The sequence below is a fragment of the Variovorax sp. Soil_C_12 genome, from assembly GCF_057657375.1.
In genome coordinates, this window is the sequence record NZ_JBDGIO010000001.1 from 1 (window position 1) to 443,460 (window position 443,460).

Here is a 443,460-nt window from a genome sequence, read left to right on the forward strand (position 1 = left end):
GGACCGGGGCCCCGGTATTCAGATCAACCCCACCGTCTCCTCCGCGGAAGGTGGTCTGCGGGCCGGGCGATTTCTGGGGCGGTGAGGAGCGCAGTCTGGGGGCGGGCGCGCCTGCCGAAGGACAGGCGCGCTTCGTTGTCTAGCTCGCCGCGGCTGTTTGAGCAGAGTGAACGCAGTGAACGTCGCGAGTTCCGCGGCGCCGCCCCCAGGCGAGCACCGCAACGGAGTCGGCGCGTAGCGACGACCGCCCCAGTATGAGCCCGGACCGCAGACCGCCTTCCGCGGCGCGCACAGCCTCTACCGCTTCGCGCCCAAACGCAGCCTCACAAAAAAAAACTGACAACGAAATCAAGGCAGCAATTCGAACTTGAGCTCCGACAACGGCGTCACCTTCTCGTCGCGCGTCATCTTGTACTCGGTGTTCGGCCCCAGCCACTTGGCCCAGATGCGGTCGATCTCGCCGGACTTGTCCAACGCCACCAGCGCCGCATTGACCTTGCCCAGCAACACCGGCTCGTCCTTCTTCATGCCGACGCCGATGGGCTGCAGCACCATCGGCTCCTTGATCATCTTGAGCTCGACACCGCCGGTCTTCGACTGGTTGACCAGCTTGGTGATGGTCATCGTGTTCGCCACCATCCCTACCGACTTGTTCTGCTGCACGGCCATGAAGGCCGAGCCCGTGTCCTGGAAGGTCACCGGCTCGGAGCCGTTCATCTTGATCGACAGCTCCGAGGTCGAGCCCTTGGTGGAGCTCAGGCGCTTGCCCTTGAAATCGGCCTTGGTGGTGCCCGGGTCGGAGGCCTTCACCGCCAGCATTTCCTTGGCCACGTAGTACGGGTCGCTGAACTGGATCTGCTCGCCGCGGCTCTTGGTGTAGGCCAGGTTGGCCACCGTCACGTCGACACGGCCGAGCTTGACCTCGGGCACGCGGGCCTCGACCGACAGCGGCGTGACCTTGGCCGCGACGCCCAGCTGCTTGGCGAGCGCGTTGCACAGGTCGATGTCGAAGCCCACCATCTCGCGCGTCTTGGGATCGGGCGCCGCGAACGGCGGCACGTCGGCGAAGGTGCCGCACTTGAGCTCCTTGCGCTGCTGGATTTCATCCCATTGGTCCGCATGGGCCAGCAGGGACAGGGTGGCAATGCAACCACCGATGGCGGCGAGACGGAACACGGTCTTCTTCGACATGATGAACTCCTGGTGAGGTGCTGTTGGAAAGGGGGTGCCCGGCTTCAATGCGCGCGCAGGTCGGACAGGAAGCGCTGCGCGCGCGGATGCTGCGGGCTGCTGAAGAAGGCCGCGGGCTCGGCCTTCTCGAGGATGCGACCGGCGTCCATGAACCACACGCGGTCGGCGACCTCGCGGGCGAAGTTCATCTCGTGCGTGACGCACATCATGGTCATGCCGTCGTTGGCCAGGCCCCGCATCACCTGCAGCACCTCGCCCACCATCTCGGGGTCGAGCGCGCTGGTCGGCTCGTCGAACAACATGGCCGGCGGCTCCATGGCAAGGGCGCGCGCAATCGCCACCCGCTGCTGCTGCCCGCCCGAAAGTTGCGCCGGATAGGCGCCGGCCTTGTTGGCCAGGCCCACGCGCTCCAGCAACTGCATCGCCTTCGTTTTCGCGTCGGCGCGCTTGACGCCCAGCACCCGCATCGGCGAGAGCATGATGTTCTCCAGCACCGACAGGTGCGGGAAGAGGTTGAAGCTCTGGAACACGAAGCCGATGCGGCTGCGCAGCTTGTTGAGCGCCATGCTGCTCATCGGCGCGTGGATGTCGTGGCCGTCGAACAGCAGCTGGCCCGACTTGACTTCCTCGAGGCGGTTGACGGTGCGGATCAGCGTCGACTTGCCCGAGCCCGAAGGGCCGCAGACCACGACCACCTCGCCCTTGCGCACCTCGGCGTTGACGTCGGTGAGCGCCTGGTAGTCGCCGTACCACTTGTTGATGTTGGAGAACAGGATCATGGGAACGTCCTCGGCGTTCGTCGTCGGGGTGGGCATGGTTCTGTCTCCTTTGTGTGGTCGCCGGCCGTCGGGTGCTGCCGTGTCAGGGATTGGCCGCCACCGGCGGCGGCAGCGATCCGCCGCCTTCGGTGGCCGCAGCCGGCGCGACGCCGAGCCGCTTGTAGGCAATGCGCCGCTCCAGCCACTGCGCCAGCTGCGTGAGGCTGAAGCACACCACGTAGTAGGTCATCGCCAGGATGAAGAACACCTGGAAGGGCTTGGTCAGCAGCTGGTTGTTGATCTGGTTGGCCGCAAAGGTGAGCTCGTTGACGTTGATCACGTAGCCCAGCGTCGTTTCCTTGATGGTCGAGATGAACTGGCTCAGCATGCTCGGCAGCATGTTGTAGAGCGCCTGCGGCAGGATCACGTACCACATGGTCCCGAGGTGGCTGTGGCCGAGCGCACGCGCCGCCTCGGTCTGCCCTTTGGGCAAGGCCAGGATGCCGGCGCGCACCACCTCCGAGAGGTAGGCGCCCTCGTAGATCACCAGCGTGCACAGCATGGTCGTGAAGCCGGAGATCTCGCGGCCGATCAGGAGCGGCACCAGGAAGTAGACCCACAAGATCACCATCAGCAGCGGCACGCCGCGCACGACGTAGACCAGCACCGTCGCCGGCCAGCGCAGCACCTTCCAGGGCGACAGCCGGGCCAGTGCCATCAGCACCGAGAGCGGGAAGGCCAGCACGATGCCCAGCACCGACAGGATCAGCGTGGCGACGATGCCGCCCATGGGCCCGTTGGGGTACTGGCCGATGAGCAGCAGCAACCAGTTGTCGCGAAGGATCTCGAAGACGCTGAACATCTTTCACCTCGCCCCGGCAATGCGGTAGTGCCGCGCCACCCAGCCGCCCGCGGCCATGATGAGCAACGAGAAACCCAGGTAGAGCACCGTCGCGACGCTGTAGGCCTCGAAGGCGCGGAAGCTCTGGCTCTCCACCTCCTTGACGGCGTGCGTCAGCTCGGCCACGCCGATCGCCATGGCCAGGCTGCTGTTCTTGAACAGCGACACGCTGTGGTTGACCAGCGCGGGGATGGCGTTGCGGATCGCCTGCGGCAGCATGACGTGGCGCATCGAGCCGATGAAGCTGTGGCCGAGGGCACGTGCGGCCTCGGCCTGCCCGCTTGGAATGGAACGCAGGCCCGATCGCATGTCTTCGCTGAAGTAAGCCGCCTGGCACAGCCCGAGCGCGACGATCGAGAGAATGGCCTCCGCGTTGTGCTCGGACAGCCAGCCCTGCAGGAACTGGGGCAGCAGGCTGAAGATGCCGAAGTACCAGAGCATCAGCTGCACCAGCGTCGGCACGTTGCGGTGGTAGGAGACGTAGGCCGCGACCACGCGCTCGGCGATGCGGCTCGGCGTGAGGCGCACGGTCAGCAGCACGAGGGCCAGGCTCATCGCGAGCAGCCAGGAGCCGGCCGCGATCTTCAGCGTCATCTCCACGCCGTGCAGCAGCATGGCGCCGAACTCCGGCTTCAGCAGGACGGCCAGCAGGTCGAAGTCCTTCATGCCAGTTCCTTTGCGCGTCGCGTGGTGGAGGCCGCTCAGCCGCGGGGCGTTTCCGGGCGGGTGGTGGAGAGGCCGCCGGGCACTTGCAGCGTCGGCGTGATCTCCATGTGGCCCACGTTCACCGCGACCGGCGCGGCGATGGCGAAGGCGATGGCGTCGGCGATGTCCTCGGCCCGGGGCAGCTCGAAGCCCTCGATGAAGCGCTTGTGCATTTCCTCCGCGTTGCCGTGCACGTGCGCGAAGATGTCGGTGGCCACCCGCCCCGGGCAGATTTCGGTGACCCGCACGCGCTTGCCGAAGACATCGATGCGCAGTTGGCGCGACAGCATGCTCACCGCCGCCTTGGTCGCGTGGTAGGTGCTGTTGCCGCCGAAGTTGTAGGCGCCGGCGATCGAGCTGATGTTGATCACGTGGCCGCGGTCGCGCTCGGCCATGCCCGGCACGACCAGGCGGCACAGGTGCAGCACGGCGCGCAGGTTCACGTCGACCAGCAGGTCGATGCCCTCGGCGTCGGCCTTCAGGATCGAGCCCGGCCGGTCGACGCCGGCGTTGTTGACCAAGACGTCGAAGGGGATCTCCTGCGCGAGGCGGGTGACGCCTTCGAGATCGCTCACGTCGATGGCGTGCGGGATGCAGCCCGTGCGGACGGCCAACTCGGCCAGCTTGTCGGCACTGCGTGCGAGCGCGTGGACCTGCAGGCCCTCCTTGCAGAGGCGCTCGACGACCGCGGCGCCGATGCCCGAGGAGGCTCCCGTCACCAGCGCGGTCTTGTAGTCGGAGAAAGGCATCTTTGGCTTCTTTCGTTGGGACGAATTCACTGTATAGAGCGGGGCCGCGCGGCGCCAAGACGGAATGGCTGTGTAGAGATAAGCCGTCCTTATGTCGCCCGGCCGCCCGGCTTCAGGGCGCCAGCTGCCGCGAGATCGGCAGCACGCGCCCTGCGGCCTCGACCACGCCGCGCACGGCCCGCGCCAGCTCCACCGCCCCCGGCGTATCGCCGTGCACGAGGACGGAGCGGACGTTCATGGGGATCTTGCGCCCGCCGTGGCTGGTGACCGTGCCCTCCTCCAGCAGCTGGCGCACGCGCGCCAGCACGGCCTCGGGCTCGTGGATGACGGCGCCGGGCAGCTTGCGCGGCACCAGCAGGCCCTCGTCGTCGCAGGCGCGGTCGGCCAGGAAGGTGCGCGCGACGCGCAGCCCGCAGCGTTCGGCTGCGTCCTCGATGGCGCGGCTGGCCGAGGAGCTGATGATCAGGCCGGGGTCGAAATCCGCCACCGCGCGCACCAGCGGGGCTGCCAGCGCCGCATCGGCGGCCGCCATGTTGCCCAGGGCGCCATGGAAGCTCATGTGCGTCATGCGGTGGCCGGCAGCGCGCGCCATGCCCGCCAGTGCGCCCAGCTGGTAGGTCACGTAGGTGGCGAGCTCGGCGACATCGATCTGCATCGGGCGGCGCCCGAAGCCCAGCAGGTCGGGAAAACCCACATGCGCCCCCACGTCCACGCCCCGCTCGCGAGCCATGCGCACCGTGCGGTCCATGATGACCGGGTCGCCGGCATGGAAGCCGCAGGCCACGTTGGCGGAGGAGACGATCTCCAGCAGCGCCTCGTCCTCCCCCATGCGCCAGGGGCCGAAGCCCTCGCCCAGGTCGGCGTTCAGGTCGATGTCCATCGCGATGTACTCCTCATTCGTCGGCTTGCAGTTCGGCCAGCGGCGTGCCCCAGCCGACGGCTTGGCGGTCGGGCACCAGAAAGCCGATCAGCACGCCGGACTGCGGTGCATGCGCCGGCAGCAGCAGCGGGCCGACCTGCATCAGACCGACGGGCTGCCCCGCGAACACGCGCTCGCCCGGGCGCGCCAGCGGCGCGGCATGCAGCGGATGGGCGTGCAGGAAGACGCCGACGCTGGGCGCAACGGCGACGAGGGCCACGGGTGCCTGCGGTGCCCCCTCGTCCTGCGCATCGAGCGTCTCGATCTCGCCTGCGGGCCCGCGCCCCAGGCGCAGCACCCCTTCGGGCGTGCGCAGCTCCAGCAGGCCAATGTCGGTGGCAGCCAACCATGCGGCGAGCTCCTGGACTTGTGCAGGGCTTTTCATCTCAGTTCATCCGCGGCGCGCTGCGGTGGAGGTCCACCATGCGCCGCACCCTGTCGAGCCAGGCTTCGATCTCGTCCTGGGCGGCCACGGCGTCGTCCCAGCTGCATTCGATGAAGCGGATGCGGCTGCCGATCGGCGCCTGGCCCAGGCGCCAGAGGTCGGCCTCGATCACGGTGCCGAACTTGGGGTAGCCACCCGAGGGCTGGGCATCGCGCATCTGGATGATGGGCTGTCCGCTGTGCGGCACCTGGATCACGCCGGGCACGATGCCGTGCGAGCGCATCTCCATCGGCGCGATCGGGCGCAGCGCCTCGCCTTCCAGGCGAAAGCCGTAGCGGTCGCTCTGCGCCGTGATCTTCCATTCGCCGGCCCAGAAGGCGGCGCGCGAGGCTTCCTCGAAGCCCAGGTACTCGGCGGCGGGCAGCACCCGCACCGCGGGCAGGCCGTCCACCTGCAGCGGCAGGCTCAAGGCCGGGGGCACCAGGCCGAAGCCGGTCCGGCAGGACTGCCCCTCGCCCACCGCGCGCAGCGCATCGCCGCGCCGCAGCGCGCGGCCTTCGTGGCCGCCGAAGGCGCCGCGCAGCTGGGTGCTGCGCGAACCCAGCACCTCGGGCACGTCCACGCCGCCGGCCAGGCACAGCATGGCGCGGCTGCCGCGATGCAGGCCGCCCCGCGGCAGGCCCAGCGTGAGCGTCTGCCCGGCGCGCGCCTGGTGCACCCACCAGGGCAAAAGCGGCGCGTCGTCCAGCCGCGCCGCACAGTCGGCACCGGTCAGCGCGAAGGCGCAGTCCTGGTCGAAGCGCAGCTTGAAGGGAAACACCGGGACCTCGACGGCCGCCGCATTGGCGTCGTTGCCCAGCAGCAGGTTGCCGGCCGCCAGCGCCAGGTTGTCCATGGCACCGGCCGTGCCCACGCCCCAGCGCAGGCTGCCGGTGCGCCCCATGTCCTGCACGGTGGCCAGCGCGGCGGAAGAGAGCACTTCGATCATCGGATCACCCCCTGGACCCGGAAGCGGATCATGTCGCCCGGCTGCAGCCTGGCCGGCGGGTCCTGCGCCGGATCGAAGAAGGACATGGAGGTACTGCCGATCGTGTTCCAGCCGCTCGGGCCGGCCGAGGCCGACACGCCGGTCTGCGCGCCGCCGATCGACACCGCGCCGCCCGGAATGCTCAGCACCGGCACCTTGCGCCGCGGCGTGGCGATGCGCGGATCCATGCCGCCCAGGTAGCAGTAGCCCGGATGGCTGCCGAGCGCATACACCGGATAGACCGGCGTGCTGTGCAGCTCGACGATCTCCTCCACGCTGAGCCCGGTGTGCGCCACCACGTCGGCCATGTGCGGGCCGCCCTCGCCGCCGTAGACCACCGGGAGCTCGACCACGCGGCCTTCCAGCGGCAGCGGCGCCGCAGCATCCCAGGCCGCCTGGAGACGGGCCTCCAGCGCGTCGAGCGCCGCGGCGCTGCGCGGCAGCCGCTCGAAGGTGAGCATGAGGTTGTTCATGCCCGGCACCGCCTCGCGCACCTCCGGCCAGGCCTGCGCCTCGCGCGCGAGGGCCCAGATGCGCTGCTGCGAGGGCAGCGCGAGCTCGCCGGGCGCCTCGAAGAGCAGCGCGGTGGTGCCCAGCAGGCTGACGGACGCGGTCGAGGCCATCATGCGGCGCTCCTTTGCTGCAGCCAGCGCTCGAGGTGGTGGATGTCCACGCCGCCGGCCGCGAAGCCCGCATCGCGCAGGATCTCGCGGTGCAGCGGCACGTTGGTCGAGATGCCCTCGACGCGCATCTCGGCGAGCGCCAGGCGCATGCGGTCCAGCGCATCCTCGCGCGTGCGGCCCTGCACGATCAGCTTGGCGATCATCGAGTCGTAGTACGGCGGCACGCGGTAGCCGGCGCTCGCGTGGGAGTCCACGCGCACGCCGAAGCCGCCCGGCAATTGCCAGCCGCTGATGCGCCCCGGCGAGGGCGCGAAAGTGTCGGGGTTCTCGGCATTGATGCGGCACTCGATGGCATGCCCTTCGCAGCGCACGTCGGCCTGCGTCAGGCCCAGCCGCTCGCCGCGCGCCACGCGCAGCTGCTGCTGCACGATGTCGATGCCGGTGGTCATCTCGGTCACGGGGTGCTCCACCTGCAGGCGGGTGTTCATCTCGATGAAGTAGAAGGCGCCCTGCTCGTACAGGAACTCGAAGGTGCCGACGCCGCAGTAGCCGATCTGCCGGCAGGCCGCGGCGCAACGCTCGCCGACCTCGGCCAGCAGTGCCTCGTCGATGCCGATGGCCGGCGCCTCCTCGATCACCTTCTGGTGGCGGCGCTGCAGCGAGCAGTCGCGGCTGCCGAGCCAGATCGCGTGGCCATGGCTGTCGGCCAGCACCTGGATCTCGACATGGCGCGGATGCAGCAGGAACTTCTCGATGTAGACCTCGGGGTTGCCGAAGGCGCGGCGCGCCTCCTCGCGGGTGAGAGACATGGCCTCCGGCAGCGCGGCTTCGTCGTGTACCACGCGCATGCCGCGGCCGCCGCCGCCGCCCGCGGCCTTCACGATCACCGGAAAGCCGATCTCGCGCGCCAGGACGAGGATCTCGGCCGGGTCTTCCGGCAGGCTGCCGTCGGGGCCGGGCACGCAGGGCACGCCGGCGCGCCGCATCGCGCGCTTGGCCGCCACCTTGTCGCCCATGGTGCGGATGCAGGCGGCGCTCGGCCCGATGAAGACCAAGCCGGCCTGCTCGACGCGCTCGGCGAAGCCCGCGTTCTCCGACAGGAAGCCGTAGCCCGGATGAATGGCCTGCGCGCCGCTGACTTCGGCGGCGAACAGGATCGCGGACTGGTTCAGGTAGCTGTGCCCCGGCGCGGCCGGGCCGATGCACAGGGCCTGGTCGGCCTGCGCGACGTAGCTCGCCTCGCGGTCGGCCTCGGAGTACACCACCACGGTCCTGAGCCCGAGTCCGCGGCAGGCGCGCTGGATGCGCAGCGCGATCTCTCCCCGGTTGGCGATGAGTACGGTGTCGAACATGTCGCGCTCCTATTGGGCATCGAAGCGGAACAGGGGCTGGCCGGCTTCGACCTCCTGCCCCGAGCGCACCAGCACCGCCTGCACCGTGGCGTCGCCTTCGGCGCGCACCTCGTTGAAGACCTTCATGGCCTCGATCACGCACAGGATCTGGCCGGCCCGGATCGCTTGTCCGGCCTGCACGAAGGGCGGCTCGTCGGGCGTCGGCTGCAGATGCACCAAGCCGTACAGCGGCGCCAGGCATTCGGTGGAGACAGGCGCCTGCGCCTGCGCCTGTTGCGGCGCGACCCGCTCCGCCGCCGGCACGCGCGCCTGCCGCTGCCCCGCAACGCCGGCGCGCCGCGGCGCCCCCGCCGCCAGCGCCGCCTGCTTCACCAGCCGCAGCGTGGAGCCGTTCTCGCTGAACTCCAGTTCGGCGAGCTCCGATGCAGCCAGTGCGTCGATGAGCGTCTTGATCTGTTCCTGATTCATGCTGGCATGAACAGTAGCGGCGCACGGCCGCAAAGCCCAAGACGGATTGGCTGTGCCGCAATAAGGGCGGCTTATGACAAGGCGCTGAGCTCGGGTTCGGGCGTGGCGGCGACGTGGGCGGCGAGGTCGGTCACCAGCTCGAGCAGGATGTCCTTCACCGCCTGCGCGGGCTCGGACAGCGGCAGGTGGTCCGACTGGCACAGCGCCAGCGGCGCTTCGATCACCGGATCGACGATCTGGAATTGCCAGGCGCCGCAGGAGGCCACCACCTCGCGCGCCATCGAGGCCGGCAGGATGGTGGCGCCCAGCCCGTCGGCGACGGCAGCCGTCAGCGTGAAGGCCGATTCGATCTCGGCCGCCACGCGCGGCACCATGCCGGCACGCTGAAAGGCGGCATCGACCAGCTTGCGCACCACGTTGTAGGGCCGCGGAAGAAAGAGCTCGATCTCGCGCAGGTCGGCGAGCTTCAACGGCTGGGCGGGCGCGGGCATCGAGGCCGGCCCCACCAGGAACAGGGGCTCCTTGAGCAGGGGCAGGAACGTGAGGCCATGGATGGCCTTGTCGCCGTACAGCACGGCCAGGTCCATGCGGCCGTTCATGATCAGCTCGCTCAGCGTGGTGCCGTAGTTCTCGTTCAGGTAGAGCAGGATGCCCGGGTGGCGGGCGCGCACGGTGCGCAAGAGCGGCAGCGACAGCGCCGAGGCGGCGGTGCCGGGCGCCAGGCCCACCGACACCTGGCCCGAGAGGCCGGCACCGGCCGCTTCCATGTCGACGCGGGCCTGCTCGCACTGGCGCAGGATGATCTGCGCGTGGCGGTAGAGCACCTTGCCGGCCTCGGTGGGCGTCACGCCGCGCTTGGTGCGCACCAGCAGCTGCTGGCGCACCTCGCCCTCGAGGGTGGCGAGCTGCTGGCTCAATGCGGGCTGGGCAATGAAGAGCACCTCGGCCGCCTGGGTCAGGCTGCCGATGTCCACGATCTTCACGAAGTATTTGAGGCGCCTGAGGTTCACGCCTTGTCTCCTAGCAAAAGCCGAGCCTAGCACCGCGCTTCGCGGGGGCGTACCCGGGCTCACCATAAGCTGCGCCTATAGAACCAGAGCGATCTCGTCTTGGCCTCGGACAAGCGATGTGCGTACCGTAGCGTCCATCCATCCTCGCCATCCAAGGAAGAGACTCGTGACCCCCTCCCGCATCGCCGCCCGCGTCCGGCGCATCAAGCCTTCGCCCAGCACTTCTGCCGCAGACCGCGCCAACGAACTGCGCCGCCAGGGCAAGTCGATCGTCAACCTGGTGGTGGGCGAGCCCGACTTCGACACCCCCGCGCACATCCGCCGCGCCGCCGCCGAGGCCATGGACAAGGGCGCGACGCGCTACACGCTGATGGCCGGCACGGTGGAGCTGCGCCAGGCCATCGTCGCCAAGCTGGAGCGCGAGAACGGCCTGCGCTATGCAATGAACGAGATCATCGTCACCAACGGCGCCAAGAGCGCGATCTACAACGCCCTGGCCATCACGCTGGAGCCGGGCGACGAAGTCATCATCCCCGCCCCCTACTGGGTCTCCTATCCCGACATGGTGCTGGCCTGCGAAGGCACGCCGGTCACCGTCGCCTGCCCCGAGGCCAACGGCTTCAAGCTCACGCCGGCTCAACTGGAAGCGGCCATCACGCCGCGCACGCGCTGGCTGCTGATCAACTCGCCGAGCAATCCCACGGGCGCGAGCTACACCGGCGACGAGTACCGCGCGCTGGCCGAGGTGCTCGCGCGGCATCCGCACGTGATGGTGATGACCGACGACATCTACGAGCACATCCGCTTCGACGGCCAGCCCACGCCGCATCTGCTGGCCGTGGCGCCGGCACTGCGCGAACGCACCCTGGCGATCAACGGCGTCTCCAAGACCTATGCAATGACCGGCTGGCGCATCGGCTGGGCCGCGGGGCCGGCCGACCTGGTCGCGGCCATGGACACGCTGCTGTCGCAGTCCGCGGGCAATTGCTGCTCGATCAGCCAGGCCGGCGCGGCCGCCGCACTCAATGGCGACCAGGGCTTCGTGGCCGAGAGCGTGGCCGTCTACAAGAAGCGGCGCGACCGCACGCTGGCGCTCGTCAATGCGATCCCCGGCCTGAGCTGCGCCACGCCGCCCGGCGCCTTCTACCTCTACATCCGTTGCGCCGGCCTGATCGGCAAGACCACCCCCGGGGGCAAGACCTTGAACGAGGACGGCGACGTGGTGATGTACCTGCTGGAAAGCGCCGGCGTCGCGACGGTGGCCGGCACGGCCTACGGGCTGTCGCCGTACTTTCGCCTGTCCATCGCCACCGCCATCGAGACGCTGGAAGAAGGCTGCGCGCGCATCGCCCGCGCCGTGGCCGAGCTGCGCTGAGCACCGCGATTCATCGCCCCCACCCAAGGACACGCACGACATGCCCTACAAAGCCCTCCGCAAGAACCCCTCGGCTGCCCAAGTCGACGCCAAGATCCTCGCCGCGCTGCGCGAGATCCCGGTCGCCGCGCTGAGCGACAACATGCACCGCAACATCGGCACGACGGGCCTGCAGCCCTACCACCGCCCCGTCGCCGGGACCATGGCGGGCACGGCCGTCACGGCACGCTCGCGCGGCGGCGACAACCTCACCTATCTGCGCGCCCTCGAGTTCTGCCGCCCCGGCGACGTGCTGGTGGTCGATGCCGGCGGCGACCTCGCCAACGCGGTGGTCGGCGGCATCCTGTCCTTCTATGCGGCGCACATCGGCGTCGTGGGCGTGGTGATCGACGGCGCGATCCGCGACGTGGCCGAGATCCGGGCGCGCGAGTTCCCGGTGTATGCACGCGGCGTGACCCATCGCGGTCCCTACAAGGACGGCCCGGGCGAGATCAACGTGCCGATCTCGGTCGGCGGCATGGTCGTGAACCCCGGCGACATCGTGGTCGGCGACCAGGACGGCCTGATGGCCTTCGCGCGCGATGAGGCCGAGCTGCTGATCGAGAAGGCGCGCGCCCACCTGGCGACGGAGGCGGAGACGATTCGGGCGATGAAGGAAGGCCGCTGGGACCGCGCTTTCATCGATGCGCTGGAGGCGCGCTGCGCCAACTGAGCCGTTCAGCTCGCGGCGCGCAGCAAGGCGGTGATACGCTGACGCCGCCTGACCTCACTCATCCCAGGAGACCCCGTTGCAATCCGTCCTCAAGAACTTCGACCTCAGCGGGCGCACCGCGCTCATCACCGGCTCCAGCGCCGGCATCGGCTTTGCGCTGGCGCGCGGACTCGCCGGCGCCGGCGCGCGTGTCGTCCTCAACGCACGCAGCACCGACAAGCTCGAGCTGGCCGCCGCGCGGCTGCGCGAGGAAGGCGCCACCGTCTTCACCGCTGCCTTCGACGTGACCTCGGGCGAGGCCGTGAACCCGGCCATCGAGCGCATCGAGGCGGAGATCGGCCCCATCGACATCCTGGTCAACAACGCGGGCATGCAGCGCCGTGCGCCGCTCGACCAGTTCGAGGAAGCGCAGTGGCACGAGCTGATGAAGACCAACCTCGACAGCGTTTTTCTGGTCGGCAAGGCGGTGGCAAAGCACATGATCCCGCGCGGGCGCGGCAAGATCGTCAACATCTGCTCGGTGCAGAGCGAGCTGGGGCGCCCCGGCATCGCGCCCTACACCGCCAGCAAGGGCGCGGTGAAGATGCTGACCAAGGGCATGGCGATCGACTGGGGCCAGCACGGCATCCAGGTCAACGGCCTGGGCCCGGGCTACTTCAAGACCGAACTGACCGATGCACTCGTGAAGAACCCCGAGTTCACCGCCTGGCTGGTCGGGCGCACGCCCTCGCGGCGCTGGGGCGATGTGGAGGACCTGGTGGGCGCGGCGGTGTTCCTCGCGAGCGAGGCCTCCAACTTCGTCAACGGCCACATCCTCTACGTCGACGGCGGCGTGACAGCGACGCTCTGAACCTCGATCGAAGGAACAACTCATGGAAGCCCTCGTCATCCACGCCCCCGGCGACCTGCGTGTCGAAGAAGTCCCCACACCCGAGCTCGGGCCCGGCCAGCTGCGCGTGCGCGTGCGCTGCGGCGGCATCTGCGGCTCGGACCTGCATTACTACCAGCACGGCGGCTTCGGCACCGTGCGCATCAAGGAACCGATGGTGCTGGGCCACGAGGTGGCCGGCATGATCGAGGCCGTGGGTGCCGGCGCGGGCAGCTTCGCGGCCGGCGATCGCGTCGCCATCAGCCCGAGCCGCCCCTGCGGCCTGTGCCGCTACTGCCAGCAGGGCCTGCAGAACCACTGCCTGGACATGCGCTACTACGGCAGCGCGATGCGCACGCCGCACGTGCAAGGCGCCTTTCGCCAGGAGATCGTGGTGGAGCACTGGCAGGCGCATCGCCTGGCCGACAGCGTGAGCGACGGCGAAGGCTCGATGGCCGAGCCGCTGTCGGTGGCGCTGCACGCGGTGCGCCGCGCGGGGCCGCTCCTGGGCAAGCGCGTGCTGGTGACGGGCTGCGGGCCGATCGGCGCGCTGGCCATCATCGCGGCGCGGCGCGCGGGGGCCACGCACATCGTGGCCACCGACGTCGGAGCACACACGCTGGGCAAGGCGCTGAAGGTCGGCGCCGACGAGGTCGTGAACGTGGCGGAAGAGCCCGAGGGACTTGCGCGCTTCACGGCCGACAAGGGCAGCTTCGACGTGCTGTTCGAAGCCAGCGGCAACCAGCGCGCGCTGGTCGGCGCCTTCGATGCGCTGCGGCCGCGCGGGGTCCTCGTGCAGCTGGGGCTGGGCGGCGAGATGACGCTGCCCATCAACACCATCGTGGCCAAGGAGTTCGACCTGCGCGGCGCCTTCCGCTTCCACGAGGAGTTCGCGGTGGCGGTGGAGCTGCTCAACAAGGGGCTGGTGGACGTGAAGCCGTTGATCTCGGCCACGCTGTCCTACCGCGATTCGGCGCGCGCCTTCGCGCTGGCGGCGGATCGCTCGCAGGCGATGAAGGTCATACTGAACTTCGATTGAGCGCGAGCGCAAAGGCTCGGTGCCCTCACCCCAGCCCTCTCCCAGAGGGAGAGGGCGTCATACCGCCTGCGCGTCGAACGTGCCCAGTCAGCCCTTCTTGTAGTTCGCGATGCCGTCCACGATTTCCTTCTTGGCGGCATCGATGCCTTCCCAGCCCAGCACCTTGACCCACTTGCCCTGCTCCAGGTCCTTGTAGTGCTCGAAGAAGTGCGTGATGGCCTTCAGGCGCATCGGGTTCACGTCCTCGACCTTCTTCCAGTGGCTGTAGATGGGCAGCACCTTGTCGGTGGGCACGGCCAGCACCTTGCCGTCGACGCCGGCCTCGTCTTCCATCATCAGGATGCCGATCGGCCGGCAGGGCACGACCACGCCGGGCACCAGCGCCCAGGGGGTGATGACCAGCACGTCGACCGGATCGCCGTCGCCCGAGAGCGTCTGCGGCACATAGCCGTAGTTGGTCGGGTAGTGCATCGCTGTCGTCATGAAGCGGTCGACGAAGATCGCGCCGGACTCCTTGTCGACCTCGTACTTGATCGGGTCGGCATTCATCGGGATCTCGATGATGACGTTGAAGGCTTCGGGGGCGTCTTTGCCGGGGGAAACTTTGCCGAGGGACATAGGGCGGTCTGTAGTGGATAAGTGCTAGAGGGATTCGGACAAACCCGAAGTTTACTTTCCGTGTCACGGGCCGGTCGCACCAAACGAGACTTTTGCCTGTAAATTGGCTCCGTTGGCCAATCGGCTCCGCCTTTCCAGGGAACGGGGCTTCGAGGAAGCAACGCGGCGGAAGCACTGACCCGTACGCGTTGCGCGCAGGGCCAAGTGCTTTCGTCTCCACAAGTCACAACGTACGAATGGAGAAGCAAGGCATGATCGGCAACACCCCACTCGTCCTCGCCATCGTCTGCGGCCTCGTGGCCGTGGGTTATGGCTTCTGGGCACGCAGTTGGATTCTTTCGAAAGACCCGGGCAACGCCCGAATGCAGGAGATCGCGGCCGCGATCCAGACCGGCGCGGCGGCCTACCTGGCCAAGCAGTACCGCACCATCGCGATCGTGGGCCTCGTGCTGGCGATCCTGATCGGCGTCTTCCTCGACGTCACCACCGCGGTCGGCTTCGTGATCGGCGCTGTGCTCTCGGGCGCCTGCGGCTTCATCGGCATGAACGTCTCGGTGCGCGCCAATGTGCGCACCGCGCAGGCCGCGACCCAAGGCATCGGCCCGGCACTCGACGTCGCCTTCCGCGGCGGCGCCATCACCGGCATGCTGGTGGTGGGGCTGGGGCTGCTGGGCGTCACTGTCTTCTTCTGGTTCCTGGCAGGCAATGGGCAGCTGACGCCCAACACCAAGCTGGCCACCCTGCTCAATCCGCTGATCGGCTTCGCTTTCGGCTCCTCGCTGATCTCGATCTTCGCGCGGCTGGGTGGCGGCATCTTCACCAAGGGCGCCGACGTCGGCGCCGACCTGGTGGGCAAGGTCGAGGCCGGCATCCCCGAGGACGATCCGCGCAACCCGGCCGTGATCGCCGACAACGTGGGCGACAACGTGGGCGACTGCGCCGGCATGGCGGCCGACCTGTTCGAGACCTATGCGGTGACGCTGATCGCGACCATGGTGCTGGGCGCGCTGATGGTGACGGCGGCGCCGGTCAACGCGGTGCTGTATCCGCTGGCGCTGGGGGCCGTGTCGATCATCGCCTCGATCATCGGCTGCTTCTTCGTGCGCGCCTCGCCGGGCATGGTCAACGTGATGCCGGCGCTCTACAAGGGGCTGGCGGTGGCGGGCATCCTGTCGCTGATCGCCTTCTGGTTCGTCACGCAGTGGCTCATTCCAGACAACGCGATCGCGGCCTCGGGCAGCCAGCTCAAGCTCTTCGGCGCCTGCTTCGTCGGCTTGGCGCTGACGGCGGCGCTGGTGTGGATCACCGAGTTCTACACCGGAACGCAGTATTCGCCGGTGCGCCACATCGCACAGGCCTCGACCACCGGCCACGGCACCAACATCATCGCGGGCCTGGGCGTGTCGATGCGCTCCACCGCCTGGCCGGTGATCTGCGTCTGCATCGCGATCCTGGCTTCCTACTGGCTCGGTGGCCTCTACGGCATCGCGGTGGCGGCCACGGCCATGCTGAGCATGGCGGGCATCGTGGTGGCGCTCGACGCCTACGGCCCGATCACCGACAACGCCGGCGGCATCGCCGAGATGTCGGAGCTGCCGGCCAGCGTGCGCGACATCACCGATCCGCTGGACGCGGTGGGCAACACCACCAAGGCCGTGACCAAGGGCTATGCCATCGGCTCGGCCGGCCTGGCCTCGCTGGTGCTGTTCGCCGACTACACGCACAAGCTCGAGAGCTACGGCCAGGCCATCAGCTTCAACCTGAGCGAGCCGATGGTGATCGTCGGCCTCTTCATCGGCGGCCTGATCCCCTACCTCTTCGGCGCCATGGCGATGGAGGCCGTGGGCCGCGCGGCCGGCTCGGTGGTGGAGGAAGTGCGCCGCCAGTTCCGCGAGATCCCCGGCATCATGGAAGGCACCGGCAAGCCCGAGTACGGCCGCGCGGTGAGCATGCTGACCGGCGCCGCGATCAAGGAAATGATGATCCCCAGCCTGTTGCCGGTGGTGGTGCCGATCCTGGTCGGCCTGCTGCTGGGACCGAAGGCGCTGGGCGGGCTGCTGATGGGCACCATCGTCACCGGCCTGTTCGTCGCGATCTCGATGTGTACCGGCGGCGGCGCCTGGGACAACGCCAAGAAGTACATCGAAGACGGCCACCACGGCGGCAAGGGCTCCGAGGCCCACAAGGCCGCCGTCACGGGCGACACCGTGGGCGACCCGTACAAGGACACGGCCGGCCCGGCGGTGAACCCGCTGATCAAGATCATCAACATCGTGGCGCTGCTCATCGTGCCGCTGGTGGTCAAGTTCCATGCCGGCGATGCCGCCGCGATGACGGCGCCCGCGGCCTCGCCTGCCCCAGCGGTCGCTCCGGCTCCCGCGCCGGCACCGGCCGCTGCGCCGGCGGCCGCCGGCGACACGGGCGCCTCGATCAAGACCGATGGCGGCGTGGTGAAGTTCTACTTCGCCAGCGCCAGCGCCGAGGTGCCGGCCGGCTCCAGCGCCGCGCTGGCCGACATCGTGAAGTCCGTGCAGAGCGGCGGGCGCGTGCTGGTGAGCGGCTACCACGATGCCACGGGCGACGCCGAGAAGAACGCCGAGCTCGCCAAGCAGCGCGCCATGGCGGTGGGCGCCGCCCTCCGGATGGCGGGCGTGCCAGACGACAAGGTGGAGCTCGCCAAGCCGGCACAGGCGCAGGCCGACGGGCCGCCGGCCGAGGCGCGGCGCGTCGAGGTCAAGCTTCAGTAAGTGCGCAGGTGCGGCGGCGGATGGCCGCCGCCGGACTCAGTTCAGGCTGGCGCCGTGGGTCGGCAGCGCGCCCTGCTCGGTGCGCAGCGGTACGCCCTGCAGCGTGTCGAAGTCGGACGGGGACTCCGGGGGGCGCGTCTCTTCCATCTCGTGCAGCGAGGCGACCCAGCGGCCAGCCGCGGAGTTGGCAGGCTCGTCGTTGGTGAAGACGCCGTCGCGGATGTAGAAGGTCTCGCCGGCGGGCCGCTCCGTGTGCAACTCGATGAGGCGCGCGATCGGGAAGGTGTAGGTGACCAGCTTCTCCTTGGTCTTGCGGTCCTTGCCCCCGCAATTGAAGAAGCCCTCGGCAGCAATGACGATGCAGGAGCCGTCGACCTGCGCAGCCTCTTCGCCGCCGAGGCGCCACACGGCGGTGGGCAGCCGCACGCGCACCTTGTCGATCACGAGATCGCGCTGCTTGTTGAGGGCAGTGAGCGGCGGCACCAGCGAGCGCAATTGGCGCAGGCGCTCAGCGAAGTTGTCGTCCATGGTGAACTCCACGTGGTGCGTGGCACCACCCGAGCGCTTGACGACCTGCATGACGACATGACGGGGAGGCCGGCTCATTGCAAACCGCCCTTCCCGATATCGTGGACGCGCCGCAACCAATAGCAGTGAATGGTTTTAAGCGGATACATTTATTCGACCGTGAATTAGAACTTTTGTATTGAAGCAAATATTTGCATCAATTGTTTCCAACTGTAGATCGAATTCGACGCTTTTGGTAGTCGATTTACAGAGCCAAATCGACGTGCAAGGTCTTGAAAATGTCACGAAACGGCCGCGCGCCTGCGCGCGCGGGCCGGGCGCACGGAAGAAGATTTACTCCGAAGCCGCTTCGGCTGCCTCTGCTTCTTCCAGCGCCTTGCAGGAGGGTGCGCAGACCGTCTGCGACTTGCCCAGGAACTGGCGCGTGCGCATCTGGGAGCGGACGCGATGCTTGCCGCACAGGAAGCAGGACATGGTCGCGCCGCTGAAGGAGGCCGAGGCGCGGAAGGGGGAGCCCGAGGCCTTGGCCTTGTAGCGCAGGCCATCCGCGACGATGGCGGTCTTGATTTCAGCTTTGGCCATGGGCGGCATCCGGCTCGGCAGGGCGCGTGGCGCGCCCGATCTTGGGCGCCGGAGATGGGGTAGCGTTCATGAGGGGCATATAGGGCGGTGGCGCGGGATTACAAGTGACCGCCGGCAGCGCCAGCCTCCCGGGCAGCACGGAACTTTACCAGCAGGCTGTGCAGCATCTCGGTGGAAAGCCCATGAATCACCAGCCGGTGCCCGGCCCGCAGGGTCGACAGCGGCACCAGCGGATGCTTGTTGTTCACCAGGATCAGGTGCTCGGGCGCGTCCAGCAGCGTGGCGGCGTAGATGCCGATGGTCTCGTCCAGCTGCAGCGAATTGGCAGCGCGCCAGAAGTCGTTGTCGGTGAGCATCAGCTGGTAGAGGGGCGTGAACAGTTCGATCGCGCTTTGCAGGTCCAGGAAGTTGAGCCGCCCCTTCGGCATGTCCTGCAGCCGCACGCCGGGCTCGCGGATCATCGAGAAATCGACGGTCTCGGCCTTCTTCAGTTCGAGCCCCTTGGCACGCAGGGCCTGGTTGAGGCGGATGACGAAGTTGAAAAGGTTCAGGTCGTGCTTCAGGAACATGTCGTCCTTCAGCGCGTCGAGATCCTCGGGCTCCAGGGGCGAAGTCTCCACCGGCACCGGCGAGTTGGTGGCGATGAAAGCCAGCACCTGCGAGCCCAGGTGGAAATGGCGCAGGATCAGCCAGTTGGCCTCGGGCGAGACGAAGCGCTTCAAGCCCCAGGCCAGCAGGCGATGCAGAAGCCGCGAGTGCGACCAGTTGCGCGGCACGAAGACCTTGCACACCTGGAACAGCACGATCGCCATGCGCGCCAGCGGCCGCAGGAAAGGCAGCAGGTACTGCCGCGAGCCCGAGCTCGAGTCGGCCAGCCAGGCCGCCTTCACCGGGTCGGGCAGCGGCGTGCTCTGGTCGAGGTAGAGCGCGAGCCAGGGGCTGGGGTCGCGCGGGTCGTGCGCCTGCGCGAGGAAATCGGGCATCGGCTTCATGCGCGCTTTTGCTGTTGCTGCGTGACGTGCTCGAACTGCATCAGGTAGAGCGCGGCGGCGTGTCGCGCGGTGTCGACGATGCGGCGTGCCGCCCCGCCCTCCTCGTCCAGCGCCATCGCCATCTCGACGGCGGCCAGCCAGCGGTTCAGGTGGTTCTCGTCGTTGTGGCCGTGGTACTCCAGGAAGCGCAAGGCCTCGGGCGGCAGCTTCACATCCGCCTTGATCAGCGGCAGCAGCGCCGGCACGATGCGCTGGCCCGTGCCCTCGATGATGTAGATCGCGCCCAGCAGGCCGATCGGGTTCGGGGTCGCGGCCAGGCCATGCAGGTAGGCGTTAAGCGCCTCGCCGCCGGGGTTGCGACGCAGCGCGTCGATGTCGGCCACGCTGCCGCCGGCCTGGCGGTAGTCCTTGAACAGGATCATGAAGTCGTCCTGCTCCTCCCGGGCATGCACGCCGATCAGGGAGGCCAGGGCCTCGTAGGGCTGGCCCAGCGAGGCGGCGCCTTCGCGCATCCACTTGCTGCCTTCGCGCACCTGGGGAATCCAGTTTTCCATCCAGTTCAGGTAGTCCGGCAGCGCGAAGCGGCGCTCGCGGATCTGCCGCACCAGCGGCGTGCGCCAGACGCGCGAGCGGTAGTCGTGCCAGATCGAGGCCAGCTCGGTGAGCAGCCCGCCCAGGGCCCCGGGCGCGCCGGCCGGGTCGTGCGGCGGGGCAATGGCATCCGCGTCGGCATCGACCGGCGCTGCCGCTGCTGCGCGCACCGGTGCGGACGCAACGGCGGCATCCACCGCTTCGACCTCGAACAGCATGTACGCCGCCATGAAGCGCCCCGACTCCGGCACGTAGCAGAAGATCTGCTCGCCGGGCTCGAGGCGGCGGGTCTGCAGGAATTCGGCCAGCATGATCATGATCGAGGCCGCGCCGGTGTTGCCGCGCCAGGCCAGGTTGCTGTACCAGCGCTCGCGCGGGATCGCGAGGCCGGCCTTTTGCATCAGGCCGTCGACCACGGGGATGAACTTCTCCGACGAGTAGTGGCACAGGAAATGGTCGACCCGCGCCGGGTCGAGCCAGCCCTCGCGCACCAGCCCCGCGTACTCGTGGATGCCGATGTCGAACAGGTGCGGCAGCAGCCGGATGTCCTGCCGCAGCGACAGCGCGCCCGCGGCCTCGGCCTCGGCCCAGGAAGCGAAGTCCAGGTGCCCACGCGCGCGATCCTCGGTCAGGCCCAGCTGCATGCACACCGGGTAGTCGCCCGAGAAGGCGCGCTGGTGGATCCACTTCAGGCGCAACCGCACACCGGAAGCCCCGGCCAGCGCGGGCGCACAGTCCGACAGCAGCAAGGCCCCGGCGCCATCGGACAGCATCCAGCGCAGGAAGTGCGAGTCGAAATCGCAGTCGTAGCCCCGGGCCGCGAAGCGCGAGCGCTTGAAGAGGCGCGAGGGCATTTCGCTCGCCACCGCCAGCGCCGAGCGGTGCGCCCCCATCTCGACGCCCTGGGCCGCCGCCTGGATCGCCGACACGCCGGCCGCGCAGATGCCGTGTACCGACAACGTCTCCATGGGCGGCGCCGCGAGCTCGCCCTGGATCATGTTGGCGAAGCCCGGCATCAGCGTATCGCCGCCCGAGGAGCCGCTGGCCAGCAGCGAGACGCGCGAGAGCTCGGCCGTACCCTGCTCGAGGCAGTGGCGGACGGCGCCGGCCGCCAGCTGGGCATTGCTGTGCACGGTGCGGCCTTCGGCGTCGATCGCGTAGTAGCGCTCGCGGATGCCGTTCTCGGCCAGGATGCGCCGCTTGATGCGCTCCGACATCCGGTTGAGCGGCGCGATGTAGGCATCCATGCCTTCGTTGGACACCGGTTCGCCGGGCATGAAGTAGCCGGCGCTTTCGAGGTAGACGCGTTGGAATGGGACGGGCATGGATCAGTGCGGTGGATGAGAACTGGCAGGCATCAGCGATCGGCTGCGAAAGCGCGGCACCAGCGCCCCCAGCAGAAACACGCGCGCCATGTAGGGCAGGAGGCCTCGCTCGTTGAGCGCCGGGTGGACGCGGTCTCGGTAGCGCTCGCGGTGCAGCCACGCGAGCTCCGACCAGTGGGCATGCGAATGCTCGTGGTGCGCCGTGTGCAGGCCGATGTTGAAGAGCAGCGGATTGACCAGCCCCTCGAAATTGCGGGCGTAGTCGAGGGACCGGCCCTTCGTTCCCGATCGGCCATCCGCATGCGCGTGCTGCAGGTAGTTGGTGGCCAGCAGCCAATGCAGGCCGTGCAGCTGCGGCAGGATCACGAACACCAGCGCACGGCGCCAGTCGAGCGCCAGCAGCATCGCCCAGCTGCCCAGCCACAGCACGTACTGCGCCATGCAGTAGCGCCATGCGCCGGGCCAGTGGCGGCGCAGGGTCGCCAGCCAGGCGATGAACATCGGGTAGAGCACGGTCGCCGCCTGCAGGGGATGCACCAGGTAGCCCCAGAGGTGATTGGTGTCCCCGCCGAAGCGATAGGTGCGCGCGGCGTCCCGCGGTCCGTGCCGGAAGCGGTGGTGATTGGCCACATGCGCCGGCCAGAACACGAAGGTCGGGTGGCCCTGCAGCAGGGTCAGCCAGAAATCGGTGAAGCGGTTCGCCCGGCGGCCGCGCCACAGGCGCAGGTGCGCATGGTTGTGATGGATCACGCTGACGCCGAGCGTGAGAAAGAGCATCAGGCCGTAGAGCAGCCAGTGGAAGCCGTGTACCCATTGCCACGCTGCAAGCGCCGGCAGCGCCGCCAGATAGGCGAGGCTTTGCCAGTCGCGCCAGTGGCGCAGCCGCGGCCGGCGAAGCCGGCGCGCGGGCGGAGATCGGAAGGTGCCTGCCACGCGCGGCTACAACAGCATTTCCGGCACGATCGGCGCGATCAGCCTGTTGTAGAAGCGCTGGAAGAAGGTCGCCTCCGGCTCGGATGTGAGGACCATCTCCTTCTCGCCGTCGGTGGTCAGCCATTCGAGCCGGCCGGTGTCCTTGGCCAGCCGCAGGCGGTAGGAGTTCTGGACCCGGCTCACGCTGATCACCCGCAGCATCTCGCGCGCCAGCTGCGGGCTGTCGATCAGCATGCCCATCTCGGTGTTCTGGGTGGCCGAGCGCGGATCGAGGTTGGCCGAGCCGATCATGATGCGCGAGCGGTCGATGGCCGCAGTCTTCGCGTGCAGCCGCCCCAGCGAGCTGCCGAAGGAGCCGAAGCGCTTGCTCGCCGTGGTGCGCTCGGGGCTCAGCTCGTAGAGGTCGGCGCCGGATTTCAGCAGGCGCTCGCGATAGCGCATGTAGCCCGTGTGGACCAGCGGCTCGTCGTTGGCCGCCAGCGAGTTGGTCAGCAGCACGAGCTTGACCTTGCGCTTGCCCAGCGACTCGAAGGCGGCCATGCCCTTCTCGCCCGGCACCAGGTAGGGCGAGGTCATCTGCACCTCCTGCTTGGCGTCGAGCAGGTTGCTCCAGATCCGCATGGTGACGCTGGTGGCCAGCGCCTCCTCGGCGGTCATGGTCGTGGGCTTGGTGGGCGGGTCCGCCACGGCATGGGCCACGCCCCACAGCAGGCCCATGCGCCCCTCGTCGAGCTCCTCGGAGATCGGCCCGTAGCCGAGGATGTCGTTGGGCGGCAGCACGATCTTGGGCGCCGGCGCGGCCATGTCCACCCAGGAATCGAACTCGGCGGTGCCGGGCGTCGTCCCGCCCTGGCCGCGCACGATGTCGGCGATGGGCCAGACCTGCTCGCTGTTCCAGTAGGTGTCGAAGATGGCTTCGAGCTGCGGCAGCACCTTGCCCACCACCACCGCGTCCATGTCGATGAAGTTCTGCGCCTCGCTCAGCACGAAATACTCGTCGGCGATGTTGCGCCCGCCGACCACCGCCATCACGCCGTCGGCGATGAACAGCTTGTTGTGCATGCGGTGGTTGAGCCGATAGATCTCGCCCGGCGAGGCCACGAAGCGCGACAGGAAGCCGTCGCGCCCGCAGCAGAAGGGGTTGAAGAGCCGCACCTCGACATTGGGCGTCTGCGAGAGCGCCAGCAGCAGGTACTGGCTCTTTTCGGTGTAGAGATCGTCCACCAGGATGCGCACCTTGACGCCGCGGGCCGCAGCCTCGCGCAGCGTGCGCATCAGCAGCCGGCCGACGCCGTCGTTCTCGAGCTGGTAGTACTGCACCACCAGCGAGTGCTCGGCCCGCCTGGCGAGCTGGATGCGGGCGTCCAGCGAATACACGCCCAGCGGCATCAGGCGGAAGCCGGAATGCTCGCCGGGCGGCGTGGACGCGGCCACGACCTTGGCCAGCGTGGTCGACGGATCGGGCGGCGCCGCAAACGCCATGGGCCGCTCTTTGGCCGGCGGCAGCGAGCCACAGGCCGCGAGCCCGGCGGCGAGGACGCACAGCAACGCGACGCGCAGCAGATGGACCCATGCGTTCATGATCTTTCCTCTCTCTCTGATCGTTTTACGGATACGGCGCCGGTCGCCTGCCGGTTTCACCCCTGCCGCACAATCCACTCGGGTTCTAGAATTTCGCGATGCCTCTTCCCGGAGTTACACCATGACACGACGGATTCTCGCGCGTATCGCCGCCTCTGCAGTCGCAGGCATCGCTCTTTCCCCGGCCTTCGCGGCCCTGGACATCGGCGATCCGGTGCCCAAGTTCACGGCCACCGCCGCGCTGGGCGGCAAGACCTTCAACTATTCGCTGGCCGACGCGCTGGCCAAGGGCCCGGTGGTGGTGTATTTCTTCCCGGCTGCCGGCACCACCGACTGCAACATCGAGGCGCATGCCTTCGCCGAGGCCATGGGCCAGTTCGAGGCGGCGGGCGCGTCGGTGATCGGCGTCTCGGCCGACGATATCGAAACGCTGAAGGATTTTTCGGTCAAGCAGTGCCAGAGCAAGTTCCCGGTGGCGGCCGACCGCTCGAAGGTCGTGATCGAGGGCTTCGACGCGGTGATGCAGACGCGCCCCGATTTCGCCAACCGGCTGTCCTACGTGGTCGCGCCCAACGGCACGGTCGCGTACTACTACCAGAACCTCAACCCGGACAAGCATGTGGAGCGCATGCTCAATGCGCTGAAGGCGCTGCCGAAGCCGACGGCATCGAAGTGACGCAGCGGGCACGTCCCGCGTTCAGCGAACGCTGACGCCCTCGGTCCAGCCCTTCTCCAGCGGATTCAGCAGCAGCTGGACCAACTTGCGCCGGTCGGTCTGGATATCGGCCTGCAGGCTCATCCCGGACTGCAATGCCTGTGGGCGGCCCTTCACGAGGATGCTCGCATCGCCCGAGGCCAGGGCGATCTGGGCCCGGTAGGTCAGGCCGCCGGCCCGCTGGTCCGGAATGTCGTTGCCCAAGGGCTGGCTCGCCGGGCCCGGTCGCCCCGGCCCGCTCTGCCGATCGAGCGCCTGCGGGTTCTGGAATTCCGCATCGGCGCTGATCCACTTGACCGTGCCCGCCACCGCGCCGTACTGGGTGAACGGAAAGCTGTCCATCTTGAGCTCGACGGGCTGGCCGACCCTGACATAGCCGATGTCGTTGTTGCTCAGGAAGACCTCGGCGATCAACGGCGTGTTCTCGGGGACGATGGTCAGCAGGGGCTGGTTGGCTGCGACCGCGCTGCCCAGCGTGGTGATGCCGATGCTCTGGACCACCCCGGACACGGGGGCGCGCAGGGTCTTCAGCGCATTCACCTGCTGCGCCTTGGCGAACTCGGCCTGGAGCGCCATGCCCTCCTTGCTGGCCTGCTCGACCTCGGCCAGGATCTGCACCTTGCGCTCCTGCTCCACCACCGCCTGGCGATGGCGCGCCTCCTGCAGGCCGGCGCGCAGCTGCGCGAGCGTCTGGGTCTGCGCGGCCAGGTCATGCTCCAGGCTGACCACCTCCTGCTGCTGCTTCAACCGCTCGGCTTCGCTGAAGAAGCCTTCCTTGACCAGGGCGAGGCTCTGCTGGTAGCGCTTGCTGGCCAGCTCGAAGTTGATCCGCAGCTTGGTGTGCGTCGCCTCCGCCGAGGTGATGGCCTTCGTCTTCTCTTCGACTGCGGCCCTCGCCTCGGCCAGCTTGGCCTCGTAGGCGGCCTCGCGTGCCTGGATGGTGGCGAGCTGGCCGGGCGTCAGCGTCGCGGGCAGGGCCTTGGCCTGCGCTTCCCCGCCAAGGCCCTGGGGCAGGTGCTGGCCCTTCAGCTCCATGCTCAGCCGGGCCATCTGCTGCTGGTTCTGCTGCAGGCGCTGCTGGCTGCTGGAGAGATCGGCCTGCGACAGGGTGGGGTCGAGCTCGATCAGCAGATCGCCCTCCTTCACCCTCTGCCCTTCCCGCACGTGGACGGCGCGCACGAGCGCCGGCTCGATGGTCTGCAGCACCTTCACGCGGCCGTCGGGGATCAGGCGGCCCGGCGCCGTGGCCACGATCTCGATCTCGCCGATGCAGGCCCAGGCGATCGCGCCCAAGAGCAGCGCCGCCAGGGCCCACAGCAGGCCGGAGGCCATCGGCGCCGCCGGGGTCTCGACGATCGCCAGCGCCGGGGAATGAAAGGTCCGCTCCTTCGCGGAGAGCAGCATCGTCATGCCGCGGCCTCCTGCTGCGGCATGGCGCGCGCCGGCAGCGGGCGCAGGTGGGGCGGCCGGTGCGCCACGTCCTGCTGCTGCATCGTCCACATCCTGGCGAAGGGCCCGTCCTGCTCCAGCAGATCGTGCATGGCGCCCTGCTCCACGATGCAGCCGCCGTCGAGCACCACGATGCGATGGCAGTCGCGCAAGGTCGACAGGCGGTGCGCGATCATGATCACGGTGCGCCCGCGGCAGATCTGCGCCATGTTGGCGTGGATGGCCATCTCGCTCTCCACGTCCAGCGCGCTGGTCGCCTCGTCGAGCAGCAGGATGCGCGGATCGCCCATCAGGGCGCGCGCAATGGCGATGCGCTGCCGCTGGCCGCCGGACAGCAACGCCCCGCGCTCGCCCACCGGCGTGTCGTAGCCCTGCGGCAGGCCGGCGATGAAGTCATGGGCACCGGCCTGTCGGGCGGCATTGACGATGCGCTCCAGCGGCATGCCCGGCTGCGCGATCGCGATGTTCTCCGCCACCGTGCCGCCGAAGAGAAAGCTGTCCTGCAGCACCACGCCGATCTGGCGGCGCAGGCTTTGCGCGTCGCCGTGGGCGATGTCTTGTCCGTCGATCAGCACGCGGCCGGACTCCACGCCGTACAGCCGCTGGATCAGGCGCGTGAGCGTGGACTTGCCGCAACCCGAGCGCCCTACGATGCCCACCACCTCGCCCGGCTCGATGACGAGGCTCAGGTCGCGCAGGACCAGGGCCGCCTCCGGCTGATACCGGAAATGCAGCGACTGCAGCTCGATGCGCCCGCGCAGCATCGGCATGGCCTGGGTCTCGATGCCCACGGACTCGGGCCGCGCATTCATCAGGTCGCCCAGCCGGTCGACCGAGAGCTTGACCTGCTGGAAGTTCTGCCACAGGCCGACCAGCCGGGCGACCGGCTGCAGCACCTGGCCGGAGAGCATCTGGAACGCGATCAGGCCGCCGACCGACAGCTCGTTCTCCATCACCAGGGTCGTTCCGACCCAGAGGACGGCCAGCGTCATGGCGCGCTGCACGGCCTGCGAAACGCTCTGGGCCGCGTTGCCGAACTTCTGCACATCGAAGCCGGCCGTGACCTGCCGGGCCGCCAGCAGGTCCCACTTACGCTGCCAGATGGCGCCGAGCGCGAGGCTCTTGACGGTGTGTACACCCTGGATGCTCTCGACCAGGAAGTTGCCCGCCTCGGCGCTTCGGTCGAACCGGGCTTTCAGGGCGCGCTCGAAGAGAGGCTGCGCGACCAGGCTGATCATGGCGAGCAGCGGCAGGCCGATCAGCGCGACCAGGGTCAGCTTGATGCTGTAGAGCAGCATCACCGCGATGAAGATGCCGATGAACAGGCCGTCCAGCAAGGTCGTGAGGGCGCTCCCGGTGAAGAAGCCCCGGATGTTCTCGAGCTCGCGGGTGCGTGCCAACGTGTCGCCCGCCTGGCGCTGCTCGAAGTAGCGCAGGGGCAGGCTCAAAAGATGCCTGAACAGATCGCTGGACAGCCCGGCATCCAGCCGCGCCGAGGTGTGCGCCAGCATGTAGCCGCGCAGCACGTTGGTCACCGCCTCGAACACGATGAGCCCGGCCATGCCGATGCCGAGCACGTGCAGCGTCGAGAGGCTCTTGTGCATCAGCACCTTGTCGATGATGACCTGGCTGAACAGAGGCGTCGTCAACGCGACGAGTTGAAGCAGGAAGGCGCCGAGCAGCACCTGGCCGAGCGGCTTGCGGTAGCGCCACAGCAGCGGGACGAACCAGGCGAGGCCGAAGCGCGGCGGCGCCCCGCCCGGCTGGGTCGCCAGGCGCAGCGGCTGGTGGAACACGAGCGCCGTGAGCGCGCCTTGCTGGCCGTACTCGCCGGTGAGCGCCTCCAATCCGACCCAGCGGAATCGCGCGTTGCCCGGCTCCCACAGCAGGAACTCTTCGGCGGCCCCGGGCGACGGCTGCGACTGCGCATCGGCAGGACCGGTTCCGTCGCCGGCCGGCGGATGGGGAGCGGGGTTCGAGCGCCGGGCAACGAGGGTGGCGATCTTCTCGTCGGGCCCGAGCAGCAGGCTGGGAACGGGAACGGTGGCGGGTCCGCCCGCCTGCTTGCGCCCGAACCGGCGGCCGGCGGCGCGGCGCCGGACATCGACCGGCCTGGCCCTGAGGCCGAGCGCCTGGGCGGCCCACCGGATGTCCTGCAGCGTGACCATCGTCGCCGGCTGCCAGCCCAGGGACTGGCCGATGGCGCGCGGCGTCAGCCCCAGCGAAAAATGCGCCGCGATGGGTTCCAGCGCGGACAGGGCCAGGCGCGCTGGGGCGGAGGCGGCGGAATCGTTCACTCTGGAATCAGCGTGCTTCGAGGCGTGGCAGGCGAGAGGAAGGCCGCGTGCGCAGCGGCCCCCTGCATGCCGATTGCCGGGTGCGCTACGCCGTTGCGGTCAGGTAGATGTTGGACTGCGCGACCTGCGCCAGCGTCATGTTGTGGAAGGTGATGCTCTGCCCCGCATCGGAGAACACGACGTTCTGTCCGTTCTGGCTCATGTGCGACAGCACGTCCGACGCGCTGTTGTAGCCGTAGCCGTGGAACCAGAGGCGGTCGATGTTCTCCAGGCCGTAGACATCGTTGCTGCCGCCGCCGTCCGACAGGCGGAACGAGAAGTCGTCCGCACCGCGGCCGCCGATCAGCACGTCGTTGCCGGCACCGCCCTCGATCCAGTCGGCCCAGCTGCCGAAGCCGTTGGACATGTAGCTCTTGAACCAGTAGGAACTCGTCGAGCGCAACTCGGCGGAGTCCGAGAAGCCGACCACGACATCGGCCCGGCTCATGCCGTTGTTCAGCGCGTTCACCCAATTCGACAGGCCGCCAGCGTCGGGCGCACGCCCCAGCACGTTCTTGTAGAGCAGCGTGACGAACTGCGTGTTGTTCAGTGATCCATATTTCTGCTGGAATTCCGTCGAGCCCACGAAGCCTGCGACCACCGTCTTCAACGACTGGCTGCCGGTGTCCAGCGCGTTCATCCAGTTCAGGAAGCCGCCGGCATCGGGCTCGCGACCCAGCGTGGCGAGGTAGAGCCGGTAGATCTGGCCCTGGTGCTCGCTGCTCACCTTCGAGGTCGCGAAGGCGTCCACTTCCAGCGCGGTGTTGTTCTTGAATTCGGTCGAATCGGAAAATCCCGCAACCACGCTCGCCCGCGAAGCGCCGGCGTTGAGCGAGCCGACCCAGCCCGCCAAACCGCCGGCATCGGGCGCGCGCCCCAGGACGTTCTTATAGAGAAGAGTGACGAACTGCGTGTTGTCGAGCGCGCCGTAGACCGCCTGGAACTCGGGCGAGGTCAGGAACTGCGAGGCCGCGGTCTCCACGGACATGCCGTGGTTGAGCGCATAGGCCCAGTCCTCGAAGCCCTTCACGTCGGGCTCCCGGCCGAGCGTCGCGCGGTAGAGCCGATAGGCCGAGCCCACCGCGCCTTCGCGCAGACCCGAAGCGCCGTCGCCGCCATCGATCGTGTCGTTGCCTTCGGAGCCGAAGAGCACGTCGCCAGCCCATCCCCCGGTGATCTTGTCGTCGCCGGCGCCGCCGATGAAGCCGATCATCGAGGTCGTGCCCTTGGCGTCGAGCGTGTCGTTGTAGCTGGACCCGGCGACCGAATAGATCTGCGACAGCGTGTCGATCCCACCCCATCCGTCGGCCACCGTGCCCATCTGCATGTTCACGTTGATGGGGCCCGGATCGAAGTCATAGCGCGCCCAAACGTTCCAGGTCCCGTTCCCGACGATGAAATCGGAACCGGCGCCGCCCCAGATCATGTCCTGGCCGGCATCGCTGAAGATGGTGTCGCTGCCGCCATCGCCGAACAGATAGTCGTCGCCGGCGCCGCCGCGGATGGTGTCGTTGCCCTCGAAGCCCGAGATCGTGTCGTTGCCTCCCTGGCCATCGATGCTGTCAATGCTTGCAGTTCCGCTCAGCAAGTCGTTGCCTGCGGTGCCGTTAACAATCGCCATCCGTCCGTTCCTCAAGAGTAAGTTGTTGATTCTTTTTGCGCCCGAGCGGTGGGCTGGGGACCGCGCGGGGCCCTTTCAGGGCCCGGGCAGTGTAACGTTTTGTATGTCTTCAATGACACGATGCGGTAGTTTTACGTAGTAATTTTTCTCACATTTCCGAGCAAGACTGCGCGGCGCTTCCCCCCGCGCCACAATTCACGCCATGCAGCTCCACTACATCGCCAACGAAAGCGTCCCTTCCTCCTCCGGCCGAACCCTCCCCGTTCTGGACCCGTCGGACGGCCAGCCCTTCGACGAACTGCAGCGCGGCAATGCCGCCGACATCGACGCGGCCGTGCGCGCCGCGCGCGACTGCTTCGAGGGCAGCTGGCAGAAGCAGAGCGCGGCCGAGCGCGGGCGGCTGCTCTACAAGCTGTCGCAGAAGATCGCCGAGCACACGGACGAGCTCGCGCTGCTGGAGCAGCGCGACTGCGGCAAGCCCGTCAAGCAGGCGCGCGCCGATGCGCTGGCGCTGGTGCGCTACTTCGAGTTCTATGCCGGCGCCTGCGACAAGCTGCACGGCGAGACCCTCCCCTACCAGGACGGCTACAGCGTCTTCACCTGGCGCGAGCCGCACGGCGTCACCGGCCACGTCATTCCGTGGAACTACCCGATGCAGATCTTCGGCCGCAGCGTCGGCGGGGCGCTGGCCGCGGGCAATGTCTGCGTGGTCAAGCCTTCGGAAGACGCCTGCCTGTCGCTGATCCGCGTCGCGCAGCTGGCGGCGGAGGTGGGGTTCCCGCCGGGCGCGATCAACATCGTGACCGGCTACGGCCACGAGGTGGGCGATGCGCTGGCGCGGCACCCGGGCATCGACCACATCAGCTTCACCGGCAGCCCCAAGGTGGGCACGCTGATCCAGCAGGTGGCGGCGGAGCGCCACTGCCCGGTCACGCTGGAGCTCGGCGGCAAGAGTCCGCAGATCATCTTTGCCGACGCCGACCTGGGCGCCGCCATCCCGGTGCTGATCAACGCCATCGTGCAGAACGCCGGCCAGACCTGCTCGGCCGGCTCCCGGGTGCTGGTCGAGCGCGAGATCTACGAGCTGCTGCTGGAACGCCTGGGCCAGGCCTTCGAGGCGCTGCGGGTGGGGCCTGCGGCCATGGACCTGGACGTCGGCCCGCTGATCCGCCAGACCCAGCAGCAGCGCGTCTGGGACTTCCTGTCCGACGCCCAGCATGCCGGCATCCCGATGGTGGCCCAGGGCGTGGTGGTCGACGAAGCGCCGCAGACCGGCTTCTACCAGGCCCCCACCCTGCTGCGCGACGTGCCGGTGACGCACCGGCTGGCGCAGGAGGAAGTCTTCGGCCCGGTGCTCGCCGCCATGTCCTTCCGCGACGAAGACGAGGCGGTGGCGCAGGCCAACGCCACCCAGTTCGGCCTGGTCGCCGGCATCTGGACGAAGGACGGTGCGCGCCAGTTCCGCATGGCCAAGCGGGTGAGGAGCGGCCAGGTCTTCGTCAACAACTACGGGGCCGGCGGCGGCGTCGAGCTGCCCTTCGGCGGCGTCAAGTCCTCGGGCTATGGGCGGGAGAAGGGCTTCGAGGCGCTCTACGGCTTCACCACGCTCAAGACCGTGGCGGTGCGCCACGGCTGAGCATCAACCGAGGGCCGTATCCAACAGCATCATCAGCACGAACCCCACCATCAGCCCGCCCGTCGCAAAGGCCTCGTGGCCCTTGCGGTGGGACTCGGGGATGATCTCGTGGCTGATCACGAAGAGCATGGCGCCGGCCGCAAAGCCCAGGCCCCAGGGCAGCAGCAGCGCCGAGTGGCTGACGATCGCGGCGCCGAACACCGCCCCCAGCGGCTCGACCAGGCCGGAGGCCATGCCGATCGCCACCGCAAAGGGCCGGCGGTAGCCGGCGGCCAGCAGCGACGCGGCGACAACCAAGCCTTCGGGCACGTCCTGGATCGCGATGCCGGTGGCCAGCGCGCTGCCGCGCAGCGCATCCCCGCCGGCAAAACCGACCCCGATCGCCAGGCCTTCGGGCAGGTTGTGCAGCGCGATCGCGAACACGAAGAGCCAGGTGCGCCGCAGCGCGCGCGTGTCCCGCCCTTCCACGCCCTTGATGAAATGCTCGTGCGGCAGCACCCGGTCCAGCACCAGCAGCGCCAGGCCGCCCAGCAGGATCGCGCTGCCGACGATGCCGCCGGCGCCCCAGGCATCCGCGCCCGCGGCGCGCGCCGCGGCAATGCCCGGAATGATCAGCGAGAAGGCGCTGGCGGCGAGCATCACGCCGGCGCCGAAGCCGAACAAGGTGTCCTGCGTGCGGTCCGACAGCCGCTGCGAGAACACGATGGGCAAGGTGCCCAGCGCGGTCGCGAGCGCCGCGATCGAGCCGCCGGTCAGCGCTTGCAGCACCACCGGCCGGCTGGCCGCGTACTGCCAGAACTGCGCGCCCAGCACCAGCACGCCGGCCAGCACGATGGCGATCCCGAGGGCCTGCCGCAAGGGCCAGGAGGGGCGCCCGGCGGCGCTGGCGAGGGAGGAGCTTGGGTTCATGAGTCAGATGATAGTAATTCTCATCTGGATCGTGGTTCGGGAATTTCAATGCTCCCGATAGAGGCAGCCCGGGGCGGCGACGAGGTGCCTACACTTGCCCGTTTCTTCCCTCATCCCTGGAGACTCAAGCATGCGCGTCAAGGACAAATCCATCATCGTGACCGGCGCCGGCGGCGGCATCGGCGAAGGCATTGCCAAGCGGCTGGCGGCCGAGGGCGCGCAGGTCATCGTGAACGACATCAACACCGCGCTCGGCGAACAGGTGGTCGAGGCCATCCTGCGCGCCGGCGGCAGGGCCTCCTTCTTCGCGGCCGATGTCACCAAGTCGGCCGAGGTGCAGGCCCTGGTCGCCGCCGCGGTGCAGCGCCACGGCAAGCTCGACGTGATGGTCAACAACGCCGGCTGGACCCACCGCAACCGCCCCGCCCTCGAAGTGAGCGAGGACGAGTTCGACCGCTGCTTTGCGGTCAACATGAAGAGCATCTACCTCTCCACGATCCATGCGGTGCCGGCCTTGCGCGCCAACGGCGGCGGTGCGTTCATCAACATCGCCTCCACCGCCGGCGTGCGTCCGCGCCCCGGCCTGACCTGGTACAACGGCTCGAAGGGCGCGGTGATCACCACCAGCAAGTCGCTGGCCGCCGAGTTCGGCCCGGACAACATCCGCGTCAACTGCATCAACCCCGTGTTCAACCCCGACACCGGCCTGGCAGCCGAGTTCGCCGGCGGTCCGATCACCGAGGAACGCAAGGCCAAGTTCCTCGCCACCATCCCGCTCGGCCGCTTCTCCACCGCGCTCGACGTGGCCAACGCGGCGCTCTACCTGGCCAGCGACGAGGCCGCCTTCATCAGCGGCGTCTGCATCGAGGTCGACGGCGCGCGCTGCGTCTAGTGGACCGTCACGGTCCACTGGTGCGGCAGCGCAACATGATCTACGCCGCCGTGGTCAAGTAGTCACCAGGGGGCGCCAGGCCCGGCAATGGGTTAAATTGGCCTTTCCCCATGAGCAGCAAGCACATCGTCCCCGTCTCCCAGATCGGCCGCGCCCGCCGCGCCGCGCCGCTGCCGGCGCACGCAATGCCGGCCACCGGAGTGCTGCTCGACCGGCTCGCGCGCCCGCTCACCGACCTGCGCATCAGCGTCACCGACCGCTGCAACTTCCGGTGCAGCTACTGCATGCCCAAGGAAGTCTTCGACAAGGACTACCAGTACCTGCCGCACAGCGCACTGCTGAGCTTCGAGGAGATCACCCGGCTCGCGCGCATCTTCGCCGCGCATGGCGTGCACAAGATCCGGCTCACCGGCGGCGAGCCGCTGCTGCGCAAGAACCTCGAACTCCTCGTCGAACAGCTGGCGGCGATCCGCACGCCCGAAGGCAAGCCGCTGGACCTCACGCTGACCACCAACGGGTCGCTGCTCGCGCGCAAGGCTGCCGCGCTCAAGGCCGCGGGCCTGCAGCGCGTCACCGTCAGCCTCGACGGCCTGGACGATGCCGTGTTCCGACGCATGAACGACGTCGACTTCCCGGTGGCCGAGGTGCTCACCGGCATCGATGCGGCACACGCCGCCGGGCTCGGCCCGATCAAGGTCAACATGGTGGTCAAGCGCGGCACCAACGAGCAGGAGATCCTGCCGATGGCGCGGCGCTTCCGCGGCACCGGCGTGGTGCTGCGCTTCATCGAGTACATGGACGTCGGCGCCACCAACGGCTGGCGCATGGACGAGGTGATGCCCTCCGCCGAGGTGCTGCAACGCATCGCCGAGGCGTTCCCGCTCGAGCCGCTCGACGCCACCGCCCCCGGCGAGACCGCGCAGCGCTGGGCCTACCGCGACGGCGGCGGCGAGATCGGCGTGATCAGCAGCGTGACCCAGGCCTTCTGCCACGACTGCACCCGCGCGCGCCTGTCGACCGAGGGCAAGCTCTACCTCTGCCTCTTCGCGACCAGCGGCCACGACCTGCGGCCGTTGCTGCGCGGCGATGCCGACGATGCGCAGATCGCCTCCGCGATCGGCCACATCTGGCAGGGCCGCGCCGACCGCTACTCCGAGCTGCGCGCGCTGCGCGGCCCCGACGCGGAGGCGGCCAGCGGGGCGCGCCGTGTCGAGATGAGCTACATCGGCGGATGAGTTCTTCCAATGCCATCGCTGCCGGCGAGATCACCGGCCTGGTCCTCGCCGGCGGGCGCGGCTCGCGCATGGGCGGCGTCGACAAGGGCCTGCAGAACTTCAACGGCACGCCGCTCGCGCTGCACGCACTGATGCGGCTTTCGCCGCAGGTCGGCGAGCTGATGATCAATGCCAACCGCAACCTCGCGGCCTACGAATCCTTCGGCGTGCCGGTCTGGCCGGACGGCCTCGCCGACTATGCCGGGCCGCTGGCCGGCTTCCTGACCGGGCTGGAGCGCTGCGAGACGCCCTACCTGCTCACCGTCCCTTGCGACACGCCGCTGTTCCCCCTCGACTTGGCGCAGCGCCTCGGCGAGGCGCTGCTGGCGCAGGACGCCGAGATCGCCATGGTCAACGCCCCCGAGGCCGCGGCCGAAGCGGATGGCGCGTCGGCCCTGCGCCCCCAGCCCGTGTTCTGCCTGCTGCGCGCCACCCTGCTCGAAAGCCTGGTGCGCTTCACCCAGGAGGGCGGCCGCAAGATCGACCGCTGGACCGCCCAGCACCGCACGGCGCTGGCGCCCTTCGACCGCCCGGGCGATGCGCCCGACGCCTTCTTCAACGCCAACACGCTGGCCGAGCTGCACGCGCTCGAAGCCCAGCGACGCTGACCCTCTGCTTCCATCATGAGCCGCCGGGCCGCTCCCAAGGCGAATAGCACCGTAGCCGAAGGCGAAGGTACTCCAGTGAGCCGCATTGCCGAGATCGCCGCCGAACTGGCCGGCTACGACCCCAAGGCCCTCGGCGTCGAGGCGGTGCAGGACTTCCTGACGCGCCTCGCGCAATCCGCCGTCGTCACGCAGACCGAACGCATCGCGCTGCGCGACGCGTTGGGCCGCGTGCTGGCCGAGGACATCGTCTCGCCCGTGAGCGTGCCGCCGCACGACAACTCGGCCATGGACGGCTTCGCCTTCGACGGCGCCCTGCTGCCCGCCGACGCCGCCAGCGACGCGTCGGTGAGCCTGCGCGTGGCCGGCACCGCGCTCGCCGGCGCGCCCTGGCGCGGCACGCTGGCGCCGGGCGACGCGGTCAAGATCATGACCGGCGCCGTGATGCCGGCCGGCCTCGACACCGTGGTCCCGCAGGAGTTCTGCTTCGTCGAGGGCGAGCAGGTGCGCTTTCCCGCCAAGGCGCTGCGGCGCGGCGACAACCGCCGCCTGGCCGGCGAGGACCTGCAGCAGGGCCAGCCCGCCCTGCTGCGCGGCGAGCGCCTGTCGCCCGCCGCGCTGGGCATGGTGGCCAGCCTCGGATTGCCGATGGTGCCGGTGCTGCGCCGCCTGCGCGTGGCCTACTTCTCCACCGGCGACGAGATCCTGAGCCTGGGCGAGATGCCGCGCGAAGGCGCGGTCTACGACAGCAACCGCTATACCGTGCTGGGCCTGCTCACCCGCCTCGGCTGCGAGGTGATCGACCTGGGCCTGGTGCGCGACGACACCGCCACGCTGGCCGACACGCTGCGCCGCGCCGCGACCGAGGCCGACGCCATCATCACCAGCGGCGGCGTGAGCGTGGGCGAAGCCGACCACACCCGCGCCGTGATGCAACAGCAGGGCGACATGGCCTTCTGGCGAGTGGCGATGCGCCCCGGCCGGCCGATGGCGGTGGGCCTGATTCCCAAGTCGCGCGAGGCCGGCGGCACGGCCGCGCTCTTCGGCCTGCCCGGCAACCCGGTGGCAGTGATGGTCACCTTCCTCGCCTTCGTGCGGCCGGCCCTGCTGCGCATGATGGGCTGCCACGAACAGGGCTGCGCCCCGCCGCCCCTGCTGCGCGCCAGGAGCGTCGATGCGATCCGCAAGAAGCCGGGCCGCACCGAATACCAGCGCGGCCGCGTCGAGCCGGTGCCGGGCTCGCTGCCCGAGGTGCGCATCGCCGGCAACCAGGGCTCCGGCGTGCTCAGCTCGATGGTCGAGGCCAATGGCCTGGTCGTGCTGCACCATGCGCAGGGCAGCGTGGCGGCAGGTGACCTGGTCGACGTGATGATGTTCGAAGGCGTGATCTAGGATCGCGACCTCAGCCCGCGCAGGAGGCGCGCATGCTCGCAGCCAGAATCGAGTTGATGCAGCAGATGCCGATCTTCGGCGCCATCGACGCCGCGACCATCGAGTTCCTGCTCGAGCCTGCGCCGGTGATCGAGGTCGCCGCGGGCGACTACTTCTGCCGCGAAGGCGACATGGCCGACGGCATGTACGTGCTCGAACGCGGCTGCGTGACCGTGTCGAAGAGCTGGCAAGACCAGCGCCTGCTGCTGCGCCGGCTCGGGCCGGGCGACTGCTTCGGCGAGATGGCGCTCCTGGACCTGTTCCCGCGCAGCGCCTCGATCCGCGCGGACGAGGACTGCCGCGCCATCCGGATCACGCCCGACAACCTGCTGCGCCTGTTCGAGCACGATGCCGTGCAGTTCGCGCTGATCCAGATGAACATCGGCCGCGAGATCAGCCGCCGCCTGCGCCACACCGACGAGCTGCTGTTCCGCGCCCGCATGGGCGAGGCGCTGGAAGCGCCGGAGCGCCTCGTCACGCGGCCGGCCGAACTCTAGAGCCTAGAGCCGCCCCAGCGCCCGCTCCACGCCCTTGTTCGCCAGCATGTCGGCGCGCTCGTTGCCCACGTCGCCCGAGTGGCCCTTGACCCAGCGCCATTCGATCTGGTGGCCGCCTTCGGACACCAGCTTGTCCAGTTGCTTCCACAGCTCCACGTTCTTCACCGGCTGCTTGGTCGAGGTCAACCAGCCCTTGGCCTTCCAGCCGCGGATCCATTCGGTGATGCCCATGCGCACGTACTGGCTGTCCAGGTAGAGGACCACCTTGCAGGGCCGCTTGAGCGCCCCCAGGCCCTCGATCACCGCCTGGAGCTCCATGCGGTTGTTGGTGGTGTTGAGCTCGCCGCCGAAAAGCTCCTTCTCGGTCGCGCCCGACTTGAGCCAGGCACCCCAGCCGCCGGGGCCGGGGTTGCCCTTGCAGGCGCCGTCGGTGTAGATCTGTACTTCGTTCAAGAACCGTTTCCTTGTCGTTGTCGTGTCCGGTGATGGTGATGGCCGCGGTGTACCTTGCCGGCGATCGGCACCGGCGCGCTCGCGCGCTGCGCCGCCCGGCGCCAGTCGGCCGACAGCAGCCGCATGCCGCGCACGCGCTTCACCGCGACCAGGAAGTACACCGCGCCGAAGATCGGCCACCAGCGCTCGCCCAGGGTGTCGAACCAGCGGCAGCGTTCGAGCCAGGCCTCGCTGCGCACCGCCGGCCGGTAAATGCCGAAGTCGCCCGACTCGACCTCGAAGCTCAAGAGTCGCAGCCAATCGCGCATGCGCCGGTAGCCGATGAAGTCGCCCGAGTCGGGCAGGAAGAGCTCGCCGAAGCCCAGCCGCCGATACAGGTGCGCACGCCACTGCCGCATGCCCCACAGGCTGGTCGGGTTGAGCCCGCAGATGACCACGCGGCCCTCCGGCACCAGCACGCGCTCGACCTCGCGCAGGGTGCCGTGCGGGTCGTGGCTGAGTTCCAGCGCATGGGGCAGCACCACCAGGTCGAGGCTGTTGGCCGAAAAAGGCAGCGCGGTGAAGTCGGTGACCAGCGCGCTCCTGGCCGCCACCGCCGGATCGTTCACCGCCAGCCAGCGGTGCGGCATGCGGTTGGCGCGCAGGCCCTCGACCTCGGCCAGGCCGAGTTGCAGCGCGTGGTAACCAAAGACGTCGGCCACCGCCTGGTCGAAGCGTGACTGCTCCCAGGCCAGCAGGTAGCGGCCGGGAGGGGTCTGGAACCACTCGTGCAAACCTATAATTTGACCGCTCATGAAGCTCGTCCCCCTGCCCGCCTTCGCCGACAACTACATCTGGATGCTGCAGGATGGACGCAACGCGATCGTGGTCGACCCGGGAGATGCCGCGCCGGTCTTCGATGCACCCGCTCGCGGCAATCTGCAGTTGGCCGCGATTCTAGGGTCTGTCCCTCCGCACCATGATGTCGATCACGGCGCCACACCGCGCCAATGGAAAAACGACTTCCGATGAAATTCATCCTTGCTGCCTGCCTTGCCGGCTCGCTGCTGCTCGCGGGCTGCGCGAGCACCACCGGCACGGGCTCCTCCTCCTCCTCGACCACCCCCGACACCGCTTCCACCACATCGAGCACCGCCGCGGCACCGGTCTATCCCGGCGGGGCGCTGACCCCCATCACCTCCGGCACCACCCGCTCGCGCTCCGTCGTCACGCTCGCGCCGCCGGTCGACATGTGGGACCGCATCCGCCGCGGCTTCAAGATGCCCGACCTCGACAACGAGCTCGTGCGCGACCGCGAGCAGTGGTATGCGAGCCGGCCCGACTACATGCAGCGCATGACCGAGCGCTCGAGCCGCTACATCTTCCACATCGTCGAGGAGCTCGAGCGCCGCGACATGCCCACCGAGTTGGCGCTGCTGCCCTACATCGAAAGCGCCTTCAACCCGCAGGCCGTCTCCAGCGCCAAGGCCGCCGGCATGTGGCAGTTCATGCCCGCCACCGGCACCGACTTCGACCTCAAGCAGAACATCTTCCGCGATGACCGTCGCGACGTCGTCGCGTCCACCCGCGCCGCGCTCGACTACCTGCAGAAGCTCTACGGCATGTTCGGCGACTGGCACCTCGCGCTGGCCGCCTACAACTGGGGCGAAGGCAGCGTGAGCCGCGCCATCGCCAGGAACCAGCGCGCCGGCCTGCCCACCGGTTACACCGACCTCAACATGCCGGCCGAGACCCGGTACTACGTGCCCAAGCTGCAGGCGGTGAAGAACATCGTCGCCAACCCGGAACGCTTCAACGCCGACCTGCCGGTCATCGCCAACCACCCCTACTTCCAGACCGTCACGCTCAAGCGCGATCTCGACGTCGCCCTGGCTGCCAAGCTGGCGGACGTGAAGATCGAAGACTTCCGCGCCCTCAACCCCTCGGCCCACAAGCCGGTGCTGCTGGCCGCGGGCACGCCCGAGATCCTGCTGCCCTGGGACAACGCCGCCGTGTTCCAGCGCAACTTCGAGGCCTACACCCAGGGCCAGTACGCGAGCTGGACCGCCTGGACCGTGCCCAACACCATGACCGTGGCCGACGCCGCCCAGCGCTCGGGCATGAGCGAGTCCGACCTTCGCGCCATCAACAGCGTGCCCCCGCGCATGATGATCAAGGCCGGCTCGACGCTGATCGTGCCGCGAGGCGCGCGCGTGCAGGAGGACGTGCAGGCCACCGTCGCCGACACCGGCCACCTGAGCTTCCAGCCCGAGATCGTCACCCGCCGGACCGTGGTCAAGGCCGGTCGCAACGACAACGTGGCGAGCATCGCGCGCCGCTACAAGCTCAGCCCCGCCAGCGTCGCCGAATGGAACGACGTGAAGACCGGCCATGTGTTCCAGCGCGGCGGGCAGGTGGTGGTCTACCTGCCGGTGCGGGCCGCAGGCGCCGAGCGCGTCGGCCGCGGCTTGCGCGGCCGTCATGACAGCACGGTGGTCGTGACCAGCAAGCGCGGCGGCGGCGTCGTCAAGACCAGCACCGCCAAGACCGCGCCGGTGGCGAGGTCCGCCTCTTCGAGCAAGATCGTGCGCGAAAAGCGCGGCGGCACGCCGTCCAAGAAGAAGCGCTAGTACCCCGAAGCAGCTCGCTTGTGGAACATCCGCTAATGGGGAGGGGTTAGCCACCCGCCCCGCTTGCAGCTGCCCTTTTCCAGCTCAAACTGAGCTTTCTGTGCGACGCCGCGCAGTCGCGCAGGTAGAGATTGATGAGGCTCTGGTAGGGGATGCCTACCTCCTCGGATATGCCCTTGAAGTACGCGATAGCGTCTTCGTCCAGCCGAATGGTGATTTGCTTCTTCAGCTGGGAAGCGTACGGATTCTTTCGGGACTTGGAGAAGTCGTATTCCTTGCGCATGCTGCACCTATTACGGGTAAGACTCCAACTCGAACCGAAGTGCGCTCCGGTTAGTTGTAGTTGCGCCGCACCGAGCGCGGAGATGTCACACGGCCGTCATGGCGGCGAAGGGCACGAACCGCTCAGAGCTTCTCCGTCTCGCCGCTCTTCGGCTGCCACTTCATGAGCCGCCGCTCGATCAGACCCACCAGGCCGTCGAGCACCAGCGCGAAGGCGGTGAGCACCGCGATCCCGGCGAACACGGTGTTGACGTCGAAGGTGCCTTCGGCCTGCAGGATCAGGTAGCCCACGCCGCGCGCCGAGCCCAGGTACTCGCCCACCACGGCGCCGACGAAGGCCAGCCCCACCGAGGTGTGCAGGCTGGAGAACACCCAGCTGGTCGCGCTCGGCAAATAGACCGTGCGCAGCAGCTGCCGCCGGCTGGCGCCGAGCATGCGCGCATTGGCCAGCACCACCGGGCTCACTTCGCGCACGCCCTGGTAGACGTTGAAGAACACGATGAAGAACACCAGCGTGACCGCCAGCGCCACCTTGCTCCAGATGCCCAGGCCGAACCACAGCGCGAAGATGGGCGCCAGGATCACGCGCGGCATCGAGTTCGCGGCCTTGATGTAGGGGTCGAGGATCAGGCTGGCGGTCGGTGCCAGCGCCAGCCAGAGCCCGCAGGCCAGGCCCAGCAGGGTGCCGATGCCGAAGGCCAGCACGGTCTCGAGCAAGGTAACGCCGAGGTGCAGGTAGATGTCGGCGCGGCCCGCCAGGCCGTCGGGAAAGAGCGCGTTCGGCGCGATGGCGATGGGCAGGAACCAGCTCCAGATCCGGCCCGCCACCTTGATCGGCTCGCCGAGGAAGAAGGCGACCTGCGTGTCGCGCGACACCAGATGCCACAGCACCAGCAGCACGACCAGCAGCGCGAGCTGCCAGCCGCGCGCATTGCCCTCGTTCGGCCGCAGCGTCATCAGGCGGCCTTCTTCAGCTGCTGCGCATAGCCCTTCAGCACCTCGTCGCGCAGCACGTTCCAGATCTGCGAGTGAAGCTCGACGAAGCGCGGATGCGTGCGCACCTCGGCCACGTCGCGCGGGCGCGAGAGGTCGATGGCGAACTCGCCGATCGGATGCGTGGCCGGGCCGGCCGAGAGCACCACCACGCGGTCGCTCATCGCGATGGCCTCGTCGAGGTCATGGGTGATGAACAGCACCGCCTTTCGTCCTTGTTGGCCCCCGGGCGCTTCGCGCCCACCCCCCGAGGGGGTGAGCACCGGCCTTGGGGCGGCCCGGCGCCCGGAGCTCTGGGCGGCCCAGAGCTCCAGCACCTCGTTCTCCATCAGCTGCCGCGTCTGCACGTCGAGCGCACTGAAGGGCTCGTCCATGAGGATGATGTCCGGGTCCAGCGCCAGCACCTGCGCCAGCGCGGTGCGCTTGCGCATGCCGCCCGAGAGCTCGTGCGGATAGCGGTCGCCGAAGCCCGTCAGCCCCACGCGCGCCAGCCATTGTTCGGCCAGCGCCCTCGCCTCCTCGTCCGGCATCCCGCGGTACTGCAGCCCCAGCATCACGTTGGCGAGCGCGCTGCGCCATGGCATCAGTGCCTCGGTCTGGAACATGTAGCCCGCGCGCGTGTTGATGCCCGAAAGCGGCTGGCCGAAGACTTTCACCGTGCCCGAGGACGGCTCGAGCAGGCCGGCGCCGACGTTGAGCAGCGTCGACTTGCCGCAGCCCGTGGGGCCGACCACCGAGACGAACTCGCCCGCGCGCACCCGCAGCGAGGTGCCGGCCACCGCGGTGTAGCGCTGGCTGCGCTCGTCCTTCGAACGGAAGGTGCAGCTGATGTCGAGCAGTTCGAGCGCGTGGTCGGAGTCGGTGGACATGAACGGAAGAAAAAAAACCCGGCCGGAGCCGGGTCGCGAAAACTGGCAACTCAGGCTTTGAAGCGCTCCTTCGCGCGGCGCGCGAAGTCGTTCGTAAAGGTCTTGGCCAGGTCGATCTTGTCTGCCTTCACCGTCGGGTCGAAGCTCGCAATCGCGGCAAGCGCGGTCTTCGGTCCCTCAGCCGGCAGGATGCCGTCGGTCGCGATCGCCTCACGCACCTTGTCGAAGGAGGCCAGGTACAGCGCGCGGTCGCCGAGCAGGTAAGTCTCGGGCACGGTCTTGATGATGTCGCCCGGGCCCGCGGTCTGCAGCCACTTGAGGCCGTGCACGATCGCGTTGGCCAGCGCCTGGCAGGTGTTGGGATGCTTGTGGACGAATTCCGCCGGCGCATAGAGGCAGGCCGCCGGCATCGGGCCGCCGAACACCTCCTGCGTGCCTTTCAGCGTGCGCGTGTCGCTGATGATCTTCACGTCGCCCTTCTGCTCGAGCATGGTCATCACCGGGTCGGTGTTGCTGATGGCGTCGATCTGGCCCGAGCGCAGCGCCGTCAGCGCGCCCGCCGCCACGCCCACGCCGATGAAGCTCACGTCGCTGGCCTTGAGGCCGCCGCGCGAGAGCACCAGGTTGGCCACCATGTTGGTGGACGATCCCGGCGCCGACACGCCGATCTTCTTGCCCTTGAGATCGGCGATGCCCGCGTAGCCCGCCATGTTCTTAGTCGACACCCCGATCGCGATCTGCGGCGCGCGGCCCTGCAGCACGAAGGCCTGGAAGACCTGGTTCTTGGACTGCAGGTTGATGGTGTGCTCGTAGGCGCCCGAGCACACGTCGGCCGAGCCGCCCACCACGGCCTGCAGCGCGCGCGCACCGCCGGCAAAGTCGGAGATCTCGACCTCCAGGCCCTCGGCCTTGAAGTAGCCCAGCTGCTCGGAGATGGTGAGCGGCAGGTAGTAGAAGGCCGCCTTGCCGCCGACGGCGATGGAGATCTTCGGCTTCTCGAGCTTGGCCTGCGCGCGCACCCACAGCGGCGCCGCGATGGATGCGGCTGCACCGAGGGTCGCGGCGACGGTGAAGCTACGGCGGTGGAGCATGCGTTGTGGCCCTGGGGCTCTCTGGGATCGTTGTTCGAATCGAGCTTAGGGGCGCGCGCCATCTGCCTGCATCGGGAACATCCCGTGCGGGTTTCCACGTAAACATGAAGGCCTCTAGCGGCCGGCGAAAAGAATCGCGATGTTGACTGCGAACGCGAGCGCCCAGACCGTGCTGCGCGCGGTGCCGAAGCCGCGGATGTAGAGCGCGATGTAGACGATGCGCAGGAGCACGTAAACCGCGGCCAGCATGTCGAGCCGCGCCTGCGCCGCGCCGAGCTGGTGCGCGATGACCACCGCGCCGATGAAGAAGGGAAGGCCCTCGAAGCTGTTGTTCTGCGCGGCGAGCGCTCGCGCGCGCCAGCCGGCCTGGCGCCCCATCCAGTCGCGTGGCGCCAGGTTGTCGCGCAGCCTGAAGCTGCCGGCCTTCGCGATGTAGGCCGCGAGGTAAGGCAGGAGCGCCGCGACCAGCACGCACCAGTAGGCCAGCGTCAACGCGGGCAGGCGCATGCTCAGCGTCGATCGACCAGCGCGTGCGCGATGGTGCCGAGGTCCACGTACTCGAGCTCGCTGCCGGCCGGCACGCCGCGCGCGAGCCGCGTCACGGTGAGCCCGCGCTGCCGCAGCGCCTCGCCGATGACGTGCGCGGTGGCCTCGCCCTCGGCGGTGAAGTTGGTGGCGAGAATCACCTCGCTCACCGTGCCGTCGAGCGCGCGATCGAACAGCTTCGAGAGGCCGATGTCCTTGGGGCCGATGCCGTCGAGCGGGCTCAGCTTGCCCATCAGCACGAAGTAGTAGCCGCGGAAGGCGCCGGTGCGCTCCAGGGCTGCCTGGTCGGCCGGGGTCTCGACCACGCACAGCTTGGTGGCGTCGCGGCGCGCATCGAGGCACACGCTGCACACCGGCGCCTCGGTGAAGGTGTTGCAGCGCTCGCAATGCCGCACCTGCGCCGCGGCCTCCTGCAAGGAGCGCGCCATCCGCTGCATGGCCTCGCGGTCGTGCTGCAGCAGGTGGAAGGCCATGCGCGAGGCCGACTTGACGCCGACGCCGGGCAGGCGGCGCAAGGCCTCGATCAAGCCATCGAGCGCGCTGGAATCCGCCATGCGGACGCTTAGAAGGGCAACTTCATGCCGGGCGGCAGGCCGGGCATGCCGGCGGTCAGCTTGCCCATCTTCTGCTCGCTGGTTTCCTCGGCCTTGCGCACCGCGGCGTTGAAGGCGGCGGCCACCAGGTCTTCCAGCATGTCCTTGTCGTCGGCCAGGAGGCTGGGGTCGATGGTGATGCGCTTGACGTCGTGCTTGCAGGTCATCACGACCTTCACCAGGCCGGCGCCCGACTCGCCTTCGACCTCGATGGTGGCCAGCTCTTCCTGCGCCTTCTTGAGGTTGTCCTGCATTGCCTGCGCCTGCTTCATGAGGCCGGCCAGTTGTCCTTTGTTGAACATCGTTGGTCCTGTGGTCGTTGAATGGATGGAAGAAGGATAAGTCCGATCAGGCCGGCCGCAGCGTGCCCGGCACGATCCGGGCGTCCCAGTCGCGCATCATGGACTGCACTTCGGGGTCGTTGCGGATCGCTTCCTCGGCCTCGCGCTGCCGCGCATCGGCCGCCTGCTTGTTGCGGCGTGCCGGGCTGTCGGCCACGGAGCCGATCTCGATGGCGAGCTTCACGCCATGGCCCAGCGTCGCCAAGGCGCCCTGCAGCTTGTCGCGGCTGCCCGCCTGGTTGAGCGACTCGCGCTCGACGCGCAGCAGCCACTGGTCGACGTCGCGCGCGACCAGCTGCGATTGGAGCGCCAGCTCGCGCGCCAGCGCGGTGATCGCCTCGGCCGCCACCAGCTGCGTGACGGTGGCGTACCAGAAGTCGCCCTCCTCGCTGGGCTCGATGGGCGCCGGGGCGCTTTCGCGCGCGAGGTCGCGAGCGCCGGGCGGAGGCTGCACGCGCACCTGCATGGCCAGCACCTGGGCGGCCGCCGGGGCGGCTTCGGGCGCGGGCGGCGCAGCGGCGAAGCGGCCCTCCTCGCGCACCGGCAGGCGGTGGCCGGGGGGCGCGGCGCCCGTCGCGCCAGGGGGCACGGCGATGGGCGTTGTCTCCGCAACCGCGGCGGGTGCAGAGGCGGCAACCGGGGTCCGGGGCGCCTGCGGGCGCTCGGGCGCGCCCGCGGGGGCTTCATTCAGAGTTTTTTTTTCCGCGCCGGCCGCAGCCGCAGGCTTGAAAGCCAGCAGGCGCAACAACACCATGGTGAGCGCGGCGTACTCGTCGGGCGCCAGGCCCAGCTCGCCGCGGCCGTGCAGGCACAGGCTGTAGAGCAGCTGCGTCTCGTCGGCCGGCATCGCGGCGGCGAGGCGCGCGGTCTCGGCCGCATCGGGGTCGCCCGCATCGGCGGCCTCGGCGCGCGAAGGCACGGCCTGCAGCACGGCCATGGCTTGCAGGACGGCCGTCATTTCCTCGAGCGTGGAGGCGGCCGACAGGCCGTCGCGGCGCAGGCCCTCGGCGGTCTCGACCACCGTCCGGCCGTCGCCCTGCGCCAGCGCCTCGATCAGGCGGAACACATGGCCGCGGTCGACGCTGCCCAGCATCTGGCGCACGCCGCCCTCGGTCAGCTCGCCGTTGCCGAAGGCGATGGCCTGGTCGGTCAGCGACAGCGCGTCGCGCATCGAGCCGCGGGCCGCGCGCGCGATCAGGCGCAGCGCATGCGGCTCGGCCGGCACGGTTTCGGTCTGCAGCACGCGCGTGAGGTGCTCCAGCACCGTCTCGGGCGCCATCGGCCGCAGGTTGAACTGCAGGCAGCGCGACAGCACCGTGACGGGCACCTTCTGCGGATCGGTGGTGGCCAGCACGAACTTGAGGTATTCCGGCGGCTCCTCCAGTGTCTTCAGCATCGCGTTGAAGGCATGCCCGGTGAGCATGTGCACTTCGTCGATCATGAAGACCTTGAAGCGGCCCTGCACCGGCTTGTAGACCGCCTGCTCCAGCAGGGCCTGCACCTCGTCGACGCCGCGGTTCGAGGCCGCGTCCAGTTCGGTGTAGTCGACGAAGCGGCCCGAGTCGATGTCCTTGCAGGCCTGGCACACGCCGCAAGGCGCCGCGGTGATGCCGCCCTGTCCGTCGGGCCCCTGGCAGTTGAGCGACTTGGCCAGGATGCGCGAGACCGTGGTCTTGCCGACTCCGCGAGTGCCGGTGAAGAGGTAGGCATGGTGCAGCCGCTGGGAGGTCAGCGCGTTCTCGAGCGCCTGGACGACATGTTCCTGGCCCACCATCTCGCTGAAGGTCCTGGGGCGGTGTTTGCGAGCGAGAACGAGATAGGCCATCGGCGCATTTTAGGTGGTCCCCCCGGGAGGCCTTTCCGGGTGGGCATAGGCCTTTTTACTTATGGATTTTCACTGTTTCGCCCCTAGCATGGCTTGGTCTTCCAAGGAGACAGACATGCCCACTGCGCATCCCAGGGCGGCGGCGCGAGCGCCCGCGGCCAAGGCCAAGTCCCAGCAGCCGACCGGCGCGCGCCGCTATTGCATGCAGCCCGTGCAGGCGCCGCGCCAGTTCGACAACAGCGTCTCGGCCGGCCGCGCCTCTGCCATCCTGGCCGCGAGCAAGAAATGGGTGAACGGCACGCAGCTCAGCTACTACTGCTATAAGCGCGGCGACGCGGTGCCGGCCGCCTGGCAGGGCAACAACGCCGACACGGGGGTGGTGGACGAGGCTTTCGAGGCCTGGGCCAAGCTGGGCATCGGCATCAGCTTCCGCCGCGTCGAGGCGCCCGAGGATGCGATGGTGCGCATCGGCTTCGATCCGCAGGACGGATCCTGGTCCTACGTGGGCCGCGACGTTCTGAGCGTGCGCGACCCGCTGCAGCGGACGATGAACTTCGGCTGGCCGCTCAACACCGACTACGGCAACGACACCGCGCTGCACGAGATCGGCCACACGCTGGGCCTGGAGCATGAGCACCAGAATCCGCACGCCGGCATCACCTGGAACCGGCAGGCGGTGCTCGACTACTTCTCGGGCCCGCCCAACCACTGGCAGGAGCCGCAGATCGAGTGGAACATCCTGCGCAAGATCCCGGCCTCGGAGGTCAAGGGCACGACCTGGGACCCGGACTCGGTGATGGAGTACCACTTCGAGCCCGGCCTCATCGACGCGCCCGCGCAGTACCGCGAAGGGTTGGTGCCCAAGGGCGGGCTTTCCTACGCCGACAAGGCCTGGGTGGTGGAGTCCTACCCCGGCGTGCGTGCGCCGGCGGTCGGCACGCTCAAGGTCGGCCTGTCGCAGCTGCTCAAGCTCAAGGCCGGCGAGACCCGCAACTTCGAGTTCGTGCCGCCGCGCACGCGCACCTACCAGCTGGGCACCTTCGGCACCTCGGACACGGTGCTGGTGCTGTTCGAGGTCACGCCTGCCGGCAACGTGCAGATCGCGGGCAACGACGACAGCGGCACCGACCTCAACGCCCGCGTGAGCATGCGCCTGCAGAAGGGCCGGCACTACCTGGTGGGCGTGCGCCTCTACTACGCCGATGCGGCGCTCGAGACCTCGCTGATGGCCTGGTGAGGCGGGGGGCATCGGGGCGTCGCCTACAATCGCGGCTGACGGGCCTCCCCGCATGGTGAAGTGGCCAACCGGGTCAGGTGGGGAACCAAGCAGCCCTAACTGCGTAGCCAGTGCCGGGGGTAAGGCTCGTCAACCTCACATCAGTAAAAAAGCCGCGTGGACCCACGCGGCTTTTTTATCGGTCTGCAAGACCTGCCTCAGGTCGCGGCCTCGAAGCGCTCCAGCTTGGCCAGCAGCGTGTGCGCCAGCGCCACCGTCTTGTGCTCCATGCTCGCCACGCGATAGCAGCCCAGCGCCCGCCCCTCGTAGCTGATCGCCGCCACCGGGAAATGGTGGCCGAGCGCCGTGGCCGCATCGTGCAGGCATTCCGCGATCGACCGCAGGCCCTGGCGTACGTAGCGATCGTCGGCAGTACCGATGCTGACGCTGTAGTTGAAGTACCTCTCCCGGATCTTCTTGATGTCGACGTTCGGATGCATGGATGGTGGGGGCCTCAGGGCAACCCGCGATTCTCTGCCGGCTTGCAAACAAATGCACTTCAGCCGGAAGTATGCAATTTCATGATTCGGGAAGGCTTCGGCCCAGGTGCCGCAGGACCCCTCGCGCTGCGACCACGCCGCTCGCCATCGAGGCGGTCAGCAGGTAGCCGCCGGTGGGCGCCTCCCAGTCGAGCATCTCGCCGGCGCAGAACAGGCCGGGCAGCGCCGTGCTCATCAAGTGCGCATCGAGCGCCTCGAAGCGCACGCCGCCGGCACTGCTGATCGCCTCGTCGATGGGCCGCGGCGCGACCAGCCGCAGCGGCAGCGCCTTGATCGTCTCGGCCAGCTTCTCGGGCACATGCATCTCGTCGCGCGTGAGCACCTCGTGCAGCACCGCGGTCTTGATGCCCTCGAGGCCGAGCCGGCTCTTCAGGTGGCTGGCCACGGAGCGCGCCCCGCGCGGATGCAGCACGGCCGCACGCACCTGCTCGGGTGTGCGGTCGGGCAGCAGGTCGAGCCACAGGGTGGCGCTTCGCTGCGAGGCGATCTCGTCGCGCAGCAAGCCCGACGCCGCGTAGACCAGGCTGCCTTCGATGCCGGTCGCGGTCGCGACGAACTCGCCCTTGCGCGCGAAACGACGGCCCTGCGCATCGCCGCAGAAGACCGCCACCGACTTGAAGGGCTTGCCGGCGAAGCGCTCGGCGAAGTACGGCGTCCAGCCGATGTCGAAGCCGCAGTTGGCCGGCGCCAGCGGCGCAACCTCCACGCCGCGTGCGACCAGCCAGGGCACCCAGGCGCCGTCGGAACCCAGCCGCGACCAGCTGGCGCCGCCCAGGGCCAGCACGGTGGCCTCGGGGGTCACTTCGAACTCACCAGCCGGCGTGGCGAAACGCAGCGCGCTCGGCGCCGCGCCCGCCTCGGGCCAGCCCAACCAGCGATGGCGCATGTGGAAGTGCACGCCGGCCTCGCGCAGCCGATGCAGCCAGGCGCGCAGCAGCGGCGCGGCCTTCATGTCGGCGGGAAACACGCGGCCCGAGCTGCCGACGAAGGTCTGGATGCCAAGCCCATGCACCCACTCGCGCAGCGCCTCGGGCCCGAAGGCGCGCAGCAGCGGCTCGACCTGCGCGCGGCGCTCGCCGAAGCGGCTGGCGAAGTGCTCGAAGGGCTCGGAATGCGTGAGGTTCAGGCCGCCGCGGCCCGCCAGCAGGAACTTGCGGCCGACCGAGGGCATGGCGTCGTAGAGATGCACGGCCAGGCCCTGCGCGCTCAGCACCTCGGCCGCCATCAGGCCGGCCGGGCCGCCGCCGATGACGGCGATCGTCTTGATGTTTTCGTTGCTCACTGGAGTACCTTCGCCTTCGGCTGCGGTGCTATTCGCCTTGGGAGCGGCCCGGCGGCTCATTCGACGCCCACCAGTTCGCCCTGCCCCGTCAGGAAGGCCGCCCGCACCGTCTGGCCGGGGCAGGCCTCCTGCACGGCTTCGCGATAGCGCCTCATCTGCGCGATCAGCGCCTCGTCGCGCTCGGGACGTGCCGCCGACTTGTAATCGAGCACCCACCAGACGCCGCTCGCGCGATGCCGCACCAGGCGATCGATGCGCAGCACTTCGCCGCCGTGGACCAGCGTGACCTCGTTGCCCTGCCACGCCAGCGCGCCCGCATCCCAGGCCCAGGCGCCCGCACCCGCACGGATGCGCTGGGCCATTGCGGCAGCGACTCGGGCGGTGTCGGTGTCCAGCCCGAACTCGCGGCCCGCGGCCCGGACATGGGCCGGTGCCGGCGGCACGCCGGGCTGCGCCCACTCGAGCAGGCGGTGCATGGCCTGGCCCAGGGCCGAGGCGCGCGAATCGACGCTCCTTGCCGCGACGCGCGCAGCCGTGCGCGCCAGGCCGGCCGGCACCGGCAGCTGGAGCATGCCGAAGCTGTCGAGCGCCCGAGACATGCCGCCCGCGGAGGCGCCAGCGGCCGACGCCGCGTCGATGGGCTCGCAGAGCGCTTCCAGGCGCACCCACCAGCTGCGGCCGTCGGGCCGCGCGGCCGGCACCGCCGACAGCACCAGCTCGCCCCGCGCCCGCGTGGTCGCCACGTAGAGCCCGTTGATCTCTTCGCGGTGCCGCGCGGCCTGCTCCTCGGCCATGTCGTCGGTGGTGCAGGCCGGCGGGCTCTTCTCGCTCGCGACGAACACGAAGCGCTCGGGCGCCGCCGCCTGGCCCGGCCACTTGACGAGCACGCCCATGGTCTGCGCGCGCTGCGCCGAGGCGTCGGTGTCCAGCATCAGCACCAGGTCGGCCTCCAGGCCCTTGGCGCCATGCACGGTGAGCAGTTGCACCGCATCGGCCGCCGCGACCGTGGGCGCGCGGGCGCCGCCGCGGCGCAGCGCGCGCACGAAGGCGTAGGGCGTGGCGAAACGCGCACCGTTGAGCTCGAGCGACGCGGCCATCAGCCCGCGCAAGTTGCCGAGCACGCTGGCACGCAGCGCCGCAGGCGCGGCGGCGGCGAAGCGGCCGAGCACATCGGCGTCGTGATAGATCGCGCTGAGCGCATCGTGCGGCGGCCAGTCGGCCAGCCAGCGCTGCCATTGGCGCAGGCGCTGCCCGATGCCCGCGAGCGGCGGCGCCAGGTCCGGCGCCTGCAGCAGCTCGAACCAGCTCGCGCCGTGCTCGCGCCGGCGTAGTGCCAGGCGGACCAGCGCATCGTCGTCGAGGCCGAAGAGCGGCGAGCGCAGGGCGCGCGCCAGCGAGAGGTCGTGGTCCGGCGAGACCAGCGCATCGATCAGCGCCACCATGTCCTGCACCTCGGGCGCGTCGTGCAGCTCGTTCTTCTCGGGCTGCTGGACCGCGATGTGCAGCTTGCGCAGCTCGTCCTGCAGCGCCGCGAGCCTGCTTCGGCGGCGCGCCAGCACCATGATGCGGCTGGGCGCGAGGCCCTGCGCGATGCGCCCGGCGATCCAGTGCGCAGCCTGCTCGCATTCTTTCTGCAGCAGCTTTTCCTCCGGCAGCACGCGCGGCGTGACCAGGCTGTCGCGCCAGAGCAGCATGCCCTCCTCGTTGGTCGCGCCGCCCTGCTCCTTCGGCGCGATCGCATCGCGCGGGATCGGCGGCAGCTTGCGCACCCGGCCCGCTGCGCGCGATTCGGTGGTGTGGTTGCGGAATCCGCTGAACTCGCCGGCGCGCTGCGCATCGCCCATGGCCGCATTGACCAGGTCCACAACGGCCTGCGCATTGCGGTGGGTGTGGTCGCAGTTGAGCAGGTCTCCGTCGAGGCCTTCCTTGACGAAGTGCTTGGCCGCGATGAACACCTGCGGCTCGGCGCGCCGGAAGCGGTAGATGCTCTGCTTCGGATCGCCCACGATGAACACGCCAGGCCGCCGCCCGCCCGCGCCCGCATAGCTGCCCAGCCAACCGTGCAGCGCCTGCCATTGCAGCGGGTTGGTGTCCTGGAACTCGTCGATGAGCAGGTGCCGCACGCGCGCATCGAGCCGCTCCTGCACCCAGCCCCACAACTCGGCGTTGCCCAACAGCAGGTGCGCGGCCTGCTCGACGTCGTTCATGTCAACCCAGCCGTGCGCCGCCTTGACCTCGGCGAAGCAGCGGATCAGCAGGCGTGTCAGCCGTGCCATGCGCTGCTGGTAGAGCCAGGCGGCATGCTGGGCCTGGGCCTCGCAGTACTGCTGCACGTACTGCTGCGCGGCGCGCACGTCCTCGATGCCGGCGAGCTTGTCGCTGAACTTGCGCGGCTCGCCCTTTAGGGTGAGCAGCGCATCGAGCACCCCGGCGATGCGGCCCTTGGCCACGGCGTGCTCCAGCTTCACGCCCTTCTGCGAGAAGGTCGGCGCGCTGGCACGGCCCAGCACGCGCGCCGCGGCGAGCAGTGCGGCGCGCGGGGCCGGGTCGTCCAGCAGCCTGTCCTCGGGCGTCTCGGCGCCCGCGAAGGCGGGATAGAACTCGCCCATGGGCACCACGGCATCGTCGACCGCGCCGTGGGCATCGGCCAGCACGAACTCGACACGCCGCGTCAGCGCCTCGTCCAGCGCCTTGGCGGTCTGCGAGCGGCCGTAGTGCGCGACCAGCGCGTGGTAGTCGGCCGCGGCCTCGGGGTCGTCCGCCACGGTCGCGAAGAAGGGGCGCCAGACATGCGCGCGCGCCTCGGCGTCGTCCTCGAGCAGCTGGTAGTTGGCCGGCAGCCGCAGGCGCTCGAGCACCGCGACCGGCGCGCTGCGCAGGAGACCGGCGAACCAGGCGTGGAAGGTGCGGAACTGGACCGCCCGGCCGCCCGCGAGCAGCTCGCGGTAGAGGCCCTGCAGCCGCGGCGCACGAGCCTCGGCGGATGCTCGGTCCATGCCGCGCATCACGAGCTCGGGCACCAATGCTTCCACGGGCTGCGCCGCGAAGGTCTCCAGCCACTGGTCGAGCCGCTCGCGCATCTCGCCGGCGGCCTTCTTGGTGAAGGTGATGGCGAGGATCTCGTGCGGCGCGCAGGCACTCTCGCCTTCCTCCAGCAGGGCGCGCAGGATGCGTGAGACCAGCATCCAGGTCTTGCCCGCGCCCGCGCAGGCCTCCACCGCCACCGAGCGGCGCGGGTCACAGGCGATGGCGTAGAAGCGTTCGCGCGAGACGCCGGCGCCGTTGTGCTCGTAGGCCGCGGCCTTCGGCGGCGCTGCCGGCATGGGCGATGCCGGCGCTTCGACGGGCGGCGCCGTGGGCGCAGCAGCCGCAGCAGGCGCAGCAGGCGCAGCAGGCTGCGAGGGCTCGTCGCCCCAGAAGTCCTTGCGGCACAGGCCGCGCGCCGAGCAGTATTCGCACACCGCGCCTTCACCCAGCGCGGGCAGCGCCGCGCCGCGCCCGATGCGGGCGAGATCGTCCATCACGCCGGCCACCAGGGCATCGCGCGCGGCGATCACATCGGTCTGCTCGACGGTGCGCGTGCCGGACGCCTTCTCCCCGACGTTGACGTAGGCCGCGCGCAGGCCATCGTCGGGGAACAGCGCGGCGTAGAAAGCGAGTTGGGTGTCCTCGGTCGGATCCTTGACGCGATCACGGGTCTTGTCGACCGACTCGGTCTTGTAGTCGATCACGAAGGCGCGCCCGTCGGCCGTGGCATCGACGCGGTCCAGCCGGCCGACCAGCTTCACGCTGCCCAGTGCCAGCTCCTTCCAGGGCTCGGATTCGACGAACACGGCGTGCTCGTCCTGCTCGTGGGTGGCGAGCCAGGCGAGGTAGCCATCGCGCACCGCGGGCCAGGCCGCGGCGAAGGGGAGGAACTCGGCTTGCGACAGGCCGAACTCGCGCGTCGCCTCTTGCTCGGCCGTGGCCATCAAGGCGAGCCGCGCATCGAGGTCCGCGCTGGGCTGCTGCTTCAGTGCCTCGTGGAAATGCCCGAGCACCGCATGCAGCCAGTTGCCGAAATCGCGCTTGTCGACCTCCGCGTCGAGCTCGTCGCTGCTGCGCAGGCCGAGCTGGCGCATCGCGAAGAAGCGGTAGGGGCAGCGGCGCAGGTCTTCGTAGGCAGTGGAGGACAGCGTCGTGGGCAGCAGCGCATCGCCATGCGGCTGCGGCCGTGGCGTCGGCCGCGCGGCCACCTGCACCGGGATGCGCGGGTCCGCGGCCTCGGCCGTGGCGTGATCCAGCTGCAGCATCTGCAGCAAGGCGCTGGGACGCACGGGCTCGCCGCTGGCGTCGAAGCGGCGCCACAGCAGGTCGCAGTGCGGTGCGCGCAAGGCCATGGCCCAGGCCGCGCGCTGGGCCTGCTCCAGCGCCTCGCGCGCAGGCAGCGCGAGCGCGAGGCGCTGCGCCGGCGTCCAGTCGCCGGGCGGCTCGGGCGAAGCGGGCAGGCGCTGGTCGTCGCAGCCCGGCAGCACGACGGCGCCGAAGGCCCGGCCCAGCAGCTGGTGCAGCGGCAGCACCACCACCCGCGGCAGTTCCTCGTCGGAGGGCAGGCGCACGCTCGCGGCCTCGAGCACGTCGCGGACCCAGGCCGTGAACTCCGCGAGGGTGCAGCGCGTGCCGCGGACCTCGCTCTCCCCGGCGTCCAGGTAGAGCGCGCCGATCACCTCGGCACCCACAACGTCCTGGTGAAGCGAAGGCCACTGGCCGCCGGTCTCGAGCAGCGCACGCGTCGCGTCGAGCCACTCGGCCACCGGCCTGGCGCGGGCCAGCGTCGCGCGCAGCGTCTCGATGTCGTTGGTGAAGGCCAGCAGGTCCTGGTCGCGCGGGTGTTCGCTGGCCGCGGCGAAGAGGCACCAGCTGCGCCAGTCGCGCATGCCACGCTCGCGCAGGCGCGCCTCCAGCACGCGGATCGCACGGCCGTCGAGGGCGGCGGCGCTCTTGAGCCAGTCCAGCACCTCGTCGCTGGAAGCATCGTGAGCGCAGGCGCGCAAGGCGCTCATCAGCGTGGCAGCCGCGCGCGTGGTCGAGAGCTTCCAGCCGGTCTCGTCCTGCGGCTGCACCCCGTGGGCGATCAGCTGGGCGCTGATGCGGCGCGTCAGCGCGCGGTCGGTGGCCACGAGGGCCACCGGCGCGCGGCCCTCGGCCAGGTGGCGCAGCACGCAGGCGGCGGCGCGCTGGGCTTCGTCCTCCGGGTCGTCGCAGGGGTGCAGATCCGCGATGCAGGCAGGGGCAGCCTGCGCTGCCAGCGGCAGGCACAGCGCACGCTCGCCGAACAGGGCAGCGAGCTTGTTGGCCAGCGGATCGCTTTGCAGGCCTTCGAGCACGATCAATTGATCGACCCGGTCGAGCGCCGCGCCGGCAAGCAGCACGTCGGTCGCATAGCCGGAGCTGGCGGCCCAGGCCAGTGCGATGCCGTTGAGCGCGCTCTCGGTGTCGAACCATTCCGAACCGCGGCCCGCCACCAGGGCTTCGCGCACCCGGTGGGCCCAGGGGGCGCGCTCGTCAGGATGCTCGGCCGCGGCCAGTGGCGCGAGCTGCAAGGCGATCTCGACCACCCGGCCCGCCAGCGCATTGCGGGCCGCGGCGAAGCCGGCGCGGGCCAGCAGCGACTGCGCGGTGAGCAGGTCGCGCGCCATGTCGAAGGCGATGTCGTCCGCGCCGGGCACAAAGCCGCCCACGCTGCGCGCCCAGTTGCGCGTGGTCTCGAAGCGCGGCGCGAAGCCCGGCGCGCCGCACCCGGCCCACATGGCGCGCGCCGTCTGCATCAGCTGCGCGTAGGGCACCAGCACCACGGTGCGCGCGGGGTGCAGTTCGCGCTCGGCCAGCAGGCGCGAAATGCGGGCGACCAGGCCCTCGGCCCGGTCGCACCAAAGGGCATGCGCGGGGTGGCGCTCGGAAGAGTTCATCAGGGGTTCTTGTAGGGCTTTGGCTATCGGGGCCATAGCGTGGGCGCCGACCACGCCATCACTTGGTTTCTGTCACAATGGCCCGCACTTTAGCTGCACCATCATCCAGCGCAGAAGGACCCATCCCATGGCCAGCGAACTCATCAAACACATCTCCGATTCTTCTTTCGAAGCCGACGTGCTCAAGTCCGGCAAACCCGTGCTCGTGGACTACTGGGCCGAGTGGTGCGGGCCCTGCAAGATGATCGCCCCCATCCTGGACGAAGTCTCCAGCACCTACGAAGGCAAGCTGCAGGTCGCCAAGATGAATGTCGACGAGAACCGCGACATCCCCGCCAAGTTCGGCATCCGCGGCATCCCCACGCTGATGCTGTTCAAGGACGGCCAGCTGGCGGCGACCAAGGTCGGCGCGATGAGCAAGGCCCAGCTGACGGCCTTCATCGACCAGCAACTCGCCTGAGTCTTCGTCTCCCGGGGCTGCCGGCGTGCAACGCGCTGGCAGCCCTTGTCGTTTTTCCTGTCATAATCTTCGCAGTTCACCGGCTCTTTCTTTCTGGCAGCCGGTTCGAGTTCCCCGGTTTGTGAGGCCTCCTCGCCTCTCCTCAAACCTCCCCCCTGGTTCTTTCCGACAATTTCCCCGCACGGGGTTGTTCCATGCACTTAAACGAACTCAAGGCACTCCACGTGTCTGAAGTCTTCAAGCAGGCTGAAGCACTGGAGATCGAAAACACCGGCCGCATGCGCAAGCAGGAGCTGATGTTCGCGATCATCAAGAAGCGTGCAAAGGCCGGAGAGCAGGTCTTCGCCGACGGCGTACTCGAGATCCTGCCGGACGGCTTCGGCTTCCTGCGCAGCCCGGACACCAGCTTCACCGCCAGCACCGACGACATCTACATCAGTCCCAGCCAGGTGCGGCGCTTCAACCTGCACACCGGCGACCTGATCGAGGGCGAGGTGCGCATCCCCAAGGACGGCGAGCGCTACTTCGCGCTGACCAAGCTGGACAAGGTCAACGGCGGCGCACCCGAGGCGAACAAGCACAAGGTGATGTTCGAGAATCTCACGCCGCTGTTTCCCAAGGAGCTGATGCGCCTGGAGCGCGACAACTTCAAGGGCGAAGAGAACATCACCGGCCGCATCATCGACATCATCGCCCCCATCGGCAAAGGCCAGCGCGCCCTGCTGGTGGCACCGCCCAAGAGCGGCAAGACGGTGATGATGCAGCACATGGCGCACGCGATCAGCGCCAATTACCCCGAGGTCCACATGATGGTGCTGCTCGTCGACGAGCGGCCCGAGGAAGTGACCGAGATGCAGCGCACGGTGAAGGGCGAGGTCATCGCCTCGACCTTCGACGAGCCCGCGGCGCGCCACGTGCACGTGGCCGAGATGGTGATCGAGCGTGCCAAGCGCCTGGTCGAGCTCAAGAAGGACGTGGTGATCCTGCTGGACTCCATCACCCGCCTGGCCCGCGCCTACAACAACGTCGTGCCCTCTTCCGGCAAGGTGCTGACCGGCGGCGTGGACTCCAACGCGCTGCAGCGCCCCAAGCGCTTCCTGGGCGCCGCGCGCAACGTCGAGGAAGGCGGTTCGCTGACCATCATCGGCACCGCGCTGATCGACACCGGCAGCCGCATGGACGAAGTCATCTTCGAGGAGTTCAAGGGCACCGGCAACTCCGAAATCCACCTGGACCGCCGCCTCTACGAGAAGCGCGTGTTCCCCTCGATCCAGCTCAACCGCAGCGGCACCCGCCGCGAAGAATTGCTGCTGCCGCCCGAGATCCTCCAGAAGACCCGCATCCTGCGCCAGCTCATGTACAACATGGACGAAATCGAGGCGATGGAGCTCATGCTGAAGAACATGAGGGCGACCAAGACCAACGTCGAGTTCTTCGACATGATGCGCCGCGGGGGGGGTTAAGCTCTCTCCCAGGCTCCACCAACCGGCAATGCGCGGCCCTCGGACGCGCTTTGGCGGCCGAGGTCCAGGAGCTCCATGAGTTCGACCGCCTGTTCGGGCGGAACAGGGTTCTCGCCCTTGCCGAGGATCGCGTCGCGCACCGCGGCGTAGTAGGCCATGTAGTTGCCGGCCAAGGTCGGCACATTCCTCCGCTGGGATTGGCCGTCGTCGAACGGCAGGGTCAGCTCGCCGTCCAGGTCGTCGGCGCCCCACCCCTCGCCACCCGGCTTTCCGCCGGCGCGCAAGGCATCTTCCTGCGGATCGACACCGCGCTTGACGTAGCTGCCACTCGTGCCGTGCACGATGTAGCGCGGCGCGGCATGGGCGGCCAGCGTGGTGGCGTGCAGCACCACGCGCAGCGGCGCATGCGTGCCGCTCTCGTAGCGCAGCACGGCGTGGAAGTAGTCCTCGACCAGCGCGCCGTCACGCAGGGCGGCAGTGTCGAGCTGCAGCGTGTCGGGCCGCCCGAAGAGTTGCACGGTCTGGTCGAGCAGGTGCGAGCCCAGGTCCACCCAAAGACCCGCCCCCGGCACCGGCTGCTCGCGCCAGCGCTCGCGCACCTGGGGCCGGAAGCGGTCGAAGTGCGACTCGAAGTAGACCGGCCGGCCCAGTTCGCCCCCGGCGAGCAGCTCCTTCAGCGTCAGGAAATCCGAATCGAAGCGGCGGTTCTGGTAGACCGACAGCAGCCGGCCCTGCCGCTGCGCCAGCGCCGCAAGCTCGCGGGCCTGGGCCGCGTCGAGCGTGAAAGGCTTGTCGACCACCACATGCTTGCCCGCGGCCAGCGCGGCCTTGGCGACCGGATGGTGCTGGGCATTGGGCGTGGCGACCACGACCAAGTCGATGTCGGCCCTGCCCAGCAGCGCGTCCACGTCGGGCACCACGTCGACGCCCGGCCATTCCGCGTGGACCTTGCGGGGCTGGGAGCTGGCGACTGCCCCCAGCTGCAGGCCCGGGACGGCCGAGAGCACGGGCGCATGGAAGGTCTGGCCGGCGAAGCCGAAGCCGACCAGCCCGGCGCGCAAAAGGCTTGAATTCATGGCTGAATGGCGCTGGCGCCCAAAACGCTCAGTATGCGATAATTGAGGGCTTCGCGAAAAGTGCAGCCCGGCGCCGTGCCGGATGAGCGGGGGATGCCTCAATAGGCAGGACATCACCCCGTTCAAGCTTGTGGCTCTCGCATCGACCAAGGAAATACCATGAAAGAAGGCATTCACCCGAACTACCGCGAGGTCCTGTTCGTCGACCTGTCGAACGGCTTCAAGTTCGTCACCCGTTCCTGCGTGAACACCAAGGAAATGGGCAAGACCGACGACGGCCGCGACCTGCCCCTTTTCAAGCTCGACACCTCGAGCGAATCGCACCCCTTCTACACCGGCACGCAGAAGTCGGTGGACAACATGGGCGGTCGCGTCGAGAAGTTCCGCAACCGTTTCGGCAAGACCGGCGGTGCCGCCTCCAAGTAAGGCAGGCGCTTCCGAGTCGAGGGCAGCCCGGTTTACCGCGCTGCCCTTTTTCTTTTAGTCCTCCTCCACCCAGCCCCTCTTCCCGTTGAACCAGCCGACGCCAGCGATCGTTGCCCAGAGTGCCGTGCGGCGCCTGCCGCGCATCGCCCTCATCCTGCTCTGCGCGGCGTACCTGATGCCCGGCTTGCTGGGGCGCGGCCCCTGGAAGAGCGCGGACATCGTCTCCTTCGGCTACATGGCCGAACTCGCGCGCAGCACCGAGGGCCTGGCGCGCTGGCTCGATCCGATGCTGCTGGGCCTGCGGCCCGAGACGCCGGCCCTGATCCCCTACTGGATCGGCGCCTGGGCGATCAAGATCGCGCCCGCCTGGGTACACCCGGACCTCGCGGTCCGCATCGCCTTCGCGCTGCTGCTGTGGGGCACCTTCGCAGCCACCTGGTACGCGGCGTACTACCTCGCGCGCACCACCCAGGCACAACCCGTGGCCTTTGCGTTCGGCGGCGAGGCGCGCCCCACCGACTACGCCCGCGCCATCGCCGACGGTGCGCTGCTGGCGCTGATCGCCTCCCTGGGCCTGGCCCAGCTGGGGCACGAGACCACGCCGGCGCTGGCCCAGCTCTTCTTCACCTCGCAGTTGTTCTACGGCGTCGTGGCCCTGCCCTACCACCGCGTCGGCCCGATCATCGCCCTGGTGGTCGGCGCGGCCGGCATGACGCTCAGCGGCGGTCCCACCGTCGGCCTGGCGCTGGGCATCGGGTGCGTGATCTTCCTGGCCATGGAGCGCCGTCGCCGCGCCAGGGAGGAGACGTCCGACGAAGAACCCGACTACTCCGCAGCGGCGATCGGGACGATCTTCGGCGCCACGCTGCTGGCCGGGCTGCTGGCCGCCTGGCTCGGCCTGCTGCAATGGAAGATCGAGCTGCCGGGCAGCCAGCCCGGCACCCGCGTCTGGAGCGAACTGCGCAGCCAGGCCAGGCTTATGCTCTGGTTCACCTGGCCGGCCTGGCCGCTCGCGCTGTGGACCCTCTGGCGCTGGCGCCGGCAGCTGACGGCGCGCCACGTCGCGCTGCCCCTGTGGTTTGCGCTAGTGCCGCTGGCCGCCACCTGGACCACGAGTTTTTCCGAGCGCTCGCTGCTGCTCGCCCTGCCGGCCTTCGCGACGCTGGCGGCCTTCGCCCTGCCGACCTTCAGGCGCAGCGTCGCCGCGCTGATCGACTGGTTCACTCTGCTCTTCTTCAGCGTCTGGGCCATCGTCTTCTGGGTGATCTGGGTCGCGATGCAGACCGGCTTTCCGGCGAAGACGGCCGCCAACGTGGCGAAGCTGGCCCCCGGCTTCGTCCCCCACTTCTCGGCCACGGCGCTGGTCTTCGCCATCGCCGCCACGCTGGCCTGGGCCTGGCTGGTGCGCTGGCGCACCGGCCGGCACCGCGCCGCCCTGTGGAAAACCCTGGTGCTGCCGGCTGGTGGCGCGGCCCTGTGCTGGATGCTGGTGATGACGCTGTGGCTGCCGCTGCTGGACTACGCACGCAGCTACGCGCCGCAGGTGCGCGCCATCACCGAACGGGTCGGCCAGCCGAGCTGCATGTCCGAGCTGGCGCTCGGCCGGCCCCATATCGCGGCCCTGCGCCACCATGGCCAGATCAACCTGCAGCCGCTGATGGGCGGCCCGAGCTGTCCCTGGCTGGTGGTGAGCCCGGAGGCCATCGAGCGCCTGCACACGCTGGTCAACCTCGAGGGCTGGCGTCTCATCGGCACGCTGCGCCGCCCCACCAGTCCGAGCGACGACCTGCTGCTCTACCAAAGAACCGCGCCTTGAGCAGCGAACGGCGGGTCATTGCGCGCCATGCGGCGACGGTGCTCGCCGGCCAGTTGGCCGTGATGGCCTTCGGCGTGACCGACACCATCGTGGCCGGCCGCTACGCCGAGGGTGCGCTGGCGGCGCTGTCGGTGGGCTCGGCCATCTTCGTCAGCGTCTACGTCTCGCTGCTGGGGGTGTTGCAGGCGCTGTTGCCCATCTGGGCCGAGCTGCACGGCGCGCAGCGCACGGACGAGGTCGGCCGCTCCGTGCGCCAGGCGCTCTACCTGTGCGGCTTCGCGATCTCGCTCGGCATGGCGATCCTCCTCTTCCCGGCGCCGCTGCTGCGGTGGGCCGAGGTGCCGGAGGCGATGCGCGCCGACGTCGAAGCCTATCTGCAGGTGCTGGCCTTCGCGCTGCCGCCAGCGCTGCTGTTCCGCCTGTTCAGCACGCTCAACCAGAGCCTGGGCAAGCCGCAGTTGGTGACCTGGCTGCAAGTGGCGTCGCTCGCGCCGAAGCTGGTGCTGTCGATCTGGTTCACCTTCGGCGGCGCCGGCTTGCCCGCGCTGGGCCTGGTGGGCTGCGGCTGGGCCACGCTGGCGGTGAACTGGGCGATGCTCGCCTGCGCGGCCTGGCTGCTGCGCAGCCAGCCCTTCTACCGCGACTACCGAATCTGGCGCCGCATCGAGGCGCCTGACTGGCATCAGCTCGGCCAGTTCGCCCGGCTCGGGGTTCCCGCGGGGCTCGCGGTGCTGGTGGAAGTCACGTCCTTTACGCTGATGGCGCTGTTCATCGCGCGCCTGGGCACCGCCGCCACTGCGGCCCACCAGATCGCATCGAACCTCACGGCCGTCGCCTACATGGTGCCGCTGTCGCTTTCGATCGCCACCAGCGCCCGCGTGAGCTTCTGGCTCGGGGCCGGCGACGCCACGCTGGCCCGGCGCGCCTGTGCCCGCGGCTTCGAGCTGGCCGTGCTCGGCGCCTTGCTGTTTGCCGCCGCCATGGCGCTGCTGCGCTGGCGCCTCGCGGCCATCTATTCCGCCAATCCCGCCGTGGTGGCGCTCGGCGCCACGCTGCTGCTGGCAACCGCCGCCTACCACCTGGCCGACGCCGTGCAGACGCTGTGCGTCTTCGTGCTGCGCTGCTACCGCGTCACGGTGATGCCGCTCGTCCTGTACTGCACGCTGCTCTGGGGCGTGGGACTGGGCGGCAGCTACATGCTGGCCTACCGCGGCATCGGGCCCTGGCCGGCGATGCAGTCGCCACTGGCCTTCTGGCTGATGAGCGCGATGGCCCTCGCGTTGGCGGCCGCGCTGCTGCTGGCGGTGCTGTGGTCGACGCTCAGAAGGCGTGAATGAATCCGGCGTGCCCGAGCAGCCTGTCCAGGCGTGCCCAATCAAGGCGCAAAGCGCAGCCGTAGCTTCCGCGACGGCGAGCATTTGCAACGCAGAGTGGGTGCGCCTGGGCAGGATGAGCGGGCATGGCGGGTTCGTTCACGCCTTCTCATGCGACGGCGCTGAGCACGGCAGCTTGCCGCAGCCGCGTGACCGGGAAGATCAATGCGAAGCGCGAACCCTTGCCGACCGTGCTCTCGATGCGTAGCTCGGCCCCGTGGCGCTGCGCCACGTGCTTCACGATCGCCAGCCCAAGGCCGGTGCCGCCCGTCTCGCGCGACCGGCTGCGATCGATGCGGTAGAAGCGCTCGGTGAGACGCGGGATGTGCTCGGCCGCGATGCCCGGCCCGCTGTCGCGCACCGCGTACTCACCGCGCCCGTCGGGCAGGAGGCGCCAGCTCACCGCCACCTCGCCGCCGCCGGGCGTGTAGCGGATGGCATTGCTCAGCAGGTTGGACATCGCGCTTTGCAGCTCGGTGGCCGCGCCGGCGATCTCGGAATCGGCATCCATCTCGAAGCTCAGCCTGTGCCCCTGCGAGGTCAGACGGTTCGACAGCCCGCGGCCTTCGTCTTCGCACTGCGCCATCAGCGCCCGCATCCGGGTCCAGCGGTTGGCAGGCGGTGCAGCGCTGCCCTCCAGGCGCGACAGGGTGAGCAAATCGTTGACCAGCGTCTCCATGCGGTGCGACTGCTGCCCCATCAGCGCCAGATAGCGGGACCGCTCCTCGGCATCGAGCGGCAGGTTCTGCAGCGTCTCGACGAAGCCGGCGAGCACCGTGAGCGGGGTGCGGATCTCGTGCGAGACATTGGCGACGAAGTCGCGCCGCATCGCCTCGGCCTGCTCGAGGGCGGTGATGTCGCGCGTCAGCAGCATGCGGCGGTTGCCGGCGTACGGATGCACCTGCACCGACAGGCGCACCGGATGGCCGCGATGGGCCTGGATCTGCGAGGGCGCATCGATCACCACGTCGCGGCTGTAGTTCCAGGAGGCCAGGTAGGCCACGAAGGCGGGGTCGCGCACCAGGTTCGAGAGATGCTGCAGCAGGTCGCGCTCGGTATCGATGCCGAATTGCCCGGCCGCGGTCTGGTTGCACCACTCGATGCGGCCCTGCTCGTCGAGCAGCACCACGCCGTTGGGCGAGGCCTGGATGGCGGCCAGGAACTCCTGGAGCCGGTCTTCGGCCTGCCGGGCCTGCTGCTCGCGCGTGCGCAACAGTTTGCGGATGCGCTCGGCCAGCTCGCCCCAGACGCCGGAACCGCGCGACGGCAGCCCGTTGCCATCGTTGCGCAGCACGTGCAGCAGCCGCTGGGCGCGCCAGGCATCGAGCCCGAGCCACAGCGCCGCCCCCAGCCAGGCGCCCAGCCACAGGTAATGGAGTCCGGCCACTGCCGCGACCGCGGCGCCCCCAAGAAACGAGGCCGTCAGGAAAGTTGCTATACGAAACGGCATGCCCGCCCATTGTGCCGCGGGGTCCCCGCCGGCGAGCCCTTCACACCGTGACCTGGGACGTCAGCCTGTAGCCCGCGCCGCGCACAGTCTCGACCATCGGCGCCGCGGGGCCGAGCGATTCGCGCAGGCGCTTGACGTGCACGTCGACCGTGCGCTCCTCGATGTAGACGTGATCGCCCCACACCTTGTCCAGCAACTGCGCGCGGCTGTGCACGCGCTCGGCGTGCTGCATCAGGTAGCCCAGCAGCTTGAACTCGGTCGGCCCCACCTTCAACGGCGTGCCTTGCCAGGTCACGCGGTGCGTCGCGGTGTCGAGGGCCAGCTCGCCGATCTCGACGCGCTCGGTCACCACTTCCGGCGCGCGGCGCCGCAGCACGGCGCGGATGCGGGCCAGCATCTCCTGGGTGGAGAAGGGCTTGGTGATGTAGTCGTCCGCTCCGGCGTCCAGTCCGGCGACCTTGTCGGGCTCGTCGCCGCGCGCCGTCAGCATGAGGATCGGCATGCTCTTGGTGCGCGGGTCCTTGCGCCACTGGCGTGCCAACTGCAGGCCGCTCTGGCCCGGCAGCATCCAGTCGAGCAGCACGAGGTCGGGCAGATAGGCATCGATCTCGCGCTGCGCCGCCGCGCCGTCCTCGGCCCAGATCGGCTCGAAGCCGTTGTGACGCAGGTTGACGGCAATCAGCTCGGCAATCGAGGACTCGTCTTCGACGATCAGGACGCGGGGTTTCTTCATTGATCGGAATGAATGCCTATTGAAGGGCCGACTCGATTTCCTGCATCGACGTGTGCCGCACGTCGGCACCCTTGACGATGTAGATGATGAACTCGGCGATGTTCTTCGCATGGTCGCCGATGCGCTCGATGGCCTTGGCCAGGAACAGCAGGTCGAGGCTGGCCGAAATGGTGCGCGGGTCTTCCATCATGTAGGTGACCAGCTTGCGCACGAAGCCGTCGAACTCCTTGTCGATCAGGTCGTCGTCCTTGAGGATCGACAGCGCTGCCGCAGTGTCCAGCCGCGCGAAGGCGTCGAGCGCCTTGCGCAGCAGGCCGGAGGCCAGGTCGGCCGCTATACGCAGCTCGGTGGAAGGCAACGCACGCGCCGAGCCGCTCTCGATGATCGACTTGACCATGCGCGCGATCTTGTTCGCCTCGTCGCCCACGCGCTCGAGGTTGGCGGTGGTCTTGGAGATCGCGATCAGCAGGCGCAGGTCGCGCGCCGTCGGCTGGCGCCGCGCGATGATCGAGGACAGCTCGCGGTCGATCTCGATCTCCATCGCATTGACGCGGACCTCGGTCTCGATCACCCGGTCGGCCGACTCCGTGTCGAACTGCGCCAGCGCATACACGGCCTGGCTGATCTGGGACTCGACCATGCCGCCGAGCTCCATCACCCGCGAGGAGACCGCGTTCAGTTCGCTGTCGAACTGGCTGGAAAGATGTTTTTCGGTCATGACGCCCCTTTCAGCCGAAACGGCCGGTGATGTAGTCCTCGGTTTCCTTGCGCTTCGGCTTGAAGAACAGCTCTTCGGTAGCGCCGAACTCGATCAGGTCGCCCAGGTACATGTAGGCGGTGTAGTCGCTGCAACGCGCCGCCTGCTGCATGTTATGCGTCACGATGACCACTGTGTATTCGTTCTTCAGTTCGGCAATCAGTTCCTCGATCTTGGCCGTGGAGATCGGGTCCAGCGCCGAGCAGGGCTCGTCGAGGAGCAGAACCTCGGGCTTGATCGCGATGCCGCGGGCGATGCACAGCCGCTGCTGCTGGCCGCCCGAGAGGCCCGAGCCGCTCTGCTGCAGCTTGTCGCGCACCTCGGTCCAGAGCGCGGCCTTCTTGAGCGCCCACTCGACGCGGTCGTCCATCTCGGATGCACTCAGGTTCTCGAACAGCTTCACGCCGAAGGCGATGTTGTCGTAGATCGACATCGGGAACGGCGTCGGCTTCTGGAACACCATGCCGACCTTGGCGCGGATCAGCGCCACGTCCTGCTTGGAGGTCAGCAGGTTCTCGCCGTCCAGCGAGATCACGCCCTCGGCGCGCTGCTCGGGGTAGAGCTCGAACATGCGGTTGAAGGTGCGCAGCAGGGTCGACTTGCCGCAACCCGAAGGGCCGATAAAGGCCGTGACCTTGTTCTCGGGGATCTCGAGGTTGATGCCCTTGAGCGCGTGGAACTTGCCGTAGTAGAAGTTCAGGTCCTTGACCGAGATCTTCGCGCGGGACGGCTGTGCAGCGATGGTGGAAGGCATGATGTTCAGAGTTTGTTGCGCGTCAGGACGCGAGCGAGGATGTTGAGTGCCAGCACCGCGACGGTGATCAGGAACACGCCGGCCCAGGCCAGCTGCTGCCAGTTCTCGTACGGGCTCATCGCGAACTTGAAGATGGTCACCGGCAGGCTGGCCATCGGCTGCGTCATGTCGGCGGTCCAGAACTGGTTGTTGAGCGCCGTGAAGAGCAGCGGCGCGGTTTCGCCCGCGATGCGCGCCACTGCCAGCAGGATGCCGGTGACCACGCCGGCGCGCGCCGCGCGCAGCGTGATGCTCATGATCACCTTCCACTTCGGCGTGCCGAGCGCGTAGGCGGCCTCGCGCAGGCCGGGCGGCACCAGCTGCAGCATGTTCTCGGTGGTGCGGATCACGACCGGGATCACGATCAGTGCGAGCGCCATCGCGCCAGCCAGGCCCGAGAAGGACTTGAAGTAGGCCACCACGATCGCGTAGACGAACAGGCCGATCACGATCGAAGGCGCCGACAGCAGGATGTCGTTGACGAAGCGCGTGACGCTCGCGAGCCAGCCCTTGGGGTTGTACTCCGCCAGGTAGATGCCGGCCATGATGCCGATCGGCGTGCCGACGAAGGTCGCCATCGCCACCATCGCCAGCGAGCCGAAGATCGCGTTGGCGATGCCGCCGGCCTCGTTGGGCGGCGGCGTCATCTCGGTAAAGGTGGCGATCGCCAGGCCGCCGACGCCGAGGCGCAGCGTTTCCCAGAGGATCCAGATCAGCCAGAACACGCCGAAGGCCATCGCGGCGAGCGACAGCGACAGCGCGATGACATTGACCCGCTTGCGACTGGCGAACCTGGCCGCGCGCGTCTCGTTGAGCGCCTGGGCGCTGAGGAGCTTCTCCGCGGTGCTCATAGAAAAACCTCCGCGCTGCGCGCTGCGGTATTCGCCTTGGGAACGGCCCGGCAGCTCATGATTTCTTGCCCTCGCTCTTCTGCATCTGCTGCAGCAGCAGCTTGGACAGCGACAGCACCACGAAGGTGATGAAGAACAGCACCAGGCCCAGGTACATCAGCGAGGCCTGGTGCAGGCCGGCGCCGGCTTCGGCGAACTCGTTGGCCAGCACCGAGGTGATGCTGTTGGCCGCCTCGAACACCGAGAGCGAGTTCAGCTGGTTGGTGTTGCCGATCACGAAGGTAACCGCCATGGTTTCGCCCAGGGCCCGGCCGAGGCCGAGCATGATGCCGCCGATGACGCCGGCCTTGGTGTAGGGCAGCACCACCTTGGACACCACTTCCCAGGTGGTGGAGCCGAGGCCGTAAGCCGACTCCTTGAGCAGCGGCGGCGTGACCTCGAACACGTCGCGCATCACCGAAGCGATGAACGGGATGATCATGATCGCCAGGATGATGCCGGCCGACAAAATGCCGATGCCCACCGGCGGGCCGGACACCAGCGCGCCCAGGTAAGGCACTCCGTCGAACAGCCTCTGCAGCGGCTGCTGCACATAGGTCGAGAGGATCGGGCCGAACACCAGCAAGCCCCACATGCCGTAGACGATCGAGGGCACGGCAGCCAGCAGCTCGATCGCGGTGCCGAGCGGCCGCTTGAGCCAGGCCGGCGACATCTCGGTCAGGAACAGCGCAATGCCGAAGCTCACCGGCACCGCGATGATCAGCGCGATCAGCGAGGTGGCGAGCGTGCCGTAGATCATCACCAGGCCGCCGTACTCGTTCTGGACCGGATCCCACACGCTGCTGGTGAGGAAGCCGATGCCGAACTTGGCGATCGCGGGCCAGGCACCTGCCAGGAGCGACAGCAGGATGCCGATGAGCATCGCCAGGGTCAGCAGCGCGGCGCCCTTGGCCGCGATGCCGAACAGGCGGTCGGCGATGGCGCCGGTGCGCGGCTTCCTGACAGGGGGCGGGTTGGTGGATGTGCGCGCACCCTCGGCCGGGAGGTCGAGGGGGTTGGCGGCAGCGGGGAAAGTGGATGACACAGGTCGCTCCGAATTCGGCGCGTGCTCGAGCGGGGTGCTGCTCATGACGCGCCGGCTCGCTTTACTTGGCGACGACGGGCTTGCCCGACGCGTCCTTGATCTCGCCCCAGGCGATCGCGATGGCACCCTTCACCTTCTCGGGCATCGGCACGTAGTCCAGGTCGCCGGCGGTCTTGTCGCCGTTCTTGTAGGCCCACTCGAAGAACTTGAGCGTGGTGGTCGCCTGTGCCGGCTTGTCCTGCGTCTTGTGCATCAGGATGAAGGTGGCGCCGGTGATCGGCCACGACTGGTCGCCGGCCTGGTTGGTCAGCACCTGGTAGAAGGTCTTGGACCAGTCGGCGCCCGCGGCGGCCGCCTTGAAGGCGTCGTCGTCCGGGGAGACGAACTTGCCGGCAGCGTTCTGCATCTGCGCATAGGTCATCTTGTTCTGCTTGACGTAGGCGTACTCGACATAGCCGATCGAGTTGGGCAGCTTGCTGACGAACTGGGCCACGCCTTCGTTGCCCTTGCCGCCCGCGCCGGTGGGCCAGTTGACGGCGGTGCCGTCGCCGACCTTGGCCTTCCAGTCGGGGTTGGCCTTGCTCAGGTAGTTGGTGAAAAGGAAGGTGGTGCCGGAACCGTCGGCGCGGCGCACCGGGGCGATGGCGGCGTCGGGCAGCGCGAGCGAGCCGTTCAGCGCCTTGATCGCCGGGTCGCTCCACTTGGTGATCTTGCCCAGGTAGATGTCGCCGAGCACCTGGCCGCTGAGCTTCAGCTCGCCGGCCTTGATGCCCTGGATGTTGACCACAGGGACCACGCCGCCGATGACGGTCGGGAACTGCACCAGGCCCTTGGCCTTGAGGTCTTCGTCGGTCAGCGGCATGTCGGAAGCGCCGAAATCGACCGTCTTGGCGTCGATCTGCTTGATGCCCGCGCCGGAACCGACCGACTGGTAGTTGATCTTGGCGCCGGTGGCCTTGTTGAAATCGGAAGCCCACTTGGAATACAGCGGGGCCGGGAAGCTTGCGCCTGCGCCCGTAGCTTCCTGGGCAAAGGCGGGGACATGGGCCAGGGCCGCGGCGATGAGGCCGGCGGCTGCAAACTTGAACGTCGTTTTCATGAAGCTTCCTTCTGGATGTGCAAAGAACCCCCTTGCCGGGGACTTGGCAGCGACTCTAGGAAGCTTGTGTGACATCAATGTGACACCCTCTCCAGAGGGAAAACGGCCCTGCTGGGCCGCGGATTCTATGACGATGTCACACAACCGTCATGATCCGCACCTAGCCTCGGCAGCGTGCCGCGGCGCCTGCCTACGCGGCGCCGGCCGGCCGCGACGTTACGATCAGGCCCCGGCCTCTCCCATCTCGACATGCAAAACGGAACCCGCCTCGCCGCGGTCGATCTCGGTTCGAACAGCTTCAGGCTCGAAATCGGCCGGGTCGACCATGGCCAGATCCACCGCGCCGAATACCTGAAGGAAACCGTCCGCCAGGGCAACGGCCTGGACGCGGCCCGCAATCTGACGCCCGAGGCCATGCAGCGCGGCTGGGACGCCCTGGCACGCTTCGGCGAACGGCTGGCGGGCTTCAAGCGCTCGCAGGTCCGCGTGGTGGCCACTCAGACCCTGCGCGAAGCCCGCAACCGCGACGAGTTCCTGCTGCGCGCGCGCACCATCCTGGGCTTCGGCATCGATGTCATCACCGGCCGCGAAGAGGCCCGCCTTATCTATCAGGGCGTGGCGCACCTGCTGCCCCACACCGATGCCTCGAGCCGCGAACGTCGGCTGGTGGTGGACATTGGCGGCCGCTCGACCGAGATGATCATCGGCCAGGGCCTGGAGGCCGAGGTGATGGAGTCGTACCGGGTCGGCAGCGTTGCCTGGTCGATGAAGCATTTTCCCGAGGGCCAGTTCACCACCGCCGCCTTCCGGGCCGCCCAGATCGCGGCCAAGGCGGTGCTCGACGACGCGCTCGGCACCTACGTGCCCGACCGGTGGGACGTGGCCTACGGCGCCTCGGGCACCATCGGTGCGGTCGGCGACGTGCTGGCGGCCGCCGGCGGCGAGCCGGGCCTGATCACGCGCGAAGGGCTGGACTGGCTGGTCGACCGCCTGCTCAAGGCCGGCAGCGCCGATCGCCTGCGCATCGAGGGCATGCGGGAAGACCGCAAGGCGGTGATCGGCGGCGGCGTGAGCGTGCTGCGGGCCGTTTTCGACTTGCTGGAGATCGAGGAGATGCGGGTGGCGCAGGGCGCCCTGCGTCACGGCGTGCTGTACGAGCTGCTCGAGCGCGACGAGAGCGTCGCCGACCTGCGCGCCAGCACGGTGGCGCGCCTGGCCAGCCGCTTCGCCGTCGATGCCGCCCAGGTGCGGCGGGTCGGCGAGACGGCCGCGGCCCTGTTCCTGCAGCTGGAGCCGGCCTCGCGCGGCGCCAGCACCACCAGCCGCGCGGGCCGGGCGCTGCGCAAGATCGGCTGGGCCGCGCAGTTGCACGAGATCGGCACCCACATCTCCCACAGCGAATACCACAAGCACGGCGCCTACATCCTGGACAACTGCGACGCGCCAGGCTTCGCGGTCAACGAGATGCACTGGCTCAGCCAGCTGGTGCTGGGCCACCGGGGCAAGCTGCGCAAGCTCGAAGGATCGCTGGACGACGAGACCTTCGTGCCCCAGCTGTTGGCACTGCGGCTGGCGGTGATCCTGTGCCATGCGCGGCGCGACCCCGACCTGGACGGTCTGCGTCTCGTGCGGGCGGACAGCCGCTTCTTCGTGCTCGGCTGCCGCAGCGGCTGGGCCGAGAGCTATCCACAATCGGCGCACCTGCTGCGCGAGGAAGTGCTGGCCTGGCAGAAGACCCCCTGGCGGGTCCAGCTGGAAGGCTGCTGAGCGCCCGCCAGAGCGATTGGCGCCGCCCGCCCGCCTAGAGCAGCTCGGGCGACTGAACCGTCACCACCACGGTCTGGACGTCTCCGTCGCGCTCGCGCGTGCGAATCCACCAGACGGCGCCCTTGCGCACCGGGCAGCTGTCCTGCTTCAGCCCGAGCAGCAGCGAGATCGCCTCGCCGAGCGAGGGCTGGTGCCCGACCAGCAGCACCACCGACTTGCCGTTGGGCCAGCCGGCCGCGCCCAGCAGCGCATCGGGCGTGGTGTCGGGCGCGAGTTCGCTGCGCAGCTTGTACTTGCGACCCAGCGCCAGCACGGTCTGCTCGCAGCGCCGGGCCGGACTGCAGACGACGCGCGTGCCCTCGGGCAGTTGCCGGTCCAGCCAGGCCGCCATGCGCTTGGCCTGCTTCTCGCCGCGCTGGGTCAGCGAACGCTGCATGTCGTCGCAGCCTTCGGTCCAATCCTCGGCCTCGGCATGGCGCCAGAAGATCAGGTCCATGCGCGCCTCATCCTCGCGTGGCGGCGCGGCTGCGGCCACGCGACGAGTAGCGGACCATGAGCGCGGTCTGCGCACCATGCGCCTGGACGGCGCGCGGCGCGCCCTCCTCGCCCTGGTGCGTGTCGTGGTGCACGCGGCGGTAGGCGCCATCGGCGCCGAGGTCCCAGGCATCGCGCCCGTCGTGCAGATAGGCCACCAGGCATTCGTCGATCAGGCGCTGGCGCAGCACGGGGTCGGTCACCGGCCAGGCCAGCTCGATGCGCCGCATCATGTTGCGGTTCATCCAGTCGGCGCTCGACAGGTAGAGCGCCTCGTCCTCGCCTTCCCGGAAATAGAAGACCCGCGAATGCTCGAGGAAACGGCCGATCACCGAGCGCACGCGGATGTTGTCGGTCAGGCCCGGCACCAGGGCCGGCAGCGTGCAGGCGCCGCGCACGATCAGGTCGATCTTCACGCCCTTGCGGCCCGCGGCGACCAGGGAGGCGATCAGAGCCTCGTCGGTCAGCGCATTCATCTTGGCGACGATGCGCGTGGGCACGCCGCGCGCGGCCGCCGCGCCCAGCGCTTCGATGCGCGCGGCCAGGTTGCGGTGCAGATCGAAGGGCGCCACCCACATGCGGTTGAGCTTCGGCAGCCGGCTCTGGCTGGCCATGTGCACGAACACGGCCTCCATGTCGGCCGTCAGCGCCGGATCGGCCGTCAGGTGGCTGATGTCGGTGTAGAGCCTCGCGGTGCGCGGGTTGTAGTTGCCGGTAGAGAGGTGGCCGTAGCGCCGCATCTGCTTGCCTTCGCGCCGCGTCACTAGCAGCATCTTGGCGTGGGTCTTGAGGCCGACCACGCCATACACCACCTGGGCGCCGATCGACTCGAGCATCTCGGCCCAGTTGATGTTGGCTTCTTCGTCGAAGCGCGCCTTGAGCTCCACGATCACCGTGACTTCCTTGCCGCGGCGCACCGCCTCGCGCAGCAGCTCCATGAGCTCGGAATCGGCGCCGGTGCGGTAGATGGTCTGCTTGATCGCGAGCACCTGCGGATCCTGCACCGCCTCGCGCAGGAAGGCGAGCACGCCCTCGAAGCTCTCGAAGGGCTGGTGGATCATTGCATCGCCGGCCTGCAGCCGCTCGAAGAAGGACTGCCCCGGCGACAGCGAAATGGGGTAGGAGGCCTGGTAAGGGGCGAAGCGAAGCTGCGGCTCCTCCAGCAGGTCGATCAGCTGCGTGAGCCGCGCCAGGTTGACCGGCCCATGCACCCGGTAGAGCGCCTCCGGCGGCAGATCGAACTGCGCGAGCAGGAAGCTCGCCAGCGACTCGGCACAGCTGGCCGAGACTTCCAGCCGCACCGCCTGCCCGAAGTGCCGGTGCTGCAGCCCCTGGCGCAGCGCGGTGCGCAGGTTCTTGACGTCTTCCTCGTCGACCGCCAGGTCGGAATGGCGCGTGACGCGGAACTGGGAGAAGTCGCCCACCTCGCGCCCCGGGAACATGCTCTGCAGATGCGCCCGCACGATGCTCGACAGCGCGACGAAAAGCCTCTTGCCGCCGGACACGCGGCCCGGCATCGCGATCATGCGCGGCAGCACCCGCGGCACCTTGACGATGGCGATCGGGTTCTCGCGGCCGAAGGCGTCCTTTCCGCCCAGGCGCACGATGAAGTTGAGCGACTTGTTGGCGACCTGCGGGAAGGGATGGGCCGGGTCCAGCCCGACGGGGATCAGCAGCGGCCGGACCTCCCGCTCGTAATAGTCGCTCACCCACTTGCGCTGCGCCGCATTGCGCTCGCCGTGCGAGATGACGTGGACGCCTTCCTTCGCAAAGGTCGGCATCAGCTCGTCGTTGTAGAGCGCGTACTGGCGGCCCACCAGGGTATGCGCCGCCTCGGCCAGGCGAGCGAAGGAGTCGACCGTGTAGTTGCCCTTGCGGTCGCCGGCGGTATTGGCGGCCAGGTGAGGCGCCATCCGCACCTCGAAGAACTCATCGAGGTTGGACGAAACGATGCACAGGTAGCGCAGCCGCTCGATCAGCGGGACCTCGGGTCTATAGGCCCAGTCGAGCACGCGCTCGTTGAAGGCCAGGATGCTGTGGTCGCGATCGAGCAGCGTCAGCGAGGGTTCCGCGACGGCAGGCGGGCTGTCGGCGAGGACGGGGGGAGAAGCGAAATTGTCTGGAACAACGGGCACAGGAATGGTCGCATGCGAGAACATGACAGTGTCGAACGACTTCGTGACACTTCCATGACAACTGTGTGACGCTCTTTCCCGGCTGTCAATTGCCCAGGAAATGCTTGCGGTAGCGCGCCGGCAGGTCGTCGATGCGCATCAGCATGGGCAGGTCGGCGGTGTTGAAGTCCGGATCCCAGGCCGGCGGGCCCAGCACCTTGGCACCCAGCCGCAGGTAGCCCTTGATCAGGGCCGGCGGCTCGATGTCCAGATCGCCGTTGAGCCGATGCACCGGCAGCGGCAGCCGCGGCTGGACCTGGAACTGGATGGGCGCCATGTGCGTGGCCGAGAGCTGGCGCCAGATGCTGGCGGCGGCATCGCCGCTGGTCACGCCGTTGTGCCACATCGGGATGCTGGCACAGCCGATCATGGTGTCGAGCTTGTTGCGGTTCATGAAGGCCGCGAGCGCGCCCCACAGCGCAAGGATCACGCCGCCCTGCCGGTGGTCGGCATGCACGCAGCTGCGGCCCAGCTCCACCATGCGCTCGCGCAGGTCGCGCAGGCGCGTCAGGTCGAACTCGGTGTCGCTGTAGGTGCTGCCCACGCGCCGGGCCTGGGCCGGCGTCAGCACGCGGTAGGTGCCGATGACCTGGCGCGTGGCCTCGTCGCGCACCAGCAGGTGCTCGCAGAAATCATCGAACAGGTCGACGTCGTGGCCTTCGAGCGTGGTGTTCAGGCGCGCGCCCATCTCGCCGGCGAACACTTCATAACGCAGGCGCTGCGCGGCACGCACGTCGTCCTGGTGGCGCGCCCAGCTCACGCTGATGCCGCCGCGGCCGGGCTCGATCGCCTCGGGCAGCGTGACGGGTGCGGCAGGCACGGGAACGGTCGCCGGCGTGCGAACCGGGGCGGGCCACAGGGCGGCGCGCAATCCCAGTTGCGAGAACGGAAACGTCGGCGTGGGCAGTTCTTTCATGCGGGGACCCTTTCTGCCGACGAAGTCTGTGAGCACGCAATGAAATACGCGTGTCACTCCGATGGCAGTTGCATGACGTGTCGCTAAAGGGCCAAACTTTGGGCGTCTAATGCCGAACGGCTGAACCTTGCAAGCGATGGAGTTCCACCCATGTCCGTTGAAATGACTGCCGACGCCCCCGTCGGCATCGCCGAGACCCGGCGCGACCAGATGTTCCCCACGCTGACCGCTTGCGACATCGCACGCGCCCGGCGCTTCGGCAGCGTGCAGCACTACGCGCGCGGCGACTGCCTGTTCTCTGCCGGCGAGCCGGGCGCCGGCATGTTCGTGGTGCTCGAGGGCATCGTGGCCATCACGCAACGCGACGGGCTGGGACGCGTGGTGCCGATCCGGCACCAGGGCCACGGCCAGTTCCTCGCCGAAATCGCGCAACTCTCCGGCCGCCCTTCCCTGGTCGACGGCCACGCAGAAGAGGAGGTCACGACCCTGCTGGTGCCGCCCGAGCAGTTGCGGGCCCTGATCATCGCCGAAGCCGACCTCGGCGAGCGGCTGGTGCGCGCGATGATCCTGCGCCGCGTGGCGCTGATCGAATCGGGCAGCAGCGGGCCGGTGCTGATCGGCCGGCCGCAATCCGCCGCGCTGCTGAGCCTGCAGAACTTCCTGACGCGCAACGGCCATCCCTACCAGGTCGTCGATGCCACACAAGACAGCGATGCCCGCGCCCTGCTGGAACAGTATCCCGACGCGGAATTGCTGGTCACCTGCCCCAACGGCTCGGTGCTGACCGATCCCAGCGAGAGCGCCCTGGCGCGCTGCCTCGGCATGATCGATTCCGTCGAGCACGACGAGCTGTTCGACGTGCTGGTGGTGGGCGCCGGCCCGGCCGGCCTCGCGACCGCCGTCTATGCAGCCTCCGAGGGCCTGCGCGTGATCGTCCTCGACTGCCGCTCCTTCGGCGGCCAGGCCGGCGCCAGTGCGCGCATCGAGAACTACCTGGGCTTTCCGACCGGCATCTCCGGCGGGGCGCTGGCGGGGCGCGCCTTCGTGCAGGCCCAGAAGTTCGGCGTCGAGATGATGATCCCGGCCCAGGCCGCGTCCATGGATTGCAGCCAGGCCGACAGCAAGGGCGAGCTGATCGTCCGCCTCTCGGACGGGCGGCGTCTGCGCGCGCGAACGGTGGTGATCGCCAGCGGCGCCCGCTACCGCCGGCCCGAGGTGCCGCGCCTGAGCGAATTCGAAGGCCGCGGCATCTGGTACTGGGCCTCGGCGCTGGAGGCCAAGCTGTGCGCCCAGCAGGAGATTGCCCTGGTCGGCGGCGGCAACTCGGCCGGCCAGGCGGCGGTCTTTCTCTCGCAGCACGTGGACAAGCTCAACCTGCTGGTGCGCGGCCCGTCTCTCGCGGCCACCATGTCGCGCTACCTGATCGACCGCATCGAAGCCACGCCGAACATCGAGCTGCATCCCCACACCGAGCTCATCAGCCTGCATGGCGAGCCTGATTCGGGGCTCAACGGCGCGAGCTGGCGCTGCAGAACCAGCGGCGAAGAGTTCAGCTGCCCGGCCCGCAACATCTTCCTGTTCATCGGGGCGGTGCCGGAAACCGACTGGCTGGAAGGCTGCGGCGTCTCCGTCGACAAGCACGGCTTCGTGCTCACGGGCGAGGCCGCGAGCCGCGGCTTTCCGGCCCGCCCTGCAACCGCGCTGGAAACCAGCGTGCCGGGCGTGTACGCGGTGGGCGACGTGCGCTCGGGCTCGGTCAAGCGCGTGGGCGGTGCGATCGGCGAAGGCGCGCAGGTGGTCGCGCTGATCCACAAGCACCTGGCCCCCAGCGCCGTGGCCGCCTGAAAGCCGGCACGTCGGCTGCCGGCATCCGGGGGGCGCCCTGCACGAAGGACCACCGGCGGCTATGCTGGCCGGCCGTCTTTCATCCGTGGAACCCTACGCATGTCCCAAGCGCCCATCGACGTCTATTCCTGGCCCACCCCCAACGGCCACAAGATCCACATCATGCTGGAGGAGTGCGGCCTGCCCTACCGCGCGCACCCGGTCAATATCGGCAAGGGCGACCAGTTCGAGCCCGCCTTCCTGAAGATCAGCCCCAACAACAAGATTCCGGCCATCACCGACCCCGAGGGGCCGGACGGCAAGCCGATCTCGCTCTTCGAGTCCGGCGCCATCCTGGTCTACCTGGCCGGCAAGACCGGCCGCTTCATGCCCGAGAGCGACCGCGGGCGCTACGAGGTGCTGCAGTGGCTGATGTTCCAGATGGGCGGCGTCGGCCCGATGCTCGGCCAGACCCATCACTTCCGGCTCTACGCGCCGGAGAAGATCGCCTACGCGATCGACCGCTACAGCAACGAGGCGCGCCGCCTCTACGGCGTGATCGACAAGCAGCTCGCCAACCACGCCTTCATCGCCGGCGACAGCTACTCCATCGCCGACATCGCCATCTTCCCCTGGCTGCGCAACTGGGAGGGCCAGGGCATCGTGCTGACGGACTTCCCGCACCTGAAGAAGTGGTTCGAGGGCATTGCCGCGCGACCGGCCGTGCAGCGCGGCGTCAAGGTGCTGGCGGATCTGCGCCAACCGATTACGGGCGACAAGGAGCGCGAGGTGCTGTTCGGCAAGACGCAATACGAGCGACGCTGAGGGCCCGCCCCCGCCGCGCAGGCTAGAATCACAGGCTCGTCGGGGTGTAGCGCAGCCTGGTAGCGCATCTGCTTTGGGAGCAGAGGGTCGAAGGTTCGAATCCTTTCGCCCCGACCAACAACCAAGTGAACGCCGGCATGGACGCAAGTCTGTGCCGGCGTTTTGCTTTGCAGGGAACTTCCCTGCGCTCTCAAGCCGTCCTTGCGCGCTCGAGCACTCGCGCGGCGCGAGGCGCGCGCCGCGCCGGCTTCCTGGGCCCGAAGAGGCGGGCTGCAGCGGGCGCCGGTGCCGCCTGGAGCACCCGGTCCATCCCGCGGGAGAAATCTTGGCAAGCCAGGTTGAACTCGGCAACCGCCTGAAGGTACTCGCGACGCGCAGCCTTGGTGCTCATGGGCGGAAGGTACTCCAAATGCCGAGCCGCCACCACAGCCACTCAACTGACGGGCAACTGCTCCGGCATCGGCTCCGGCGGCGGCGATGACGGCTCCTTCTCGGCCGGCTCGCGCCCACCCAGCTCCTCGATCATCTTCTCGCCGACAGGATCCGGGCCATCCAGGGGGATCGATTCCTCGAAGCCGATCTCCGGCTCCTCGCTGGGGGTTCGGGTGGTGTTGGTGCTCATGGGATGAAACTCCATCTGAAACCGCCACCTTGGCGCCCGTAAATGCGCGGATGTCTCGGGCAAACTCCCCACCCGATGTCGGCCGCCGCCGACGCCGCGCGGCCACACCGTAAAATCGCGCACCTTCCTCACTGCCCGTAGCTCAGTTGGATAGAGCATCGGCCTTCTAAGCCGAATGTCGGGGGTTCGATCCCCTCCGGGCAGGCCAGTCGCTCCTCTTCAGACATGCCGAAACTCGATCTGAAGCGAGATCCGCGGCACCTCGCAGTCCGTGGGGGCGTAGCAACTGCACACGACGGCTCTCTCGACCTGCAATGACCCTTCGTCGAGTCTTGCGGCCCAGCGGTCCTTGTGGCTGGCCTTGACGTAACCGATCCTTCTCCAGCGGGGCAACAGCCCGAACAGCGATGGGCACCGCAGCCACGCTGCGATGGCCTCCCCATCGTGTGGGTGATCCCGTTCCCTTCGAAGGGCGACCGTCGAGCCGACTCGGCAGTGCCGCTGGATCAGTTGCGAACGGTCCTCGTAGCCGGTTGCTGCCAGCAAGACCCAAACGGTGTAAGGCGTGCCGGTCGAAACGGGCACTGCTGAAGCCCACGAAGACGCCGCTCCCGATGGCGCCCGGAAGGCTTCTGCTTTGCGTTTCAACTCGCCTCCTCCGCGATGTTGCACTGCGGCAGATTTTAGGTGCAAAGTACTATCTAAAAGCTTGATCGTCGTGTCGCGAAAACAGACGCTGCTCCGTGTCCTGGCCACCCGCGGCTACCATGCGGCAACGCAGAAGGAGTGCCGGAATGAGCGCGCAGATCCAGACGATGGTGAACACCGATGCCGCCGACCGCCTCGGCCATGGCGTGACGGAGAAGATGCCGTGACCGCCGAAGCCCATGTGAACTGGCACCCCGCCGGCTGGCGCGACCGCCCCGCTCTCCAGATGCCGGCCTACGGCGACTCTCGCGCACTGGCGCAGGTCGAGCAACGCCTGGCGTCGCTGCCGGCCCTCATCTTCCCGGGCGAGATCTCGCAGCTGCGCGAGCGCCTCGCGGCAGTGGCGCGCGGAGAAGCCTTCCTGCTGCAGGGCGGCGACTGCGCCGAAAGCTTCGAGGAGTTCGGGCACGAGCCGGTGGAGTCCACCTTCCGCGTGATCCTGCAGATGGCCGTCGTGCTGACTTATGCCGCCGCATGCCCGGTCGTGAAAGTGGGGCGCATCGCGGGGCAGTTCGCGAAGCCGCGTTCGTCCGACGTCGAGACCCTCGACGGCGTGACCCTGCCCTCCTACCGCGGGGACATCATCAACGCCAGCGAGTTCGCCCCGGCAGCCCGGCATCCCGATCCCGCCCGGCTGCTCACCGCGTATTCGCATTCCGCGGCCACGCTCAACCTCCTGCGTGCGCTGGCCCAGGGCGGCTTCGCCGATCTTCACGAGGTGCACCGCTGGACGGCGGACTTCGTGCGCTCCAGCCCCCAGGGCGAGCGCTTCGAGGAACTCGCCGAGCGGATCACGCAGTGCCTCGCCTTCATGGAAGCCTGCGGATTCGACGCCACGCGGGCGCCGCAGCTGCACGCGGTCGAGTTCTACACATCGCACGAGGCGCTGCACCTCCACTACGAAGAAGCCCTGACCCGCCTCGACGCGCGCCAGCAGCGCTGGTATGGCGGCTCGGCCCACATGCTGTGGCTCGGGGAACGCACGCGCAAGCTCTCGGGCGCCCACGTGGAATACCTGCGCGGCGTGCAGAACCCCATCGGCGTCAAGCTGGGTCCCTCCGCCACGTGCGATGACGTGCTGCGCCTGCTCGACGTGCTGGACCCGGACCAGGAACCCGGCCGCGTGGTGCTCATCACGCGCATGGGCAGTGACAAGGTGGCCGAACGACTCCCTCCCCTGCTGCAGGCGGTCAGCCGCGCCGGGCGCACGCCCGTCTGGTGCTGCGACCCGATGCACGGCAACACCGTCAGCTCCTCCACCGGCTACAAGACGCGCGACTTCGACCGCATCCTCGGCGAGGTGCGCGGCTTCTTCGCCGCGCACGCGCAGCAGGGCACCCATCCGGGCGGGCTCCATTTCGAGATGACCGGGCAGGACGTGACGGAGTGCCGCGGCGGCGCGCAGGCGCTCACCGACGAAGGCCTGTCCAGCCGCTATCGCACCGCGTGCGATCCACGCCTGAACGGATCGCAAAGCCTGGAGCTGGCCTTCCTCATCGCCGACGTCCTCAAGCGCTCGCGCGGCTAGCGCGAAGGCTGCCGGGCGGCGATTGGTGCTCGCCATGAAACACCGTGCGCCCCCCTGCGACCCTACCGGCGGCGCACGCCCGACCCTACGATCCATTCCGGCGCCCACTCCCGACTCAATGCCCCTCGAGGCGCCTGAAGGACCCACATGAAGATCGTCGCCATCGGAGGCTCCGGCCTCATCGGCAGCAAGCTCGTCAACCGGCCCAAGGCACCGCGCTGAAATGACCACGACGCCGCTGGAACCGCCGCCGGTCGATCTGCTGGACAAGTTCCACGGGCCGGACTTCCTCCCGCTCTACACCACCACGGTGAGCGTCAGCGGTGGAGAGGCAAGGCATGGGCGTGCTTCCGGCGAGGTCCGATCCGATGACGGCAGCCTCGCGCTGTCGCTCCGGCTCCCGCCCGAACTGGGCGGCCCCGGCGGCGGCACCAACCCAGAGCAGCTCTTCGCAGCGGGCTATGCGGCCTGCTTCCATGGGGCGCTCAGCCTGCTGGCCGAACGCTTGCAGATCCCCATTCAAGACTTCGTGGTTCGCGTCAACGTCGCCTTCGGGCGCGACCCGGTCGACGGCATGTTCATGGTGACGGCCGATATCCGGGTTCACTTGCCGGGGCTCGAGAAGCGTGTGGCCGAGGAACTCGTGCGCAGCGTCGAACGCATCTGCCCGTACACCAAGCTGGCGCGCCAGGGAATCCAGAGCACGGTGGCGCTCGCACCATGAACCGCGCATGGCCGCCGCGGCGGCATCGGGCTTGCCAGCATCGGGCCGGATACGGGATCATCGGACATGCTGCGCCTCTACGACAGCCTCTACTCCGGCAACTGCTGGAAAGTCCGCATCCTCTTGAACCAGCTCGAGCTTCCGTTCGAGCGCGTGACGCTCGATCTCGCCAAGGGTGAAGCCGCCGAGCCGGCCTTCCGCCGGAAGAGCCGCTTCGCACGCGTGCCGGCGCTGGAACTCGAGGACGGCCGCACCCTGGTCGAATCCGGGGCCATCCTGCTCTACCTGGCCGAGGGCACCCGCTTCATCCCCGAAGACCCGTTCCTGCGCGCGGAAATGCTGGGCTGGATGTTCTTCGAGCAGGCGGATATTCAGAAGCCCATCGCGGTACCGCGCGTGTACCACCTGCGCGGAATGGCTGCCGCCATGACGGACGACATCGCTCGATGCCACAAGGAGGGCAACGCCGTTCTCGAAAAGCTCGAGCAGTGGATCGCCCCGCGCACCTGGCTGGTCGGCGAGGCCTACACGCTCGCCGACCTCGCCGCTTCATGCTATGTGTCGCTCGCCCCCCAGGGCGGCTACGACATGGCGCGCTATCCGGCCATCCGCGCCTGGCTGGGGCGCGTCGCCGCGCAGCCCGGCTGGGTGCCGCTGCTGCCCGGCGAGTAGCCCGCGCGGCTCAGGCGGCGGCGTCGCCTGACGAGCTCGCGGGTTCGAAGATCGCGCTCATACCGCGATCGCCTCCAGGCGGCCCAGCAGTTCCTCCTTGCGATCCCGCAGCCACGGGGGCAACTGGAACTCCTCGCCGAAGTGACCGGGCTCCTCGTCGATGGCGAAGCCGATGTCGGTGGTCGCGGCTTCGAAGATCACGCCGCCCGGCATCTTGAAATACATCGAGCGGAAGTAGTTGCGGTTGACCGACTCGGAGGCATCGATGTAGCCCATGCTCATCAACTTGTCCTTGATCTGCATCTGCTGCTCCTGGCTGTCGACCGCGAATGCGACGTGGTGGATGGTCCCTTCGCCGTAGATGGACGATCCCTGCAGGCGATCCGGCTCATGGAGGAACTCGACGATGGTCCCGGGTGCCCCGTCGCTGGTCTCGAAGCGGTGGTACGGGCCCGATTCGCCCGCGTAGCGGAAGTCGATCGCTTCCTGCATGAAGGTGATCGACTCGGCCACCTCCCGCAGCGACAGCGTGATGCTGTGCACGCCACGGATGGCGAAGGCCTCGGGAATGTCGTCGGCCAGGCACGGCACGCGCGGGTCGCGGTCCGAGGCGACCAGGTCGAACTCGATCCCGCAGGGGTGATGGAAGCGCTGGCGCTCTTCGCCGAAGCGCTCCACCACCTCCTTGTCGAAGGCAATGCCGTGCGCCGCGAAGCGCGCGCGCCAGAAGTCCAGCGAGCCCTTCGGCACGGAATAGTTGATGACCCGGATCTGACCCGAGCCGCGCCGCCCCTGCACGCCCTTCTGCTTGAAGGGAAAGGAGGTGACGAGCGTGCCGGCGTCGCCCTGCGGGTTGCCGTAGTAGAGGTGATAGATCGGGTCCTCGCCGTCCAGCAGCACGGTCTTCTTGACCAGGCTCTGGCCGAGCAGCTTGACGTAGAAGTCCACGTCCTCCTGCGCACCGCTGACGCAGGCGGTCAGGTGATGAAAACCTTTGATGATCGACATTCGGGTTCCTTGTGGGTTGGGGGTCTTGATGGGCGGCATGCCCGTTCAGGCTTCGACGAAGGTGGTGAACTCCTCCACCTCGAGCTTGTGCAGCGCCATGCGGTTCTCCGGCATGCTGTTGTCCGCATAGCCGAGCGACATGCCGGCGATCACCATCTCGCCCTCGGGAATCTGAAGCTCGGCGCGAAGCACGGGGTGCTGCAGCGACCAGATCTGCTGCGGGCAGGTGTCGAGGTCGCGCCCCTTGGCAGCCAACATGATGTTCTGCAGGAAGCAGCCATAGCAGATGAAGCTGGCCCATTCCAGGCGGCGGTCCATCGTGAAGATGATCCCGACCGGCGCATCGAAGAAGAGAAACTGCCGCTCCACGTCGCGCATGCGGCCCGCCTTGTCGCTTCGATGCACGCCCTGCGCATCGCCGAGCTGGCCGCGGAAGGTGTTGAAGCGCGACGAGTACGGGTCGTGCAGCGGCTGGGGGAAGAAGGGGTACTCGGGCGCGAGCTTCTCGGGCCCGGCGCGGAAGGCCTCGACGGCCGCCGTGGTCACGCGCTCGCGCGCCTCGCCCGTGACCACGTAGCAGCGCCAGGGCTGCGTGTTGCTCGAGCTGGGGGCGTACTTCGCGACCGAGAGGATGTCCCTCACGGTCTCGAGCGGTACGGGGCGGTCGAGGAAGCCGCGCTTCGTGCGGCGCTCGCAGATCAGTTCGTCGATGAGCGAATGCATTGCAGTGTCTCCATCCGTGGTGGTGGGGGGGGTGGCGGTCGTTGGCGGGGTGCGTCGACCTGGCCAGGGAATCGTAGGAATGGCCACTGCGCTTGAGAAGCCGGCGCGCCTTGCACGCAAGGTTGCGGATTCCTGGACGATGGGCGAGAGGGGCACGCCACGGCGTATGCTCGGCACGATCCCCCTGACACGCACCGATGCTCGACCTCAAGGACGTCTACTACTTCGTACAGGTCGTCGACCGCGGCGGCTTCACCTCGGCCGGCCAGGCCTTGCGGCTGCCCAAGTCCACGCTGAGCCACCGCGTGCAGGAACTCGAGGCGTCCCTGGGCGTGCGGCTGCTCAACCGCACCTCGCGCCAGTTCGGCATGACCGACATCGGCAAGGAGTTCTACCAGTACGCCATCGCGATGCTGCGCAGCAGCGACATTGCCGAGGAGGCGATCCGTCAGCGCCTCGCCGAACCGAGCGGCGTCATCCGCATCACGACGGCCATCGAGATCGCGCAGTTCGCGCTGCGCGACCTGCTGCCGGTCTTCCTCAACCGATACCCCAAGGTCCAGATCGTCGAGATCGCGACCGACAGGCTCGTGGACATCGTCGGCGAAGGCTTCGACCTGGCCATTCGCGGGCATACGACGCCGCTGCAGAACTCGACGCTGGTCCAGCGTGCCATCGCGGGCGTGCCATGGTTCCTGTTCGCCAGCCCGGCCTACCTGGCGAAGATGAAGGAGCCCCAGCATCCGGAAGACCTCCTGCACCACGCGAGCATCTCGATCCTGCGAAACGGTCCGGTGCAGTGGCAGCTCAAGGGCCCCGGCGGCAAGGAGTTCGTCGTGCCGATGGCGCCGCGCTTCCAGAGCAACAACCTGGTGTCCCTCAAGGAAGCCGCCTGCGCCGGCCTCGGCATCGCGGCGCTGCCGGGCTACATCTGCCGCAGCGAGCTTGCGGCGAGCTCGTTGCGGCAGATCCTGCCGGGATGGATCGCGGCCGATGCCCGCCTGTCGGCGCTCATTCCCTATCGCACCGGACTGCTGCCCGCGGTGAGGTCGCTGGTGGACTTCCTGGCTGTCGAGATCCCGAAGGTCACGGACTTCGGCGGGCACTGAAGACATCGTCCAATACGCTGGACGCAGAGTCCCTGCCAGGGCATCCCCAGCCAGGCCGGATCGGCCTTATCGTCGCGCTCCTCCGACTCCACCGGATTCAGGACCGCTCACATGAACCATCTGAACTGCCTGCCGCAAGACGCGGTGTTCTGGGGCGAGAACACCCTCGCCGCTGCCCTGCCCCGCCTCGAAAGCTACGGCATCGAGCGGCCGATCGTCTTCACCGCCCCGCCCCTCGAAGCGCTGGCTCGCACCCATCTCGAACCGCACCTGAAGGACGCGGCCGGCTACTTCACCGGCCTGCCCGCGCATGTGCCCGATGTCGCGGTGCATGCGGCGCTCGAGGCCTGCCTGCGCTCGGATGCGCGTGCCATCGTGGGACTCGGCGGCGGCTCGGTGCTCGACGCGGCCAAGGCGGTCTCTCATCTTCATCACGGCCGCACCGGCAGGCATCTGCCGATCGTCGCTCTGCCCACGACACTCTCGGGCTCGGAGTTCTCGCACTACTTCGGCATCACCGAGACCGACGGACCGCAGAAATTCAAGCGCAGCTACGCCGTGCGCGAGACCACGCCGAAGCTCGTGCTCATCGACCCGCTGCTGGTGCGCGACACGCCGCGGGCGCTGCTGCTGTCCTCCGCCATCAAGGGCATCGACCATGCGGTCGAGGGCATGCGCAAGGTGGGGGCCAGCCATCCCCACGCGATCATGGCGGCGAGCGGCGTGGATCGCTTCCTCCGGGTGCTCGAGAAATGGCCCGCGAAGCTCGAGACGCGCCCGGCCCTCGAGGCGGGACTCGTCAGCGACGACGACCTGCTGGAGCTGCAGCTCGGCGCCTGGCAGTGCTACTTCTCGCCGGCCTCCGTCGTCTACGGGTTGAGCCACCGCATCGGCCACATCCTGGGCGGCAGCTTCGGCCTGCCGCACAGCGCGACCTCGTGCATCACGCTCGCGCCGGTCATCCAGGCATGTGCCGCCTTCTACGGCGACAAGCTCGAAGCCCTGTCGCCCGGCGGACCCGGAGCCGCGGCGCGGCTGGCCGAGCGCATCGCCGCCGTGGTCGCGAAGCTCGGCTTGCCGAGCCGCATCGGCGCCTTCGACCTCGACCGGGCGAAGCTGCCCGAGGTCGCCGCGCTGCTCAAGGCCAACTACCCCGAGGAAGTCGCGGACCTCGGCGGCGACGCACCCGCGCGCCTGGATGCGCTGCTGGAGCGCCTGTGGTAGCCCTCGCGCCACCGCGCGCCGCGTCGCTGCGGCAGTCGCTGGCCGATCTTGCCGGCGGCCGCATCCGCGCGAGCGAGCTCGTGCAGCACACGCTCGACAAGGCCGACGATACGCAGCGCCGGCTCAACGCCTTTGCCACCATCGCGCGCGAGCAGGCCATGGCGGCTGCGGCGGCGAGCGATCGCCGCTATGCCGAAGGCACGCAACGTCCGCTCGAAGGCCTGCCCATCGGCGTCAAGGACCTCATCGACACCCGGCGCATCGAGACGCGCTACGGATCGCCCGCCTTCATCGGCCACATCCCTTCCGCCGATGCCTGCGTCGTGCGCACGCTCGTGGAACAGGGCGCGATCGTGGTCGGCAAGACGACCACGCACGAGTTCGCCTGGGGCGTCACCACGGCGAGTGCCGCCTTCGGCGACACCCTCCACCCGCAGGACCCGCAGCGCATCCCCGGCGGCTCGAGCGGCGGCGCGGCCGTGGCGATCGCCGACGGCGTTGTGGCCGCCGGGCTCGGCACGGACACCGGCGGATCGGTGCGCATTCCCGCCGCGCTCTGCGGCGTTGCCGGCTTCAAACCGAGCTTCGGTACGCTGCCGACGCAGGGCGTCTTTCCGCTGGCTGCCAGCCTCGACCATCCGGGTTTGCTGGGCGCCGGCGTCGACGACATTCGCGTGCTGGCGGATGCGCTGGGCCTCGGTGCCGGGCCCGGCGCGACGGAGGAACTCGGTGACGCGCGCGTGGGCGTCATCTGCGCGATCGGCCCGGTGCCCGCTGCGTGTGAAATCGCCAGCGCCTTTGCGGTGGCTGCGGATTCGCTCGCATCGGCCTTCCATCTCGAAGCGCTGGACACGGCGGACCTCTTCAGCGACAGCTTCGACGCCTTCGCGCGCATCGTGCTGGCCGAAGGCGCGTTCGTCCATTTCGCGCGGAACGACCCGGACTGGATTGCGGAGCACTACGGCGCCGAAACCGTCGAGCGCCTCGCGCGCGCCAAGTCGATGCGGATGGAGGACTACGCACTGGCGCAACAGGCCCGGCGAAAGTTCGCCGCGGGCCTGGCCCGCCTCATGGCCAAGAACCGCTTCATCGTGCTGCCCACCACGCCATGCACCGCCCCGCCCATCGGCGAGGCGGAGCTGACGATCGGCGCCTGGACAGGCAGCGTGCGGCAAGCCCTGATGGCCTACACGGCGCCCTTCAATCTTGCAGGCTGCCCGGCGATCTCGATCCCGCTGCCGCGCAGCGCCGGTGCGCTTCCGGTCGGCCTCCAGATCGTTGCCCGCCCCGGCGACGATGCCGCGCTGCTGCGGATGGCCAGCCGGATGGAGCAACGGCTGCACCCCCGCACCGGGCGAATGCATTGACGCGAAATCCCGTCGCCTCCGCGACTCGATGACCTGAGCCGGCAGCCTCAGCGCCGGAGGCCCGCGCCGCTCGATTGGTGATCGAACGGCAACGCCGTGATCCCTTCCACAGGCCTACTGCATCGGGCGATGCAAACCTAGGATCTGGTCGTGCGCAATCAATGAGTGGCGCACAAATCCCCAGAGATCTCGAAAACGAGAGAGGCAAAGCCATGAGAAGTATTGCAAGACACATCGTCGCGGCACTGTTGATCGCCCCGCTCGGCGCAACCGCGCAACACGCGAGCGGGCAACATGCGGGCACGCCGAACGCGGCACAAGACATCGTCGTCAAGCAGTTGATGACCAAGGTGCTGCCGGACATTCCCGGCAAGGAAGTCCTGGCGATCACCGTGGACTACGCGCCGGGCGCCGGCGACCCCGTCCATCGCCACGATGCGCATGCCTTCGTCTACGTGCTCGAGGGCTCGATCGTCATGGGCGTCAAGGGCGGCAAGGAAGTGACCCTGAAGCCCGGCGAGACCTTCTACGAAGGCCCCGAAGACGTTCACACGGTCGGCCGCAATGCCAGCAAGACCCAGCCCGCGAAGTTCCTCGTCGTGATGGTGAAGAACAAGGGCGTCGATTTCTTCATGCCCGTGAAGTGACCGTTCCGTCCCCATGACTGCCATCGACGAAACCGCGGCCATCCTCCGCGCCACGGGCGTCTGCCAGCGCGCCGTGCGCGAGGGCGACATGGCCCCCGATGCCACTTTGCTCGACGCCTCCGGCGCGCCGGTGAAACTGTCCGGCCTGTGGCGCCGCGGGCCGCTCGTCGTGATCTTCTATCGCGGTGGTTGGTGCAGCTATTGCAATCTTCAACTGCACGAATGGCAACAGCATGCGGGCGAGTTGAAGCGACTCGGTGTCGATCTGGTCGCGATCTCCCCGCAGACGCCGGACCATTCGATCGACACGGCCGAGCGCAACGCGCTCGCCCATACGGTGCTCAGCGACTCGAGCCTGGATGCCGCCAATGGCTTCGGCATCGCCTTCACGCTGCCGCCCGAGCTGATCGACCTGTACGCATCCTCGGGCACCGACATCCCCGTCCTCAACGGCAACGGGCAGTGGGTGCTGCCGATCCCTGCGACCTACGTGGTCGACCGGGCGGGACGGATCCGCTTCGCCCATGTCGAGATGGACTATCGCGAGCGCATCGACCCCCAAAGCGTCATCGCCGTCCTCGAGCAGGCCCGCATCGGCGAGCACGGCACAACAGCGTGATTCCCGAACCCCATCTCCCTGTCGCACCATGCCGAACCTACTGCTGCAAACCACGATCGAGGGCGATCACGACGACTGGCACATCGAGCGCTTCAGTCTCTTGAAGGCCCATCTTCTGAGCCTGCGAGACGAGGATGGCCGCTTCGCTTTCCAGGTGACCGCTCGCAACCGCACGAAGCGCGGCGAGCCCGATCCCGTGCTGTCGAAGCTGCATGAAACGGAGTTCGATCAACTCTGGCTCTTCGCGGTCGACGTCGGCGATGGCCTGACGCCCCAGGATTGCGAGGGCATCGGCCGCTTCCGGCGTCGAGGCGGCTCGCTCATGGTCACGCGCGACCACATGGACCTCGGCAGCTCAATCTGCAACCTGGGCGGGGTCGGGGCTGCACACCACTTTCACAGCCTCAACTGCGAGCCGGACGAGGAGCGTCATTGCGTCGACAACCCGTTCGCCGCGAACATCTCCTGGCCCAACTACCACTCGGGCGCGAACGGCGACTACCAGCGCGTCCGAGCCGTGGGAAGCGTCCATCCGGTGATGCAGGACCAGGAGGCGGCGACCGGCGTCATCCAGTACCTGCCCTCGCATCCGCACGAAGGCGCCGTCAGCGCGCCGCTCGACGATCCGAGCGCGCGGGCCGTGATGGCGGGGCAGAGCTCGGTGTCCGGCCGGCGCTTCAACCTGGCGGTCGCCTTCGAGCGCTCCGCGCAGGGCGGACGGGCGATCGCGCAATCGACCTTTCATCACTTCGCCGACTACAACTGGGACCCTTCTGCGGGCGCTCCCTCCTTCGTGTCGGAACCCGCCGGCGACGGCATCGCCCGGTTCCCCGAGGCGCTTCGCTCGACGAAGCAGTATGTCCGCAACCTGGCCTTCTGGCTGGGCGCCTGATCCCGCACTTGCCCACCCCGCCTCGGCGTCGATGACGCCGAGGCTTTTTCGCGTGCGGCCCGCACACCTCGTTGCGGCAGCGATCGTTCGGATTTTCCGGACCGTGCGTACAAGCATTGGCGTCTTCTCAAAGCACCGGCAAGGTTTCACGATCGGGCTGCGTTCAACCCGTTCGAACGCCAACCGTTCACTGATCGATGTGGACCTGCCCGGCAGGTCGAGAAGAGGAATCCGATGACGAATCATGCCCCCCTGATGAAGATGGCCGCCGCCGCCCGCGCTGCCATCCTGGACCCGAGCCGCATCACCCTCGTGGGTGAGCAGGCGAATCCCCGCTTCGAGCTGTTCCACGCAGCGAGCTCGCTGTGCTCGCAGAAGGTGCGCACGGTGCTGTTCGAAAAGAGGCTGTCCTACCGCTCCAACGACATGCTCATCCTGGGTTCGATGGGGCGCGACGGCGTGATCCCGGCCGAACACTACAGTCCCGCCTACATCCGTCTGCGGCTGATCGCGGCGCGCGAGTCGGGCCGGCCATACGTCAACGGCTACAGCGGACGGACATCGGTCGAGACCGAAGGCTTCGATCCCTGCGTGGTGCCCTTGCTGGTCGACCACGAGACGGGCCGGGTGGTCGCTGATTCGCGGCAGATCTGCGGCTACCTCGACGCCGTGTCGCGCCAGCCGATCCAGCTGGTCCCGGACGATCCGGACACGCGCAGCGAGGTGATGCGCCAGGTCGGCATCGTCGACCGCGTACCGAACGGCGCGTTGCTGTACGGCTTTCATCCCGATGCCGACCTGCGGCCCGGTCCTCTCAAGTTGTCGATGGAGACGGTCTATGACATCAAGATCATGGCCCTGGAGCAGCTGATCGCCGCCAACGCCGGCGAGCCCGAGCTGGTGGCTGCCTATCGCGCGAAGATCGTGAAGGAAAGCGCCGGCAGGAAGCTGCGCCATGACCCGGCGTTCCAGCGTGCCGCCCGCGATCGACTGGGCGAGCTCTTGCAAGATCTCGAGCGCGATCTGGCTTCGAAGTCCTTCTCCTGCCTGGACGGAAACTCCTTCTCGCTCGCCGATGCGTTCTGGGGCGTCAACCTCGTTCGCCTGAACTATCTCGGCCTGTCCTCGATGTGGAGCGCGCTTGCGCATGTGCGGCGCTACTTCGAGGCGCTCGCCAGGCGGCCCTCCCTGTGCAAGGAAGTGATCCAGGCATCGGTGAACTCGATGCCGCCCTCGACCTACATGAATGCCATCTCCGAATGCCCCGCCGGGGTTGCCGCGTGATGAACGTCCACACAACCAGGAGACACGACATGAGCGAAACCCTTCAGAACAACGAGAGCACGGCAGCAGCCGGGCAGACCCCCTACAGCGCGTGGATCCAGACAGACGTGCTGCACTCGCTGCAACGCACGGTCAGCGATCATCCCGGCGAGCATGCCTGGATCGTTCACGTGCAGGTGTCGGAGCTCTACTGGATGCTCATCATCAAGGAGATCCAGACGGCGCAGCGCTGCCTTCGCGCCAACGACCTGGCCCAGGCCTTGCGCACTTTGCTGCGCATCGTTGCCCATCAAGCGCCGCTCGACGCGATCTGGCGCTCGATCGCATGGATGACCCCCAACGACCTGCTGGCCATTCTTTCGCGTGCGGCTGCCACGCACGGCAAGGACACGGCCCTGCAGGGATGGACCTACAGGCACATGGCCTACCTGCTGGGGATCAAGCAGGCGGAGCATCTGCAGCATTTCGTCCCGCAGCCCCAGCGCTGGGCGCAGCTGCGCAAGGCGCTGGCCGAGCCGAGCCTCTATGACGACGTCCTCGCCTATCTCGGCCGCATCGGCATGGCCGTTCCGAGCGCGATGCTCGAGCGCGACCTCGCTGCGCCCTACAGCCCCAGCAAGGAGATCGAGCAGGTCTGGCGCGACATCTACGCGGACCCGGACGCCAACATCGAGCTCCAGCAGCTCGGCGAGACGCTGGCCGACATCGCGGAAGGATTCGCTCACTGGAAGTACCGCCACCTGATGGCCACGCGCCGGACCTTCGGCGCCAGGCCGGCGTACTTCGGCACCGAAGGCGTCGCGTGGCTGCTGCCCACGATGGACGAGATTCCGTTTCCCGAACTCTGGTCGGCCCGCACCTTCATCGGCAATCCGGCGTCAGCTTCGCAGACGGCGGTTTGTCCGCACATGCACAAGCGCTGACGCATCGAATGGTGCGCGACGCGCAACACGGCGACGCCTTCCACAGGGCTACCGCCGCGGAGGGCCGAAACCTACGATGGATCCGCTATCGCGATCTTCGCCAGCGAGTCCCTCGGCCGCTCTGAGGCCGGTCACCGGAAGCATTCAGGAGTCATCACCATGAAGCCACGTCTCAACTACATGCAGCAGTCGCCCGAGCTCTTCAAGAGGTTCGTCGGGTTCAGCCAGGCCGTGCACGACGGCGCCATCGAGCCCTCGATCCAGGAGCTCATCGCGCTGCGCGCATCGCAGCTCAACGGCTGCGCCTTCTGCGTCGACATGCACGTCAAGCAGGCCAGGATCAACGGCGAGCGCGAACTGCGCCTGCACCACGTCGCCTCCTGGCGCGAGTCGACCCTGTTCAACCCGCGCGAGCGCGCCGCGCTGGCATGGACCGAGATCCTCACCAAGCTGCCCGAGCAAGGCGTGCCCGACGACATCTACGACCGCGTGCGCACGCAGCTGTCCGAGAAGGAGCTGACGGACCTGACGTTCGTCGTGATGAGCATCAATGCATGGAATCGCGTGAACATCGCCTTCCAGATGGTGCCCGGATCGTCGGACAAGGCCTTCGGCCTCGACAAGGCGCAGCTCGCCTGAGCGCTTCGAGAAGCCAAGCGCCGCGTGGCTTCAGCCGCGGGGCGCTTTTGCGTTGAAGTCCGTCAGGCACTGAAGGTCGGACGCCCGGATCTTCGTCGTCATGAAGTCGATGAAGACGCGCATGCGCGAAGGCAGGTGCTGCCGGCTCAGGTAGCAGATGTAGTGGCCGCAGTCCTCGGGGGCATGCTGCGCCAGGCAGGAAACGATCGCGCCGGAGCGCAGCGAATCGCAGGCCAGGTAGCCGGCCACCTGGGCCACGCCGTGGCCGTCGAGCACGGCCTGCAGCACCAGGTCGGGGTCGTTGTAGCTGACCTTGGCTTGCGGCAGAAATCTGCGCAGCTGCCCGTCCACCTTGAACTCCCACTCGAAGATCCGGCCCGACGAAGAGCGGTAGTTGATGCATTGATGATGGAGCAGCTCTTCCACCGTCTGGGGCAGTCCATGGGCTTCCTGGTATTGGCGGGAGGCGCAGACCAGCATCTGCATGGGGATGATCTGCTTCGCGATGATCTGGGCGTCTTCCATGCGTCCGTTGCGAAATGCGATGTCCACGCCGTCCGAGATGAAGTCGATCGGCTTGTCGTCGAGCAGCAGGTCGATCGACACCTCCGGGTATTCGGCCCGGAACTCGCCGAGCAGCGGCGCCACCACCCTCCGGCCGAAGCCGACCCCTGCACTGATGCGCAGATGCCCGCGGGGCGGCCCCTGCCGGAGGTCCCGGATTTCTTCGAGGGCCCGAACGATCCGGTCCACCCCCGTGTGGCAGTTGGCATAGAAGAGGTCGCCTTCGCGGGTCAGGGTGGTGCTGCGGGTGGTCCGAAGGAAGAGCCGGACGTTCAACTGGTCCTCGAGCTTCTGGACGCTGCGGCTCACCGCGGAGCGGCCGACACCCAGGCGTTCGGCGGCCCGGGCGAAGCTGCCTTCCGTGACCACGGCAATGAAGGCGACGACCCCCGCATAGCTCGTGGCAAAGCTGGAGGCCAGGCCATCCGCGCGCAGCGTGAGGGGAGCGGAACCAGAGCAGCCGACGGTAGAGGATGTCATGGGAGCAGATCCTTGATGGGAAGAGGTGTCCCGCCCGGCACGTGGCGGTGCGACGCAGCACCACGCCGGGCGATCGTGGCATGCGTGCTGCGGATCACGCGATGAGCTCGACGCGCGGAAACGCGTACTCGCGCCCCATCAGCGCACGGGCGAAGAAGTAGTTGTTGCGCGCCCGTTCGCTGAGGCGGTCGAGATCGACCTCGCCTTGCGCATTGCAAGGGAAAGCCCATCCGCGGCCCTGCCTGTGCAGAGACTGGAAGCGCAACTCGTAGTGCACGCCCCGGATACTCATGATGGCTTCCATGTTCTGCTCCTGCAGCTCGATGAGACTTCAGTGTCTGCCCCGGATGTAGCCAGACGATGTCGGGATGGCGACCGCGCTTGTCAGGTGTCATGACTGCATGGCGCGCGCCCCCCGGGGCAGCGGCCGGCCGCCCTGCCGTGGTGCGCGCATTCGTGTCCGTTGACACACAACGTGGCGCCACTGACACATTGCCGTGCGCCGCCCGGGATGCAATGGTCTCGGGCTCAATTGACGAAAGCGCGGCGGCCGGCCTTCCAGCCATGACCACGGAAAGCACTCCGAGCAGCAGGCTGCTCTTGATCATCGAAACGGACGACCTCATCCGCGAGTTGCTCGTGCGCTGGCTGACCGAGGCGGGCTACTCGGTCGCGGCGAATGATTCGCAGACGAACGGCATCGCGCTGGTGATCGCGGATGTCCCGAACCCGGCGCAGGCCGGTGCTGCGTTGCGGGCGCTCCATGCCCGCCACGGCGCCCCCATCCTCGCCACGTCGGGGCGCTTCAGGCGGGCCCCCGCGGCCTCGGAGGACGCGGCGCGGCGGCTCGGCGTCGCCAAGGTGCTGCCGAAGCCCTTTACCTGCGCGGAACTTCTCGCGGCGGTCGACCAGTGCCTGGACGGCCGCTGAGCGGGTCGCCCTAGCGCAGGATCTCGACCTTCGGAAGGAAGGTGTAGCCGGCGCCGCGTTCGGTGCGGATCATGGGAGGCTGGCCCTGCGGCTCCAGCTTGCGGCGCAGCCGGCCGACCTGCACGTCGATGGAACGGTCATAGACCTCGTCGTCGTGAAGGCGCGAGAGCTCGAGCAGCTGGGCGCGCGTCAGCACGCGCTGCGGCGCACCCAGGAAGGCCGCGAGCAGGTTGTACTCGCCGTTGGACAAGCTCACCACGTCCCCTTGCGGCGAGGACAGCCTGCGCAAGCCCACGTTGAGCTCCCACCCGGCGAAGCGGTAGGCGCGGGCACCGGCCTCGCGCCTGGCCCCGTCCGCATGCATCTTCGTGCGGCGCAGCAAGGCACGAACCCGGGCCAGCAGCTCGCGCGGCGAGAAGGGCTTGGTCAGGTAGTCGTCGGCGCCCAGCTCGAGCGCCATCACGCGGTCGGCCTCGTGGCTCCTTCCGGTGATCACGATGATGGCCAGGTCGGATTGCTCGCGCAGCCGCCGCGCGATCTGGATGCCGTCCTCGTCCGGCAGGCGGACGTCGAGGACCAGCAGGTCGATCGCGGCGCGGGTCAGGACTTCCGCCATTTCCGCGCCGGTGGCGACCGCGCTGACCTTGTAGTCGTAGTCGCCGAGAAAGTCGACCAGCATCTGGCGTATCGACGGATCGTCATCGACCACGAGCACATGCGGTGCCGCTCCGGGCGTGGGCAGTTCCATACGCTTTCCTTCGTCGTCAGGCGCTGGCCCAGAGGCCGGACCGGCAGTTTAATTGCCGGCATCGGGCCTGTCACGATACCGCCGGTCAGCCCCCTTGCGCCACGGAGACGCTTGCCGCAGCCTGGGGCCGCTCAACGCTCGCTTCGGCGGGATGCGCCGACGCCGAGCGGTCATGGTTGACGAACAGCACCGCGATCATGCCGATGACGGCGGGAATCGCAATGGCCATGAAGTTCTGCTGCAGCGGCAGGTTCATGCCCACCAGCGTGCCGATCAGGATCGGCGCCAGGATCGCGCCGCTGCGGCCGACGCCCAAGGCCCACCCGAGACCGGTGGAGCGCACCGCCATCGGATAGAACTGGCCGGTGTAGGCGTTGGCCACGATCTGCGTGCCGATCGTCGATGCGCCGGCCAGGCCCACGAGGACGAACAGCACCGGCGTCGGCATCTTGTAGCCGAGCAGCGTCAGGGAGACGGCGGCCAAGGCATACATCCCAGCCAGCACGTACTTGATGTGGAACCTGTCGGCGAGCCAGCCGCCGAGGATCGCGCCGGCCATGGCGCCCACGTTCAGCACCAGCACGAAGGTCAGCGCCGAACCCAGGCTGTAGCCGGCGCTGGCCATCAGCTTCGTCAGCCAGGAACTCAGCGCGAACACCATGAACAGGCACATGAAGAACGCGATCCAGAACATCACCGTGCTGAACGCGCGGCCTTCGGCGAAGAGGTGCTTGATGGGCGCGCTGTCGGCCTTGTCTTCGGCCGGCACGGCGAAGCGGTCGCTGGCCAGCGGCTTGTAGCTCGGGTCGAGCTTCGAGGCGATCGTCTTCAGCGCTTCGGTTCGGCCCTTGGCCAGCAGGAAGGGCATCGATTCCGGAAGCGACTTCAGGATGACCGGAATCAGGAGCACCGGCAGGCCCGCCGCGAAGAACACCGATTGCCAACCGTAGGCCTCGATGAAGCTCTTGCCCAGGATCGCCGCGATGATCCCCCCGACGGCATAGCCGCTGAACATCAGCGTCACCAGCGTGGCGCGGATCTTCTTGGGCGAGTATTCGGTCATGTGCGCCACCACGTTCGGCATCACGCCGCCGATGCCGAGCCCGGCGAGGAAGCGCATCGCGCCGAAGGTGATGGGGTCCTTGGCCAGGCCGGCGGCGGCCGTGAAGATGCTGAACAGCGCCACGCAGATGACGATGGCCCAGCGGCGGCCGATCCTGTCGGCAATGGTGCCCAGGAAGATGGCGCCGAACATCATGCCGAACAACGCCGAGCTCACCATGAAGCCCGCATGCGTCGCATCGACGCCCATGTTCTTCATGATCGACGGCAGCGCGATGCCCACCACCGACAGGTCATAGCCGTCGAACACGATGATCAGTGCGCACCAGAAGAGCACGAGCCCGTGGAAGCGGTTGAAGCGGGCATCGTCGGCCAGCTTGTGAAGGTCGATTTGGCGCATGACTCTCTTGTCTCCGGTCGAAGGGGGGAAGAACGCCTTCGATGATGCGAAGCTTGGCCTGCCGGGTCCAACGCATTTTTCGGATAGGGCCTATGAGGCCTGTGAATGTTGGGGAGGGTCTTCCACCACGCCGGCCGTGACGGCCCGCTCCTCCATGCGCTTTTCGAATGCGCGCTATCACCGATCTTCGTTGGACCGTGCCTCCAGGCCCTCGTAGATTCACCGACGAGGCAAGCGCCGGTGTGGCACTGCCATGAAGACAAAGGAAACGGACATGCAAGGAAAGATCGGCCTCGAGGAGCACTTCGCGATTCCCGAGACGTTGCAGGATTCGGCGGGCTTCGTGCCCGGCGACTACTGGAGGGAGCTGAGCAGCCGCCTCCTCGATATCCACGAAGGCCGGCTGCGCCAGATGGACGCGCACGGCATGGAGATGATGATCCTCTCGCTGAACGCGCCTGCCGTCCAGGCGGTGCCCGATCCAAAGAAAGCCTGCGAGCTCGCCGTCCGCGCCAACGACTTCCTGGCCGAGCAGGTGGCGAGGCGGCCCGATCGCTTCCAGGCCTTCGCCGCCTTGCCCATGCAGGACCCTGACCAGGCGACCCGGGAACTCGAACGCTGCATGACCGAGCTCGGCTTCCGCGGTGCGCTGGTCAACGGGTTCTCGCAGGTCGGCACGCCCGACAACGCCGTCTACTACGACGCACCGCAGTACGCCTCCTTCTGGGCTGCGGTGGAGCGGCTCGACGCGCCCTTCTACCTGCATCCGCGCAATCCCCTGGCGAGCTGGGCGCAGATCTACGAAGGCCACCCGTGGCTGCTCGGGCCCACGTGGGCCTTTGCACAGGAGACCGCCGTCCACGCCCTGCGCCTCATGGCGAGCGGCCTCTTCGATCGCCATCCGGGTCTCAAGATCATCCTGGGCCACCTGGGCGAAGGCCTGCCCTACAACATGTGGCGCGTCGATCACCGCAATGCCTGGGTCCAGGCGCCCAAGGGCTATCCGGCCAAGCGCAAGCTCTGCGACTACTTCCACGAGAACTTCTACCTCACCACCTCCGGCAACTTCCGCACCCAGACGCTGATCGACGCGATGCTCGAGGTGGGATCGGACCGGATTCTGTTCTCGACCGACTGGCCCTTCGAGAACGTCGACCATGCATCGGACTGGTTCAACGACGCGAGCATCAGCGAGGCCGACCGGCGCAAGATCGGCCGGACGAACGCGCTGTCGCTGTTCAAGCTGGATCGGTCCTGAGAGGTTCCTGGCGTGCGCCTTCTGCGCCCTGCGCCTCGGGCGTGCGGCGCGATCGTTCGTGGAACAGACCGAAGATCAGCTCCCGCAGCCAGCGAGTGCCGCTGTCCTGATGGAATCGCTCGTGCCACTGCTGGCGAATCTCGAAGGGCGCGACCTCGAAGGGCGCCTCGACGGCGTGCAAGTCCACGCGGGAGGCCACCATCGCCTTGGCGAGCCGCGCCGGCACGGTCAGCAGCAAGCCCGACGCGGCGACGATCGCCGACAGGCCCAGCGAGTGGGCGGCCGTCAGGACCACCCGGCGCTGATCGAGCGCCCCCGCGCGATTCAAGGTCTGCTGAAGCTGCGTATCGGTCGTTCCGTGAGGCCGGTACGCGATGTGTTCCGCCGCGAGGTAGTCGCCCAGCTCGATGCGCTCGCGCGAACCCAGGCGGGACGCCTTGGACATCAGCACGACGAAGGTCTCGTCGAACAGCCGCTGCTGGTAGAACGCGGGGCCCATCGGTTCCCAGCTGCCCAGCGCGATGTCGATCTGTCCGTGAAGCATGCGCTGCCGGGCATCGGCCACGGAGACATCCACCGTTTCGAAGCGAACGCCGGGCGCGATGCCGCGTGCGACCGAGAGCAGCTCCGGCATCATGACCAGTTGCCCGATGTCGTTGACGGCAATGCGGAAGATGCGGTTGGTCGTCTCCGGCTCGAAGGTCCGGCCCTGGTCGACGGCCTGCATCAGGCAGGCGATGCCTTCCTCGATGGGCGCGACCAGGCGCTCGGCCACGGGCGTGGGGACCATCCCGTCGGCCGAGCGCACGAACAGCGCATCGTTGAAGCGTTCGCGCATGCGCTTGAGGGCGTTGCTCACCGCGGACTGCGTCATGCCGAGGCGGTCGCCGGCGAGCGTGACGCTGCGCGTGGCGTAGATCGCCTGGAACACCAGGAATAGATTGAGGTCGATGGAGTTGATGTTCACCGCGCCGTCTCCGTTCTTCTCTTTCGCCGACCCGATGCGGATCGGCAGTGCGCGAGCTCACTCGCGGTCCAGCACCGCCAGGTTGTCGTAGACCATCCGGAGCATGTCGCGCAGGGACTCGGCTTGCGCAGGGCTCAGGCCGGACAGCGATACGCGCTCGTACAACTGCGCCAGGGGAATGATGCGCAGCGTCAGATCGCGCCCCGCCTCGGTCAGGCTCAGGGCAAGCGCGCGGGCATCCGCGTCCGATCGGTCGCGCACCAGCACGCCGCGCTGCAGAAGACCGTCGACCACGCGGGACAGCGTGGAAGCCTCGGTCGATGTGTGCAGCGCGAGTTCGGAGAGCCGCTGATGCGCCTGGTGGTGCAGCGCGACGCAGACCCGCCACTCGGTGAGCGAGAGGCTGAACTGCTTGAGCTCCCTGCTGAAGGACTGCCCCATCCGCGTGCCTGCACGTGCAAGCAAGTACGGGATGGCCCGCTCGAGGTCGTGATTTGCAATTTTGTCTGCAACTGCAGTCGATTCAGGGGACTCCTCGGCGCGTGCCCTGCGTTGCTCCAGGGACACCACCGCGGATGTTTTTCGCTTGGCCATGACGGATCTTACAAGCGAATCATGTCACCGATATGGCGTAAACCCTAGGCATTTATTAATTGCATTTGCAAATGTATTGCGCTTCAATCTGGGCTCCAGACCCAGACCACCCTTGGAGACCCCATGACCGATGCCGCGAACCTGTTTGCCCGCCTCCATCACGTCGATCTGCCCGCCGCAGGCCGGAAGTCGCCGGTGAAGGACGCCCCTTCGATCGAAAAAATAGTTGCATGCGCAACTGAATTGGTGCCGATGCTTCGCGCCCGGGCGCAACGCACCGAGCAGGAACGCCGCGTCCCCGAAGAGACGACGCGCGCCTTCCATGACGCGGGCTTCTTCAAGCTGATGCAGCCGGCGCGCTACGGCGGCTACGAGTACGGATTCACCGCCTTCATCGACGTCGTGAGCGAGCTCGCGCGCGGCTGCACGTCTTCGTCCTGGGGCTGCTCGCTGGGCGCCATCCACCAGTGGCTTGTCGGGACCTTCCCCGAGGAGGCGCAGGACGACGTGTGGCGCAAGGACCCCGCCGCGATCGTCTGCGGCTCCTATGCGCCGGCCACGATGGCCGAGAAGGTCGACGGCGGCTACCTTGTGCAGGGCAAGTGGCTCTTTGCCTCCAACGTGGACAACTCGCAGTGGGCCTTGCTGGGCGTTCAATTCCCCGCGGAGGAAAAGGGCGCGCCACCCAGCGCGGGCTTTCTGCTCGCCCCGCGCTCGGACTGGGCGATCGAGGACAACTGGCATGTGGCCGGCCAGGCGGGGACGGGGTCCAAGGCCGTCGTCATCGACAAGCCGACCTTCATTCCGCAGCACCGCAAGCTGAGCTTCGCGGAGGCCTCCTCGAACAGCCCACCCGGCAGCCGGGTCAACACGAATCCGATCTACCGCATCCCTTTCCTGTCCGCGGTCCCCGTGTGCCTGGTGTCGCCCATCCTCGGAACGGCACAGGGCGCGGTCGACGAGCTGATCGAACTGGCGGGCACGCGGGTCACCCGCGGCGCCGTTGCCGGCGGGGGCAACCGGCTGAGCGAGTTCTTCCCGGTGCAGTCCCGCCTGGCCGAAGCATCGGCAAGCGTCGATGCGGCGCGCCTGCTCCTCTACCGAGACACGGCGCAGGTGGAGCAGATGGCGGCCGACGGCCGGATCATCAGCGTCGAGCAGCGCATCCGCAATCGCCGCGACCATGCCTTCGCCGCACGCCTGTCGCGCGATGCGGTCGAGGCGGTGTTCGCCAGCGTGGGCGGCGCGGGCCTGGCGCTCGACCAGCCGATCCAGCGCATGTGGCGCGACGCGAACGCCATCTCGCGCCACATCAGCCTCAACTGGGATGCGGTCTCTTCGATGGTCGGGCAGTACCTGCTCGGCCTCGAGCCGAAGGGCCAGTACTGATCGAGGGATCGGCGATGTACTCCTGGGCTCTGATCACGGGCGATGCCGCCGACACGGTGGATGCGCGCCAGCTGCGGCAGGCGCTCGGCGCTTTCCCGACGGGGGTGTGCCTCGTCACCACCGCAACGCCCGATGGCAAGCGCGAGGGCATGACGATCAACTCCTTCGCTTCGGTGTCGCTGGATCCGCCGTTGATCCTCTGGAGCATCCGCGACGACACCCGCAGCGCCGAGGCTTTCCTGGCGTCGCGCTCGTTCAATCTCAGCGTGCTGAACGCCGGGCAGCGCGAGCTGGCCTGGCATTTCGCGAAGCCCGCCGCGGACAAGTTCGAGCGCTACGCCGAAGCCTTCGAGGCCGGCTCCAACGAATGTCCCCGGCTCGTCGACAGCGTGGCGACCTTCGAATGCTCGACCTACTCGCGCCACCAGGAGGGCGACCACACGATCATCCTCGGGCGCGTCGACCGCTTCTCGAGGACCGAGACGCCGCCCTTGCTCTTTCATTCGGGGCAGATGGGTTCGCTGTGGGAGCTCGCGGCGACCCTGGCGCAGCCCCGATGAGCGGAGGGTAGGCGCCGCGCCTGCGCGCCAACGAGCCGGCCTCCGACCGACAAAGCCGGCGCGCTGCGCATGATCGGCCCATGGCCGATCTCGTCGCCCTCTTCTCCCTCGACTACCCGCCCTGGCAGATGGTGCTGAGGGGCACCGTGATCTACTGGTTCCTGCTCGTCATCTTCCGCTTCCTGCTGCGGCGGGACGTCGGAACGATGGGCGTGGCCGACCTGCTCTTCGTGGTGCTGGTGGCCGACGCGGCCAGCAATGCGATGCAGGGCGAGTACAAGACCATCGGCGACGGCCTGGTGCTGCTGGCGACCCTCATCGGCTGGAACTTTCTTCTCGACTGGCTGAGCTATCGCTTCGAACTCGTCTCGCGTCTGCTGGAGCCGCCGGCCGAAGTCGTGATCCGGCATGGCAAGCCGGTGCATCGGGTGCTGCGGCGCGAGATGATCACGCTCGACGAGCTGGCCGGCAAGCTGCGCGAACAGGGCGTGGAGCGGATCGCCGACGTTCGCCTGGCGCGGCTCGAAAGCGATGGTCAGCTCAGCGTGTTCCGGTATGCGCGGCGTGACGACGATGCGACCCGGTCGCCGCCACACAGGAGTTCCCGGCCCGGCGACACGCGCTGAATGCTGCTCGGCGCGGCTCACAGCCTGGCCGAAGAGGCCATCAGGTCTCTCGGAAATCGCTTCATCATGCTGCGCCCCAGCGAGGTGATGGCGATGACGGTGGCCGGCGGCTGGCCATAGCCGTCGATGGTCCGCACAGGTTTGGGGATCGTCGCCCGCACGTGGCCGGCGAGGCTCAGCACGCGCAAGGCGTCGACGTCTGCGCCGTCGTTGACGGCGATGGGCAGATCATGCTCTGCCAGGCGGTGAAGCAGTGAGATGGGCACCCCGCGAGTATGCCGGGTCCGGTTTGGACGACTGCCCAGCCCGATCCCGGAATCGACTAGGGCTGGGGCTCGAAGTGCGGCGCGCGCCGCTCGATGTTGGCGCGCACGGCCTCGGTCTGGTTGGCGCTGCCGATCAGCGCCTTCTGCTCCACCGACTCGGCCAGCAGCAGATCGGCCGCGCTATGCGCCATCGCTGCGTTCAGAAGCCGCTTGCCGGCGCGGATGGCGTCGGGGCTCTTCCGCGCGATCTCGTGTGCCATTTGCAGGGCATCGGCCAGGGGGTCGGCCGACACGCGCGTCGCGAAGCCCAGCGCCACCGCCTCCTCGCCCGAGAAGATGCGGCCGGTGAAGGTCAGCTCGCGCACCACGTCGGTCCGCGCCAGCTCGCGCATCAGCACCAGGCCGCCCATGTCGGGCACCAGACCCCACTTGATCTCCATCACCGAGAGCCTGGTGTCGGGTGCGACCAGGCGGATGTCGGCGCCCAGCGCCACCTGCAGGCCGCCGCCGAAGGCGACGCCGTGCACCGCGGCGATCACCGGCACCGGCACCTCGCGCCAGACCATGGCCACCTGCTGCGCCGCGTTGGCAATGCCGTGGGTGCGCACGAGCAGGTCGGTTGCCGCGTGACGGCCGATGACCCCGCTGCCGGCACCCTGCTCCATGCGCTGGAAGGACTGCATGTCCAGCCCCGCGCAGAAGGCCTTGCCGCGGCCCGCGAGCACCACCGCGCGCACGCGAGCGTCGTCGCGAAGCTGCTCGCCGGCATCGATCAGCGCGTCGAACATCGCCGGGTCGAGCGCGTTCATCTTGTCGGCGCGCGCCAGGTGCAGTTCGACCACGCCGTCGGCGTGGCGGATCGATTCGATGCGATCGTTCATGGCATGTCTTTCGGTTCCTTCGATGCGAGCGAGTATCGAGCTTCGGCGATGATCGCGCCTGTCGCCCAGCCAACAGGTCGTCGACAGTACATTCCGTCCACGAGGAGACATCCATGGCCATTCGCATCGTCCGTCTCGGCACCGAGCGCGCCCCTGGCGAAGGCTTGCGCATCGGCACCGTGCGCCGTCCGCCGCGCGGCGTGCCCAAGAGCGAATTCGCGTCGCAGAACTGGTACGACGTCTGGTATCCCAACCTCGCGCCCTCGGTCGAGACCATGAAGACCGCCCAGGCGGCCGAGACGCCGGCGCAATGGGCGGCCTTCGGGCGCAAGTTCAAGGCCGAGATGGCCGAGTCCGACGCCAGCCGCAGCCTGGACCTGCTGGCGGCGCTGTCGCACCAGAGCGCCTTCTCGATCGGCTGCTACTGCGAGGACGAGTCGCATTGCCACCGGTCCTTCCTGCGCGAGCTGCTGAAGGCGCGGGGGGCGGAGATCGTGGCCTGAGGGCCTGTCAACGCCATGCCCGTTAGAGCCGCACGTCGATGCGCAAGACCGTTTCGGGCGGCCCGCGATCGGCGAAGGCAAGAACGCGCGAGCCCACACGTCGAAAACCGAGATCGAGACGACCCTGGGGCAGCGCAATCCCACAGATCTGAAGGGAAGCGATGCCCGTCGGCAGCAGGGGGCGGTCAATCGAAACGCATGGCGTCATCGCGTCGATCTGCACGCCCAGGCCCACCTGCAGCAACATGAAGACCGCACCTGCGGCCCACGCCTGCGGCAGACACGCCACGGGATAAGCGACCGGGGCTTCGCCCAACGCGCGTTCGAAACCGCAGAACAGCTCCGGTAACCTCATGCCGAAGAACGTCGCGGCCTCGAACAACTGATCGAGCAGCTTCAGCGCGCCTTCGCGTTCGCCGTAGCGTGCGACGCCCGCAGCACAGAGCGCGACATCGTGAGGCCAGACCGAGCCATTGTGATAAGACATGGGATTGAAACGCGATGTCCCGGTCGGCAGAGTCCGGATTCCCCAACCAGAGGCGAATGCGGCCGACAACAGCTGCCTGGCTACGGCACGCCCGCGCTGCGGCCGCGGCAGGCCCGTATAGAGCAGATGGCCTGCGTTGGAAGAACGCACCCGACAAGCGCGACCGTCTCCGTCGAGCGCCAGCGCATAGAACTGCAGCTCTTCCATCCAGAATTCGTCTTCGACTTTCCTGGCGATGCGTCGAGCCGCGCCGTCCCAGTGCGCGGCCGCCTCCGTGTCACCGCGTCTGCGTGCCAACAAGGCCATGCCGTGCAGCGCTGCATATGCATAGCCTTGCACCTCGATCAGCGCGATCGGCCCGCGAGGCGAACTGCCGTCGGCATGGAACACAGAATCATGGCTGTCTTTCCAACCCTGGTTGGCCAGCCCCGTGGCTTCCCCGCGCGCATAGCTGAGCAGGCCGCCATGCCGCGCGACGTTGTCCTCGATCCAGGCGATGGACGCTACCAGCTCCTTCCATATGCTGTCGATAAAGGCGAGGTCCCCGGTGCGCCGGGCGTACGCGGCCGCAAGCATGACGAACAGCGGCGTGGTATCCACGCCGCCGTAGTACTTGCCGAACGGCAGCTCATTGACTGCAGCCATCTCCCCCTTTCGGGTCTCGTGCATGATCTTTCCGGGTTCGGCATCACGGAAGGTGGAAATTTCGCTCGCCTGGTGCGCTGCCAGAAAGGCCAATACGCCGCGTGCAAGCGCGGGGTCGATCCAAAGCGTTTGCAACGACGTGATCAGGGCGTCGCGCCCGAAAGGGGTGGAGAACCATGGAATTCCGGCGTAAGGATAGGGACCGGTCGGCAGTTCCGTGGTCAGCAACGCAAGGTCGGCTTCCGACTTGTCGATCCACGCTTGCAGCAAGCGCCCTGACGCTCGCACCCGGGCGCCACGCCGCCTGTGAGCCCGCAGGGACCAGCGCGTGCGGGCCGCTGCGCCCCGCCAGCGCTCGCGAGATGGTTGTGTTGAAGCATCGCCGACCTCGACATAGAGCGTCCAGCTTTCGCGCCCCGGGAGGACCACTTCGAACTCGGCGTGCTGCGCCGTCAGCCGCTGCGGCTGCTCGGAGAACGAGAGTGCCACCTCGCGCAGAACCTGGTCGAGCCCGTGATAGCGCAGTGCGACGCAGTCCGTCCCGCATTGGCTCGCCTGCATCTCGCCACGCCGGCTACGACTCTGCCCGCGGACCTCGAACATGTCGCGGAAATCGGCACCGAAAAGCAGCTGCACGGGCAGCCGTGTGTGGATGTCGCTGTAGTTGGTCAATCGCACCCGTTCGTGCAGCCGCCCACTCCACAGGAAGCGCCGACGCTCGACGTGGATCACTCCTTCCGGCATCGAGCTCTCGCCCAGCGGCGGCAACGGCCGATTGGTCAGGTTCGCGGTGAAGAACGCGTTGTCCTGACTCACCGCGCTCGACAGCAGCGCTGGATGTTGTCCATTGAGCAACAGCCGAAAAGTGGAGAGCAGCCGGGTGTCGTTGTGAAACAGACCATCGCCCTCGCCGGTAACGTCGCCGGAGGCGTCGGCCACGACAAACGTATCGCCCTCCTTGAGTACATACAGGCGCTGGCCCGCGCGCGCTGGCGGGGCTGGCCAAGCATCCTGTGGCGACGGGTCCGCGCCTGTATGACCTGGCGTGCCAGGTCGTGACGCGTTCATGCGGCTTCGCCTTCCAGATGCGCGCTGCGACTGGCTCGCGCGAGCTGCCAATACAGCTGCGAGTAACGCGTTGCCATGGCGTGCGCCGTGAACCGCTGTTCGAACGCAGCGCGAATGCGCGAGCGTGACAAGTGGCGCACCGCATCGACCGCCGCAACCGCCTGTCGGATATCGTCGACGATCCAGCCGGTGACGCCATGCTCCACGATTTCGGGCACCGAGCCGCAGCGCCACGCGATGACAGGGGTGCCGCAGGCCATGGCCTCGATCATCACCAGCCCGAATGGCTCCGGCCAGTCGATCGGGAACAGCAGCGCGCGGGCCTGGCCGAGAAAGTCACTCTTGAGCTCATCCCCGATCTCCCCGATGTAAGTCACCAGGGGATGGTCCAGCATCGGCCGAATGCGCTGCTCGAAATAGGCTCGGTCGACTTCGTCCACCTTGGCGGCGATTCGAATCGGCACACCGGCAGCCTTGGCAATTTCGATCGCGCGGTCGGGCCGCTTTTCTGGCGAGATGCGCCCCAGGAACGCAAGATACCCGCCCGAGCCTTGCGCGCTGTATTTGTAGCCTCGGGGGTTCATGCCGTGGTAGACGGTTGCATGCCAGTTCGCGTCTGGCAAATGGGTGCGCTGATGGTCGGAAATGGACACGAGGCGGTAGGCGGGCCAGCGCTCGTACACCTGCTGCAGGTCCGCAATGTCGAGTCGACCGTGCAGCGTCGTCAGCGTGCGCTCGGGGATATGCTCGAACAGCGCAAAGTGCAGCAAGTCGATATGGAAATGCAGCACATCAAACTCGTCGGCCCGTCGGCGCACCTCGTGCAACAGCGTCAGGTGGCTCGCCAGGTCGGACTTGAGCGACGCCGGATCGAGCCGCAGCGGCAGAGCCCGCGTGGCGACCAGATTGGCCGAGGTCACCGTATCGCCTGATGCAAAGAGTGTGACCTCGTGCCCCTGCTCCACCAAGGCCTCGGTGAGATGGGCCACGACCCGCTCCGTACCACCGTACAGGCGTGGTGGTACCGATTCGCAAAGGGGTGCGATTTGCGCGATCTTCATGTTCCATCCGTCCTGCAGGGGCTGAGCGTCTTTTTGCCGATCGTGGCACCCGCTTCCTCGCCGTGAACAAGCCCCCGGAACCGAACAGTGCCCGACGTCTCATGGAGCCTCATAGAAGACGGGGCTCGTCATTGCTTGTCTTGGCAGAAGTCCCGCGTTGATCGGTCGAGCGCGTCGCCTTCACCTCGATGGCGCGGATGGCGTCCCATCCGTGATAAGGAAGACGAACGAAATCGGGGTCATGGTCCATGTAGTGCTCTCGCGCGGAGGTTCAAAGATCACTTATAGAACGCGCTGCACCTGCCGTCCGTGCGTTGGCGCACAGACCGTCCGCACGGCTGCGCCGCCGCATCGCGGTCGGTGCGCTAGAGGACAGAAGGCGTCGCGATGCCTATACTGAAGCCTCCCCATGGCCGCGTCGCTCGACCCCCTTGACAACCGCCTTCTGGCTACCTTGCCCCAGGCGGAACGGCAGCGTTGGTGGCCGGCACTCGAACCGGTCGAAATGCCCTTGGGTCAGGTGCTCTACGAATCGGGCCGCACCCTGAGCCATGTCTATTTCCCGACCAACGCCATCGTCTCGTTGTTGTACGTGATGGAGAACGGCGCCTCGGCCGAGATTGCCGTGGTCGGCAACGAGGGCATCGTCGGCATCTCGCTCTTCATGGGCGGCGAATCGACGCCCAGTCGCGCCGTGGTGCAAAGCGCCGGACAAGGTTTCCGCCTGGAAGCGCAACTCATGAAAGACGAGTTCAACCGCGCGGGCCCGGTGCTGCATCTGCTGTTGCGCTATACGCAGGCATTGATCACGCAGATGGCGCAGACCGCCGTGTGCAACCGGCACCACTCGCTCGATCAGCAGTTGTGCCGCTGGCTCCTGCTGAGCCTGGATCGGCTCCAGGGGAGCGAACTCGTGATGACGCAGGAGTTGATCGCCAACATGCTCGGCGTTCGTCGCGAAGGCGTGACGGAGGGCGCGCTCAAGTTGCAGCAAGCCGGGCTGATCCGCTATGCCCGTGGCCGCATTTCGGTGCTCGATCGCAGCGGGCTCGAAAAGCGCACCTGCGAGTGTTACGCCGTGGTCAAGGCCGAATACGACCGCCTGCTCCCGACGACGACCGCGACCTGAATTCCTGCAAGTCGCGCCGGATCGAGCGTCTGCGTGCTGTCCGCCCCGTGTCGATGGGCCCTACCTCTGCGCCTTGTCCTTCTGGTTCTGCGCCTCGATGCGCTCGCGTGCTTCCTGCCACTGCGCGTCGCTCCACTCGCGCAGCTCGTAGAAGTTGCCGCCGGTGGCCAGGGCGTGGCCGCCGTCCATCATGATGCTCTGGCCGGTGAGCCAGTCGCACTGGCCGGGCGCCATCAGGAAGGCAGCGAGGTTCTGCAGCTCGCTCATCTGGCCGGTGCGCGCCATCGGGTTGCGCAGCTTGCTGCGGGCGCCGGGCTCCTCGCCGGGGTTGAGGCGTTTGCTCATACCCTCGGTCGGGATCTCGCCCGGCCCGACCGCGTTGAGCCGGATGCCGTAGCGCGCCCATTCGGTGGCCAGTGACTTGGTCATCACCTCCACGCCGGCCTTGCTCATCGCGGAGGGCACCACGTAAGGCCCGCCGTTGTCGACCCAGGTCACGATGATGCTCATCACGCTGCGGTACGGGTCGCCCGCCTTCCACTGCCCGGCCCTCGCCTCCGCGACCCAGCGCTTGCCCACCGCCTGGGTCACGTAGAAGCTTCCGTGGAAGACGATGTTGGCGACGGCGTCGAAGGCGCGCGAGGACAGGCTCTCGGTCGGCGCGACGAAGTTGCCGGCGGCGTTGTTGACCAGGCCGGTCAGCCCGCCGCTCTGCCAGAGCGCCTCCACCATCTCCTCCACGCTCTGCGCGTTGCGGATGTCGACCCCGAAGGCATCGACCTTGCGGCCGGGGAACTGCGTGCGCCATTGCGCCGCCGTCTCCTCGACCACCGACTGGCGCCGGCCGCAGATCGCGACGTCCGCGCCCAGGCCGAGGAAGCGCTCGGCCATCGCCTTGCCGAGGCCGGTGCCGCCGCCGGTGACGAGGATGCGCCGGCCGGCCATGAGATCGCTCTGGTACATGTGGGTCTCCTTGGTTCTGGTGGATGAGCTTGCGCAGCCACATCGTAGAGCGATGCGGCCGAGCCGGTAAGCTCCAAAGGTGACAGCAGCGCCCAAGGATTCCCCCATGCCAGCCTCTCCCACTCCCGCCTTCGCACCCCTTGCCGGCGTGCGCGTGCTGAGCCTCGCGCTCAACCTGCCTGGCCCCGCGGCGCTGATGCGCTGCCGTGCCATGGGCGCCACCTGCCTGAAGTTCGAGCCCCCGAGCGGCGACCCGATGGCCCACTACAACCGGGCCGCCTACGCGGCGCTGCACGAAGGCGTGCGCGTAGCGACGGCAGACCTGAAGACCGAGGCCGGCCTGGCCCAGCTCCACCAGGCCCTGGACCAGACCGAGGTGCTGCTGACTTCCTTCCGTCCTTCCGCGCTGGCCAAGCTGGGCCTGGGCTGGGAGGCACTGCAGGCGCGCCACCCCGCGCTCTCGCAGGTGGCAATCGTCGGGGCCCCCGGCGAGCGGGCCGAGGAGCCGGGCCACGACCTCACCTACCTGGCCGAGAGCGGCCTGGTGACCGGCACCGAGCTGCCGCCCACGCTCTATGCCGACATGGGCGGCGCGCTGCTCGCGAGCGAGGCGGTGCTCCAGGCCGTGCTCCACGCGCGCACCAAGCCAGGAAGCGGCATCTACCTCGAGGTCGCGCTCAATGGCGCGGCCGACTGGCTGGCGCTGCCGCGCAGCTGGGGCCTGACCCGGCCCACGGGGGCGGTGGGCGGCGCCCATGCGGGCTACCGCGTCTACGCCTGCGCCGACGGGCGCGTGGCCATCGCCGCGCTGGAGCCGCACTTCGCGGCGCGCCTGTGCGAGGCGGCGGGCCTCGGCGCCCAGGACATGATGGCGCCGGCCACGCGAGAAGCGCTGGCCGCCTGGCTGCAAACCCGCACGCGCGCCGAGCTCGAAACCGTTGCGCGCGAGCGCGACGTACCGCTGCTCACGCTGGGCTGATCAGGCTCAGAGCTTGATGCCTGCGCCCTTCACCGTGGGCCCGAGCACGCCGACCTGGTCCTTCACGAAGCTCTCGAAGCGCGCCGTGCTCTCGGGCTTGCCGACGATGCCCAGTTCGAGGATCTTCTTCTGCACCTCGGGCATCACCATCACCTCGTTGCACGCGCTGTTGAGCCGGGTGACGATCGCTGCCGGCAGCTTTGCCGGCCCGCTCAGGCCGAAGAAGTTCTCCAGCACCAGCTTGGGCTGGCCGATCTCCACCACCGTCGGCACCTCCGGCGTGAGCGGCGAGCGCGCCTGGCTCGTCACCGCGATCGGCACGAGCTGGCCGCTCTTGAAGAAGGGCACGAAGGCCGTGAGCACGTCGATGCCGACCGGGATCACGTTGGCAATCAGGTCGGTGGTCATCGGCGCGCCGCCGCGGTAGGGCACGTGCACCATGTTGGCGCCGGTGATCTTCCGGATCAGCTCGCCGTGGATGTGGCCCACCGAGCCCGGCCCGCCGGAGCCGAAGTCCAACCGGCCCTCCTTGCGCGCGCGGGCTTCGAGATCGGCAAAGGTCTTGATGCCCGACTCCTTGCTGGCCATCAGCACCAGCGGCGCCGAGCCCAGGTAGGCGATGTGCGTGAAGGCCGCGACCGGATCGTAGGGCTGCTTCTCGAGCGCGAAGGGGCCGAGCGCGATCGGCGTCGTGTTCGAGAGCATGAGCGTGTAGCCATCGGGCGCCGCGGCGGCGACCTGCGCGCCTCCGATGGTGCCGCCCGCGCCGGGCTTGTTGTCCACCACCACCGGCTGGCCCAGCTTCTTGCCGAGCTGCTCGGCCATCACGCGGGCCAGGATGTCGCTGGCGCCGCCGGCCGGAAAGGTGACGACGATCTTGATCGGCTTGTCGGGCCACTGGGCGAGGGCCGGCAGCGCGAGCGATGCGGCGCCGGCGGCAAGCAGCTGAAGCGCGCCGCGGCGCGTGGGTCGGGTGAAGGTCATGGCGTCTCCAATGCAAGAGCGATGCCCGTGTGCCCGCATCATGCGAGCGGCCGCCTCGATCCACAAGCCCCGCGCGCGCGGCTCACTGGAGTACCTTCGCCTTGGGAGCGGCCCTGCGGCTGACTGGAGTACCTTCGCCTTCGGCTGCGGTGCTATCGCCTTGGGAGCGGCCCTGCGGCTCATGCGCCGACGCGACGCTCCAGGCGCATGCGCGTGATGAAGCCGATCTGCCGCAGCGCCTCGGCCAGCTCATGGCCCGGCTCGCGCGCGGTGCGCGAGGCCAACTCGGCGAAGATACCGGCCCGGGTGTAGTGCCGCACGCAGGCGATGAAGGGGAAGCCGTGCCGCTGGGCGTAGGCCTTGTTCCTGCGCGCCAGCAAGGCTTCCTCGCTGGCGGACAGGGCGCCCAGGCCGGCGCTCTTCTGCTCGTCCATCGAATCGGCCGTCAGCCCGCCGGCGCGCACCGCGCTGGCCGAGAGCTCGGGATGGCCGCGCAGGAACTCGATCTGGCGGCCGCGCCCGCAGGCGTACACCGCCGCCATCATCGCGTCGTGCAGCGCCTGCACCGTGGCGAAGGGGCGCTGCGCCCAGGCCGCCTCGGCGACCCAGGGCGAGTGCTCGAAGGTGTCGCCCAGAGCGGCGGTGAAGGCGGCGCGGTCCATCGCATTGAGGGCGCGCAGATCGTGGGTGGCGGCGTGTTCTGAGGACATGGCCGGCAGTGTAGGAAGCCGGTGCCGCGGCTTGAAGCAGCGCGCTGTTATACGGCGCATAGGAGGCCGCGCGCCACGTTCATTGGGCGTCCGGATCGGTCAGCACCTGCGAGGCCGCCGTGAGCAGTCCGCGCAGCCAGACGTGCGGCGCCGCCCGGTGCTGCGAAGCGTGCCAGAGCTGGTAGAAGCGCATGCGCGCGAACTCGATCGGCGACGGCCGGATCGCCAGCGGAAGGCGCCGGGCGTAGTAGTGCGCGAAATGCCGGCTGGTCGTCATGATCAGATCGGTGCCCGGCAGCAGGTTGGGCGCGAGGCCGAAGTACGGGCACTGCACCCGGCGGTCGCGGCTCACGCGCAGGGTGGCGAGGCTCGACTCCACCACGCCGCGCTGGGCGATCGAATAGGGCATCGGCACCACGTGCGCGGCCCGCAGGTAGCGCTCTGCGCTGAGCTCGCCCTCGGCGGCCCACGGATGGTCCTCGGCCATGAGGCAGACGATGTCGTCCTCCAGCAGCGTGGAGCTGTGCAGGTGCTCGGGCGGCTCGGGCCAGTTGCCGATCACGATGTCGATCGCGCCGTCCTGCAGGGCCAGCTCGTAGTCGTACTGCGGCCCGAGCGGCTGAGCGACCAGGCGCGCATTCGGCGCCTGAGCGCGGAAGCTGCGCACCACCTGCGCGAGGAAGGGCGGCGCCAGGTAGTCGGGCATGGCGATGGTGAAGCTGCGCTCCGTCGTCGACGCATCGAAGCCCTCGCCGGAATTCAAAAGGCCGTCGAGCAGGCCCAGCGCGGACTGCGCCTGCGCGGCCGCGGCGAGCGCGCGCGCCGTCGGCACCATGGTGTTCTTGTCGCGCACCAGCAGCGGGTCGTTGAAGATTTCGCGCAGCCGCTTGAGCGCCGCGCTGATGGCGGGCTGCGACTGGTTCATCCGGATCGCGGTGCGCGAAACGCTCTGCTCGGCGATCAGCGCGCACAGCACGCGCAGCAGGTAGGTCTCGAAGGGATCGTCGGCGCGGGACACGTGCGTGAGGACTCCGGATATCGACTTTGCTATGCGCCCTATTGCGCCTGCCCAGTTTCGCACAGGGCCCCGACTCGCGACCATTGGCGCCACCCCCGTTCCACGGGTCCGAGAAGCACACACGAGAGACAAAGGAACCGAACATGAGCACACCTTCCGCGGCGCTGCCCGGCGCCATCGCCCAGCCCGACCGGGTCGACGCCACCTACAGCAAGATCTCCTGGCGCTTGCTGCCCTTCCTCGGCGCGCTCTGGGTGCTGGCGTGGCTGGACCGCGTCAACATCGGCTTCGCCAAGCTGCAGATGCTGGACGATCTGCGCTTCAGCGAGGCGGTCTACGGCCTGGGCGCCGGCATCTTCTTCCTGGGCTACTTCTTCTTCGAGGTGCCCTCGAACATGCTGCTGCAGAAGATCGGCGCGAAGAAGACGGTGATGCGCATCACCATCGGCTGGGGCCTGATCTGCATGCTGCAGGCCTGGGTCACGACGCCGACGCAGTTCTACATCCTGCGCTTCCTGCTCGGCGCCTTCGAGGCCGGCTTCTATCCCGGCGTGATCCTCTACCTGACCTACTGGTATCCGTCGCAGCGGCGGGCCAAGGCCTTCGGCACCTTCATGTCGGCCTCGGCCATCGCGGGCGTGCTGGGCGGGCCGCTGGCGGGCTGGATCATGAGCTCGATGGGCGGCGTGCAGGGCTGGGCCGGATGGCAGTGGCTGTTCGTGCTGGAGGGCATCCCGTCGGTGATCGCGGGCGTCGTCGCCCTCTTCTACATGACCGACCGGCCCGAGCAGGCGCACTGGCTCAGCACCGATGAGAAGCGCATCGTGCGCGACGAGCTCGAGCGCGACCACCGCGCCCAAGGCGAGCGCGGCAGCGACTGGCGCACGCTCTTCACCAACCCCAAGGTGTGGCTGCTGATCGGCATCTTCTTCTGCCTGCTGTGTGCGAACTCGACGCTCACCTTCTGGATCCCGACCGTGATCAAGGAGACCGGCTTCACCACGCCGATGGCGGTGGGCTGGATCGCCGGCGCGGTCTACATCTTCGGTGCGGCGGGGATGATCCTCAACGGCCGCCACTCCGACCGCCACGGCGAGGTGCGCTGGCACTTCAGCGGCGCGGCACTCTGCGGCGCGACCGGCATGGCCCTGCTGGCCATCACGCTGGCAATGCCCGGCCTGCCGCCCGTGGTGCCGCTGCTCGCGATGGGACTGGCCCTGGTGGGCACCATGAGCGCAATCCCGGTGTTCTGGCAGCTGCCGAACATGTACCTGGCCGGCGGCGCGGCGGCGGTGGGCGTGGCGCTGATCAACTCGATCTCCAACCTCGCAGGCTTCGGCGCGCCCTACCTGATGGGCCTGATCAAGAACGCGACCGGCAAGGTGGGCCCGGGCCTGTACCTGGTCGCAGCGATCGAGTTGCTCGCCGCGGTCCTCGTCATCGCGTTCATCGCTCGCAAATCTCAACGCAAGGAGATCTGAATGAAAGCCATCCAGCAACCCGCGCGCCGGCGCTTCGCGCTCTCCGGCCTGGCCCTCGGCGCCACGGTGCTCGCCGCACGCGGCGCGCAGGCCGCCGATGGGCCCGCCGCACCGGCCCGCGCCAGCGGTCCCATCGTGCTGCACGGCGTGAGCCCGCGCCTCACGGTCCATGCCCTGGACACCTTCCACGGCACGGCGGCCGCCGGCCTGCGCATCGACTTCTCGGCCTTCGACGGCGAAGACTACGCGCTGCTGCGCTCCGTCACCCTCAACGCCAACGGGCGTTCGGACGAGCCGCTGCTGATCGGCGACAGCTACCGCCCCGGCCGCTACCAGTTGCTGCTGCACGTGGGCGACTACTTCGCGGCGCGCAAGGCCGCGCTGCCCTCGCCCGCCTTCCTCACCAAGCTGCCGGTGCGCTTCCAGGTCGCGAATGCCGGCGAGCGCATCCACCTGCCGATCCAGTTCGGGCCCTGGGCCTACACCTATTCCCGCGGCAGCTGAACCGCACGCAAATCCACGACAAGGAGCCCCTCTCATGGCAGGCATCACCACCCATGTACTCGACGTCCGCACGGGCCGCCCGATCGGCGGCATGCAGGTCGATCTCTTCGATCTCGCGACCACGCCGCCGACGCGCCTGCACGCGACGCGCACCAATCCCGACGGCCGCACCGACGTGCCGATGCTGTCCGCACAGGCCGCCCGCACGGGCCGTTTCGAGCTGCGCTTCTACGTCAACGCGCACTTCAAGGCACCGGACGCGCTGGCCGAAGAGGTGCCGGTGCAGTTCAGCGTGTTCGACGCGGCCCAGCACTACCACATCCCCCTGCTCTGCTCGCCGTGGTTCTTCTCCACGTACCGCGGCAGCTGAACACCCTGACCCTCACGAAGAACCCAGCGAATGACCCAAGACCAAGACACCGAGAAGTACCTGCTCGAATCGATCCGCCTGGCCATGGACAACGTGCGCGAGCGCAAGACCTGGCCCTTCGGCGCGGTGCTGGTGCGCAACGGCCAGGTGCTGGCACGCGCCGTCAACGAGGTCGAGGCGCTGTGCGACCCCTCGGCCCATGCCGAGATGCAGGCGGTGCGCGCCGCCAGCCGCGCGCAGAACAGCACCGATTTGAGCGGCAGCACCGTCTACGCCAGCGGCTACCCCTGCCCCATGTGCCTCACCGCCATGTACCTCGCGGGGGTGAAGTCGGTCTACTACGCCTACTCGAACGAGGACGGCGCGCCCTACGACCTGTCCGCCGAGCGCGGCTACGTGGAGATCGCCCGGCCTGTCGAACAGCGCGAGATGAAGCTCGCCGGCCTGCGGGTGCGGCCCGAGGGCCAGGACCTGTACGAAGCCTGGCGCGAGGTGCAAGGCTAGGGCGCGTCGCCTAGAACCGCGCTATGCGCCTTGTTCCGCCTGCGGCACAGCGCTAATCTGGGACCGGGGACGGGCGTTCCCGTCCCGGGAGAGCGCCATGTATGAACGCATACTCGTCGCCACCGATGGTTCCGAGCTCTCGGAACTGGCCGTGACCGCTTCGATCGACCTGGCTCTGCTGATGAACGCGGAGCTGGTCGCCGTCAAGGTGGTCCACCACTACCCCACCGGCTACTTCGAAGGCTCCCTGCTCCTGAGCCAGATGGAAGTCCAGCGCATGCAGGAGCAGGCCGACGCCGAAGCGCAGCGCGTGGTCGACGCCGTGAAGGCCAAGGCCGATGGCCGGGGCGTCAAGAGCACGCGCGCCGTGGTCATGAAGTCGGAGCTGGTCTCCGAGGCCATCATCGAAGCCGCCCGCGTCCACAAGAGCGACCTCATCGTGATGGCCTCGCACGGCCGCCGCGGCATCTCGCGTCTGTTGATGGGCAGCGAGACGCTGCATGTGCTGACGCACTCGCACACGCCGGTGCTGGTGCTGCGCTGACGGTCCGGTGGGCTACGGCTTCACGGCGTCCCGCCGCCGGTCGCTGCGCTTGTGCTCGAGGTAGGTCGCTAGATCGATCTCGTGCAATTGCGCCGGGTATCGCTCGGCCTCCTGGAACCAGCGATGCATGCGCTTCTCGGCGCGCTCCGTCGGCGGGATGTCGAGCCCGGCCAGGTAAGCATCGAGGGTGAGGAAGTAGCGCATGGCGTTGCGCTCCATCAGGCCGCGCAGGCCGCGGATGTAGTCGGGCTCGCCGTTCGGCGTCTTGCCGATGACGGTGAACCCCACCTTGTGGCTGCCGAAGGTCGCGAGGTACGCCATGGTGGCCAGCCGCGCGATCATGTTGTGGTCGTAGGCGTAGCCGAAATGCACGAAGGTCTGGCGCTCGCCCAGCGGCACGGCCTCGAGCGTCACGCGGTAGTTGCTGGTGCCCATCGGCCCGCTCTCGGCCGACAGCTTGACCGCCAGGTAGTCCTTGCCGTCGCTCGCGGTCCGGTGGACAAAGGGGAGCTCGAAGGCCTGGTCCACCGGCTTGTCGTAGCGCTGCACCACGCTGAGCGTGAGGGTCTCGCCCCCGGGCTGCCGGCTCACGCGGCAACGGCGGTTGTTGATGTGCAGCAGCAGCATCTCGCACCACTGCGTGCCGTCGGCGAGCGCGGCGCGCACCTGCTCCAGCGGATGGTCGACCACCGCATAGACGTCGCCCTGGAGGCCGCCGTCCGTCTCGGCAGACTCCAGGTGGATCGGCCGACGCAGCGGACTGCGGGCGAGCTGGCCGGCCAGCTTCTGGTGCTGCTCGCGCAGAGCCGGGGCCGAGCCGGCATCGGGCGGGGCCGCCTCGCCGACGAGTGCGCAGGTGGCGAGGAGCAGCCCCAGACCCGTGCGGGACGCGAGTTGCAGGAAAGAGGCTGGGTGCCGGTTCATCCACAACACCATACAACCACCGGGCCAACGGCGCCTGAACGAGCCTGTCGCGCCAGCAGCGCCATCGCCGGGCCGAGCAGCGCGGCGTCGGCCGGTGGTGCGCTGCCTAGCGGCTTGGCGACCCGCCCGGCGCGCCGGCGTGCTCAGCGACCCTTGCGCGCCGGCTTGGCACGGCCGGTCCCGGTCTCGCGCGGCGGCAGCCCGGTGTGCTGCGTGAGGATGCGGCCCTGGACCGGCTGCACCGGCTTCAAGACCACGGGCGTCGAGTTCTTGCGCCGCGCGCTCTGGTAGCTGCCGTCGGTCAGCGGCTGGTAGGTCGGGATGAGGTGGTGCTTGCCGTTGCCGATCAGGTCGGCGCGGCCCATCTTCTTCAGGGCCTCGCGCAGGAGCGGCCAGTTGTTGGCGTCGTGGTAGCGCAGGAAGGCCTTGTGCAGGCGGCGGCGCTTGTCGCCGCGCACGATGTCCACCGTCTCGCTCTCGCGTGTGATCTTGCGAAGCGGGTTCTTGTTGGTGTGGTACATCGCCGTGGCCGTGGCCATGGGCGAGGGATAGAAGGTCTGCACCTGGTCCGCGCGGAAGCCGTTGCGCTTGAGCCAGAGCGCGAGATTCATCATGTCCTCGTCGCTGGTGCCCGGATGGGCGGCGATGAAATACGGGATGAGGTACTGCTTCTTGCCCGCTTCGGCGCTGAACTTCTCGAACATCTGCTTGAAGCGGTCGTAGCTGCCGATGCCGGGCTTCATCATCTTCGTGAGCGGACCCTGCTCGGTGTGCTCCGGCGCGATCTTCAGGTAGCCGCCCACGTGGTGCTGCACCAGTTCCTTCACGTACTCGGGCGACTGCACCGCCAGGTCGTAACGCAGGCCGGAGCCGATCAGGATCTTCTTGATGCCCTTGAGCGCACGCGCACGCCGGTAGATCTTGATCAGCGGATCGTGGCTGGTGTTGAGGTTCGGGCAGATGCCCGGGTACACGCAGCTGGGCTTGCGGCAGGCGGCCTCGATCTCGGGCGACTTGCAGCCGATGCGGTACATGTTGGCGGTGGGTCCGCCGAGGTCGGAGATGGTGCCGGTGAAGCCCTTGACGCTGTCGCGGATGGCCTCGACCTCCTTGATGATCGAGTCCTCCGAGCGGCTCTGGATGATGCGCCCTTCGTGCTCGGTGATGGAGCAGAAGGTGCAGCCACCGAAGCAGCCGCGCATGATGTTCACGCTGAAGCGGATCATCTCCCAGGCGGGGATCTTGGTGGCGCCGTCGTGGCTGCCGTGCTCGTCCGCGTAGCGCGGATGCGGGCTGCGCGCGTAGGGCAGGTCGAACACGTGGTCCATCTCGGCCGTGGTCAGCGGGATGGGCGGCGGGTTGATCCAGACGTCCCGCGCGGTCGCTCCCTCGCCGTGGGCCTGCACCAGGGCGCGGGCGTTGCCGGGGTTGGTCTCGAGATGCAGCACGCGGTTGGCGTGGGCGTAAAGCACCGGGTCGGCGCGCACCTGCTCGTAGGAAGGCAGGCGGATCACCGAGCGATCGCGCGGCGGTGGTCGGACCCTGCCTTCCGGATTTACCCCCTCTCCCGCTTGCAGGAGAGGGTTGGGGTGAGGGTTCCCCGCTTTCCTGAGGCTCGGGTTGGGGATGAAGTGGAGCGGCTTCGCCGCGCCCTCACCCCGGCCCTCTCCCGCAAGCGGGAGAGGGAGCGAAGACCGGGCCTCGGCGGCGGCAGCCACGGCCTGCGCCTCCTCTTCCTTCGCGCAGGTCGCCCCATTCGCCTTCGCCTGCTCCGACACCATCAGGTACGGATTCACATGCGCCTCGACCCGCCCCGGCAGGTCCACGCTGGTGGAGTCGATCTCGAACCAGCCCTGCGGCGTCTCGCGCCGCACGAAGGCCGTGCCGCGCACGTCGGTGATCTGGTGTACCGGCTCGCGGGCGGCCAGGCGGTGCGCGATCTCGACGATGGCGCGCTCGGCATTGCCGTAGAGCAGCAGGTCGCACTTGGCGTCCACCACGATCGAGCGGCGCACCTTGTCCTGCCAGTAGTCGTAGTGCGCGATGCGGCGCAGCGACCCCTCGATACCGCCGAGCACGATCGGCACGTCGTTCCAGGCTTCCTTGCAGCGCTGCGAATACACGATGGCCGCGCGGTCGGGCCGCCGGCCGCCGACATCGCCAGGCGTGTAGGCGTCGTCGCTGCGGATCTTCCGGTCCGCCGTGTAGCGGTTGATCATCGAATCCATGTTGCCGGCGGTCACGCCGAAGAACAGGTTCGGCTTGCCCAGCGCCTTGAAGGGATCGGCGCTGTGCCAGTCCGGCTGCGCGATGATGCCCACCCGGAAGCCCTGCGCCTCCAGCATGCGGCCGATGACCGCCATGCCGAAGCTCGGGTGGTCGACGTAGGCGTCGCCGGTGACGATCACGATGTCGCAGCTGTCCCAGCCCAGGGCCTCCATCTCCGCGCGCGAGGTGGGCAGGAACCGGGCCGTGCCGAAGCGGGCCGCCCAGTACTTGCGGTAGCTGGTCAGCGGCTTGGCGGCGCGCGCGAAAAAGGAGACGTCGACGGGGGCGTTCATGTGGGAGGTGGCGGCAGGCAGGCCGCGGTGGCCCGGTTTCGGGCAACCCGCGATTTTACGGGTTTAGACACCCGGCCGTCGCCTCCAAAGGCCATGCCGCCCGAGCGGTGAGACTTTCAATTGATTGCCTCAGTCAACCAATCAATTGACAATGGCAAGCATGTCCGCCGAATCCATCACCGTGTCCGACGTCGCCGCAGTCAAGGCCGTGCGCCAGTTCAACCGCTTCTACACCCGCCGCATCGGGGCCCTCGACCCGTACCTGGGCAGCGACATGTCCCTGACCGACGTGCGGGTGCTTTACGAGCTGGCGCACCGCGAGCAGGCGGTGGCCAGCGAGATCGCGAAGGACCTGGGCCTGGACGGCGGGTACCTCAGCCGCATCCTGCGCCGCTTCGAGGGCGCGGGCTGGCTCGTGCGCGAGACGCACCCACGCGATGCGCGACAGAGCCTGCTGCGCCTGACCGAGGCGGGACATGCCGCCTTCGCGCCGCTGCAGCAGAAGTCGCGCGACGAGGCGAGCGCCCTGCTCGCCCCGCTCTCGGCGTCGCAACAGCGCCGGCTGATCGATGCGATGCACACGGTGCAGGCGCTGATCGAGCCCGAGGCCTACGCGCCGGCCAGGCCGGGCACCGCGGTCCTGCGCGACCCGCAGCCGGGCGACATCGGCTGGGTGGTGCAGCAGCACGGCGAGATCTACGCCCGCGAGTACGGCTGGAACAGCGAGTTCGAGGCCCTGGTGGCCGAGATTGCCGGCGAGTTCCTGCGCAAATTCCAGCCCGAGTGGGAGCACTGCTGGATGGCCGAGCTCAACGGCGAGCGCGTGGGGGCCGTGTTCCTGGTGCGTAAGTCGCCCACGGTGGCGCAGCTGCGCCTCTTGATCCTGGCGCCGCAAGCGCGGGGCCTGGGGCTGGGCGCGCGGCTCACGGACGAATGCATCGCCTTCGCCCGCCGCAAGGGCTACAAGAAGATGATGCTGTGGACCAACAGCTGCCTGCTGGCCGCGCGCGGCATCTATGCGGCGCGCGGCTTCGAGCTGGTGAAGTCCGAGCCCTACGAAGGTTTCGGCCAGCAGCTGGTGGGCGAGACTTGGGAGCTCAAGCTCTGAGACCTATTGCATGAACCAGCCATGGCTCACCACCAGCGACTGCCCGGTGAGCGCATTGGTCGGGAAGGCCGCGAACAGCAGCGCCACGCGCGCCACGTCGTCGGTGGTGGTGAACTCGCCGTCCACCGTCTCCTTGAGCATCACGTTCTTGATCACCTGCTCCTCGGAGATGCCCAGGGTCTTGGCCTGCTCCGGGATCTGCTTCTCGACCAGCGGCGTGCGCACGAAGCCCGGGCAGATGACGTTGGCGCGCACGCCGTGCTTCGCGCCCTCCTTCGCCACCGTCTTGGCCAGCCCGATCAGGCCATGCTTGGCCGTGACGTAGGGCGCTTTCAGCAGCGAGGCTTCCTTGGAGTGCACCGAGCCCATGTAGATCACGCTGCCGCCGCGGCCCTGCGCGTACATGTGCTTGAGGCAGGCCTTGGTGGTGAGGAAGGCGCCGTCGAGGTGGATGGCCAGCATCTTCTTCCAGTCGGCGAAGCTGAACTCCTCGACCGGGTACACGATCTGGATGCCGGCATTGCTGATGAGGATGTCGATGCCGCCGAAGGCGCGGGCGGCCTCCTCGACGGCCGCGTCGACCTGCTCTTCGCTGGTGACGTCGACGCCGACGCCGATGGCCTGCGCACCACCTTCCTTCAGCTCGGCGGCGGTGGCGTCAGCCGCCTGCTTGTTGAGGTCGGCGATGACGATCTTGGCGCCTTCCTGTGCGAACAGGAGGGCGATTTCCTTGCCGATGCCGCTGGCCGAACCGGTGATGAAGGCGACCTTGTCCTTGAGTTGCATGGGATGTCCTTTGGATGAGGGGTGGGAGGATGATGGCGCGTGCAAGCTGCGTGCCGGTGACGGAGCGTGGCTCGGGAATCTTGGGCCAGGCTGACCACCGTCGGCCTCAGAGGCCTCTCATTGCGGCGCCGACTGGACGGCCGGCACCCGCATCGGGTGTCGAACGCGCGGCTTGTGGGCCTCGGTGAGATCGAAGGTGGTGACACCGTTGACCTGCGCGGCGGCGCGCAGCAGCTCCGGATGCTCCAGCGTGTTGCGGATGTCGCGCAGCCCCGCGTCCCAATGCTCGTCGACCGAGGTGCGCGAGAACTCGTAGTCCTTGGAGTCGAGCTCGTAGGGCTTGTCGCGGTAGATCAGGTGCACGATCTCGACCGGCTGGTGCGTGAGCTGCGCACACACCGCGGCCACGCTGGCATCGTTGCGCAGCGAGGCCGGCAGCTTGGCGATCAGGTCGGCCACCGCCTGCTGCAGGTTCATGTTGGAGGCCAGCGCGTCGGTGTTCATGCGGGTGCGGCTGGAGTAGGTGATGTCCTTCTGCCGCTCCAGGGTCTCGGCCAGCGTGCGCGGCATGCTGCCGCGGGCGCTGAACAGGTCCACCTGCAGCACCAGCAGCGACTCGGTGCGCGGATGGGTGTCGAGCACGTACTGCAGGGGCGTGTTGGAGACGATGCCGCCGTCCCAGTAGTCCTCGCCGTCGATGTGCACCGGCGCGAAGCCGGGCGGCAGCGCGCCGCTGGCCATGATGTGCTCGGGACCGATGCGCTGCTTCGTGTTGTCGAAGTAGACCGAGTTGCCGCTGCGCACGTTGACCGCGCCCACGCTGAAGCGGATGTCGCAGTGGTTGATGCGGTCGAAGTCCACCAGACGCTCGAGCGTGGACTTCAGCGGCGCGGTGTCGTAGTAGCTCAGCACCGGCGCCGCGCCGCCGAGCAGCAGCGCGGGGTTGCGCCGCGGCGTGAAGAAGCCCGGCACGCCGAACAGCGCGGCCGTGTTCGCACTCCATTGGTTGAACAGTGTGCGGTCGCCCCAGCCGGGCGGCAGCCGCTGCGCGGGGCCCGAGGACACGAGGTCCCAGAACTCGCGCAGGCGCGCCACGCGCATGTCGGGCGGGTTGCCGGCGATCAGGGCGGCGTTGATCGCGCCGATCGACACGCCGGCCACCCAGTCGAGCGCCTTGTGCTTCTCGTACACGCCGGCATAAACGCCCGCCTGGTAGGCGCCCAGGGCGCCGCCGCCTTGCAGCACCAGGGCCTTCCTGGCGGCCGTGATGTCGACGCGCGGGGTGGAGGGGCGAGAGGTGGAACCGTTGAGCTTTTTTCTTGGAGAGGTGGTGCGCATGGATCGATTGGACACCATGCACCCACCCCGAAGTTCCAGGCCGAAGCCTTACATCTTGGGCAGCAACTGTCCCCGGATCTCGCCATTCGGATTGGCCGCGGTGTGGATGTTGGCGTACCAGCGCCCGGCCATCAGGTCGGCCGCCTGTGTGGTGGTCAGCGTGGCCTGGCCCTCGATCGGGCTCGCGGGGTTGGCGAAGGGAAGCACCACGCCCGCGTTGGCGCCGGCGGCCGCGGGGCCGTGGAAGTGGGCCGCCGTGGCCGGGCCGCTCAGGCCGGTGTAGACGATCTTGTACTTGAGGACATTGGTGTCCTTGTTGAGCCAGGCCTCGGCCAGGCCGCTGCCGCGCGTCATGTTGGGCGGCACCTGGCTGGCTGCGTTCATGCTGCCGCTGAAACTTGCCGTGTTGGACCTCGACATCATGCCGCAGCCCGCGAGGGCGGCGGTCGCCACGCCGGTCACGAGGGCGGCGCGCAAGAGGGTGGCAGTTCGGTTCATGAGCGGATCTCCATAGTTGCAAGAGCGAACAGCATAGACAGCACGGGACGCCCCGCGTGTCGGCCACGAGCCCGTTTTTCGGGGGGCGTTGCGATGGCATCATCCGGCGCATGACGACTGCTCCCCTGCCCTCCCCCCACGAGGTCGCCGCCTTCTGGCGCGACGCCGGTCCCGCCCGCTGGTTCGCCAAGGACGAGGCCTTCGATGCCGAGTTCAAGTCGCGCTTCGAGGCTGCGCATCACGCTGCCGCGAGCGGCATGCTCGATGCCTGGGCCAACGAGGCCGACGGCGCATTGGCGCTGCTGGTGCTGCTGGACCAGTTCCCGCGCAATGCCTGGCGCGGCAGCGCCCACATGTTCGCCACCGACGGCAAGGCGCGCGCCATCGCGCGCGCTGCCGTCGCGGCCGGCCTCGACCAGCAGGTGGAGGGCACGCTGCGCCCCTTCTTCTACCTGCCCTTCATGCACTCGGAGTCGCTGGCCGACCAGGAGCGCTCGGTCGAGCTCAATGCCGCGCTCGATGCCAACACGCAGCGTTTTGCGGTCCTGCATCGCGACATCGTCGCGCGCTTCGGGCGCTTCCCGCATCGCAACCCGATGCTCGGGCGTGAGACCACGCCGGAGGAACAGGCCTTCCTGGACCAGGGCGGCTTCGCGGGGTAGCGCCGGTTCACACAGCCGCCTTGCGCTCAGGCTCAAAGAGTGATGACGCAGGGGCGCGGAGGCGTGCGGTATGCCCTGGGACCGGCCGTTGAGGCACCGCCGAGCAGCGCAGGCGGCAGGCGGATCAGGGCTCGCGACTGTTTGAGCCGAAGGCGAGTTTGAGCGAGACCCCGCCTGACGCGAGCAGCGCAGGAAAGCTCCGAAGGGGCCGCCGCAGCGGGGTCGACCGGCCCGCACCGCATGCCGGGCGTGCATCCAACGACCGGCCTCTCGCTCTTCCGCTGTAGTGTGAACAGGCCTTGGCTAACGCGTCGGCGAAGTCGGTGCCCCCGGCCGCTCGACATGCCGCAGCGACCCATACTTGTGCGCATACACCCACGTGAACTCCGCCCCCAGCAGGAAGATCTGCGCCGAGTAGTAGACCCACACCAGCACCACCACCAGCGAGCCCGCGGCGCCGTAGCCCGAGGCCACGCTGCTCTTGCCGATGTAGAGGCCGATCAGGTGCTTGCCGACGGCGAACAGCAGCGCCGTGACCGCCGCGCCCACCCACACATCGCGCCACTGCACGCGCACCCGCGGCATGATCTTGTAGATCATCGCGAAGCCCACGGTGACCATGACGAAGCTGAAGAGGAAGTTGACGCCCTGCGCCAGCGCGGCCCAGCCGCCGAAGACCGGCGCCCACCACTTGCTCAGCGCCGCCAGCGCGGCACTCGCCACCAGCGACACCATCAGCAGGAAGCCGAGGCCCATGATCATGCTGAAGGACAGCAGCCGCACGCGCAGCAGCTTCAGCCAGCTCTTGCCTTCGTCGCGCGCCGGCGCGCGCCAGATGCGGTCCAGCGCGTCCTGCAGCTCGCCGAACACGGTGGTCGCGCCGACCACCAGCAGCGCGATGCCGATCACGGTCGCGACAATGCCCTCCTTCGGCTTGTTGACGGCCTCCAGCATGCCCTGCACCGCGCGCGCGCCCTGCTCGCCCATCAGCCCCGAGAGCTGGATCATGATCTCGCCGCGCGCGGCCTCCTGGCCGAAGACCAGGCCCGCGACGGAGATCACGATCAACAGCAGGGGCGCCACCGAGAACACGGTGTAGTAGGCCAGTGCGGCGCCCATGCTCGGGGCGTAGTCGGCCTTCCAGGACAGGACGGCCTGCTTGCAGAGATCGAAGAGTGCGCGCGGCTGCATGCCCGCGAGTGTCGCAGCATGGGCGCGGCCGCGCGTCGGCGCCAGCCCCGAGCAGCGGCCGGACCGCGCTGCGAACATAATCGCGGGCGATGCATCCGGCCTCTCCCCTCGCGGCGCCCTCCGAGCGCCCGCAACCCCGCTCCGTCCGCGACCTGTTCTTTTCCTTCACCTGGCTGGCGCTGCAGGGTTTCGGCGGCGTGCTCGCCATCGTGCAGCGCGAGATGGTCGAGAAAAAGCGCTGGCTGACGGCCGACGAGTTCCTCGAGGACTGGGCCGTGGCCCAGGTGCTGCCGGGGCCGAACGTGATCAACCTCGCCCTGATGATCGGCGACCGCCACTTCGGCCTGCGCGGCGCGATCGCCGCCGTGGCCGGCATGCTGACCGTGCCGTTGGGCGTGATCCTGGTGCTGGCGCTGCTCTACGCGCACTTCGCCGGCAACCCGCAGGTCGCCGGCGCGCTGCGCGGCATGGGCGCGGTGGCCGGCGGGCTGATCGCGGCGACCGGCATCAAGCTGGTCCCGGCGCTGCGCCGGCATCCACTGGGCTTCGGCGTCTGCCTGGGTATCGTGGCGCTCGTCTTCAGCGCCATCGCCTTCGCGCGCATTCCGCTGGGCTGGGTGCTGCTGGTCGTCGGCGGCGTTGCCTGCGTGTGGACCTGGAAGAGGCTGCAAGCATGAGCATCGCCGGGCCGCCCCAAGATGCGAAAGCCCCCTCGGGGGGCAGCGAGGACACGCCAGTGCCGAGCGTGGGGGCCTTATGACCATCGCGATGCACTGGCACGACTGGCTGGCGCTCTTCGCCCAGTACCTGATGCTCTCGATGCTGTCGATCAGCGGCGCCATCACCACGGTGCCCGACATGCACCGCTACCTGGTCGACCAGAACGGCTGGCTGACCGACGCACAATTCAGCTCCTCGGTCGCGATCGCCCAGGCCGCGCCGGGCCCCAACGTGCTCTTCGTCGCGCTGATGGGATGGAACGTCGGCATCAACGCGGGCGGCGGCATCGGCGCCGGGCCGCAGGCCTGGGCGCTGGGCCTGTTCGGGCTGACCGTCACCATGGTCGGCATCATGCTGCCGAGCACCACCCTGACCTATTTCGCGACACGCTGGGGCCACCGCAACCGCGAGCGGCGCGAGGTGCGCGCCTTCAAGCAGGGCATGGCGCCGGTGGTCGTGGGCCTGCTGATCGCCACCGGCTGGGTGCTGGCCGCCGGTAACCATGCCGGCAACGCGCCTGCCTGGCACCTGTGGCTGCTGACCGGCGTGGCGGCGCTTATCGTCTGGCGCACCCGCCTTCACCTGCTGTGGCTGCTGGGTGCCGGCGCCCTGCTGGGCGCCTTCGGCTTCGTCTGAAATTTCCCGGGAAGACATTCATGCAACTCCGCCCCCTCGGCCGTTCCGGCCTTCAAGTGTCGCCGCTGGCCTTCGGCGGCAACGTCTTCGGCTGGACCGTCGACGAGAAGCTCTCGTTCCGTCTGCTCGACGCCTGGCTCGACGCCGGCTTCAACTTCGTCGACACCGCCGACGTCTACTCCAGCTGGGTGCCGGGTCACAGCGGGGGTGAATCGGAAACCATCATCGGCAAGTGGCTGCGGCAGGGCGGCAAACGCAACCGCGTGGTGCTCGCGACCAAGGTCGGCAAGCCGATGGGCAACAACAAGAAGGGCCTGTCGCCGGCCTACATCCGCCAGGCCGTGGACGCCTCGCTCAAGCGCCTGCAGACCGACCACATCGACCTGTACCAGTCGCACGACGACGACGCCGACACGCCGCTGGCCGATACGCTGGGCGCCTTCGCCGAGCTGATCCAGGCCGGCAAGGTGCGCGCCATCGGTGCCTCGAACTACAGCGCGCCGCGGCTGGCCGAGGCGCTGGACGTGGCCGAGCGCCAGGGCCTGCCGCGCTACGAGAGCCTGCAGCCGCTCTACAACCTCTACGACCGCGCTGTGTTCGAGGAGGCGCTGGAGCCGCTGTGCCTCGAGCGCGGCGTGGGCGTGATCAACTTCTACGCGCTGGCCGCCGGCTTCCTGACCGGCAAGTACCGCAGCGAGGCCGACGCCGCCAAGAGCGCGCGCGGCGCCAGCACGACGAAGAAGTACCTCAACCCGCGCGGCCTGCGCATCCTGGCCGCGCTCGACGAGGTCGCGAAGACACGGGGTGCGACGCCGGGCCAGGTGGCCCTCGCCTGGCAGATCGCCCGCCCCGCCATCACCGCGCCGATCGCCAGCGCCACCTCGGCCGGGCAGCTCGACGAGCTGGTGGCCGCGACCCGGCTCCCGCTCGATGCAGAGGCCATCGCCCAGCTCGACGAGGCGAGCGCCGAGGGCGCACAGCAACGGTAGGTGCCGGCCGACACGCCTTGGCGGCCGCCGCCCCATGGAACGCGCGGCATGGCATGAAGAGACTGGTTCGATCCTCACGTCGGAGAGAAAACCATGTCTTTCGCGCTCTACATGATCGGCTTCCTCCTCTTCCTCGCCGGCCTGGCCTGGGGGGCCTCGGTCATCGGCATTCCGACGCTCTACATCGGCATCGGCGCCCTGATCCTGCTGGGCATCGGCATCTTCAGCGCCGTCGGGCGCACGCGCAGCAAGGATCCTTCATAGCGCGCAGCCGCTGCGCTTCAGGCATCCCAGGGATGCACGTGCCCTCTTGAAATTTTCGATACCCGGTCCTAATTCCTCCCACGGAAGCGCCGGAGGCGTCTCCGACGCTCCGTCTGGTCCAACCGTATGGAGGTTTTCGCCATGTATCGATCCTTGTTCCCGCGCGATCTGTTCGCCGAGATGGATCGCCTGCAACGCGAAATGCAGCAGGCCTTCGATCTGTCTCCAAGCATCCGGGGTCTCGGCCGCGGCGGTTTTCCCGCCCTGAACGTCGGGGGCACGCCGCAGACGGTCGAGGTCTACGCCTTCGCCCCTGGCCTCGATCCAGCCACGATCGACGTCCAGCTCGACCGCGGCCTGCTGACCGTGGCCGGCGAGCGCGCCTCGAAGCTGCCGTCACAGGAGGACTCGAAGTCCGCCGTCCACATCAACGAGCGCTTCGCAGGCAGCTTTCGCCGCATGCTGACGCTGCCCGACGACGCCGACCCGGATGCGATCGCGGCCGACTACCGCGACGGCATCCTGCACATCACGGTCCAGCGGCGCGCGTCGGCCCAGCCCCGCCGCATCACGATCCAATGAAAGGAGCAGCGACATGAACGACGTTGACACGGTCCGCTCGACTTCTCCCTCCACCGTTGCCCGCAAGGACAGGGCGGGCTACGGCGAGGCGGCGCTGACGCCGCCCGTCGACGTGGTGGAGGATGGCACCGGCATCACGCTGTATGCCGACCTTCCCGGCGTTTCGAAGGACCAGCTTCACCTCCAGGTGGAGTCCGACACGCTCACCATCGATGCCGACTCGAACCTGCAGGTGCCCGAGGGGCTGCAGTCGAGTCACACGGAGGTCGGCCTCGCGCACTTCCATCGCGTCTTCACCTTGAGCAAGGAGCTCGACACCGAGAAGGTCTCGGCCGAGCTGGCACAGGGCGTGCTGACATTGCGCATCCCGAAGGTGGCGCAGGCACAGCCGCGGCGCATCAACGTCGAGGTGGGCTGAAGCCAGCTTGACCCTCCGGCCGGCGCGGTCGGCCCGGAGGGTGTCTCCACGCGAAAGCGTACGCTTTCGCGTGGGTTCGATGCAGCCTCTGAAGACCTGAACCGAGGAAGAAGCGATGAACGATGACGGCGAAGTCAGGCGCTTCGTCTACGAGGCGTGGGAGATCCGTGTGTGCCTCGATGGGGCGGCCATCGAAGGGCAGGCCTCGGGCCACGCGGACCTGTGGCGCGATGGCGAGCACAAGTGCCGAGTCGCCCTGACCGGGCGATTCCAGGATTCCGAGAGCGCTTGCGATGCGCTGGAGCGCAAGGCAAAGGCCTGGGTCGACGACTGGGAGGCGCGCGATCACTCGGGCGAGACCGGCTTCGCCAAGTTGACTTAGGCCGCGCTGCGCTGCCGCATCGCCTCGTAAAGGCACACCCCGCTTGCGACCGAAACATTGAGGCTCTCGACCGCACCCGCCATCGGAATGCGCACCAATTCGTCGCAGGTCTTGCGCGTCAATTGGCGCATGCCCTCGCCCTCGGCCCCCAGCACCAGCGCGAGAGGCCGCCGCAGGTCGCTCTGGTAGAGCGTGCCGGGTGCATCGTCGCTGGTGCCCACGCACCAGATGTTGCGCTCCTTCAGCTCGTTGAGCGTGCGCGCAAGGTTGGTCACCATGAAGTAGGGCACCGTCTCGGCGGCCCCACTCGCGACCTTGGCGACAGTCGCATTGATGCCCGCGGCATGGTCCTTGGGCGCGACCACCGCGTGCGCGCCGGCGCCATCGGCCACGCGCAGGCAGGCACCGAGGTTGTGCGGGTCGGTGACGCCGTCGAGCACCAGCAGCAGCGGCACCGTGCCGGCGGCCTCGAGGCCTTCGAGCAGTTCGTCGAGCGAGTGGGTCTGCGCGATCGGCTGCACCCGCGCGGCCACGCCCTGGTGGCCGTGGCTGCCGGCGAGCTTGGAAAGGCGCAGGCCGTCGGCCTCGATCAGGCGCACGCCGGCCTCCTGCGCGCGGGTGACGAACTGGCGCATGCGGGCATCGCGCCGGCTGGCGTCGAAGAGCACCTCGATCACCGATTGGGGCGCGGTCTTGATGCGCACGCCCACGGCATGGAAGCCGAAGATCACTTTGGGGGAAGACATGGCGGGATTATCGAGCCCGCTTCGCAGGTCCCCAGGTCAGACGCCTTGGTCGTCGAAGCCCACGCGCCCGGCCTCGATGGTGATGCGGCGCTCGCACTGCGCGGCGATGCCGCGGTCGTGCGTCACCAGCACGAGGGTGGTGCCGAGCTCTCGGTTGAGGTCGAACATCAGTCGCATCACCTGCTCGCCGGTGGCGAAGTCCAGGCTGCCCGTGGGCTCGTCGGCCAGCAGCAGCGCGGGCTGGACCACGAAGGCGCGGGCCAGCGCCACCCGCTGCTGCTCGCCGCCGGACAGCACCTTGGGATAGTGGTTCAGGCGCTGGCCGAGGCCGACGCGGCCCAGCATCTCGGTCGCGGCCTTGCGCGCGTCGCGGCGGTCGGCCAGCTCGAGCGGGAGCATCACGTTCTCGAGCGCGCTCAGGTTGCCCAGCAACTGGAAGCTCTGGAACACGAAGCCGACCTTGCGCGCCCTGAGCGCGGCGCGCTCGTCCTCGTCGATGGCGAAGAGGTCCTCGCCAGCCAGCTTGACGGTGCCGCGGGTGGGTGTGTCCAGCCCGGCGACGATCGACAGCAGCGTGCTCTTGCCCGAGCCGGAGGCCCCGACGATGGCGGCGGTCTCGCGCTCGCCCAGCGTGAAGTCGATGTCCTGCAGAATGTCCAGCGTGCCGGCGGAGTCGGTGACCGACTTGAAGACATGTTCGACGGCGACAATGGCGGCGGGTGGGATCGAGGACATTGAAAAGGGTTTTGCGCGTGGTGAATCGACGTCACTTTATCTTGGCCGGCGCACTGGCCGGTTCCTCCGGGTATTGGACCGCGGCCCAGGCCGCCGCCGGCAAGCCGGTGATCCTGGTCGTCGGCGACTCGCTGTCCGCCGAGTACGGCCTCAAGCGCGGCGAGGGCTGGGTGCCGCTGCTGGAGAAGCGCCTGGCCGAGCAGAAGATCGCAGCCACGGTGATCAATGCCAGCATCAGCGGCGACACGACGGCGGGCGGCCGCGCGCGACTGGCGGGCCTGCTGTCGCAGCACAAGCCGACGCACGTGGTGCTCGAACTGGGCGGCAACGACGCCCTGCGCGGGCTCTCGCTCGCGGGCACCGAGGACAACCTCATGCAGATGACCAAGGCCGCCCAGGCGGCCGGCGCGCAGGTGCTGATCGTCGGCATCCAGGTGCCGCCCAACTACGGCAGCGACTACACGCGGCGCTTCGAGGCCTTGTTCGGCAAGGTGGCCGGCGCCACCAAGGCGGCGCTGGTGCCCTTCCTGCTCAAGGGCGTGGCGGACAGTCCCGAGGCAGCGGCGCTGTTCCAGGCCGACCGCATCCACCCGACCGCCGCCGCCCAGGCGCGCATGCTGGACAACGTGTGGCCGGCGCTGCGGAAGCTGCTTCCGGCCAAATGAGCGGCTGAGCGAAAGGCGCAAAAAAAGCCGCTGCAGGCCTCGCCCGCGGCGGCTTTCTTCTTGCACTGATCGGTGTAGCGAGCCGATTGGCAGCGGCTCAGCCGTCCTTGGTTGGCAGCTCCGGCACGGTGGGCGGATCGCGTTCCAGCGAGGCGACATCGGTTTCAGGGTCGCCTGGCGCGAGGCCTTCGCTGCTGGGGCTCAGCTTGCGAGCGGCTTTTTCTCGTGCCTTCTCTTCCTTTTTCTTCTTCTTGGCCAACTCCTTCTGACGTTTCTCGTAGCCGTAGTTCGGTGTTGCCACGTTCACTCCTTCCTGAAAGGCAGTCCCGGTGACTGCGCGTGCCTCACTGTACGCGATAACCGGGCCGGTTCAGAGCGCGGCGAGGGCTTGTTCGAGGTCGGCGCGCAGGTCCTCCGCGTCCTCCAGGCCGATCGAGAAACGCACCAGCGTGCCCTTGTGCGGCCAGTGCGAGACGCCTGGGTCGCGCATCAGGCCGATGTCGTAGGGCACGACCAGGCTGATCGGCCCGCCCCAGGAATAGCCGAGCCGGAACAGCTTCAGGCTGTCGCAGAAGCGGTCGACCTGCGCCGCGCTGTAGCGGGCGTCGAACACCACGGAGAAGAGGCCGGCCGCCAGGTCGGTGGCGCCGCACAGCCGCAGCCAGTTCGCGTGGCCCGGCGAGCCTTCCAGCGCCGGATGCAGCACCTGCGCGATCTCGGCCCGATCGGCCAGCCAGAGGGCCAGCTCCCGGGCGCTGCGGTCGTGCGCCTCGTAGCGCAGCGCAATGCTGGGCAGCGAGCGCAGCAGCGCTTCCACGTCGCCGACCCCGCTGCCGAAGCCGATGCGCATGTGGCTGAGCTTGAGGGCGCGGTGCAGCCGCTCGTCGCGCGTGATGACGCTGCCCATCAGCACGTCGCCGCCGCCGCTCGGATACTTGGTGAGCGCCTGGACCGAGATGTCGACGCCCTGCCCGCTGCCGTTGAAATCGAAGGGGGCGAAGGCGAGGCCGGCGCCCCAGGTGTTGTCCAGCGCCGTGAGCACGCCGCGCGCGCGGCAGGCCGCCACCAGCGCGGGCAGGTCCGGGAACTCCATCGTGACCGAGCCGGCCGCTTCCAGCCACACCAGCTTCGTGCGCTCCGAGAGCTTGGCCGCAAGATCGGCCGGGTTCATGGGGTCGTAGAGCCGGTGCGTGATGCCGAAGTTGGCCAGCTCGCCGTTGCACAGCGCCTTGTTGGGGCCATAGGCGTTGTCGGGGAGCAGCACCTCGTCGCCGGTCTTGAGGAAAGCGAAGGCCACCAGCGCGATCGCCGCCAGGCCGCTGGGCGCCAGCAGGCATTCGGTGCCGCCTTCCAGCGTCGCCAGGCGCTCCTCGAGGGTGAAGGTGGTGGGCGTGCCGTGCAGGCCGTAGGTGTAGCCGGCCTTGGTCTTCCAGTCGCGCGCGCGCATGGCGGCGACGTCGGCGAAGAACACGGTGGAGGCCTTGTAGACGCCCGGCTGGGGTGCGGCGAAGTTGGCGGGGGGCTTGTACGGGTGGTGGATCAGGTCGGTGATGGGCTTGGGCATGCCGCCATGCTAGTCGACGTGCCGGAGCGTGCGCCCGACAATGGTTGCATGCTGCTGACGCGTTCACCCGGTCCCCGGCTGCGGCCCTACGTCCGCTCCCTGTGGGTGTCGGCGCCTGGCCGCAGCGCCGGCAGCCTCGCCACGCCGCCGCGCGAGCATGTGCTGCCGACCGGCGACATGCATCTGGTGCTGCGCCTCTGCGGCCCGCCACTGCGGCTGTTCGCCGGGGCGGCGGATACGGCGGGCTACACCGTGGGTTGGGCGATCGTCGGCGGCGCTCGCTCGGCCTTCTATGCGCGCGACGTCTCGGTCGCGACCGGCTCGGTGGGCGCGCAACTGCGGCCCGGCGCAGCACGGGCGCTTTTCGGCCTGCCGGCCGGCGAGCTGGCCGAAAGCCACACGCCGCTGGAAGCGCTTTGGGGCCACCGCGCCGCGCAGGAGGCGCTCGAGCGGGTGGACGCGGCCGGCGGCCCGGAGGCCCGGCTCGCCGTCTTCGAGACCCTGCTGGCCGAGCGCCTCGCGCCGCAGCCCCAGGCCATGCATCCGGCGGTGGCCCGGGCCCTGGCCGGGCTGGGCGGCGGCCTGCCGATCCGCGTGCTGGTGCAGGCCAGCGGCTACAGCCACCGGCGCTTCATCACGCTGTTCCGCGACGCGGCGGGCCTCGCGCCCAAGCAGCTGCAGCGGGTGCAACGGCTGCAGCGCGTGATGACGGCCGAACCCGCCGCGCGCGCCCTGCCCTGGGTGGAACTCGCGCTGGAGGCCGGCTACAGCGACCAGCCGCATTTCAACCGCGATTTCATGGAGATCGCGGGCATGACGCCGCAGGCCTACCGCCGCGCTGCGCCGGCCTCGCCGAACCATGTGCCGGCCGGGTTCAATTTCGTCCAAGACGGTGGGGCCGGGCCTTCGCAGAATCGCGGCCAGACCCATGCTTCCAAAGGAGTCCTCGATGGCAATCCATGATTTGTTTGCCTACCTTTGCGTCAACGACACTGCCAAGGCGATCGCCTGGTACGGCGAGGTGTTCGGCGCAACCGAGAAATTCAGGCTGACCGAGCCCAGCGGGCGCATCGGCCACGCGGAGCTCGACTTCGGCAGCACCACGCTGATGCTGTGCGACGAGTTTCCCGAGTACGGCATTCGCGGCCCCCTCAGCACCGGAGCGACCTCGGTCACGATCCACCTGCACGTGGACGATGCCGATGCGATCGTCGAGCGCGCGGTGACGGCCGGCGCCACGCTCGAGATCGCGGTGCAGGACCAGTTCTACGGCGAGCGCTCGGGGTCTTTTCGCGATCCCTTCGGTCACCGCTGGAACATCGGCCACAGCATCGAGCAGCTGTCGACCGAGGAGATGCAGCGGCGCTACACCGAGATGATGAATCCGAAGTGAGGCTCCGGCCGCCTCAGCTTTTCAGACCGACCACTTCTCGATCAGCTTGTCGGCGCCCATCGAGTCGTAGCCCTCGAAGGGCTGGTGGATCCAGGGGTTGGTGGCCAGGTACTCGACCGAGTAGTCAGGCGTGAAGGTCGAGATCGCCTTGGTCCAGATCACGGCGCTGCGCAGCTCGGTGATCGGCTGGTAGTTGCTCTTGAGCATCTCCACCACCGCGTGCAGCGTGTGGCCGGAGTCGGCCAGGTCGTCGACCAGCAGCACCCGGCCCGCGATCTCGCCCTTGGGCGTGGTGATGTAGCGGGCGATGTCCAGGTGCCCCTGGATCGTGCCGGCATCGGCGCGGTAGGAGCTGGTGGACATGATGGCCAGCGGCTTGTCGAAGATGCGCGACAGCACATCGCCCGGCCGCATGCCGCCGCGGGCGAGGCACAGGATGGTGTCGAACTGCCAGCCCGACTGATGCACCTTGATCGCGAGCTTTTCGATCAGGTTGTGGTACTCGTCATAGCTCACGTACAGGTGTTTGCCGTCTTCGGTCAGCATGGGAAGCCTTCTCCTCGGGGGTGGTCGTTCATCAGTCAATCGGCCAGGTAGGGGTGCCGCATCATGATCGTGTGATCGCGGTCCGGGCTGGTCGACACCATGTGGATCGGCACGCCCGTGACCTGCTCGATGCGCTGCAGGTAGAGCCGAGCGTTGACTGGCAGCTTGTCGTACTGGGTGATGCCGACGGTGCTCTCGCTCCAGCCCTCCAGGGTCTCGTAGACCGGCTTGCAGCGGGCGATCTCGTCGGCGCCCAGCGGCAGGATGTCGGTGTACTCGCCGTCGAGCTCGTAGCCGGTGCACAGCAGCAGCTCCTTCAGGCCATCGAGCACGTCGAGCTTGGTGATGCACAGGCCGGAGAGGCCGTTGACCTGCGCCGAGCGCTTGAGGAGCGCGGCGTCGAACCAGCCGCAGCGGCGGCTGCGGCCGGTGGTCACGCCCTTCTCGGCGCCCACCGTGCTCAGGTGCCAGCCGACGGTGCCGGGCTTGTCCCATTCGAGCTCGGTCGGGAAGGGCCCGCCGCCGACGCGCGTGCAATAGGCCTTGGTGATGCCCAGGATGTAGTGAAGCATGCCCGGCCCCACGCCCGCGCCGGCCGCGGCGTTGCCGGCCACGCAGTTGCTGGAAGTCACGTAGGGATAGGTGCCGTGGTCGACGTCCAGCAGCGTGCCTTGCGCGCCCTCGAACAACAGGTTGGCGCCTGCACGATGAGCATCGTTCAGCTCGCGCGAGACGTCGGCCATCATGGGCTTGAGCAGTTCCGCGTGGCGCATCGCCTCGTCGTAGACCGCATCGAACTCGATCGCCGGCGCGCTCAGCACCTGGGTGAGCACATGGTTGTGCAGCTCGAGCAGCACGCGCAGCTTGGCGGCGAAGCGTTCCGGGTGCTTGAGATCCTGCACGCGCAGCGCGCGACGCGCGATCTTGTCCTCGTAGGCCGGGCCGATGCCGCGGCCGGTGGTGCCGATCTTCTCGATGCCGCCCTTCTCGCGGTAGGTCTCGCGCGCGATGTCCAGCGCGGCGTGGAAAGGCAGGATCAGCGGGCAGGCCTCGCTGATGCGCAGGCGCGAACGGACCTCGACGCCGGCCTTCTCCAGCCCCTCGATCTCCTCGAAGAGCTTGGCCGCCGACAGCACCACGCCGTTGCCGATGTAGCACTTGACGCCGGGCCGCATGATGCCGCTGGGGATCAGGTGCAGCGCCGTCTTCACGCCGTTGATGACCAGCGTGTGGCCCGCGTTGTGGCCGCCCTGGAAGCGCACCACGCCCTGCGCGCTCTCGGTCAGCCAGTCGACCAGTTTGCCCTTGCCCTCGTCGCCCCATTGGGTGCCGACGACGACCACGTTTCGTCCGGTGGTAACGCTCATGATGTTTCGCTTTTGAAGATTCAGATGGCTTGGACTTTCCACTGCCCGCCTTGCTCGATCAGCTCGCGGTCGCAGTGGAATTCGTCGATCTCGCTCTCGTGGCCGGGCAGCGCGCAGACCACGGTCTCGCCCTGGCTGCGCAGCGCGGCGATGGTCTGGGCCAGCCCCTGAGCGTCGCTCCAGGGCGCGCGGATCGCGGCGCGCAGGGGCCGCGCCGGCAGCACGCCCACCAGCTCGCGCACGTCGAGGCTGAAGCCCACGGCCGGGCGGTTGCGGCCGAAGACCGCGCCCACCTCGTCGTAGCGGCCGCCGCGCACCAGCGCGTCGCTGGCGCCTTCCGTGTAGATGCCGAAGCGCATGCCGCTGTAATAGGCATAGCCGCGCAGGTCGGCCAGGTCGAAGCTGACGCGGGCGCCGTCGAGGCGCTGGGCCAACTGCTTCAGATCGGCAAGCGCCTGGCGCATGCCGGCCGTATCGGGCAGGGCCTTGGCCGCCTCGTCGAGCACCGCGGCGTCGCCATAGAGATGCAGCAGCGCGAGCAGACCCTCGCGCGCCGCGGCGGGAAAGTCCGCCGTGATCTCGCGCAGGCCGCTGGGGTCCTTGGCGGCCAGGGCCGCATGCACGCGCGCGATGCTCGCCGCATCGACCGGCACGCCGGCAAACAGCGCACGCACGATGCGCGCATCGGCCAGGTCGACGATGACGGGGTGGCGTATCCCAGCCGCGCGCAGGCAGTCGAGTGCGAGGCGCAGCACTTCGGTGTCGGCCTCCAGGCCGGCATGGCCGTAGATCTCGGCACCGAACTGCAGCGGCTCGCGGGTCGCGTGCGGGCGGTCGGGCCGGGTGTGCAGCACGGGGCCGCAATAGCAGAGGCGCGCGACGCCGCGGCGGTTGAGGAGGTGGGCGTCGATGCGCGCGACCTGAGGCGTGGTGTCGGCGCGCAGGCCCATGCTGCGCCCGGAGAGCTGGTCCACCAGCTTGAAGGTCTGCAGATCCAGCGCCTCGCCGGTGCCGGACAGGAGGGACTCCAGATGCTCGAGCAGCGGAGGCATCACCAGCTCGTAGCCGTAGCCACGGGCGGTGTCGAGCAGCTGGCGTCGAAGTTCTTCGATGTGACGCGCCTCGGAGGGCAGCACATCGGCAATGTGATCCGGGAGGACCCAGGCGGACATGGGGATCGGGGGCGTGGTTAAACCCGGATTCTACCGGGCCATCGCGGCCCGCTCCCCCGTGCGCAAACCGGGCTCAGCCCAGGACCCAGAGCAGAAAGAGGCCCAGCAGGATGCTGCACAGCCCGAAGAAGCGCAGCTGCCCGTCGCGCAGCTGCATGAGCTGGCCGAAGCCGCGCCGCCAGCCCCCGGGCGAGACGAAGGGCAGGATGCCCTCGATCACCAGGACGAGCGCTAGCGCGCTCCAGAAGGTCTCTGCGCTCACGCCTGAACGCTGCGGCTAGCGGCGCCCGGCTGCCGCCGCCCCACCCGAGCTCTGCATCGCGCGGAAGAAGTCGGACGAAGGGTCCAGCACCATCACGTCGCTCTTCTTGTTGAAGCTCTGCTTGTAGGCATCGAGGCTGCGGTAGAACTGGGCGAACTGCGGGTCGCGGCCGAAGGCCTCGGCATAGGCCGACGCGGCGCGGGCATCGCCCTCGCCCTTGATCTTCTGGGCGTCGCGGTAGGCATTGGCCACGATCACCTCGCGCTGGCGGTCGGCGTCGGCGCGGATCTTCTCGCCCTCGGCGAAGCCGGTGGAGCGCAGCTCGTTCGCCACGCGCTTGCGCTCGGCCTCCATACGGCGATAGACCGACTCGGTGATCGCTTCCACGTAGTCGACGCGCGTGACCCGCACATCGATGATGTCGATGCCCCAGGGCTTGGTGCCCTTCACCACCGCCAGCATCTCGCGCTGCACGTCGTTCATGAGCGCCTCGCGGCGCGTCGAGATCAGCTCGCGCACGGTGCGCTTGTTGACGTTCTCCTGAAAGGCGTTGCGCACCACGCGGTTGAGCTGCACGGCGCCCGCGTTCTCGTCGAGGCCGACGTTGCGGATGTATTCCGAAGGGTTGGTGATGCGCCAGCGCACATACCAGTCGACCACCACGCGCTGCTTCTCGGCCGTCAACATGGGCTCGGGATCGAGGCTGGACAGCGTGAGCAGGCGCTTGTCGATGTACGACACGTTCTGGAAGGGCGGCGGCAGCTTGAAGTTCAAGCCCGGCTCGGTGATCACTTCCTTGATCTGGCCGAGGGCGTAGACCACGCCGAACTGGCGCTGGTCGACCACGAAGAGCGTGGAGCTCAGCAGCGCGAGCGCCACCAGGACCGACGAAACGATGAAGCCAAGTCTGTTCATTGTTGTGTTGCTCCTCAGCGCACGTCGCGGTCACGCGAGCGGCCGTCGCGCGCACGCGCGTCGTTGGGCGGGACGACCGGGATGACCGACGACTGCGGCGGCGCGGTGCCGGCCACATTGGGGCTGGCGCCGTCGGCGGGCGCGCCGGCCGCGCTCTGGGTAATCAGCTTGTCGAGCGGCAGGTACAGCAGGTTGGAGCCCTGCTTTGAATCGACCAGCACCTTGGTGGTGTTGGTGTAGATCTGCTGCATGGCGTCGGTGTACATGCGGTCGCGCGTGACCTGGGGCGCGCGCTGGTATTCGGTCAGCACCGCGCCGAAGCGCTGCGCATCGCCCTGGGCCTGCGCGATGATGCGCGCCTTGTAGGCCTCGGACTCTTCCTTCAGGCGCGATGCGGTGCCGGTGGCCCGCGGCACCACGTCGTTGGCATAGGCCTGGGCCTCGTTCTTGGCGCGCTCCCGCTCCTGGCCGGCCTTGAGCACGTCGTCGAAGGCGGCCTGCACCTGCTCCGGCGGACGCAGCCCGCCCTGCTGCAGGTTGATGCCCACCACCTCGACACCGACCTTGTAGCGGTCCAGGATGGTCTGCATCAGGGTGCGCACGCGCGGCGCGATCTGGTCGCGCTCCTCGGCCAGCGCCGCATCCATCTTCATCTTGCCGACCACCTCGCGCACGGCCGTCTCGGCCACCTGCACCACCGCATCGGTCGGGCTCTTGCTCTCGTAGAGGTAGGCGCGGGCATCGCTCAGGCGGTACTGCACGGCAAACTTGATCTCGACGATGTTCTCGTCCTCGGTGAGCATGGCCGACTCGCGCAGGCCGGTCGAGCGCACGATCGAATCGCGGCCGACGTCGATGGAGCGGATCTGCGTCACGACCACGACCTCGTGGCGCTGGATCGGGTACGGCAGGCGCCAGTTGAAGCCCGCCCCCACGGTCGTCTTGTAGCGGCCGAACTGGGTGATCACGGCCTGGTGGCCTTCATTCACGATGAAGAAGCCGGTGCCCAGCCAGATCAGCACGGCGACCGCCGCCACCAGGCCCAGGCCAACGCCCGCGTTCTTCATGTCGGGCTTCATCCCGTTGCCGCCATTGCCGCCGCTCGGACGGCCGCCGTTGCCGCCGCGGCCGCCGAACAGGCCGCCGAGCTTGCGGTTGAAGTCGCGCCAGAGCTCGTCGAGATCCGGCGGACCCTGGTTCGGCCCCTGGCCGCGGGGGCGGTTGTTGTTGCCGGAAGAACCGGAGTCGTCGTCGGGACGGTTGGCATTGGGACGGTCGTCTTTAGAGGACGGCTCGTCGCCGCGGCCCCAACGCCCGTCATTCAGGTTGAACATGCCCTGAAACCGTCTCCACACTGGCTTTGCATTCATTCGATCTCTTCTCTGGTCAGTGAGGGGATTGTGCCAATCCGCCGGCGGCATCGTGCAATTCGGCGTCCGGCTCTGGGGTCATGGGCCCGGCGATCGACGGTGCGCGCCGCGCGAGCTCGGCCCGCAGCGCCGGCACGCCCTCGCCCGTGTGGGCGCTCAGGAAGATGCGCGACACCTGCGCGCCGTCGAGCTCGATCTCGTCGGCGAGCGCGAGCGGCCGCTGCGTGGCCTCGAGCGCATCCAGCTTGTTGAAGACCAGGAGCTGCGGCACGGTGTCGGCGCCGATCTCGCGAAGCACCGACTGCACCTCGGCCATCTGCTCGGGATGGTGCGGATTGGAGGCGTCCACCACATGCAGCAGCAGATCGGCGTCGACCGCCTCCTGCAGGGTGGCCTTGAAGGCGTCGATCAGGCCGTGCGGCAGGTCGCGAATGAAGCCCACGGTGTCGGAGATCGACACCTTGCGGGCCGCGTCGCCCAGGTACAGATGCCGCGTGGTGGTGTCCAGCGTGGCGAAGAGCTGGTCGGCCGCATAGGCGCGCGCCTTCACCAGCGCGTTGAACAGCGAGGACTTGCCGGCGTTGGTGTAGCCGACCAGCGAGATGTTGAAGGTGTCGCGTCGCTCGCGCTGGCGCCGCTGGGTGCCGCGCTGGCGCTGCACCTTGGCGAGCCGCTCGCGCGTGCGCCGGATGGCGTCGCCGATCATGCGGCGGTCGAGTTCGATCTGCGTCTCGCCTGGACCGCCGCGCGTGCCGATGCCGCCGCGCTGGCGCTCCAGATGGGACCAGCGACGCACCAGGTGCGTGCTGAGATATTGCAGCCGCGCCAGCTCGACCTGCAGCTTGCCCTCGTGGGAGCGCGCTCGCTGGGCGAAGATCTCGAGGATCAGGAAGGTGCGGTCGTACACCGCTACCCCGAGCTGGCGCTCGAGGTTGCGTTGCTGCGCCGGGCTCAGGGCCTGGTCGAAGATCACCTCGCCGGCGCCGTGCAGCTCGGCCAGCTCGCGGATCTCCTCGGCCTTGCCGCTGCCGACGAAGAGCGCCGCATCGGGCGCCCGCCGCTTGGCGATCAGGCGTGCGACCGGGGCAAGGCCCGCGGTCTGCGCGAGCAGGCCGAGTTCCTCGAGTTCGCCGTCGAAATGGGGCAACCCGAAATCGACGCCGACGAGAACGACGGCACCGTCTTTCCGGGAATTCAGTTCAGACAAGCGGGATCAATGGGGAAAAAGCGCGGCGGGCGAGCCGCCGCGCTCCGTGCACTCAGGCAGCAGCGTCGTCGCTCTCGTTCGCCGAGAAGTTGACGGCCCGTCCCGGCACGATGGTGGAGATGGCGTGTTTGTAGACCATCTGGGTCACCGTATTGCGAAGCAACACGACGTACTGATCGAAAGACTCGATCTGCCCTTGCAGCTTGATGCCGTTGACCAAATAAATGGAAACCGGCACGTGCTCTCGGCGCAAGGTGTTCAGAAAGGGGTCTTGTAGAAGTTGCCCTTTATTGCTCACGATATTCTCCGTGTTCAAGAGTAGTTGTTGGACCGGTCACCTTAACACAGCACTTCCGCACTGCAGCACGAAACCCTCATAGCCCCCAAAAAATAACGGCACTTCAGAGGCGGAACTTCGGGCGCCGGCACTGCTCGCGCCGCCCGGCCCGCCCCAGAATGCGGCACGCGCTGCACCCACTCACAGCCTCTCAGCCTTCCTTGTCGGCGTACGGATTGTGCGAAGTCTTGAACTCGATGCGCAAGGGCGTGCCGACCAGGTCGAACTCCTTGCGGAAGCGCCCCTCGAGAAAGCGCCGATAGGCCTCGGTGACATGCTCCAGCGAGTTGCCGTGGATGACGATCACAGGCGGGTTCATGCCGCCCTGATGCGCATAGCGCAACTTGGGGCGGAACATGCCGGACTTCTTGGGCGTCTGGAACTGCACGGCCTCCAGCAGCAGGCGCGTGAGCACCGGCGTCGACATCTTGCGGGTGGCGGACTTGTGGGCCTGCGCAATGGCCTGCCACAGCGGGCCCAGGCCCTGGCGCCGGGTGGCCGAGATGAAGTGCAGCGAGGCGAACTTCAGGAATGCCAGCCGGGTCTCGATCTGGCGCTGAATCTGCTCGCGCTGGTAGCTGTCGACCGCGTCCCACTTGTTGATCGCGATCACCACCGCGCGACCGCTCTCCAGGATGTAGCCGGCGATGTGGGCGTCCTGGTCGGTCACGCCCAGGGTGGCGTCGATGAGCAGCAGCACCACGTTGGCCGACTCGATGGCCTGCAGCGTCTTGACCACCGAGAACTTCTCGATCGCCTCGAACACCTTGCCCTTGCGCCGGAGACCCGCCGTGTCGATCAGCTCGAAGCGCTGGCCGTTGCGCTCGAAGGGCACCGAGATCGCGTCGCGCGTGGTGCCGGGCAAGTCGAAGGCGACCAGCCGCTCCTCGCCGAGCCAGGTGTTGATGAGGGTGGACTTGCCCGCGTTGGGCCGGCCCGCGACGGCCAGCTTGATCGGCTTGTTGACGTCGTCTTCCTCGTCCTCGTCGTCCGGCTCAGGCAGCGCCAGCGGCTCGAGCGCAAGCTCGACCAGGCCGCGGATGCCCTGCCCGTGCGCGGCCGAGACGCCGTGCACCTCGCCGAAGCCCAACTCGTAGAACTCGGCGAGCCGCGCGTTGTCCTTCATGCCTTCGGCCTTGTTGGCCGCCAGCACACAGGGCTTGCCGAGGCGGCGCAGCTCGTTGGCAATGTCGTGGTCCTGCGCCGACACCCCCTCGCGCGCATCGACCACGAAGATCACGACGTCGGCTTCGGCCACGGCCTGACGGGTCTGCTTGGCCATCTCCTTGAAGATGCCGCTGCCCGCGTCCGGCTCGAAGCCGCCGGTGTCGATGACGATGAACTCGTGCGGGCCCTGGCGGCCGTTGCCGTAGTGGCGGTCGCGCGTGAGGCCGGCGAAGTCGGCAACGATGGCGTCGCGCGTCTGGGTCAGGCGGTTGAACAGCGTCGACTTGCCGACGTTGGGGCGCCCGACCAGCGCAATGACGGGTTTCATGGTCGAGCGCTCGCTGCGTTATTCAGGCCGAAAGCCGAAGACGCCGCCGTTGCGCGTGACGACCACGACCGTGTTGCCCGAGAGCACGGGCGCCGCGGCGATGGCCGAGCCGTCGGGCGTCAGGCGATTGAGCGGCGCGCCGTCCTCGCGCGAGATCACGTGCACGAGGCCCGTGCTGTCGCCGATGACGAGCGAGCGCCCCACTGCCAGCGGCGAAGTCAGCACGCGGTATTTGAAGCGGTCGATCTGCCAGGCGCGTTCGCCGTCGTTGCGGCGCCAGGCCACCACGTTGCCGTTCTCCTCGGTGCCGTAGATGAAGCGGTCGTCGCCCGCGATGCCGTCGGCGCCGTTGGCCGGCTTGCTCCACAGCAGCGTGCCGCGCGAGGTGTCGACGCAGCCGACGCTGGCGTAGTAGGCGCGCGCGCAGACGGAGTCGCCGACGCGGCTCACGCTGCCGGTCAGGTCGACCAGGCGCTCCACGTCATTGGTGCCGCGCGGCGCGGCGATCGGCGATTCCCAGCGCGAGGTGCCGTTGGCCGGGTTGATGCCGACCAGCCGGCCGCCGACGCCGGCCACCAGCGTGTCGCCGACGGCGATCAGCACGCCGGAGCGCTTCAGCACCAGGTTCTCGGCGGTGCGCGTCTGCGACCACAGGCGACGGCCGGTCTGGCCGTCCCAGGCGCTGGTGGTGCGGTCCGCGGTCTGCACGAAGACGCGGCGGCCGGCCACCAGCGGCGCAGTGAACGACTGGGCCGGGAGCCGCTGGCGCCACAGCACCTTGCCGCCCTGCAGCGCGACGAGCTCATTGCCTGTGGTGATGACGGCCACCAGCGAGCCGTCGCTGCCCACGCCGGCCGACAGCGGCGTGCCCACGCTGGCGCGCCAGGACTCCTGGCCCGAGCGGGCGTCGATCATGACCACCGTGCCGTCGCTGCCGGCCACCGTCACCATGTCGCCGCTCACGTCGGTGGTAAGCGGGAACTCCACCTTCGGGATGCGGATGTTCCAGGCCTGCCGCACGCCAAGCACCGCCTGGTTGGGCGCCAGCTCGGCCGGCTTGGGCTTGGGCGTGCCGGAGCAGGCCGCGAGCGCGGCGACGACGAGCGCGGCAGCCCCGGCGCGCAGGAGGGAGGCAGGAAGCATCGAACGCTGGCTGAAATTCATGGTGTGGTCTTGGCGGGAGATGCGGTGCCGGCCGGAGCCAGGCTCTTGGGATCGACGCCGACCGCGTTGAGCTTGATCTCGACCAAGCGGCGGTACTCGTTGCCCGGCGGGAAGGCGGTCCAGGCCTTGCGGTACTCGGCCTTGGCCTCTTCGCGCTTGCCTTGGGTCATGTAGATGTCGCCCTTGCGGTCGGCCGCGAGGGCCTCGAATTCCTTGGGCATGCTGCCCGAGAGCTGCTTGAGCGCCTCGTCGTAGGACTTGGCCTCCAGCAGCTCGCTGGCGAGGCGCAGCCGGGCGACGGCCTGGTAGCCGGCGTCTTCGCCGTGCTCCGCGACCCAAGCGAGCGCCGCGCGCGAGGCCTCGGCATTGCCCTTCTCGTGCAGCACGCGGGCGGCCAGCAGCCCGCCCTGCTGGGCATAGGCGGTGCCGGCGAACTTGCTCTTCATGTCGGCGAGTGCGCGCTCGACACGCGCCGTGTCGCCGGCCTGCGCGCCGCGCTCGAGCTCGTCGTAGAGCGCCGATGCGCGGGCCGACTGCTCGCGCTGCCAGTACTGCCAGCCGGTCCAGGCCAGGAAGGCGCCGGCCGCCAGCACCACGACCCAGGTGATCAGCGTGCCGTAGGTGTTCCAGAAATGCTTGAGCTGGTCGAGCTGTTCCTGTTCTTCGAGATCGAGATGGGTGGCCATGCGCTGTCAGTTGTTGGGAGCCGGGGATTGTAGGGTGGCGGCCCAGGCGGCCGGATCAACCAGCGGGCGGGCGATCTGGGCCCCGGTGCCGTCGCGCAGCGCCTTCACAGTGAGCTCGCCACGCGCCAGTTCGTCGGCGCCGAAGATCAGCGCATAGGTCGCGCCGCTGCTGTCGGCCTTCTTGAACTGCGACTTGAAGCTGCCCATGCCGTCGGCCGTGGCCGCATGCATCTGCACCCGCACGCCGGCCTCGCGCAGCTGCTGCAGCGTGCGCAGCGCGACCGGCATCGCGGCCGCGTCGGGCACCACCGCATAGGCGTCGGGCGTCGGCGCGGGGATCGCGGTGCGCTGCTCCTTCACCAGCTCGAGCACGCGCTCCACGCCGATGGCCCAGCCCACCGCGGGCGCGGGCTTGCCGCCGAGCTGCTCGAACAGGCCGTCGTAGCGCCCGCCGGCGCACACCGTGCCCTGCGAGCCCAACCGGTCGGTCACGAACTCGAAGACACTGAGGTTGTAGTAGTCGAGCCCGCGCACCAGGCGCGGATTGACGGTGTAGGCGATGCCGTTGGCATCGAGGATGGCCTTCAGCCCGTCGAAGTGCGCCAGCGATTCGGCGCCGAGAAAGTCGATCAGCTTCGGCGCCGCTTCCACCATCGCCTTCATCGCGGGATTCTTGGTGTCGAGGATGCGCAGCGGATTGCTGTGCAAGCGGCGCCTGGCGTCCTCGTCGAGCTGGTCGGCATGCGCCTCGAAGTGCGCGACGAGTTGGGCCCGGTGCTGCGCGCGCTCGGCCGGCTGGCCCAGGCTGTTGATCTCCAGGCGCACGTCGGTCAGGCCGATGGCCTTCCACAGCGCGCTGGCCAAGAGGACCAGCTCGGCATCGACGTCCGGCCCGGCGAAGCCCAGCGCCTCGACGTCGATCTGGTGGAACTGGCGGAAGCGCCCGCGTTGCGGCTTCTCGCGCCGGAACATCGGGCCGATGGCCCACAGGCGCTTGCCGCCGTCGTAGAGCATGTTGTGCTCGATCGCGGCGCGCACGATGCCGGCGGTGTTCTCGGGCCGCAGCGTCAAATGGTCGTTGTCGCCGTACTTGTCGGAGCGGTCGTGGAAGGAGTACATCTCCTTCTCGACGATGTCCGTGACCTCGCCGATGCCGCGCACGAACAGCGCGGTGTGCTCCAGGATCGGCGTGCGGACATTGCGGTAGGCGTAGCGCGACATCAGCTCGCGCACGACGCCCTCGAGCCATTCCCAGCGCGCCGATTCCGGCGGCAAGGTGTCGTTCATGCCTTTGACGGCATTCAGTTTGTCAGCCATGGGGGTGATCGCTCAGGCGGGTTGCGCAGCAGGCGCGCCGCCGAAGCGTTTCTCGACGTAGTTTTCGACCAGTTGATGGAACTCGGCGGCGATGTTCTCGCCACGCAGCGTGAGCGCCTTCTCGCCATCGATGAAGACGGGCGCGGCCGGCGCTTCGCCGGTGCCGGGCAGGCTGATGCCGATGTCGGCATGCTTGCTCTCGCCGGGGCCGTTCACGATGCAGCCCATGACGGCCACCTTCATCGTCTCGACCCCCGGATACTTGGTGCGCCAGACCGGCATCTGCATGCGCAGGTAGTCGTCGATCTGCTTGGCCAGTTCCTGGAAAGTGGTGCTGGTGGTGCGCCCGCAGCCGGGGCAGGCGGTGACGCTGGGCACGAACACGCGCAGGCCGAGGGCCTGCAGGATTTCATTGGAAATCACCACTTCCTGCGTGCGCGATTCGCCGGGCTGCGGCGTGAGCGAGACGCGGATGGTGTCGCCGATGCCTTCCTGCAGCAGGATCGACAGCGCGGTCGCCGAGGCCACCGTGCCCTTGGTGCCCATGCCGGCCTCGGTGAGGCCCAGGTGCAGCGCGTAGTCGCAGCGCTTGGCCAGCTCGCGGTAGACCGAAATCAGGTCCTGCACGCCGCTCACCTTGCAGCTCAGGATGATCTGGCTGCCCGCCATGCCCATCGATTCGGCGAGCTGCGCCGAACCGATGGCCGAGCTGACCAGCGCTTCGTACATCACCTGCTTGGCGTCCCAGGGCTCGGCACGGCGGCTGTTCACATCCATCAGGCTCGCCAGCAGCTCCTGGTCAAGGCTGCCCCAGTTCACGCCGATGCGCACCGGCTTGTTCCAGCGCATGGCGGCGTCGATCATCTGGCCGAACTGGCGGTCGCGCTTGTCGCCCTTGCCCACGTTGCCGGGATTGATGCGGTACTTGCTGAGCGCCTCGGCGCAGGCCGGGAAGTCGGTCAGCAGGCGGTGGCCGTTGTAATGAAAGTCGCCGATCAGCGGCACGTCGACACCCATGCGGTCGAGCTGCTCGCGGATGTAGGGCACCTGCGCCGCGGCCTCGGGCGTGTTGACGGTGATGCGCACCATCTCCGAGCCGGCCTCCGCGAGCTCCTTGACCTGGATCGCGGTGCCGATGGCGTCCACCGTGTCGGTGTTGGTCATCGACTGCACCCGCACCGGCGCGTCGCCGCCGACGGTGACCGTGCGGGGGCCCCAGACCACGCTGGCCTGGCGGGAGCGGCGCGCGCGCGGCGCGGCCGACTCGATGGGGGGGCATTTCTGTTCCATCACCGTGTCATCGTTCATGGCTTCACCTCGAAACGGGCCACACCGCCGCCGCGCGTTACCGGCTTCAGGTCGAAGGCCTTGCCGCGCACCTGCACGTCAACGCCCGAAGCACGGCCGACAACCACCGACAGCGGCAAGGCGCCGCTCAGGCCGACGGTTTCGCCGGCCTGCACCGTGCGGCGCAGCAGGGATTTGCCGGTGGAATCGTTCACCGTGATCCACGAGTCCTCGCGCGCGGCGAAGACGATCAGGTCCGCGCCGGTGCTCGCCGGGGCCTGGACCGCCGGTGTCGCCGCAGCGGGCGCCGGCACCGCCGGGGTCGCCGGGGAAGGGGCTGCTGCAAGCGGGACCGCGGGCTGAACCGCCTCGACGACACTGCCGGCCTGGCCCGGCGTTGCGGGTGCCTGTGACGCGGGCGCGGAAGCCTCGCTCGTCTCGCCACGGTTCGTGATCTGCGAGATCGCCTCGCCGACGCGGTCGAAGATCGATTGCGGCAGCCAGAACAGCACCGCCGCGCCGACCAGCAGGAGCACCACCACCGTCAGCAGCGCACGCGACGGAAGGCCGCTCGACGCGCTGCCGGCGCGCACTTGCGAAGGCAGGGCCTTGCTCATGGTGCGGTCGGCCTGCGCCAGGCCCGCGGGCTGCGCGCCGGGCAGCTTGGCCAGCACCGGCGCGGGATCGATGCGCAGCGCGCGGCACACGCTGGCGGCCAGCGCGCGCGCAAACACCGGATCGGGCAAGGCCTCGATGTCGTCGGACTCCAGCGCGGCCAGCTTCTGCGGCGTCACCTTGAGCGCGGCGGCGACCATGTCGAGGTGCAGGCCGTGCGCCTCGCGCGCCTGGCGCAGCATGTCCCCGGCGCTCATGTGGGTGCTGTCGCCGGACATCAGGGGTACCGCAGCGGAGGCCCCGAACTCGCTCGCCTTCTCAATCATTGAAGTTGCCGCGCTCATAGGCACCAGCCTCGCGCGATTGGGGGAAGCGCCGCTGCAGCTGGCCGGCGAGCTGGGTGACCGCATCGCGGTTGTTGAGCCGGCGCTCGACCTTGATGCCCAGCCACAGCGTCTCGGCGCTGGCCGAGGGGCCGTTGTTGATGCGGCGGATATAGAACTGCGCACGCGACCAGTCCTCGCGCTGCGCCAGCAGCGAAGCCAGGTTGTAGCCGATCACCGGGTTGCCGGCGTCGAGCTCGTAGGCCTGCGTCAGGCTGCGCTCGGCCTCGGTACGCTGGCCGGCGCGCACCTGGCACACGCCCTGCGTCATCAGCGTCTTGGCGCGGTCGCCGTAGCTGGGAATGGCCAGGGCCGCCGAGAACTGCTGCTGCGCATCGCCGAAGCGGTTCTGCTGGCACAGAAGCCAGCCGTAGTTGTGCAGCGCGTTGGCGTCGCGCGGGTTCAGCGCGATCGCGCGGCGGAAGCTGTCCTCGGCCAGGCCGGCATCGTCCAGGCGCATGTAGACCAGGCCGCGCAGGTTGTAGGCGTCAGCGAAGTTCGGATCGGCGGCCAGCGCCTGCTTGATTTCGTCCAGCGCGACCGTGGGCTGCCCCTGCTCGAAGTAGCCGACGGCCAGCTCGATGCGCAGGCGGGCGCGCTTGCGGGCATTGCCTTCGTCCGAGTCCGTCATGATGCCGGCAGCGTTACCGGCCGTGCTGGGCACGCCGGCATCCTTGGTGGCGCAGGCGGCGAGCAGGACTGCCGCCGCAACACCGAAGAGCGCTTGCATCATCCGCTGCTGCGCGGTCGAAGGGGCCTTGATCATCGGTTCATCGCTCCTGGGCGGTTGAAGGGGCGGTTTTCTTGCGCGCCGGGTGCAGCACCACGGTGCGCCGCTGCGCCATGCGCTGGGCGGCGTTGGTACGGTCCTTCACGTCGCCGGCCAGCTGGCCGCATGCCGCGTCGATGTCGTCGCCGCGGGTCTTGCGCACCGTGGTCACGATGCCGGCTTCGCTCAGGAGCTTGGCGAAGGCGAGCACGCGCGGCTGCGGCGAGCGCAGCAGTCCGGAGGCCGGGAAGGGGTTGAAGGGGATCAGGTTGAATTTGCAGGAGATGCCCTGCGAGCGCACCAGCTCGACCAGCTGGCGTGCATGCTCGGGCTGGTCGTTCACGCCGTCGAGCATGCAGTACTCGAAGGTGATGAAGTCGCGCGGCGCATGCGCCAGGTAGCGCTGGCAGGCTTCCAGCAGCTCAACCAGGGGGTATTTGCGGTTGAGCGGCACCAGGTCGTCGCGCAGCGCATCGTTGGGCGCATGAAGCGACACGGCCAGCGCCACCGGGCAATCGGCACCGAGCCGGTCGATCATGGGCACCACGCCGGAGGTCGACACCGTTACCCGCCGGCGCGACAGCCCGTAGGCGTTGTCGTCGAGCATGGTGCGCAGGGCCGGCACCAGCGCCGCATAGTTCTGCAGGGGCTCGCCCATGCCCATCATCACGACGTTGGAGATCACGCGTTCGTCGCGCTTCAGGTGCTTGCGCAGGAAGTGCTCGGCGAACCACAGCTGGGCCACGATCTCGCCGGTGCTCAGGTTGCGGCTGAAGCCCTGATGGCCGGTGGAGCAGAAGCGGCAGCCCACGGCGCAACCGGCCTGCGAGGACACGCACAGCGTGCCGCGGTCGTCCTCGGGGATGAACACGGCCTCGACCGCATTGCCGTCGCCGACGTCGAACAGCCACTTGATGGTGCCGTCGGCCGATTCCTGCTGCGTGAGGACCGGCAGAGCCTCGACGCGCGCGCTGCCCGCGAGCTTTTCACGCAGCGACTTCGCGAGGTCGGTCATCTGCGCGAAGTCGCTCGCGCCGCGCTGGTGGATCCAGCGGAACAGCTGGGTGGCGCGGAAGCGCTTCTCGCCGAGCTTTTCGCAGAACGCGGCCAGCCCCTCGAGATCGAAGTCGAGCAGGTTGGCCGTGGTCATTGCGCGGGGGAAGGCTCCGCCTCAGCGGGCCTTGAGCTCGGGGAAGAAGAAGGCGATTTCGACCTTCGCGGTTTCGACGGCGTCCGAACCGTGGACGGCGTTGGCGTCGATGCTGTCCGCGAAGTCGGCGCGGATGGTGCCGGGGGCGGCCTTCTTCGGGTCGGTGGCGCCCATCAGGTCGCGGTTCTTGGTGATGGCGTCCTCGCCCTCGAGGGCCTGCACGAACACGGGGCCCGAGATCATGAAGCTGACCAGGTCCTTGAAGAAGGGGCGCTCCTTGTGCACGGCGTAGAACTGCTCGGCGTCGGCCTGCGACAGTTGCACCAGCTTGGCGGCGATGATCTTGAGGCCGGCGGCCTCGAAGCGGGAGACGATCTTGCCGATGACGTTCTTCGCCACGGCGTCGGGCTTGATGATGGAGAGGGTGCGTTCGATGGCCATTGAAGTGCTTTCTTGAGTGCTTGGATTTCGATGAGTTCCGTCAAGCCGCAGCGACACGCTGCGCTCCCTTGACAAAGCCTCTGATTTTAACCGGCGCGGGCATCACCACCCGTGACGGGCGGGTGAACAGGCTGCGGTCGATCGCGGGATTCAGCGGCCGCGGCGGCGACCGCCGCCTTGCCCGCCGCCCTGCCCGCCGAAGTTGCCGCCGGAGGGGCCTCCCCCGCCGCCGCGCCGCGGGCCCGAGCGCTGCTCCTTGCGCTGGCGCGAGAAGCTGTCGGCGCCGATGTAGCCCAGCGAGGTCTTCATCGGATCGGGCTGGTTGCCGCCGCCGCCGCCCGGCGCCCGGTCGTCGCGCTTGCCGCCCTGGCGGTTGCCGCGTCCCTGGCCCTGGCCCGGTCCCTGCCCCCGTTGCCCTTGCGGCATGCCGCCGTTGCCGCCGCGGCCACGGGCACCGGGCCCGCTGGTCAGCGGATTCGGGATCGGCGGCTCGCGGCCCTCGGCCTGCGCGCCGCCGCCACCGCCGTTGCGGTTGCCGCGGCGCTTGCGGTTGCGGTTGTTGCGGCCGCCGCCTTCCTGGCCAACGTTCTTTGGGCCAGGGCCGCGCGCGGGACGCTCGGCGCCCACCGCCTGGAACAGCGCGCGGATGTCGCGCTCGTCCAGCTCCATCCAGGCGCCGCGCTTGAGGCCGCGCGGCAGCACCATGGCGCCGTAGCGGATGCGGATCAGCCGGCTGACCGCATGGCCCACCGACTCGAAGAGGCGGCGCACCTCGCGGTTGCGGCCTTCGGAGATGGTGACGCGGTACCAGCAGTTCGAGCCTTCGCCGCCGCCATCCTCGATGGTGCCGAAGTGCGCCATGCCGTCGTCGAGGCGCACGCCTTCGAGCAGGCGCTGCTTCTCGTCGTTGCTCAGCGCCCCCAGCACCCGGACCGCGTACTCGCGTTCCAGGCCGAAGCGCGGATGCATCAGCTGGTTGGCCAGCTCGCCCGAGCTGGTGAAGAGCAGCAGGCCCTCGGTGTTGAGGTCGAGGCGCCCGACCGACTGCCACTTGCCCTGCGGGAGGCGCGGCAGCTTGCGGAACACGGTGGGACGGTTCTGCGGATCGTCGTGCGTGACGACCTCGCCGACCGGCTTGTGATAGGCGATCACGCGCGCCGGCGGCGGCGCGATGCGGTAGCGGATCGGCTTGCCGTTGAGCTTGACCTGGTCGCCGAACTGGATGCGCTGGCCGATGTGGGCCGGCTCGTTGTTGACCGAGATGCGGCCCTGGAGGATGAGCTGCTCCATCTCCAGCCGCGAGCCCAGCCCGGCCTGCGCCAGCACCTTGTGCAGCTTGGGCGAGTCGGCTTCGGGCAGCAGCACGCGCTTGAGCGGGGGCACTTCCGGGCTGTCCTCGTCGGCGTCGAACTGGCCGGAGACGACATCGACAAAGCGGATCGGCTCGGGCGGCGGCGCGTTGCGCTGCTCGCGCTCGGCGGCACGGCGGGCGCGGTCGAGGTCGTCTTCCTCCTCGTCCGGCTCTTCCTCTTCGTCCTCTTCGCGCTCTGCGCGCTCTTCTTCCTCTGCTTGGGCGACAACCGGCGCCTGGGCCTCGGTCGGCTCGACCAGCGCGACCGGTTCGATCGGTGCCGGTGCAACGGGCGCGGCAGGCACCTCGGCAGTCTCGACGACCACCTCAGGCGTCGCGGCTTCCTCGGCCACTGCCTCGGGCGCTGCGGCTTCCTCGGCCACTGCCTCAGGCGTCGCGGCCTCCTCGGCCACCGTCTCCGGTGCCGGGTCGGCCGGCTTGCGGCGGCGCGGCCGGCGCTTGCGCGGCGCCTCGCCCGCTGCTTCGCCCGCTGCTTCGCCCGCGGGCTGCGCATTGTCTTCGGTCGGCTGCGCGGGCAAGACTGCCGCCTCTTCTTCGGACACGGGTGCGGCCGGCAGCATCGCTGCGTCTTCAGGATGGGATGGGCTCATGGTCGGGTTCCGGAACGAACAGCGGGGGCGTCTTCCTCGTCGGCCTCGACGTCGGGTGTGGGGGTAAACGAGGATTGGAGCTCGGGCTCGGGCTCGGGGCCGGCGGCCACGACCTGCGCGGGGTCGTCGAGCGCGGGTTCGGGAGGCGCTTCGGGGACGCGGGGATCGGCGGCCTGGACTTCGGGCTCTGACTGGGCTTCAACCTCCGCCTGGGGCGCAGGCGCGTCAGCAGGCTCGGGGACCGGGTCCGCGGAGGCCTCAGGCTCAGGCCCTGCTTCAACGACCGCAGGCGCAGGCTCGTCGATCGGCAGGCCGGGCTGCCGGTCGGCGGCCTCCGCCAGGGCATTGACCAGCCCGGCCTGCTGGGCCGGCGTCTCGATCACCGGCAGCTGGTCGAGCGACTCCAGGCCGAGATCGTCGAGGAACTGGCGGGTGGTCGCATAGAGCGCCGGACGGCCCACGGTCTCGCGGTGGCCGATCACCTCGACCCAGTTGCGGTCTTCGAGCTGCTTCAGGATCAAGGAGTTGATGGTCACGCCACGGATGTCTTCCATGTCGCCACGGGTGACCGGCTGACGGTAGGCGATGATCGCCAGCGTCTCGAGCGCGGCGCGCGTGTAGCGCGGCGGCTTTTCGGGGTGCAGGCGATCGAGGTGGTCGCGCAGCTCGGGTCGGCTCTGGAAGCGCCAGCCGTTGGCCACGCTCACGAGCTCCAGGCCGCGCTGCGACCAGTCTTCCTGCAGTTCGTGCAAAAGCGTCTTGATCGTGTCGGCGCCCAGCTCGTCGTCGAACAGCACGCGCAGTTCGCGCACCGGCAGGGGCTGGGTCGAACAGATCAAGGCGGTTTCGAGAATGCGCTTGGCATCCGCCGTATTCATGGTTCGCGGTATCCGGGAAAAGGCGCCTTGCAGACGCTTGTTTTTCAGAAGGATGGAAGAAGGCGCTGCCGGCACTCAGGCGATGGACAGCGAAGCCGGCATCGGGTCGCCGGCGCGGCCCTCGGGGCCGTCAGGCGCGATTGTAATCCAGCCCCCAGGCCTGCATAGCCTGCACCAGATCGGGCGGCGGGGCAGCCAGGAACTCCATGGGCGCGCCCGTGACGGGATGCACGAAGGCGAGCCTGAAGGCATGCAGGGCCTGCCGCTCCAAGCCTGCCGCGGCGGCCCCGCCATAGAGCGTGTCACCCACCAGCGGATGGCCGATGGAGGCCATGTGGACGCGGATCTGGTGAGTGCGCCCGGTCTCCAGCGTGCAGCGCACGGCGCAGCCCTGCTCGTTGCTGTCCAGCGACTCGACCAGCGTGCGCGCGGGCTTGCCCGGGTGCCGCTCGAGGTCGACCACGGCCATGCGCAGCCGGTTGCGGGGGTCGCGCCCGATCGCGGCGTCGACGTGGCGCGCGGCGGCGCCCTGCCAGCCGCGATGCGCCAGCGCGAGGTACTGGCGCTTGACGTCGCGGGCGGCGATCAGCGCCACCAGCGCATCCATCGCGGCGCGGCTGCGCGCCACCACCATCAGCCCGCTGGTGTCGCGGTCCAGCCGGTGCACGATGCCCGCGCGAGGCAGCAGCGCGGCGCGCGGGTCCAGCGCCAGCAGGCCGTTGAGCAGCGTGCCGCTCCAGTGGCCCGGCGCGGGGTGGACCACCAGGCCCGCCGGCTTGTCGATGATGCGCAAGTGCTCGTCCTCGTGCACCACCGTGATCGGCATGCGCTCGGGCTTGAAGGCCTGGCTCTGTGGCGTGGGCCGCAGCTCGATGCTGCCGATCTCGCCGGCATGGACCGTGGCGGCGGCCTTGGTCACCACGCGGTGCTGGAGCTCGACCGCGCCGGCCTCGATCAGCTGCTGCAGGTAGCTGCGCGAGAACTCGGGCACCAGCGCGGCCAGCGCGCGGTCCAGCCGCTGCCCGTGCTGCGCCTCGTGAATGAGGAAGCTGCGGGTCTCGCTGGGCTCATGGGGCTCGGCGCCGTCGTCGTGCTCGGCTCCGTCCGGAAGTTCGCCCAGGGGGGTGGCCGATATAATTGAAGGCACTGTTTTCACGAAAGCCTGATGTAATGCGTCGCGTCAAATTATCGGTTGTCCCCGCCTGGCTGGCCTTGTGCTCGGCCGCATGGCTGATGGCCGGCTGCTCGTCGACCTCGGTCGACAAGACCGCGAACTGGAGTCCCAATCGCATCTACTCCGAAGCCAAGGAAGAAGCGAGCTCCGGCGCCTACGACAAGGCCGTGCCCCTGTTCGAGAAGCTCGAAGGCCGCGCCGCCGGCACCCCGCTCGCCCAACAGGCGCAGCTGGACAAGGCCTTTGCCCAATACAAGTCCGGCGAGAAGGCGGCCGCCATCGCGACCCTCGACCGCTTCATGAAGCTGCACCCGGCCAGCCCGGCGATGGACTACGCGATCTACCTCAAGGGCGTGATCAACTTCAACGACGACCTCGGCATGTTCGGCTGGCTGACGCGCCAGGACCTGTCGGAGCGCGACCAGAAGGCGGCCAAGGAATCCTTCGAGTCTTTCAAGGAGCTGGTCAACCGCTTCCCCGAGTCGCGCTACACGCCCGATGCGCGTCAGCGCATGAACTACATCGTGAACTCGCTGGCCCAGTACGAGGTGCATGTGGCGCGCTACTACTACACGCGCGGCGCCTACCTGGCGGCCATCAACCGCGCGCAGCTCGCGCTGGCGGACTACCGCGAAGTGCCGGCGCTCGAAGAGGCGCTCTACATCATGGTCCAGTCCTACGATGCGCTCGGCATGACGGACCTGCGCGACGACGCCAAGCGCGTGCTGACCACCAACTACCCCCAGAGCGAGTACCTGTCGCGCGGCTTCCGCGGCAAGGACGACCCCTGGTGGAAGCTCTGGTAACGCAACGAGAAAAAGGCCCGATCCGGGCCTTTTTTTGTTTCAGCGCGTGAGTTCGAGCAGCGCGGCCTCGAAGGCGCCCTCGTCCTCCAGCCGCCGCATCGGCGGCAAGGCGGCCAGAAGCCGGCGCCCGTAGCCCATGGTCGCGAGCCGGGTGTCGCAGATGGCCAGCACGCCGCGGTCGGTCTCGCGCCGGATCAGCCGGCCGGCACCCTGCTTGAGCGACACCGCCGCCTCCGGCAGCGAGTAGTCGCCGAAGGCGCTGCGGCCCTGCGATTCGAGGCGCTGCGAGCGCGCCTCGACCAGCGGATCGTTGGGCGGCGGAAATGGCAGCTTGTCGATCACCACCAGCTGCAGGGCGTCGCCGGGCGCATCGAAGCCCTCCCAGAACGAGGCCGATGCCACCAGCACGCAGCCCGCGCGCCCGTGGGCTGCCCCCTCGCGGAAGCGCTCCATCAACACCCGCTTGGGCAGCTCGCCCTGCACCAGCACCTCGGGCCTGCGTGAGGCGTCCATGGGCTCGAAGTGCTGGCGCATGGCGTCGCCGATGGTGCGCAGGGCGCGCAGCGTGGTCGTCAGCACCAGCGTTCGCCCGCCCAGCACGGCCGCGCCCTGCGCGGCGAGCCGGGCGACCTGCGCGCTGTGCGCCGGGTCGTTGGGCTTGGGAAAGGCACGCGGGACGTAGAGCGCCGCCTGGCGCGCGTAGTCGAAGGGGCTGTGCACGCGCAGCACCTCGGCGTCCTCCAGGCCGCAGGGCTCGGTGAACCAGCGCAGCTTCGGGTCGTCGCCCAGCGTGGCCGAGGTGAAGACCCAGGCGCGGCCCTGCTCCTGCGCGCCCCCCTGGCCGGTCTTGAGCACCCGCGTGCGCACCGCTTCCGCGATGTCGAGCGGCGACTCGACCAGCCGCAGCTGCGTGCCCACGTCCACCCAGCGCACCGATTCCGGCGCGCAGGGCTTGGCGAAGCGCGCCGCACGCTCGGCGAACTGTTCGGCGCGCTCGTGCAGCCGCACGAAATCGGGCGAGAGCTCGCTCACCGTGTCCAGCCCGCGGGCCGCCTCGGCGAAGGCGTGCTTCAGCGCGTCGAGCGCCTCCTGCCACGCATCGGCCGGAACGCCTTCCGGTGCCGGGCCGGCCCAGCGCAGCTTGGCCCCCGGCCATTGCTTGCCGACCACCAGCCGCAGTTCCCGGGCGCCGCGCTCGGTCGCGGCGACCAGCTGCTGCCAGTCGACCAGGCCGCGCGCGTGCTGCAGGCCGGCCGCGAGCATGTCGCGCGCGAAGTCCAGCGCCTGCCCGCTGCCCAGCTGCACGCCGAGAAACTGCACGCCGGTCTCGTTGAGCTGGTGGGCCTCGTCGAACACCACCACGCGCACGCTCGGGAGCAGCTCCGCCATGCCCGATTCGCGCACCGCCAGGTCGGCGAAGAAGAGGTGGTGGTTGATGACCACCACATCGGCCGCCATGGCCTCTCGGCGGGCCAGGTTCACATGGCAGGGCTTGAACTGCGGGCACTGGGCGCCGAGGCAGTTCTCGCGGGTGGAAGTGACCAGCGGGATCAGCGGCGAGCGCTCGTCCAGGCCCGGCAGCTCGGCCAGGTCGCCGGTGCGCGTGGCCTTGGACCATTGCTCGATCTTTGCCAGCGTGCGCAGGCTGCTGCGCTCGGGCAGGGAGGCGTCGTGGCGCGCCTGGTCGAGCCGGTGCAGGCACAGGTAGCTGGCGCGGCCCTTGAGCAGCGCGGTGCGCAGCGGCAGGCCCAGCGCCTCGACCAGCCGCGGCAGGTCGCGGCCGAAGAGCTGATCCTGCAGGGTCTTGGTGGCGGTCGACAGCAGCACCCGCTCCCCGCTCAGCAGGGCCGGCACCAGGTACGAGAAGGTCTTGCCGACGCCGGTGCCGGCCTCCACCACCAGCACGCCGCCCTGGTCGATGGCGCGGGCCACGGCCAGCGCCATCTGGGTCTGGCCCTCGCGTTCGCGGAATTGCTCGGCGGCCTGCGAGAGCACGCCGTCCTGGGCGAAGGCGGCCTGGACTTCGGCCGCCAGGTGGCCGCTTTCCCGCGGCGCGCGGTCCGGCTCGACGGAGGCCGCGTCCGCCTCGAAGTCTTCGGGCCAATCCACGGTCGTCATCAGGCAGGCTCTTGGGGGTCGAGCAGGCACTCCAGCCGCACGATGCGGTCGCGCAGGGCCAGGCGCTTCTTCTTCAGCCGGCGCAGCAGCAGCTCGTCGCGCAGCTCGATGACCTCGGCCAGCCGGTCGATGGTGGCATCCAGGTCAGCATGTTCGATGCGCAGTTCGATCAGCTGGCGGGAGAAAGAATGGAGATTGGAGTCCAAGGGATGACGCAAAGACGTGACGGAGTGCTCTCCGGCTTCGCTCGGGTTGACTCGATAATGTACGTCCTCGTTCCACTCGCCAGACCCCATGCAGGACTCCGCCGACGCAGCCGCGCCCCAGACCCGAGGCTTTCGACTCGCAGCCGCCACCGGCCTTCACAAGGGGGACCGTCCCTACCAGCAGGACCAGGTTTTGGTGATGAACCACCCGCGCGCGGCGGGCTGCGTGATCGGCGTGGTCGCCGACGGCATGGGCGGCCGCAGCGGCGGGCGCAAGGCCTCGGACCAGGTGCTGATGACGGCCCGCCAGCTGTTCGCGCGCTACAAGCCGGGACGGGACGAGGCAGTGCATGTGCTGCGGCAGTTGCTGGAGGACGCCAACACCGTCATCAAGCTGACCGCGCTGTCCAGCGAGCAGGAACCGCACAGCACCCTGGCTGCCTTCCTGATGAACCCCGAGGGCGACTGCGCCTGGATCCACGCCGGCGACTCGCGCATCTACCACTTCCGGCGCGGGCAGCTGGTCAAGCGCACCAAGGACCACTCCTACGTGCAGGCGCTGGTAGACCGCGGCGAGATCAGCGAGGAGGACGCCAACGTCCACCCGCAGAGCAACATCCTGCTCGGCTGCCTGGGCATGAAGTCCACCCCGCCACCGGTCGACATCCATTTCGTCCCCAAGCTCGAGCCCGACGATCTGCTGATGGCCTGCAGCGACGGGCTGTGGCACTACTTCAAGCCCGAGGAAATGGGCCGGGTGCTGGCCGAGCAGCCGCCGCGCGTCGCCGCGGAGCTGCTGGTGTCGGAGGCGCGCCGGCGCGCGCGCGGGACCGGCGACAACATCTCCCTGGCCATCCTCAAGCTGGAAGCCCTGCCCGAGCCGCAAGAGGTGGAAGAGCCGAACGCGGCCTGAGCCAGGCCCCCTTCAGGGCGGCGTCGGCAGCGGCGCCGAGCGCGGCTTGGTGTTCTCGGCGTTGCGCCGCTCGCGTTCGGCGCGATGTTTTTCCGCCTTCTCCAGCTTGCGCTCGTGGGCTTCGCGATTGGCAGGCGCCTCGGCCCGCCGGTTCGCGGCCTTGGCCTGCTCCTCGGCATGGGCCCGCTGCTTCTCTTCGAACTGGCGCTGCTTCTCGGCCGCCTCGGAGGCCATGCGGGCGCGATCCTGGGCATGGTCAGCGGAGCGCTGCTCGCGTTCCTGCTGCGACTTCTGCGCCTTTTCCTGCTCCGCCGGAGTGTCCTGCGGGCGCGGGCCCGCCTTCTTCTGCTCGAGCCTGTCGAGCTCGGCCGCGCCGCGGCGCTTGCGCTCGATGTCGTTCATCGCCGCCTCCTGGCGCTTGATGTTCTCGGTGCCAGCGCGGCGGCGGCGGCGGCTTTCTTCCAGGCAGCCCTCGACCGCAAACTTCTGGTAGCACGCGGCCTGCTCGGTGGCGAAGCGCTCCTCGATGGCCTTCCGTTCCTGCGCCAGGCGCGCGCGCTCGGCCTCGAAATCCATGGTGCCGGTGGTGGCAGTGCTCTGCGCCCACAGCGGCGCGGCGCCGAGGCCGATCAACAGGCAGACAAACAGTTTCTTCATGTGAGGCGGGTGTCGACGACGCGACGCTCCAGGGCGAGGAACTCGGCCGACTGCATCTCGTTGAGCCTGGACACGGTGCGCGGGAATTCGTGGGCCAGGGGCCCTTCGGTGTACAAGGCCTCGGGGGGAACCTCGGCCGACATGATGAGTTTCACGCGCCGATCGTAGAACACGTCGACCAGCCATGTGAAACGGCGTGCTTCGGAGGCCATGCGCACCGGCATGTGGGGCACGTCGGACAGCAGCACGGTGTGGAACTGGCTCGCGATCTCGAGGTAGTCGTTCTGCGAGCGCGGGCCGCCGCACAAGGTCTTGAAATCGAACCAGACCACGCCCCCCGCCTTGCGCCGCGCATGGATCTCGCGCGCCTCGATGTGCAGCACTGGGTTCTCGTCGGCGCTCTCGGCGAGCCGCTCGAAGGCGTGGCGCATCTCCTTGTCGGCCGCCGCACCGTTGGGCGTGAGGTAGAGCTTGACCTGTTCCAGCGTGCGGCGGCGGTAGTCGGTGCCGTTGTCGACGTTGACCACCTCCAGGCGCTGCTTGAGCAGCTCGATGGCCGGCAGGATGCGGTCGCGGTGCAGGCCGCCCGGATAGAGATCGTCGGGCCTGAAGTTCGAGGTGGTGATGAATCCCACGTCGTTGTCGAACAGCGCCGTCAGCAGCCGGTGCAGGATCATCGCGTCGGTGATGTCGGCGACATGGAACTCGTCGAAGCAGATCAGCTTGTAGCGCTTGGCGATGCGGCGCCCGAGCTCCTCCAGCGGGTTGACCGTGCCCTGCAGATCGGCCAGCTCGCGGTGTACCTCGCGCATGAACTCATGGAAGTGCAGGCGGGTCTTGCGTCGCAGCGGCACGGCGTTGAAGAAGCAATCCATCAGGAAGCTCTTGCCGCGCCCCACCCCGCCGTACATGTAGACGCCGCGCGGGATCTCGGGCCGGTTGATCAGCTTCTTGAGGGCGTTGGAGCGCTGCGCCTTGTACTCCGCCCATTCGCCGGCGCAGCGGTCGAGCGCCTCCACGGCGCGCAGCTGCGCTGGGTCGCTCTGGAACCCCCGCGCAACCAGCTCCGCTTCGTAGGCCTGTTTGACGCTCAAGGGGTCAGAAGTTGAGCGTGCGCTTGTCGACTGCAAGCGCCGCTTCCTTCGTCGCTTCCGAGAGCGAAGGATGCGCGTGGCAGATGCGCGCGATGTCCTCGGCGCTGGCCTTGAACTCCATCGCCACCACGGCCTCGGAGATCAGCTCGCTGGCCATCGGCCCGACGATGTGAACGCCGAGGATCTCGTCCGTCGCCGCGTCGGCCAGGAACTTGACCATGCCCGTCGTATCGCCCAGCGCCCGGGCGCGCCCGTTGGCCAGGAAGGGGAAGGTGCCGGCCTTGTAGGCGCGGCCCTCGGCCTTGAGCTGTTGCTCGGTCTGGCCGACCCAGGCGATCTCGGGCGAGGTGTAGATCACCCACGGGATGGTGTTGAAGTTCACGTGGCCATGCTGGCCCGCGATGCGCTCGGCCACCGCCACGCCCTCTTCCTCGGCCTTGTGCGCCAGCATCGGGCCGCGCACCACGTCGCCGATGGCCCACACGTTGGGCAGGCTGGTGCGGCATTCGTCGTCGACCACGATGGCGCCGCGCTCGTCGAGCTTCAGGCCCACCGCCTCGGGGTTGAGGCCGATGGTGTTGGGCACGCGGCCGATCGAGACGATCAGCTTGTCGACCTCGAGCGTCTGCGCCTCGCCCTTGGCGTTGGTCCAGGCGACGGAGACACCCTTCTTGCCGGTCTTGACCTCGCCGACCTTCACGCCCAGCTCGATCTTCAGGCCCTGCTTGACGAAGGCCTTCTGCGCCTCCTTGGCGATCTGCTCGTCCACCGCGCCCAGGAAGGTCGGCAGCGCTTCGAGCACCGTGACTTCCGAGCCGAGGCGGCGCCAGACCGAGCCCATCTCGAGGCCGATCACGCCCGAGCCGATCAGGCCCAGCTTCTTCGGCACGCCGGGGATGCGCAGCGCACCGTCGTTCGAGAGGATGTTCTCCTCGTCGAAGTCGGCGCCCGGCAACGCGCGCGCGTTGGAGCCGGTCGCGACGATGACGTGCTTGGCCTCGATCGACTCCTCGGCCGCGCCCGTCACCTTGAGCTCGTAGCCCGCGTCCGATGCCTTCGCGAAGGAGCCGCGGCCATGGAAGAAGGTGATCTTGTTCTTCTTGAACAGGTAGGTGATGCCTTCATTGTTCTGCTTCACCACCGCGTCCTTGCGGCCCAGCATCTTGTCGATGTCGAGCCCCAGGCCTTCGACCTTGATGCCGTGGTCGGCGAAGTGCTTGCCGGCATGCTCGAAATGCTCGGAGGACTGCAGCAGCGCCTTCGAGGGAATGCAGCCGATGTTGGTGCAGGTGCCGCCCAGCGCGGGGCCGCCCTTGGCGTTCTTCCACTCGTCGATGCAGGCAACGTTGAAGCCGAGCTGCGCCGCGCGGATGGCCGCGACGTAGCCGCCGGGGCCGCCACCGATGACGATGACGTCGAATTGCTTGTTGGACATCGGGTCTCCTTAGATGTCGAACAGCAGGCGAGCGGGATCTTCGAGCGCCTCCTTCATGGCGACCAGGCCCAGCACGGCCTCGCGGCCGTCGATGATGCGGTGGTCATAGGACATCGCGAGGTAGTTCATCGGCCGCACCACGACCTGGCCGTTCTCCACCACGGCACGGTCCTTGGTCGCATGCACGCCGAGGATGGCCGACTGCGGCGGGTTGATGATGGGCGTCGACAGCATCGAGCCGAACACGCCGCCGTTGGAGATGGAGAAGGTGCCGCCGGTCATCTCTTCGATGCCCAGCTTGCCGTCGCGCGCCTTCGCGCCGTACTCGGCGATCTTCTTCTCGATGTCGGCGAAGCTCATCTGGTCGGCATTGCGCAGGATCGGCACCACCAGGCCGCGCGGCGAGCCGACGGCGATGCCGATGTCGAAGTAGCCGTGGTAGACGATGTCGTTGCCGTCCACCGAGGCGTTGAGCACCGGGTACTTCTTGAGCGCATGCACCGCGGCCTTCACGAAGAAGCTCATGAAGCCGATCTTGACGCCGTGCTCCTTCTCGAACTTCTCCTGGAAGCGCTTGCGCATCTCCATGACGGGCGCCATGTTGACCTCGTTGAAGGTGGTCAGGATGGCATTGGTCGATTGCGACTGCAGCAGGCGCTCGGCGATGCGGGCGCGCAGGCGGCTCATCGGCACGCGTTCTTCCGGGCGATCGCCGAGGTCCGGCGCGGCAGCGGGCGACGCCACTTGCGGCAGCGTCGTCTTGGGGGCGCCCGTGGGGATGGCCACCGGCGCGGCGACCTTGGCGGTGGTGCCGCCCGCGACCGCGGCCAGCACGTCGCCCTTGGTGACGCGGCCGTCCTTGCCGGTGCCGCTCACATCGCCCGTCGTCAGCTTGTTGTCGGCCAGGAGCTTGGCCGCGGCCGGCATGGCGACGTCCGATTTGGAACCGCCCGCGGCGGAGGCTGCGGCAGCCGCTGCGGGTGCAGGCGCGGCGGCGGCAGGTGCTGCCGGTGCCGCAGCGGGCGCAGCCGCGCTCGCCTTGGCATCGGTGTCGATCTTGGCGATCACCTGGTCGGCCACGACCGTAGCGCCGTCGCCGGCGACGATCTCGGCCAGCACGCCGGCGGAAGGTGCCGGCACCTCCAGCACGACCTTGTCGGTCTCGATCTCGATCAGGATTTCATCGATGGCGACCGCTTCGCCGGGCTTCTTCTTCCATTGCAGCATCGTGGCCTCGGCCACGGACTCGGACAACTGGGGGACTTTGACTTCAACGATGGACATTTTTGAGCCGCTTCGTGTTTCTTGAGTGGGATTGTTTTACTTGGTGAGCACGAAGCCCTTGAGCTTGGCGAAGGCGCCATCGACCAGTGCCTTCTGCTGCTCCTGGTGCAGGTGCGAGTAGCCGACCGCGGGCGACGCCGAGGCGGCGCGGCCCGAGTAGCCGAGCTTCTGGCCTTCCTGCAGGTTCTCGTGGATGTTGTGCTGCACGAAGAACCAGGCGCCCTGGTTCTGCGGCTCGTCCTGCGACCACACCACGTCGACCAGATTCGGATACTTCTTGAGCTCGGCGGCGAACGCCTTGTGCGGGAAGGGATAGAGCTGCTCGACGCGGATGATCGCCACGTCCTCGTTGCCCTTCTCCTCGCGCTTCTTCGCCAGGTCGTAGTAGACCTTGCCCGAGCAGGCGATCACGCGCTTGACCTTGTCGGCCTTGAGCTCCTTGTTGTCGGGAATGACGGTCTGGAAGCTGCCCTTGGTGAACTCCGACAGCGGCGAGGTCGCGTCCTTGTTCCGCAGCAGCGACTTGGGCGTCATGATGATCAGCGGCTTGCGCAGGTTGCGCACCATCTGGCGGCGCAGCACGTGGAAGATCTGGCTCGCCGTGGTGGGCTGCACGACCTGCATGTTGGCGTCGGCCGACAGCTGCATGAAGCGCTCCAGGCGCGCCGAGCTGTGCTCGGGGCCCTGCCCTTCGTAGCCGTGCGGCAGCATCAGCGTGATGCCGTTGACGCGGCCCCACTTCACCTCGCCCGAGGCGATGAACTGGTCGATCACGACCTGCGCGCCGTTGGCGAAGTCGCCGAACTGCGCCTCCCAGATCACCAGCGTGTTGGGGTCGTTGGAGGCATAGCCGTATTCGAACGCCAGCACCGCTTCTTCCGAGAGGATGGAGTCGATGACGACGAAGGGCGCCTGGTTGTCGGCCACGTTCTGCAGCGGCACATAGATGCCTTCGTCGAACTTCTCGCGGTTCTGGTCGTGCAACACGGCATGGCGGTGCGTGAAGGTGCCACGGCCGCTGTCCTCGCCGGAGAGGCGCACCGGGTAGCCGCTGGCCACCAGCGAGGCGAAGGCCATGTGCTCGCCCATGCCCCAGTCGACGTTGATCTCGCCGCGGCCCATGGCGGCGCGGTCGTCCAGCACCTTCTTGACCAGCGGATGCACCGTGAAGTTGTCCGGCGCCTTGGTGATGCGCTCGGCCAGTCGCTTCCATTCCGCGGTCGGAATCGCCGTGTCGCCGGCATCGGTCCACTTCTTGTTGAGGAAGGGGCTCCAGTCGACCGCGTACTTGCTCTTGAAGTTGGTGAGCACCGGGTTGGTGGTGTTCTTGCCGGCGTCGAAGGCCGCGCGCTGCGCCTTCACCAGGTCGTCACCCAGCGTCTCTCCCAGGCCCTGGGCGGCAAGGCGATCGGCGTAGAGCCTGCGCGTGCCGGGGTGGGCCGCGATCTTCTTGTACATCAGCGGCTGGGTCAGCGAGGGGGTGTCCTGCTCGTTGTGGCCGAGCTTGCGGAAGCAGACGATGTCGACCACCACATCCTTCTGGAATTCCATGCGGAACTCGAGGGCCAGTTGGGTGGCGAGCACCACGGCCTCGGGGTCGTCGCCGTTCACGTGCAGCACCGGCGCTTCGTTCATCTTGACGATGTCGGTGCAGTACAGCGTGGAGCGGCTGTCGCGCGGGTCGCTGGTGGTGAAGCCGATCTGGTTGTTGATCACGATGTGAACCGTGCCGCCGGTGGAGTAGCCGCGCGTCTCGGCCAGCGCCAGCGTTTCCATCACCACGCCCTGCCCTGCGAAGGCGGCGTCGCCGTGCACGATCACGGGCAGCACCTGCTTGCCCAGCGGGTCGGCGCGGCGGTCCATGCGGGCACGCACAGAGCCTTCGACCACGGGGTTCACGATCTCGAGGTGCGAGGGGTTGAAGGCCAGGCTCAGGTGCACCGGGCCGCCAGGCGTCGACACGTCGGAGCTGAAGCCCTGGTGGTACTTGACGTCGCCGCTGGGCAGTTCCTCGGGCGCCGTGTGGTCGAACTCGGCGAACAGGTCGGCCGGCATCTTGCCCAGCGAATTGACCAGCACATTGAGGCGCCCGCGGTGGGCCATGCCGATCACGATCTCCTGCACGCCCTTGGTGCCGGCCTGGCTGATCAGCTCGTCCATCGAGACGATGAAGCTCTCGCCGCCTTCCAGCGAGAAGCGCTTCTGGCCGACGTACTTGGTGTGGAGGAATCGCTCCAGGCCTTCGGCGGCCGTCAGGCGCTCGAGGATGCGCTTCTTCTGCTCGGTGCTCAGCTTGGGGTTGGTCCGGGCGCTCTCGAGCTTTTGCTGCCACCAGCGCTTCTGCGCCTGGTCGGTCATGTACATGTACTCCGCGCCGATGGTGGTGCAGTAGGTCTCGCGCAGCGCGTTGAGCAGGTCGCGCAGCGACATCGTGTCCTTGCCGAAGAAGGTGTTGCTCGTGTTGAACACCGTCTCGAGGTCGGCATCGGTGAAGCCGTAGAACGAAGGCTCCAGCTCGGGAATCGGGGGGCGCTCGGCGCGCTTGAGCGGATCGAGGTCGGCCCAGCGGGCGCCGACGTTGCGGTAGGCGGCGATCAGCTGCTGGACTGCCGTGCGCTGGCGGCCGAGCTCGGAATCGGCACCGCTGGCCTGAACCACCTTGGTCGTGCCCTGCTTGGCGCGCTCGGCGAAGGCATTGATGACCGGCTGGTGCGGGACGTCGCGCGTGGTGCTGCCGTCGGTGGCCGGCACGTTCTGCAGCGCATCGAAGTACGAGCGCCAGTTGTCGGGCACGCTGCCCGGGTTGGCGAGATAGTTCTCGTACATCTCTTCGACATAGGGGGCATTGCCGCCGAAGAGGTAGGTGTTGCCTTGGTAGGCGTGATAGATGGACGCGGAGGACGTCGAATCGCTCATATTGCGCTGACCTTCGCTTCCCTTGGGGAAGCATTAGCTGGTTTAGGAAACCTTCCGCGACACGGCTGAACCGATTGGCGGATGCGACTGTGGCTGGGGAAGGGCCGGAGTACCTTGGCATTGTGCCACGGCAACTATGTGACGCCAGAAGCCGGCTCCACAAGCCCCCCCCCCCGGGGCGTGGCGGCCTACCCCTGGGGAGAGAGCGTTTGCCTGATCTGCTGGAGCGCGCCCGGGTCCTCGATGGTGGTCAGGTCGCCGGGGTCGCGCCCCTCGCACACGGCCTGGATCGCCCGGCGCAGCAGCTTGCCGCTGCGGGTCTTGGGCAAGGCTCCCACGAAGTGCACGCGGGCCGGCCGCGCCAGCGCGCCGAGCTGGTCGGCCACCTGCTTCATGACCTCGCCTTCCAGCGCCAGGGCGGCCTGCGCGTCGCCGAGCACGGCCCCGTCCTTCGGCACGACGAAGGCCATGGCCACCTGGCCCTTGAGCGCATCGGCCACGCCGACCACCGCCACCTCGGCGACCTTGGCGTGGCCGGAGATGCTTTCCTCGATCTCGCGCGTGCCGAGGCGGTGGCCGGCCACGTTGATCACGTCGTCGGTGCGCCCCAGGATGTAGTAGTAGCCGTCCTCGTCGCGGATGCCCCAGTCGAAGGTGGAATACACCAGCTTGCCCGGCACGGTCTTCCAGTAGGTGTTGACGAAGCGCTCGTCGTCGCGCCACACGGTCTGCATGAAGCCGGGCGGCGTCGGCCCCTCGATCACGACCACGCCCTTTTCGTTGGGGGCCGTCAACTCCTCGCCGGTGGACTCGTGCAGGATCTTGACCTTGTAGCCGTACATCGGCACGCCCGGGCTGCCGAACTTGCTGCGCGTGGTCTCCACGCCGTTGGCCACCGTGAGGATGGGCCAGCCCGACTCGGTCTGCCAGTAGTTGTCGATGATCGGCACGCCCAGTCCCTCGCTGATCCAGCGCGCCGTGGGCTCGTCCAGCGGCTCGCCCGCGAGGAACAGCGCACGCAGGCTCGACAGGTCGTACTTCTTCAACAGCGCCGGGTCCTGCTTCTTCAATACGCGTACAGCGGTCGGCGCGCTGAACATCACGGTGACCTTGTACTTCTCCACCAGCTGCCACCAGATGCCGCCGTCGGGCTGCCGATCCAGGCCCTGCGTGGGCAGGCCTTCGTACATGAGGGTCGCCATGCCCGCGATCAGCGGCCCGTAGACGATGTAGCTGTGCCCCACCACCCAGCCGATGTCGCTGGTCGAGAAGTAGGTTTCGCCGGCCCGCCCGTCGAAGATGTGCTTCATGCTCGCGGCCAGCGCCACCGCGTAGCCGCCGGTGTCGCGCTGCACGCCCTTGGGCCGGCCGGTGGTGCCGCTGGTGTAGATGGTGTAGCTGATGTCGGTGGCGTCCAGCCAGGTGCAGGGCACCTGCGCGTCGCGGTGCTTCTCGATCAGGGGGGCGGCGAGATGATCGCGGCCCTTGCTCAGGTCCATGGGCGCCAGGCCGCGGTCGAACAGCAGCACCGCATCGGGCTTGTGCTTCGAGAGGCGGATCGCCTCGTCCAGCAGCGGCTTGTACGCGATCACCTTGCCGCCGCGCGATCCGGCGTCGGCGCTGACGACGACCTTGGGTGTCGCATCCTCGATGCGCGAGGCCAGCGAAGCGCTCGCGAAGCCGCCGAACACCACGCAGTGGATCGCGCCCAGCCGCGCACAGGCCAGCATGGTGAAGGCGGCCTCGGGAATCATCGGCATGTAGATCAGGACGCAATCGCCCTTCCCTACCCCGAGTTCCATGAGGGAGGCGGCGACCCGCTGCACCTCGGCATGCAGTTCCTTGAAGCTGTAGCTCCTCTCGGTGCCGGTTTCGGTGGAAACGGCGATCAGTGCCGCCTGGTCGCCGCGGGTCGCCAGATGCCGATCGACCGCGTTGTGGCAGAGATTCGTGGTTCCGCCGGCGAACCAATGCACGAAGGGAGCCCGTGTCGTATCGAGAATCTGGCTGGGCGGGGCTTTCCAGTCGATCAGCTCGGCCTGCTCGGCCCAGAAGGCCTCCGGCGTTTCGATGGAACGGCGATAGAACTCTGCGTAGCTCATGAGCGTTGTCTCCACTTGTGGGTCGGCCGGGGCGTCAAACTGAATTCATAATTATTGGCGGTCGGCTTGCGTCAAGCTGACACGCGATACGGGGCGTTGGTGCCGAGCGTCGAGCACTACGTCGACGAGCGCGGCCGCTTCCTGGAGGGAGATATGGCCGGGATGACGCTGCGGCGAGGGGAACCGACCACGTCCTCGACCGCCTGGGCGAGCTGGTTCACTCATGCACGCCGCTCTCTTTAACGACCTTGTTCCGCCTCGCGCAGGGCCTCAGTGTTGAGCCCGGGGAGTTAGTCCATGCGGAGTCGAAGCGATACAGCAAGGAACTGAGGGCCGCAAAGCGATCAGAGGCTTGATGTCCGTTCGGGCAGACCAACCACCTGTAGGCCCAAAGCCGGACACGAATTCGCAGTCCCTCGGCTCGTTCAGTGAACGCATACCTCGCGACGCTTCAGCCCGGCACAACCTCATCGAAGCAATTCAAGGGCAAGTTTGGTACTTGTTTGCGAATCCGGACAGCCAGATCCTAGGCCCAGCTCCAGCGGCTTAGCTTGCATCAAGCTGCGGATGAACAGGAAGCGCATTCAGCGGAATGCGAAGGTAGGCGACCCCGTTATCGTCCGGGGGTGGAAGCTGCCCGCCGCGCACGTTCACCTGAATCGACGGAAGGATGAGCGTCGGAACATCAAGAGTAGCGTCGCGAGCCGTGCGCATTGCGACGAAGGCGTCCTCGCTGATGCCGTCGCGCACATGGATGTTGTGGGCACGTTGCTCGGCGACGGTGGTCTGCCACCGGGGCTGTCGAGACGAAGGCGGGTAGTCGTGGCAGACGTACATCGTGGTCTCGGGCGGCAGGTCCAGCAGTCTGCGCATCGAGGCGTAGAGCTGGCGGGCGTCGCCGCCGGGGAAATCCGCGCGCGCGCTGCCGAGATCGGGCATGAAGAGCGTGTCCCCGACGAAGACAGAACCGTCCACGAGGTAGGCCATGTCAGCCGGAGTGTGGCCCGGCACCAGTATCGCGGTGGCCTCGACCTCGCCGATCTTGAAGACCTCGCCGTCCCTGAAGAGGTGGTCGAACTGGCTCCCGTCCGGCAGGAAGCCACGCTCCAGGTTGTAGAGCTTCTTGAAGGTCGCCTGCACGGTACGGATGTTCTCGCCGATAGCGACGAGTCCACCGACCTGCGCCTGCACGTAGCGTGCGCCGGACATGTGGTCGGCGTGCGCGTGGGTTTCCAGAATCCAGTCGACCTGCAGGCCCTGGTCCCGGACATATGCCAGCAGCCGGTCGGCTGAGGCAGTGCTCGTGTGCCCGGACTTGAAGTCGTAATCCAGCACCGGGTCGATGACCGCGGCTCGCTCCGTCACAGGGTCCCAGACGACGTAAGAGACCGTCCACGTGTGGGGGTCGAAAAAGCCTTGGGTCGTGGTGCGGGTCGTCATGAGGTTCTCCGTCAGTGCCGATTGTCATTCGATTGACCAATATTATATTTATCGACATAATATGTCAATCCATACTGTTTAGCCACACCCATGAAGCACCGTTCCCCCGTCATCGACCCCGAAGTCCTGCGCAGCGCCGCCGGCAAGGCGGTCGGCGCCCTCAAGGTGCTCGCCAATCAAGACCGTCTGCTTCTGCTGTGCCAACTCTCGCAGGGCGAGATGTGCGTCAGCGACCTCGAGCAGACGCTGAACATTCACCAACCGACCCTGTCGCAGCAACTCGGTGTCCTGCGCAACGAAGGGGTGGTCCATACGCGCCGCGAGGGCAAGAGCATCTTCTACAGCGTGGCCGACCCGTCGATGCTCGAAATCCTCGCGCTTCTCTACCGTCTCTACTGCCCAAAGGAAGAATGATGTCCATCGATTGGAACCACTTCACGCCACTTGCCGCACTGGCCGGGGGCATGCTGATCGGCATCGCCGCAGCGATGTTCGTGCTGCTCAACGGTCGCATCGCCGGCATCAGTGGGGTGCTTGGCGGCCTGCTCAGGCCGGTCAAGGGCGACAGCGCCTGGCGCATTGCCTTTGTCCTGGGACTGGTCGGTGCGCCGCTGGTCTATGTGCTGTTGGAGGCGTTGCCCAGGCCGCAGATTGACGCCGGGTATGGCGCGCTCGTTCTGGCCGGGCTGCTTGTGGGCATAGGCACGCGTTACGGCTCGGGTTGCACCAGCGGCCACGGCGTCTGCGGACTGTCTCGCCTATCGCCCCGCTCTATCGTCGCCACGGCCGCCTTCATGGGCGCCGGCTTTGTCACGGTGTTCGTGACGCGTCATCTGCTCGGTATCTGAGGAGGCCTTCATGATTGCTTTCGCTTCGCTTCTGGCCGGCCTGGTCTTCGGCCTCGGCCTCATCGTTTCTGGCATGGCCGACCCGGCCAAGGTGCTCGGCTTCCTGGACCTCGCCGGCCAGTGGGACCCGTCCCTGGCCTTCGTCATGGCGGGCGCCATCGCTGTGGGTGCGCTCGCCTTCGGAGTGGCCAACCGCCGTGCCGTGTCCCTCCTTGGCGCCAAGATGCGACTGCCTTCGGCGCGCGACATCGACCGCCGCCTGGTCCTCGGCAGCGTGCTCTTCGGTATCGGTTGGGGCGTCGCCGGCTTCTGCCCAGGCCCCGCCCTCGTTTCCCTCGGAATGGGCGAAGTCAAGGCGCTCGTCTTCGTGGTGGCGATGATGGCGGGCATGGGCGTTTTCGAGTTTCTCGAACGCCGCAAGCGCGTGCCGGTGCCGCATGCTGCCTGAGGTCGGCCGATGACGAACATGGCGAGCTGGCTCGCGGCGCTGGCCACGGTGGGCATCCTCGTGTCCCATGAAGTCGCCCTTGCTTTCGGGCATCGCCGAAGGCCCGCACGCCTCGCGCGCACGGCGCATGCGGCGCTGCGCGAGGAATGGTTCGCCGCCGTCTCGGCGCAGAAGGGATCCGAAGTCCTGGCGGTACAGACGCTTCGCAACTCGCTGATGTCGGCCACGATGACCGCATCGACGGCTGCGCTGGCCTTGATGAGTACGGCGACCCTGGCCGCGCCATCGCTGCATTCGGCCTTCGGCGAGCCCCCCGGTTGGCCGAGCTTCACCGTGCGGCTCGCACTGGAGTTCGTGCTCATGGCACTGCTGTTCGCCTCGCTCCTGTCATCGGTCATGGCGGTGCGCTACTACAACCACGCGGGGTTTGTCAGCGCGATGCCGGTCGGCTCCGAGGCGCGCAATCGCTGGAGCGACGCCGGCACGACCTACGTGCGGCGAGCCGGCATCCTCTACAGCTGGGGCCTCAGGCATCTTGTTCTGGCGGCACCCATCCTGGCCTCCATCGTTCACCCGGCAGCAGGTCCGGTGGCTGCGCTCGGTGTCATGGCGGTGCTCGTCAGCTTCGACCGTTTCGCAAGCAAGGACGAACAGGCGTAGGCATGTTCACGCCAGCGATTCAAGGCCTCGTGCACGTGCCGAACTACGTGGCGCTCTGGCAGGAGACGCCGGCTTCTGCGTCCACCGCTGCTCGCGTGCAGATCGCAACCGCCAACTGCGCACAAGGGCCTCAATGAGGTCGAGCTCGCCGACGCTGAAGAGCCGCCGTCAACTTCCGCTATCCCCTAGAGCAGTCGTATTTGGATTCGGCACGGGTGTCTGGTCATGACCGACAGCCCCAGTTCGCCGTTCGGGTTCGAAGGCACGATCTCGCGGGCCTTGCGGCCTTGCATAGAGCTCGACGAACTTTACGTCCACGTTCTCGTCGGGACGGTGGCGACGATCATCATTCCAAGGCTTCATCCAGCTGAGGCGCTATTCGTCGCCTTCCGCATCGGTGTTCGACCGAGCGTCGCATCGGGCCTCACGCGTGGCCGCCATGGGCCATGCTGACCGCGATGCGATGGGCGCTGCTGCAGCCCGTCCTCACTTGCGCCAGAACGAAGGCGTCAGCAGTGCGATGAAGCTCAGCATCTCGAGCCGGCCCAGCACCATCGCGAAGGTGCAGACCCACAGCTGGAAGTTCGTCAGGCCGCTGAAGTTGCCGGCCGGACCGACGGTGCCGAGCCCCGGGCCGGTGCAGTTCACGCTGGCCAGTACAGCGCTGAAGGCCGTGACGGGGTCGAGGTCGGTCAGCACCAGCAGCATGCTCAGCGAGATCGTGGTCACGCCGTAGACCAGCATGAAGGCCAGCACCGAGAAGATCACGCGGTGGTCGACCACCATGTTGCCGAGCGTCACCGGCTGGACCACGCGCGGATGCACGAGGCTGGTCATCTCGCGCCGCGCCTGCTTGACGAGGATGAGAACCCGGACCATCTTGATGCCACACCCGGTGGACCCGGCGCTGGTTGCCACGCCCGAGAGCAGCAGCATGAAGAGCGGCGCGAACACGGGCCAGTGCAGGTAGTCGACCGTGGCATAGCCGGTGGTGCTGCCGACCGAGATGGTGTGGAACACGCCGTGGCGCAGCGCATCCACCGGCCCGTAGACGCCTTTCGCCCACAGCACCACCGCCACCAGCAGACCGCCGCCGATCAGCGCGCCGAGCGTGGCGCGCAGCTCCGGGTCGCGCCAGAAGCCGCGCCAGTGGCCCTTTCGCAGCGCGACGAAGTACAGCGCGAAGTTGCAGCTGGCCCCGAGCATGAAGAGCACCGCCACCCCTTCGAGCAGCGGCGACGCGAAGTGCGCAAAGCTCGCGTCGTGCGACGAGAGCCCGCCCAGGCTCACGGTGGTGAACATGTGCATCAACGCGTCGATGGCCGTCATGCCGCCGGCCCAGTACGCAAGGAAGCAGACGGCGGAAAAGGTCGCATAAATGCCCCAGAGCCCCTTGGCGGTTTCCTTCACGCGCGGCGTGAGCTTGCTGTCCTTGATCGGGCCGGCCACCTCGGCCTTGAAGAGCTGGCTGCTACCCACGCCCAAGAGCGGCAGGATGGCCACCGCCAGCACCAGGATCCCCATGCCGCCGAGCCATTGCAGGAAGGTGCGCCACACGTTGATCGACACCGGCAACTCGTCCAGCTTGGCAAGCACGGTCGCCCCCGTGGTCGTGATGCCCGACACCGCCTCGAAATACGCATGCGTGAAGTTGATCGGCCGCCCGATGTCGTCGAGCGCCCACATCAGCGGCAGCGTGGCGCAGAGCGGCAGCAGCACCCAGGTGAAGGACACCAGGAAGATGCCGTGGCGCGGTTGCAGCTCGCGTTTGTGGCGGCCCAGGCCACCCCACAACGCGGCCCCGCAGACGAAGGAGATCGCCGCAGAGAAGGCCCACACATGGCGCAGGCCGTCGGCGTGCGTCCACGAGATGATCCACGGCACGAACATGCCGAGCGAGAAGAAAGCCAGGAGCGCACCGAACACGCGCAACGCTGGAAAGAAGTCGCTCATTGAACGCGAGCCATGGCGTCAGAAGAAGGTGGCGCTCACGCGGAACAGCTTCTCCACGTCGCGCAGCTGGCGCTTGCGCGGCACGAAGATCACGACGTGGTCGTTGCTCTCGATCACGGTGTCGCCGCGCGCGATGATCACTTGTGCCGGCATGGGCAGTGGCGCCTCGCCGGCCGGGACCGCGCCCTCCCCGATCTCCGGCAAGCCGCGCATGACCAGGCCGAACTGCGCGCCCTTGGGCAACTGGATGTCCGAGATCCTGCGCCCGACGACGCGCGAGGTCTTGCGGTCGCCGCGCGCCACGATCTCCAGGGCCTCGGCCACGCCGCGGCGCAGGCTATGCACGGCCTGCACGTCGCCCCGGCGCACATAAGCCAGCAGTTCGCCGAGCATGGTCTGCGCGGGCGACAGCGCAATGTCGATCTGCGTGCCGTGCATCAGGTCGGCATAGCTGCGGCGGTTGATCAGCGCCAGCACGCGCTGCGCGCCCAGGCGCTTGGCCAGCAGACTGGCCATGATGTTGTCCTCGTCGTCGCTGGTGAGCGAGAGGAACAGGTCGATGTTCTCGATGCCCTCGTCTTCCAGCAGGTCCTCGTCGGTGCCGTCGCCGTGCAGCACCAGCACGCCGGTCGGCAGCTCGGAGGCGAGCAGCACGCAGCGTGCGTGGTCGCGCTCCAGCAGCTTGATCTGGTAGTTGCGGCCGGTCTCGACGAGCTGCCTCGCGAGCCGCAGGCCCACGCGGCCGCCGCCCGCGATCATGATGCGCTCGACGGCGCGATGATCGGCCTGGTCGTAGCGGTGCAGCGCCGACAGGACCGATTGCAGGTGCTCGCGCGCCGACAGCACGAACACCTCGTCGCCGGGCTCGATGAGCGTCTGGCCTTCGCAGAGGATGAAGCGGTCGGGCTCGTTCTCGAGCCGGCGGTAGATCGCGACGATGCGCATGTCGGCACCGGGCACGCATTCGCGCAGCTCGGCGATGGTGTGGCGCACCAGGGGCGCGCCCGCCACCGCGCGCACCGACACCAGGCAGGCCAGCCCGCCCGCGAACTCGCGCACCTGCAGTGCCTCGGGGTACTCCACCAGCTTGCCGATATAGCGCGTCAGCGATTCCTCCGGGCAGATCACGCGGTCGACGGCAAAGCCTTCCTTGCCGAGGAGCGGGCTGTCGTCCTTGAACGCATTGGAACGAATGCGCGCAATGCGCGTCGGAATGCCGAACACCTGGTGGGCGACCTTGCAGCAGACCAGATTGGTCTCGTCCTGCGCGGCGCAGGCGATCAGCATGTCGGCATCGCGCGCGCCGGCTTCGGCCAGCACGTCGGGCTCGATGCCGCTGCCCACCACGCCGCGCAGTTCGAAGCGTTCCTCGAGTTGGCGCAGGCGCACCGCGTCGGTGTCGATGACGGTGATGTCGTTGCGCTCCGACACGAGCGTGCCGGCCACGCTCTCGCCGATCCGGCCTGCGCCGAGAATGATGATTTTCAATGGATGTCCCCCCGGGACGGTTTATACGCCCGAAGGGAATCGCGTGACAGTCGCGCTAGGGCAGGTCGTTGGGCCGGGCTTCGGGCTCCGACTGCAGCATCGTCATGTGCGTGGCCACCGCCGGCCGCTGGCGGGGGCTGGCCTCGAAAAAAGTGGGCGTTGGGCGGTGATCCTTGCGGCACCGGCGCCAGGCATTACATGAGAACAATTCTCATTTGCTGCCCCTGCACACCGGCGGCTTCGAAGAGCGCCGAGAGGTTGTCCAGCACGCTTCGGCCCATGGCTTCCCGGGGTCTGCACGGTCGAACTCGCGATGTGCGGTACGAGCACCACGTTGTCGAGCGCGAGGAACTCTGCCCAGCGCGCCAGGTCGGGCAGCCGGCGCCATCACCGCATCGCGAAGGAGCCCTTGGTGCTCGCGCTGTCTACCTTCGTGGTTCCACTAACAGGAGCACCCCGCGCTTTTGGAGTAGCCTCCTTGCTCGTCAGCAGAACCAAGGAGACTTTCATGGCCGCCCCCCTGTCCCCAGCAGAAGAAGCATTGCGCGATGCCGCCCGCGAATACCACCGCAGCCCCGCCAAAGGCAAGATTTCCATCACGCCGACGAAGCCGCTGCTGAACCAGCGCGACCTCTCGCTGGCCTACTCCCCCGGCGTGGCCTACCCCTGCCTCGACATCGAGGCCGACCCCGCCATGGCCGCCGAGTTCACCTCGCGCGGCAACCTGGTGGGCGTGGTCACCAACGGCACCGCGGTGCTGGGGCTGGGCAACATCGGCCCGCTGGCTGCCAAGCCGGTGATGGAAGGCAAGGGCTGCCTCTTCAAGAAGTTCGCCGGCATCGACGTGTTCGACATCGAGCTGGCCGAACTCGACCCCGACAAGCTGGTCGAGATCATCGCCGCGCTGGAACCCACGCTGGGCGGCATCAACCTCGAGGACATCAAGGCGCCCGAGTGCTTCTACATCGAGCGCAAGCTGCGCGAGCGCATGAACATCCCGGTGTTCCATGACGACCAGCACGGCACCGCCATCATCTCGGCTGCGGCGTTGATCAACGGGCTGGAGCTGGTCGGCAAGAAGATCCAGGAAGTGAAGATCGCCGTCTCCGGCGCCGGCGCCGCCGCCATCGCCTGCCTGGACGTGATGGTGGGCATGGGCGCCAAGCCCGCCAACATCTTCGCGGTCGACTCCAAGGGCCTGATCTACATCGGCCGCCCGGGCGGCTTCGACGACTCGAAGTCGCGCTACGCGCAGTCGGACAGCGGCGCCCGCACCCTGGCCGACGTGATGAAGAACGCCGACGTCTTCCTCGGCTGCTCGGCACCCGGCGTGGTCTCGCAGGACATGGTCAAGTCCATGGCCGACAAGCCCATCATCCTGGCGCTGGCCAACCCCGAGCCCGAGATCCGGCCCGAGCTGGCCAAGGAAGTGCGGCCCGACTGCATCATCGCCACCGGCCGCTCGGACTACCCGAACCAGGTCAATAACGTGCTGTGCTTCCCCTACATCTTCCGCGGCGCGCTGGACTGCGGCGCAACCAAGATCACGGAAGAAATGAAGCTGGCCTGCGTGCGCGAGATCGCCGAGCTGACCAAGGCCGACATCAGCGAAGAGGTGGCCACCGCCTACCAGGGCCAGGAGCTGGCTTTCGGCCCCGACTACATCATCCCCAAGCCCTTCGACTCGCGCCTCATCCTGCGCATCGCACCCGCCGTGGCCAAGGCCGCCCAGGCCTCGGGCGTGGCCACGCGGCCGATCGAGGACCTGGACATCTACCGCCAGAACCTGGCGCGCTTCGTCTACCAGACCGGCATGTTCATGCGGCCGGTCTTCAGCGCCGCGAAGCTGGCGAGCGCCAAGCGCGTGGCCTACTGCGAGGGCGAGGACGACCGCGTGCTGCGTGCCGCCCAGCTGGCGGTGGACGAGGGCCTGGCCAAGCCGATCCTGATCGGCCGCCCGGCCGTGATCGAGACGCGCATCAAGAAGGCCGGCCTGCGCATCCGCATCGGCACCGACGTGGACGTGGTCGACCCCGAGGACGACCCGCGCTTCCGCACCTACTGGGAGGCCTATCACAAGATCATGGGCCGCCGCGGCATCACGCCCGAGGCGTCGAAGGCCATGGTGCGGCGCTCCAACACGACCATCGGTTCGCTGATGGTCCAGCTGGGCGACGCCGACGCGATGCTATGCGGCCTGGTCGGGCGCTTCGACAGCCACCTGAAGATCCTCAACCAGGTGCTGGGCCTGAAGCGCGGCGCTCCCGGATTCGCCACCCTCAACGCGCTGACGCTCGAGAAATACACCCTGTTCATCGCCGACACCAACGTGCACGAGGACCCGGACGCCCAGACCTTGGCCGAAATCGCGGTGATGGCGGCCGACGAAGTGCGCCGCTTCGGCCTGCCGCCCAAGGTGGCGTTCCTCTCGCACTCCAACTTCGGCTCGTCCGAACGCGGCTCGGCGCGCAAGATGCGGCTGGCGCGCGACCTGTTCGCGAAGATGGCCCCCGACATCGAATGCGACGGCGAGATGCACGGCGATGCCGCGCTGTCCGACACCGTGCGCCACAACGCGCTGCCCGAGACCACGCTCAACGGCGAGGCCAACCTGCTGATCTGCCCCAACCTCGATGCCGCCAACATTCTCTTCAATGTGCTGAAGATGACCGGCGGCAACGGCGTGACGGTGGGGCCCATCCTCATGGGCGCGGCCGGCTCGGCGCACATCCTCACCCCTTCGGCCACCGTGCGCCGCGTGCTCAACATGACGGCGCTGGCCGTGGCCAACTCGAGCTCGTCCAAGTAGGCCGCACGCACCAGAACGAACGCCCTGCCGCGGTGCGCGCGGCAGGGCGTTTTTCCGTCCGCCACGACAGCCGACGAGCGGTGCTTCGCTCGTCGATTTTGCCTCTATGATCCGCCTCCGAAATCAATTCCAGCCTGATTAACAGGCGATTCCAAGGAGGAAGCATGAAGAGACGAAGTCTGCTCTGCGGCGCTGTATCTGCGGTGCCTGCGGCTTGGGCAGGCACCAGCAGGCTGGAAAGCCTGCGGTAGTTACCCGAAGATTGAATCGACGTCGGCCGCGCGTCATTCGCGCTGTCGCAAGAGCTTTATCCATCGGTCGATATCGAGAACTTCTCGCGGCAACTCGATGCCATGGCGGCGGCGGTTCGGCGAAAGGTTAAATCGCCGAACGACCCGGAAGAGCGCGTCTGGGCGATGAACACCGTGTTCTTTCAGGAGCGCGGCATCCGTTACGACCACGACCCACAAGCTCGCCAGAAGCCGCTCAACTATTTGCTGCATGGCTTGCTCGAGACGGGCAAGGGAATGTGCTTCTCGATGCCGCTGCTGTACGTGGCCGTCGGCCAGCGACTGGGCTATCCAATCGCCCTTGTCTGCGTTCCTGATCACACCTTCGCCCGCTACGTCGATCTTGCATTTCCGCACGGCAACATCGAAGCCACAAGTGGCGGAAAGCGCTTTACCGACGACGACTACATCGGACGCCACGGGGTGAATGCGACGGCACTGAAGAGCGGCGCCTACATGCGACCGCTGACATTGCGCGAGCATTTGGGCGTGTTGATCACTTGCAGCGCGTACATCCACGCGCTGCACAAAGATGTGGCGACTTGCCTTCAGTACCTGAAGGCCTCACTCACGCTGGCGCCTCGTCGCGCCGAAACGTACGAGCAGATCGCCGAAGCGTATTTGTACTACAGCAAGCTCACGTCCGGCTCCGAGTCTTCTTCGTACGCTCTGCAAGCGAAGGCCACGATGCGCAAGGCAATCGATCTGGGCTACGTGCGGATCGAAGATGTTCAACAGGGCAGAAACATCAGGGGGATGGTGGGCAGATGAAGCAATTCAAAGCGCTAGTGGTGCTGGCAAGCCTGCTGGTTTCGTCGCAGGTAGGGGCGATGTACTTCGATGTCGAAAGCGGCCTCAATTCGAATGGGTTCAGGGAATACCGGCCGCCTGATGGCAGGTACACGCAGTTCGATCCCATCGGACTTCTGGGTGGGCCAAACGGGTATCTTTACGCCGAGGGCAATCCACTGCTGTACACGGACCCCTTCGGACTGATGGGCCAAGGAAGTGGTGTGGTTGGCAGGCCCGGTGGACAGTCATATCGTGCAAGCCCAACAGTAGCTGGGTTTGGTTGCATGGGCCTAGCATGCGTGAGCGGTGGCACACAAGATCCTGGCCCTCAGTTCAGCGCTGAATTGAGCTTCGGGGGCGGGATTGAAATCTGCGATCCACCACCACCGCCCAAGCCGGAACCTGAAAGCTGCCGGAAAAATCCCAGCAACTCAAATGTCCAACTCCAGCCACCTGGGCTTCCGGTATCGAAGCGCTTTGGTGGCGCATTTTTGGGTCCGTCCATCAAGGCAGACGGCCGGTTTTGCTTGCGTATCGGGCCTCATGTGTCCGTCCCGTTTGCGCCTTCACTCGACACTGGTTCGATGGACCAATAGAAATGAACATGCCTGATCTGATCTTGGGCTGCCTCGCAGCAGCCCTTGGCTTGTGGTATGCCGCCCTTGGCATCTCGGCCATCAAGCATCTGCGCGATGCCGACGAAATGGACAAGGTCGTCGGCTGGTCACTCTGGTGGTGTCTGGACTTGAAGCGGTACGACGATGAAGGGCAGCGCATTTGTAAGCACGGGCTGGCTATCGCAGTAGCAAGCATCCTGCTTTGGATTCTTGTGTACGTGGCTTGAGCTAGATCAGGCCAAGTCAGGCTGGTGGCTCGCACCAGAAAGGACGCCCCACCTCGGTGCACGCGGCAGGGCGTTCTTCATTGGGAACGAAGGCGGCGCATGCACCCGCTTGGCTCAGCCGGAAGGGTTCGCACCAAGTGCGTGCCGGCACCGAATTTGCTTGAATGCCGAGCATCCATCCCTACGGACATCGAATGAACAAGCGCCAACTGCTCCACTCCTTTCTTGCCGCCTCGGCGCTCAGCTTCGGCCTCGTCAACGCCTACGCCCAGTCCCCGACGCCGATCAAGTTCCAGCTCGACTGGCGCTTCGAGGGCCCGGCCGCCCTCTTCCTGCACCCGGCCGCCAAGGGCTACTTCAAGGATGCGGGGCTCGACGTCACCATCGACGCCGGCAACGGCTCCGGCGGCACCGTCACGCGGGTCGCCTCGGGCGCCTACGACATGGGCTTCGCCGACCTTGCGGCGCTGATGGAATTCCACGCCAACAACCCGGACAGCCCCAACAAGCCGGTCGCGGTGATGATGGTCTACAACAACACGCCGGCCTCGGTCATGACGCTGAAGAAGAGCGGCATCACCAAGCCCGCGGACCTGGCGGGCAAGAAGCTGGGCGCGCCGGTCTTCGACGCCGGCCGCCGCGCCTTCCCGATCTTCGCCAAGGCCAACAACATCGGCGCCGTCAACTGGACCGCGATGGACCCGACGCTGCGCGAGACCATGCTGGTCCGCGGCGACATCGACGCCATCACCGGCTTCACCTTCACCTCGCTGCTCAACCTGGAGGCGCGCGGCGCCAAGCCGGCCGACATTGTGGTGCTGCCTTACGCCGACTACGGCGTGAAGCTCTACGGCAACGTCATCATCGCCTCGCCCAAGCTGATCAAGGAGAACCCGGCCGCAGTCAAGGCCTTCCTGTCGGCCTTCGCCAAGGGCGCCAAGGAGGTGCTCGCCAATCCGGCCATGGCCATCGAGTCGGTCAAGAAGCGCGACGGCATCATCGACAGCGCGCTGGAGACGCGCCGCCTCAAGCTGGCCATCGACACCGTGATCAACAGCCCCGATGCGCGCACCGACGGCTTCGGCGCGGTCAACGCGGGCCGGCTCTCGCTGATGGCCTCGCAGGTGTCGGACGCCTTCAACACCAAGACGCGCGTGAGCCCGGAAGCGGTGTGGACGGCCGCCCTGCTCCCGCCCGCGGCCGAGCTCAACATCCTGAAGAAGTGATGGCGGTCGCCGAGACAGCGCCCTTCGTCGATTTCCAGGACGTCTGGCTCGCCTACAACGAGGAACTGCTGCGCGCCAACCACTTCGCGGTCGAGGCCATCGACCTGCAAGTGAAGCGCGGCGAGTTCATCGCCATCGTCGGCCCCTCGGGCTGCGGCAAGTCCACCTTCATGAAGCTCACGACGGGCCTGAAGATGCCCTCGATGGGCAAGATCCGCATCGACGGCGCGCCGGTGACCGGTCCGCTCAAGATCTCGGGCATGGCCTTCCAGGCGCCCTCGCTGCTGCCCTGGCGCACGACGGTGGACAACGTGCTGCTGCCGCTGGAGATCGTCGAGCCCTACCGCTCGAGCTTCAAGGCCAAGCGCAAGGAATACGTGGAACGCGCGCGGCGCCTCCTGCAGAAGGTGGGCCTGGGCGGCTACGAGGACAAGTTCCCCTGGCAGCTCTCCGGCGGCATGCAGCAGCGCGCCAGCATCTGCCGCGCGCTGATCCACGAGCCCAAGATGCTGCTGCTCGACGAGCCCTTCGGCGCGCTCGACGCCTTCACGCGCGAGGAGCTGTGGTGCATTCTGCGCGACCTCTGGGCCGAGCAGCGCTTCAACGTGATCCTGGTCACGCACGACCTGCGCGAGTCGGTGTTCCTGGCCGACACGGTGTATGTGATGAGCAAGAGCCCGGGCCGCTTCGTGGTCAAGCGCGACATCGAGCTGCCGCGCCCGCGCGAGCTGGAGCTCACCTACACCAAGGAATTCACCGACATCGTGCTGGAGCTGCGCAGCCATATCGGCGCGATCCGCGGCACCGGCGTCGCGACAGCGGCAGCGGCGGCGGGGGCGGGGGCGGGGGCGACTGCATGATCAACAAGCAACTCGAACGCTGGTCGCCGTGGCTGCTGCTCGTCGCCGTGCTGGTGCTGTGGCAGATCGTCTGCTCGGCCTTCGGCGTCTCCGATTTCATCTTCCCCAGCCCGTGGCGCATCTGGACGCAGTTCTGGGAGTTCAAGGAAATCATCGCCGGCCATGCCTGGCGGACCTTCTGGGTCACGATGGCGGGCTTCGGCCTGGCGATCGTGGTGGGCGTGCTGCTGGGCTTCGTCGTCGGCAGCTCGCGCCTGGCCTATGCCGCGATGTACCCGCTGATGACGGCCTTCAACGCCCTGCCCAAGGCGGCCTTCGTGCCGATCCTGGTGGTCTGGTTCGGCATCGGCATCGGGCCGGCCATCCTCACCGCCTTTTTGATCAGCTTCTTCCCGATCATGGTCAACATCGCCACCGGCCTGGCAACGCTGGAGCCCGAGCTCGAAGACGTGCTGCGCGTGCTGGGCGCCAAGCGCTGGGACGTGCTGGTCAAGATCGGCCTGCCGCGCTCCATGCCCTACTTCTACGCCTCGCTCAAGGTCGCGATCACGCTGGCCTTCGTGGGCACCACGGTGAGCGAAATGACGGCCGCCAACGAAGGCATCGGCTACCTGCTGATCTCGGCCGGCTCCGCCATGCAGATGGGCCTGGCCTTCGCCGGGCTGATGGTGGTGGGCGCGATGGCGATGCTGATGTACGAGCTCTTCAGCGTGATCGAGAAGCACACCACCGCCTGGGCGCACCGGGGGTCGCAGAATGGATAGGCAGCAGGCCATCCGCGCCCTGCGCCGCGCCGACCAGGTCGCGCGGCGCGCGATGGCCATGGGCCGCCATCCCTTCGGCGCACTGCTGGTCGCGCCGGACGGCGAGACGGTGCTGGCCGAGCAGGGCAACATCGACACCGTGCAACACGCCGAGGCCACGCTGGCACGCAGCGCCGCGCTCAACTACCCGGGCGAGTACCTGGCGCAATGCACCCTGGTCACCACCTTCGAGCCCTGCGCCATGTGCGCCGGCACCGTCTACTGGGCCAACATCGGCCGCGTGGTCTACGGCGCCGAGGAGTCGGCGCTCTTGGCGCTCACCGGCGCCCATCCCGAGAACCCGACGCTCTCCCTGCCCTGCCGCGAGCTCTTCGCCCGCGGCCAGAAGGCCATCGAGGTCATCGGGCCCGTGCTCGAGGTGGCGGACGAGATGATCGCCACCCACCGCGGCTTCTGGGAACAGCGCGGGCGCTGACACGCGGGCCGGTATGGCTCCCTGCGAAATCAAAGTTCACTTGCGTCGCCGCCCGCGACGCAGTAGAACTATCTTGTTATCAAGCGATGACTGAACTTTCCGGGCAAGCCCGGGGAGGCCACTGTTTCAAAGGGGGCGGAAATGTTGGCGTCCGAATGCGCGTGGGCCATCTTGCGCGCCGAGCACGCGCGCATGCGCGAGCTGCTGGCGCGGGTCGACGCGGCGCTGAAGACCGGCGAGTGGAAGCGGGCGGGACCTGCGGCTTCGCCGATCGCCGGGCTGATCGCTCGCCTCCAGACTTTCGACGAAGCCACCCATCGCCCCAAGGGCGCCGTCCTGCTTCAGATCCTGCGCGGCAGGTCGGCTGAGTCCGATGATCTGCTGCGCCGCCTCGAGCAGCAGCGCGAACGCTGCGACGCCCTGCTCTCCCAGGTGAAGTCGCGGCTCAAGCAGGCCGAGTCCGGCGACACGGCCGCCGCCGCCGCCGTCGAGGACTGGCTGGAAGAGCACCGCCTCCTGATGCTCGATCACCTGGACCAGGAGGACACCTTGCTCCACTCCCACACCGCCGAACTGCTGACCAATGAGGAATGGGCCGCAGTGGTGTCGTCCATCTCCGAGAACATCGGCTCGCGCAAAGGCTGAGCTTTCACCCGGACCCGCGCGTGGCGCTTGTGACGCGCTGCGGCATCTCCTATGCTCACGGGCCCTTTCACACGGAGATGAAACATGATCAAGGTCAGCGTGATGTACCCCAACACCGCAGGCGCCCGGTTCGATCACGACTACTACCGCGACAAGCACATGCCCATGCTCAAGGAGAAGATGGGCGACGCATGCAAGTCGTACACCATCGACAAGGGCCTGGCGGGCGGTGCGCCCGGCGCCCCGGCGCCCTACATCGGCATGTGCCACATCTTCTGCGACTCCGTGGAGAGCTTCCAGGCGGCCTTCGGCCCGCACATGAAGGCGATCATGGCCGATGTGCCCAACTACACGGACCTCAAGCCGGTGATGCAGATCAGCGAGGTGGTGGTGGGCTGAGCGCCCCGCTGCCTTCGGCCTCCGGCGGCGGATGCGCGCCTGCATAACGCTCCAGCAGCAGATAGAGCAGCAGCCCGCCGCCCAGCGGCACCAGGTAGTACAGCGCGCGATAGGCCAGCAAGGCGCCCATCAGCGCGCCCTGGCGCACCGAGCCCGAGAGCAGCGCGAGGTACACCGCCTCGAGCACGCCGAGACCGGCCGGGATCGGCGTCACCACCCCCGCGATCGAAGCCGCCAGCATCACGCCCAGCGTGACCAGATAGGGCACCTTGCCACCCAGCAGCAGGTACACGGCCGAGGCCATCAAGGCCCAGTTGGTTGCCGACACGCCGAGCTGCACCAGGGCCAACCGCGCCGATGGCAGCTCCAGCCGCCGCCCGCGCACGCGCCAGTGCCGCCCCTGCGCCTTCGCGCAAGCCACCACATAGCCCGCCGCCAGCAGCAGCATCAGAACGCCCAACGCGCGGAAGGCGCCCTCGCCCACATGCGCCTGCGCCGGCGGCTGCACCACGCCGGAGGCGAACACGCAGCCGGCCACCAGCCCGTAGCCCAGCCAGTTGGTCGCCAGGCTGATGCCGACAATCTGCGCCACCGTGGCCTCGTCGAGCCCGGCCCGCGCATAGAGCCGCGCACGCATCGCCACGCCGCCCACCAGCGAGCCCAGGTTGAGGTTGAAGGCATAGCTCGTGACGGCGATCGCCCAGCAGCGCCAGCGCGGCACGCGGTGGCGGGTATGGTGCCGGCCGATCAGGTCATAGCAGCCATACAGCGCATGGCTGGCGGTGCACAGCGCGAGCACGGCCAGCAGCAGCCAGGGCGAGTAGCGCCCGAGCGCCTGCCAGGCGCCGGCCCAGTCGACCTTGTGCGCGTGCGACAGCAGCAGGCCGAGCACGACCAGCCCCAGCACCGGCAAGGCCCAGCGGCGCACGCGCTGCCAGAGCGTGGCCCCGGTGGCCGCGGAGCCCGGTCGCGCATCGGGCGCGTCGGGCGCATCGCACAAGGGCAAGGCATCGCTGTTCGGCATGCGCGCATCATTCCCGCGGGCAGCCGGTGCGGCCAGTTGCGGCCGGCGCTTGTTGGCGTAGGTTCAGATGCCGAGGGCGCACTCAAGGCTCGTCGACCAGCACCCGCCAGAGCAGCACGGCAACGCCCACGAAGCCGAGGAAGATGAAGAGCTTGGAGAAGAAGCCCACCCGCGCGCCGTAGACCTCGTCCACGCGTTCCCTGAGGCCGTCGAGCCGGGTGGAGACGTCCTTGGCATTCGCGGTGCATGCCGTCTCGACGCGCCGGATCTCCTCCAGCGAGGCGCCGGCCTGCACCGGCGCCGCACGCCCCGCCGAGCCGGCGCTTTGAAGCTCGGCCCGGCACGCGGCAAGCTCCTTCGTCAAGGGCTCGCTCACCTCCACCGTCACGGCAGCGGCCTGTCGCGCCGAGTAGACGGCCAGCACGCCCAATCCGGCGGCCACACAGAGAAACACCGACAGCGTCACCTCCGCGATGCGACGGCCCCGGGACGGAGGCTCCGAATCCCTACCTGGCAGTCGCAAGGCCAGCCACAGCTTGATGAGGGCGACGACCAGCGTACACAAGGCGGCGACCAGCGCGACCGCCCCGCGGCTCTGCTCGCCCTTCCCGAAGAGCCAGCTGTCGATGCGGTTGCTCAGCACGTTGACGAAGATGTTGCCGAAGACGGAATCGTCCTTCTTCATCTCCTTGGCCGTCGTCTGCAGCGTGGTGGCTGCGTCGAGCAGGCGCTGGACATCGGCCGCCGGCAATGCGGGCGGGCAGACGGGGCAGGTTGGTCCGGCGATGCCCTGCCCCGGCATGACCGGCATGACCGGCGTCACCGCAGGCGGGGGCACCACCGGCTGCACGGGCGCGCTGGCCGGCTCGCTGGCACGCGGCAAGGGGACCGGTGCTGGCGCCTCCACCGCGGGCTCGGAAGCCGCGGGCGACGGCGCGGCGACCTGGCCTTGGCCCTGGCCATGCACGAAAGCTCCCGCCAGCATGAGAACCACCGGCGCAGCCGCGCGCCCCCACTGCCGAAGCAGTTGTTGGATTCCTTGACACATGGGTCCCTCCGAACTCAGGCCGGCGCATGTTGGCTTTCGCCTTGGTTCGCGTCAATCCTCAGTCGGAGGGAAGAGATGCATTCGACGAGTTCCCGGTGGATGTCGGGGACGCTGCGACGTTCCGGCTCAGCGTCGCTTCTTCCTGCGGGTGGCGGGCATCAGCGCCTTGCCGCTCCAGAAGTCGATCATCTGCCGCGTCATCTCGGCCTGCGCCGCGGCCATTTGCCGATGCATCTCGGCGCTCGCGTACCCGCGCGCGGCACCGGTCACGGTGTTTGCGGCGCTCAGCCAGGCGCTGAGCAAAGGGTTCTTCTGCACCCGGGGATTGCGCATCTCAGTGCCTGCCGCGTCGGGCTGCGGCCCGCAGGATCATGGCCAGCGCGGCACCGCCGGCCGCCGCCATCATCGCGGCCTTGACCGGCTCTTCGGCCACGTATTGCTCGCCCTGTGCCTTGGCTTGCCGCGCGCGCTCGGGCAGCGAGGTCATGGTCGCGCGCACCTTGTCCCAGGTGCGGTGAAGGCTCGACGGCGCCTTCGTGTACATCGCATCGTCGACGTGCGAAGGCCCGTGGCCGATGTCGTTGCCGGCGACGGGCATGGGCAGGGTCTCCGCATCGGGATTGGCCTGTTGCGGAGTAGGACGGGTGTGGAAGGTTTCGATTTTCATGTGGGGCCTCTCGAAGAAGTTCGTCGGAATCCACTGCAGGAGAGGAAGCGGCGCAGCGCCGCTTCAGCGCGACGGCGAAGGCGCCGGTGCCGGCACCGGCGTGACGGTCTCGCGGATCACGCCGCCGCCCATCACGCTGCCGCTGGTGCTGGTGGCGGCGCCCCTGACGCGCGCTTCGCAATCGGCGCGGTCGGCTGCGGGCTGGAGCAATTGGCAGCGCGCCAGGGCGTTCTGCTCGGCCTGGTCGCCCGGCGTCAGGCCGCCGCGCTGCGATTCCTGCTTCGCTGCGCCCGCCTCGCGGCGGCAGGCTTCGCGATCCTGTTGGACGCCATCGCAGGCGGCGCGGTCGCGCTGCACCTGCGCGCCGCTGCCCTGCGCCCAGGCGGTGACGCTGAAGAGGCATCCCGCGCAGAGCAGTGCGGTGAGCGACGAACGGAGGAAGATCGCGTGCTGCGGCATATGGGGCTCCTTGAAAGATTGCCCTTCTTCTAACCCGCCAGGTGGATGCGATCTGTCGGACGCGGCGAGTTTTACCGGCCGTGTCCGTGCTCAGCGGGCCTGGCTCGAACAGGTGATCTTGCCGATCACGACCGCGGCTCGAGGGAAACCGCCCCATGGACAAGGGACGATGGGCGGGAGAGAGTAGCAAAAGGGGTGCTGCGTCGGCACACGCGCTGGGCTTGGCGAACATTTGCCGCACGGCTCCTCCAGCCGATGGAGCTGCGGGCGGATTGCCGCACCACTGGATCAGCCTGATCAGACGCTATTCAATCTGCGCTTCGGACTGAACCGAGCATGAAGCGCACGAGCTACCAGAGGGTGCGGCGCGCCACTCTGTTGACACCCGTAGCTGCGGCGGTGACGAAGTCGGTCACGGGACGTGTGCCTCAGGCTTTGGCGCGAGCCGCTTCGCGCTCGAAATGCGCGTACAGCGAATCCAGCACGCCGCCGATCTCGGCGAGCAAGGCGTCGTCGTCCGGCAGGCGTTCGCGCGCGCCGGCGAGCACGGCTTCGAAGCCCGCCCCCTCGGGCGCTGAGCCGCTTCCCGTGTCGAGCGAGCGCACCATCGCACCCAGGCGCATGAGCGCCGGGTCGTCCTCCAGCCCGAAGCTCGCCGCCAGAGTTTCGAAAGTCACTCTCTCGCCGACATGGGTGAAGCTGGCGCCATCGAAGTCGAAGCCGAGGGCCTTGCGCGGGCAGTCGGCCGGCCGGGCGAGCCACTGGAAGCGCGCGGCGGGGTCGATGAAGCGGCGGATCAACCAGGCACTCGCCACGCGGTCGACCCAGAGGCGGCGACGTGTGGCCCACAGACGGCCCTGGTGGTCGGCGATGTTCAGGCGCGGGATCCGGCCCTTGGTTTCGTGCGGCTCGTCGGGCGACAGCAGGGCCTCGATTCGCCGGCTGATGTCGGTCCACGCGGCGTCGGCTTCGAGGCTCGCTTCGCTGGGGAAGAAGTCGGTGGCGAGGAGCGCTTCATAGTCGCGGCGCAGCTTTTTCTGGAGCCGCGTCAGGTCGTTGATGCCCATGGAAGCCAGCGTCTTGCCTGCTTCCTTCCACGATCTGAGGAGCGCCGCATAGTCCTCGCTGCGATCGAAGAGCTGCGGGTAGGCGGCGGTGTCTGCGGAATTCGCCGGCGCGATCAGCATGAGCCAGGCGCTGCCGCCTTCGCGAGTGCATTCGTCGGCCAGCTCTTGCAGCGCATCCCGATGCATGGCATTGAACGGCAGCAGGTAGGCGCCGTCGCGCAGTGCAGCACAGCCCAGGGTCTTGAGCGCGCGCCAGATACGCATGCGGGCTGTCGCGCCCTGGGTCGGCAGCGAAACGATGAGCAATAACCACTGGCCGGTGTCGCCGGAGACGTCCCGAGATTCCATGTAGAGAATAATACAGCTATGTCATGATCGCTACAGCACAATCATCCAAACCTTGGAGCCGCGGTGAATACGAAGTCCTTGTCTCAGCTGCCTTTCGGACTCGGATGGCTCTTGCCGGTGGGTGTCGATCCCGGAGCGCTGCCCTTGCTCGCCGCCAGGGCGCTGCGCGCCTTCGGCGATGGCTACATGGCGGTGCTGCTGCCGGCCTATCTGCTGGCGATCGGGCTCGGCACGCTGGAGGTCGGCATCGTGAGTACGGCGACGATGCTGGGCTCGGCGTTGGCCACGCTGGCGGTGGGCGCGTGGGGGCACCGCTTCCCCGGCGGGCGCTTGTTGCGCTGCGCGGCCCTGCTGATGGCGGCAACCGGGTTGGGATTCGCTGGCCTGTCATCGTTCTGGCCTCTGCTGATCGTGGCAGTGGTCGGCACGCTCAACCCGAGCTCGGGCGACGTGAGCGTTTTTCTTCCGCTCGAACACGCGCGCCTCGCCTCGGCTGCGCAAGGCACTGCACGCACCGCGCTGTTCGCACGCTACAGCCTCGCGGGCGCGTTGTGCGCGGCGCTGGGCGCCTTGGCGGCCGCGGTGCCGGACTGGTTCGTGCGACACACCGAGTGGGAGCGTCTCCACGCGCTGCGCGGCATGTTCTTGGCGTATGCGGCTATCGGCTTGGCGGTTCTCTGGCTGTATCGCGCGCTGCCGTCGTCCGATAGCGACGCCGGCGCGAACAGCCTGCCTGCCACCCCGGCGCCGCTGGGGCCCTCGCGCGGAGTCGTGATGCGCCTGGCAACGCTCTTCAGCGTCGATGCCTTCGCGGGCGGCTTGACGGTCAATGCCTTGATGTCGCTCTGGCTGCTCGAGCGCTTCGGACTGTCGCTGTCGCAGGCCGGCGTGTTCTTCTTCTGGACCGGCCTGCTGAGCGCCGCATCCCAGCTCGCCGCGCCACGGGTCGCCCAGCGCATCGGGCTGTTGAACACCATGGTCTTTACCCACCTGCCGGCCAACATCTGCCTGGTGCTGGCTGCGCTGGCGCCGAGCCTTCCGATCGCCTTGGGACTACTGTTCGTCCGCAGCGCCTTGTCGTCGATGGACGTGCCCACGCGTACTGCCTACGTCATGGCCGTCGTGACGCCGGCGGAACGCAGTGCCGCCGCGAGCTTCACGGCGGTGCCGCGGAACCTGGCAGCGGCGCTCAGCCCGACGCTGAGCGGCGCCCTCTTCGCCGCAGGCTGGATCTCGATGCCGCTGATCGCATGTGGCGTGCTCAAGATCGGCTATGACTTGGCGCTCTGGCGAGCGATGAGACGCAGTCCGGTCGATAGGCAATGATCCGACAAAAAAAAAACGGCCCACCGCCACTCATGCTGATGCTCTCCAGTCCAGCGAGGCTCTACGACCAACGCCCGCTTCGCCTCGAGGTGTTCCGTCCCCTTGATCGGGCTATCCGGGATAGCTGGCAAAGACGGTTTCCCTGCCTTTACGGTCGACAAGGATGACCTTGCATGGGTCCTTCCGGTCGCCGTACTCCATGCCAGGTGAGCCCACTGGCATCCCCGGTACGGCAAGCCCGACCGCCTGGGGCTTGGCGGCAAGCAGGCGCTTGACGTCAGCTGCAGGAACATGCCCTTCAAGCACATAACCTTCGACCAACTTCATGGGTTGATGGTTCGGTTGGATGAGCCATTCAAGCAGCCTCGGCTTTCGGGGACTCCGCATTGGAGCATCGTCACGAACCGTGATGGGCCCGAAACTGCCTGTCCAGGAAAAAGACGCCTTGACTGGCGCTCTTTATTTCCATTATTCTCGAAAGATGGAATCACAGCAAGTTGTCCAGGCTCTGGCAGCGCTCGCCCACCCGCTTCGCCTCGAGGTGTTCCGCGCCCTGGTCGTGTCCGGCCAGCCTGGCCTCACGCCTGGGGTCATGCAGGAAGCGTTGGGCGTGCCGCCGGCCACCTTGTCATTTCACCTGAAGGAACTGGTGAATTCAGGGCTGGTGACGCAGGAGCGTGCCAGCCGCAACCTGATCTACCGAGCCGCATACGACAACATGAACGCGCTGCTCGGCTACCTCACGGACAACTGCTGCCAGGGCGCCGCCTGCGCGGTGGAGAACCCCGCCGACGACTGCAAGTGCTGACCTCATCCACAGGAGCCATCATGAAGAGATTTCACGTTCACGCCCATGTCGAGGACCTCGACGCGAGCATTGCCTTCTACTCGAAGCTTTTCGCCGCCGAACCGACACGGGTCGAGGCCGACTACGCCAAATGGATGCTCGAGGACCCGCGCATCAACTTCGCCATCTCCACGCGCGGAGGAGCGCCGGGCATCGACCACCTGGGCTTCCAGACGGACGATGCAGACGAACTCGCCGAACTGAAGGCACGCGCCCAGGCGGCAGACATGGCGCTGCTCGACCAGGGCGAGACGAGTTGCTGCTATTCGCGCAGCGAGAAGCACTGGGTCACCGACCCGCAGGGCATCGCGTGGGAGCACTTCCATACGCTCGACAGCATCCCGGTGTTCGGGGAGAGCACAAAAACCGCCGACGCGCGAGCTACTGCTTGCTGTGCGCCCTCCACACCCCGGGGCAAGCCGGTCGGGTTGACCGTCAAGCCCGCATCGTCCTGCTGCTAAAGGAACTCAGAATGATCAAGAAGATACACAACGTGCTCTTCATCTGCACAGGCAACTCAGCCCGCTCCATCCTGGCGGAGGGCCTGATGAACGAGTTGGGAAAGGGCCGCTTTCATGCGTATTCGGCAGGCAGCCACCCCAAGGGCGCCGTGAACCCCTTCGCGATCGACACGCTGAAGTCGATGCGCATTCCATCTGAGGGCATGCGCAGCAAGAGCTGGGATGAATTCGCTACCCCGGACTCGCCGCGGCTCGACTTCGTCCTCACGGTCTGCGACCAGGCGGCCGGGGAGGTATGCCCGGTCTGGCCCGGCCAGCCGATTTCCGCCCATTGGGGCGTGGCCGACCCGGCGAGCTTCGAAGGCACGGACGAAGAAAAGCGCATGCAGTTCCGCGACACCGCCATCACGCTGAAGCGCCGGATCGAGCTCATGCTCGCGCTGCCGATGGAACGCCTCGACGCCATGGCCATTCACGACGAAATCAAGGACATCGGAAAGCGCTAAGCAATGACGACCCATGTTCTGATCCTCTGCACCCACAACTCCGCGCGCAGCGTGTTGAGCGAAGGCATGCTCAATCACTGGGCCAAGGTGCTGGGCAAGAATGTCCGGGCGCACAGCGCCGGCAGTGCGCCGAGCGGCCGCATCAACGCCTTCGCACTGGAGGCACTGGGCAACGCCGGCGTCGATACCGCGGGCTACCGCAGCAAGAGCTGGGACGAATTCACCGGTCCCGACGCTCCCGGGATGCGCGTCGTCATCACCGTATGCGACAGCGCGGCCGCGGAGACCTGCCCGTACTGGCCGGGAAGTCCGGTCAAGATGCACTGGGGCTACCCCGATCCATCCAACGCTGCAGGCGGCGATGAAGGAAAGCGCGTGGCCTTCGAGCTGACGCGCCAGGCGGTGGGCTACCGGATGCTCCAACTCCTCAGCCTGCCGTTCGATTCGATGAACGACGCCGAGCTGCAGCGGGCCCTCCACGACATCGCAAGGCGCTAGGTGAGCAGATTGGGCGACACGACTCGCAAGCTTTTTGCCGAAGCCCTCGGCACCGCACTGCTGCTGGCCGTGGTCATCGGCTCGGGCATCATGGCCGAGCGCCTGGCCGGGGGCAACGTGGCCATCGCTCTGCTGGCCAATACCCTGGCAACGGTCGGCGGCCTGTACATCCTCATCGAAGTGTTCGGGCCCGTGAGCGGCGCGCACTTCAACCCGGCGGTGTCGCTCGTCATGGCAGCGCGCGGCGCGATGCCTCGCGCTCTGGCGGCCCCCTATGTCGTCGCCCAGCTGGCGGGCGCGATACTCGGCGCCTGGCTGGCGCACGCGATGTTCGACGCGACGATCTTCCAGTTCTCGACGAAGGTCCGCAGCGGCATGGGCCAGTGGATCGCCGAGGCAGTGGCGACCGCAGGGCTGCTCCTGGTCATCTTGAGAGCGCCTGCGAGCCGCGTCGCGGCCATGGTGGCGTGCTACATCGGCGCGGCCTACTGGTTCACGGCGTCGACCTCCTTTGCCAACCCTGCGGCTGCGTTCGGCCGGATGTTCAGCGACAGCTTCGCCGGCATCGCCCCGGCCAGCGTGCCGGGCTTTGTCATTGCCGAGCTTGTCGGTGCCGGCATCGGGGTCGCTGTTCACAAGGCCCTGAGTCCCACCGCTCCGAAGCCAGGCATTGCGGCAACCAGCACCGACGCGACTTCCCACTCATCGTCATGACCAGCCGTGATTGAAAACCCGCCCACCTTCCCGGCCCTCGATACCGCGCTGTTCGACGTGCCGACGCACGATCGCCTGGTCGTGCGCGAACCATCACTGCACCGGCCGCGTTTCCTGATGCTCTACGGCTCGCTGCGGGAACGCTCGTACAGCCGCCTGCTCACGCTCGAGGCAGCCCGCCTCCTCGAAGCCATGGGGGGCGAGGTGAAGCTCTTCGACCCGACCGGATTGCCGCTCCCCGACAGCGCTCCGGACACCGATCCGAAGGTTCTGGAACTGCGCAAGCTGGCGCAATGGGCCGAGGGCATGGTGTGGACCTCGCCGGAACGGCATGGCGCCATGACCGGCATCATGAAAGCGCAGATCGACTGGATTCCGCTGGCCTTGGGCGCCGTAAGGCCCACGCAGGGCAAGACGCTGGCGGTCATGGAGGTGTCGGGCGGCTCGCAATCGTTCAACGCGGTCAATCAAATGCGCGTGCTCGGCCGCTGGATGCGGATGCTGACCATCCCCAACCAGTCCTCCGTGGCCAAGGCCTTCCTCGAGTTCGACGAGGCAGGCCGGATGAAGCCCTCCGCGTACTACGACCGGGTGGTCGATGTCATGGAAGAGCTGTTCAAGTTCACGCTACTGACGCGCGACCTCGCCCCCTACCTGGTCGACCGGTACAGCGAACGCAAGGAAAGCGCCGCCGAACTGTCGAAGCGGGTCAATCAGAACACCATTTGAATCCGGCACCATGCCGCACGTGCTCAGCGGGATGAGGATCGACGCGCGCACCGGCGTTGTCGCTGCCCTGGGCATGGCGCAGACGCTGGCCTGGGCGTCGTCCTACTACCTGCCGGCGATGCTCGCGGCATCGATGGCGCGGGATCTGGGCGTCTCGGTGTCGACGGTGTTCGGCGCCTTCTCCTTTGCGCTCGTCGTGTCGGCGCTGCTCGGGCCCTACGCCGGGCGGGCCATCGACCGATGGGGCGGCCGGCCCGTCCTGATGGGCACGAGCCTCCTCTTCGCCGCCGGCCTCGCGGCACTGGCCGCCGCGCAGGGGCCCATCAGCCTCTTCGCCGCCTGGACCCTCATCGGTATCGGCATGGGAGCCGGGCTGTACGAAGCGGCGTTCTCCGCCCTGGTTCGCCTCTACGGGCGTGATTCGCGCAGCGCCATCACAGGCATTACCTTGCTGGCGGGCTTCGCCAGCACGGTGGGCTGGCCGCTGTCGACCCTGCTCGAGGCCCAGTTCGGATGGCGTGGCGCCTGCCTCGCGTGGGCCGCGCTCCATCTCCTGCTGGGACTGCCGCTGAACGCATCGCTGCCCAAGATTGCTGCGCCGGGCATGGCGCAGGATGGCGCCCAGGCCTCGCCCGATGCCGCCTCCGCCGACGGCGGCACGAAGCCGCGCGTTCGCCTCGCCGCCGGCCTCCTGGCCTTCGTCTTCGCGGCAACCTGGTTCATCAGCACGGCCATGGCGGCGCACCTGCCTCGCCTGCTCCAGGCCGGTGGCGCCACGCTCGGCATGGCGGTTGCCGTGGGTGCGCTCGTCGGTCCTGCGCAGGTCGCCGGGCGGCTGCTGGAGTTCGGCTTCCTTCGGCGGGTCCACCCGCTGCTGTCCGCGCGCATGGCGGCACTGGCCCACCCGGTCGGGGCCGCGGCGCTGCTGATGGCAGGCGCACCGGTGGCAGCGCTGTTCGGCATCCTGCACGGCGCGGGCAACGGCATCCTGACCATCGCCAAGGGCACCCTGCCCCTCGTCCTGTTCGGACCGCACGGCTATGGCGAGCGGCAGGGGCTGCTGATGGTGCCGGCTCGCGTCGCGCAGGCCTTCGCACCCCTGGCTTTCGGCCTCTGCCTCGACCGATGGGGCGCAGGCGCCCTCTGGCTATCAGCCGTTCTGGGGCTGGCGGCGTTCGGCGCTCTCCTTGTCCTTCCCCGTGGCGCGACGACGAGGCAGTAGCGTCTGGTGCTGCGTGGGCTATGGATGCCACGCTGAAACCACCCTCGGCGTCTGAGGCGTCGTGCTTCCTGCGAGCGCATACGACAGCTGGTTCGCCGCCTTGATGATCGTCTTGGCGTGTCGAACCAGCTTGTTCTTCGGCAGCCGTTCGGCAGGGCCCGAGATGCAGACGGAGCCCAGCAGGCGCCAGTTGAGGCCGAAGACCGGCGCAGACACCGTCGCCACCCCCTTTTCTCTTTCGCCGATGGAGAAGTGGTAGCCCCGCTTCCGGATCTCTTCGTACAAGGCGCCGGGCTCGCCCGAAAAGGCAAGGATCACCCGTCCGGGCGAACCCTTGTCGAGCGGCAGGGCCGAGCCCATGCGTGCATGGTGGCGGATGGGCTGCGGTCCCTCGACCCGGACGATGCAGGTGCGGATGTTGCCTTCGCGCACGTAGAACGCAGCGCTCTCACCGGTCGTCTGCGTCAACTCGCGCAGCATCGGCTCGACCACGTTGTTGACGTCGAAGGCCGCCTGGTAGCGCGCGCCCAGCCAGCCGGCCGCCGGCCCGAGGCGCCACTCGCCATCGTCGCGCTGGACCACATAGCCGCTGTGGCCCAGCGTCCGCAGAAGGCGCAGCGCCGTCGTCTTGTGCATGCCGCTGCGGCGCGTCAGCTCCGCCAGCGACAGGCGCTGGTCCTGCATGCCGAAGGCCTCGAGCAGCTGGAGGGCGCGCGTGACGGCGGTGACGCCGCCGGCGGGCTCGTCGGCTTCGGGCGATGCGCCCGCATCGTGCTGTTGTGGCATCTCGCTGGCTTTGGTTCGCGGCATGGTTCGTGGTCCACCTGGTGCAACACCATTGTACGTATCGGAACACAAACCTACAGTTCGTCCAAGCCTGAAGCAGGCAATGACCGTGGATCACTACTACCAATCGGAGACAAAACTTGGCCCTCTCGAGACTCAACCCTTCCCGCCGCGCCGCGCTGCTCGTCGCTCTCTCCCTCGCCTCCAGCGCCGCATTGGCGCAGGCCTATCCTGCGCGGCCGATCAAGCTCATCGTGCCCTTCCCGGCCGGCGGCGGCACCGACATCATTGCCCGCGAGGTCGCGAACAAGGTCGCGACGCAGCAGGGCTGGACGCTGGTCGTCGACAACAAGCCCGGCTCGGGCGGCAACCTCGGCGTCGACGCCGCGGCCAAGGCCGCGCCGGACGGCTACACCATCGTGCTGGGGCAAACCAGCAACCTCGCCATCAATCCCACGCTGTATTCGAAGCTGCCCTACAACCCGCAGAAGGACTTGGCGCCTATCGGCCTGGTCGCGAGCTCGCCGCTGGTGCTCGTGGTCGCCGCGGATTCCCCGTACAAGACGCTGGCCGATGTCGTGGCAGCCGGCAAGGCGAAGCCCGAAGCCATCAACTACGCGAGCTCCGGCAGTGGCACGGTGGCCCACCTGGCCGCCGAACAGTTCCAGAGGATCGCCGGGGTCAAGTTCACGCACGTGCCGTACAAGGGCGCGGCGCAAGGCGCGACCGACCTCGTCGGCGGCCAGATCCAGATGTACATGTCGTCGATCCCCACCCTCATCGGTCACATCCGCAACGGCAAGATGCGGGCCATCGCGGTGACTTCGGACAAGCGCGTGAACGACCTTCCCAATGTGCCGACCGTCGCGGAGTCCGGCTACAAGGGCTTCGAGGCGGTGACCTGGTTCGGCATCGCCGGCCCGGCGGCGATGCCGAAGGACGCGGTGGCGAAGCTCAATGTCGCCTTCAACAAGGCCCTGCAGGACGCCGAAGTGAAGAAGAAGCTCGAGGGCCAGGGCGCCGACGTGCTCGGCGGCACGCCCGAGCAGTTCGGCAAGCTGATCCAGGACGACATCGTGCGCTGGGGCAAGGTCGTCAAGGACTCGGGCGCCAAGGTCGACTAACGGCCCTCCACCACCCGATCGCCGGCTTGCCGGAAACGCCCGTCGGCAGCGCATGCACGACTCGGCGAGGCGCAGCTGCGCCCGCCTTCCACCTCTCACACCCGAAAGACCCATCATGAGCACCCCATTGCCCGAGATCATTCGCGACTTCGAACGCGTTCCTGCCGACATCGTCCAGCAGGCCTCCGAATTCCAGCCGGCGATTCTTGCCGACGTCGCAGGCCGCCGCGGCGCATTGCACGGCCGCATCCAGCCGCTGCGGCCCCGCATGAAGCTGGCCGGCCCCGCGCTGACCGTCGAAGTGCGGCCCGGGGACAACCTGATGATCCACGCGGCAATCGCGCTGGCCAAGCCCGGCGACGTGCTCGTGATCGACGGCAAGGCGGACCAGACCTCGGCGCTCATGGGCACCATCATGATGACCGCGTGCCGCCAGCGCGGCATCGCCGGCGTGGTGGTCGATGGCGCGGTGCGCGACAGCCTGGAGATCGACGAGATGGACTATCCGGTCTTCTCGGTCGGCACCAATCCCAACGGCCCGACGAAGAACATCGGCGGCCGCATCGGCCACCCGGTGACGGTGGGCGGCGTGACCGTGCGGGCCGGCGACTTCGTGATCGGCGATGGCGACGGCGTGATGGTCGTGGAGCGCGAGAAGATCGCGTCGCTCATCGGCGCCGCGCGCAAGAAGGTGCAGGACGAAAGCAAGCGCATCGCGGCGATCAAGGACGGCAACACGGCCGCCGCCTGGCTCGACGGCGCGCTGCGCGCGGCGGGCGTGCTCAAGGAAGGGGAGACGCTGTGAGCGCGATCCTCGTTACCGGTGCGGATCTCGCCCCGCAGGCACTCGAACTTCTGGAAGGGCACGAGGTGATCTTCGCCGGCAAGACGCCGACGGAGGACGACGTGGTGGCGCTGTGCGCCAAGCACAATCCGGTCGCCATCATCGTGCGCTACAGCAAGGTCGGCGCGGCGGCGATGGATGCGGCGCCTGCCTTGCGCGTGATCTCCAAGCACGGCAGCGGCACCGACACCATCGACAAGCCAGCGGCCAAGGCGCGCGGCATCGAGGTCGTCGCGGCAGCGGGCGCCAACGCCGCAGCCGTGGCCGAGCAGGCGCTGGCGCTGATGCTCGCCTGCGCCAAGTCCGTGGTCTCGCTCGATGCGCGCATGCACGGCGGGCACTGGGACAAGGCGACGCACAAGAGCCTGGAGCTGGGCGGCCGCACGGTCGGCCTGGTCGGGCTCGGCGCGATCGGCCTGCGCTTTGCGAGGATGGCCCATGCGCTGGACATGCGGGTGATCGGCTTCGACCCCTTCGCGAAGAACCTGCCCGAGTACGTGCAGGCGGTCGACCTGGAAGCGATCTGGCGCGAGGCCGATGTGATCTCGCTGCACTGCCCGTTGACCGAGGACAACCGCCAGCTGGTGAATGCGGGCACCCTGGCGAAGACCCGGCGCGGCGTGATCCTGGTCAACACGGCCCGCGGTGGCCTGATCGACGAGGACGCGCTTCTCGCCGCCGTGAAGTCCGGCCAGGTGCTGGCAGCGGGCCTGGACAGCTTCGCGGTCGAGCCGATGGTTGCCGGGCACCCTTTCCAGGGCGAGAAGGGCTTCGTGCTGAGCCCGCACATCGGCGGCGTGACCAGCGATGCGTACGTGAACATGGGGGTCGCCGCTGCGAGCAACGCACTCGAAGTCCTGGCGAAGCAACAGGCGCCCGCCTGAACACCCCTCGATCGGAATCAGGAGACATTCAATGAGCGCTTTTTCGAGCAAGACCATCCCGGTCGCCCTGGCCGCGGCGGCGATCTATGCAGCCGCAGGTGCGGCTTTTGCGCAGGGGGACTATCCCTCGAAGCCGGTGCGCATCGTCGTGCCCTATCCGCCCGGAGGCGCGGTGGACCAGGTGACGCGCCGCGTCGCCCAGAAGCTCACGGAGCAGACGGGCCAGAGCTTCTTCGTGGAGAACAAGGCGGGCGCGACCGGCACCATCGGCGCGCAGCAGGTCGCGAAGGCCGCGCCCGACGGCTACACGCTGATGGCGAACGACACGACCTACTCGATCCTGCCGCACGTCTTCAGCAAGCTGCCCTTCGATCATGAGCGGGACCTGATGCCGGTCGCCGCCTTCAACTTCGCGCCGATGGCGCTCGTGGTGGGCTCGGAGTCGCGCTTCAAGACGCTGCCGGACCTGGTCGGCTACGCGAAGGCGAACCCCGGCAAGCTCAACTACGGCACCGGCGGCGCAGGCACGACGCCGCACTTCTCCACCGAGGCCCTGGCCAGTGCGGCCCGGATCGACGTGACGCACGTTCCCTTCAAGGGTGCCGGCGAGGCCACGCTCGCCCTGCTCTCGGGGACCATCGACTTCCAGATCGCCTCCACGCCGGGGGTGATGGGGCAGGTCAAGGGCGGCAAGGTGCGGCTGCTGGGCATCAGCGGCGACAAGCGCCTGGCCGCGCTCCCGGAGGTCCCGACCTTCGCCGAGGCCGGCATCAAGGACTACAGCGTCATCAACTTCACCGGGCTCTGGGCGCCGAAGGGAACGCCGGCGCCCGTGATGCAGCGCCTGCAGAAGGAGATCGCGGCCGCCATGGCGAGTGCCGACGTGCAGAAGTTCTCTGCCGACCTCGGCGCGGTGCCCTCGGTCGTGTCCGGCGATGCCTTCACGAAGATGCTGCGCGACAACACGCAGCTGTGGAGCAAGGTGGCCGCGGCCGCCAAGGTCGAGAAACAATAGCCGGAGGCGCTCCGCAAGCGCCGCGAATCCCTGAGGAGCCCGAACCATGCTGCTGCTCCAGCCCCCCGAAGTCCGCGACCTGGACGTTTTCACGCGCATGCCCGAGCGCTGGCGCCGAACCGGCCGGCGCAGCGCATGGGCCGATGCGAACCGGGGCGGAGCGCCGGTCGATTCCTTCCTGGAAGGCCCGGTCTTCGATGCGGCCGGCAACCTCTACGTGACCGACATTCCGTGGGGGCGCGTTTTCCGCATCGACCCTGCGGGCGAATGGGACCTGGTCTCGGAATTCGACGGCGAGCCCAACGGCATGAAGTTCGCCGATGAGCGCACGCTCATCATCACGGACTACAAGAACGGCCTGATGGCGCTGGATGTCGTCAGCGGCGCGCTCAAGCCCTACCTCGAGCGCCGCAACAGCGAGCGCTTTCGGGGCGTGAACGATCTCGTGTTCGATTCCCGCGGCAACCTGTACTTCACCGACCAGGGCCAGAGCGGGATGCACGAGCCCGCGGGCCGGGTCTTTCGGCTGACGCCGGAGGGTCGCCTCGATCTGCTGCTGAGCAACGTCCCGAGCCCGAACGGCGTCGCGCTCTCGCCGGACGAGCGCGTGCTCTTCGTCGCGGCGACGCGGGGCAACTGCGTGTGGCGGGCGCCGCTGATGCCCGACGGCAGCGTGGCCAAGGTCGGCCAGTTCTTCACCTCCTACGGTCCGAGCGGGCCCGACGGGCTTGCGATGGATGAAGCGGGCCGGCTGCTGGTTGCGAACCCGGGCCTGGGGTACGTGTGGGTGCTGAACCATCGCGCGGAGCCGGTGATCGTGCTGCGCAGCACGGAAGGCATGTCGCTCACGAATCTGGCCTTTGGTGGGCCCTTGCGCACAGTGCTCTACTGCACGGAATCCACGACGGGCACGATTCTGCGCACGGCGCTCGATGTGCCCGGCATGAAGGCTCATGCAGCCCGAGCTGCCAGGCTTCCGTAGCTCGATCGGCGATTGAAGCGGCTACTCCGGCAAGGGGCTGGCAAGCCGCTTGTACTCGTTGCGCTTCATGGTCAGGTAGTCCTCGCGCTCCACTTCGTGCAGCTGCCGCGCATAGCGCTCCGTGCTGTCGAACCAGGCCGCGAGGCGCTGCGGCAGTTGCTTGGGGGCGTCCATGTAGGCGTCGATGGCCAGGTAGTAGCGCATCGTGTTGCGCTCCACCACGCCGCGCACGCCGCCCACGTAGGTCGGCTCGCCCGCGGAGTCCTTGCCCGTCGCGGTGAATCCCACCTTGTCCGAGCCGATGGTCGAGAGATAGCCCTGCATCGCGATGCGCGCCGCCACCCCGTAGGCGTAGGCGTAGCCGAGATGGATGAAGGTCTTGCCGTTGCCCAGCGGCGTCGCCTCGAGCTCGATGCGGTAGTCCCGGGTCGACAGCGGCCCCTTGTCGGCGCTCAGCCGCACGCTCAGGTAGTCGTCGCCGATGTTCGGCGGCTGCCAGATGAAGTCGACGCGCGTCGCCTCCGACAGCGGCTGGTCGAACTTGCGGCCGACCGAGACGGCGAGCGACCTGGCATTGCCGCTCCCGCGCGGTGCACAGTACTTGGTGTTGAGGTGCAGCATCAGCACGTCGCACCAGACGCCGGGCTGGCTCAGGGAAGCGCTCACCTGTTCGAAGGGGTGGTTCAGCACCGCGAAGATGTCGCCGCTCAACTGGCCGGAGGCTTCCGTCGATTCGAGGACCAGCGGCCGCCCGAAGATGTTCTTGTCGATCTGCGTGTGGACGGCGTCGTATTTGGCCCGCAAGGCCGCAGCGCTCCCGAGTTGTGTCTGCGCCTGGACGGCAAGCGGCACGATCAGGAACAAGACCCACAGCGCCAGCCGGCGAAGTGTTGTCGCGGGTTTCATGATGTTGCGCATTGTCACGCTGGCCCGGGCGTCTGGCTAGTCCTTGATTTGCAAGAGGTTGTTTGCGCCGGGGGCGGACGGATCAGGTTGCCGGGTTGGTTGCCGCGAGCCGGTCTTCCAGGCGCTGCCGGTCGGCGATAAGCCGGCCGGCAACGAGCGTCACGACCTCGAATCCGAAGGCCGGGTTCTGGAAGTAGAGCGTCTTGAAAGTCGACTCGTCCATCTGCAGCACGGTGCAGGGGGTGGCGCACCGGGCGGTCAGCGTGCGCCGCTTGTCAGGCGCGAAGAACGCGATCTCGCCGAACAGCCGGCCGGCCTCCATGGTCTGCCCGATCTCGACGAACTCGATCTGCCCTTCGGCGAGGAAATACAGGCGCTTGGCCTCATCGCCCTTGCGGAACAGGATGGCGTCCTTCCTCAGCCGCCGCCGGCGCATGTAAGGGCGCAGCCAGACGCCGGAGAAGTCGTTCGTCGCTGCCGCGACGCGCACGCGGCGCGTGAGGCGGACCATCTGGGCCGCCCGGAAGATGTTGATGGGCAGCAGCGCGCCGTGCAGCAGCACCAGGATCAACGACGGATGCAGCGCGCCGTAGATCAGGAAGCCCAGGTTGCCGCCGATCGCCAGGCAGCGCAGGGGAATCATGGTCTTGACGAAGGAACTGACGATCACCAGCATGCCGGCGACACCGGCCGAGCAGAGCGCAACGATCCCCATCGGCGTTGCCAAGGCCGTGGTCAGGGCGGTCATCGCGGTGTCGAACAGTGCAAGCGTTGGCATCAGCGTTCCTCCAAAAGGGGCCACGCCATCTTGTCTCGCGTATGCGCCTGTTGTCGAGCGAGGCCGCGATTCGGGATTTCCCGGCCATCGGGGCCAGGCCTTGCCCGGGCATTCCCGGGTGCGCCGTCCGCGCCGCGCCTCATTTGTTAAAGTTTGCGCCCGTTCGTCACGCCGTCCGTTCCGTGACAACGCGTTGTTGTTCAGTCCACCCGAAAGCCGCCATGACCGCCGCAAGCTCCCAAATCATCTACACCCTCACCGACGAGGCACCGCGCCTGGCCACGGCCTCGCTGCTGCCGATCATCCAGGCTTTCGCCGCGCCGGCGGGCATCGACGTCGCCACCAGCGACATCTCGGTGGCCGGCCGCATCCTGGGGCAGTTTCCCGAAGCGCTGACCGAAGCGCAGCGCGTGCCGGACAACCTGGCCGAGCTGGGCAAGCTGACGCTGCGGGCCGAAGCCAACATCATCAAGCTGCCGAACATCAGCGCCTCGGTGGCCCAGCTGAAGTCCGCCATCAAGGAACTGCAGGACAAGGGCTACAAGATCCCCGACTACCCCGAGAGCACGAAGACGGACGAGGAGAAGGACATCCGCGCGCGCTACAACAAGTGCATCGGCAGCGCGGTGAACCCGGTGCTGCGGGAAGGCAACTCAGACCGCCGTGCGCCCAAGGCGGTGAAGGAATTCGCACGCAAGAACCCGCACAGCATGGCCGAATGGAGCCAGGCCTCGCGCTCGCACGTCTCGCACATGCACCGCGGCGACTTCTACCACGGCGAGAAGTCGATGACGCTGAACAAGGCGCGCGACGTGAAGATGGAACTGATCACCAAGAGCGGCAAGGCCATCGTGCTCAAGCCGAAGGTGTCGCTGCTCGAGCGCGAGGTGATCGACTCCATGTTCATGAGCAAGAAGGAACTGCTCGAGTTCTACGAGCGGCAGATCCAGGACGCGCACAAGACGGGCGTGATGTTCTCGCTGCACGTCAAGGCCACCATGATGAAGGTGTCGCACCCCATCGTGTTCGGCCACTGCGTCAAGATCTTCTACCGCGAGGCCTTCGAGAAGCACGCCAAGCTGTTCGAGGAGCTGGGCGTGAACGTCAACAACGGCATGGTCGACCTGTACAACAAGATCGGCACGCTGCCGCAAAGCACGCAGGACGAGATCCGGCGCGACCTGCACGCCTGCCACGAGCATCGCCCCGAGCTGGCGATGGTGGATTCGGCCAAGGGCATCACCAACTTCCATTCGCCCAACGACGTGATCGTCGATGCCTCGATGCCCGCGATGATCCGCAACGGCGGCAAGATGTACGGTGCCGACGGCCGGCTGAAGGACGTAAAGGCCGTGATGCCCGAGAGCACCTTCGCCCGCATCTACCAGGAGATCATCAACTTCTGCAAGTGGCACGGCGCCTTCGACCCCAGGACCATGGGCACCGTGCCCAACGTCGGCCTGATGGCGCAGCAGGCCGAGGAATACGGCTCGCATGACAAGACCTTCGAAATCCCCGAGGACGGCGTGGCCAACATCACCGACCTCGACACGGGCGAGGTGCTGCTCAGCCAGAACGTGGAAGCGGGCGACATCTGGCGCATGTGCCAGGTCAAGGACGCCGCCATCCGCGACTGGGTCAAGCTCGCCGTCACGCGCGCGCGCAACTCGGGCATGCCGGTAGTGTTCTGGCTCGACGCCTACCGCCCGCACGAGGCGCAGGTCATCACCAAGGTCAAGATGTACCTGCACGAGCACGACACCACCGGGCTGGACATCCAGATCATGAGCCAGGTGCGCGCCATGCGCTACACGCTGGAGCGCGTGGTCCGCGGGCTGGACACCATCAGCGCCACCGGCAACATCCTGCGCGACTACCTCACGGACCTGTTCCCCATCATGGAGCTGGGCACCTCGGCCAAGATGCTGTCGATCGTTCCCCTGATGGCCGGCGGCGGCATGTACGAAACGGGCGCCGGCGGCTCGGCCCCCAAGCACGTGCAGCAGCTGGTCGAGGAGAACCACCTGCGCTGGGATTCGCTGGGCGAGTTCCTCGCGCTGGCCGTGAGCCTGGAGGACCTGGGCATCAAGACCCAGAACGCCAAGGCCAAGGTGCTGGCCAAGGCACTCGACGCCGCCACCGGCAAGCTGCTGGACAACAACAAGGGCCCTTCGCCCAAGACCGGCCAGCTCGACAACCGCGGCAGCCACTTCTACCTGGCGCTCTACTGGGCCCAGGCCCTGGCCGAGCAGACCGAGGACAAGGAACTGGCCGCCCACTTCAAGCCGCTCGCCGAGACCCTGGCCGCCAACGAGCAGAAGATCGTGGACGAGCTCGCCGCCGTGCAGGGCCAGCCGGCCGACATCGGCGGCTACTACCTGCCCGACGTGCGCAAGACCGAGGCGGTGATGCGGCCGAGCGCCACGTTCAACGCGGCGCTGGCTGCCGCGGCGTGCTGAGGGCCCGATAGCGCCAAGGCTGCCCGGCCTGGGCTTCAGGTCAACACCGCCAGCAGGCCGGCGGCGCCGATCCCCACCGCCGCCAGCGCATCGCCGGCGATCAGGCCGCCGCCGAACAGCGAAGCGCTGCTCATGTCCTCCGGCACGTCGCGCCGCGCGGGCTCGCGGGCCGCCAGCAGGCTGCCCGCGACGCCGCCCGCGCCGAGCCACAGCGAGGTCGGCAGGCTGACGAAGCCGCCGAAAGACAGCGCATAGGGCGAAGGCAGCACGATGGCGTCGAGCACGAAGCTGCGCGGGCGCAGCCACTTGCGCAACAGCTCGATCGCCAGGCCGACCGCGATGCCCACGCCGATGGCGGTGCGCTGGAAGGGCTGGTCGTCGGTCAGGCTGCGCAGCACGCCCACGAACTTGTAGGTCATGGCGGAGCTCCAGCCGGCCGGCTGCTGATCCGCCTTCAGCACGGTCTGGTCCTGCAGCAGCGCCGGATAGGCCGCCATGAACAGCCGCGCGAACACCACCGCCAGCATGGCGCCCATGACGATGCCGAGCACCTGGTAGCGGAACTGCAGCACGCGCGGCGTGCCGAGCCGCCAGCCGGTGGAGCGGTCCTGCTGCATGTCGCAGGCCACGCTGGTCGCCACCAGCAGCACCGCACCGGCCATCAGGCCCACGCCCGGGTCGCGCAGGCCGAGGGCGGCGAGGATGACGATCGTCACGACGAAGGCCGAGGAGATCGGATTGGAGTCGCTGATGCCCACCGAGATGCCGTTCACCAGCGCAAAGAGAAAGACCAGCGCCACCGCCACCACCAGGAAGAAGACGGGCTGCCCCAGCAGCCAGTGGCCGCAGGCCACCGTGGCGGCCGCCCAGACAATCACCCACAGCACGAGGCGCGTGCTGTTGACGCGCCGCCAGTCGTCGACCACAAGCGGCGGCGCATCGCGCACCGCCTGCTGCCGCGCCCGCGGCAGGGCGCGCGCGAAGATCACCGCGAGATCGACCAGGGCCGCGCCCATGATCGTTCCCAGCGCGATGAGGAACATGATCTTGCGCGGCGGGTCGCCGGCCTGCAGCCAGCCGATCGAGACGAAGTACGGCTGCAGCGCGACGCCGATCAGCCCGCCCACCACCGCCGGGATGCCGATGCGCGCGCCGATCACGAGCCCCGCGCCGAAGGTGGAAGCCGACAGCTCGATGGCTCCCAGCAGCGGCAGGCGGGCCGAGGCCAGTCCCGCAATCAGCCCGGCGGCAACGCCGCTGCCCAGCTGCCGTACCGAGCGCCGCAGCAGCCGGGTGTCGGTCAGCGCCCGCAGGATGTTGGCGACCGCCAACCCCGAGGGAAAGACCAGGCGCATGCGGTCCACCACCACCGGCGTGTAGAGCATGCCCACGCCCACGCCGAACATGCCCACGCAGGTGAGGTACAGCACCATCTGCCAGGCCGGCGGCTGCGGCAGCCCCATCCACGCCATGGCCTGCAGCAGCACGCCCAGGCCGCTCATGCTGGCGACCGAGGCAGCGGCCGTCTGGATGTAGTTGGCGCCGTGCCGCCCGGCCGCGCCATAGCCCGCGGTCACCGCGGAGCCGAGCAGCCCCGCCAGCACCTGCCCGCCGACGAAGAAGCCCAGCGAGAAGTTCATGTACGCCGCCGTCACGCCGGCCAGCGGGCCCAGCACGAGCATGCCCGTGAGCGCCAGCAGGAGGTGGTATTTCCAGCTGCCCTGGGTGGGCAGCCAAGGCCAGCGGGCGCCCGGGGGTGGATCCATGGATCTGCCTGCGCCGGCGCGATGTCACTTGCTCTTCGACTGCCGGGCACTCAAGCGGTCGTAGCCGCTCAACTCCAGGAAGCCCTGCCCCTCCTGGCTGCCGCTCACCTTGACGGGCCCTTCCCAATAGACGTTGCCGGTGGTCCAGCCCGAATCGAATTCGCTGTCGGGCACGAAAGGCTTGACGTTCAGCACGCCCGACGCAAGCTTGATGCGCCACTCGACGACGTAGGGGATGTTCGTCTTCGGGCTCGTCCAGGTGGTGCCGGGCAGCAGCTCGACTTCGCCCGGCTGGAGCGGCCTGGACCCCTTGGCGTCCGACAGCGTGCCCGCGGTCATGATCTTGCGGCCGTCCACGTCGAAGAGCTCATAGAGCATCAGGTCGGATCCATCCGCCAGGTGCAGGGCGAACCAGTTCCAGCCCAGCGTCAGGACATCGAACTCGCCCCACTGATGATCGAACCAGAGCTCGCCACTCACCGGAAGCGACTTCCCGGCAATGGCGATGCTGCCGCGCGCCGGAAGCCGGGGGCGCGAGTAGTAGTAGCTGATCCCGCTCTTGCCGAAATCGAGCAGGCCCGGCGTCTCCGAGCCCGGCGCGCGGTGCGCGACGGTCGGGCCCGAGACGCCCAGGTCGAAGGCGATGGAGGCGCCGTCGAAGCCGGCCCGCAGCACATGGGACGAAGGCGATGCAGCCAGCTGCCAGCCCTGCTCCCTGAAGTCGAAGCCGTTGGGGACGTTCGTCGCCGGGGTGCCGCCGGTCCGGGTCTGGCTGGCGTAGCGCTTGCCGGTCTGAAGGTCGGTCAATGCCGCGTGCATGACGGTGTGCTTGACCAGCCCGTTGGCCACGAAGACGACCATGTGGAAGGCATAGCGCTGGCCCGCTTCCGCGTTGAGGATGCCGCTGTAGTACCACCATTCCATCGCGGAGCCATGGGGCGCATCGTCCGCCGGCAGGTTGAGCGGCGGGAGCGCGGCGGTTCGCTCGACCGGCTTGCGGCTGGCGTCGGTCCGTGCTTCGGCCGCCGCGACGGCAGCCGGCTCACGCTCGGTGGTCCAGAGGTAGTCCAGGCCCGCGACGATGACCGCCGTGACGCCCACCAGCGCGGCGAAGAACACGATCCATCCCCTTCTTCTCGCCCGCGCCCGCGCGCGGGAGGAACGCGAGCGTCCCGAGGCGGAACGCCTGCGGCGCTTTGGAAGGGGGTCGTCGGCATTCATGTTCGGGCGTCTTTCGTCTTATGGTGGAGACTCGATCGTCAGCCATCTTAGCGACGCAAGCTCTGGACCGAAGGCGCACTTCAGCGTGCACACACGCAGCGGTTTACCCTTTGAATGAATGCCCGGACAAATCAGCACCCGCTGGCAACGACCTACGAGCCATGACCCATCTCGACGCCCCCGCCCTCGCCATGATCGACCGCTGCGCCCAGGCCTCGCTCGATCTCCTGCAGCGCAACCTGACCCCGCACGGCATCCTGGCCGCCAGCCGCACCGAGGCGGCCGAGGCGCGGCGCTACACGCGCATCTTCGGGCGCGATGCCGCGATCTGCGTGATGGCGATGTGCGGCAGCGGCGTGCCCGCGCTGGAGCAGGGCGCGGTGGCGAGCCTCGACGCGCTGGCGGCGCAGCAGGCGGCCAATGGGCAGATCCCCAAGTACGTGGACCCGGAAGGCCGTGATGCCGACTTCTGGTACCTGGGCTGCATCGACGCCACCTTGTGGTGGCTGATCGCGGTGGACCATGTGCGCCGGCATGGCAACGTCGGCCCGTCGCACTGGAGCAGCGAAGTGGGCCGCGCGATCGGCTGGCTGCTGGCGCAGGAGCACCAGCACTTCCGGCTGCTGCAGCAGAACGAGGCCAGCGACTGGGCCGACATCATGCCGCGCTCGGGCTACGTGCTCTACACCAACACGCTGTGGTACGAGGTCAAGCGCCGCTACGCGCTCGAGCACGCCGAGGAGACGCAGTACCACTTCAACCACCTGTTCAATCCCTTCCAGCGCGAGTTGCCCAAGTACCACCGCGCGCGGCTGCTGCGGCACTATGCGCGCCGCGGCCGGCGCGACCCCGGCCTGTACCTGAGCTTCGTCAATCTCTCGGTGGTCGGCCACGAAGGGGACGTGTTCGGCAACATCCTGGCGATCCAGAGCGGACTGGCGGACACCGCCATGGCCTACCGCATCGTCGAGACCCTCAGCGCGGCGAATGCCAGCGTGCCGTATCCGGTGCGCGTAGTGCTGCAACCGCTGTCGCCCCAGCACCCGCTGTGGCGGCTCTACATGGGGCGCCACCAGCAAAACCTCGTGCACCAGTACCACAACGGCGGCATCTGGCCCTTCGTCGGTGGCTTCTGGGTGTTGATGCTGGCGCGGCTGGGGCTGCACGCGCCGGCCTGGTCCGAGCTCGCGCGGCTGGCACAGGTGAACGCGCTCAACGACTGGCGCTTCACCGAGTGGTTCCACGGCCGGACGCTGGCGCCGAGGGGGATGGCCGGCCAGAGCTGGAATGCGGCGACCTTCCTGCTGGCCAGGCGGGCGCTGCGGGGCAACGCAGGGGGCTGGTGACCCGGGTCCTCCCGCCTCAAAAAATGCCAAGGAACCCTTCGGGCAGCGCCGTTACTTATTACGGCTTGCTCGAGTCACTCTCCGGGTTCCTAGTTAATTCCTCATTGGAAAATCATTCAATGAAATTTTCCTGTCTCAGTAGGGCCTATTCGGGCAGCCATTTACCTTGCCTCAAAAATTTTTCAGGACCTTGTATGAGACCTTTCAAAACCGCACCCCAAACCGAGACCATTTCTTATCCGTCTCATCCTGACTTTTACTCGCGCAAAGCTTCTGTGAGCACGCAAAGCCTGAAACAAATCAAATCATGGCCATCCGAAATACTCGAATATGTAAGATTGGGTCGCGTCGACCTTCGAGTGGTATCCTGGGCCATCGAAAATAATGAATCGAAGCTCTTTTGGCAACTTCTTAACGAAAAAAAAGACGAGGCAAATCCTATGGAGAAAGAGATCGTTCAGCAAATGCAAATTTCGCGGCGAGACTCAGTTATACAACTGGCATCTGCCATCGAATTCCTTCCCAGCGAACAAATAAATCCAGGCAACATTGAAAAATTCATCTTGTTCCTGGAGATGCCTGGCCTGAACATCACCAAGCTTCAACTGGATATTTCACCTCTTTGTGGAAATGATCTAACAAATTTCCAGAAACTGCTCGGCGCAATCGACGCCCTCGCTCATCAGCCAGAACTCCAAATCAAAGTGGATGGTCGATCCGAGGGCGAGCTCTCTCTGAACCTATGCTATGCACTCGCGCGCTCGAAGGTTTGTTTGTCAACATTGGATATACGGAAATGGATTTTCACCTGTGCACTTGACTTAAGGACGACTAGCAAGAAGCATCACGAATACAAATCACAAGCCAGCAAATTGATAGAAGCACTACCAATCTCACCAATACCGGAGCAAGCGGCTCTCGCCGAAGAACTAGCGCAACTCGCCTTTAATTGGGGCAATGACATTTTATTGCCGGCTGCCTGCACACTGGCTCCGCATTGCAAAATAAAAATTCAAGAACCGCCCTCCCAAACGCAATGCATTCTTGTTGATGTCTCCAAAGTTCCCTGTGTTTTCCATTTGAATTTGACATCGGCCGGCCTCGATGAGTTTGTCTATGAATTAAAGTATTATCGCGGCAAAGAAATATTTAACGACATGACGCTGACGATCACTGAAGATATCAGTCAGGAATCCGCTGTCCACTTTATCGAAAGCCTCGCTGGATTGCCGTCGATCGAGCATTTGTCGCTAACCATCAATCCAGGCGTTTCTTTACAGGTTTCCGACTTCAATGTCAGCGCACACCCCCGCGAAGTAAAGTCGTTGATTTTTGATGGCGGACCAGGCAAGAACATCACCTACCTCCGATTTCTACGAATTTTAAACCAAGCATTAATACCAATCGGGCTCTCGATTCGCGTGGGCACACCTGGCGCGGCGGCACATTTTGTCGCGTCAATGCCAAAACAACAAACAGATCGGCTGACACAGTTGGATATCACTTGCACCTCACTCTCCGTTGGGGGAGAGCCATCGCTCTTGGAAGCCCTGGAGGGTTTGCTGCAAAAGACTCCATGCTTGCTCAATATCTCCATCCGATCGCAGGAGCCCTTGCTCGCCGACGAAGCAGAGAAAACGGTTTTTAGCAAGCTGGCCCGCATTCACCAGCCCCAAGCGGATATTCAGATGGAGCACTTTTCATCCTCGAGTGACAGCTGGCAGAGCTATCTTCGCATCCACAAGCAGCAGCTAAGCCTAATGGCTGCGGCGTTCTTTCCTCATCTCAAGCTTGGAAAAATCGGGCTGCCGGCTGATATCGGAAAGCACGCAGTCAGCATCGGCGCGATGTCGAGGGACGATATACCAGCGCTGGCGCTCGTATCGAGAACAATGAGCGAAGCGTGGAGCGACGCATCAGGGAACCATGACCCGAGTGTCATCGTGTCAAAGTTAAACCGTGGCTCGCTCGACGAATCCTCCCTCAAAGCACTGTTGACCTCGCCTCAGGGTCTCTTCGACACGGCCTTGGCGGGTGAGATTCGGGGCATATTGAACCGACAGGCGGGTCGGGACGAGCGCGCCATGCGCCTCCTGAACCGCGTCGCACCGCCCGACGGCCCCACCGCAAAACCCCACTGACACGCGCCGCGGCCGGTCAACTCACCGGTTGCAAATGCCCAGCACCACCTCCTGCTCCGTGCAGGGCCGCCGGGGTTGCTGGGATTGTTCGGATGGCGGCTTGGCAAAGGCCCCGGTGCGCGACACCGCCATCTGGCCGGCGATGCAGGCACGCAGCCGCTTCTCCATCGGCGGGTAGTAGCGCCAACCCTGTCCCAGCGCCGGCAGTTCGAGGCGCACCTGCTTCCACTTGGGGTGCCCGCTGGCCTGGAGCTTGTCGAAGTTGGTGCAGAGCGACTCGGCGAAGCGGCTCAGGTTGCCGACCGTGGATTGCAGGCCATAGTCGTAGGTGACCAGGTAGGCCTTGATGGTCAAGGTGGGTATGTCGTCCGTGAGCCAGTTGGCGTAGCTCGTCGCGCGGATGGTCGCGGGAAAGTAGGTCTTCGTCACGCGTGTGGTTTCAGGCGCCTTGTCGTCCAGCTTCAGGATCTTGATGTAGTTGCGCGCCTCGGGCTTCATGTCGGTGAACAGCTTGGCGGGCTGGCCGGCCACGATGATGGCGACGTCGATCGACTTGTCGACGGTGAGCCTGGCGAGCGCCTCCTCGTTGCTCAGGTACTGCGCGTTGGCGGTCGGTATCGGCTGGCCGAACATCAGCTGGTAGAGCGTTCTCGAGGAGAGCGCGGTGCCGCTGCCCAGCGGGCCGACGCTGAGCTTCTTGTCCTTGATCTCATGGATGTAGTTCAGTGGGGAGTCGGCGCGGGCGACGAAGTAGATCTCTTCGTCGTAGAGCGGCAAGATGAGGCGCAGCGGCCGAATGATGTTGCCTGCATCGGCGCTGCCCGCTTTCGCTTCGTCGAGGAAGGCCTGGTAGACGTCGGACTGCACCAGCGCGAGCTTGACCCCGGGCTCGAAGCGCATGCGATGCACGTTCTCCGCCGAGCCCTTCGACTCCAGCACTTCGAGATCGATGCCGGCGGGATCGGCCACGTACTTAGCGAGATCGCGGCCGATCTGGATGTAGGTGCCGGTCTTCGACGCGGTGACGATCTTGTATTCGGTCCTGGTCGCCGGCGGCGCTGCGACTGCCGCGGGCAGGAAGGTCATCAACATCAGCCCCGTCAGCAGTGATCGGATCGTCATGCCGGCTCCTTCGAGGATGGTTCCTCATGATTGTGATGAGGGCACCGGGCCATGGCCCCGCATCCCGCGCTCCCCGGGCCGTTCACCGCCCGCTCCCGGCAGAGCACAGGGCCAGGGCCGCGAGCGCTGCGTTGCACTCGCTCTTCTCGGGTTCCTGCACGGCGACCGGCGGCGCGGGCGCAACGGCGACCGGCGCTTGCGCTGCCGGCGGCGCCTTGGCCACGGACGGGGCAGGAGCGCCGAGGGCCAGCGATCGGGTTGCCTTGAGAGTGGCTTGGCGCAGTTCTTCCTGCCTGGCCAGTTGTTCCTGCATTCGGCGGTCGAGCGCGTCGCTCAACTCGCGCACGCCGGGATGGCCGGGATAGGCGGCGGCCAGCACGGCCAGTTCGCGCTCCGTGGCGATGAAATCGCCTCGGGCCAGTGCGCTCTGCGCCTGGGCCAGCTGCGCCGTCAGTGCGCGCGACCTGGCCGCCTCGTTCTCCTGGCTGGAAAGGACATAGCCGAGGACCAGGGCGAGCACGGTCGCGACCATCACCGCACCGATCGCTGCGTACTTCAGGAGCGGGCCGCGCTGCGGCGCCAGGGGGTGCGGCTGCACGGTCGTGATGCTGGCCGGCAGATCGTCGGGCCATTCGAAGGCGGCAGGAACGATGTGGGCGATGTCGAGGGCTCCGTCCTCCCCGGCATCGCCGCGCGCGTCGAGGACGGCGGGAAGCTCGGTCTTCTCCTCGACGTCGCGCCGCGGCATGGCCGGCGCCTCTGGCGCCAACGGCGCCCCCGGCTCGGCGCGTTCGGGTGCTGCGCGTCCGGGCCCGAAGGCGGCGTTGGCCGCCTCGTGTCCCCACGGAGGGGCATCGTTCTCGCTGCCGCAGTAGGGGCAGAACTTGACGCGCCCATGCAGCAGCTGAGCACAACGCCTGCACGGCTGCGAGAGCGCCAGATCCAGTTCAGCCAGATTTGCCATGATCGAAGAACAAAGGTCAGTGCAAGAACACCTCACATACGCGGCCGGTCCTCCTCAGGAGTCGATCCGCCAGCCGGGCAGCCGACGCTGGCCCGGGTGATGGAGATACAGGTGGCCGGCATAGACGAAGGGCCGGGTCGCCCACGGCCGCGGCAGGCTGGCCACCCAGAACTGCACGTCGCGCTCGCCGTGCAATTCGAATGTGGTGGTGCAGGCGTCGCTCGATGCGAAGAGGCTCTCGACCGATCCGGGACTCGACACGCGTGCGCACAGCACCGTGGATGAAGAGGTCGACTCCAGCAGGGGGATGATCACTTCGCCGGAGGGTTCGGAATCCAGGCCGTCGTCGGCATCGAACCAGGGCGCGATCCGCAGGCGTGCATCGAGCTGGAAGCAGGCCGACCCGGTGCTCAGGCGTGGCGAACTGGCCGGCCGGATTTCCGGCTCGGCGCGGCCCAGTTGAACGAAGACGAACCGGTGCCCCTCGTCGTCCTGCTGCACGCACTGCTGCCAGAGGTGGCCGCTGCGGGACAGGTACGGGCTGCCCAGCTCGAAGCTCGGCGTGATGCCCGCCGGCCATGGCAGGAGCGATGCCTCCAGCGCGTCGCCGGTGCCCGGCTTGACGATGAGCTGGCCCGCGGACGACATCCACACGATCTGCTGCCGATCGGCCAGCGGACGGACCCATTTCGCCGACGCGGCATCGAGCGCCGGGCCATCGACGCGGCGCAGCGCGGTGCCGGCCGGATCCAGGACATGGACGCCCAGCTTCCCGTCATCGTCCAGCATGGGCACATGCACCCTGCCCTGCCACAGGACCGGCGCGCCCAGGCAGCGCGTGCCGACGGTGCGCGACTCGTAGGTCCGGGCGATCAGGTTGATGGAAACGATGGCCAGGCCGGCATCGGTCGGCATGAAGATCCGCGTGGCGCCTTGCGGGTCCTGCACCGCCATGCCCCAGGCCTCCTCGCCGAGGGAGCTTCCGACGAGCGCATGCACCGCGCCGCAGCGCAGTTCCAGCCAGCGCTCCGAGTGCGGCAGCCATTGGTGGATGCGCCCCCGCGAATACTCCACGGCGAGCAGCCGCGCGTCGCAGGTCTGGCATGCAACGACCAGGAATTGATAGTGTCCCGCCGGAGGCGCCGCCAACTGGCGGTCCGGAAGAGACTCGATGCTCAGCGTCGAGCGCAGCGCCAGGGGCGCGGCGGTCAGGCGCAGCCCTTGCGGCGGATCCTCGATGGCACTGTCGCCACCGAAGGGCGGCAGCCACGCGTCCCGATGGGCGACGGCAGGCGCGGGCAGCGCCTTGCCCGTCACGGGAGAGAACTTGAAGGCCCCCGGGTAGAGCGCAACGGGCTTGCCCGCCCGATCCGCTCCATCGACGCTCACGCGCGCGCCGACGAGGGTCGCCAGGTCGAGCGGGTCGCACGCCGCCGGGGGGGCGCCCCATCCCTTGTAGTCGGCAAGCTCAAAGGCGCCCGTGGTCGGATTGCGCGACCACGTCTGGTCGCCAACCGCCCAATGCTCGATCTGAAGCGCCGAGGCCAGCCAAGTGGACATTCACTCAGTGTAATGACTTGGTTTTCTTGTGGGCATCATTCGTATTGAGGGGAATTACCAACTCCGCAACATCGCGCGCGGGTTTAGATCGAGCTCAGACCAGCCGCGTCTCGATCTCCGTCTTCACCTCCGTCATCAACCGATGCAGCGGGCACTTCCCCGCCACCCGCAGCAGCGCCGCCTTCTGCTCCTCGCTCAACGCGCCGGTGACATGCAGCGTGGAGTCGAGCTTGTAGAGGCCCTGCCGCTCCTGGCTGTCGTCGCGGTTCACCACCACCTCGATCTCCTCCACCGGGATGCCCTTGTGCTGCGCATAGACCAGCACGGTCAGCGCCTTGCAGGCGGCCAGCGCGGAGTCGTAGAGGTCGTGCGGCGTGGGGCCCGCGTCGTGCTCGCCGCCGGTGTCGACCGCGATCTCGTGGGCGCGGACCTTGAGGATGTGGCGGGTGCCGGTGATGCCGTCGCGTCGAACGGTGATGCTCATGAGGGTTCCTTGGTTGCGGATGGACGATGGACGATCGTATAGCGCGGGTGTGCTCGCACCTACACTCGCCCCATGCCCTGGCACGCGCGACTCGAACTCGATTACAGCCTTGAAGAACACCGAAGCGTCGCGCGTTTCCGCCACGAAGGCCCGCTGCGCATCCTGCAGAGCCTCTACCCCGAAGGCGGCGCCGTCTGCCACAACGTGCTGGTGCATCCGCCGGGCGGGCTGGTGGGCGGCGACACGCTGGACATCCGCGTGCGCGCCTCGGCGGGCAGCCATGGCCTGGTCACCACCCCCGGCGCCAGCCGCTTCTACCGCTCGGAAGGCGAGCTGGCGCTGCAGCGCACCGAGCTCCTGCTCGAGCCCGGCGCGCGGCTCGAGTGGCTGCCGCTGGAGGCCATCTGCTTCAGCGGCTGCCGCGCAGAGAATCGGCTCGTCGTGCGACCGGCCGAAGGGGCCGAGCTGATCGGCTGGGACCTCGCGGCGCTGGGCCTGCCCCACGCGGGCAAGCCCTTCGAGCGCGGCACGCTGCAGCAGCACATCGAGATGCCGGGCGCATGGCTGGAGCGCGGGCGCATCGACGCGGCCGACCACCGGCTGCTCGACGGCCCGCTGGGCCTGGCCGGGCATCGCTGCCTGGCCTCGATCTTCTTCGTCGCCGGGTCGCCGCTCGCGCGGGCGCGGCGCGAGGCGGCGCTCGAGCGGACGCGTTCGCTGATCGAGGCCCACCCGCTGCGCGACAGCGCGGGCGCGACCAGCCCCACGGGCGAGGTGATCGTGCTGCGCGTGCTGGCGCCGGTGGTCGAGCCCGCGATGCAGCTGTTGCGGCAGGTGTGGCTCGCCTGGCGCGCCGAGCTGTGGCAGATGCAGGGCGCGGCGCCGCGGATCTGGGCGATGTAGGGCGCGTTCCCGGCAAAGTGGCGGTTCTCGTATGCTTGCCGCTCTGTCCCTTCGACACCAGGAGCACCCCATGATCGTCGAGCGCATCTGGACCGGCAACGCCTATCGCAACTACAACTATTTGATCGCCTGCCCCGAAACTGGCGAGGCCCTTGCGATCGATCCCCTGGACCACCAGAAATGCCTGGCCGCGGCCCGGGACAAGGGGTGGCAGATCACCCAGATCCTCAACACGCACGAGCACCACGACCACACCGGCGGCAACGCGGCGGTGGTCGCGGCCACCGGGGCCAAGGTGATCGCGCACCACCGCGCGGGTTCTCGCATCGCCGGGGTGGACCGCGGCGTGCAGGCCGGCGACGTGATCAAGGTCGGCAGGACCGTCGAGCTCGAATGCATGGACACGCCCGGCCACACGATGTGCCACATCTGCCTGCGCTCCCACACCGAGACGCCGGCGCTGTTCTCCGGCGACACGCTGTTCAACGCCGGTGCCGGCAACTGCCACAACGGCGGCAATCCGGAAGATCTCTACACCACCTTCGTCGAGCAGCTCGCGAAGCTGCCCCCCGAAACGCGCGTCTACCCGGGCCACGACTACATCGAGAACAACCTGCGCTTCACCCTCGCGCGCGAGCCCGACAACGCTGCCGCCGGCGCGCTGCTGCCCGAAGTGAGGGGCCAAGACCCGGCGAAGGCCCAGGTCACGACGCTGCAGGAGGAACAGCAGATCAACACCTTCCTGCGCCTGTCCAGCCCGAGCGTGATCGCGGCGCTGCGCGAGGTCTTCCCCGATCTGCCGGAGAAGCCGGACCCGAAGACCGTGTTCATCAAGCTGCGAGAGTTGCGCAACCAGTGGTGAGTCGCGCCGGGGCGGCGAGCGCCCGGCGTCCCTTTTCCACACCGGCCTGTACGGACCCGCGGCCGCTGCTGCATCCGTAGGCAATGCGTTGCAAACCTTTGCAGGACAAGGGTTCCGCGACTTGTGCGCAGAGTTTTCCACAAGCTTGTCCACGGCAGCGGGGGATGAAATCCGACATCCGCACGCTCGCTCCCCTACTTTGCCGCCCGGCTTTTCCCGTCGTATCGGGCGCGGGACGCAGCCCAGGATTCGGCTTCGAACTCACAGGAGACTTCCATGAAAAGCATCATCCTCTGGCTCTGCGGCGTGCCGATCGGCGTCATCATCCTGCTGAAGGTGTTCGGCGTCTTCTAAGGACGCGCAGACGAGCCTGTGGGAGGTGGCCCCCGCACATGGGGCATGCGACTACAGGCGCGCCTTGCGGCCGGGTTTAGGCTCGCGGGCATGGCCTGCCCCGCAAAGCCGACCCGATGACGGGTGTCCACAGCGACATCCCGGCCCGCCTCGACCGCCTGCCCTGGTCGCGCTGGCACTGGCGCGTGGTGCTCGCGCTGGGCATCGCCTGGGTGCTGGACGGGCTGGAGGTCACGCTGGTCGGCTCCATCGGCGGCGTGCTGGAGCGGCCCGACACGCTGGCGCTGAGCGCGGCGCAGATCGGCTGGTCGGGCTCGCTCTACATCGGCGGCGCCGTCATCGGCGCCCTGCTCTTCGGCCGGCTCACCGACCGGCTGGGACGCAAGAAGCTGTTCCTCATCACGCTCGCGGTCTATGCGCTGGCCACGCTGGCCACCGCCTTCTCTCCCGACTTCGCCTTCTTCGCGCTGTGCCGCTTCGCGACCGGGCTGGGCATCGGCGGCGAGTACGCGGCCATCAACTCGGCCATCGACGAGCTGATCCCGGCGCGGGTGCGCGGGCGCGTCAACCTCGCGATCAACGGCAGCTTCTGGATCGGCGCGGCGCTGGGCGCGGGGCTGAGCCTGGTGCTGCTCGATCCGCAGGTGCTCGGGCCGGTGTGGGGCTGGCGAGCGGGCTTCGGGCTGGGCGCGCTGCTGGCCGTGGCAATCCTGCTGGTGCGGCGCCACGTGCCCGAGAGTCCGCGCTGGCTGATGGCGCATGGTCGGGTGGAGGAGGCGGAGCGCATCGTCGCGAGCATCGAGGCGGAGGTCGCAGCGCAGCATGGGCCGCTGCTCGAACCCCTGGGCCGCGTGCACTACGGCCGGCGCGCCAGCCCGGGCTGGCGCGAGGTCGCGCAGGTGCTGGTGCGGCGCTACCCGCAGCGCAGCGCGGTGGCGCTGGCGCTGATGATCTCGCAGGCCTTCTTCTACAACGCGATCTTCTTCACCTATGCCCTGGTGCTGACGCGCTTCCACGGCGTTGCGGAGGGCCGCGTGGCGCTCTACATCTTTCCCTTCGCACTGGGCAATGTGCTGGGGCCGCTGATCCTCGGGCCGCTGTTCGACCACGTCGGGCGCCGGCGCATGATCGCGCTGACCTATGTGTGCTCGGGCGTGGGGCTGGCGCTGACCGGCTGGGCCTTCATGCAGGGCTGGCTCGATGCGCGCAGCCAGGCGCTGGCCTGGTCGGCGGTGTTCTTCCTGGCCTCGGCAGCGGCGAGTTCGGCCTACCTGACGGTGAGCGAGGTGTTCCCGCTGGAGATGCGCGCGATCGCGATCGCGATCTTCTATGCAGTGGGCACGGGCGCGGGCGGCTTCGTGGCGCCGGTGCTCTTCGGCGCGCTGATCGAGACCGGCAGCCGCGGCGCGGTGGCCATCGGCTATGCGATCGGGGCCGCGCTGGTGATCATCGCCGGGCTGATGGCGCTGCGCTGGGCGGTGGATGCGGAGCGCAAGCCGCTGGAAGAGGTGGCGCCGCCGCTGGGCACGCAGGACGAAGAGCCGCTCACTCGATGAGCGCGCGCCGCACGTCCTCCTGCAGGCTGCGCAGATGCGCGCGCATCGCCTCGCGCGCACGCTCCGGGTCGCGGGCGCGCAGCGCCTCGACGATCGCGCCGTGCTCGTCGTGGTTCTCGCGCTGGCGGTGCAGCGGGCTGTGCAAGCGGAACAGCCGCGCATTGACGCGCAGCTCTTCCACCAGGCGCGGGAACACCACGTTGCCGCTGGCGGTGGCAATCAGCAGGTGGAAGCGGTCGTCCAGGTGGAAGTGCTCGATCTCGCTGTGCTCGCCGTCGTGCAGGGCCTGGATGTCGGCCTCCAGGGTCTGGATCTCGGCATCGGTGATCTTGCCGACCGCCAGTGCGATGGCCTCGCATTCGATCACCTCGCGCGCCCGCATGCAGTCGAAGTACTCCTTGGTGCCCAGCGCGCGCACGGCGTAGGAGCGGGCGTCGCGCCGCACCAGCAGGCCCTCGCCCGCCAGCCGCACCAGCGCCTCGCGCATCGGGGTGCGGGAGATGCGCAGGTCCTCGGCCAGGCGGGCTTCCTGCAGCGGGCTGCCGGCCGAGATCTGGCGGTCGAGGATGAGCTGGCGCAGCCGCTCGTAGGCCTGCTCGGCCAGGCTGGCGGAACGCACCTCCAGCGGCGCGATCGTGATGGTGGCGGGCTGCGCCGGACTGGGAAGGCTTGGCATGCGGGGAAAGGAAGCGAACTCCACGTGGAGCCGGAAAAGCTTATCAGGCCCGCGGCTCCGCACCGGCGGGCCTCACAGCCATTTCTGCAGCGGGTTGCCGGCGTTCGGCGCCCGCGGCCGCAGGCAGGGCAGGAACTGGCCGGAGCCGGGCTCGGCGCGGAACTCGCCGTCCTGCCAGACCACGCGCCCGCGCGAGACGGTGATGCCGGGCCAGGCGCGCAGCTTCATGCCCTCGTAGGGGGTGTAGTCGGCGGCGTGGTGAAGCATGTCGTTGGCGATGGTCTTCTCCTGGCCTTCGCCGAAGATGTCCCAGACCACGAAGTCCGCGTCGCTGCCGACCGCGATGGTGCCCTTGCGCGGATAGAGGCCATAGAGCCGCGCCGGGTTGGTGGCGGTGAGCTCGACGAAGCGATGGATGTCGATGCGCCCGGCCAGCACGCCCTCGCTCATCAGGAGCGGCAGCCGCGTCTCGACGCCCGGGATGCCGTTGGGGATGCGGTCGAAGGAGGGGTTGTCTCCCGCCACCCGCTTGCCGTCGGGCCCGTTCATGTTGAAGGGCGCATGGTCGGAGGAGACGATGGTGAAGAGCCCGCTGGCCAGGCCGTTCCAGATGAAAGGCTGGTTCGCCTTGTCGCGCGGCGGCGGGCTGCAGATGCAGCGGGCGCCGTGCAGGGGGTCGTTCTCGTCGAGCCCCAAATCTTCGGCGCTCAGGAACAGGTACTGCGGGCAGGTCTCGGCATGGATCGGCAGGCCGCGCCCGCGCGCCCAGTGGATCTGCTCGACCGCCTCGCGGCCGGACACGTGCACGATCAGGATCGGCGTGTCCACCAGCTCGGCCAGCGCGATGGCGCGGTGCGTGGCCTCGCGCTCCACCGCCATCGGGCGCGAGCTCGCGTGATAGCGCGGCGCCGTCAGGCCGGCATCGAGCAGCTGCTCGGTGAGCCAGGCGATGCAGTCGCTGTTCTCGGCGTGGATCATGGTCATCGCGCCGTGCCGGCGCGCCGCGGCGAGCACCTCGAGGACCTGCCGGTCGTCCAGCTTGAGGTCGTCGTAGGTCATGTAGATCTTGAAGGAGGTGTAGCCCTTCTCGATCAGCGCGGGCAGCTCGCGCTGCGTCACGTCGCGGGTGGCATCGGACACGATCAGGTGGAAGGCGTAGTCGATCACGGCCTTGCCCTCGGCGCGGCGGTGGTAGTCGTCCACGGCGGCCTGCAGGCCGTGCCCCTTCTGCTGGGCGGCGAAGGGCAGCACGGTGGTGGTGCCGCCGCAGGCCGCCGAGCGCGTGCCGGTGAAGAAGTCGTCGGCGAAGCGCGAGCCGTCGCTGGTGGGCTGGTCGAAGTGGCAGTGGCCGTCGACGCCGCCGGGCGTCACCAGCCGGCCCGCGGCGTCGATCTCGCGTGCGGCGCTGCCTTCGAGGTCTTGCGCGATGGCGGCGATGCGGCCCTCGCGCACGCCGATGTCGGCGCGGTAGCGGTCGCCGACGGTGGCGATGTCGGCGTTGCGCAGGATCAGGTCGTAGCGGCTCATCTCTTGGGCTCCTAGCGTTGCTCGAGCAGGGCGTCGGGCGGCGGCGCGGCCGGTCCGGTCGCATTGCCGTAGGCGCGGCCGTAGTGGCGTTCGATGCGGCGCTGCACGAAGTCCCACGCGGTGGTCATCAGCAGGTAGTACAGGGCCGCGACCAGGAACAGCTCGAGCACCATGAACTTCTCCTGGATGAGCACCTGGGTGCGGCGCAGCAGCTCCTCCATCGAGATCACCGAGGTGATCGAGGTGGTCTTGAGCAGGCCGTTGATGCTGTTGCCCAGCGTCGGCACGATCAGCCGCATGGCCTGCGGCAGGACGACGTAGCGCATGGTCTGCGCGTTGCTGAAGCCGACCGCGCGCGCCGCGTTGGTCTGCCCCACCGGGATCGACTGGATGCCGCCGCGCACGATCTCGGCCAGGTAGGCCGCCTCGTTGAGGATCAGCCCGAGCAGGGCCGACTCGATGACCGAGAGCTTCAGCCCCATCTGCGGCAGCCCGGTGTAGATGATGATCAGCTGCACCAGGAGCGGCGTGCCGCGGAACACCCAGATGTAGAAGTGCGCCGGCGCGTTGAGCCAGCGGCGGCTGGACAGGCGGGCCAGGGCCAGCGCGCAGCCCACCAGCAGCCCGCCGGCGATGGCGGCCAGCGTGAGCCACAGCGTGGTCACCGCGCCGCTCAGCAGGTAGGGGTTGAACAGGTAGTCGGTGAATCCCGGCCAGCTCCAGCCTTGTCCCATGGCGATTCCTTCGCTCAGCCCGCCGGGCCCTTGACGCCCACCGCGCCCTCGAAGGTCTTCACGCCGTACTGGTCGAACAGCTTCTGGAAACTGCCGTCGGCCTTCATGTCGTTGAGCACCTTGGCCATGGCGCCGGCCAGCTCCTTGTTGCGGGCGGCCAGCGCGACCGGGGTCGGGAACAGGCCGTGCAGCACGCGGTCGAAGTCGCCGCGCTTCTGGTATTCGGCGCCGGTGGAGTCGATGGACAGCGCCACCTCGACCTGGCCCGCGCGCAGCGCCTGGAAGGCCATCGCGAAGTTCTCGAAGGTGCGGATGGTCATGCCCTTCATGCCCTTGTCGGTGAGCTGCTTGTCGAGCTCGCGCGCCTTGCGCTCCTCGAAGCCGCCAATCTCCACGCCGATGCTCTTGCCGGACAGGTCGTCCGGCTTGGCGATCTTCAGCGGGTTGCCCTTGGCGGTGCTGATGCTGATGGCCTGGTCTTCGTAGATCAGCATCTGCATGAGCTTGGCGCGCTCTTCCGTGTAGAAGATGCCGGTGTTGATGACGTCCCAGCGGCCGGCCTGCAGGCCCGGGATCATGGCGGAGAACTCGATGCGCACGTACTCGGGCGTCAGACACAGGCGCTTGGCGATCGCCTCGCCCAGCTCCACCCGCATGCCCTTGAGCGCCCCCGTCTGGTCGACGAACTGCAACGGCGGCAGCGTCGGGTTGACCGACATCACCAGCGTGCCCTTCTTGACGAGCGCGGAGTCGGGCACCGGCGACTTGCACGCCTGCGCGTGGGCGCCGCCCGTGACCAGGAGGAAGAGAGCCGTTGCCGACGCGAGAGCGGGAAGCAGTTTCATGGTGATGTCCTTCGGGAAATGAACGAGACGACGAAAGGGGATGGGCCGAACGGGTACGCCTGGCGCTCAGGCGCGAATGGAGTCGAGGAGCTCGAGGCGCTCGAGCGCGCGGCGCAGGTCTGCCGCATCCGCCGCCGGCAGCGGCAGGCGCGGGGCGCGCGGCTTGCCGACCGGCAGGCCCATCATCGTGAGCCCTTCCTTGGAAGCCGCGACGTAGCGATGGCCGCCGACCCAGCGCACGATCGGCAGCATCTTCTTGTAGAGCGCCAGCGCCGCAGGCATGTCGCGCTCGTCGGCCACCAGCTCGAACAGGCGCGCCGACATCTTCGGGATCAGGTTGGAGCACACGGCCACCCAGCCCTGGGCGCCGAGCCAGAAGGACTCGTAGCCGAGGATGCCGGCGAAGACCGTCATGCGGTCGCCGCACAGCTCGATGATGTCGCGCACGCGGGTGACCTCCAGCGTGGACTCCTTGATGTACTTGCAGTTGTCGATGCGCGAGAGGCGCGCGACCAGCTCGGGCTTGAGGTCCACGTTGGCGGTGGCCGGGTTGTTGTAGACCATGATCGGAATGCCGATCGACTCGCCCACCTTGCGGTAGTGCTCGAACAGCTCGTCGTCGGTGGGCGTGCTGTAGAAGGGCGGGATGATCATCACGCCGTCGGCGCCCATGCCCTCGGCCTCGCGGCTCAGGCGCACGCATTCGTCGGTCCACTCGGCGCCGGTGCCGATCAGCACGGGCACGCGTTTTGCAGCGGTGCTGACGCAGGTTTCGATCACCAGCTGGCGCTCTTCGGGCGTCAGCGACAGGAACTCCCCGGTGCTGCCCAGCGGGATCAGCCCGTGGATGCCCTCCTCGATTTGCCAGTCGACCAGCTTCTTCAGGGCCGGCACATCGACGTGCCGGCCGTCGGCGGTCATGGGGGTGATGAGCACCGTGTAGGTGCCTCGGAATGCTGTCATGGGCCGGTCCTGGGTGAAAAATCGGGTGGCGGATGTATTTGTATACGTCAAGTATACGTATACACTGAACGCCGTCAACCTCCTTCTCTTCTTTTTGCCCATGAGCGCCCGACTGAGCCACCCTTCGATGACCGCGACCGGGCGCCCTGTGCGCTTCTGGTACGACGGGCAGCCGGTGGAGGGCCTGGAGGGCGAGACACTCGCGGCCGCCCTGGCCGCCGGCGGCATCCGCGAGCTGCGCCACACCCGCGGCGGCGAGCGCCGCGGCCTGTACTGCGGCATGGGCGCCTGCTTCGACTGTCTGGTGACGGTGGACGGGCGCGCCAGCCAGCGCGCCTGCCTGACCAAGGTGGCCGAGGGGCAGCAGGTGCGCTCGGCCATGCCGGCGGGCACGCCCGAAGACCCGCTGCAGCCGCTGGGGCCCGAGGCGGCGATGGAGCCGGCACGGCGCGAGGTCGACCTGCTGGTGATCGGCGCCGGGCCGGCCGGCCTGTCGGCAGCGCTCGCCGCGCGCCGGGCCGGGGCCGGGGCCGGCGTGCTGGTGCTGGACGAACGCCTGCAGTCGGGCGGCCAGTTCTACAAGCCGCTGGCGCCCTCGCACCGGGCCGCGACGCCCGCAGATCGCCAGTTCGCGGACGGCCTCGCGCTCGAGGGCGAGGCGCGGGCCGCGGGCGTCGCGATCGAGCAGGACGCCCAGGTCTGGGCCGCCTTCTCGCCGAACGAGATCGGTGCGCTCGTCGGCGGCCAGGCCCAGGTGATCGGCTGCCGCCAGTTGGTGATCGCCCCCGGCGCCTACGAGCGGCCGGTCCCCTTCCCCGGCTGGACGCTGCCGGGCGTGATGACCACCGGCGCCGGCCAGACGCTGGCGCGCGCCTACCGCGTGGCGCCGGGCCAGCGCGTGCTGATCGCCGGCAACGGGCCGCTGAACTTGCAGCTGGCCGCGGAGCTGCTGGCCGGCGGCGCCGCGGTGGTCGCGGTGCTCGAATCGGCGCCGCGGCCCTCGCCGCGCCAGTGGCGGCAGGTGTGGACCGCCGCACGCACCGCCCCCGACTTGCTGCGCGACGGCTGGCGCTACCTGCGTCGGCTGCGTGCGCATGGCGTGCCGGTGATCTGGGGCACGGCGGTGCTTGCCGCGGAAGGCCCCGGCCGGTTGCAGGCCGTGCAGACCACCCGCCTCGATGCGCAGGGCCGCGCAGTGCCCGGTACCGCGCAACGCTTCGAAGCCGACGCGCTGTGCCTCGGCTATGGCTTCATCCCATCCACCGAGCTGGCCCGCATGCTGGGCTGCGAGCACCGCCTGGCGGACCGACACCTGGGCTACCCCGCCACAGTCACGCGCGAGGACGGCGCGACCAGCCTGCCCGGCGTGTTCGTGGCCGGCGACGGCGCGGACCTGGGCGGCTCGCGCGTGGCCCTGGCGCGCGGCACGCTGGCCGGCGCCGCGGCCGCGCGCAACCTGGGCTTGCAGGCGCCCGAGCCGGCCGAGGCGCTCGGCCGGCTGCGACAGGCCGAGCGCTTCCAGCGGGCCCTGTGGTCGCTCTACGCGGCGCCGCCGGTGCGGCTGGCGGAGCTTCCCGACGACACCCTGCTGTGCCGCTGCGAGGAGATCCGCTTCGGCGACGTGCGCGAGCAGATCCGCGCCGGGCGCGACACGCTGGCCGCGCTCAAGCGCAACACGCGCCTCGGCATGGGACGCTGCCAAGGCCGTTACTGCGCCGTGACCGCCGCCCGCCTGGTCGGCGAGCTGACGGGCAGGCCGCCCGAGGTCGAGCAGTACTTCGCACCCCGGCCGCCCGCCAAGCCGGTGCCCGCTGGCGCGCTGGGCTTCGAGAAGCCCGAATGGGGCGGCCACAAGCCCGCCATCACGCCCAACCTCGCGCGGCCGGTGGTGGTCGAAGCTTTCGCGCCGATGCGCACCGAGGTGCTGGTGATCGGCGCCGGCGTGCTGGGCTCCTGCCTCGCCTACTACCTCTCGCGGGCCGGGCAGGCGGTGACGGTGGTCGACCGCGACGACATCAACCTGCAGGCCTCGGGCGCCAATGCCGGCAGCCTGCATGTGCAGCTGCTGTCCTTCGACTTCGGCGCCCGGGCGCAGGCCGGCGGCGGCCCGGCCGCGGCCACGCTGCCGCTCGGCCCCACGTCCGTGAAGCTCTGGCAGCAGATCGAAGCCGATTGCGGCGAGGACCTGGAGATCAGGATCACCGGCGGCCTGATGGTGGCCGACAGCGAGGCCGGCATGCGCTTCCTCGAGGCCAAGGCCGCGCTGGAACGCAGCCACGGCATCGAGGCCGAGGTGATCGATGGCGCCGCGCTGCGCCGGCTGTCGCCCGCCCTGTCGGGCGAGTTGCTGGGCGCGGAGCTCTGCCCGATGGAGGGCAAGATCAACCCGCTGCGCGCCACCTACGCGGTGGCGCGGCGCGCGCAGCAACAGGGGGCCAGCCTGCTGCGCGGCTGCGACGTGCAGGCCATCGAGCGGCTGCCCGGCGAGGGCGCGGGCTTCGAGGTCCGCACCTCGCGCGGCACGATCCGCGCCGGCCGCATCGTCAATGCGAGCGGCGCCTGGTCGAGCGCGGTGGGCGCGATGCTGGGCGTGAAGATCCCCGTGCAGGGCGCGCCGCTGCAGATGATCGTGACCGAGCCCGCGCCGCCACTGGTCGATCACCTCATCGCGCATGCCGACCGGCACCTGAGCCTCAAGCAGGCGGCCAGCGGCGGCCTGCTGATCGGCGGCGGCTGGACCGCGGCCTTCCACCCGGACATGCGCCTCAACCGCGCCGAGCGCAGCAGCATCGAAGGCAACCTGTGGGTGGCGCGCCGCGTGCTGCCGGCCGTGAGCGGGCTGCACATGGTGCGCTGCTGGGCCGGCATGAACGTGAACATCGACGGCGCGCCGATCCTGGGCGAGGTGCCCGGCGTGCCGGGCTTCTACAACGCCGTCACCTCCAACGGCTACACGCTGGCGCCCATCACGGCGAAGCTGGTCGCCGACCTGATCGCGCACGGCCGCACCGACATCGACATCAACCCCTTTCGCATCGACCGCTTTCTCTGATGACCATGAACGACCACGATCCTGCACGCGCGAGCCTGCGCCACTTCATCGACACGCATTTCGACGAGCAGGTGCGCACGCTCGCCCGGCTGGTGCAGTGCCCTTCCGACAACCCCCCCGGGGACTGCGCGCCGCATGCCGAGCTCAGCGCCGGCCTGCTCGAGGCCATGGGCTTCGAGGTCGAGCGGCATCCCGTGCCGGCCGGGTTCGCGGCCGAGCACGGCATGCGCAGCGCGACCAACCTGATCGTGCGCGAACGCTTCGGCGATGGGCCGGTGGTGGCCCTCAACGCGCACGGCGACGTGGTGCCGCCCGGCGAAGGCTGGAGCGTCGACCCCTATGGCGGCGAGGTGCGCGAGGGCTGGCTCTACGGCCGCGGCGCCGCCGTCTCCAAGTCGGACTTCACGACCTACGCCTTCGCGCTGCGCGCGCTCAAGCAGCTCGCCGCCGACGGCGCAGCGCTGGGCGGCACGGTCGAGCTGCACCTGACCTACGACGAAGAAACGGGCGGCATGACCGGCCCCGGCTGGATTCTTTCGCAGGGCCTGAGCCGGCCCGACTACGTGCTCTCGGCCGCCTTCTCGCACCATGTGGTGGTCGCCCACAACGGCTGCCTGCATATGGAAGTGACGCTGCGCGGCAAGTCCGCCCATGCCGCGCGTCCCGACACCGGCCATGACGCGATCGAGGCCGCCGCCACGCTGCTGCCCGCGCTCTACCGGCATCGCGACGCGCTCGCCGGCCGCCCCTCGCAGACGCCCGGCATCACGCACCCGACGCTGGTGGTCGGGCTGATCGAGGGCGGCATCAACACCAACGTGGTGGCCGACCGGCTCAGCCTGCGCATCGACCGGCGCATCGTGCCCGAGGAATCGCCCGAGGCGGTGGAGGCCGAACTGCGCGGCGTGATCGAGGCGGCCTGCCGCGCGCTGCCCGGCATCACGGTCGAGACCCGCCGCATCCTGCTGGCGCGCCCCTTTACGCCGGCGCCCGGTGCGAAGGAACTCACCGAGCTGATGTGCCGCGAGGCCAGCGCCGTGATGGGCAAGCCGGTGACCCCGATCGGCGTGCCGCTCTACACCGACGCGCGTCTCTACAGCGAGGCCGGCATCCCCACCGTGATGTATGGCGCCGGCCCCGAGACGCTGCTCGAAGCCAACGGCCATCGCGCCGACGAACGCGTGCCGCTGGACGAACTGCGCAAGGCGACGGTGGTCGTCGCCAACACGCTGCTGCAACTCCTGACCCGCTGAGGCCTCAATGGGCGGCGGTCGGATGGCCGGCCTCGACCCAGGCCTCCAGCCCGCCGGCCAGCGGCCGGGCGCGCTTGAACCCGCGCGCCACCAGGGCCTGCGCGGCCAGGGCGGCCGAGACTTCGTTGGGGCAGCTGCAATAGAGAATGATCTCGCGCTCGCCGCTCTCGAAGGGCAGCTCCGCACGCCGCTGCTGCAGCGCCTTGAGCGGGATCAGCAGCGCGCCGGGAATGCGCCGCGGGTCGACCTGGATGCCTGCCTCGCCGCGCACGTCGATCACGATGGGTGCCGGCTCGCGCGTCATCAGCGTGACCAGCTCCCCGATGGTGGCGCGCGGCATGCTGGTGGTCCGAAGGAAGGCGCGGCGGCGCCACCAGCGGCGTGCCAGCATCGCGGCCACCACCACCACCAGCGCCGCAGTGGCGACGCCGCCGGCATTGGCCAACGCATCGAGCACAGCCTGGATCTGCTCGCGGAACAGCCAGCCCAGGGCGAGGAAGACTCCGGCCCACAGCAGCGCGGCCAGGATCTCGAAGGCCAGGAAGCGCCAGGAGGACATGCCCAGGGCCCCCGCCATCGGTGGCGCCACCACCGACACGCCCGGCACGAACTTGGCTGCCACCAGCGACAGACCGCCCCACCGGGTGATCAGCGACTCGCTGCGCCGCACGCAGGAGTCGGGCGAGATCGAGATCTTGCACAGCAGGCGCATGAAGTGGTAGCCGTAGATGCGGCCCGTGTAGAACCAGATGGCGTCGCCCAGCACATTGGCCACCAGCGCGGCGCCGACCATGGCGAAGAGCAGCACCGGCTCGGCGATGGCCGCGATGCCGCCGGCCACCACCAGCACCGGCGCGGCCGGCACCGGCAGGCCCACGCGGGCTGCGAAAGTCACGGCGAAGACCACCGCGACGGCGTGGTCGACCATCAGGGCGATCAGCGCCTCCACGGACGGCTCCCCGAACGCTGAATGGACGAAGTCCGCAGGCGGTGCATGGTGGTGGCGCGTCGGTCCGGGCTGTGGCAACAGCCCCGAGCGTAGCGCCTTGGCGGGCCGATGCCCGACGGCGGTTCAAATCGCCACGAGCTGGCGCACGCCTTGCGCTTCCATGTCCTTGCCAAGGCCGCGCGCGATCACCTCGCCGCGCTCCATCACCAGGTAGTCGTCGGCCAGTTCCTGCGCGAAGTCGTAGTACTGCTCGCACAGCACGATCGCCATGTCGCCGCGGTCGGCGAGCATGCGGATCACGCGTCCGATGTCCTTGATGATGCTGGGCTGGATGCCTTCCGTGGGCTCGTCGAGGATCAGCAGCTTGGGCTTGGGCGCCAGCGCGCGGGCGATTGCAAGCTGCTGCTGCTGGCCGCCGGAGAGATCGCCGCCGCGGCGATTGAGCATCTGCTTGAGCACCGGGAACAGCTCGAAGAGCTCGGCCGGGATGGGTGTGCCGGCCGGACGGTAGGCCAGGCCCATGCGCAGGTTTTCCTCGACCGTGAGGCGCGCGAAGATCTCGCGCCCCTGCGGCACGAAGCCCATGCCGGCACGGGCGCGCTCGTAGGGGGTCTTCTTCTGGATAGCGGCGCCGTCGAACTCGATGCTCCCGCTCTTGATGGGCACCAGGCCCATCAGCGACTTGAGCAGCGTGGTCTTGCCCACGCCGTTGCGGCCGAGCAGCACCGTGACCTTGCCGGCGTGCGCTTCGAGGCTCACCTCACGCAGGATGTGGGAGCCGCCGTAGTACTGGTGGATGTTCTTGACTTTGAGCATGGTGGTGTTCAGCGACCCAGATAAACCTCGATCACGCGCTCGTCTGCCTGCACCTCGTCCAGCGTGCCTTGCGCCAGCACGGACCCGTCGCACAGCACCGTCACGATCTCCGAGATGGTGCGCACGAAGCTCATGTCGTGCTCCACCACCATCAGCGAATGCTTGCCCTTGAGCGCGAGGAAGAGCTCGGCCGTGCGCGCCGTTTCCTCATCGGTCATGCCGGCCACCGGCTCGTCCAGCAGCAGCAGCTTCGGGTCCTGCATCAAGAGCATGCCGATCTCCAGCCATTGCTTCTGGCCATGGCTCAGGTTGCCGGCCAGGCGCGAGACGCTGTCCTCGAGGTGGATGGTGTGCAGCACCTCCGCCAGCCGGTCGGACTGCGCCGAGTCGAGCCGGAACAGCATCGAGGCCTTCACGCCCTTGTCGGTCTTGAGCGCGAGCTCGAGGTTCTCGAACACCGTCAACTGCTCGAACACCGTCGGCTTCTGGAACTTGCGGCCGATGCCGAGCTGCGCGATGTCGGCCTCCTTGTGGCGCAGCAGGTCGATGGTGCTGCCGAAGAACACGGTGCCCTCGTCGGGCCGCGTCTTGCCGGTGATGATGTCCATCATCGTGGTCTTGCCGGCGCCGTTCGGGCCGATCACGCAGCGCAGCTCGCCGGGCGCGATGTCCAGCGAGAGTTTGTTGATGGCCTTGAAGCCGTCGAAGCTCACGCTCACGTCCTCGAGGTAGAGAATGCGGCCGTGCGTGAGGTCGACCTCGCCCGGCGTCGCATGCCGACCATAGCCCGCTTCGCGGCCGCCCGAAGCGGTGAGCTTGCCGAAGTCGCTGTGGTGGGCGTGCCGGGCGATGCGCTCGGCGCCCGCGTCCATCAGGTCGGGCGTCATGCGCGGGCTCCTTCGGCACGCACTGGCAGCACTGCCGGTGCGGGTTCGGCCACGCCATGCTCGGCCGCGACAGCGCGCTGCGCGGGCGGCAGCGGCGCCTCTTCGGGCATCGCCCTGCCCTCCCTGGACGCCCATTTCTTCACCAGGCCCACGATGCCGTTCGGCAGGAACAGCGTGACGGCGATGAACAGCGCGCCGAGGAAGTACAGCCAATACTCCGGGTAGGCCACCGTGAGCCAACTCTTGGCGCCGTTGACGATGAAGGCGCCGAGGATCGGCCCCACCAGCGTGGCGCGCCCGCCGACCGCGGCCCAGATCGCGATCTCGATCGAGTTGGCCGGGCTCATCTCGCCCGGGTTGATGATGCCCACCTGCGGCACGTAGAGCGCCCCGGCCACGCCGCACATGACGGCCGAGATGACCCAGATGGTGAGCTTGTAGGGCAGCGGGTTGTAGCCCGAGAACATCACGCGCGACTCGGCATCGCGGATGGCCTGCAGCACGCGGCCGAACTTGCTGCCGATGAGCCACCGGGCGAACAGGAAGAAGCCCAGCAGCGTGAGCCCGGTGAGCGCGAACAGCAGCATGCGCATCTCCTGCGTCGCGATCGGCGTGCCCAGGATGCGCTTGAAGTCGGTGAAGCCGTTGTTGCCGCCGAAGCCGGTCTCGTTGCGGAAGAAGAGCAGCATCGCCGCGAAGGTCATGGCCTGCGTGATGATCGAGAAGTACACGCCCTTGATGCGCGAGCGGAAGGCGAAGAAGCCGAACACGAAGGCGATCAGGCCCGGCACCGCCACGATCAGCACCAGCGTGGCGATGAAGCTGTCGCTGAAGGTCCAGTGCCAGGGCAGCGTCTTCCAGTCGAGGAAGACCATGAAGTCCGGCAGCTCGCTCTTGTAGTTGCCGTCGCGGCCGATCTGGCGCATGAGGTACATGCCCATCATGTAGCCGCCCAGCGCGAAGAAGAGGCCGTGGCCCAGCGAGAGGATGCCGGTGTAGCCCCAGATCAGGTCCATGGCCAGGGCGCAGATGGCGTAGCACATGATCTTGCCGACCAGCGCGACGGCGTAGTCGCTCATGTGCAGCGCGCTGCCGGCGGGCACCAGCAGGTTGAGCACCGGCGCCAGGGCGCAAACGCAGATCAGCGCGACGAAGAAGGCGGTCCAGCCCTTGCCGCCGAGCAGCGGGCCCTTGGAAGGTAGTGCGACCCTGCTCATGCTTCCGCACTCCTGCCTTTGACCGCGAAGATGCCCTGCGGCCGCTTCTGGATGAAGATGATGATGAAGACCAGCACCGCGATCTTCGCGAGCACCGCGCCGGCCCAGCCCTCGATGAACTTGTTGAGCACGCCCAGGCCCAGCGCCGCGTAGACGGTGCCGGCGAGCTGGCCGACGCCGCCCATCACCACCACCATGAAGGAGTCGACGATGTAGCTCTGGCCGAGATCGGGACCCACATTGCCGATCTGCGAGAGCGCGCAGCCCGCGAGCCCGGCGATGCCCGAGCCCAGCGCGAAGGCGTAGGTGTCGATGCGCGCCGTGTTCACGCCCATGCAGGAGGCGATGGGGCGGTTCTGGGTGACGCCGCGCACGAACAGGCCCAGCCGCGTGCGGCCGATCAGCCAGCCCATGGCCAGCAGCACCAGGCCCGCGAAGACGATGATGCAGATGCGGTTCCAGGGCAGCGTGACGTTGCTCAGCATGGTGAAGCCGCCGCTCATCCAGCCGGGGTTCTCGACGCCGACGTTCTGCGCGCCGAAAAGCGAGCGCACCAGCTGCTGCAGCATCAGGCTGATGCCCCAGGTGGCCAGCAGCGTCTCGAGCGGCCGGCCGTAGAGGAAGCGGATCACGCCGCGCTCCAGCACCGCGCCCACCAGCGCCGAGGCGAGGAAGGCGACGGGAATCGCGGCGACCAGGTACCAGCCGAAGAGCGACTCGGGCATGTAGCGCTGGAAGATCCCCTGCATCACGTAGGTGGCGTAGGCGCCGATCATCATCAGCTCGCCGTGGGCCATGTTGATCACGCCCATCAGGCCGTAGGTGATGGCGAGGCCCAGCGCGGCGAGCAGCAGCACCGAGCCCAGGCTGATGCCGCTGAAGATCGCGTTGATGCGATCGCCCCAGACCAGCGAGCCGTCGATGCTGCTGATCGATGCCTCGATCACCTTCTTCACCTCTGCATCGGTTTCATCGGCCAGCCGCTGGTTGAGCAGCAGCTTGGTGTCGGGGCTGCGGCTCTCGCCCAGCGCCTTCGCGGCCGCGAGGCGCCTGGCCTTGTCGGTGCTGCTCAGCATGCTGGCGGCGCGCACCAGCTCGAGCTGGGCCTTGATGCGCTCGTTGGTCTCGGCGGCGAGCGCCTTCTCGACCAGCGGCAGGCGGGATTCGTCGGGCTCCTTGAAGAGGGCTTGCGCCGCCTCGGCGCGCACGGCCTCGTCCTTGCTCGCGAGCTTGAGCGCGGCCTGCGCGGCATCGAGGGCGCCGCGCATCAGGTTGTTGTTGACCACGTCCTCGGCCGTGTCGGGCAGCTTGAGCTCGGCACCGGTGACGGGGTCGTAGGCCTTGTCGTCCTTGATGAGGAAGACCTTGTCCTCGGTGTACTTGACCGCGTCGTCCGCCATGGCCTGGATGAAGGCGGCGGTCTTCTCGTCTGCGGTGGCGACGGCCTTGTTGAGCGCTGCAATGCGGGCCTCGGACTCGCCCGAGGCGATGGCGCGGGCCTCGTCGAGGGTGAGCGCGTGGGCGCCGAGCGCCATCAGCAGCGTCGAGGCGCAGAGGAGGCGGTGGAGTGTTCGTCGGAGCATCGTAGGTCGGGCTTTGCTCCCTCTCCCCTCGGGGAGAGGGCGGGGGTGAGGGCGGCGGCGCTCAAAAGGAACGGCGGTCACTACCGCCGCTGGCCCTCACCCCAACCCTCTCCCCAAGGGAGAGGGAGCAGGAGAGGGGCAGCGCTCGTTGCCTTACAGCGACTTGCCGGCCGGATAGTCCGGCTTCTTGTCGTTGCCCTCGATATACGGGCTCCACGGCTTGGCCTTGACCGGCCCCGGCGTCTTCCACACCACGCTGAACTGCCCGTCGGCCTTGATCTCGCCGATGAACACGCTCTTGTGCAGGTGGTGGTTCTTCTCGTCCATCTTCGAGACGATGCCCGAGGGCGCGGTGAAGGTCTGGCCGGCCATGGCGGCGATCACCTTGTCGGTGTCGGTGCTCTTGGCCTTCTCGACCGCCTGCTTCCACATGTGGATGCCGATGTAGGTGGCTTCCATCGGGTCGTTGGTGAGCGGCTTGTCCTTGTGGCCGGCGATGTTCTTGGCCTTGGCGTAGTCGCTCCACTGCTTGATGAACGCGGTGTTGGTCGGGTTCTTGATCGACATGAAGTAGTTCCATGCGGCCAGGTGGCCCACCAGCGGCTTGGTGTCGACGCCGCGCAGTTCTTCCTCGCCGACCGAGAAGGCGACCACCGGCACGTCCTTGGCCTTCAGGCCGGCGTTGCCCAGTTCCTTGTAGAAGGGCACGTTGGAGTCGCCGTTGATGGTCGACACCACGGCCGTCTTGCCGCCGGAGGAGAACTTCTTGATGTCGGCCACGATGGTCTGGTAGTCGCTGTGGCCGAAGGGGGTGTACTTCTCGTCGATGTCCGTGTCCTTCACGCCCTTGCTCTTGAGGTAGGCGCGCAGGATCTTGTTGGTGGTGCGGGGATACACGTAGTCGGTGCCCAGCAGCACCCAGCGCTTGGCGCCGCCGCCTTCCTTGCTCATCAGGTAGTCGACCGCCGGAATGGCCTGCTGGTTGGGCGCGGCGCCGGTGTAGAAGACGTTCTTGCTGAGCTCCTCGCCCTCGTACTGCACGGGGTAGAAGAGCAGGCCGTTCATTTCCTCGACCACCGGCAGCACCGACTTGCGCGACACCGAGGTCCAGCAGCCGAAGATCACCGAGACCTTGTCCTGGCCCAGCAGCTGCTTGGTCTTCTCGGCGAACAGCGGCCAGTTGGAGGCCGGGTCGACCACCACGGGCTCGAGCTTCTTGCCGAGCACGCCGCCCTTGGCGTTGATCTCGTCGATCGCCATCAGCACCGTGTCCTTGAGCACGGTCTCCGAGATGGCCATGGTGCCCGACAGCGAGTGCAGCACGCCGACCTTGATGGTGTCGGCCGCGAAGGCCGGCACGGCGGAAAGGCTGGCCAGCGCGACCGCGGCCGTGAGCGCCTTGAGGGTGAAGCGACGTTGTTGCATGGGACTCTTCTCCTGGGTGTGAATGACACGCAGGAGTCTGCGGAAACGGTCCGGCGGGGGAAATACGCCGGGTGGCGTACAGGTATCGGCCTGTTCTCAGATTTGCTACATGTGCAGCCAAATTGAGAACAAGGGCGAAGGATTCACCCGAAATAGGCCCGCGCGTAGTTGATCGGCGCGTGGTCCGCCAAATCGCGCAGCAGCACCGCGCCGCGCTTCCAGGCATGGTCGACCACGTAGCGCGCGCGTCCCTGGGCGCGGTCGCTCTCGATGAAGCTGACGTCGGGGTTGTGCATGCACTCGCCCTCGCAGCTGATGTAGCTGGTCGGCCCCGCATGAGCGTAAAGCGAGAAGGCCGGCGGCAGCTGGGTGACGACGTCGCAGCCGTCGACCAGGCGCAGGGTCTCGACCTCGGCCAGCGCGGCCACGAAGGCCGTGTTGCCAACGCGCGGCGAGCCGAGCGTGACCAGCAGGCTGGGCGGCAGCACGGTGGCGATCAGCGTTGCGAGGGCGGCGCCGAGGCTGTGGCCGGCGAGGATGAGCGCCTTGCGGCCGGCGCCCTCGCCTTCTTCCAGCCATTCGCGCAGCACCGGCAGCAGCGCCCGCGCCGAGCGCGCGAAGCCCGCATGCACGCGGCCGCCGCTTTCGGGCCAGTCGACCTGATTCGCCTGCAGGTTGGTCGCCAGGTCACGGATCTCGTCGGGCTGCGTGCCGCGGAAGGACACCAGCGCCGTGCCGTCGGCATGCAGCGCGGCGAAGGCGAAGCTGTGGGACTCGGCGTGCGTGATGAGCGTGGGTGGACCGAAGCCGGCGCGTGCCAGCGCATCGGCCAGGCGCTGGCGCTCGCCGTCCGAAACCTCGGCCCGGTAGTAGGTTAGGCGCGAGGCTTCGATGGCCCACTGGGTCGGCGTGTAGTGCCGCCCGGCTTCGAACAGCGTGTCCTGGCGCTCCGGCGAATAGAGCGCGGTGCGGCTGGGGTCGTAGGCGATGGCGGGCATGGCGTTGACAAGCCTAAGACGCGGCAAGCGCCTTAAATTGCTTCGACGCGAAGGCCCAGATCAGCCGCGAGGCATTGGGCCCGGCCGCGTCGCTGAAGGGCAGGCGCGGCGCGCCGCCGCTCCACGCATGGCCCAGGCCCGTCACCTCGCACAGCATGACGAAGGTGCGGCCCTTGCGCTTGAACTCGGTCACCCGCATTGCGTGACGCTTGCCGCGCTGCACCGTGCGCTCGATGCCGGGGCGTGCGCCGGTGGCCGTGGCCCAGACCTCCGCGGCGCTGAGCGCGTTGCGGGCCGAGACCACGAGATCGGCATCTCCGTGCAGGACCAGCAGCGGCGGCAGCGTGGTGAAGACCGCGGCGGCCCCCATGGCCTTGCCGACCGCGGTCGCCGGCATGGGCGGCACATGGCGCCCGCGCATCGCGCCCAGGGCGGTGGCGGGCGAGCGGGCGGCGCCGGGCGCCACCCCCGAATGCATGGCCACGGCCTTGAAGCGCACCGGGTAGCGCGTGGCCATCAACACCGCCATGCCGGCGCCCGCCGAGAGCCCGGCCACGGCGATGCGGTCGCGGTCGACCGGGTACAGGGTGCAGGCCTGGTCGACCGCAGCCATCAGCGTCGCGGCCTCGGCGTCGGCCTTGCCGAAACGGCGGTCGTACCAGTTCCAGCAGCCCTGCGGATGGGCCATGCGGTCCTGCTCCGGGTAGAGCACGAAGAAGCGTTCGCGCGCCGCCAGCAGGTTCATGCGCGTAGTGGCGGCGAAGTCGCGCCCGGTCTGAGCGCAGCCATGCAGCATGACCAGCAGCGGCAGGCGCTCGCCGGGCTGCATCTCGGGCGGCCGGTACAAGTGATAGCGCCGCGCGCCTGCGGGGCCGAGCGCCGCCCCGGCCAGCCAGTCGCCGGGACCGCGCGGCGGCTTGAGCTGCTCGGCGGCGGCGCGCTGCACCTGGCTCGCGATGCGCCGTCCGTTGCGCAGCGTGGCGTTGGTGAGCGCCCTCATGCTGCGCTGGTAGGCGCGCGTGATCGCCGAGGCGGCAGAGGTCGAGGAAGGGCGACGAGCCATGGTGCTTGCGTGGGCCGGAATCCGGCCCCGCACCTTAGCAGCTTCCGCGCCGCCGGCGTCAGCCAGCGAAGGCGGTCGTTACTCAGTAAACCTCAGGCACGTACATCGACGCCGGCACCGGCTGGCGCAGGTAGTCCGCATGGCGCTCGCGCGCGGGCAGCTCGATCGGCGCATGCGGCACTTCCTGGTAGGGCAGTTGGCCGAGCAGGTGCGTGATGCAGTTCAGCCGCGCCTTCTTCTTGTCGACCGCCTGGACCACCCACCAGGGCGCTTCCGCGATGTGGGTGCGCTCCAGCATGGTTTCCTTGGCCTTGGTGTATTCCTCCCAGCGGCGGCGGGATTCCAGGTCCATGGGACTGAGCTTCCACTGCTTGAGCGGGTCGTGGATGCGGCCCAGGAAGCGCATGTGCTGCTCGTCGTCGGTGATCGAGAACCAGTACTTGATGAGCTTGATGCCCGAGCGCACCAGCATGCGCTCGAAGTCGGGCACGGTGCGGAAGAACTCCTCGTATTCGTCGTCGGTGCAGAAGCCCATCACGCGCTCGACGCCGGCGCGGTTGTACCAGCTGCGGTCGAACAGCACCATCTCGCCGGCGGCCGGCAGATGGGCCACGTAGCGCTGGAAGTACCACTGGGTGCGCTCGCGGTCGTTGGGCGCGGGCAGCGCCGCGACGCGCGCGACGCGCGGGTTGAGCCGCTGGGTGATGCGCTTGATCACCCCACCCTTGCCGGCCGCGTCGCGGCCCTCGAACAGGATCACGACCTTCTGCCGGCTGTGCTGAACCCAGTCCTGCAGCTTCACCAGCTCGCCCTGCAGGCGGAAGAGCTCCTTGAAATAGGCCCGGCGCGCTGCCTTGTCGGGCGCCTGGCCCGACTCGAGCTCTTCCAGGTTGCGGTCCTCGATCTCGAGTTCCAGTTCTTCGTCGTAGCCGTCGATCAGGTCGCGCGCGATGCGCTGCATCAGTTCTTCCTGGTCGCGGAGGGTGCTGGGCAAACTCATGGGAGGGCTCGAATCAGGGGGAAGCACTCATGCTGCGCCCCCGCAATGACGGATTTGTGACAGACGAAATGCAACGCCCGCGTCGTCACAACACTGACACATGCGGCGCCCAGCATGCTGCGACGCCCATTTCACGCCCATTTTCCGTTCCGAGTTCCCGCTCCTGAATCGCCCTGTCCTGTCCTCACCCCGGGATATTGCCGCCGCCTCGTATGGCGGCGACGAAGCCGGCCTGATCTGCGGCTACCTGTTCGACCCGGCGGCCGAGGAGTCGTCGCGCGCGATCGATTCGAACGCAGCGGTGGCCTGGCTCGCGCAGGAGACCCCGCCCGAGGGCGCCTACCTGTGGCTGCACTTCAATCTGAGCCACGCGCAGGCGGAGCGCTGGCTGCATCGGCACGCGCAGCTCTCCGACACCTTCTTCGAGACGCTCAAGGACGGGATGCATTCGACCCGCATCGAACGCGCCGACGACTCGCTGATCGCCGTCATCAACGACGTGCACTTCGAGTTCAGTTTCGAGCCCTCGGACATCTCCACCCTGTGGATCAGCGTCGGGCCGCGCCTGGTGGTGACGGCGCGCGCCAAGCCGCTGCGCTCGGTCGACGCCCTGCGCACGGCGGTGAAGTCGGGCGACGCGCCGCACTCGAGCGCCGAGCTGCTGGAGCACCTGCTGCGGGTGCAGGCCGACGTGCTGGTGAACGTGGTGCGCGGCGTGACCACCCGCGTCGATGCGATCGAGGACGAGCTGCTGACCGGCCGCCTCGACCACAAGCGCGCCCGGCTCGGCGAGATGCGCCGGCTGCTGGTGCGGCTGCAGCGCCTTCTGGCACCGGAGCCGGGCGCGCTCTTCCGCCTGCTGCAGAAGCCGCCGGAATGGCTGGCCGAGGACGACGCCCAGAAGCTGCGCGGCGCGACCGAGGAGTTCTCGGTGGTGCTGCGCGACATGGGTGCGCTGCAGGAGCGCATCAAGCTGCTGCAGGAAGAGATCGCCGCCAACGTCAACGAGGACACCAGCCGCAGCCTGTTCGTGCTGACGGTGGTGACGGTGCTGGCACTGCCGATCAACATCCTGGCCGGCCTGTTCGGCATGAACGTCGGCGGCATTCCGCTGGCCGAGGACAAGCACGGCTTCTGGGTGCTGGTGGCGATCGTGATCACCTTCACCGTGGTCGCGGCCTGGGTCGCCTTTCGCAAGAAGCGCTGAAAGCGCCCGCGGGCGCCTCTTGATTGCTATCGATCCGATAGCACCGGCGATAGTCGCCATGCGCCCTGCAAGCCCATGCAAGAAAGAATAAGATTCGGGACGTGTCTTCCATCCTGAACGCCGACCTGCACTGCCACTCCGTGGTGTCCGACGGCACCCTGACCCCCGAAGAACTGGCTGTCCGCGCCGCCGCCAATGGCGTCGAGCTCTGGGCGCTGACCGACCACGACGAGATCGGCGGCCAGCACCGCGCGGCCGCCGCGGCGCGAGCCCACGGCATCAAGTACCTCACAGGCACCGAGATTTCGGTCACCTTCGCGAACGAGACGGTGCACATCGTCGGCCTGGGCTTCGACCCGGACGACGCGGCCATCAGCGAGGGCCTCTACGACACCCGCGGTGGCCGCGGCCGGCGGGCGGAGGAGATGTCCGAGGGCCTGGCCAAGGTGGGCATCCTGGGCGCCTACGAGGGTGCGCTCAAGTTCGTCGGCAACCCCGAGTTGATCTCGCGCACCCACTTCGCCCGCTTCCTGGTCGAGCAGGGCCACTGCCGCGACACGAACGAGGTGTTCCGCAAGTTCCTCACCGAGGGCAAGCCCGGCTACGTGCCGCACCGCTGGGCCACGCTGAAGGACGCGGTGAGCTGGATCACCGGGGCCAAGGGCCTGGCCGTGATTGCGCACCCGGGGCGCTACAAGTTCACCGCCAACGAGGAATACGCGCTCTTCCTCGAGTTCAAGCAACACGGCGGCCGGGCGATCGAGGTGGTGACCGGCAGCCATTCGCCGGCCGAGTACGTCGAGTACGCCGACAAGGCGCTGGAGTTCGGCTTCGCCGCCTCGCGCGGCAGCGACTTCCACAGCCCCGACGAAAGCCATTGCGACCTGGGCAAGCTGCCCCCTCTTCCGGGCCAGCTCACGCCGGTGTGGGAATTGCTCGAAGACCGCATTCAGTGACCGGGCCGACCACGACCGCAGGCCTGTCGGCCGACCGCAAGCGCACCCGCGACCTCGAATCCGAGCGCATCCTGGCCGGCATCGGGCTGGTGATGCTGGCCGTCGCCTGCTTCGCCACCCTGGACACCGCCACCAAGCTGTCCACCGCCGGCGTGCCGATCCTCATGGGCGTGTGGTTCCGCTACGCCTTCCAGGCCGTCGCGACCACCGCCGTGCTGCTGCCACTGCAAGGCACGGCACTGCTGCGCACCCGGCATCCCAAGTACCAGTTGCTGCGCGGCGCGCTGCTGCTGGCCTCGAGCACGCTGGCCTTCCTCAGCCTGCGCTACATGCCGCTGGCCGAGTTCACCTCGGTCGTGCTGATCGCGCCCCTGGTCATCACCCTGCTGGCCGCCACGACGCTCAAGGAGCAGGTCTCGCCGCTGCGCTGGGTGCTGGTGACGGGCGGCTTTCTCGGCACCCTGGTCATTCTGCGGCCGGGCGGCGAGGCCTTCAGCTGGGCGGTGCTGCTGCCCATCGGCCTGGTGCTGACCAACGCCTGGTTCCAGGTGCTCACCAGCAAGCTGGCACGCACCGAGAACCCGCTGACCATGCACTTCTACACCGGCTGGGTGGGCACCCTGATCGCCTCGCTGGCCCTGCCCTTCGTGTGGACGGCGCTGCCGGGGTGGGAGTGGTGGGCGCTGCTGTGCCTGATGGGCTTCATGGGCACGGTGGGCCACTTCATCCTGATCCTGGCCTACCAGCGCGCGCCGGCCTCCACGCTCACGCCCTACCTCTACGCCCAGATCGCCTTCGCCATGCTGGGCGGCTGGCTGATCTTCTCGCAGGTGCCGGACCGGCTGTCGCTGATCGGCATTGCCATGATCGCGGTCTGCGGCGCGGCCGGCGCCTGGCTCACGGTGCGCGAACGGCGGGTGCCGATCGAGCCGGCGGAGTCCTGAACACGCTGCCGAGCGAATCCGTCTTCATTTGTCGGCAGAATGCACGGCTGCCGTTTCGCCTTCTTCCCAATCCATGGCCCAGTTCTTCGAGCTCCACCCCGACAACCCGCAACAGCGCCTGCTCAAGCAGGCCGCTGCCCTGCTGGCGCGCGGCGAGATCGTGGCGGTGCCCACCGATTCGAGCTACGCGCTGGCCTGCCACCTGGACGACAAGGACGCGGTCGACCAGTTGCGCCGCATCCGCCAGGTCGACGAGAAGCACCACCTGACCCTGCTGTGCCGCGACCTGAGCGAGCTCTCGAGCTACGCGAAAGTGGACAACAAGCAGTACCGGCTGCTGAAGGCCGCGACGCCCGGGCCCTACACCTTTCTGCTGGAAGCCACCAAGGAGGTGCCGCGGCGGGTGAGCCATCCGCAGCGCAAGACCATCGGCCTGCGCGTGCCCGCCCACAAGGTGCTGGACGAGCTGCTCATGCTGCACGGCGAGCCGCTGCTGGCCACCACGCTGATCCCGCCCGGCGAGACCGAGGCGCTCAACGACGCGCAGGCGATCCGCGAGCGCTTCGAGAAGCAGATCGGCGCGGTGATCGCCTGCGGCGCCTGCCCCTCGGAACCCACCACGGTGGTCGACCTCACGCCCATGGGCACCGGCGGCGAACCGGTGCTGGTGCGACAGGGCCGCGGCCCTGTGGCGGTGCTGGGCCTGTGAACCCCTTCGCGTCCGGCTCGTCCGGACCGGTCTGAGACAATCACCCGGTGGATATTTCCAACATGATTCAGACAGTGCTGATCTATGCACTGCCCGTGATCTTCGCGATCACGGTACACGAAGCGGCCCATGGCTACGTGGCACGCTACCTGGGCGATCAGACGGCCTGGATGATGGGCCGCGTGACGCTCAACCCGATCAAGCACATCGACCCCGTCGGCACCATCCTGATGCCGCTGCTGCTCTATTTCGCGACCTCGGGCGCCTTCCTGTTCGGCTATGCCAAGCCGGTGCCGGTCAATTTCGGGCGGCTGCGCAACCCCAAGCGCGACATGATCTGGGTCGCGCTGGCCGGACCGGCGGCGAACTTCATCCAGGCGATCCTGTGGGCGCTTTTCTTCGTCGCATTGCTGGCGGCCGGCGTCACCGAACCCTTCTTCGTCAAGATGGCCCAGGGCGGCGTGCTGGTCAACCTCGTGATGTGGGCCTTCAACCTGTTCCCGCTGCCCCCGCTGGACGGCGGCCGGGTGCTGGCCGGGCTGCTTCCGCGCGGCGGCGCGCAGGACCTCCTGGCGCGCATCGAGCCCTACGGCTTCTTCATCGTGATGGGCCTGGTCATCGCGGGCATCGTCAGCACCTGGTGGCTGCGCCCGCTGATGAGCTTCGGCTACCAGGCCATCGACCTGCTGATCTCGCCCCTCACGGGGCTGCTGCGCTGAGTTTTCCATGGCAACGTCCTCTCCCATCCGCTTCCTCACCGGCATCACCACCAGCGGCACGCCGCACCTGGGCAACTACGTCGGCTCGGTGCGCCCCTCGGTGCGCTTCAGCCGCCAGGCCGATGTGCAGAGCTTCTACTTCCTGGCCGACTACCACGCGCTGATCAAGGTCGACGACCCGGCGCGCATCCAGCGCTCCACGCTGGAGATCGCCGCGACCTGGCTGGCCTGCGGCCTCGACCCGGAGCGCGTGACCTTCTACCGCCAGTCCGACGTCCCCGAGATCCCCGAGCTCACCTGGCTGCTGACCTGCGTCACCGGCAAGGGCCTGCTGAACCGCGCCCATGCCTACAAGGCGCAGATGGACAAGAACGCGGCGCGCGGCGAGGACCCGGACGCCGACGTCAGCGCCGGCCTGTTCATGTACCCGGTGCTGATGGGCGCCGACATCCTGATGTTCAACGCCCACAAGGTGCCGGTGGGCCGCGACCAGGTCCAGCACATCGAGATGGCGCGCGACATGGGGCAGCGCTTCAACCACCTCTACGGCGAGCACTTCACCCTGCCCGAGGCCGAGATCGACGACGCCGTGGCCACGCTGCCCGGCCTCGACGGCCGCAAGATGAGCAAGAGCTACGACAACACCATCCCGCTCTTCGCTCCGCGCGCCCAGCTGCAGAAGCTGATCGCCGGCATCGTGACCGACTCGCGCGCGCCCGGCGAGCCCAAGGACACCGAAGGCTCGGCGCTGTTCCAGATCTACCAGGCCTTCGCCGACGCCGAGGAGACCGAGACCCTGCGGCGCGCCTTCGCCGAAGGCATCGCCTGGGGCGAGGCCAAGCAGGTCCTCTTCGAGCGCATCGATCGCGAGATCGCACCCATGCGGGCGAGCTACGAGGCCCTGATCAGCGACCCGGCCCGCATCGAGAAGATCCTGCTGGCTGGCGCCGAAAAGGCCCGGGCCATCTCCCGGCCCTTCATGGCCGAGCTGCGCCATGCGGTCGGCCTGCGCAACCTGGCGGCCGGCGGGAGCCGGGGCGCGGCGCGCCCCAAGGCGGCCAAGGCCGCCAAGCCGGCTTTCAAGCAATACCGCGAGAAAGACGGGCTTTTTTATTTCAAGCTGCTCGACGAAAGCGGTGTACAACTGTTACAAAGCTTGGGATTCGCATCGCCGCAGGAAGCGGGCCGGGCGATCGGCCTGCTTCGGGAACAGCGCAGCGCGGCATTGACATTGCTCGCCGCGCAGCTCGAACCCATCGACAATGCGAACATGCGTGCGGCAACAGACGCACTGGAGGCGCTGGCGGCCGAGACCTCGGCCGAAAAGAGCGACTAAGGGAAGAGTTTCCGCGCGACCAACAAGGGCCGGCCGAGCCGGCGCGCACACTGTGAGAAAAATGCTATGAGTATCTATGTCATCGACGACCACCCCTTGATGCGCGACGCCATCGTGATGGTGCTGCGGCGCCTGCGGCCCGCCGAGACCATCGTGGAGCTGGAACGGCTCGACAAGCTGGCCAGCGCCGTCAAGCAGCATGGAGAGCCAGGCCTGTTCTGCCTCGACCTGAAGCTGCCCGACGTGACGGGTGTTTCGGGCGTGATCGCGGTGAAGAAGATCTATCCCGACGTACCGGTGGCGGTCTATTCGGCCTCGCCGGCCGGCGACATGGAAGAAGCCTGCATCGAGGCCGGGGCCGATACCTACATCGAGAAGTCGGCCAGCTCGGCCGAACTCACCGCCGCCCTGCGCGGCCTGCTGATGGCCGACACCGAGGCCGAGGAGCCGGTAGCCACGGCCAACAGCAAGCTCTCGAAGCGCCAGACCCAGCTGATCGCCATGCTGGACCAGGGCATGAGCAACCGCGACATCGCGACCGAGCTCGACATCAGCGAGCACACGGTGAAGGTGCACCTCTGGCGCCTGTTCCGCCGTCTCGGCGTGAAGAGCCGCACGCAGGCGCTGCACCACGCACGAACCAACGGACTGCTCTCCAGTAACTCCTGAAAGAAAAACGGGCCGCAAGGCCCGTTTTGCTTTCAGCTCCCGGCCTTGCGTGGCCCTATCCGACCGCGCCGGAAATGCGGGTCTGCGCCTGCGACTCGTCCGCGTCGTGCAGCGCGACCCGGAACACGCTGCCCCGGCCCAGCCTGGAGCGCACGCTGACCGGATGGCCCAGCGCATGCGACAGCCGCGCCACGATCGCCAGCCCGAGCCCGAAGCCGTCCGAGGTGCCGGCATGGTCGGCCACCTTGTAGAACTCCAGGAACACGTCGCGCAGGTGCTCGCGCGCGATGCCGATGCCGGTGTCCCACACCTCCACCCGCAGGCCGTCGCGCGTATGGCGCGAGGACAGCAGCACCCCACCCTCGGCCGTGTACTTGATGGCGTTGGCCAGCAGGTTGCCGATCATGCGGCGCACGCGGATCGGGTCGGTCAGCACGGTGCCCGAGCTCACGTGCATGCGGAAGCTCAGTCCCTTGGCCTCGGCAACCGGGCGGTACTGCAGCTCGAGGTCGTGCAGCAACTGGGCCACGTCCACCCGCTCGATATGCAGCCGCACCTGGCCGGAGTCGATCCGCGCCAGGTCGAACAGCGAGTCGAACAAGGCATTGACCGCGTGCGTGGCACGCACGATCTTCGGCGCGATCTCGGCCACCAGCTCCGGCTCGTTGCGCAGCCAGTCGGCGTAGAGCGAGAGCGCCAGCACCGGCTGGCGCATGTCGTGCGCCGCGCTGGCGAGGAAGCGGTTCTTCATCGCCACCGCCGACACCGCCGCCTGGCGCTGCTGGGTCAGCGAGTTGATCAGGATGTGGTTGTGGAACAGCAGCTCGAAGCTGTTGCGCGCCGTCTCGTGGATACGCCGGCCGGCGCGCAGCAGCAGCCACCAGTGCAGGCCCGGCAGCAGCAGGAAGCCGTAGTGGAAATGCGGGCGCTCGAACTTGAGCTCGATCACGCGGAACACGATCGCCGCCAGCATGGTGACGAACAGCGTGTTGACGTAGCGCTTGAGCAGCGGCGGATGCAGCGCCAGGCCGTTGAGCGGGAAGGTCGCGACGCCGGCGACGATCAGCCAGCTCATGAACTGATTCACGAGCGGCGTGCGCTCGAAGAAGATCAGGATCGACAGGCCCCAGGCGAAGGCGCTGGCGCTCCAGAGGAAGCGATAGCGCTCGACGAAGTACTGCTGCGCAGCGGAGTCGCGGTCGGCATAGTGCCGGCCATAGACCTGCTCGCCCCAGATGCGGCAACTGGTGGCGCCGATGCCGATGGCCAGCCAGACGAAGAGCTGCCAGGGCGGCACGTGGCCCCAGCTCAGGCCCACCATGGCCGGCATCAGCGCCGCGGCCAGCAGGTAGGAGCCGCGCGAGGCCCGCATCAGGCTGCGGATCAGCTCGCCGCGCACCCACGGTTCTGCCTCGTCGGCCGAGGCCGGCGCAGGCGTGAGGCTGGCGAAGGACGAGTTGCCCAGCCCCGCGAAGGACGAATTACCCATCATGGCTCACGGTCTCTCTCCCCGGATCAGTCCGGCCATAAAAAAAGCCCCTGTCGAGGGGCCCCTGTGTGCGGCTCTCGGGCGCGCTGTGAAAAGCTCCGGCAGCCGGCGGGGGCATGGAAGCCCGCGCGCGGCGGCCGGCCGTGCTGCAATCTTAACTGCGCAGGCGTCCAAAGCGCCGCGGGCCGCGTCGTGCAGGCACAACGGCGGCCGGTCTATCCGCCGCCGAAGTAGCGCATGGCCGTGCGGCCCAGCGGCGTCAGCGCGATGACGACCGCGGAGGCCGAGGGCGCGCCCTCCGGCGGAAGATCCGCTTTCACGTAACCCGCATCGCGAAGGATGCGCAGACGCTCGATGTCCGCCTGTGAGCTCAGCGTCATCGGCAACGAAGCGCCGGCAATTTTTCTCAGCAACTCGTAGGCCATCCAGTCCTCCACTGGCTTTTTTCTTGCGGCGATTGTGGGGCATGGCACAGGGGAAGCGGGCCGCTGCCGGATCAGGCCTTTCCCTGAGCGCCGGGCCCGTCGAGGCGCAACACGTGCCAGTTGACAGTCCGGCTCCCGGGGGAGGAGAACCGGCCGACGCCCGCAGCGCCGGCCCGCTAAGCCAGCGCCCGCAGCTCCCGCAGCGCCACTGCCAGCATCGCTGCGTCGGGCGCCGCCACCGCGCGCAGTTCGCCCATCAGTTGCGCCGCGCGCTCCAGCGTGCGGCCGTTGCTGGCCTGCCAGGCCTCGACCCGCGCGGCCGGCGATTCGCCCTCCCCGCCGGCCGTCAGGACCGCATGGGTGATGGCGCGCTGCAGGCCCGAAAGATCGTCCTGCATCGCCCCCTTGGCGAGCGCCTGCCAGTGCTGGTCGCCCGGCAGCGCGGAGATGCGGTCGCGCAGCCAGGGCATGCCGAGCCGGTTGGCGAGGTCGAAGTAGATCGCCGCCACCAGCTCCACCGGCCAGCGCGCGCTGCCGGCGATCTCGGCGATGTCGAGGGAGGCATAGAGCGTGCCGAAGTTGACCACGCGCTCCGCCAGCTCGCGCGGGACGCCCCGGCCCGTGTAATGAGCCGCCGCCGCATCGACGCGAGCGCGCTCGTCGGCATCGAGCAGCTGCGGCAGTCGCGCCGACAGCGCCTCGACGTTGGCCTTGAAGTGCTCGATGGTCGAGGCCATGTCCTCGGTCAGGCGGCGCGAGCGCAGGAACCACATGGTGCCGCGCTCCAGCTGGCGGCTGGTGTCGATCAGCATGCCGGACTGCACCGCGTCGTCGACCCGGTTGTCCAGCGCCTCGAGGGACTGCCACAGCGGCACCATGCCGAAGATCTCGCGCGACAGCAGGTAGGCGCGCACCACCTCGAAGGCGCGCGCGCCGGTGGTCTCGACCAGCCGGTGCACGAAGGTGCTGCCGACCCGGTTGACCGTGCTGTTGGTGACGTGCGTGGCGATGATCTCGCGCTTGAGCGGATGGCGCGGCATCCAGGCCGCGAACTTCTGGCGCAGCAGCTCGGGGAAGTAGCGCTCCAGCGCGGTCGCGACCCAGGGGTCGTCGGGCAGCGGCGATTCGAGCAGCTCGTCGTAGAGCCAGATCTTGCTGTAGGCCAGCACCACCGCGCGCTCCGGGCTGGTGAGGCCCTGGCCCTGGGCCCGGCGCTCGGCCAGTTCCTCGTCGGCCGGCAGGTACTCGATGGCGCGGTTCAGCCGCCCGGCCTTCTCCAGGTACTGCATGAAGCGCGTCTGCGCATCGAGCAGCTGCGGCGCGATGCGGCCGGTGACCGAGAGCACCTGGGTCTGGAAGACGTTGTCGCGCAGCACCAGCGCGGCAACGTCGTCGGTCATCTCCGGCAGGATCGCGTTGCGCTGCTTCTCGGTGAGCTCGCCCTCGGTGACCGGCAGGCCCAGCAGGATCTTGATGTTGACCTCGTGGTCGGAGGTGTCGACGCCGGCCGAGTTGTCGATCGCATCGGTGTTGATGCGCCCGCCCGCGCGCGCGAACTCGATGCGCCCGAGCTGCGTGCAGCCCAGGTTGCCGCCCTCGGCGAAGACCTTGCAGCGCAGCTCCCGGCCGTTGACGCGCAGCGCGTCGTTGGCGCGGTCGCCGACCTGGGCGTGGGTCTCGCTGGCCGCCTTCACGTAGGTGCCGATGCCGCCGTTGTAGATCAGCGCCACCGGCGCCTTGAGGATGGCATTGACGAGCTCGGTGGGGGTGAGCGCATCGGCCTGGACGTCCAGCACCTGCTTCACCTGCGGCGTGAGCGGGATCGACTTGGCGCTGCGCGCATGGATGCCGCCGCCCTCGGAGATCAGCGTCGCGTCGTAGTCGGCCCAGGAGGAGCGCGGCAGCTTGAACAGGCGCTCGCGCTCGGCGAAGCTCTTCGCCGCATCGGGTGCCGGGTCCAGGAAGATGTGCCGGTGGTCGAAGGCCGCCACCAGCAGGATGTGCGGCGACAGCAGCATGCCGTTGCCGAACACGTCGCCCGACATGTCGCCGATACCGGCGACCGTGAACTCGGTGCTCTGGGTGTCGATGCCCATCTCGCGGAAATGCCGCTTGACCGACTCCCAGGCGCCGCGCGCGGTGATGCCCATGGCCTTGTGGTCGTAGCCCACCGAGCCGCCCGAGGCGAAGGCATCGCCCAGCCAGAAGCCGTACTCCTTGCTGATGCCGTTGGCGTAGTCGCTGAAGGTGGCGGTGCCCTTGTCGGCCGCGACCACCAGGTAGGGGTCGTCGGGGTCATGGCGCCGCACCTGCGGCGGCGGCACGACCGCCGTGCCCGCCAGGTTGTCGGTGATGTCGAGCAGGCCGCGCAGGTAGTCCTGGTAGCAGGCCACGCCCTCGCGCATGTAGGCCTCGCGGTCGCTCGCCGCCGGCGCGCGCTTGAGCACGAAGCCGCCCTTGGAGCCGACCGGCACGATCACGATGTTCTTGACCATCTGCGCCTTGACCAGGCCCAGCACCTCGGTGCGGAAGTCCTCCGGCCGGTCCGACCAGCGCAGGCCGCCGCGCGCCACCCGGCCGCCGCGCAGGTGCACGCCCTCGAAGCGCGTCGAGTACACGAAGATCTCGAAGAGCGGCTTGGGCGCCGGCAGGTCGGGCACCTTGGCCGCATCGAACTTGAAGGACAGGAAGCCGCGCCGCCGGCCGCCCGCATCGCGGCGCCAGTAGTTGGTGCGCAGGGTGGCCTGGATCAGCGCCAGGTACTGGCGCAGCACGCGGTCTTCGGACAGGTTGGACACGTCGTCCAGCGCCGCCTCGATCTCGCGCACCTTGTCTTCCTCGCGCGCCTGTGCGTCGGGCGCCGGCTGCGGGTCGAAGCGCAGCTTGAAGAGCTCGACCAGCAAGCGCGCGATGCCGGCATGATTGGCCAGCGTGCCCTCGATGAAGGACTGCGAGAGCGCAAAGCCGATCTGCCGCATGTACTTGGCGTAGGCCCGCAGCAGCACGATCTCGTGCACCGGCAGTTGCGCGGCCAGCACCAGGCGGTTGAAGTCGTCGTTCTCGACCTCGCCGGCGAGCACCGCACCGAAGGCTTCCTCGAACACCGGGCGCAGCGCATCGACCTCGATCTCGCTGTCGCCCGAAGCGGCCTGCAGGCCGAAGTCGTGGACCCACACCGGCGACTCGCCCTGCGGTGCGACACGGTGCGGATGCTCGTCGAGCACCTTCAGGCCCAGGTGCTCGAGCATCGGCAGGCTGGACGACAGCGTGAGCGGCTCGCCGCGGCGCAGCACCTTGAAGCGCAGCGTGCCGGGGGGCGCTTCCAGCGGCCGGTACAGGTTCATGCCAAGGCGCTGCTCGTCGCTGAGGCGCGCCATCAGCTCGATATCGTGCACCGCGGCGCGGGCCGCGAACTCGTCGCGGTAGCCGGGCGGGAAGGCGGTGCCGAAGCGCCGCAACAGCGCATTGCCCTGCGCCTCGCCGGTGGCCTCGAGCAGCGCCGTCTTCAGGTCGTCGTCCCAGCGCCGGGCCGCCGCCACCAGCTTCTCCTCGAGGTCGCGCACGTCGAAGAAGGGAATGCTGCCGGGCTTGGTGCGCACGGTGATCTGGATGCGCGCCAGCACCGATTCCGACAGGTGCACGTTGAACTCGGAGCTGGTGCCGTTGAACTCGCGCATCAGGATGTCCTGCCACTTCTGGCGCAGCTCGGTGGTGTAGTTCTCGCGCGGCGCGTAGATCAGGCAGGACAGGAAGCGCTCGAAGGGATCGCGCCGCACGAACAGCCGGAAGCGCTGGCGCTCGCCCAGGTGCAGGATGCCCATCGCAGTCTGCAGCAGGTCGTCGTCGCCGGTCTGGAACAGCTCGTCGCGCGGGTAGGTCTCGAGGATGTTGATCAGCGCCTTGCCCGAGTGGCTGCCCGCCGCGAGGCCCGCGCGCTCGACCACGCTGGCGATCTTGCGCCGCAGCAGCGGAATCTCGGCCGGGCTGGCGCTGTAGGCAGCGGAGGTGAAGAGGCCGAGGAAGCGGTCCTCGCCGCACACCTCGCCCTTGTCGTCGAAGCGTTTGACGGCCACGTAGTCGAGATGGCCGGGCCGGTGAACGGTGGAGCGCGAGGCAGACTTGGTCACCACCAGCAGCTCGGGCCGGCGGGCATAGGCGCGCACCTCGGGCGGCAAGGCGGCGAAGGCAGCCGCGCCGTCGGACTTGTCGGGTGTCTCGCGCAGGATGCCGAGGCCGGAGCCGGGCACCACCTTCAGGCCATCCTCGCCATCGAGCCGCACCAGCTCGTGACTGCGGCAGCCGAGGAAGGTGAAATGGTTGTCGGCCAACCAGCGCAGGAAGGCCTGGCCCTCGGCCAGCTCCTGCGGCGGGATCGGCGGCGGGCGATCGTCCAGACCCTGCACGATCGCGAGCACGCGCTCCCGCATGGCCTTCCAGTCGGCCACAGCCTGGCGCACGTCGTCGAGCACGCGCTCGAGATCGGCGGCCAGCGCCTCCATCCGCGCCGGCTCCGGCACGCGGTCGACCTCGACATGGATGAAGGACTCGCGGCGCGCGTCCGGCGATGCGCCCGCCTCGGCCGCCAGTCCCCGCAGCACGCCGTCGGCGCCGCGCTCGACGGCCACCAGCGGGTGAATGATCAGGTGCAGCGTCAGGCCGTGTCGGTTGACTTCCATCGTCACCGAGTCGACGAGGAAGGGCATGTCGTCATTGACCATCTCGATGATGGTGTGGGTCGACTGCCAGCCGTGCTCCGCGATGGTCGGGTTGAAGACCCGCAGCTTCGGGCGCCCCGGCTCGCGCTTGCGCGCGAAGCTCCAGTGCGAGAGCGCGGCGCCGTAGAGATCGGCCACCGGCCGCTCGTCCAGGTCCTCCGGGTCGACCTGGCCGAAGTAGCGGCGCACGAAGCCGCACACCTCCTCCACCGATTCGGCCGGGAGCTTGGCTCGTACCAGGTGCTCCACTTCGTCCAGGCGCTCCTGCCTGCGCCCCGCTTCCGTCGTCTGCGCGGTCATCAGCATGCTTGTCTCCGGTTTTGCGTCCGTAATCTACATCGCAATTGGGTCCGAAGGATGACTTGCATTGCAGGGCCGGCCGTCGGAGACTGGTGGGCTCCAAATAGGGGACACGCCATGACGACTGAACTTCAAGCCACCGTGGACGGGCTGGTGCAGAAGGGCAAGGGCATTCTGGCCGCCGACGAAAGCGGCCCGACGATCGCCAAGCGCTTCAAGGCGATCGGCGTCGAGTCGACCGAGGAAAACCGGCGCGCCTGGCGCAGCCTGATGCTGGCGACGCCGGGGCTCGGGCAGTACATCAGCGGCGTCATCCTGTACGAGGAGACGCTGGGCCAGTGCGCCGACGACGGCGAGCCGCTGCCGAAGCTGGCCGCGCGGCAGGGCATCGTGCCGGGCATCAAGGTCGACGCCGGCAAGGGCCCGCTGGCGCTGGCACCCGGCGACGAGATCACGCAGGGCCTGGACGGGCTCGAGCAGCGCCTCGAGCGCTACAGGCAGCAAGGCGCGCGCTTCGCCAAGTGGCGTGCCGTCTACAACGTCTCCGACCAGCTTCCGAGCCGGGCCGCGATCGAGGCCAACGCCGAGGCGCTCGCGCGCTATGCCGCGATCTGCCAGGCACAGGACGTGGTGCCGATCGTCGAGCCCGAGGTGCTGATCGACGGCGATCACACGCTGGCGCGCTGCGCCGAGGTCACGCAGGCCGTTCTACAGGCGGTGTTCGTCGCCTTGCATCGCCACGGCGTGGCGCTCGAGCACATGCTGCTGAAGCCGAGCATGGTGGTGCCCGGCAAGGCGCACGCGGCGCAGGCCCAGCCGGCCGAGGTGGCCGCGCAGACGCTGCGCGTGCTGCGGCGCACGGTGCCGGCGGCGGTGCCCGGCATCAACTTCCTCTCCGGCGGCCAGGCGCCGGCCGAGGCGACGGCCAATCTGGATGCGATGAACCGGCTGGGGCCTCATCCGTGGCGGCTGAGCTTTTCCTACGGACGTGCGCTGCAGGACACCGCGATGCAGGCCTGGCGGGGCGACGCGGCGCATGCGCAGCTTGCTCAGCAGGCGCTGCTCAAGCGCGCCAGGTTGAACGGCGCAGCATCCATCGGCGAGTACGGCGCTTCGATGGAGGCTGCCGACTAGGGGTGTCGCTCGCCACAGCGGATAGGCCCGGTGCCCTCACCCTAGCCCTCTCCCAGAGCGAGAGGGAACAAGGCAGGCACGCCACCGCAGGTCACTTCAGCCCATCGGCTTGCGCCACACGCTTGCCAGCCACGGCTGCTGCTCACGCGGCAGGCCGGCCGGGCGGTAGTAGTGCGAGAGCGCCACGAAGCCCGCGCCCGACACATAGCCCTGCCAGGCCTCCAGATCGTGAAAGGCGCTGTAACGCGCGCCACTCCAGCCTTCCTGGCCTTCGCCGCGCGGGTTCGAGCTGAACAGCACGCCGCCCGGCTTCAGCGTTGCGTGCAGTTCCCGCAAGACGCGCGGCAACTCCTGCGCAGGGACGTGGAACAGCGCCGCATTCGCGAACACGCCGTCGAAGCGGGCCGGCGGCAGATCCAGCGCGAGGAAATTCTGCTCCAGCACCTCGCAGCCGCTGTGAGCGCGCGCCATCTCCGCCAGCCGCGCAGCGCCCTCCAGCCCGATCGCGAGATGCCCGAGCCGCTTGAAGGTCAGCAGGTCGCGTCCGGGCCCGCAGCCGAAATCCAGAATGACGAATGGCGGCGGCGCCTCGATGGCCTGGAGCAGCGCGGCGACGTTCTGGCTCACATCGTGATCGCGCGTCGCGGCCCAGAAGTCCTCGGCCCCCCGGTCGTAGTGGGAGAGCGTCGAGGCGGCGATCCGCTCGAGGTCTTCGGCTGTCAGCGGCATGGGGTGGCAGGGCGGCCGAACGCTCAGGCGTGCTCGCCCGTGATGTAGTGCTGCAGCTGTTCGATGATGAACTTCTGCTCCGAGATGATGCCCTTGACCAGGTCGCCGATCGAGATCAGGCCGACCAGCCGATTGTCGTCGTCGAGCACCGGCAGGTGGCGCACGCGGTTCTCGGTCATCACTGCCATGCACTCCTCGCTGCTCTGCGCGGGATGCACGTAGATGACCGAAGAGGTCATGATCTCGCGCAGGCGGGTTTCCTTGGACGAGCGCGCCAGCAGCACGACCTTGCGCGCGTAGTCGCGCTCACTGAGCATGCCGACGATGCGCTCGCCCTCCATCACCAGCAGGGCGCCGATGTTCTTCTGCGCCATCAGCGCGACGGCTTCGTACACCGAGGCGTCGGGCCCGATGCTGTGCACGGCCTGGTCGCCTTTTTCCTTGAGGATTTCTGCCACGGTCTTCATCGCTTGTGTCTCCGAACAGGACGTTGTGCCTGCATGACAACACAGGCCGGGCGCGCTCGGCAAGTCCCTCTTTGGGCCTCACCTAAGATCTTCCCGTTCGGCGACTCGACCCCGGAGGCTTCATGGATCTTCAACTGGGCGGCAAGCACGTCCTCATCACCGGCGGCAGCCGCGGCATCGGCCTCGCCTGCGCGCGCGAATTCCTGCGCGAAGGTGCGCAGGTCAGCCTGGCCGGGCGCAGCCAGGCGCATCTGGACGCGGCACTCGCGCAGCTGCGGGCGGAGGGCCATGCCGCGGTGCGCGGGCACAGCGCGGACCTGGGCGATGCGCAGGCCGCGCTCGCGATGCTGGACGCGGCCGAAGCCGGCCTCGGGCCGGTAGACGTGCTGGTCAATTCGGCCGGCGCGGCACGGCGCACGCCCTTCGGCGAGCTGCAGCCGCAGGCCTGGCAGGACGCGATGCAGGCCAAGTTCTTTACCTACATCCACGTGATGGACCCGGCGATCAAGCGCATGGCCGAGCGCGGCGCGGGCGCGATCGTCAACATCATCGGGATGGGGGGCAAGGTCGCCGCCCCCACTCACCTGGCCGGCGGCGCGGCCAACGCGGCGCTGATGCTGGCCACCGCGGGCCTGGCTGCCGCCTACGGGCCGCGCGGGGTGCGGGTGAACGCGGTCAATCCCGCGATGACTTTGACCGAGCGCATGGCCGAAGGACTGGCGGCCGAGGCCCGCCTGCGCCAGCGCAGCGAAGAGGAGGTGCGGCGTGATGCCGAGGCGCGCATGCCGCTCGGGCGCATCGCGACGCCGGAAGACATCGCCAATGCAGTGGTCTTCCTCAGTTCGCCGCGCGCGGGCTATATCTCAGGCGCCATCGTTTCGATGGACGGGGCAGCGACGCCGCTAGTGATCTGAGGGCGGGCACCGCGGGGAACGAAAGGTAGCGACAGTCGCCGGCATCGAGGAACCGCCCAGCAAGGGCGGATGCCGAAGCAACCTCTACCAGCGCCGAGCGACTGTCTGCATTCATATTGGGCGGCCAGTCTTAGGCCAGACTTAAGAATCGGCGGCCGGTGCCGGGGCTTAGCCCAGCGCGCGAGCAAGATTCAGCAGGGACCAGCCGAAGCCGACCATGAGTGCCGTGATCAGCAAGGCCTTGACCCACACCCGCTCCGGCTTCCGCCGATGGAAGGGACCGGAGATCGGGTTGAATGAAGAGGCGCGGGGCTCCCGGTCGGGCCTGTCGGTCCACCAGCCCAGGTTGGTGTCGTGTTCGTCGTTCATGTGTTCCCTCGGTGATGGACGAATCTTGAGCCAATTTGTAGTACTTTGGTAGCGCATTAGATCGATCAAAGTGCCCAGAATGTGAAACTTTCCCATTCTTCGTACTCTTGTCTTATAGTTGGCACGCCTTCGATGACCGGGACGAGGAATACCAACCATGAACGTGATCTCCGACGAGCATGTCCCTTCAGCCAACTTCGAACCCGTCAGCCCGCCGCTGGCGAGCGCACCTTGGTCCGATATCCTGATCGAGGCAGGCTTTGTCGGCGCCGTTTTCCTGGTGCTGGCCCTCGTCGTCGTTGCGTCCGTCGGGCGGTAAGCAGCGGATTCCGAATCTCTCAGACGGAGCAACGGCTTGTCTTCAAAGTCCGACCCGGACAACTTGCCCGGCGCGCGTCGGCGAAGGCTGACTCGCGCTGAATGGATCGCTCGTCTCCGGCACGCGTCTATGGCGGAACGGCAAGCCAACCCGGAGCCGCGCTTGCCGGAAAACCCGGCGTCGGGCGAACCCAAAAGGATCGACAGCGGCCAAAAGGCCTCTCCGGCCGAATAGTGTTCGCCGTCTGCAGGCCGTAGCCAACAAAAAGCCCAAGAGGCTTGGTCCTCTTGGGCTTTTTGCGTTGATTCGGAAGCCTTTGCGGGGCGTCCTGGGAGGGTGTCGCCCTAATGTCCGGCTGCAACCCGCATGGATGCTCGCATGCCGCAAAGCACTGATCGCGAGATGCCCCCACAAGGATGCCCCCAATCCTTCGAGTGAGCCAGTGCCCCCGAGGCGGCCGCGCGATGCCTCGCACTCTGCACCTCTTGCCGATCGCGACGTCGGAAACCCCGAACTCCTCCGCAAGCTGCGTCAAAGGTTTGGCCCAGACCAGCCGCTTGAGCTCTTCGTCGCTCGGGCCCTGAAAAACTCGCCCCAGCGAGGGTGCTGGACTCTCAAAGCCTCGAGCCGCTCCTTCTCGGCCTGCTTGTGCGTCTTCCACGCCGCCGCAGATTCCGCGGCCCTGCGCTGTTGTGCCGCCCCCTCCTCCTCCAACGCTTTCGCAACGCACCGGTGAGGCGCCGCAACGAACTCGACCACGACGAGCCGGAAGCTCAGGAGCGTCGAGGCATGCTTCGGGTCGTGGACACCGATGGTGAGGAACAGCGGATTGAGGGCGACATTGAAGTCCTTGATCCGCCTGGCCCACGCCCGATACACGCGCTCCCAGTCCCAGCCTTTGACGAACTCCTCCATCTCACGCTCGCGCTGCTGCAACCGGAGCCGTTGCTGCTGCCCCCAACTATCGACCGCACGTTTTGGCATAAGCCGAGCGCCGCCTGCAACCAAAAGCCGCATCCTAGCGAAAGCCAAGGAGGCCGAGGGCAGCGCGCTCGCTCCGCGGACCTTGTCACGGACGCGTCATGTGGATCTCGACGCCGTGAAGACACGCGCGGCCGAGCTTTTGGGGAAACAGAATCTCCTGAACGCGCCTCAGTAGGCCCAGCCACCCGGGGCGGATCTCAATGGTGGACAATGCAGCCCGCACGACCGGTAGTCTCCCGTAGAGCCTTAAAACGGCTGGCCGCGCCTACGATGCGCCACCAGCTCCCCCAAAAATGCTCTCTCGTCGCGGCGGAAGCGCGTCCATCGGCATTGTGATCGAAAGGGCAGCCAGTCGGCCGGCGAACCCGCCTGCGGAGATCGCCGGCCTCTGGCTGGTCGCGATCGCCCTCGCCGCCCTCTTCACTGCCTTCCAGATCCAGTCGTCGCTGCACAGCGGGCAGCTGTCGCTGCCCGTCACCTATGACGATGTCGGGTACTTCAATGATGCCCTGGCTCGGCTCGAGACCCTGTACCGCGATGGCGGCCGGGCGTTCCTCTCGACCTTCTGGGCGAACCCGCCGCACGCCCCGCTGCAGACGCTGCTGACCCTCGGCGCCTTCGGCCTGTTCGGTCCTCAGCACTGGGCCGGCGCGGCGATGAACGCGGTTCCTCTGGCCCTCCTCCTGCGCCTCATGCTGGGCTACGCATGCCGCGCGCTGCCGCTGTCTACCTCGGCCGTCCTCGCGGCTGCATTCCTCGGCTTCCCGCTGCTGGGCCTGCTGGTGCTCGAATGCCGGCCGGACATGCTGTGCGCGCTGCTCACGGCCGCTGGCGCCCTGATCGTGGCTGCAGACCCGCGCTGGCGCGATGGCGACCGGCAGACCCTGGCCATCAGCACGGCGCTGTTCGTCGGCGCCCTGCTGGCCAAGCCCACCCTGGCGCCCGTGACGGCTGTTGTCTTCGGCACGGCCGCGCTGTCAGCCATCCTGCAGGCCCAGGACCGCAAGCGAGCCATGCGCCTGGCGCTCATCTGCGGCGGCATCGCGGCGCTGCTGGCGCTGCCCTACTACCTTGCGGTGCTTCCGCGCCTGTACGCCTACATCACAGTCAACGCCTTCGGCTCGAATGCCAGCATCTGGCGCGCGAATCTCCCGTGGTCGGAGCACGCCGCCTACTACCTGACCGGCTACGGCGGGAAGGCCGCGATCGGCAAGCCCTGGCTCGTGCTGTGCGGCTCGCTGCTGCTGGTCGCCTCCTTCCCACTCCGCCGCGCAGCGCTCGCGGTCTTGCCGGTGGTGCTGGTCGCCTTCGCCAGCGTGACCGTGCCGAGCATGAAGAGCCCGTTTCTTGGCGTGATCGTGGGCGCCTTCTTGCTCGGGGTCGCCGTGATCCTCACCGTCTCCCTTCTGGCCCGGCTGCCGCAGCGCGTGGCGCTCGCCGGCGCGGTCGTCTTGCTGGCGTTCTCCGCGGCCGCCTGGCGCCCGGCTTTCCTTCGCCTGCGAGGCTTCGACGTGCCGATCACCCAGGCCGAGCACTTCAAGAGGATCTACACCCAGACGGCGGATGCGCTTGTCGCGATCCCAGACCTCGCAAACCGAAGGCTCTATTTCCCCGTCATCACGCCATATCTCAACCAGGAAAACATCGAGTTTGAACTGCGCCGTCGCGAGCTCCCTGTTCCTATTCAGATGCCAGCGATCTACCACGATGCAGACATCGCATCGCACCGGAAGGCCATCGCACAAGCTGACGTGGCGGTTCTGTTTTCCGATGACAGCACACTGCCTGGTTCATGGCCGGCCAGCGGGGCGATCCGCAAGGAGATCAACGCCGCGGCGGCGGAGCAATTCGAGCCAGTCGCCAAGATCGACGGCGGCCCGTACCCCGGTCAGGTGATGGTTTTCATGCGGAAGAAATGAGAAAAGGCCCCCGGCCCGGTTCAACTGGTTATTTGCCTGGCGCCAGCCGCAGTGCGCGCCGATCAACTCCCCGGTACGGACGAAGGTCAGCGCCATGAGCTTCATGGCCAGCGCGTGGCCGGCGTGCCCTGATACGCCTCGATCTTGCGCAGCAGCTCGGGCATCTCCCGCGGCTCGATCCGGGCATAGTGCTTCTTGCTACGCGGCTTCAGCGCATCGGACGGCCGCACATCGGTCGCGGGGTTGCGCTCGAGCAGCCCATGGGCCACCGCGTATCGGAAGACCTGGCTGCAGGTCTGCCAAGCTCGCTTCGCGATGTCCACCGCGCCGCGGGTTTCGATCTTCTTCGCAACCGCCAGCAGCTGCGCGGCGGTGATGGTGGCAATCGGGCGCGCGCCCAGGTCCGGAAAGACATCAGCCTCAAGCCGGCGAATCACGTATTCAGCATGGCGCGGGGGATTTACCGGTCTTCCAGTGCTCGTGCCAAGCCCGGGCGACCGCCTCGAACGAGTTGCCCTCGCGCACGCGCGATGCCAGCTTCACATCGGCCTTCACTTGCGCGGGATCGCTGCCGGCCTTCAGGATGTTGCGTGCGTCGTCGCGGGCCCGCCGCGCCTGCGCCAGTGCGACCGCCGGATAGATCCCGATCGCGAGGCGCTTCTTCTTGCCGTTGAAGCGGTACTTCCAGCGCCAGAGCTGCTGCCCCCGGCAGTGACCTCGAGGTACAGGCCGCCGCTGTCAGCGAAGCGTTGCTAGGGTCTACCTTCAGCGCACTTGGCGGTCTTGCATGCAGTGTCTGTAAGGGCCATCTGGGGCATTTTCGAGGGGGCATGGCACTGAATGCGCCTGAGTGCCCCCAAATGTGCCCCCATTTTGCATGGGGCTGTCAAAGCACTGGACGGTACGACCGGACAAGAAAAAGCCCCGTCGGGCGGGGCTTTCCAGGGGTTTCGCCGCAATTTTGGTACTGGGCGGAACTGATCCTTGGCGGGAGGGTGACGGACGAACGTCATGCTGTAGACCGCATGGAATCTAGGCTTCCAAGTCTTCTCGATCGACAAATGCCCCCATCGATGCCCCCAATTCATTCGGCTGCGCCGCTTCGGTGATCGACCGCACGGTGTAGAGCTTCGAGCAGGTGCCAGGCCAGTTGCCCTGCAGGTACAGTTCCCGACCATCCGGCCACGGCCGGCCGCCAACCTCGGAGGGGACCATGGGATCGATGAGTATCTGGCGCTGGCTGCCGTGTTGTTCTGGCTGGTGGTCAGCCTCGTGCCTGGCTGGCGCATCGGCGCATCGCCACCAAGGCGGGCTTTCACGGCGCGTGGTCGTTGCTACTACTGGTGCCACTGCTGAACCTGCTGATCGTCCGGGTGTTTGCATTCGTGCGCTCGCCTGGGTTCATGAGCGAGAACACCATCGGCTGCATGCTGGTACGGATGGGTTACCAGGGCCGGCAGACCCGGCACGGCTTCCGGGCCTCTGCGCGCAGCCTGCTTTCCGAACGGGGCTGGAGAGTGGCCGCGCTGGAGCATCAGCTTGACCACGCGGAGCGCTCGAAGGTGGTGGCCGCCTACGCTCGCAGCGAGCACCTGGGCGAGCGCCGCAAGATCATGGATGACTGGGGTGCGCTGGTGACTTCGCTGGAGACCGGCAACAGCTGAGTGTCGCTCGGCAAGAAGGCTGCCTAAAATACTGGCAACCACGCGCTGTGAAACCGATCCAAAGATCGGCTGTACACGGCATGAATGCTGGGCTTTGCCAATTCGGAAAAACTACCGTACCCCCGTTGTACCCCGACCGCGCGTTGCCCCGCCTTGCGCCACAACATAGGCCTCCGCTTCGACCGATGCAGCGCAACTTACGAGGTGTTCGGCAGCTTTCGGACCGCCACCAGGATGGCGCCTGCGGCGCCGCAGCAGCTGCATTCGATGTCTGTGGACGCCAGTGCTCGCAATGCGTTGGGGGACACCCGTCAGTTCAGCATGGCGGACCGGACTCCATAGGGATCGCTCGTGCACTCCCCGCTCACTTCGGCGCTCCATATGCTTCACCCGTGAGCAACAGCAGCGAAACTTCCGGTTTGGACTGGCGCAGGGCATTGACCGACGCTATATAGCGCCTAGGCTCAGCGTGGGGAATCGCCACCCCATACTTGGCGTTCCAGTCCACCGGCCGCATCTCGAAACAAGCCAAGCCTGTCCCAAGGGTAATCAGTTTGCTGCCCAATGGCGTCATCACTAGCCGACATCCGCCCAGGATCGACATGCTGTTCTGGTAGCGCTTCATCGCCCCCAAGAGTTGCCGGTAAGCTTCGAACGGGTGTGACTCCTGAGCATACAGGATGTTCGACGTCGGCGTCCTGCGGCTATCGAACAGCGGCTCCCGGTATTCAACCAGTAACCGATCGGCGCGGCGCGGGTCCTTCGACGGATGTGGCACTACCGGGCAGACCTCGGCCTCCGTCGGAATCGAAGCTGCGATCTTCTGCAACTGGTTCACCCGCCCTTCGCCGAGCACCGGAAACCACACGAGTGGCCAGTCCTGCACGCTTTCGAGCTGCCAGGTCGCGAAAAACCCCGGAATGTTCACGAGGTCGTTGCTGGGGTCTTCGGCCCGGATTTGTCCGTCCAGCTTGGCATCCTCGGCGACTAGCACTTGGAAATTGACGCCATTGGCATAGAGCGGGTGGGCCGCGCCCTCCACCGGCACCTTATCGGGCACGAGCCTTTGCAGGATATTTGTAAGCAGTGCAAGATAGGTCGCGCGGGGCAGCGAGCTGACGTCAAGGACGATGTCCGTCTTGCCGTCGATCTCGTCGAGAACGGCCTTGACCCGCTGGCGCAGCGCGTCGCTGGCGCTAGCCTCTTCCTCGCCCTCAGCCTGCGCGATAGTCACCGTGGCCGTTTCGCCCAGAGGGGCGAATACCGCCTGCAGTGCTGCGGCGTTTTCCTGCGTGAGCGTCTCGATCTCGTCTTCCAACTCATAGCCCTGAAAGCCCAGCAGCAGCAGTTTGGCGCTCACGGTCTTCCTTCCCGCGCCTTGCTGACCCGCCACGAACTCGCGCATTACCGACTGCGCACGCACGTCGAAGCCTCGGCCGGCGATGTACAGCAGTTTGACCGGTCGGTCCTTCAGCAGGTCGTCCCACAGTTCGTGGACGCCATCGCCGCGGCGAAAGACATAGTGATCCCAAAGCATGCTAGCTTGTCTCCAGGCTCTTACGACCGGGCGTGAGGCGACGCTCCATCCACCTCATCAGCTCACCCACGGAAACGTCGCGCCATCCACCCATTTGCAATGGAAGGCAGTAGTGGGCGCACAGCGATCGGTTGAGGTAGAAGATGGTCCCGCTGTCGCGCGACCCAGTGGCTTGGCTCTCCCTTTGCACCAGCAAGTTTTCCGCTGCACATTCGGCCAACACGCGTTGCAGGGCGAGTCCTGATGGACCGAAGGCACCAGGCGCAGTCAGTTTGGCCAACTCAGCACGCGAAAGTCGCACCCCCGTCACGCCGGGGGCATAGGGCGCATTTGGCGCGAATGTTTGGTCGTAGCAGAACGCGCCGATGGAGTCGAGGAGTCGTTGGGCCCGGGTACCTTCGGTATGCGACTTGGGAATGAAGTCGCGCTTGCGGCCGGCAGCCTCGCGAAGCAGCTTGTCCTGTTCCAGAGGCGAGAGAATGGGTTCGGACTTGCGAAGCACCTGCTTTGCTTGCAGGCCGACATAAAGTGCTGCCGCGAGCGCCAGCAATTCCTCGACATTGCTCGTGGCCATCACGCACAAGCGGTCGAATCCGAAGTAGTACGGGATGCCCAGTTCTTCGTGCATGAACAGCTCCGCGGCGCTGCGGACTTGGGAACTGTCACGGTCTTCAAGCTCTTCCTCGGTCAAGGTCAGGTCCAGGGACAATTGGCGCTTGGACTCGTCCCGCACCAGCAGGATTCGCGTGACATAGAGCTCCAGCAGCGACTCCAGATTCTGGTCTGACGTGTACTGGTCCGCCCTTGCCAGCCATTGGGCATAACGCTGCTTGGATTGGTGGCGCTCCACTTCGTTGCGGAAGCGCTCGATGCCCGCAGCAACCTGGATTCGCACCTCGCTGCTGACCAGTTCGTCACGCAGGCATTGGGTGAACGACCCCACCGGCACCGTGTCCTGGTTCTTCATACGTCGATCAAGGATGTTCTGCGCATAGGAGACGAACTGGTTCATCCCCTTGGGATCGCTCCACATCCGGTCCAAGTTGTATTCGCGCAGGTCGCGGCCTTCGCGGGCACCTTGCGACAGCAGTTCAGTCCCCAGCGCGACGGTGCGCTCGGCCAACCAGATCGGAATGGACGGGCGCATCACCGTCAGCTCGTCTACCAAGAGCGCTCGTTGCTTGCGGCGCAGCTTGTGCATGTCGTCGATCATCAGGAGCCGTTTGCCGCCGACGTCCCGCCCCTCGTGGTGGAAGGCGACGGATTGCAACCAAAGCACGCCCTCAAATCGGACCTGGGCAGGTAGAGCCGTGTTGACAGGCCCCATGAACGTGTCAAGCTGCGCATAGACTTGCTGCTCGTGTTCCTCGGCCCAAGTCGCCAATTCCAATGCGTTCGTGATTCCCGGGATGCCCTGCAGGCCAGGCAGAGTCGAATGGTCGAGCGTCACCTCCGCCAGCTGCTCTGGGGCGCTGAAGCCCAGCAGTGCGCCCAGGCTGCGCAGTGTGCGCAGCACGATCCGGCAATCTAGCAGCGCTCGGAAAAGCCCCTCCTGCTGCAAGCCCTCGCTGGAGGGCAGATCGGCATAACCGGACGCGCAGCTGAGATAGACACCCAGCAGTTGCGGGCTCTCGCCTTCGGTCAGCAATCCGCGGTTGAGCAGCTTCTGGAACGACTCGGACAGTTCGGGGCGATTGCGGGAATGCCAAAACGCGCGCAACGCCGGCGGCGTGAACGCGCGCAGAAGCGTCGTTTTCCCGGCACCTGGCGAGCTACGGAACACGTGCACGGCGCCATCAAAGGCATCCTCCGCCAGCTTCTCGAGAATCTTCGGAGAGAACAGGCGAACGAACTCCGTATCAGAGGTCGTGCGCTCTGACATGCGCTCCAAAAAAGGATTGGCGTTGTAGGCCATCAGAACTCCCGATGACGGCTGACGCGGGGGAATAGCCCGTGCGGCTTGAACTGCTCCGGTCCCCATAGCAAGAACACCGAATTGTTCGGCGTGTTATGGCCTAACACCACCGGCAATGCGCATCCGGCAAAGCCTAGGCTGGCATCGTCGGTTCCACCGACAAGGAAGTGCTTATCGACCACGCTGTTGTTGCTGTAGGCCGGGTTGGCTAGCAGAGCCTGCATCTCGGGGCTGCTATCGAACGTGAGAGAGACCTCGGGCTCGATCGGGCACAGGACCCGCACCTGAAGTGGCTTGTAGCCATGGTCCGTCGTGAACCGCTCGGACCAATATTCGATGTGGTCGATCGCCTGACGCGTCGCGGTGTACAGCATCAAAAACACTTCGTAATGCGATGGATCGACCATGCCACGCTGGTGAAGCCGCTGATAGATCTTCGGCAGCTTGCCCTTGAATCGGCGCGAGACATTGTCATAGCGGATGTAGGTGTTGCCGCTGCCTGAGAAGTCGTCCAGCAGCCAGATCAAATTGAAGCGCGGATCCTCAGATGCGAAGCCGGCGCGTTGCAGCGACGCGCCGAGATCCTGGAGCATGTCTTCGGCCTTCTCATCGCCCAATTCGTAGGCCTGCCAAATCTGCTCGTTGCCGATCTCACCATCGCTGGCGCGTCGCAGCTCGTTGGTGCGCGCACCATCGCTCAGGCCGAGGTACAACGACGTCAGACACATTTGCTCGAAGCGCCGATGGCGAGCGATTTCCTGGACTCTGAACGACGGAATCTCGTGCTCCTCGGATACCAACCGCATGCGTTCCTGAACGATCCAGTCACGGTAGGCGGTACGAACCAGATGGGAGAATTCATCGTCGGAGATAAACACCAGGTGATCTAGGACCAGTCGCAAAGCGGTCTGTCGATCCTGCGGCTCGAATTGGCGGAGCCACAACGCAAGGCTCTCAATGAATCGGCGTCCCGGGCCGAACCGTTGGTAATGGTCGTACTTGAAGTCGGCCAGCAGTTGCAGGGTCGACAACACTTGGGGCACGGTTTCCAAGTCCTCCCATCCCATCACCTTGGCCAGCAGTTTGGCGGCGTTTTGATCACGCATCTTGGGCACCCCTGCTGTCGGCTGCATCCGGGAAATCCAGGCGAAACACGCCGCTCTCCTCAAGCACCATCCGCTCCAAGTACCACAACGCAGCATCGACGTCGCGCTTTTCGGCCGGCGCAAGCTTCCAAGCCCGGTCCAACCGACGCGAGGGCATGTCCACACTCAGCGAGTACCGGTGTTCCAGCAGTGCAGCATCGTTGCCCGGCCACGCACCCTGGTCGCCCATCGTCAGGATTTCGTAAGGGTCGACCTTGTCCTTTTGGATGATGTCCGCCACGAGAGCAGACTTGCTCACACCCTTGGCAAGGATGTCTACGGAGTGTTTGCTGCGAACCATGGTTGAGAGATCGAGGCCCGCTTGGCGCAACGCGTCGGCAATCACGAACCACATGCCATCGGTCGCCAGACCCTCGCGGAAGCGAACACTGACCTGAAAGGGATGGGTCGTGCGATGAGCCAGAATGGGCACCCCCAGGGACTTCAAGCGCACCACGATGCGAGTCACGTGGCTGAGAAACTCGCTGGTTTCGGCTGCCGGGTTCGGTGGCACATCCGCCGCGGCGATCCAGCCGCCGTTGTACAGGGCGAGCCTGATCTTGGGCAGGACGTCGTGTGGTATGACGTCTTCCAGGCAGGACTGGATCGAGCCCCCTCGCCCCGAAGCGACTCCGACGACGATGCCGGCCCGGGCCAACCTCACGAGATGATCCACAACGCTGGGCGGCGGCGGACCATCCTTGCTCTGCGAGCTGCACAGCGTGCCGTCGTAGTCGAACACCACGGCCTTGAAACGCTGTGTGCGAATCGTGTCTGCAAAAGCACGGGCCGCTCGGCGCATCGCGCCGTGGTCTCGCTGCGAAGGCCAATGGGCACCGAGCACCTCGTACTTGGACTGCTCCTCAGCGGGTCCCGCCGGCATCGGTAACGGGATCACGTCTCGCAGATTCGCATAGTGGATCTCCCGCCCGTAAGTCGGCACTTCGGGGCGACCAGGGTCGGTACCAAGTTGGCGCCCGACGGAAGCCACCAGGTGCATCTGCGCTACCAAGCCCGCGATTAGGTGAACGGGATCGGCACCGGACAAAGACATCGTCAGTGTCGGAATGCCGCTGGGGAACTTGCTGCGCATTCCATCCCACAGCTTGTCCAGCGAAGGCTCCACCAGAGCAAGGATGGCGCAGTCCTGCGGACGCTGTGCGAGCCACAAGTGTCGACCATGGGCATAAGAACGCAGATCGGTCAGTTGAATGTGCAGAAGCGCACCCTCAGAAAGCTTCGACTCCAAGTCAATCGCGATGGCTCGCAGCAAGGGCGAGTAGACGACGGTGAGAACGCCACGCCGCACCGCCTCGGCGATGAATGGCTGGGCTGCTTCGAGCCACTCTTGTACGCTTTGCTCGCCTACCCGCAATGCTGCGATGTCTGGAGGCATTGGCTGCCGAAAGCCGTTGAGTTCGCCGTAAGCCCGCGCCACCAGGACCGCATCGAGCAGCAGACTGTTGGTGGCCAGATAGCCGTCCTTTTTCGCCAGTTCGAAAACGTAGGGCTTCACGCCTGGCAGCGCCTGAACGTGCGTCATCAAAGGGCTGTCCTGCCGGTTGGTCAAGACGTGGACCGTCCGCGAACTGAACCGGCGTGCCCGTTCGAGCGCTTCAATGATGTCAGGGTTCTTGCCTTCGGCGGACACGAGGAAGACCGGGCTCGACGAAGCCAACGCCGGAGTGCAGATGATCTCCAGCGGCGTCGAGGGCCGAGAGACCCGGCCGGTGTAGGCCTCATGGAGGCTGCACAGCAAAGACGCTACGGTGAATGATCCTCCCGAGCCGACGCCAATCATGCTGGCTTCGGCCGTACTGGCGATCGCGAGCTTCAACGCCTCAATGTCGGCAGCGCATGCCGCCGAGTAGCTGTTCCCCAATTGCGCAAGCTCGCCCTCGTAATGATTGGGCGCGGACAGCATGTTTGCGGCGGTCATGCGATCGCGGTCACCCGCTTGGCGGGCCTCGGGCTTGCCGAAGTCTTTTTGGATGCGGCCGTCTTCTTCGCGGCGGGTACGCTCGCCGGGCGCTGCTTCGCGTACTCCGTTCGAAGTTCCATCAGCATCACCCCCAACATGTTCTCGCCCTTGCCATCCACCTCGCCCCAGAGTCGATTGACGGCGTTGTTGACGGTCCCGGCCTCAACTAGTCTGGCCTCGCCAGTGGACAGCAGCAACTCTCGCAAATCAGTGTGCTGGTCGAATTTCGCGCGTAGCACGGCGCGCATCCGGTCGAACTTGATCTGAGCCCAATCGGGCACCACGTCCCACACATACAGGCCGTGCGCGGCCATCGCAGCCAGGGCAGGCGTCGGTGCGCTGAGAATCCATTGGCGAACCGCGGGCTTGAGCGCCTTGCCTGCCTGATACGCGTGCTCCGAGGTGGGATACATCGTCCCCTCAAACTCAATCGGCCGCTTGAACAGGTTGCTGAACGCGCCATACGGCTTCTCATTGGCGCGATAGAAGCGAATTTCCTGGATGGCAGCGCTCTGAGCGGCGGGACGTCTGCGCGCCGTCTGCGGCATCTTGGTCATTGGCGAGATTCCTTGGCAAAGTGTTCGGGGCTCAGTCCCAGCGTCCGGCAATGATTGACGATGAGCACCTCCAGAAAGCTGGTGAGGCTGCGGTGCTCGTGCTCTGCCGCAGCCTCGGCCGCGGCTTTGATCTTGGGGTCGAGCCGGACCGTGAGCGTGGCGGTTTTGACCTTTGGACGGCGCGTGGTGGCCATAGGCTGGTGATGCTGTGAGCCGAAACAGAAAGGCTTAAATGTACTGCACTCAGCAGTGCAAATGGGAGCGTGGAGCAGCAGTTCTTGACGGGTCGCCAGTCCATACGAGAGCTCACCCTCGAGGCGCCGGAAGTCCAGCCACCGCGGCGCACACTTCCCATGACGCCTCCCTCACGGACATGCAGATCATCAGGCAGCCGCCGCTCCAGCACCTCGGGCAGCCAACCCATGGCCGCCCTGTGGCTGCTGGCTGCTGGCACGCGCGAGCTCAAGGCCCGACCCGCCCTGCCCTCCCCCTTGCTTTTCTTGTTGATCCTATAGGGGTCACATCCTCAACGCTGCCACCCAGACCGAAGCCCGCACCAGCGACAAACGCAAGACCGCTGTCAGTCCCTTCGACGCAGCGCTCGCTGCGGCATGCAATAGCGCTCGTGAAATCGCCTCGAGAAATGGGCGGGGGAACTGAAACCGCAACGAGCGAGGCATCGATGATGGGTGGGCAGCCGTGAAGTACCGGTCCAAGAGGTCGCCTATCCGTGAGGTCGCGGCGCTCGTCCAGGGCAGCGAAATTGCTGTACTGGACAAGGCTCCCCATTCCGCATATTTCGAGTAGCCCGAGGAGTTCGCCTCGAATTTGCTGCTTCAGCGCGGCTGACCGGAACGTTCAGCCCTGCATCCGCTCCATGTACCGTTCGAAAGCCCGCTGCGCCGCCTCGACGGCCTCCACCGGTCCCCGCAACGTCACTTCGGCCTCGCCCGCCGGCAGCGCCAGGTCCAGCACCGCCTTGCGGATCGCATAGATGCGCTGAAGGATGAGGCCGTACTCGGCTGCCAGCAGCTTGGGCCGATCGCCTTCGATGAACAGCCGCCGCGCGATCTCCAGCGTGCGCGGATCGAATCGCCGTTGCCTGGCGATCCGCTGCAACTCGGCCTCGTCAACGCTCGCAGTCATGGTAAGACAGCGACATAAAGAGACTCATGACCCCCAGGTAGCACCAGTAGAGCACCAGCGCACCGACCGAGAACGCCAGCATGCCCCAGCGCGGGAAACGCGGATCGCCGATCAGGAACCCGAAGATCATCGTCACCAGGAAGCCCAGGAACGCCAACGGCACCAGCACCGCCCGGATCACGGGCTCGCCCAGCACCAGGATCGCGCAGGTCACGCATCGAAGCACCTGCCAGGCCGCATGGACGACCCATCCCAGGGCCGTGCCCACCCACCCGGCAGGGCTGCCCACGAATCCAGGGCCCTGCGGCTTTGCCGCTCGCCCAGTCTGCAGATCCGTCATGTTGTTTCCTCCGTCGCCCAGCATACGAGCCTCAGTGCGGCCAGCGGCACGGCGCGGCGCGAGCCATCCCCGAACCGGACCTCGCCGACATCGCCATCGCGCGCTTTGATCCGAAGCGATCCCCGGCGCCCTTCATGTTCCACGACCAGCACGGTGCGCCCGCCACTCACCGTCTGCGCGCTGCGCACCGAATTCCCTGCCCACGCCTCGGCGCCCTGTGCCCGCGCAAGCAGGGCCTCCACATTCGCCCGGCTCACCACATCCGGCCCCTGCACGACGGCCCGAACGACTTCCGGCGCCTCTCGGCCCGCCGAGACCAGCCGATAGAGCGTGCGCACGTCCTCGCCGACCCGGCCCTCCCGCACGGCCTGGCGCAAATCCTCCGAGGCCCCCATCAAGGCCGCCGCCTCGGTGATGAACGAACGCGGCTTGGCCAGCCGGCGCGCGATCTCCGCGCGCGTGATCCCTTCGCGCTCGCGCGCCGCGATGAACTGCGCCAGGTCGAGAGCCGACATGTCTTCACGATGCAGGTTCTCGGCCGCCTGCGCAAACGGATCGATCCGCTCGTCGATGAAGACCGGCACCGTCTTCAAGCCTGCGCGCCGCGCCGCGCGGATCCGCCGCTCCCCGCGATTGACGATGTAACGGCCCTGCGCGCTTGCGTTCGACCGCACCGACACCGGCTCCAGCACGCCGTGCAAGCGGATCGACGCGCTCAGCTCGTCGATGCTCTCCTCGCGGAAGCTGCGCCGTGGCTGCTCCGGATCGAAGTCGATCAGGTCCAGGTCGACGTGCACCGCCGCCGCAGGCGCCGACACGCCCTCAGCCGCCGCGAGCAGGTCCGAGGGCCGGAACTGCGCCAGCGCACTCAAGTCCAGGGCATCCCGATCGCTCATAAGGCAACCTCGCGCGAAACGACCTGTTGCGGCGCCTCGATGCGCGACTGCAGCAGCATGAAGGCCTGCCTGAGCTCCGCGCTGGCCTCGCGCGCCGAACTCCTGGCCAGTTCCCATACCGCCTTGCCTTCAGCCAGCGCCTCGGGTATCGCGGATCGGGTCGAGATGCGCGCCGGCACCACGAAATCCGGATAGCGCGAGGCCAGCTGCTGTATCGCCGCCTTCTGGCGCACGGAGTGCGCGTTGAAGCGGTTCAAGATGATGCCGGCCAGCTCCAGCTTCGGGTTGTAGCGCTGGCGAATACCGAAGATCGTCTTGAGCATGTCGGTGACGCCGTCGATGCTGTACTCCTCCAGCTCGATGGGGCACACCACGCGTGTGGCCGCAATCAACGCCGCGCTCATGCGCAGGCCCAGCGCCGGCGGCGTGTCGATCACCACCGTGTCGAAACGCTGCACCAGTTGCGCGACGCTCCTGCGGAATGCCGGCACGACCGTCTCAGGCTTGGCCAGCTCGACGTCTGCGAGCTTCTTCGAGGCAGCGATCAGCACGACGGGGCACTGCGAGGCCATCGCACGCATCGGCGCCATGGCCGTCGCCGCGCCCGCGAACAGATCCACCGCCAGCGCGCCGGCATCGAAGCCGCGCAGCGTCTTGGACGCATTGCCCTGCGTGTCCAGGTCGATCACGCACACGGACTGGCGATGCACGTCGGAAAGCCAGAGCGCATAGAGCACCGACAGCGTCGACTTGCCGACGCCGCCCTTTTGATTACCAAAGACTACAACATGCCCCATCACTGCACCTCGCTGCGTCGCCCGCGCCGGCATCCATAGCGCTACGAGACGTAAAGCTCATTACCGAATTCTCAATGTGGGTTGCGAGCCTCACAGCACCTGACGTTCCGCTGCCTCGCGCCAACTCCCCAGAGAAATCACGCAGTTAGCGTAGTCCGGCCAATTTCAATTGTCTAGATACTCTATAGCTAACTATAGGAATTCGATTGCGACGATTTGTTGACAGGCGCGGGCGGCCTGGCAGACAGTGCGCCCATGCGAGTCGGGAGTGGTCATCTGCGAGCATCTGGCGGACCGGCATGGCTCCGTGCATCGTTGCGACATGCCACGATGCTAGTCACGCTGCTGGGATGGCTTGCCTGCACGTGTGCAGCGCTGGCGCAGCCTTCAACCGCTGCGCACACCATCGCTCCCACCGAACAGGCGGCGCGCGACAGCGATCGCGTGGAGATCCTGCGCCAGGAACTCAGGAAGTCCGAGGCGTTGCTCGAGACCCTGGGCCGCCGCAAGACCGAGCGTCTCGCGGCGTCGGATTTCTCCGAGGTCACCGAGGCCGAGGAGCGGCACGCCCGCACCCTCGTCGACATCGCCGGCCTCAAGCGGGAGTTGGCAAGCGCCATGCGCACAGCCACGCCAACAACTGCGCAGACCCCAGCCTGGGCCGTAGGCAAGCCGGCCACCGCGCGATCGCCCGCCCCAAAGGCATCGCCCGCGCCTCCCTGGTGGGACGTCTACGGCAAGGGCCGCCGCGCCGAGCCCACCACATCGATTTCGCTGGCCCCGCCCGCCGGGGCGATCCCGCGAACTGTTTCAGCCCGCTGACTGGAGTAGCGCCATGCACAACGCCGCGACTGCTGGTACTTTCGTTCACAATATTGCATTACCCCACCTCTACACGCTTGCCCATGACCTCTGCGGTACGGCCCAAGCCCAATACGAGGGCGAAGACGCCGACCAAGGCCGCCCCTACATCCCGGATCGCGGCTGCACCAGCGCCGCCCAGTCGCGCCTTGCCCGCGGGTACCGTGACCCAGCTCGAGCTGGTCGAACTGCTGCACAAGGGTTCCCTCATCGAGATCGTCATTGCGGAAGTGGAGCCCGCCCGCTACCAGATGCACCTGGTGGTGGTTTGGCACTTCGGGCGCAGCATCCTTGCCGGCTCCTCCGGCCAGCCGCGGACCTTCCGCAGCCTGGACACGCTGCGGCTGCATCTCAAGACCCTGGGCATCGGCAGCACGCTGGTGCGCCTCGAGCTGCTGGCGTAGATCCCCGCGGCGCGGCCGGCCTCCAGGGCCGGGCGGGCCGCCCATTCCGCCTGTTGCTCGCCTGCCTGGTCGCGCTGGGCATGCTGGCCCCGGGGCTGGCCCTGGCCGGCAGCCCCTTTGCCACGGGCGCCAACGCCACCCAGCAACAGCTCACCTCGATCTTGACGCCGATCGCCGCCGTGGCCGTCATGGTCTCCGGCGCCATGGCCTGGTTCGGGCGCCTGAGCTGGTGGTGGATGGTGGCGGTGGTGATCGGCACCGTGCTGGTCTTTGGCGGTCCCCAGATCGTCTCCTGGATCCGGGGCCTTTTCGGGGTCTGAAGGAGCACGCCGTGCACCGCAACCCGGGCATCGTGGCGGACACGCTCTTCGTCGGGATGACGCGCCCGTCCATGATCTGGGGCGTCACCTACGCGGCCATGATGTTCAACGTCATGGTCACGACCGAGTCCTTCATCGTGACGAAGAACCTCGCCTGGCTGCTGGCATTCGTGCCGATCCATGGCCTGCTCTACCTGGTGTGCCTGTACGAGCCGAGGTTCTTCGACCTGGTGCAGTTGTGGGGCCGCACGCGCCTGCCGGCCCTGCTCGGCGGCAACCTGCGCTTCTGGCGGGCCAACTCGTACAGCCCGCTGGCCATCGACATGCCGGATGTCTCGGGCCGGCGGCACGCGCGCGCCGTGCCCACCGTGCTGTGAGGCAAGGCCATGCTGTTGCTGTCGCGCGCCGAGGCCACATTGCGCCGGGAAGTGAGCGCCGCGGCCATGATTCCGCTGGTCGCCCACGTGGACGAGCATGTGGCCCGCACCCGTGCGGGCGACTATGTCCAGACGCTGCGCCTGGCCGGCGCAAGTTTCGAGAGCGCGGATGACGAGGACCTCAACAGCTGGCACGAGCGCCTGAACGTCCTGCTGCGCAACATCGCCTCGCCCAACCTGGCCATCTGGGCCCATGTCGTGCGCCGGCGCGAGACCGGCTACCCGGTCGGGCGCACCGTCCCGGGCTTCGCCTGCGAAGTCGAGCAGCGCTACCGCCAGAAAATGGCCGGCGAGCGGCTGATGGTCAACGAGCTGTACCTGTCAGTCGTCTATCGGCCGCAGCCCACACGCGTCGGCAATGCGGCACTGCGCCTGCTCAAGCGCACCGACCCGGAAAGTGCCCGTGCCGAGATGCGCGACTCGCTGGACGCCTGCACCAAGCTGCGCCAGGAGTTGCTGGCCTCGCTGGAGCGCTACGACGCCGAGGCGCTGGGCGTCTACCGGATCGAGGGCGTCGCTGTGCTCTTCTCCGCGCTGGTGGAGTTCCATGGCCTCCTGATCAACGGCGAGTGGCAGCGCATGCCCCTGCCGCGCTCGCCCGTGAACGAGGTCCTGGCCACGACCCGGCCCTTCTTCGGCAACGAGGCCATGGAGTACCGCACCGGCACGCAGACGCGCATCGGAGCCTTCCTCGGCATCAAGGAGTACCCCACGCCCACGGCGCCCGGGATGTTCGGCGCCCTGCTGACGGCGCCCTTCCCCTTCGTCCTGACCCAGAGCTTCACCTTCCTGGCCAAGGGCACCGCCACCGACATGATGAACCGCCAGCACAACCGGATGGCCGCCGCCGGCGACCTGGCGGTGTCGCAGGCCGAGGAGCTCAAGGACGCGCTGGACGACCTAATGAGCAACCGCTTCGTCGTGGGCGATCACCATTTCACGCTGCACGTCCTGGCCGACACCTACGACGGAGTGAGCGAAGCCGAGGGCCGGCCGCGCCTGAAGCAGCTCAACGACAACGTCGCCCACGCCCGCTACCTGCTCGGCGACACCGGGATGGTGGTGGCACGCGAGGACCTGGCGCTGGAGGCGGCCTTCTGGTCCCAGTTGCCCGGCAACTTCGGCTACCGCACCCGCAAGGCGCCGATCACCAGCCGCAACTTCGCGGCCATGTCCCCCTTCCACAACTTTCCGACCGGCCGGGCCACCGGCAACTACTGGGGCGATGCGCTGGCGATGCTCATGACCCGCGCAGGCTCGCCCTACTACTTCTCCCTGCACGCCAGCGACCCGCGCAGCCCGGACGGCGGCAGCCGCCGGGACGTGGGCCACATCACAGGCGTCGGGCCGGTGGGCACCGGCAAGACGACCTTCCTGGGCTTTTGCATGATCGCGATCTGCAACCGGCTGGACGCCACCCAGGTCATCTTCGACAAGGACGAGGGCCTGCACATCCTCGTGCGGGCGCTCGGCGGCCAGTACCTGCCCTTGAAGAACGGCACGCCGACCGGCTGCAATCCCCTGCAGCTGGATGCCGGCATCGCCGACAACGTCGAGTTCATGCGCCATTGGCTCCGCCGGCTGGTGATGCGCTCGCCCACGGACGCCCTGACGGTGCAGCAGGAGGAAGACCTCGACCAGGCATTGCGCGGCACGCTCAAGCTCGAGTTGCCCTTCCGGCGCCTGTCCCGGCTCATTGCCTTCCTGGATGTGACGGACCCGGAAGGCATGCATGCACGCCTGCGCAAATGGTGCGCCAGCGAGCAAGGCGACTACGCCTGGGTCTTCGACAACGACGCCGACGCGGTGGCGCCGCTGCTGGCCCAGCACAGCCTGGTCGGCTTCGATGTGACCGACTTCCTCGACAACGACGTGGTCCGGGCGCCGCTGACCATGTACCTCTTTCACCTGGTCAACCGCATGGTCGATGGCCGGCCGCTGGTGTGCTGGATGGACGAATTCGCCAGGCTGCTGAGCGATCCGGCCTTCGCGCGCTTCGCCAAGAACGGGCTGGAGACCTGGCGCAAGAAGAACGCCAACCTGGCCACCTTCACCCAGAGCGCGAGCCAAGTGCTGGATTCCGGCATCGCACGAGCCATCATCGAGCAGACACCGACCAAGATTCTTTTTCCGAACCCGGAAGCGGACTACCGCGAATACACCGAGGGTTTCAACCTCACGGACCGCGAGTTCGCGCTCATCAAGCAGGAGCTGGAACCTGGGTCGCGCCAGTTCCTGATCAAGCAGAACCACGTGAGCGTGGTTGCGCAGCTCGACCTCAAGGGCTTCGACGACTTGCTGCACGTGATATCGGGGCGAACCAGCAACGTGCGGCTCATGCGCGAATGCATCGCCCGGCACGGGCCGCACCCGGATCAGTGGCTCGGAGCCTTCCGTGCCGCCCTGTCGGGCCAGTCCGCTCGTTCCCCTTCAAACCAGGAGATCTCCCATGCGTAGGCATCTACTCGCGTTGTTCCTCGCCGCGTCGGCGCTGCTGACGCCCCTGCACGCGCGCGCCGGAATTCCGGTCATCGACTTCGCCGCGGTCGCCAACCTGATTCAGCAGATCATGTACTGGCAGCAGCAGATTTCGGCAATGCAAAAGCAGTTCGACCAATTGCAGGCCTCGAAGGAGCAGTTGCAGCAAACCTACGGCGCGATGACTGGCAGCCGGGGTATGGATCAGCTGTTGTCGACCTCGGATGCGCAGCGCAACTATCTGCCGCAGAACTACAACGACCTGACGAGCTTGGTCAATGGCACCTCGACGGGGTATTCGGGCCTCTCAAGCCAGGTGCAGTCCATCATGAACGCGAACCAGATCCTCACCAGTTCGCAGATGGATGCGCTCAGCCCCGAGATGCGACGGACCGTGGAACAGGGGCGGCAGGCCGCGGCCCTGCTCAACGGCATGACCCGGAGCGCCTATCAGAACACCAGCCAACGCTTCTCCGCGCTGCAGCAACTGATCAACGCCATCGGCCGCACGAACGATCCCAAGGCCATTCAGGAACTCCAGGCTCGGATTCAGGCCGAGCAGAACATGCTCACGAACGAGCAGACCAAGCTGCAGAGCCTCTATCAGATCGCCAAGGCGGAAGAAATAGCCCAGCAGCAGCGCACCCGGGAACAAGTCATCTCGGGCCATGGCGGCTTCTCCAATCGGTTCACTCCAAGTCCCTGAGACCATGTCGAAGCCCATCGTTATCGTCGTCATCGCAGTCGTGGCACTCATTGCCGCTGGCGGTGCCTACCACTTCATGAGCCAGGAGCCAGCGGCAACGTCCACGGCCCCCGCGACCGCAGAGCGCATCGAAGCTCCGGTCGCTCCCACTCCAAGCCTGCCCAAGCCCGATCACGGCAACTTTCAGAAGCGCTTCCAGCCTTCAATGCCGCCCGCCAAGTAATCCACGACACAGGAGGCGCGATGTTCTTCCAACAGTTCTGGACGTGGTTGACTTCACAGTTGACCGACTACATCGCCAACAAATCGGCTGCCGTGGCGGGCGCGATAGAGCCTGCGGTCGTCACGCTCGCCACGATCTACGTCATGATCTGGGGCTTCCTGAGCCTGACCGGACGAATTCAGGAGCCGATCTGGGAAGGCGTCAAGCGCATCTTCTTCATTGCCATTGTGTTGGGCCTCGGCCTACGCCTCTGGCTATTCAACTCCCTGTTCGTCGACACCTTCTTCAGCGCACCCGGACAACTCGCCGCCGTCATCACAGGAGCGAGTGATCCAGTCACCGTGATCGACACCATCTGGGACAAGGGTGGAACGGTTGCGTCCAATCTTTGGAACAAGGGCGGTGTGCTCAACGGGGACTTCGGCTTCTATCTGGCCGGGGCCATCGTCTATCTCATCATGGGCGGGGTCGCGGTCTACGCGCTCTTTCTTTTGGCACTCTCGAAGCTTGCCCTCGCCCTGATTCTCGCCGTAGGGCCGGTCTTCCTCTGCCTTCTCTTCTTCGAGACTACTCGCCGATTCTTCGAAGCCTGGGTCGCCCAACTCGCGAACTACGCGTTGGTGGCCGTGCTCAGTACGTTGGTCGCCACGTTGATGCTGAAGGTGGTCTCGTCGTATGCGACCCAGACCGCCGCACGCGGCGCCGCCATCGTCACGGTGGATGCGCTGAATATGGTCCTGTGCGCGGCGCTGGTCCTGCTCATCATGCGCCAAGTGATGCCGATTGCGTCCGGACTTGCGAGTGGCATCGCGCTCAGCTCATTCGGACTTGTCAGCGGATTGGCTCAGTGGGCGCTTGGCGGCGCCAAGCGCTCCAGTTATGAATTCGGCCGTGGCGTCATCGACGGCATGCGCCGCGAGCCGGGCAGCCGCTGGGACTCCTTCCGCCGTCTGACTGGCAACCGTGTCGGCGCAGGGGTGGCCTCAATCGCCGGCATCGGAGCTTCGCGGCGTCGCGGTGGCACCGTGATCCCCAGGGAGCAGGTCATGCCGAACCTCGTGCATCGCCGATAAGCCAGGAGTCCTTTCGTGAAGTCTTGCCTGTCTCTCGCACTGGCCCTGCTTCTGGCGGCATGCGGCACCCGCCCGCCACTGCCGCCGGAGTGCCAGGGTCCGCTCACACCGATCAACCCGTCCTCGGCGACATCTGGAGCGCCTCATGAACCGGGACCCCGCGCTTGAGAAGTACCTCCAGGAGGCCCGGAGCTGGGAGCTCGACCGCGCTCGCCACGCAGAGCGCTCGGCCAGGATCGCCTGGACAGTCGCGGGCATCGCAGGCGCAACCGCGCTCCTGGCTGTTGCCGCCGTCACGGGGCTCACGCCCCTGAAGCAGCCCGTTCCCGTGGTCATCCGCGTGGACAGCAGCAGCGGCGTCGTGGACGTCGTCCCGACCTATCAGGGCACTGCCGACATCGAGCAGGTGGTCACCCGCAACCTGCTGCAGAATTACGTCATCGCCAGGGAGCGCTACTTCTACGGCACCGCGGAGGCCGACTACGAACTGGTCGCCTCCCAGAACTCCCCACACCTGAACCAGGAGTGGGCAACCCTCTGGGCCATCAACAATCCGCTGTCGCCCCTGAACGTCTACAAGGACGGCACCGCCATCCGAACGCAGGTGCGCTCCGTCACCTTCCTCAAGCTAGACAGCGGCAAGGACAAGCTGGCCCAGGTGCGCTTCACCCGCTACACCCGCGCGAGCGGCACCGGCGACGAGCAGACGAGCCACTGGGTCTCGACCATCGAGTTCGCCTACGTCCAGCCCTCCAAGGACGACAAGTGGCGCTCGCTCAACCCGCTGGGCTTTCGTGTCGTCGAGTACCGACGTGAACCCGAGGTGGCGGCCGCAGGCGTAGCGGCGACGCCCCCCATCAAGCCGGAGCCGCGATGAGGACATGTGCCACGCTTTCCCGATGGATGCACGCTGCGGTGCTGGCGTGCAGCGTCGGCCTGAGCGCCCCGTCCGGTGTCGCCGCCACGCTCCCTCCGGCCGGCAAGGTGGATGCCCGCGTGCGCACGGTCGCCTACAACCCCGACGATGTCGTCACGCTGCACGGCTACGTGGGCTACCAGATCCACCTGCAGTTCGCCGAGGGCGAGGAATTCGTCAACCTGGGCTCCGGCGACAACGCCGCCTTCGACGTGGGCGCCGAGCGCAACCACTTCTTCATCAAGCCCAAGGAAGCCCGTGCGTCGACCAACCTCACGGTGCTGACCAACCGCCGGGCCTACCACTTCGACTACGTGGTGTCGGCCAGCGCACCTGTCGGCGCCGCCGCGCGGCGCATGGTCTATTCGATCCGCTTCACCTATCCCGAGGACGAAGCCCGCGCCCTGGCGGCCGAGGCCGAGCGCCGCCGGACAGAGGCACGCATGAGCCAGACCTCCGACAGGCCGCGCAACATGGACTACTGGTTCTGCGGCAGTGAGGCGCTCAAGCCCATGAGCGCCTACGACGACGGCGTGCAGACGCGCCTGCGCTTCCAGGCCCGCTCCGAGTTCCCGGCGATGTTCGTGCAGAACGACGACGGATCGGAGTCGCTGCTGAACTTCAATGTCGAGAACGACGAAGTCGTGATCCATCGGGTTGCACACCGCTTCGTGCTGCGCCGCGGCCAGTTGGTCGGCTGCGTCGTCAATCGCTCCTTCGCCGGCGGCGGTGCGCGCACGGCCACGAACACCAGTGTGCCTGGCGTGCAACGATCCACTATGGGGGGCGAACCATGAGCTGGCTGGGTCGTGTACATGGGCCACGCGGTGCGTATGACACCGCCGAGCAGGGGCCGCGCGGTGAAAACGAAGCGATCAGCGGCACTCCCGATCGCCGTGTGGACGCCGACACCGGGGAAATCCTTCCGGTGCACGGCACCACGCGGCCGGATCCGGGCGGCCTTGGCAGGAGCAGCGAGCACGGCGATGCCGGCGCCGCCACGGTCCAGGGTGAGCGGACCATTCCCTCGGTCAACCGCGAGCGCTCCATCCAGTCGCGTATCAGCGGCGGCCTGGCGCTGGCCACCATCATCCTGCTCGGCGGGGGGTTTCTTTTCTGGTACTACAACACCCAGTACAGCAAGACGCGCGATGCCGAGGAGTCGGCGCGCAGGGCCGCCGCAGCACGCGCCGGCGGCGAGATGAAGGTCCCGCCCCTGGGCCGCATCGAACCGCCCAGGACGCCCATCGACGCGGCGCCCGTCTCCACCGGCAGTCCCGTCCCTGCCCCACCGCTGCCCTCGGCCAATCCCGGCGGCCCACCCCAGAAGACGCCCGAGCAACTGGCACTGGAACGACAGCTCGGCGCCCCGGTGCTTCGCAAGGCCCAGCCACTCACCGGCGGCGGCCCGTATGCAGCCGCCGGCGCAGTGGCCGGACCATCCGGCCCCGTAGGCCTGCCCGTCATGCCCAACGTCGCCCAACTGGTCAGTGCCATGCAGAGTCCCAACGCCGCCGCAGGTCCTACCGCGGGTCCGATCGGCAGCAGCCTGGCCGCGAACCTCCGGCCCACCCCGACACCCGCCGTGATGGCCCAGACGCTCCCCACCCGGCGCCTCCTGTTGCCCAAGGGGGCCTTCATCGACTGCACGCTGGAGACGGCCATCGACTCGACCTACGAGGGCATGACCACCTGCATCGGCGCGAGCGACATTTACGGCGCCGACGGCAAGGTGGTCCTCCTGGAGCGCGGCACCAAGTACGTGGGTGAACAGCGCGGATCGCCTCGGCAGGGTCAGGGCCGCGTTTTCGTGGTCTGGAACGAGGCGCGCACGCCCACCGGCGTGGTGGTGCAACTCGCCTCGCCCGGCACCGACGAGCTCGGCCGCAACGGCCTGCCTGGTTTCGTCGACACCCACTTCTGGGAGCGCTTCGGCGCCGCGATCCTGATCTCCGTCATTGACGGCACGATGGCGGCCCTCGCCGCCCACCAGCAAAGCGGCACCCAGATCGGCAGCGGCGGCGGCGCCGTGATCGCTCCGCAGGGCAGCCGGGATGTCATCGCGGAAGTGCTGCGCAGCACGGTTGCCATTCCGCCCACCGTCATCAAGAACCAGGGCGAACGCATCCAGATCCTGGTCGCCCGCGACGTGGACTTCAGGAGCGTCTATGCGCTTCGAACCGAACCGGCAACCCCTTGACCGCGAAGACGGCGCGACGGGTGCTGCGGGACCGGCGCCCGCGCCAGCGTCTCGGCCCGCGGATGAGGCCCCGTCCTCCCTCGCGCTCTTCCTCGGGCCACTCGCCCGGCTGCTGCAGGATCCCGAGGTCACCGAGATCTGCATCAACGAGCCCGGCGCGGCCTTCGTCGAGCGCCAGTCGGGCTGGACGCGCGAGGAACTGCCCTTCGCGTCGTACGACTGGTGCATCTCCATTGCCAAGCTGGTGGCCAACTTCACCCGCCAGCGCATCTCGGCCAGCGAGCCCCTCTTGTCGGCCACGCTGCCCGGCGGCGAGCGCATCCAGATCGTCCTCCCCCCGGCCACGCTCGATCACACCGTCTCGATCACGATCCGGCGGCCGTCCAATGCCCTGTGGACCCTGGAAGAACTGGACGACATGGGCATCTTCGGACCCACGCGCAACATTCCCGATATCGCTTCGCGACAAGCGCAGATGGAGCAGCTCTCGCCCGAGGGCCGGGAGCTGACGACCCTGCTGGCACGACGGCAATTCGTCCAGTTCCTGCGCCGGGCCGTGCACCTGCGCAAGAACATCCTCCTCTCCGGAGCTACGGGCTCGGGCAAGACCACGGTCAGCAAGGCGCTGATCCTGGAGGTGCCGCCGGAAGACCGCCTCATCACCATCGAAGACGTCAAGGAGCTGTCGCTGCGCAACCAGCCGAACCACGTGCGTCTCTTCTACTCGCAGGGCGCGCAGGGCCAGGCCGAGGTTACGCCCGGACAGTTGCTCGCGAGCGCCAAGCGGCAGCGCCCGGATCGCGTCTTCGTCTCCGAATTGCGCACCGGAGAGGAGGTCTACGACTACCTGGTGTCCATCAACACCGGCCACCCCGGCTCCATCACCAGCGTGCATGCCGACAGCGCCGAGATGGCCTTCGTGGCGCTGGCCCAGCTGATGAAACGCAGCCAAGCCGGCCAGGGCATGACGACGCGCGAGGGGGTGGAACTGGCCCAGATGAGCGTGGACATCGTCGTTCAATGCGCGCGCGACCGCAGCACCACCGGCAGCCCGCGCATCGTGCGGGAGATCTGGTATGACCCTGGCACCAAGCTCAGAGGGCTTGCCTAGCCCCTTCAAGATCGTGGTCGCGCTGCTGGTGGCAGCGCTGGTCGGTCTGTACCTGGCCGGCTATGCCTTCCTGATCGTGATGAAGCTGCCGGCGCAGAACGCGTCGCTGCTGACCATCCACCAGTATTGGGCAGCCTACGGCGAGCGCCCGGACGTGCGCCGCACCCTGCTCACGACCCTCGTCGGCGCACAGGGCCTGTGCATGGGTCTGGTCGGCTTCGCGATGCTGCCGCGCCGGCGCCCGCTGCACGGCCAAGCGCGTTTCGCCAGCCGCCGTGAGATCAAGCAGGCCGGCCTGCTCGAGGAACACGGGATCATCCTGGGGCGGCTGGGCGGCCGGTATCTGGTTCTGCCCGGCCAGCAGGGCGTCGAACTCGAAGCGCCACCGCGCAGCGGCAAGGGCGTCGGGGTCGTCGTGCCGAACCTCCTGAACTGGCCCGGCTCCACGATCGTGAGCGACATCAAGGGCGAGAACTTCATCCGCACCGCCGGGTACCGGGCGGTGCACGGCCAGGAGGTGCACCTCTTCGATCCACTGTCGGAGAAGGAATGCTCGGCCCGCTGGAACCCGCTTGGCTACGTGGCGGAAGAACCCTACCGCTGCATCGACGACTTGCAGCGCATCGCCACGATGCTGTTTCCCGACCCACTGGCGGGCGATCCTTTCTGGACGTCGTCGGCGCGGTCCTTGTTCCTGGGCATCGCTCTTTACCTCTTCGAAGCGCCAGGTGCCACGCGCACGCTGGGAGAAGTACTGCGCCAGGGAATGGCCAGCGATGCCGAGGGCTTCCAGAAGCACTGGAAGCGCGTGATCGATGCTTGCGAACGCGCGGGCTACCCGCTGTCGCAGGAGGCGGTGCAAAGCCTCTACGACATCATCGACCTGGCACCCACCACGGCCTCGAGCATCCGCAAGACCTTCACCAGCCGGCTGGACCTGTGGCTCAACCCGATGATCGACGCGGCCACCTCGGCCAACGATTTCGACCTGCGCGACCTGCGAAAGCGCCCGATCTCCATCTACGTGCAGATCAACCCGGACAACATCGCCCGACTGCAGCCGCTGCTGAACCTGTTCTTCCAGCAGGCGATCGGCCTGCAGACGCGCGAGCTGCCGGAGAACAACCCGCAGCTTCGCCATCAGCTGCTCCTGATGCTGGACGAGTTTCCGGCGCTCGGCCGCATCCCCGTCATTGCCGAATCCACCGCCTTCCTGCCGGGCTACAACGTGCGCACGGTCATCATCGTCCAGTCCAATTCGCAGTTGATTGAGAAGTACGGCGTCGAGGGGGCGAAGTCCATCCGCAAGATGCTCGCAGCGCGCATCGTTTTTCCGCCCAAGGAGTACGAGGACGCCGAGGCCATCTCGCGCGAGCTGGGCACCTACACGGTGCGCCAGAAGAACATCAGCCGGCCCCTGTGGGGCGGCACCGGAAAGACCGCAACCGTGAGCATCAGCGAGCAGCCCCGCCGCCTGCTGTTGCCGCAGGAGGTCAAGGAGCTGGGCCCCGAGCGAATGATCCTCTTCTGCGAAGGTCTGCGCCCCGTGCTCGCGCACCGCATCCGCTACTTCAAGGACAAGTCCTTCGTGCGGCGCGAGATGGCGCCGCCGGCCGTGCCGAGGCTGGATGTACAGGGTGCCCGCCAAGCCGCTGCCACGGCGCCGGCCATAGGCGCGGACGACGCGGACAACGCGCCCACCGATGCATCGAGTGCCCTCACCCACCTCACCCCGGCGGGCGGGGGACAGGTGCTGTCGAAGGAGGATGCACCCGTGGCCAACGACGTGTTGAGCGACACGCTGAAGCTGGACGACTTCTCGTTCGACTTCGACGACGTGGAGATTCCCACCGAGCAACTGAGCGACGAGGACATCAAGCGCCACGCCGACGAGTTCGTATCGCGGCTGCTCGACTGACCCCCCGTTTCGAAACCGAGAAAGGAACCGACATGGCGAATCCATCCATGCACGAGCAGGCGGGCAGCGGCAGTCCTGACGCAGGGCCGGACGAGTTCGCCGGTTCGGTCCAGGGCGACGCGCAGCAAACCGGCCGCGCGCATCCCCGTGTCCCGGAGGCCATCGAACGCCGCTACCTCAAGGTCGATGACCGCTACCTCTTCCCGGATCGCACGCTCGCCTTCATCGACGACGGCAGCCGCATCCGCGTGCGCACGGAAAACCGCGAGGTCATGCACAGTGTCATCGCCATCGCCGAGGCCAGGGGCTGGCGGGTGATCGAGCTGCGTGGCACCGAAGCCTTCCGCCAAGGCATGTGGCGGGAGGCGGCGCTGCGGGGGATCGAGGCGCGGGGCTATCGGCCGACCGAAGCCGAGGTCCGCCAGGCCGAGCGCACGCGGACCCGGAATCAGCCCGTTGAAGCTTCGGTGGACCGCGGCGGCGCCTCGGAACCGCGCTCTCTGCGCGACGGTCCACGCCCACCGATCCACGGCGTGCTGGTCGCCGCCGCCGCGGCGCCGTACCAGTTCCACCCCGAGCAGCGCATGTCCTTCTACGTGAAGGTGCGCACCGAGGTCGGCGAGCGCACGATCTGGGGCGCCGACCTTGAACGGGCGCTGGCCGAGTCGGCGTCGCAGCCACGCATCGGGGACCCGATCGTCCTCACGCAGCACGGCACCCGCCCTGTCAATCTGCGCGTGCCGGCACGCGACGACGCAGGCGGGTTGATCGGCGAGCGCAAGATCGTCGCCCAGCGCGCCCGCTGGCGCATCGAGACGCCCGAGCACATGCGCGACCTGCGGCGCCAGGCGCGCTTGCTGCGCACCGGCCAAGTCCTGCCCGACGCTTCCCTCGACACCTCTGCAACCCTGGCCACCGCGGCCGCAGGCCTGAAGCTGGCCAAGCAGTACGCCCAGCGTGTGACGTTGGACGGGCCTTCGCAGGAACGACTGGTGGAGGCCATCCGCGACCGCATGGCCGCTGCCGTCGAACAGGGCCAGACCCTCCACCTTCCCGAGCGCAAGATGCGGCCGAGCCAACGACGGGTCCGCCAGCGCGCAGGCCGTAGCCGCGAGGAGCCGATCCATGAACGCACCTAGACCACAGGAGCGCTGGGTGCTTCGTTTCCACCGCGCGGCCCGGCCCCATGGCCTTGCCTTCTTCGCGTGCATCCTGCTGGCCGGGCTGTCATTGCGCGGCCGCGCGGCCCCTGCCGAGATGGCAGGCGTCACCACGCAGCCGTTGCGCGCGGTGGCGCAGGGGCCCATCGCACCCGTCGGCGCGACGGATGCCGCCGCGCCGGCGCCCTCCGCTCCCGTTTACTCGGCAGCCTTCACGCCCGGCCACGACCTGCGCCTCGTGCTGGACACGATCCGGGGTGCGAAGGCCACGTTGCTGGTGGCCGCCTACTCCTTCACGAGCAAGCCGGTGGCCACAGCGCTGCGCGATGCCCAGCGCCGCGGCGTGCAGGTATTCGTGGTGGTGGATGCCGGCGAGGCGGCCAAGGGCTATTCGGCCGCGCGATTTCTCGCCAACGAACGGGTGCCAGTCAGAGTCAACGCCCGCTACGCACTGCAGCACAACAAGTTCATCGTCGTGGATGGCGCCGTGGTGCAGACCGGCAGTTTCAACTACACCGCCTCGGCCGCCGGGCACAACGCCGAGAACGTGCTCGTGGTGGGCAACGCGCCGGACCTGGCCGCCCGGTACGGCCGCGAGTGGCGGCGGCTCTGGGACGAGGGCACGGAATTGCCTGCCGCCTATTGAAGCCACGGCCCGGGTACACCCGCGCGCAAGCACCCTTCATCCCATGCCGCAAACTTCATCGACGAGGGCGCTTCCCAGCACGCCCGGTCGCCTCGCATGGGCCGTTTCGGACGGCTCGCTGGAGGCGCTCAAGTGGGTGGCCCTGGTTCTGATGGCCGGCGACCACGTCAACAAGTACCTGTTGCACGAATCCAGCACGACGCTCTATGCCCTCGGGCGCATGGTGATGCCGGTCTTCGGCTTCGTGCTGATGTTCAACCTGGCCCGCCCCGGCGCCCTGGCCGTCGGTCTGCATCGGCGGATCATGAAACGGCTGGCAATCTTCGGCGCCCTGGCGACGCCCGCCTTTGCCTGGCTGGTGGGATGGTGGCCGCTGAACATCCTCTGCACGCTCTTCGTCGCCACCCTGGTTGTCTACCTGCTCGAGCGCGGCGGCAAGGGAAATCGGCTCCTGGCTGTCGTGGCGTTCGTCATCGGCGGGGCGCTGGTGGAGTTCTGGTGGCCGGCGCTGCTGTGCTGCCTGGGCACATGGGCCTTCCTGCGCCAGCCCACGGTAGGCCGCTTCACGCTGTGGGCGTTCGGCACGGCCTCCCTGGCCATCATCAATGGCAACTTCGCTGCGCTGGTCGCCATGGCGCTGATCTGGGGCGCTACGCAGGTGGACATCCCGCTGCGCCGCAGCCGCTGGGTCTTCTACGTCTTCTACCCGGCCCACCTCACAGGTTTGGCTCTCTTCCTGGCGACGCGCTAGCCTGCGCCTGCCGGGGCGCCGCACGCAGGCCGGCCTTGCAGGTCGACTCCAGGCGGCCTCGCTGTGTCAAACCTCTCCCCATGCCGGCCGCCCAACATGACGCCCTGCTATAACTCACGCTCACATGGACAGCACCCAACTGCGCATCCGCATCGACCGCGCCATTGCCGACAAGGCGCACAAGATGGCCAGGTCGCTCGGCATGGAGTTGCCCGACGTGGTCCGCATGATGCTCACCGAGGCGGTGCGCATTGGCGACTTCTCGATCGAGCGCGGCGAGCAGCGGCCCACGGGCCAGACCGCCCGGCCCTTCTACGAATACGACGAGCGGCAGTGGAACTCGATGAAGACCGTGCTCGACGCCGAATTGGCGCTCGCACTGGTCAACCAGTACATCGCCTCCCACACGCTCCAGATCGAGGCGGCGGCTGAACGGGTCGAGCCTGATGCACGTCGGATCCAGCAGCTGACCCAGGAGCGCGACGAAGCCCGCAAGGTCCTCGCCACTCTGGATCCGGCCGATGCCGGCGCCATCCAAGCGATCCTGCAGCGGTTCGGACCCCCGCCGAATCGGGAGGGACAGAACACTGTGAATCACGAGGAAGGGGACCCACCGTGACGCGGCCCCCGGAAGCCGGGCCTGCCCCCGCCCCTGACTTGCCCACGCCCTCCGAGCGCGAGCTGCGGCGCCTGTACGAGCGATGCGTCGCACCGGACCTCCTGGTCGGTGCGCAGACTGCTGAGCACCCTGTGGCCATGGTCATCGCCGGACAACCCGGCGCGGGCCTCACTTACACGTCGGTCATGCTGCGCCAGCAACTGATGCAGACCGTGGTCACCGCCGCCCACGTGTCCATGAACCGCATGCGTGCGTACCACCCGCTGTGGGCGGCCGGCGGCGACGTGGCCCCGGCGGCCGCCGCGCAGGTAACCGCGCATTGCCAAGCCTGGTTCGACCGCTTCGTCTCGGACGTCCAGACAAGGCGCCTCAACCTGGTCGTTGAGGTCGAGACCACGGACATCGAGGCCGTGCCCAGGCTCGCGGCGGACCTGCGACGCGGCGGCTACATCGTCCAGGCGGTGTTCGTGGGCACCGCCCGCGAAGAAAGCCGGCTGGCCATGCTGGCACGCTACGAGATGCGCCGCCGCGCGGGGCTCGCCGCCGAAGCGCCTTCGATCCAGGCCCATGAGCTGGCCTTCAGCAACGTGGGCAGCCTCCTGGGCCGCCTGGAGCACGAGCGCATGGTCGATGGCCTGCGGGTGATCACACCCAGCGGCACCCAACTGTATGAGAGCCGGGTGATCGACGGCGTGCTCAACCGTGTCCCCCGTGCCGCCGAGACATTGCGGATCCATCTAGACCGCGCACCCGATGCCAGGGAACTGGTCCAGTACGCGATGCGCTGGGAAACGCTGGTGCAGCGCCTGAACAGCGACCCGACCGTTCCGCGCGACATCGCCGGGCGCACGGTCATCTGGCGCAATGAAGCCGCCGCTCGCTGCGAGCAGGATCCCGACGCGAGACAGATGCTGCAGTGGGCGCGCGAGGCTGGGGCCTTCCGGGTGATGAACCGCTTCGAGTTCGAGAAGGAGTTCCCGCACTTGGCGCGCGCCGTCGCCGCGCTGGGCGAGGCGGTTCTCGAATCCGAACGCTTCCCGCCCAGGGAGGCTGCCCGGCTGCTGGCCCACGCGCGCGAGAACATCGCGCAGCGCATCGAGCGCGGGGACATGGCGCGCATCATCGCGCGCCAGAAGGCGATGGAAATGAAGGCGCAGGGAAAGGCAAAAACCCAACCGGACAGAGAGCGAACGGCGAAGGAACCGCCGTCCGAGGAGCCTCCTACTCGGTAGTCCGCCCAGAGGGCTCCGGCCACAGTGTGGCGTGGCCGCAGAGCTTCCGGCCATCCAGGGCAACAGCGCCCACTTCATGGTGTACAACGAATTCCGGCTTGCAGCGGTTGCAGTCGGTCGCCGGTGAACGCCAAAGTCACGGTTTCTAATCCAAGGCGGCCATTGAACCACCGTGACCTGTGGAAGCGCGATCGACGACAACGGGTCGAAAGCGGAAGTCGTCCTGGAGCGACTGGTCAGCGCCCTCTGTCCTCGCCATTACAAGACACACCTCAACGGCGAGAAGTGCTAAGCGCAATTGTGGTCAGAGCCGATCCGTCCGGAAGCCGCATCGATTGCGTCTCGACTTGCATGCGCCAAACGTCCGGACCGGTGAGCCACCAATCGCCTTGCTCCTTCTTGGGCGTCGACGTGCGATTGGTGGCCTTGAATGCGATGTCGAAGGCGGCCGTGTTGTGGTTGAGCTGACTGACCGGATACAGGTCGAAGGGCCATGACTTGCTGCGCACGAACCAGCGTCTGCCCCGCATCTCGTGGCACGCCACGCACACGGGCGCGGTCGACCTCTTGGCCATCTTGATCGCCGAAGCGGTGACGCTCGCGTTGAACGCGTCGGCCAGCTCCGCGGCGACGTTGAGCGTCATCTTCCTGCCTTCGAGCCACGGAGTCACCATGTAGTCGGGCAATACGAGCTGGCTCGCATACACGTTCGCGCTTGCCTCGACCGACAGCGCTTCGGCGTTTTGCGGCCCGATCGAATCGCTGGAGCAATTGAACGACGCGCGTTGGGCGTCGTTGATCCAGTGCGCCAACTCATGCCCGAGCGAGAAGCGTTGCCGGCCCGGATTGTCGTTCGCCTCGATGCTGATCACCGCCTTGTCGCCGTCGGTGAGAAGCCTAGCGGCGCAGCCATCAAGGCGTCGATAGATGACGGTCGCCCCTCTTGAAAGGGCGACTCCCTCGAGATCTATGTGCTCGGGTTTGCGAAAGCCGTTATCCCAAAGAAGCTTCTCCGCCGGCGACAAGGAAGCGACGTCAATCATGTTGATTTGGATCTATCTTTCCAAGCAAAACAAGATCGTCATACGTTGAATTCCAGTCGTTCTCGGACTGCTTGGATCCGTTTCTGAATGCTGTGGCGAGGTTTGGCTCTCTCTGAAACGCGCTTTGCACCAGCTCTTTTATGCGTTCCAAAGCGGGCCTGCTCGTCGCGACTGGCGCCTTGGTGGCCTTCTTCACAGCCTTGGTCGCGGCCACCCTGCTTCGTTGAAATTCGGAGACCGCGGCGTCGATCGCCTCGGCCATCTCCCGGGCCACGCGGTCGGGATCGAGGCCGTCCTCGACGAACTCGGCACGGATCTGCTCGGCCGACGTCTCCTCCAAGTCTTTGCTGATCAGCGCCTGGATGGAGCTCAGCGTCTTGCGCGCGTCAGTAGTCATGCCTTCCTCCTGCCCGGGTAGTGTTTGTCGACCGTGCGGCGCAGCTTCTTGCGGCCGCTGGCGTAAGCCGTGGCGGTCATTCCGGTGGCCTGCTGGATCTCGTCGGGACTCATGCCAATCTCCTCGCCGTCCATGATTTCGTGGACCACATCCCCTTGTGCGAAGAGTACGCGGATCGCGGCCACGTCGGCTTCGGCCGCCGCCTGCCGCGCTTCCCGCTCCTGGCGTTCGATCAGCTCCTCCTCGACGCTGGGGTGGTGGCGCTCCGGCTCGGAGAGGTGGGCGTTGTCCTCGCCGTCCTCCGTGGCCAGCGCCTCGGCGCGGCGGTCCACTTTCTGCTTAACGGAGTTCTGCGAGCCATTGGCGATGCTCCTCATGCACTCCATCAGGAAGGCCACGAGGTCGACCGTCTTCGGCCATGGCCGGCCCCGCTCCCCGTCCTCTCGCTCGCCCGAGGTGCCTATCAGGGCGCGCTTGACGGCCTCGCTGAACAGCTCCCGGCCGCTCGCGAACTCGCTGCCAAGCGCCATGACGTCGCCCTGGCGGTAAAGCCGGAGCCTCTCGTCCACGGTCAGCCGCCTGAGCGCCTCGATCAACTCGTCGACGGTCGCCATTTCATCTGGGGGTCTTTTGCTTGCCACTACGCCTCCAAGGGTCGCCATGGACGTGTGCGGTCGTTTTCGCGATCGCGGACATCCGCCCGGCGATGTCCGCGAATCGCCGAGCCACCGCACACATTAGCAGCAGCAATCTCGCTGCGCCAACAGGGACTCAGACCATGAGCAAACGCAATCAGCACGTCGTCCCGCGCGACGATGGATGGGCGATCCGGGGAGCCGGCGCCAAGCGCGAGACCGACCACTTCGACCGCAAGCAGGACGCGGTCGACCGCGCCCGCGAGATCGCCCAGAACCAGGGCACGGAACTGGTGATCCACGGCCGCGACGGGCAAATCCAGTCGAAGGACAGCCACGGCCACGACCCGTTCCCGCCCAAGGGCTGACGGAAACGGTAGGCACTGGACAAAAGCACAGGTTAATGTAAGATGGGCACTACATATGGGGCCTCGGCGCCTGCCGGACCCCATATGTAGTGTTTGGCCGGCATCGGTAAGGAAAGCGAAATATGGCGAAGCGCACGTGGAACAAGCAGACTGCTCAGGACCGCATCGACGCGCGGTTGGCGGAAGTGAAGACGGTTGAGATCCGCGACTACGGCCGCGACACCGACCTCAATGGGCTCGCCAACGGCGTGGCCTACCGCGTGGACGGGGTGCACGTCTACGTCGACATCCTGAACCTCGACGAGATGCTCGGCACCACCAACTTCGAGGGGGTTACGGTCCACAAGCGGACCTTGCGCTTCCTGAATCTGCATTTCCGCGCCGCGCGCAACATCCTGGTGGACGTCGACGCGATCGAGGTCGACTTCCACAACCAGCGGCTCCACGCGGTGTTCGCCAAGCCCTACGACGACGAGGCCAAGCGCATCCATCGCGCGGTGGCTACCGCGCAGCTCATGATCGACGTGCTGGCGCACACCGGTGAGGGCGGAGACGATCCGCTGCCGGCAGCGAAGGTCCGCGTCGGCATCGACTCGGGCGAGGCGCTGGCCGTCAACAACGGGCGCCGCGGGCACCGCGAGCCGCTGTTCCTGGGCTGCGCCGCGAACCTCGCGGCCAAGCGCGCCGGAGGCGGCACCAAAGCGGGGATCTTCATGACCAACAACGCGCGCTCCGCGGTGGGCTGGTCCGAGGTGTCCAACGTCGACACGATCCCGCTGACCACCGAGGAGATCGAGAAGTCACAGGACCAGGCGAAGCTGGGCATCACGGTGGACTCCGTGGTCAAGACCTGGAAGGAGGACCTCGAGAAGCTCCCCATCGGGGCCTTCGAGTTCTCCGCGCACACGCCACCGTTCGCCACGCTGGACCTCGAGCTGCTCACGCCGAAGAACTCGCGGCGCCAGGACAGCGTCTCGATCTACGCCGACATCGACGGTTTCACCAGCTACGTCGACGAGCGTATCGGCGACGACGAGTCGGCCAAGGACGTCGTCAGGGCTCTGCACGTGCTGCGCGCGGAACTCGACGCGACGCTCCACGCCGACTTCGCCGGCCGCAAGATTCGCTTCATCGGCGACTGCGTGCATGGAGTGCTGGTCGAGGGGACCGCGGCCACCACCGACGCCGAGGACAGCGCGAAGAACGCGCTGCTGTGCGCCGCCGCCCTGCGCAGCAGCTTCAAGCTGGCCCTCGAGCGGCTCGATGGCGCGGGCGTGGACGTCGGCAGCATGGGCCTGGCCGTGGGCTGCGACTACGGCACCCAAGCCATCACGCGCCTGGGCATGAAGGGCGAGATGGTGCGCTGCGTGGTCGGCCGGGCGGTCCTGCGCTCCGAGGAGGAGCAGCGCCGCTGCGACGGGCAGCAGACCGCGATGGGCGAGGCGCTGGCGAAGGCCGCGCCGGCCGCGTTCCGCGAGCACTTCGGAACCTCTCGGCGCCGCTCCGGCTTCGATTATGACGCCGCCCTCGCGGTGCTGGCCAAGGCCGAGGAGGCCAAGAAGGCCGAGGCGAGCCGCGCCAGCGGGCTGCTGCGCCCGGCTACCGCGGCGGCCGCGGCCGGCTTCTCGTTCCCGGCGCGCGCCGCCTCGCCCTCGAAGACGCCGGCGGGATTCGCCTGATGTGGTTCATCACGCGCGTCGGCCGATACAACCAGGAGCGGGACGCCATTGGCGAGCTCGCCGCCGAGCCGTGGATCGAGAACGTCAGGTGGCGGCTCGACCGGGGGTTGTTCGTGGACGCCGACATCGTGGTCGCCGAAGTCCTGCGTCCGGTCACGCTCGCGTATCCCGACATCTTCCCGTTCGCGCCGCCGTCCGTGCGGCCGCGCGAGGGCGGCGAGCGCTGGAGCATCCATCAATACGGCCCTGGCGGCGAGCTGTGCCTCGAGCACCGCGCGGACAATTGGCAGGAGCACGTGACCGGCGCCGACGTGCTGCGCAGCGCCCACCGGTTGCTGTCGACCGAAGCAGGCGCGACCGGCGACCCCGACGCCTCGCGCGTTGTGCCCTCCGCGCATCGCGTCAGCCTGGGACAGCGCCTCCGCTCGGAACCCATGCGGCTTGTCGAGACCGAGGCGCTGGCGGCCGCGGTCGCGGCGGCCGGCGAGCCGCGCGCCATGACGGCGCGGATGCTGGTCACCGGCCGCAACTTCGTGCTGTTCGTCGTGAAGATCGCCCAGCCTGGCGGCGCCGAGTGGCGCGACCCCACGCTGCCGGAGCCGATCGGCCGATACGAGTTCGAGACCGGCCACGTGATCGCCTTGCCCTCCGGCGACGCGCGGCTCGGGCAAGTCGAGGTCGCCGCGGCCAGCGGCGCGCGGGCGCTGCGTTCGCTCCTCTTGCGCGCAGATCTCGCCTTCGAGTCCTCGGAGACGCTGGTGCTTTCGCTGCCCACGGGCTTGCGGGCGTTTTACGTCGATCCGAAGGACGACGCCGCGATTGAATACGCGATCGTGCCGCCCAACCCTGGGCAGAGGGCCGCTCCTGGCCGCGAGGCGTTCGGCGAGAAGCTCGTGGGCGTGCTCGGCGCGGGCTCCATGGGCAGCAAGGTGGCCGCGAGCCTCGCGCGCGCCGGTGTGGCGAAGTTCCTGCTGATCGACGACGACGTGCTCGGCGCCGAGAACATCGCCCGCCATGAGCTCGACTGGCTCGCGGTCGGCGCTCACAAGGTCGACGCGCTCGCCGAGCGGCTGAAGCTGTTGCGGCCGGGGGCGACGATCGACGCGCGCAGGCTGAGCTTAGGGGGGCAAGAGAGCAGCGGGTCGCTGCACGGCGCGCTCGCGGCGCTCGCCAAGTGCGACTTGATCGTGGACGCCAGCGGCAGCGACGACGCCTTTAACTACGCCGCCGGCGTCGCGGCAGAGAGCCAGCGGCCGATGGTCTGGGGACGCGTGTTCGGGGGCGGCTACGGCGGCATGGTGGCGCGCTCGCGTCCAGGCCTTGACCCCACTCCGCTCGACGCGCGAGCGGCCATTCACGCCTGGTGCGCCAATCCTGATTTTCCGAAGCCGCCCAAGGCGACGGTCGACTACGGCGCCGAGGGAGCCGACGGGGAGCCCATGGTCGCCGACGACGCCGACGTGGCGCAGATCGCGGCGAGCCTGGCCAGGCTCGCGATCGACGCGCTGTTGGCCGCGCCCGAGTCGTCGTTCGAGAGCTCCGCCTACATGATCGGGTTGCGAAAGGAGTGGATCTTCACCGGCGCGTTCGATGTCTGGCCCATCGACCTGGGCGCGCCATCGGCCCGTAGGGCGGAGCCGCCGAGCGAGGCCGAGGTGGAGCGGGCGGTGGAGGCCTTGACGGCGCTGTTTCCGAAGGAGTCCGCGTGATCGAGGTCGTGCTGCCGGCTAACGTGGCCGTGAAGTTGCGCCGGGAGCTGCGGCGCGCGGGCGACCGCGAGATCGGCGGCGTACTAGCGGGCGAGGATCTCGGCGGCGGCCGCTTTCTGGTCGCGGACCTCTCGGTGCAGCGCTCAGGCGGCGGCGTGGCCCACTTTGTTCGCGATCCGGGCGCCCACCGCAGGTTCATGCGACGCTTCCTCGCGCGCACCGGCAACGACTACACGCGCTTCAACTACCTCGGCGAGTGGCACTCGCACCCGAGCTTCCCGGCGCTGCCCAGCGGCACCGACTTGCGGCAAATGCAGGGGCTGATCGAAGAGCGAGGCCAGCCGGCCAACTTCCTCGTCCTGCTTGTCGTGAAGCTTGGCCGAGGTGGCGAGATCGAGGCCACGGCGCACGCGTTCCGCCGCGGCGCGCATGTGGTGCAGGCGGGCGTGGCGCGCGAAGAGGGCGGGGAGGTTCTTGCGCCCACGACGCCGCTCGAGCGGCTCTCCGGAACGTGGATGGCATGGCGACGAGAGGCCGCGAAGTGGCTATGAGCCGACGAACAACGCAGCCGGCAGCGTGCAGCACCAAAGCCGGCTGCGCAACTGCGTCGACGACGCCGTGGATGCGTACGAGCTTGCCACGTCGCTGCTGGCGGAAGAGCAGTTCTGGGCCGCCTACAGGCGCGCCCATTGTTGCGCAACGGTGGACGAATGCCCGCTGCGGGCGGGCTGACAGATGCGAGGAACGATCAGATGGCTTTTATTGACAAGTACCTTGGTGAAGAAGGCAAGCGCCTCAGGCTGGATGCGCTGCTGGCCCAGAAGCTGGTTGGTGGCAAGGAAGACCTGGCAGGCGAGTTGGAAGCCGTCACCGAGTTCATGCCGACGAGTGCCGGCCAGATCCTCATCGAGCAGGAGGGCGACGACACTGACATCTACTTTATCGTCGCCGGTGAATTCTCCGTCATCGTGAACGGGCGCGTATTGAATAAGCGTGTCGTCAACGACCACGTCGGTGAGATGGCGGCCATCGAGCCATCTCAGGTTCGGGCCGCGACCGTTCGGGCCGAGGCGGACGGCGTGGTGGCCAAAATCTCTGAGGCGAGCTTCGCGCGAATCGCCAGCCGTCACGCGGGGGTCTACCGCGCCATCGCTCGTGAGCTGTCACGCCGCCTGAAGCAGCGCAACTCTCTGGTCGCTGGCACCAATGACAAGGTGCGGGTCCTCATCGTCTCATCCGTCGAGGCGCTGCCAGTGGCCAGGGCCGTCAAGGAGGAGTTCGACCACGACAAGCTTTTTGTCGACATCTGGACGGACATCTTCCGCGCCACCTTCTACACGCTGGACGACCTGGAGCGCAAGCTGGCGGACAGCGACTTCGTCATCGCCATCGCGCAGGGTGACGACATCGTGGAGGTCAGGGACGACAAGTGGCCGGCGCCACGTGACAACGTCATCTTTGAACTGGCACTGGCGATGGGTATGTTGGGACGGCACCGCGCCATCCTGATGGAGCCGCGCGAAGACAAGGTGAAGTTGCCCAGCGACATGGCGGGCGTGACGACTGTCACCTACAAGAAGGGCGCGGACGGCAGACCCGACATCGGCGCTGCCTGCAACAAGCTGCGCCGATTGTTTGAGCAAGGGCCCCGGTGACCGTCAATAGCCGGTCTGGCGGCGCAACCTGACTGTCCGCCCCCAGTCTAACCCGCCAGTTGGCGGCGGCCCGCCCGAACACCCCACTCATGCCGCATCCTGCCTCGGCTCTGGCCGCTGCGTCTTGACGCGATGGCCCCCATTCGATGACCGGGCCTGGTGCCAGCGCAACGGGCCTAGTGCGCCCCGGCCGTTTCGAGCCGGGGCATGAGGTCGGTGGTCGACCTCGGAGATTCCCGAGATTGGAGCCCGAAGGTGCTTGGCGACAGCCCCTGGCAGGTGCCAACCTTAACGCCTGCCCCGTGCTCACACCCCCGCGGCGATCGCGCGCAGCTGGGCGCGGGCCGCCTCCGCCCGAAAGCGCGGGATCACCCAGCTGAAGTAGGTGCCGCGGTACTGCCCGGAGTGCTGGCGCGCGACAGTGCGCACCACCGAGACCACGTCGGGGTCGTAGCGCACAACCTTGATGGCAATGTCGCCGCTGGGCAGCTCCTTGACCGAGATCCAGCGACCGCGGACCTTGACGATCTCCTCGGGCAGGAACTGGCGCTGCGGCGCGGGCATGGCAGGCGGGGCGGCCGGCGGCTCGGGGCTTGGCTCGGCAGCCTCCAGGCGCTCGGGCCAGAGCCAGCTCTTGCAGGCGACGTCCTCGAGCAGCGCGTGCTTGACCCGAGCGACGTCGAAGTCCGTAGGCGAGAAGACCCGCAGGTCGATCTCCAAGGCGGGCACGCGCATTTCCTCATAGTCCTGACGCTTTTGAAAGTCGCAGAAGGAAGAATAGGCGATCTCGATGGCCACGCTGACGCCGGCCGTCGTGGCCGCCAGCAGATCCGGGCGCCGGTTTCCAAGGACCACCTCCTCCTCGATGCCGGTGCACGCCAAGAGGATGCGCTTCCCCTCGTCATCACCCGGGCCGAGGGCGCGCGCTGCGGCCGCGTTGACCGGCACCACAAGGCCGTGCGCCTCGATGACAACCCGCTTGGCGAAGCGGTGCAGATCGGATTCGTAGCTCGACGCGCAGGGCTGGCCGTTGGAACTGTGCGCGAAGTGGTGCTCCCGCACGTCGCCCTGCCGCGCGATCACGGGTTCGCCGCACACGGCGCAGCGGCAGTCGCACGCCAGGCCGCGCTCGACCTCCGTCACGTGGACGAAGCGGTTTGAGGAATGAACTGCAAACAATGCCAACATAGGGACTCCATGAGTTGAGTTGAGTTGAGGAGAATCCAAGTGTTGAGATACGAAGCGGCGCCAACCAGTCCAGAACCGGTTGCAAACCGGTTGCCGACGGTCCCGGAGCTGCTGCCCTGCTTCCAGGAGTGGCTCGCCGGTCAGCGCGATGAAACCAACGCCCTGGCGTTGCTTCGCGCTCTTGCTGCCGAGTCGGCCAAGGTCGCACACCTGCCGGGCCAGGGGGAGCAACTGGAATTCAATGCGGAGGACTTGGTGCAAGTCTGTTGGCCGGAGCTCGTCGACTTCGATTCCGCCAAGATGAAGGTCAAGAACGCCAGGCTCGAGCAGTACCTCTCCAGCCGGGCCGCCGACCGGGATGCGTTCTTCGCGCAGCGCGGCTTCGAGCACGCCCTCGGCCTACGCAAGCGCTCGACGACTGGCCATCACCGGGCGCAGTGGTCACTCGCTCCCTACGCGCTGACGCTCCCAGAGGAAGCGATCGAGCCGCAAACCGCAGGCGAAGCTGACCGCGTGGGTTGGCTTGAGCCGATGGGACAGGTGGAGACAAGGGCTGCGGCCCCTGCCAGCCTGCAAATCGAATACGCCTATGCGGCCGCCGGCACCGTCAAGCCGTCTTGGGTTGCGCGCCCGCTGTTCGGAAACGGCTCGTTCAAGACCAAGTCGCTGCGCGGCCTGCTGTTCGCCGGCACCGTCGTGGCGCCCATGGCCTGCATCGCGCTTCTGGCGGCGATCGTGTGGCTGATGCTGTTCGTGAACCGGGCCGTGACGACGGCGGACTTAGCATTTTTCGTAGTCGCAGCGGGGATTGGTTGGGTCCTGTGGGCGTTCGTTCGCCAGCTCTGGTGGTTGCTGGCCGATCGAATCGTGCCCGCCGCAGACGTGCTGGTAAGCTGGAACGAGCCACCAGCCCAGCTCGAGAGCTTCAAGCAGGGCGACGCGCGCATCATCGGTCTGGTGCGTTATAGCGCCACCTGCCCCGTTTGCGCGGCAGCGGTGGAGCTACGCTACGGCGCGGGTCACGAGCGGCGCCGCCTCTTCGGCTGCTGCGTCGAGGCGCCCCAGGAGCACGTTTTCACCTTTGACCGGGTTACTAGACGGGGAAGGGCGGCGGGACGGTATGCCGCTGCGACCAGGGCGGCCGATGTCTGATTTGCAGCGGAAGCCGATCTTCGCAGCGCGCCGACCTATGACTCAGATCAGTCTGAAGCGGTAACCTCCAGCGGGCTACCGACTTCGCTCATCGGGCGCACGAGCTCGGGAGCGCTCCGGCGTCAGCGCACGCTGCTGAGCCTGCCATTGCTCGGCAAGCCGCTTCGCGTCCGTCTGCACCGGCGGCATCTGCGCGGCGAAGCGTTCCACCTGCTCTGCCAAGTCGGCCTGCCCCTGCCGTCGCAGCATCTGCGCCGTAGACCACCAGTCATCCATTACTGCATCGCGCGTGCGCTTCAGGGTCGGTTTGCCCTGCTCGATCGAACTGTCCCCGCCTTGGAGCGCTTTCACGATAGCCAGCACCTTGTCGCGCATGAAGGTCGACGGCTTTGGCGTGGCGCGCTGGCTGCGCACCACGGCATCCAGTTGCCCGAACGCGCGCATCGCCCGCAGCCGATGGTGGATGGGGTCGCGCTGAGGTCGGTGCACCTGGCCGCGGATTTGCCGCGGCGTCGCATTGGCCGCCACCCCCTGCTCGCGCATCAGTTCGGCGAACTGCTCGCGCCAGCGACGTAGCGTGTCCTTGCGGATGTACAGGCGCCTGCCCGGCTCGTACTCATGTTCGCACTTGACCACCAGGTGCACGTGGGGGTGCGCCTGATCCGTGTGCAGCACCATCGCGTACCGATATTGAAGTGCAAAGTTCTCGCGCGCGAAGATGCGCGCTGCCGCCAGCACCTTCTCCGGCGGTGTACCCGCGGGCATCGACAGGACGATGTTGTGCGCGAGTTTTGGCCGCGTGTCCTTCTCACCATCCGCGGGCTTCGACCGGTACTGGCTGCGACACTGATCGAGGTTCCAGTCCTGCCCGATCTCCAGCGCCGCATTCTTGCCTTGAACCATGAGGCCCTCGTCCGTCTCCAGCGGCAGCTTGCCGTGCCGACCGATGTACTTGAGGTGGGCGCGGACACTGCCGATGTCGCGCCCGCCGCCCGAGACCTTCACCATGACTTCGGGCGTGCGACCGACCGTGCGCTTGATCTGGTGAATCTGCTCCGGACCCAAGCGCAGCACATAGCCAGGACCACGCCGCCCATGGCTCACGATGTCCAGTGCCATGTCACGATCGCCGCCACCCAATGGGCGCGATCTCACCATCCGCTTAGGCATGACCCGCCTCCCAGCTCATGAGGTTGCGGCGCACCACCGCCGCCGCCGCATCGCGCGCCGATTCAACGTCCTGGCGCACATGCGCGAGCAAATCACGCAGCTCCGATGCTGCGGGCTCGGCCACAGTGTTCGGCATGTCGAACACGCGCAGTTGCCGGCCCAGTGCTGCCAGCTGCGCACCGACCGCCTTGATCAAGTCTAGTTCCTTCGGCGGCAGCACGTCCGACCCACGCACGTGGTTGTGGACGAGCAGCGCCAAGTAGGTGCCGGTCCTCATGCCCCGCGCGCCAGCGCGCTCTACTGCACACGTGCGATCGCCGGGGCGAAGGCGCAGCGTGATGCGGTCCTCGGATGCAGCGTCCGTCGTGGCGTCACTAGCATCAGCCACCAGCCCTGACGCAGCTATGCCCGGTGCGTTCGAGCGCAGCACTTCGTCGATGAGTTTGCAGAGCAGGCCCGACTCGGTGAGCTGGTGCCGCGCGGCCAGCGCGGCGAATCTGGCCTTCACATCGGGAGGCAACCGCATCGAGATCACGGCGGACCGAGGAGCGCTGGCCATTACGAACACCAGGGGTGTAAACAATGTCTGACGCCAGTCTATCCTGCCCTCAACACCGCACAAGGACTCTGCGTTCGGCATGCCGACACATCGTTCGATCGCCCAGCGCGGCGACGAGCATCGAAGCCACCAATCCGCCAACCAAGTTCCACCTCAGCCCCCGTTCGTCACGCCGAACATTCCCCGGCATCTCGCGCCGCCCCCATGCAAAGGTGTTCGGCATGCCGACACCCGCACCCCCCCATGCAGATGTTCGACATGCCGAACACATGGAGCAGACAGCGCGGCCACATACGCAAAGGCCTGCCATCCTCGATGGCAGGCCCACAATCCTGGCACGCACCTTCAGCTTCGCATTCGTCGCCCGGTCTTCTTCCGTTCTGCTCGCTCGAGCGCAACGCGCTGCTTCACCGCTGCGTAGTAGCACCACGCCAGGTCGACCGTTTCGCGTGAGCGCAGCCCCTTGGCGCGCAGTTCGATCACGCCGCCGACTATCGTCACCATCACGGCCCGCAGTCCTCGCTCGCGCACCATGGCCGTGCTTTCACGGGTCACCGGCTTGAAAGACTTCGTCGCCATCAAGCGCTCCAGCGCGCCGCGAGCTTGCGGGCGAGTTCGACATGCCGCTCCGCTTCCGACAGATGCCCGGCGATTTCGGCGAGATCCTGTTCCGGCAGGTGCCGTTGCCGTGCCTGCTCGACCCCGAGCACGGCCAGTTGCAGGAGCTCCTCGCATTCGCGCGTGCGCCGCGCGAGGCAATGGCCCTCGAAGCGCGACAGCGGCTCGGACGCTGCCTTCAATGGCGCCGCGCTATCGACCGTGTCTACCGGACGCATGATGACCTCGCTCGTCAGAGGCCTCGCCACGTGCCTGCGGTGGCGCGCCCAGTTCCCGCAGCGGGACGCCGTCCAGCTGCACCGGCGTGAGTTCGCGCGTGCTTCCGATCCCCGCGATGACTGGAAGCGTCGGCTGAAAGCGCGCGGCGAAGGCCGGGGTGATCGGTCTGGCGAGCGCTGAGAAGGCGCCAGGGGCTGTCCTGCCGACCGTCACGAGGGTCAATGCAGCCGCCACGACGCCGACCGTGCCGCCGATGATGACCTTGCAGATGGTGTTCATGAAAAATCTCCTTGGGAAAGTTCTGCGATTGATGTGCCGCGTGCCGCCGGACTGTCCAGCGACACGCAAGGGCGATCACTCGTCGATGTCAGTGGTCGTCCCTTCGGACGGCGCGAGCACGCGCAGCGGCTCGGGCAGCCAGCGCGTGCCTTCCAGCTTGCTGGCGCAGTACGCGACGGCTTGCGGCTTCTTCATGCCGGCCACGGCCTTGCTGCAGTCGGCGCCGGTCGCCTCCTTCACCGCTTCCAGCGCCTTGGCCTTGCTGACGCTGCCGAGATAGTGGGTGGCGGACGGCACCCACCAGTCGGCCATGTCGATGCCGAGCGCCTCGGCCAGCGCGTCGCTGTGATCGAAGCTGCGCTCGCGGCCCGTGACAGCGTTGAAGCTACGGGCTGTGCAGTACGCCAGCAACTCCATCAGGGTGGCGTCGGGCTGCGCCAGCAGCCAGCGAAACAGCATCTCGGGCGAACCCGGCAGGCGGTCGCCCCAATGCGACTCGGCCTCGCCCAGCAGTGTGGCGGCGGGACTGGCGGCATAGTCGCTCGCGTCCTCGGACAGCGCATGATCGCCCGTCACGCTGGCGGTGACCTTGACCACGTTGTTGCCCCGCCCATAGAGGCCGAATACCGTCTCGGCCATCCGGTGCACCAGGGCCACCATTGCCGCCCTCGGGTTCTGCATCAGCGCCGCCTGGATCGCAGCCGTGCGGTGCGCCGTCAGGTCGCGCATCAGCTTCTCGCTGAACTCCGCGCGCGCCGGCGTTGCAGTATCAGGCGTGGTTCCAGCCGCACCATCATCGCGTGCGGAAGGCATCGCCTTGCGGTCCTCGGGGCGCACCAGTCCGCGATCGATCGCAACCTCGCCGCGATGGTTGAGCCACACCAGCGGCCCTGCGCGCCTCATCTGCTCGGGCGTCCATTGCCGCAGCCCGTCGCGCGCGGCAGCGAGTTTCTGTTCGACGCAGTCCAGCGCCTCGCATAACTGTTGCTCGATCAGTTCGAAGTCCTCGGCAGCATCCGGGTCGCCTTCGTCCTGGTGCTTGTCGTAGGCCTGGGCCTGCACGCGCTGTTCGGCCTCCAACTGCTCGATGACCTGGGTCTCCTCGGCGGTCGGCTCGCGCTCGTCTTGTGCCTCCCGTCCGTAGCCGCGCAGCGTTGCGCTGTCGGTGTCCAGCGCGCAGTCGACCCAGGACCAACCCTCGGCCTGGACCGCCGCCGCTGCGCCGCGCAGCTTGTCCATGGCGAGGCCCAGCAGCAGGGTCGGGTTGTCCAGGAAGATGCTGCACAGGTCTTCGGTCGAGGCGAACAGGTCGCGCCGTACCGTGCCGCCCGCGGCCTCGTAGGCGTCGAGCCCGACGAAGCGCGCGAGCTTGCTGTCCGCGCAGCAGGCCTCGGCCATGATGGCCTGGCGAATCCGGTAGGCGCTGCGGTCATAGCTGGGCAGGCTCTCCCAGATCGCCTGTTGTGCCGCGTGATCCTCGGTCAGCGCCAGGGCCTGCAACTGGTCCGGCTCGATCTCGTTCCCTCGGTACATCGCGATGAAGCGGGGTGCGAGGCGCGCCAGTCGGAGCCGCCGCTCCACCGTCAGCGCTGACACCCCGAAGCGCCCGGCCACCTGGGTCACCGACAGGCCGCCGTGCTCGACCAGTCGTCGGAACGCCTCCATCTGGTCGGCCGGGTGCATGGCTTCGCGGCCCGAGTTCTCGGCCAGCGACACCTGCAGCGCCAGCGCCGGATCGTGGACCTTGCACTCCACCGGCTGCGAGGCGTGCCATTTGCCTTGCTCGACCAGCAGCCGCATGGCACGCAGGCGCCGGCCGCCGGCCACCACCGCGAAGCGCCCGTCGGGCAGCGCCACCACGCTCAGGCGATTCAGCAGGCCCTGCGCCTCGATCAGCGCCGCCAGTTCCGCGAGGCCCTGCTCGCCCGTGACTTGCCGCACGTTGGCATCGCTGAGCTCCAGCCGGTCCAGCGGCACCAGCACATCCTCGCCTGGCGCCGGCGCCAGCGCACCTTCGTCCTTCACTGCCGCGCTCGGCTGGTCAGCTGCATGCCCTGCTGCCGCCCTGCCCTTTGCACGCTTCTGCCGCTTGCCTGCGACCTTGCTCGCCGTCCTGTCATTGTCGATGACCGTCATGTCTGTATTCCTTCCGATGAAGTTGGGTTGAAGAGATGCCGGGTTCCTAGATTCCGAGCCCCTTGTGAAGGGTTGCTGCACGCATCGGCCTCCTACCCGGAGCTGGCCGCCGTTTTCCTGAGTTCTTCGCCCGGTGGACGGGCGCGACCGAGGGGACAGGGGAGCAAGGGGGAAGCATTCGTAACGCGTGAGCGTTATGAACACCCCCTTGCAGGCGAAGCCGGTCGCCCGGCCGCGCGGGCGCAAAGTCACCGGACAGGCGAGGAACTCAGGACAACGGCAGCAAGGTGAGGCGCAAGAGGCCGACGCGTGCAGCAACCGCCGCGCGGCGAGCGCCACCACGTGCCGCAGGCACGTCTGATCAATGAAAGTTCAGGGGACGCCAGTCCCCTGCAGGCAGCCTGCGGCTGCCGCGCCAGGGATGCGCAAGGCGGCCGCAGGCCGTCCCCGCCAGGGGATGAGCGCGAAGGCGCGAACCTGGAGCAGCCCGACAGCGGCGCAGCCGCTGGGGCGCCCAAGACAAGATCGTTGCATTGCACGAACGTGCTGCTGCCCAAGGCATGCCGATCGGACCACGACAACCCAATAGGCACCAGCGCGAAGGCGTTGCCTAGACGACCTGTCGATGCATCTTGCGGGCGAAGCGCCCGACCGGCCGGCCTCAAGACGCCGCGCGGCGACTGGAGGTCAGCGCTCTGGGCCCTGGATGGCAAGGCGCGGGACTTCGTCGACGAATGGACCAGCCGCGGGAAGGCGCCGAGCACCGCAGGCCCCACGAAGTGCGCTGAGCCCTGGCCAAGGCGAAGGCCAAGGCCCGCGGCGGCGAAGGAACAGCGCTCGCGCGCCGCGGTGCGCGCCACCGCGCGAGGCTTGGCCGCCGGCCCGGCCGGCGGCTGCCGCGGGCCTGCGCGCTCAGGCCTGGATGCGCCCGGCCGCACGCGCCTCTCGCGCGTAGGCGCTCAGCCGCTTGTCGGGCCGGAAGTGCAGGTCCTGCTCTATCGGCAGGTTCATCAGGCCGCGCACGGCCGCCAGGGAGTGCAGGTCTACCAGCCCTAGCTCGGGACTGCCGAGTCCCAGGTCGCACAAGCCGAAGGCGACCTGACCCGTCTCGTCCAGTTCGGACAGCAACCAAGTCGCCCCGGCATCGGGCGTGAACAGCTTGACCACCGGATAGGGATCGAAGTCGTCGGTCGCTCGCGAAGTCCGGCCGTGGGCGATCAGCTTCTCGCGCTGCGCTTCGGTGATGAAATTGAACATGGTGTGCTCCTTCAACGGTTGCGGGCGGGATTGCCCGGGACCGTCCGGCGGCACGGCGCGCACAGCGGTCAAGGTTCGAAGACGGCCGTCAGGCCGCAAGCGCCCGAGAGGGCGCGCCGACCTTGAGGGCGAGCACGCCGTGGCAGCCTGAAGGGAACAGCAAGACCACCCTCCCGCCCCTCTGTCCTGCGCCTCTGCCCTCACTGGCGTCCTGCCTTGAACTTCCCGGCAGCGCGGTGATCTCTCGCACATGGCATGTCGCACCCATGCTCTTGATCCACGTCGCGCGTGCCGCAGACGTGCAAGGGATGGCATGGCGCTTTCGGGAGGATCGAAGGTTCCAGGGCCGTAGGCTTGTTGACGACGTCCATCGCCGGCGTCGACAGTCGTAGCGCGCTTTGGGGTCGGGTGCCTTCCGACGCAGCGAACTCGACGCCAGGGCCCGCCGTAGAAAAGGCCGGGGTGCGAGCCCCGGCCTGGCCGCCTCAGCGGCCGATGCGCCGCAGCGCCGCCTTCCACAGGCCGGTGTTCAACCGGACGTTCTCGCGGATCGCACGGATGCCGCGGGTGCGCATCGCCCGGCCCGTCGCAGTGCGGCCGCAAACGCCGCCTGTGACGACTGCCTCCTGCACCGCGTTGAAGGTCTTCCAGACATCGTCACCGATGTCGGCCATGCGCCGACGCTCCAGCAGCTGCGCCGGCTGCACCGGCGGCTCGGTCGCGCCCGGAAAGCGCAGCGCCAGCGCCTCGCGTGCGAAGTCCAGCTGCTGACCGCCCGAAAGCTGCGTGCCGCGCATCTGCTCGACCGCTTCGCCCACCAAGCCGAACTCGCGCGTGATCCGCTGCGCCGCCTCCACCACGTTGGCCACCACGTTGCCGCGGTGACTGACATGGATCAACCCGAAGTCGCCGATTGCGGTCAGCATCCCGTTGGTGCACACCGGCCTGAAAAGCCCGGCGCGCAGCTGGTACGCGCTGCGCCCGTCGTGGGAGTTGATCAGCACGATCTCGCCCAGCACGTCGTCCAGCGACAAGCACTGCACCACCGGCTGGAAGCGCAGCATGTGCCGCGCGTAGCCCGCGTTGCCGTCGCGCGAGCGGGTCTGCACTGCCAGCGTCGGCTCGAAGCCCGCATCGATCAAGGCGGTGACGATCTCGCGCGTGCTGATGAACACGTACCTGGGTCCGGTGCAGCCGGCCGCTCGGTCCGCAAACACCGCCGGCGCGCTGTGCGCCAGGTCCTGCAGCGAAAGGGAGGTCCTGGCGGCGAAGGTGAAGGAAGAGGAAGAAGTCATGATGAGCTCCTGGCGTGACACAGGCGGGATTGCCTGCGTCGCCCCTGGCTCACGCGGCAGCGCAGCGGTCAAGGTTCGAAGACGACCGTCAGGCCGCAAGCGCCCGCGAGGGCGCGCAGACCTTGAGCGCGAGAACCGCGTGATACGCTGACCGGACACAGGCAATCCCACCCCACCCCTGCACGGGAGCGGAGCGGCCAGTACGAGGCGAAGCGAGACGGCCGCAGTACGAGTCGTCCGAGAAGAAGCCTGGCGAAGCGCGCGCTGGCGTCAGCGCATGCCTTCCACGCCCACCTGGTCGGCGATGCGCTGGATGCGCGCGGCGCCTTCCAGCAGCCGCTGCCGGTCGGCCTCGCTCAGTACCAGGCCCCGGGCGAGATTTCCGGCGGCCACCGCCACCACCAGCGCGTCGTCGCGCAGCAGCGCGAGCGCCTCGCGGGCGGGCAGGCCGCAGGGACGCCGGCGCTGCGGGCCCTGCTGCGCTGAGGCCGGATCGTCCTGCCAAGCCCCGAGCGCTCGGGCCGCTTCCACGAAGCCCAGGCCCTGCGCGGCCATGTGGTAGGCCAGCACGTCGCCGCCACGCGCGCCGCAGCCGGCCATGCAGCAGAAACCGCCGCTGCGCAAGTTCACCCGCATGCTGTCGCTGCCACCATGGAAGGCACAGCGTGTGGTGCGCCAGGCGCCCCGGCCCACCAGCTCGAGGCCCTGCGACGCGAAGTACTCCTGCGGCTCGGGAAGCCGCTCGCGCAGCAGCGTCATGGCTGGCTCCCTGAAGCTGGCGGGCAAGGCAGGCCTGCTTGGGAAAAGCGCTCGGAGGGTGCGAGGGAAACGGCCGCTGACTTCCAAGTCAGCGACACGAGCGTGCGACGCAACGAGGAGCGAGGACGTGCGTGCATGGCGTGCCTTTCTGCGGGGGATACCGCTGTGGTGGATGGATCTGCTTTGGGAGACGCCTCGACGCACTGCCGGCGAGCGCCAGCGCGCGTGGTCCAGGGACCGCCCGCAGGCCGCAGCCGAACGCAGCGAGGACCGGGCGAGGACGGTGGCGCAGCCTTCACCCTGGACGGCGAAGCGCGCGAGCCAGGCGTCGATCAAGAGGCGGTGCCAGGGCAGATCCACTGCGGCGGCCCGCCGGCACAACGAACAGACGCGATGCCGCGCTCGTCAACGCGGCGCCGTGACCATCGGCTGATGCCTGTCGCGTGACACCAGCACACGACACGCAACCCTGGGTTGAGCGGTTCACCTCGCGAGCCTCAGATCAGCGCCCTTGCAGAACGCGCCGTTGACCACCGACCCGATCCAGCGGCATCGGGTCTTCCCCCGCTCGCCGTCACGCGCTCGTCCGCAGCCGGTAGAGAGTCGAAGTCCCCATGGAGAACTGCCCTTGTTCGGCATGCCGAATGCGATGCGGTCACGCAGACTTTTTCGTGCGCCGAGTAAAGCGCGAAGAACCAAAGGGTCCGCCATCGGCGATGGCAGGCCTTGGTCGGCATGAAGGTTCACGCCGGCCGGCAGCCGTCATGCCACTGCGATCAGCCGATCGGTGTTCGGCATGCCGAAGGCCTCGCGGCCGCGAGCGGTTCAAGTGCTCCTGCACGTGCTACGTCTCGACACGCTCGCCTTGCGCCAACAGGTTGGCACCACCGGACATCCCGGGCACCCTATGGATGTACCGCAACAGCACTGGACGCAGCTGCGGAAACCGAAAAGGTGGTGTCACATGCGAGCCCATACCGACGCATCAAGCCAACGCCTCGCCGCCGACATTGCGGCCCAACGCGACCTGCAGGCAGCCGCTCATTTGCTGGAAGAAGCACTCGCGCTTCTGCGCGCCGAATCAACGCTGCTGGTGACGCACACCACGAAGCGCGCGCCCGACAGGCTCCTGCGACTTCCTGAAGTCGAGCGGCTCACCGGGCTGCGCCGGTCGGCGATCTACGAGCAAATGCAAAGGGGCGTCTTCCCGCACTCCGTGAAGGCCGGGCGACGCATCGCGACCTGGCCGGAGAGCGCCGTTCAATCATGGATCGCCGATCGCCTGGACGGGCGCCCGGCCTAAGCTCCAGCTGCCTGCGGACCAGATGCGAATGGCACTCCGTCAACTCACCGGGGAGTTTGCGGGGGACGTCCGCGTCGTAGTTCTTTGACTCAAGGCGGCCAGGAACTGGCGGCCGCGCTCACAGCTCTGCAGCGCGCCGGATTCCTTTTTGCCGACGAGCCGGCGGGGGGCCGCCCGCCGCGGTGTTTCAGCAACTCCGTGACGAGGCGCTCGTCAACGGGGCGATCCGAACAGTTTCCTGGGCAGGCCCCGGTGAGCCCGTTTTCGGCGAGGCGTGACAGGCCGTCCTCGAGGTCTTCCTTGTGCTGGATCCGGTTGTCGCGCTTGAACTCTGGACTGGACACACCGGCACCACGCTCTCGCCGAGCAGGTAGTCGCATGAGGCGCCCGGCCAGGAGGCCGCGCCGAAATGGATCGCGGCATCGAAGGGCTCGCGACGGAAGTCGAAAGGCTCGGTGCGCGACGTGAAGTTAACCGTCATGTCCGGATGCAGCGCGGCGAAGCGCTTCATCCGCGGGATCAGCAAGCGCGTCGCGACCATCCAGCGTCACCAGCTCGATGGGTCGGCCGCGCAGGCCGCCGGCCGCATTGATGCGATCGACTGGGGCCTTGGCGCCCAGCCTGGATGCGGTTGGCGTTCGGGTAGGCAGGCCCAGTCAGCGGCAGCCACTGGCCGACGACGATGGGTCGCAGCTGTGCCTGCGCGGCTGCCGGGGCGCTCGTGCCCAGCCCGAGGCCGAAAGCCAGCAGCGCGGACAGCAGCCACAGGCTGGAAGAGTGCGTGGTCATGCCTCCCAATCAGGTCGCGGCCGAGGCGCTGTCCGCCGTGTCGCCAGGCGCGACCGCAGCCTCCGCGACGGACGCCGGATGCAACAGGAAGTGCGCCAGCGCCGGCAGCAGCACCAGCGTGCCGACCATGTTCCACACGAACATGAATGCCAAGAGGATGCCCATATCCGCCTGGAACTTGATGGGCGAAGAAGGCCCAGGTACCCACTGCCAGGGCCAGCGTGATACCGGTGAGCAGCACCACCCGGCCGGTGAACTGCAGCGCGTGGTGGTAGGCGTCCGACAGGTTGTCACCGGCGCGCATTCGGGTGAGCATCACGGAGAGCACGTACAACGCATAGTCCACGCCGATGCCCACGCCCAGCGCGATCACCGGTAGTGTCGCCACCTTCACGCCCAAGCCCAGGCCCACCATCAGCGCCTCGCAGAGGATGGAGGTGAGCACCAGCGGAAGCACCGCCACCAGCACCGCGCGCCAGGAGCGGAAGGTTACCCAGCACAGCAGCAGCACCGCGCCGTAAACCCACAGCAGCATCTCGCGCATGGCCTGCTGGACCACGATGTTGGTGGCCGCGGCAATGCCGGCCGGCCCGGCGGCGAGCATGAAGCGCTCGTCGGGCTGGCTGTTGGTCTGGATGAAGGCCTCGACCTCGCCGGTCACGCGTTCCAGGGTTTCGGCATTGTGGTCCTTCAAGTAGACGTACAGCGACAGGAACGAGCAGCCCTGGTTGAACAGCTCGCGCGGCGCGCGGGTCTGCACGCCGCCGAGCGCACTGGCGTTGGGAATCAGCTCGAACCACTTGAGGTTGCCCTCGTTGTAGCCGACCATGGACAGCTTGGACAGGGCCGCCATGGAGTTGGTGGCTTCCACGCCCGGCAACTGTTCGAGTTGCCAGGCCAGGCGATCGACCTTGGCCAGGGTGCTGTAGCGCGTGCACTGGTCTTCGGGTGTCGCCACCATTACCACCAGGATGTCGCTGCCCGACGCGTAGTTGCGCACGATGAAGTCGTTGTCGCGGTTGTAGCGCGAGTCGGCGCGCAGTTCGGGCGCGGCCGGGTCCAGGTCGCCGATCTGGCCGCTCCAGCTCAGGGTCGAAGCGCGCCAACACAGGGATGCCCTGGTTGCTGTTGAAGTTCTTAGTTTTCGCTAGTTTGCTCAGAGTTCAAGCTAGTACCGGTCACGTCGGAGATCTCGAGATCGCTCGATCTCAATCGGCCTGCGCTAGCGGGGGTCGTAAATCCTCACGTTTTCGGGCCCGTCGCCGGTCACTGCCAAGCTAGACGCCACTGGTCATTGATTCTGATGTGCCAGAAGCCATCGTAGAACTTCAGGTCATTGCCCGGCGGCGAGCCCATGTCGTCGTTCGTGACGGCCGCGTCAAGTTGCGTCAGCTTGCGGGTTGCCACTCTCACGATGATTGCAAACCTCTTGTTCTTTCCTTTGCGGCTCGATCACGTGATGCTGGCCAGCACCGTCGTGTAGCTGTGGCCGGAAGCGCCAGGTCAATCATCACCTGTACAGCAGCCTGCTCTAGAGGAACGGGAAGTAGCGATCCGGAGTCGCTACGTTGCAACAGCGTCGACGGTGTCCCCGTCTCCACGTCAATCGTCGTGCGAGGCCCTTTAAAGCGGTTGCAGCCTCAAGGTGAGCCAGCTTACCAAACAGCCTCGACCGCTACCTCGCTTCCAGCCAAAGATTAGGCGACACGAATCAGCAAGCGGCGAGCTTTGGCGTCAGAAAATTCGCAAATTCCTTCAATTGCGGGGCAATTCTGTGCTTGAGCGTTTCCAAGTCATATTCCTCGCTCATTCCTGCACACGAAACCACGTATTTCCAACCATTCTTCGAGGCGTCCCCGCAAGTGCATGCAACAGCGTTGATTCCGAGGCGCCACGCACCGATGCTAGTGCAATACCGGTAGAGGTCCCACTCCGCCTGGGCGGCACGCAATTCCTCCATGATCCTGTCGCGAATGTCAACCGGTTGGTTCTGCAATTCCACCATGACCTCGTGCCTCTTGCTGTCATCGGATATGGCCCAAAAGACTCTTCCAGCCGCAGCCTGCCAAAGCTTTAACCGAGTCCCAATGCCCGTGCGCACCTGCACCTGCGCTGGCCCCGATGAGTGAGCCACATAAATTACTTCGGTGCCGGCCTGGATATTCAGCGCCACCGTGGAAGCCCTTACTTGATCCGCGAAATCCTGCAAAAAAGGGCTCAACGCCTGAATTCCGGCGACGCTGTCCATGACAGCATAACTCCATGACATCGTCGCAGGACCGAGCCTGTACTTCTTTATTGCGCCGTCGTACACCAAATGCTTGGTAATGGCCAGTGTGTAGGTCAACCGAGTCACAGTCGACCGAGGGAGTGCTGTCCTCTGAGCAATTTCCTCGTTGCCCATGACCACGACGTCCCGGGTGAATAGCGCAAGGATGTCCAAGCCGCGGCTCAGCGCCGTGACGAAATGCCTCGACTCTTTCTTCTCCTCTAGCGTAGTGCGCTGATCGGTCAGTAGGTTTGATGTACGAGCCAAGTCGCCTGTCCCTTAGAAGCCAACAACATTGGTGGAGAGCATACCCCTAGCCTCATTCGCCATCCACGCTACTAGCGGCCCTTTTTAGCCTGCAATGCAGTATATATTACTGCAGGTTGACACATCGAAGCAGTTTCCCATAGAATTTGTTCACGCCTCGACTGGCGCCGATCCCGGCGACAGAGGCGACACAAGACACTGGAGACTGGTTATGAGCGGAACGCACTCTGCGCTGCATGGCGTGGTTGTCATCGATGCCTCACGGGTACTGGCTGGCCCATACGCAGGCCAGATCCTGGGTGACCATGGCGCGGACGTCATCAAGGTGGAGTCCTTCGATGGCGACGACACACGGCGATACGGGCCCCCGGTCGCCGATGGAAGCGCGCCGTACTACCTGGGTCTTAATCGCAACAAGAAGAATGTCGCGCTGGATCTAAATGCAGAAAGCGGGCTCGATACCCTCTTTTCGCTTTTAGCCTCTGCGGACGTGCTGATCGAAAACTTCAAGTTGAGCACTTGGCGCAAGTGGGGCATCAGCGACTTGTCCACACTTTCGACCAAATTCCCAAAACTGGTGCACTGCAGGATTTCCGGATTCGGAGAGACCGGTCAGCTGGGCGGACTTCCAGGTTACGACGCTGCAGTACAAGCCATGTCGGGCCTCATGAGCACGAATGGCGATCCGGCCGTCAACGCGGCACGGATTGGAATTCCTCTGGTAGACGCAGCGACAGGCGTTCAAGCGGCGCTCGGGGTCATGTTTGCGCTCTACGAGCGTGGGCGTTCGAAAAAAGGGCAGATGGTCGAGGCAACCCTGTATGACACCGCGCTGTCCCTGCTTCACCCTCATGCGGCGAACGTGCTGTACGGCGGCGAAGCTCCTCGGACGGGGGACGGGCACCCAAACCTAGTGCCCTACGATCTCTATCAGACTGCCACTATTCCTTTATTCATTGCAGTCGGGAACGAAAGACAGTTTGCAATTCTTTGCCGCCACCTGGGTCTCCAAGACATCCCCTTGGACGTCAGGTATGCCACCAACGTAGATCGGGTGGCAAATCGCAAAGAACTGACCGAACGCTTGGCAGAAAAGCTAGTTGAGCACGATGGTATGAGCCTGTTTACAACGCTCATGGCAGCGGGCGTGCCATGCGCACCTGTTTTGACTGTGGATGAAGCCTTGAAATTACAACACACCATTGACAGGGAAATGGTGCTTGAAAAGGAGGGTTACCGTGGCATCGGCATTCCCATTAAGCTCAGTCGCACGCCTGGAGCCTTGCGCCGATTGCCACCCAGCATCGGCCAGCATAACGCAGAGATCTTCGAACAGTTTGGAATTCGAAGAATTAGCCGCGAATGATGGAAAACCAAAGGCAAAGTCTTTGATGTACGCGACAGCAACATCAAATTAGACCATACGAAACCGAGCGTCGTTCTACAACGCCGCTGCGCGGTTCTTTTTCGAAGATGGATCGAGTCGGTCAGAGTAATATTTACTAGGCTGCGCTCAACTCATCGTTTTTCCTACATTTTTGTAGACGTCAATCCGCCTTGGGCGATTAAAAGGAGACAGTGTTGACTAATTTTAAGATATCCCATCCGTTCAAGAGAATCTTGATCTCGATGACGCTCGGAATGCTCGCGCTGAGTTCAGCCGCTCAAGATTACCCAAACAAGCCGATCACCCTGGTGGTTCCTTTCCCGCCCGGCGGTAGCACCGATGTGCAGGCGCGGCTGGTCGCGCGCGGCTTGCAGGCGCAGCTCAAGACGCCGGTCATCGTCGACAACAAGGCGGGGGCCTCGGGCGCCATCGGCACCCGCTTCGTCGCCAAATCCGAAGCCGACGGCTACACGTTGTTGTTCGGCAGCACGTCCTCGCTCGCGGCAGAGCCCGTCCTGAACGACCAAGCCGGCTTCGATCCGTTGAAAGACTTCGCCATGGTTAGCCTGGCGACCGACCTGCCATGGCTCTTGGTCGTCGAGTGCCGCAACGGACCGAAGACCGTGGCGCAGCTGGTCGAGGCCGCACGCGCCAAGCCCGACGCGCTCAACTATTCGTCGGTGGGCTATGGGAGCGCGAGCAATCTTGTGGGCGAGATGTTCAAAAGCAGCACCGGCGTCAAGGCGCTGCATGTTCCGTACAAGGGCGAAGCACCTGCGATCACCGGCCTCATCGGCGGAGAGGTGCAATTCACGTTCGTCAGTCCTGTCGCCATGCCGCATATCACCGGAAAGCGCATTTGTCCGTTGGCAGTCACGGGAAGCAGCCGTTTGCCCTTGCTGCCCGATGTGCCGACCTTCGACGAAGCTGGTGTCAAGAACATGAACTTCAGCGTTTGGTACGGCATCGTGGCGCCCGCCAAAACGCCGAAAGCAATCGTGGAGAAGCTCGAGCGGGCATCCATGAGCGTCGTCAAGACCCCGGAGTTCGCGAATTCGGTCTCTTCGCTGGGCGTTACCGGCATCGGTAGCACCGGCGCCGACTTCTCGAAGCGTCTGCAGTCGGATCAGACGACGATCCGTGCGCTTTCAAAAGTTGCGAAGTTGAAAGAATGAGCGAGTCATCCATTGAACAGCGGCAGTACTGCCGCGTTGAGCGGCGCGGACCCATCACCATCGTCACGATGTGTCGGCCCGAGGTCCGCAACGCGCTGCATCGGCCTGCATGCCTTGAACTCGAAGAGGTGTTCGATCGTTTTGCCGCCGATCCTTCGGCTTGGCTGGCGATCATCACCGGCGAAGGTGACAAAGCGTTCTGCGCGGGCAACGACCTGAAGTTTCAGGCGGCTGGCAATGACACCACCTGGCCGCCCAGCGGTTTCGGTGGTCTGACAGCGCGGTATCGACTCGACAAACCTCTGATCGCAGCGGTGAACGGCGTCGCGTTGGGCGGAGGTTTCGAGATCGCCTTGGCATGCGACCTCATCATTGCAGCCGAGCACGCGGAATTCGCTCTTCCCGAGCCGCAGGTGGGACTGGCCGCGATCTGTGGCGGACTCCTTCGCCTTCCCCAGCAAATCCCGCTCAAGGAAGCAATGGGGATCATCTTGACAAGCCGGCGTGTCAAGGCCGAGGAAGCGAAGGCTCTGGGCTTCGTCAACGAAGTGGTGCCGATCGGCGAAGCGCTTCCGACAGCGCTGCGTTGGGCCGAGCAAATCCTCAAGGGGTCGCCACTGGCCGTCCGTGCATCGAAAGCCCTGGTCAACGCAGGCTTGTCGGACCCGGCGCTTGATCGGACCTATCCACAGCAAAAGCAGCTGCCGGCAATCGCCGCTCTTTATGCCAGTGCGGACAGGGTAGAAGGGCCCAAGGCTTTTGCAGAGAAGCGCAAGCCGGTCTGGCGAGGGCAGTAAGGGCAGCGGTAGTCGGCAATGGTGAGGCGACGGATGGCCTTGGGCGCCGGTCGAGCAACTCCTTCCGGCCAGGGTAACCCTGCCGCGGCCGGCATATCAGGAGAGGTCGTCCATACCGCTTGTTTGGGACCGGTTGGAATCATGAGTCCCCGTCGCGGCCAGAACTGAGGTTCGCATGGGTCCACGATGCCACGTCGGTGAGGTGGCCAGGCGGAGTGGTCCGACACCCAGATGTTGCGTCCGCGTGTGCCAGTGGGTACATCCTCAACGAGTGGTACCGCGTAGACGGCGACGAGGGCGAAACACACTGATCGCCGGCAAGCTCGACTTCCAAGCCATCAACCCTCACGCTGGGCACCCATTTGATTTTCAACAGAGTCAAAAAGGACGTGTTCTAGGTTCACTGCATCCGCCCCAGCTGGGCAACACAGTGCTGAAGAGGCAAATCAGACGCGACCAGATGGCGGCCTTCTTTGTGAGCCTTCCACCCTGCCTGATCGGTGTGGAGGCCCGCGGGGCGCCCACTGCTGGCGGCTTCGTCTCCTTCGCCGTGCCGACCATGAGGATGCAGTCCGAAGCGACGACGCGTTCAGCCTGGCTGCTCTTCGCCGCAAACTACGCCGATGTCGCCCTCGCTGGCGGTCGGGACTGGGGATGCGGCGGCGGCACTCGCGATGCGTAGACCGAATAGGCATGGCTCATGTTGCAATTCGGTCTATCAAAACTTCAGCCTACGTATGGACTTCAGGGCCAAGATGGAGGACAAACTGTACCTAGTTCGCATGGAGACAAAGAGCATGAAGATCAAGAGAATCGAACATATCGGAATTGCAGTTGACCAATTTCAAGAAATGATCTGCCTATTCAGGGACAAGCTTGGCCTGCCCCTTGAATATGTGGAAGAACTAACCGGACTCGACACCCGGCTCGCCATGCTCCCCGCAGGCGAAACCTACATTGAGCTCCTTGAAGCCGTCACCGCGAAGTCAATCGTTGCGAAGCGGATTGCCGAACACGGCCGCGGTCTCTATCACATCTGCTTTGAAGTCGATGACATCGACGCGGCGATGTGTGAATTGAAGGAAAAAGGGGTTGCCTTGGCGCAAAACGCACCGATGGCTGGCCATGGAAATTCGAGAATCTGCTTTTTGGATCCTGAGGCAACGGGCAATGTACTGATCGAGCTTGCCGAGTTGCCGTCGCATTAATCATCGAATTCCGGAGACAATCATGATAATTAAGACGATTTCACGCGCCGCCCCATTGGGCATTATTTGCCTCGCGGCGGTCGGCGCTTCTGCGTATGCGCAGATTTCTGACGATGTCATAAAAATCGGATTCATCACCGACATGTCAGGGCCCTATCTCGACATCGATGGGCCGATCGGCGCCGAGATGATCAAGCAGGCAATCGCAGATGTCGGCGGATCAGTGGCTGGGAAGAAGATTGAATTCCTGGTTGCTGACCACCAGAACAAGACGGATATCGCCTCCTCCAAGGCGCGAGAGTGGTTTGATAGACAAGGCTTGGACATGCTCATAGGGGGCACAAACTCAGGCGCCGCTCTGGCCATGGCAAAGGTGGCAGAACAAAAGCGCAAGCCGTTCATCGCCGTCGGCTCCGGCACGTCCGCGCTAACCAATGAACAATGCTCGCCGTTCACGGTCCACTATGCTTACGACACAGTTGCCACCGCGAAGGGAACTGCACCGGCTATCGTCAAGAGCGGCGGCAAGACCTGGTTCTTCTTGACGGCCGACTATGCATTCGGGACGCAGTTGCAGGCCGACGCAACCGCTGTCATCAAGACTGCAGGGGGCACGGTCCTCGGCGCGGCACGGGCACCGCTTTCCGCCAGCGACTTTTCGTCCTTTATTCTGCAGGCCCAATCCAGTGGAGCGCAGATCCTGGGCATGGCCAATGCGGGTTCTGACACCATCAATGCGGTGAAGGCCGCCAACGAGTTCGGCGTCGCAAAAACGATGAAAATCGTGGCGCCGCTGATGCAGATCAACGATGTTCACGCGCTTGGCCTCAAGGTCGCGCAAGGCCTCTATCTGACCGACAACTGGTACTGGGACCAGACGCCCGAATCACGTGAGTGGTCCAAGCCCTTCTTTCAGAAGTTCAAGAAGATGCCAACGTCGCTGCAGGCGGCGGACTATTCGGCAACGCGCTTCTACCTTGACGCTGTCAAGGCAGCGGGCTCGGACGATGGCGACAAGGTGATGCAGCAGATGAAGGCGCGCAAGGTCAACGACATGTATGCACGTGATGGCTACGTGCGCGCTGACGGACGCATGGTGCACGACATGTTCCTTATGCAAGTCAAAACGCCTGCTGCTTCCAAGAGCCCCTGGGACTACTACAACCTTGTGGCGACAACCCCTGGCGACGTGGCCTACACCTCCAAATCCGAGACCAAGTGCGCACTTTGGCAATAGAGCGGCGCCCGTTTCGACGGTAAGTCCGCATGACTGCGGCCTTGCCTTCCAATGGGCGAAGAGCTGGCGTGCCCGCGCGCCGCGATGGCAGCCAGGGCGGTTTTCGCTGAAGTCCGTCACCGCGCTTGGCGGCGATCTCAGGATGCAGCACGTGGCACCAAAAAAAGACCTGAACACGGGGCGAGAGGTCCACATCCGGGAGCGTGCGGCGACCCGCCCCGGCCAACTGGCCATCGCCTCCTCCGGGAATGGCGTCGGCGCGACGGGCCACGGGCAGTTCAAGCAGGCACCTTTGCCACATAGTCCAGAAGCGCCAGTGAGACGCCCTCCGCAGAAACACGGCTGGCAAGTTCGGCCACTTCATTACTTCATTGAGTATGCGCACCACCTCCCCTGCAAGCCCCGCGCTGGCGACCAGTATGAACTGCAGGACCTCACGTTCGGTCAGCTCCAAGGCCTTGCGCAAGGCAAGCAATTTGCCGAAGGCGGCAAGAAGGCGCCGGAACTCGTCGTTCTCACGCCAACCCGGCAATTCCAACGGAGTGAACGGCTACTTATTTGCGCATCGTTTGGCAAGGCAATCGGCGCATCGTATGCGTCCGGCAAAGTCATGGGCAGCGGGCCGTCGGCGGCTTCCTGTTGCGCTCGCGCGCCGAGAGTCGCGGAAGTCAGAGGGTCGCAGTGCTTGCCTGCCACCGGTGCGGAAGCAAGTCATCAATGCGGCTGGCCGGGTGGGTTGGCAGTCGCTCGAGGACATCTCTGAGGTATGCGTACGGGTTGTGCCCGTTGATGCGTGCTGAGCGGATCAGGCTCATGATCGCCGCGGCGCGCTTGCCCGCTCGCAGGCTGCCAGCGAATAACCAGTTCGCCCTTCCGAGTGCGATCGGACGAATCTGATTCTCGACCCAGTTGTTCGAGATCGGCAGATCGCCGTCGTCGATGTAGCGCGTCAATGCCTGCCAGCGCTTGAGCGTGTAGTCGATAGCCTTTGCTGTGGCCGAGCCATCGGGGACCTGGCGCCGCTGGGTGAGCAGCCAGGCGTGAAGTAGCCGGGTCACCCGAATAGATCTGCGCTGTCGTACTTGTCGGCGCTGCTTGGGCAGAAGCTTCGCCACGTCGTCTTCAATCTTGAACAGCACCTGGAAGAACCTCAGCGCCTTCTCACCCACTCGGCTGTGGTGGTTGACCCAGAGTTCGTGGAATTTCCTCCGCGCGTGCGACGCGCACCCGACCTCAGCGACGCCATGCTCGAAGGTGGCGTGATAGCCGCTGAACCCGTCGGTCACCAGCTTGCCCTTCCAGGGGCTCTCGCTTCCCAGCCGGAGGAACTCGCGCACGTTCGCGCCGCTGCGCGTCTCCGCGAAGTTGAACACCACTGCCTTGGTCGAGTTGAAGCTGGTCGTGCAGTAGCTCCAGATGTAGGCCTTGTGGGTCTTCTTGTTGCCAGGCTTGAGCATGGCCACCGGCGTCTCGTCGGCGTGTAGCACGCCGTGGCGAAGCAGTTCGGCCGACAGTGCGTCTACCAGGGGCTGCAGCTGCGCCCCGCATTCGCCTACCCACTGCGCGAGCGTCTAGCGTGCGATGGCCAGGCCGGCACGCTCGAAGATGCGCTCTTGCCGGTACAGGGGAAGGTGATCGAGGAACTTGGCCACCAGCACCTGAGCCAGCAAGCCCGTCGTGGGAATCCCCTTGTCGATGATGTGCGGTGCCACGGGGGCCTGCACCAGCTTCTCGCAGCGAGCGCAGGCCCACTTGCCGCGAACATGGTGCTCCACCGTGAACACGCCCGGTTCGTAGTCGAGCTTCTGAGACACATCCTGGCCAATGCGCTTCATCTGGCAGCCGCAGCTGCACACGGTGCTCTCAGGCTCATGGTGCATCTCGCGCCGCGGCAGGTGCGCGGGCAGCGGCTGGCGCTTGGGCTGCTCCTTGTCCTTCTTGTCCTTGCCCTTGTTGTCGCCGGCGGCCCGTTCGATCTCACCGGTGACTTCGGCGATGTCGCAATCGAGGGTCTCCTCCAGCAGGCTCTTCTGCTCTACGCTCAGGCCGGCGCAGAACTTCTCGCTCGTGGCGGCGAACTTCAGCCGCTTGAGCACCGCCATCTCATGCGTGAGCTTGTCGATCAGGGTTTGCTTGAAGGCAGTTTCGCGTTGCGCCCTCTCGAGTTCAACGCTCTTGCTTCGCAGTTGCTCGTCCTTGGCAGACAGCTCGCTCATCAGCGCCAGCAGGGCCTGGCGCATCTGTTCCGGATCCAACGAGTCCAACTGCTGGGAGGCGATCACGGAGCGTGATCGTGCCTGATGCTGTGCGCAGGCGACATCGGCACATTCGTCAATTGCGCGAAGCTACAGCACGCGGATGATTCCAGCCTCGCCGACGCGTTGCCAAGGCAGTCCCAACACGAGCGCGTTCAGCTGTGGCCTGCTGAGCGACAGCGTTCCTGTCGCGTCGTGCGGCCAGACGAATTGCCGGCATTCAGCCGCCTGGCGGCCAACCAAACGCCGATGCCATCGTGAACGAGGACCTTCAAACGATTGGCACGGCGGTTGGCAAACAAGTAGGCGTGATGCGGGCGCGCTTCACCGAAGACCTTCACCACGCGGCCCAGTACCGCTTCCGTACCTGCGCGCATGTCCATCGGCTCGACCGCCAACCAGATGGCGTCGATGCGGATCACCGCAGCAACTCGCGCAACCAGCTTCCGCACTCGGCTGCCAAGACAGCCGGCCAGGTCACGACGACGTTCGTGGAGCCGCGGCGGACTTCGATCCGGATGTCGCCCGCCGGCGCGCCTGGCGCGGGCAGTTGCAAAGGGATGAACGATGGGGGCATGGACTCGGGCGCGGCGCTCGACAAGGCCTTGGGTGCGCTGCCTTCCGCTGTTCTGCTGGACGGCACCTCCGCGTCGCGCACCCAGCGGCGTAGCAGGTTCGCATTGATACCCAAGGACATCGCCACCGATGCCATCGAGACGCCGGGCTGAGCCGCCGCAGCGACCGCGTTGGCCTTGAACTCGTCGCTATGTAGTCGCCGGCGCCGCCGCTCGCCCGGCGCATCGTCCGTGCCGACCAACACAACGCTCAGGCGCAGATCGTTCGCAAGATACTTCAGCAGGTTGAGCGATGCGCCTTCCTCACGGTAGCCGCCCGCCAGAAGATGATGCACCTCGTCCACGCCCAACATCCTCGGGGCGATCCGACGAAGCAGGTCACGCCGAGTTCAGACAAGCGAGCGCTGTAGAACCGGTGCTGCCCGGGTGTCGTCGCCGGCATCTGCATCGCCAATCGGGGTGGAGATCGATGGCGTGCATTTCCTGCGCTCGAGACAGTGGCGCGGCATCACCAAGACGCCCGAGCCGATGATCAAGCAGCGCAGCGCCATCGAACCGGCCATCGGGCACATGAAATGGACGGGGGGGCTGGGCCGCGATCCGCTCAAGGATGCGCCGGGCGATGCGCTGTATGCGCTGATGTTGGGCGCCGTCCTGCGGCCTGGCAGCGCCCCGCCATCGGCAAGGACCACCTTGATTCAAGTCCCCGTGTACGACCGAGCGCCCTCGGCCGACGTCCGCAGCGCGAAGCCCAGCCGTTCCTGCAAGCTCAACAAGGACCATCCCTCCAAGAGTTCCAGCACGCGCACGCCCGTTGCCGTGATCTCGAACACCGCTTGGTCGGTATAGACCCGCTTGACGACCTGGGCTGCAGTGAGTGGAAGTCTGCACTGGTCCACAAGGCGGGGCGACCCGTCGCGTGCGAAGAGGTCCATCATCACCAGCACGTTCCTTGCGCCGACCGCGAGGTCCATGGCGCCCCCCGGCGACGGCGCCTGGCCTGGCTTACCCGTCGACCAATTCGCGAGATCGCCGTGCATGGATACCTCAAAGGCACCAAGCACCGTGATGTCCAGGTGTCTGCCCCGCACGATCGCGAAGGAGTCGGCATGATCGACAAAGTGACCGCCCCTGACCAATCGGACGGGGCGCCTGCCTGCATTGATCAAATCCATGTCGGCATCGTCCCCGTCTTCCAGGACCGGTCCCGAGCCGATCACACCGTTCTCCGTGTGAACCAGGATATCGGGAGAACTCAGGAAGTTGCCAACCAGCTCGGGCATGCCGATGCCCAGGTTGATCACTGAACCGGCGGGGATGTCGCGGGCCACGCGGCGCGCAATGAGGTTGCGATCCAGACCTTTAGGGTTGCTCATGCAGCTTGCTCCATTGCCACGCCAGAGCGCAGGCCTCGCACGACGCGGCGGACGAACACGCCGGAGGTCACGACGCTTTCGGGGTCTAGGTGCCCTAGGGGCATGATCTCATCGACCTCCACGATCGTAGTCCGGCCGGCCATGCACATCACCGGGCCGAAATTTCGTGCGGCCATCCGATATTGAAGGTTGCCCCAACGGTCCGCGCGGCGGGCTTTGACCAATGCGAAGTCGCCGACGATGGGAGTTTCGAGTACATGGCCGACGCCGTCGATGATGCGCGTCTCCTTGCGCTCAGCCAGAAGCGTCCCGTAACCTGTTCGCGTGAAGAAGCCGGCAATGCCGGCCCCGCCGGCGCGGATGCGCTCCGCAAGGGTCCCCTGGGGGACGCATTCCAGTTCGATCTTTCCTTGCTGGTACAGGCCTTCGAACACATCGGATTGCCAGGACCTCGGGAAGGAGCAGATGATCTTTCTCACACGGCCTTCAGCGAGAAGTCGGGCCACGCCTTCCCGGCCGTTGCCTGCATTGTTGTGCACCAGCGTGAGGTCGCGGGCACCCTGGTCGAGCAGTGCGCCAATGAGCCCGGAAGGAACGCCAGCGCCACTGAACCCGCTGACAAGGACCGTGGCTCCGTTGGAGATGTCCGCTACAGCTTCTTCGAAGCTATCCAGCACTTTATTCATGGGATGACTCTTCAAGCTCGACAAGCACCCCGAGAAAATTCTTCGGATGCAGGAACGCCATCTTCTGACCGAAGACGTTCTTCGAGGACGCTCCGCCCAGCGGGCTCACACCGGCAACGCTCAGCGCACCCAGGCTTTCATCGAGGTCCGAGACGCCGAAGGAAATGTGATGGATACCGCCACTGGGGTTGCGCTGAAGGAACTTTCCGATCGGGCTATCAGGTTGCGTTGGCGCCATGATCTCAACGCTGGTCCGACCTTCCAGCGTGACGTGGAACATCCTGATCTTCTGATCGCTATTCTCGGAAATCTCACTGACCGGCAGACCGTAGACATCCCGGCACAGGCGCCTGGCCGCTTCGAGGTCCGGTACGGCGATGGCGACATGCGAAACGTGGTCAAACATGGCTCGCGCTTTGAATGCTCAGTGATCCCAGCACCTCGTCGGTGTGGGCGCCTAGCAAGGGAGGGGGACGGGAAATGGCCGCCGGCGTTGCCGAAAACTTGACGGGGAATCCAAGCGTCCGGCTGCTGCCTCCCGAGGCGAGCGGCATTGGCAGGACCATCTCTCTGGCCTCGCACTGAGGGGCACCGAGTGCCTCGGAAACCGTGTTGATCTTGCCGGCGGGGATGCCTTCCGCGCGCAAGCGGCCGATCCAGTGATCCGCCGACCGAACCGCTATCGCATCACCGATGACACGGTCCAGTTCATCGCGATTCGCGACCCGCAGGGCGTTGGTCGCGAAGCGGGGCTCCGCGGCCATCTCTGGCAGTTCAAGCAGACGAGCAAGCCTTTCGAACTGCCGATCGTTGCCCACCGCCACCGCGATGGCTCCATCTTGCGCTTGGTAGGTGGTGTATGGCACGATGTTCGGGTGGCCGTTCCCGTACCGCTTAGGAGGAGCGCCGGTTGCAATTGCGTTGCCCGCAACGTTGGCCAGGAGAAAAAGTCCGGACTCGAATAGCGAGGCCTCCACTTTCTGCCCCTTGCCGGTCTGGGTCCGCGAATAGAGTGCCGCAACGATGCCATTGAAGGCCAGCAGGCCGGTCGTGATATCCACGATGGCGACACCGAACTTCATCGGCCGGCCATCGGGTTCCCCGCAAAGGCTCATAAGGCCCGATTCCGCCTGCAGAATGAAGTCGTAGCCTGGAAGTTCGGCATTTGGCCCGGAGGTGCCATAGCCGGTAATGCTGCAGCGTATAACCCTGGGCGCGTTGAGCTCGAACCATTCGTCGTCCAGGCCCCACCTACGCAGTGTTCCCGTCTTGAAGTTGTCGACCACCACATCGGACGTCCTGATGAGTTCCTTCAGTTGTGCCAGCGCGTCGGCCGTGCTGAGGTCGAGAATCACGCTGCGCTTGTTCCGGTTGAAGGTCAGGAAGTAGGCCGATTCGCCGTCGACGAAGGGAGGACCCCATTGGCGCGTATCGTCGCCGCCGGGTGCCTCGATCTTGATGATTTCTGCTCCGAGGTCCCCCAACTGCATGGTGCACAGGGGTCCCGCGAGGATGCGGGTCAGGTCGATCACCCGTACACCCGCCAGCGGACCCGGTCGACCTTCGGTCTGGGAGTTCATGGGGTGCCCAGGGTCAGGAAGCTTGTCGACGCAGCGACGGGGGGCTGTTCAGATCCTGAGCGAGGCCTTCCAGGTAGGCCTTGACCTGGTCTTTGTTCTTGAGCCGGAAGCTCTGGAAGTCGGGTTTGCGGCCTTCGAGGAATGCATTCATGCCCTCCAGGCACTCTTCCGAGCCCCAGACATGGGCCAATAGTTCCATGCCGTGCTGCCACGATGCGTAAAGCTGATCCGACTCGAAGTTCAAGCTCTTCTTTGTCAGCCGAATGGTCTGCGAGCTGTGATCCTTGATCGAAGCGCACCACTTGAGCGTTTCCTCGAGCAGGTCGTCGTGCGGCACGCACTTGTTGATCAGCCCAATGTCCGCGGCTTCGGCTGCGGTGAAGCGCCGCGCCAGAAAAATCATCTCCCGCGCCAATCGCTCGCCGATAATGCGAGAAAGATATTGGGTCGCGCCCACGGTCGGGCATGCACCCACCTTGGCACCGCTCTGCCCAAGCACTGCGCGGTCGGAGGCGATGACCAAGTCGCACCACAGGGCAAGTTCGTGGCCGCCCCCCATGCACCATCCATTTACCATTGCGATCACCGGAATGGACAGGCCGCGAATCGTCATGGCAACGCCTTGCATGCGGTCGTTCCACATCGCGCCATTGGTGAAATTGAGGCGGCGCATCGCGTAGAAGTCGCCGCCCGCGGAAAAGGCCTTGTCGCCGGCACCCGTGATGACCACGCAAGCGATGGACGGGTCGTCCTTGGTGGAACTCAGCGCCGCGATCATTTCGTCCAGAGTCTGCTCCCGGAAAGCGTTGTGGATCGAGGGACGGTTGATCGTAACCCAGGCTACTTGATCCTTGACTTCATACAGGATGTCCGAGAAGTTTGGTTGAGTTTGAGACATGTTTTTTCTCCTTAGTACATGAATGGGTAGGCTTTGTTGATTCAAAGGGTGGTGTGGGAATGGGTCAGGGAGTCAACGCAGAAAGGTTCTTTCGAGGACTGTCGGTAACGGTCGCTGAACCGGGCTGACGCTGGAAGAGGTTGTTTCGCTCAGCAATTAGGATGGCAAGGATGCCCAGCGTGCTCGTGACCACCATGCACACCGCCACCCACCCGGAACCGCCGGACCACGAGACCAACCCTGTAGCGATGACGGGTGCGAATGCCCCGCCGATGACGGATGCGCTTTCTCGCCCAATCGAAATACCGCTGTAACGCACCGCCACGGGAAAGAATCTGGCGAAGTAATCCGGCTGCACCGCAGAGATGGCCGCGTTACCGACCGCAAAGCCGAGCGCCAGCGCTACAAATATCATGGCTGGTGCCTTGCTCTGGAGCAACCAGAAGAATGGAAATGCGAGCGCGGCCTGGAAGAAGAGCCCCCACAACAACACGTTCTTACTGCCAACTCGGTCGGCCAAATGCCCGTACAGCACGCACGTAACGCATTCGATCAGGGCTGCAACCAGGATCGCGTTGAGCACAATGCTCTTGGGCAGTCCAACTACCGTCGCCACATAGGTGAGACTGAATGCAGCGAAGATATAGAAGCTGAAGCTCTCGGCCACTCGGATGCAGAAGACGACCAGGATGCTTCTCCATTCACGCAGTGCCGCAACGGCAGGGCGGTCTTCCCGCAAACCGCGCTCTGTGGCGGCGGAGAACTCGGGAGACTCGGAAATGCTTAGGCGTATATAGAGTCCCACGGCAACCAGCCCCGCGCTCATCAGGAAGGGAATGCGCCATCCCCACGCAATGAACTTCTCCTCGGGCAGCAGCGACGCCAGGCTGAAGACGAGGGAGGCCAGGACCAAGCCTGACATGATCCCGACAGTAATCAGGCTACCCCACAGACCGCGGCGCCTGCCACCTGCGTGCTCAACAGTCATAAGCGCGGCACCGCCCCATTCGCCACCGGTCGCAAAGCCTTGCGCGAGGCGAAGGATCAGGAGAGCAGCCGGCGCCCAGATTCCGATCTGGTCGTAGGTAGGAAGCATCCCGATGAGCAGCGTCGAGAGACCCATTATCAGCAGCGTTGCGGTCAGCAGCGCTTTCCGGCCGACCCGGTCGCCGTAGTGCCCAGCCACCAACGCACCGACTGGCCGGGCCAGGAAGCCCGTTGCTGACGAACCGAAAGCCAACATCGTTCCTACCAGCGGATCGAACTGCGGGAAGAAAATGCGATTGAAAACCAGCGCTGCAGCCGTACCGTAGATAAAGAAGTCGTACCACTCGATCATGGTTCCGACGGTCGCGGCAAAGCCGACCTTTCTCATTGAACTTTTCATGTGTCTCCTTCGATATTTGGACCGAGTCCGCCAGTTCTTTTGCGCGGTATGCGAGGGAGTTTACGAACTGGTCCGAAGGCGCACAAAGACCGAATCGCGATCGGAGCTATGCGCAATTGGCTTAGCCATAACTTCGAACAACACGAATCGCATTCGCTTGTCGCTTGTCGCGCCCGCTCGTAAGCGTGCGACCGAGGCCCTCTTGAATGCGACGTACTGTATGAAGACGATCGTGTGATCGTGCTCGCCGAAGGATGGTGTGCACTTCACGCAACAGGTGCACACCATGTCTTCGCAAGACACACCCTCGAAGTCGACGCGTCGCAAGTACACGACCACCTTCAAGCGCGAGCTCGTCGAGCGCTGCCTGGGGCCCGGCGCCTCGGTATCGGGAATCGCGCTGGAGAACGGCATTAACGCCAACGTGCTGTTCCGTTGGCGGCGCGAACATGTGCGGGGTACCACGCGCGCCAAGAGTCATGGCGCTGCGCAGGCCGTGCTGGTGCCGGTGAAGGTGACAGCTGAGGTGACGCCGGCCGTGCCGGAAGCGACGCCTGCGACCACCTCGAAGTCCGTGGGCATCATCGAGATTGACATAGGCGGCGCGCGCGTTCGCCTGCACGGTCAGGTTGACGAGTCCAACATGCGCTGTGTGCTGCACACGCTGCGGGGGCTGTCGTGATCGGGCTGCCGGCCAACACGCGCGTGTGGCTTGCGGCGGGCCATACCGACATGCGCCGCGGCTTCGATGGCTTGGCGGCGATGGTCCAGACAGCGCTGGCGGCCAACCCATTCTGCGGGCACGTTTTCGTCTTCCGTGGCCGCCGCGGCGACATCATGAAGTGCCTGTGGTTCGATGGCCAGGGCCTATGCCTGTTCACGAAGCGATTAGAGAGGGGCCGCTTCGTTTGGCCGCAGGCCGACAGCGGCGCGGTGTCGCTGACGCCGGCGCAACTGTCGATGCTGGTGGAGGGCATTGATTGGCGTATGCCGCAACGCACCTGGCAGCCCGACGCGCTGCGCGTGCCGCAAATCGCGGCGTGAGTACTGGATAAGAATGCCTCGGGTGCACCCCTGATAGCGCTGCACACGAGGTGGCGGGCACAGTGGTGCTCGTGCCCAACTCCGCCACCATCCCGCTGACCGTCGACGAGTTGCTGCGCGTCGTCGCCGAGCGTGACGTCGAGGTGGCGCTGCTAAAGCTCACCATCGACAAGCTCAAGTTGCAGCTCGCGCGTCGAGCCCGCGAGCAATACGGCACCTCCAGCGAACAACTTGGCGCACAGCTCACGCTCGTCTCCGCAGAGCCACCGCAGCCAGCGCCGGCGGCCGACTCGCCGAAGAACAAGCAGCGGCGCAAGGCCGGACGCAAGCCGCGCGAATTGCCTGCGCACCTGCCGCGCGAGACCCATGTGCACTACCCCAAGGGGCATGGTGGCGACGCACCGTGTGCATGCAGCGAATGTGGCGGCAAGCTGCGCCAGCTCGGCGAGGACGTCTCGGAGCAGTTGGAGTACGTACCTGGGCGCTTCAAGGTCATCCGTCATGTGCGGCCCAAGCTCGCGTGCGTGGGCTGCCAGGGCATCTTCCAGGCCGCTGCGCCCAGTCGTCCGATCCAGCGCGGGCTGCCCGGGCCGGCGCTGCTGGCGCACGTGTTCGTAGGCAAGTATTGCGACCATGCGCCGCTGTACCGCCAGAGCCGCATTTACGCGCGCGACGGCGTGGAGATCGATCGCTCGACGATGACCGGTTGGGTCGATGGCGGCCATCAACTGCTGGACCCGCTGGTGGCGGCGACAGGTCGCTACGTGCTGGCTGCTGGCAAGGTGCACGCCGACGACACGCCCGTGCCAGTGCTCGATCCGGGCCGCGGGCGAACCAAGACGGGGCGGCTGTGGGTGTACGTGCGCGATGACCGCCCCTGCGGCAGCCACGACCCACCGGCGGTGTGGTTCCGCTACTCGCCAGACCGCCAGGGCAAACACCCGCGCGAACACCTCAAGCGCTACCGCGGCATCCTGCAAGCTGACGCCTACTCGGGCTATGAGGGCGTCTACAACAGCGGCCGTGTCCAGCACGCGGCCTGCTGGGCGCACGCGAGGAGGTACTACTGGGAGGTGCACGAGGACAACAAGTTCGCCCCCGGATCCGTGGCCGAGCAAGCGCTGCATCGCATTGCCGAGTTGTATGAGGTCGAGAGCGACATCCGCGGCCAGCTTCCCGAGGCACGGCAACGACACCGGCAAGCGCGTGCCGTGCCGTTGCTGAAGGATCTGCACGACTGGCTCAGAGACATGGTCGGGCGTGTGTCGGGCAAGTCTGAGCTGGCGCGAGCCATCGGCTACACGCTCACGCACTGGCAGGCGTTGACGCGCTACTGTGACGACGGGCACATCGAGATCGACAACAATGCGGCCGAGCGCGCGCTGCGCGGCGTTGGAATGGCATGTTCATAGTGCGCCCCTTCGTTAAGTGCTTGAAAACATTGAGATCTGCTTTCCGTCGTCGATGCGACACGGGCGACCTGTTCGGGCGATCGCGTCCATGACCGTCTGATCCATCAGGTCGGAGGCACGGATTTGGTACGGCGCGCAGGGCACAACTTGCGTTGCGGACAGTATTCCCTCCTTGATCAAGCGGCGGATGCGATGGTTCGTGACGCCGAGCTGTGCCGCGGCCTGCGACATGGTCAGCCACTGGCCGTCCTTGTCTGCGGGGCGGTATGCACGGATGCCGCGGATGCGCCTCAACGAAGAGACACGGTGCGCTGTCCAGGTCTTGCCCTGCCCGGTTGGCATGCCCATCCGATTGAGCGACGCGGCAATCTGCTCGTCAGGCCAACGACCGGCCATGCTGCGAATCAGCGCTACGGCCTCGTCCGCCGTTCGGCGCCCGTGTTCGCCCGATCGCGGCTTCGTTACGCGCAGGATCGAATGCTGCCCACCGCGCCAATGGATGACCATGGTGATCTCGCGAGTCTGCTCGTCGACATCGACCACGATTTCGTTAACCAGTGAACGCAGCAACTGCTGACGCGCGCGCATCGTGACACCCGGTGCGTTCCACGCAGCGGCAAGGTCCTCGGCCAATCCGCTGAAGTCGGGGGCAACGCTGCTCGATTGCACCTGCTGTGTAGCGGCCAGTTGCTGCTCACAAGCGCGCACGCGCTGCAGCGCAGCCTCCCAGCTCTTCTCAAGCTGGGCGGCGATCAGCCGATTGTTGGGGTCGCATGCGGCATAGCGCCTCTCGGCCAGCGACGCGTCATAGCGCGCCTGCTGCAGGTCCAATTCGCGGATGCGGCGTTGATCAGCCTGGGCTTGCATGAATCTGTGTTCGGCTTGCTGGGCGGCCTCGATGGCCATCGGTTCCACGGCCCGTAGCAGCTCGCGCGCTACCGCCTCGTCAGGCCGTGCACCCCCGAAGGTACAGCATCGTGGAATGCCCAACTGCATGGCCGGACGGTCGCACCGATAAACAGTCTGTCTCGGCTGATTACCGCGGTAGGCAACCGCCAGGCGACGTCCGCATTGACCACAGCACAGTAGCCCGGCGAGCAGCGCGTTGCCGCCGCGGCCCGACTTGACGCCGCCGGCACGTCCGTAGGCGTTGATGGCCAACAGCCTCTGGTTGCGCTCGAACTCGGTCCAATCGATGTAACCCTCGTGGTGCTCCTTGAGCACGACATCCCATTGATCGAACGGCTTACCGTGGCCGTAGCTCTTGCGCGGCCGGCCGTCGACCAAGGTCGTGCGCTTCTCGCTCTTGCCGTAGATGTAGGCGCCCGCATAGAAGGGGTTCTTGAGCAACCCGATGACGCAGCGGTACCGAATGGGCGTCCAGTCAAAGCTGGTCATCCTCTTGCCATCTGAAGGCCGAGGGAAGTGCACCTGATCGGCCGCAAGGGACAGCAGTACCTGGCGAGCGCTTCCGAGTTGGCGGAAACGCTCGAAGACCAGTCGAATGACTTCCTGCAGGCGTCGGTCCGGGTCCAGGTTGAGGCCGTACTCGCGATGCCAGACATAGCCGATGGGCACGCTGATGCGCAATTCGCCACGCTTGGCCTTTGCGCGCGCAGCATCGAGCATCCGTGAGCGCAAGACGCCGAGTTCGAACTCGCTGATGCTGCCCTTCATGCCCAGCAGCAGCCGATCGTTGGGGCGACACGGATCGTAGACGCCGTCCAGGTCGATCACGCGAGCATCAACCAGCCCGCATAGTTCGAGCAGGTGATGCCAGTCTCGGCCATTGCGCGCCAGCCTGGACGCGTCGAAGCACAGGACAGCGCCGACTTCGCCCGCGCACAACCATGCCACGAGGCGATCGAATCCAGGCCGCGCGACCATGCCGCTGGCCGAACGGCCGAGATCGTCATCGATCACCTCGACTTGCTCGAAGCCTCGGCGACGGGCTTCCTCCACAAGGTCGTACTGCCTTCGCTGGCTCTCCAGGTTGACTCGCACCTGCGTCTGGGACGACTGGCGCACATAGACGACGGCCTTGCGACGAAGAACGGCAGCGGGCAACAGATCATGGCTCGACATCATCGTCCTCCGGTAGGTGAGCGTTCGCGGCTTCCAGTAGCAGCGCTGCCAGCGCCTGAAGCACCGCGGCTCGGTGTTCGGTGCCCAGACCTCGGATGGCCGGAGTCTCGAATGAGATGCTCAGCTGCCGTGGCTGCCGCAGCGGGACCGGCAGCTGCGGGTGCACTGCCGTCGATCGGGTGGTTGTCTTCATCGGAGGCCTCGTCGGTGTGATCAACACGACGGGAGCTTCGCCGATGCCCGTACTCAACCAGCAGGCGGTGGAGCTCCGTCAGCGCCTCGATGGAGGCCTGGGCGGGCCCCAGCGACAAGCTCGCACAAGCTGCTGCGTCCAGCATCCAGCCGGCAACGGCGATGACGACGCCGAGCGCCACCTCGACATGAACGACCTCACCGATGGCTCTTCGCTCTCGATACTGCAGGCGCACCCGCTGGCCGTACAGCGGGTGCCACCGGTAGTGGATCTGGACTTCTTGCCCGACATGGGCAGAATGACCACGCAATGGCTCTTGGAAGGAAGAACTTCTTGTTCTTCGGCTCTGACGGCGGAGGCGTGCGTGCCGCAGGGATCTATGGCCTGGTGGAGTCGGCAAAACTCAACGGACTCGATCCCGAGAAGTATTTGCGCGACGTGTTCGAGCGCATCGCCGAGCACCCCATCAACCGCATCGAAGAACTGCTGCCGTGGAACATCGGCCGATGCGCTGAGCAACAACGACAAGCCGCATGACCATGGTGACCAAGACGCCCCGCAAACGCACTGCTGCAACCACCATCCTGCAACTTCGCATCGAATTGCGCGGTACGAAGCCCAAGATCTGGCGCCGGGTGCTGGTGCCGCAGACCATCACGCTGCGCAAGCTCCACTCGGTGATCCGGGCCGCCTTCGGGTGGAGCGGAGGACATCTGCACGAGTTCGTCGCCGGTGACGGCGAGCGCTTCGGCAGCCCCGAGCCGATGTACGACGACGCCGAGGCCGTCAGCAGCGACAACGTGCGCCTGACCACGGTGCTGCGGTCCTCGACGCTGAGCTATGTCTACGACTTCGGCGACTACTGGGACCATCGCATCACCGTGGACAAGACGCTCCCCGGGGATCCACTGCTGGAGCTCCCGTTCTGCGTCGGTGGAACTGGCGCAACGCCGCCCGAGGATTGCGGGGGCGTTGCCGGCTATGAGGACTTCGTGCGCGCCATGGCCGATCCGGACCATCCCGAACACGCGCACCTGGCGCAGTGGATCGGTGCCGATACCTGGGATCCGGCAGCGTTCGACAGCATCGAGGTCAACGACCGTCTCGCCCAGATCAAGCTATGAGCCGCTGACGGACAGACGGCCCGTCAAGAGGGCCTCGGTCGCACGCTTACGCCCGCTCGCTGGTGCCCGCTTGAAGTAATGACGGGCAGCAGGCTCTTCTTGGGTCGGCGCGCCGGTCGTGCGCGCGGCTGGGCCGACGCGCTGGCAAAGGGGTGCCTTCAAGAACGGCGCGGTTCCAGCGGCGAGTTGGCGTGTCCATCCCAGCGGACGGCACTGCCGCTGCGGGCGATGCCAGTTCCGCAACCGGAGTCAGCGCCTCTACTGCGCCGAGGGAAGCTGCGTCGGCAAGCGAGCCAGCTCTTCGAGCACGAGGCCTTCGACTGCTTCGATCGCTGGTGTGACTTCGCGTTTAGCGCTGCGCGCAAGCGCTACGACGCGCTTAACCGCTGGCTCCAGACGTAGAAAACCGAGCCTGCCGGCCGAAATGTGCGGCTCGGCAGTGCTGTACGGAGCGATGGTCGCGAGCCGCCCTTCCATCGCCATGCTCAGCACCACGTGGATACTGTCCAACTCCATTTCATAGTCGAGTTCCACACGATGGATGACGAGCCACGGCTCCAGGACCACCCGGAAGCCATGAGTTACGGCCAAAGGAAACCTGCGAAGCTCCTCGATACGCACGACCCCTTCGTACCCCAAAACCATTTCCGGCGCCGCCACCAGCACCAGCTCCTCGTCGAACACGCCACGCGCTTCGATCGCCCGGGAGCGCGATGGACTGGTCAGGACGGCGACATCGATGCGTCCCACCTCCAGCCACTCAACGATGAAGACGCTCAAGCCTTCGATGACGCGCAGCACCAGGCCAGGATACTTCTCCCGTACTACGGTATGCAGGGGACCGGCGAGCAGGAAGGACAGCGACGGCGGAAGGCCTAGGGTGACATGGCCCGTGACCCCTTCGCGAGGCGCGACCAGTTCGAACTTCAGGCTCGCGATGTGCGCATTGATCTTCTGAGCGTGCTCGAAAAGTCGCAGGCCGCTCGAAGTGGGCTGGACGCCTCGGGCCTTCCGGATGAGCAGTTGCACGCCGAGCTCATCCTCCAGCGCGAGGATCTGACGGCTGAGCGCCGGCTGTGCGATGTGCAGGATCTCGGCCGCCGCGCTAAAGCTTCGCGACGAGACGACGGCGACGAAGTACTTGAGTTGACGCAGCTCCAAGGCAAGATCCGGCGACTAGTTCAGACTCTCTCACTTTACACTGCTCAAAGTGCGCGCGAGCGCCGCGGGGCTATCATTCGAAGCTCCACCGCGTGTCGATGGACACGCCGCTGCGCGTGAGCACACCCTGACCAGCGGCATTGCAGCGCCGGATCACGTCAATTTCGTCGACCGTCTGGACCTTCCGGTCCTTGAGCAGAAGGCGGCCGTTGACAAACACGGTTCGGACAGCATCTCCGACGGTCGAATAAACCAGGTTCTGGAGCTCGTTGTGGTTAGGCGCCCATTCCGGCCGCAGCATGTCGAGCAGGACAACGTCAGCCTTCTTACCGACTTCCAGCGAGCCGATTTCCTTGTCCATGCCCAGTGCCCGGGCGCCGTTGATTGTGGCCATTTCAATGGCCGTCTCGGCCGTTCCCGCCGCGGGGTCGCCGCAGTACTCTTTAGGTAGTAGAGCGGCCAAGTGCATGGTACGAATCATGTCGGCATGATTCGAGGAATCGGAGCAGTCAGTGCCCAGGCACACGTTCACGCCCCGCTCCAGCATCTTGGGGAATTTGGCGTTTTCGAACAGCCCGCAGTTCAGCTTCACGGCCGTCGCAGGGCAATGCACGACATTCGAGCCTGTGTCGCTCAACATCTGCACCTCGTCGTCTGAGACATGGACCATGTGCACATAGACCACATTGGGACCGGCCACGCCCAGCCGGTTCAGGTGCTCCACCGGTCCCATGTTTTTTGTCTTGCGCATGTGAGCCACTTCTTCCGGGAAGGCGGCCAGGTGGAAATTCAGCAGCGTCCCGAAGTCGTCGGCCATCGCTTTCGATTCGACATACAGTTTGTCGGTGCAGCGGCCCAGGCCGACCACATCGACACACGCCTTGACCAGGCCACCGTTGTAGCCGTCACGGTACTGGCTCATGAAGGATTTGTTGCAGCTAAGGCATTGTTCCGTATCTTCCATCAGCATGCCGTGGCCCAGGATCGCCTGGTCAAACGATCGGCGACCCATAAGGCCACGCATCCCCACACGGCTGATCGCCTCGATGACCGCGGCCGGGTTGTACGACCCGGCTTCCAGGAAGGTGGTTGTACCCGACTTGAGCATCTCGATGAGGATGGCGAGCCCACCTGCCACCTCGTCCTCGGCCGTCAACACCGGCGCGATCTTTCCGTGCACGAAGTTGGACCAGTCCCAAGAGCGCAGGCGCTCGGGCGTCAGCCCCCGGTGTAGCGTGTGATAGAAGTGCACGTGGGAGTTGACAAAGCCCGGAAGAATCAGCTGGTCCGAGCAATCGACCTCGTTCTTTGCTTCCACTGTGTGCGCGAGCTGTTCGCGCTTGCCTACAGCCACAATCATGGCACCACTGATGGCCACCGCGCCGTCACGAATCACGCGCCGCCGACCGTCCACGGTGACGACTGTGCCACCACTCAACAAGTAGTCTGCCTGGATCAAGATCTAGTCTCCTTTTTTGGTAGAGCCGCACCGGGCTGAGATTCTCGGCCGGCTGCTTAACATGTCTGACGCACCAGCCTGCACACATCACGCGTCGGCTCATTGCCGAACGCTCTCGAAGGGCTGACGCGCTACCTTAGCCAGCTTCCAGCAGCAACGCAAAGACCAAACTCGAATCTGGTCAATGCCGCGACGGCATAGGAGCCCCACGAAACGCTGCGCGCACCACGCGATGTCCGTCCGCGCCCGCTCACCCATCCCCTAGGCCTGCCAACCTTCTCCGCTCTCGCCGTCTGGTTGTCAATAACCAAAAGCAACTGTGCCGCATCCACTGCTGAGTAACTTCCTTGGCGAGTACTGGCTGGGCAGCCGATGGAAAAGCTGATCCAAGACCCTCTGAGCTAGTTGGGTGTGAACTTTCCTGGCGCGCAGCGACAGGGGGGCTTGCCCAAGGGCCCGGCCCAGCCTTGGCACGCAGTTCACGAGCCCTCGGATGTCCAGCGTGAACTCATGTCCCGTGAAAGAAAGGTCAGTTGCATGCCCCCCCGCGCTCCTGACGCTTGCGATTTTGATACATAACGCCAGCTGCCGAGAGAAGGGGCGCAATGCTGAGTCTGGGCAAGCCTTACCGCTCTGGCATCAACGTCGAATCCGCCTCAGCCAGGCATCCACGCCTCCCATGATGCCCTTTCGGAATGCGAGCACGCAGATCACGAAGATCAGGCCCGTGACCATGGTCACCGACTCGCCCAGCGTGTTGAACCAGTCGATGGTCGTGATGCGGGCCAGCAGGTGGCCCAGTTCGCCGATCTTGTTCTCGAGCAGCACCACCACGGCCGAGCCGACCAGCGGGCCCGACAAGGTGCCGAGGCCGCCGACCAGCGTCATCAGGATGACCTGGCCCGAGGCGCTCCAGTGCACATCGGATAGCGTCGCGAAGCCCAGCACCAGCGTCTTGAGCGAGCCCGCGAGGCCCGACAGCGCCGCCGATATCACGAAGGCCAGCAGCTTGAAGCGGCTCACGTCGTAGCCCAGCGAGAGCGCGCGCGGTTCGTTCTCCTTGATGCCCTTGAGCACCTGGCCGAAGGGCGAATGGATGGTGCGCACGATCAGCAGGAAGGCGGCCACCACGATCACCAGCGTGACGTAGTACATCGTGAGGTCGTTCTGCAGGTCGACGACGCCGAACAGCTTGCCGCGCGGCACGCCTTGCAGGCCGTCCTCGCCGCCGGTGAACTTGGCCTGCAGCGCGACGAAGAACACCATCTGCGCGAGCGCCAGCGTGATCATCGCGAAGTAGATGCCCTGCCGGCGGATCGCCAGCATCCCGAAGACCCACCCGAGGAAGGCGCCGGCCGCGGTGCCGGCGATCAGGCCGATCTCGGGCGTCAGGCCCCAGACCTTCATCGCATGGCCGGCCACGTAGGCCGAGCCGCCGAGAAAGGCCGCATGGCCGAAGGACAGCAGGCCGGTGTAGCCCAGCAGCAGGTTGAAGGCAGAGGCGAACAGTGCGAAGCACATCAGCTTCATCACGAACACCGGGTAGGCGCCGGCGAAGGGCGCGACGAGCAGCGCGATCAGCAGCAGCGCGTAGACGACAGGGGTGATTTTTCTCATGGCTCTATGCGTTGGGGCCGCGTCATTTCTCTTTGCCGAACAGGCCGGCCGGACGGATGAGCAGCACGATCACCATGATCACGAACACCACGGTCGAGGAAGCTTCGGGATAGAACACCTTGGTCAGGCCTTCGATGACACCGAGCCCGAGCCCGGTGAGGATGGCGCCCATGATCGAGCCCATGCCGCCGATCACCACCACCGCGAACACGACGATGATGAGGTTCTGCCCCATCAGCGGCGAGACCTGGATCACCGGCGCCGCCAGCACGCCCGCAAAGGCTGCGAGGGCGACGCCGAAGCCGTAGGTCAGCGTGATCATCAGCGGCACGTTGACGCCGAAGGCCTCCACCAGCCGCGGGTTCTCGGTGCCGGCGCGCAGGTAGGCGCCGAGGCGGGTCTTCTCGATCACGAACCAGGTCGCGAAGCAGACCACCAGCGAGGCCACCACCACCCAGGCCCGGTAGTTGGGCAGGATCATGAAGCCGAGGTCGGAGGCGCTGGCGAGCGCGTCGGGCGTGTCGTAGGCCAGGCCCGAGACGCCGTAGATCGTGCGGAACACGCCTTCGATCAGCAGCGTCAGGCCGAGCGTCAGCAGCAGGCCGTAGAGATGGTCGAGCTTGTAGATCCAGCGCAGCAGCAGGCGCTCGATCAGGATGCCGAACAGCCCCACAATGACCGGCGCCACCGCCAGCATGACCCAGTAGTTGACGTTGAAGTAGTTCATCGCCATCCAGGTCAGCACCGCACCCAGCATGAACAGCGCGCCGTGAGCGAAGTTGATCACGTTGAGGAGCCCGAAGATCACGGCCAGCCCGAGACTCAGGATGGCGTAGAACGACCCGTTGACCAGACCCAGAAGCAGTTGACTCAAAAGCGCAGAGACCGGGATGGTTTGCATCGTCATACACCTAGCAGTTCTTTGAGCACCGGCATCTTGGCCTCGAGCTCCTTTGCGGCGAAGGCCTCGACCATGCGGCCATGCTCCATCACGTAGAAGCGGTCGGCCAGTGGCGCGGCGAAGCGGAAGTTTTGCTCGACCATCACGATCGTGTAGCCCTTGCTGCGCAGCGTGGTGATCATCCGGGCCAGCGCCTGCACGATCACCGGCGCCAGGCCTTCGGAGATCTCGTCGAGCAGCAGCAGCCTGGCGCCGGTGCGCAGGATGCGGCCCACCGCCAGCATCTGCTGCTCGCCGCCCGACAGCCGCGTGCCCTGACTGTGGCGGCGCTCGGCCAGATTGGGGAACATCGCGTAGATCTCGTCCACCGACATGCCTCTGTCGGCGCTCTTGAGCACCGGCGGCAGCAGCAGGTTCTCTTCGCACGAGAGACTGGCGAAGATGCCGCGCTCCTCCGGGCAGTAGCCGATGCCGAGGTGCGCCATGCGGTAGGTCGGCATCGCGATGGTTTCGCTGCCGTTCACCTTGATGCTGCCCTTGCGGCTGCCGGTGAGGCCGAGCACCGCGCGCATCGTCGTGGTGCGCCCTGCCCCATTGCGGCCCAGCAGCGTGACGACCTCGCCCGGTTGCACCACCATGTCGACGCCGTGCAGCACGTGCGACTCACCGTACCAGGCCTGCAGGCCCCTGATTTCCAAGGCTGCAACAGGCATCAGTGGGCTCCCTGCAATTGGCCGTCGGTGGTGCCCATGTAGGCCTCCATGACCAGCGGATTGCGCGAGACCTCTTCGTATGGGCCCTCGGCCAGCACGGCGCCGCGCTGCAGCACCGTGATGGTGTCCGCGATCGTCGACACCACGCTCATGTTGTGCTCGACCATCAGGATGGTGCGCCCGGCCGAGACGCGCTTGATGAGCTCGGCCACGCGGTGCACGTCCTCGTGGCCCATGCCCTGCGTGGGCTCGTCGAGCAGCATCAGCTCGGGCTCCATCGCGAGCGTGGTCGCGATCTCGAGCGCGCGCTTGCGGCCGTAAGGCAGGTTCACGGTCTCCTCGTCGGCCAGTTCCTCGAGGCCGACTTCCGCGAGCAGCGCGCGGGCGCGCGCATCGAGCGGCGCGAGCGACTTCTCGCTCTTCCAGAAGTGGTACGAGTTGCCGAGCGCGCGCTGCAGGCCGAGGCGCACGTTCTCCAGCAACGTGAGGTGCGGAAACACGGCCGAGATCTGGAACGAGCGGATGATGCCGCGCCGCGCGATTTGCGCGGGCCGTTCGCCGGTGATGTCTCGCCCATTGAACAGGATCGTGCCCGAGGTGGGCTCCAGAAACTTGGTGAGCAGGTTGAAGCAGGTGGTCTTGCCGGCGCCGTTGGGGCCGATGAGCGCGTGGATCGAGCCGCGCTGGACCGACAGATCGACCTTGCTTACCGCAGTGAAACCCTTGAATTCCTTGGTGAGCTGGCGTGTCTCAAGAATAGCGCCATTTATCGAGATCATTAGTATTTTGCACTCAAGGCGAATCGCGATCCTACGAGACAGGATCGAGAAAAAACTCATTCGCGCTACAACTACGCGTCAAAGCTAGACATAGAACCAACTGTTCCACTTGACAAATCAATACAGTCCTCGAAGATCAAGACGGGGAGTATCTGCATCAACCGGGTGAGTTTCTTTTTCTCATATGGCGTTGCAATTGAAAACTTGAACCTTCCGCTGTGACATGGAGCTTCGCAGACTAACGGGTTTCCACATCGCAGACAAAGACTAATGAGTTATCGCCTTTATGCTGTTCAAGCATGGCATCTTCGATATCTGAAAATTTGAAATACCGATGGGGAGCGAAGAAGGCGAAGCGCTGAAGATCCTTTCTTCCGCGCGGCAACGCAGGCTTCATGCTGGTCTCGCTACTAGAGCTGCTAATGGTCCAGTACGGGTCCGCCCAATCGGCACGGGAGAGGCCTGAACGCAGGCGACCACGCGTTTGCCTGCAAGCCACATGCCCGAAGGTCCAAGCCCATCTTTTACGCCGATCAGCATGGGGAGTTCAAGGCGTGGCGCATGCGCGGATGCCCCATTTAGTGAAACTACTTTTTCTCGCCATGCCTCATCGGCATCGCTGCCTACAGAAGCGACGGCGATCCCTCGGCCTCACAATGAACTGAGGCCCGTTTCGCACACCGTAGATGAACGCGCCCTCGGGCCTGGCTGGTCTTCGATGCCGCGTTGCTGGAAGATGCTCCTACCGCGGGCGTGCCGAGCAAATCGCGGCGACCCATACCAGGCCAGCGCCGGCGCCGGCGCCGGCGAAGAGGCTTGCGCATCCCGGCGAAGACCTAGCGTGCCTTCGAGGCGGCGCGGCAGTCCCTGGCGCCCGCGGCGGGCATCCCGGATGGCATCGCCCGCCTGCGCCTGCTCGAAGCCATGCACTGGCTGCTGGAACGTGGCATCGTCCTGCACGGCCCTCTCGTGCTCCGAACTGAATCTGCTGTCGCGGGGCCTGATCCCCGGCGCAGCCTGCCGGCTGCCAACGTCCGGCTACTGCTGTCGCTGCTGTTGCCTGCGGGCGCAGGCCGTACAGCGGTCGCGCGATGCTTCTCGCACCTGACCTGACCTGGCCTTCCCAGCAATGGCGATGCGTATCGACCATACCCGGAATGGCAATCATCTCTACGGCGTCTATCACTTCGGCGCCACCATCTTCCAGATTCGTGCCGATGGCGGCAATGGTGCCGTCGGCAATCAGGATATCGCCCTTGGTCAAATTGCCGACTTTGGCATCCATGCTGACGATCGTGGCGCCTCGAACCAGAATCTTGCGAGGCGCTCTTGCCGGCGGCGTGACGAGTTGACGGCCAAGATCGGACATTGTTGATTTCTCCTGGGCAGAAACGGTTCCAGCCAGGCATGTGGCCGCAGCGAACGTCAGCGCAGAACGGCGCGCAATAGGGGAACTCATATTGTCCTCATGATTGGATAGGCTGGATGGGTATGGGCATTTGCCTTCACTGGCCCATGCAACGGAATTTACAGCCTGGAGAATTTCAGAGAAACACCCAAGGTGCAATTTCGATTTCCGAGCATCGGAAACATGAATCGATTGACCCATCCCTGCCTCTCATTCAACTCGCCAAGCGCGGCAATCTTGCGGTCGCGAAGACCCTACCCACAAGCATTTCGTGGCACGACAGCGGGTAAGTCGACAGCGCCAGGGCGTTGGCCGCGCAATACGGCCGCACGCTCAGACCCTGCTCGAGGCGGCGCTGTTCATGGTCGCGCCAGAAGGCTTGGTAATTGCTGCACCATCGCGTGGCCTATTCGCCAGTCCACCCGTACTCGCCCCGCTCCCGCGACTTCTACTGCATCTGCCTGATCCGTCATCGAGCTCTCCATTGCAAGGAGATCTGACGATCACCGATCACGCCGCGTTACGCAATGACGGGGTATATCGGACATTCACGTAGGGACGGAGATGGCTCCCCGCCCCCCGCACAGATCCGTACATGCGGCACTACCGCGTCCTCACCGCCGAATAGAGGCGGATCCTGGCCGCCGGCAACAAGGAAACCCTGGGCGATTCACCGCATCATTTGACGAATGACTTTGCCTCCTGCCGTATAAGGTTGGCCATCTCCAGACCTGCGGCCGACAGCGGCACGTCCGCGCGGCGCGCTAGCACCCGGTTCATGGCGAGGCCGAGCAGGCGCGAGAATCCGACCTCCTTAGGGCGGAACTCGTCCTGCACAGCCCGCTTCGTCAGTACGGCATAGCCCAGGCCGTCGCGCACGAAGCGCCCGATGAGCGGCACCCCCAAGTTCGTCACTTCGGCCACGATGCGCAGTGATACGGCTTCCTCGCGAGCGAGCCGGTCCAGTTGGACGCGCACGAAGTTGCCGCTGCCCGCCACGATGAGCGGGATGTCCGTCAAGTCGGCGATCTCCAGCTCGCGCCGTCTGAACAGCGGGTTGTCGGGCGGGCCGACCAGGAACAGGTCTTCGGTTACCAACGGGGTGAAAGAGAGTTTCTTGTTCGACGCCGGGTTGGTGAGGATACATAAGTCCATTTCGCCGCGTAGCAGCAGCACCTCCAGCTCGCCAGTCAGCTCCACTGTCATCTTCAGTAGCACGCCCGGATAGCGGGAATGGTACTGCCGTACGACGGAGGGGAAGAGCGATTCGGTGAACGAGGGAGGCCCTCCAAAGGCTAGTTCGCCGCGCGGCTGCGGGCTCTCGGCCGCCAGAGTGGCCTGCAAGCGGTCCACCTGCCGCACGATGGAACGGGCCTCCACCAGCAACTTCTCGCCCGCCGTAGTGAGCGTGATGCCCCTGGCATGCCGCAGCAGAAGCAGGGTGCCGAACTCCTCTTCCAGTGCGCGGATCTGGTTGCTCAGCCCCGGCTGCGACACCTGCAGAACGCGCCCCGCGGTGGTGAAGCTGCCCTGCTGCGCCACAGTGACGAAAGAACGCATCTGCCGTATGTCCATGACTCGGATCGTCCATAACGTAGTTACATGGAACATATTCTAAGAATGCATGGCTCCCGTTCTTAGACTAGGGGCCAGCCGGGGACTTTCCCCTGGTTCTTTCTTTCAGCAAAGGGCAAAGCAATGAAACCGACGGAGTCGCCCGCGTTGCGCGCGGGCCAGTTGCTGATACCGGCCATGGAACGCATTAGCTTTGGCAAGCCTTTCGTGGAGACCGTGGCAATGGAAGTCGAGCGGGCGGGCGTGCAGCGCGTCTTCCTGGTGGTGAGTGGGTCGCTCAATCGGCGGACCGACGCCATCGAGCAGTTGCGCGCCCGGCTCGGTTCGCGCTTCGCGGGGCAGTTCGATGCCATACCCCAGCACGTGCCGCGCGACGCCGTGCTGCGCGCGGCGGATGCGGCCCGCGCGGCGGGCGCGGATCTGCTGGTCAGCGTGGGCGGCGGCTCCGTCACCGACGCGACCAAGACCCTTCGCTTGTGCCTGGAGCACGACCTGCGCACCTTGGACGCTTTCGAGCCCTTCCTGCTGCGTTCGGACCCGAAGACGGGCGCCCTGACTGCGCCTAGCTTCCGCCCACCCGTCATCCGCCACATCGCGGTGCCAACCACACTCTCCGGCGGCGAGTTTGCGCCCACGGCCGGGTCCACCGACCCGGTGCGCAAGCTCAAGCAGGGCATCCGCCACCCGGGACTCATTCCGTATGTCGTGGTGCTGGACCCGTGGCTTGTGCGGCATACGCCTCTGGATACCTGGCTCTCTACAGGCATCCGCTGCGTGGACCATGCGGTGGAAGGCTATTGCTCGCTGCAGGGCAATGCCATGTCCGATGCCTGCTCGCTGCTGGCAATGCCGTTGCTGGCTCAGGGCCTACGCGACTGCAAAGCGGACCCCGGCAGCGTGGAGGCGCGCGCTGCCTGCCAGAACGGCATGTGGCCGGCGCAGGTCGCGATGTGGTCCGGCGTTCCGATGGGAGCCAGTCATGGCATCGGCCATGTGCTGGGCGGCGCCATGGGCGTGCCGCACGGCTATTGCTCCTGCGTGACGCTGCCCAGCGTGTTGCGCTTCAACGCCGCCACGGGCGGTGCGCGGCAGGCGGAGTTGAGCAAGGCCCTGGGCCAGCCCGGCGCTGCGGCGGCAGATGCCATCGCGCAGTTGATCGCGGATCTGGGCCTGCCCGCCACTCTGCGCGGCGTCGGCCTGGGGCCCGAGCGCTTTGACGAAATTGCCGAGAAGTCGATGCTCGACCGGTGGGTGCACACCAACCCCCGACCCATTACCGGACCCGCCGACATCCACCAGATTCTTTCCATGGCTGCCTAGGAGTATTCGATGACTAGCAAACCGAAGTTGAGGAGCACGCTGCGCCGTGTGACGGCCCTGGGGCTGCTGGCGTCCCTGGTACCGCTGACGGCACAGGCACAGGCATACCCTGACCGGCCTATACGGCTGATCGTGCCCTATCCTGCGGGCAATGCGGCGGACATCCAGGCCCGGCTGATCGCTCAGAAGCTTGCGACCCACCTGCACCAGCCGGTGGTCGTCGACAATCGCGCTGGCGCTACCGGGCAGATCGGCATCAGCGCCGTAGCGCGCTCGGCGCCGGACGGCTACACGCTGGTGATGGGCCAGGTGAGCGCCTTCGCGGTGGCGCCGCACACCTTCAAAAGCCTGCCCTACGACGTCCGCAAGGACTTCGTGCCGGTGGCACAGGTGTCGTCCAACTCTCTGGTGCTGTACGCCAATGGCAAGGTGCCGGCGAACAACCTGCAGGAACTGATCGCACTGTCCAGGAAGCAGCCTGACCGATTTACCTACGGTACCAACGGGGAAGGCGGCCTGCCGCACCTGATGATGGAACTGCTGATGGCCAAGACGGGCGTCAAATGGGTCCACGTGCCCTACAAGGGCGTCGGCCAGATTTCCACCGACGTGTTATCCGGCCAGATCGACCTGGCGCTCGACTCCTACGCGGGGATGATCGCCTACGCCAAGGACGGCCGGCTCAAGGCCCTGGCCTCCTCCGCCGGCAAGCGCATCGATGCCTCGCCGGACCTGCCTACCTTCCGCGAATCCGGCGTGCCGGATTACGAGGTCTACGGCTGGTTCGGCCTCTTCGCGCCGGCCGGCACGTCATCGCAGATCGTAAACGTCCTGAACGCAGCGGTGAACTACTCCTTGCAGCAACCGGACGTACAGGCCAGCCTGCGCAACGTGGGATACGAGCCCGTGGCCGGTACGCCGGACCAGTTCAACCAGACCTTCCTCAAGTCTTACGAGCTCTGGGGTCCGGTCGTGAAAAACATCGGCTTCGTGCCGCAGTAAGGACCCTTCATGGACAACAAGATGCAAGAGACCACTTCCCCCCGCTTCGAGCCGTTCGGCTGGCAACAATGGCCCGACCATTTCTGGCATTCGTACCAGTTCCGGCGTGGCCTGGGCGAGACGCAGGAAGGCGGCGGGGCCATCAGCGAATGCTTCCAAGTCGCCAGCCGGATCGTGCCGGGCGACGATGAAAGCTGGTTCACCGAATGGGAGCGGATCGCCAAGCGGAACATGGAGCGTGGAGACGCGGCGGCGCTGGCCGGCCACCGCCGTACCGCCATGAACTGCTGGCTCAGGGCGGCCAATTATTACCGCATGGCCGAATTTTGGCTGCCGCCGGAAGACCCGCGACGCTTGGCGACATTCAGGCTGTGCGAGCAGGCGTCCCACAAGCACCTGGGGTTCCTCGACATTCCCGGCGAGGTGCTCGAGATCCCTTACGAGAACGGCACGACCCTGCCGGCGTACTTTGTTCGCTCGCCCCACGGCGGCGCGAAGCAGCCCGTGCTGATATCCTTCGGCGGGCTCGACTCGTACAAGGACGAGCTGTGGTTCATGACCGGTCGGGGTGCGTTGCAGCGTGGCTTTTCTATCCTGCTGGTCGATGGCCCCGGCCAGGGCGGCGCGCTGAGGCGCCATGGGCTCGTGTCCCGCTTCGACTACGAGGTGCCTGTGGGCCGCTGCGTGGACTGGCTGCTGGCGCGTGGCGACATCGACCCGGGCCGCATCGCGCTGAGCGGCTCGAGCCTGGGTGGCTACTATTCCGCGCGCGCCGCGTCGTGCGACCACCGCATCGCCGCCTGCATCTCGCATGGCGCGATCTGGAACATCCAGCAGCGCTACAGCCCGCGCGGGGAGGACCACGGCCTCGCCATGCACATGAAATGGGTGTTCGGCGCCGGCAGCATGAAGGAGGTGGTGTCGCGAGCTGCACCCTTCAAGCTCGAAGGCGTGCTGTCGCAGATGCGCTGTCCCTACCTCATCCTGCATGGCGGACACGACACCTTGGGCGTGGAAGACGCAAAGATGGTGTTCGAGCATGCACGCAGCAATGGCGTCGACGTCACGCTGCGCGTGACAGACACCGAGGAAACGGGCGCGGAACATTGCCAGCATGACAACCCCACCCTCGGTCAGGAACTCATGCTCGATTGGCTGTGCGACCGATTCGGGATGCGCCCTTCGGCCTGGTCGGCCCGAGAACGTGTTCGAAGCCTGAATACGGTCTGTTGAACTGGCCAAGCAGCAGCGAGACGTCGCAGGTGCAATCCTGAGAGTAGCTACTTTCCCCCTCCTTGGAGATACCATGACTTTCGACATCGGCGCCAGCGTACGAGCCCGCGCGCCCTACCAGTCCATCGTGAGCCGCCCCCGTCTGCGCCTGCCCGACGACGCGCGCGTGGTGCTCTGGAACATCGTCAACGTGGAAGTATGGGAGCCCACCGGCGCCATGCCGCGCGCGGTGCTGTCCCCTCCCATGGGTGCGCCGCTGCTGCCGGACGTGCCGAACTGGGCCTGGCACGAATACGGCATGCGCATAGGCTTCTGGCGTATCCTCGACGCGATCACGAGCCGCGGCATGCCGGCGACCCTCGCGCTCAATGGCAGCGCGATCAGCGTCTATGAAGAGGCATGCCGCGCGGCGCATGAGGCCGGCTGGGAGTTCATGGGCCACGGGCACGTGCAGCGCCCCATGCACAAGGTGGAAGACCAACGCGCCGCGATCCGCCAAACCATCGACGCGATCCAGCGGTTCACGGGCAAGGCGCCGCGCGGCTGGGAAAGCCCAGGACTCACCGAGACCGACTACACGCTGGACTTCCTGGCCGAGTCCGGCATCGAGTACGTGGCCGACTGGGTGCTGGATGACCAGCCGGTGGCCTTGCATTCGCCCCAGGGCCGCATCACGTCCGTACCCTATACGGTCGATCTCAACGACGTCGTGGTCAGTGCAGTGCAGCAGCAGCCATCCGACGAGATGCTGCGCCGCGGCAAGGCGCACTTCGACCGCCTTTACAAGGACGGCGCGACGCAGCCGCGCGTCATGGCGATCTCCGTGCACCCGTACCTGAGCGGCGTGCCGCACCGCATCGGTTTCGTCGAGGAGCTTTACGATTACGTGTTGGGCCACACGGGAGTGGTCGTGTGGTCGGGCGAGCAGATTCTCGACTGGTTCCTGGAACAGACCGCGGGTCAGCCCAAGGCCCACCCGTGAGCGCTAACCCGTCGCGCTCAGACGCACGCATCCCCCCGCCGCGCGTGCTGGTCGTGTCGTTGGGCGGCACCATCACCATGATGGCCGCATCGGGCGTCCACGGCATCCGCCCGACGCTCACCGCGGACCAACTGCTCGCGGCCGAGCCGCGCCTTGCGCAGGTCGCGCAACTGGACGCGGTCACTCCCATGAGCTTGCCGGGCGCATCGCTGACGCTGCAGCACCTGCGGGAAGTGGCCGCGCTGCTGCGCGTGCATCTCGATGGTGCACCGAGCTCGCCCGTCGGCGCGGTCGTGGTGCAGGGCACGGACACCATTGAGGAAACGGCCTTCGTACTGGATCTGCTCGCGGCGCGGGACGAAGCATCCATCGTCGTCACAGGGGCGATGCGCGGGCCGCAAGCGGCCGGTGCGGATGGGCCGGCCAACCTGCTCGCTGCGGTCGCCACGGCAACCGACGCTCGCCTGCGAGGTATGGGCGCGGTAGTGGTGCTCAACGACGAGATCCATGCGGCGCGCTGGGTCCAGAAGACACACACTACGCTGACAAGCGCCTTCGCGTCGCCGGGCACTGGCGCTATCGGCGCCGTGGTGGAGGGGCACGTGCACCTCTTCGCCCGGCCGGAGGGCCACATCACGCTGCCCGTTGAGGCGGTGGGCTGCGATGCGCCGCCAGCAGCGATCGCACAGATCGCACTGGGCCTGGGAGAGGACGGACGCATGCTGCCCACGCTCGCCTCTCTAGGCTACGTAGGCGCGGTGATCGAAGGGATGGGCGCGGGCCATGTGCCCGCGGCCTGCGTCCAGAACCTGGAGACACTCGCCGGGGAAATGCCCGTGATCCTCTGCACGCGCGTGCGCGCGGGCCCCGTGTTCACCGGCACCTATGGCTTCCCAGGCTCCGAATTGGATCTGCTGTCGCGGGGCCTGATCCCCGGCGCCAGCCTGCCGGCTGCCAAGGCCCGGCTACTGCTGTCGCTGCTGTTGTCTGCGGGCGCAGACCGTGCAGCAGTCGCGCGATGCTTCTCGCACCTGCCCTGACCCGGCCGAGATGTACCGCGAGGTCGACCGGCAGCGCTCCACACAAAGTGCACAAGCGATGGGTGAATCAGGCGCTGCCTACGCGGGTCAGTTCAGTTTGAACGATTCGGAAAACGGATCCGGCTTGTAGCCAGCGGCACTGAACAAATAAGTGCAGGACTCGTATGGGCATTTGCCTTCACTGGCCCATGCGACAGAATTTATAGCCCGGAGATTTTCAGAGAAGCACCAAATGTGGAATTGAGATTTCCGCAAATTGGAAACATGAATCAATTGACCGATCGCTGCTTTTCAGGAATCGCCAAGCACGGGAATCTTGCAGTCGCGATGGCCCCAACGCGCAAGCATTTCGTGGCACGCCTAATGCTTTTGAATGCTGTCACTTAACGATGGAGTTGATATGAGATTTCGATGTGTGTTGGCCGCAAGCGTATGCAGCGCAATCATGGTCGCACCGGCCGCGAACGCCCGTGACTACCTGAAATCGGAAGCCGGCCAGCCCCGTGGTTACTCCACGGCTGTTGCTACGGAAGGCGGAAAGACTGTTTGGATATCCGGCCAAGTCGGCATCAGGGATGAGCAAGGCAAGTCGATGGCTGGCGATTTCGAGGGACAAGCTCGTGTGATCTTCCGAGCCATCGAAGCTGCTTCTAAGCGCGCTGGCGGCAGCATGAAGGATGTTGTCAACATCACCGTCTACCTGACCGACCCTCGGCTGCTCGAGCCACTCATTCCCATACGCCATGAGTTCTGGCCAGAAGGCAACTTCCCCGCGAGCACCTCCATCACAGTGCACAGCCTGCCCTTCGTCGGCATGATGATCGAGGTATCTGCAGTCGCAGTCATCGGTGATAAGTAGGCATGGCCTTGCCGGATGGCGACCAATGTGCGTTGCGAAGACATTGCTGCGTAATCCAGACAAGCACCCGGGGCCATCAAACCGATAGAGCCGGCCGCGCAAATCTGAACACGCTGCAAAGTGGATAGGCTGCTCCCATGGCCGAGGACAGAGCCCGGTATGACGGGAGCAGACAAGATGAGCAGAAGACCCCGCCGTAACCGCTCAGCGGCATTCAAGGGCCAAGGTGGCGATCGTTGGCGCTGGCCGACGGCAAGACGATTGCCGAGGTGGCGCAAAAGCACGACGTGCATCCCAACCAGGTCACGGAGTGGCGCAGGCAACTGCTGGAACGCGCCGCGGGCGTGTTCGGCGGCGCAGCGGCGCGGGAGGCTCCGGCAGTGGAGCTGAAGGCGCTACACGCCAAGATCGGGCAGTTGACGCTGGAGGACGTTTTTTTGGAGGGCGCCCTCACGAAAGCGGGATTGCTGATCGCAAAGCGATGATTCGACCGTGATGGCGAATTGTCCATCAAGCGGCAGGCCCAGTTGCTGGGCATCAGCCAGGGCACGGCGTACTACCACCCCGAGCCGATTGCCCAGGCCGACCTGGCGTTGATGCGCAGCATCGATGAGTTGCACCTGGAGCACCCGTTCGCGGGCGGCCGGATGCTGCGCGATCTGCTGCGGCTGCAAGGCATGGAGGTTGGGGCGCCGGCTGTAGGCACGCTGATGCGGCGCACGGGCATCCAGGCGCTGTACCGCAAGCCCAACACGAGCAAGCGGCACCCGGCGCACCGGGTGTTCGCGTACCTGCTGCGCGGGCTGGCCATCGAGCGGGCCGACCAGGTCTGGGCGCTGGACATCACCTACATCCCGATGGCGCGCGGCTGAGTGCCTGGTGGCAGTGTTGGATTGGCACAGCCGAGGAGATTGCGTCCAGATCTGCCTTGCTGTAGACCGATGCATCTGCGCCCTTGGGCAGGTAGCGGTTTCGAGTTGTTCAGATTTCCTTAGCTATGGACGGCGACGATCACCATGCAGAGCGCCCAGAAGACATGCAGTTCGCAGCCCCCAAGGCTCCAGTTCCATTTGCCGCCTGAAATCTTGCACGAGGCCGCTCCCGCAGAAAGCATGAACATTGCACCGAGCCACGAGGCGTATGGCTGCAGCACGTTGAACACGAGACCGATGGTTGCGATCACTTCAATGATCAGCGACAAGATGACGAAAAAGGCTACTGGACGCAACCCTGCGGACTCGAAGACCTTGTCGACCGCCTGGCGCGCAGTGAACTTCGCAACGCTGTGCGGGATGAACATCAATCCGCAGAGGATGGAGAGCAGCCGTATTGGATCACTTGGGATGCTTGGGACCATGTTCATGTGCTTCAGTTGGTCGTCTTAACCATTTGCGAGACGAGGCCTGCCGTAGCAACGGGACGGTGCGCGAGCGGCGAGGCGAATGGGGTAGCGCGCTCCCTGCTCGACAAGGCCATCGACAAGCTCACCCGGGAACCCCGCCGTTCCGAAACCATCGCCGACGGAAGAGGCAATCTTGTCGATCATGGCTTAGCCAAGCCGCTGTTTCAGGCCCTGCATGGCGAGCAGCAAATCAACGATGAACTTGCTGCCGGCCTCGTCGGTGAACTGTCCCTGCGCATCGAACTTGCCCGCGCAATGATTGATGAACACCTCAGGCTTGTTCACCGCGAACGCATCCATGAACACCATGACCTTGCGCAAGTCGTATTGCACGCGCGCGGTGCCGACCGGCCCCGGGCTTGCGCCCATGATGCCGACGACCTTGCTGGCGAACGGCGGCTCCGGCGGGCGCGACATCCAATCGAGCGTGTTTTTCAGCACGCCGGGGATGGAGAAGTTGTACTCCGGGGTCACGATCAGCACTGCGTCCGCCCGGCGCACCTTGGCCTTCAACGCAGCGACAGGGGTAGGTTCCCCCTGTGCGCGCTGGTCGTCGTTGTACATGGGAATTTCGGCGATGCTCGCGATCTCGATGCTGATTCCCGCAGGTGCGAGCTTCTGAGCCGCTTTGAGTGCCAGCGTGTTGTAGGAACCGGCGCGGAGGCTGCCGGACAGGCCAAGGATATTCATCAGGTTTCCAATCGAAGGTAAGCGGGATCCGCGGAGCTATGCCGCGTGTGGCGTAGTGAAGTAATCCACCTGGTGCCGCGCGATACGCAGGTTGCCGACCTCGCGCTTGACACGCAGATGTTCGGGGTGACTCGCGTAGGCCTCCAGCGCCGCCTGGGAGGCGAACTCGCTGTACAGCACGACGTCGCATGCGTAGTCCACGCCGCTTGTGTCGATGCCGACCTCCAGGTGCAGGAGACCGGGCACCCGCCCTCGCAGGCTGTGGAAGCTCTCCGCGAGCTGCCCGGCATTCTGCCGGCGCTGCTCGGGCGTTTCGCCGCGCAGTTTCCACATCACGATGTGTTTGATCACGTTGCTCTCCATGGCGCTCACTCCGCGGGCGGAAAGCCGGCCTTCTGGGGCCATAGATTCTGGAAGGCATGAACACTGCTTGACGCGTAGACACCAGCGCGCGTGAACGGCTCGTCGGTGAGCCATGCCTGCGCATCGTCCCGGCAGGCGAAGTCGATCGACAGCAGGCTACCGATCATCGACGTTCCGTCGTCCGCGAGAAGGGGCCCCGCGAAGGCGATCCGATCAGCTACCCGCGCCAGATAGGCCTTGTGAGCAGGTCGAAGTTGCAGACGCAGCTCCTTCACACCGGGTTTGTCGATCAGGAAGAATGTGTAGAGCATTTTGGGATATCACATCCTCGTAAGCGCCGTGGAGAGGGAACATCACAATCGGCGGGTTGACGCTCGCAATATTGAGAAAGGCGCGGTGTTCAACCTTACCGGCCCCTCGGTGCAGACAAGGGCGATCGGTCGCGGAACGACGGCGCTGGTGATCAGCTTTGCTTGCTGCGACTCGTCCAGGTCCCTGCAGCCGAGGCCGTGGAACCTGGACGTTGAAGGCGCTTGCGGCATGTCGGCGTCTCCATTGAACACCGACTGAAACCTCACGGCTGCAATCGGGTCTTCGATTTAGTTGGTCAGTCCTTGACGGTGGCGATCGCCTCGATTTCCACCCGCGCGCCCATGACCAGCCCTGCCGCCTGGAACGTCGTGCGCGCCGGCGGATCCTTCGGGAAATACTCACTGAACACCTTGTTCATCGGCAGCATCTCCGCGAGGTCGGCAACGTAGATGACGACCTTGTGAACATCCTCGAGCGACGAACCACCGGCCTCGAGAACAGCTTTCAGGTTCTCACAGACCTGGCGCGTTTCCGCCTCCATGCCGCCAGCGGCAAGTTGGCCGGTGGCGGGATCCATGCCGAGCATGCCGGACGTGTAGATCCAGTCGCCCACCTTGATGCCTTGTGACAGCGGTACCTTCACAGGCGGGACTTTGTTCGTGTGGATGACGCTTCTCTTCATGAGATCTCCGTTGGTAAGGTTTGCCTCGAGAGGCGGTTAAGGCACTTGCGCGCCAATCGAATTCGGCCTCACGCCCTCGTAGGCGTGCTGCAGCAGCTCGCGGATTTCGGCGCGCTGGGCGCTACCGATGGGGCGCGGGTTCCAGTATGGGTTTGCAACTGCGAGGTCAGCTGCCATGTCGAGATCCTCGTGGCGCATGCCAATATCTTTCAATGCCACCGGGGCACCGCTTTGCTGCGCGAGGTCGAAAAGGCCAGCTGCCGCACTCACCCCCCTACTTCCGAGCGCTCGCTCGATGCGTCTGGCAGCTTGCGGGGCCGCAGTTGAGTTGAACGCTATCGCATGGGGCAGCACGACGGTATGGACTTCGGCATGGGGCAAGTTGAATGCACCGCCAAGCGTGTGGCAAAGCTTGTGGTGCAACGCCATGCCGACCGTTCCCAGCACGGTGCCGCACAGCCATGCCCCGTACAGCGCGTCACTCCTGGCTGCAACCTCCATAGCGTCTGCCCGGATCCCGGGCAGCGCCTGCGCAAGTGCGCGAATCCCTTCCTCGGCCATCAAATCCATGACCGGATTGCTGTCCTGCGCGTACAAACCCTCTGCGGCATGCGCGATCGCGTTCATCGCACTGGCTATGCTCATTGCCACTGGAAGCGTTAGGGTGAGTTCGGGATCGTAGATCACCGTGCGAGGCAACACGCGCATATCCTTGCCGGTCTTTTTCAGCCCGGATTCAGTGATGCCATAGATCGGCGTCATCTCGCTTCCCGCATATGTCGTCGGGATTGCAAGCACCGGGAAGGATGATTCGAGCGCAATTGCCTTGCCGAGACCGGTCGTCGATCCGCCGCCGATCGCAACGGCGCAATCGGCATTGAGTTGACGCGCGAACTCACGGGCTTCTCGAGCCGTTTCGATCGGCACATGCATCACCGCACGTGCAAACACCCCAGCAGCTCGGTTGCCAATGCGCTCGGCAATCGCGTGGGCCTGTTCGGCCTGCTCCGGCGTCGAAAGCACGATCGCGCGCTTGGCGCCCAGCAGGTCGATCTCCCGCTCGAGGTGTGACAGGCTTCCGGCACCGAAAACCACTCGCGAGGGCTGGGCGGTATAGACGAAGTCCTTCATGTCCTTCAACCGTTGAGCGCGCGAATCGGGTTGAGCACGAAGTCATATTCCAGCAGGTAACTACCATCCGCCTGCTCCTTCCACTCGCAGACCAGCGACTCGCGCACGCCGAATACGGCATCGGAATCGAGGTAGTCGCTCTTGTCGCGAAAGACGTGCGTGACCAGCGTCTCATAGCCAGGTGCCTTGACCATGAAGTGAAGGTGCGCCGGGCGCCAGGGATGTCGTCCCGTGGCTTCCAGCATCCGGCCCACGGGGCCGTCGTGAGGAATTGCGTACGGCACGGCAAGGATGGACCGGAAGAAGAACTTCCCATCGCCATCCGCCTTCAAGACACCCCTCGCCTGCGCCTGATCCAGCCCTTCGTGCTGCACGTCATACAGCCCGTCTTCGTCGGATTGCCACACGTCCAGATCGGCTTTCGGGATTGGGTTTCCGGCGATGTCGCGGACGGTCCCGCGCACCAGGCAAGGCGTGCCCTTCGCTCCATTGGCGATGTCTTCTCCAAGCTCATACCTCGGCGCACCTTTGACATGGAAGGGACCGAAGACCGTCGACTCCGTACAGCCTCGCGGCTTCTCGGTATTCATCGCGACCGTGAGCATGGACAAACCCAACACATCGGAGAGCAGGATGAACTCCTGCCGCTTCGAGTCCGTGATGTTTCCGCACTGCGTCAGGAAGTCGATTCCCTGGAACAACTCTTCCTCGGTCAGCTTCACGTCACGTGCAAAAGCATGGAGATGCTGCACCAGGCTCGTCATGATCTGGTGGAGACGAGGAGTCCCGGCATCTGCGAAGCTGGCGATCACAGCCTGTGTGATGTTGTCTTGATTGAGGTTTCGCATGGTTCAGGAGGGGCAGCTTCCGGGCAGGTCAGTCGAACTATAAAATTTCACAAAGTTGATGAGAAGCCTTTGAAGCGGAAATGATATTTCCTTAAATTGGAAAGATGGATCGCTTCACCGTGGCACAACACCGAGGGCCGGGCACGCTCATTCGCCAGCTGACCGGAGCCGAAGTGCACGCGCAAAACCCCAGCCCGCGACGGGCAAGGCGACAGCCGCCGAGAGCAGGACCGGGGTGAAGCCGAAGTGGTCCACGACATACCCGGTGGCGGTCACGCCCAGCGCCTGCCCCGTGAACAGAAAAGACGCGAACACCGCCACGGATGTCCCTCGTGCCGCGGGCACCATTTGGGTTGCGTGGGTCTGCAAGGTGTTGTGGTACAGGAAGGTGCCGAAGCCAACCACCAACGCGATGGGGCCGGCTAGCAAGGGCAGCACCGAAATCCACCAAGCCAGGAAGCCGCACCCCATCAGCCAGCCGCCCGCCAGCGCCATGCGCCGCTCGCCGAAGCGGACCACGATATGACTGGCGGTGAAGGCGTATGCCAGGCCGCCGACTGCATTAAGCGCCGCCAGGGCCGACGCCGTGGATAGCGGCAGTTTGTGGTGAACGTGCAGGTATGTCGGCAGATAGCTCAACGGACCCAGCAGGAAGAACCCCTCTGCCAGTACCGCCAGCAGGACGACGCGCGCCCAGGGCTGGCGCAGCACGGCCAGCAACTGTTGCGCCATCGGCACCTGAGAAGCAGCGCCGACGGGCGCGGTAATCGAGGCATGTGCCCCGCGCGCCCGCAGCGTCAGCAGGACCGCCACCACGGAATATCCCACGCTCAGGCTGAAGAAGGCGGCGCGCCATCCGGTGGCTGATTCGGCAAACAACCCACCGGCCAGCTGGCCCGCCATCATTCCGGAAATGGTGCCCGTGAGCAAACGGGCCAGCGTGGCCTGGCGCTGGTCATAGGGGACGGTGTCGCCGATCCAGGCCATGGCCAAGGGAATCACGCCAGCGGCGGCGATGCCCCATGCGACGCGGGTCCAGACCAGCACCTCGAAGTCGGGCGCAAGCGCCGACGCCAGCGATGCCACCGCACAGCCGGCGAGCGCCAGACGCACCAAACGTGGCTTGCCGTAGCGGTCGCCCATCGGCCCGTAGAGCAGCTGCACCATGCCGTAGGCCACGGCAAACCAGATGATGACTTGCCCGGCCGCGCCCGCCGTCACGCTAAAGTCGCTAGCCAGGCGAGGCAGCATCGCGTCGCAGATGCGCAGGGCAGCCGCGCTGAAAAACGCGGCGGCAGCCAGCAAGGTAACCGTCACCAAGGAAGCCTGATCACTTTAATGTTTCCTGAAGTCGGGCGCTGACACGTCAAGTTCCACGCCTTTTACGCGTTGGGAAGCGGCGCGAACGACTCCGAAAACGGATCTGGCTTGTAACCGGCAGCATTGAACAGATAAGCGCGGGACTCGTCGATCGCGGCACGCAGCTTCGCCTGATCCACGCCCAGCACGACGCCATCGCGTTTGCGGAGCCGCCCGCCAATGATGACGGTATCGACATTGCTGCGCTCAGCCGCGTGCACCACGGTACCGATCGCGTTGTTGACCGGGTAGATGTTGAGGTCCTTTGTGCGGATCAGGACCACGTCGGCCTGCTTGCCCGGCGTCAGGCTGCCAGTGCGCTTTTCCAGTCCCGCGGTTGCGGCCCCGTCGATCGTGGCAGCTTGCAACAACCGGGAGGCATTGGTTGACGCCGCCACATCGGGATTGCCACCATGTCCCAGAACCCGCCGCAGGTAGAAGGCGACGCGCATTTCCATGAACATGTCGCCGCTGTAGGAGGTCTCGTTATCGACACTGAATCCCGGGCGAATGCCGTGCTCGAGCGCCTTCTGCCACGCATTCATGCCATCTTCGATGCCATAGTGGGCATCCGATCGGGGGGTCACACTCACGCGCACACCTGCCTCGCGAATGATGTTCCAGGCGGATTCCGGCAGGCCGATGCAGTGGTTGAAGATGTTGTCGTTTCGCAGCAGCCCTTTCCGGTGCAGGTCTGGGAGCTGGGCTGCCAAGTCGGCGCCAATGAACTCGGTCACGATGACAGCGCCCAGTTCCCGTGCAACGGCCCACTGGTCCGTTTCAAGCTTCGGAAAGGCGTCCATAACGCCCAGTGTCAACAGGCCTGCAGGCTTGTTGGCGACGTACTTGTCATGCAGGCGTTTTAGGTTGCCCGGCCAATGGGCCTTGTCCCAATCGCCCGCGACTGGCGCCCCGGTGACGTGCACCGCCCGGATGCCTGTCTCAAGCAGTGCGTCAACTGCGGCGTCAGAGTGCGCGGCAGTACGGCTGTTGTGGGAATCGTCAACCACGGTGGTAATACCGGCATCGATGCAACCCAGCGCCGTAATCATGTTGCCTACGTAGATGTCGCGCGGCCGGTAGTATTTTGCAAAGGAGAGGTGAGTGGCGTTGCTGTAGTCACCGAGCGATGCGGCGTTGGGATTGATGCGGCGCAGCTGGCCTTCCCAGGAATGGCGGTGGGTATCGACCATGCCCGGAATAGCGATCATGTCTGCGGCGTCAATTACTTCGGCACCACCAGCGTCCAACTGCGAGCCGATGGCGGCAATGGTGCCATCGGCAATCAGGATATCGCCCTTGGTCAAATTGCCGACCTTGGCATCCATACTGACGATCGTGGCGCCTCGAATCAGAATCCTGCGAGGGGCTGATGCCAGCGGCCCCACCAGTTGAAGGCCTAGATCGGAGGCTTCTGCGCCCCCGCAGGCAGCAACGGCTCCAGTCACGCATGTTGCCGCAGCAAATCTAAGCGCATTACGGCGCGTAAAAACAGAACTCATGTTGTCCTCAGGATCATTTGCGTTAGACGGGGTTGGCGGCCGCGCTGAACAATGCGGCGCCAGCAAGTAGGGGAGAACGTCCTGGCGCCAGTGACGGCGCCTGCGATCACTTCAAGGTTTCTTGCAGTTGAGCGCGAGTCAGGTTCTCGCGCTCCCATGCCAGCTGCGTCGGGCAACTGCCGGGGTCTTCCTCGCGGGCTTCGTAGTAGGGCTGATACGGCTTGTACAGGCTGTAGATGCGGCGCAGTTCCTCCACCGCGGTCCCATGCATGTCGACGCGCAGGTCCCATGCCGCGTAGCTCTTGCGGTCCATCACAACCACGCAGGCGGATCGCTCGGGCACATGGCGGCCGTTGGCGGCCTGGCCACCCGCGTCCTTGCCGGACTCCAGCGTGCTGATGAGGCGTTCGACCAGCGGCTGGTCCGGGTCTTTGTTGAACGTGGTTTCCATCGCCTTGAGCACATGTTCGCCTGCCAAAACGTTGCCGAAAACGGTGTAGTCTGGCCCCGTCTTGTCTCCGGCCCAACCCGTAACGCGCGCGCCCGTGTGAACCACGCCCACACCGTCACGCGTCATCACGGCGATCTGGCGAAGGCTCTCGTGGAGGTCGTCCTCGACCAGGGCAGCAAGCACGCTCTTGCTCGACCACCCCTGCTGCAGCAGGCTCTGTGCCAGTGGCGCATTGCGCCTGCGCCCGTTGGCCTGTGACATGACGACGCCGTAGGCGTTGTGCGCTCCTTGCGTGAACGACCCGAAGGCAACTGAATACGTCGCGACGGCGACGCCGATCTGATGGGTGCGCGGGCAGTGCCCGATTACCGTGTAGGTCATGATGGGTTCCGGTCAGCATTGAAGGGTGTACGGGTCGCGCTCAGTCAAGGCGAATGTTGTTGCGTTTCACGATCGCGCCCCATTCTTCGTAATCCTTGGCCAGGAACGATCCGAACTCCGCCCGGGTTCCCCCCACGGGAATCAAGCCAAGTTCGACCGCGTTCTTTTGAAACTCGGCCGACGCAACGACCTTCTGCAATGCCGCCGACAAGCGATCAAGGACTTCCGCAGGGGTACCCCGCGGTGCCAGGATGCCGTTCCACGAATGCAACTGGTTGCCCGGCAAGACCTCGGACAACGTGGGGACACCGGGCAGGCTCGGTACGCGCTGATTGGCAGACACGGCCAGCGCTCGCACCTTGCCTCCCTTCACCTGGGGAATGGCGGCGGCCGACGCTTCCATCGAAAACTCAACGTCCCCGCTCATGACCGCCAGCATGCCTCCGTCCTTGTAGGGAATGGCCGTCATGGTCGTACCCGTCTTCTGCGCCAGCTGAAGGGCCGCGATGTGGCTTGGCGTGCCATCTCCGTAGGTCGCGTAGTTCATCTTGCCCGGCTCGCGCTTGGCGGCTTGCACCAGATCATCAAGCGACTTGTTCGGGGAATTTGCGCGAACGATCAGCACAAAAGGAACTTCAGCGACGTGGATGACCGGCACCAGGTCGGACGCCTTATACGGCAGCTTGCTGAACACATGTGGATTGAGCGAGACCGACGGAACTGCGGTGTAGAGAAGCGTATATCCGTCGGCGGGAGCCTTGGCCACGAGGTCCGTGCCAATGATCTGGCTCGCCCCGGGCCTGTTGTCGACGAGGACCGGTTGGCCAAGATCCTTGGTGAGGCGCTCTGCAATGAACCGGGCCGTGACGTCCGGAGAAGCACCTGCCGGCCAGGGCACGACCAGGCGCACCGGCTTTGTCGGAAACGGCGCCTGGGCGAAGACGGACGCGGACAGGAGAGCCGCCGCCGCGAAGACGGACACGGTCCGGCGGGAAACGGCGCAACGGAAAAGATTGATGCTCATATCTGGCTCCAAAAGAAATGGGATGAAATTCAGGCCAGGTGCGGCGGCGGTTTGCCGTACTCGCGTTCGATACCGCGCTCCTTGAGCCAGTCCTTGTGCCGGGGCATGACCGACGGGTCATCGACCAGCGCCTCGTAGTACTCCACCAGCGGCATGTACCAGTCGACGATCCGCCGCAGTTCCGCGATCGGCTCGGACGCGTGGTCGCAGCGCAGGTCCAGCCGCGCCGTGCCCTTGCGGCCGAACGTCTTGATGGCCGCCGAGGTCTGGCCCTCCAATTGGCCGCCGGCATCGCGGCCGCCTTCGATCGCGCGCATCAGGCGATCGTCGAAACTCGCGGCGCGGTTTTTCTCCCACGCCTCGCAGATCCCATCGATGGTCTTCTCGCCGGCGAGCACGTTGCCGAAGGCAATGAAATCGGAGCCGATGCGATGCCCTGCCCATTGATAGTTCTTCTTGCCCGTGAAGACGGCCATCCCACCGCGCGAGTCGAGAACACCGACCTGCCTGTATTCCCAGTGTTTGTCCATCTGTTCCATGTCGATGAGCACCTTCTGGGCCGAATACCCTCTCTCGAGCAAGCCCAGCGCGACCTTGCCCAGCCGAGGTTCCACGGACGATTGATAGGAGAGCACGCCGGCCTGCGCCGACGCGAAGGGCGCTACCCAACCCACCGCCGGTGAGAAGCTCGAAATGCACATACCGAAATCACCCGACTGCTTGTCGTGCGCAATGATCGTGAAAGTCATGGCTAAAACCCCTTGTCTGAATTGGTGAAATTTGCGCTTCCGGTTGGCCGCATCAGTCGAGGCGAATGCCATTCCGCTTCACGACGGCTCCCCAGTTTTCGAAATCCTTGGCCAGGAACGAACCAAACTCCGCCGGTGTTCCGCCGACGGGAACCAAGCCAAGTTCGAGCAGGTACTGGCGGAACTCGCTCGATGCTGCGATCTTCTGCAGTGACACCGACAAGCGATCCACTACCCCCGGAGGGGTGCCACGCGGCGCGAAAATGCCGTTCCATGAGTACAACTGGCTGCCAGGATAGCTCTCGGACAAGGCGGGAATGCCCGGCAAACTCGGCATACGTCCTTTTGCGGACACTGCCAGCGCTCGCAGCTTGCCTCCCTTGATCTGAGGGATGGCATCGGCCGACGCGGCGAACGTCCAATCCACGACTCCACTCATGACGTCCAGAATGCCTCCATCTTTGTATGGCACATGCGTCATGGTTGCGCCGGTCTTCTGCAACAGCTCCAACATGGCAACATGGTTGGGTGTGCCCTCTCCATGTGACGAATAGGTCAATTTGCCAGGCTCCCGCTTGGCGGCTTGCAACACCTCGTCAACCGACTTGTACGGCGAATCCGCGCGAACGCTCAACACAAAATTAACGTCCACGAGGTGGATGATCGGCACAAAGTCGGAAGGCTTATACGGCAGCTTGGCAAACAAATGGGGGTTCAACGAGATAGCCGGAGCTGTGCCGTAAAAAAGCGTGTATCCATCGGCGGGAGCCTTGGCCACTGCGTCCGCGCCAATGATCGAGCTCGCCCCCGGCTTGTTGTCTACGAGTACCGGCTGTCCAAGATCCCTGGAGAGGCGCTCTGCGATGAATCGGGCTGAAACGTCCGGTGAAGTTCCTGCCGGCGTCGCGACAACCAGCCGGATGGGCTTGGTCGGAAACGTTGTCTGGGCGAAGGCGGGTCCGACCAGGAGTGTTGCTGCCGCGAGTACGGACACGGAACGGCGGGAAAAAACCGCAAGAAAACGATTGATGCTCATGCTTGCTCCAAAGTGGGACCGTGGGGACAGGAGTTCCCGTGTACCGGGCCGATAAATCGCAGTCTATAATTTCACCAATCGACTGAAAAGAACGAGAACGGAATTCACATTTCCATGAAGCGGAAAAATGGACCGATTCACTGAGCTGTCACTTTTCATCCAGGTTGCAGAGCGGGGGAGTCTCAGCAAGGCCGCGGAGACATTGGGCTTGTCCAATCCTGCCGCGAGTCGCTACTTGGCTTCGCTTGAGAACCGCGTCAAGGTGCGGCTGGTTGAGCGGAACACCCGTCGCCTCTACCTGACACGCGAGGGTCAGGAGTTCCTTGAACGTGCACGGCACATCCTCGGTGAGCTGGACGAAGCGGAATCGGCCGTTCATAGCGCCACCCTCAATCCCTCAGGCGTTCTACGAGTCAGCGCCTCGCTGTCTTTCTCGATGCAGATCATTGCGCCTCGCCTGCCTCGCTTCCACCAGCTCTACCCCCAGCTACGGGTGCATGTAGAAACTGCGAACAGGTACCTGGACATGATCGACAACGGGATCGATGTCGCAATCCGCACACGAGAGCAGGAGCCGGACAGCACCATCACGATTAGACGTTTAGGGACGACACGGAGATTCCTGGCGGCATCTCCGGCATACCTCGCAACCCGAGGCGCTCCGCAACATCCGCGCGAGCTTTCACTGCACGCTCTTCTGCTATACGTCTATGCGAAGAACCCGAATGAGCTGAGTTTCACTCGCGGCGCGCAGCGGGAGTCAGTGACGGTTCATGGGCTGCTCGAGTCAAACGATGGTCAAGTGCTCAGGGCCGCGGCACTGAACGGGCATGGAATACTCGTGCAGCCCAGCTACATCCTCTATGACGATGTTGTTGCCGGTCGTTTGGTGCCCGTGCTGGACGAGTGGGAGTTGCCACAGCTCACGATCAATATCGCCTACCCCAGCCGCAAGCACTTGTCGGCAAAGGTTCGCTCGTTCATCAACTTCATGGTTGATGAATTTGCCGCCCATGATTACGAGCGGAAGTGGACCGGGCGGATGTGACGCTCAGGCCCTGCTGAAGTGCCTACTGCTGTTCCGCGTCCCACATCCGCCCAGGGCAGCCCTGAGTCCGCCCACTGGTTGCCGTCCGCGCTATTGCAGCGTGGCCTGACCTGAAGAGACGATGATGGGGCATGCCGCTCCAAGCGGGCGTGTCGCCACCGCCAATCACTGCTTCCATCACCGCTGAAGCACTCGCTGCACTCATCGCCGAGCGCGACGCGCTGGCCGGCGCGACGACCACGAGGCGCCGCTGCCTTGGAACATCCACTTCGGCGCCGCATAGATCGCCGCGCACACTTCTGCTCGAGCACCACGGGCAAGGGCGGAGGGCTTACGCTCCACCAGCCGTACCCTGACGTCATCTTCACGCGCGGCCAGGTAGCGTGTTACCGCGGGATCCGACAGGCCCAGCCCTCTGGCCCCCGCTGAGGCTGACATGTTCTGCAACCTGGACCAACAGCGATAGCTCAGTGGTTCAATCCAATTTTTCATTTCAAGGAAAGATGATTTCCAAAATCATCGCTTTGCACCCGATCGATGAATTTATAGAGTGCAGCTCATCGTTCACCGCTCAGCGCTCAGCGCTCTCGCACAAACCGAATATGCGGAATCTCAGTTGGGACAACATCACTCAGGCGCTGATCGCCAGCTTCGAGCAGGCAGGCTCACCTCGATTCCATCAGATCATGACGAGCTTCGGGCAGAAGCTCAAGGCTGTTATCGAGGCTGCAGGGTCAACGCTCCAGGACGTGCACAAGGTCGTCATCTATGCGGTCGATCTCGCAGAGATGATGCCCATGAACAAGGTGTTCAGCGGGTACTTCCCCAACCATCCTTCCGCACGCACCACTTTTCAAGCCGCTGGCCTGGTCATGCGTGCCTGCGTAGAGATCGAGGCGATCGCCACCGTCAAGGATTGAGGAAGAAATCGTAGGACGACCGGGGCCGAGCGGGCCCTGGGCAATGTCACGGATAGCAGCCATGCCGCCATCACCCTCGCCACGCACGTTCCACGGCCTCGACTGCAGGGCGCTCGACCCTTCGCAGCAAGCCAAATTGATCACCAGCACGATCGTTCCGCGTCCCATCGCGCTCATCTGCACGAAGGGCCCCGCGGGTCTGAATGCCGCGCCATTCAGCTTTTTCAACATCGCCAGTATCAGTCCGATGATGGTGATGTTCTCTATCGCACCTACGCAGTATCAACGCGCAGGCGAGCTCAAAGACACGCTGGTGAACATCGAAGCGTCGCGCGAGTTCGTGGTGCACCTCGTTGATTACGAGAACCGGCAGGGGATGAACGCCTGCTGTCCTGAATATCCCGCGGACGTCAGCGAACTCGAAGTGGCCCAGTTCACGCTCGATCCGTCCGTGAAGGTGCAGCCGCCGCGCATCCTGAACTTCCCAATCCAGTTCGAGTGCGTCCTGTCCCAGATGCACGATCTCGGCGGCTCAGGCCACCGGCTCGTGGTTGGCGAAGTCGTCTATGCGCACTACCGCGAAGGCGTGTTCAACGAACAGCTGCACGTGAACCTGGAAGCGCTCGACACCATCGGGCGGCTTTCGAGCCCTGGAACGTACGCCCGAATTACCGACCGCTTTCAGATGATTCCGCCAACTTTGAGCGCGGCAGAACCGGAGCCCAATGCGATGAGTAGTTAGCCCTGGGAATGCGGCCGGGCGGGAACCACCAAGGGATTTGTCCGCGCGCAGATGACCCCATTCCAGGCAAGGATCGCGCATGCCAAGGCTGCGCGGCCACAGTGAACGGCCGTCGCGACGCACTCGAATTCATCTTGCTTCCATCTCTGACCTACGGAAACCGACCATTCATCACGGAAAGGTAGTCACATGAATCGCAGAGATTTTTCTTCGAAGTTGCTTGCTCATGCCTTGAGAACCCCGGCTATCGTGTACGGACTGACGCAAGTGCCGGCCTTTGCGCAAGAGAAGTACCCCAACCGCCCGATACGCATGATCGTGCCGTTTCCCGCGGGCACCGCACCCGACGTTTCCGCGCGATTCGTCGCAGAGCGGATGTCAAAGACCCTAGGCCAACCCGTGATCGTCGACAACAGGGCCGGGGCAAGCACGATCGTGGGTACACAGCAGTTCGTCGCCACGCGTCCGGACGGCTACAACCTCCTGTACACGGCAAACGTCACGCTCTCGATCAACCCACACGTGTACAAGAAATTGCCGTATCAGGTCGGGGATCTAGTTCCGGTCACTCGAACGCTGGCAATTCCGTTTGTGATCGTCGTGAGGTCCGACTCGAAGCTCAAGACCTTGTCCGACCTGATCCAGGAAGCGAAGCGAGTTCCCGAGCGACTGAATTACAGCTCGTACGGCGTGGCAACCGCCCCGCACGTGGCGATGACCTACTTCTGCAACAGCGCGGGAATCTCCATGACCCACGTGCCTTACAAGGACGGTGGCCTTATCGATCTACTTGGCGGCTCGATCGACACGGCATTCAGCCCTGTCGCCGACGTCCTGCAGTACCTCAAGACAGGAAAGCTGCGGGCGCTCGCGGTCTCGAGTGCAACCCGGATCAAGAGCCTGCCCGAAGTGCCGGCCGTTGCCGAGATGTCCCCCGGATTCGACGGTGACTCCTGGCATGCCCTCTTCGTCCTGAAGGGCACTCCACAGAGCGTCGCCGATCAGTTGGCTGCGGCCGCGCGCGGCGTGACCGCGTCCGAAGAGTTCAGCAGATTCCTGGCTGACATGGGCCTGGTTCCGGCAGGCGACTCGCCGGCCCAGTTCGCGAGCTTCCTGGCCAACGATTCTCGTCGCTGGGAGAAAGTGGTCAAGGAGAACAATATGTCAGCAGAGTGAGGAAGCACGCATAAGCCCAACCCGAAAGATCCGCGCTCGAAGACTGAATGTCGGGGTATCGCGGCAGCGGTTCGCAACTGCACAACTTGTATCAACAGACGGAAGTGCGCGCCGCCCCGAGGTGCACATGCGTGCGCGCGCTTCCGTCTTCTATACCCGAAGGAATTCGCCATGATCACTGTACGCAACATCGCATCCCTCATCGCCGCGCTCACGGTATACGGCGGAAGCGTGCCGGCCATCGCACAGGCACCCGCGGCCGCAGCCGCACCTGCCGCGTCCGCAGTCCCGCAGTACGGAAGCAACATCAATCTCGAGCAGGCCCGTCACGCCATCGGTGCTGCGATCGCCGAAGCCCGTCGGATCAACGTTCCCATGGCTGTGGCGGTGGTGGACACCAGCGGCAACCTCGTGGCTTTCGAGAAAATGGACAACACGCAGAACGCCAGCATTCTGGTCGCACAGAACAAGGCGGTTTCGGCCGCGATGTACCGCCGTCCGACCAAGGCGTTCCAGGATGCGCTGGCAGCTGGCAACGCCGGGCTGCGCATTCTCACCTTGCCCCACGCGAACGCTGTTGAAGGCGGCATTCCGCTGATGCAAGGGGGCGTGATCGTCGGAGCGATCGGCGCCTCGGGTGGCTCTCCGGATCAGGACTCGGTCGTGGCGACTGGTGGTGTTGCAGCGATGGGGCGATGAAGGGTTGCCGGCATCGCCACCGAGTGCGCATGTACCTGCCTCGCCCCATTGAAACTGGCTCTTTAACTTAGGAGTGGATATGAAATTTCGTCATGCACTGCTCGCGACACTATGCGGTTCGCTTTTTCTGGCAACGACTGCGAACGCCCGTGAGTACTTCAAATCGGAAGCAGGGCAGCCCCGTGGGTATTCCACCGCAGTTGCCACTGAAGGTGGAAAGACTGTCTGGATATCGGGTCAAGTCGGTATAAGGAATGAGCAGGGCAAATCGATGGCCGGCGACTTCGAAGGCCAGGCTCGCGTGATCTTCCGAGCCATCGACGCCGCGGTCAAACGCGCCGGCGGCAGCATGAAGGACGTCGTCAACATCACTGTCTATTTGACCGACCCCAGGCTCCTGGAGCCGCTCATTCCGATTCGCCACGAGTTCTGGCCCGAGGGCAACTTCCCTGCGAGCACATCCATCACGGTGCACAGCCTGCCTTTCGTCGGAATGATGATCGAAGTGTCTGCGGTCGCGATCATTGGTGATAAATAGACGTATCCCAACGACGGCGAATGATGACCCCGACCCATGCCATGGAGCGACGCCAGGCTGACCGAGCACGGGAGGACTGGGGGCATGCGCTGCAAGCTGGGAAAGGCTCCGTTAAGACGGCTAGGGCTATTGCGCCAGCTGCCTACCGCTTGGCTCTGTCGGAACGAGCCAGGCTGGCTCATCGAAGTGAACTCGAAGCTCAGAGTAACTCGGCCGGCCTCCAAGCCCAGGTGGCTCAGCACGGAGTCGAAGCTTGGCACCCTCGCCGCACGCTCGATGTCTGGTTCGACAGCGGTACAACGCACGAGTTCGTCATGCGCCAACGCTTCGGGCGAACCGCGGACGTCTACCTGGAGGGCGTCGATCAGCACCGCGGCTGGTTCCAGTCCTCCCTGCTCACAGCGGTGGCGCGAGCTGCAGCGCCTGGTACATGAGCGCATTGCGCACACGAACCGCATTGGTTCACTGCTTGTGCTGCACAATTTGCGGCCAGGATGTTCGATCGGAGGGCGTCAGTGAACGTCTTGGTGGGGCTCCCACAGCGGCGAGGTGCCCGCCACTTGCGCGCGGAGATTGAGCGCGAACTCATCCGTCTCAAGCTCGTGGAGGAGCAGTTTCGCGCAATCGAGACCGAGCGCGAGCGCGAGCTCGCGGAAGGCAAGCAGCCCATGGTCGCCCAGCTCATGCGCTTGGGGGCGATCGGCGTCCGCGGAGCATGGATGCTCGTCAAGGAGGTATTCGGATGGCGGCAATTTGCGAACCGCCGCCAGCTGGCAGGTAGTCTGGGCCTGGCCCCCACGCCGTACGCCAGCGGCGACAGCGAAATCGAACAGGGTATCAGCAAGGCGGGCAACAAACGGGTACGGACAATGTTGGTAGAACTGGCCTGGGGCTGGCTGCGGCGTCAATCCGACAGTGCACTCACGCAGTGGTTTAACCAACGCTTCAGGACGGCTGGCATGCGTATGAGACGGGTGGGCATCATCGCGCTCGCGAGGCGGCTGGCCATAGCATTGTGGCGCTTCCTGAACGACGGAGTGGCCAGCGACAATTATCTTGAGCGCCGCTCAAAGTAGTTGACGCCGGGCAACGGAGTGATCCCCGAAGGAGCTCGCCTCAAGTCTATTGCCGCAGCTGCTTGAGAAAACTGCTCGACACACGTCCAGCAGAGTAATCATGATCGAAGGTCAACGCGCCCGAGGCACCAGCTGGTCGCTGCATGCTGACCGTTCATTGAGAAGGGGCGCGTTCGAAAGTGGGGATTGCCAGCGCACTTGGCGCGCATGTGGCATGTGGTGCCCGGCTCGAGGGCCTCGCACGGATGGAAGTTTGGCCCGGCATCAAGCCGTGGCTATCGATATCCCCCGCCTTGGGTCACATTGGACGCTCACAAGTCTTCGAAGCCCAGTGCCGCCATAGTGCTCATCTGGCCCCTTGACACTGCAGTCCCCATAGAAGCTTGGTGCACTCCGCGCGGCTCGACGGCCACGAGCCCCTCGTGTACTTGAAGGACGTCCTCGAGCGACTGCCCACACAGCCGGCCAGTCGCACCCCAGGAGTTGCTGCCTCATCGCTGGCAACCGTCGGCAACATCCTGATCTGCGGCCGTCGTCGATACGGGATCACCGCGCGCTTACGCACGACTTGATACCGACGATGTGAGCCGACGCGCGCGGATGCCGCATTTCTACAACGGTCCAGGAACGTCGGGAACCTAGGACACGGTTAGGACACAGAGGCTGGAAAAGAGAAAAGGGTTAGCAGACACTTACCCGCTAACCCTCATCAAGCCTGGCGGAGTGGACGGGACTCGAACCCGCGACCCCCGGCGTGACAGCTTCGTGTAGACCGCCATTCACCGCCCCGACGGACATACGCGTCCTCATCGCCCAGCCCCTCGCTGGCCGCCGTTTGACCGATAGTAAAAGGTGCTGCGCGGAAGCTCGATCACTTGGCACCACGTCATTAGAGCAGGCTTGGGGCGGGTGACGATCGACAAGTTCTCGCTGTCGCTCACGAGGCGCAGGCGCGGGGTTTTTTTGGACGAGGTCCAGCTCCATCGTGAGCTGGCCGACCTTGCGCTCGAGCCCGGCGATCTTGGCTTCGTACTTCCGCGATGATCGATGCTTCGGGGCCTCTTCGGTGCTGAGCTCGGGCGAAGCATCTCTCTTCGCCTTCTTGGCAGCATCACGCCGCCTTGAACGGCAGGATCTTCGCGCCGGCGCGCAGCGCGTCCAGATGGTCAGCCCAAGCCTGCATCATCTTGCGCCGCTGCGGCAGGTAGGTCGCAAAGTTGTAGGCGGCGCTGACCTCATCCCGCTCCTGGTGTGCGAGTTGCAGCTCGATGATGTCGTGCCGATGACCGAGCTCGTGCAGGATAGTCGATGCCACGCCGCGGAACCCGTGACCCGTCATGCGGCCCGCGTAGCCCATTCGCCTGAGCGCACCCAGGATCGTGCCATTCGACATCGGCTTCTCGTGATCGCGCTCGCCCTGGAAGAGCAGTCCACTCAGGCCGCGCAGTTCATGCACGGCCGCGAGGACTTCGAGCGCCTGCTTCGACAGGGGCACGATGTGCGGGGTCTTCATCTTCATGCGCTCGGCCGGAATGCGCCATTCCTTCGCCTCCAGGTCGAACTCATCCCAGTGCGCGCCAATCAGTTCGCCGGTCCGCACGAACGTCAGCGCCATGAGCTTCATCGCCAATCGAGTCGCTGGCGTCCCCTGGTAGGCCTCGATCTTGCGCAGCAACTCCGGCATCTCTCTGGGCTCGACCCGGGCATAGTGTCCCCTGCTCCGCGGCTTGAGTGCATCGCCGGGCCTCACCTCGGCCGCCGGGTTGCGCTCGATGATCCCGTGCGCCACGGCGTACCGGAAGATCTGGCTGCACGTCTGCCACGCGCGCTTCGCAATGTCGACTGCGCCGCGCTCTTCGATCTTCTTCACGGCCGCCAGCAACTGCGGCGCCGTGATGCTCGCGATGGGCCTGCGGCCGAGTTCGGGAAACACGTCCGCCTCAAGCCTGGTGATCACGTAGTCGGCGTGCCGCTCAGACTTGCCCGTCTTCCAGTTCTCATGCCACGCGCGCGCCACCGCCTCCAACGAGTTGCCGACACGCACCCGGGTGGCAAGCTTGGCTTCCGCTTTGGCCTGGGCGGGGTCGTTACCCGCCTTGAGGAGAAGACGCGCATCGTCGCGCGTGCGGCGCGCCTGTGCCAGAGAAACTTCGGGATAGACGCCGAAAGCGAGGCGCTTCTCCTTGCCGCTGAAGCGGTACTTCCAACGCCATAGCTTGCTGCCCGCGGCGGTGACTTCGAGGTACATGCCGCCACTGTCGGCGAAGCGTTGATAGGGCCGACCGTCAACGCATCTCGCGTTCTTGCAGGCAGTGTCCGTCAGGGCCATTTGGGGGCATTTTCGAGGGGCATAGCGCCAATCGCGCCGGAATGCCCCCAAATGTGCCCCCGTTTTGGGCCGGCTGTCAAAGGAGCTGCTTGGACATCGGTGGACACAAAAAAGCCCAAGAGCCTTGATTCTCTTGGGCTTTAAGGGCTTTTTTGGACTTCTTCGGACGTCGGCGGAAACAGTCCTGGCGGAGAGGGTGGGATTCGAACCCACGGTACGGGGATACCGTACGCCTGATTTCGAGTCAGGTACATTCGACCACTCTGCCACCTCTCCGGAGTCTGGTGTTTGTCGAGCCCGCGATTCTAGCAGAGGCTTTCAGCGACTTTTTCAGGGCCGCAGGGTTTCGAAGCCGCCCATGTAGGGCCGCAGCGCCGCCGGCACCACGATCGAGCCGTCGGGCTGCTGATAGTTCTCCAGCACGGCGACCAGCGTGCGGCCAACCGCGAGGCCCGAGCCGTTGAGGGTGTGCACCAGCTCGTTCTTGCCCTGCGCGTTCTTGAAGCGGGCCTGCAGGCGCCGCGCCTGGAAGGCCTCGCAGTTCGACACCGAGCTGATCTCGCGGTAGGTGTTCTGCGCCGGCAGCCAGACCTCGAGGTCGTAGGTCTTGGCGGCGCCGAAGCCCATGTCGCCGGTGCACAGCAGCACGACGCGGTACGGCAGCTCCAGCGCCTGGAGCACGGCCTCGGCGTGAGTGGTCATGGCCTCCAGCGCCTCGTAGCTCTTCTCCGGATGCGTGATCTGCACCATCTCGACCTTGTCGAACTGGTGCTGGCGGATCATGCCGCGCGTGTCGCGCCCGGCGCTGCCCGCCTCCGAGCGAAAACAGGGCGTGTGGGCGGTGAAGCGAAGGGGCAGCTGCGCCTCGGCCAGGATCTCGTCACGCACGAGGTTCGTGAGTGGCACCTCGCTGGTCGGGATGAGGTAGAGCGCCGAATGGTCGGGCGCAGGCTCCCCGTCCTGCCCGCCCTTCTTCGCCGCGAACAGGTCGCCCTCGAACTTGGGAAGCTGGCCGGTGCCGCGCAGGGTGTCGGCATTGACCACGTACGGCACATAGCACTCGGTGTAGCCGTGCTGCTGGGTCTGGATGTCGAGCATGAACTGCGACAGCGCCCGATGCAGCCGCGCAATCGGGCCCTTCATCACAGTGAAGCGCGAGCCCGCGAGCTTGACGCCGGTCTCGAAGTCGAGCCCCAGCGGCGTGCCCAGATCCACGTGGTCGCGCGCCTCGAAGCCGAGCGCCGGCGCATCGGCGCCGTTGCCGCCTTTGGGGCTCCAGCGCCGGACCTCGAGATTCGCGTTTTCGTCGTCTCCCACGGGGACGCTCGCATGCGGGAGGTTCGGCACCGCGAGCAGGAGCGCCTGCAGTTCGGGCTGGATCGCCTCGAGCCGCGTGGCGGACGATTCCTGCTCGGCCTTGAGCGCATTGACCTCGGCCATCAGCGCCTCGACCGACTCGCCCTTGGCCTTCAGCGGCCCGATCTGCTTGTTGAGGGCATTGCGGCGCGCCTGCAATTCCTCGGTGCGGGTCTGCAGGGTCTTGCGCTCGGCTTCGAGGGCGCTGAAGGTCGCCACGTCGAGAAAGGTCTGGTTCTTCTTACGGGTTTCGAGGCCGGCAACGACCGACGCAAGGTCCTTGCGTAACAGAGTGATATCGAGCATCGGGCGATTTTAGGCGGGGGCGTAGGATGGTTTCTCCCCTCTGCAACCAACCCAAGGAGATTCGATGGAAGCGTACCTGTCCTTCAACGGAAACGCGGCCGAAGCGCTGGCCTTCTACGCCAAGAGCCTGGGCGGCAAGATCCTCTTCAGCATGACCTTCGGCGAAAGCCCGATGGGCAAGGACACGCCGGACTCGCACAAGAAAAAGATCATGCATGCGACGCTCGAAGCGCGCGGCAAGCAGATCATGGCCTCCGACCTGCCGCCCGGCATGGCCTTCGACGGCTACAAGGGTTTCTCGCTCTCGGTCCAGGCCAAGGACGTCAAGGAAGGCGAGCAGCTCTTCAAGGCGCTGTCCGAAGGCGGCAAGGTCACGATGCCCTACGCCGCCACCTTCTGGTCCCCCGGCTTCGGCATGCTGGAAGACAAGTTCGGCGTGCCTTGGATGGTCAACGTCGACCAGCCACAGAGCTGATCAGGCGAGACTCGCCGGGTCCACGTTCGCGCCGCAGACGATCAGGCAGATCTTCTCGCCTTCGCGCGGCGCATAGGCGCCCGTGTGCAGCGCGGCCAGCGGCAGGGCCGCGGCCGGCTCGACTGCCAGCTTGAGTTCCTTCCACAGCCACAGCTGCGCGGCGCGGATCGCCTCGTCGGGCAGCAGCAGGGCGTCGCGCACCTGGCGCTGCGTGATATCCCAGGCGAAGGCGCCGATGCGCCGCGCCCCGAGCGAATCGGCCGCCACGCCGCTCACCTCCACATCGACCGGCTCGCCGGCTTCGCGCGCGCGAAAGAGCGTGGGGGCGCGCTCGGGCTCGAGCGCCACCACGCGGCTGCGCTGCTCGAACCAGGCCGCCAGGCCGCCGATCAGGCCGCCGCCGCCCACGCTGACCAGCACTGCATCCGGCAGGCCGCCCTGGTCCTCGATCTCGCGGCCCAGCGTGCCGGCACCGGCCACCACCTCGGCCTGGTCGTAGGCATGGGTGAGCAAGGCGCCGCTCTCGCGCTGCCGCTCGAGGCAGGCCGCCAGCGCATCCGCGTACACCTCGCCGCCCACCACCACCGTGGCGCCGAGCGCGCGCAGCTTCGCGCGCTTGGCTTCCGGCGAGACGGTGGGCAGGAACACCTCGCAATGCAGGCCCAGCGCCTGCGCCGCCGCGGCGGTCGCGATGCCGGCATTGCCGCCCGAGGCCACGATGGCGCCGCTTTCGGGAATCTCGTGGGCCAGCAGCCGGTTCATCATGCCGCGCGCCTTGAAGCTGCCGCTGGCCTGCAGATGCTCGAGCTTGAGCCAGAGCTCGACGCCCGGCACCTCGATGCCCAGCGCGCGGCCCGGCAGCTTCCACAGCGGCGTCCTGTGCAAGAAATGCGGGGCGCGTTCGTGGATGCGCCGTGCGGCCGCCTCGATGTCGCGGCGCCAGTCGATGGCTGCGGCGCTCGTCACGAGATATGGCCCGGCGCGGGCATGTGGTCGAGTTTCAGGCCCTTGGGCAGCGGGAACTTGAGCGTCTCCTCGATGCCGTCCATCTTGCGCACCGACACCGCGCCCAGCGCCTTGATCCGATCGATCACCTCGCGCACCAGCACCTCGGGGGCAGAGGCACCGGCCGTCAGCCCCACGCGGGTCTTGCCGTCGAACCATTCGGGCTTCAATTCGGCGGCCGAGTCGACCATGTAGCTCTCGGTGCCCAGGCGCTGCGCCAGTTCGCGCAGCCGGTTGCTGTTGGAGCTGGTCGGGCTGCCGACCACGATCACCAGGTCCACCTGCGGGCTCAGCAGCTTGACGGCGTCCTGCCGGTTCTGGGTGGCATAGCAGATGTCCTGCTGCTTGGGCTCGCGCACCTTCGGGAAGCGCACACGCACGGCGGCCGAGATCTCGGCCGCGTCATCGACCGACAGCGTGGTCTGCGTGACCACGGCCAGCTTCTCGGTCTGCGCGGGCTGGACGCGCGCCACGTCCGCCACATCCTCCACCAGGTGGATGCCGCTGGACAGCTGCCCCATGGTGCCCTCGACTTCGGGGTGCCCCTTGTGGCCGATCATGATGAACTCGTAGCCCTCTTTGGCAAGCTTGGCGACCTCGACGTGCACCTTGGTCACCAGCGGGCAGGTGGCGTCGAAGATCTCGAAGCCGCGCGCGCGCGCCTCGGCCTGCACGGCCTTGCTCACGCCGTGTGCGCTGAACACCAGCGTCGAGCCGGGCGGCACCTCGGCCAGGTCCTCGATGAAGATCGCGCCCTTGGCCTTGAGCTCGTTGACCACGTAGGTGTTGTGCACGATCTCGTGGCGCACGTAGATCGGCGCGCCGAATTTGGCCAGGGCGCGCTCGACGATCTCGATCGCGCGGTCGACGCCGGCGCAGAAGCCGCGCGGCTCGGCGAGGATGACTTCTTCGACCGTGTCCATGTTCACAGCACCCCGATCAGCTGCACTTCGAAGCTCACCGGCTGGCCGGCGAGCGGATGGTTGAAGTCGAAGCGCACCGCCGTCTCGTTGGCCTCGATCACCGCGCCGGCGTAGCTGCCGCTGCCGTCCGGCGTGGGGAACTGCACCACGTCGCCCACCGCGTACTGCTCGTCGGGGTCGCCCATCTGCGCGAGCAGCTTGCGCGCCACCCACTGCTGCATGTCGGCGTTGCGCTCGCCGAAAGCCTCGCCGGCCGGCAGCTCGAAGGTGGCATGAGTCCCCTCGGCCAGGCCCATCAGCCGCTGCTCGACTGCGGGCGAGAGCTCGCCTGTGCCCAGCGAGAGCGTGGCCGGCTTGTCGCCGAAGGTGTTGATGATGTCGCCCGCGGGCCCGGCCAGCCGGTAGTGCAGCGTGAGGAAGGAGCCGGGCACGACGACGGCGGCGGAGGTGGTGGGGGACAAGGTGGCGCTCGCTATAGACTGGGGCCCTGTATTTTAGGGAGGGGCCAACGGGCCCATGCCAACCATGTCTTTCACCGATCTTCCCCTGGAAGCACGACCGCGCGAAAAGCTGATGGCGCTGGGCCCCGGCTCGCTGGCCGATGCCGAGCTGCTGGCGCTGCTGCTGCGCACCGGCCTTCCCGGCAAGAACGTGCTGCAGCTCGCGCAAGACCTGCTCGACGGCTTTGGCGGCATCAACGGCCTGCTTCATGCCGGACTCGACGACCTCAGGCGCATCAAGGGCCTGGGCGGCAGCGCCAAACGCAGCAACCTGGCGGCCGTGCTCGAGTTGGCGCGACGCGCGATGGCCCAAGGCCTGAAGGAACGCGAGCTGTTCGAGTCGCCCGACGCCGTGAAGCACTATGTGCAGCTGCAGCTGGCGGCCAGGCCGCACGAGGTTTTCGCCGCGCTCTTTCTCGACGCGCATCACCGTCTGATCGCGCTGGAAGAACTCTTTCGCGGCACCCTGACCCAGACCAGCGTGTATCCGCGAGAGGTGGTGACACGCGCCCTGCATCACCGCGCGGCGGCGCTGATCCTGGCGCATAACCACCCAAGCGGCTGCGTCGAGCCCTCGCGCGCCGACGAGGCCCTGACGCACACGCTGCGGGCCGCGCTGGCCTTGATCGACGTGCGGGTGCTGGACCACGTGATCGTCGCCCCGGGCCAGGCCCTGTCGATGGCCGAGCGCGGCCTGATCTGAGCGGGATGCGAAGGACGTATCCTCCAACAACCAGCCGATGCCCAGCAGACCCAAAGCCCTCAAGAGCCTCGCCGAGCTCAAAGGCGTGCAGAAGACCCTGGCCGAGCAGCGTGAGCGCGAAGCCGCCGAGGCCGCCGTGCGCGCGGCCGCCGAGAAGAAACGCGCCGCCGAGCAGGACCTGTTCTCGCGCGCCATCGGCGCCACGCAGCCACTGCGGCGCCGGCCTGCCGTGCCGCTGGCGCCCGAGCCGCCGGCGCCCCTGCCCGTGCAGAAGCAGCTCGACGAGCAGCGTGTGCTGCGCGAGTCGCTGTCCGACGAATTCGACGTCACCACCCTGCTCGACGCCGACGACGCGATGAGCTTTCGCCGCCCCGGCATCCACACCGACGTGACGCGCAAGCTGCGTGCCGGCGAGTGGAGCATCCAGCGCGAGATCGACCTGCACGGCATGCGCAGCGACGAGGCGCGGGAAGCCCTGGGCGAGTTCATCCGCGAGGCGGGCAAGCTGGGCGTGCGCTGCGTGCGCGTGGTGCACGGCAAGGGCCTGGGATCGCCCGGGCGCCAGCCGGTGCTCAAGGCCAAGGTGCAGCGCTGGCTGATCCAGAAGAGCGAGACGCTGGCCTTCGTGCAGGCCAAGCCGGCCGAGGGCGGGGCCGGGGCGCTGGTGGTGCTGCTGACGCCACCGCCGCGGCGCTAGGCCTGGCCGCTAACCGTTCCTGTTGCGCATCCAGTCGGCAGTCTGGAAGAACGAGTCGCGCAGCCGAGCGCGCAGCCCTTCAGGCACCTGCGTCTCCCCCATCGCCTGGTCCATGCACGCCAGCCACTGGTCGCGCTCCTTGATGCCGATGGTGTGCCCGCCGATGCTCTGCGGCAGGTGGCGCGCGCGCAGCATCGGATGCCCGAAGCGATCGGTGTAGTGCTGCGGCCCGCCCAGCCAGCCGCACAGGAACCAGAACAGCCGCTGCCGCGCGTTCTCCAGCGAGGGGCCATGCACCGCCCGCAGCTGCGCATAGGCCGGCTCCAATTCCATCAGGTCGTAGAAGCGCTCGACCAGCGCATGAACCTTCTGCTCGCCGCCGATCCATTCGAAGGGCGTGTCGAAAGGCGGTTTTTCCTGGATTTGCATGACGGCAGTATGCATATGGGAAAGAGCTATTTCACGCGGCAGGCTTTTGTTGCTATGGTGCGGACCCCTTTCCCCAGGAGAAAAAGATGCGCTTCCGTTTCGCTGCCGCCGCCTTCGCCGCGGCCGCCTTGCTCGCGGGCACCGCCGTCCACGCCGACCAGCTGGACGACATCAAGAAGAAGGGCCAGCTGGTCGTCGGCGTGCTCGGCACCGACGAGCCCGCCACCTTCATCGACCCGAAGACGCGCGAGATCATCGGCTACGAGGTCGACCTGGTGAACGCCATCGCGAAGAAGATCGGTGTCAAGCCGGTTCTCAAGCAGATCGCGGTGGCCGCGCGCATCCCCGAGCTGCAGCAGGGCCACGTGGACCTGGTCGCGGCAGGCCTCACGCACAACAAGGAGCGCGAGCCGCAGATCGACTTCTCGCTCACCACCTTCGTGACCGGCCAGAAGGCCATCGTCAAGAAGGACAGCGGCATCACCGACGTGCCGCAGCTCGCGGGCAAGAAGGTGCTGACCATCCGCGGCGGCACGCAGGAGCCCAACATCAAGAAGGCCGTTCCCGGCGCCGAGGTCGTGACCTTCGACACCAGCCAGCAGGCCTTCCAGGCGCTGCAGCAGGGCAAGGGCGTGGGCTACGTCGACGACGAGGCCGCGCTGCTCAACAGCTACGCCAAGCTGGGGCCGCAGAAGGCGCAGTACGTGGTGCTCAAGCAGAACCTGAGCACCGAGGCGCTGGCCATCGGCATCAAGAAGGGCGAGAGCGGCCTCAAGAAGGTGGTCGACGACACCTTGCGCGAGCTCGAGAAGTCGGGCGAGGCCGAGAAGATCTTCTTCAAGTGGTACGGCCCGAAGACCAAGTCGGGCTTCGAAACGCGCAGCTTCAAGATCGAGACCGACAAGATCGACAGTTGAAGACAGGGTGAGCGCCGCGCCCGCCGCGGCGCTTGCCGGATGCGTACCATGTGCCCCGCGGCCGCCCGCCGGGGCACCGCCGCATCCGATCGTTTCATGCCGCTCTTCGACTATTCCCTGCTCCTCACCGGGCGCTACCACGACATGCTGGTCGCGGGCCTCCTGCTCTCGCTGCAGCTGCTGGCCGCCTCGCTGATGCTGGCCCTGCCGGTCGCGCTCGCGGTGGCGCTGCTGCGCCTGGCGCCGGTGGCCGCGCTGCGGGGGCTGGGCTTCGCCTACGTGGAATCGATCCGCAACATCCCGCTGCTCGCGCACATGCTGTTCTGGTACTTCGGCGCGCCCGAGCTGCTGCCCGAGGAGCTCAAGCAGCGCCTCTACGCCGGCCGCATCGAGGCGATGAGCGCGGTGGTGGCGCTGGGCCTCTACACCGCGGCCTACATGGCCGAGGACATCCGCAGCGGCATCCGCGCCATTCCGGCGGTGCAGATGGAAGCGGGCCGCGCCCTGGGCTTCGGCTTTCTCGCGACCATGCGCCGCATCATCCTGCCGCAGGCCTTGCGCGTCACCATTCCGCCGCTGATCTCGCAGACCCTCAACCTCTGGAAGGGCACCAGCGTGGCCACCGTGATCGGCGTGGCGGAGCTGATGTACCAGGCCGGGCAGGTGGAAAGCGCGACCTTCCGCAGCGCCGAATCCTTCGCCTTCGCCACCGCCGCCTACCTCACGGTGTCGATGCTGATCACAGGCGCGGCGAGCTGGTACCAGCACCGCTTTCCGCCGCGGGCGCTGTGAGGACCGGAGCCGCATCGTGATCGAGCTCGTGCGCGACTACTGGGTCTACTTCCTCATCGGCCAGTACCCCAACGGCCCGCTGGGCGGCCTGGCGCTCACGGTGCTGCTGGCCTCGCTGGGCCTGGTGCTCGCCCTGCCCTTCGGCCTGCTGCTGGGGCTGGCGCGCGTGAGCCCCTGGCGCTGGCTGCGCTGGCCGGTGACGCTGGTGGCCTTCGTGGTGCGCGGCACGCCGCTGCTGATGGTGGTGTTCTGGGCCTACTTCTTCCTGCCCAGCGTGACTGGCGTCAAGACCGACCAGTTCACCACCATGCTGATCGCGCTGGTGGTCTTCGACGGCATCTACATCGGCGAGATCGTGCGCGCCGGCATCCTGGGCCTGCCGCGCGGCCAGGTCGAGAGCGCGCGCTCGCTGGGCCTGGGCTGGGGCCGCACCATGCGCTTCGTGGTGCTGCCGCAGGCGCTGCGCAGCATGCTGCCCTCGCTGGTGAACCAGTTCGTCTCCACCATCAAGGAGACCTCGCTGGGCTACATCATCGGGCTGGCGGAGGTGTCCTTCATCGCCTCGCAGATCAACACCCAGGTCTTCACCAAGCCGGTCCAGGTCTACGTCATCCTGGGATTCACTTACTTCGTGATGTGCTTCGGGCTGTCGCGCTTCGCCTACTGGCTGGAGCGGCGCACGGGCCGGCGCACGACCGTCCGCGAAGCACCGAAGGCACCCGCATGATCGAATTCGACAAGGTCAACAAGTGGTACGGCGACTATCACGCGCTGGTCGACGTGAGCGAGACCATCGCCCGCGGCGAGGTGGTGGTGGTGTGCGGCCCCTCGGGCTCGGGCAAGTCCACGCTGATCCGCACCATCAACCGGCTGGAGCCGATCCAGTCCGGCCGCATCACGGTCGACGGCAAGGACATCCACGCGCGCGGCATCGACCTCAACGAGTTCCGCTCGCACATCGGCTTCGTGTTCCAGCAGTTCAACCTGTTCCCGCACCTCACGGTCATCGGCAACTGCACGCTGGCGCCGATCCAGCTGCGCGGCCTCTCGCGCGCGGAAGCGACCGAACGCGCCATGGCCCTGCTCGATCGCGTCGGCTTGGCGAACAAGGCCGACGCCTTTCCCTCCGAGCTCTCGGGCGGCCAGCAGCAGCGCGTGGCGATCGCGCGGGCGCTGGCCATGCAGCCGCCCTTGATGCTCTTCGACGAGCCCACCAGCGCGCTCGACCCCGAGATGGTGGGCGAAGTGCTGCTGGTGATGCGCGATCTCACGCGCGAAGGCATGACCATGGTGGTCGTGACGCACGAGATGGGCTTCGCCCGCGACGTGGCCGATCGCGTGCTCTTCATGGACGCCGGCCGCGTGCTGGAGCGCGCCACGCCCGACGACTTCTTCAACCGCCCCCAACACCCGCGCGCGCAGCAGTTTCTTGCCGACATCCGCACGCCCTTCGCGCACGCGGTTTGATACGCTGACTTCGATGAGCACATCGACCCCTTCGCTGCCCGTCATCGACATCGCACCGCTGGTCGCGCATACGCCCGAGCGCGCGGAGGTCGCCGCACGCATCGGCGAGGCCTGCCGCGCGCACGGCTTCTTCTACGTCACCGGCCACGGCGTCGACCGCGCGCTGACGCAGCGCCTCGAAGCGCTCAGCCGCGCCTTCTTCGCGCTGCCCGAAGCCACCAAGATGCAGTGGCGCATGGAACTGGGCGGCCGCGCGTGGCGCGGCTACTTCCCGACCGGTGGCGAGCTGACCTCGGGCCGGCCCGACTGGAAGGAGGGGCTCTACCTCGGCACCGAACTGCCCGATGACGATCCGCTGGTGCTCGCGCGCACGCCGGTACACGGGCGCAACCTGTTCCCGGACATCCCCGGCCTCAGGCAGACGATCCTCGACTACATGACCGTCGCCACGCGCCTGGGCCACCAGTTGATGGAGGGCATCGCGCTGAGCCTCGGCCTGGCGGCCGACTACTTCGCCGAGCGCTACACGGCCGACCCGCTGATCCTCTTTCGCCTCTTCAACTACCCCACCCAGCCGGTCCCGGCCGGCCTGGATGTCGCATGGGGCGTGGGCGAGCACACCGACTACGGCCTGCTCACCATCCTGCGCCAGGACGACATCGGCGGCCTGCAGGTGCGCACGGACGAAGGCTGGATCGACGCGACGCCCATCCCCGATGCCTTCGTGATCAACATCGGCGACATGCTCGACCGCATGACCGGCGGCCTCTACCGCTCGACGCCGCACCGCGTGGTCCGCAACACCTCGGGCCGCGACCGGCTGTCCTTCCCGCTCTTCTTCGATCCCAACTTCCATGCGCGGGTCAAGCCCATCGAAGGCTTGCCCCGGCCCGCCGTGGTCGACGACAGCGCCACGCGCTGGGACCACGCCAACGTGCATGCCTTCGACGGCATCTACGGCGACTACCTGCTCGCCAAGGTGGCCAAGGTGTTCCCGCAGCTGCGCGAGGCCGTGCTGCCCGGCTGAAGCCATTGCCTGCCTCAATGATCCTTATTGAGGCTTTGTATGGCACATCCCGCTGCTTGGTGTAGATTGCAGGGGCGCCGCTGCCACGGCAGCGACGGTTCCACTTTGCATGCCTAGCCAATCCCAGGAGATAGCCATGGACTTGAAAGGATCGAGAACCGAGCAGAACCTGAAGGACGCCTTTGCAGGCGAATCCCAGGCCAACAGACGCTACCTGTACTTCGCGACCAAGGCCGACGTCGAAGGCCAGAACGATGTCGCAGCGCTGTTCCGCTCCACCGCCGAAGGCGAGACCGGCCATGCGCACGGCCACCTGGAGTTCCTCGAGCACGGCTCGGGCGACCCGGCCACCGGCCTGCCGATCGGCGACAGCCGCCTCAACCTGAAGGCCGCCGTCGCCGGCGAGACCCACGAGTACACCGACATGTACCCGGGCATGGCCAAGCAGGCCCGCGAAGAGGGCTTCGACGAGATCGCCAACTGGTTCGAGACGCTGGCCAAGGCCGAGCGCTCGCACGCCAACCGCTACACCAAGGCGCTCGAGGCGCTGGTCGACTGAGCCTCGGCCGCGCGCGAGCGCTTCACGGGCGAAGGGCTCTTGACCGGCTCCGCCCACTGACGCCACGCGCCCGGCCACGGGCCATCCCATGACGAGTCGAGAAGGCAATCTCGAGGCGCCGACGCGCCACCCGGTGGACTGGAAGAACCCCGAGTTCTACGACCAGGCTGCATGCGAGCGCGAGATGACGCGCATCTTCGACATCTGTCACGGCTGCCGCCGCTGCGTCAGCCTGTGCCAGGCCTTCCCGAACCTCTTCGACCTGGTCGACGCCACCGAAGACGGCGAGGTGCATGGGGTCGACCCCAAGCACTATGGCAGCGTGGTCGACCAGTGCTACCTGTGCGACCTCTGCTACATGACCAAGTGCCCCTACGTGCCACCGCATCCGTGGAACGTGGACTTCCCGCACACCATGCTGCGCGCCAAGGCCATCAAGTTCAGGAACGGCGGGGTCGGAGGTGGCGAGAAACTGCTCGCCTCCACCGACGTTCACGGCAAGTTCGCGGGCATTCCGGTGGTGGTGCAGACGGTCAATGCGCTGAACAGGACGAAGCCGATGCGCAAGCTGCTGGACAGCGCGCTGCACGTACACCCGAATGCCTGGCTGCCCGACCTGGCGACCAAGCGCTTCCGGTGGAGCGCCCCGAAGGACGACGCGGCGCCGCCGGTGGTCGACGGCGAGCGCACGCCCGGCAAAGTCGCGATCTTCGCGACCTGCTACGTCAACTACAACGAGCCGGGCATCGGCTTCGACCTGATCAAGCTGCTCAGGCACAACGCCATCCCCTACACGATCGTCTCGAAGGAGAGCTGCTGCGGTATGCCCAAGTTCGAGCTCGGCGACCTCGATGGCGTGGCCCGGCACAAGGAGGCCAACATCCCGGTGCTGGCCCAATACGCGAGGGACGGCTTCGCGATCCTCACGGCCGTCCCCTCCTGCACGCTGATGTACAAGCAGGAACTGCCGCTGCTCTTCCCTGACGACGCCGACGTGAAGCTGGTGCAGCAGGCCATGTACGACCCCTTCGAATACCTGGTCGCGCGCCACAAGGACGGCCTGCTCAAGACCGACTTCAAGACGCCGCTGGGCAAGATCAGCTACCACATCCCCTGCCACGGCCGGGTGCAGAAGATCGGCCGCAAGACCGAGGAGATGTTCAAGCTGATCGGGCAGACGGTGCCGGTGCAGCTCAATACGGTGGAGCGCTGCTCCGGCCACGCCGGCACCTACGGCGTCAAGACGCCCTACCACCCGGTGGCGATGAAGATCGGCAAGCCGGTGTTCAAGGCCATGGGCAAGAACGAGCCCGACTACATCAGCTCCGATTGCGCGCTGGCCGGCCACCACATCGCGCAGGGCATGGCGCAGGACGGGCTGCCGGCGGCGAAGCTGCAGCATCCGCTGAGTCTGGTGCGCATGGCCTACGGCCTGGAGTAGCCACGATGACCATCACCCCCGACACCCTGATGACTTTGGAGGCGTACGCGAAGATCCGCAAATCGAGCGCCCCGGAGTTCATCGCCCACCGCAAGCTGCGCACGGTGCGCCTGGGCGAGCATGTGAGCGTGCAGTTCGAGGACGAGACCACCATCCGCCGCCAGATCCAGGAGATGCTGCACATCGAGAAAATCTTCGAGGAGGACGGCATCCGCAGCGAGATCGACGCCTACCTGCCGCTGGTGCCCGACGGCAGCAACTGGAAGGCGACCATGCTGATCGAGTACACCGAAGTGCATGAGCGCAAGCGCGAGCTGGCGCGCCTCATCGGCGTGGAGGACCGCATGTTCGTCGAGGTCGAGGGCCATGCCCGCGTCTACGCCATCGCCGACGAGGACCTGGAACGGGAGACCGACGAGAAGACCTCGGCGGTGCATTTCCTGCGCTTCGAGTTCGACGATGTGGCGCGCGCGGCGGTGCGCGCGGGTGCGCAGGTCAAGCTGGGCTGCGATCACACGAACTATCCTGCGATGACGGTCATCGCGCCGGAGACGCTGGCCAGCCTCGCGGGTGATCTCGGCGCCTGACTCTTACGGACTTGCATTCAAGAAGTCCCGGAACTGGGCTTCGTTCCGATCCTTGAATCGGCTGTACGGGGGTGCCTGCAGTAATGCAGGCGTGCGCGCCGCGGAAGGCGGTCTGCGGCCCGGGCTCATACTGGGGCGGTCGTCGCTACGCGCCGACTTCGCTGCGGTGCTCGTCTGGGGGCGGCGCCGCAGAACTCGCTCCGTTCACTTCGTTCACTAGGCTCAAACAGCTGCGGCGAGCTAGATCACGAAGCGCGCCTGTCCTTCGGCAGGCGCGCCCGCCCCCAGACTGCGCTCCTCGCCGCCCCAGAAATCGCCCGGTCCGCAGACCACCTTCCGCGGAGGAGACGGTGGGGTTGACCTGAATACCGGGGCCCCGGTCCCACGCGCCCAGCGCTTGGGTGTCTGGATGTTTGGATGTTTGGGGATACCGGCACAACGTAGCCCGCAAAGGTGCTCGCGGGTCCGCTGCGGCGCGCCTCTGTGGCGCCGAGAAGCGCAGCGCAGCCGGCCGCACGCCTGCCGAAGGACAGGCGTGCTTCGTGATCTAGCTTGCCGCAGCTGTTTGAGCATAGTGAACGAAGTGAACGACGCGAGTTCTGCGGCAGGCCGGCTGCGCGAGCATCGCAGGGGAGTCGGCGCGCAGCGACGACCGCCACAGTGGCGCGCCGCAGCGGACCCGTGGGCGCCTTTGCAGCGCGCGGCACATCAGAGCGCGCTCTTCTACGTTCCCATCGCGAACTGGTATCAGATCTTCTGCAGCGCCTGCCGCAGGTCGGCCCGCAGATCCTCCAGGTCCTCCACACCCACCGACAGCCGCACCAGCCCATCGCCGATGCCCAGCCGCGCACGCGTCTCGGCCGGAATGGTGGCGTGGGTCATGATGGCCGGGTGCTCGATCAGGCTCTCGACGCCGCCCAGGCTCTCGGCCAGCGAGAAGATGCGCACCGCTTCCAGGAAGCGCCGCGTGCCGGCGAGGTCGGTCTTCAGGTCGATGGAGATCATGCCGCCGAAGCCCTGCCGCATCTGCTGCTGCGCCAGCTCGTGCTGCGGGTGGGAGGCCAGGCCGGGGTAGTGGACGCGCGCCACCTGCGGCTGCGCCTCGAGCCACTGGGCGAGCGCCAGCGCACTGCTGCAATGGCGCTCCATGCGCAGCGCGAGCGTCTTCACGCCGCGCAGCGTGAGGAAGCTGTCGAAGGGCCCGGCGATCGCACCCACCGAGTTCTGCAGGAAGCCCAGGCGCTCGCGCAAAGGCGCGTGGCGCTCCTCGCGGCCGACCACGGCGACGCCGCCGATCACGTCCGAATGGCCGTTGAGGTACTTGGTGGTGGAGTGCACCACGACGTCGAAACCCAGCTCCAGCGGCCGCTGCACCCAGGGGCTGGCGAAGGTGTTGTCGGCCACGCAGAGGATGTCGCGCTCGCGGCAGATCGCGGCGATGGCGCGCAGATCGGCCAGGCGCAGCAAGGGGTTGGTCGGCGTCTCGACCCACACCATGCGCGTCTCGGGCGTGAGGGCCTCCAGCAGCCGCACCGGATCGGTCAGGTCGACGAAGCTGAAGCGGTGCCCCGCGCTGCGCGCGCGCACGCGCTCGAACAGGCGGAAGGTGCCGCCGTAGACGTCGTCGCCCGAGACGATGTGGGCATTGGCGTCCAGCAGCTCCAGCGTGGTCGAGATCGCGGCCAGGCCCGAGGCGAAGGCAAAGGCCGCCGAGCCGCTTTCGAGGTCCGCCACGCAGCGCTCCAGCGCCCAGCGCGTGGGGTTGTGCGAGCGGCCGTAGTCCAGGCCCTTGTGCACGCCGGGGCTCTGCTGCACGTAGGTGGAGGTGGCGTAGATGGGCGGCATGATCGCGCCGGTCGAGGGGTCGGGCGACTGGCCGGCGTGGATCACGCGGGTGGCGAAGCCGAGCTTGTCGTGCGGGTCCTTGTCTTGGCTCACTTCAGCTTTCTCCGGAGATGGTTCAAGAGATCGGTGCGGGTGATGAGGCCGTGGAAGCCGGCCTCGTCCGAGATCATCGCGGTCAGGCCGCGGTCGAGCACCGCTTCGAGCTCGCCCAGGCTGGCGCTGGACGGCAGGGTCTCGGGCAGGTCGGTCATCGCGCTCCTCACGCTCGAGCGGAAGCGGCTCGCGTCCGTATGCACGCTCAGCAGCAGGTCGGATTCGTCGATCACGCCGACCAGTTGCGTGCCTTCCAGCACCGGCAGCTGCGACACGTCCGCCAGGCGCATGCGCTGGAAGGCGGTGAGCAGCGTGTCCTCGGGTCCGACGCTGATCACGCTGCCGTCCTCGAAGCGGCGCGAGACCACGTCGCGCAGATCGCCGAAGCGCTCGCGCGCGAGCAGGCCCTGGTCGAGCATCCACTGGTCGTTGTAGACCTTCGAGAGATAGCGCGTGCCGGTGTCGCAGACGAAGCTCACGACCCGCAGCGGCTGGGTCTGCTCGCGGCAGAAGCGCAGCGCCGCCGCCAGCAGCGTGCCGGTCGACGAGCCGCCCAGGATGCCCTCGGCCCGCAGCAGCTCGCGGGCGGTGCCGAAGCTTTCTTCGTCGGTGATCGAATAGGCCTTCTTCACGCCGGAGAGATCGGCGATGCCCGGAATGAAATCCTCGCCGATGCCCTCGACCGCCCACGATCCGGCCTCGCCCACGGTGCCGCTGCGCGTGTATTCCGCGACCACCGAACCCGCCGGATCGGCCAGCACGAAGAAGAGCGCGGGCTGCACCTCGCGGAAATAGCGCGTGAGCCCGGTCACGGTGCCGCCGGAGCCGACGCCGACGACGATCGCATCCACATCGTGCCCGCACTGCTGCCAGATCTCGGGCCCGGTGCTGGAGGCATGCGCGAGCGGGTTGTCGGGGTTGTTGAACTGGTCGGCGAAGAAGGCCCCGGGGATCTCCCCGGCGAGCCGCGCCGCATAGTCCTGGTAGTACTCGGGATGGCCCTTGCCCACGTCCGAGCGCGTGGTGTGGACCTCGGCGCCCAGCGCCTTCAGGTGCAGGACCTTCTCGGTGGCCATCTTGTCGGGCACCACCAGCACCACGCGATAGCCCTTGGCGCGCGCCACCAGCGCCAGGCCCAGGCCGGTGTTCCCGGCCGTGGCCTCGACCACCGTGCCGCCGGGCGCGAGGCGCCCGTCGCGCTCGGCCGCGTCGATCATCGCGAGGCCCACGCGGTCCTTGATCGAGCCGCCGGGGTTCTGCGACTCGAGCTTGAGAAACAGGGTGCAGGGGCCGGTGTCCAGCCGCGTGACCGGCACCAGGGGCGTGTTGCCGATCAGGTCCAGCACGGCGGGGCGCGTCTCTTTCGTCATTCGATCACTCCTCATCGCACGCCCAGGTCGCGGAACCAGGCCGCCGCCGCCCCGCGCGAGGCCAGGTCCAGGCGGTCGAGGATGCGCGCCACGTGCCGCTTGACGGTATGGGGACTGAGGTCGAGCGCCCGCGCGATCAGCTTGTTGCTGTCGCCCGAGGCGATGCGTTCCAGAACCTCCATTTCGCGGGGGGTCAGCACCTTCGAATCGGGCAGCGCAGACTTGGGCGCATCCGGCTTCGCATTCCCCTGCGCCTGCACCGACAACGCGGCCCAGTGCCGCATCTCCGTCCGGGCTTCTTCCGGCACCTCGGAGCCCCACGGCGCCTGCACCAGTTCGGCGAGAACACGCGGGCCGCACATCAGAACCCCGCACATGAGGCCCGTGCGCCGGGTCCGTGCCTCGACCGATCTCCCGGCCGCATCCAGGATCAAGCAGAGGCCGGCGATCCATCCGTCGGTGCGCCCGAGCGCGCGCTCGACCATCCCGTCGCTGTCGGCCTGTCCCGACTCGCGCAGGAGAAGCCGGGTTTCCTGGGGCGTGAACCTCAGGTCCGCCTGGCCGAACTCGGCCAGCTCTCGACGCGCCCGCATTCGCGCCAGCGGCAGCGGCGGGGGCGTCCGGGAAGAGATGGCCAGGGTCCAGTTGAGCGGCGCCAGCTCCAGCAGCTTGCGCAGGAACTCGAAGATCCTGGGGTCCGGGATCGTGTGCATGTCGTCGAACACGATCACGCCGTGGTCGACCGTCATGGCGCCGAGCGTATTTGCGATCTCCCCGACCGCAAGGCCCAGCGCGCCCGGCATGCAGGCCTGCTCCGCCAGACTCTCGGGCGCGACGCGCCAGGGCGGGTCATAGGCCTCCAGGGTATCGATCAGGCAGCTCACAAAACGCGGCAAGTCGTCCTGCTCATCGGCGGCGACCCAGGCCGAGACGCAGCCGTGCGGCAGCAGGGAGAGCTGGCGCGACAGGGCCGCCGTCTTGCCGAAGCCGGCCGGCGCCACCAGCAGCGTGAGGTGTCGGTTCAGCAGCGCCTCGCCGAGGCGCCTTTCGAGCTCGGCACGCTCGACCAGGCCCGCGCGAAAGGCAGGGGTCCGGATTTTCGTGAGCGCGTAAACCATGGAATCAGATCGAGCGACCGCATGGCCCGACGCGTGACCGCGACCAGTCTCCGCTCAGGCACCGCTCGGACGCCGCTGGAAGCAGTGTGGCGATCTTCCTTGCGTGGTGCAAGCGCGTGCGCCGGTGCTATTCGGCCGCGCGCCGCAGCGTATCCACCACCGGCCGCCGCAGCACTTCGCGCAGCCCCCACCAGCCGGCCGCCAGCGCCAGCACGGCACCGGCCAGCGAGCCGGTCACCGGCACCAGCGGCGAAGCGGTCCAGCTGAACTCGAACACGAAGCGCGCCAGGCCCCAGCCGATCAGCGAGGCCACGATGCTGGCCAGGAAGCCGGCCAGCAGCCCCACGCCCACCAGCTCCGCGCGCTGCACCTGGCGCAGCAGGCTGCCGCGCGCGCCCACGGCACGCATCACCGCGAACTCGCGCGCGCGCTCCTCGCGCGTGGCGGTGACGGCGGCGAACAGCACCACCAGGCCGGCCGCGAGCGTGAAGCCGAACAGGAACTCCACCGCGCGGATCACCTGGTCGAGCACGCGCTGGACCTGGCCGATGGTGGCGCTCATGTCCACGTTGGTGACGTTGGGAAAGGTGCGCACCAGGGCGTTGTCGAAGCCCGGGCGGTCCGGCGCGCGGAAGGCGCTCATGTAGGTGACGGGCACGTCGCCCAGCGAGCTCACGGTGTACATGACGAAGAAGTTGGCGTGCATCGAGCCCCAGTCGACCTTGCGCACGGAGGTGATGCGCGCGTCGTTCTGCTGGCCGCCGATGTCGAAGCGCAGCTGGTCGCCGAGCTTGAGGCCCAGCGTCTCCATCAGGCCCTGCTCCACGCTGACCTCGCCCTTCTTCTCGGGCGTCCAGCTGCCGGCCACCACTTCGTTGTGCGACGGCCGCTCGGCTGCGTTGCTGAGGTTGAACTCGCGGTCGACCAGGCGCTTGGCGCGGTCGTCCGCATAGTCGTCGGGCGAGACCGGCTTGTCGTTGATCGCGACCAGCCGGCCGCGGATCATCGGGTACCAGTCGTACTTCTTCACGCCGCCGGCCTGCAGGACCTGGCGGAAGGCTTCGCTCTGGTCGGGCATGACGTTGATCACGAAGCGGTTGGGCGCATCGGGCGGCGAGGCGCGGCGCCAGCTCGCGACCAGGTCGGTGCGCAGCAGCACCAGGAGGATCAGCGCGAGCAGGCCGACGGCCAGCGCACTGACCTGCACCACCGTGTAGGCCGGCCGCGCCGAGATCTGGCGCGTGGCCAGCACCAGCCAGCGCGGCGCGGTGGTCTCGTTGACGCTGCGGCGCAGCAGCAGCACGGCCAGCCAGCTCAGCAGTGCGAACACCGCCACCGCGCCGGCGAAGCCGCCGACCGCGATCAGCCCCAGCTTGAGGTCGCTGCTGGCCGCCAGCAGCAGGGCCGCGAAGCCGGCCACGCCGACCCCGAGCACCGCGATGGAGGCCGGCTTGAGGTTGCCCACGTCGCGGCGGATCACGCGCAGCGGCGGCACCTGCGCGAGCTGCAGCACCGGCGGCAGGCCGAAGGCGAAGAGCAGCGTGAGCCCCATGCCCAGGCCGAAGGCCACCGGCCACAGGCTGGGCGCGGGCAGCGCGGCCTCGACCAGACCGGCCAGCAGCAGCACGAACACGTAGTGCACGGCGAAGCCGATGGCCACGCCGAGCGCGCTGGCCGCCAGGCCGATGGCGGCGAACTCGAAGGCATAGGCCTGGGCGATGGTGCGCTGGCTCTGGCCCAGCACGCGCAGCATGGCGCAGTCGTCGAGGTGGTTGGCCGCGAAGCCGCGCGCCGCCAGCGCCACCGCCACCGCCGACAGCAGCGCCGCCAGCAGCGCGACCAGGTTGAGGAATTTTTCGGCGCGGTCCAGCGTCTGGCGCATCTCGGGGCGGCCGCTCTCGAAGGAGTCGAGCCGGATGCCGCGCAGCTCGCCCTTCTTGAGGGTCGCGTCGGCCCAGTCGCTGAAGCGCTTGACCGCGAGGGTGTCCCCGGCGACCGCGAAGCGGTAGCTGACGCGGCTGGCCGGCTGCACGAGCCCGGTGCGCGGCACGTCGGCCTTGTTGAGCATCACGCGCGGCGCGAAGCTCATGAAGCCGGCGCCGCGGTCGGGCTCCAGCGTGATCACGCGCGCAATGCGCAGGCCGGCGTCGCCCAGCAGCAGCGTGTCGCCCATCTTGAGCGCCAGCGCTTCCAGCAACGGGGCATCGACCCAGGCCTCGCCGGGCGCGGGCACCTCGCGCGTGGGCGCACCGGGCGCGGCGGGTGCGTCGCTGACCTGCAGGCTGCCGCGCAGCGGATAGCCGGCCTCCACCGCCTTGAGCGCGACCAGCTTGGTCGCGCCGCCCTGCTCTTCGCTCGCGCGCGCCATGGTGGGGAAGCCATAGGTGCCGGCCGTCTGCAGGCCGAGTGAGCGGGCGCGCTCGATGAAGGGAGCGGGCGTCGGGTTGTCGCTGGCCAGGACCGCATCGCCGCCGATCAGCTGGCGCGCATCGCGCTGCAGGCCGCCCTTGAGCCGGTCGGCGAAGAAGCCGACGGCGGTGAGCGCGGCCACGGCGAGGACGACGGCGACGATGAGAAGGCGCAGCTCCCCGGCGCGCAGGTCGCGCCAGAGCGTGCGCCAGCCGAGACGGGCGGAGGCATTCATGGAGCGCACGATAGCCGATGCGGGCGCGGGATCGTGCGGCGAGGGGCAATCACATCAACGAGGCGCGCCGTCTGCCTCCTGCGGCACCTGGACCCAGTCCTGCCTGCAATCGGGAACCGTCGGGAAATAGCCCGCCGGGTCGGGACAGTACAGCCGCATGACGGGTCCGGGATCGACCGGAACGGCCTGGTAGCCGTAGGCGGGATAAGGCGCCGCGTAGCTGACCGGGTAGCTGACCGGATAGCTGACCGGGTAGTAGCCCGGGTAGTAGCGCGGATAGTAGTAGGCCGGGAAACCGAAGCCGGCACCGATGAAGACGGCGGAACGGTGATGGTGATGCCTGGGGAAGAACCCCCGGTGTGCCGGAAAGCCGGCAACGCCGCGGAACGGCGCCGCGCGCGCGAAGCCGTGACCGTGGAAAGCACCGCCATGGAAAGCGCGGCCTTGGGGCCCGCCGCCTCGATGCGCGAAGCTGGGCATGGCGGCTGCGGCCGCGGCGGCGAACAGGGCAGCCAGGATGAGTCTGTTCATGGCGACCTCCTCGAAGGGGATCGTTGGACCCCGGGCCGCGGCGCCGAGTTCGCGCCTTTACCGAAGCGCCAGCTCCGGCTGCAGTTCCAGCCGCTCGGCCCCCGCATAGCAGACGAAGCGCTTGTTGGTCGCGCGCCCGATCGTGCACAGACCGACCTTGGTCGCCACCTCGTGCCCCATCTGCGTGATGCCGCTGCGCGAGACCACGATGGCCACGCCCATCTGGGCCGACTTGATCACCATCTCGCTGGTCAGGCGGCCGGTGGTGTAGAACACGCGGCCGCCCTCGAGCCGGCCTGGCGGCTGCATCGCGATCCAGCCGGCAATGGTGTCGATCGCGTTGTGGCGGCCCACGTCTTCGACGAAGCACTGCATGCGGGCGTCGTCGTCGCCCTCGCCGAGCGTGAACAGGGCGCAGCCGTGTACCGAGCCGGCCGACTTGTAGGTGCTCTCCTGGAGCCGGATCACGTTGACCAGCGCATAGAGCTGCGACTGCCGCATGCGCGTCGGCGGCAGCGCGAGCCGCTCGATGCCGGCCATCAGCTCGCCGAACACGCTGCCCTGGCCGCAGCCGGTGGTGACCACCTTCTTGGCGGTGCGCTCCTCGATGCGGTCGATGCCGGCATGCGTCTTCACCGCGGCGGCGTTGACTTCCCAGTCGACGGTGATGGATTCGCAGTCGGCCGCCGACTCGATGAGCCGCTGGTTCAGCAGGTAGCCCAGCACCAGCAGCTCGGGCTGGGCGCCGAGCGTCATCAGCGTGACCAGCTCGCGGCGGTCCACATAGACCGTGAGGTCGCGCTCGGCGGGGATCGAAACGAGGCCGCGCTCGCCATGCTCGTCGACGACCTCGACCTCGCGCGTCAGGGGCGCGTGCGCCGAGCTCAGGCGCGGGAGCGCGGGGGTCACTGTTTCGGCGTGGGATTCGTGGTCGCGGCCGGCTGCGTCGTGCTGGGCGGTGCCGACGCGGTGCCCGGGGGCGAATGCGCGCCCGCGGCCTCGATCGGCTTTGGCGCCTCGGGCGGGGCGAAGGCGAAGGGACCCGGATCGGTGCAGGGCGGGGTGGACGATGCCGGCGGCAGCTGCTTGCCGGCCGCGGCCGCGCTTTCGCGGTACTTCGCGGCCACGCGGTCCTGCGCCTGGCAAAGCTGGTAGGCCTCGACCTTGCCGCTCCAGGCGGTGCGGGCGGCGGTTTCCGCGGCCTTGGCCTTGGCTTCGGGGGTGGCTGCCGGCGCGGGCAGCTTGGCGAATACGGTGCTGCCGGCCAGCGCCAGGGCGCAGGCGATCACGATCTTCTTCATGAGGGATTCCCTTCGACGCGGGCGGTGTTCACCGGCAGGGTGGCGTGGGCCTCGGTGCTGCGCTGCACCGGGATCTTGCCGGCGGCGATGTCGTCGTACCAGTACTCGTGGTGCTCGCGGGCCCAGGTCTCGTCCACATAGCCGTGGCGCATCGCATCGTAAGCGCCCTTCATGCCCAGCGTGCCGATGTAGATGTGGCCCAGGATCAGCGCCATCATCAGCATCGTCGCCACCGCATGAACCATGTGCGCGATCTGCATCTCGCCGCGCGTGTAGACGAAGCCCGGCAGCAGCTTGTCGAGGAACAGGCCCGAGGCGGTCACGATGGTGCCCAGCACCAGGATGCCGCCCCAGAACACGATCTTCTCGCCGGCATTGAAGCGGTGCGAAGGCACCTCCTGCCCGCCGAAGAGGCCGCCGCCCTTCGCCAGCCATTTCAGGTCCGCCACGCGCGGGACGTTGTCGCGCACGAAGGTGATGAACATCAGCACCAGCGTGACCACGAACAGCGGGCCGACGATGTTGTGCACCGTCTTGAGCGCGTAGGTGAGCCAGCCGAACAGTGCCGCGCCGATCACCGGCAGCAGGAAGAACTTGCCGAAGGCCATGACGAGGCCCGACACCGCCAGCGTGACGAAGGCGATCGCGTTGGACCAGTGGGTGGCTCGCTCGAAGGGCGTAAAGCGCTCGATCTTGCGCCCGGTCTCGGTGCCGTGCAGGCCGATCGGCCCGCGCGTGAAGTAGAAGATCGCGATCGCCAGCAGCACCACGAAGAGCAGCGCCGCGCCGTAGGGAATGATCCAGTCGTTGCGCACCTGGCGCCAGGCCTCGCCGGCGTTGGTGAAGCGCGAGCCGGGGTACTTCACGAAGGGCTGGATCAGGTTGCCGGCCTCGGGCGCCTGCGAGGGCGGCAGGCTGCTGTAGCCGGTGACGCCCTGCCCGACCTGGCGCCACATCGGCGCGTTGTTGCCGGGCTGCACTTTCGCGCGCTCGCCGTTGCTCTGGTTCAGGTAGTTGGGGTCGGCGCTGGCTTCAGGCTTGACCTCGAAGATGTTCTGGCTCCGGATGCCGCCGGGCGCCGGCGCTGCAGCGGCGGGTGCAGCAGCAGCGGGTGCAGCCGGCGCAGCGGTCACCGCGCCGCCCGCGGCCGGATTCTGCGCCTGGGCCATGGCCAGGCTGCAGGCGAAGCCGCCTGCGAGGACGAGCGCATGCAGGGCTTTGATCATGCAGTCTCCTTCGGCCTCAGTTGTCACGGGTGTAGTCGTTCTGGCCGTTCTGCGCGCGCGTCTTGAGCTGCTGCTCCCAGGCCTTCTTGTCTCCCGGCTGCCAGCCGGCCGCGGTGAAGGTGGTGCCAGTGTTGGCCTTGTCGCCGGTGCCGCTCCAGGGGGCGGCGTCGAGCTTCACGCCCTCGGCGTTGGTCTGCGGCTTCTCGCCGCAGGCCGCGAGCAGCGCCACGGACGCAGCCAGCAGCGCCGCGATGGTGGCCGCGCGCCTCACTTCGAGCCTCCGTTGGTCGGCGTGCCGGCCTGCTTCGAGCCATAGGCCGTGCCCCAGCCCCAGACCTCGGCGCCCTTGCCGCGGTGCAGCACCCGGGTGCGGAAGATGTCGGCCACCACGTCGCCGTCGCCGGCGAGCAGCGCCTTGGTCGAGCACATCTCGGCGCAGGCCGGAAGCTTGCCCTCGGCCAGGCGGTTGCGGCCGTACTTCTCGAACTCGGCCTGCGAGCCGTTGGCCTCGGGGCCGCCGGCGCAGAAGGTGCACTTGTCCATCTTGCCGCGGGCGCCGAAGGTGCCCTGGGCCGGGAATTGCGGGGCGCCGAAGGGGCAGGCGTAGGAGCAGTAGCCGCAGCCGATGCACACGTCCTTGTCGTGCAGCACCACGCCCTCTTCCGTGCGGTAGAAGCATTGCACGGGGCACACCGCCATGCAGGGCGCGTCGGAGCAATGCATGCAGGCCACCGAGATCGACTTCTCACCCGGCACACCGTCGTTGAGCGTGACCACCCGGCGGCGGTTCACGCCCCAGGGCACCTCGTTCTCGTTCTTGCAGGCGGTGACGCAGCCGTTGCATTCGATGCAGCGCTCGGCATCGCAGACGAATTTCATTCTTGCCATTGCGGTGCTCCCTTTATGCTTTCTCGATGTTGCAGACCGTCGTCTTGGTCTCTTGCATCATGGTCACGCTGTCGTAGCCATAGGTGGTCGAGGTGTTGATCGCCTCGCCGCGCACCACCGGCGCCGCGCCCGACGGGTAGTAGGGCAGCATGTCCGCCCCCTGCCAGTGGCCGGAGAAGTGGAAGGGCATGAAGACCGTGTCGGGCCCCACCCGCTCGGTGACCAGCGCCTGCACGTTGAGCTTGGCGCCGGTGGGCGTGTGGACCCAGGCGCGCTCGCCGTTGCGGATGTTCTTCTCGGCCGCGACCTTGGGGTTGATCTCGATGAACATCTCCTGCTGCAGCTCGGCGAGCCAGGGGTTGGAGCGGGTTTCCTCGCCGCCGCCCTCGTACTCGACCAGCCGGCCGGAAGTCATGATGTAGGGGAATTTCTCGGCCACCTTGTCCGCGATGTTCTTCTGCTGCACGCTCTTGTAGAGGGTGGGCAGGCGCCAGAAGGCCATCTTGTCGTCGTGCGTCGGGTACTTGGCCATCAGGTCCGGCCGCGTGCCGTACAGGGGCTCGCGATGCTGCGGGATGGCATCGGGGAAGTTCCACACCAGCGCGCGCGCCTTGGCATTGCCGAAGACGTGGCAGCCGTGGTTCTTCATGGTCACGCGGATGATGCCGCCCGAGTTGTCGGTCTTCCAGTTCTTGCCCTCGGCCTTGGCCTTCTCGGCATCGGTGAGCTCGTCCCACCAGCCGAGCTTCTTGAGCAGCAGGTGGTCGAACTCCGGATAGCCGGTGGTGATCTCGGCGCCGAGCGAACACGAGCCGTCCTCGGCCAGCAGGTTCTTGCCGTTGCGCTCCACGCCGAAATTGGCGCGGAAGTTGCCGCCGCCATCCATCACGTGCCTGGAGGTGTCGTAGAGGTTGGCGCTGCCCGGGTGCTTGAGCGCGGGCGTGCCGTAGCAGGGCCAGGGCAGGCCGAAGTAGTCGCCCGTGAGGTCGTAGCCGTTGACCTTGTCCTTGCCCGACTTGGCACGCAGCGTGCGCACGTCGAAAGCGCCCATGTTGCGCATGTGGGCCTGCAGCCGCTCGGGGCTTTGCCCGGTGTAGCCGATGGTCCAGCAGCTGTTGTTGATCTCGCGCAGGATGTCGTCGGGGATGGGCTCGTCCATGCCCTTGACCTTCTGCATCTTGTAGTTCTTGCTGAGCTCCTTGCCGAAGCCCAGCCGATCGGCGAACTGCTGCATGATCATGTGGTCGCTGCGGCTCTCCCACAGCGGCTCGATGACCTTCTCGCGCCATTGCAGCGAGCGGTTCGAGGCGGTGACAGAGCCGCTGGTCTCGAACTGGGTGCAGGCCGGCAGCAGGTAGACCGCGCGCTTGGGGTTCAGGTCCTCGGGCCGGCCCGGCATGGCGGCCATGGCCGCGGTCGCCGAGGGGTACGGGTCCACCACCACCAGCAGGTCCAGCTTGTCCATGGCCCGCTTCATCTCGAGGCCGCGGGTCTGCGAGTTGGGGGCGTGGCCCCAGTAGAAGACGCCGCGCAGGTTGGCGTCCTGGTCGATCAGCTCGTTCTTCTCGAGCACGCCGTCGATCCAGCGCGAGACCGTGATGCCCGGTTTGCTCATCATCGCGGGCGAGGCAAACTGCTTCTTGATCCACTCGAAGTCCACGCCCCAGACGGTGGCGAAATGCTTCCAGGCGCCCTCGGCGATGCCGTAGTAGCCGGGCAGCGAGTCGGGGTTGGGCCCGACGTCGGTGGCGCCCTGCACGTTGTCATGGCCGCGGAAGATGTTGGTACCGCCGCCCGACTTGCCCACGTTGCCCAGCGCCAGCTGCAGGATGCAGGAGGCGCGCACGATGGCGTTGCCGATAGAGTGCTGGGTCTGGCCCATGCACCAGACGACGGTGCCGGGCCGGTTCTCGTTGAGCCAGGTCGCGACCTTCAGCACCTGGGCCTCCTTGACGCCGCAGGCCTCCTCGACCTTGTCGGGCGTCCACTTGGCCATCACGTCGGCGCGCACCTCGTCCATGCCGAAGACGCGGTCGTTGATGTACTTCTTGTCTTCCCAGCCGTTCTTGAAGATGTGGTACAGGATGCCGAACAGGAAGGGGATGTCGGAGCCCGAGCGGATGCGCACGTACTCGTCGGCCTTGGCCGCGGTCCGCGTGAAGCGCGGATCGACCACGATCATCTTGCAGCCGTTTTCCTTCGCATGCAGCATGTGCAGCATGCTCACCGGATGCGCCTCGGCCGCGTTGGAGCCGATGTACATCGCCACCTTCGAGTTGCGCATGTCGTTGTACGAATTGGTCATGGCGCCGTAGCCCCATGTGTTCGCCACGCCCGCCACCGTGGTCGAGTGGCAGATGCGCGCCTGGTGGTCGCAGTTGTTGCTGCCGAAGAAGCTCACGAACTTGCGCAGCAGGTAGGCCTGCTCGTTGTTGTGCTTGCTGGAGCCGATCCAGTAGACCGAGTCGGGCCCGCTGGCCTGGCGCAGCTCCTTGAGCCTGGCGGTGATCTCGTCGAGCGCCTGGTCCCAGCCGATGCGCTGGTACTTGCCGTCGATGAGCTTCATGGGGTAGCGCAGCCGGTATTCGCCATGGCCGTGCTCGCGCAGCGCGGCGCCCTTGGCGCAGTGCGCGCCGAGGTTGAGCGGCGAGTCGAAGACCGGCTCCTGCCGGACCCAGACGCCGTTCTCGACCACGGCGTCGGAGGCGCAACCGACCGAGCAGTGGGTGCAGACCGTGCGCCGGACCTCGATCTTGCCGGCGCCGACGGCCGCCGGCTTGCCCTCGGCGGCCTGCGTCTTGCGCATCAGCGTGAGCTGGCCGGCGGCCAGGCCGACGCCGACCCCCAACCCCGAGCGCCGCAGGAAGGCGCGCCGGTCCATGGTCGGCAAGGCGTTCGCGAGGCCGCGCCGCAGGCTGTGGACGAAGGGCGAGGCGGCGGATGAAGAATGAAGCGGTTCGCCGTCGCGCGGGACGGCGGTCGACTTGCGGGTCAGCAGCATGGTGGTGGTGTCCTCAGAAGCTGTGAATGAATCCGCCGCGCCCGAGCAGACCGTCCAGGCGGCTCCAATCAAGGCGCAAAGCGCAGCCGTAGCTCGCGCTACGGCGAGCATTTGCAACGCAGAGCGGGGCCGCCTGGGCGGGATGAGCGGGCGTGGCGGATTTATTCATAGCTTCTCAGGCCGAAGTGGTCTGGTAGTAGCGCTTGACGTGTTCGCTCAGCGTGTAGCCGCCGCCCTTCTCGGGCGCCGGCTTGGGAGCGGGAGTGGCGGCGGAGGCCGGCGCCTCGACGACCTTGGGCAGCACCGTGACGGCTGCTGCGGCTGCGCCGACCGAGGCGGCGCCCAAAAAGAAACCCCGGCGGGATGCCGGCTTCGTGCCGGCGGATTGGCTGTCCTGCATATCGACTCCAGGAGTGGCTCGGTAAAACTGGATATGAAACCAGTTACATATCTTTGGATACTAGTCCAGACCCTAATAGGTCGGCAATCAAAAGCCCCTCAGGGCTAGGTCAGCATGTCGAAGCCCTGGGCCTCGACATCGGCGAAGGCCCGGGTCAGCCCCGCCAGGGCGGCATAGAAATGCGCCTTCGGATGCTGCGCCACCGCATCGCACATCGCCGGCAGCCAGGGCTGCACATGGGCGGCGAAGAAGGCCTGCTGCTGCGTGAGGTTGGCCACCGCGACGTCCTCGCCGGCGATCAGGTAGCGCATGACCTCGAACAGGCAGGCCACGTGGTCCTCGGTCTCCGGCACAGCCTGCTCGCGCGCCAGGCCCAGCCGGTCCAGGTCGGCGCGCAGGCGTGCCAGCGGCTTGTCGTTGAGAAAGCCGCTCAGGTAGTGCGAGCCGAACAGGTAGACCTCGGGCTTGCCGATGCCGCCGAAGAGCGCGTCGTACTCGTCGCGCGCCGCGGCCGCGTCGAGGCCGCGCGCCACGCCGACCAGCTGGCGCCAGGGCTCCTCCAGGAAGGCGCCGGCCGCCGGCGCCTCGGTGGGCGCGACCTGGAAGGCGGCGAGCAGCTCGGCATCGGGGGCCGCATACCAGAGTCGCGCGAGCAGGCCATAGAGCTCGGCACGCGCGAGCTCTTCGTCAAGGGCGGAAGTGGCCGGGAAACTGGCGCTCATCAAAAAACCTCCGCGCAAAGCGCTCCGGTATTCGCCTTGGGAACGGCGCTGCGGCTCATAAAAAACCTCCGCGCAAGCGCTCCGGTATTCGCCTTGGGAACGGCCCTGCGGCTCATAGCTGCGTGATCTTCATTTCGTTGGAGGCGCTGTACAGGTCGATGACCCGGCAGTCGCTGCACATCTTGAGGCGCTCGAGCGCCTCGCCCTGGAACATCGCATGGCCGGCCAGCTTGCCGAGCATGGCCTCGATCGCCTTCTCGGTGCCGAAGGGCTTGTCGCAGCGGATGCAGCGCCAGGGCTTCGCCTCGTTGAGGACCACCGGCTGGCTGCGCTCGGGCGCCACGAGCAGCCGGGGCACGAGCGAGATGGCGTCCTCGGGGCAGGTGCTTTCGCACAGGCCGCACTGCACGCAGTTCTTCTCGACGAAGCGCAGCTGCGGCGCGTTGGGGTTGTCCTGCAGGGCGCTCGCCGGGCAGGCGCTCACGCAGGCCAGGCACATCGTGCACTTGTTCTTGTCGACCTCGATGGCGCCGTAGGGGGAGGCCGCGGGCAACGCGATGGCGAACGGCGCCTCGCGGCCGGCCTTCATCACAGGCGCGGCATCGACCAGGTGGTCGAGCGCCAGCTCGAGCGTGCTGCGCTTCTCGGCGCCGACCGCGAAGCGCGCCGGCGCCGCCGGCCGCTGCGGCTGCATGCGGGGCAGCTCGGCCAGCGCGCTGTCGAGCGCCGCGGGTTGGCTCGCCTCGATCAACCGGAAATGCGTGCCGGCGTAGCCCAGGCCCGCAAGCACGGCCTGCGCGATCGCCATCTGTTCGCGCAGCGCCTCGATGTAGGCCGGCGCTTCCTCGCCGGTCGCCAGCACCGCCACCTGCGAGGCGCCGAAGGCGACGGCGCTCAGCCACAGGTCGATGCCGGTGCTCGCCGCATGCCAGAGGCCGACCGGGATGACCTGGGCCGGCACGCCCTGCGCACGGCCGAGCCGCGCGTCGCGGCCCAGCTGCTCGATCAGGGCCTGGCCGCCTTCGCGGCCATGCAGCAGCAGCACCGCATCGCGCCCGCCCGCCACGGCATAGGTGGAGAGCAGCGTGCGCAGCTTCGTGCCCTGGTCAGGCGCATGCGGGTAGGCGTAGGCCAGCGCGCCGGTCGGGCAGACGGTGGTGCAGGCGCCGCAACCCACGCAGAGGTTCGGGTTGACGACGATGCGCTGGCGCTCCTTGTCGCTGCTCACCGCATGGGCCGAGCAGACCTCGATGCAGGCCTTGCAGCCCACCTGCTCGTTGCGGCTGTGGGCGCAGAGCTTCTGCCGGTAGTCGAAGAACTTCGGCTTCTCGAACTCGCCGACCAGCTCGCGCAGTTGGAGCAAGGTCGAAGGCGCCTGCGGGTTCGCCAGGCCGCCGCGCAGGTGAAAGTAGCCCTGCGGCGGCGCGTGCCAGTCGATCAGCGGCACCTCGCCCAGGTCGAGCACCAGGTCGAAGCCGGCCTCGAGGGCCTCGGCGGGGCGGCCGAAGTCGATGGCGCCGGCCACCGTACAAACCCGCTCGCAGTCGCGGTGCGACTGGCACTTCGCGTTGTCGATCTGGTAGTCCAGGCCGATGGCCTGCTCGGGGCAGGCCGCCACGCAGGCGTTGCAGCGGGTGCAGAGATCGAGGTCGATCGCGTTGTCGCGCGTCCAGCGCAGCTGGAAGGCGCCGAGCCAGCCGGCGAGCGCAACGATGCGGCCGGCGACCACGGGCCAGCGGCGCTCCTGCGCACCGCCCGCGCTGCCGGGGCCGCGCGAGAAGATGGTGAGCTGCAGCGTGTCGGCCAGCAGCGCGGCCACGCGCTCCGCCTCGTCCAGCGCGCCGACGACCAGCAGCCGGCCCTGGCTCTTGTAGCTCACGATGCCGACCGGCTCGGGCTCCGGCAGCCGGGCCTGCGCGAGCAGCGCGGCGATCTTCGGGCTGGCGCTCGCCGCATCGCGGCTCCAGCCACCGGTCTCGCGGATGTTGACGAAGCGGATCGGCGACTCGGCCCCGGGCGTCTGCTGTGCGAGCTCGCCGAACAGGCGCTTCTCCTGCGTGCAGGCCACGATCACCTCGTCGCCGGACTGGATCGCACGCTGGAAGGCCGGCGCCTCGCGGCGGCACAGGGTGGAGTGAAGGGGCAGTGTCTCAGCCAGCGCCGCGCCGAGGGTCTTCGGCTCGAGTGGCATCGTCTTGTTGCAGTCGCAGATCAGCGTGGTGGTCATCGGTTTCTTGGCTGGCCGGCTGCGCATCGGTGGCGACCGGTTGGCTGGGAACGGGGTCCGTGGAGACTGACTCTGCCACGTCTGCGCTTGCGTCGGTCTCAGGGTCTTTGTCAGGCTGCTCGTCGAACAGCTTCATGAATTTCGCGCTGGCCATCTGGCGCAGCACGCGCTCCGGCACGGGGGTCGAAACGGAATAGTCGTCGATGTAAGTGTCGAGACCATCCATGACGTTGAAGTGCGGATCGGCGAACAGCTTCTTGAGCGCGGCGTTCTTGACTTCGGGCGCGACGTTGCTGGCGAGGAAGGGTTTGAAGTCCGATTCCGGTGTGAGCAATTCCGCATCCGCCAACGTCGGGGCCGGCGGTATTTCTCCCTCCCCTTCCGGGGCTGAGACCCGCGGCTCCGAGCCTGCCTGCGCAGGCTCGGACGGGTCGAAGGGGCGCCGCGTCTCGCGGCGACGCGTGGGGTTGGGGTGGGGGCACGCAGCCTCGGCAACCGGCGCAGGCTCCACAGGCGCCTTCACCGGCAGGACCGGCTCTTCCGGAACCCCCTCCCCTCCCTTCACCAGCCGCTTGCGCCGCGACCACCGCTCGAAGAACCCTTCAGACATCGCCCGCCCCCCGCCCGCGCTTCTTCTCCGTCGACACACTCGCCGCATTGCCGAAGCGATCCACCAGCGGCTTGAAGCTCTGCGGCCGCTGCCGCCGCCTGGGCTCGGCCTCGTAATGCTCGTCGACCCAGGTGCGCAGCCATTCCACCACCTCGGGCGGCGCCGGCACCTGCTCGACCGTCTCCTGCGCATCGAGCCAGCGGCCCGCCTCGCTGTAGCTCAGCGTGACCACCACCGGCCGCGCGATCGGCTCCGCGGCCACCGACGCCTCTTCCTCGAGGCGCCACAGCACGAACCAGCCGGGCGCCGGCGTTGTTGCGTTGAGGCGATAACCGTCGGTGTCGTCGCGAAACAGTTCGACCTTGAAGCCCGGGTGCAACCAGCGCTGCACCTCGTCGTCCTGCTGCAGCAGGCGGGGGGCGCTGCCGAAGCCCGGCTCGTCGGGCATCACCGCCTCGAGCGTCCAGCGCCAGGGCTGCCAATGGCTCGAGGGCCCGTGCAGCCGCTCGCGCCGCATCACGACCGCGACCTCGAGCGAGGGGCGCACGCCGTCATCGATGGGGCTGGGGGGCGGGTTCATGCGCTCGACGATAGCTCAAGCGGCGCGTGGACATGCCGCTGCGGCTATTGCGTTCAGGGCAGCAGGGACAGCGACTCGCGCTTGCGCGGGCGCACCCATGTCCGGCGCGGCTGTGCATCGAGCTGGTCCAGGTCGCCCGGCACGGTCACCAGGCGCAGCGCCTCGGCCGGCGGCAGCACGGCGGTGCTGTAGAGAAAGCGCAGCTGGCAGTCGCCCACGGTGATCGCATCGCCGTTGCCGAGCGGCCGGGTGCCGATCACCCGCTCGTCGTTGAGGTAGGTGCCGTTGCGGCTGCCGAGGTCGGCGAGCAGGTAGCGGTCGCCCGTCCATTCGATGAGCGCGTGCTGACGGCTCACCTTGTCGCTGTCGATGCACACGCGGTTGCCGACGGCGCGTCCGATGGTCGTGGACGGTCCGGCGATGTTGATCTGCCGCACGCTGCTGTTGCGGGCCAACACGATGAGTCTGGGCATTCCCTCTTCCTGCTAGTCATTGAACTGTCACCGAGCTTAGCGACGCGGTGCAGCGTCCATGCCTGCAAACAGAAGCATCAAAGTACTCTTGTTCAGCCCCCGTTCGCAGCCGCGTGAAGAAGTTGGCGCGCGGCCAGGTCGCGCGTCAGGCGGCAAGCGCCGCGATGTCGGCGGCGCTCAATGCGCCGCTGTAGATGCTCAGGTCCTGCATGCGCCCGTTGAAGCAGGGGTCGGCCGCGTACTGCGAGCGGCCGAGCCAGTTCTGCGTGGTGTCGCCGAGCTGCCACGGCGCCAGCGCGATCGCGTTGTTGCTGCCGGCGGCCACGCCGTCGACGTACAACGTGCCGGTGGTGCCCGACAGGGTCACCGCGAGATGCACCCAGCGGCCGGTGGGCAAGGCGCTCGCCACGATGTTCTGCTCGCCATACCAGGTGGTGCCGGTGACGGTGAAGCGCATCGAGCCGCCGCTGTCGCGCGGCAGCAGTGCGAGGTAGGCGATGTCGCTGGAGCCGAAGTCGAACACGCGCGTGTTGGTGGCGGTGGTGTTCCAGTACACCCACAGCGCGATGGTGAAGTCGCCGAGGCCGGAGAGCACGCCGGTGGGAAGGGCGAGGTGGCCGCTGCTGCCGTCGAGCGCCAGTGCGCCGCCACCGTTGCGGCCCGGGCCCCAGCTCGCGCCCCCCTGCAGCCTGCCGTGCTGGGCGTTGCCGCTGGCATCGGTGGCCGCCGTTCCGCTGGCCGCGTCCAGCGGCAGCTGCACGCGCAGCTCGGCGGGGAGTGCCGCGCGCGCCACGTTGGAAACGCTGCTCTCGCCGCTGGCGCTCACCGCGGTGACGACGTAGTACCAGACCCCGTTGCCCGGCGTGTCGGTGTAGGTGCGGGGGTCGGTGACGCTGGCGACGGTGGCGAAAGGCCCGCTCGCCGAGCTGCCGCGCTTGACCTTGTAGCTCGTCGCGCCCGCGCTGCCCCACCACGACATCAGCACTTGGCCGGCGGTGACATGGGCGGTGAGGCCGCTCGGCGGCGTGCCTGCGGCGGCCGCGTCGCGGCTGTAGGTCAGCGTGCCGAAGCTCGGCTGGTCGCCGCCCCATTCGCTGCGCTCCGGGCGGATCTGGGCGGCGATGGCGGCCACCCAGGGCGCTGCCAGGCCTTTGCGATTGACGTAGTGGTTGTAGATCGACTCCCAGGCTGGGCGCAGGTTGGGCTGCCCGCCGGTCGACACCACGGTGAAGGTGCCCTGCCGGTTGGCGTAGGTCGAGAACGGCGGCGAGTAGTACTGGCCGCTGCCGTCCTGCAGGTTCGACTTGGCCACGTACTCGGCGCCGGCCAGGAAGCGGTTGTTCCAGTACCCGTACAGGTCCTCGCCCTGGTTCCACGCCATCTCGCACAGCAGTCCGGTCAGCGCCATGCCGAGCGTCGCGTGGCCCTGGTCCCGGCCGCTTTCCTGCCACTGGCCCAGATAGCCGGGATGGAGCATGTAGACGTTGTGCGCCGCCGCGCCGTTGCCGCGGCCGGTCTTGTAGTAGGCGATGGCCTCGTCGTAGAGATCGGTGCGATCGCAGAAGACGCCGATGGCCAGGATGCCGCAGATGTTGCAGAGATCCCAGTTGGCCCAGTAGTTGGTGATGTTCGCGCCGTTGTGGTTGAGCAGGAAGCTGTGGCACAGCGGATAGAACACCTCGAGCAACAGCTTCTGGAAGCGGGCCACGCCTTCGGCCGACCAGCCTGCGTAGCTGCGCATCATCTCGGCCGCGTTGGCCCACTGGTAGCCGTAGATGCCGGCGGCGAGGAAGCGGTCGGCATTGCCGGTGAGCGTGGTCATCGTCGATGACCAGGCGTCCAGATACTGCACGGCGAGGTCCGCATACGCGGTGTTGCCGGAGACCTTCCAGCGCAACGCGAACTGGTAGGCGCGCTCCATGTCCTCGACCATGGTGCGGTGGTTCTCGCCGTCGCCGCCGCGCACCACGGTGGCCAGCGGCACGGGCGCGCGGCCCAGCTGGGCGCGGCTGCTGCCGGTGAGCGCGTTCCAGCCGTTGAGCCAGGGCTGGGCGCCGGCCGCCACCTTGGTTCGCATGCGCTCGAAGTCGGCGTCGGTGTGCAGCAGGCCGGGATGCGTGAACTTCCGCCCCTGCGCAGTCGATGTCGAGGTGGGCTCGGAAGCGGCGGGGGCGGATGTGGCGGGCGCAACGTTCTCGGAGGACGCGGCCGCCGTGGTGCCCGCCGCCGTGGTGGGCGCCGTCGTCGACGCCGTGGTGCCGGTCGCGCTGGCGTTCAAGCCGCCAAAGCCTCCACCGCCATCTCCGCAGCCTGTGGTGCCCAGCGCCAGGAGGCTCGCCGCGCCCGCGCAGAAAAGGCGGCGATCCAGTGAAATCTCGTTGTCGTTGTCGTTCTGGTGGTCCGGCATGTGCTGTATTCGATCGGCCTTGCTGGCCTAAAAGGAACGATCAGCAACATATATGCCCGTCAGCCACGATGGGGCAGCCGCCGGCGCTCGCACTGGAGACCGAAGGCGGATGCGCCGCGAAATGTCAATCGCCGACCTGGCGAAAGCGACATTCAGCGTGACATAAGTCGCATCCTGCGACCAGAAACGTCACACCTTTGACGCGCTGGCCTCAATGCGCGGGCGCGCTCACCGCCCCCGTTCCGTAGCCCGCGGCCGCCACGGGGGTGCCGCCCGGCAGCACCTGCACGGCGCAGTACTTGAACTCGGGAATCTTGCCCATCGGATCGAGCGCGGCGTTGGTCATCAGGTTGGCGGCGGCCTCGTAGTAGGCGAAGGGCACGAAGACCGCGCCGTTCGGCGTGCCGTCGTCGCGCCGCACGTGGATGGCGACTTCGCCGCGCCGCGATCGGATGGTGATCACGTCGCCGGCCTGCAGGCCCAGCGCATCGAGATCGCCCTGGTTCATCGAGGCCGTGGCCATGGGCTCCAGCGCATCCAGCACCGTCGCGCGCCGCGTCATGCTGCCCGTGTGCCAGTGCTCCAGCTGGCGGCCGGTGATCAGCACGAAGGGGTACTGCGCATCGGGCCGCTCGTCGGCCGGGATGATGTCCGCGGGCACCAGCTTCACGCGGCCGTCCGCAGTCGGAAAGCTGTCGATGAAGACGGTCGGCTGGCCCGGGTCGTCGGCGCTCAGGCAGGGATAGGTCACGCTGGACTCGCGCTCGAGGCGCTCCCAGCTGATGCCGCTGATGGCGGCGTGCATGGCCTGGCGCATTTCGTCGTAGACGGCAGCCACGCCGCATTCCTCGCCTTCGTAGTTCCAGGGCAGGCCCATGCGCTGGGCGAGCTGCTGAATGATCCACAAGTCGGGCTTCGCATCGCCCGGCGGATTCAACGCGCGCTTGCCCAGCTGCACCATGCGGTCGGTGTTGCTCACCGTCCCGGTCTTCTCGGGCCAGGCGCTGGCGGGCAGCACCACGTCCGCCAGCCAGGCGGTCTCGGTCATGAAGATGTCTTGCACGACCAGGTGCTCCAGGCTCGCGAGCGCGTGGCGCGCATGGTTGAGGTCCGGATCGCTCATCGCCGGGTTCTCGCCCATGATGTACATGCCGCGGATCTTGTGCGGATCGTCCTCCGGGGCCAGCGCCTTGTGCATGATCTCGACCACCGTGTAGCCGGGCTTCTCGTCGAGTGGCACGCCCCAGAAGTTCTCGAACCAGGCATGCGCGCCGGGCTCGTCCACCCGCTGGTAGTTGGGGAACATCATCGGGATCAGCCCCGCGTCGCTCGCGCCCTGCACGTTGTTCTGGCCGCGCAGCGGATGCAGGCCCGAGCCGGGCTTGCCGATCTGGCCGGTGACCGTGACCAGCGCGATCAGGCAGCGCGCGTTGTCGGTGCCATGCACATGCTGGCTGATGCCCATGCCCCACAGCACCATCGCGCCCTTCGCAGTAGCGAAGGCCCGTGCCACCTCGCGCAGCGTCTCGGCCGGGATGCCGCAGATCGGCGCCATGGCTTCGGGGCTGTAGCCCTTGACGTTCTCGCGCAGCGCCTCGAAGTTGCTGGCGCGATCGCGCACGAAGGCTTCGTCGACCAGGCCCTCGTCGATCACCGCGTGGATCAGCGCGTTGAGCATGGCGACGTCGGTGTCGGCCTTGAACTGCAGGGTGCGCCAGGCGTGCCGGCCGATGTCGGTGATGCGCGGATCGGCCAGCACGATCTTCGCGCCGCGCTTGGCGGCGTTCTTCATCCAGGTGGCGGCCACCGGATGGTTGGCGGTGGGGTTGGAGCCGATGACGAAGATCAGCTCGGCATGCTCCACGTCGTTGACCTGGTTGCTCACCGCGCCCGAGCCGACGCCTTCGAGCAAGGCCGCCACGCTGGAGGCATGGCACAGCCGCGTGCAGTGGTCGACGTTGTTGCTGCCGAAGCCGACGCGCACCAGCTTCTGGAACAGGTAGGCCTCCTCGTTGCTGCCCTTGGCGGAGCCAAAGCCGGCCAGGGCCTTGTTGCCGTGCGTGTCGCGCAGGTCCTTGAGCTTGCCGGCCGCGAGTGCGAGCGCTTCTTCCCAGGTCGCTTCGCGGAAGGTGTCGTGCCAGTCGCCAGGACGCGGCGCGTCGCTGAAGCCCTTGGGCACGCCGGGCTTGCGGATCAGCGGCACGGTCAGGCGCTGCGGATGGTGCGCGTAGTCGAAGCCGAAGCGGCCCTTGACGCAGAGCCGGCCATGGTTGGCCGGGCCGTCGCGGCCGTCGACGCTGACGATCTTTTCATCCTTCACGTTGTAGGTGATCAGGCAGCCCACGCCGCAGAAGGGGCAGACCGAGTCGACCTTGCGGTCGACCTGCTGCGAGCCGATGTGGCTCTTGGGCATCAGCGCGCCGGTGGGGCAGGCCTGCACGCATTCGCCGCACGCCACGCAGGTGCTGTCGCCCATGGGGTCGTCGAGATCGAAGACGATCTTCGAGTCGGCGCCGCGCAGGGCGTAGCCGATGACGTCGTTGACCTGCTCCTCGCGGCAGGCGCGCACGCAGCGGTTGCACTGGATGCAGGCGTCGAGGTTGACGGCCATGGCGGGGTGGGAGAGGTCGGGCTGCGGTTGCTCGCGGCGCAGGGCCTTGAGGGCGGGGCGGACCTTCACCTGAAGACGCTGGGCCCAGTCGCTGAGCTCGCCGTGCTGGCCCACCGGCGTGCCCTCCGCCACACCCGCATCGTTCCACTTGTACCCCTCATCCGGCATATCGGACAGCAGCATCTCCACCACCATCCGCTGGCTCTTCAACGCCCGCTCGCTCGTCGCCTGCACCTCCATCCCGGCGGTCACATTGCGGCAGCAGCTCGGCGCCAGCACGCGCTCGCCCTTCACCTCGACCACGCAGGAGCGGCAGTTGCCATCCGCCCGCAGCCCTTCCTTGTAGCAAAGCCGCGGGATCTCCACCCCATGCCGCTGCGCGGCCTGCAGGATGCTCTCGCCCTCGAAGGCCTCGACCGCACGCCCGTCGAGCGTGAACTCCACGGTCTGCGGCATCAGTTCGTTCAGCTTGGCGGGCGCGTTCATTCGATCTCCTGCGCAAAGTACTTCTGGACGCAGCGGATCGGATTGGGCGCCGCCTGCCCCAGCCCGCAGATCGACGCATCGCCCATCACCTGCGCCAGGTCTTCCAGCGTGGCCTGGTCCCACACCGGCGCCTCCATCAGCGCCGCCGCCTTGGCCGTGCCCACGCGGCAGGGCGTGCACTGGCCGCAGCTCTCGTGCTCGAAGAAGCGCATCACGTTGCGCGCCGCGTCGCGCGCCCGGTCATGCTGGCTCAGCACCATGACCGCGGCCGAGCCGATGAAGCAGCCGTGAGGTTGCAGGGTGTCGAAGTCCAGCGGGATGTCGCCCATGCGCGCCGGCAGGATGCCGCCCGACGCACCGCCGGGCAGGTAGGCATAAAGCTGGTGGCCGTCCAGCATGCCGCCGCAATACTCGTCGATCAGCTCCCGCACCGTGATGCCCGCAGGCGCGAGCTTGACGCCGGGCTGCTTCACCCGCCCGCTCACGCTGAAGCTGCGCAGCCCCTTGCGCCCTTGGCGGCCGAAGCCGCTGAACCACTGAGGCCCCTTCTCGACGATGTCGCGCACCCAGTAGAGGGTCTCGAAGTTGTGCTCCAGCGTGGGCCGGCCGAACAGGCCGACCTGCGCGATGTAGGGCGGGCGCATGCGGGGTTCGCCGCGCTTGCCCTCGATGCTCTCGATCATCGCGGACTCCTCGCCGCAGATGTAGGCGCCGGCGCCGCGCCGCAGCTCGATGCGCGGCAGTTCGCAGGGCGGATCGGCCCGGAGTTTCGCGAGCTCGGCCTCCAGCAGCGCGCGGCAGTCGTGGTATTCGTCCCGCAGGTAGATGTAGCAGGCCTCGGTGCCCACCACCTGCGCCGCGACCAGCACGCCCTCGAGGAAGCGGTGCGGATCGCGCTCCAGGTAGACGCGGTCCTTGAAGGTGCCGGGCTCGCCCTCGTCGATGTTCACCGCCATCAGCCGCGGCGCCGGCTGCTCGCGCACGATGCGCCACTTGCGCCCGGCCGGAAAGCCTGCGCCGCCGAGGCCGCGCAGGCCGGAGTCCTCCATCGCCTGGAGCACGGCCTGGGCGTCCTGCTCGCCGTTGACCAGCGCGGCCGCAAGCGCGTAGCCGCCGTGGGCGCGGTAGGTCGCGTAGTCGGTGAAGGCGGGCAGGGTCTGCACCGCATCGGGCGGCGGCGTCACGCTTTTCTCGGTGAAGGCCGAGGGCACGAAATGGCCGGTCTCGCGCGGCGCCGGTGCCGATTCCAGCGCCTGCAGGATCTTGTCCGCATCCGCCATCGGCACGGCGCGCTGGTGCACCGCCGCGGCCGGCGCCTGCTCGCAGCGGCCGATGCAGGGCGCTGCGATCACGCGCACGTCCTCACGGCCCGCTGCGCCCAGCAGCGCGGGCAACCGCGCCAGCAGGTCCTGCGCGCCCGCCAGCTCGCAGGCCAAGCCGTCGCACACGCGCACCGTGAGGCCGGGCGCCTGCTCGTCGCCGCGCAGGATCTCGAAGTGGTGATAGAAGGTCGCGACCTCGTAGACCTCGGCCATCGGGATGTTCGTCAGCGAGGCCAGCGCCACCAGGTGCCGGTCGTGCAGGCCCAGGCAGGCATCGTTGAGCCGGTGCAGGTGCTCGATCAGCAGGTCGCGCCGAAAGCCGCCGTCGGGCCTGGTGCCGATGAGCGCGCGCACCTCGTCGAGCGCTGCGGCCTCGGGCTGGCGGCCCTTGAGCTTGCTCTTGCGGCGGATGCGCTCGCGCAGCTGGTCAGGGGTGGCGAGGGGGATCGCCGCGATCGTATTGGAAGGATTCATTGCCTTGTCCGTGGAGACGGATTGGGTGTGCGTGCCCGACTGTGGCGCGCCATGCCGCTTTCGGCAAATTGAATCCGCGCATCGGGCGATTCAAGAAATAAATGATGCGCTGCCACGCAGCGACCCGCTGTGCGCCGCGACTTCCTGCTGCCATTCGGGACTCTGGATCAGCGCCAGCGCCGCCTCCAGGGCGCGCGAGGGCCGCACGGCCGTCTGGGTCATGAAGCCGATGGGCGTGCGCACCTCCGGCGCCACCAGCGGCAGCGCTTCCAGCCCGCCGTGGCTGCGGATGGCATCGACCATGGCGCCGGGCAGCACCGCGCACACCTCTCCGGCGCCGACGCTGAGGGCCAGGGTCAGCACCGAATTGGTCTCTATGGCGGGCGCCACTGAAACGCCCGCCGTCGCGAAGGCCTGGTCGAGGATGGCACGGTTGTGCATTTCGGGCGTCAGCAGGCACAAGGGCAGCCTCCCCGCCTCGGCCCAGCCGACGGGCTCGCCGATTTGCAGCGCCTGCGTATGGGCCGAGCGGCGCACCAGGAAGTAATGCTCGATGCTCTGCGGCCAGGCCGTGAGCTTGACTTCGCGCACGTGCATGCGCTCCGTGTAGCCGAGCGCGATGTCCAGCGACAGGCTCTCCAGCCCGGCCTCGAGCTCGACCGAGCTCATCGACAGCACGGTCGGCGCGATGCCCGGGTGGCGCGCCTGCAACCGCCCGGCGAAGCGCGTGAGGATCGGGATCGCCGTGGGCACCGCAGCCATGCGCAGGCTGCCGCGCGGGTGCGCCTCCTCGCTCTTGAGCAGCTGCTGCAGCACCTCGTTCTCGTGCAGCATGCGGTGCGCGGCGGCCAGCACCGCCTCGCCCTCGTGCGTGAGGCCGGCGTAGGTGCGGCCGCGCTTGACGATCACCACGCCGAACTCGCCTTCCAGCGCCCGCAGCGCGTTCGACAAGGCCGGCTGCGTGATGTAGCAGGCCTGCGCGGCGCGGCCGAAATGGCGGTGCTCGCTCAGCGCGACCAGATAGCGCATCGAGGCGAGCAGGTTCATGCAGGCAGCGTCAAGTGTTCTTGCTGACGGTGATGGTGGGGAACTTGGCCGAGAAATCCTTGGCCTTCTCGGCGATCCCCACGGCGACGCGACGCGCGACGGCCTTGTAGATACCCGCCACCTCGCCGTCGGGATCGGCCACCACCGTCGGCTTGCCGCTGTCGGCCTGCAGCCGGATGTTGATGTCCAGCGGCAGCGCGCCCAGGTAGGCCATGTTGTATTGCTCGGCCATCTTCTTGCCGCCCTCGGCGCCGAAGATGTGCTCCACGTGGCCGCAGTTGGAGCACACGTGAACCGCCATGTTCTCGACGATGCCGAGGATGGGCACGCCCACCTTCTCGAACATCTTGATGCCCTTCCTGGCGTCGAGCAGCGCGATGTCCTGCGGCGTGGTCACGATCACCGCGCCGGTCATCGGCACGCGCTGCGAGAGCGTGAGCTGGATGTCGCCGGTGCCGGGGGGCAGGTCGACGACCAGGTAGTCGAGGTCCTTCCAGTTGGTCTGGCGCAGGAGCTGCTCGAGCGCCTGGGTGGCCATCGGGCCGCGCCAGATCATGGCCTCGTCCTGGTCGACCAGGAAGCCGATGGACATCACCTGCACGCCGTGGTTCTCCAGCGGTTCCATGGTCTTGCCGTCCTCGCTCTCGGGCCGGCGCGAGATGCCCAGCATCATCGGCAGGCTGGGGCCGTAGATGTCGGCATCGAGCAGGCCGACGCTGGCGCCCTCGGCCGCCAGCGCGAGCGCGAGGTTGGCGGCGGTGGTGCTCTTGCCCACGCCGCCCTTGCCCGAGGCCACGGCGATGATGTTCTTGACGTTGGGCATCAGCTGCACGCCGCGCTGCACCGCATGGCTGATCACCTTGGTCGCGATGTTGGCCGAGACGTTCTCCACCCCCGGCACGGCCTTCGCCGCCGCCACCAGCGCCTTGCGCAGCGCCGGCATCTGGCTCTTGGCGGGATAGCCGAGCTCGACGTCGAAGGACACATCGCCCTCGTGGATCTGGAGGTTCTTCAGCGCCTTGGTGCTGACGAAGTCCTTGCCCGTGTTGGGGTCGAGGACGGTCTTGAGCGCTTCGGTGAGCGCCTGGGGTGTAACGGTCATGGGGGCTCCTGATGGCCGGTAGTCTAGTGCGGCGCGGGGGACAGGCCCTGGAGCTGCGGCTTGACCCCACGCACGCATCACCGACCCAGGCGCTGATCGAAGAACCAGGGCCTGAGCTTGGTCGCCACGATCCTGCCGGCGTCCGGATGCCGCGGATTCACGAGGATGTTGAACTCTTCCGGAACGATCACCGAGGGGACCAGCAGCAAGGCCGAGCCCAGGCCGGAAAGCCACTTGTCGCCCGCCTCCACGGAGACCTTGCCCTCGGGGATCGCGCTCCAGCCCACGGGCAGCGCTTGCGGCGGCCATTCCTCGCGCGCGGCCCAGACCTTGTCGGGCACGTCGATGGCGACCAGGAAACGGTTCAGCGGAAAGTCGGGCAAGGCCAGATGCACCACGGTTTCCAGGCACGCGAGCGCCACCGAGCCGGAGCCGTAGACGACCGGGCTGCCTTCCCGGTTCCAGCGCCCACCGGTCTTCTCGGCGCCTTTGCCGCTCAGGTCGTCGGCGGTGTATTCGCGGGTGTCGGCAGCGATGCGCCAGATGCGCATCAGGAGTACGCGCCCGAGACGGCGCGGTTCAGCAGGTTCGACACCAGGGCCTGGCCCTCGGCCGTATCCATGAGCTCGCCGGGCTTGCGTCCGCCCAGCGCGCCCACGGGCCTGGCGAGCCATTGAGCCACCCATTCGGCGGCATTGAATCCGGTGGGGTCGCCGGACTCCTCGATCATGGCCTGCGCCTGGCCCACCAGCCTGGCCATGCCCAGCACGCGCGAGGACTCGTCGCTGGACAGGGCCTTGCCCTCCCGCAGCTTGCGATCGATGGTGGCCCGGGGCAGCCCCAGCGTCTGGAAGAGCTTGTCCTTGCTGATGCCCATGGCGTTGGCCACGGCCAGCGCCACCTGCGCAGGCACGCCAGCCTTGACGAGCTCGATGCGCTCCAGCGGGTCGTAGCGGAACACCGTTTCGAAGTACCTGCTGCCGCCAGTGCTCTTGGAGACATAGGCGTTCATTTGCTTCTCGCGCACGTGCAGGGGCTGCACTGGCTCGGCAGCTTTGCTGTACCGAAGCCGGCTTGGCCGCTTGGGTTTCGCCGTGCCGGCGGGTTTGCTCGTCGTCGCCATATCCGCTCCTTTGAGCAGATATTATTGCTCAAAGGAGCGGATGATAAGCTCGCGGCTAGACAACCTTGAATCGATGGGTTCCGTCGCGCCCCAGCTGCGCGACCAGCCCGAACTCCCAGTCCAAATAGGCCTGCATCGCCTCGGCCGGCGCATCGGTGCCTTCGTAGGGCCGGCGGTAGCGACCCGTGGCCGGCGTGGCGGGCTGCGGTGCCGGCGCGGCACCGCGCTCGCTGTAGGCCGCCGCCGGCTGCGGCGCGAGCACGTAGACCTCCCAGCCCATCTGCGCCAGCCACGAAGCCGTCATCGGCGCGCGAACGCCATCGTCGTCCGTCAGCACGATGCGGGCGCCGCGCACCGGCACGCTGTGATCGGTCTCCTGCACCAGCTGCCCGCCCGGCGCGCTCGCGAAGCCGGGCAGATGGCCGGCGTCGTATTCCTCGGGCGTGCGCACGTCGAAGCGATAGAGCGTGCGGCCCGGCACCTCGAGCCTGACGAGCCCCTCCGCGTCGACCCATTGCGCGCCGGCGCGGCGCGCCACTGCTTCGGCAGCAGCGCGGGCCTTCACGCGATTCGCCTCGCCGGCTTCGGGCGCACGGCGGGACGCCCCGTGGTCCAGCGCCTGCCCCGCCAGCTTCCAGCCGATGGTCCCGTTGCGCAGCGCCGCCACCGGGTTGGGAATGCCCGCGTTCACCAGCGACTGGGTGCCGATGATGCTGCGTGTGCGGCCCGCGCAGTTGACGATCACGCGCGTGGCCGGATCGGGCGCCAGCTCGCGCACGCGCAGCACCAGCTCGGCGCCGGGGACGCTGGTCGCGCCGGGAATGCTCATGGTCTGGTACTCGTCGAAGCGGCGCGCGTCGAGCACCACCACGTTGGCCTTCGCGTCGATCAGCGCCTTCACCTCCTCGGCGGGCAGCGAAGGCGTATGCCGCTCATGCTCGACCAGTTCGCCGAAGGCCTTGCTCGGCACGTTGACGTCGCGGAACAGCTCGCCGCCGGCTTGCCGCCAGCCCTCCAGGCCGCCTTCGAGCCGGTGGACGCGCGTGTAGCCCAGCGCCGCCAGGCGCTCGGCCCCGAGCGGCGCCAGGTCCGCGCCCTCGTCCTCACCGTAGAGCACGATCAGCGTATCGCGCCGCGGAATGCGGCGCCAGGCGTCGAGCGCGAGGCGCGCCAGCGGCAGGTTGGCGGCCCACAGCGGATGGGCTTGCGCGAAGGGGTCTTCCTCGCGCAGATCGAGCAAGGCGATCTCGTCGCCCGCGAGCAGGTGAGCGCGCACGGCGGCGGCGCAGAGCGTGTCGGTCATGAAGCGAGAAGTTCGGCGGAACGGTCCCAGAGGTTGGGCAGTTGCATGTTCGAGTAGCCGGAGACGAAAGGCTTGCGCCCGCCGCCGGACGGGTAAGTATGGCGCCGCACCGCGCCGATGTTGGCGCCGTAGACATGGATGCTGATCGACACCCGGTCGTCGTAGGCGTTGTGCACGCGGTGCACGTCGCCGATGGCGGGCGACACGGCCTCCACATCGCCCGGGGCCAGCCACATCGGTTCCCCCCCAGGACGCAGCGCGCCGTCGCGCTCGCGGTAGGCCTGGCTGTACTCGGCGCCGCGCAGCACGCCGATCAGGCCCCACACCGTGTGGTCATGCACCGGCGTGGCCTGCCCCGGCCCCCAGACGAAGCTGACGACCGAGAAGCGCTCGGTCGAATCGGCATGCAGCAGGAACTGCTGGTAGCGCTCGGGATGCGGCCGGGCATAGGCATCGGGCAGCCAGTTGTCCAGGGCGACCAGGCGGCGCAGCAGTGCACCGCCCTCCTCCAGGATGCGCGGCTCGTCGGGACGGGCGTCGAGCAGATGGCCGAAATCGATCACGAACTCGCGCAGCGGCGCCAGCCGGCTCTTTGGAGCTTCGCCTTCGGCTGCGGTGCGAGCGCCTTCGGGCGGCCGTGCGGCGCTCATGCAGCCGCTCTCCAGACCTGCGTGTCGGTGATGGCACGCACATCCACCCGCAGCGGCAGGATGCCGTCGCGGGCCGAGCGGTCCGCCACGGCCTGCAGCGCGACGATGTCGGCCTCGTTGACCGGCCTTCCCGCCACCGCGGCGCGGGCAGTGATGGTGCGCGCGGTGTCGAGCGGCAGCCGCGTGAGCTCGGCATAGACCTTGGCGTAGGCCTCGGCGTTGGCCTGGGCCCATTCGCCCGCGCGGCCCAGGCGTTGCAGGAAATCGGCGATGGCCGCGCGCTTGCCGGCATCGGCCAGCGCGGGCTCGCTGGCGGTGATGAAGGCCAGCGCGGTGTTGATGCCGCGGCCGTCGCGCAGGATGCGCGCGCCCTGCTGCAGCGCGATCGCGTAGTAGGGGTCGAAGATGGCCCAGGCGTCGATCTGCCGCGAGGCGAAGGCGGCCGCGGCGTCGGTGGGCAGTACGAAGCGCAGGTTGGCCTCCTCGCGCTTCAGGCCCGCCTCTTCGAGCGCGCCGTAGAGCTGGTACTGCGAAATGCTGCCGCGCGCCGAGGAGACGACCACGCTCTGCCCGCGCAGGTCCGCGACGCGGCGCAGCGGCGAGTCCGGCTGCACCACGATGCCCAGCGACTCGGGCTTGCCGACGCGAGTGGCGACGATCTTCAGCGGCGTCTTGCCGACGGCGGCGGCCAGCACCGGCAGGTCCCCGGCGATCGCCGTGTCGACGGCCGCGCTGCGCTGCGCCTCGAACAGCGGCGCCGCGCCCTGGAAGTTGGCCCAGCGGTAGGCGAAGGGAGCGCCTTCGAGGGCGCGCGAGGCTTCGAAGAGTGCACGCAGGCCGCCGGCCTGGTCGCCGAGCACCAGCGAGGTGTTCAGCGGCACCCGGCCCTGCGCCGGCGCAAGGCTGCTCACGAAGCCTCCGAGCGCCAGGGCCGCACTCTGCTTCAAGCACAGACGGCGCCCGTTCATGCTGCACTCCCCAGCGCCGCCTTGCCCGCAGCCACCAGGATCGCGTCGTTCTGCGGCGTGTGGATGCGGCTGCACAGCACGTCCCGGTAGTGCCGCTCCAGCGGGTTCTGGCGCGCGAGCCCGTGGTTGCCGGTGAGCTGCAGCGCGAGCTCGACTGCGCGGATCGCATTCGCGGTCACGCTGTACTTCAGCAGGCCGCTGTCGCTCGCCGCCGGCACCCGCCCCGCGTCGACCTGGGCTGCTGCGTCGTCGAGCAGCACGCGGTTGCTGCGCAGCAGGGCCTCGATCTCGCCGACATGCTCCTGCACCCGCGGCAGGGCCGCGAGCGAAGTGCCCAGCGAGCTCGGCGCGCGCCGGTTCAGGAAGCCCAGCAGCCAGTCGCGCGCGGCCCGCGCCACCGCGTCGTAGAGCGTGCCCAGCAGCACCACCATCCAGGCCTGCTGCGTGGCATGGGCGTCGATGTCGGTCTGGCTGCCGGCATCGGGCGCCCATTCGGCCGGCGCGCGCAGGTCCACCGCATGGTCCAGCGGGATCGCGACCTGCTCGAACAACACCTCGTGGCTGCCCGAGGCGCGCAGCCCCAGGTGGTCCCAGCTCGCCACCACGCGGATGCCGGCCGCGCTGCGCGGCACCAGGAAGAAGCCGGTGCGCGGCGCTTCATCGTCGGTGCGGGCCCACACGGCCAGCCAGGTCAGGCCCTCGATGCCGGTGGTGTAGAGCTTGTGGCCGTCGAGCTTCCATTCGCCGCCCTCGCGCCGCGCCACGGTGGCCGGCAAGCCACCGCGCGCGGGCGAGCCCAGCCCCGGCTCCACGCGCAGGGCGTTGATCAGCGCGCCTTCGCGCACCGTGTCGCGCAGCACGCGATCGCGCAGATGCGCCGGCCAGCGGCTGTCGCTGCGGCCGATCGCATGCTGCTGCAGCCAGCCCATGGCGAGGATCAGCGCCGTCGCCGGCTCGCCCCAGGCCACGGCCCCGAGCACGCGCCGCGCCGCTGCCAGCGAGGCGCCGCCGCCGCCCTGCGCGCGGGGCGCGACCAGGCCGATCAGGCCGTGCGCCTGCAGCTCGATGAAGTTCTCGCGCGGAAAGGCGCCGCTCTTGTCGTGATCGGCCGCGCTCTGGGCGAACAGCCGGGCCAGGCGCGCGAGCAGCGCGGTATCGGAGGCGGGGTCGGGGTCGGCCGGCAGGCGGCGCAGGGCATGCGAACTCATGGGCCGGGACCTTAAGGCCCGCCCCCGCACACACGGAAGGACGAATCCCGCATATCCAAACTCGCATTCCTGCGTTCGCAATCGGCGCGCCGCGCCTTAGCGTCGGGCCCTCCCCAACCAGCGAGGAAAGCGCGAACGCCATGACATCGACAGCAGAAAGCGGCCCGGCAAGCTGGTCGCGCCGGCAATGGCTGCAGGCCGCCGGCGCGGCCGCGGCCCTCGGTGCCGCGGGCCCGCGGGCCAAGGCCGCGACGCCCCCCGGTCTCTCCGGCCTCACGCTGCGCATCGGCACCTACAAGGGCCTCTGGCGTCCGCTCATCGAGGCTTCGGGAGAAGGCAAGACGCCCTACCGCATCGACTGGCGCGAACTCAACAACGGCGTGCTGCACATCGAGGCGATCCAGGGCGATGCGCTGGACCTCGGCTCGGGCAGCGAGATACCGGCCCTCTTCGCGGCGCGGCAGAAGGCGCCGGTGCGCTTCGTCGCCGTGATCCACGAGGACCTCAACAACCAGGCGACGCTGGCGCGCAAGGACGCGCCGATCCGCGGCATCGCCGACTTCAAGGGCCGGCGCGTGGGCTACGTGCGGGCGACGACCTCGCACTACTACCTGAGCAAGCAGCTGGCCGAGGTCGGCCTGTCCTTCAACGACATCCAGGCGGTCAACCTGAGTCCGGCCGATGGCCTCTCGGCCTTTGCGCGCGGCGACCTCGATGCCTGGGCCATCTACGGCTACAACGGCCAGCTGGCCCGCACCCGGTACGGGGCGCGCATCCTCAAGACCGGCAAGGGCTACCTCTCGGGCAACTTCCCCGTCTACGCCAACCCGCGCGCAGTGGACGACCCGCTGCGCCATGCCGCCCTCACCGATTTCCTGTTGCGCCTGCAGCGCGCCTATGCCTGGGCCAACGGCAACTACCTGGCCTACGCCAAGGCGCAGTCGGCCGAAACGCGGGTGCCGGTGGGCGACCTGATCGAGCTCTTCAACGGCCGCAGCAACGACTACGCGCTGGGGCCCGTCACCAACGCCGCGCTGCGCAGCCACCAGGAGGTGGCCGACACCTTCCTGAAGCTGGGCGTGCTCGACGGCCCGGCCGAGGTGGCGCCGCTGTGGGACCGCAGCTTCGGCGCGGCACTGGCGCGCGGCAACCCCGCCTGAGCCCTTCTTCTTTTTTTCGTTTGCAAGGAAGCCTCCATGAGCGACAGCGACATCGAATTCATCGGCATGATCCAGGCCCAGAAGGTCTCGGAGATCCATCCCGCGCGCGGCCCCGCGATCGACCGCGACTACGTGCGCGCCTTCGCGCAGGCGCACGAGGCGGCCGGCTTCGACCGCGTGCTGGTGCCGCACCACTCGGTGAGCCCCGACGCCACGCTGACCGTGGCCTACGCGGCCTCCGTCACCGAGCGCATCCACTTCATGCTGGCGCACCGCCCCGGCTTCGTGGCGCCCACGCTGGCGGCACGCCAGTTCGCCTCGCTCGACCAGTTCAGCGGCGGGCGCCTGGCCGTGCACTACATCTCGGGGGGCTCCGACGATGAGCAGAAGCGCGACGGCGACTGGCTGGACCACGACCAGCGCTATGCACGCACCGACGAATACCTGGACGTGCTGCGCAAGGTCTGGACCCACGACAAGCCTTTCGACCACGAGGGCGCGCACTACCGTTTCCAGGGCGCCTTCTCGGAGGTGAAGCCGCTGCAGACACAGAACGGGCGGCCGCACGTGCCGGTGTATTTCGGCGGCGCCTCGGCGGCTGCGATCCCGGTGGCCGGCAAGCACGCCGATGTCTATGCGCTGTGGGGCGAGTCGCTGGACCAGGCGCGCGAGCTCACCGGCCGCGTGCGCGCGGAGGCGGCGAAGCACGGCCGCAGCGTGCGCTTCTCGGTCTCCTTCCGCCCCATCCTGGCCGACACTGAAGAGAAGGCCTGGGCGCGCGCCGACGCGATCCTGGTCGAGACCCGCCGCCTGCGCGTGGTGCAGGGCTACAGCCGCGGCGGCCCGCTGCAGAGCGAAGGCGCGCGGCGCCTGCTGGCCGCGGCCGAGCAAGGCACGCGCCTCGACAAGCGACTGTGGACCGCGATCGCGCAGGAGACCGGCGGGCGCTCCAACAGCACGGCGCTGGTGGGCACGCCCGAACAGGTGGCCGAGGCGCTGCTGGACTACCACGCGCTCGGCGTGACCACCTTCCTGATCCGCGGCTTCGATCCGCTGGAGGACGCGATCGATTACGGCCGCGAGCTGATTCCGCGCACGCGCGAGCTGGTGACGCAGCGGATCGCCGCGCAACGCAAGGCCGCCTGATCCCTTCGATGCATCCCCGTGCCAGGAAGAAACAACGCATGAGTGCCGCCCGGCCGCCCGAAGGCGCTCGCACCGCAGCCGAAGGCGAAGGTATCCCAATGAGTGCCGTCCTCACCCTCGACCGGCCGCCGCATACCCGGCTGCCGCTGAATCCGAATCCCCAGCAGAAATACTGGTTCGACCCACCCGCGCCGCGCACCAGCATCGAGGCCGAGCGCCGCCACCGCCAGGAGCGCCTGGCGGGCGCCTTCCGCCTGTTCGCACGCTTCGGCTTCGCGCAGGGGCTCGCGGGCCACATCACGGCACGCGACCCCGAGCTGACGGACCACTTCTGGGTCAACCCGCTGGGCGTGCACTTCTCGCGCATCAAGGTCTCGGACCTGCTGCTGGTCAACGCCAGGGGCGAGACCGTGATCGGCGAGCGGCCGCTCAACAAGGCGGCCTTCGCGATCCACGCGGCGATCCACGAATACAACCCGAAGATCATCGCCGCCGCGCACACGCACTCGACCTACGGCAAGGCCTGGTCCACGCTCGGCCGCAAGCTCGACACGCTCACGCAGGACAGCTGCGTGTTCCACGAAGACCACGCCCTCTTCGACGACTTCACCGGGATGGTGGTGGACGAGAGCGAGGGCCTGCGCATCGCCAGGGCGCTGGGCGATCGCAAGGGTGCGATCCTCAAGAACCACGGCATCCTGAGCGCCGGCCCCACGGTCGAGGCCGCGGCCTGGTGGTACATCGCGCTCGACAACGCCTGCCACACGCAGCTGCTCGCCGAGGCGGCCGGCCAGCCGCAGCCGATCGACGAAGCCGTCGCGCGCCACACCCTCGGCCAGATCGGTGGGCCCGAGGGCGCGCTGCATGCCTTCGAGAGCCTCTACGAAGGGCTGGTCGAGGCCGAGCCCGAGCTTCTTCTCTAGGGACTTCACGCATGACCAACGACTTTTCTGCGCTTTCGCGTCGCCGCTTCGCCGCAGGTGCCTTCGCCGGTGCCGCGAGCCTGGCACTGCCGGCCGCTGCGCTGCGCGCCCAGTCGCGCCCCGTGCTCAAGGCCGGCGACCAGAAGGGCGGCCTGCGCGCGCTGCTCGAAGCGGCCGGCGGCCTCGAAGGCCTCGGCTACGACATCCAGTGGTCCGAGTTCCCCGCCGCGGCGCCGCTGGCCGAGGCGCTCAATGCGCAGGCCGTGGACTCGGGCCCGATCGGCGACGCGCCCCTGGTCTTCGCGCTGGCCGCGGGTACCAAGGTCAAGGCCATCGGCGCCAACCGCTCCGACTCCTACGGCACGGCCGTGCTGGTGCGCACCGATTCGCCGCTGAAGAGCGCGGCCGATCTCAAGGGCAGGAGCGTGGCCACCAACCGTGGCTCGATCGGCCACTACATCACGCTCAAGGCCATCACCGCGGCCGGCCTCCAGCCCGAGGACGTGAACCTGCGCTTCCTCGCGCCGGCCGACGCCAAGCTCGCGCTGACGCAGGGCTCGGTCGATGCCTGGGCCACCTGGGAACCGTACACCGCGCTGGCCGAGACCAGCGGCCACGCGCGCGTGCTGGCCAGCGGCCGCGGCCTGCTGCCAGGCCTGAGCTACCTCGCCGCCACCGACGCGGCCATCGCCGCCAAGCGGCCGCTGCTGCAGGACTTCCTGCAGCGCGTGGTGCGTGCGCAGCGCTGGTCCTATCGAAACGTCGATGCCTTCTCGGCCACGCTGGCCCGCATCATCGGCATCCCGCCCGATGCCGCGAAGCTGCAGTTCGAGCGGCGCCAGCAGAAGTGGGTACCCATCGATGCGAAGGTGATCGCCGACCAGCAGGGCACGGCGGACTTCTACCGCCAGGTCGGGCTCATCAAGCAGCCGCTGGACGTGCGCGGGACCTTCGACCTGGGCTTCTCCGCGCAAGGCTGAAGAGGACTGATGAAGATTCCAAAGATGAGTTGATTATTTGGAATCAACAATTCGGTCGTTCCTCGATCCGATACCGCTGGTGACAATGGCCCGCCACGCCCTCTCGGGCGCCGACTCCCGTTGCAGCATCATGAATTTTCAACAACTGCGCTCGGTGCGCGAAGCCGTGCGCCGCGGATTCAACCTCACCGAGGTCGCCCACACCCTCCACACCTCCCAGCCCGGCGTGAGCCGGCAGATCCGCGAGCTCGAGGAAGAGCTGGGCATCGAGCTCTTCGTGCGCGCCGGCAAGCGCCTCACGGGGCTCACCGAGCCCGGCGGCCATGTGTTGCCGATCATCGAACGCATGCTGCTGGAGAGCAGCAACCTGCGGCAGGCGGGCCAGGAATTCGTCGCGCGGCAGAGCGGCCTGCTGTCGGTGGCGGCCACGCATTCGCAGGCGCGCTACGCGCTGCCGGTGGCAGTGCAGGAGTTCCGCGGCCGCTTCCCCGAGGTCAAGCTGCACCTGCACCAGGGCTCGCCCAAGCAGATCGCCCAGATGCTGCTGGACGGCGATGCCGATGTCGGCATCGCGACCGAGGCGCTGGCCGACTATGCCCAGCTGGTGGCCCTGCCCTGCTACCGCTGGACGCATTCGGTGATCGTGCCGCCGGGGCATGCGCTGCTCGACGGCCCGCTCACGCTGGAGGCGCTCGCGCGGCATCCGCTGATCACCTACGACAACGGCTTCACCGGCCGCAACCGGATCGACCACGCCTTCGAGTCGCAGGGCCTGGCGCCCCACATCGTGCTGACCGCGATGGATGCCGACGTGATCAAGACCTACGTGCAGCTGGGCATGGGCGTGGGCATCGTGGCCGGCATCGCCTACGAGGCCGAGCGCGACACCCAGCTGCGCGCGCTCGACGCCGGGCCGCTGTTCGGCATCAACCACACCAAGCTGGCGGTGCGCCGCGGCAGCTACCTGCGCGGCTATGTGCATGCCTTCATCGAGTCCTTCGCGCCGACGCTGACGCGCGAGGTGGTCGAGCAGGCGCTGGCTTCGGAGGCCAGTGACGGCTGAGCGAAGCGCCGGCTTCAGGCGTGCTTGTCGACCAGCCGCACCACCGTGTTCCAGGCCCGCGTGCTCGCCGGCGTCTCCAGCAGCCTTTCCAGCAAAGCATTGGGGCTGCCCGGCGTGTTGCCGACCACGCGGGAGATGCTGAAGACCTCGTCCTCGGTGGCGCTCAGCAGTTCGACGTCCTCGCGCTTGGAGACCAACGGCAGCGCTGGCAGTGCCGGATGCTTCGCGTCCAGAAAGGTGATGCAGACCTCGTAGACGCTCTCCCGATCCACGCGCGCGAAGGGGTCGAGGGCGACCAGCCCTGCCAACCGATCGACGCTGCGCAGGAAGCCCGGCTCGCGCAGGCCGCATTCGGCCGCCATCGTCTGCGAGGCCTGGGCCAGCACCTTGCGCGCCAGGGTCTTGTTGCGCGCCTCGAAGACCAGCGTGCCGTTGGTCAGGAAGGAGGCGGCCGACTCGGCGCCGGCCCCCAGGAAGGCGGCTTCGAACTGCACCCGGGTGGGGCAGCGCGGTCGGCCCAGATTGAGGTTGCGGAAGAAGACCGCGTGCTTCATGCGCGGGGCTTCAGGCCTGGTCCGCGATGCCCAGCTCCGAACAGATGCGGGCAGTCAGCGCCTTGAGGGCCGCGACCTCGGCCTCGAGCCGGGCGACGTTGAGCTTCAGGGCCGCCACCTCGCCGAGCGACGCATCGCCGCCGCGGCCCGCCGGCGCTGCCGCCGCCTCCAGCATCTGCTCCGACGGCGGGCCGGAGAGCAGGTGCATCCAGCGGTTCTCGCGCGCCCCCGGCAGCCGACCCAGCTTCACGACCAGCGCGCCGGCGGGCCGCTCGGCCAGCTCGTCGAGGAAGGCCTCGACCGAGGAGATGTCGGCGAAGTTGTGCATGCGCTCGCTGGCGATGCGCAGCTCGCCGGCGGTCTGCGGGCCGCGCAGCATCAGCACGGTCAGCAGGATGGTGGACTGGGAGGGCACGCGCAGCACGCGTTCGACGTTGTGCTCGTAGCGCGAGACGCGCCCGCCGCTCGACTCCATGACCAGGCTGTAGCCCTTGAGGCTGTCCAGCGCAGCCTGGGCATCGGTCTCGGACAGCTCCATCAGCGGGTTGCGGCTGGTCTTCTGGTTGCAGCCGGCCACCAGGGTGTTGAGCGTCAGCGGGTAGCTGTCGGGCACGGTGCGCTGTTTCTCGGCGAGCACGCCGAGCACGCGGGTTTCGATGGCGGACAGGATCGGCAGGGCGGAGGTCATGGCAGCGACTCGAAAGGGGGGCCAAAGTGTAAGCGCCGGGCGCCGCCTAAAATGCCCCTCCCCGCCGGCCGCACGGCCGCGGCTTTCGTTCCGATCCCCCAGAAAGCGCCCCTCGATGTCCCAGCGCAAGCTCTTCGTCACCACCGCCCTGCCGTATGCCAACGGCAAGTTCCACGTCGGCCACATCATGGAATACATCCAGGCCGACATCTGGGTGCGGTTCCAGCGCATGCAGGGCCACATGGTGCATTTCGTGGGGGCCGACGACGCGCACGGCGCGCCGATCATGATCGCGGCCGAGAAGGCCGGCAAGACACCGCAGGAATTCGTCGGCGAGATTGCGGCCGGCCGCAAGGAATACCTCGACGGCTTCCACATCCGCTTCGACAACTGGCATTCGACCGACAGCGCCGAGAACACCGAGCTGGCCCAGGGCATCTACAAGCGGCTCAAGGCGGGCGGCATGATCGCCACGCGCACCATCGAGCAGTTCTACGACCCGGTCAAGGGCATGTTCCTGCCCGACCGCTACATCAAGGGCGAATGCCCGGTGTGCCACGCCAAGGACCAGTACGGCGACTCCTGCGAGGTGTGCAGCAGCGTGTACGCGCCCACCGAGCTGATCAGCCCCTACTCCACGCTGACGGGCGCGGCGCCCGAGCTGCGCAGCTCCGAGCACTTCTTCTTCAAGCTCTCCGACCCGAAGGTGGTCGACTTCCTCAAGGGCTGGACGCAGGACGGCAAGCTGCAGCCCGAGATGGCGAAGAAGGCCAGCGAATGGTTCGAGGCCGGGATGGCCGACTGGGACATCTCGCGCGAGGCGCCGTACTTCGGCATCGAGATCCCGGACGCGCCGGGCAAGTACTTCTACGTCTGGCTGGACGCGCCCATCGGCTATCTCGCCAGCCTGAAGAATCATTTCGACAAGGGCCAGGCCGCGCAGCACTGGCACGCGCCGTCGCAGACCCGGCAAAGCTTCGACGAGTTCGTGGCCGACCCCGCGGTGGAGCAGGTGCACTTCATCGGCAAGGACATCGTCTACTTCCACACGCTGTTCTGGCCCGCGATGCTGCAGTTCAGCGAGCGCAAGACGCCCAGCCAGGTGAACGTGCACGGCTTCATCACCGTCTCGGGCGAGAAGATGAGCAAGAGCCGCGGCACCGGCATCGACCCGCTCAAGTACCTCTCGATCGGCATGAACCCCGAGTGGCTGCGCTACTACATCGCCGCCAAGCTCAATGCCAAGGTGGAAGACGTCGACTTCAACCCCGACGACTTCATCGCCCGCGTGAACGCCGACCTGATCGGCAAGTACATCAACATCGCGAGCCGGGCGGCCGGCTTCATCGCCAAGCGCTTCGGCGGCAAGCTGGGCATCGTGAGCGCCGATGGTGCGACGCTGCTGGCGACGCTGCAGGAAGCGGCACGGCCGCTGGCCGCGCTGTACGACGGGCGCGACTTCGCGCGTGCCTTGCGCGAGATCATGGCGCTGGCCGACAAGGTCAACGAGTACGTGGACCAGAACAAACCCTGGGAGCTGGCCAAGCAGGCCGACATGGAGGCGCGCCTGCACGACGTGTGCACCACCTGCATCGAGGCCTTCCGCCTGATGACCATCTACCTGAAGCCGGTGCTGCCCGCGCTGGCGGCGCAGGTCGAGGGCTTCCTGCGCAGCGAGCCGCTGGTGTTCGCCGATGCGGCGCGGCTGCTCGGCGAAGGCCATGCGATCGCCGAGTACAGGCACCTGATGCAGCGCGTCGATGTCAAGCAGATCGACCAGCTGTTCGAACCGCCAGAGCCCGCGCCCGAAGCCGCCGCTGCCACCGCCCTTCCGGGCGGCGAAGGCATCGCGCCCACGATCACCATCGACGACTTCGCCAAGATCGACCTGCGCATCGCGCAGATCGTGGCCTGCCAGAAGGTCGAGGGCTCCACCAAGCTGCTGCACCTGACGCTGGACGCCGGCGAGGGCCGCACGCGCAACGTGTTCTCCGGCATTGCCTCGGCCTATGAACCCGAGCAACTGGTGGGCAAGCTCACCGTGCTGGTCGCCAACCTGGCGCCGCGAAAGATGAAGTTCGGCGTTTCCGAAGGCATGGTGCTGGCTGCCAGCCATGCCGACGAGAAGGCCGAACCCGGCATCTACGTGCTCGAGCCCGGGCCTGGCGCCAAGCCCGGGATGCGGGTACGCTGACGCGCCGCCACTATTCGGGATCCATCGATGATGAAACGCACCGCCCTGGCCGCCGCCCTCGCCCTCGTCCTGGCCCTGCCGCTGAGCGGCTGCGCCGTGGTCACGGTTGCCGGCACCGCGGTGAGCGTCACCGCCGGTGCCGTGGGCCTGGCGGCCGATGCGGCGATCGGCACTGCGCGCATCACAGGCAAGGCGGTGGGCGCCGCGGCCGATGCGGTGCTGCCCGGCGACGACAAATGACCGGCTCGCCTCCGACAACAGGCCACTGGAAGGCGCGTCCACAATAGCGCCATGAGTTCGCCCCTGCCGATCGCACGCTTCCGCCCCCGATTGATCGACGCGCTGGCGGGCTACGACAGACAGCGCTTTCTCAAGGACCTCGGCGCCGGGGTCACGGTGGGCATCGTCGCGCTGCCGCTGGCGATGGCCTTCGCGATCGCCTCCGGGCTCAAGCCCGAGGCCGGCATCTGGACCGCGATCATCGCCGGCTTCCTGATCTCCGCCCTGGGCGGCTCCGCGGTGCAGATCGGCGGGCCGGCCGGCGCCTTCATCGTGATCGTCTACGGCATCGTCGAGCGCTACGGCGTGGCCAACCTGCTGATCGCCACCGCCTGCGCCGGCGTCCTGCTGTTCCTGATGGGGCTGTTCCGGCTCGGCAGCCTGGTGCGCTATGTGCCGGTGTCGATCGTGATCGGCTTCACCAACGGCATCGCCATGCTGATCCTGATCTCCCAGATCAAGGACTGGCTGGGCCTGGCGATTCCGAAGATGCCGGCCGACATGTTCTCGCAGCTGCACACGCTGGCCCTCCACCTCGACACCTTCAACCCCTATGCCTTCGGGCTCGGCCTGGCCTGCCTCGCCGGCCTCTTCGTGTGGCCGAAGCTGCTGCATGACAAGACGCGCTTCGGCTATGCGGTGCATCTGGTGCTGGGGAGGATGGCCGAGCTGCGCGCAGTGCGCGCCGGCTCCCGCGTGCCGGGGCCGATCGTCGCGCTGGTCACGCTCACGCTGGTGTCCTGGGGCTTCAACCTGCCGGTGGAAACCATCGGCACGCGCTTCGGCGGCATTCCCGAAGGTGTGGCGAGCTTTGCCCTGCCCGAGTTTTCTTGGGAGACGGTCAAGCAGCTGGTGACGCCCACCCTCACCATCGCGCTGCTCGGCGCGATCGAGTCGCTGCTGTGCGCGCGCGTGGCCGACCAGGCCAGCGGCCAGCCGCGCCACGATCCGAACCAGGAGCTGATGGCGCAGGGCGTCGCCAACCTGGTCACGCCTTTCTTCGGCGGCATGCCGGCCACCGGCACCATCGCGCGCACCGTGACCAATGTGCGCGCCGGCGCAAACTCGCCCGTCGCGGGCATGGTGCACGCCATCACGCTGCTGGTGGTGGTGCTGCTGGCCGCACCGCTCGCGCAGCATGTGCCGCTGGCGGTGCTGGCCGGCATCCTGGTCTTCGTGGGCTGGAACATGGGCGAGTGGCGCGAGTTCTCGCCCTACATGCTGCGCCGCTTCAGCCGCCACTACCGGCTGCTGATGCTGGGCACCTTCTTCCTCACTGTGGTGTTCGACCTCACGGTGGCGGTGCAGGCGGGCATCGTGCTGGCGTGTGCGCTGTTCGTGCGCCGCATGAGCCAGCTCTTCAGCATCGAAATGGTCTCGCTGCAACCGCCGGAGCTGACCTTCAAGCTCTACGGCGCCCTCTTCTTCGGCGCCGCCGCCAAGCTGGACCCGACGGTGCAGGCCATCGAGCGGGCGCCGCGCGGCATGACGGTGGTGCTCGATGCGATGCACCTGATCTCGCTCGACGCCACCGGGCTGGACGCCCTGCGCCAGGTGCACAGGGCGGTGCTGGCGCGTGGCGGCGTGCTGCGCTTCGAGTCGGTGCAGGCGCAGCCGCTCGAGGTGATGGAGCGCTCGGGCTTCGTGGAAGAGCTGCGGACGGGCGCGCCCGCAGCGGCCGATTAGTTGGCGTTCGCCTCGGTGCTGCGATCGGGCGAGGAGCCCGCACTCACCACCCGCTGATCGTCGTTCAACGTGGCGATGAACACCATCGGCGAGTTCGGCGGCTGTACCCAGCGCCATTCCCAGGCGGTCTCGTTCTTGAGCGGATAGGGCGTGCGCCGCGCCGGCTTGCCCAGCAGCTTGCGCAGGTCTTCCATTGCCATGCCCGGCTGCACCTTGGCGAAATTCGCGGGTGTCAGCACCTGCCGCAGCGCGGCCATCTTGCCATCGGGCCCGATGGTGATCATGTAGTTCTTCTGGCCCTGCGGCTGGCGGTTGTATTCGAACACGCGGCCGGCGGGCGAGTCCCAGATGTTCTCGGGCTCGCCGAAGCGCGCGCGCACGTCGGCTTCGGTCGAGACGCCCTCTTCCAGCTCGCTGATGCGCTTCGGATCGCAGCCCGCCAGCCAGAGCCCGGCGGCCAGCAAGGCGGCCACCGCGCTCCTGCGCCCGATTCGTCGTTGCACCATTCGACCCCCTTCAGTTCAAACAGGGGTCGAGTCTATGCGTTCAGTTTTGCGCAAAGCAGTACAACAAGCCGCCACCGCCGGTCGATTTGAGCGCATCCATGCCGCAGCCCCGCGGGGGATGCGAGGCGTTCCAGGACTTCATCGGCGGGCTGTCGTTGAGCCCGATGCGATCGTGATGGCCGACAACGGCCGAGCCCTCGCCGGAGCAGCCACGCGACCCCAGGCTCCGGCCTCAACAAGAAGGAATCCACCCGTGCCCGGCCTTCGGGGATTCGGCCCCGGTAAAATTCGCCACCAACGGTCCACCGGTCCAAACGCCATGTCCATCTTCGCCCGCCCCCACTACACCTCGGAAATCACCGGCTTCATCGAGGAGATGAAGCAGAAGAAGCCAACGCTCGAAGCCGAGCAGCGCGCCGGCCGCGCCCTGCTGTGGGACAAGCATCTCGACCGCGGCGCGCTCGAGGAGTACCGGGAAGCCCGGGTGCCGCAGCAGCCCTACGTCTACCAGACGCGCGTCAAGTAAGTGCCCATCCGGCCCGTTGCAACCCACCGGGATGCGAGCGCGAGCGAGGAAGCCAGCGCCGCCGGGCCCGAGATCGTCGTGGACGAGGACGCGCGGCCGATCGCCGCCATGCCCGAGGTGATCGACCAGGTCGCGCTGGCCCGGCTCTACGGCGAGCCGCTGTTCGCGCTGCCGAACGACCTCTACATCCCGCCCGAGGCGCTGCAGGTCTTTCTCGAGGCCTTCGAAGGGCCGCTGGACCTGCTGCTCTACCTGATCCGCAAGCAGAACTTCAACATCCTCGACATCCCGATGGCGGGGCTGACGCGCCAGTACCTGGCCTATGTCGACCAGGTGCGCCAGACCAATCTCGAGCTGGCGGCCGAGTACCTGCTGATGGCGGCGATGTTGATCGAGATCAAGTCGCGCATGCTCCTGCCGCCCAAGAAGACGGCCGAGGGCGATGAGGTCGAGGATCCGCGCGCCGAGCTGGTGCGCCGCCTGCTCGAATACGAACAGGCCAAGCTGCAGGCCGCCTCGCTCAGCGCCATGCCGCAGGCCGGGCGCGATTTCTGGAAGGCGCAGGTCTACATCGAGCAATCGCTCAAGCCGCGCTTTCCCGACGTGAACGTGGTCGACCTGCGCGACGCCTGGGCCGACATCCTGCGCCGCGCCAAGCTCGTGCAGCACCACAAGATCTCGCGCGAGGAGCTCAGCGTGCGCGAGCACATGAGCATCGTGCTGCGCCACCTGCAAGGCCGGCAGTTCGTCGAGTTCGAGAAGCTGTTCGACGTCAGCCGCGGCACGCCGGTGTTGATCGTCACCTTCATCGCGATGCTCGAGCTGGCGAAAGAGACGCTGATCGACATCACGCAGGCCGAGGCCTTCGCGCCCATCTACGTCCGGCTGGCCTACGCGCCGGCCTGAGTTCGCCACCTTCCGCTCTCCCATGGCATCCCACGATTTCGACGTTCTCATCGTCGGCAGCGGGCTCGCCGGCCTCAGCGCCGCGCTGCACCTCGCGCCCACGCACCGCGTGGCGGTGATCACCAAGCGGGCGCTGGCCGACGGCGCCAGCCAGTGGGCGCAGGGCGGGATCGCCGCGGTGCTCGGCGAGGACGACAGCCTGCAGTCCCATGTGGACGACACGCTGGTCGCCGGTGCCGGCCTCTGCGACCTGGCGGCCACCCGCTTCGTCGTGGAGCATGCGCCCGAGGCGATCGCCTGGCTGCGCAAGCTCGGCGTGCCCTTCTCGCTCGAAAACGGCGAGCTGCATCTCACGCGCGAGGGCGGCCACAGCCAGCGCCGCATCGCCCATGTCACCGATGCCACCGGCGCCGCCGTGCAGCGCACGCTGATCGACACCGTGCGCCGCACGCCCAACGTCACGCTGTTCGAGCAGCACACGCTGGTGGACCTGATCACCGGCAACAAGCTGGGCCTGAAGGACCCGGCCTGCCTGGGCCTCTATGCGCTCGACGAGGCCACCGACGAGGTGCTCACCTTCCGCGCGCCCCACACGATCCTGGCCACCGGCGGCGCCGGCAAGGTCTACCTCTACACCACCAACCCCGACACGGCCACCGGCGACGGCATCGCCGCGGCCTGGCGCGCGGGCTGCCGGGTGGCGAACATGGAGTTCATCCAGTTCCATCCGACCTGCCTGTACCACCCGCATGCCAAGTCCTTCCTGATCAGCGAGGCGGTACGGGGCGAAGGCGGCCTGCTCAAGCTGCCCGATTCGGCGGGGGGCACCCGCTTCATGGCCGCTCACGACGAGCGCGCCGAGCTCGCCCCGCGCGACGTGGTGGCGCGCGCCATCGACTTCGAGATGAAGAAGCACGGGCTGGACTGCGTCCACCTGGACATCTCGCACCAGAGCCCGGCCTTCCTGCACGAGCATTTCCCCAACATCCTGGCGCGCTGCGCGGAGCTGGGCATCGACATCACGCACGATCCGATCCCGGTGGTGCCGGCGGCACACTACACCTGCGGCGGCGTGCTCACCGACCTCGCGGGCCGCACCGACGTACCGGGCCTGCACGCCATCGGCGAGACCGCCTGCACCGGGCTGCACGGCGCCAACCGGCTGGCCAGCAACTCGCTGCTGGAATGCATGGTGTTCGCGCGCGCCGCGGCGCGCGCGATCGCCGAAGCGCCGGCCCGTGCCGATGCCGCGCTGCCGGCCTGGGACGACAGCCGCGTCACCGACGCCGACGAGACGGTGGTCATCTCGCACAACTGGGACGAGCTGCGCCGCTTCATGTGGGACTACGTGGGCATCGTGCGCACCAACAAGCGGCTGGAGCGCGCGGCCCACCGCATCGCGCTGCTGGAGCGCGAGATCCAGGAGTTCTACGCCCATTTCCACGTCACGCGCGACCTGCTCGAGCTGCGCAACCTGGTGCAGGTGGCCGAGCTCATCGTGCGTTCGGCGCAGGCGCGGCGCGAGAGCCGCGGGCTGCACTTCAGCCGCGACTACCCTTCGCTCGCCGCGCCCGCGGCGGCGACCATCCTGGTGCCTCCGGCAGGCTGAGCTGGCGGCTTCACAGGCGAGCGCAAAGTTCCTGGCCGGAATTTTTCTTTGAATGGTTCTCCACTAGCATTCGTCGCTTTTTCCCGCCATTGCCCGCCACCCCCCCGCCTCCTGGCCATCTGCGGGATCCTCCCCACCCACCTCTTCTCCTCATCCCCCATGTTCCGTACCCTGCTCAAGTCCAAGATCCATCGCGCAACCGTTACCGATTGCGAACTGCACTACGAGGGCTCCTGCGCCATCGACGAAGACCTGCTGGAAGCCGCCAACCTGGCCGAGAACGAGCAGATCCACGTCTGGAACATCAACAACGGCGAGCGCTTCGTGACCTACGCGATCCGCGGCCAGCGCGGCAGCGGCATCATCTCGCTCAACGGCTCGGCCGCGCGCCGGGCTTCGGTGGGCGACCTGGTCATCATCGCGGCCTTCGGGCTGGTCCCGGAAGACCAGGTGCGCGGCCACCAGCCGAAGCTGGTGTTCATGGACGAAGCCAACCGCATCAAGGAAGAGCGCGCGCATATCCCGGTGCAGGCCGCCTCGGGCGAAGCCCTTCCCGCCTGAGCGCGCTCGCGCGGCGCCTTGCCGCGTCCTACCCCCCGACCCGGCCTACGGCCGATAACGGAGAAGCCCGACCATGCCATCCACGCCTGCCGCCAACGCGGCCACGCCCTACGGCACCCTGCCGCCCGCCTCGGCGCCCGCCCAGCGCAAGCCGCTGAGCCTGCCGCGCCTGGCCGACATGCACGCGCGCGGCGAGAAGATCACCATGCTGACCGCCTACGACGCCACCTTCGCCGCGATGGCCGACGCGGCCGGCGTCGAATGCATCCTGGTCGGCGATTCGCTCGGCATGGTCTGCCAGGGCCTGCACAGCACGGTGGGCGTGACGCTGGAAACCATGCGCTACCACACCGAGAGCGTGTTCCGCGGACTGCACCGCGTGCAGGGCACGGCCTGGCTGATCGCCGACCTGCCCTTCGGCAGCTACCACGAGTCGCGCGAGCAAGCGCTGCGCAGCGCCTCGGTGCTGATGCAAGCCGGCGCCCACATGGTCAAGCTGGAAGGCGGCGGCTGGACCACCGACACCGTACGCTTCCTGGTCGAGCGCGGCATTCCGGTCTGCGCTCACCTGGGCCTCACGCCGCAAACGGTGCACGCGCTGGGCGGCTACCGCGTGCAGGGCAAGGGCGACGAGGCCGCGGCCCGGCTCAAGCGCGAGGCCCACGCCTTGCAGGATGCGGGCGCGGCGATGCTGGTGCTGGAGATGGTGCCGGCCGCGCTGGCGGCGCAGCTCACCGGCGAGCTGGAGCATTGCGCCACCATCGGCATCGGTGCCGGCCGCGGCACCGCCGGCCAGGTGCTGGTGCTGCACGACATGCTGGGCATGAACCTCGGCAAGATGGCGAAGTTCGTGCGCAACTTCATGCAAGGCGCCGACGGCATCGCGCCGGCCATCGAGGCCTATGTGCGCGCGGTGAAGGACGGCAGCTTTCCCGACGACCGGCTCCACGCCTGGTAGGAACCTCCCATGCACATCGCACGCACCCTTCCCGAACTGCGCGAATTCCTCGGGCGCTACAGCCGCCCCGCCTTCGTCCCCACGATGGGCAACCTGCATGAAGGCCACCTGGCGCTCGTGCAGCAGGCCAAGCCGCTGGGCGACGTCACGGTGGCCAGCATCTTCGTCAACCGCCTGCAGTTCCTGCCGCACGAGGACTTCGACACCTACCCGCGCACCTGGGACAGCGACTGCGAGAAGCTGCGCTCGGTGGGCTGCGACCTGCTGTTCGCGCCCGACGAGAAGACGCTCTACCCCGAGCCTCAGACCTGCAAGGTGCATCCCGATCCGGCGCTCGCCGACATCCTCGAAGGTCATTTCCGGCCCGGCTTCTTCGTCGGCGTGTGCACCGTGGTGATGAAGCTCTTCGGCTGCGTGCAGCCGCGCTTTGCGATGTTCGGCAAGAAGGACTACCAGCAGCTCATGACGATCCGCCACATGGTGCGGCAGTTCGCGCTGCCCATCGAGATCGTCGGCAGCGAGACGCGGCGCGCGGAGGACGGCCTGGCGCTGTCCTCGCGCAACGGCTACCTGGGCGAAGCGGAACGGGCCGAGGCCGTGCAGCTGTCGAAGGCCTTGCGCGCCATGGCCGATGCGGTGCGCTCGGGCGAGCGCGATCTCGCGGCGATCGAGGCGCGTGCGATGCGTGCGCTGGAAGCGCGTGGCTGGCAACCCGACTACATGGTGCTGCGCCGCCGCGCCGACCTGCAGGCACCGGCGGCCGGCGAGCCATTGGTGGCGCTCGCGGCGGCCCGGCTCGGCAAGACGCGGCTGATCGACAACCTGGAAATCGACGCCTGACTTCCGGATGAGCTACAGCGTCAAGGAAATCTTCTACACCCTGCAAGGCGAAGGCGGGCAGGCCGGCATGCCCGCCGTGTTCTGCCGCTTTGCCGGCTGCAACCTGTGGAGCGGCCGCGAGCAGGACCGCGACAGCGCCGTCTGCCGCTTCTGCGACACCGATTTCGTGGGCACGGACGGCACGCTGGGCGGCAAGTTCGCGAGCGCCGGGTCGCTCGCCGACATCATCGCCGCGCAGTGGCCGGCCGGGGACGCCGAGCACCGGCTGGTGGTGCTCACCGGCGGCGAGCCGCTGCTGCAGGTGGACGCCGACCTGATCGCCGCGCTGCACGCGCGCCGCTTCCGGATCGCGGTGGAGAGCAACGGCACCATCGCCGCGCCCGAGGGCATCGACTGGCTGTGCATCAGCCCGAAGGCCGGCGCGCCCTGGGTCCAGCGCAGCGGGCAGGAGCTCAAGGTCGTCTGGCCGCAGCCCGGCCTCGAACTCGACGCACTGGAGGCGCAAGGGCAGTTTGCACACCGCTTCCTGCAGCCGATGGACGGCCCGGCCCAGTCCGAGCACACGGCGCTGTGCATCGACACCTGCATGCGCCGGCCCGGCTGGCGGCTGAGCCTGCAAACTCACAAGCTGACCGGCATCCGCTGAAGCTCACCCCCGGGGCGGCGCGCAGCGCCCCCACCTGTATCCGATGCCCACACAGCAACTCACCCTCAGCCAACGCTTCTTCTTCGACGCCGCCCACACGCTGCGGCGCGAGATCGAGTCCGAAGGCAGCCGCCGCATCCACGGCCATACCTACCATGCGGAGGTCTCGGTCCGCGGCCCGCTCGATCCCGCCACCGGCATGGTCATCGACCTCGGCCTGCTGCGCGAACGCCTGCAGGCAGTGCGCGCGCAGCTCGACCATCATTTGCTCGACGACGTACCGGGCCTGGGCATCCCGACGCTGGAGAACCTCTGCCTGTTCATCTCCCGTGCGCTGGCCGACCTGCAGCCGCCGCCTTCGCGGGTGCGCGTCTGGCGCGATGCGCTGGGCGACGCGTGCCTGCTCGAGCTCGGCGCCTGAGGCCCGAGGGCAGAACAGCAGGCGTCGCCGGCTCAGGCGATCGGCGGCGCGTCGAGCTCCGCGTCGATCCAGCCCCGCAGGCTGTTCACGAAAGCCAGCGCTTCCACCCGCGGCAGATCCTGCAGACGCACCACCGACTCCGCGAGCCGGCCTTCGCGCAGCCAGCGCTCGCGCCCGATGCCGCCCAGCAGGCCGCAGGCCAGCGGCGGCGTCACCCACCGGCCATCGATGCGCAAGGCCACGTTGCCGCGCGTGCATTCCGTCAGCTCGCCGCGCGCGTTCCACAGCAGGGTGTCGAACACGCCTTCGCGCGTGGGCGCGAAGGCCTCGTAGTGCGCGCGGCGGGTGGTCTTGAAGCGCACGAACTCGCTGCCTGAGGCGCCGAAGGCCCGGTCGGCCAGTTGCAGGCGCACGCGCGGCGGCGCGGCGTCCTGCGCGTGGGCCTGCGCTTGCACGCGGCCGCTGTGGTCGAGCAGAAGACGCACGCGCCAGTGGCCCAGCGGGTGCGCCTGGCGCAGTTTTTCCAGGCGCTGCGCCGCAGCCTGCTCCAGCCAGGGGTAGCCGAAGTGCGCCGCCGCGGCCGCCATACGCGCCAGGTGGGCCGGGGCGTCGCGCAGCCGCCCGTCTTCCAGCGCGAGCGTCTCCAGCAGTTCGAAGGGCGCGCTGGCGCGATCCAGGAAGGCGCGCTTGTGCTGCCATTCCTGCCATTCGCCATCGGAGCGCGATTCAGCGACGATGCCGCTGCCGATGCCGCAACGGGCCGCGCCGCCGCGCAGCGTGACGGTGCGGATCGGCACGTTGAAGGTGGCATCGCCGCCGGGGCGAACCAGGCCCACGGCGCCGCAATAGACGCCGCGGGGCCCGGGCTCGAGCTGCCGGATCATGCGCATGGCGCTGACCTTGGGGGCGCCGGTCACCGATCCGCAAGGAAAGAGCGCCGCGAACACGTCGGCCAGCGTGCAGCCGGCCCGCGTCCGTGCCTCGACATCAGAGGTCATCTGCCAGACGGTCGGCAATGCCTCGGCATGGAAAAGGCGCGGCACGCGCACCGAGAAGGGCTCGGCGACGCGCGACATGTCGTTGCGCAGCAGGTCGACGATCATGACGTTCTCGGCGCGCTCCTTGGCCGAATGGCGCAGCCGGGCGGCGGCCTCGGCGTCCTCCTGCGCGGTCGCGCCGCGCGCGGCCGTGCCCTTCATGGGGCGCGCGAGCAGCCGGCCTGCACGCCAGTCGAAGAACAGCTCGGGCGATGCCGACAGCACCTGCTCCTCGCCATCGTCGATGAAGGCCGCGTAGCCGCCGGGCTGCGCGCGCTGGAGTGCCGCAAACAGGGCGCGCGCGGCGGCGTGAGGGTCGGCGCCCGCAGCCCCGTCGAGTCGGCCGCTCAGCGTCGAGGTGTAGTTGACCTGGTAGAGCTGGCCGGCGGCGATGGCCTCGTGCAGTTGCCCCAGCGCCAGGTCGAACTCGCGCCGGGACAGCGCCTCCTCCCACGCCAGCGCCGGCTGCGCCGCATCGCCCTCGTCGGCGGGCCAGGGCAGCGGCCTGTCGTGGACACCGAACCAGGCCAGCGGTCCGTCGGGATCGCGCACCACCAAGACCGGATCGAAAGCGCCGGCCGCCTCGTAGCGCAGATAGCCCACGCACCAGCGCCCTTGCCGCGCCTGCGCCTGCACGGCGTCCAGCAGCGGCCGGACCTCGGACGCCGTGCGCGCCTGCAGGATCTCGCGCGGCGCCCCGAAGGCATGCCGCAGCCGGGGCGCGTCGCCTGTTTCGCCGGGAGAAGAAAAGTCGATGAGCGCTGAGACGGGCACCATCAGGCCGCGCCGATGCCGGCCACCAGGCTGCCGGCCGGCTGGCCCTTCTTGAGCCCTGCGGTGAAGGCCAGCATGCGGTCGATCGGCACGCGCGCACGCAGGCCCAATGCCGGATCGACATGCACCTCGCCCTCGCCCGTCTCCAGCACGCGGGCCAGGTCGGCCAGCCCGTTCATCGCCATCCACGGGCAGTGTGCGCAGCTCTTGCAGGTGGCGCCGTTGCCGGCGGTGGGCGCCTCGATGAAGGTCTTGCCGGGGTTGAGCGTGCGCAGCTTGTGCAGCAGGCCGGTGTCGGTGGCGACGATGAACTCGCGCGCGTCCATGCTCTTGGCGGCGGCGAGGATGCCCGAGGTGGAGCCCACGGCGTCGGCCAGCGCGATCACCGACGCCGGCGACTCGGGGTGTACCAGGACCTTGGCGCCGGGATGGGCCTCGATCAGCAGTTCCAGCTCGAGCGACTTGAACTCGTCATGCACGATGCAGGCGCCGTCCCAGCTCAGCATGTCGGCGCCGGTCTCGCGCCGGATGTAGTCGCCCAGGTGGCGGTCCGGCGCCCACAGGATCTTGCGGCCTTGCGCGTGCAGGGCGCGCACCACGTCGAGCGCGCAGCTGGAGGTGACCAGCCAGTCGGCGCGCGCCTTCACGGCGGCGCTGGTGTTGGCGTAGACGACCACGGTGCGGTCCGGGTGCTGGTCGCAGAAGGCGCTGAAGGCGTCGACCGGGCAGCCGAGGTCGAGCGAGCAGGTGGCGTCCGGGTCGGGCATCAGCACGCGCTTCTCGGGCGACAGGATCTTGGCCGTCTCGCCCATGAAGCGCACGCCGGAGACGACCAGGGTCTGCGCCGCGTGGTCGCGGCCGAAGCGCGCCATCTCGAGCGAGTCGCTGACGAGACCGCCGGTCTCCTCGGCCAGGTCCTGCAGGTCGGGATGCACGTAGTAGTGCGAGACCATCACCGCATTGCGCTCGCGCAGCAGGCGGCGGATGCGCGCCTTGAGCGCCTCGCGCTCGGCCGGCGTGGGCTCGGGCGGCACGCGGGCCCAGGCATGGCGCGTGTCGCAGACGGCGCCGGAAACCGGCTGCAGCATCACAGGCTGCTCGTAGTCGACGCTGATGACCGCTGATGTCATGGCTCAGGCTTCCTGGAAACGCATCGAGAAATCGATCGCCTTGATGTCCTTGGTGAGTGCGCCGACCGAGATGCGGTCGACGCCCGTCTCCGCGAGGGCGCGCACGCTGTCCAGCGTGACGCCGCCCGAGATCTCGAGCACGGCGCGGGCGTCTGCGGCCGCATCGTTGCGCCGCACGGCCTCGCGCAGGGTGGCCAGGTCCATGTTGTCCAGCAGGATCATGCGGGCGCCCTGGGCCAGGGCCTCGTCGAGCTGGGCCAGGGTCTCGACCTCGATCTCGACGAACTTCGCCCTGCGGCCTGCCTGCGCGGCGGCTCGCAGCGCGGCGCTGACGCCACCGGCCGCGGCGATGTGGTTCTCCTTGATCAGGATGGCGTCGTAGAGGCCGATGCGGTGGTTGGTGCCGCCGCCCGTGCGCACCGCGTACTTCTGCGCCAAGCGCAGTCCGGGCAGGGTCTTGCGGGTGTCGACGATGGCGGCGCGCGTGCCGCGCACGGCCTCCACGTAGCCAGCGGTGCGGGTCGCCACCGCGCTCAGCAGTTGCAGGAAGTTCAGCGCGGTGCGCTCGGCGGTCAGCAGTGCGCGGGCGTCGCCCTCGATCTCCAGCACCACCTGGTCGGCCGCGCAACGCGCGCCTTCGTCGCCATGCCACGCGATGCGCGCCTGCGGGTCGAGCTGCCGCACGACGGCCTCTGCCCAGGGTGCGCCGCACAGCACGGCGGGTTCGCGCAGCAGCACGCGGGCCGTGGCACGGCTGCCGGCGGCCACCAGGGCGGCGGTGAGGTCGCCGTCGCCCGCGTCCTCGCGCAGGGCGCGCGCGGCATCGGCGGCGGCCAGCTCGGCGATCCGGGCCGGAGAAAAGTCGAAGAAGTTGTCGTCCATTGCGTGTTGTTCTGTCTGTCTGCGAGCGCTGCGATGGGGCTTCAGGGGGTCTCTGTGCCCGGCTCGCGTTTCATCAATTCGGCCACCGCCTCGGCGGGCCGCACGCGGCCATCGAGCAGGGCCACGACGCTCTCGGCGATGGGCATCTCGACGCCCAGGTGGCGCGCGCGCTGCACGACCGTGCGCGCGCAATAGACGCCCTCGGCCACGTGGCCGAGCGAATCGACCGCCTGCGCCAGGGTTTGCCCCTGGGCCAGCAGCAAGCCGACCTTGCGGTTGCGCGAGAGATCGCCGGTGGCGGTGAGCACCAGGTCGCCCAGGCCCGAGAGCCCCATGAAGGTGTCGGCCCGCGCGCCCAGGGCCAGGCCCAGGCGCGTCATCTCGGCCAGGCCGCGCGTGATCAGGGCGGCGCGCGCATTGAGGCCGAGGGCCAGGCCATCGGCCAGGCCGGTGGCGATGGCGAGCACGTTCTTGACGGCGCCGCCGACCTCGACGCCCACGATGTCCTCGTTGGCATAGACACGCAGGCTGGGGCCGTGGAAGGCATCGACCAGCGCGTCGCGCAGATCTGCATGGGAACTGGCGGCGACCAGCGCGGTCGGCCGGCCCTGGGCGACCTCCTGCGCGAAGCTGGGGCCGCTGAGCACGCCGGCCACCAGGCCGGGCGCCACCTGGGCCTGGACCTCGTGGGCCAGCAGGCCGTCGGCGCCCGCCAGGGCGGGCTCGACGCCCTTGCAAAGCCAGGCCACAGGGCACGCCGCGTCGCGCAACAGCAGTAGTTGCTCGCGCAGCGCTGCCATGGGGGTGGCGATGATCGCCAGTTCCGCCTCGGCGACCGCTGCGAGCGCATTGCCGCTCAGCAGGACGAGGGAAGGCGGGAGCGCGACACCAGGCAGGTAGCGCGCGTTCTCCCGCGCCGCCGTCATGGCCTGCACCTGGGCCGCGTCGCGCGCCCAGAGGCTGACCGCGTGGCGGCCCGCCGCATTGACCGCCAGCGCCGTTCCCCAGGCGCCGGCGCCGAGCACGCAGATCTTCATCGGCGGCTGCGCGATGCGCTCTGGTGTCTTACTGGGTGACGATCGGCGAGGCCTGGCCGGCCGCCTGGGCCTGCTGCTGCTCGAACATGGCCTGGAAGTTGATCTCGGCCAGGTGCACCGGCGGGAAGCCGCCGCGCTGGATCACGTCGGCCACGTTGCCGCGCAGGTAGGGGTAGACGATCTGCGGGCAGGCGATGCCGAGGATCGGGCCCATCTGCTCTTCGGGCAGGTTGCGGATCTCGAAGATGCCGGCCTGCTTGGCCTCGACCAGGAACACGGTGCGGTCCTGGATCTTGGTCTGCACGGTGGCCGAAACGGTGATCTCGAAGATGCCGTCGGTCACGGGCTGGGCATCGACGCCCAGCTGGATGTCGACGGTGGGCTGCTCCTGCTCGAGCAGGATGGCCGGCGAGTTCGGCTGCTCGAGCGACAGGTCTTTCAGGTAGACGCGCTGGATCTGGAAGACGGGGTCTTGGGCTTGCTGGTCGGCCATGGCTGAACTTTCGAAGGTCAAAACAACGCCCGCCGGGGAGAAAGGTGTCCCGAGGGCGGGCTGGAGCGTTGGGATGGAAGGGAGAGGGGCGATTATCGCCCCGCGGCGCAGCCTCTCAGGCGCCCTGCAGCAGCGGCATCAGGGCCCCGCGGCCGTCGAGCGCGATCAGGTCGTCGCAGCCGCCCACATGGGTGTCGCCGATGAAGATCTGCGGCACGGTGCGCCGCTGGGTGATGTTCATCATCGTGATGCGGGCCTGCGGATCGCCGTCGATGCGGATTTCCTCGATATGGTCGACGCCCTTGGCTTTGAGAATTTGCTTCGCGCGAATGCAGTAGGGGCAGACGGCGGTGGTGTACATCTTGACGGCTTGCATCGTGCTCATGTCTGGGAAGTTCAGGCCTTTTCAACCGGCAGGTTAGCCTCTTTCCAGGATTTCAGCCCGCCGGCCACGGCTTGGGCTTGCTCGTAGCCGAGTTTCTTGGCCACGGCGACCGCGCGCTGGGCCCGAGACCCGGTGGCGCACACCAGCAGCAGCGGCACCGTCTTGTTCTTGACCGCGGCGGCGAGCTTTTCCTCGAGCTGGTTGAGCGGCACGTTCTTGGCGCCGGTCATGTGGCCGGCGGCGAATTCCTCCGGCTCGCGCACATCGACCACCACGGCGCGCTCGCGGTTGATCAGCTGCACCGCGCCCTGCGCCGTCAGCGATCCGGAGTTGGCCCCGCGCAGCAATGGCCAGGCCAGCATGCCGCCGGAGCTGAGCGCAATCAGGATCAGCATCCAGTTGTCGACGATGAATTTCACGGTGTTCCTCGGTTGGGCAAACGCGAGATTTTAGAATGTCGGGTTTTGGCAAGCGTTCCCAAAGGCCTCCCCCATGCACAAACTGGTACTGATTCGCCATGGCGAATCGACCTGGAATCTCGAAAACCGCTTCACCGGTTGGACCGACGTCGACCTCACCCCCCTGGGCATCGAGCAGGCCAAGCAGGCCGGCCGGCTGCTCAAGGCCGAGGGCTACGACTTCGATGTCGCCTACACCAGCGTGCTCAAGCGCGCCACCCGGACGCTGTGGCACACGCTCGACGAGCTCGACCGCACCTGGCTGCCCGTGGTGCACTCGTGGCGCCTCAACGAGCGCCACTACGGCGGGCTGCAGGGCCTCAACAAGGCCGAGACGGCCAAGAAGTACGGTGACGAGCAGGTGCTGATCTGGCGCCGCAGCTACAGCGTGCCGCCGCCGCCGCTCGAGCCCAACGACCCGCGCAGCGAGCGCGGCGATCCGCGCTACGCCAAGCTGGCGCCGGAGCAGGTGCCGCTGACCGAGTGCCTCAAGGACACGGTGGCGCGCGTGCTGCCCTTCTGGAACGAGTCGATGGCACCGGCGATCCGCGCCGGCCGGCGGCTGGTGGTGTCGGCGCACGGCAATTCGATCCGCGCGCTGGTCAAGTACCTGGACGGCATCTCCGACGACGACATCGTCGGCCTCAACATCCCGAACGGCATCCCGCTGGTCTACGAGCTCGACGACGAGCTCAAGCCGCTGCGGCACTACTACCTCGGCGATGCCGCGGCTGCCGAGAAGGCCGCCGCTGCGGTGGCCGCGCAAGGCAAGGCCTGAAGGCAGGGAAATCTGCAGCGCCGCCCTCGGGTACGCAGAACTTCGGCAGACAACCACCTTCCAAGCTGTGTATATTGGTTTGACAGGCGACAAGGACATTTACATGGGCCAGAAACTCAAGATCACCGGCTGGGTCGCAGCCGGCGCCGTTGCCGGCGCGCTGACCACCGTCTCGTTGCAAACTGTTGCACGAGGTTCACTGGCTCCGCTCCCACTCGAAGAACTGCAGCAGCTTGCCGCCGTGTTCGGCATGGTGAAGAGCGACTACGTCGAGTCGGTCGACGAGAAGAAGCTCATCTCGGATGCGATCTCGGGCATGGTCGCCGGGCTCGATCCGCATTCGCAGTACTTCGACAAGAAGTCCTTCAAGGAATTTCGAGAGGGCACCACCGGCCGCTTCGTCGGCGTGGGTATCGAGATCTCCCAGGAGGACGGCCTGATCAAGGTGGTGTCGCCGATCGAAGGCTCGCCCGCCTTCCGCGCCGGCCTCAAGCCGAACGACATGATCACCCGCATCGACGACACCGCGGTGCGCGGGCTCTCGCTCAACGAGGCGGTCAAGCGCATGCGGGGCGAAGCCAACACCAAGGTGCTGCTGACCATCTTCCGCAAGGACGAGAACCGCACCTTCCCGGTGACCATCACGCGCGAGGAGATCCGCACGCAATCGGTGCGCGGGAAGGTGATGGAGCCGGGCTACGGCTGGATCCGCCTGTCGCAGTTCCAGGAGCGCACGGTCGACGACTTCGTCAAGAAGGTCGAAGAGATCTACAAGCAGGAACCCAACCTCAAGGGCCTGGTGCTGGACCTGCGCAACGACCCGGGCGGTCTGCTCGACGCGGCGGTGGCCATTTCGGCTGCCTTCCTGCCCGAGAACGTCACGGTGGTGTCCACCGACGGCCAACTGGCCGAGAGCAAGTCGGTCTACAAGGCCGCGCCCGAGTACTACCAGCGGCGCGCCGGCAGCGACCCCTTGCGCAACCTGCCCGCCGGGCTCAAGACGGTGCCGCTGGTGGTGCTGGTGAACGAAGGCTCGGCCTCCGCCAGCGAGATCGTGGCCGGTGCACTGCAGGACCACAAGCGCGCCATCGTGATGGGCAGCCAGACCTTCGGCAAGGGCTCGGTGCAGACGGTGCGCCCGCTCGGCCCGGACACCGGCCTCAAGATCACGACGGCACGCTACTACACGCCCAGCGGCACCTCGATCCAGGCCAAGGGGATCGTGCCCAACGTGTTGATCGACGAAAGCGCCGAGGGCAGCCCCTTCGCGGCGCTGCGCATGCGCGAGGCCGACCTCGAGAAGCACCTGGCAAGCGGCCAGGGCCCCGAGGCCAAGGACCCGGAGCGCGAGAAGGCCCGCGACGAGGCCCGCAAGCGCCTCGAGGAAGAAGCCAAGAAGCCGCCGCAGGACCGCAAGGTGCCCGAGTTCGGCAACGAGAAGGACTTCCCGCTGGTGCAGGCGCTGAACCGGCTCAAGGGCCAGCCCGTGCTGGTGAGCAAGACCCAGGTGATCGTCGAGAACAAGGAAGAGAAGAAGGAAAACTGATCCCGGCCAGGCTCCCCTGACTGGGGAGCGCCGGCATCGGCCCGCGCGGCGCATGGAAGACCAGGACCTGCTGCGCTACTCGCGCCACATCCTCCTCGAGGAATTCGGCATCGACGGCCAGGCGCGCGTCAGCGCCGGCCATGCGCTGGTGATCGGCGCCGGCGGGTTGGGCTCGCCGGTCGCGCTCTACCTGGCGGCGGCCGGCGTCGGCCGCATCACGCTGGTCGACGACGACGAGGTCGACCTGACCAACCTCCAACGCCAGATCGCCCACAGCACCGCCCGCGTGGGCCAGGCCAAGGTCGAATCGGCAGCCGCGGCGATGCGGGACATCAACCCGGAGATCCGCATCGAGACCCACGTCCAGCGGGCCGACGAGGCGCTGCTGGACCGCCTGGTGGCCACGGCGGACGTGGTGATCGACTGCAGCGACAACTTCGCCACCCGGCATTCGGTGAATCGTGCCTGTGTGGCCCACGCCAAGCCCCTGGTGGCCGGTGCGGCCATCCGCTTCGACGGCCAGCTGAGCGTGTACGACACGCGCGATGCCGCCTCCCCCTGCTATGCCTGCCTGTTCCCGCCCGACGCCGACTTCGAGGAGACCCGCTGCGCCGTGCTCGGCGTGTTCGCGCCGGTGGTCGGCACCATCGGCACGCTGGAGGCCAGCGAGGCCCTGAAGCTGCTGGCCGGCATCGGCCCCTCGCTGGCGGGCAGCCTGCTGATGTTCGACGGCCGACGCACGGCCTTCGATACCCTGCGGGTGGCGCGCGATCCGGGCTGCAGCGTCTGCGGCCACCGCCGGGCGGCGGGCTGATCACTCTCTCGCCCTCTCGCTACTGCTACTGCTACTGCTTCTTGGCCTTGGCCGCGCCGGCCGCCGCCTCGCGCGAGGCCGGCCGCTTGGCCTGCGCCAGCACCTCCTGGCAGTCGGCATCGACGCCTGGCCCCGTTTCGACGGTGGCGGCAAGCGCCAGCAAGGGGTTCAGCGCTCCCAGCACCAACGCTGCGGCACCGCGCGTCGCCAGCGATCCGGCCTCCAGGCCTGCCTTGGGTGCGGCAAAGGTGCCGCCGATGACCAGCGGCGTACGCAGCGACAGGATGCTCTTGTCCTTGGGCTGGGGCCGCACGACGAAATCCAGCGTTTCCTTCGACAGGCTGGCCTGGCCGCTCACATTGAAGACCGTGTCTTCGGTGTCCAGCACGACGCTGCGGCTGTTCATGGTGCCCTTGTCGACATCGAAAGCCATCGCGGCGCAGCGCAGCACCACGTTCCTGTCGCCGCGCAGAAGAAACTTGATGATCTCGCCGCCGTCCAGCCCCATGAACTCCAGCAACAGGTTGCTGAACTGCCCGCGGCCCGTGAGCGCTGCGACGTCGCCGGAGGCATTGCCCAGCCAGCCTGCGACCGAGTTGCCGTGCCCGGAGAGATTGATCCGCCCGTCGAGCTTGCCGAAGCTGGTGTGCATGGTTTCGATCTTCGGGATCAGCCGGCTCAGCTGCATCCCGCGGACCTCCAGCGCCGCCCGGATTTCGGCCGGGTTCTGCGCGCCGTCGATGCGTATCGCACCAGCGAGCGTCCCGCTGGCCACACCCAGGTTGAGGGGGTCGAGTGTCAGGACGCCGTCCTTCAGCTTGATCTGCACGCTGCCCTTGTCCAGCGGCAGCTCGCGCACGTTGCGGATGCGCTCGGCGGTGTACTTCACGTCGGCGTTCATGGCACGCAGGCGCTCGAAGTCCAGCGTGGCGTCGGGCAGCACCTTCCGCCCGGAGTCGCGCCTTGCCCGCTTGACCTCGGTGATGCTCGGCGGCGGCGCCACGCCCTCGATCGCCTGGGCCGAGCGCTCGGTCGGCGGCAGGCCGATCAGCGGTCCGAGGTCGTCCATGTCCATCACGCGCGAACGCAGGGTGCCGGAGAGGGACGGAATCTTCTGCGACTGGTCGAATTTCATGTCGCCGCCGATGTCGGACAGGCCCAGCTTGCCCCTCAGTCCCGCCGCTTCCCACAGCCTGGCGCGCTTGCGCAGCTCGCCGCTCAGCGCATAGGGCGAAGTCTGGGGCAAGGCGATCCCGAGCAAGCCGTACAGGTCGCCCAGGTTCTGGCCCTTGAGGTCGAATCGGGCATCGATGCCGTCCAGGCTGGCCAGCTCGGCCACTGTGCCCTTGGCCTTCAGCCGCGTGTGGCCGGCGGCCGCATCGATCTCCAGCGGGAACGGCGGCTGGCCGGCCGCGTTGAGCTGGAGCACATTGCCGGTCCGGCCCTGGGCCGTCAGCGGCTGCCGCTGATAGCGCCCCTTGATCCGGAAGTCCAGCGGCATCTCGCCGCGGCTGCTGTCGTAGCTGAAGTCGGCGTGCAGGTCCACGCCGAGATGCTCCGCCAGGAAGTCGAGCGTGCCCTGGTCGACTTCCATCAGGCCGATGACCGGCACCGTGCCCTCGTCCGAGGTGTTCTTGCCCAGCGCCCAGGTGCGCCGGCCGTCCTCCTCCATCTGCAGGCCGAGCGTGGGGGAGGTCAGGGCCAGGTGAGGGATCACGACGCGCCCGGAGAGCAAGGGCCACAGCCGGATGTCGAAGGCCGCACGCTCGGCCCGCACCAGGTATGGCTCGCGCGCCCAGGACGGGTTGGCGAACTCGACGCCATCGAGCTTCACGGCCGCGCTGCGCCAGCCCAGGTCGACGTCCAGGCGGCGGGTGATCTCGAACTTGCGCCCTGTACGTTCGCTGACGTAGCGATTGAGCGGCTCGCGCAGGGCGTCCCACGGAAACAGGGCCAGCAGCAGCAAGAGCGCCGCGAACAGCCCCAGCAAGACCGCGCCGATCCGCATCCAGATCGACAAGCGCGGCTTAGGGGCGGTCGTCGAGGTCACGGCACCGTGGTCTTTCGATCCGGCGTCGCGGTAACGGAAGCGGGTGAAACGAGGAAACACAGAGCCGTGGCACCGACGGTCGCGGCAGCGGCGGCAGACTCGACCAGCTTCAGCTCCGCGTTCGCGGGCTCGCCGGTCGCCACCACCGCCGCGGCGGCCAGGGTCAACAGGCCAATGGCCCCGTAATTCCACATCATCTTCATCTCGGCACCTCGGCGACGGGAGTTGAAGCCGGGGCAAGGAAAAAACGCCACGGCTCGATGCTGTGAGCGTAGGGGGCGCCCGGTTGCGCCAGGGTCGGCGCCCGACCGCAGCCACTGTGAGGCGCAGCCTACGGCCAGTCGAAACCGACGAATGAATGAGGCGAGGCGGTTCTTCACAGCTTCTCAGCCCACAGAATTCGTAAGAACAAGCCTACAAACGCAACACGCCGCAGCGGGCATCATGCCGCCTGACCAACCGCACCAGCATTTACAACAATAGCTATCATCGCGGTCATCCGTTAAGGTCGCGAAGTTTCATTGCAGGCAGACGCGCGGTTCTCCATGGACCCCAGATTGAAAACCTACATCGTCGAAGACAACGTCACGATCCGCGAGAACCTCGTCGGCACTCTGGAAGAACTCACGTGCATCTCGGCCGTCGGCTTTGCCGAGACCGAGGCAGAGGCTGTTCGCT

General features: G+C 67.4%; 434 protein-coding genes, 3 tRNA genes, 1 other RNA gene and 13 pseudogenes (1 of these 451 only partly in view). 198 read left to right on the plus strand and 253 right to left on the minus strand.

The window, feature by feature from the left end:
* Positions 1–348: 348 nt before the first annotated feature.
* The 12 genes from AC3A6X_RS00005 to nac form a co-directional block, all read right to left on the minus strand.
* Complete coding sequence (locus AC3A6X_RS00005) at positions 349–1,191, minus strand: ABC transporter substrate-binding protein (protein WP_487840259.1); 843 nt, start codon at positions 1,189–1,191, stop codon at positions 349–351.
* A gap of 44 nt (positions 1,192–1,235) precedes the next feature.
* A complete protein-coding gene (locus AC3A6X_RS00010) occupies positions 1,236–1,970 on the minus strand; it encodes an amino acid ABC transporter ATP-binding protein (RefSeq protein ID WP_487841064.1) in 735 nt (244 codons plus the stop codon).
* A gap of 82 nt (positions 1,971–2,052) precedes the next feature.
* The gene (locus AC3A6X_RS00015) at positions 2,053–2,811 is read right to left on the minus strand and encodes an amino acid ABC transporter permease (protein ID WP_487840260.1); all 759 of its coding nucleotides are present in this window, start codon (positions 2,809–2,811) and stop codon (positions 2,053–2,055) included.
* 3 nt (positions 2,812–2,814) lie between these two features.
* Complete coding sequence (locus AC3A6X_RS00020) at positions 2,815–3,516, minus strand: amino acid ABC transporter permease (RefSeq protein WP_487840261.1); 702 nt, start codon at positions 3,514–3,516, stop codon at positions 2,815–2,817.
* Between the two features lie 35 nt (positions 3,517–3,551).
* Positions 3,552–4,304: an SDR family oxidoreductase gene (locus AC3A6X_RS00025; protein ID WP_487840262.1), complete on the minus strand. Its 753-nt coding sequence runs from the start codon at positions 4,302–4,304 to the stop codon at positions 3,552–3,554.
* Between the two features lie 112 nt (positions 4,305–4,416).
* Positions 4,417–5,184 (minus strand): LamB/YcsF family protein, encoded by a 768-nt coding sequence (locus tag AC3A6X_RS00030; RefSeq protein WP_487840263.1) that lies wholly within the window; start codon positions 5,182–5,184, stop codon positions 4,417–4,419.
* A gap of 13 nt (positions 5,185–5,197) precedes the next feature.
* On the minus strand, positions 5,198–5,608 hold the full coding sequence (locus tag AC3A6X_RS00035) for an acetyl-CoA carboxylase biotin carboxyl carrier protein (RefSeq protein WP_487840264.1): 411 nt from the start codon (positions 5,606–5,608) through the stop codon (positions 5,198–5,200).
* A gap of 1 nt (position 5,609) precedes the next feature.
* Positions 5,610–6,596, minus strand: a complete 987-nt coding sequence (locus AC3A6X_RS00040; protein WP_487840265.1) for a 5-oxoprolinase subunit C family protein — start codon at positions 6,594–6,596, stop codon at positions 5,610–5,612.
* Positions 6,593–7,261: a 5-oxoprolinase subunit PxpB gene (pxpB, locus tag AC3A6X_RS00045; RefSeq protein ID WP_487840266.1), complete on the minus strand. Its 669-nt coding sequence runs from the start codon at positions 7,259–7,261 to the stop codon at positions 6,593–6,595. Before pxpB ends, AC3A6X_RS00040 begins: the two co-directional genes overlap by 4 nt.
* Positions 7,258–8,610 carry an acetyl-CoA carboxylase biotin carboxylase subunit gene (gene accC / locus AC3A6X_RS00050; RefSeq protein WP_487840267.1) on the minus strand — a complete coding sequence of 451 codons (1,353 nt, stop codon included), beginning with the start codon at positions 8,608–8,610 and terminating at the stop codon, positions 7,258–7,260. The genes pxpB and accC overlap by 4 nt, the downstream gene beginning before the upstream one ends.
* A 9-nt stretch (positions 8,611–8,619) precedes the next feature.
* Positions 8,620–9,078, minus strand: a complete 459-nt coding sequence (locus AC3A6X_RS00055; protein ID WP_487840268.1) for an acetyl-CoA carboxylase biotin carboxyl carrier protein — start codon at positions 9,076–9,078, stop codon at positions 8,620–8,622.
* Positions 9,079–9,149: 71 nt separating this feature from the next.
* Positions 9,150–10,088: a nitrogen assimilation transcriptional regulator NAC gene (nac, locus tag AC3A6X_RS00060; protein WP_487840269.1), complete on the minus strand. Its 939-nt coding sequence runs from the start codon at positions 10,086–10,088 to the stop codon at positions 9,150–9,152.
* A 166-nt stretch (positions 10,089–10,254) separates the two neighbouring features.
* On the opposite strand from nac, the gene AC3A6X_RS00065 reads away from it, so the two are divergent.
* The 4 genes from AC3A6X_RS00065 (at position 10,255) to AC3A6X_RS00080 (ending at position 14,082) form a co-directional block, all read left to right on the plus strand.
* Positions 10,255–11,463: an aspartate transaminase gene (locus tag AC3A6X_RS00065; RefSeq protein ID WP_487840270.1), complete on the plus strand. Its 1,209-nt coding sequence runs from the start codon at positions 10,255–10,257 to the stop codon at positions 11,461–11,463.
* 40 nt (positions 11,464–11,503) lie between these two features.
* Positions 11,504–12,175: an RraA family protein gene (locus AC3A6X_RS00070; RefSeq protein WP_487840271.1), complete on the plus strand. Its 672-nt coding sequence runs from the start codon at positions 11,504–11,506 to the stop codon at positions 12,173–12,175.
* Between the two features lie 76 nt (positions 12,176–12,251).
* Complete coding sequence (locus AC3A6X_RS00075) at positions 12,252–13,025, plus strand: glucose 1-dehydrogenase (RefSeq protein WP_487840272.1); 774 nt, start codon at positions 12,252–12,254, stop codon at positions 13,023–13,025.
* Between the two features lie 22 nt (positions 13,026–13,047).
* Positions 13,048–14,082 carry an L-idonate 5-dehydrogenase gene (locus tag AC3A6X_RS00080; RefSeq protein ID WP_487840273.1) on the plus strand — a complete coding sequence of 345 codons (1,035 nt, stop codon included), beginning with the start codon at positions 13,048–13,050 and terminating at the stop codon, positions 14,080–14,082.
* An 87-nt stretch (positions 14,083–14,169) separates the two neighbouring features.
* Here the strand turns inward: AC3A6X_RS00080 and ppa are convergent, their stop codons facing one another.
* A complete protein-coding gene (gene ppa / locus AC3A6X_RS00085) occupies positions 14,170–14,700 on the minus strand; it encodes an inorganic diphosphatase (RefSeq protein ID WP_106553954.1) in 531 nt (176 codons plus the stop codon).
* Positions 14,701–14,951: 251 nt separating this feature from the next.
* Between ppa and AC3A6X_RS00090 the strand changes: the two genes are divergently transcribed.
* Positions 14,952–17,447 carry a sodium-translocating pyrophosphatase gene (locus AC3A6X_RS00090; protein ID WP_487840274.1) on the plus strand — a complete coding sequence of 832 codons (2,496 nt, stop codon included), beginning with the start codon at positions 14,952–14,954 and terminating at the stop codon, positions 17,445–17,447.
* 36 nt (positions 17,448–17,483) lie between these two features.
* On the opposite strand, the gene AC3A6X_RS00095 is transcribed toward AC3A6X_RS00090, so the two are convergent.
* From AC3A6X_RS00095 to AC3A6X_RS00120, 6 genes are all read right to left on the minus strand, one after another.
* Complete coding sequence (locus AC3A6X_RS00095; RefSeq protein WP_487840275.1) at positions 17,484–18,053, minus strand: hypothetical protein; 570 nt, start codon at positions 18,051–18,053, stop codon at positions 17,484–17,486.
* 255 nt (positions 18,054–18,308) lie between these two features.
* The gene (locus tag AC3A6X_RS00100) at positions 18,309–18,557 is read right to left on the minus strand and encodes a hypothetical protein (RefSeq protein ID WP_487840276.1); all 249 of its coding nucleotides are present in this window, start codon (positions 18,555–18,557) and stop codon (positions 18,309–18,311) included.
* A 98-nt stretch (positions 18,558–18,655) separates the two neighbouring features.
* Positions 18,656–19,549, minus strand: a complete 894-nt coding sequence (locus AC3A6X_RS00105; protein ID WP_487840277.1) for a DUF6999 family protein — start codon at positions 19,547–19,549, stop codon at positions 18,656–18,658.
* Complete coding sequence (locus tag AC3A6X_RS00110) at positions 19,546–21,465, minus strand: iron-containing redox enzyme family protein (protein WP_487840278.1); 1,920 nt, start codon at positions 21,463–21,465, stop codon at positions 19,546–19,548. The genes AC3A6X_RS00105 and AC3A6X_RS00110 overlap by 4 nt, the downstream gene beginning before the upstream one ends.
* A 3-nt stretch (positions 21,466–21,468) precedes the next feature.
* Positions 21,469–22,398, minus strand: a complete 930-nt coding sequence (locus AC3A6X_RS00115; RefSeq protein WP_487840279.1) for a fatty acid desaturase — start codon at positions 22,396–22,398, stop codon at positions 21,469–21,471.
* A 6-nt stretch (positions 22,399–22,404) separates the two neighbouring features.
* Positions 22,405–23,979 (minus strand): phospholipase D-like domain-containing protein, encoded by a 1,575-nt coding sequence (locus tag AC3A6X_RS00120; RefSeq protein WP_487840280.1) that lies wholly within the window; start codon positions 23,977–23,979, stop codon positions 22,405–22,407.
* A gap of 121 nt (positions 23,980–24,100) precedes the next feature.
* On the opposite strand from AC3A6X_RS00120, the gene AC3A6X_RS00125 reads away from it, so the two are divergent.
* Positions 24,101–24,655: a peroxiredoxin gene (locus AC3A6X_RS00125; RefSeq protein ID WP_487840281.1), complete on the plus strand. Its 555-nt coding sequence runs from the start codon at positions 24,101–24,103 to the stop codon at positions 24,653–24,655.
* Positions 24,656–24,676: 21 nt separating this feature from the next.
* Here the strand turns inward: AC3A6X_RS00125 and AC3A6X_RS00130 are convergent, their stop codons facing one another.
* From AC3A6X_RS00130 to AC3A6X_RS00140, 3 genes are all read right to left on the minus strand, one after another.
* Positions 24,677–26,104, minus strand: coding sequence for an HlyD family type I secretion periplasmic adaptor subunit (locus tag AC3A6X_RS00130; protein ID WP_487840282.1), 1,428 nt, complete (start codon positions 26,102–26,104; stop codon positions 24,677–24,679).
* Positions 26,101–28,440: a peptidase domain-containing ABC transporter gene (locus AC3A6X_RS00135; protein ID WP_487840283.1), complete on the minus strand. Its 2,340-nt coding sequence runs from the start codon at positions 28,438–28,440 to the stop codon at positions 26,101–26,103. Before AC3A6X_RS00135 ends, AC3A6X_RS00130 begins: the two co-directional genes overlap by 4 nt.
* Before the next feature lie 85 nt (positions 28,441–28,525).
* The gene (locus AC3A6X_RS00140) at positions 28,526–30,100 is read right to left on the minus strand and encodes a DUF4214 domain-containing protein (protein WP_487840284.1); all 1,575 of its coding nucleotides are present in this window, start codon (positions 30,098–30,100) and stop codon (positions 28,526–28,528) included.
* A gap of 202 nt (positions 30,101–30,302) precedes the next feature.
* On the opposite strand from AC3A6X_RS00140, the gene AC3A6X_RS00145 reads away from it, so the two are divergent.
* Complete coding sequence (locus AC3A6X_RS00145; protein ID WP_487840285.1) at positions 30,303–31,736, plus strand: aldehyde dehydrogenase family protein; 1,434 nt, start codon at positions 30,303–30,305, stop codon at positions 31,734–31,736.
* A gap of 3 nt (positions 31,737–31,739) precedes the next feature.
* Here the strand turns inward: AC3A6X_RS00145 and AC3A6X_RS00150 are convergent, their stop codons facing one another.
* Positions 31,740–32,645, minus strand: coding sequence for a ZIP family metal transporter (locus AC3A6X_RS00150; RefSeq protein ID WP_487840286.1), 906 nt, complete (start codon positions 32,643–32,645; stop codon positions 31,740–31,742).
* Positions 32,646–32,775: 130 nt separating this feature from the next.
* Between AC3A6X_RS00150 and AC3A6X_RS00155 the strand changes: the two genes are divergently transcribed.
* The 5 genes from AC3A6X_RS00155 (at position 32,776) to AC3A6X_RS00175 (ending at position 37,344) form a co-directional block, all read left to right on the plus strand.
* Positions 32,776–33,537, plus strand: coding sequence for an SDR family oxidoreductase (locus tag AC3A6X_RS00155; RefSeq protein ID WP_487840287.1), 762 nt, complete (start codon positions 32,776–32,778; stop codon positions 33,535–33,537).
* A gap of 110 nt (positions 33,538–33,647) precedes the next feature.
* On the plus strand, positions 33,648–34,772 hold the full coding sequence (moaA, locus tag AC3A6X_RS00160) for a GTP 3',8-cyclase MoaA (RefSeq protein ID WP_487840288.1): 1,125 nt from the start codon (positions 33,648–33,650) through the stop codon (positions 34,770–34,772).
* Positions 34,769–35,419 carry a molybdenum cofactor guanylyltransferase MobA gene (gene mobA / locus AC3A6X_RS00165; RefSeq protein ID WP_487840289.1) on the plus strand — a complete coding sequence of 217 codons (651 nt, stop codon included), beginning with the start codon at positions 34,769–34,771 and terminating at the stop codon, positions 35,417–35,419. The genes moaA and mobA overlap by 4 nt, the downstream gene beginning before the upstream one ends.
* Positions 35,420–35,494: 75 nt before the next feature.
* Entirely contained in the window at positions 35,495–36,808 is a 1,314-nt protein-coding gene (gene moeA / locus AC3A6X_RS00170) for a molybdopterin molybdotransferase MoeA (protein WP_487840290.1), read from the plus strand.
* 32 nt (positions 36,809–36,840) lie between these two features.
* Positions 36,841–37,344, plus strand: a complete 504-nt coding sequence (locus AC3A6X_RS00175; RefSeq protein ID WP_487840291.1) for a Crp/Fnr family transcriptional regulator — start codon at positions 36,841–36,843, stop codon at positions 37,342–37,344.
* 3 nt (positions 37,345–37,347) lie between these two features.
* On the opposite strand, the gene rnhA is transcribed toward AC3A6X_RS00175, so the two are convergent.
* A complete protein-coding gene (rnhA, locus tag AC3A6X_RS00180; RefSeq protein ID WP_487840292.1) occupies positions 37,348–37,797 on the minus strand; it encodes a ribonuclease HI in 450 nt (149 codons plus the stop codon).
* Entirely contained in the window at positions 37,794–38,570 is a 777-nt protein-coding gene (locus tag AC3A6X_RS00185) for a class I SAM-dependent methyltransferase (protein ID WP_487841065.1), read from the minus strand. Before AC3A6X_RS00185 ends, rnhA begins: the two co-directional genes overlap by 4 nt.
* Positions 38,571–38,589: 19 nt before the next feature.
* On the opposite strand from AC3A6X_RS00185, the pseudogene AC3A6X_RS00190 reads away from it, so the two are divergent.
* Positions 38,590–38,769, plus strand: a pseudogene (locus AC3A6X_RS00190) (hydroxyacylglutathione hydrolase); the annotation flags it as partial.
* A 35-nt stretch (positions 38,770–38,804) separates the two neighbouring features.
* A complete protein-coding gene (locus AC3A6X_RS00195; protein WP_487840293.1) occupies positions 38,805–40,406 on the plus strand; it encodes a transglycosylase SLT domain-containing protein in 1,602 nt (533 codons plus the stop codon).
* Positions 40,407–40,452: 46 nt separating this feature from the next.
* Here the strand turns inward: AC3A6X_RS00195 and AC3A6X_RS00200 are convergent, their stop codons facing one another.
* From AC3A6X_RS00200 to dnaX, 8 genes are all read right to left on the minus strand, one after another.
* On the minus strand, positions 40,453–40,689 hold the full coding sequence (locus AC3A6X_RS00200; RefSeq protein WP_487840294.1) for a BrnA antitoxin family protein: 237 nt from the start codon (positions 40,687–40,689) through the stop codon (positions 40,453–40,455).
* A gap of 122 nt (positions 40,690–40,811) precedes the next feature.
* Positions 40,812–41,645: an ABC transporter permease gene (locus tag AC3A6X_RS00205; protein ID WP_487840295.1), complete on the minus strand. Its 834-nt coding sequence runs from the start codon at positions 41,643–41,645 to the stop codon at positions 40,812–40,814.
* Positions 41,645–42,550, minus strand: a complete 906-nt coding sequence (locus AC3A6X_RS00210) for an ABC transporter ATP-binding protein (protein ID WP_487840296.1) — start codon at positions 42,548–42,550, stop codon at positions 41,645–41,647. Before AC3A6X_RS00210 ends, AC3A6X_RS00205 begins: the two co-directional genes overlap by 1 nt.
* 50 nt (positions 42,551–42,600) lie before the next feature.
* Positions 42,601–43,641 carry an ABC transporter substrate-binding protein gene (locus AC3A6X_RS00215; protein WP_487840297.1) on the minus strand — a complete coding sequence of 347 codons (1,041 nt, stop codon included), beginning with the start codon at positions 43,639–43,641 and terminating at the stop codon, positions 42,601–42,603.
* Positions 43,642–43,755: 114 nt separating this feature from the next.
* Positions 43,756–44,148 (minus strand): MAPEG family protein, encoded by a 393-nt coding sequence (locus tag AC3A6X_RS00220; protein WP_487840298.1) that lies wholly within the window; start codon positions 44,146–44,148, stop codon positions 43,756–43,758.
* Between the two features lie 2 nt (positions 44,149–44,150).
* A complete protein-coding gene (gene recR, locus AC3A6X_RS00225) occupies positions 44,151–44,741 on the minus strand; it encodes a recombination mediator RecR (protein WP_106553930.1) in 591 nt (196 codons plus the stop codon).
* 8 nt (positions 44,742–44,749) lie between these two features.
* The gene (locus AC3A6X_RS00230) at positions 44,750–45,082 is read right to left on the minus strand and encodes a YbaB/EbfC family nucleoid-associated protein (protein ID WP_012747441.1); all 333 of its coding nucleotides are present in this window, start codon (positions 45,080–45,082) and stop codon (positions 44,750–44,752) included.
* Positions 45,083–45,128: 46 nt separating this feature from the next.
* Positions 45,129–46,946, minus strand: a complete 1,818-nt coding sequence (dnaX, locus tag AC3A6X_RS00235) for a DNA polymerase III subunit gamma/tau (protein WP_487840299.1) — start codon at positions 46,944–46,946, stop codon at positions 45,129–45,131.
* Between the two features lie 115 nt (positions 46,947–47,061).
* Here dnaX and AC3A6X_RS00240 point away from each other — a divergent pair, with 115 nt between their 5' ends.
* Together AC3A6X_RS00240 and ffs are read left to right on the plus strand one after the other, a co-directional pair.
* Positions 47,062–48,183, plus strand: coding sequence for a M12 family metallopeptidase (locus AC3A6X_RS00240; protein ID WP_487840300.1), 1,122 nt, complete (start codon positions 47,062–47,064; stop codon positions 48,181–48,183).
* A 37-nt stretch (positions 48,184–48,220) separates the two neighbouring features.
* An RNA gene (ffs, locus tag AC3A6X_RS00245) (signal recognition particle sRNA small type) lies at positions 48,221–48,317 on the plus strand.
* Positions 48,318–48,380: 63 nt separating this feature from the next.
* On the opposite strand, the gene AC3A6X_RS00250 is transcribed toward ffs, so the two are convergent.
* The 4 genes and pseudogenes from AC3A6X_RS00250 to AC3A6X_RS00265 form a co-directional block, all read right to left on the minus strand.
* Positions 48,381–48,662 carry a hypothetical protein gene (locus AC3A6X_RS00250; RefSeq protein WP_309961278.1) on the minus strand — a complete coding sequence of 94 codons (282 nt, stop codon included), beginning with the start codon at positions 48,660–48,662 and terminating at the stop codon, positions 48,381–48,383.
* 79 nt (positions 48,663–48,741) lie between these two features.
* Positions 48,742–50,004: a TIGR03862 family flavoprotein gene (locus AC3A6X_RS00255; RefSeq protein WP_487840301.1), complete on the minus strand. Its 1,263-nt coding sequence runs from the start codon at positions 50,002–50,004 to the stop codon at positions 48,742–48,744.
* 56 nt (positions 50,005–50,060) lie between these two features.
* Positions 50,061–53,327 (minus strand): UvrD-helicase domain-containing protein, encoded by a 3,267-nt coding sequence (locus AC3A6X_RS00260; RefSeq protein WP_487841066.1) that lies wholly within the window; start codon positions 53,325–53,327, stop codon positions 50,061–50,063.
* A 114-nt stretch (positions 53,328–53,441) separates the two neighbouring features.
* A pseudogene (locus AC3A6X_RS00265) lies at positions 53,442–55,988 on the minus strand (PD-(D/E)XK nuclease family protein); the annotation flags it as partial.
* 91 nt (positions 55,989–56,079) lie between these two features.
* On the opposite strand from AC3A6X_RS00265, the gene trxA reads away from it, so the two are divergent.
* Both trxA and rho read left to right on the plus strand, forming a co-directional pair.
* On the plus strand, positions 56,080–56,412 hold the full coding sequence (trxA, locus tag AC3A6X_RS00270; protein ID WP_068686060.1) for a thioredoxin TrxA: 333 nt from the start codon (positions 56,080–56,082) through the stop codon (positions 56,410–56,412).
* Between the two features lie 194 nt (positions 56,413–56,606).
* Positions 56,607–57,875: a transcription termination factor Rho gene (rho, locus tag AC3A6X_RS00275; RefSeq protein WP_106553926.1), complete on the plus strand. Its 1,269-nt coding sequence runs from the start codon at positions 56,607–56,609 to the stop codon at positions 57,873–57,875.
* Here rho and AC3A6X_RS00280 read toward each other — a convergent pair.
* Entirely contained in the window at positions 57,872–58,951 is a 1,080-nt protein-coding gene (locus tag AC3A6X_RS00280; RefSeq protein WP_487840302.1) for an oxidoreductase, read from the minus strand. The genes rho and AC3A6X_RS00280 overlap by 4 nt on opposite strands.
* 159 nt (positions 58,952–59,110) lie before the next feature.
* Between AC3A6X_RS00280 and AC3A6X_RS00285 the strand changes: the two genes are divergently transcribed.
* The 3 genes from AC3A6X_RS00285 (at position 59,111) to AC3A6X_RS00295 (ending at position 62,530) form a co-directional block, all read left to right on the plus strand.
* Entirely contained in the window at positions 59,111–59,377 is a 267-nt protein-coding gene (locus tag AC3A6X_RS00285) for a type B 50S ribosomal protein L31 (protein WP_309961271.1), read from the plus strand.
* An 85-nt stretch (positions 59,378–59,462) separates the two neighbouring features.
* Entirely contained in the window at positions 59,463–61,193 is a 1,731-nt protein-coding gene (locus AC3A6X_RS00290; RefSeq protein WP_487840303.1) for a hypothetical protein, read from the plus strand.
* Positions 61,190–62,530, plus strand: coding sequence for an MATE family efflux transporter (locus tag AC3A6X_RS00295; protein ID WP_487840304.1), 1,341 nt, complete (start codon positions 61,190–61,192; stop codon positions 62,528–62,530). Before AC3A6X_RS00290 ends, AC3A6X_RS00295 begins: the two co-directional genes overlap by 4 nt.
* A 145-nt stretch (positions 62,531–62,675) precedes the next feature.
* Here AC3A6X_RS00295 and phoR read toward each other — a convergent pair whose 3' ends face one another.
* The 7 genes from phoR to pstS are packed head-to-tail and all read right to left on the minus strand — an operon-like array spanning position 62,676 to position 69,333.
* The gene (phoR, locus tag AC3A6X_RS00300) at positions 62,676–64,016 is read right to left on the minus strand and encodes a phosphate regulon sensor histidine kinase PhoR (RefSeq protein WP_487840305.1); all 1,341 of its coding nucleotides are present in this window, start codon (positions 64,014–64,016) and stop codon (positions 62,676–62,678) included.
* A gap of 40 nt (positions 64,017–64,056) precedes the next feature.
* Positions 64,057–64,749, minus strand: a complete 693-nt coding sequence (gene phoB, locus AC3A6X_RS00305) for a phosphate regulon transcriptional regulator PhoB (protein ID WP_487840306.1) — start codon at positions 64,747–64,749, stop codon at positions 64,057–64,059.
* A gap of 16 nt (positions 64,750–64,765) precedes the next feature.
* Positions 64,766–65,467: a phosphate signaling complex protein PhoU gene (gene phoU, locus AC3A6X_RS00310; RefSeq protein ID WP_487840307.1), complete on the minus strand. Its 702-nt coding sequence runs from the start codon at positions 65,465–65,467 to the stop codon at positions 64,766–64,768.
* Between the two features lie 10 nt (positions 65,468–65,477).
* On the minus strand, positions 65,478–66,260 hold the full coding sequence (pstB, locus tag AC3A6X_RS00315) for a phosphate ABC transporter ATP-binding protein PstB (RefSeq protein ID WP_309961264.1): 783 nt from the start codon (positions 66,258–66,260) through the stop codon (positions 65,478–65,480).
* A 5-nt stretch (positions 66,261–66,265) separates the two neighbouring features.
* Entirely contained in the window at positions 66,266–67,150 is an 885-nt protein-coding gene (gene pstA, locus AC3A6X_RS00320) for a phosphate ABC transporter permease PstA (RefSeq protein ID WP_309961262.1), read from the minus strand.
* 55 nt (positions 67,151–67,205) lie between these two features.
* Positions 67,206–68,279, minus strand: coding sequence for a phosphate ABC transporter permease subunit PstC (pstC, locus tag AC3A6X_RS00325; RefSeq protein ID WP_487840308.1), 1,074 nt, complete (start codon positions 68,277–68,279; stop codon positions 67,206–67,208).
* Positions 68,280–68,295: 16 nt separating this feature from the next.
* Positions 68,296–69,333 (minus strand): phosphate ABC transporter substrate-binding protein PstS, encoded by a 1,038-nt coding sequence (gene pstS / locus AC3A6X_RS00330; RefSeq protein ID WP_487840309.1) that lies wholly within the window; start codon positions 69,331–69,333, stop codon positions 68,296–68,298.
* 249 nt (positions 69,334–69,582) lie between these two features.
* Here pstS and AC3A6X_RS00335 point away from each other — a divergent pair, with 249 nt between their 5' ends.
* Positions 69,583–71,100 (plus strand): Ppx/GppA phosphatase family protein, encoded by a 1,518-nt coding sequence (locus AC3A6X_RS00335; protein ID WP_487840310.1) that lies wholly within the window; start codon positions 69,583–69,585, stop codon positions 71,098–71,100.
* A 34-nt stretch (positions 71,101–71,134) separates the two neighbouring features.
* Here AC3A6X_RS00335 and AC3A6X_RS00340 read toward each other — a convergent pair whose 3' ends face one another.
* From AC3A6X_RS00340 to AC3A6X_RS00350, 3 genes are all read right to left on the minus strand, one after another.
* The gene (locus tag AC3A6X_RS00340) at positions 71,135–71,596 is read right to left on the minus strand and encodes a SixA phosphatase family protein (RefSeq protein WP_309961254.1); all 462 of its coding nucleotides are present in this window, start codon (positions 71,594–71,596) and stop codon (positions 71,135–71,137) included.
* A 7-nt stretch (positions 71,597–71,603) separates the two neighbouring features.
* The gene (gene ppk1 / locus AC3A6X_RS00345) at positions 71,604–73,793 is read right to left on the minus strand and encodes a polyphosphate kinase 1 (RefSeq protein ID WP_487840311.1); all 2,190 of its coding nucleotides are present in this window, start codon (positions 73,791–73,793) and stop codon (positions 71,604–71,606) included.
* 61 nt (positions 73,794–73,854) lie between these two features.
* Positions 73,855–74,724 carry a GNAT family N-acetyltransferase gene (locus tag AC3A6X_RS00350; protein ID WP_487840312.1) on the minus strand — a complete coding sequence of 290 codons (870 nt, stop codon included), beginning with the start codon at positions 74,722–74,724 and terminating at the stop codon, positions 73,855–73,857.
* 150 nt (positions 74,725–74,874) lie between these two features.
* Here AC3A6X_RS00350 and AC3A6X_RS00355 point away from each other — a divergent pair, with 150 nt between their 5' ends.
* From AC3A6X_RS00355 to AC3A6X_RS00365, 3 genes are all read left to right on the plus strand, one after another.
* On the plus strand, positions 74,875–76,569 hold the full coding sequence (locus tag AC3A6X_RS00355; protein WP_487840313.1) for an FAD-dependent oxidoreductase: 1,695 nt from the start codon (positions 74,875–74,877) through the stop codon (positions 76,567–76,569).
* A 99-nt stretch (positions 76,570–76,668) separates the two neighbouring features.
* Positions 76,669–77,373: a glutathione binding-like protein gene (locus AC3A6X_RS00360; protein ID WP_487840314.1), complete on the plus strand. Its 705-nt coding sequence runs from the start codon at positions 76,669–76,671 to the stop codon at positions 77,371–77,373.
* A 40-nt stretch (positions 77,374–77,413) separates the two neighbouring features.
* Positions 77,414–77,490 (plus strand) — tRNA-Pro (locus tag AC3A6X_RS00365).
* A gap of 316 nt (positions 77,491–77,806) precedes the next feature.
* Here the strand turns inward: AC3A6X_RS00365 and AC3A6X_RS00370 are convergent.
* Entirely contained in the window at positions 77,807–77,995 is a 189-nt protein-coding gene (locus AC3A6X_RS00370; RefSeq protein WP_146162941.1) for a hypothetical protein, read from the minus strand.
* A gap of 131 nt (positions 77,996–78,126) precedes the next feature.
* Here AC3A6X_RS00370 and AC3A6X_RS00375 point away from each other — a divergent pair.
* From AC3A6X_RS00375 to AC3A6X_RS00390, 4 genes are all read left to right on the plus strand, one after another.
* Positions 78,127–78,203: transfer RNA gene (locus AC3A6X_RS00375), tRNA-Arg, on the plus strand.
* Positions 78,204–78,866: 663 nt separating this feature from the next.
* Positions 78,867–80,231 carry a class II 3-deoxy-7-phosphoheptulonate synthase gene (locus AC3A6X_RS00380; protein ID WP_487840315.1) on the plus strand — a complete coding sequence of 455 codons (1,365 nt, stop codon included), beginning with the start codon at positions 78,867–78,869 and terminating at the stop codon, positions 80,229–80,231.
* Positions 80,232–80,454: 223 nt separating this feature from the next.
* A complete protein-coding gene (locus AC3A6X_RS00385) occupies positions 80,455–80,955 on the plus strand; it encodes an Ohr family peroxiredoxin (RefSeq protein ID WP_487840316.1) in 501 nt (166 codons plus the stop codon).
* A gap of 66 nt (positions 80,956–81,021) precedes the next feature.
* Positions 81,022–81,627, plus strand: coding sequence for a glutathione S-transferase family protein (locus AC3A6X_RS00390; RefSeq protein WP_487840317.1), 606 nt, complete (start codon positions 81,022–81,024; stop codon positions 81,625–81,627).
* Between the two features lie 57 nt (positions 81,628–81,684).
* Here the strand turns inward: AC3A6X_RS00390 and AC3A6X_RS00395 are convergent, their stop codons facing one another.
* Complete coding sequence (locus AC3A6X_RS00395; protein WP_487840318.1) at positions 81,685–82,635, minus strand: ring-cleaving dioxygenase; 951 nt, start codon at positions 82,633–82,635, stop codon at positions 81,685–81,687.
* A 45-nt stretch (positions 82,636–82,680) separates the two neighbouring features.
* Entirely contained in the window at positions 82,681–83,358 is a 678-nt protein-coding gene (locus tag AC3A6X_RS00400; protein WP_487840319.1) for a nitroreductase, read from the minus strand.
* Between the two features lie 197 nt (positions 83,359–83,555).
* Here AC3A6X_RS00400 and AC3A6X_RS00405 point away from each other — a divergent pair, with 197 nt between their 5' ends.
* From AC3A6X_RS00405 to AC3A6X_RS00445, 9 genes are all read left to right on the plus strand, one after another.
* Positions 83,556–84,467 (plus strand): LysR substrate-binding domain-containing protein, encoded by a 912-nt coding sequence (locus AC3A6X_RS00405; RefSeq protein ID WP_309961062.1) that lies wholly within the window; start codon positions 83,556–83,558, stop codon positions 84,465–84,467.
* Positions 84,468–84,578: 111 nt separating this feature from the next.
* Complete coding sequence (locus AC3A6X_RS00410) at positions 84,579–85,691, plus strand: iron-containing alcohol dehydrogenase (RefSeq protein WP_487840320.1); 1,113 nt, start codon at positions 84,579–84,581, stop codon at positions 85,689–85,691.
* Positions 85,685–87,058: an amidase gene (locus AC3A6X_RS00415; RefSeq protein WP_487840321.1), complete on the plus strand. Its 1,374-nt coding sequence runs from the start codon at positions 85,685–85,687 to the stop codon at positions 87,056–87,058. Before AC3A6X_RS00410 ends, AC3A6X_RS00415 begins: the two co-directional genes overlap by 7 nt.
* A 212-nt stretch (positions 87,059–87,270) precedes the next feature.
* Positions 87,271–87,705 (plus strand): cupin domain-containing protein, encoded by a 435-nt coding sequence (locus AC3A6X_RS00420; protein ID WP_487840322.1) that lies wholly within the window; start codon positions 87,271–87,273, stop codon positions 87,703–87,705.
* A 13-nt stretch (positions 87,706–87,718) separates the two neighbouring features.
* Positions 87,719–88,324, plus strand: a complete 606-nt coding sequence (locus AC3A6X_RS00425; RefSeq protein WP_487840323.1) for a peroxiredoxin-like family protein — start codon at positions 87,719–87,721, stop codon at positions 88,322–88,324.
* Between the two features lie 28 nt (positions 88,325–88,352).
* Positions 88,353–89,216, plus strand: a complete 864-nt coding sequence (locus AC3A6X_RS00430) for a hypothetical protein (protein ID WP_487840324.1) — start codon at positions 88,353–88,355, stop codon at positions 89,214–89,216.
* Between the two features lie 234 nt (positions 89,217–89,450).
* Positions 89,451–90,500 (plus strand): glutathione S-transferase family protein, encoded by a 1,050-nt coding sequence (locus AC3A6X_RS00435; protein ID WP_487840325.1) that lies wholly within the window; start codon positions 89,451–89,453, stop codon positions 90,498–90,500.
* A gap of 29 nt (positions 90,501–90,529) precedes the next feature.
* On the plus strand, positions 90,530–91,423 hold the full coding sequence (locus AC3A6X_RS00440; RefSeq protein ID WP_487840326.1) for a tryptophan 2,3-dioxygenase: 894 nt from the start codon (positions 90,530–90,532) through the stop codon (positions 91,421–91,423).
* A gap of 159 nt (positions 91,424–91,582) precedes the next feature.
* Positions 91,583–92,062, plus strand: coding sequence for a carboxymuconolactone decarboxylase family protein (locus AC3A6X_RS00445; protein WP_487840327.1), 480 nt, complete (start codon positions 91,583–91,585; stop codon positions 92,060–92,062).
* 30 nt (positions 92,063–92,092) lie between these two features.
* Here AC3A6X_RS00445 and AC3A6X_RS00450 read toward each other — a convergent pair whose 3' ends face one another.
* On the minus strand, positions 92,093–93,106 hold the full coding sequence (locus AC3A6X_RS00450; RefSeq protein ID WP_487840328.1) for a LysR family transcriptional regulator: 1,014 nt from the start codon (positions 93,104–93,106) through the stop codon (positions 92,093–92,095).
* Positions 93,107–93,200: 94 nt separating this feature from the next.
* Positions 93,201–93,410, minus strand: coding sequence for a hypothetical protein (locus AC3A6X_RS00455; protein ID WP_487840329.1), 210 nt, complete (start codon positions 93,408–93,410; stop codon positions 93,201–93,203).
* Between the two features lie 296 nt (positions 93,411–93,706).
* Between AC3A6X_RS00455 and AC3A6X_RS00460 the strand changes: the two genes are divergently transcribed.
* Positions 93,707–94,036 (plus strand): response regulator, encoded by a 330-nt coding sequence (locus AC3A6X_RS00460; protein ID WP_487840330.1) that lies wholly within the window; start codon positions 93,707–93,709, stop codon positions 94,034–94,036.
* A 10-nt stretch (positions 94,037–94,046) separates the two neighbouring features.
* Here the strand turns inward: AC3A6X_RS00460 and AC3A6X_RS00465 are convergent, their stop codons facing one another.
* Positions 94,047–94,784: a response regulator gene (locus AC3A6X_RS00465; RefSeq protein ID WP_487840331.1), complete on the minus strand. Its 738-nt coding sequence runs from the start codon at positions 94,782–94,784 to the stop codon at positions 94,047–94,049.
* 85 nt (positions 94,785–94,869) lie between these two features.
* Positions 94,870–96,246: an MFS transporter gene (locus tag AC3A6X_RS00470; RefSeq protein WP_487840332.1), complete on the minus strand. Its 1,377-nt coding sequence runs from the start codon at positions 96,244–96,246 to the stop codon at positions 94,870–94,872.
* A 274-nt stretch (positions 96,247–96,520) separates the two neighbouring features.
* Between AC3A6X_RS00470 and AC3A6X_RS00475 the strand changes: the two genes are divergently transcribed.
* A complete protein-coding gene (locus AC3A6X_RS00475; RefSeq protein WP_487840333.1) occupies positions 96,521–97,504 on the plus strand; it encodes an amidohydrolase family protein in 984 nt (327 codons plus the stop codon).
* On the opposite strand, the gene AC3A6X_RS00480 is transcribed toward AC3A6X_RS00475, so the two are convergent.
* Together AC3A6X_RS00480 and AC3A6X_RS00485 are read right to left on the minus strand one after the other, a co-directional pair.
* Positions 97,485–98,471: a LysR family transcriptional regulator gene (locus tag AC3A6X_RS00480; protein WP_487840334.1), complete on the minus strand. Its 987-nt coding sequence runs from the start codon at positions 98,469–98,471 to the stop codon at positions 97,485–97,487. The genes AC3A6X_RS00475 and AC3A6X_RS00480 overlap by 20 nt on opposite strands.
* A gap of 57 nt (positions 98,472–98,528) precedes the next feature.
* Entirely contained in the window at positions 98,529–98,936 is a 408-nt protein-coding gene (locus AC3A6X_RS00485) for a MarR family winged helix-turn-helix transcriptional regulator (RefSeq protein ID WP_487840335.1), read from the minus strand.
* 252 nt (positions 98,937–99,188) lie between these two features.
* Between AC3A6X_RS00485 and AC3A6X_RS00490 the strand changes: the two genes are divergently transcribed.
* The 3 genes from AC3A6X_RS00490 to AC3A6X_RS00500 all read left to right on the plus strand — a co-directional run bounded on the left by AC3A6X_RS00490 (position 99,189) and on the right by AC3A6X_RS00500 (position 101,640).
* Positions 99,189–100,454 carry an acyl-CoA dehydrogenase family protein gene (locus tag AC3A6X_RS00490; protein ID WP_487840336.1) on the plus strand — a complete coding sequence of 422 codons (1,266 nt, stop codon included), beginning with the start codon at positions 99,189–99,191 and terminating at the stop codon, positions 100,452–100,454.
* A 14-nt stretch (positions 100,455–100,468) separates the two neighbouring features.
* Positions 100,469–101,014, plus strand: a complete 546-nt coding sequence (locus AC3A6X_RS00495) for a flavin reductase family protein (protein ID WP_487840337.1) — start codon at positions 100,469–100,471, stop codon at positions 101,012–101,014.
* 80 nt (positions 101,015–101,094) lie between these two features.
* Positions 101,095–101,640, plus strand: a complete 546-nt coding sequence (locus AC3A6X_RS00500; RefSeq protein WP_487840338.1) for a DUF421 domain-containing protein — start codon at positions 101,095–101,097, stop codon at positions 101,638–101,640.
* 17 nt (positions 101,641–101,657) lie between these two features.
* On the opposite strand, the gene AC3A6X_RS00505 is transcribed toward AC3A6X_RS00500, so the two are convergent.
* Together AC3A6X_RS00505 and AC3A6X_RS00510 are read right to left on the minus strand one after the other, a co-directional pair.
* Positions 101,658–101,906 (minus strand): hypothetical protein, encoded by a 249-nt coding sequence (locus AC3A6X_RS00505; RefSeq protein ID WP_146162940.1) that lies wholly within the window; start codon positions 101,904–101,906, stop codon positions 101,658–101,660.
* Positions 101,907–101,962: 56 nt separating this feature from the next.
* Positions 101,963–102,787, minus strand: a complete 825-nt coding sequence (locus AC3A6X_RS00510) for a crotonase/enoyl-CoA hydratase family protein (protein WP_487840339.1) — start codon at positions 102,785–102,787, stop codon at positions 101,963–101,965.
* A gap of 113 nt (positions 102,788–102,900) precedes the next feature.
* Here AC3A6X_RS00510 and AC3A6X_RS00515 point away from each other — a divergent pair, with 113 nt between their 5' ends.
* Complete coding sequence (locus AC3A6X_RS00515) at positions 102,901–103,290, plus strand: DUF488 domain-containing protein (protein ID WP_487840340.1); 390 nt, start codon at positions 102,901–102,903, stop codon at positions 103,288–103,290.
* A gap of 22 nt (positions 103,291–103,312) precedes the next feature.
* On the opposite strand, the gene AC3A6X_RS00520 is transcribed toward AC3A6X_RS00515, so the two are convergent.
* Both AC3A6X_RS00520 and AC3A6X_RS00525 read right to left on the minus strand, forming a co-directional pair.
* Entirely contained in the window at positions 103,313–105,490 is a 2,178-nt protein-coding gene (locus tag AC3A6X_RS00520; protein WP_487840341.1) for an amylo-alpha-1,6-glucosidase, read from the minus strand.
* Positions 105,487–106,551 carry a glycosyltransferase family 4 protein gene (locus AC3A6X_RS00525; protein WP_487840342.1) on the minus strand — a complete coding sequence of 355 codons (1,065 nt, stop codon included), beginning with the start codon at positions 106,549–106,551 and terminating at the stop codon, positions 105,487–105,489. The genes AC3A6X_RS00520 and AC3A6X_RS00525 overlap by 4 nt, the downstream gene beginning before the upstream one ends.
* A gap of 409 nt (positions 106,552–106,960) precedes the next feature.
* Here AC3A6X_RS00525 and AC3A6X_RS00530 point away from each other — a divergent pair, with 409 nt between their 5' ends.
* On the plus strand, positions 106,961–107,680 hold the full coding sequence (locus AC3A6X_RS00530; protein WP_487840343.1) for a Crp/Fnr family transcriptional regulator: 720 nt from the start codon (positions 106,961–106,963) through the stop codon (positions 107,678–107,680).
* Positions 107,681–107,740: 60 nt separating this feature from the next.
* Here the strand turns inward: AC3A6X_RS00530 and AC3A6X_RS00535 are convergent, their stop codons facing one another.
* On the minus strand, positions 107,741–108,643 hold the full coding sequence (locus tag AC3A6X_RS00535) for an SDR family oxidoreductase (RefSeq protein WP_309961014.1): 903 nt from the start codon (positions 108,641–108,643) through the stop codon (positions 107,741–107,743).
* A 106-nt stretch (positions 108,644–108,749) separates the two neighbouring features.
* Here AC3A6X_RS00535 and AC3A6X_RS00540 point away from each other — a divergent pair, with 106 nt between their 5' ends.
* On the plus strand, positions 108,750–109,622 hold the full coding sequence (locus AC3A6X_RS00540; RefSeq protein ID WP_487840344.1) for a CoA transferase: 873 nt from the start codon (positions 108,750–108,752) through the stop codon (positions 109,620–109,622).
* Positions 109,623–109,628: 6 nt separating this feature from the next.
* Here AC3A6X_RS00540 and AC3A6X_RS00545 read toward each other — a convergent pair whose 3' ends face one another.
* The 3 genes from AC3A6X_RS00545 to AC3A6X_RS00555 all read right to left on the minus strand — a co-directional run bounded on the left by AC3A6X_RS00545 (position 109,629) and on the right by AC3A6X_RS00555 (position 112,334).
* A complete protein-coding gene (locus AC3A6X_RS00545) occupies positions 109,629–110,606 on the minus strand; it encodes a Bug family tripartite tricarboxylate transporter substrate binding protein (protein ID WP_487840345.1) in 978 nt (325 codons plus the stop codon).
* A 179-nt stretch (positions 110,607–110,785) separates the two neighbouring features.
* On the minus strand, positions 110,786–111,316 hold the full coding sequence (gene uraD / locus AC3A6X_RS00550) for a 2-oxo-4-hydroxy-4-carboxy-5-ureidoimidazoline decarboxylase (protein WP_487840346.1): 531 nt from the start codon (positions 111,314–111,316) through the stop codon (positions 110,786–110,788).
* A gap of 79 nt (positions 111,317–111,395) precedes the next feature.
* Complete coding sequence (locus AC3A6X_RS00555) at positions 111,396–112,334, minus strand: LysR family transcriptional regulator (protein WP_309961008.1); 939 nt, start codon at positions 112,332–112,334, stop codon at positions 111,396–111,398.
* A 143-nt stretch (positions 112,335–112,477) separates the two neighbouring features.
* On the opposite strand from AC3A6X_RS00555, the gene AC3A6X_RS00560 reads away from it, so the two are divergent.
* The 5 genes from AC3A6X_RS00560 (at position 112,478) to AC3A6X_RS00580 (ending at position 115,737) form a co-directional block, all read left to right on the plus strand.
* The gene (locus AC3A6X_RS00560; protein ID WP_487840347.1) at positions 112,478–113,815 is read left to right on the plus strand and encodes an MFS transporter; all 1,338 of its coding nucleotides are present in this window, start codon (positions 112,478–112,480) and stop codon (positions 113,813–113,815) included.
* Complete coding sequence (locus AC3A6X_RS00565; protein WP_487840348.1) at positions 113,816–114,319, plus strand: hydroxyisourate hydrolase; 504 nt, start codon at positions 113,816–113,818, stop codon at positions 114,317–114,319. It abuts the gene before it with no gap.
* Between the two features lie 34 nt (positions 114,320–114,353).
* Positions 114,354–114,689: a hydroxyisourate hydrolase gene (gene uraH / locus AC3A6X_RS00570; protein WP_487840349.1), complete on the plus strand. Its 336-nt coding sequence runs from the start codon at positions 114,354–114,356 to the stop codon at positions 114,687–114,689.
* A gap of 30 nt (positions 114,690–114,719) precedes the next feature.
* Positions 114,720–115,193, plus strand: a complete 474-nt coding sequence (locus AC3A6X_RS00575; RefSeq protein WP_487840350.1) for a nucleoside deaminase — start codon at positions 114,720–114,722, stop codon at positions 115,191–115,193.
* Positions 115,194–115,290: 97 nt separating this feature from the next.
* Positions 115,291–115,737 carry a universal stress protein gene (locus tag AC3A6X_RS00580; protein ID WP_487840351.1) on the plus strand — a complete coding sequence of 149 codons (447 nt, stop codon included), beginning with the start codon at positions 115,291–115,293 and terminating at the stop codon, positions 115,735–115,737.
* Positions 115,738–115,749: 12 nt separating this feature from the next.
* Here AC3A6X_RS00580 and AC3A6X_RS00585 read toward each other — a convergent pair whose 3' ends face one another.
* Positions 115,750–116,661, minus strand: coding sequence for a hypothetical protein (locus AC3A6X_RS00585; RefSeq protein ID WP_487840352.1), 912 nt, complete (start codon positions 116,659–116,661; stop codon positions 115,750–115,752).
* A 143-nt stretch (positions 116,662–116,804) separates the two neighbouring features.
* A complete protein-coding gene (locus tag AC3A6X_RS00590) occupies positions 116,805–119,222 on the minus strand; it encodes a YgiQ family radical SAM protein (RefSeq protein ID WP_487840353.1) in 2,418 nt (805 codons plus the stop codon).
* Positions 119,223–119,382: 160 nt separating this feature from the next.
* Between AC3A6X_RS00590 and AC3A6X_RS00595 the strand changes: the two genes are divergently transcribed.
* Complete coding sequence (locus AC3A6X_RS00595) at positions 119,383–120,330, plus strand: bifunctional helix-turn-helix transcriptional regulator/GNAT family N-acetyltransferase (protein ID WP_487840354.1); 948 nt, start codon at positions 119,383–119,385, stop codon at positions 120,328–120,330.
* A gap of 3 nt (positions 120,331–120,333) precedes the next feature.
* Here the strand turns inward: AC3A6X_RS00595 and AC3A6X_RS00600 are convergent, their stop codons facing one another.
* The 3 genes from AC3A6X_RS00600 to AC3A6X_RS00610 all read right to left on the minus strand — a co-directional run bounded on the left by AC3A6X_RS00600 (position 120,334) and on the right by AC3A6X_RS00610 (position 122,952).
* Positions 120,334–121,116, minus strand: coding sequence for a 3-hydroxybutyrate dehydrogenase (locus tag AC3A6X_RS00600; RefSeq protein WP_487840355.1), 783 nt, complete (start codon positions 121,114–121,116; stop codon positions 120,334–120,336).
* Positions 121,117–121,233: 117 nt separating this feature from the next.
* Positions 121,234–122,454 carry a patatin-like phospholipase family protein gene (locus tag AC3A6X_RS00605; protein WP_487840356.1) on the minus strand — a complete coding sequence of 407 codons (1,221 nt, stop codon included), beginning with the start codon at positions 122,452–122,454 and terminating at the stop codon, positions 121,234–121,236.
* Between the two features lie 48 nt (positions 122,455–122,502).
* Positions 122,503–122,952: a CHRD domain-containing protein gene (locus AC3A6X_RS00610; RefSeq protein WP_487840357.1), complete on the minus strand. Its 450-nt coding sequence runs from the start codon at positions 122,950–122,952 to the stop codon at positions 122,503–122,505.
* Between the two features lie 110 nt (positions 122,953–123,062).
* Here AC3A6X_RS00610 and AC3A6X_RS00615 point away from each other — a divergent pair, with 110 nt between their 5' ends.
* Positions 123,063–123,614: a DUF924 family protein gene (locus AC3A6X_RS00615; protein WP_487840358.1), complete on the plus strand. Its 552-nt coding sequence runs from the start codon at positions 123,063–123,065 to the stop codon at positions 123,612–123,614.
* 303 nt (positions 123,615–123,917) lie between these two features.
* Here AC3A6X_RS00615 and AC3A6X_RS00620 read toward each other — a convergent pair whose 3' ends face one another.
* Entirely contained in the window at positions 123,918–124,805 is an 888-nt protein-coding gene (locus AC3A6X_RS00620; protein WP_487841067.1) for a YihY/virulence factor BrkB family protein, read from the minus strand.
* Between the two features lie 89 nt (positions 124,806–124,894).
* Between AC3A6X_RS00620 and AC3A6X_RS00625 the strand changes: the two genes are divergently transcribed.
* The 7 genes from AC3A6X_RS00625 to AC3A6X_RS00655 all read left to right on the plus strand — a co-directional run bounded on the left by AC3A6X_RS00625 (position 124,895) and on the right by AC3A6X_RS00655 (position 128,796).
* Positions 124,895–125,482, plus strand: a complete 588-nt coding sequence (locus AC3A6X_RS00625; protein WP_487840359.1) for a chromate transporter — start codon at positions 124,895–124,897, stop codon at positions 125,480–125,482.
* Positions 125,483–125,561: 79 nt separating this feature from the next.
* Positions 125,562–126,161 (plus strand): chromate transporter, encoded by a 600-nt coding sequence (locus AC3A6X_RS00630; RefSeq protein WP_106558236.1) that lies wholly within the window; start codon positions 125,562–125,564, stop codon positions 126,159–126,161.
* A 20-nt stretch (positions 126,162–126,181) separates the two neighbouring features.
* Positions 126,182–127,150 (plus strand): aldo/keto reductase, encoded by a 969-nt coding sequence (locus AC3A6X_RS00635; protein WP_487840360.1) that lies wholly within the window; start codon positions 126,182–126,184, stop codon positions 127,148–127,150.
* 93 nt (positions 127,151–127,243) lie between these two features.
* Entirely contained in the window at positions 127,244–127,414 is a 171-nt protein-coding gene (locus AC3A6X_RS00640) for a hypothetical protein (RefSeq protein ID WP_181360598.1), read from the plus strand.
* Positions 127,415–127,555: 141 nt separating this feature from the next.
* Positions 127,556–127,996 carry an Hsp20/alpha crystallin family protein gene (locus tag AC3A6X_RS00645; RefSeq protein ID WP_487840361.1) on the plus strand — a complete coding sequence of 147 codons (441 nt, stop codon included), beginning with the start codon at positions 127,556–127,558 and terminating at the stop codon, positions 127,994–127,996.
* 13 nt (positions 127,997–128,009) lie between these two features.
* Positions 128,010–128,414 (plus strand): Hsp20/alpha crystallin family protein, encoded by a 405-nt coding sequence (locus tag AC3A6X_RS00650; protein WP_487840362.1) that lies wholly within the window; start codon positions 128,010–128,012, stop codon positions 128,412–128,414.
* 115 nt (positions 128,415–128,529) lie between these two features.
* Positions 128,530–128,796: a hypothetical protein gene (locus AC3A6X_RS00655; protein WP_487840363.1), complete on the plus strand. Its 267-nt coding sequence runs from the start codon at positions 128,530–128,532 to the stop codon at positions 128,794–128,796.
* Here AC3A6X_RS00655 and rlmB read toward each other — a convergent pair.
* Entirely contained in the window at positions 128,793–129,542 is a 750-nt protein-coding gene (rlmB, locus tag AC3A6X_RS00660; protein WP_487840364.1) for a 23S rRNA (guanosine(2251)-2'-O)-methyltransferase RlmB, read from the minus strand. The genes AC3A6X_RS00655 and rlmB overlap by 4 nt on opposite strands.
* A 36-nt stretch (positions 129,543–129,578) precedes the next feature.
* Positions 129,579–130,277 (minus strand): ABC transporter ATP-binding protein, encoded by a 699-nt coding sequence (locus AC3A6X_RS00665; protein ID WP_309960970.1) that lies wholly within the window; start codon positions 130,275–130,277, stop codon positions 129,579–129,581.
* Positions 130,278–130,297: 20 nt separating this feature from the next.
* Here AC3A6X_RS00665 and AC3A6X_RS00670 point away from each other — a divergent pair, with 20 nt between their 5' ends.
* On the plus strand, positions 130,298–130,942 hold the full coding sequence (locus AC3A6X_RS00670) for an arylesterase (protein WP_487840365.1): 645 nt from the start codon (positions 130,298–130,300) through the stop codon (positions 130,940–130,942).
* Positions 130,943–131,039: 97 nt separating this feature from the next.
* Here AC3A6X_RS00670 and AC3A6X_RS00675 read toward each other — a convergent pair whose 3' ends face one another.
* Both AC3A6X_RS00675 and AC3A6X_RS00680 read right to left on the minus strand, forming a co-directional pair.
* Positions 131,040–131,243 carry a hypothetical protein gene (locus AC3A6X_RS00675; RefSeq protein WP_106558249.1) on the minus strand — a complete coding sequence of 68 codons (204 nt, stop codon included), beginning with the start codon at positions 131,241–131,243 and terminating at the stop codon, positions 131,040–131,042.
* Between the two features lie 69 nt (positions 131,244–131,312).
* Entirely contained in the window at positions 131,313–132,506 is a 1,194-nt protein-coding gene (locus AC3A6X_RS00680; protein WP_487840366.1) for a cystathionine beta-lyase, read from the minus strand.
* Between the two features lie 48 nt (positions 132,507–132,554).
* On the opposite strand from AC3A6X_RS00680, the gene AC3A6X_RS00685 reads away from it, so the two are divergent.
* Together AC3A6X_RS00685 and AC3A6X_RS00690 are read left to right on the plus strand one after the other, a co-directional pair.
* Positions 132,555–133,469, plus strand: coding sequence for a helix-turn-helix domain-containing protein (locus tag AC3A6X_RS00685; RefSeq protein ID WP_487840367.1), 915 nt, complete (start codon positions 132,555–132,557; stop codon positions 133,467–133,469).
* Positions 133,456–133,899, plus strand: coding sequence for a VOC family protein (locus tag AC3A6X_RS00690; protein ID WP_487840368.1), 444 nt, complete (start codon positions 133,456–133,458; stop codon positions 133,897–133,899). The genes AC3A6X_RS00685 and AC3A6X_RS00690 overlap by 14 nt, the downstream gene beginning before the upstream one ends.
* Before the next feature lie 21 nt (positions 133,900–133,920).
* On the opposite strand, the gene AC3A6X_RS00695 is transcribed toward AC3A6X_RS00690, so the two are convergent.
* The 20 genes from AC3A6X_RS00695 to AC3A6X_RS00790 all read right to left on the minus strand — a co-directional run bounded on the left by AC3A6X_RS00695 (position 133,921) and on the right by AC3A6X_RS00790 (position 154,369).
* A complete protein-coding gene (locus AC3A6X_RS00695) occupies positions 133,921–134,445 on the minus strand; it encodes a phosphoribosyltransferase (protein WP_106558220.1) in 525 nt (174 codons plus the stop codon).
* A gap of 35 nt (positions 134,446–134,480) precedes the next feature.
* The gene (locus tag AC3A6X_RS00700) at positions 134,481–135,812 is read right to left on the minus strand and encodes an adenylosuccinate synthase (protein ID WP_487840369.1); all 1,332 of its coding nucleotides are present in this window, start codon (positions 135,810–135,812) and stop codon (positions 134,481–134,483) included.
* A 20-nt stretch (positions 135,813–135,832) separates the two neighbouring features.
* Positions 135,833–136,984 carry an ATP phosphoribosyltransferase regulatory subunit gene (locus AC3A6X_RS00705; RefSeq protein WP_487840370.1) on the minus strand — a complete coding sequence of 384 codons (1,152 nt, stop codon included), beginning with the start codon at positions 136,982–136,984 and terminating at the stop codon, positions 135,833–135,835.
* A gap of 73 nt (positions 136,985–137,057) precedes the next feature.
* Positions 137,058–137,246 carry a DUF2065 domain-containing protein gene (locus tag AC3A6X_RS00710; RefSeq protein WP_487840371.1) on the minus strand — a complete coding sequence of 63 codons (189 nt, stop codon included), beginning with the start codon at positions 137,244–137,246 and terminating at the stop codon, positions 137,058–137,060.
* Positions 137,247–137,261: 15 nt separating this feature from the next.
* On the minus strand, positions 137,262–138,161 hold the full coding sequence (gene hflC, locus AC3A6X_RS00715; protein WP_487840372.1) for a protease modulator HflC: 900 nt from the start codon (positions 138,159–138,161) through the stop codon (positions 137,262–137,264).
* 14 nt (positions 138,162–138,175) lie between these two features.
* On the minus strand, positions 138,176–139,495 hold the full coding sequence (hflK, locus tag AC3A6X_RS00720; RefSeq protein WP_487840373.1) for an FtsH protease activity modulator HflK: 1,320 nt from the start codon (positions 139,493–139,495) through the stop codon (positions 138,176–138,178).
* Positions 139,496–139,547: 52 nt separating this feature from the next.
* Positions 139,548–140,738 carry a GTPase HflX gene (hflX, locus tag AC3A6X_RS00725; protein WP_487840374.1) on the minus strand — a complete coding sequence of 397 codons (1,191 nt, stop codon included), beginning with the start codon at positions 140,736–140,738 and terminating at the stop codon, positions 139,548–139,550.
* A gap of 52 nt (positions 140,739–140,790) precedes the next feature.
* Entirely contained in the window at positions 140,791–141,036 is a 246-nt protein-coding gene (gene hfq / locus AC3A6X_RS00730; protein WP_093378535.1) for an RNA chaperone Hfq, read from the minus strand.
* A 190-nt stretch (positions 141,037–141,226) separates the two neighbouring features.
* Entirely contained in the window at positions 141,227–142,570 is a 1,344-nt protein-coding gene (gene der / locus AC3A6X_RS00735) for a ribosome biogenesis GTPase Der (RefSeq protein ID WP_309960951.1), read from the minus strand.
* Between the two features lie 18 nt (positions 142,571–142,588).
* Complete coding sequence (gene bamB / locus AC3A6X_RS00740) at positions 142,589–143,734, minus strand: outer membrane protein assembly factor BamB (protein ID WP_309960949.1); 1,146 nt, start codon at positions 143,732–143,734, stop codon at positions 142,589–142,591.
* A complete protein-coding gene (locus AC3A6X_RS00745; protein WP_487840375.1) occupies positions 143,731–144,420 on the minus strand; it encodes a YfgM family protein in 690 nt (229 codons plus the stop codon). Before AC3A6X_RS00745 ends, bamB begins: the two co-directional genes overlap by 4 nt.
* Before the next feature lie 6 nt (positions 144,421–144,426).
* The gene (gene hisS / locus AC3A6X_RS00750) at positions 144,427–145,737 is read right to left on the minus strand and encodes a histidine--tRNA ligase (protein WP_487840376.1); all 1,311 of its coding nucleotides are present in this window, start codon (positions 145,735–145,737) and stop codon (positions 144,427–144,429) included.
* A 12-nt stretch (positions 145,738–145,749) separates the two neighbouring features.
* Positions 145,750–147,045, minus strand: coding sequence for a flavodoxin-dependent (E)-4-hydroxy-3-methylbut-2-enyl-diphosphate synthase (gene ispG / locus AC3A6X_RS00755; RefSeq protein WP_487840377.1), 1,296 nt, complete (start codon positions 147,043–147,045; stop codon positions 145,750–145,752).
* A complete protein-coding gene (locus tag AC3A6X_RS00760; protein WP_487840378.1) occupies positions 147,042–147,965 on the minus strand; it encodes a RodZ domain-containing protein in 924 nt (307 codons plus the stop codon). Before AC3A6X_RS00760 ends, ispG begins: the two co-directional genes overlap by 4 nt.
* Positions 147,958–148,788: a type IV pilus biogenesis/stability protein PilW gene (gene pilW, locus AC3A6X_RS00765; protein WP_487840379.1), complete on the minus strand. Its 831-nt coding sequence runs from the start codon at positions 148,786–148,788 to the stop codon at positions 147,958–147,960. The genes AC3A6X_RS00760 and pilW overlap by 8 nt, the downstream gene beginning before the upstream one ends.
* 4 nt (positions 148,789–148,792) lie before the next feature.
* Positions 148,793–149,941: a dual-specificity RNA methyltransferase RlmN gene (gene rlmN, locus AC3A6X_RS00770; protein WP_487840380.1), complete on the minus strand. Its 1,149-nt coding sequence runs from the start codon at positions 149,939–149,941 to the stop codon at positions 148,793–148,795.
* 21 nt (positions 149,942–149,962) lie between these two features.
* A complete protein-coding gene (gene ndk, locus AC3A6X_RS00775; RefSeq protein WP_309960936.1) occupies positions 149,963–150,382 on the minus strand; it encodes a nucleoside-diphosphate kinase in 420 nt (139 codons plus the stop codon).
* Positions 150,383–150,532: 150 nt separating this feature from the next.
* Positions 150,533–152,344, minus strand: a complete 1,812-nt coding sequence (locus AC3A6X_RS00780) for a pseudouridine synthase (protein WP_487840381.1) — start codon at positions 152,342–152,344, stop codon at positions 150,533–150,535.
* Positions 152,341–153,222, minus strand: coding sequence for an SMC-Scp complex subunit ScpB (gene scpB, locus AC3A6X_RS00785; RefSeq protein WP_487840382.1), 882 nt, complete (start codon positions 153,220–153,222; stop codon positions 152,341–152,343). Before scpB ends, AC3A6X_RS00780 begins: the two co-directional genes overlap by 4 nt.
* 130 nt (positions 153,223–153,352) lie before the next feature.
* Complete coding sequence (locus AC3A6X_RS00790; protein WP_487841068.1) at positions 153,353–154,369, minus strand: RluA family pseudouridine synthase; 1,017 nt, start codon at positions 154,367–154,369, stop codon at positions 153,353–153,355.
* Positions 154,370–154,392: 23 nt separating this feature from the next.
* Between AC3A6X_RS00790 and AC3A6X_RS00795 the strand changes: the two genes are divergently transcribed.
* Positions 154,393–155,202 carry an outer membrane protein assembly factor BamD gene (locus tag AC3A6X_RS00795; protein ID WP_309960930.1) on the plus strand — a complete coding sequence of 270 codons (810 nt, stop codon included), beginning with the start codon at positions 154,393–154,395 and terminating at the stop codon, positions 155,200–155,202.
* 39 nt (positions 155,203–155,241) lie between these two features.
* On the opposite strand, the gene yoaA is transcribed toward AC3A6X_RS00795, so the two are convergent.
* The gene (yoaA, locus tag AC3A6X_RS00800) at positions 155,242–157,320 is read right to left on the minus strand and encodes a DNA repair helicase YoaA (RefSeq protein WP_487840383.1); all 2,079 of its coding nucleotides are present in this window, start codon (positions 157,318–157,320) and stop codon (positions 155,242–155,244) included.
* A complete protein-coding gene (locus tag AC3A6X_RS00805) occupies positions 157,320–157,526 on the minus strand; it encodes a DUF465 domain-containing protein (RefSeq protein WP_487840384.1) in 207 nt (68 codons plus the stop codon). Before AC3A6X_RS00805 ends, yoaA begins: the two co-directional genes overlap by 1 nt.
* Positions 157,527–157,614: 88 nt before the next feature.
* Here AC3A6X_RS00805 and AC3A6X_RS00810 point away from each other — a divergent pair, with 88 nt between their 5' ends.
* Positions 157,615–158,439, plus strand: coding sequence for a PP2C family protein-serine/threonine phosphatase (locus AC3A6X_RS00810; RefSeq protein ID WP_309960924.1), 825 nt, complete (start codon positions 157,615–157,617; stop codon positions 158,437–158,439).
* 12 nt (positions 158,440–158,451) lie between these two features.
* Here the strand turns inward: AC3A6X_RS00810 and AC3A6X_RS00815 are convergent, their stop codons facing one another.
* From AC3A6X_RS00815 to AC3A6X_RS00845, 7 genes are all read right to left on the minus strand, one after another.
* Positions 158,452–159,096 (minus strand): hypothetical protein, encoded by a 645-nt coding sequence (locus AC3A6X_RS00815; protein WP_487840385.1) that lies wholly within the window; start codon positions 159,094–159,096, stop codon positions 158,452–158,454.
* Positions 159,093–160,190 carry a cell division protein ZapE gene (gene zapE / locus AC3A6X_RS00820; protein WP_487840386.1) on the minus strand — a complete coding sequence of 366 codons (1,098 nt, stop codon included), beginning with the start codon at positions 160,188–160,190 and terminating at the stop codon, positions 159,093–159,095. The genes AC3A6X_RS00815 and zapE overlap by 4 nt, the downstream gene beginning before the upstream one ends.
* Before the next feature lie 4 nt (positions 160,191–160,194).
* Entirely contained in the window at positions 160,195–161,625 is a 1,431-nt protein-coding gene (gene lpdA, locus AC3A6X_RS00825; protein WP_487840387.1) for a dihydrolipoyl dehydrogenase, read from the minus strand.
* A 9-nt stretch (positions 161,626–161,634) separates the two neighbouring features.
* On the minus strand, positions 161,635–162,909 hold the full coding sequence (odhB, locus tag AC3A6X_RS00830) for a 2-oxoglutarate dehydrogenase complex dihydrolipoyllysine-residue succinyltransferase (RefSeq protein WP_487840388.1): 1,275 nt from the start codon (positions 162,907–162,909) through the stop codon (positions 161,635–161,637).
* 36 nt (positions 162,910–162,945) lie between these two features.
* Positions 162,946–165,825, minus strand: a complete 2,880-nt coding sequence (locus AC3A6X_RS00835; RefSeq protein WP_487840389.1) for a 2-oxoglutarate dehydrogenase E1 component — start codon at positions 165,823–165,825, stop codon at positions 162,946–162,948.
* A gap of 188 nt (positions 165,826–166,013) precedes the next feature.
* A complete protein-coding gene (locus AC3A6X_RS00840) occupies positions 166,014–167,942 on the minus strand; it encodes a propionate--CoA ligase (RefSeq protein ID WP_487840390.1) in 1,929 nt (642 codons plus the stop codon).
* Between the two features lie 531 nt (positions 167,943–168,473).
* Positions 168,474–169,367 (minus strand): MBL fold metallo-hydrolase, encoded by an 894-nt coding sequence (locus tag AC3A6X_RS00845; protein ID WP_487840391.1) that lies wholly within the window; start codon positions 169,365–169,367, stop codon positions 168,474–168,476.
* Positions 169,368–169,457: 90 nt separating this feature from the next.
* On the opposite strand from AC3A6X_RS00845, the gene AC3A6X_RS00850 reads away from it, so the two are divergent.
* Genes AC3A6X_RS00850 through AC3A6X_RS00865 form a run of 4 tightly spaced genes read left to right on the plus strand, consistent with a single transcriptional unit; the run spans position 169,458 to position 171,323 of the window.
* Complete coding sequence (locus AC3A6X_RS00850) at positions 169,458–169,781, plus strand: metalloregulator ArsR/SmtB family transcription factor (protein ID WP_487840392.1); 324 nt, start codon at positions 169,458–169,460, stop codon at positions 169,779–169,781.
* The gene (locus AC3A6X_RS00855; protein WP_487840393.1) at positions 169,781–170,215 is read left to right on the plus strand and encodes a YeeE/YedE family protein; all 435 of its coding nucleotides are present in this window, start codon (positions 169,781–169,783) and stop codon (positions 170,213–170,215) included. Before AC3A6X_RS00850 ends, AC3A6X_RS00855 begins: the two co-directional genes overlap by 1 nt.
* 10 nt (positions 170,216–170,225) lie before the next feature.
* A complete protein-coding gene (locus AC3A6X_RS00860; RefSeq protein ID WP_487840394.1) occupies positions 170,226–170,663 on the plus strand; it encodes a DUF6691 family protein in 438 nt (145 codons plus the stop codon).
* 9 nt (positions 170,664–170,672) lie between these two features.
* Complete coding sequence (locus AC3A6X_RS00865) at positions 170,673–171,323, plus strand: DUF599 domain-containing protein (RefSeq protein ID WP_487840395.1); 651 nt, start codon at positions 170,673–170,675, stop codon at positions 171,321–171,323.
* Between the two features lie 486 nt (positions 171,324–171,809).
* On the opposite strand, the gene AC3A6X_RS00870 is transcribed toward AC3A6X_RS00865, so the two are convergent.
* Together AC3A6X_RS00870 and trkA are read right to left on the minus strand one after the other, a co-directional pair.
* Entirely contained in the window at positions 171,810–173,276 is a 1,467-nt protein-coding gene (locus tag AC3A6X_RS00870; RefSeq protein WP_487840396.1) for a TrkH family potassium uptake protein, read from the minus strand.
* A gap of 18 nt (positions 173,277–173,294) precedes the next feature.
* Positions 173,295–174,764, minus strand: a complete 1,470-nt coding sequence (trkA, locus tag AC3A6X_RS00875) for a Trk system potassium transporter TrkA (protein ID WP_487840397.1) — start codon at positions 174,762–174,764, stop codon at positions 173,295–173,297.
* A gap of 508 nt (positions 174,765–175,272) precedes the next feature.
* Here trkA and AC3A6X_RS00880 point away from each other — a divergent pair.
* The 10 genes from AC3A6X_RS00880 to AC3A6X_RS00925 all read left to right on the plus strand — a co-directional run bounded on the left by AC3A6X_RS00880 (position 175,273) and on the right by AC3A6X_RS00925 (position 183,868).
* Positions 175,273–177,573 (plus strand): NADP-dependent malic enzyme, encoded by a 2,301-nt coding sequence (locus tag AC3A6X_RS00880; protein WP_487840398.1) that lies wholly within the window; start codon positions 175,273–175,275, stop codon positions 177,571–177,573.
* A gap of 323 nt (positions 177,574–177,896) precedes the next feature.
* A complete protein-coding gene (locus AC3A6X_RS00885) occupies positions 177,897–178,634 on the plus strand; it encodes a transglutaminase family protein (RefSeq protein WP_487841069.1) in 738 nt (245 codons plus the stop codon).
* Positions 178,635–178,693: 59 nt separating this feature from the next.
* A complete protein-coding gene (locus AC3A6X_RS00890; RefSeq protein WP_487841070.1) occupies positions 178,694–179,251 on the plus strand; it encodes an RHS repeat domain-containing protein in 558 nt (185 codons plus the stop codon).
* An 8-nt stretch (positions 179,252–179,259) separates the two neighbouring features.
* Positions 179,260–179,499, plus strand: a complete 240-nt coding sequence (locus AC3A6X_RS00895) for a hypothetical protein (RefSeq protein ID WP_487840399.1) — start codon at positions 179,260–179,262, stop codon at positions 179,497–179,499.
* 194 nt (positions 179,500–179,693) lie between these two features.
* Positions 179,694–180,725 (plus strand): ABC transporter substrate-binding protein, encoded by a 1,032-nt coding sequence (locus tag AC3A6X_RS00900; protein WP_487840400.1) that lies wholly within the window; start codon positions 179,694–179,696, stop codon positions 180,723–180,725.
* Positions 180,725–181,585, plus strand: a complete 861-nt coding sequence (locus AC3A6X_RS00905; protein ID WP_487840401.1) for an ABC transporter ATP-binding protein — start codon at positions 180,725–180,727, stop codon at positions 181,583–181,585. The genes AC3A6X_RS00900 and AC3A6X_RS00905 overlap by 1 nt, the downstream gene beginning before the upstream one ends.
* Positions 181,582–182,349 (plus strand): ABC transporter permease, encoded by a 768-nt coding sequence (locus AC3A6X_RS00910; protein ID WP_487840402.1) that lies wholly within the window; start codon positions 181,582–181,584, stop codon positions 182,347–182,349. Before AC3A6X_RS00905 ends, AC3A6X_RS00910 begins: the two co-directional genes overlap by 4 nt.
* Positions 182,342–182,824 carry a nucleoside deaminase gene (locus tag AC3A6X_RS00915; protein ID WP_487840403.1) on the plus strand — a complete coding sequence of 161 codons (483 nt, stop codon included), beginning with the start codon at positions 182,342–182,344 and terminating at the stop codon, positions 182,822–182,824. The genes AC3A6X_RS00910 and AC3A6X_RS00915 overlap by 8 nt, the downstream gene beginning before the upstream one ends.
* Positions 182,825–182,965: 141 nt before the next feature.
* Complete coding sequence (locus tag AC3A6X_RS00920; RefSeq protein WP_487840404.1) at positions 182,966–183,469, plus strand: hemerythrin domain-containing protein; 504 nt, start codon at positions 182,966–182,968, stop codon at positions 183,467–183,469.
* A gap of 84 nt (positions 183,470–183,553) precedes the next feature.
* Positions 183,554–183,868: an EthD family reductase gene (locus tag AC3A6X_RS00925; protein ID WP_309965676.1), complete on the plus strand. Its 315-nt coding sequence runs from the start codon at positions 183,554–183,556 to the stop codon at positions 183,866–183,868.
* On the opposite strand, the gene AC3A6X_RS00930 is transcribed toward AC3A6X_RS00925, so the two are convergent.
* The 6 genes from AC3A6X_RS00930 to AC3A6X_RS00955 form a co-directional block, all read right to left on the minus strand.
* The gene (locus AC3A6X_RS00930; RefSeq protein ID WP_487840405.1) at positions 183,846–184,892 is read right to left on the minus strand and encodes a lysylphosphatidylglycerol synthase domain-containing protein; all 1,047 of its coding nucleotides are present in this window, start codon (positions 184,890–184,892) and stop codon (positions 183,846–183,848) included. The genes AC3A6X_RS00925 and AC3A6X_RS00930 overlap by 23 nt on opposite strands.
* An 82-nt stretch (positions 184,893–184,974) precedes the next feature.
* Positions 184,975–185,940 (minus strand): hypothetical protein, encoded by a 966-nt coding sequence (locus AC3A6X_RS00935; RefSeq protein ID WP_487840406.1) that lies wholly within the window; start codon positions 185,938–185,940, stop codon positions 184,975–184,977.
* 126 nt (positions 185,941–186,066) lie between these two features.
* On the minus strand, positions 186,067–186,273 hold the full coding sequence (locus AC3A6X_RS00940) for a hypothetical protein (RefSeq protein WP_487840407.1): 207 nt from the start codon (positions 186,271–186,273) through the stop codon (positions 186,067–186,069).
* A gap of 1 nt (position 186,274) precedes the next feature.
* Positions 186,275–186,607 (minus strand): hypothetical protein, encoded by a 333-nt coding sequence (locus AC3A6X_RS00945; protein ID WP_487840408.1) that lies wholly within the window; start codon positions 186,605–186,607, stop codon positions 186,275–186,277.
* A 63-nt stretch (positions 186,608–186,670) separates the two neighbouring features.
* Positions 186,671–187,066: a hypothetical protein gene (locus AC3A6X_RS00950; protein WP_487840409.1), complete on the minus strand. Its 396-nt coding sequence runs from the start codon at positions 187,064–187,066 to the stop codon at positions 186,671–186,673.
* Between the two features lie 428 nt (positions 187,067–187,494).
* Positions 187,495–188,481, minus strand: a complete 987-nt coding sequence (locus AC3A6X_RS00955) for a chromate resistance protein ChrB domain-containing protein (protein ID WP_487840410.1) — start codon at positions 188,479–188,481, stop codon at positions 187,495–187,497.
* 63 nt (positions 188,482–188,544) lie between these two features.
* Here AC3A6X_RS00955 and AC3A6X_RS00960 point away from each other — a divergent pair, with 63 nt between their 5' ends.
* Positions 188,545–189,807: an MFS transporter gene (locus AC3A6X_RS00960; RefSeq protein ID WP_487840411.1), complete on the plus strand. Its 1,263-nt coding sequence runs from the start codon at positions 188,545–188,547 to the stop codon at positions 189,805–189,807.
* A 111-nt stretch (positions 189,808–189,918) separates the two neighbouring features.
* Here the strand turns inward: AC3A6X_RS00960 and AC3A6X_RS00965 are convergent.
* A pseudogene (locus AC3A6X_RS00965) lies at positions 189,919–190,125 on the minus strand (DUF411 domain-containing protein); the annotation flags it as partial.
* A gap of 163 nt (positions 190,126–190,288) precedes the next feature.
* On the opposite strand from AC3A6X_RS00965, the gene AC3A6X_RS00970 reads away from it, so the two are divergent.
* From AC3A6X_RS00970 to AC3A6X_RS01000, 7 genes are read left to right on the plus strand one after another with little or no spacing between them, the layout of a single operon-like run.
* Entirely contained in the window at positions 190,289–190,615 is a 327-nt protein-coding gene (locus tag AC3A6X_RS00970) for an ArsR/SmtB family transcription factor (protein ID WP_309966232.1), read from the plus strand.
* Positions 190,616–190,635: 20 nt separating this feature from the next.
* Complete coding sequence (locus AC3A6X_RS00975) at positions 190,636–191,115, plus strand: ArsI/CadI family heavy metal resistance metalloenzyme (protein ID WP_487840412.1); 480 nt, start codon at positions 190,636–190,638, stop codon at positions 191,113–191,115.
* A gap of 11 nt (positions 191,116–191,126) precedes the next feature.
* The gene (locus AC3A6X_RS00980; protein ID WP_487840413.1) at positions 191,127–191,621 is read left to right on the plus strand and encodes an arsenate reductase ArsC; all 495 of its coding nucleotides are present in this window, start codon (positions 191,127–191,129) and stop codon (positions 191,619–191,621) included.
* A 3-nt stretch (positions 191,622–191,624) separates the two neighbouring features.
* A complete protein-coding gene (locus AC3A6X_RS00985) occupies positions 191,625–192,119 on the plus strand; it encodes an arsenate reductase ArsC (RefSeq protein ID WP_487840414.1) in 495 nt (164 codons plus the stop codon).
* A gap of 9 nt (positions 192,120–192,128) precedes the next feature.
* Complete coding sequence (locus AC3A6X_RS00990; RefSeq protein ID WP_487840415.1) at positions 192,129–192,833, plus strand: aquaporin; 705 nt, start codon at positions 192,129–192,131, stop codon at positions 192,831–192,833.
* 6 nt (positions 192,834–192,839) lie between these two features.
* Positions 192,840–193,562 carry an arsenical resistance protein ArsH gene (gene arsH, locus AC3A6X_RS00995; protein WP_487840416.1) on the plus strand — a complete coding sequence of 241 codons (723 nt, stop codon included), beginning with the start codon at positions 192,840–192,842 and terminating at the stop codon, positions 193,560–193,562.
* 10 nt (positions 193,563–193,572) lie between these two features.
* Positions 193,573–194,784, plus strand: coding sequence for an MFS transporter (locus tag AC3A6X_RS01000; protein WP_487840417.1), 1,212 nt, complete (start codon positions 193,573–193,575; stop codon positions 194,782–194,784).
* A gap of 18 nt (positions 194,785–194,802) precedes the next feature.
* Here AC3A6X_RS01000 and AC3A6X_RS01005 read toward each other — a convergent pair whose 3' ends face one another.
* Positions 194,803–195,570 (minus strand): IclR family transcriptional regulator, encoded by a 768-nt coding sequence (locus tag AC3A6X_RS01005; protein ID WP_487841071.1) that lies wholly within the window; start codon positions 195,568–195,570, stop codon positions 194,803–194,805.
* A 140-nt stretch (positions 195,571–195,710) separates the two neighbouring features.
* Here AC3A6X_RS01005 and AC3A6X_RS01010 point away from each other — a divergent pair, with 140 nt between their 5' ends.
* The 5 genes from AC3A6X_RS01010 to AC3A6X_RS01030 all read left to right on the plus strand — a co-directional run bounded on the left by AC3A6X_RS01010 (position 195,711) and on the right by AC3A6X_RS01030 (position 200,419).
* Positions 195,711–196,694, plus strand: a complete 984-nt coding sequence (locus tag AC3A6X_RS01010; RefSeq protein ID WP_487840418.1) for a Bug family tripartite tricarboxylate transporter substrate binding protein — start codon at positions 195,711–195,713, stop codon at positions 196,692–196,694.
* 115 nt (positions 196,695–196,809) lie between these two features.
* Positions 196,810–197,499: an RraA family protein gene (locus AC3A6X_RS01015; protein ID WP_487840419.1), complete on the plus strand. Its 690-nt coding sequence runs from the start codon at positions 196,810–196,812 to the stop codon at positions 197,497–197,499.
* Positions 197,496–198,422: an NAD(P)-dependent oxidoreductase gene (locus tag AC3A6X_RS01020; RefSeq protein WP_487840420.1), complete on the plus strand. Its 927-nt coding sequence runs from the start codon at positions 197,496–197,498 to the stop codon at positions 198,420–198,422. Before AC3A6X_RS01015 ends, AC3A6X_RS01020 begins: the two co-directional genes overlap by 4 nt.
* Before the next feature lie 31 nt (positions 198,423–198,453).
* Positions 198,454–199,437: a Bug family tripartite tricarboxylate transporter substrate binding protein gene (locus AC3A6X_RS01025; protein ID WP_487840421.1), complete on the plus strand. Its 984-nt coding sequence runs from the start codon at positions 198,454–198,456 to the stop codon at positions 199,435–199,437.
* Positions 199,438–199,483: 46 nt separating this feature from the next.
* The gene (locus tag AC3A6X_RS01030) at positions 199,484–200,419 is read left to right on the plus strand and encodes an SMP-30/gluconolactonase/LRE family protein (RefSeq protein ID WP_487840422.1); all 936 of its coding nucleotides are present in this window, start codon (positions 199,484–199,486) and stop codon (positions 200,417–200,419) included.
* 21 nt (positions 200,420–200,440) lie between these two features.
* Here the strand turns inward: AC3A6X_RS01030 and AC3A6X_RS01035 are convergent, their stop codons facing one another.
* A complete protein-coding gene (locus tag AC3A6X_RS01035; protein ID WP_487840423.1) occupies positions 200,441–201,325 on the minus strand; it encodes a hypothetical protein in 885 nt (294 codons plus the stop codon).
* Positions 201,326–201,407: 82 nt separating this feature from the next.
* On the minus strand, positions 201,408–202,103 hold the full coding sequence (locus AC3A6X_RS01040) for a Crp/Fnr family transcriptional regulator (RefSeq protein ID WP_487840424.1): 696 nt from the start codon (positions 202,101–202,103) through the stop codon (positions 201,408–201,410).
* A 221-nt stretch (positions 202,104–202,324) separates the two neighbouring features.
* Here AC3A6X_RS01040 and AC3A6X_RS01045 point away from each other — a divergent pair, with 221 nt between their 5' ends.
* On the plus strand, positions 202,325–204,562 hold the full coding sequence (locus tag AC3A6X_RS01045; protein WP_487840425.1) for an NADP-dependent isocitrate dehydrogenase: 2,238 nt from the start codon (positions 202,325–202,327) through the stop codon (positions 204,560–204,562).
* A 35-nt stretch (positions 204,563–204,597) separates the two neighbouring features.
* Here the strand turns inward: AC3A6X_RS01045 and AC3A6X_RS01050 are convergent, their stop codons facing one another.
* A complete protein-coding gene (locus tag AC3A6X_RS01050; protein ID WP_487840426.1) occupies positions 204,598–206,328 on the minus strand; it encodes an OPT/YSL family transporter in 1,731 nt (576 codons plus the stop codon).
* Between the two features lie 24 nt (positions 206,329–206,352).
* Positions 206,353–207,447 carry a lipocalin-like domain-containing protein gene (locus AC3A6X_RS01055; RefSeq protein WP_487840427.1) on the minus strand — a complete coding sequence of 365 codons (1,095 nt, stop codon included), beginning with the start codon at positions 207,445–207,447 and terminating at the stop codon, positions 206,353–206,355.
* A gap of 263 nt (positions 207,448–207,710) precedes the next feature.
* Here AC3A6X_RS01055 and AC3A6X_RS01060 point away from each other — a divergent pair, with 263 nt between their 5' ends.
* Both AC3A6X_RS01060 and AC3A6X_RS01065 read left to right on the plus strand, forming a co-directional pair.
* Complete coding sequence (locus AC3A6X_RS01060) at positions 207,711–208,895, plus strand: glycoside hydrolase 100 family protein (protein WP_487840428.1); 1,185 nt, start codon at positions 207,711–207,713, stop codon at positions 208,893–208,895.
* Between the two features lie 194 nt (positions 208,896–209,089).
* On the plus strand, positions 209,090–211,036 hold the full coding sequence (locus AC3A6X_RS01065; RefSeq protein ID WP_487840429.1) for a hypothetical protein: 1,947 nt from the start codon (positions 209,090–209,092) through the stop codon (positions 211,034–211,036).
* Between the two features lie 21 nt (positions 211,037–211,057).
* Here the strand turns inward: AC3A6X_RS01065 and AC3A6X_RS01070 are convergent, their stop codons facing one another.
* The 4 genes from AC3A6X_RS01070 to AC3A6X_RS01085 all read right to left on the minus strand — a co-directional run bounded on the left by AC3A6X_RS01070 (position 211,058) and on the right by AC3A6X_RS01085 (position 215,166).
* Entirely contained in the window at positions 211,058–212,158 is a 1,101-nt protein-coding gene (locus tag AC3A6X_RS01070) for a TAXI family TRAP transporter solute-binding subunit (protein WP_487840430.1), read from the minus strand.
* Between the two features lie 82 nt (positions 212,159–212,240).
* Positions 212,241–213,122 carry a hypothetical protein gene (locus AC3A6X_RS01075; RefSeq protein ID WP_487840431.1) on the minus strand — a complete coding sequence of 294 codons (882 nt, stop codon included), beginning with the start codon at positions 213,120–213,122 and terminating at the stop codon, positions 212,241–212,243.
* A gap of 54 nt (positions 213,123–213,176) precedes the next feature.
* Complete coding sequence (locus tag AC3A6X_RS01080) at positions 213,177–214,682, minus strand: hypothetical protein (RefSeq protein ID WP_487840432.1); 1,506 nt, start codon at positions 214,680–214,682, stop codon at positions 213,177–213,179.
* 94 nt (positions 214,683–214,776) lie between these two features.
* Entirely contained in the window at positions 214,777–215,166 is a 390-nt protein-coding gene (locus tag AC3A6X_RS01085) for an OsmC family protein (protein ID WP_309965595.1), read from the minus strand.
* 72 nt (positions 215,167–215,238) lie between these two features.
* Here AC3A6X_RS01085 and AC3A6X_RS01090 point away from each other — a divergent pair, with 72 nt between their 5' ends.
* The 3 genes from AC3A6X_RS01090 to AC3A6X_RS01100 all read left to right on the plus strand — a co-directional run bounded on the left by AC3A6X_RS01090 (position 215,239) and on the right by AC3A6X_RS01100 (position 218,841).
* On the plus strand, positions 215,239–216,069 hold the full coding sequence (locus tag AC3A6X_RS01090) for an urease accessory protein UreD (RefSeq protein WP_487840433.1): 831 nt from the start codon (positions 215,239–215,241) through the stop codon (positions 216,067–216,069).
* Positions 216,070–216,139: 70 nt separating this feature from the next.
* Positions 216,140–216,931, plus strand: coding sequence for a hydroxyacylglutathione hydrolase (locus tag AC3A6X_RS01095; RefSeq protein ID WP_487840434.1), 792 nt, complete (start codon positions 216,140–216,142; stop codon positions 216,929–216,931).
* A 470-nt stretch (positions 216,932–217,401) separates the two neighbouring features.
* Positions 217,402–218,841: an MFS transporter gene (locus AC3A6X_RS01100; RefSeq protein WP_487840435.1), complete on the plus strand. Its 1,440-nt coding sequence runs from the start codon at positions 217,402–217,404 to the stop codon at positions 218,839–218,841.
* On the opposite strand, the gene AC3A6X_RS01105 is transcribed toward AC3A6X_RS01100, so the two are convergent.
* From AC3A6X_RS01105 to AC3A6X_RS01125, 5 genes are all read right to left on the minus strand, one after another.
* A complete protein-coding gene (locus AC3A6X_RS01105) occupies positions 218,831–219,517 on the minus strand; it encodes a GntR family transcriptional regulator (protein ID WP_487840436.1) in 687 nt (228 codons plus the stop codon). The genes AC3A6X_RS01100 and AC3A6X_RS01105 overlap by 11 nt on opposite strands.
* A 72-nt stretch (positions 219,518–219,589) precedes the next feature.
* On the minus strand, positions 219,590–221,044 hold the full coding sequence (gene hydA / locus AC3A6X_RS01110; protein ID WP_487840437.1) for a dihydropyrimidinase: 1,455 nt from the start codon (positions 221,042–221,044) through the stop codon (positions 219,590–219,592).
* Between the two features lie 11 nt (positions 221,045–221,055).
* On the minus strand, positions 221,056–221,778 hold the full coding sequence (locus AC3A6X_RS01115) for an amino acid ABC transporter permease (protein ID WP_487840438.1): 723 nt from the start codon (positions 221,776–221,778) through the stop codon (positions 221,056–221,058).
* A 14-nt stretch (positions 221,779–221,792) separates the two neighbouring features.
* Positions 221,793–222,623: an ABC transporter substrate-binding protein gene (locus AC3A6X_RS01120; protein WP_487840439.1), complete on the minus strand. Its 831-nt coding sequence runs from the start codon at positions 222,621–222,623 to the stop codon at positions 221,793–221,795.
* Positions 222,624–222,689: 66 nt separating this feature from the next.
* The gene (locus tag AC3A6X_RS01125) at positions 222,690–223,586 is read right to left on the minus strand and encodes a dihydrodipicolinate synthase family protein (RefSeq protein ID WP_487840440.1); all 897 of its coding nucleotides are present in this window, start codon (positions 223,584–223,586) and stop codon (positions 222,690–222,692) included.
* Positions 223,587–223,713: 127 nt separating this feature from the next.
* Between AC3A6X_RS01125 and AC3A6X_RS01130 the strand changes: the two genes are divergently transcribed.
* Both AC3A6X_RS01130 and AC3A6X_RS01135 read left to right on the plus strand, forming a co-directional pair.
* Entirely contained in the window at positions 223,714–226,638 is a 2,925-nt protein-coding gene (locus AC3A6X_RS01130; RefSeq protein WP_487840441.1) for an FAD-dependent oxidoreductase, read from the plus strand.
* A gap of 5 nt (positions 226,639–226,643) precedes the next feature.
* Positions 226,644–227,891 (plus strand): M20/M25/M40 family metallo-hydrolase, encoded by a 1,248-nt coding sequence (locus AC3A6X_RS01135; RefSeq protein ID WP_487841072.1) that lies wholly within the window; start codon positions 226,644–226,646, stop codon positions 227,889–227,891.
* 4 nt (positions 227,892–227,895) lie between these two features.
* On the opposite strand, the gene AC3A6X_RS01140 is transcribed toward AC3A6X_RS01135, so the two are convergent.
* The 9 genes from AC3A6X_RS01140 to ppk2 form a co-directional block, all read right to left on the minus strand.
* Positions 227,896–228,840, minus strand: coding sequence for a VTT domain-containing protein (locus AC3A6X_RS01140; protein ID WP_487840442.1), 945 nt, complete (start codon positions 228,838–228,840; stop codon positions 227,896–227,898).
* 123 nt (positions 228,841–228,963) lie between these two features.
* The gene (gene urtE / locus AC3A6X_RS01145; RefSeq protein WP_487840443.1) at positions 228,964–229,656 is read right to left on the minus strand and encodes an urea ABC transporter ATP-binding subunit UrtE; all 693 of its coding nucleotides are present in this window, start codon (positions 229,654–229,656) and stop codon (positions 228,964–228,966) included.
* A gap of 8 nt (positions 229,657–229,664) precedes the next feature.
* Entirely contained in the window at positions 229,665–230,543 is an 879-nt protein-coding gene (gene urtD / locus AC3A6X_RS01150; protein ID WP_487840444.1) for an urea ABC transporter ATP-binding protein UrtD, read from the minus strand.
* A complete protein-coding gene (gene urtC / locus AC3A6X_RS01155; RefSeq protein WP_487840445.1) occupies positions 230,540–231,760 on the minus strand; it encodes an urea ABC transporter permease subunit UrtC in 1,221 nt (406 codons plus the stop codon). Before urtC ends, urtD begins: the two co-directional genes overlap by 4 nt.
* A complete protein-coding gene (urtB, locus tag AC3A6X_RS01160; protein ID WP_487840446.1) occupies positions 231,757–233,343 on the minus strand; it encodes an urea ABC transporter permease subunit UrtB in 1,587 nt (528 codons plus the stop codon). The genes urtC and urtB overlap by 4 nt, the downstream gene beginning before the upstream one ends.
* 153 nt (positions 233,344–233,496) lie before the next feature.
* Positions 233,497–234,768: an urea ABC transporter substrate-binding protein gene (gene urtA, locus AC3A6X_RS01165; protein WP_309965549.1), complete on the minus strand. Its 1,272-nt coding sequence runs from the start codon at positions 234,766–234,768 to the stop codon at positions 233,497–233,499.
* Between the two features lie 143 nt (positions 234,769–234,911).
* Complete coding sequence (locus AC3A6X_RS01170; RefSeq protein ID WP_487840447.1) at positions 234,912–235,766, minus strand: lipase family protein; 855 nt, start codon at positions 235,764–235,766, stop codon at positions 234,912–234,914.
* Between the two features lie 13 nt (positions 235,767–235,779).
* Positions 235,780–236,829, minus strand: coding sequence for an extracellular catalytic domain type 1 short-chain-length polyhydroxyalkanoate depolymerase (locus tag AC3A6X_RS01175; protein ID WP_487840448.1), 1,050 nt, complete (start codon positions 236,827–236,829; stop codon positions 235,780–235,782).
* A gap of 82 nt (positions 236,830–236,911) precedes the next feature.
* Positions 236,912–237,829, minus strand: a complete 918-nt coding sequence (gene ppk2, locus AC3A6X_RS01180) for a polyphosphate kinase 2 (RefSeq protein WP_487840449.1) — start codon at positions 237,827–237,829, stop codon at positions 236,912–236,914.
* A 100-nt stretch (positions 237,830–237,929) separates the two neighbouring features.
* Between ppk2 and AC3A6X_RS01185 the strand changes: the two genes are divergently transcribed.
* The 7 genes from AC3A6X_RS01185 to AC3A6X_RS01215 all read left to right on the plus strand — a co-directional run bounded on the left by AC3A6X_RS01185 (position 237,930) and on the right by AC3A6X_RS01215 (position 244,369).
* On the plus strand, positions 237,930–239,036 hold the full coding sequence (locus tag AC3A6X_RS01185) for a transporter (protein WP_487840450.1): 1,107 nt from the start codon (positions 237,930–237,932) through the stop codon (positions 239,034–239,036).
* A 101-nt stretch (positions 239,037–239,137) separates the two neighbouring features.
* On the plus strand, positions 239,138–239,992 hold the full coding sequence (locus tag AC3A6X_RS01190; RefSeq protein WP_487840451.1) for a 3',5'-nucleoside bisphosphate phosphatase: 855 nt from the start codon (positions 239,138–239,140) through the stop codon (positions 239,990–239,992).
* A 92-nt stretch (positions 239,993–240,084) separates the two neighbouring features.
* Positions 240,085–240,936 (plus strand): DMT family transporter, encoded by an 852-nt coding sequence (locus tag AC3A6X_RS01195; protein WP_487841073.1) that lies wholly within the window; start codon positions 240,085–240,087, stop codon positions 240,934–240,936.
* A 73-nt stretch (positions 240,937–241,009) separates the two neighbouring features.
* On the plus strand, positions 241,010–241,645 hold the full coding sequence (locus tag AC3A6X_RS01200; protein WP_487840452.1) for an L-threonylcarbamoyladenylate synthase: 636 nt from the start codon (positions 241,010–241,012) through the stop codon (positions 241,643–241,645).
* Between the two features lie 47 nt (positions 241,646–241,692).
* Complete coding sequence (locus AC3A6X_RS01205) at positions 241,693–242,364, plus strand: site-2 protease family protein (protein ID WP_487840453.1); 672 nt, start codon at positions 241,693–241,695, stop codon at positions 242,362–242,364.
* 7 nt (positions 242,365–242,371) lie between these two features.
* Positions 242,372–243,700 (plus strand): tryptophan--tRNA ligase, encoded by a 1,329-nt coding sequence (locus AC3A6X_RS01210; RefSeq protein WP_487840454.1) that lies wholly within the window; start codon positions 242,372–242,374, stop codon positions 243,698–243,700.
* Positions 243,701–243,766: 66 nt separating this feature from the next.
* Positions 243,767–244,369, plus strand: coding sequence for a response regulator transcription factor (locus AC3A6X_RS01215; protein WP_309965526.1), 603 nt, complete (start codon positions 243,767–243,769; stop codon positions 244,367–244,369).
* 55 nt (positions 244,370–244,424) lie between these two features.
* Here AC3A6X_RS01215 and shkS read toward each other — a convergent pair whose 3' ends face one another.
* The 3 genes from shkS to AC3A6X_RS01230 all read right to left on the minus strand — a co-directional run bounded on the left by shkS (position 244,425) and on the right by AC3A6X_RS01230 (position 251,298).
* Positions 244,425–245,861 (minus strand): surface-behavior sensor histidine kinase ShkS, encoded by a 1,437-nt coding sequence (gene shkS / locus AC3A6X_RS01220; protein ID WP_239142901.1) that lies wholly within the window; start codon positions 245,859–245,861, stop codon positions 244,425–244,427.
* Positions 245,862–246,073: 212 nt separating this feature from the next.
* Positions 246,074–246,283 carry a hypothetical protein gene (locus tag AC3A6X_RS01225; RefSeq protein WP_146163061.1) on the minus strand — a complete coding sequence of 70 codons (210 nt, stop codon included), beginning with the start codon at positions 246,281–246,283 and terminating at the stop codon, positions 246,074–246,076.
* 176 nt (positions 246,284–246,459) lie between these two features.
* On the minus strand, positions 246,460–251,298 hold the full coding sequence (locus AC3A6X_RS01230; protein WP_487841074.1) for an NAD-glutamate dehydrogenase: 4,839 nt from the start codon (positions 251,296–251,298) through the stop codon (positions 246,460–246,462).
* A gap of 117 nt (positions 251,299–251,415) precedes the next feature.
* Between AC3A6X_RS01230 and AC3A6X_RS01235 the strand changes: the two genes are divergently transcribed.
* Complete coding sequence (locus AC3A6X_RS01235) at positions 251,416–252,432, plus strand: class I fructose-bisphosphate aldolase (protein WP_487840455.1); 1,017 nt, start codon at positions 251,416–251,418, stop codon at positions 252,430–252,432.
* A gap of 96 nt (positions 252,433–252,528) precedes the next feature.
* On the opposite strand, the gene AC3A6X_RS01240 is transcribed toward AC3A6X_RS01235, so the two are convergent.
* Both AC3A6X_RS01240 and AC3A6X_RS01245 read right to left on the minus strand, forming a co-directional pair.
* Positions 252,529–253,161 (minus strand): class I SAM-dependent methyltransferase, encoded by a 633-nt coding sequence (locus AC3A6X_RS01240; protein WP_487840456.1) that lies wholly within the window; start codon positions 253,159–253,161, stop codon positions 252,529–252,531.
* 23 nt (positions 253,162–253,184) lie between these two features.
* On the minus strand, positions 253,185–253,628 hold the full coding sequence (locus AC3A6X_RS01245; RefSeq protein ID WP_106557212.1) for a CBS domain-containing protein: 444 nt from the start codon (positions 253,626–253,628) through the stop codon (positions 253,185–253,187).
* 122 nt (positions 253,629–253,750) lie between these two features.
* On the opposite strand from AC3A6X_RS01245, the gene AC3A6X_RS01250 reads away from it, so the two are divergent.
* Positions 253,751–254,542, plus strand: a complete 792-nt coding sequence (locus AC3A6X_RS01250) for an SDR family NAD(P)-dependent oxidoreductase (RefSeq protein WP_487840457.1) — start codon at positions 253,751–253,753, stop codon at positions 254,540–254,542.
* 168 nt (positions 254,543–254,710) lie between these two features.
* Here the strand turns inward: AC3A6X_RS01250 and AC3A6X_RS01255 are convergent, their stop codons facing one another.
* Positions 254,711–254,911, minus strand: coding sequence for a hypothetical protein (locus AC3A6X_RS01255; protein ID WP_487840458.1), 201 nt, complete (start codon positions 254,909–254,911; stop codon positions 254,711–254,713).
* Positions 254,912–255,068: 157 nt separating this feature from the next.
* Between AC3A6X_RS01255 and AC3A6X_RS01260 the strand changes: the two genes are divergently transcribed.
* Positions 255,069–255,230, plus strand: coding sequence for a hypothetical protein (locus AC3A6X_RS01260; protein ID WP_487840459.1), 162 nt, complete (start codon positions 255,069–255,071; stop codon positions 255,228–255,230).
* Between the two features lie 531 nt (positions 255,231–255,761).
* Here the strand turns inward: AC3A6X_RS01260 and AC3A6X_RS01265 are convergent.
* Positions 255,762–256,145, minus strand: coding sequence for a hypothetical protein (locus AC3A6X_RS01265; RefSeq protein ID WP_487840460.1), 384 nt, complete (start codon positions 256,143–256,145; stop codon positions 255,762–255,764).
* Between the two features lie 362 nt (positions 256,146–256,507).
* Between AC3A6X_RS01265 and AC3A6X_RS01270 the strand changes: the two genes are divergently transcribed.
* Positions 256,508–258,133, plus strand: a complete 1,626-nt coding sequence (locus tag AC3A6X_RS01270) for a hypothetical protein (RefSeq protein ID WP_487840461.1) — start codon at positions 256,508–256,510, stop codon at positions 258,131–258,133.
* Between the two features lie 101 nt (positions 258,134–258,234).
* Here the strand turns inward: AC3A6X_RS01270 and AC3A6X_RS01275 are convergent, their stop codons facing one another.
* Both AC3A6X_RS01275 and AC3A6X_RS01280 read right to left on the minus strand, forming a co-directional pair.
* On the minus strand, positions 258,235–258,570 hold the full coding sequence (locus AC3A6X_RS01275) for a tyrosine-type recombinase/integrase (RefSeq protein ID WP_487840462.1): 336 nt from the start codon (positions 258,568–258,570) through the stop codon (positions 258,235–258,237).
* Positions 258,571–258,574: 4 nt separating this feature from the next.
* Positions 258,575–258,781 (minus strand): integrase arm-type DNA-binding domain-containing protein, encoded by a 207-nt coding sequence (locus AC3A6X_RS01280; protein WP_487841075.1) that lies wholly within the window; start codon positions 258,779–258,781, stop codon positions 258,575–258,577.
* 695 nt (positions 258,782–259,476) lie between these two features.
* Here AC3A6X_RS01280 and AC3A6X_RS01285 point away from each other — a divergent pair.
* Positions 259,477–259,797 carry a tyrosine-type recombinase/integrase gene (locus AC3A6X_RS01285; protein WP_487840463.1) on the plus strand — a complete coding sequence of 107 codons (321 nt, stop codon included), beginning with the start codon at positions 259,477–259,479 and terminating at the stop codon, positions 259,795–259,797.
* 364 nt (positions 259,798–260,161) lie between these two features.
* Here the strand turns inward: AC3A6X_RS01285 and AC3A6X_RS01290 are convergent, their stop codons facing one another.
* From AC3A6X_RS01290 to AC3A6X_RS01335, 10 genes are all read right to left on the minus strand, one after another.
* Positions 260,162–261,334, minus strand: coding sequence for a hypothetical protein (locus AC3A6X_RS01290; protein ID WP_487840464.1), 1,173 nt, complete (start codon positions 261,332–261,334; stop codon positions 260,162–260,164).
* 1 nt (position 261,335) lies between these two features.
* Positions 261,336–263,249 carry an ORC-CDC6 family AAA ATPase gene (locus tag AC3A6X_RS01295; RefSeq protein WP_487840465.1) on the minus strand — a complete coding sequence of 638 codons (1,914 nt, stop codon included), beginning with the start codon at positions 263,247–263,249 and terminating at the stop codon, positions 261,336–261,338.
* Positions 263,249–264,382: a phosphoribosyltransferase-like protein gene (locus AC3A6X_RS01300; protein ID WP_487840466.1), complete on the minus strand. Its 1,134-nt coding sequence runs from the start codon at positions 264,380–264,382 to the stop codon at positions 263,249–263,251. Before AC3A6X_RS01300 ends, AC3A6X_RS01295 begins: the two co-directional genes overlap by 1 nt.
* Positions 264,348–266,333 carry an HAD family hydrolase gene (locus tag AC3A6X_RS01305; protein ID WP_487840467.1) on the minus strand — a complete coding sequence of 662 codons (1,986 nt, stop codon included), beginning with the start codon at positions 266,331–266,333 and terminating at the stop codon, positions 264,348–264,350. The genes AC3A6X_RS01300 and AC3A6X_RS01305 overlap by 35 nt, the downstream gene beginning before the upstream one ends.
* Positions 266,330–266,932 (minus strand): riboflavin biosynthesis intermediates N-glycosidase, encoded by a 603-nt coding sequence (ybiA, locus tag AC3A6X_RS01310; RefSeq protein WP_487840468.1) that lies wholly within the window; start codon positions 266,930–266,932, stop codon positions 266,330–266,332. The genes AC3A6X_RS01305 and ybiA overlap by 4 nt, the downstream gene beginning before the upstream one ends.
* On the minus strand, positions 266,929–267,126 hold the full coding sequence (locus AC3A6X_RS01315) for a type II toxin-antitoxin system antitoxin (RefSeq protein ID WP_487840469.1): 198 nt from the start codon (positions 267,124–267,126) through the stop codon (positions 266,929–266,931). Before AC3A6X_RS01315 ends, ybiA begins: the two co-directional genes overlap by 4 nt.
* A 664-nt stretch (positions 267,127–267,790) precedes the next feature.
* The gene (locus tag AC3A6X_RS01320) at positions 267,791–268,078 is read right to left on the minus strand and encodes a hypothetical protein (RefSeq protein ID WP_487840470.1); all 288 of its coding nucleotides are present in this window, start codon (positions 268,076–268,078) and stop codon (positions 267,791–267,793) included.
* Positions 268,062–268,418, minus strand: a complete 357-nt coding sequence (locus tag AC3A6X_RS01325) for a hypothetical protein (protein WP_487840471.1) — start codon at positions 268,416–268,418, stop codon at positions 268,062–268,064. Before AC3A6X_RS01325 ends, AC3A6X_RS01320 begins: the two co-directional genes overlap by 17 nt.
* Positions 268,415–269,314, minus strand: coding sequence for a ParB/RepB/Spo0J family partition protein (locus tag AC3A6X_RS01330; protein WP_487840472.1), 900 nt, complete (start codon positions 269,312–269,314; stop codon positions 268,415–268,417). Before AC3A6X_RS01330 ends, AC3A6X_RS01325 begins: the two co-directional genes overlap by 4 nt.
* Positions 269,311–270,111 carry a ParA family protein gene (locus tag AC3A6X_RS01335; protein WP_487840473.1) on the minus strand — a complete coding sequence of 267 codons (801 nt, stop codon included), beginning with the start codon at positions 270,109–270,111 and terminating at the stop codon, positions 269,311–269,313. The genes AC3A6X_RS01330 and AC3A6X_RS01335 overlap by 4 nt, the downstream gene beginning before the upstream one ends.
* Positions 270,112–270,441: 330 nt before the next feature.
* On the opposite strand from AC3A6X_RS01335, the gene AC3A6X_RS01340 reads away from it, so the two are divergent.
* From AC3A6X_RS01340 to AC3A6X_RS01425, 18 genes are all read left to right on the plus strand, one after another.
* Complete coding sequence (locus tag AC3A6X_RS01340; protein WP_487840474.1) at positions 270,442–270,933, plus strand: hypothetical protein; 492 nt, start codon at positions 270,442–270,444, stop codon at positions 270,931–270,933.
* Positions 270,934–271,136: 203 nt separating this feature from the next.
* The gene (locus tag AC3A6X_RS01345) at positions 271,137–271,376 is read left to right on the plus strand and encodes a hypothetical protein (protein ID WP_487840475.1); all 240 of its coding nucleotides are present in this window, start codon (positions 271,137–271,139) and stop codon (positions 271,374–271,376) included.
* A gap of 50 nt (positions 271,377–271,426) precedes the next feature.
* The gene (locus AC3A6X_RS01350; RefSeq protein ID WP_487841076.1) at positions 271,427–271,696 is read left to right on the plus strand and encodes a TrbC/VirB2 family protein; all 270 of its coding nucleotides are present in this window, start codon (positions 271,427–271,429) and stop codon (positions 271,694–271,696) included.
* An 11-nt stretch (positions 271,697–271,707) separates the two neighbouring features.
* Entirely contained in the window at positions 271,708–272,073 is a 366-nt protein-coding gene (locus AC3A6X_RS01355; protein WP_487840476.1) for a VirB3 family type IV secretion system protein, read from the plus strand.
* 9 nt (positions 272,074–272,082) lie between these two features.
* Positions 272,083–274,590 carry a VirB4 family type IV secretion/conjugal transfer ATPase gene (locus tag AC3A6X_RS01360; RefSeq protein ID WP_487840477.1) on the plus strand — a complete coding sequence of 836 codons (2,508 nt, stop codon included), beginning with the start codon at positions 272,083–272,085 and terminating at the stop codon, positions 274,588–274,590.
* Positions 274,583–275,317, plus strand: coding sequence for a TrbJ/VirB5 family protein (locus AC3A6X_RS01365; RefSeq protein WP_487840478.1), 735 nt, complete (start codon positions 274,583–274,585; stop codon positions 275,315–275,317). The genes AC3A6X_RS01360 and AC3A6X_RS01365 overlap by 8 nt, the downstream gene beginning before the upstream one ends.
* Positions 275,318–275,321: 4 nt before the next feature.
* Positions 275,322–275,540 carry a hypothetical protein gene (locus tag AC3A6X_RS01370; protein ID WP_487840479.1) on the plus strand — a complete coding sequence of 73 codons (219 nt, stop codon included), beginning with the start codon at positions 275,322–275,324 and terminating at the stop codon, positions 275,538–275,540.
* A 20-nt stretch (positions 275,541–275,560) separates the two neighbouring features.
* Complete coding sequence (locus AC3A6X_RS01375) at positions 275,561–276,613, plus strand: TrbL/VirB6 family protein (protein ID WP_487840480.1); 1,053 nt, start codon at positions 275,561–275,563, stop codon at positions 276,611–276,613.
* A 145-nt stretch (positions 276,614–276,758) separates the two neighbouring features.
* The gene (locus AC3A6X_RS01380; protein WP_487840481.1) at positions 276,759–277,490 is read left to right on the plus strand and encodes a VirB8 family type IV secretion system protein; all 732 of its coding nucleotides are present in this window, start codon (positions 276,759–276,761) and stop codon (positions 277,488–277,490) included.
* Positions 277,487–278,326: a P-type conjugative transfer protein VirB9 gene (gene virB9, locus AC3A6X_RS01385; protein ID WP_487840482.1), complete on the plus strand. Its 840-nt coding sequence runs from the start codon at positions 277,487–277,489 to the stop codon at positions 278,324–278,326. The genes AC3A6X_RS01380 and virB9 overlap by 4 nt, the downstream gene beginning before the upstream one ends.
* Positions 278,327–278,427: 101 nt before the next feature.
* Positions 278,428–279,729, plus strand: a complete 1,302-nt coding sequence (gene virB10 / locus AC3A6X_RS01390) for a type IV secretion system protein VirB10 (RefSeq protein ID WP_487840483.1) — start codon at positions 278,428–278,430, stop codon at positions 279,727–279,729.
* Complete coding sequence (gene virB11, locus AC3A6X_RS01395; protein WP_487840484.1) at positions 279,698–280,840, plus strand: P-type DNA transfer ATPase VirB11; 1,143 nt, start codon at positions 279,698–279,700, stop codon at positions 280,838–280,840. Before virB10 ends, virB11 begins: the two co-directional genes overlap by 32 nt.
* Positions 280,833–282,758: a type IV secretory system conjugative DNA transfer family protein gene (locus AC3A6X_RS01400; protein WP_487840485.1), complete on the plus strand. Its 1,926-nt coding sequence runs from the start codon at positions 280,833–280,835 to the stop codon at positions 282,756–282,758. Before virB11 ends, AC3A6X_RS01400 begins: the two co-directional genes overlap by 8 nt.
* A 47-nt stretch (positions 282,759–282,805) precedes the next feature.
* Positions 282,806–283,897: an LPD7 domain-containing protein gene (locus AC3A6X_RS01405; RefSeq protein ID WP_487840486.1), complete on the plus strand. Its 1,092-nt coding sequence runs from the start codon at positions 282,806–282,808 to the stop codon at positions 283,895–283,897.
* Entirely contained in the window at positions 283,884–284,564 is a 681-nt protein-coding gene (locus AC3A6X_RS01410; RefSeq protein ID WP_487840487.1) for a phospholipase D family nuclease, read from the plus strand. Before AC3A6X_RS01405 ends, AC3A6X_RS01410 begins: the two co-directional genes overlap by 14 nt.
* Positions 284,565–284,607: 43 nt before the next feature.
* Positions 284,608–285,315 (plus strand): TraX family protein, encoded by a 708-nt coding sequence (locus AC3A6X_RS01415; RefSeq protein WP_487840488.1) that lies wholly within the window; start codon positions 284,608–284,610, stop codon positions 285,313–285,315.
* A 124-nt stretch (positions 285,316–285,439) separates the two neighbouring features.
* Entirely contained in the window at positions 285,440–285,934 is a 495-nt protein-coding gene (locus AC3A6X_RS01420) for a hypothetical protein (RefSeq protein ID WP_487840489.1), read from the plus strand.
* The gene (locus tag AC3A6X_RS01425; RefSeq protein ID WP_487840490.1) at positions 285,931–287,166 is read left to right on the plus strand and encodes a zeta toxin family protein; all 1,236 of its coding nucleotides are present in this window, start codon (positions 285,931–285,933) and stop codon (positions 287,164–287,166) included. The genes AC3A6X_RS01420 and AC3A6X_RS01425 overlap by 4 nt, the downstream gene beginning before the upstream one ends.
* A 272-nt stretch (positions 287,167–287,438) precedes the next feature.
* Here AC3A6X_RS01425 and AC3A6X_RS01430 read toward each other — a convergent pair whose 3' ends face one another.
* The 3 genes from AC3A6X_RS01430 to AC3A6X_RS01440 are packed head-to-tail and all read right to left on the minus strand — an operon-like array spanning position 287,439 to position 289,220.
* Entirely contained in the window at positions 287,439–288,209 is a 771-nt protein-coding gene (locus AC3A6X_RS01430) for an ImmA/IrrE family metallo-endopeptidase (protein WP_487840491.1), read from the minus strand.
* Positions 288,202–288,606 carry a hypothetical protein gene (locus AC3A6X_RS01435; RefSeq protein ID WP_487840492.1) on the minus strand — a complete coding sequence of 135 codons (405 nt, stop codon included), beginning with the start codon at positions 288,604–288,606 and terminating at the stop codon, positions 288,202–288,204. The genes AC3A6X_RS01430 and AC3A6X_RS01435 overlap by 8 nt, the downstream gene beginning before the upstream one ends.
* The gene (locus AC3A6X_RS01440; RefSeq protein ID WP_487840493.1) at positions 288,603–289,220 is read right to left on the minus strand and encodes a hypothetical protein; all 618 of its coding nucleotides are present in this window, start codon (positions 289,218–289,220) and stop codon (positions 288,603–288,605) included. The genes AC3A6X_RS01435 and AC3A6X_RS01440 overlap by 4 nt, the downstream gene beginning before the upstream one ends.
* A 164-nt stretch (positions 289,221–289,384) precedes the next feature.
* Here AC3A6X_RS01440 and AC3A6X_RS01445 point away from each other — a divergent pair, with 164 nt between their 5' ends.
* The 6 genes from AC3A6X_RS01445 to AC3A6X_RS01470 all read left to right on the plus strand — a co-directional run bounded on the left by AC3A6X_RS01445 (position 289,385) and on the right by AC3A6X_RS01470 (position 294,652).
* Positions 289,385–289,609 (plus strand): DUF2188 domain-containing protein, encoded by a 225-nt coding sequence (locus AC3A6X_RS01445; protein ID WP_487840494.1) that lies wholly within the window; start codon positions 289,385–289,387, stop codon positions 289,607–289,609.
* Between the two features lie 122 nt (positions 289,610–289,731).
* Positions 289,732–291,288: a transcriptional regulator gene (locus AC3A6X_RS01450; RefSeq protein WP_487840495.1), complete on the plus strand. Its 1,557-nt coding sequence runs from the start codon at positions 289,732–289,734 to the stop codon at positions 291,286–291,288.
* On the plus strand, positions 291,288–292,997 hold the full coding sequence (locus tag AC3A6X_RS01455; protein WP_487840496.1) for a ThiF family adenylyltransferase: 1,710 nt from the start codon (positions 291,288–291,290) through the stop codon (positions 292,995–292,997). Before AC3A6X_RS01450 ends, AC3A6X_RS01455 begins: the two co-directional genes overlap by 1 nt.
* A complete protein-coding gene (locus AC3A6X_RS01460; protein WP_487840497.1) occupies positions 292,994–293,548 on the plus strand; it encodes a M67 family metallopeptidase in 555 nt (184 codons plus the stop codon). The genes AC3A6X_RS01455 and AC3A6X_RS01460 overlap by 4 nt, the downstream gene beginning before the upstream one ends.
* Positions 293,549–293,573: 25 nt before the next feature.
* On the plus strand, positions 293,574–293,729 hold the full coding sequence (locus tag AC3A6X_RS01465) for an E2 domain-associated cysteine-rich protein (protein ID WP_487840498.1): 156 nt from the start codon (positions 293,574–293,576) through the stop codon (positions 293,727–293,729).
* Positions 293,730–293,749: 20 nt separating this feature from the next.
* On the plus strand, positions 293,750–294,652 hold the full coding sequence (locus AC3A6X_RS01470; protein ID WP_487840499.1) for a TIR domain-containing protein: 903 nt from the start codon (positions 293,750–293,752) through the stop codon (positions 294,650–294,652).
* Positions 294,653–294,958: 306 nt separating this feature from the next.
* Here AC3A6X_RS01470 and AC3A6X_RS01475 read toward each other — a convergent pair whose 3' ends face one another.
* Positions 294,959–295,840, minus strand: coding sequence for a competence protein CoiA family protein (locus AC3A6X_RS01475; protein ID WP_487840500.1), 882 nt, complete (start codon positions 295,838–295,840; stop codon positions 294,959–294,961).
* Positions 295,841–295,882: 42 nt separating this feature from the next.
* Between AC3A6X_RS01475 and AC3A6X_RS01480 the strand changes: the two genes are divergently transcribed.
* Entirely contained in the window at positions 295,883–296,992 is a 1,110-nt protein-coding gene (locus AC3A6X_RS01480; RefSeq protein WP_487840501.1) for a hypothetical protein, read from the plus strand.
* Positions 296,993–297,067: 75 nt separating this feature from the next.
* On the opposite strand, the gene AC3A6X_RS01485 is transcribed toward AC3A6X_RS01480, so the two are convergent.
* The 9 genes from AC3A6X_RS01485 to AC3A6X_RS01525 all read right to left on the minus strand — a co-directional run bounded on the left by AC3A6X_RS01485 (position 297,068) and on the right by AC3A6X_RS01525 (position 305,284).
* Positions 297,068–298,111, minus strand: coding sequence for a relaxase/mobilization nuclease domain-containing protein (locus AC3A6X_RS01485; RefSeq protein WP_487840502.1), 1,044 nt, complete (start codon positions 298,109–298,111; stop codon positions 297,068–297,070).
* Positions 298,112–298,154: 43 nt separating this feature from the next.
* The gene (locus AC3A6X_RS01490) at positions 298,155–298,802 is read right to left on the minus strand and encodes a hypothetical protein (protein ID WP_487840503.1); all 648 of its coding nucleotides are present in this window, start codon (positions 298,800–298,802) and stop codon (positions 298,155–298,157) included.
* Positions 298,803–299,066: 264 nt separating this feature from the next.
* Positions 299,067–299,300: a hypothetical protein gene (locus AC3A6X_RS01495; RefSeq protein ID WP_487840504.1), complete on the minus strand. Its 234-nt coding sequence runs from the start codon at positions 299,298–299,300 to the stop codon at positions 299,067–299,069.
* Positions 299,300–299,557 (minus strand): hypothetical protein, encoded by a 258-nt coding sequence (locus tag AC3A6X_RS01500; RefSeq protein WP_487840505.1) that lies wholly within the window; start codon positions 299,555–299,557, stop codon positions 299,300–299,302. Before AC3A6X_RS01500 ends, AC3A6X_RS01495 begins: the two co-directional genes overlap by 1 nt.
* Positions 299,532–299,837, minus strand: a complete 306-nt coding sequence (locus AC3A6X_RS01505) for a hypothetical protein (RefSeq protein ID WP_487840506.1) — start codon at positions 299,835–299,837, stop codon at positions 299,532–299,534. Before AC3A6X_RS01505 ends, AC3A6X_RS01500 begins: the two co-directional genes overlap by 26 nt.
* 75 nt (positions 299,838–299,912) lie before the next feature.
* Positions 299,913–301,973: a ParB/RepB/Spo0J family partition protein gene (locus tag AC3A6X_RS01510; protein WP_487840507.1), complete on the minus strand. Its 2,061-nt coding sequence runs from the start codon at positions 301,971–301,973 to the stop codon at positions 299,913–299,915.
* A gap of 912 nt (positions 301,974–302,885) precedes the next feature.
* The gene (locus AC3A6X_RS01515; protein ID WP_487840508.1) at positions 302,886–303,230 is read right to left on the minus strand and encodes a DUF2958 domain-containing protein; all 345 of its coding nucleotides are present in this window, start codon (positions 303,228–303,230) and stop codon (positions 302,886–302,888) included.
* Positions 303,231–303,715: 485 nt separating this feature from the next.
* Positions 303,716–304,525, minus strand: a complete 810-nt coding sequence (locus tag AC3A6X_RS01520; protein ID WP_487840509.1) for a DUF932 domain-containing protein — start codon at positions 304,523–304,525, stop codon at positions 303,716–303,718.
* 270 nt (positions 304,526–304,795) lie between these two features.
* Positions 304,796–305,284, minus strand: a complete 489-nt coding sequence (locus AC3A6X_RS01525; RefSeq protein ID WP_487840510.1) for a CHC2 zinc finger domain-containing protein — start codon at positions 305,282–305,284, stop codon at positions 304,796–304,798.
* A 964-nt stretch (positions 305,285–306,248) separates the two neighbouring features.
* Between AC3A6X_RS01525 and AC3A6X_RS01530 the strand changes: the two genes are divergently transcribed.
* Positions 306,249–306,587, plus strand: a complete 339-nt coding sequence (locus AC3A6X_RS01530; protein WP_487840511.1) for a helix-turn-helix transcriptional regulator — start codon at positions 306,249–306,251, stop codon at positions 306,585–306,587.
* Positions 306,588–306,774: 187 nt separating this feature from the next.
* Here the strand turns inward: AC3A6X_RS01530 and AC3A6X_RS01535 are convergent, their stop codons facing one another.
* The 4 genes and pseudogenes from AC3A6X_RS01535 to AC3A6X_RS01550 form a co-directional block, all read right to left on the minus strand.
* Positions 306,775–307,128 (minus strand): LysR substrate-binding domain-containing protein, encoded by a 354-nt coding sequence (locus tag AC3A6X_RS01535; protein WP_487840512.1) that lies wholly within the window; start codon positions 307,126–307,128, stop codon positions 306,775–306,777.
* Between the two features lie 257 nt (positions 307,129–307,385).
* A pseudogene (locus AC3A6X_RS01540) lies at positions 307,386–308,451 on the minus strand (efflux RND transporter permease subunit); the annotation flags it as partial.
* A gap of 191 nt (positions 308,452–308,642) precedes the next feature.
* Complete coding sequence (locus tag AC3A6X_RS01545) at positions 308,643–308,783, minus strand: type II toxin-antitoxin system RelE/ParE family toxin (RefSeq protein ID WP_487840513.1); 141 nt, start codon at positions 308,781–308,783, stop codon at positions 308,643–308,645.
* 304 nt (positions 308,784–309,087) lie between these two features.
* Positions 309,088–309,912 (minus strand): IclR family transcriptional regulator, encoded by an 825-nt coding sequence (locus AC3A6X_RS01550; RefSeq protein WP_487840514.1) that lies wholly within the window; start codon positions 309,910–309,912, stop codon positions 309,088–309,090.
* Positions 309,913–310,123: 211 nt separating this feature from the next.
* On the opposite strand from AC3A6X_RS01550, the gene AC3A6X_RS01555 reads away from it, so the two are divergent.
* From AC3A6X_RS01555 to AC3A6X_RS01575, 5 genes are all read left to right on the plus strand, one after another.
* Complete coding sequence (locus tag AC3A6X_RS01555) at positions 310,124–311,278, plus strand: CaiB/BaiF CoA transferase family protein (RefSeq protein WP_487840515.1); 1,155 nt, start codon at positions 310,124–310,126, stop codon at positions 311,276–311,278.
* Positions 311,279–311,541: 263 nt separating this feature from the next.
* Entirely contained in the window at positions 311,542–312,474 is a 933-nt protein-coding gene (locus AC3A6X_RS01560) for a Bug family tripartite tricarboxylate transporter substrate binding protein (RefSeq protein WP_487841077.1), read from the plus strand.
* Positions 312,471–313,271: an enoyl-CoA hydratase-related protein gene (locus AC3A6X_RS01565; RefSeq protein ID WP_487840516.1), complete on the plus strand. Its 801-nt coding sequence runs from the start codon at positions 312,471–312,473 to the stop codon at positions 313,269–313,271. Before AC3A6X_RS01560 ends, AC3A6X_RS01565 begins: the two co-directional genes overlap by 4 nt.
* Before the next feature lie 797 nt (positions 313,272–314,068).
* Complete coding sequence (locus AC3A6X_RS01570; protein ID WP_487840517.1) at positions 314,069–314,479, plus strand: VOC family protein; 411 nt, start codon at positions 314,069–314,071, stop codon at positions 314,477–314,479.
* A gap of 22 nt (positions 314,480–314,501) precedes the next feature.
* Positions 314,502–315,716, plus strand: a complete 1,215-nt coding sequence (locus AC3A6X_RS01575) for an ABC transporter substrate-binding protein (RefSeq protein ID WP_487840518.1) — start codon at positions 314,502–314,504, stop codon at positions 315,714–315,716.
* A 668-nt stretch (positions 315,717–316,384) separates the two neighbouring features.
* On the opposite strand, the pseudogene tnpC (AC3A6X_RS01580) reads toward AC3A6X_RS01575, so the two are convergent.
* The 3 genes and pseudogenes from tnpC (AC3A6X_RS01580) to AC3A6X_RS01590 form a co-directional block, all read right to left on the minus strand.
* A pseudogene (gene tnpC, locus AC3A6X_RS01580) lies at positions 316,385–317,998 on the minus strand (IS66 family transposase).
* A gap of 128 nt (positions 317,999–318,126) precedes the next feature.
* The gene (gene tnpB / locus AC3A6X_RS01585; RefSeq protein ID WP_487840519.1) at positions 318,127–318,393 is read right to left on the minus strand and encodes an IS66 family insertion sequence element accessory protein TnpB; all 267 of its coding nucleotides are present in this window, start codon (positions 318,391–318,393) and stop codon (positions 318,127–318,129) included.
* Complete coding sequence (locus AC3A6X_RS01590; RefSeq protein WP_487840520.1) at positions 318,390–318,890, minus strand: transposase; 501 nt, start codon at positions 318,888–318,890, stop codon at positions 318,390–318,392. The genes tnpB (AC3A6X_RS01585) and AC3A6X_RS01590 overlap by 4 nt, the downstream gene beginning before the upstream one ends.
* A gap of 112 nt (positions 318,891–319,002) precedes the next feature.
* Here AC3A6X_RS01590 and AC3A6X_RS01595 point away from each other — a divergent pair.
* Positions 319,003–319,197, plus strand: a pseudogene (locus tag AC3A6X_RS01595) (IS5/IS1182 family transposase); the annotation flags it as partial.
* A 47-nt stretch (positions 319,198–319,244) separates the two neighbouring features.
* On the opposite strand, the gene AC3A6X_RS01600 reads toward AC3A6X_RS01595, so the two are convergent.
* From AC3A6X_RS01600 to AC3A6X_RS01625, 6 genes are all read right to left on the minus strand, one after another.
* Positions 319,245–319,922, minus strand: coding sequence for a CoA-transferase (locus tag AC3A6X_RS01600; protein WP_487840521.1), 678 nt, complete (start codon positions 319,920–319,922; stop codon positions 319,245–319,247).
* A complete protein-coding gene (locus AC3A6X_RS01605) occupies positions 319,919–320,608 on the minus strand; it encodes a 3-oxoacid CoA-transferase subunit A (protein WP_487840522.1) in 690 nt (229 codons plus the stop codon). Before AC3A6X_RS01605 ends, AC3A6X_RS01600 begins: the two co-directional genes overlap by 4 nt.
* On the minus strand, positions 320,601–321,014 hold the full coding sequence (gene mce, locus AC3A6X_RS01610; protein ID WP_487840523.1) for a methylmalonyl-CoA epimerase: 414 nt from the start codon (positions 321,012–321,014) through the stop codon (positions 320,601–320,603). The genes AC3A6X_RS01605 and mce overlap by 8 nt, the downstream gene beginning before the upstream one ends.
* Positions 321,007–322,188 carry a CaiB/BaiF CoA transferase family protein gene (locus AC3A6X_RS01615; RefSeq protein ID WP_487840524.1) on the minus strand — a complete coding sequence of 394 codons (1,182 nt, stop codon included), beginning with the start codon at positions 322,186–322,188 and terminating at the stop codon, positions 321,007–321,009. The genes mce and AC3A6X_RS01615 overlap by 8 nt, the downstream gene beginning before the upstream one ends.
* 13 nt (positions 322,189–322,201) lie before the next feature.
* A complete protein-coding gene (locus AC3A6X_RS01620; protein ID WP_487840525.1) occupies positions 322,202–323,086 on the minus strand; it encodes an enoyl-CoA hydratase/isomerase family protein in 885 nt (294 codons plus the stop codon).
* 64 nt (positions 323,087–323,150) lie between these two features.
* Positions 323,151–324,473 (minus strand): MFS transporter, encoded by a 1,323-nt coding sequence (locus AC3A6X_RS01625; protein ID WP_487840526.1) that lies wholly within the window; start codon positions 324,471–324,473, stop codon positions 323,151–323,153.
* Between the two features lie 259 nt (positions 324,474–324,732).
* On the opposite strand from AC3A6X_RS01625, the gene tnpA reads away from it, so the two are divergent.
* From tnpA to tnpC (AC3A6X_RS01640), 3 genes are all read left to right on the plus strand, one after another.
* Entirely contained in the window at positions 324,733–325,155 is a 423-nt protein-coding gene (gene tnpA / locus AC3A6X_RS01630; RefSeq protein WP_487840527.1) for an IS66-like element accessory protein TnpA, read from the plus strand.
* Entirely contained in the window at positions 325,152–325,517 is a 366-nt protein-coding gene (gene tnpB / locus AC3A6X_RS01635; RefSeq protein WP_487840528.1) for an IS66 family insertion sequence element accessory protein TnpB, read from the plus strand. The genes tnpA and tnpB (AC3A6X_RS01635) overlap by 4 nt, the downstream gene beginning before the upstream one ends.
* A 71-nt stretch (positions 325,518–325,588) precedes the next feature.
* Entirely contained in the window at positions 325,589–326,929 is a 1,341-nt protein-coding gene (tnpC, locus tag AC3A6X_RS01640; protein ID WP_487840529.1) for an IS66 family transposase, read from the plus strand.
* 12 nt (positions 326,930–326,941) lie between these two features.
* Here the strand turns inward: tnpC (AC3A6X_RS01640) and AC3A6X_RS01645 are convergent, their stop codons facing one another.
* From AC3A6X_RS01645 to AC3A6X_RS01655, 3 genes and pseudogenes are all read right to left on the minus strand, one after another.
* Entirely contained in the window at positions 326,942–329,014 is a 2,073-nt protein-coding gene (locus AC3A6X_RS01645) for a recombinase family protein (protein WP_487841078.1), read from the minus strand.
* Positions 329,001–329,207: a hypothetical protein gene (locus tag AC3A6X_RS01650; RefSeq protein WP_487841106.1), complete on the minus strand. Its 207-nt coding sequence runs from the start codon at positions 329,205–329,207 to the stop codon at positions 329,001–329,003. Before AC3A6X_RS01650 ends, AC3A6X_RS01645 begins: the two co-directional genes overlap by 14 nt.
* Before the next feature lie 70 nt (positions 329,208–329,277).
* Positions 329,278–329,607 (minus strand): annotated as a pseudogene (locus AC3A6X_RS01655) (DUF5372 family protein); the annotation flags it as partial.
* Here AC3A6X_RS01655 and AC3A6X_RS01660 point away from each other — a divergent pair.
* Both AC3A6X_RS01660 and AC3A6X_RS01665 read left to right on the plus strand, forming a co-directional pair.
* Positions 329,517–329,744, plus strand: a pseudogene (locus tag AC3A6X_RS01660) (transposase domain-containing protein); the annotation flags it as partial. The pseudogenes AC3A6X_RS01655 and AC3A6X_RS01660 sit on opposite strands and share 91 nt — an antisense overlap.
* Positions 329,741–330,331 (plus strand): plasmid pRiA4b ORF-3 family protein, encoded by a 591-nt coding sequence (locus tag AC3A6X_RS01665; RefSeq protein WP_487840530.1) that lies wholly within the window; start codon positions 329,741–329,743, stop codon positions 330,329–330,331. The pseudogene AC3A6X_RS01660 and the gene AC3A6X_RS01665, both read left to right, overlap by 4 nt.
* Positions 330,332–330,589: 258 nt before the next feature.
* Here AC3A6X_RS01665 and AC3A6X_RS01670 read toward each other — a convergent pair whose 3' ends face one another.
* The 7 genes from AC3A6X_RS01670 to AC3A6X_RS01700 all read right to left on the minus strand — a co-directional run bounded on the left by AC3A6X_RS01670 (position 330,590) and on the right by AC3A6X_RS01700 (position 337,358).
* Positions 330,590–331,492, minus strand: coding sequence for a LysR family transcriptional regulator (locus AC3A6X_RS01670; RefSeq protein WP_487840531.1), 903 nt, complete (start codon positions 331,490–331,492; stop codon positions 330,590–330,592).
* Between the two features lie 73 nt (positions 331,493–331,565).
* The gene (locus AC3A6X_RS01675) at positions 331,566–332,951 is read right to left on the minus strand and encodes an amidohydrolase family protein (protein WP_487840532.1); all 1,386 of its coding nucleotides are present in this window, start codon (positions 332,949–332,951) and stop codon (positions 331,566–331,568) included.
* A 639-nt stretch (positions 332,952–333,590) separates the two neighbouring features.
* Entirely contained in the window at positions 333,591–334,568 is a 978-nt protein-coding gene (locus tag AC3A6X_RS01680; protein WP_487840533.1) for a branched-chain amino acid ABC transporter permease, read from the minus strand.
* 22 nt (positions 334,569–334,590) lie between these two features.
* Positions 334,591–335,475 (minus strand): branched-chain amino acid ABC transporter permease, encoded by an 885-nt coding sequence (locus AC3A6X_RS01685; protein WP_487840534.1) that lies wholly within the window; start codon positions 335,473–335,475, stop codon positions 334,591–334,593.
* Complete coding sequence (locus tag AC3A6X_RS01690) at positions 335,472–336,182, minus strand: ABC transporter ATP-binding protein (RefSeq protein WP_487840535.1); 711 nt, start codon at positions 336,180–336,182, stop codon at positions 335,472–335,474. Before AC3A6X_RS01690 ends, AC3A6X_RS01685 begins: the two co-directional genes overlap by 4 nt.
* A complete protein-coding gene (locus tag AC3A6X_RS01695; RefSeq protein WP_487841079.1) occupies positions 336,182–336,952 on the minus strand; it encodes an ABC transporter ATP-binding protein in 771 nt (256 codons plus the stop codon). The genes AC3A6X_RS01690 and AC3A6X_RS01695 overlap by 1 nt, the downstream gene beginning before the upstream one ends.
* A gap of 247 nt (positions 336,953–337,199) precedes the next feature.
* Positions 337,200–337,358, minus strand: coding sequence for a hypothetical protein (locus AC3A6X_RS01700; RefSeq protein ID WP_487840536.1), 159 nt, complete (start codon positions 337,356–337,358; stop codon positions 337,200–337,202).
* A gap of 732 nt (positions 337,359–338,090) precedes the next feature.
* On the opposite strand from AC3A6X_RS01700, the gene AC3A6X_RS01705 reads away from it, so the two are divergent.
* Positions 338,091–338,336: a hypothetical protein gene (locus AC3A6X_RS01705; RefSeq protein WP_487840537.1), complete on the plus strand. Its 246-nt coding sequence runs from the start codon at positions 338,091–338,093 to the stop codon at positions 338,334–338,336.
* A gap of 711 nt (positions 338,337–339,047) precedes the next feature.
* On the opposite strand, the gene AC3A6X_RS01710 is transcribed toward AC3A6X_RS01705, so the two are convergent.
* A complete protein-coding gene (locus AC3A6X_RS01710) occupies positions 339,048–339,944 on the minus strand; it encodes a LysR family transcriptional regulator (protein WP_487840538.1) in 897 nt (298 codons plus the stop codon).
* 123 nt (positions 339,945–340,067) lie between these two features.
* On the opposite strand from AC3A6X_RS01710, the gene AC3A6X_RS01715 reads away from it, so the two are divergent.
* From AC3A6X_RS01715 to AC3A6X_RS01750, 8 genes are all read left to right on the plus strand, one after another.
* Positions 340,068–341,264, plus strand: coding sequence for an iron-containing alcohol dehydrogenase (locus tag AC3A6X_RS01715; RefSeq protein ID WP_487840539.1), 1,197 nt, complete (start codon positions 340,068–340,070; stop codon positions 341,262–341,264).
* 9 nt (positions 341,265–341,273) lie between these two features.
* Positions 341,274–342,266 carry a Bug family tripartite tricarboxylate transporter substrate binding protein gene (locus AC3A6X_RS01720; protein ID WP_487840540.1) on the plus strand — a complete coding sequence of 331 codons (993 nt, stop codon included), beginning with the start codon at positions 341,274–341,276 and terminating at the stop codon, positions 342,264–342,266.
* Positions 342,267–342,275: 9 nt separating this feature from the next.
* Complete coding sequence (locus AC3A6X_RS01725) at positions 342,276–343,499, plus strand: alpha/beta hydrolase family protein (protein WP_487840541.1); 1,224 nt, start codon at positions 342,276–342,278, stop codon at positions 343,497–343,499.
* 73 nt (positions 343,500–343,572) lie between these two features.
* Complete coding sequence (locus AC3A6X_RS01730; protein ID WP_487840542.1) at positions 343,573–344,481, plus strand: polysaccharide deacetylase family protein; 909 nt, start codon at positions 343,573–343,575, stop codon at positions 344,479–344,481.
* Positions 344,478–345,521, plus strand: a complete 1,044-nt coding sequence (locus tag AC3A6X_RS01735; RefSeq protein ID WP_487840543.1) for an asparaginase — start codon at positions 344,478–344,480, stop codon at positions 345,519–345,521. The genes AC3A6X_RS01730 and AC3A6X_RS01735 overlap by 4 nt, the downstream gene beginning before the upstream one ends.
* Before the next feature lie 445 nt (positions 345,522–345,966).
* A complete protein-coding gene (locus AC3A6X_RS01740) occupies positions 345,967–346,380 on the plus strand; it encodes a RidA family protein (RefSeq protein WP_487840544.1) in 414 nt (137 codons plus the stop codon).
* A gap of 236 nt (positions 346,381–346,616) precedes the next feature.
* Positions 346,617–346,865, plus strand: a complete 249-nt coding sequence (locus AC3A6X_RS01745) for a transposase (RefSeq protein WP_487840545.1) — start codon at positions 346,617–346,619, stop codon at positions 346,863–346,865.
* A gap of 18 nt (positions 346,866–346,883) precedes the next feature.
* A complete protein-coding gene (locus AC3A6X_RS01750; protein ID WP_487840546.1) occupies positions 346,884–347,252 on the plus strand; it encodes an IS3 family transposase in 369 nt (122 codons plus the stop codon).
* 119 nt (positions 347,253–347,371) lie between these two features.
* Here AC3A6X_RS01750 and AC3A6X_RS01755 read toward each other — a convergent pair whose 3' ends face one another.
* The 14 genes and pseudogenes from AC3A6X_RS01755 to AC3A6X_RS01820 all read right to left on the minus strand — a co-directional run bounded on the left by AC3A6X_RS01755 (position 347,372) and on the right by AC3A6X_RS01820 (position 358,310).
* On the minus strand, positions 347,372–347,737 hold the full coding sequence (locus AC3A6X_RS01755; RefSeq protein WP_487840547.1) for a DoxX family protein: 366 nt from the start codon (positions 347,735–347,737) through the stop codon (positions 347,372–347,374).
* A 93-nt stretch (positions 347,738–347,830) separates the two neighbouring features.
* Positions 347,831–347,926, minus strand: a pseudogene (locus tag AC3A6X_RS01760) (3-oxoadipate CoA-transferase); the annotation flags it as partial.
* 3 nt (positions 347,927–347,929) lie between these two features.
* Positions 347,930–348,472, minus strand: coding sequence for an NADPH-dependent FMN reductase (locus AC3A6X_RS01765; protein WP_487840548.1), 543 nt, complete (start codon positions 348,470–348,472; stop codon positions 347,930–347,932).
* Between the two features lie 36 nt (positions 348,473–348,508).
* Positions 348,509–348,835 (minus strand): Dabb family protein, encoded by a 327-nt coding sequence (locus tag AC3A6X_RS01770; RefSeq protein WP_487840549.1) that lies wholly within the window; start codon positions 348,833–348,835, stop codon positions 348,509–348,511.
* A gap of 5 nt (positions 348,836–348,840) precedes the next feature.
* Positions 348,841–349,146 carry a YciI family protein gene (locus tag AC3A6X_RS01775; protein ID WP_487840550.1) on the minus strand — a complete coding sequence of 102 codons (306 nt, stop codon included), beginning with the start codon at positions 349,144–349,146 and terminating at the stop codon, positions 348,841–348,843.
* 296 nt (positions 349,147–349,442) lie between these two features.
* Positions 349,443–349,829, minus strand: a complete 387-nt coding sequence (locus AC3A6X_RS01780) for a RidA family protein (protein WP_487840551.1) — start codon at positions 349,827–349,829, stop codon at positions 349,443–349,445.
* Between the two features lie 36 nt (positions 349,830–349,865).
* Positions 349,866–350,960 (minus strand): maleylacetate reductase, encoded by a 1,095-nt coding sequence (locus tag AC3A6X_RS01785; RefSeq protein ID WP_487840552.1) that lies wholly within the window; start codon positions 350,958–350,960, stop codon positions 349,866–349,868.
* Positions 350,961–350,965: 5 nt separating this feature from the next.
* The gene (locus AC3A6X_RS01790) at positions 350,966–351,808 is read right to left on the minus strand and encodes an intradiol ring-cleavage dioxygenase (RefSeq protein ID WP_487840553.1); all 843 of its coding nucleotides are present in this window, start codon (positions 351,806–351,808) and stop codon (positions 350,966–350,968) included.
* Positions 351,809–351,955: 147 nt separating this feature from the next.
* Positions 351,956–353,128 carry an MFS transporter gene (locus AC3A6X_RS01795; protein ID WP_487840554.1) on the minus strand — a complete coding sequence of 391 codons (1,173 nt, stop codon included), beginning with the start codon at positions 353,126–353,128 and terminating at the stop codon, positions 351,956–351,958.
* 62 nt (positions 353,129–353,190) lie between these two features.
* On the minus strand, positions 353,191–354,615 hold the full coding sequence (locus AC3A6X_RS01800) for an amidohydrolase family protein (protein WP_487841080.1): 1,425 nt from the start codon (positions 354,613–354,615) through the stop codon (positions 353,191–353,193).
* A 160-nt stretch (positions 354,616–354,775) separates the two neighbouring features.
* Complete coding sequence (locus AC3A6X_RS01805; RefSeq protein ID WP_487840555.1) at positions 354,776–355,501, minus strand: DUF1028 domain-containing protein; 726 nt, start codon at positions 355,499–355,501, stop codon at positions 354,776–354,778.
* A 40-nt stretch (positions 355,502–355,541) separates the two neighbouring features.
* Positions 355,542–356,525: a tripartite tricarboxylate transporter substrate binding protein gene (locus tag AC3A6X_RS01810; protein ID WP_487840556.1), complete on the minus strand. Its 984-nt coding sequence runs from the start codon at positions 356,523–356,525 to the stop codon at positions 355,542–355,544.
* Between the two features lie 29 nt (positions 356,526–356,554).
* Positions 356,555–357,274: a DUF1028 domain-containing protein gene (locus AC3A6X_RS01815; protein WP_487840557.1), complete on the minus strand. Its 720-nt coding sequence runs from the start codon at positions 357,272–357,274 to the stop codon at positions 356,555–356,557.
* A 52-nt stretch (positions 357,275–357,326) separates the two neighbouring features.
* Positions 357,327–358,310, minus strand: coding sequence for a Bug family tripartite tricarboxylate transporter substrate binding protein (locus AC3A6X_RS01820; protein WP_487840558.1), 984 nt, complete (start codon positions 358,308–358,310; stop codon positions 357,327–357,329).
* 127 nt (positions 358,311–358,437) lie between these two features.
* Here AC3A6X_RS01820 and AC3A6X_RS01825 point away from each other — a divergent pair, with 127 nt between their 5' ends.
* From AC3A6X_RS01825 to AC3A6X_RS01865, 9 genes and pseudogenes are all read left to right on the plus strand, one after another.
* Positions 358,438–359,358, plus strand: a complete 921-nt coding sequence (locus tag AC3A6X_RS01825; RefSeq protein ID WP_487840559.1) for a LysR family transcriptional regulator — start codon at positions 358,438–358,440, stop codon at positions 359,356–359,358.
* A gap of 503 nt (positions 359,359–359,861) precedes the next feature.
* Positions 359,862–360,278, plus strand: a complete 417-nt coding sequence (locus AC3A6X_RS01830) for a RidA family protein (RefSeq protein ID WP_487840560.1) — start codon at positions 359,862–359,864, stop codon at positions 360,276–360,278.
* Between the two features lie 61 nt (positions 360,279–360,339).
* Positions 360,340–361,020: a flavin reductase family protein gene (locus AC3A6X_RS01835; protein ID WP_487840561.1), complete on the plus strand. Its 681-nt coding sequence runs from the start codon at positions 360,340–360,342 to the stop codon at positions 361,018–361,020.
* 189 nt (positions 361,021–361,209) lie between these two features.
* Positions 361,210–362,196: a Bug family tripartite tricarboxylate transporter substrate binding protein gene (locus tag AC3A6X_RS01840; protein WP_487840562.1), complete on the plus strand. Its 987-nt coding sequence runs from the start codon at positions 361,210–361,212 to the stop codon at positions 362,194–362,196.
* A gap of 171 nt (positions 362,197–362,367) precedes the next feature.
* Complete coding sequence (locus AC3A6X_RS01845) at positions 362,368–362,895, plus strand: GlcG/HbpS family heme-binding protein (protein WP_487840563.1); 528 nt, start codon at positions 362,368–362,370, stop codon at positions 362,893–362,895.
* 79 nt (positions 362,896–362,974) lie between these two features.
* A complete protein-coding gene (locus AC3A6X_RS01850) occupies positions 362,975–363,433 on the plus strand; it encodes a RidA family protein (protein WP_487840564.1) in 459 nt (152 codons plus the stop codon).
* 227 nt (positions 363,434–363,660) lie between these two features.
* A pseudogene (locus AC3A6X_RS01855) lies at positions 363,661–363,837 on the plus strand (class I tRNA ligase family protein); the annotation flags it as partial.
* Positions 363,838–363,841: 4 nt separating this feature from the next.
* Positions 363,842–364,509: pseudogene (locus AC3A6X_RS01860) on the plus strand (transposase); the annotation flags it as partial.
* Between the two features lie 380 nt (positions 364,510–364,889).
* Positions 364,890–365,031 (plus strand): annotated as a pseudogene (locus tag AC3A6X_RS01865) (transposase domain-containing protein); the annotation flags it as partial.
* Positions 365,032–365,620: 589 nt separating this feature from the next.
* On the opposite strand, the gene AC3A6X_RS01870 reads toward AC3A6X_RS01865, so the two are convergent.
* From AC3A6X_RS01870 to serS, 3 genes are all read right to left on the minus strand, one after another.
* Positions 365,621–366,838, minus strand: a complete 1,218-nt coding sequence (locus AC3A6X_RS01870) for a tyrosine-type recombinase/integrase (protein WP_487840565.1) — start codon at positions 366,836–366,838, stop codon at positions 365,621–365,623.
* Positions 366,839–367,023: 185 nt separating this feature from the next.
* A tRNA-Ser gene (locus AC3A6X_RS01875) sits at positions 367,024–367,114 on the minus strand.
* Positions 367,115–367,168: 54 nt separating this feature from the next.
* The gene (gene serS, locus AC3A6X_RS01880) at positions 367,169–368,500 is read right to left on the minus strand and encodes a serine--tRNA ligase (RefSeq protein ID WP_487840566.1); all 1,332 of its coding nucleotides are present in this window, start codon (positions 368,498–368,500) and stop codon (positions 367,169–367,171) included.
* A gap of 64 nt (positions 368,501–368,564) precedes the next feature.
* Here serS and AC3A6X_RS01885 point away from each other — a divergent pair, with 64 nt between their 5' ends.
* On the plus strand, positions 368,565–368,975 hold the full coding sequence (locus AC3A6X_RS01885) for a VOC family protein (protein ID WP_487840567.1): 411 nt from the start codon (positions 368,565–368,567) through the stop codon (positions 368,973–368,975).
* Here the strand turns inward: AC3A6X_RS01885 and AC3A6X_RS01890 are convergent, their stop codons facing one another.
* Genes AC3A6X_RS01890 through AC3A6X_RS01900 form a run of 3 tightly spaced genes read right to left on the minus strand, consistent with a single transcriptional unit; the run spans position 368,976 to position 371,364 of the window.
* Positions 368,976–369,941: a threonine/serine dehydratase gene (locus tag AC3A6X_RS01890; protein WP_487840568.1), complete on the minus strand. Its 966-nt coding sequence runs from the start codon at positions 369,939–369,941 to the stop codon at positions 368,976–368,978.
* Positions 369,938–370,903 (minus strand): 4-hydroxy-3-methylbut-2-enyl diphosphate reductase, encoded by a 966-nt coding sequence (ispH, locus tag AC3A6X_RS01895; RefSeq protein WP_487840569.1) that lies wholly within the window; start codon positions 370,901–370,903, stop codon positions 369,938–369,940. The genes AC3A6X_RS01890 and ispH overlap by 4 nt, the downstream gene beginning before the upstream one ends.
* A 2-nt stretch (positions 370,904–370,905) precedes the next feature.
* Positions 370,906–371,364 (minus strand): FKBP-type peptidyl-prolyl cis-trans isomerase, encoded by a 459-nt coding sequence (locus AC3A6X_RS01900; RefSeq protein ID WP_487840570.1) that lies wholly within the window; start codon positions 371,362–371,364, stop codon positions 370,906–370,908.
* A 64-nt stretch (positions 371,365–371,428) separates the two neighbouring features.
* Between AC3A6X_RS01900 and radC the strand changes: the two genes are divergently transcribed.
* Both radC and AC3A6X_RS01910 read left to right on the plus strand, forming a co-directional pair.
* The gene (gene radC, locus AC3A6X_RS01905) at positions 371,429–372,106 is read left to right on the plus strand and encodes a RadC family protein (protein ID WP_309966214.1); all 678 of its coding nucleotides are present in this window, start codon (positions 371,429–371,431) and stop codon (positions 372,104–372,106) included.
* Between the two features lie 37 nt (positions 372,107–372,143).
* Complete coding sequence (locus tag AC3A6X_RS01910) at positions 372,144–372,803, plus strand: Smr/MutS family protein (RefSeq protein WP_487840571.1); 660 nt, start codon at positions 372,144–372,146, stop codon at positions 372,801–372,803.
* Between the two features lie 9 nt (positions 372,804–372,812).
* On the opposite strand, the gene AC3A6X_RS01915 is transcribed toward AC3A6X_RS01910, so the two are convergent.
* Positions 372,813–373,232, minus strand: coding sequence for a group II truncated hemoglobin (locus AC3A6X_RS01915; protein ID WP_309965429.1), 420 nt, complete (start codon positions 373,230–373,232; stop codon positions 372,813–372,815).
* 86 nt (positions 373,233–373,318) lie between these two features.
* On the opposite strand from AC3A6X_RS01915, the gene AC3A6X_RS01920 reads away from it, so the two are divergent.
* From AC3A6X_RS01920 to AC3A6X_RS01955, 8 genes are all read left to right on the plus strand, one after another.
* Positions 373,319–374,149, plus strand: coding sequence for an ABC transporter substrate-binding protein (locus tag AC3A6X_RS01920; RefSeq protein WP_487840572.1), 831 nt, complete (start codon positions 373,319–373,321; stop codon positions 374,147–374,149).
* A 96-nt stretch (positions 374,150–374,245) separates the two neighbouring features.
* Complete coding sequence (locus AC3A6X_RS01925) at positions 374,246–374,941, plus strand: amino acid ABC transporter permease (RefSeq protein WP_487840573.1); 696 nt, start codon at positions 374,246–374,248, stop codon at positions 374,939–374,941.
* A gap of 16 nt (positions 374,942–374,957) precedes the next feature.
* Entirely contained in the window at positions 374,958–375,668 is a 711-nt protein-coding gene (locus AC3A6X_RS01930; RefSeq protein WP_487840574.1) for an amino acid ABC transporter permease, read from the plus strand.
* Complete coding sequence (locus AC3A6X_RS01935; RefSeq protein ID WP_487840575.1) at positions 375,665–376,408, plus strand: amino acid ABC transporter ATP-binding protein; 744 nt, start codon at positions 375,665–375,667, stop codon at positions 376,406–376,408. Before AC3A6X_RS01930 ends, AC3A6X_RS01935 begins: the two co-directional genes overlap by 4 nt.
* A 13-nt stretch (positions 376,409–376,421) precedes the next feature.
* The gene (locus AC3A6X_RS01940; protein ID WP_487840576.1) at positions 376,422–377,435 is read left to right on the plus strand and encodes an isopenicillin N synthase family dioxygenase; all 1,014 of its coding nucleotides are present in this window, start codon (positions 376,422–376,424) and stop codon (positions 377,433–377,435) included.
* A gap of 136 nt (positions 377,436–377,571) precedes the next feature.
* Complete coding sequence (locus AC3A6X_RS01945) at positions 377,572–377,994, plus strand: rubrerythrin family protein (protein ID WP_106556483.1); 423 nt, start codon at positions 377,572–377,574, stop codon at positions 377,992–377,994.
* An 88-nt stretch (positions 377,995–378,082) separates the two neighbouring features.
* On the plus strand, positions 378,083–379,435 hold the full coding sequence (locus AC3A6X_RS01950) for a (Fe-S)-binding protein (RefSeq protein ID WP_487840577.1): 1,353 nt from the start codon (positions 378,083–378,085) through the stop codon (positions 379,433–379,435).
* A gap of 5 nt (positions 379,436–379,440) precedes the next feature.
* Positions 379,441–380,022 carry a DUF3501 family protein gene (locus AC3A6X_RS01955; protein ID WP_487840578.1) on the plus strand — a complete coding sequence of 194 codons (582 nt, stop codon included), beginning with the start codon at positions 379,441–379,443 and terminating at the stop codon, positions 380,020–380,022.
* Positions 380,023–380,769: 747 nt separating this feature from the next.
* Here the strand turns inward: AC3A6X_RS01955 and AC3A6X_RS01960 are convergent.
* The 28 genes and pseudogenes from AC3A6X_RS01960 to AC3A6X_RS02095 form a co-directional block, all read right to left on the minus strand.
* A complete protein-coding gene (locus AC3A6X_RS01960; RefSeq protein ID WP_487840579.1) occupies positions 380,770–381,960 on the minus strand; it encodes a trans-sulfuration enzyme family protein in 1,191 nt (396 codons plus the stop codon).
* Positions 381,957–383,330 (minus strand): pyridoxal-phosphate dependent enzyme, encoded by a 1,374-nt coding sequence (locus AC3A6X_RS01965; protein ID WP_487840580.1) that lies wholly within the window; start codon positions 383,328–383,330, stop codon positions 381,957–381,959. The genes AC3A6X_RS01960 and AC3A6X_RS01965 overlap by 4 nt, the downstream gene beginning before the upstream one ends.
* An 11-nt stretch (positions 383,331–383,341) precedes the next feature.
* The gene (locus AC3A6X_RS01970; RefSeq protein ID WP_487840581.1) at positions 383,342–384,448 is read right to left on the minus strand and encodes a response regulator transcription factor; all 1,107 of its coding nucleotides are present in this window, start codon (positions 384,446–384,448) and stop codon (positions 383,342–383,344) included.
* Positions 384,449–384,575: 127 nt separating this feature from the next.
* Complete coding sequence (locus AC3A6X_RS01975) at positions 384,576–387,092, minus strand: ABC transporter permease (RefSeq protein ID WP_487840582.1); 2,517 nt, start codon at positions 387,090–387,092, stop codon at positions 384,576–384,578.
* Positions 387,093–387,146: 54 nt separating this feature from the next.
* Positions 387,147–387,623 carry a hypothetical protein gene (locus AC3A6X_RS01980; protein WP_487840583.1) on the minus strand — a complete coding sequence of 159 codons (477 nt, stop codon included), beginning with the start codon at positions 387,621–387,623 and terminating at the stop codon, positions 387,147–387,149.
* A 57-nt stretch (positions 387,624–387,680) separates the two neighbouring features.
* The gene (locus AC3A6X_RS01985; RefSeq protein WP_487840584.1) at positions 387,681–388,532 is read right to left on the minus strand and encodes a formate dehydrogenase accessory sulfurtransferase FdhD; all 852 of its coding nucleotides are present in this window, start codon (positions 388,530–388,532) and stop codon (positions 387,681–387,683) included.
* Positions 388,529–388,924 carry a hypothetical protein gene (locus AC3A6X_RS01990; RefSeq protein WP_487840585.1) on the minus strand — a complete coding sequence of 132 codons (396 nt, stop codon included), beginning with the start codon at positions 388,922–388,924 and terminating at the stop codon, positions 388,529–388,531. The genes AC3A6X_RS01985 and AC3A6X_RS01990 overlap by 4 nt, the downstream gene beginning before the upstream one ends.
* Positions 388,921–390,150, minus strand: coding sequence for a formate dehydrogenase subunit gamma (locus tag AC3A6X_RS01995; protein ID WP_487840586.1), 1,230 nt, complete (start codon positions 390,148–390,150; stop codon positions 388,921–388,923). Before AC3A6X_RS01995 ends, AC3A6X_RS01990 begins: the two co-directional genes overlap by 4 nt.
* A gap of 16 nt (positions 390,151–390,166) precedes the next feature.
* Positions 390,167–390,421: a hypothetical protein gene (locus AC3A6X_RS02000; RefSeq protein ID WP_487840587.1), complete on the minus strand. Its 255-nt coding sequence runs from the start codon at positions 390,419–390,421 to the stop codon at positions 390,167–390,169.
* Entirely contained in the window at positions 390,418–391,038 is a 621-nt protein-coding gene (gene fdh3B / locus AC3A6X_RS02005) for a formate dehydrogenase FDH3 subunit beta (protein WP_487840588.1), read from the minus strand. Before fdh3B ends, AC3A6X_RS02000 begins: the two co-directional genes overlap by 4 nt.
* 13 nt (positions 391,039–391,051) lie before the next feature.
* Positions 391,052–394,039 carry a formate dehydrogenase subunit alpha gene (locus AC3A6X_RS02010; RefSeq protein ID WP_487840589.1) on the minus strand — a complete coding sequence of 996 codons (2,988 nt, stop codon included), beginning with the start codon at positions 394,037–394,039 and terminating at the stop codon, positions 391,052–391,054.
* 175 nt (positions 394,040–394,214) lie between these two features.
* Entirely contained in the window at positions 394,215–394,439 is a 225-nt protein-coding gene (locus AC3A6X_RS02015; RefSeq protein ID WP_487840590.1) for a formate dehydrogenase, read from the minus strand.
* Between the two features lie 104 nt (positions 394,440–394,543).
* Entirely contained in the window at positions 394,544–395,161 is a 618-nt protein-coding gene (locus tag AC3A6X_RS02020) for a TorD/DmsD family molecular chaperone (protein ID WP_487840591.1), read from the minus strand.
* A gap of 112 nt (positions 395,162–395,273) precedes the next feature.
* Positions 395,274–397,352 carry a 4Fe-4S dicluster domain-containing protein gene (locus AC3A6X_RS02025; RefSeq protein WP_487841081.1) on the minus strand — a complete coding sequence of 693 codons (2,079 nt, stop codon included), beginning with the start codon at positions 397,350–397,352 and terminating at the stop codon, positions 395,274–395,276.
* Positions 397,312–397,998 carry a DUF3306 domain-containing protein gene (locus AC3A6X_RS02030; RefSeq protein ID WP_487840592.1) on the minus strand — a complete coding sequence of 229 codons (687 nt, stop codon included), beginning with the start codon at positions 397,996–397,998 and terminating at the stop codon, positions 397,312–397,314. The genes AC3A6X_RS02025 and AC3A6X_RS02030 overlap by 41 nt, the downstream gene beginning before the upstream one ends.
* Entirely contained in the window at positions 397,991–398,578 is a 588-nt protein-coding gene (locus AC3A6X_RS02035) for a DUF3305 domain-containing protein (protein WP_487840593.1), read from the minus strand. The genes AC3A6X_RS02030 and AC3A6X_RS02035 overlap by 8 nt, the downstream gene beginning before the upstream one ends.
* A gap of 53 nt (positions 398,579–398,631) precedes the next feature.
* Positions 398,632–399,051, minus strand: a complete 420-nt coding sequence (locus tag AC3A6X_RS02040; RefSeq protein ID WP_487840594.1) for an FHA domain-containing protein — start codon at positions 399,049–399,051, stop codon at positions 398,632–398,634.
* A gap of 145 nt (positions 399,052–399,196) precedes the next feature.
* Positions 399,197–401,458 (minus strand): LamG-like jellyroll fold domain-containing protein, encoded by a 2,262-nt coding sequence (locus AC3A6X_RS02045; protein ID WP_487840595.1) that lies wholly within the window; start codon positions 401,456–401,458, stop codon positions 399,197–399,199.
* 211 nt (positions 401,459–401,669) lie between these two features.
* Complete coding sequence (gene fdhF / locus AC3A6X_RS02050) at positions 401,670–404,555, minus strand: formate dehydrogenase subunit alpha (RefSeq protein ID WP_487840596.1); 2,886 nt, start codon at positions 404,553–404,555, stop codon at positions 401,670–401,672.
* A complete protein-coding gene (locus AC3A6X_RS02055) occupies positions 404,552–406,351 on the minus strand; it encodes an NADH-ubiquinone oxidoreductase-F iron-sulfur binding region domain-containing protein (RefSeq protein ID WP_487840597.1) in 1,800 nt (599 codons plus the stop codon). Before AC3A6X_RS02055 ends, fdhF begins: the two co-directional genes overlap by 4 nt.
* A 90-nt stretch (positions 406,352–406,441) precedes the next feature.
* The gene (locus AC3A6X_RS02060; RefSeq protein WP_487840598.1) at positions 406,442–407,398 is read right to left on the minus strand and encodes a LysR substrate-binding domain-containing protein; all 957 of its coding nucleotides are present in this window, start codon (positions 407,396–407,398) and stop codon (positions 406,442–406,444) included.
* A 10-nt stretch (positions 407,399–407,408) separates the two neighbouring features.
* Entirely contained in the window at positions 407,409–408,500 is a 1,092-nt protein-coding gene (apbC, locus tag AC3A6X_RS02065) for an iron-sulfur cluster carrier protein ApbC (protein ID WP_487840599.1), read from the minus strand.
* Positions 408,501–408,577: 77 nt separating this feature from the next.
* Entirely contained in the window at positions 408,578–409,051 is a 474-nt protein-coding gene (locus tag AC3A6X_RS02070; protein WP_487840600.1) for an RES family NAD+ phosphorylase, read from the minus strand.
* Positions 409,051–409,512, minus strand: a complete 462-nt coding sequence (gene parS, locus AC3A6X_RS02075; RefSeq protein WP_487840601.1) for a type II RES/Xre toxin-antitoxin system antitoxin — start codon at positions 409,510–409,512, stop codon at positions 409,051–409,053. Before parS ends, AC3A6X_RS02070 begins: the two co-directional genes overlap by 1 nt.
* Positions 409,513–409,816: 304 nt before the next feature.
* A pseudogene (locus AC3A6X_RS02080) lies at positions 409,817–410,926 on the minus strand (rhodanese-like domain-containing protein); the annotation flags it as partial.
* On the minus strand, positions 410,923–411,576 hold the full coding sequence (locus AC3A6X_RS02085) for a cysteine dioxygenase family protein (protein ID WP_487840602.1): 654 nt from the start codon (positions 411,574–411,576) through the stop codon (positions 410,923–410,925). The gene AC3A6X_RS02085 and the pseudogene AC3A6X_RS02080, both read right to left, overlap by 4 nt.
* Positions 411,573–412,544: an ABC transporter substrate-binding protein gene (locus tag AC3A6X_RS02090; protein ID WP_487840603.1), complete on the minus strand. Its 972-nt coding sequence runs from the start codon at positions 412,542–412,544 to the stop codon at positions 411,573–411,575. Before AC3A6X_RS02090 ends, AC3A6X_RS02085 begins: the two co-directional genes overlap by 4 nt.
* Entirely contained in the window at positions 412,541–413,752 is a 1,212-nt protein-coding gene (locus AC3A6X_RS02095) for an acyl-CoA dehydrogenase family protein (protein ID WP_487840604.1), read from the minus strand. Before AC3A6X_RS02095 ends, AC3A6X_RS02090 begins: the two co-directional genes overlap by 4 nt.
* A 140-nt stretch (positions 413,753–413,892) precedes the next feature.
* Between AC3A6X_RS02095 and AC3A6X_RS02100 the strand changes: the two genes are divergently transcribed.
* The 5 genes from AC3A6X_RS02100 to AC3A6X_RS02120 all read left to right on the plus strand — a co-directional run bounded on the left by AC3A6X_RS02100 (position 413,893) and on the right by AC3A6X_RS02120 (position 419,024).
* Positions 413,893–414,912, plus strand: a complete 1,020-nt coding sequence (locus AC3A6X_RS02100) for an ABC transporter substrate-binding protein (protein ID WP_487840605.1) — start codon at positions 413,893–413,895, stop codon at positions 414,910–414,912.
* 36 nt (positions 414,913–414,948) lie between these two features.
* Positions 414,949–416,058, plus strand: coding sequence for an LLM class flavin-dependent oxidoreductase (locus tag AC3A6X_RS02105; RefSeq protein ID WP_487840606.1), 1,110 nt, complete (start codon positions 414,949–414,951; stop codon positions 416,056–416,058).
* Positions 416,059–416,156: 98 nt separating this feature from the next.
* Positions 416,157–416,981, plus strand: a complete 825-nt coding sequence (locus AC3A6X_RS02110) for a class II aldolase/adducin family protein (RefSeq protein WP_487840607.1) — start codon at positions 416,157–416,159, stop codon at positions 416,979–416,981.
* An 11-nt stretch (positions 416,982–416,992) separates the two neighbouring features.
* Positions 416,993–417,961: an ABC transporter substrate-binding protein gene (locus AC3A6X_RS02115; protein WP_487840608.1), complete on the plus strand. Its 969-nt coding sequence runs from the start codon at positions 416,993–416,995 to the stop codon at positions 417,959–417,961.
* 130 nt (positions 417,962–418,091) lie between these two features.
* A complete protein-coding gene (locus AC3A6X_RS02120) occupies positions 418,092–419,024 on the plus strand; it encodes a CysB family HTH-type transcriptional regulator (RefSeq protein WP_487840609.1) in 933 nt (310 codons plus the stop codon).
* Positions 419,025–419,038: 14 nt separating this feature from the next.
* Here the strand turns inward: AC3A6X_RS02120 and AC3A6X_RS02125 are convergent, their stop codons facing one another.
* Positions 419,039–419,578 (minus strand): DUF1697 domain-containing protein, encoded by a 540-nt coding sequence (locus tag AC3A6X_RS02125; RefSeq protein WP_487840610.1) that lies wholly within the window; start codon positions 419,576–419,578, stop codon positions 419,039–419,041.
* 10 nt (positions 419,579–419,588) lie between these two features.
* Positions 419,589–420,266 carry a YceH family protein gene (locus tag AC3A6X_RS02130; protein WP_487840611.1) on the minus strand — a complete coding sequence of 226 codons (678 nt, stop codon included), beginning with the start codon at positions 420,264–420,266 and terminating at the stop codon, positions 419,589–419,591.
* Positions 420,267–420,381: 115 nt separating this feature from the next.
* On the opposite strand from AC3A6X_RS02130, the gene metG reads away from it, so the two are divergent.
* Genes metG through AC3A6X_RS02145 form a run of 3 tightly spaced genes read left to right on the plus strand, consistent with a single transcriptional unit; the run spans position 420,382 to position 424,425 of the window.
* The gene (gene metG / locus AC3A6X_RS02135; RefSeq protein ID WP_487840612.1) at positions 420,382–422,460 is read left to right on the plus strand and encodes a methionine--tRNA ligase; all 2,079 of its coding nucleotides are present in this window, start codon (positions 420,382–420,384) and stop codon (positions 422,458–422,460) included.
* Between the two features lie 27 nt (positions 422,461–422,487).
* Positions 422,488–422,700 carry a hypothetical protein gene (locus AC3A6X_RS02140; RefSeq protein ID WP_487840613.1) on the plus strand — a complete coding sequence of 71 codons (213 nt, stop codon included), beginning with the start codon at positions 422,488–422,490 and terminating at the stop codon, positions 422,698–422,700.
* A 51-nt stretch (positions 422,701–422,751) separates the two neighbouring features.
* Positions 422,752–424,425: a SulP family inorganic anion transporter gene (locus AC3A6X_RS02145; RefSeq protein WP_487840614.1), complete on the plus strand. Its 1,674-nt coding sequence runs from the start codon at positions 422,752–422,754 to the stop codon at positions 424,423–424,425.
* On the opposite strand, the gene AC3A6X_RS02150 is transcribed toward AC3A6X_RS02145, so the two are convergent.
* A complete protein-coding gene (locus AC3A6X_RS02150) occupies positions 424,422–424,931 on the minus strand; it encodes an outer membrane protein assembly factor BamE (RefSeq protein WP_487840615.1) in 510 nt (169 codons plus the stop codon). The genes AC3A6X_RS02145 and AC3A6X_RS02150 overlap by 4 nt on opposite strands.
* Positions 424,932–425,250: 319 nt before the next feature.
* On the opposite strand from AC3A6X_RS02150, the gene AC3A6X_RS02155 reads away from it, so the two are divergent.
* From AC3A6X_RS02155 to AC3A6X_RS02190, 8 genes are all read left to right on the plus strand, one after another.
* Complete coding sequence (locus tag AC3A6X_RS02155) at positions 425,251–425,457, plus strand: DUF3460 family protein (protein WP_309965298.1); 207 nt, start codon at positions 425,251–425,253, stop codon at positions 425,455–425,457.
* Between the two features lie 108 nt (positions 425,458–425,565).
* Complete coding sequence (locus AC3A6X_RS02160; protein ID WP_309966208.1) at positions 425,566–426,363, plus strand: segregation and condensation protein A; 798 nt, start codon at positions 425,566–425,568, stop codon at positions 426,361–426,363.
* 22 nt (positions 426,364–426,385) lie between these two features.
* Positions 426,386–427,972 carry an L-aspartate oxidase gene (gene nadB / locus AC3A6X_RS02165; RefSeq protein WP_487840616.1) on the plus strand — a complete coding sequence of 529 codons (1,587 nt, stop codon included), beginning with the start codon at positions 426,386–426,388 and terminating at the stop codon, positions 427,970–427,972.
* A 159-nt stretch (positions 427,973–428,131) separates the two neighbouring features.
* Positions 428,132–428,533, plus strand: coding sequence for an aspartate 1-decarboxylase (gene panD / locus AC3A6X_RS02170; protein ID WP_487840617.1), 402 nt, complete (start codon positions 428,132–428,134; stop codon positions 428,531–428,533).
* Between the two features lie 73 nt (positions 428,534–428,606).
* Entirely contained in the window at positions 428,607–429,491 is an 885-nt protein-coding gene (panB, locus tag AC3A6X_RS02175) for a 3-methyl-2-oxobutanoate hydroxymethyltransferase (RefSeq protein WP_487840618.1), read from the plus strand.
* A gap of 9 nt (positions 429,492–429,500) precedes the next feature.
* Positions 429,501–430,331, plus strand: a complete 831-nt coding sequence (panC, locus tag AC3A6X_RS02180; protein WP_487840619.1) for a pantoate--beta-alanine ligase — start codon at positions 429,501–429,503, stop codon at positions 430,329–430,331.
* A 7-nt stretch (positions 430,332–430,338) separates the two neighbouring features.
* Entirely contained in the window at positions 430,339–430,977 is a 639-nt protein-coding gene (queE, locus tag AC3A6X_RS02185; RefSeq protein ID WP_487840620.1) for a 7-carboxy-7-deazaguanine synthase, read from the plus strand.
* A 43-nt stretch (positions 430,978–431,020) separates the two neighbouring features.
* The gene (locus AC3A6X_RS02190) at positions 431,021–431,398 is read left to right on the plus strand and encodes a 6-carboxytetrahydropterin synthase (RefSeq protein WP_487840621.1); all 378 of its coding nucleotides are present in this window, start codon (positions 431,021–431,023) and stop codon (positions 431,396–431,398) included.
* A 32-nt stretch (positions 431,399–431,430) separates the two neighbouring features.
* Here AC3A6X_RS02190 and pabB read toward each other — a convergent pair whose 3' ends face one another.
* The 7 genes from pabB to AC3A6X_RS02225 all read right to left on the minus strand — a co-directional run bounded on the left by pabB (position 431,431) and on the right by AC3A6X_RS02225 (position 437,555).
* Complete coding sequence (gene pabB / locus AC3A6X_RS02195; protein ID WP_487840622.1) at positions 431,431–433,212, minus strand: aminodeoxychorismate synthase component I; 1,782 nt, start codon at positions 433,210–433,212, stop codon at positions 431,431–431,433.
* Entirely contained in the window at positions 433,212–434,339 is a 1,128-nt protein-coding gene (gene nadA / locus AC3A6X_RS02200; RefSeq protein WP_487840623.1) for a quinolinate synthase NadA, read from the minus strand. Before nadA ends, pabB begins: the two co-directional genes overlap by 1 nt.
* Before the next feature lie 3 nt (positions 434,340–434,342).
* Positions 434,343–435,221 carry a carboxylating nicotinate-nucleotide diphosphorylase gene (gene nadC / locus AC3A6X_RS02205; protein WP_487840624.1) on the minus strand — a complete coding sequence of 293 codons (879 nt, stop codon included), beginning with the start codon at positions 435,219–435,221 and terminating at the stop codon, positions 434,343–434,345.
* 41 nt (positions 435,222–435,262) lie between these two features.
* Positions 435,263–436,258 carry an NAD(P)H-dependent glycerol-3-phosphate dehydrogenase gene (locus AC3A6X_RS02210; protein WP_487840625.1) on the minus strand — a complete coding sequence of 332 codons (996 nt, stop codon included), beginning with the start codon at positions 436,256–436,258 and terminating at the stop codon, positions 435,263–435,265.
* Between the two features lie 28 nt (positions 436,259–436,286).
* On the minus strand, positions 436,287–436,751 hold the full coding sequence (gene secB / locus AC3A6X_RS02215) for a protein-export chaperone SecB (protein ID WP_106556529.1): 465 nt from the start codon (positions 436,749–436,751) through the stop codon (positions 436,287–436,289).
* A 115-nt stretch (positions 436,752–436,866) separates the two neighbouring features.
* The gene (gene grxC / locus AC3A6X_RS02220) at positions 436,867–437,127 is read right to left on the minus strand and encodes a glutaredoxin 3 (RefSeq protein WP_309966204.1); all 261 of its coding nucleotides are present in this window, start codon (positions 437,125–437,127) and stop codon (positions 436,867–436,869) included.
* 20 nt (positions 437,128–437,147) lie between these two features.
* Complete coding sequence (locus tag AC3A6X_RS02225; RefSeq protein WP_487840626.1) at positions 437,148–437,555, minus strand: rhodanese-like domain-containing protein; 408 nt, start codon at positions 437,553–437,555, stop codon at positions 437,148–437,150.
* 73 nt (positions 437,556–437,628) lie between these two features.
* On the opposite strand from AC3A6X_RS02225, the gene gpmA reads away from it, so the two are divergent.
* The 3 genes from gpmA to AC3A6X_RS02240 all read left to right on the plus strand — a co-directional run bounded on the left by gpmA (position 437,629) and on the right by AC3A6X_RS02240 (position 440,732).
* Positions 437,629–438,372 carry a 2,3-diphosphoglycerate-dependent phosphoglycerate mutase gene (gene gpmA / locus AC3A6X_RS02230; RefSeq protein WP_487840627.1) on the plus strand — a complete coding sequence of 248 codons (744 nt, stop codon included), beginning with the start codon at positions 437,629–437,631 and terminating at the stop codon, positions 438,370–438,372.
* A 103-nt stretch (positions 438,373–438,475) separates the two neighbouring features.
* Positions 438,476–439,918: a S41 family peptidase gene (locus tag AC3A6X_RS02235; protein ID WP_309965266.1), complete on the plus strand. Its 1,443-nt coding sequence runs from the start codon at positions 438,476–438,478 to the stop codon at positions 439,916–439,918.
* Between the two features lie 52 nt (positions 439,919–439,970).
* Positions 439,971–440,732 (plus strand): HesA/MoeB/ThiF family protein, encoded by a 762-nt coding sequence (locus tag AC3A6X_RS02240; RefSeq protein WP_487840628.1) that lies wholly within the window; start codon positions 439,971–439,973, stop codon positions 440,730–440,732.
* A 31-nt stretch (positions 440,733–440,763) separates the two neighbouring features.
* Here the strand turns inward: AC3A6X_RS02240 and AC3A6X_RS02245 are convergent, their stop codons facing one another.
* Together AC3A6X_RS02245 and AC3A6X_RS02250 are read right to left on the minus strand one after the other, a co-directional pair.
* The gene (locus tag AC3A6X_RS02245) at positions 440,764–442,740 is read right to left on the minus strand and encodes an AsmA family protein (RefSeq protein WP_487841082.1); all 1,977 of its coding nucleotides are present in this window, start codon (positions 442,738–442,740) and stop codon (positions 440,764–440,766) included.
* Between the two features lie 38 nt (positions 442,741–442,778).
* Positions 442,779–442,985 carry a hypothetical protein gene (locus AC3A6X_RS02250; protein ID WP_106556534.1) on the minus strand — a complete coding sequence of 69 codons (207 nt, stop codon included), beginning with the start codon at positions 442,983–442,985 and terminating at the stop codon, positions 442,779–442,781.
* A 342-nt stretch (positions 442,986–443,327) separates the two neighbouring features.
* Between AC3A6X_RS02250 and AC3A6X_RS02255 the strand changes: the two genes are divergently transcribed.
* On the plus strand, positions 443,328–443,460 hold the start of the coding sequence (locus tag AC3A6X_RS02255) for a response regulator (protein ID WP_487840629.1). The gene runs 272 nt beyond the window's last position; 133 of the gene's 405 nt are visible here — the first part of the coding sequence; its start codon is at positions 443,328–443,330; its stop codon lies off the right edge, out of view.

Bases quoted from the DNA above. Each gene is read 5' to 3' on its own strand.
- AC3A6X_RS01980 (WP_487840583.1), bottom strand. From the start codon at position 387,623: ATGAACAGACTCATCCTGGCTGCCCTGTTCGCCGCCGCGGCCGCAGCC.
- AC3A6X_RS02190 (WP_487840621.1), top strand. From the start codon at position 431,021: ATGCCCACACAGCAACTCACCCTCAGCCAACGCTTCTTCTTCGACGCC.
- AC3A6X_RS01300 (WP_487840466.1), bottom strand. From the start codon at position 264,382: ATGCAGCCGACAGCAGGGGTGCCCAAGATGCGTGATCAAAACGCCGCC.
- AC3A6X_RS00630 (WP_106558236.1), top strand. From the start codon at position 125,562: ATGACCATCGCGATGCACTGGCACGACTGGCTGGCGCTCTTCGCCCAG.
- AC3A6X_RS01810 (WP_487840556.1), bottom strand. From the start codon at position 356,525: ATGAGCATCAATCTTTTCCGTTGCGCCGTTTCCCGCCGGACCGTGTCC.
- AC3A6X_RS02210 (WP_487840625.1), bottom strand. From the start codon at position 436,258: ATGAAGATCTGCGTGCTCGGCGCCGGCGCCTGGGGAACGGCGCTGGCG.
- AC3A6X_RS01570 (WP_487840517.1), top strand. From the start codon at position 314,069: ATGAAGATCAAGAGAATCGAACATATCGGAATTGCAGTTGACCAATTT.
- AC3A6X_RS00410 (WP_487840320.1), top strand. From the start codon at position 84,579: ATGAACCATCTGAACTGCCTGCCGCAAGACGCGGTGTTCTGGGGCGAG.
- shkS (WP_239142901.1), bottom strand. From the start codon at position 245,861: ATGATGGGTAATTCGTCCTTCGCGGGGCTGGGCAACTCGTCCTTCGCC.
- AC3A6X_RS01510 (WP_487840507.1), bottom strand. From the start codon at position 301,973: ATGACGGTCATCGACAATGACAGGACGGCGAGCAAGGTCGCAGGCAAG.
- AC3A6X_RS00400 (WP_487840319.1), bottom strand. From the start codon at position 83,358: ATGCATTCGCTCATCGACGAACTGATCTGCGAGCGCCGCACGAAGCGC.
- hflK (WP_487840373.1), bottom strand. From the start codon at position 139,495: ATGTTCAACCTGAATGACGGGCGTTGGGGCCGCGGCGACGAGCCGTCC.
- AC3A6X_RS01650 (WP_487841106.1), bottom strand. From the start codon at position 329,207: ATGAAGACAACCACCCGATCGACGGCAGTGCACCCGCAGCTGCCGGTC.
- AC3A6X_RS00850 (WP_487840392.1), top strand. From the start codon at position 169,458: ATGAAGCACCGTTCCCCCGTCATCGACCCCGAAGTCCTGCGCAGCGCC.
- AC3A6X_RS01790 (WP_487840553.1), bottom strand. From the start codon at position 351,808: ATGCGAAACCTCAATCAAGACAACATCACACAGGCTGTGATCGCCAGC.
- radC (WP_309966214.1), top strand. From the start codon at position 371,429: ATGTCTTTCACCGATCTTCCCCTGGAAGCACGACCGCGCGAAAAGCTG.
- AC3A6X_RS00055 (WP_487840268.1), bottom strand. From the start codon at position 9,078: ATGAATCAGGAACAGATCAAGACGCTCATCGACGCACTGGCTGCATCG.
- AC3A6X_RS00510 (WP_487840339.1), bottom strand. From the start codon at position 102,787: ATGAACGATCGCATCGAATCGATCCGCCACGCCGACGGCGTGGTCGAA.
- metG (WP_487840612.1), top strand. From the start codon at position 420,382: ATGTCCCAGCGCAAGCTCTTCGTCACCACCGCCCTGCCGTATGCCAAC.
- AC3A6X_RS01410 (WP_487840487.1), top strand. From the start codon at position 283,884: ATGAACGCACCTAGACCACAGGAGCGCTGGGTGCTTCGTTTCCACCGC.
- urtD (WP_487840444.1), bottom strand. From the start codon at position 230,543: ATGACGCCCGACCTGATGGACGCGGGCGCCGAGCGCATCGCCCGGCAC.
- AC3A6X_RS01680 (WP_487840533.1), bottom strand. From the start codon at position 334,568: ATGAGAAAAATCACCCCTGTCGTCTACGCGCTGCTGCTGATCGCGCTG.
- rho (WP_106553926.1), top strand. From the start codon at position 56,607: ATGCACTTAAACGAACTCAAGGCACTCCACGTGTCTGAAGTCTTCAAG.
- AC3A6X_RS00350 (WP_487840312.1), bottom strand. From the start codon at position 74,724: ATGAAAGAACTGCCCACGCCGACGTTTCCGTTCTCGCAACTGGGATTG.
- AC3A6X_RS00040 (WP_487840265.1), bottom strand. From the start codon at position 6,596: ATGATCGAAGTGCTCTCTTCCGCCGCGCTGGCCACCGTGCAGGACATG.
- AC3A6X_RS01775 (WP_487840550.1), bottom strand. From the start codon at position 349,146: ATGCTCTACACATTCTTCCTGATCGACAAACCCGGTGTGAAGGAGCTG.
- AC3A6X_RS00665 (WP_309960970.1), bottom strand. From the start codon at position 130,277: ATGTCCTCGATCCCACCCGCCGCCATTGTCGCCGTCGAACATGTCTTC.
- AC3A6X_RS01715 (WP_487840539.1), top strand. From the start codon at position 340,068: ATGAAACCGACGGAGTCGCCCGCGTTGCGCGCGGGCCAGTTGCTGATA.
- AC3A6X_RS00540 (WP_487840344.1), top strand. From the start codon at position 108,750: ATGCCAGCCTCTCCCACTCCCGCCTTCGCACCCCTTGCCGGCGTGCGC.
- secB (WP_106556529.1), bottom strand. From the start codon at position 436,751: ATGGCCGACCAGCAAGCCCAAGACCCCGTCTTCCAGATCCAGCGCGTC.
- AC3A6X_RS01450 (WP_487840495.1), top strand. From the start codon at position 289,732: ATGGCGAAGCGCACGTGGAACAAGCAGACTGCTCAGGACCGCATCGAC.
- AC3A6X_RS00475 (WP_487840333.1), top strand. From the start codon at position 96,521: ATGCAAGGAAAGATCGGCCTCGAGGAGCACTTCGCGATTCCCGAGACG.
- AC3A6X_RS01845 (WP_487840563.1), top strand. From the start codon at position 362,368: ATGATCACTGTACGCAACATCGCATCCCTCATCGCCGCGCTCACGGTA.
- AC3A6X_RS00930 (WP_487840405.1), bottom strand. From the start codon at position 184,892: ATGCCGAACAGCGATGCCTTGCCCTTGTGCGATGCGCCCGACGCGCCC.
- AC3A6X_RS02240 (WP_487840628.1), top strand. From the start codon at position 439,971: ATGGAAGACCAGGACCTGCTGCGCTACTCGCGCCACATCCTCCTCGAG.
- AC3A6X_RS01030 (WP_487840422.1), top strand. From the start codon at position 199,484: ATGCTGCTGCTCCAGCCCCCCGAAGTCCGCGACCTGGACGTTTTCACG.
- serS (WP_487840566.1), bottom strand. From the start codon at position 368,500: ATGCTCGATATCACTCTGTTACGCAAGGACCTTGCGTCGGTCGTTGCC.
- AC3A6X_RS02120 (WP_487840609.1), top strand. From the start codon at position 418,092: ATGAATTTTCAACAACTGCGCTCGGTGCGCGAAGCCGTGCGCCGCGGA.
- pabB (WP_487840622.1), bottom strand. From the start codon at position 433,212: ATGGTGCCCGTCTCAGCGCTCATCGACTTTTCTTCTCCCGGCGAAACA.
- AC3A6X_RS00600 (WP_487840355.1), bottom strand. From the start codon at position 121,116: ATGCAACTCAAGGACAAGGTCGCCTTCATCACCGGTTCGGCCAGCGGC.
- AC3A6X_RS00080 (WP_487840273.1), top strand. From the start codon at position 13,048: ATGGAAGCCCTCGTCATCCACGCCCCCGGCGACCTGCGTGTCGAAGAA.
- AC3A6X_RS02010 (WP_487840589.1), bottom strand. From the start codon at position 394,039: ATGCTGCTGACCCGCAAGTCGACCGCCGTCCCGCGCGACGGCGAACCG.
- apbC (WP_487840599.1), bottom strand. From the start codon at position 408,500: ATGACCGTTACACCCCAGGCGCTCACCGAAGCGCTCAAGACCGTCCTC.
- AC3A6X_RS00530 (WP_487840343.1), top strand. From the start codon at position 106,961: ATGGCCGCGTCGCTCGACCCCCTTGACAACCGCCTTCTGGCTACCTTG.
- fdhF (WP_487840596.1), bottom strand. From the start codon at position 404,555: ATGAACGCGCCCGCCAAGCTGAACGAACTGATGCCGCAGACCGTGGAG.
- nadB (WP_487840616.1), top strand. From the start codon at position 426,386: ATGGCATCCCACGATTTCGACGTTCTCATCGTCGGCAGCGGGCTCGCC.
- AC3A6X_RS00860 (WP_487840394.1), top strand. From the start codon at position 170,226: ATGATTGCTTTCGCTTCGCTTCTGGCCGGCCTGGTCTTCGGCCTCGGC.
- AC3A6X_RS02130 (WP_487840611.1), bottom strand. From the start codon at position 420,266: ATGACCTCCGCCCTGCCGATCCTGTCCGCCATCGAAACCCGCGTGCTC.
- ppk1 (WP_487840311.1), bottom strand. From the start codon at position 73,793: ATGTTCTCGCATGCGACCATTCCTGTGCCCGTTGTTCCAGACAATTTC.
- AC3A6X_RS02070 (WP_487840600.1), bottom strand. From the start codon at position 409,051: ATGCGCATCTGGCGCATCGCTGCCGACACCCGCGAATACACCGCCGAC.
- AC3A6X_RS00520 (WP_487840341.1), bottom strand. From the start codon at position 105,490: ATGAACGCGTCACGACCTGGCACGCCAGGTCATACAGGCGCGGACCCG.
- AC3A6X_RS01575 (WP_487840518.1), top strand. From the start codon at position 314,502: ATGATAATTAAGACGATTTCACGCGCCGCCCCATTGGGCATTATTTGC.
- AC3A6X_RS00385 (WP_487840316.1), top strand. From the start codon at position 80,455: ATGACCACGACGCCGCTGGAACCGCCGCCGGTCGATCTGCTGGACAAG.
- pilW (WP_487840379.1), bottom strand. From the start codon at position 148,788: ATGATCAAGGCCCCTTCGACCGCGCAGCAGCGGATGATGCAAGCGCTC.
- AC3A6X_RS01830 (WP_487840560.1), top strand. From the start codon at position 359,862: ATGATTTCCAAAATCATCGCTTTGCACCCGATCGATGAATTTATAGAG.
- AC3A6X_RS00155 (WP_487840287.1), top strand. From the start codon at position 32,776: ATGCGCGTCAAGGACAAATCCATCATCGTGACCGGCGCCGGCGGCGGC.
- AC3A6X_RS00030 (WP_487840263.1), bottom strand. From the start codon at position 5,184: ATGGACATCGACCTGAACGCCGACCTGGGCGAGGGCTTCGGCCCCTGG.
- AC3A6X_RS02150 (WP_487840615.1), bottom strand. From the start codon at position 424,931: ATGGTGCAACGACGAATCGGGCGCAGGAGCGCGGTGGCCGCCTTGCTG.
- AC3A6X_RS00010 (WP_487841064.1), bottom strand. From the start codon at position 1,970: ATGATCCTGTTCTCCAACATCAACAAGTGGTACGGCGACTACCAGGCG.
- AC3A6X_RS01245 (WP_106557212.1), bottom strand. From the start codon at position 253,628: ATGAAGACCGTGGCAGAAATCCTCAAGGAAAAAGGCGACCAGGCCGTG.
- AC3A6X_RS00595 (WP_487840354.1), top strand. From the start codon at position 119,383: ATGTCCGCCGAATCCATCACCGTGTCCGACGTCGCCGCAGTCAAGGCC.
- AC3A6X_RS01500 (WP_487840505.1), bottom strand. From the start codon at position 299,557: ATGCGTCCGGTAGACACGGTCGATAGCGCGGCGCCATTGAAGGCAGCG.
- AC3A6X_RS00745 (WP_487840375.1), bottom strand. From the start codon at position 144,420: ATGGCCACCCATCTCGATCTCGAAGAACAGGAACAGCTCGACCAGCTC.
- AC3A6X_RS02095 (WP_487840604.1), bottom strand. From the start codon at position 413,752: ATGAGTTCGCATGCCCTGCGCCGCCTGCCGGCCGACCCCGACCCCGCC.
- AC3A6X_RS00635 (WP_487840360.1), top strand. From the start codon at position 126,182: ATGCAACTCCGCCCCCTCGGCCGTTCCGGCCTTCAAGTGTCGCCGCTG.
- AC3A6X_RS01445 (WP_487840494.1), top strand. From the start codon at position 289,385: ATGAGCAAACGCAATCAGCACGTCGTCCCGCGCGACGATGGATGGGCG.
- AC3A6X_RS01955 (WP_487840578.1), top strand. From the start codon at position 379,441: ATGACCATCACCCCCGACACCCTGATGACTTTGGAGGCGTACGCGAAG.
- ybiA (WP_487840468.1), bottom strand. From the start codon at position 266,932: ATGACCAAGATGCCGCAGACGGCGCGCAGACGTCCCGCCGCTCAGAGC.
- AC3A6X_RS01835 (WP_487840561.1), top strand. From the start codon at position 360,340: ATGCCGCCATCACCCTCGCCACGCACGTTCCACGGCCTCGACTGCAGG.
- AC3A6X_RS01725 (WP_487840541.1), top strand. From the start codon at position 342,276: ATGGACAACAAGATGCAAGAGACCACTTCCCCCCGCTTCGAGCCGTTC.
- AC3A6X_RS00640 (WP_181360598.1), top strand. From the start codon at position 127,244: ATGTCTTTCGCGCTCTACATGATCGGCTTCCTCCTCTTCCTCGCCGGC.
- uraD (WP_487840346.1), bottom strand. From the start codon at position 111,316: ATGTCCTCAGAACACGCCGCCACCCACGATCTGCGCGCCCTCAATGCG.
- AC3A6X_RS01365 (WP_487840478.1), top strand. From the start codon at position 274,583: ATGCGTAGGCATCTACTCGCGTTGTTCCTCGCCGCGTCGGCGCTGCTG.
- fdh3B (WP_487840588.1), bottom strand. From the start codon at position 391,038: ATGGCAAGAATGAAATTCGTCTGCGATGCCGAGCGCTGCATCGAATGC.
- AC3A6X_RS00130 (WP_487840282.1), bottom strand. From the start codon at position 26,104: ATGACGATGCTGCTCTCCGCGAAGGAGCGGACCTTTCATTCCCCGGCG.
- AC3A6X_RS00705 (WP_487840370.1), bottom strand. From the start codon at position 136,984: ATGTCCGCCTGGGTCCTCCCGGATCACATTGCCGATGTGCTGCCCTCC.
- urtB (WP_487840446.1), bottom strand. From the start codon at position 233,343: ATGCTCCGACGAACACTCCACCGCCTCCTCTGCGCCTCGACGCTGCTG.
- AC3A6X_RS00970 (WP_309966232.1), top strand. From the start codon at position 190,289: ATGGAATCACAGCAAGTTGTCCAGGCTCTGGCAGCGCTCGCCCACCCG.
- AC3A6X_RS00195 (WP_487840293.1), top strand. From the start codon at position 38,805: ATGAAATTCATCCTTGCTGCCTGCCTTGCCGGCTCGCTGCTGCTCGCG.
- ispG (WP_487840377.1), bottom strand. From the start codon at position 147,045: ATGAACGATGACACGGTGATGGAACAGAAATGCCCCCCCATCGAGTCG.
- AC3A6X_RS00005 (WP_487840259.1), bottom strand. From the start codon at position 1,191: ATGTCGAAGAAGACCGTGTTCCGTCTCGCCGCCATCGGTGGTTGCATT.
- AC3A6X_RS00650 (WP_487840362.1), top strand. From the start codon at position 128,010: ATGAACGACGTTGACACGGTCCGCTCGACTTCTCCCTCCACCGTTGCC.
- AC3A6X_RS00605 (WP_487840356.1), bottom strand. From the start codon at position 122,454: ATGCGCACCACCTCTCCAAGAAAAAAGCTCAACGGTTCCACCTCTCGC.
- AC3A6X_RS01325 (WP_487840471.1), bottom strand. From the start codon at position 268,418: ATGACGGATCTGCAGACTGGGCGAGCGGCAAAGCCGCAGGGCCCTGGA.
- AC3A6X_RS01210 (WP_487840454.1), top strand. From the start codon at position 242,372: ATGGCAACGTCCTCTCCCATCCGCTTCCTCACCGGCATCACCACCAGC.
- AC3A6X_RS01665 (WP_487840530.1), top strand. From the start codon at position 329,741: ATGACCATGGTGACCAAGACGCCCCGCAAACGCACTGCTGCAACCACC.
- AC3A6X_RS01320 (WP_487840470.1), bottom strand. From the start codon at position 268,078: ATGACTGCGAGCGTTGACGAGGCCGAGTTGCAGCGGATCGCCAGGCAA.
- AC3A6X_RS02160 (WP_309966208.1), top strand. From the start codon at position 425,566: ATGCCCGAGGTGATCGACCAGGTCGCGCTGGCCCGGCTCTACGGCGAG.
- AC3A6X_RS00925 (WP_309965676.1), top strand. From the start codon at position 183,554: ATGATCAAGGTCAGCGTGATGTACCCCAACACCGCAGGCGCCCGGTTC.
- AC3A6X_RS01565 (WP_487840516.1), top strand. From the start codon at position 312,471: ATGAGCGAGTCATCCATTGAACAGCGGCAGTACTGCCGCGTTGAGCGG.
- AC3A6X_RS01730 (WP_487840542.1), top strand. From the start codon at position 343,573: ATGACTTTCGACATCGGCGCCAGCGTACGAGCCCGCGCGCCCTACCAG.
- AC3A6X_RS01710 (WP_487840538.1), bottom strand. From the start codon at position 339,944: ATGGACATACGGCAGATGCGTTCTTTCGTCACTGTGGCGCAGCAGGGC.
- AC3A6X_RS00420 (WP_487840322.1), top strand. From the start codon at position 87,271: ATGAGAAGTATTGCAAGACACATCGTCGCGGCACTGTTGATCGCCCCG.
- AC3A6X_RS00370 (WP_146162941.1), bottom strand. From the start codon at position 77,995: ATGAGCACCAACACCACCCGAACCCCCAGCGAGGAGCCGGAGATCGGC.
- AC3A6X_RS00440 (WP_487840326.1), top strand. From the start codon at position 90,530: ATGAGCGAAACCCTTCAGAACAACGAGAGCACGGCAGCAGCCGGGCAG.
- AC3A6X_RS00470 (WP_487840332.1), bottom strand. From the start codon at position 96,246: ATGCGCCAAATCGACCTTCACAAGCTGGCCGACGATGCCCGCTTCAAC.
- AC3A6X_RS02035 (WP_487840593.1), bottom strand. From the start codon at position 398,578: ATGAACCCGCCCCCCAGCCCCATCGATGACGGCGTGCGCCCCTCGCTC.
- AC3A6X_RS00280 (WP_487840302.1), bottom strand. From the start codon at position 58,951: ATGAATTCAAGCCTTTTGCGCGCCGGGCTGGTCGGCTTCGGCTTCGCC.
- AC3A6X_RS01915 (WP_309965429.1), bottom strand. From the start codon at position 373,232: ATGCAAATCCAGGAAAAACCGCCTTTCGACACGCCCTTCGAATGGATC.
- AC3A6X_RS00565 (WP_487840348.1), top strand. From the start codon at position 113,816: ATGAAAGCCATCCAGCAACCCGCGCGCCGGCGCTTCGCGCTCTCCGGC.
- lpdA (WP_487840387.1), bottom strand. From the start codon at position 161,625: ATGTCCAACAAGCAATTCGACGTCATCGTCATCGGTGGCGGCCCCGGC.
- AC3A6X_RS00145 (WP_487840285.1), top strand. From the start codon at position 30,303: ATGCAGCTCCACTACATCGCCAACGAAAGCGTCCCTTCCTCCTCCGGC.
- AC3A6X_RS00935 (WP_487840406.1), bottom strand. From the start codon at position 185,940: ATGTGTCAAGGAATCCAACAACTGCTTCGGCAGTGGGGGCGCGCGGCT.
- hydA (WP_487840437.1), bottom strand. From the start codon at position 221,044: ATGAGCCGCTACGACCTGATCCTGCGCAACGCCGACATCGCCACCGTC.
- AC3A6X_RS01515 (WP_487840508.1), bottom strand. From the start codon at position 303,230: ATGTTCAATTTCATCACCGAAGCGCAGCGCGAGAAGCTGATCGCCCAC.
- AC3A6X_RS00090 (WP_487840274.1), top strand. From the start codon at position 14,952: ATGATCGGCAACACCCCACTCGTCCTCGCCATCGTCTGCGGCCTCGTG.
- panD (WP_487840617.1), top strand. From the start codon at position 428,132: ATGTTCCGTACCCTGCTCAAGTCCAAGATCCATCGCGCAACCGTTACC.
- AC3A6X_RS00105 (WP_487840277.1), bottom strand. From the start codon at position 19,549: ATGAAGCCGATGCCCGATTTCCTCGCGCAGGCGCACGACCCGCGCGAC.
- AC3A6X_RS00495 (WP_487840337.1), top strand. From the start codon at position 100,469: ATGTACTCCTGGGCTCTGATCACGGGCGATGCCGCCGACACGGTGGAT.
- AC3A6X_RS01885 (WP_487840567.1), top strand. From the start codon at position 368,565: ATGGAAGCGTACCTGTCCTTCAACGGAAACGCGGCCGAAGCGCTGGCC.
- AC3A6X_RS01025 (WP_487840421.1), top strand. From the start codon at position 198,454: ATGAGCGCTTTTTCGAGCAAGACCATCCCGGTCGCCCTGGCCGCGGCG.
- AC3A6X_RS01270 (WP_487840461.1), top strand. From the start codon at position 256,508: ATGCTCTCTCGTCGCGGCGGAAGCGCGTCCATCGGCATTGTGATCGAA.
- der (WP_309960951.1), bottom strand. From the start codon at position 142,570: ATGAAACCCGTCATTGCGCTGGTCGGGCGCCCCAACGTCGGCAAGTCG.
- AC3A6X_RS00285 (WP_309961271.1), top strand. From the start codon at position 59,111: ATGAAAGAAGGCATTCACCCGAACTACCGCGAGGTCCTGTTCGTCGAC.
- AC3A6X_RS01770 (WP_487840549.1), bottom strand. From the start codon at position 348,835: ATGGAGAGCAACGTGATCAAACACATCGTGATGTGGAAACTGCGCGGC.
- AC3A6X_RS01185 (WP_487840450.1), top strand. From the start codon at position 237,930: ATGCGGCGCCCAGCATGCTGCGACGCCCATTTCACGCCCATTTTCCGT.
- recR (WP_106553930.1), bottom strand. From the start codon at position 44,741: ATGGCGGATTCCAGCGCGCTCGATGGCTTGATCGAGGCCTTGCGCCGC.
- AC3A6X_RS01170 (WP_487840447.1), bottom strand. From the start codon at position 235,766: ATGCCCGCCATCGCCTACGACCCCAGCCGCACCGCGCTCTATTCGCCG.
- AC3A6X_RS00695 (WP_106558220.1), bottom strand. From the start codon at position 134,445: ATGCTGACCGAAGACGGCAAACACCTGTACGTGAGCTATGACGAGTAC.
- AC3A6X_RS02250 (WP_106556534.1), bottom strand. From the start codon at position 442,985: ATGAAGATGATGTGGAATTACGGGGCCATTGGCCTGTTGACCCTGGCC.
- AC3A6X_RS00360 (WP_487840314.1), top strand. From the start codon at position 76,669: ATGTCCCAAGCGCCCATCGACGTCTATTCCTGGCCCACCCCCAACGGC.
- AC3A6X_RS01235 (WP_487840455.1), top strand. From the start codon at position 251,416: ATGACGACTGAACTTCAAGCCACCGTGGACGGGCTGGTGCAGAAGGGC.
- panC (WP_487840619.1), top strand. From the start codon at position 429,501: ATGCACATCGCACGCACCCTTCCCGAACTGCGCGAATTCCTCGGGCGC.
- pxpB (WP_487840266.1), bottom strand. From the start codon at position 7,261: ATGATGGCCTCGACCGCGTCCGTCAGCCTGCTGGGCACCACCGCGCTG.
- AC3A6X_RS00390 (WP_487840317.1), top strand. From the start codon at position 81,022: ATGCTGCGCCTCTACGACAGCCTCTACTCCGGCAACTGCTGGAAAGTC.
- AC3A6X_RS01615 (WP_487840524.1), bottom strand. From the start codon at position 322,188: ATGAACTCCCAGACCGAAGGTCGACCGGGTCCGCTGGCGGGTGTACGG.
- AC3A6X_RS00975 (WP_487840412.1), top strand. From the start codon at position 190,636: ATGAAGAGATTTCACGTTCACGCCCATGTCGAGGACCTCGACGCGAGC.
- AC3A6X_RS00940 (WP_487840407.1), bottom strand. From the start codon at position 186,273: ATGCGCAATCCCCGGGTGCAGAAGAACCCTTTGCTCAGCGCCTGGCTG.
- AC3A6X_RS00560 (WP_487840347.1), top strand. From the start codon at position 112,478: ATGAGCACACCTTCCGCGGCGCTGCCCGGCGCCATCGCCCAGCCCGAC.
- AC3A6X_RS00150 (WP_487840286.1), bottom strand. From the start codon at position 32,645: ATGAACCCAAGCTCCTCCCTCGCCAGCGCCGCCGGGCGCCCCTCCTGG.
- AC3A6X_RS01040 (WP_487840424.1), bottom strand. From the start codon at position 202,103: ATGCCAACGCTTGCACTGTTCGACACCGCGATGACCGCCCTGACCACG.
- AC3A6X_RS00490 (WP_487840336.1), top strand. From the start codon at position 99,189: ATGACCGATGCCGCGAACCTGTTTGCCCGCCTCCATCACGTCGATCTG.
- AC3A6X_RS02145 (WP_487840614.1), top strand. From the start codon at position 422,752: ATGAGTTCGCCCCTGCCGATCGCACGCTTCCGCCCCCGATTGATCGAC.
- AC3A6X_RS01805 (WP_487840555.1), bottom strand. From the start codon at position 355,501: ATGACCTACACGGTAATCGGGCACTGCCCGCGCACCCATCAGATCGGC.
- AC3A6X_RS00895 (WP_487840399.1), top strand. From the start codon at position 179,260: ATGCCTGATCTGATCTTGGGCTGCCTCGCAGCAGCCCTTGGCTTGTGG.
- AC3A6X_RS01870 (WP_487840565.1), bottom strand. From the start codon at position 366,838: ATGGCCCTGACGGACACTGCCTGCAAGAACGCGAGATGCGTTGACGGT.
- odhB (WP_487840388.1), bottom strand. From the start codon at position 162,909: ATGTCCATCGTTGAAGTCAAAGTCCCCCAGTTGTCCGAGTCCGTGGCC.
- AC3A6X_RS00685 (WP_487840367.1), top strand. From the start codon at position 132,555: ATGCTGCTGACGCGTTCACCCGGTCCCCGGCTGCGGCCCTACGTCCGC.
- AC3A6X_RS00575 (WP_487840350.1), top strand. From the start codon at position 114,720: ATGACCCAAGACCAAGACACCGAGAAGTACCTGCTCGAATCGATCCGC.
- AC3A6X_RS01495 (WP_487840504.1), bottom strand. From the start codon at position 299,300: ATGGCGACGAAGTCTTTCAAGCCGGTGACCCGTGAAAGCACGGCCATG.
- AC3A6X_RS00100 (WP_487840276.1), bottom strand. From the start codon at position 18,557: ATGGCCAAAGCTGAAATCAAGACCGCCATCGTCGCGGATGGCCTGCGC.
- AC3A6X_RS02100 (WP_487840605.1), top strand. From the start codon at position 413,893: ATGACATCGACAGCAGAAAGCGGCCCGGCAAGCTGGTCGCGCCGGCAA.
- pstC (WP_487840308.1), bottom strand. From the start codon at position 68,279: ATGAGCAGCACCCCGCTCGAGCACGCGCCGAATTCGGAGCGACCTGTG.
- AC3A6X_RS02115 (WP_487840608.1), top strand. From the start codon at position 416,993: ATGACCAACGACTTTTCTGCGCTTTCGCGTCGCCGCTTCGCCGCAGGT.
- AC3A6X_RS01015 (WP_487840419.1), top strand. From the start codon at position 196,810: ATGAGCACCCCATTGCCCGAGATCATTCGCGACTTCGAACGCGTTCCT.
- AC3A6X_RS01240 (WP_487840456.1), bottom strand. From the start codon at position 253,161: ATGCCGCTGACAGCCGAAGACCTCGAGCGGATCGCCGCCTCGACGCTC.
- bamB (WP_309960949.1), bottom strand. From the start codon at position 143,734: ATGAATTTCAGCCAGCGTTCGATGCTTCCTGCCTCCCTCCTGCGCGCC.
- AC3A6X_RS00395 (WP_487840318.1), bottom strand. From the start codon at position 82,635: ATGTCGATCATCAAAGGTTTTCATCACCTGACCGCCTGCGTCAGCGGT.
- AC3A6X_RS00535 (WP_309961014.1), bottom strand. From the start codon at position 108,643: ATGTACCAGAGCGATCTCATGGCCGGCCGGCGCATCCTCGTCACCGGC.
- AC3A6X_RS00880 (WP_487840398.1), top strand. From the start codon at position 175,273: ATGGCCGCCCCCCTGTCCCCAGCAGAAGAAGCATTGCGCGATGCCGCC.
- AC3A6X_RS01315 (WP_487840469.1), bottom strand. From the start codon at position 267,126: ATGGCCACCACGCGCCGTCCAAAGGTCAAAACCGCCACGCTCACGGTC.
- AC3A6X_RS00845 (WP_487840391.1), bottom strand. From the start codon at position 169,367: ATGACGACCCGCACCACGACCCAAGGCTTTTTCGACCCCCACACGTGG.
- AC3A6X_RS00815 (WP_487840385.1), bottom strand. From the start codon at position 159,096: ATGAAGAAACTGTTTGTCTGCCTGTTGATCGGCCTCGGCGCCGCGCCG.
- AC3A6X_RS01195 (WP_487841073.1), top strand. From the start codon at position 240,085: ATGCTGGCCGTCGCCTGCTTCGCCACCCTGGACACCGCCACCAAGCTG.
- AC3A6X_RS00120 (WP_487840280.1), bottom strand. From the start codon at position 23,979: ATGAACGCATGGGTCCATCTGCTGCGCGTCGCGTTGCTGTGCGTCCTC.
- AC3A6X_RS00355 (WP_487840313.1), top strand. From the start codon at position 74,875: ATGTCCGTTGAAATGACTGCCGACGCCCCCGTCGGCATCGCCGAGACC.
- AC3A6X_RS00945 (WP_487840408.1), bottom strand. From the start codon at position 186,607: ATGAAAATCGAAACCTTCCACACCCGTCCTACTCCGCAACAGGCCAAT.
- AC3A6X_RS01705 (WP_487840537.1), top strand. From the start codon at position 338,091: ATGGCGATGCGTATCGACCATACCCGGAATGGCAATCATCTCTACGGC.
- moaA (WP_487840288.1), top strand. From the start codon at position 33,648: ATGAGCAGCAAGCACATCGTCCCCGTCTCCCAGATCGGCCGCGCCCGC.
- AC3A6X_RS02245 (WP_487841082.1), bottom strand. From the start codon at position 442,740: ATGCGGATCGGCGCGGTCTTGCTGGGGCTGTTCGCGGCGCTCTTGCTG.
- AC3A6X_RS01265 (WP_487840460.1), bottom strand. From the start codon at position 256,145: ATGGAGGAGTTCGTCAAAGGCTGGGACTGGGAGCGCGTGTATCGGGCG.
- AC3A6X_RS00980 (WP_487840413.1), top strand. From the start codon at position 191,127: ATGATCAAGAAGATACACAACGTGCTCTTCATCTGCACAGGCAACTCA.
- trxA (WP_068686060.1), top strand. From the start codon at position 56,080: ATGGCCAGCGAACTCATCAAACACATCTCCGATTCTTCTTTCGAAGCC.
- AC3A6X_RS00340 (WP_309961254.1), bottom strand. From the start codon at position 71,596: ATGGACCTGATCTTCTGGCGCCATGCCGAGGCCGAGGATTGGACCGAA.
- AC3A6X_RS01520 (WP_487840509.1), bottom strand. From the start codon at position 304,525: ATGACTTCTTCCTCTTCCTTCACCTTCGCCGCCAGGACCTCCCTTTCG.
- AC3A6X_RS01100 (WP_487840435.1), top strand. From the start codon at position 217,402: ATGACGGGTGTCCACAGCGACATCCCGGCCCGCCTCGACCGCCTGCCC.
- AC3A6X_RS00910 (WP_487840402.1), top strand. From the start codon at position 181,582: ATGATCAACAAGCAACTCGAACGCTGGTCGCCGTGGCTGCTGCTCGTC.
- virB9 (WP_487840482.1), top strand. From the start codon at position 277,487: ATGAGGACATGTGCCACGCTTTCCCGATGGATGCACGCTGCGGTGCTG.
- AC3A6X_RS00405 (WP_309961062.1), top strand. From the start codon at position 83,556: ATGCTCGACCTCAAGGACGTCTACTACTTCGTACAGGTCGTCGACCGC.
- AC3A6X_RS00655 (WP_487840363.1), top strand. From the start codon at position 128,530: ATGAACGATGACGGCGAAGTCAGGCGCTTCGTCTACGAGGCGTGGGAG.
- AC3A6X_RS00855 (WP_487840393.1), top strand. From the start codon at position 169,781: ATGTCCATCGATTGGAACCACTTCACGCCACTTGCCGCACTGGCCGGG.
- ppa (WP_106553954.1), bottom strand. From the start codon at position 14,700: ATGTCCCTCGGCAAAGTTTCCCCCGGCAAAGACGCCCCCGAAGCCTTC.
- AC3A6X_RS00445 (WP_487840327.1), top strand. From the start codon at position 91,583: ATGAAGCCACGTCTCAACTACATGCAGCAGTCGCCCGAGCTCTTCAAG.
- hisS (WP_487840376.1), bottom strand. From the start codon at position 145,737: ATGGCTGACAAACTGAATGCCGTCAAAGGCATGAACGACACCTTGCCG.
- AC3A6X_RS01405 (WP_487840486.1), top strand. From the start codon at position 282,806: ATGCACGAGCAGGCGGGCAGCGGCAGTCCTGACGCAGGGCCGGACGAG.
- AC3A6X_RS00590 (WP_487840353.1), bottom strand. From the start codon at position 119,222: ATGAACGCCCCCGTCGACGTCTCCTTTTTCGCGCGCGCCGCCAAGCCG.
- phoU (WP_487840307.1), bottom strand. From the start codon at position 65,467: ATGACCGAAAAACATCTTTCCAGCCAGTTCGACAGCGAACTGAACGCG.
- pstB (WP_309961264.1), bottom strand. From the start codon at position 66,260: ATGCCTTCCACCATCGCTGCACAGCCGTCCCGCGCGAAGATCTCGGTC.
- AC3A6X_RS02105 (WP_487840606.1), top strand. From the start codon at position 414,949: ATGAGCGACAGCGACATCGAATTCATCGGCATGATCCAGGCCCAGAAG.
- scpB (WP_487840382.1), bottom strand. From the start codon at position 153,222: ATGAATACGGCGGATGCCAAGCGCATTCTCGAAACCGCCTTGATCTGT.
- grxC (WP_309966204.1), bottom strand. From the start codon at position 437,127: ATGCAAGCCGTCAAGATGTACACCACCGCCGTCTGCCCCTACTGCATT.
- AC3A6X_RS00545 (WP_487840345.1), bottom strand. From the start codon at position 110,606: ATGACCTTCACCCGACCCACGCGCCGCGGCGCGCTTCAGCTGCTTGCC.
- AC3A6X_RS00025 (WP_487840262.1), bottom strand. From the start codon at position 4,304: ATGCCTTTCTCCGACTACAAGACCGCGCTGGTGACGGGAGCCTCCTCG.
- AC3A6X_RS00950 (WP_487840409.1), bottom strand. From the start codon at position 187,066: ATGCCGCAGCACGCGATCTTCCTCCGTTCGTCGCTCACCGCACTGCTC.
- AC3A6X_RS01250 (WP_487840457.1), top strand. From the start codon at position 253,751: ATGGATCTTCAACTGGGCGGCAAGCACGTCCTCATCACCGGCGGCAGC.
- AC3A6X_RS01490 (WP_487840503.1), bottom strand. From the start codon at position 298,802: ATGCCGAACGCAGAGTCCTTGTGCGGTGTTGAGGGCAGGATAGACTGG.
- AC3A6X_RS02040 (WP_487840594.1), bottom strand. From the start codon at position 399,051: ATGCCCAGACTCATCGTGTTGGCCCGCAACAGCAGCGTGCGGCAGATC.
- AC3A6X_RS01755 (WP_487840547.1), bottom strand. From the start codon at position 347,737: ATGGTCCCAAGCATCCCAAGTGATCCAATACGGCTGCTCTCCATCCTC.
- panB (WP_487840618.1), top strand. From the start codon at position 428,607: ATGCCATCCACGCCTGCCGCCAACGCGGCCACGCCCTACGGCACCCTG.
- AC3A6X_RS01430 (WP_487840491.1), bottom strand. From the start codon at position 288,209: ATGATTGACGTCGCTTCCTTGTCGCCGGCGGAGAAGCTTCTTTGGGAT.
- AC3A6X_RS00175 (WP_487840291.1), top strand. From the start codon at position 36,841: ATGCTCGCAGCCAGAATCGAGTTGATGCAGCAGATGCCGATCTTCGGC.
- AC3A6X_RS01095 (WP_487840434.1), top strand. From the start codon at position 216,140: ATGATCGTCGAGCGCATCTGGACCGGCAACGCCTATCGCAACTACAAC.
- ispH (WP_487840569.1), bottom strand. From the start codon at position 370,903: ATGGACACGGTCGAAGAAGTCATCCTCGCCGAGCCGCGCGGCTTCTGC.
- pstS (WP_487840309.1), bottom strand. From the start codon at position 69,333: ATGAAAACGACGTTCAAGTTTGCAGCCGCCGGCCTCATCGCCGCGGCC.
- AC3A6X_RS00220 (WP_487840298.1), bottom strand. From the start codon at position 44,148: ATGCGCCTGCCCGCGTTGACGCTGGCCTACTGGTGCGTGCTGGTCGCG.
- AC3A6X_RS00780 (WP_487840381.1), bottom strand. From the start codon at position 152,344: ATGAGCCCATCCCATCCTGAAGACGCAGCGATGCTGCCGGCCGCACCC.
- AC3A6X_RS01740 (WP_487840544.1), top strand. From the start codon at position 345,967: ATGGTCGCACCGGCCGCGAACGCCCGTGACTACCTGAAATCGGAAGCC.
- AC3A6X_RS00620 (WP_487841067.1), bottom strand. From the start codon at position 124,805: ATGCAGCCGCGCGCACTCTTCGATCTCTGCAAGCAGGCCGTCCTGTCC.
- AC3A6X_RS01440 (WP_487840493.1), bottom strand. From the start codon at position 289,220: ATGGCGACCGTCGACGAGTTGATCGAGGCGCTCAGGCGGCTGACCGTG.
- AC3A6X_RS02060 (WP_487840598.1), bottom strand. From the start codon at position 407,398: ATGAACCTGCTCGCCTCGATGCGCTATCTGGTCGCGCTGAGCGAGCAC.
- AC3A6X_RS00625 (WP_487840359.1), top strand. From the start codon at position 124,895: ATGCATCCGGCCTCTCCCCTCGCGGCGCCCTCCGAGCGCCCGCAACCC.
- AC3A6X_RS00680 (WP_487840366.1), bottom strand. From the start codon at position 132,506: ATGCCCAAGCCCATCACCGACCTGATCCACCACCCGTACAAGCCCCCC.
- AC3A6X_RS01115 (WP_487840438.1), bottom strand. From the start codon at position 221,778: ATGGGACAAGGCTGGAGCTGGCCGGGATTCACCGACTACCTGTTCAAC.
- AC3A6X_RS01525 (WP_487840510.1), bottom strand. From the start codon at position 305,284: ATGACGCTGCTGCGCGAGCGGCTTCCCGAGCCGCAGGAGTACTTCGCG.
- AC3A6X_RS01965 (WP_487840580.1), bottom strand. From the start codon at position 383,330: ATGACGAAAGAGACGCGCCCCGCCGTGCTGGACCTGATCGGCAACACG.
- AC3A6X_RS01305 (WP_487840467.1), bottom strand. From the start codon at position 266,333: ATGACCGCCGCAAACATGCTGTCCGCGCCCAATCATTACGAGGGCGAG.
- AC3A6X_RS00335 (WP_487840310.1), top strand. From the start codon at position 69,583: ATGCAAAACGGAACCCGCCTCGCCGCGGTCGATCTCGGTTCGAACAGC.
- AC3A6X_RS00070 (WP_487840271.1), top strand. From the start codon at position 11,504: ATGCCCTACAAAGCCCTCCGCAAGAACCCCTCGGCTGCCCAAGTCGAC.
- AC3A6X_RS01620 (WP_487840525.1), bottom strand. From the start codon at position 323,086: ATGTCTCAAACTCAACCAAACTTCTCGGACATCCTGTATGAAGTCAAG.
- AC3A6X_RS00915 (WP_487840403.1), top strand. From the start codon at position 182,342: ATGGATAGGCAGCAGGCCATCCGCGCCCTGCGCCGCGCCGACCAGGTC.
- AC3A6X_RS00240 (WP_487840300.1), top strand. From the start codon at position 47,062: ATGCCCACTGCGCATCCCAGGGCGGCGGCGCGAGCGCCCGCGGCCAAG.
- AC3A6X_RS01950 (WP_487840577.1), top strand. From the start codon at position 378,083: ATGACGAGTCGAGAAGGCAATCTCGAGGCGCCGACGCGCCACCCGGTG.
- AC3A6X_RS01600 (WP_487840521.1), bottom strand. From the start codon at position 319,922: ATGAGCAACCCTAAAGGTCTGGATCGCAACCTCATTGCGCGCCGCGTG.
- AC3A6X_RS01380 (WP_487840481.1), top strand. From the start codon at position 276,759: ATGAACCGGGACCCCGCGCTTGAGAAGTACCTCCAGGAGGCCCGGAGC.
- AC3A6X_RS00905 (WP_487840401.1), top strand. From the start codon at position 180,725: ATGGCGGTCGCCGAGACAGCGCCCTTCGTCGATTTCCAGGACGTCTGG.
- AC3A6X_RS01175 (WP_487840448.1), bottom strand. From the start codon at position 236,829: ATGGCTCGTCGCCCTTCCTCGACCTCTGCCGCCTCGGCGATCACGCGC.
- AC3A6X_RS01295 (WP_487840465.1), bottom strand. From the start codon at position 263,249: ATGGCCTACAACGCCAATCCTTTTTTGGAGCGCATGTCAGAGCGCACG.
- AC3A6X_RS01485 (WP_487840502.1), bottom strand. From the start codon at position 298,111: ATGGCACTGGACATCGTGAGCCATGGGCGGCGTGGTCCTGGCTATGTG.
- AC3A6X_RS00760 (WP_487840378.1), bottom strand. From the start codon at position 147,965: ATGATTGAGAAGGCGAGCGAGTTCGGGGCCTCCGCTGCGGTACCCCTG.
- AC3A6X_RS01505 (WP_487840506.1), bottom strand. From the start codon at position 299,837: ATGAACACCATCTGCAAGGTCATCATCGGCGGCACGGTCGGCGTCGTG.
- AC3A6X_RS00465 (WP_487840331.1), bottom strand. From the start codon at position 94,784: ATGGAACTGCCCACGCCCGGAGCGGCACCGCATGTGCTCGTGGTCGAT.
- AC3A6X_RS00425 (WP_487840323.1), top strand. From the start codon at position 87,719: ATGACTGCCATCGACGAAACCGCGGCCATCCTCCGCGCCACGGGCGTC.
- AC3A6X_RS00210 (WP_487840296.1), bottom strand. From the start codon at position 42,550: ATGTCCACCGACTCCGACCACGCGCTCGAACTGCTCGACATCAGCTGC.
- AC3A6X_RS00890 (WP_487841070.1), top strand. From the start codon at position 178,694: ATGTACTTCGATGTCGAAAGCGGCCTCAATTCGAATGGGTTCAGGGAA.
- AC3A6X_RS01970 (WP_487840581.1), bottom strand. From the start codon at position 384,448: ATGGTTTACGCGCTCACGAAAATCCGGACCCCTGCCTTTCGCGCGGGC.
- AC3A6X_RS01920 (WP_487840572.1), top strand. From the start codon at position 373,319: ATGCGCTTCCGTTTCGCTGCCGCCGCCTTCGCCGCGGCCGCCTTGCTC.
- AC3A6X_RS00095 (WP_487840275.1), bottom strand. From the start codon at position 18,053: ATGAGCCGGCCTCCCCGTCATGTCGTCATGCAGGTCGTCAAGCGCTCG.
- AC3A6X_RS01555 (WP_487840515.1), top strand. From the start codon at position 310,124: ATGAGCGGAACGCACTCTGCGCTGCATGGCGTGGTTGTCATCGATGCC.
- AC3A6X_RS00260 (WP_487841066.1), bottom strand. From the start codon at position 53,327: ATGCCGGCAGCGCCGCCGAAGGCCGCGGCCTACGAGCACAACGGCGCC.
- AC3A6X_RS02155 (WP_309965298.1), top strand. From the start codon at position 425,251: ATGTCCATCTTCGCCCGCCCCCACTACACCTCGGAAATCACCGGCTTC.
- AC3A6X_RS01470 (WP_487840499.1), top strand. From the start codon at position 293,750: ATGGCTTTTATTGACAAGTACCTTGGTGAAGAAGGCAAGCGCCTCAGG.
- AC3A6X_RS01215 (WP_309965526.1), top strand. From the start codon at position 243,767: ATGAGTATCTATGTCATCGACGACCACCCCTTGATGCGCGACGCCATC.
- AC3A6X_RS01050 (WP_487840426.1), bottom strand. From the start codon at position 206,328: ATGGATCCACCCCCGGGCGCCCGCTGGCCTTGGCTGCCCACCCAGGGC.
- AC3A6X_RS00985 (WP_487840414.1), top strand. From the start codon at position 191,625: ATGACGACCCATGTTCTGATCCTCTGCACCCACAACTCCGCGCGCAGC.
- AC3A6X_RS01435 (WP_487840492.1), bottom strand. From the start codon at position 288,606: ATGACTACTGACGCGCGCAAGACGCTGAGCTCCATCCAGGCGCTGATC.
- AC3A6X_RS02125 (WP_487840610.1), bottom strand. From the start codon at position 419,578: ATGAAGCACGCGGTCTTCTTCCGCAACCTCAATCTGGGCCGACCGCGC.
- AC3A6X_RS01700 (WP_487840536.1), bottom strand. From the start codon at position 337,358: ATGAAGCCTGCGTTGCCGCGCGGAAGAAAGGATCTTCAGCGCTTCGCC.
- pstA (WP_309961262.1), bottom strand. From the start codon at position 67,150: ATGAGCACCGCGGAGAAGCTCCTCAGCGCCCAGGCGCTCAACGAGACG.
- yoaA (WP_487840383.1), bottom strand. From the start codon at position 157,320: ATGACGACCGTGGATTGGCCCGAAGACTTCGAGGCGGACGCGGCCTCC.
- virB11 (WP_487840484.1), top strand. From the start codon at position 279,698: ATGCGCTTCGAACCGAACCGGCAACCCCTTGACCGCGAAGACGGCGCG.
- AC3A6X_RS00455 (WP_487840329.1), bottom strand. From the start codon at position 93,410: ATGGAAGCCATCATGAGTATCCGGGGCGTGCACTACGAGTTGCGCTTC.
- AC3A6X_RS00810 (WP_309960924.1), top strand. From the start codon at position 157,615: ATGCAGGACTCCGCCGACGCAGCCGCGCCCCAGACCCGAGGCTTTCGA.
- AC3A6X_RS01990 (WP_487840585.1), bottom strand. From the start codon at position 388,924: ATGAAGAAGATCGTGATCGCCTGCGCCCTGGCGCTGGCCGGCAGCACC.
- AC3A6X_RS00920 (WP_487840404.1), top strand. From the start codon at position 182,966: ATGTTGGCGTCCGAATGCGCGTGGGCCATCTTGCGCGCCGAGCACGCG.
- AC3A6X_RS00870 (WP_487840396.1), bottom strand. From the start codon at position 173,276: ATGAGCGACTTCTTTCCAGCGTTGCGCGTGTTCGGTGCGCTCCTGGCT.
- parS (WP_487840601.1), bottom strand. From the start codon at position 409,512: ATGAACGCCTATGTCTCCAAGAGCACTGGCGGCAGCAGGTACTTCGAA.
- AC3A6X_RS01200 (WP_487840452.1), top strand. From the start codon at position 241,010: ATGGCCCAGTTCTTCGAGCTCCACCCCGACAACCCGCAACAGCGCCTG.
- AC3A6X_RS01535 (WP_487840512.1), bottom strand. From the start codon at position 307,128: ATGGTCGCGACGCGCTTGCTGATCCCGCGGATGAAGCGCTTCGCCGCG.
- AC3A6X_RS00020 (WP_487840261.1), bottom strand. From the start codon at position 3,516: ATGAAGGACTTCGACCTGCTGGCCGTCCTGCTGAAGCCGGAGTTCGGC.
- AC3A6X_RS00215 (WP_487840297.1), bottom strand. From the start codon at position 43,641: ATGCTCCACCGCCGTAGCTTCACCGTCGCCGCGACCCTCGGTGCAGCC.
- AC3A6X_RS01230 (WP_487841074.1), bottom strand. From the start codon at position 251,298: ATGACCGCGCAGACGACGGAAGCGGGGCGCAGGCAGGAGCGCCTGGAC.
- dnaX (WP_487840299.1), bottom strand. From the start codon at position 46,946: ATGGCCTATCTCGTTCTCGCTCGCAAACACCGCCCCAGGACCTTCAGC.
- AC3A6X_RS02020 (WP_487840591.1), bottom strand. From the start codon at position 395,161: ATGAGCGCCAGTTTCCCGGCCACTTCCGCCCTTGACGAAGAGCTCGCG.
- AC3A6X_RS01135 (WP_487841072.1), top strand. From the start codon at position 226,644: ATGAACGACCACGATCCTGCACGCGCGAGCCTGCGCCACTTCATCGAC.
- AC3A6X_RS00430 (WP_487840324.1), top strand. From the start codon at position 88,353: ATGCCGAACCTACTGCTGCAAACCACGATCGAGGGCGATCACGACGAC.
- urtA (WP_309965549.1), bottom strand. From the start codon at position 234,768: ATGCAACAACGTCGCTTCACCCTCAAGGCGCTCACGGCCGCGGTCGCG.
- AC3A6X_RS02140 (WP_487840613.1), top strand. From the start codon at position 422,488: ATGATGAAACGCACCGCCCTGGCCGCCGCCCTCGCCCTCGTCCTGGCC.
- AC3A6X_RS02090 (WP_487840603.1), bottom strand. From the start codon at position 412,544: ATGAACGGGCGCCGTCTGTGCTTGAAGCAGAGTGCGGCCCTGGCGCTC.
- AC3A6X_RS01065 (WP_487840429.1), top strand. From the start codon at position 209,090: ATGAGACCTTTCAAAACCGCACCCCAAACCGAGACCATTTCTTATCCG.
- AC3A6X_RS00835 (WP_487840389.1), bottom strand. From the start codon at position 165,825: ATGAGCGATTCGACGTCCTCCGCGTCCATCTATCACGCCTACCAAGGC.
- AC3A6X_RS00125 (WP_487840281.1), top strand. From the start codon at position 24,101: ATGACACGACGGATTCTCGCGCGTATCGCCGCCTCTGCAGTCGCAGGC.
- AC3A6X_RS00515 (WP_487840340.1), top strand. From the start codon at position 102,901: ATGGCCATTCGCATCGTCCGTCTCGGCACCGAGCGCGCCCCTGGCGAA.
- ppk2 (WP_487840449.1), bottom strand. From the start codon at position 237,829: ATGAGTTTGCCCAGCACCCTCCGCGACCAGGAAGAACTGATGCAGCGC.
- AC3A6X_RS01685 (WP_487840534.1), bottom strand. From the start codon at position 335,475: ATGACGATGCAAACCATCCCGGTCTCTGCGCTTTTGAGTCAACTGCTT.
- AC3A6X_RS01335 (WP_487840473.1), bottom strand. From the start codon at position 270,111: ATGGGGCATGTTGTAGTCTTTGGTAATCAAAAGGGCGGCGTCGGCAAG.
- AC3A6X_RS01105 (WP_487840436.1), bottom strand. From the start codon at position 219,517: ATGCCAAGCCTTCCCAGTCCGGCGCAGCCCGCCACCATCACGATCGCG.
- AC3A6X_RS01045 (WP_487840425.1), top strand. From the start codon at position 202,325: ATGACCGCCGCAAGCTCCCAAATCATCTACACCCTCACCGACGAGGCA.
- AC3A6X_RS01060 (WP_487840428.1), top strand. From the start codon at position 207,711: ATGACCCATCTCGACGCCCCCGCCCTCGCCATGATCGACCGCTGCGCC.
- AC3A6X_RS01690 (WP_487840535.1), bottom strand. From the start codon at position 336,182: ATGCCTGTTGCAGCCTTGGAAATCAGGGGCCTGCAGGCCTGGTACGGT.
- AC3A6X_RS01130 (WP_487840441.1), top strand. From the start codon at position 223,714: ATGACCGCGACCGGGCGCCCTGTGCGCTTCTGGTACGACGGGCAGCCG.
- AC3A6X_RS01260 (WP_487840459.1), top strand. From the start codon at position 255,069: ATGAACGTGATCTCCGACGAGCATGTCCCTTCAGCCAACTTCGAACCC.
- mobA (WP_487840289.1), top strand. From the start codon at position 34,769: ATGAGTTCTTCCAATGCCATCGCTGCCGGCGAGATCACCGGCCTGGTC.
- AC3A6X_RS00700 (WP_487840369.1), bottom strand. From the start codon at position 135,812: ATGAGCGTTACCACCGGACGAAACGTGGTCGTCGTCGGCACCCAATGG.
- AC3A6X_RS02015 (WP_487840590.1), bottom strand. From the start codon at position 394,439: ATGCAGGACAGCCAATCCGCCGGCACGAAGCCGGCATCCCGCCGGGGT.
- hflC (WP_487840372.1), bottom strand. From the start codon at position 138,161: ATGAACAGACTTGGCTTCATCGTTTCGTCGGTCCTGGTGGCGCTCGCG.
- AC3A6X_RS02045 (WP_487840595.1), bottom strand. From the start codon at position 401,458: ATGCCGGACCACCAGAACGACAACGACAACGAGATTTCACTGGATCGC.
- AC3A6X_RS00615 (WP_487840358.1), top strand. From the start codon at position 123,063: ATGACGACTGCTCCCCTGCCCTCCCCCCACGAGGTCGCCGCCTTCTGG.
- AC3A6X_RS00690 (WP_487840368.1), top strand. From the start codon at position 133,456: ATGGCAATCCATGATTTGTTTGCCTACCTTTGCGTCAACGACACTGCC.
- rlmN (WP_487840380.1), bottom strand. From the start codon at position 149,941: ATGACCACGGCCAACCTGCTCGACTTCGATCTCGAGGGGCTGGCCGCG.
- AC3A6X_RS00500 (WP_487840338.1), top strand. From the start codon at position 101,095: ATGGCCGATCTCGTCGCCCTCTTCTCCCTCGACTACCCGCCCTGGCAG.
- AC3A6X_RS01085 (WP_309965595.1), bottom strand. From the start codon at position 215,166: ATGAGCATCACCGTTCGACGCGACGGCATCACCGGCACCCGCCACATC.
- AC3A6X_RS00435 (WP_487840325.1), top strand. From the start codon at position 89,451: ATGACGAATCATGCCCCCCTGATGAAGATGGCCGCCGCCGCCCGCGCT.
- AC3A6X_RS01090 (WP_487840433.1), top strand. From the start codon at position 215,239: ATGCCCTGGCACGCGCGACTCGAACTCGATTACAGCCTTGAAGAACAC.
- AC3A6X_RS01645 (WP_487841078.1), bottom strand. From the start codon at position 329,014: ATGTCGAGCCATGATCTGTTGCCCGCTGCCGTTCTTCGTCGCAAGGCC.
- AC3A6X_RS02025 (WP_487841081.1), bottom strand. From the start codon at position 397,352: ATGCCACTCGAGCCGAAGACCCTCGGCGCGGCGCTGGCTGAGACACTG.
- AC3A6X_RS01785 (WP_487840552.1), bottom strand. From the start codon at position 350,960: ATGAAGGACTTCGTCTATACCGCCCAGCCCTCGCGAGTGGTTTTCGGT.
- AC3A6X_RS01995 (WP_487840586.1), bottom strand. From the start codon at position 390,150: ATGATCAAAGCCCTGCATGCGCTCGTCCTCGCAGGCGGCTTCGCCTGC.
- AC3A6X_RS00580 (WP_487840351.1), top strand. From the start codon at position 115,291: ATGTATGAACGCATACTCGTCGCCACCGATGGTTCCGAGCTCTCGGAA.
- urtE (WP_487840443.1), bottom strand. From the start codon at position 229,656: ATGCTCAAAGTCAAGAACATCCACCAGTACTACGGCGGCTCCCACATC.
- AC3A6X_RS01225 (WP_146163061.1), bottom strand. From the start codon at position 246,283: ATGGCCTACGAGTTGCTGAGAAAAATTGCCGGCGCTTCGTTGCCGATG.
- AC3A6X_RS01815 (WP_487840557.1), bottom strand. From the start codon at position 357,274: ATGACTTTCACGATCATTGCGCACGACAAGCAGTCGGGTGATTTCGGT.
- uraH (WP_487840349.1), top strand. From the start codon at position 114,354: ATGGCAGGCATCACCACCCATGTACTCGACGTCCGCACGGGCCGCCCG.
- AC3A6X_RS00585 (WP_487840352.1), bottom strand. From the start codon at position 116,661: ATGAACCGGCACCCAGCCTCTTTCCTGCAACTCGCGTCCCGCACGGGT.
- AC3A6X_RS01475 (WP_487840500.1), bottom strand. From the start codon at position 295,840: ATGTTGGCATTGTTTGCAGTTCATTCCTCAAACCGCTTCGTCCACGTG.
- AC3A6X_RS01850 (WP_487840564.1), top strand. From the start codon at position 362,975: ATGAAATTTCGTCATGCACTGCTCGCGACACTATGCGGTTCGCTTTTT.
- AC3A6X_RS01255 (WP_487840458.1), bottom strand. From the start codon at position 254,911: ATGAACGACGAACACGACACCAACCTGGGCTGGTGGACCGACAGGCCC.
- AC3A6X_RS01780 (WP_487840551.1), bottom strand. From the start codon at position 349,829: ATGAAGAGAAGCGTCATCCACACGAACAAAGTCCCGCCTGTGAAGGTA.
- AC3A6X_RS00610 (WP_487840357.1), bottom strand. From the start codon at position 122,952: ATGAACCGAACTGCCACCCTCTTGCGCGCCGCCCTCGTGACCGGCGTG.
- AC3A6X_RS01825 (WP_487840559.1), top strand. From the start codon at position 358,438: ATGGACCGATTCACTGAGCTGTCACTTTTCATCCAGGTTGCAGAGCGG.
- AC3A6X_RS01975 (WP_487840582.1), bottom strand. From the start codon at position 387,092: ATGAATGCCTCCGCCCGTCTCGGCTGGCGCACGCTCTGGCGCGACCTG.
- AC3A6X_RS00140 (WP_487840284.1), bottom strand. From the start codon at position 30,100: ATGGCGATTGTTAACGGCACCGCAGGCAACGACTTGCTGAGCGGAACT.
- AC3A6X_RS01375 (WP_487840480.1), top strand. From the start codon at position 275,561: ATGTTCTTCCAACAGTTCTGGACGTGGTTGACTTCACAGTTGACCGAC.
- AC3A6X_RS01455 (WP_487840496.1), top strand. From the start codon at position 291,288: ATGTGGTTCATCACGCGCGTCGGCCGATACAACCAGGAGCGGGACGCC.
- AC3A6X_RS01000 (WP_487840417.1), top strand. From the start codon at position 193,573: ATGCCGCACGTGCTCAGCGGGATGAGGATCGACGCGCGCACCGGCGTT.
- AC3A6X_RS01075 (WP_487840431.1), bottom strand. From the start codon at position 213,122: ATGGCAAATCTGGCTGAACTGGATCTGGCGCTCTCGCAGCCGTGCAGG.
- AC3A6X_RS02055 (WP_487840597.1), bottom strand. From the start codon at position 406,351: ATGAATCCTTCCAATACGATCGCGGCGATCCCCCTCGCCACCCCTGAC.
- mce (WP_487840523.1), bottom strand. From the start codon at position 321,014: ATGTTTGACCACGTTTCGCATGTCGCCATCGCCGTACCGGACCTCGAA.
- AC3A6X_RS01530 (WP_487840511.1), top strand. From the start codon at position 306,249: ATGCGAGCCCATACCGACGCATCAAGCCAACGCCTCGCCGCCGACATT.
- AC3A6X_RS01370 (WP_487840479.1), top strand. From the start codon at position 275,322: ATGTCGAAGCCCATCGTTATCGTCGTCATCGCAGTCGTGGCACTCATT.
- urtC (WP_487840445.1), bottom strand. From the start codon at position 231,760: ATGAGCAGGGTCGCACTACCTTCCAAGGGCCCGCTGCTCGGCGGCAAG.
- AC3A6X_RS00110 (WP_487840278.1), bottom strand. From the start codon at position 21,465: ATGCCCGTCCCATTCCAACGCGTCTACCTCGAAAGCGCCGGCTACTTC.
- AC3A6X_RS01925 (WP_487840573.1), top strand. From the start codon at position 374,246: ATGCCGCTCTTCGACTATTCCCTGCTCCTCACCGGGCGCTACCACGAC.
- AC3A6X_RS02085 (WP_487840602.1), bottom strand. From the start codon at position 411,576: ATGAGCGCCGCACGGCCGCCCGAAGGCGCTCGCACCGCAGCCGAAGGC.
- AC3A6X_RS01765 (WP_487840548.1), bottom strand. From the start codon at position 348,472: ATGAATATCCTTGGCCTGTCCGGCAGCCTCCGCGCCGGTTCCTACAAC.
- AC3A6X_RS01840 (WP_487840562.1), top strand. From the start codon at position 361,210: ATGAATCGCAGAGATTTTTCTTCGAAGTTGCTTGCTCATGCCTTGAGA.
- AC3A6X_RS01820 (WP_487840558.1), bottom strand. From the start codon at position 358,310: ATGAGCATCAATCGTTTTCTTGCGGTTTTTTCCCGCCGTTCCGTGTCC.
- AC3A6X_RS01605 (WP_487840522.1), bottom strand. From the start codon at position 320,608: ATGAATAAAGTGCTGGATAGCTTCGAAGAAGCTGTAGCGGACATCTCC.
- accC (WP_487840267.1), bottom strand. From the start codon at position 8,610: ATGTTCGACACCGTACTCATCGCCAACCGGGGAGAGATCGCGCTGCGC.
- nadC (WP_487840624.1), bottom strand. From the start codon at position 435,221: ATGGACGACAACTTCTTCGACTTTTCTCCGGCCCGGATCGCCGAGCTG.
- AC3A6X_RS01935 (WP_487840575.1), top strand. From the start codon at position 375,665: ATGATCGAATTCGACAAGGTCAACAAGTGGTACGGCGACTATCACGCG.
- AC3A6X_RS01290 (WP_487840464.1), bottom strand. From the start codon at position 261,334: ATGCTTTGGGATCACTATGTCTTTCGCCGCGGCGATGGCGTCCACGAA.
- AC3A6X_RS02110 (WP_487840607.1), top strand. From the start codon at position 416,157: ATGAGTGCCGTCCTCACCCTCGACCGGCCGCCGCATACCCGGCTGCCG.
- AC3A6X_RS02030 (WP_487840592.1), bottom strand. From the start codon at position 397,998: ATGTCTGAAGGGTTCTTCGAGCGGTGGTCGCGGCGCAAGCGGCTGGTG.
- AC3A6X_RS00250 (WP_309961278.1), bottom strand. From the start codon at position 48,662: ATGCATCCGAACGTCGACATCAAGAAGATCCGGGAGAGGTACTTCAAC.
- AC3A6X_RS01340 (WP_487840474.1), top strand. From the start codon at position 270,442: ATGCTAGTCACGCTGCTGGGATGGCTTGCCTGCACGTGTGCAGCGCTG.
- AC3A6X_RS01005 (WP_487841071.1), bottom strand. From the start codon at position 195,570: ATGCCACAACAGCACGATGCGGGCGCATCGCCCGAAGCCGACGAGCCC.
- AC3A6X_RS00795 (WP_309960930.1), top strand. From the start codon at position 154,393: ATGCGTCGCGTCAAATTATCGGTTGTCCCCGCCTGGCTGGCCTTGTGC.
- nadA (WP_487840623.1), bottom strand. From the start codon at position 434,339: ATGACATCAGCGGTCATCAGCGTCGACTACGAGCAGCCTGTGATGCTG.
- AC3A6X_RS02235 (WP_309965266.1), top strand. From the start codon at position 438,476: ATGGGCCAGAAACTCAAGATCACCGGCTGGGTCGCAGCCGGCGCCGTT.
- AC3A6X_RS01035 (WP_487840423.1), bottom strand. From the start codon at position 201,325: ATGAAACCCGCGACAACACTTCGCCGGCTGGCGCTGTGGGTCTTGTTC.
- AC3A6X_RS00035 (WP_487840264.1), bottom strand. From the start codon at position 5,608: ATGAAAAGCCCTGCACAAGTCCAGGAGCTCGCCGCATGGTTGGCTGCC.
- AC3A6X_RS00900 (WP_487840400.1), top strand. From the start codon at position 179,694: ATGAACAAGCGCCAACTGCTCCACTCCTTTCTTGCCGCCTCGGCGCTC.
- AC3A6X_RS00645 (WP_487840361.1), top strand. From the start codon at position 127,556: ATGTATCGATCCTTGTTCCCGCGCGATCTGTTCGCCGAGATGGATCGC.
- AC3A6X_RS01070 (WP_487840430.1), bottom strand. From the start codon at position 212,158: ATGACGATCCGATCACTGCTGACGGGGCTGATGTTGATGACCTTCCTG.
- AC3A6X_RS00015 (WP_487840260.1), bottom strand. From the start codon at position 2,811: ATGTTCAGCGTCTTCGAGATCCTTCGCGACAACTGGTTGCTGCTGCTC.
- AC3A6X_RS01945 (WP_106556483.1), top strand. From the start codon at position 377,572: ATGGACTTGAAAGGATCGAGAACCGAGCAGAACCTGAAGGACGCCTTT.
- rlmB (WP_487840364.1), bottom strand. From the start codon at position 129,542: ATGTCTTCCCCCAAAGTGATCTTCGGCTTCCATGCCGTGGGCGTGCGC.
- AC3A6X_RS00450 (WP_487840328.1), bottom strand. From the start codon at position 93,106: ATGACATCCTCTACCGTCGGCTGCTCTGGTTCCGCTCCCCTCACGCTG.
- AC3A6X_RS00205 (WP_487840295.1), bottom strand. From the start codon at position 41,645: ATGACGCTGCGGCCGAACGAGGGCAATGCGCGCGGCTGGCAGCTCGCG.
- phoB (WP_487840306.1), bottom strand. From the start codon at position 64,749: ATGAAGAAACCCCGCGTCCTGATCGTCGAAGACGAGTCCTCGATTGCC.
- AC3A6X_RS01910 (WP_487840571.1), top strand. From the start codon at position 372,144: ATGCCCAGCAGACCCAAAGCCCTCAAGAGCCTCGCCGAGCTCAAAGGC.
- AC3A6X_RS00525 (WP_487840342.1), bottom strand. From the start codon at position 106,551: ATGAAGATCGCGCAAATCGCACCCCTTTGCGAATCGGTACCACCACGC.
- AC3A6X_RS01330 (WP_487840472.1), bottom strand. From the start codon at position 269,314: ATGAGCGATCGGGATGCCCTGGACTTGAGTGCGCTGGCGCAGTTCCGG.
- AC3A6X_RS00865 (WP_487840395.1), top strand. From the start codon at position 170,673: ATGACGAACATGGCGAGCTGGCTCGCGGCGCTGGCCACGGTGGGCATC.
- AC3A6X_RS01125 (WP_487840440.1), bottom strand. From the start codon at position 223,586: ATGACAGCATTCCGAGGCACCTACACGGTGCTCATCACCCCCATGACC.
- AC3A6X_RS01560 (WP_487841077.1), top strand. From the start codon at position 311,542: ATGACGCTCGGAATGCTCGCGCTGAGTTCAGCCGCTCAAGATTACCCA.
- ndk (WP_309960936.1), bottom strand. From the start codon at position 150,382: ATGGCCATCGAACGCACCCTCTCCATCATCAAGCCCGACGCCGTGGCG.
- AC3A6X_RS01415 (WP_487840488.1), top strand. From the start codon at position 284,608: ATGCCGCAAACTTCATCGACGAGGGCGCTTCCCAGCACGCCCGGTCGC.
- AC3A6X_RS01420 (WP_487840489.1), top strand. From the start codon at position 285,440: ATGGACAGCACCCAACTGCGCATCCGCATCGACCGCGCCATTGCCGAC.
- AC3A6X_RS00230 (WP_012747441.1), bottom strand. From the start codon at position 45,082: ATGTTCAACAAAGGACAACTGGCCGGCCTCATGAAGCAGGCGCAGGCA.
- AC3A6X_RS01360 (WP_487840477.1), top strand. From the start codon at position 272,083: ATGCTGTTGCTGTCGCGCGCCGAGGCCACATTGCGCCGGGAAGTGAGC.
- AC3A6X_RS00200 (WP_487840294.1), bottom strand. From the start codon at position 40,689: ATGCGCAAGGAATACGACTTCTCCAAGTCCCGAAAGAATCCGTACGCT.
- gpmA (WP_487840627.1), top strand. From the start codon at position 437,629: ATGCACAAACTGGTACTGATTCGCCATGGCGAATCGACCTGGAATCTC.
- queE (WP_487840620.1), top strand. From the start codon at position 430,339: ATGAGCTACAGCGTCAAGGAAATCTTCTACACCCTGCAAGGCGAAGGC.
- AC3A6X_RS00955 (WP_487840410.1), bottom strand. From the start codon at position 188,481: ATGGAATCTCGGGACGTCTCCGGCGACACCGGCCAGTGGTTATTGCTC.
- AC3A6X_RS01080 (WP_487840432.1), bottom strand. From the start codon at position 214,682: ATGTCCACTTGGCTGGCCTCGGCGCTTCAGATCGAGCATTGGGCGGTT.
- AC3A6X_RS01940 (WP_487840576.1), top strand. From the start codon at position 376,422: ATGAGCACATCGACCCCTTCGCTGCCCGTCATCGACATCGCACCGCTG.
- phoR (WP_487840305.1), bottom strand. From the start codon at position 64,016: ATGCCGTTTCGTATAGCAACTTTCCTGACGGCCTCGTTTCTTGGGGGC.
- AC3A6X_RS01625 (WP_487840526.1), bottom strand. From the start codon at position 324,473: ATGAAAAGTTCAATGAGAAAGGTCGGCTTTGCCGCGACCGTCGGAACC.
- AC3A6X_RS01720 (WP_487840540.1), top strand. From the start codon at position 341,274: ATGACTAGCAAACCGAAGTTGAGGAGCACGCTGCGCCGTGTGACGGCC.
- AC3A6X_RS01120 (WP_487840439.1), bottom strand. From the start codon at position 222,623: ATGAAACTGCTTCCCGCTCTCGCGTCGGCAACGGCTCTCTTCCTCCTG.